This is a genomic window from Bradyrhizobium sp. WCU1 (assembly GCF_053474805.1).
In genome coordinates, this window is sequence record NZ_CM130280.1 from 565,224 (window position 1) to 1,026,596 (window position 461,373).

Below are 461,373 nucleotides of genomic sequence, written 5' to 3' on the forward strand. Positions count from 1 at the left end.
GATGGCCTGACCCGCGAGCTCGACGAGCTCAAGGGCGCCGTCAGGGACGCGATGCAGAAGCCGTAAGCCGGCACTGTAATTCACACCACAGCCGAACGCCCTCCGACACACTCCCGCAGTTCAATCAGGGCAGCAGCCTGTACTTTCCGTCCTCGATCTGAACCAGGATCCGCGCGCGAGCATCGACGCCGTGTCGATCCGCCGGCGTGTAAGTGTAGACGCCCTGCGTCCCGGCCAGCTCCTTGGTGGTGAACAGCGCCTGGCGAAGCGCGGCGCGGAATTCCGACGAGCCCGGCTTGGCGCCCGTTGCCATCGCGCGCTTGGCCGCATCGACGAACACCAGCCAGCCGTCGAAGGCATAGGACGAGAACGAGTCGGTCGGCGCCTCGCCATTCGCCTTCTCGAAGGCGGTGCGGAAATCCAGCGCAACCTTCTGGATCGGATTGCCGGCCGGAAGCTGCTCCGCCGCGGTCACCGGCCCGGTCGGGCAGATGATTCCGTTGGCGGCCTTGCCGGCGAGCCGCAGGAAGTCGGCGCTGATGAGCCCGTGGTTGCCGTAGAGCGGCCCCTTGTATCCGCGTTCGGACAGAGCGATCACCGGCAAGGCACCCGGCGTGCCCGTGCCGCCGAGCATGATGGCGTCGGGCCGCGCCGCCAACGCGCGCAGCACCTGGGCGGTCACCGACGAATCCGACCGGGCGTAGCGCTCGTTGGCGATGACCTTGATGTCGGCCGCCTTGGCGCTTTGCGACAGCGAGTCGTACATCAGGTCGCCGAAGGCGTCGGAGAAGCCGATGAACGCAACGGTCTTCAACCCCCGCGCCTTCATGTGATCGACGATGCCCTGGACCAGAAGCGGCGTCGGTTGTGGCGTCTGCACCACCCAGGGCCCGCCTTCGCCTGATGGCACCGGCGCGATCGGCGACACGGCGATCATCGGAATCTTCAGCTCGATCGCGGCGGTCGCCATCGCCAGCGTCTGCGGCGCGCCGGACGTGCCGATCAGGATGTCGACCTTCTCCTGTTCGACGAGCTTGCGCGCGTTGCGCGCCGACGCCGTGGGATCGGAGGCGTCGTCGAGCTGAATGACGCGGAGCTTCTCACCGCCGACTTCGCCGACATAGGCCTCGCCGGCCGCGATCCCCTTTGCATTGGGAATCCCGATCGACGACACCGGCCCGCTCAGGCCGGTGACGAAGCCGACGAGGATCTCGGCCTGCCCGGCCTGCGGAACGGCGACAAGCAACGCGGCCAAGGCCAGCAGGGTCTTCATCGAGATCATGGCACCTGTCCTTCTTGATTTGCGTTTCTTGTTTCGGGCAAGCGCCATCCGCTCGCTTCAGCTCGCGGAAACCAATGCGATCACGCGCAGCGGGCTGCCGGAGCCGTTCTGGATCTTCAGGGGCGACGCCACGATGACGGCACCGGTGGGAGGAAGCTGATCGAGGTTGCAGAGGCACTGCAGGCCATACCGGCCGGCGCCATGCAGGAAGTGATGCGCCGGATAAGGCGGCTCGAAATGGCCGGCCTGCCCTGCGTCGGTACCGATCGTCTCGGTGCCGAAGCCGATGATGCCGCGCTCCTCCACCAACCATTTCATGACGGCCGGATTCGGCCCCGGCGTGTGTGCGCCGTCATCCCTGAGGTTGGCGTAGTCGCGCCAGCCCTTCTTCGACCAGTCGGTCCGCAACAGCACCCAGTGCCGCGCGGGAATCCGTCCGTGCTTCGCCTCCCAGGCCTCGACGAGCGGCACGGTGAGCAGGAAATCCGGATCCTGCGCCGCGCCCGCCGAGCAGTCGATCACGCAAGCCGGCGCGATCATGTCCTTGGCAGGCATCGTGTCGACCGAATTGTTCGGCAGGTCCTTCCCGGTGAACCAGTGGATCGGCGCGTCGAAATGCGTGCCGGTGTGCTCGCCGAACGTCACATTGTTCCAGTACCAGGCCGGACCGCGACCGTCATAGCGCGATATCTCCTGGATCCGGACCGGAGCCGCCTGGCCAAATTCCGGCGGCAGAACAATGACCGGGAAATCCGGACTGAGCGTGAAGGTCAGATCGACGACCCGCACCGCGCCTGACGAAATCGCACCTGCGAGCTCCAGGAGATTCTTGCCTTGCATTGTGACGTCCTCCCGTTGAAATCCTGATTTTATCTATCGAGCTCGCGCTCGAGCGCTTTCGGATTGGCGGCAAGACGCTGCCTGATCTCCTCGGCGACGTCCCCGACATAGATCTCCTCGAGCCCACCCCTGAGCCCGGACACGATCGCCTGCGCAACGGCGCGCGGCGCGACCTTGGGCGGCGGCACGGTCTGGAACCACTCGGTATCGACCGGTCCCGTGAACAGGTTCATCACCTTGACGCCGCCGGGCCGAAGCTCCGCGCGAAGACAGTGCGACAGCGAAAGGCAGGCGGCTTGCGACGCCGAGTAGGCGCCGAAAGCGGGCCAGTTCGCCAGCGCATAGACCGACAGGATATTGACCCAGGCGGCGCTGCTGTTGATGCCATCGGCTCCCCGCATCCGCATCGCGGGACCGAAGGCCTGCGCAAGGTTGATGAAGCCGAGATAGGCCTGGTCGATCTCATCCCGCGCGATGCCCGTGCCCCTGCGGTCGAGAAGGCCACCGGGCCGCACATATTCCGTCGTGTTGATGAGGATGTCGACCTTGCCGCCAATGTCGGCCGCGAGGTCAGTCGTTGACTTTTCGTCGGCCGCGTCGAGCGTCACGATCTCGATCCCCGCCTGCCCGCGCAACAGCTGTTCGCCTGCGAAAGGTCGCCATGGTTCGGAAACGCCGACGAACACCGTCTTCGCGCCCGCGGCCTTCAGCGCCGCAACGGCCTCCTGGCCGATCAGACTGCGGCCGTTGGTCACGAGCACGCGGCGGAATTTCGGATCGGCCGTCATTTCCCGCCACTGCCGGTCGTCTGCCATGTTGAGCGTCTCCTCCTCGGGTCGGGCAAAAGCCACTGCCTGGCCGCTCTTGTCGAGCTGAAACGACATCAGCACGGGCGCGCCCTCGGCACAGTCGGCATGCAGATGCGCCACCATGGTCGGACCGCAATCCATCTTGACGAGACCGATGCGCCAGGGCGCCCGCTCGCGGAAATAGACGTCGCTTGGTACCCGGGCCGTGGTTTCGGCCAGCAGCACACCGCGGCGCGGCGCATCGACGAAGGTCAGATCAGCCGACAGGCAGGCGGGACATGCCTCGCGCGCCGGATAGGCGAAGGCGCCGCAAGCCTCGCAGCGCTGCAGCATGAAGCGTCCTTCGGCGGCAGCGCGCGTGAACCCGTGCGACGTCCGGCTGCGCGGCCGCGGCGGCGACGCGGGAAGCCGCATCCGCAGCAGCGGGTTCTTGCGCCGGGGTGGCTCAATCGGATCGATCATCGCGCAGGCCCCGCAAAGATCGCGGCACCGGAGGCCAGGCCACGGTCATAGTTGATCATACCGAAGCCGGAGGCGAGAGCGAGCCTTGCATCCTTGACCTGCGTCGGACCGGCTTCGCCTAGCACCTGACGCAAGCCTTCGACCAGCCCGAGATAGGCGCCGGCGGCGCCGGCCTGCCCGGCAGAGAGCTGACCGCCGGAGGTGTTGTGCGGGAAGTCGCCGTCAACAGTCAGATCGTGCTGACGCACGAAGGCCGCGCCCTCACCCTTGTTGCAGAATCCGAGATCCTCGAACTGCATCATCGTGATGACCGGATAGTCATCATAGGTCTGCACGACATCGAGATCGTCAGGCTTCACACCGGCCATCGCGTAGAGCTCGCTGATATCCATCGCCCAGCCGCCGCGCACCTGCATCGGATCGTCGGCGAAGGCGTTGTGCCGTTCGATGGTCGACAGCAATCGCGCGGCCGGCAGGCCGAGCGATGCCGCGGTCTCGTCCCGCATCACGAGGAAGGCCTCGGCCCCGGCGCAGGGCATCACGCAATCGAACAGATGAATGGGATCGGAAATCGGACGCGCCGCCAGATACTGCTCGATCGTCAACGGCGTCTTCATCAGCGCATGCGGGTTGCGCAGCGCATTGGCGCGCTGAGCGACCGCGATCCGGCCGACGTCCTCCCGCGTAACGCCATAGGTCCGCATATAGTTGCGCGCGATCAGCGCGAAGCTCGCATTGGCGCCGCCTGCGCCATAAGGATAAACCGCGTCCTGGTTGAAGCGCGAGAAATTCTCGAGCGTCAGGCGGAAGGAATCGACGTGATTGGTATCGCCGGCGACGCAAGCCACGATGTCGGCATCGCGCACCTGCACCGCGCGCGCCGCCTTCCGCAATGCCGCGATGGCGCTGGCGCCGCCGAGTGGGATGGTGTCGAGCCATCTGACGCACAGCCCGAAATGCTGCGTCAGTCCGATCCCGCTGTCGAGCCCCATGGTGAAGCTGGACACACAGAGGCCGTCGATGTCGGATGTCTTGATGCCGGCCTTCGCGACCAGCGCACTCAGCGCGCGTCCGATCCACCATTGCGCGCTCTCGATGGAATAGCGCGCATAGGGGATCGTGACGGGAGCCGCCATCACGATGCCGTCATACGGTGTGCGCAGCGAATTTGTCACCAGCCGCCTGCCTTGCCTGCCGTCTCAGATCACCGTCAGCTTCACGTCGATATTGCCACGAGTTGCATTCGAATAGGGGCAGCGCTCGTGCGCGCCTGCGACGATCTCCTCCGCCACCGCCTTCTCGACGCCGGGCAGACTGACCTTCAGTTCGACCGAGAGCGCATAGCCGACAGGAACCGGTCCCATCGCAACCCTCGCGACGACGGACGTCTCGGCCGAGGGCGTGATCTTCCTGGTGCGCGCCACGAGCTTGACCGCGCCGAGAAAGCACGCGGCATAGCCAGCCGCAAAGAGCTGCTCCGGGTTGGTCCCCTCGCCGCCGGGTCCGCCCAGCGATTTCGGCACGGACAGCGACACCGACAGCAGGCCGTCGGCACTTGCGGCCTTGCCGTCGCGGCCGCCCATAGCGGTCACCTCGGTCTCGTAGAGGATCTTCTCGGGTCTCATCATGGCTCGTTCTCCAGAACTGATCGGCGTTAGCGCTTGTTGCGCGCGAGCATCGCCCGGAAATCGTCGCGGGCGAGCGCACTGGCGCGCTTGAAGCTCGGCCCGCGGCTCGGCTCGGTGCCGTTGAGCTGCCTGAGCTGCACCCACATCTCGGCGCTCTTCAATGCCACCGCAGCACAGTTCACGACCGGTGCGTGGCCGACCTTCAGGCCGCGCTCCCGCCCGATCAATAGTCCTGGCAGCACGCCGGCGGGGATCACCACGTCGGCGCCGCGCTCCACCAGCGGCAAGGCGCAGGCCAGAAAATCCTCGATCATCCGGGCATGAGCCGCCTGATCGCCCGCGAACGCAGCTGCGAAATCCTCCGGCTTGCAACCGAGGCCGGTCACGTGGACGACGCGATCACCGAGGCCGTAGCGTTCGGCCTGCTCGTAGTGCCAGACCTCGAAGACCGGATCGAGCGTCACGAGGCCGAGGCGCCGGCCGAGTTGCGAGGCCGCAAGCAACGTCGCCTCGCCGGTCCCGACCACGGGGATGTCGAGCGTCGAGCGGAGCTCGTAAAGCCCGGGATCCTGGAAGTGGCCCATCACGAAGGCGTCGAACCCGCTCTCTTCCGCCGCGATGCCGTTGTCGATGGCCTGGACCGCGCAGCGCAGTTCGGCGAGCCGGCCGAATTCGCGATCCGGCGGTGAAATGCCCTCGACCTGAACCGTGGTGCCGGGTGCGGCGATGTTGTTGAGATACTCCGACAGCCGCGCCATATAGGGCGCGTTCACGCTCGCATCGACGAAACTCTGCCAGAAGATGCGCATCGCCCTTCTCCTCGACGGTGACAGGAGCATCGGCCGTCGGCCTGCCGACGCAGATATTTCAACCATAAACTAATTGACGCGTCAAATGCGCGCGGCGGAGCCCGCCGAGGCGACCGCTCCACCGCAGCCGGGAGGCCTGTTTTTCGGGACAAAGCAATGAAGGAAATGGCGCGCGCGGACGAAATTGTATGCAGCAACATTTTTTTCTGACAGCCCCGTGACACGTGTTGACGACGCCACTGAGAATACTTTAGGCTTTAAGTAATCGACCATCGGCCGCTGCCGGTGGTCATGTCGATGATGTTGCAGGGCACCGATTTTGAGAAACTCAATCGCGTGGACTAGCGTCGGGCCGCAATGGCCGGCAGCAGCATCGCCGGTCGCGCAGCGCGGCTGTGGCATTCGTCTTCCTTTGCTTCGACAGATGCCCGCGGACTGCAATCGCCCCGCCCGCTATTTGAGCGGCACGCCTCGCCATGGCCGCTGACGCCCGGCCGAGCGAAATTCCCTCTCGGCGCGCCCGGCGTCTGGCGCTACAGCAATGCCTTCAATCGGTTCGTTCGCGGCTCGGCTACCTGCCCGGCTTGCAGACATTCGCACCCAGCATCAACGGAGGACAACGCAAATGCGGCAGAAGACCCTGGGTTTACTCGCACTCGTCGCCGGCGTCTTCGCGGCACCGGCGGCGCAGGCCGATATCACGATCGGCTTCGTCACCTCGCTGAGCGGCAACGGCGCGTCGATCGGCATCCCCTATGGGCGCGGCATCAATGCCGCCTATGAATACAAGAAGACGATCAACGACGAGACCATCCGCCTGATCCAGCTCGACGACGGCTCCGACCCGTCGGCCGCGACGCGCAACGCGCGCAAGCTGGTCGAGGAAGAGAAGGTCGACCTCCTGATCGGCACCGCAACGACCCCCTCGACCATCGCGATGGCCGCCGTCGCCAGCGAATTGAAGGTGCCGATGATCGCGATCTCGCCTCTCGGCAAGCTTCCGGACTCGCCGGAGCAATGGGTCGTCGCGGTGCCGCAGCCGGCTTCGCTGCTCGTCAAGATCGTCGCGGACCGGATGAAGCGCGACGGCATGAAGAACATCGGCTATATCGGTTTCTCCGATGCCTGGGGCGATCTCGTCTACAACGGCGCCAAGGCCGCCGAGCCCGTCGACGACATCAAGGTGCAGACCAACGAGCGCTATGCGCGCACCGATACCTCGGTGACCGCGCAGATCCTGAAGGTCATGGCCGCACGTCCCGACGCGGTGCTGATCGGTGGCTCCGGCACGCAGGGCGCCCTGCCGCTCATCACGCTCTCCGAACGCGGCTTCAAGGGCAATACCTACGGCACCGTGGCGCTGATCAATCCGGACTTCGTCACCGTGGGCGGCAAGGCCGCCGAGGGCATCCAGGTCTCCGCCGGCCCCGTGATCGTGGCCGAGCAGCTTCCGGATGAGCACTTCGCCAAGAAGATCGCGCTCGACTTCCGCGCGGTCTACCAGAAGACCCACAACATTCCGACCACCGACGGGTTCTCCGCCTACTCCTTCGACGCCTGGCTGATCTTCGCCAACGCCGCCGAGCGGGCGCTGAAGACCGCAAAACCCGGCACCGCGGAATTCCGCACCGCGCTGCGCGATTCCATCCTCAGCACCAAGGAGCTGCCCGGCGTGCATGCCGTCTACAACTTCAAGCCCGGCGCGGTGACCGGCGTCGACGAGCGCTCGCTGGTCGTGGTCCGCCTGACCGGCGGCGCCTGGAAGTACGCGCCGTAGGCAAAAAGATGGCCGGCAGCCAGAACGGGGGAACGGCGTCTCCATGACGAGCGATATCGCGGCCATCCTTGCAATCGACGGGATCGCCACCGGTGCAGTCTACGCGCTGGTGGCGATCGGCACTGTGCTCATCTTCACGGTGACGCGGGTCATCTTCATTCCGTTCGGCGACATCGCCGCCTTCACCGCACTGACGCTTGCGGCCCTCGATGCCAAGCGTTTTCCGGGGACCGGTGCGCTGGTCGTGGTGCTGGCGTGCCTTGCGACCCTGATCGAGATCATTTCGCTCATTCGGAGCGGCGACAGCCGCCTGCTGCCGCGCGCATTGCTGTTCTATCTCGCCATTCCCTCAGCAGTAGTCGGCATCGCCTGGCTCACCATGCGCATGGACCCGCCGCTCGCCGTCCGGCTGGTACTCGCGTTGATGCTGATCACGCCGATCGCCCCTCTCCTCGACCGGATCGTGTTCCGCCCGATCGCCGACGGCACGGTGCTGCTGCTGCTGACGGTCTCCGTGGCGCTGCATTTCGCGCTGGTTGGTCTCGGCCTGCTGTTCTTCGGCCCGGAAGGCGTCCGGACCGAGCCGCTGACGTCGTTCTCCACCGAGTTCGCCGGCGTCCTGATTTCGGGCCAGACCATGCTGATCGTGATCGCCGCGCTGGTGTTCAGCGGCCTGCTCTATCTGTTCTTCGACTTCACGCTGGTCGGCAAATCGCTGCGCGCCACCGCGGTGAACCGCACCGGCTCGCGTCTGATGGGGATCCGGCCGGCGCGGGCCGGCACCATCGCCTATCTGCTGGGCTCGCTGATGGCCGGCGTATCCGGGATCCTGATCGCGCCGGTCAATACCGTGTTCTACGATTCCGGCTTCCTGATCGGCCTCAAGGCGTTCGTCGGCGCCATCGTCGGCGGCATGACCAGCTATCCCGGCGCCGCGATCGGTGCGGTGGGGGTCGGCATACTCGAAAGCTTCGCGTCGTTCCAGAGCAGCGCGCTGAAAGACGTGATCGTGTTCTCGCTGCTGATCCCGATCCTGATCTGGCGATCCCTCGCCTCGCTGCATTCCGAGGAGGAGATCGAGGAATGACGCGCGTTCACGTTAGGCTCGCGGCGGCAGCGGCACTGGCGTGCCTCGCACTCGCACCCTTTGTCCTGAGCCCGTTCAGCGTCACGCTGATGAATTATATCGGCATCTATTCGCTGGTCGCCATTGGCCTTGCGCTGCTCACCGGCGTCGGCGGCATCGTGTCGTTCGGACAGGCCGCGTTCGTCGGCATCGCGGCCTATGCGACGGCATGGGTCTCGGCCCTGAACGGGCAATCGCCCTGGCTCGGCCTGCTGCTTGGCGTGGTCCTGACCTGCGGTGTCGCGACCATCCTCGGCGTCGTCACCTTGCGCCTGCAGGGCCATTTCCTGTCGCTGTCGACCGTGGCATGGGGCCTTGCGATCGGCTTCCTGTTCGGCAATGTCGATGGGCTCGGCCGCTTCAACGGCATCTCGTCGATCCCGCCGATCAGCCTCGGCTCGTTCGCGCTGGTCTCCAGCGCACAGATCTATTACCTGATCTGGGGCATCGTCGCCCTGGTGCTCCTGCTCGGCTACAATCTCCTGGACTCGCGGCTCGGCCGCGCCATGCGGGCGCTGCGCGGCGGCAACACGCTGGTCGAGAGCCTCGGCATCAACGCGTTCCGGATCAAGCTCGTGACCTTCGTGATCGCGGCATTCCTGGCCTCGCTCTCCGGCTGGCTCTACGCGCATATGAGCCGCTTCATCAGCCCGGGTCCGTTCGATGCCGGCATGGGCATCGAATATCTGATGATGACGATGGTCGGCGGCGCCGGCAGCCTGCTCGGCGGGGTCGTCGGCGCCGCCATCGTCACGCTGCTCAAGAACAGCGTGCAGGATTATCTGCCGCTGATCGCCAAGGGCGCGTCCGGGCAACTCGAGATCGTCGCCTTCTCGGCACTGTTCATCCTGTTCCTGCAATGGGCGCGGCAGGGCATCGTGCCCTCGATCGCACGCTATCTGCCGAAGATCAGGCGCGAGCGGCCGCAGCCCGCGCCGCCGCTGCCGCGCCGTCCGCAGCCGACACCGGGCGAGCTGCTTCTGAAGGTCGATGGCGCCGAGCGCCGGTTCGGCGGCCTCATTGCGGTCAACAATGTCAGCTTCGAGGTGAGATCAGGCGAAATCCTCGCCGTGATCGGCCCGAACGGCGCCGGCAAGAGCACGATGTTCAACTGCCTGACCGGCGCGCTGCGGGTCAGCAAGGGCGAGATCTCCTTCGCCGGACGCTCGATCGCGCGCGATCCGCAGTCCCGCATCGCCAGGGCCGGCGTCGCCCGGACCTTCCAGCATGTCAAGCTGCGGCCGCGCATGAGCCTGCTGGAGAACGTCATGCTCGGCACCTACAGCCGAACCAGCAGCGGCCTGTTCGCCGGCGCGTTTCGTCTCAATCGGCGCGAGGAAGCCAGCGTCCGGCACGAAGCGCTGCTGCAGCTCGAGCGCGTCGGGCTCGGCGACAAGCCATTCGAGCTCGCGGGCAATCTTCCGCTCGGCAACCAGCGCATCCTGGAGATCGCGCGCGCCCTCGCCGCCGATCCCGCGCTCCTTGTGCTGGACGAGCCGGCGGCCGGCCTGCGCCGCCAGGAAAAGCTGCGACTGGCGGAGCTGCTCCGCTCGCTGCGGGCGGATCACCTGACCATCCTGATCGTCGAGCACGACATGGAGTTCGTGATGTCGCTGGTCGACCGCATCGTGGTGCTCGACTTCGGCTCCAAGCTCTGCGAGGGCGTCCCGAGCGCGATCCGCAGCGACGAGCGGGTGCAAGAGGCCTATCTCGGAGGCGTCGCGTGAGCCAGATGTTGTCCATGACCGGCGTCACCGTCTGCTACGACAACGTCGAGGCCGTTCGCAACGTCTCGCTGTCGGTCGACGAAGGACAGATCGTCACCGTGATCGGCCCGAACGGCGCCGGCAAGACCACGCTGCTGATGGCCGCGATCGGCCTGCTCGCATCGCGCGGCAGCATGGTGTTCCGCGGCAGCGACATCCGGAAGATGTCCGTCGAGGATCGCGTCGAGCGCCGGCTCTGCCTGGTTCCGGAGAAGCGCGAGCTGTTCTCCGACATGTCGGTTGCCGACAACCTCCTGCTCGGCTCCTACAGCCTGCGCGACCGCTCCGGCGTGCAGAAGACGCTCGACGAGGTCTATGATCGCTTTCCCCGCCTGAAGGAGCGACAACGCCAGGCCGCCGGCACGCTCTCCGGCGGCGAGCGCCAGATGCTCGCGCTGGGACGCGCGCTGATGGCAAAGCCCGCGCTGCTGATGCTCGACGAGCCCAGCCTCGGCCTCGCGCCGCTGATCGTGCGCGAGATCTTCCGCACCATCGCCTCGCTCCGCGACCTCGGCGTGTCGATCCTGCTGGTCGAGCAGAACGCCCGCGCCGCGCTCGAGACCGCCGATTACGGCTACGTGCTGGAGACCGGCGAGATCGTGCAGTCCGGCCCTGCCAAGGACCTGATCCACGATCCCCGGCTGATCACGGCCTACCTCGGCGGGCACTGACACAAAAATATCGAAAACAACCCCATGCACAGTCGCCGGCGGGTGCCGGGGACGAATTCGTTTTTTACGAAATCGACTTGACACGTCGGGCAAATCAGGGGTGTACTACCACCATCGCAGCGCAGGTCCGCTATCCGACCAGACGAGGGCGGCGGTTTGCGAGCGGCTTCTCGACCAGCACGGCGCGCAGCCATTCGCGGAAGCTGACGATCTCGGGACAATCTGCGGTGCCTTCAGGCGCAATCAGCCAATCACCCAAGCCGGATCCCTGGTTGAGCCGGTCGCAGCGATGACCCGGATGGTGGCCAAGGCCGCGGGCGATCAGCAGGTCGACCTTGCCCTCCGCCAACTCGTGCAAGCCGGCGGGCTGCAGCACCTGCAAGCCGATGTCGAGATGCGCGCCGCGAAACTCCGCCAGTTTGAGGCGGCGCAGGTCGAAGCTGCCATGGACCCCCAATTGCAGCAGCACCGCAGCTGCCGGTTTCAATTGCGAGGTCGCATCCGCGATATGGCGAAAGCCGTCGGAGACCCCGGGCAAATAGGCCTGCCCGGCCGCGGTCAGGATCAGCTGCTTGTGCAACCGCTCGAACAACTGCACGCCGAGGCGCGCCTCCAGCGCTTTCACCTGCTGCCCCACGGCGGCAGGCGTCACGTGCAGCTCGTGCGCGGCCAGTTTGAAGCTGAGGTGCCGCGCGGCGGCCTCGAAGGCGCGGAGCGCGTTGAGGGGTGGAAGGGCGTAGGTCATCGCGCGGGAGTTTGACACCGACAGGCGGTGGCCTTGCAATAGATTTTCTTGCGCTGAACCGCAGCAAACATGCTTTGTGCCGCGGCGACACCGCCGGATACGGTCACGCCGCAAACCGGAGACGCGCTATGCCCTCAACTCACATCGTCAGCCACAATCCCGCAACGGTCCACCCTCCCGCCGGCGGGTACTGCATGGGACTCGAACTGACCCAGCACCGCCGCCTGCTCTTCATCAGCGGCCAGGTGCCCGAGAGATCAGACGGCACCGTGCCCGAGGACTTTGAAGCCCAATGCGAGCAAGCCTGGCGCAATGTGATGGAAGTGCTCGCCGCCGCAGGCCTTGGCGTCGAGCATCTGGTCAAGATCACCACGTTCCTGACCGATCGGGATCAGCTCGTGGCCAACCGCACCATTCGTCGCAAAATGCTCGGCGAGCATCAGCCCGCGCTGACGGTCATCATCGCCGAGACCGTCGACAGCAAATGGTTGCTGGAGATCGAGGCGATCGCCGCCGAGTGAAACCAGCTTCCTCGACGTCGCGAATATCCAACTATGTCAGGTGTCAAATGACTGAGATCATCCATCCGTTTTACGAGCAGCATCGCGGCGCGATGGAGGCCGCCATGCGCCATCGCCTCGACCTTGCCGAAGCGATGTTGTGCGAGCGCGAGCATCTGACCGAGATCGATCGAATTCGACAGGAAGCGACGGACGAATTCCAGATCATGCTCACCCAAATGCCCTATGTCGGCGGCACCGCAAGTCGGATGACCGATTTCTTCATGCGCCTCACGGGCTTCATGGCCATCAGCCGGGTGCTCCGCCGGCACGGCGTGCCGGTTTCCGTGATCGGCGAAATCGAACGGGAGACCTACAAGGCGCAATTGCTCACCGAGCCTGAGGCGGAGCGCCTTGCCTCAGGGCGTCAATTCATGTCGCCCGAGAATCAGGCCTTGCTGCGCGAACAGGCGATAGAAAGCGCGGCGGAAAGCCACCAGAAGGAGTTTCCGGAAGATTTTGTCTACGATTTCGTCGAACCGGGCCCGGGCGACGAGTTTGAATTCGGCATCAATTACAAGGCTTGCGGCTTTTGCAAATTCGCGGCTCGCCATGGAGACAAGGAAATCCTGCCGAACATTTGCGGGCTTGATTTCGACGCCTATGCGACGCGCGGCATCCGCCTGGAAAGAACGCAGACATTGGCCGGCGGCGCGAGCCACTGCAATTTTCGATTCTCGCGGCTTCGCCCCCGTCACGACGTCGCTAATGCTCTGAATTGCCTTCCGCTTTCGGCGGCGCAGCGGACGTGACCGGACCCGCTGCCGGCTCGCCCCAGTCGCGAATGACCCAAAGCGGAAATCAGTCACCTACAAGGCGGTGACTGTTCATCGCGCAGCAACAGCGACGGCGACATCGCCTCTCTCGATTTGCTGATGTCTTTCTGGCGTAGGTTGTCGGGGCTGTATCGTAGCCGCGCGATTGCGTGCTGTTTTTGGTTACAGGTATCCGTTCAGCCGCGACTGGCGCTCCGTCAGGACACCGCGCTTAAGGATGCGGGGCGAGACAAGTCGGCGCCGGAGACCTTGACGACGGCTTGCCACGCGGCTTCCTGGCTGGCGCGATCGTGGAGGTGTGGCTCACTCTGCACCTCGATTGGACCTGAGAACTTCCCTTTGGCTGAGGCAAAGAATAGCCCCGACGCGTCGGTTCCGAACTCCGATGCCTGGATGAAGCGACTGGCCGCTGTCTCCGGCGTCTGATTCATGCCGGGAATGAGGTTCACGATTGGAATCATCATATACTTCAACAACGGGCCAGCGTTTCGCGCCACGTTGGTGGCGTTCGCCGCACCGGGCGAGACAGCGTACACGGCCGTGCCGGAGGGTAGCCGGCGTGCCAGCGCAGCGACCCACCAAGCAACAATGAGCTTCGCGTCGGCATACGCATTGTTGGGCACATACCTCACGTTCGGCCCGTTGCGGATCAGGGCTTCAACAGCTGCGGTTTTGTCACCCCGGTTGTACTCGGCTGCAAAGGCAGGCAGATCGGTGTATTTGAACATGGGTACGCCCCCGCGGGCAGGTTCTGCACCCGCGATGACGATCCGGGCGTCGGGACTCAGCAAGTTGGCATTGAGCAACCCAACGGTCAGTTGATGATGGCCAATGAGCGGGGCCTGAGAAGCCTCGATGCCCGCCGCAGTGATCACGCGCGCCTTGCCAGGAACCATACCGGCATTGAGCAGTAGGAAATCAACCGGCCTGCCTTGCTTGACTAGCGCGGCGACCGCGGAGTGAACGTTGACCGGGTCGTTCAGATCAAGCTCCAGCGGCGTGAAGACCGGCCTTTTGGTCTCCACCGCGAGCTGAGCGGCCGTATCCTTGATCTGGGCCAGGCTGCGCCCGGTGACAATGACCTCGCTGTAGCCCTTGGCGGCGAGCAACCGGGCCGCCGCATAACCGAGCCCGGACGTGGCGCCGGTGACGAGAGCGATCGAACGTTTCATGGGCATCTCCTTGAAAGGGTTGGAGTCGAAGGAGCCCCGAGTTAAGGCCGCCTTGTCATTTTTGAACTATTTAGTTATATATTGCCGAACCAAAGGTCGCAGTCAAAGATTTTTGAACTATATGTTTCAGAATACCACCAAGCCACGGGGACGTCCGCGCAGCTTCAACGAGATCGACGCGCTGAAAAAGGCGACGCAAGTGTTCTGGTCGAAGGGCTATGACGGCGTGACCATCGACGATCTCGTCGCCGGGATGGGCGTGGGACGGCCGAGCCTGTATGCCGTCTTCGGCGACAAGCGGGCGATATTCTTGCGTGTCCTTAAGGCGTATGCCGAGGCAAAGGGCGCTCGCGCTGCTAACGCGCTCCACTCGCCACAGAATCTTCACGACTCGATCGCGGGCTTTCTTAGGTATGCCGTCGAAAGTGCGACCGAGAAGGGGTCCGCCCGGGGCTGCCTTCTTATTTGCGTCGCGCCGCTTGTGGATGATGATGAGGTCCGGAAGTTCCTGCAAAAGGCGGCCGCGGGCGGCAAGGCGCTGGTGCAAGATCGTTTCCGGGACGCGATCAGCGCGGGCGAAATCCCGTCCGACTTTCCTGCGGCCGAACGCGCGATCCAAGTCACGGATATTGCTCGTGGCCTTACCATGCGTGCGCTGATAGGCACGCCGCGCAAGACGCTCCTAAAAGACGCCGAGGAAGCAGCCGATCTTGTCCTCCTTGTGCGGCATGGAAGTGCGGCGCCCGAACGTTGAGGCTTGATGGTGCGGATATCGATCAGATTTCATCCGGCACTGATTGAACAATGTCGGCCAGCGTCACAGAGTGGATTGCGTGTCACTTCACTTCCGCTTGTGGCCCTTCGCGTCATTTAGCTGAGCTGCAGAATTTGGTCTGCTATCGAGGCATAGCGGACTTTGGCAAGCCGTGCGTTGGCAGATTTATGGTTCACGGCCTAAGTCAAAGAGCGCATCTCCAGCGCGGCTCGCAACCAGCCTCGATGCCATCATGCGATGGGCCGCACCACCCTCGTCAGCATCGGAAAATGCTTGTTGCCGCCCGCGAACGGCGGAAACTGGACGAAGTCGGCGCGCATCCGCTTGATCACGTCGGAGCCCAACGCGCGCGCAAGGGCCTGCGGGCTGTCGAACATCAGCCTGTTGCGCTGCATGTACTCGACCCGCTGCGACGGCAACCGATCGACCCAATCGATGCGCGTGTAGATCTCGATCTGGCGCACGTCCGGGAAGGTCCGCATGATCGACGGATGATGCTCCAAATAATGCAAGTTCCAGGCATTCATGTCGTCGGCCGGCCCGGGATAATGCACCAGATAGCTGCACGGCGTCACCGTGCCGCTCGCATGCGCGGCGTCGTCGACCGGAAAGGCGCGCGTCACCATCGCCTGGTGCGTCACGTCCAATCCGGCAAGGCTCGGCAACCCGCGAGCCGCCGCAAGAGCAGCGAGCACGCCGCCGCGATCGATCGCGGCCTCGCACGCAAACAGGTTCGGAAAGCGTAGCAACAGCGCAAAGACCGGCCCGGCCCCGTCGGCCTTGTAGGGATGATCGACCGATTGCTCCAGCGGCGTGAACAGCAGGCCCTCCGCCATCCCCGGAACCGACCCCACCACGGCAGCCGCGGCCGCGAGATCGTCCGCATCAATTCGCCGATCGCCTGTCGGATCGGAGAACGTCATGAACAGCGAGATCATGATGCCGCCGCCTCCGCGCCGGCCTGCAGATGCGACATGAGCGCGGCGCGAACGTCGTCGGGCCACGGAATCGCGTGATGATCGACCAGCGACGTGGCCGCGAGGATCTGGCGGGCGCGCCAGCGCAGGCCATCTGCGCCCGTGACCACATGCGACAGATGCAGCGACGCACGGCCGATCTTGACGATGCGCAGGCCGAATGTCAGGCGGTCGCCGAACTTCGACGGCCGTGAAAAGTCGCAAGTCAGATGCACCGTCGGCGTCCCGATCTTCCGGATCGTGATCAGCTCCGGCCAGCAGAACCCGATGGTCGACCAGAACTCCTCGACCACGCCGTTGAGAATGTTGAGGTAGGACGGAAAATAAGCGATCCCCGACGGATCACAGTCGCCGAACCTCAACTCGCGATCGAACGAGAACGACGTCATCAGATCGCGACGACCGGGTGCCGGATGACGCCAACGCCATCGACGCCGGCCTCGACGACGTCGCCGGGCCACAGCCATTCCTGCGGGCTCATGCCGGCGCCGACGCCTTCGGGCGTTCCGGTCGCGATGATGTCGCCCGGCTCGAGCGTCATGCCGGACGAGATGTCGGCGATCAAAGCCGGAATGTCGAAGATCATGTATTTGGTGTTGGAGTCCTGCTTTATGACGCCGTTCTTGGTCAGCCAGAGCCTGAGATCATGCGGATCGGGAATCTCGTCCGCGGTCACGATGCAGGGGCCGAACGGCGCGTAGGTGTCCATGCCCTTGGAGAAGATCCACTGCCCGGCACGGCGATTGTCGCGCGCGGAAATGTCGATCATGACCGAATAGCCGAACACGTGATCCATCGCCTTCTCGACCGGGATGCGGGTCGCGGTCTTGCCGATGATGACGGCGAGCTCGACCTCCCAGTCGAGCTGCTGGGTCATGCCGGCATTGTGCTGGATCGCCGCGCCCGGCCCGATCACGGAGGTCGGCGGCTTGGAGAACACGACCGGCTGCTTCGGCAGATCCTTGTCGGTATCGAGACTCTTGGCGGACTCCGCGACATGCGCCCGGTAGTTGAGCCCGATGCCGAAGATGTTCTTGCGCGGGCGCGGGATCGGCGCCTGCAGCTTCACATCCTCGATCGGAACGGCTGCACCGGCCGGCAGGCTGCCGTTGGCGTTGTCCAGGCATTGCTTCAACGCCGGCAGCAGCGTGACGGCGTTATCGATGAAGGACAGCATGTCGGCCGGCCAGGCAACGCCGCGTGACGCGCCGAGGCGCGCGACATCGACGACCAATCCGTTGACGACGACCCCGAGGCGGGCGCCGCTGGAGCCCAAGGTGTAGGTGACAAGACGCATGAAAGCTTGATCCGGTTATGCGGGTTGAGTTCTGCGCAAGAATGTCAGGCCGCGACCGGCTGATGGCCGGCATTGTCGCCATAGGCCTCTTCCCGGTAGAGGCCTAGCCCCTCGATCACGGGCAGATCGTTGAAGCAGAACAGGCAGGCGTCCTCGCTTTCCGAGGCGTTGCCGTGCTCATGCCAGGCCCAGGACGGAACGCAGAAGATGTCGCGCTCCTGCCACTCGAACCGCTGACCGCCGATCACGGAATAGCCGTGCCCCTTGGCGACCTGGTAGACGAAGCTTCCGGTGTGGCGATGCGACCTGGACTTCTCGCCCGGCCGCAGCATCTGCATGCTGGCGCCGATGGTCTGCATCACATGGCCGCCGGTGATCGGATTGACGTAGTTCATCAGGATGCCGTCATAGGGCGATCCTCCGGTCGCGGCGGCATATTTCAGCAGCGACTCGTAGGTCGGCTCCCACTCATATTTGAACATCGGCGAATAGCCGTTCGACCAGCGCGAGCCCGCCGGCCGAAGGCCGGGATTGCCCCAGGTCTTGGTCATGTCGTCGACCGGATAGCCGGACTCCTCCTGCTGGATCTTCGGGTGCACGACGAAGAAATTGGCCTCCAGCGCATTGACGAGCGGAATGTCGAGCCCATCCTGCCAGATGCAGACCGAGCCGTTCGCCTCGACGCCATGCTCATGCCAGGTGCCGTTCGGCGTCAGCACGAAATCCCGCGCGCCGAGCGTCATCTTGTGGCCATCGACAATAGTGTAGGCGCCCGCTCCTTCCATGATGAAGCGCAGCGCAGAGGCCGAGTGTGCATGGGCGGAGGCCACCTCGCCGGGGTGCATGACCTGCAAGCCCGAATAGAGCCAGCCGACCGCGGCCGACACATCGCGGCGACCCGGATTGTTGAGGTAGATCACGCGCCGTCCCGCCTTCTCCGGCGAGACCAGTTCCACCGAGCGCAGCACGTGCTCACGCAGATCGCCGTAGCGCCAGAGCACGGGAACGGACGCCGACTGCGGCTGCCACGGCTCGATCTTGTTGGCGACCGTCCACAGCGCGCCGGCCTCGAACTTCTCGAGGTCCTTGTAGTAGGCCTTGAGCTCCGGAGTATCCTCGACATTGGCCCGGCCGATGATGTTCTCGCCCATGCTGTCCGACTCCTATCTCGTGACGTCCTGTCTCATGCAGTCCCGTCGCCACATCCCCGCTGTCGTCCTGGCGAAAGCCAGGACCCATAACCACCGCATTCGATTGTGAACGGGATCGTGGCCCCAGCGTCGCACAACGATGAGCTTTCGTGGTAATGGGTCCTGGCCTTCGCCAGGACGACGGTGAGGAGGGTTCGCGTGTCGTGGTGCCGATGGACCGACGCGCCCCATCATTCCACCCTGGCTGGAATTGATGTGAAGCTCGCCTGGACGGCGGCGGCTCTAAAGCGCGGCAGCTTCAGCATTGGCCCTACCCTGTCGCTGGCTCATCATCGCCGTCCGGAGCAGACGATCCGCAAAGTCCGACGGCACTCGCAGCGTTGACTTACTTTACATGTAAACGTATGCTATCGCATATTTCTGGAGGGTGCAATGGCTGAACGGTCTTTTGCTCGTGAAGTCGAGGATCTCCGGCTCGGCGACGGCGACACCTTCCGCGGCGAAGGCATCCTCGCCATCACCAAGGCGCTGCTGCAATCCGGCGTCGCCTATGTCGGCGGCTATCAGGGCTCGCCGATCTCGCATCTGATGGACGTGCTGGCCGACGCCAAGGACGTGCTCGACGATCTCGGCGTCGTGTTCCAGAGCTCCGCCAATGAAGCGGCGGCGGCGGCGATGCTGTCGGCCTCGGTGATGTATCCGCTGCGCGGTGCGGTGGCGTGGAAATCGACGGTCGGCACCAATGTCGCCTCCGATGCCCTCGCCAATCTCGCGTCCGGCGGCGTCACTGGCGGCACCATGATCATCGTCGGCGAGGATTACGGCGAAGGCTCCTCGATCATGCAGGAGCGCACCCATGCCTTTGCGATGAAATCGCAGATCTGGCTACTCGATCCGCGCCCTGACCATGAATGCATCGTCAATCTGATCGAGAAGGGCTTTGAGCTCTCGGAAGTCTCGAACACCCCTGTCATGCTGGAGGTGCGCGTCCGCGCCTGCCACATGCATGGAAGCTTTGCCTGCAAGGACAATGTCAAGCCGGCCCACACCATCAAGGACGCCCTGAACAATCCGAAGCGCGACGTCGGCCGCATCGTGCTGCCGCCGGCGGCCTACGAGCATGAGCAGGAGAAGATCAAGACACGGCTGCCCGCGGCCATCAACTTCGTCAGGGACAACAAGCTGAATGAATGGATGGGGCCGAAGCAGGGCAAGGTCGGCATCATCATGCAGGGCGGGATGTACAACAACGTCATCCGCGCGCTGCAATATCTCGGGCTGTCGGATGCCTATGGCAACACCCAGATTCCGCTTTACGTCATGAACGTCACCTACCCGGTGATCGACACCGAGGTCGCCGAGTTCTGCCTCGACAAGGACGCCGTGCTGATCGTCGAGGAAGGCCAGCCGGAATATCTGGAGCAGGCGATCAACACGGTGCTGCGCCGCCGCGATATCCAGGCCCGCGTCCATGGCAAGGACGTGCTGCCGATGGGCGGCGATTACACCGCGCAGGTGCTGCTCGGGGGTATCAGAGAATTCCTCGAGAAGACCGAGCCGCGGCTGCTCGGCAACCGGCCGCCGGCGCCGGACGCGAGCTCCGTGCTCAGCCATCCCGAGGTCGAGAAGCTGAAGCAGGTCGTGCCGGCGCGGCCGCCCGGGCTTTGCACCGGCTGTCCGGAGCGGCCGATCTTCGCCGCCATGAAGCTGGTCGAGAGCGAGCTCGGTGAGCACCATGTCTCCGCCGACATCGGCTGTCATTTGTTCTCGATCCTGCCGCCCTTCAACATCGGCGCGACGACGATGGGCTTCGGCCTCGGCCCGGCCTCGACCTCGGCCTTCAACGTCAAGGCCGACAAGCGCTCGATCGCCGTGATGGGCGACGGCGGCTTCTGGCACAACGGGCTGACCAGCGGCATCGGCAACGCCGTGTTCAACAAGCATGACGGCGTGTTCGTCATCGTCGACAATTACTACACCTCGGCGACCGGCGGTCAGGACATCCTGTCGTCGCGCGCGGTGAGCAAGCGGCGCAACACCAACAACTCGATCGTGCAGGCCGTGAAGGGCATCGGCGGCCAGTGGGTGCGGCAGATCGATCGCACCTACGATGTCGGCCGGATGCGCGACACGCTGAAGGAGGCGCTGACGACCAGGGAGCAAGGGCCGAAGGTCATCGTCGCCTCCTCCGAATGCATGCTGAATAAGCAGCGCCGCGTGAAGCCGCAGATCAGCCAGGCGATCAAGGACGGGGTTCGCACCGTCAAGGAACGGTTCGGCGTCGACGAGGATGTCTGCACCGGCGACCACGCCTGCATCCGCCTCTCCGGCTGCCCCTCGCTCTCGGTCAAGCAACTCGACGATCCCCTGCGCGACGATCCCGTTGCGGCAATCGACAATTCCTGCGTCGGCTGCGGCAATTGCGGCGAGGTCGCGGACGCGGCCGTGCTGTGTCCCTCGTTCTATCGCGCCGACGTCATTCACAATCCGACCGGCTGGGACAGGTTCAAATCAAAGGTCGCGATGGCCGTGATCGGCTGGCTGCAACGGCGGCGCGATCGCCGGCGGCCGGAGTTCGAGGCCTTGGCATGAGATTTTGGGCATGAGAGACTGGGCATGAGAGACGAAACGGTCCAGTTGGCGCTTCCTGCCGCGGGTGATGCGACCGAGCGGCCGATCTCGATCGCGATCGTCGCGATGGGCGGCCAGGGCGGCGGCGTCCTCACCGACTGGATCGTCCAGCTCGCCGAGAACCATGGCTGGGTCGCGCAATCGACCTCGGTGCCCGGCGTCGCCCAGCGCACCGGCGCCACGATCTACTACATCGAGGCGATGCCGCCGCTCGACGGCCGCAAGCCGATCCTGTCGCTGATGCCGACGCCCGGCGACGTCGACGTGGTGATGGCGGCGGAGTTCATGGAGGCCGGCCGCTCGATCCTGCGCGGCCTGGTGACGCCGGACCGCACCACGCTGATCGCCTCCAATCACCGGACCTTTGCGATCGGCGAGAAGATCGCGCCGGGCAACGGCATCGCCGACCAGGGCGCAGTGATCGGCGCCATCGGGATTGCCGCCAAGACCGAGATCATCTTCGACATGAATGCGCTGGCGATCGCCAACGGCAGCGTGATCTCGGCCGCCATGTTCGGCGCGCTTGCAGGCGCCGGCGTGCTGAGCTTCAGCCGCGAGAGCTATCTCGACGTGATCCGCGCCGGTGAGAAAGGCGCGCAGGCCAGCATCCGCGCGTTCGACGCGGCCTTTGACCGGGTACAGTCGAAGTCTCCGGAGCCGACGGCACCCCCACAATCGGAGGCTGCCAAGACGCCCTCCTCTCCGGCTGCTCTGGATCCCCGTCTTGCCGGCCTCGCCGCCCGGCTGACGCAGGAACTGCCCGCGGCCGCACACGCCATCGGCCGCGCCGGGCTGAAGAAAGTCGTCGATTTCCAGGACGTCGCCTATGGCGGCGAATATCTCGACATCCTCGGCACGCTGCACGCCGCCGATCGCAACGCCGGCGGCGCCGGGCGAAATTTTGCCTTCACCCAGGCCGCCGCAAAATATCTCGCCAACGCCATGACCTATGACGACGTCATCCGCGTGGCCGACCTCAAGACCCGATCGGCCCGCCGCGCGCGGATCGAGGGCGAGCTCGACTTGTCCGGGGACCAGGTGCTGCAGACCACCGAGTTCATGCACCCCCGCATGGAAGAGGTGATGGGCATGCTGCCGGCGGGATTTGGCCGCTGGCTCAGCGCCAGGCCGCGTCTGCTCGGCTGGCTCGACCGCCGCGTCAACAAGGGACGCCGGGTCAAGACCTACTCGCTGCCCTGGTTCGTCGCGCTCTATGTCGTCGGCGGACTGCGCGGCATGCGCCGCCGCTCGCTGCGCCACGCCGTCGAGACGGCGCACCGGGACGAATGGCTCAAGGCCGCGACAGAGGCCGTGCAAGCGAACTATCAATTGGGCGTCGAGATCCTGCAATGCCGGCGCCTGGTCAAGGGCTATTCCGACACCCACAGCCGCGGCCTGTCGAAATTCGACAAGACGCTGGCCGCGATCAAGCTGGTCGCGCCGCGCGACGATGCCGCCGACTGGGCGCGCCGGCTGCGCGAAGCCGCGCTGAAGGACAGCGCCGGCAAGGAACTCGACGGCGTGATCCAGACCATCAAGAGCTTCGCATGACGTCGTCGGCCCTCAAGGAGAGCACGGCTCCCATCTTCGGCCAGGTCGAAACCCGGCTTTGGCTGCAACTGCTGTCGCTGCATGGCGAGCTGTTTTCGTCGCTGAATTCCATGCTGAGCTCGGAGTTCGGCTTGTCGCTGGCAAAATTCGACGTGCTGGCGCAACTCGATCGTTACCCAGATGGCCTCGCGCTTGGGCAATTGTCGCAGAACCTGAAAGTGTCCGGTGGCAACGTCTCGGGCCTGGTGCAGCGCCTGCTGGCTGATGACCTGATCAGCAAGGAAATGTCGAGCGAGGACCGCCGCTCGTTCATCGTGCGCCTGACGCCGAAGGGCGCGGCCCTGTTCAGGAAGGCCGCCGACGTGCATAAGAGGCACCTGAGCGAACGGCTCGAAGGCATCCCAGCGCGGGAGCTGGAGGCGGCACTGTCGATGCTGCGGTCGCTCTCCTCGAAACTCGGCAGCGAAGGCAAGAAGCAGGGTCGCAAGACATAATGGCCAAAGACTCCAGGAGCAGATGGAAATCCGGTCCACCGCGGACGCGGGACCAGCTGCAAAGCTACATTCCCTATCTGTTCAACCGGCTCGCCAATCGCTGGAACCTGGATCAGAACCGCGATCTCAGCGAGCACAACATCAACAACGTCGTGTTCCGCACGCTGTCGGTGCTGTTCATCTACAAGACCCTGACCGTCAACGAGATCGCCGTGCTGGCCGTGACCGAGCAGTCGACCGCGAGCCGCATGGTCGAGTCGATGGTGACATCGGGCCTCGTCAAGCGCGAGATCGCGGAAGAAGACCAGCGCCGCCGCGTCGTCGGATTGACGGCGGACGGCGAGGCCCTGCTGCGCAAGATCTGGCCGATCATGGAGAACAATTACGACCGCCTGACCGTCGGTATCGACCCCGACGAGATCGAGGTCTGCGCCCGCGTGCTGGCCAAGATGGTCGAGAACATCCGCCAGAACCAGATCTGATTCAGGGGCCGAGGCCGACGAGGCTGGTGCCGCCGCAGACATAGAGCACCTGGCCGGTGACGAAGTCCGAGCGCTCGTCGAGGAAGAAGCTGATCGCATGCGCGACGTCCTCGCGGGTGCCGAGCCGCCCGACCGGAACGTTGTGCGCCATCCTGTCCTGCTGCTCGGAGCCTTTCGGGACGATGCCCCAGAAATTGTCGGTCAGGATCGGGCCCGGCGCGACCACGTTGACCGTGATCCCACTCGACGCCAGCTCCAGCGCCCAGGTCCGCGCCATGCCGTGCACGCCGGCCTTGGTCGCCGAATAGGCCGAGCGCGTAACCGCGCCCATCGCGGCGCGCGAGCTCACGAACACGATCCGGCCGAACCGCCGCGACCGCATCCCCTCCATCGCCGCCTGGGTCAGTAGCATCGGTGCGCCCAGGTGCAACTGCGCCAGCGTCAGGATGTCCTCCGGCTTCGCATCGGGCAAAAGGTTCGGCAGGATGATGCCGGCATTGTGCACGAGGCAGTCGACCGCATGATCCCGGCAGATCTCCTCGGCGATGGCCCGCGTCTCCGCCAGGCTGGCGAGGTCCGCGCGATAGGCGGTGAGCAGACCGTGCGTCCACGCGGGCTTCTCGAGCCCGACCGAGACCACCCGCTGTCCTTCGCCGACGAGCTTCTTCGCCAGTGCCTCCCCGATCCCGGAATTGCCTCCGGTGATCAATGTGGTGCGGGTCTGGCTCATGATCGGCTCCCTGCCATGCGTCATTCCTGCCGCCGCTTGAGGTCGCGAAGGTCGAAGAACGCGCCCTCGCGCATCAGCTTCGCGACGACATCCTTCAATCCGCCGCGCTGGATCTTCTCGGTCGCGGTCAGCGGCAGTTCTTCGACGAAACAGATCCAGCCCGGCGCCTTGTAATAGGCCATCTGCTCCAGGCTCCAGCGCACGATCTCCTCGGCGAGTGCGCGGTCCGCGCCCGGCTGCTCCGCGATGATGACCGCCGCGACCTCGTCGCCGCGCACCTGGTCGGGCGTCGCGGCGACCGCGGCCTGTCGGATCGCGGGAAGACGGTTGAGAACGGATTCGACCTCGACCGCGGCAATGTTCTCGCCGGAGCGGCGGATCACGTTCTTCTTGCGATCGACGAAATGCAGATCGCCATCCGCATCGCGCGACACGATATCGCCGGTATGCAGCCAGCCGCCCTGCCAGGCCTCGGCGGTGGCCTCCGGGTTCTTCAGGTACTCCCTGAAGAAGCCGTAGCGGGGATCGGCCCCTGCCCGCCGCACCAGGAGCTCGCCCGGCGCTCCCACCGCCGCATCGTTGTCGCCGTCGTCGACGATCCGCACCTCGACCTCGGGCGCCGGCCGGCCGAAACAGCTGGTGCCGACCTTGCGCGGCTCGGCATTGGCGGCGATCACGCCGCCGCTTCCGGTCTCGGTCATCGCCCAGGCCTCGAGCAGCGGGAAGCCGAAGCGTTCCTCGAACGGCGCGTGCAGCAGCTTGTCGACGCCGGCGCCGAAGCCGAACCGTACGGTGTGCGCGCGATCTTCATTGCTCGGCGGCGCGCTCATCAGCATCGAGGGCATGACGCCGAGATAATGCAGGCAGGTCGCCCGGCTGTCGCGCACCGATTGCCACCAGCTGCGTGGATGGAAGCGGTCGAGCATCGTCAGGCTGCCGCCGACCGACAGCATCGCCATGACCGACACCGCCATCGCATTCATGTGGAACAGCGGCAACGGCGTGATCATGCGCTCGCCGTCGCGCCCGAGATCGATCAGCCCACCGACGTCGCGATACCAGTCTCCGGAATACAGGAAATAGGTGTTGGTGAGCACGCAGCCCTTGGGCTGGCCCGTCGTCCCCGACGTATAGAGCAGCGCGCATTGGCTCGCGCCGTCGCCGGCGTTCGCCGGCCGCGCGCCGCCGAACGGGGCCGGAACATCGCCGTCATCCGTCACAACCGGAATCGGCCGGCCGGCCTGGCGCGCCGCGGTCTCGACCTCCTCGCGCCGTTTGGCGAGGACGAAGGCGGCATTCATCTCGGAATGCGCGATGATGTATTCGAGCTCGCTGACCCGCAGATCGGGGTTGATCGGCACCACGGAGACGCCGAGCGCGTTCAACGCGAACCACAGCTCGATGAAGACCGGCCGGTTCTGCAGCAGAAGCCCGACCCGATGGCCCGCACCATAGCCGCGGCTCGCAAACGCCGCGCGCCAGCGCTCGACCCGCTCGAGCATGGCGCCATACGAAATCTCTTCGGCCGCGATGCCGTAGATGTCCGCGGTCTCGGGCAGCACGTTGAGAAAACCGGCTTCGCCGCGGCGGAGCGCGGTCTCGCGGAAGCGGGCATAGACTGTGGTCGCTGTGGTCAAGACGCACTCACATGAAAAGCTGGATATTGCCGAACGGCGCGTCGAAATTCACGAGATCGATGCGCTTGAGCCTGATCTTGAGGCCGTCGCCGATTTGCACGAGATCGTGCGACGCCCATCCCGAAAAGCGTTCCAGCGCGTCGCCGCGCGTCTCAGTGTAGAGAAAGGACGTCCGTGCCTTGAACAAGCCGGCCGCCGGATCGCAGGCCACGATCTGCGGCGCCTGCAGCAGATGATGGCAGCGGCTCTTCGGCTTCTGACTGAAGGTGCGCTCGCCGGCCAGCCGCTCGATACGCACTTTCATCAGCAGCAGGTCTTCGTACATCAGCGAGGGCTGCAACACAGGATCCTGCTGCTGCCATTCCAGCGGCATCCAGTAGCGCCCCTCGGGGTGAAACAGGTCGAGCCAGGCCTGCCACTGCATCGTGTCGAGCAGCTCGGCTTCCCGATAGATGAAATCGGTGATGGTCTGTTCGCTGATCATTCCGCGGCCTCAACGGGCTCGACCATGTCCATGGTCATGAACTTGGCCCAGGCATGAAACTGGTTCCGCATCTGGCGCTCCGACGTGCCGTTGATGACCGCGGTGACATCAGCCTCCTCGCCGCTCTCGTAGAGCCGGCGCAGATTGACCCACTGATTGCCGTTGGTTTTCAACCCTTCCTGCGCGCGCTCATACATTTCGAGATCGTCGTGCCCGACGATCGAGGTCGGCGCGTTGATGAAGCGGTTGTACATCAGCGCGCGCTCGTAGAGCTTGTCGGGCGCGCCGACCAGGCGATAGACCCAGCTCTCGACCAGCGTCCGGTCCACTGCGATCGGGATGAAGTTGCGCAGGATTTGCACCGCGCCCTTGACCATGATGTTCGGGAAATAGACCGTGTTGTGCCGGACCTCGCCGAGAATCTCGTGGGCCCGCTTCTCGCCATAGGCCGCGACCATCTGTCCGAGATAGCCCTCGATGTCAGAATAGTTCGAATGGATGGAGTTGGCGACGCCGGTATGGCCATGGCCGTTGGGCCAGATCCGGATGCCGCTCTGCTCGTAGAACTCGTACGGGCTCATGAACGGCCCATAGAGCTGCACCGCCATCGGCGTTTCCTTGGAGTCGCCTTGCTCGCGCTGCCAGACCTTGATGGCGGTGCCGGCCGAACTCTCATGCGCCACCATCGGATGGCAGGTGTCGGTCTGGTTCTCGACCAGCATCTTCCAATTGCAGGTGTGCATGTAGCGGATCGGCGCGGCCTCGACGGCGAGCTTCCCCTCCGGCGAGCGGTCGACCATGTTGTCGATGGTCGAGAGGCTTTCGCCGAAATAGTCTTCGAAGGCGACGCCGGTTTCGCTCAGGCGTGCGAAAATGAAATCGCGGTAGACGACGACATTCCTGATCCGCGACAGCCCGTCATTCGCCTTTGTGTCGGTGAAGCCGGTGCCCTCGTAGCCCTTCTTCAGCGGGATCGCCAGCAGCGAGCCGTCGGTCTTGAACGACCAGGCATGATAGGGGCAGCGGAAGAACTTTCCGGTGTTGCCGCACGGCTCGGAGGCGATCTTGACGCCCTTGTGCGGACAGCGATTGTAGAACAGGTGGATCGAGCCGTCGGTATGGCGGCTCGCCACCACCGGCTGCCGGCCGACATTGGCGGTGATGAAATCGCCCGCCTTCGAAAGCTGGCTGCCATGCCCGACATAGATCCAGCTGTTGGGAAACAGATGCTCCATCTCGAGATCGAAGATCTCGGGATCGACATAGACGTCGCGATGCACCTCGGCCTCGCGCACCAGCCCGCCGATCGCGCGGGCATTCTTTCCGTATTTCGTCATGGCGCCCCTTGCCTCCGCTCAGAGATCCAACACCAGCCGTTCCGATTTCGCACGCGACACGCAAATCTGCATGACCTTGTTGGACGCTTTCTCGTCGTCGCTGAGAATGACGTCGCGATGATCGGGCACGCCCGCGATCACGCCGCACTGGCAGATGCCGCAATCACCGCGCTGGCAGTCGTAGAGCACGTCGAACCCGGCCGCTTCCAGCGCCTGGATGATGCTCTGATCGGCCGCGACCGTCACGACCTGCCCGGTCGACCTGAGCTCGACCTCGAACGGTGCGTTCGGGATGCCGGGCTGCTGCGCCTTGAACAGCTCGAAATGGATGCGGTCTGCCGGAATGCCCCTGGCGAGGGCCGCCGCCTTCACCGCGTCAATCAGGCCGGCCGGTCCGCAGACATAGACATGAGCGTCCGCCGGCGCATCGCCAAGCGCTGCCGGGATATCGAGACGGGACTCGTCGCTGTCGTAGTGAACCGCCAAACCGTCTGAACACATCGCCTGCAATTGCGGCAGGAACGCCAGCAACCCCGGCATTCGCCCAGCATAATGCAGGCGATAGCGCGTTCCCTGCGCCTTCAGCTCGGCCGCCATCGATAGGATCGGCGTGATGCCGATGCCGCCGGCAAACAGCAACGCCGGTGCGGTTCCCTCATGAAGCGCGAAATTGTTGACCGGCGCGGTCGCGCTGACGACGTCGCCGACCTGAAGGGCATGCATGAACTGCGACCCACCGGTCGACGCCTCTTCGCGCAGCACCCCCAGCGCAACGGCGCCCGTGGGCAAGTCCGGCAGCGCCATCAGCGAATACGGCCGGTCTCCTCCGCCCGGCAGCAACACGCGGATGTGGGCGCCCGCTTGCCATTGCGGCACGGCACCGCCCTCCACGCCGAACACAACGCTGCGAATGACCGGCGTCTCCGCAACGACCGACTGCACTCTGAGCTTCAGCGGATGCGCGTCCATTCGGGCATCTCATATTATATGAATTTGCATATTTTTATACATGTAATAATTGGCTGTCAATCGTCAGAATCCCGATCTTGCCGTAGGGGCGCGCGGCTTGAGGGCGTGATCCGCCACGGACGGCAAGCCGGCCGCCGACCGTGCGGGTTATCGCACCGCGGGCCGGCAAACCGGCCGAGTTGGAGACTGTCGAAGTCGAGGCCGGTCGTCCACCAAGGCGATCGACCATGCGTGCCGGCACGTCGTGGACGCCGCCGACTTTGTAATTTGGAGAATGGGAGTGGACGCGCGAATTCCGGATGAATATCGCTTCCGCTTTTCCGACAAGCACGCTTCGAAAGGCTGACATTCATTGCATTGACGTGTCAGCAGTCAGCGCACCGCCGATCACCCAGAACCGAGGCAGCGCTCGGACCATCCACCCAGCAGTACGACAAAGGAGGCCATCGGCGTGGAGGCTGTAGTCAGTCGGACCTCACATCATCTTGCACCGGACGACCTGAAACCTACTGCTCAGAAGAATTACTTAGAAAGACCCTTAGGGACACCTCGGACGGAAGCCGTATTTTCCTCCCCTGTCCGCGAACCCGGCCTCCGGCTCGCTTAGGTTGGCACAGCTTGTTTTCGCACCCAGACTCTATCTGGAGGTCGCCACATGACGCAAGACCACGTCTGGTATGTCTCCTTCGTTGATCAACGCGACGCTCCACCCGACAGGAATGCGCGCAGGACTGCGACTTTCAAATCCGAACAGGAAGCAAAGCAGTTCACCAGGACGTTGGCGCAGGACCACCGTGTCAAGAGCCTTTCGGCCGGAACAATCAACCCGCACCAGCCAAAACGCGTCGTCGGATCAAGAGAAATCGGCCGGTGGCTCGGCGACATCTAGGACCGCCACGCCGCAGACGTCACCTGGGATGTCAGGTTGATTGATCAGCTAATTTAGACACCTGTTGGGTCAGAAGCCCTGCTGTAGGCAGTGCGAACCCGCGTCAGGCTCACGACATGGAGGCGACCACCTCCAGCATCACCTCCGTCGCGCCCCCGGCAATGGAGAGGACGCGGGCGTCGCGCGATATGCGCTCAATCGCACTCTCCCGCATGACGCCCATGGCTCCGTGGAACTGGACGCACGCATACGCCACCTCGTTGACGAGCTCGCCGCAGATGGCCTTCAACATCGATATCTCACGCAGGCAATCGTCGTCCGCCGCCATGCGCCAAGCGGTGGCATAGAGAAACGCGCGACTTGCCTCTACCTTCGCAGAAAGCATCGCAAGACGATGACGGATCGCCTGCATGTCCCAAAGGACACTCCCGAACGCGCGGCGCGTTTTCAGGTATGTGAGGGTCATGTCGATCGCCGCCTCGGCCATCCCGATCGCCAGTGCGGCAAGGACAAGGCGCTCGTTCTGCAAGTTGCGCATGATGGAGTAGAAGCCTTGTCCCTCCGCGCCGAGCACGTTCTCGGCAGGAATGCGGCAACCGTCGAAGACGAGCTCGGCCGTATCGGAGGAGCGCCAGCCGAGCTTGTCCAGCTCGCGAGCTACGCTGAAGCCTGGCGTGCCCTTCTCGACGAGGAACATCGTGATCCCGTTGCTACCTGCCGAGGGATCAGTCGTGGCGGCAACACAGTAGAGGTCCGCATAGACGCCGTTCGTGATGTACAGCTTTGTGCCATCGAGCACGTAGGAGTCGCCGTCTCGGCGCGCGCGGGTGCGGATGGCCTTCACGTCCGAGCCTGCGTCCGGCTCCGTGATTGCAATCGCGGTGATGACCTCACCGCTCACAATGCCCGGCATCCAGCGAGCCCGTTGGGATTTTGTCCCATCGTGAAAGACGTAACTGGAAGCCATATCGGCATGGACCAGCATTGCGTCTGCGGCGCCGCCAAAGGTCGAGCGCCCAAGTTCCTCTGCGAAGACCGTCGATGCGACCGCGTCCATCTCGGCGCCACCGTACTCGGCGGGATAGCGGATACCAAAGAAGCCAAGTTCGCCCATGCGGCGCAGGACCGGACGCGGAACGCCGCCCTCCTCTTCCCAGCGATCTGCACAGGGCTTGATTTCCTCCTCGACAAAGCGCCGGACCTGGTCCCGTAAGAGCTCATATTCCGCCGCCGCCCAAGGCAGCTCCGGTCCTTGCGCCGCTACCCAAGCTTTGTCCATCATCTTAGCCCGCTCCGCTATCAGTCCAACGCTCGAGGTCCGAGCCGCATCGGCGCGCTTAAGACCATTGCGGCCCATCCAATCGATCAAAGCGCGATGAGATCAGGTTGAACCGTCATCGCGCTTTGGATTCTTGCTTAGGCATGATCTTTTCGGAAAACCGCTTCGCACTTTTCCGGATCATGCCTTAGAGTTCGATTTCCTCGCGCGGCCCGCCCGAAAGTGAAGAAGCCCTGGAATCGGCCACCCAGCGCATCCCGTCGATCACTTCCGCCAGTTCGGCCACGGTCGGGCGCTCGAACAGGTTGCGAAGCTGCACGTCGACGCCGAACATCTTTCGCATGCGCGCCACCGCTCTCACGACCAGGAGGGACTCCCCGCCCAGGTCGAAGAAGTTGTCGTGACGTCCAATCGACTTGACCTTGAGCAGACTGCACCACAGGGCGGCGAGAGTCTTCTCGGTCTCTGTTGACGGGGCAGCGAACTCGTGTGCCGGCTGAATGCTGTCCGCCGTCGGCTCGGGAAGCGAGGAGCGGTCGATCTTGCCGTTGGACGTGAGCGGCATCCGCTCGAGGCAGACAAAGTGCGTCGGAATCATGGACTCCAGGAGTTCTTCGGCAAGGTAGGCGCGCAGCTCCGCCACCGTCAGAGGCTTCGAGGAGACATAGTAGGCTACAAGTCGGGTGATTGCGCCTTCTTCGGTATTTTCCACCGGAGTGGAGATGGCAACGACGGCACAATCCTGAACGTGAGGCTGCTTGAGAAGCCGCGCTTCGATCTCGCCCAGCTCGATCCGCGTGCCACCGACCTTCACCTGATGATCCGCGCGGCCGAGAAATTCCAAGCGCCCTTCCGCGTTCCAGCGGGCAAGATCGCCGGTCTTGTACAGCCGTAGCCTCGAAAAGCCATCTCTGGGATCTGTAGCCGTGCGGAAACGCTCCTCGGTCAGATCCGGGCGATTAAAGTAACCTCTCGCGAGACCATCACCGGCGATGAACATCTCACCGACGACGTTGGGGCCGGTCGGCTGATATTCCTTGTTGAGGACGTAAATTCCCGCATTGGCGGCCGGAACGCCAATCGGCACCGATGCGGAGCGATCCCGGTCCACGTCAAACCGATGAATCATGCAGCCCACTGTGGCTTCGGTTGGTCCGTACTCGTTGTAGATCTCAACGGGATGAGGGATCGCTTTCGTGATATCGCGAGCCAACTCGGTCTTGAAGTCCTCGCCGCCTACGATGAACTTGCGTAGTCTCGTGGCCTCAAGATTGCGATCGCGGATCATGGCGAGATGCGCCGGTGTCAGCTTGATGATATCGACGGCATTGTCGTCGACCACCTTGAGCACGACCATGTTCTTCACGCCCGGATCGCCAAGATAGACCACGATCCGGCCGCCCGTGATGAGCGGCGCAAAGAGGGTCGTGACGGTCAGATCGAAAGCAAGAGATGAGAAAAGTGGCCAAGCGAGCGGTTGGCCTGAACTGTACACCCGCGCGGCCCACCAGATGTAGTTCACGAGGCTGCGGTGCTCGATTTCGACGCCCTTGGGAGTGCCGGTCGAGCCTGAGGTGAAGATGATGTAGGCGACGCCGTCCGACGTGGCGGCGGACGGCCGGGCCGAGGCCGGCTGATTCAAAATCGAGCCGAAATCGGCATCGAGCACGAAAACATCGGCAAGATTCGGCGAGATGGCAGATTGCAGATGCGCCTGAGTGATCGCCACCGGCGTCTGCCCGCCGGTCCCGCTGGAAATGTCCTTCAGGATTGTAGCTATACGCCCGTTCGGCGTCGCTGCATCAATCGGCACATAGGCTGCACCCGCCTTGAGAACGCCCAGGATCGCGACAACGACTTCGATGGAGTGTTCCATGAAGACAACAATGATCCGACCCGGCCCCGCACCCTTTGAGGCCAGATGCGCGGCCATCTGGTTGGAGCGTTCGTCGAGCTGCCGGTATGTCAGCATTGCATCGCCGAAGCGGATCGCTTCGGCATCGGGACTGAGCGTCACTTGATCATGGAAGAGATCGATGATTGTCCTGTCCGATGGGTAGCGCGCCGAGGTGGCGTTGTACTCGACGACCAGCGCCCGATGATCGGCATCTTGGAGAGGAGGAAGCGCCACGCTCTCCGCCACGATCGGTAGGACTTCATTCATGAAATGTGCTCCCATCCCGCAAGTTTGGAAAACGGATCACGTCAATCTCCGAGCTTCCGAGTTGCCCGGCGATAGAGCTCTGCGACGGCAGGAGCGTCAGGCTCTTCCAGCATGGAGACTTCGTCGCAGTCGTCGGGGCCGAAATAAAATTCGGCATCGGGCGCCACGAGCCGCCATCGATGAGGCGCTGCGCCCGATCGCAACCAGGCCTTGTTCGGAAGGAATATGCAGACTCGACCTGAGTACGGTGTGGGAGTGTATCGCCGAAATGCCGCCATCGCCGTGGATTTGAGCAGAGCTCTGCTGGCCAGCACCGGATCCGTCGTGACAGGCTCCTTGCGAACCAGGGGCACGAGGGCGCGCTCGCGAAGGCGACTGCCGAAATATCGGAGACGAGCGCCAAATGTCGGCAACTTCGCACTCGATCTCCGGACCGATCGGATCGTCCCCCAGGCAGTGAAGTACAGCAAGCGCAGCCATTCCTGATGGGTGACGGGGTGAAGAGGACCAAAGAGAGCGACCCACGAAACTTCCGCTCCGCGTTCTGCGAGGATTTTGGCCAACTCGAAGGCTGTTGGACCGCCGGAGCAGTATCCAGCGATGATGTACGGACCGACCGGCTGATGCTGAACGATCTGGCGAGCGAAGTACTCGGCAATATCTTCGACGCGGTCCATCGGCTCGCTCTGCCCGTCGAAGCCAGGCGGTTGAAGTGCGTAGAACGGTTGATCGCCGCCCAGGTGCTTCGACAGGTCCGAGAACGAGAAGGGTGCGCCGACATGCCCCGGCACAGCGTAGATCGGTGTGCGTGTTCCGCGCGGCTGCAAGGGAATGATTGCAGGCTGTTGCGTGGCCGCGGCGGTGGCCATGTTCAGAAAGGCGATAATCTCACCCTTGCGCCCCTTCAATTGATCGCGAAGCTCCGCCGTCATCGCGCCAGCCGGGGCGCTGCACCGCAGCCGATCGCCCTCGACCCAGACCTTGATGTCCTTGACCGCGAGGTCTGCGAGCAGTTCCGAAAACTGCGTCACGTGCGCTTGCATAGGCTATTCCCGTGTTCTCGACTGGGACCGCGAGGTATCTCGAACAATCGTGGTTGGGTTGAGCTGGCGTACTCTCCAACAATTGGTCGAGCCGCTCGCTATCCTCGGTGAATGATTACATCGCGGAAACTCCGGTCCGAACGACCATTCATTTCCGGACAACCACACACCCGAGATACCCCGTTTTAGGTACGAAGCTTCGGACAACCCAATCCTCCTCGTCCGAAGAGCCGGGGTATCCCAAGCCGAATCCCAGGCCCTTGGAGATAGCCTCCAGCCGGGTCCAGCGCCGGAAGAAGCCTTCCAGCCGGTCGTCCGGGCCGAGGGCGGCATAAGACTCGTAGTCGGAGGCGGAAAAGCACAGCGCGGCTATATCGTCCGCTTCGGGGATGGGGAGAACTGCCTCGATGTCCACTCCGACCTCCTGCCCGGTCGAGAGGGCGATCACCGCCACGTCTTGGGATCGAGAGACGCTGAAGCGCAGGTTGCGAGAAGGCATGCGGTGTGAGAGGTGAGGCTTACCCTGCTGTCCATATTCCAGTTCGACATCGGACGGCGAGATTCCCAGTCTGGAAGCGAGGATCCGGCGCAGCTGTCCGCGGGAAGCAACAAATCGGCGGCGCTGCCGGTCCGACTTCAATCGCTCCGCGCGCCGACGTTCCGCTTCGCTGAGGAAGACGTCCATGTCGTCAATGACAGCCTGCTCCACATCGAGCTCGTATGCGACAACCTCCAAACCATCATCTTCGAGAACCGGGATCGTGATCTCGGCCTTCGGCTCGACTGCCCTATCGAAAAGGGTCGGAAAGAACGGTGCTTGCTCAACACGGGCCTGACTGGCGCCGAATCCGGCGAGCTGCAGCGATCGAGACCCCGACCGAGGACCACCGTCCCTGCCCGCGCGAGAAAATCGGATGAGGTCGAGCTCGGGACAGCAGTCAGACGTCATACGTGGATTCCGATCGGAGGAGCGCTCATGCGCATCGGAGCATTCATTCTGGAGCAGCGCCCATTGACGCGGATTTCCTCGATTAAGCAATCACGTAAGCGCGAAAACAAGGAGGCGTGTTGGCTATTTAGATGTATGAATGGGCTACATCAAAAGACCTAGGCACGCTGACATTCGTCAGCTTTAGCTTCCCGCCTGACTGTTCCGCTGATCGAGTTCGCGCACTGTCTCGCCAGGGCAAATCACCCTCGAGACGCTTCCCGTCACGGCGCGACCAATACACTGCGCACCCGAGCGTCGCGTCGGTTGATATTGTCCTCGGTCCAAGGCTTGCGCGTTAATCGGTTGGGGGGCCGCCTGGCGCAGCGGATGAGACAGCGAGCGCCGCGAGAGTTGTCCTGTTACCGATCTCAAGCTTGCGAAAAATGTGGTGGAGATGAACCTTGATTGTGCCGTCAGTTACCTTCAAACGACGGCCAATCTCCTTGTTTGATAATCCCTCCGATACCAGGCGCATGATCTGACGCTCGCGGTCCGTCAGCGCGGCAAGGTGCCTTTCCGCGATCGCGGGCTGCCCGGAAGGGATGGCTACCTTGCTCGAGGGTGCACGCAGCATTCTCTGGCCGTCCGCGACCTGCCGCAATGTCTGCAGAAGAGCTTGAGGCTCCTCGTCATGCCGGATCACGCCAAAGGCGCCCACTTCCGCCATCATGGTGAGGTCGCGATCCTCAACGGACGTTGCGAGGAACACGAGCCGAACAGCTGGGGTCCGGGAATTTGCGATATCGAGCAAAGCCTGCCCAAAAATGTCAGGCATCGATATGTCCAAAATGGCAATGTCGGGTACAAGGGCCCGAATTGCCTTGAAACAGCTCGCGCTATCGGTGCATCGAGCTGCAACCCCGAAGTCACGTTCTGCTTCTAGCAGGCAGTTCAGACCCAACAAAAAAACTGGATATCTGCTAGCAATTACCACACGACTGAAATGCATTTTTGGCCAATCCTCAGTCCCTCCAGTTCGGCTCGGCGCGCCCGGCAATATCACTCGCAGGCTATTTTGATCGGGGCTTTGCAGCAGGATCTTGTTGTCGCGAGCACGCCGAATTTACGATCCGGAGTTCCATGCAATCTTAAATCGTATCAAAATCTATCTCACTCAAAGCGAATGCCGTTCGACGAGTGTGCGAAAAATCACGCCCGTCAAAATACGGGCTTCAATACGCCGGACGACATAACATCTATAACCAATAGTATATAGGGATATTGGGGATTAGCATTTAATATTAGTCAATCTTTTGACGCATGCTCAGGGCTTTTTTCGCCCCAGATTTTGGTCGAGCGACCGGAACCTGAAGAAGCAATTTCAATGCGTCGCCGTTTTGGCTTGGCAAGCCAATGAAGAAGCGAGTCGGGTTAACCGACGAGCCTATTGTGTATTTTTTTGCGTCCAGGAGAGTTCCATGAGACGACAATATTCTTTTCCTATTGTTCTTGGTGGTGAAAATAGTCTTCGGAAGGAAGGTCTCGCTAGAATTCTGAATTCCGAAAATTTTCAAGTGTTTCCCTCAATAGCCGATGTGGGCGATTTGCCTGGCAAAGAGAATGTCGGGGATGCTCCGGTCTGTCCGGCGCTGTTCCTGCTTGTTCACAGCGGCGGCGATTTCGGCGCTGCGATCGAGCAAATCGAGTGTTTCAAGCGCAGTCACGCGGACGGACGCGTTGCCGTTGTCACAGATCACTATTGTCTGAGCGACTTGACGGCTGCATTCCGGGCCGGCGCCACCGGCTATTTCATCGATGTGATGAACTGCGATGCATTCATCAAGTCCATCGAGCTGGTCATGATGGGCGGGACAGTGTTTCCGACCGACTTCCTGGCGTCGGCTCTCGATGTCGAAAGGCGCGATGCGGACGATGCCTTTGCACGCGTCGACGATAGTGATGCCGTCGCAAACTCCGATAGCAGGCTCGCACAACAGCTTTCGCCGCGAGAAATCTCAATTCTCCAGTGCCTGATCGAGGGCGATTCCAACAAGTGCATCGCACGCAAGATCAATATCGCTGAAGCCACGGTGAAGGTTCACATCAAGGCGATCCTTCGCAAGATTCGTGTTCAAAACAGAACACAGGCGGCGATCTGGGGGTTGAACCATCGACCCGCAACCTGGCCAACCAACAGGACGGCGCACCCGACCGCCGACGCAACCGAGCGCCTCCTCCCACCGAAGAGAGAGCTTCCTAAAATCGCGAGGACAGGCCGGCGCGGGCCGCTCGGTGCAATCGACCATACGGTAAACTACTTCGAAGTGCCTCTCACAAACGGTCACGTCCGCAACGATATTGGCTCGAAGGCCGATGGCGCGATCCGACTGCGAAAATAGCCGTTAATCTGGTTGCTCAGCGGGACGCTCGGCCGGATCTCGAGCTGGAAGCTGTGCCATCTTGACGGGTGCGGTGCCATCACACACGGCGGTCAGTGCCATCGGTGCTGGCCGCACGACTTGCGGCCATTGCGAAGGCTTGCCGGAATGATTTTCGCCCGCGGTGCGAATTGACCGCGCAGATGCGGAATGGAATCAGAATGATCCTGTTGACCGGAGGTGCCGGCTATATCGGGTCCCATATCGCGGTCGCCCTGCTCGATTCCGGGCTGGATGTCGTTGCGGTCGACAATCTCTGCAACAGCAATCGCGCATCTCTCGATCGAGTACAGACCATCTGCGGGCGATCGCTCGTGTTCCGGCATGTCGATATCTGCAATGAGGAGGCGATCTACGAGATCCTGCGCACGCACGGCGTGACCGCGGTCATTCACCTCGCCGGGCTCAAGGCGGTCGGCGAGTCCAGCACTCAACCCATGACGTATTACGAAAACAACGTCGTCGGGACGATGCGGCTGGTGTCGGCGATGTCGCGCGCCGATGTGAAAACGCTGGTCTTCAGTTCGTCCGCAACGGTTTACGGCACGCCCGCGTACCTGCCGCTGGACGAGAAGCATCCTGTAGGAGCCATAAATCCGTACGGCCGCACCAAGTATTTTGTCGAAGAGATATTGAGAGATCTCCATGGATCCGACGGCGACTGGCGGATCGCCATCCTGCGCTACTTCAATCCGGTTGGCGCGCACGAAAGCGGACTTATCGGAGAAGATCCTCTCGGCGTACCCAACAACTTGTTGCCACTTGTGGCGCAAGTGGCCATCGGGCGACGTGAGAAGCTGCACGTTTGGGGAAATGACTACGATACTCCGGATGGCACCGGCATCCGCGACTTCATTCATGTCGTCGATCTTGCATCCGGACATCTGAGCGCCTTGAGCGAGCTGAAACAGCCCGGCGTTCTGACCGTCAATCTCGGAACAGGAAACGGCAGCAGTGTCCTGGAGGTCGTCAAAACCTTTGAGGCCGTGAGCGGCCGTCCGGTTCCGTATGTGATTGACCAACGCAGGGTCGGTGATGTCGCAACCTGCTACGCGGACCCGACGCTCGCAAAGAATCTGCTGGGTTGGACATCCAAGCGATCGCTCACCCAAATGTGTGCAGATCATTGGCGCTGGCAAGCGCAGAATCCGAGTGGCTATCGCAGCAGCTAGACGGCGAGAGCCAACCAGCGGGTCAGCCAGAGTTCGGTAGGTCTCCGCCTCCTCCTGGCGCGTTGCAGCGACTGGTAGGCCGCGGGTCCCGTGCGAGCCGCGGCGCGCGGTCAGCGGCCCTGGTTGGGGAAACCCGGTCACCGGTCCTGTCGAAGGACTGACCGGCCGTCGCCGGCCCCTTACGGAGGTCGCCAGTGGCCGCAAACAAAGTGTTCGGGAAGTGCCCGTCCGGTAGCAAAATGAGCCAGCGACCGCCGCAGGCGCGGCTATGCCCTTCTGACGATCGGCCCGAGCCATAACCTGCTTCTTGATCGGGCTAAGAATGAGCTTTTTCGCAAACGCGAAATCAATCCCGCATGTTTGGCGACGCAAACCATGAGCGCGTCAAGGGAAAGTGAGTCATTTTGAATTCCGCCGTGTCTCGATGGGTTCGCAAGTGACGCTGCAAGACCACGCCGCACCGGTGAAGCGATTGATGACGATTGCGGTGCTGAGGCCCGAACTCGACACCGAATAGATGCCGCCGCTCAGAAGCCCCGCGATGGCGAGCGCAAGCGCGATGATAGTCAACCGACCCACAGGGCTCTCCAGCAATGCTCACAGGTCTCAAGGTCAACAGCGAGGTTTGACCGCTTTCGGGAAGTTTTGCTGGACCTAATATGCGGTACTCATTTTGGTAATCGAAGATCTGCGCTGAACACGTCCAACAACGCGGCACGACGGCGCTCGAAAAAGTTGCCGGCAAACGTTGTGCTCCCAGCCCTCGGCGAGCACGCTCGCCTCTCTATAGCTGCGTCGAGCATCAGATCGCCGGACTCGATATCGCAATATACTCGAAGCGGTCTCCCGGATGACCGGAGCTACGTCGAGAAGATCAACGACCAATGCTTTGCCAGGACAACGTGCGACCGGCCGACTATCGCGGCGGCTCGCAGTTCGCGGAAGATCACGCCTGGCTCCAAAGCCATGAGCGCGGATTTTGCATGCGAATCCGTCACACCGAATACCGCCTGCTCGCCCAGGCTGTCGTGCAGGGAGGCCAGGCCTGACGAGGACAGGCCTGACGAGGACAGGCCTGGCCCGGACGAACCCCGCGCGGCCCGGGAGCGCTTTAGCTCTGAGGCTTGGTCAGGACCGGGTTCTGCGTCCAAGCCGAGCCACTCATGGCAACTGCAATCATGCCGCCATCGCCCCCACCGGAGCTACCGGCCAGATACTGGTTCAGCAGCGCAAAGCTGTTGTCTGCCTGAGACGCGGCGGCCGTGCCCTGATCTCCCCACCAAGTGGGCACCTGCGGCGCGGCGGTGGCCAGCGTGCTGGTGTCAAATCCAAAACGCGAAAAATCCAGCCCTGCCCAACTTCCTGTGTCTGGGGCAGCCGCTTGCGGCGACCAACTGGACGGCGATGTCGGCGCCAGTCCCATGGCGAGTCCCATGGCGCCTCCCATGGCGCCCAGGACACTCGGGTCGGTCGTTGTGGCGGTCGCCGCCGGGGCGACTGTCGCGGCCGCCGGCGAAGTGGTGTCCTGTGTACCCGTCTGCGAGACGATGGTCGGGCTGGTGACCGTAGTTGGGGTGGTGACCGTGGTCGTGGTGGTCGTGGTGGTCGGGTCAGTCGGCGTGGTCGGCAGCGTCGGCGGCGACGACGACGAGGCAGTGGCCGCCGCCCCCGTCACTAGCGTCATGTTTCGGTAATCGACGGCAACGGTCTCGGGTGCCGTCGACCGATAAATTCCGTATTCCCAATTGGTGCCGACCCCATATCCCAACGGGCCGCTGTAATCCACGACCTGGGTCCCGTTGATCGAGACCTTCAAATACCCGCCACCGGTGTTCGAGACATCGGCCTGGATCTGAACGTTGTTATACACGCCCGCCTGAATCGGATTGGGGTCGGTCCAGAGCGTGAGCATCTGCACGTTGCCGGCGCCATTGCTGGGATCGAGACCAGGGGCGACATATCTGGCGACAACCTGCAGATGATTGCCATCCAGCTGGATCGCGAACGGCGGCGAGGTGCCCACACCACTGGCATTGTCATCATTGTGCATTTGCCCGACGATGAACCAGCCAGTTGCCGTATTCACAAACGACCCGTTAGGGCCATTCGGCTCCACCATGAACTGATAATTCAAGGCGATAGGCGTGCTGCCGGGAATGTTGTCGGCAGCTGAAACCTCGGAGCGATCGACAGATGAGCTGTCGTACCAGGCATTATCGCCCTGCTGCACTTCGAAGCGCAGGGTTTGCGAGTCAGGATTGGTCAGGGCATAGCTCGTGCTCGCATCCTGAACTCCGTAGCTGTCACCACCGATATTGAACCTTGTCATCGGTGCGGAAGAAAACGATGTGATTGTCCCGGTCGTATCCAATTCAGGCCTCCATCGGTCGCAGAGATTGCTTCTCTTTGACGCTTACAAGGGAATTCCACTGACACACGTCGCGATGGCACGCGACACAGTACGCGTTCGCTACGCTCGGCGCTGCGAACGAACTTCGGATGCCATCGCAGTCCTCGACCGCGAACATTCCGATGCAGCGGGATTGCCCCCGACCGCCTGGACTTGATTCGTTAATGAGAGAGTATGGCGAAAAAAATGAGCTGGCATGGCGACAATTAGAAGAGGCCAACCGGCGGCGCCGACGACCACATGCCTGCCCTCATATGCCTGGCGCTACCGCTGAAATTCCGCGATTGGCGAAGAGGCTCCATATCGCTCGGCCGGCACCACATCGCAGCTTCGTCAAATTAGCCGGGGCTGAAAATCATGTGGAGAAGCAACGTACCCACGACAGCGGTCCAGCCGATCGAAGCGGCAATAGCCCACACCTGTATCGGCATCGGATGGGTCCTCGCAATCCAATGAAGCAAAACGAAGAGGCCGCTGGCGCTGACAGCGACCTCTTAGACCCGATCTAAAATAAACGTCTTGGAAATAAAAATCGCCGCCGAAGGTCCGACGTCATTAGACAATGAATTCGCAACGCATTGAAGCCCAAACACGTCAGGTGCACAGCGGAACTATTGAGACGTTGCGAGATCGACACACTCTCTGTGACGAACCAGACCGTCCGACGCACATCGCAGGTCACCACAGGCGCGGGTGGCGCTCTAACCGGTGGAAAACGACAACTTCCCGTCCCGGAATGACCGCCGGCTCGGGTCGCCGAGCGAATCTCGATGTCCCCTTGGGCCATTCCACAAAGGTTGCCTTCGCCAGCAATTCGCAATTTGTCCTATTTGGCGCCCTCTTCGCGCCGTCTTGGCGGCCCAGACACCCCCTTCAGGGGAATCTTTACGCACGATTAATGCTTGGGATCCAAAGTTCCGGGTGGGGCCCCGACGAGGGAAAACGCATGGGACAATTACGCCGACACGTTGTTCTGAGGGACACCCTCGAAGCGCGACTCGCAGAGCGGGCTAGAGAGCTGCGGAACGAGGCCGCGGGACTGGCCCCGTGCGCCGCCAAGGAGGCGTTGATAAGGCTCGCTCGACACGCCGAGGCAGGTGCGCACCTAAGCGGAAAGCTGTCCTCGCCGGGACTGATGCCCAATTAAGCGGCGGAAACCGGCCTGGAATTGCCCCATCAGGCGCCGGGCGGGAGCTCTGGCGCCCGCCGAGAGCCCGGGGCCGATCACAGCACCAACTCAGCGCGGTCGTGCTAAAGGCAATCAAGTCGCGTGAAGCCACCGTAGGTAATCAGTAAGGGTCCGCACAGGGGTCGAATTCCAGATATAATTCCGCCATCCGCCTCCGCCGAGGCGACGGTCAGAGACGCCATACGGCGAGGCCGCCACAAGGACGTGTGTGACCAGGCCGGACCACCCATCATGGCACTACTTGCGATCAATGCAGCACGATCCTTGTTCGTCCATCAACGCGCATTTGCAGCCTTCCGGCGTTGAACGGGAATGAGCATGCCCGATGCGGTCACCGATGTCAGCCTAGAGGCCCTCGAGAACGTTGCCTGGCTTGAGACCGCGTGGAAGGAGCTTGAAGCTCGGGCCACTCACTCGTTCTTTTTGTCCTGGCTCTGGATCGGCACTTGGCTGCGGCATATTCCGGATGGCACGCAACCGCACGTTCTCGTCGCACGATCGTCGGGCAAGATCGTTGGGTTGGCGATCATCTGCCGGCGGAGAGTCTGGAGCCTTGGGCCGCATGCGCGGGCACGTTGGCTGCTCAATGAATCCGGAGATACCCGTTTTGACCGATTGTTCATCGAGTGCAACAGTATTCTCGCGGAGCAACCGGACACCATTATTCCGGCAGGTCTCGACGCGCTGACCTCCCGCTTGCGCCGCGCGGATCAGTTGGTGCTTTCCGGAATTGATGCAGATCTCGAGTTGGCCGCTTGCGGCGCCGCCGGCCGGGCCGGGCTCGTCAGCGAGGTGAAGCAGGCCGATACGGCCTTATGGGTTGATTACGCCAAGGCCCGTCAGCAGAAGAAGGATTACCGGGCCACGCTCGGCCGCAGCACTCGCCAGGCGGTGAGCCGTGCAATGAGGCTGTATGCCGAACGAGGTCCCCTTGAATTCCGGATCATGGAGACAACAACGGACGCCCTGGCTGCGTTCGATCTACTGAGCGACTTTCATCGATCGCGATGGGGACGCAAGGGGGCTTTCGCCAATCCGGGCTTTCGTCCGTTCCATGAGGAGTTAATCGCGCGCGGAGTTCCCACAGGAGCGGTCCGCATCTCGCGGACGTTGGTTGGCGGCCAGACCATCGGGGTCGTCTACAATTTCGTGCATGACGGCCGCGTCCTGAACTACCAAAGCGGCTTTCTCTATGAGAGCGATGGCCGCCTCAAGCCCGGGCTGGTGAGCCATGTGCTGGCTATCGAGGAGAGTATCTCACGCGGGGAGCGCGGCTACGACTTCCTGGCTGGTGGCGCCGGGCACAAGGCACATCTGGCGAATAGCGAGTATGCGATGAAGTGGGTCGCAATAAGCAGGGACGGTCCGGAACGCCATATCGAGGCGAAGCTCCGCGAAGCCAAACGGACGCTGCGAACGATCGCGACGAACCTCCCAAGAAAGAAGCTGCGGCTATTCGGATCAGCAAATGCAAATTGAGCTATCGGCCGCTGCCGCCTGCCGAACCACCGGACACGCAAACTGCTCACATGGTATCAATGGCCTGAATGTGCACGCCTTTCACGGCCCTTCCAGACGGATCATCCATACTCGCAAACTGCTGAGACCAGAGAAATGCGGTCGGCGAGGAACACGCGATCGAGGGACCGACGGGGACAGTCAGGCAGGCTGTCGGATTCTTGAAAATGCCGTCGAATATGGTCCGATAGAAGTATCCTTCCTTCGAGGTCGGCGTTTGCAGCGGAAACCGCCTCCCCGCCTCTGCGAGCATCTGATCCGAGACTTTGCTCTCGGCGTGATTCCGCAAGCACTCAATCCAGCTGTACCCCACTCCGTCTGAAAACTGTTCCTTTTGACGCCACAAGATCTCCTGCGGCAACAGGTCGGCAAAAGCTTCCCGCAATATGCCCTTTTCGATCTTCGCACCGGGGCACATTTTTTCGGCAGGGTCGATCGACATTGCGTAATCCAGGAATTCCTTGTCCAGGAAGGGCACACGGGCTTCGACTCCCCAAGCAGCCGTCGCCTTGTTCGCGCGACAGCAATCGTACCTGCTCAGCGCAAAGAGCTTTCGAACAGTCTCCTCGTGGAATTCCTCTGCCGATGGCGCCATATGGAAGTAGAGATACCCGCCGAATACCTCGTCAGCGCCTTCGCCAGACAACACCATCTTGATGCCCATCGCCTTGATCTTGCGCGCCATCAAATACATCGGCGTGCCGGCACGAATGGTGGTGACATCGAAGGTTTCCAGGTGCCGGATGACATCGGGCAACGCGTCCAGTCCGTCCTGTACGGTGAAAACAATTTCATGATGGACGGTGTCGATGTGAGCCGCCACCTTTCGCGCATACATCATGTCGGGTGAATTTTCCAAACCCACGGAGAACGAGTGCAATCTTGGCCACCAGGCCTCCTCGGTCTCCCCAGACTCGATCCGCTTGAAGCGGTGCCGTGCTGCGAGGGCTGCGATGAGGGACGAGTCGAGCCCACCAGAAATAAGTACCCCGTAAGGCACATCGCACATCATCTGCTGCTTGACTGCGGCTTCGAGCGAAGTCCGAAGCTCGTGCAACACCACCTTCCTGGTTGGCAATGCATGCGCCCATTCCGGATCATACCACCTGACGAATTCGCGGGTTTTGCCGTTATAGTAGTGTCCCGGCGCAAACTCCTGAATCGTCTCGCACACGCGATCGAGAGCTTTCATTTCGCTGGCGACGTATGTTGCGCCGTCCTCGCTCCATCCAATATAAAGCGGCACTATTCCGAGGTGGTCTCGGGCGACGAAGAAGTCGCCGGTACGTTCGTCGAAGAGAGCGAACGCAAAAATGCCACTCAGCATATTGCACAAGGCTGGTCCGTACTCGTCATAGAGATACAGGATAATCTCGCAGTCCGACTTCGTTTTCCAGGCGTGCGGCCGGTTCAGGGCGTCGCGCAATGCGACATGATTGTAGATCTCTCCGTTCACAGCCAACGCCCGACCCGCGGTAACGTCGAGAAGGGGCTGGGCGCCGTGCTCAACATCGACGATGGAAAGGCGTTCGTGCGCGAGCATTGCGCGTTCGCTGGAATAGACGCCACTCCAGTCCGGCCCGCGGTGTCTAACCGTCTTTGCCATCTCCAGCGCGCGGCTGCGTGCCGATTCAAACGATTCCGTAAATTCGAATATGCCGACGAAGCCGCACAAGGTGATAACCCTTCCGTATGCCGGCTGATCTACGTCACGACAATCAGCGCTCGCCTTGAACCGCAATGCCTAAACAGTGACATTGAATTCGCCAGCTGAACAGCGCACAATCCGAAGTAACCAGAATGCGTTGAGAGGCTCCGGGATAGGCCCCGTGTTGCGCCCTCGGATCGACGGCGGGACCGGTGCGCGACGGGCGCAGCTGACGAACGTCCCGGCGTCGAGATTGTTGGCGGCGGCCTCGTGCCGTGTCCGCACGTCAGGCGGGCGCCCAACCGATCCAGTGATCCGCTGGACGGCGGATCGGGCCTTGACTCGATCATCCGCAGGCCAAAGCGCGCTACGCCAGCCGTTCAGCGGCGATCCCAACAGCTGTTGCCTTAGGGCTGCGCCACCCTCTGCGCTGATGCCCGACCGGGATCGTGATACGATCGATCCCGGCCTTTCCAACATCGCCTTTTGGGCCCGCGTGGCGCCAGTTGCGGTGCTCCGAGGGCGCGCCGAAGAAAGACGGCTTCCTACCGTTCCCGCAGCGCTTCCTGCTTGTATCTCGCCAGCGGCGAAAGCAGGTAGCTGATGATCCTGCGCGTACCGGTCTTGATCTCGACCGTCACCGCCATGCCCGGACCGAGCTTGACGACCTTGTCCTCCACTTGCATGTGAGTCCGGTCGAGTGAAACGCGCGCGGCATATTCGAGCTCCTGACCTTTCGGCTCGCTGCTGCTCAGCGTGGCGCCTGACGCGCGGTCGTTCGACCCCTGCGTCCTGTCGCGCGCAATGGCATCCGTCGACACGCTGAGCACGTCACCGTGAAGCAGTCCGTAGCGCGTGAAGTTGAAGGTATCGACCTTGATCTCCGCCGCCTGCCCCGGATGGACGAATCCGATATCGCGGTTGGAGAGCATGGCCTCGATCTCGAGCTGGCTCTCGCTCGGGACCACTACTGCGAGCGCCTGAGCCGGCGTCACCACGCCGCCCACCGTGTGAACGGCAAGCTGCTGCACGACGCCATCGACAGGCGCGGTCAAACGCTGCAGCTTCGTGCGCCGATCCGCCTTGACCACCTCCTGCGCCGCGCTCGCAACCTTCTGCTCGGCCTTTGCAAGTGCATCGTAGGTCGCGCGGCGGTACTCCGCGACAGTCTTGTCCCTTGTTTCCTTCAGCAGCGCCATCGCCGCGTCGGCTTCGCGCAACCGGCTCTTTTGCAGCACGAGATCCTGCTGCATGGCAACCAGGTCCTGATATTCGGAGAGGTAGACAACCTTGGAGGCCAGTGCCTTTTCGACGAGGCCCTTGCGGATATCGACCCGTTCCTGCAGCACGGGGATTGTTGCTTCCAGCTTGGCAACGCTTGCCGACGTGGTTGCCCGCTCCGCCTCCTTCTGACCTTGCTGTCGTTCGATTTCGGAAAGCTTGGCATCTTGCTCGGCGCGCTGGCTGATCAAGAACTGGCGATGCATCTCGATCTCGGCGGGGCTGGCGTTGGGCGGAGCACGGAAGGCGGCGAGCGGATCGGCTGCGAGCGCGGCCTGCAATCGCGCGACCTCGAGCTCGGCCGCAAGCAGATCGCCTTTTTGGCGCTCCTGATCGGCTTCCGTCATCGTCGGGTCGAGTTCGATCAGAACGTCGCCGGCCTTCACGGTCTGGCCGTCGCGGACCTGGATGGCGCGGACAACGCCCGTCTCGAACGGCTGGATCAGCTTGGTGCGCCCGCCCGGCACGATCTTGCCGGTCGCGGTGGCGACGATGTCGACACTGCCAAGCGTCGCCCATACCAGCGCGATGCAGAACGCCGCGATGATGGTCGCCCCTATCGCGCGGCCGACCGGCGACGGCGGCGTTTCAGTGATCTCAAGCGCCGCCGGCAAGAACGCGATTTCGTGCTGGCGACGGCGAGGCTCGCGCCTCGGAAACGAGACAACATTGCGGCTAGCGGAGGTCATGAATACCGGCCTGGAGATAGTGAAGGTTCGCGTAACGCCCGTTGCTGCGGATCAGTTCATCGTGGCTGCCGTCTTCGACGATGCGGCCATGCTCCAGCGTGATGATCCGGCTCGCATTGCGGACCGTCGACAGCCGATGAGCGATGACGAACACGGTCCTTCCGGCGGAAATCCGCCTCATGTTCTGCTGGATCGCGCGTTCACTTTCGTAATCCAGTGCGCTGGTCGCCTCGTCGAGGATCAGGATGCGCGGATCGGTGATCAGTGCGCGCGCGATTGCAATACGCTGGCGCTGTCCGCCAGACAGGCTGCTGCCGCGCTCGCCCACGACGGTGTCGTAACCCTCGGGCAATTCCAGGATGAAGTCGTGTGCACCGGCCAGCATTGCCGCCTCGATAACGCGCTCCATCGGCATGGCCGGATCAGCCAATGCGATATTGTCGCGAATCGTGCAATTGAAAAGCACATTTTCCTGCAGCACGACGCCGATCTGGCGCCGCAGCCAGCTCAGGTCGACCATTGCGAGATCGACGCCATCGACCAGGACGCGTCCGCTCTCCGGAACATAGAGACGCTGGATCAGCTTGGTGATGGTGCTCTTGCCTGAGCCAGACGAGCCCACGATGCCGATGACCTGGCCCGGCTCCACGCTGAACGACACGTCATGCAGCACCTCGGGCCCGTCGATGCGGTAGCGGAAGGTCGCGTGCTCGAACTTCACGTGGCCGCGGATCGGCGGCAGAGCGGCGCGGGCCGGGGTGAAGCTCGGCTCTGGAATGGTGTTCAGGATGTCGCCGAGGCGATCGATCGAGACACGCGCCTGGTGAAAGTCCTGCCAGACCTGTGCGAGGCGCAGCACCGGCGTGCTCACGCGCGCCGCAAGCATGTTGAACGCGACGAGCTCGCCGACGGTCAGGTCGCCGCTGATGACCAACCGGGCGCCGAAGTAAAGGGTCGCAGCGATGACCAGCTTGTTGATCATCTGGACCGCCTGGCTCGCCGTGTTGTTCAGGCTGAGCACGCGGAAGCTTGCGGCCACATAGCCGGCGAGTTGCTCCTCCCAGCGGCGCTGCATCTGGGGCTCGACCGCCATCGCCTTGAGCGTCTCAACGCCGGTCACGCTCTCGACCAGGAAGGCTTGGTTCTCGGAGCCGCGATTGAATTTCTCATCGAGGCGCGCGCGGAACAGCGGCGTGGCTCCCGCGGAGATACCGATGTAGAACGGGAAGGACGCGAGCACGATCCAGGTCAACGTCGTCGAGTAATAGAACATCACGACAAGGAAGACGACCGTGAAGAGAAGGTCGATGACCAGCGTGAGCGCCGAGCTTGTCAGGAACTGGCGGATGTTCTCCAGCTCGCGGACCCGGGCCACCGAATCGCCGACGCGGCGGGTCTGAAAATAGGCAATCGGCAGTGCCATCAGGTGACGGAACAGTCTGGCCCCGAGCTCGACGTCGATACGGTTTGTCGTATGCGCGAACACATAGACGCGCAGCGTCTCGAGAACGGCCTCGAGCACCGTCAGCACGACAAGGCCGATGACCAGAACGTCGAGCGTGCTCATGCTTCGGTGCACGAGCACCTTGTCGATGACCACCTGGAAGAACAGCGGTGAGACAACGGCGAATATCTGAAGGAAGAACGACGCCGCCAGCACCTCGCCGAGCAGGCGGCGATACTTCTGCATGGCGCCCACGAACCAGGAGATATCGAAACGCCGCGCGAGATCGGTCAGGCTGGTACGCCGGGCCATCAGAATGATGCCGCCGTCCCAGATCGCCTCGAGTTGCGCCTGGGTGATGGATTCGGGGCGCGGAGACAGCGGGCGCTGAATGAGAAGCTTGTCGTCGATAACCTTGCCGAGGATCAGGAAGCTGCCGTCGCGCAGCAGCGCAATTCCCGGCAGCGGCGTGACCGCAAGCCTGTTCCAGTTCGTCCTCTGCACCTTTGCCTTGAGCCCAAACTCTTTGGCACAGCGCAGGATTTCGGTAACGCCGAGGCGCGTCGCCCCCACCCGGTGGTGGATTTGGCCGGGATCGGCAGCGATTCCATGGCAACGCAGCAAGATCGCGAGCGCAATCAGCCCGGATTCATCGCCGTCTTCGAAACCGACGTCTGCAGCCGGAGATCCGATATCCGCGGCCTCGTCGGCAGTATCGCCGCGAGCAACAAAGCGCGCCCACATCAGGGCGCCGGGCGCCTTCGTCGAGATTGTATCGCGGATCCGCACCAGGCCGTCGCGGGCCCCGACCAGCACGTCGCCCGCGCGGCGCAACAGGCTGCTACCCAGCTCAACGCCGCGCGCGCGGATGTCGCCAATTGCATGAAGTGCGAGATGAGCGAAGCTCGGTGAGCCAGGCGAGATCAAACCGCCATCCCAGATCGCTTCAAATTCCGCGCGCGTCATTCGTCGCGGATGCGACGAGGTCGGGTGCAGCACAAGCGCAACCTGATCCTCGATTTTTCCTAGAAGCAAAAATCCGCCGTCACGGAGCGAGGCGATTCCAGGCAGCTGGATGCCCGTCAGCCGCGACCAATCCATCGTCGTCGCGCGGACTTTGACCCCAAATTCGCGCGCACAACGCAGCATTGCGCGGATGCCTATCCCATCCTCTCCGCAGTGATCGCGGAGTTGATCAGGCTCGGTGTTCACGCCATGAAAGCGCAGGAACAGAGCCAGCGCTCGAAGCCCCAGATCTGGAGCTGCGTGGGCATTTCCGTTCTGGATCGCCATTTCGTTACTCTACCCCTCGCGGCTACCGCCAGCGTTTGTGGTCCTTTGCATGCACATGGAATTCCAATGACGCCTATCCGAAGATACGCGACATACGCGTGCTCGCAGCCAAAACGGCGCAAGCAATCATCAGAGCGTTAAGGCCTCGAACCGCGAGGAGATTTCAGCGCGACGGGATATTTTGAATTGCCCCCCCGACAGGCTGAGCAGGTTGGTTAACGAGCAAAAATGGCGAAAAAACTTTCGAATTGTGGATTCATACACACGCAAGTTGTGCCCGAAAACTGACCTGAACTCAGGCGTTTTACGCTCTCAATGAAGTATCGAATCGGAATCCCTTCGGCGATTGTCCGCCAAACGACGACGGCCGGCAACCGTCCGTTGTGGATTGGTTTTTCGATCTCCCCTTCGCGGCTACCGACCGACCAATTTTGCCGTGCGGCGTCCCCAAAATTGGCGGTGCCGCACCCGGGCGTCCAGTGCCCGGGTGCGGCAGTACGTTAGTGATGCGGCTTCGTCAGGAACGCGTTCTGCGTCCAGGCGGCACCGTTCGACACGGCTTCCGCGATCTGACCGCCGTCGACCCGACCGGAGCCACCAGCCAAATATTGGTTCAGCAGCGCGAAGCTGTGGTTTGCTTGGGACCCTTTGGCCGTTTCGTAATTCGCCGAAGAGGTTGTCTGCGGCACGGTAGCTGCCAGCGTGCTGCGGCCTGACCCTAGGTGGTGGTGCAGCCCATGGCCGTGGTGTGCCGTGCTCCCGGTGCCGGTAGACGGCAGCGGATCCGTGACTTTGATGGTCTGTGTCGCCGAGGAAGCCACTGCGCCGGTAACCGGGTCCTTCGCGGTCGCAGTCAGTGTGAGGTTCGCGACCGGATGTTGACTGCCCCTGTAGTGCGACGTCAGCGTCAGTCCGCTGGCAACCTGCGCTGCGCTCAGAGTGATGTTGCTGCCCCTGAACGTGGTGCCATCGCCGGTCGTGATCGTCTCATATCTCGGCAGCCCTTTGATGTTCAGACTGACGCTGTCGTTGGGATCGGTCGTCGACACCGTCGTCCCCAGGCTGACGTGGCCGCCCCTGCCAGCCACCCAGAGCGCGTGGTCCGCGATGGAGAGCACCGGCGCGGTCACCACCGGCGTCGTCGGAGTTGTCGGCGTCGTCGGTGTGGTTGGCTGCGTTGGCATGATCGGCGTGTTCGAGATCTGCAGACCGGAGAATGTCTTCACCGCGCCCGAGAGATCAGCGGCAAGCCCCCCGGAATCCTTGATGCTCGCACCGCTCGCAAGATTGACCCCGGTGATCGCAAGTGCCGAAGTATTCGTATCAGTCGACGCGACTTTCGTCTGGAAGGTGAGCGTATTTGTCCCGGAGCCGCCAACATAGGTGGCTCCTGCGCCATCGTTGAGCGACAGCGTCGGCGTACCTGCGACGGTCACGGCTTCGCTAAAAGCGAGCGTAAAGGTGACAACATCGCCGACATGCTCGGTTCCGGTCCCCGGCGAAGCGGAGGCCTGTGTCACCGTCGGCGCGACGGTGGGGGTGGTCGGCGTGGTCGGCTGCGTCGGCGTCGTCGACGGTGACGAGGCAGTGGCCGCCGCCCCCGTCAGTAGCGTCATGTTTCGGTAATCGACGGCAACGGTCTCGGGGGCCGACGACCGATAGATTCCGTATTCCCAATTGGTGTCGACGCCATAGCCCAACGGGCCATTGTAATTCACGACCTGGGTCCCGTTGATCGAGACCTTCAAATACCCGCCACCGGTGTTCGAGACATCGGCCTGGATCTGAATGTTGTTATACACGCCCGCCTGAATCGGATTGGGGTCGGTCCAGAGCGTGAGCATCTGCACGTTGCCGGCGCCATTGCTGGGATCGAGACCAGGGGCGACATATCTGGCGACAACCTGTAGATGATTGCCATCCAGCTGGATCGCGAACGGCGGCGAGGTGCCTACTCCGCTGGCCCAGTCATCATTGTGCATTTGTCCAACGATGAACCAGCCGGTTGCCGTATTCACAAATGTCCCGTTAGGGCCATTCGGCTCCACCATGAACTGATAATTCAACGCAATGGGCGTGCTGCCCGGAATGTTGGTCGCGCCCGACACCTCGGAGCGATCGACAGATGAGTCATCGTACCAGGCATGATCGCCCTGCTGCACTTCGAAGCGCAGGGTTTGCGGGTCGGGATTGGTCAGGGCATAGCTCGTGCTCGCATCCTGAACTCCGTAGCTGTCACCACCGATATTGAACCTTGTCATCGGTGCGGAAGAAAACGATGTGATTGTCCCGGTCGTATCCAATTCAGGCCTCCATCGGTCGCAGAGATTGCTTCTCTTTGACGCTTACAAGGGAATTTACGGCCGCGGCGCGAAGGCGCGCGACATACCACGCACTCGCAACGCCTTGCGCCACGAGCGGATTTCGATGCCTCACAGGATCTACTGCGTGCACATTCCGATGCAGTGCGAATCGCCCATCCCCAACTGCAGAGCCCGCTGGTTAATCAGGGAGTATGGCAAAAAAGAGTTACCCAGCTTGGCTGTAGTTTGAAGCGTCCAAACAACAGCGCCTGGAGCATATGCTTGCCGTCGCTGTCGAATTCAGCGCCGTCGCCGTAGGGGCGCAAAAAAGTTTTCAACCGATAGCGTCAATGTTGGCGCTCGCCATCACGAATGATCGAGGTCGCGCGGCAAGCAACGCAGCGATCGAGTACGGAGAATTACGGATAACGGAGCGGTCGCGAACTGCGCCCATTGAGGCAATCAACTCGATCGCTGCCGTGGACAGGTTCTCCTACGTCAAGATCATCCTCGACACCCATGAGCGCCGCGCGAGGATTCTTGAATGGCCGCGGACACCGATTGGGCATGCACCGATCTCATACGGCGCACTGACGCTTTCGGTGGGCACATTTTCAACGGGCCACCAAGCTGTCTGCACCATCAGCTGCTGAACCGAACAAGCTTCAGCCGTCGGCGCCCGACCGCACAGCGACCCCTGGCAATTTCACCCAGGGCGCGCGCACGCCTCTCGAGGAAGTCGAGAGGACACGATGACGCAACCCTGGAAGGATTAATCCGCCTTCCTCCTTGATGGTCGTCCGTGGCTCCAGCACTGTCAGCACGGAAGAAACTGGCAGGAGTCATGTGCGGGATTTTTGGCTGGGTACTCCGGGGAGAGCACCGGCAAGACTACGACACTCTTGTCCGCCTCACCAACCTGATGAAGCATAGGGGCCCTGACGGCGCGGGTTACCGGCAGAGCGACACTGCCGACCAGCGCTATCAAGTCAGCTTGGGGCACAGGCGTCTCTCGATCATCGATCTCGAGGGCGGAGCCCAGCCGATGTGGAGCGCCGACGGCTCGATCGGGCTCGTCTTCAACGGAGAGCTCTATAACTACATCGAGCTGCGCGAGGAGCTTAACTCGCTCGGTCACACCTTTCGCACATCCTCCGATACCGAAGTTCTGATCGAAGCCTACCGCGCTTGGGGGGTCGATTCGATCAAACGCTTCCGCGGCATGTTCGCTTTCGGATTGTGGGATGCGAGGGCCCAACAGCTCGTCCTGGCGCGCGACCCGTTCGGCAAGAAGCCGCTGTTCATAGCCGAGAACGCAGGCCTATTGTTCGCATCGGAGATCGAGCCGCTCCTCCAATTCCCGGGCATGAATACCTCGATCGACCCGCATGCCGTCGAGCATTATCTCCTCAATCGATATGTGCCCGGCCCCAGGACATTCTTTCAAGCCGTGCGCAAGCTTCCCCCCGGCTGCCACCTGGTATGGCGCGAAGGCCGGACAAACATCACCCGGTATTTCATACCACCGCTAGCGTCGGCAGAGCCCGACATCACGGACTTCAACGAGGCAGTCCGGATGTTCAAGGCGACGTTCGACGATGCCGTGCGCATTCGCATGCGCAGTGACGTTGCGTTCGGAGCCTACTTGTCCGGCGGCATCGACTCATCTGCGGTTGTCGCGGCCATGGTCCGCCATAGCTCTGAGCGCGTGCGCACCTTCTCAGTCGGCTTTCGTGAAGCCAGCTACTCGGAGCTTGATCACGCCCGTACCATCGCCCGTCAATTTGACACCGATCACGAGGAAATCGTGCTGGAGCCGCACGACTTCTTGAAGAGCTGGCCGACCGCAATTCTGCGTCGCGGCGCACCTGCGGCCGAACCGGCCGATATTCCGGTTATGATGCTGTCGCATATGGCGGCGAGCAAGGTGAAAATGGTCCTTACCGGAGAAGGCGCAGACGAACTTCTGGGCGGCTATCCCAAGCACCGTGCCGAACAATGGATCGAGCTCTACCAGCGACTGGTTCCCCAGGCGATTCATGACCGCATCATATCGCCCGCAATGCGCGCGCTGCCGTACGATATGCGCCGCGCCAAGATCGTGACGACCGCGGCGGGCGAGCGGGATTGGCCGAGCCGGATGCAACTCTGGTTCGGCGGAGTTTCCCTTGGCGAAAGGAACCGGATTATCGGACGTCCCCTGCCCGTAGCGCTGCCGGATTCCCATCCGTTTTCGATCGGCATCGGGTCGAATGTGCGGCGCACGCTGTTCTTCGATCAGACGTCGTGGTTACCCGACAACCTCCTCGAACGCGCTGACCGAATGATGATGGCAGGTTCAATTGAGGGCAGGATGCCGTTCATGGACACCAGTCTCGCCAAACTTGTCGCGCGGTTTCCGGACAATTTCCTGGTCGGTCGCAGCGGCGGCAAGTCAGTCCTGCGAGCAGCGATGCAGCACACTCTTCCACCGGGGATTCTGACGCGCAAGAAGATCGGCTTTCGCGTGCCAATTGAGGAGTGGTTTCGCGGTCCCTATCGCGAATTTATCTCCGATCTGCTGGTCAGTGATGGCGCGCGTGTGGCATCGTTCTGCAACAGGGATGTCTTGCGGCAGCTGGTCAACGAGCATCTCGCCCGCCGTCAAAACCACGAAAAGGTGCTTTGGTCTCTGGCAAACCTGGAGCTATTCCTGCGAGCCTTCAGGCCGTCAAGTCTGGAAACTCGAGCGAGGCATTCCGTTCGGGAGCCGATTTGAACGCCCCCGGAAAACCGGTCCAAACGATCAATCGACTACATCGCTCGTAGTCCCACCTTGCCATGTCGCGCGCGCTCTCCTGCCCGCCAGTTTCCGGTAAAGGCAGAGATACGCGCTACACATCGCGTCCAGCGAGAATTCCGTCTCGACGCGCCGGCGTCCTGCGGCACCCAATTGATCGGCGAGTTCAGCGTTGCCGAGGAGTTCGAGCACGCGATCGGTCAAGGCGCCGACGTCATGGCTCGGCACAAGATATCCGGTCTGACCGTCCAGGACCAATTCAGAAGTGCCCCCATCGTTTGTTGCCACAACCGGCTTACCCAACGCCATGCATTCGGTTATCGCGTTGGAAATTCCCTCTCCGTGTAAACGGCTATTGGTGGTGAGAACACCAACAGTGAAGAGATTGGCAATGCTCTCGACGTCGTTCCGCCGCCCCAGAAGCTTGATGCGCAGCGAATGTTCAGTCGGGATGCTATCGCGCACCCGCTGCAGCGTTTCACCGCTACCGATGGCCAAGAAGGTGACGTCGTCCCTTAGATCGCAGACCCGGCGTGCCATCTCGACGAAGGTTTCATAGTCCTTTCTGGGCGTGAAGTTGGCGACCATCCCGACAATGTGGGGCGTCACAATCTCCAGAGTGCTGCGAAGCTCGGTCTTATCCTTTAGGCCGGACACCCTTTCAGGACTGAATCCGTTGTAGATGCAGAGACCTTTGCGCTCGGGAATACCGTAGGCAGCCAGCCCCGCACGAGAATTGGCAACAACGACGTCCGAAAACGGGATCGTCAGCTTGACTCTCAGGTAGCCTTTTCTCCACAGCGACATATGCGAGGGCGCGTCTCGCACAAACCCATTTACGAAGGCCGTACCGCACACCTTGGCAACCGGCGTCGCATAGACGGAGCTCATCGAGCCCCACGAGTGGATGATATCTATCTTCAGGTCGGAGACGAGCTCGTACAACGTCTTGAAAAGGCGCCAATCCTTCTTGCCTCTCCGATTGAGCTGAATGACTTCCGCGTGTTCGCGGTCAATCTCGAGGTTAACCTCGTCCTGGTCCACAACAGCTACGAATGACCTTACGTCACGGTGAGCGGCAAGCCCCTTCAGCAGTTCTACGACTTGTCGTTCTTTCCCTCCCGGGGCAAGACGTTCGATAACATGCAGTATGCGCATCTCAGCGCCCTCTCGAGTGAACTGCTTCAGTCCACCTCGCGGTGAGTGATTCAGCGCTACATTCAACGTTGGGACCCCAGCAGCATGTGAGCGGCCGACTGGACGCCGCTGATCCGCGCCTCGAACCTGGCCGTCGTATCGAATTGCCCCCCGACGCCGAGACGAGGAAGCGCAAAATGATCTGACTTGAGACCAGACAACTGCCCGTGCCGGGTTGTCACTGCGGTTGAAAACCCGATGTCCCTTGCAAGCTGCGCTTCCCTGGGGCCACATGCTTTGGAGTCACCGTAGGGATAAGCAAAGTGCCGCACCGGACGCTGCAGCAATCGCTCCAGATAGGAGCGGTTATCTGCCATTTCGGCCCGTGCGGACTGAATATCCAGGCACGATAGGGCGGCATGCGAGTCAGTGTGCCCGCCAATCGACACGAGAGGATGCCGCGCCAGGCTTTGAAGCTCGCGCTCATCCAGAAAGTACGCCTCATTCAGGGCCGACAATGACAAGCCCGCCTTGCTGAACGTCGGGGCAAGCATTGCGATCCGGCGATAATCTTGATGAATCCAATCCGTAACCTCATTCAGACCCGACATCTTTTCGCGCAACCGGGGGCAATGGAATCGCATGTCCATCGCGTCGATCGTCACTGTGTCTCCAGAACGAAACATTTCGCGCAAACCCAGCCACCACGCCTGCAACGTCCGTTTCAGAGCGCCAGTGGGAACGTAGATCGTGAACGGAGCGTTGTATCGCTCCAGAATTGGAAGCGCGGTCACGACATTGTCTCGATAGCCATCGTCAAAGGTAAGCACCGCATAGCGGCCCGTCCCGGCATTCGTAGCCAACCGCTCGATGCATGCTTCAAGACTGACAATCTCCCATCCTTCTTGCCGCAGCCAATTGAGCGAATATTCAAAGAGGCCGACTGACGTCCCTGTCATCAATTCCGAGCGGCTATCTTGCTGGATCTCGTGGAACATGACGATAGCCGCCCGGCCCGCAAAGATCTTGCGGAAGGCCGGCAACAGGCCGGACCGACGGGCCATTTCGATCATGCTGTCCGCAAGAGCCTGCTTCACTCTAACTCACCGTAAAAGCGGGACTGGCGCCTCTCCGCTAGCCGAAACCATGCCGCTTGCGACGGCGCTTTCTCCACGACGCCCATTGCTATCCTCCGCTCCGCAGCAAACGCCGGCCTACCCCTCTTGCCCTGAAGTTCGAGAGGACGTCGGTGTATACCCCGACAATTCGTTCCACGGTCAGCGCCTGGTCGTATTTCGCCACCGCCGCACGCCCCTGAAACTCGCCGTTCTGCGACCAGTCAAACGCCGCTCGAAGGCTGCGCGCTATCGTGGCGGCATCCGGTGGACATATCCACGTTCCCGCGATGCCATTTAACTGTTCGTGGACGTCACCGACCCTGGTCGACACCACCGGAAGATTGCACGCAAGAGCTTCCTTGATTGAAGTCGGTGACCCTTCATAGTCTGAGCTCAGAAGCAGGGCGTTTGCCCCGCTGTAGTACCAGGGCATCTCTTCGTTCGGCACGTTGATGACCGTCATCAACTCCGCGTCGACGCCATTCTGCACCAGCCGGTCGACCGACGCCCGCGCCAGATCATATCTCTTCTCAGGGCGTGTCGGATCAAACGGAAACAGGACGATAAATTTGTCTTTAGGCCATCGCAGCCGCGCGCGCGCTTCGTCGCGATCGTACGGCTTGAATGCGCCAAGGTTGACCCCGCAGGGAATCACGATTCCGGGAATCCGCTTCCGCATCTCCTCAGACACGACGATAATGGCATCGGCGAAATGCGACACGACCCGCGTGGCCAGCCGCTCGAAGATATTCCCGAGCACGTCGGTCCCGTGCAGCGTGATGACGAGTGGCGCCCGCAACCGAAACATTGCGGGATAGGCCGAGTAACCATAGTGCGCGTGGACGATGTCGTATCGCGTCGCACTCGTCCTTCGGATGACGTCAAAGATGCCCTTCAGATAGTTCAGCTTGGACTGCGAACCGACGATATTGACAACGTCGACCGAGTGCCCGAACCGGCGCAGCTGCTGTACTTGCTGATACACGAAAGCGCCGGATCCCGGCCTCTCCGGGCTCGGATACATGTTGGTGACACAGAGGATCCTCACGATTGCTCCCTCGACGCTTTGGCACGAACCGTCATCGAGTCACTTGGTCTTTGCTGCCACCCCCGTTGAGCTTTCGTCGGATCTCCGCAGGGACGCCCGTCACGAGCACACCGTCAGGAACGTCCTTTGTCACTACGGCGCCGGCGCCGACCATAGCGCCGATCCCGACTCTGACGCCCGGCAGGAGATTGGCACCCACGCCGATCGCCGCGCCACGCGCGATAGTGGGCCCAAGCATCGGCGAACCGTCGTAACCGTTCCTGCCGATCGCGTTGTCGTTCGAAGTGCCGACGCAGCCCGATATGAACACGTCGTCTTCAATCGTCATATTGCCGGCCAGCCAGGTATGATCCTGCACCCGTACGCGATCGCCGATCTGCGTGTTGTAATTGACCGTAACGTAACGCCCGACAATCGTCTTCGAGCCTATGCGCGACTGTTCACGGATCGAGGCACCGTCACCGATCAGGGTCCCCGCGCCGAGCGAGACGTCGTAGAAGATAACTGCGTGCGGTCCAATCGAACAATCGGCGCCGATATCGATCCATGCTTCAAACTGCGGGGCCCGCGACAACGCGCCGGCCCCCTTGGGTACTTTTCCGATATAGGCACCCGGGAAAATCTCGACGTTGTCCCCTACTCTCACCCCACTCTCGATCACGACATGCGGATGAATGACAACCCTATTGCCGATCGTAACATCAGACCGCACCACGGCGAACTCTGCGATCGTCACGTCCGCACCGATCGCCTCGGTCTCGACCACCGCCCGTGCACTAATTCGGTTCATCGTCACACCTTCCCGCCATCCGCGTGCATCGCGACGGGCTTCCGCTGCGGTTCCCTATGGCTTTTCCGATCGGCAACAGCACGCACAATCGCAGTGATATCGCGCACCTGGTCGCGCGTGAGCTCCGGGAACATGGGAAGAGACAATGATTGCGCAGCCATCGCTTCGCAGCACGGCAAATCGCCCTGCTTGTAGCCGAGATAAGCAAACGCAGGCTGTAGGTGGAGCGGCAACGGATAGTGGATTCCGCTCGCCACGCCGACCTCGTCGAGCCTATTGCGCATTGCGTCCCGCTCGTTGGTCGTGATCACGTACAAATGGTAGACGTGGGTGGATCCCTTTCGGACGAACGGCGTCCCGACGCTCGCGTGCGTCAACTCCGCAGTGTACCATTCCGCAGCACGCCGCCGGTGGTCGTTCCACTCATCCAGACGCCGGAGCTTGACTTGCAGAACTGCGGCCTGAAGAGCATCGAGCCGGCTGTTGAACCCGACCTCGGCGTGGTTGTAGTGCGTGGTTCGACCATGGTCGCGCAATCGTTCGATCCGCTCGGCGATCGCTGCGCTGTTGGTGGTGACCGCTCCTCCATCACCGTATGCTCCGAGATTCTTCCCCGGGTAAAACGAAAAACAGGCGACATCGCCGAGCGCCCCGGTTCGGATCCCCTGATACTCGGCTCCATGCGCCTGGGCAGCGTCTTCAATTACAAACAGACCGCGCCGTCGTGCGAGGTCCTTGATCGGACCCATGTCCGCGGGCTGGCCAAAGAGGTGAACTGCAACGATCGCCTTCGTGCGGCTTGTCAGGGCCCGCTCGATCATCCTCGGATCGATCGTGTGGGTATCGGGATCGATATCGACGAAAACCGGCTGCGCTCCCGTCGCTACGATGGCGGCGGCGGTGGCGATGAAAGTATGAGCGGTCGTAATCACCTCGTCACCATGGCCAACACCCAAGGCCCGCAGCGCCAGATGAATCGCGTCCGTTCCGCTTGCCACGCCGCGCGCATAGGGCACCTGGCAATACGCGGCAAAGTCTCTTTCGAACGAAGCAACTGCCTCGCCACCGATGAATTGCGCGGACTCGAGCACGCCCCGAATTGCGTCGGCTACCTCATCCTTCAGCGTCGCATATTGTGCCTTGAGATCTACGAACGGAATTTTCATTATTCGCACCTCACCAGATTCCATCTCTGTTACTTGAGAACCTATCGAGCGCCGTGGCCCCGCAGCACCGCGGGAACTGTCAGAGCAATTAACTTCAGGTCGGTCCACAGGGTCCAGTTCATCGCATATTCGACATCCATCTCGAGCATCGCCTCCGGGCAGAGTCGACCGCGGCCACGAACCTGACAAAGTCCGGTGATGCCGGGCTTCACGAGATGACGTCTGTGATGCCATTCGCGGAAGTACTCAAGTTCATAGGGAATCGCTGGCCGTGGACCGACAATGCTCATTTCGCCTCGCAGTACGTTGAGGAGTTGCGGTAGCTCGTCGATACTGGTTCGCCTCAGCAACCGCCCCACACGCGTCACTCGGGGATCATCTGTCAGCTTGTAGGGGGCATTGGGGTCGTTCGAGAGAACCTCCTTCGCCCAAGCCCGCCGAATGGCGTCGCGATGGACGTTCTCGTCGGCCTCATGACGTAGCGTCCGGAACTTGAAGCAATTGAACCGCTTCTCGCCCAGCCCGACCCGGCGTTGGCAAAAGAACGCCGGCCCGGGACTGTCGAGGCGGATCGCCACCCAGACCGCGACAAGTACAGGGGCGAGTATCAGGATCGCGGTGATGCTGACCGCAATGTCCAGCACCCGCTTAACGAATTCCCGCGGGATCGCCTTCCATCGCACGGCTTCATCCAACGACAATTTCGGCGGCCCCCGCCGACGCGTTCCGCCGCAAAAACGCCGGTTGATGTGTCGCGCCGACACGGTGCTCCTGGTTGAGCCGTAGACACTCCGATGCAGCTTCGAGCGCTTCGACAACCCGCAGGCCATGTGCACCGCTCGCAACGGGCTGTGCGCCAGTCTTGATCGCGTTGACAAAATCGAGCAACTCGAGCTTTAGCGGCTCGCTGCTCGATATCGCGGGGATATGTACGTCGCCATGATGATAGGCTGACTGGAAGTCGGCGTACGAGTCGCCGTTGATCCGCGGCCTGAAGCGCTTCTGATAGACGCGCACCTTCTCCGACGGCTCCACGTCGTCGAACACCAGCATCGCATCGCTTCCGACGACCGTGACCTGGCGCACCTTGACGGGGTCCAACCACGAAACGTGCACATGGGCGGTCGGTCCGCTCTTGAAGCCCAACTTTGCGTAAACAACATCCTCAACTTCCGGCAAGACGTGCGCGCAGCCCCAGGCGCCGATGTTCTGCGCGGCTTCCTCGAGCAGGAAGAAGATGATGGAAAGGTCGTGTGGCGCCAAGTCCCACAGGACGTTGGCATCGGGCCGGTAGAGACCGAGATTCAGGCGCCGCGAGTCGATGTAGTAGAGTTCGCCGAGAGAGCCGCTCCGGATCATTTGACGCATGACACTCACCGCCGGGTGATACTCGAACGTGTGCCCAACCATCAGCACACGCTCCCGCTCCTCGGCTATCGCAATCAGTTCGCGACAATGCGCGCTCGTCATGGCCAACGGCTTCTCGACGAGCACGTGCTTTCCGGCCTGGAGCGCGGCCCGCGCCATCTCAAAGTGCGTCACGGCGGGGGTGGCGATAATCACGCCGTCGATGGAAGAGTTATTCAGGATCGCGTCGATATCACGCGCAACAGCGACAGAGGGATACTGTGACTTGATGTATTCCAGCCTGTCAGAGCCCATGTCGACGGCCATCGACACTCTTGCGCCGATATCGTGGCCAACGCGGATGTGCTTTGCGCCCCAGTAGCCGCAACCGATGACTGCGAGCGATGGCTCGGCTTTTGCGGTCAAAATTTCCGCGCCGGCGGCCTGGTTGTGAGTATGAACGAGTTTGGAAAATAATTGTTTCGACATGTTTTGCCACGATCACGCCAGAGGAAAGCAATGGTGAACGTCAGTATCCTTACGAGCACGGTTATCTCGCCATGATGGCTCCCTGTTTGAAGGCCTTAGCGTGCGTTCGAGCAGGATAGCCGGTTGAGCGCGCGCGCCGCTGTAGAACACGGATTATGACCCACGCCCATCGGGGGTACCCCCGCCCTTGCAGCGGGAGCCGGAGAGCTTCGCACGTTGCGCAATGGCCGGACCGGGTGCGTCAAAGAGTTGGCGCACCGCGTTGTAATGCATCGCCTTTTCGGCTTTCAATGCCGGCTGGCGAGTTCGGACAGAGATCAACAGCACCTGGCCGTCCTCGCATCAGGCCTGCGGGAATGCCTGACGTCCTGATTCGTCTGCGGCACCCCGGGGGATCGTCTTGTGCCCGAGGCAGGGCTCGCGCCAAATGTCAGCGCTGCGAATGAAAATCCACGCTCACGTCGGGATTCACAAATCGCCCCACCACGAGGGGCCAGATCGGATCATGACAAGGTCGTCCTATCGCCTACCGCGGATTAGTTGGCCGGAGCGACCATTGCGCATCTGTCCTTCGGTGGAAACGTGGCGCCCCTTCGTATAGGACTCCTCAAAACTGCTGCAGAAGCGCGGGGGCACGAATGATCTCCGGAAGGCCTGACGGCCTTACCAAGAGATGAGGCCCCCCGGATGAACATTGACGCTATGGACAAAGGCTCCTCGATCGCACTCCTGCTCCGCGGCGACGTACCATCGCCCAATGATTGCAACCTGGCGGCAATTCTCGATTTCTTTGAAATTCCATGGACGGCGCTGACAGTCGCCGAAGCGGACGGTAACCATGCAGCCGCGCTGACAGCAGGCCATCCGCAGTTCTCTATCCTCGCTTCCGCGCCCTGTCTCGCCCAAGTCCTGCAGCGCTGCAAGACAGAGGCGCTTCCGGCCTGGCTGGCAGCGGCCAGTTCGATCTTCGTTTATGGATTTCAAGCCGCAGATCCCTGCAGGGCTCTGTTGCGCCAGATCACTGGAGACCCCGAGGCGGAGATCCGCGGCTCTGGCCAGTCCCCAATGACCGTATCGGTCACCGATGCTCTTCCCGAAATCTGCGGCCCAATGTCGGGACTACAGATCCAAGTGGAGCGCGCCGCCGCCGATACCGCGCTCGTCATTCATAATGGCAACGTGCAGAGCATCGTGGGTGCTCCCGAGGGCGACCTGTTTGTCGGGTTCACATATTCCGGTGTCCGCTTCTTTGCCGGCTCTTCCCCGGCGATGGTGGACATTCACGAACGCACCGCAACGTATTTTGATGTGAAGAAATGCTTCGCCGGCGCGGTACCAATTGTCATGTATCTGAAGTGGGCGTTCCGCGGCGTTTGCGCGACGACCGCAGAGACAAGCGCTTGCCTGATCATTGACGATCCGCCTCTGTGGCCACGGTACGGTCTCCTCGATTTTAGCGAACTGCTGCAGCTGGCTGACAAACTGACATTCGCAACGACCATCGCCTTTATTCCATGGAACTGGCGACGAACAAATCGCGACACTGTTGCCGCCTTCCAGAAAAGCAGTGGGAAACTGTCCGTCTGCGTGCACGGCTGCGATCACACACGTGGTGAATTTGCAGCCCGCTCACCTGAGGAGCTCGACCGAAAGCTGAAGACCGCGCGACTTCGGATGCAGGCCCTTCGCGACAGGACTGCGCTCGACCACGAAAACGTGATGGTTTTCCCGCAAGGGGCATTCTCGCCTGAGGCGGCCTCGGCGCTCAAGCGAAATGGCTTCGTCGCGGCCGTTAACACAGAGGTCGCACCAGCCGATGACGCGCTGAACGAAACGACACTCGCAGATCTCTGGAGTGTTGCCATCGTCAGGTATGGGAGCTTCCCAATTTATACCCGACGATACATGCACCACGGCGTCGAAAACTTCGCGTTTGACGGACTCCTGGGCAAGCCGTGCTTTATTGCCGGGCATCACGACCTTCTCCGCGGCCACGGTAGCGAACTGGCGGCATTTCTCCGGCAGCTCGCATCCTTGCGATGGAAACTCCGCTGGCGCCCGCTCGAGGATGCCGTTTGCCACAGCTACAGCATTCAATCCAACGGCAACGCAACCGTCGTAAAGATGCTGGCCGAACGACTCCTCTTCGAGAACAGCGGGGCGATGACGCGACGGGTCTGGATCATGAAACAAGAACCGCAGGCCGCTTACTTGAAGGGCGTCCAAGTCAACCAAGGCATGGTCGCGTACGAATACATCGATGGACATGTTCGACTGATGATTGATGTCCCTCCCGGCGGCTCTGCGGACATACGGTGCGTTTATCACGAACAGCTGGATGCCTCGCCGGCTTCAGAACCGATCCGATACCGGTTCGGGGTGGCCATTCGGCGATATCTATCCGAACTTCGTGACAATTACGGCTACCTGCTTCGCATTCGCGCCTAGCCGGAGACGAACCAAAGAGACCTATCCAGCCGCTCCGGGCCGGCTGATCGCTCAGCGATGCTCACAATCAATCAACTTCCATCGCAATCATGACGAAGCCTTTCCGGTCCGCCTTCTCCTGCCGCAATCGGAATAGGTAGCCCGAAAAAGTAGGCGCTCCGCCGGCCTAAACGCATACAATTGGGCACAGGTTTGAAGTCCTCGTTATTGTGATCCCAAGTTAGAGACCTCGCGCACTTTGGAGGGAATTGCGGATGCCTGACACCCATCCAGGGCGCGGGTTCGCAGACCACCCCTGAACGAAACCGTCGACCTTGCAGCCAACCCCTAAGCAGCCGCCGGTGTTGCCAACGCAACCTGGTCAGCGTGATGGATAAAAATGAAAATAGCCGTGTTCGGACTGGGTTACGTGGGCATGACGACAGCCGCCTGCCTCGCCAGGCAAGGCCACGAAGTCATCGGCGTCGACATCAGCGATGAAAAGGTCGCGATCGTCAACTCGGGGAAATCGCCAATCACGGAACCCGGCCTCGATCAACTTGTGGAGTCCGCCGTCAGAAAGCGCTTGCTGAGTGCAACGAAGGACGCGAGCGGGCAGCTCGACAGCTGCACATTGGCAATAGTGTGCGTGGGAACGCCAAGCGCGCCGGACGGATCCCACAACATGAGCTTTGTCGCTGAAGTCTCCCATCAGATCGCGGACCTCATCGGGCCCACGCGCACGACGACGTTAACCGTCGTATTTCGTTCCACCATGCGGCCCGGCACAATCGAGGATCTGGTCCTTCCGATCTTCGAGAGCACGTTGAACGGCAGGATCGACCTCATCGAGGTCGTCTACAATCCCGAATTCTTGCGCGAGTCGGTGGCGATAGAGGATTTCTTCAATCCACCGAAGATCGTGATCGGAACGAGAGACGGGGAACGGTGCACGGTCCTCGACGAATTGAACGCGAACATCGCGGTGCCGGTGTTCTACACGACCTATCGTACGGCGGAGATGACCAAATTCGTCGACAATTCGTTTCACGCAGTCAAGATTGCCTTTGCCAACGAAGTCGGTCGCGTTTGCGACAAGCTCGGCATTAGCGCGACCACCGTTCACAAGATTTTCGTTTCTGACACCAAGCTCAACATCTCACCCTACTATTTGAGGCCGGGCGGCGCATTCGGCGGTTCATGCTTGCCAAAGGACGTTCGCGCGCTCCAGTACATCGCAAGCGACGTTGGCGCGCATACCTGGCTCGTGGACTCGGTACTCAGGTCGAACGATGAGCACAAGAATTTCCTGTTTGAGAATTGCCTAAAGGCGGTTCAACCCGGCGGACGGGTGCTTATGCTGGGGCTCGCGTTCAAGGAGAACAGCGACGATCTTCGCGAGAGCCCCAATATCGACCTGGCTCGCAAATTCCTCCGCTTGCATATCGGCCTGTCGATCTACGATCCACATGTCGAGCCATCGAAACTGCTGGGGCAGAACCTTGGCTACGCGTTCTCCAATTTGCCCGCGCTCCGCAAACTGCTGATCCCGAAATCGACCGCTGAATCGGAGCTGTTCGACCTTGTCATTGATACCAGAGGGTGGGCGAAACAAATGGCGCTGAATGCAAAGCGGGTAATTGATGTCAACACTCTCTCGTGACGACGCCGTTACGCGCGAATCCGAATTGGCGAGCGTTGGCTCGGTTTGTGGCCGAGTGCTGATTATCGTCGAAAATCTTCCAGTACCGTTCGACGGCCGGGTATGGTCGGAAGCGAGCACGTTGGCGCGGCATGGCTACGAGGTGTCCGTGATCTGTCCCAAGGGACCGGGCGCAACGGCCTCGTTCGAGATGCTCGAGGGAATCGCAGTCTATCGCCACTGGATGCCTGAAGAAGGCCGTGGGGTGCTGGGTTATGCGGTCGAGTACAGCGTGGCGCTGTTCTGGGAATTCGTGTTGAGCGTGAGAATTCTGGCCACGCGCGGATTTGATGTGATCCATGCGTGCAATCCGCCCGATCTCATCTTCCTGGTTGGTGCATTTCATAAGTTTCTGTTCGGAAAGTCCTTTGTTTTCGATCAGCACGACGTCAATCCTGAGCTCTACGAGGCGAAATTTGGACGTCGTGGTTTTCTTTGGCGCGTCATGGTTCTGCTTGAACGCGTTACGTTCGCATTGGCGGACGTATCGATCGCGACCAACCAATCGTATCGCTCGATTGCGATCGAGCGGGGCCGAATGAGCCCCGATCGCGTGTTCGTTGTCCGCTCCGCTCCGAATGTTTCCCGCGTTCGCTCGCTTCCACCCGACCCCGCCTGGAAGAAGGGGCGCAAGTATCTCGTCGGATATGTCGGTGTTATCGCGAGACAGGAGGGGCTCGACCTGCTGCTGGATTCAATCAAGCACATCCGCAGCATTCGGAACCGCGATGATATCCAGTTCGTGATCGTCGGAGGCGGACGCGAATTGGAGGAGCTCAAGAAGCTCGCAGTGGCGCTAGAACTGGACGATGTGGTCACGTTCACGGGCCGGGTCGATGACGATACGCTATTCACAATTCTGTCGACGGCGGACGTCTGTGTAAATCCGGACCGCCCCAGTTCGATGAACGACAAATCGACGATGCACAAAATCATGGAGTACATGACGTTGGGCAAGCCCATCGTCCAGTTTGATCTCACGGAAGGCCGCTTTTCCGCAGGAGAGGCATCGTTGTATGTCCAGAATGCGGACACCGCCGAGTTCGGCGATAAAATACTGGAGCTTTTGGAAGATCCGGCGCGGCGCGAAGCCATGGGCGCATTCGGTCAGAGCAGAATTAATGGCGAACTCGCCTGGCATCACGCATCGACGAAGCTTCTGGCCGCTTATGAAAAGGTATTCAAGCTGAGGGGCAAATAGGGAAACTTGTTCTCTCCGCGCTTCAGCTGACGCGTGATCCCCGTCGCAGAATGCCCATAGTTCAGACCACCTGAGTATCGCCGAAGTGGCCGCTTTGCGCGGGTACGCCAAGGCGACTGGCAGACCGGCTCCGCTCGGCAGGCCACATCGGTCCGGGCTCGGGAGCTGAGCCGCAGTGACGCTGCGCAGCGCGGGTCATGGCTGCCCTGACGATATGGGCGTTAACGAGCCGCTCGTTATCGTCAAACGCCGATAATTGACGGCAGCAATCTCGGGCGCCGACGACCGATAAATTCCGTATCCCCAATTGGTGCCGACCCCATAGCCTAGCGGTCCGCTGTAGTTCACGACCGGTGCCGCATCGATCCAGACTTTCAGGTAACCAGTGGCATCATTCGAGAATCGGGCCTGCACTTTCACGTCGTGATACTGGCCGGTCACGACCGGGGTCGGGTCGGTCCAGAGCGTCTTGGTGACGACGAAGCCCGCACCGTTGCTCGGGCTCTTGCCGGGCGGACAGTAGCGTACGAGCACCTGCAGGTGATCGCCTTGCATATTCAGCGCGACCGGAGGTGAGGTTCCCACACCCGAGGCGTCGTCGTCGTTGTGCCACTGTCCGACGATGAACCAGCCGGTCGCGCTGTTCACGAACGCTCCGTTGCTGCCGTTCGCCTCCACCATGAACTGGTAGGTAAGCGTGATGGGCGTGCCGGCAGGATAGGTCACCGCGGAATTGATCTCGGCACGATCGACAGACGCGCTGTCGTACCAGGCATAGTCGCCCTTGTGGACCTCGAAGCGCAGGGTTTGAGGAGCAGGATTGGTCAGACTGTAGCTCTGGTCAGCAACGTGAACGCCGTAGGCATCCTCGCCGATCTGAAAGCGGGTTCGCGGCTTGCCGGAGAACGACGTGATCGACGGAGCAGCTGTTCTTGTACTAGCCGTACTCCCGTTGGCGCCAGCAACAGTGTCAATAGCGGCGGACGGCCCCTCAGCCAACAGCTTCCTCTGATCACTAGCATCGGCGCCAAGCGCCGTCGATCCACCAGCGATATTTGCCACACTCCCAGTCAGCGCAAAGATGAAGGGCAAGACTATCTTCATTGCTATCCCTATTCGACCAGCTACTGTCATAAAATGCACGTCGTCACATCCAAAGGTAACCTATTCAATTCTCGACGCAATTTTTCACCGGATTCAATCGACGGAAAATAAGGACTACCGCCGGGCGCGAGTTCCAAAGAAATGATCGCTGCGCCCAGAAGCGCAGCTAAGCGCACATGCCTGCTAGCGGACCATGCCACCAGAGCGTTCGATGGCTGTTGTGCCGATAAGGCCCCTGTGGCGCTTGTTGACGCCGGACGCAGAACCGCCGGCCGGATTCAGCTGAACGGCTCACCGCACGGCGTCCTGGTTTACTCGTCCCCAATCTGGATGCGCAACGAGCGAGCCGCTCAGTTCAGAACAGTCGCGCCCGAGCCTTTTGACCCGGCGACAAGAGGCGTCAAAGCCGCCATCAACTCGTGCGTCTTTACCGCCGGGGAGTGATTGGCCTTGACGTAGATCTGACATCGCCGGCTGAGTGCGTCGTATTCACCCGCGTCCATATTCCAAATCGCACTCACGGAATTGGAAAGCTCCAACTCGTCTTCGACCGATGCACCCAGCATATGACGCTCGACAATCGAGTCCGGATCAACATGCCGACGCGTCACGATGGGGGCACCTACGGCGAGCGCCTCCAGAAACGCGTTCGAGAATCCCTCGAAATCCGACGTACAGAGGAGCATCGTTGCTTCTGACAGAAAGCGCTGGACGTCCGCTCGCCTGACATAGCCAACCAATTCAACGTTCGGCAGCTGACGCAAACCATTCACGGCGTCCAGCGTCGATTGATCAGTGTTCGGTGACGTCATCCCCGCCACGCGGAAGTTGACGGCCGGCAGGGCCTGAGCAATCCGGAACAGCAGAGGCAAGTTCTTCGGATAGCGGAAGACACCGAGCCAGGCAACGTATCCACGCTTCGTGCGCGGCAGAGGGGCAGCCGCATCCTCTGCTACAGCAAACGGATTGTGGAGAACGTGCACTGGCTTGCCCGGAAAGAGCGCTGCCAACTTTCCGCGCTGATACTCATTCTGACAGAGAAACCCGGCGGTGCGATGCCTGGCCCACGAATAGGATATCCATTCATAGGATGGAAGGAGAGCCTTACATCGCTCGTCGACATCTATGTCGCTTACAACGCGATAAACGAACGGCACCCTTAGTTGGTCCGCCACGAACGCCATCATGGCAGTATGTATCCCACATACGCCTTGCACCAGAACATCCGGGCGATAGCTGCGGGCAGCCGCCAATACTTTCGGAATATATGAATAGAAATACTTCGCGACCCGAATGCCGCGGGCGGGATCGTAAGTTTCGATAAGCTTGATTTGCTGTCCCGAACCCACGTGCTCCAGCGCGCCCTTCCAGGTGAGCACAGCAGTGTCATGGCCGGCGTTCTCAAGCGCGCGAAGCCACACTGCGAGCTCGATCGCCCACCCGCCAATCGGATAGTTCTCATCTCTCATCAGATAAGGAATGGAAAAGTCCATCGAGAGAATACGCACTCAACACCCCGTTCTTAATGGGCCCGTTCCATGAAAAGAAGCTCGGCGACATGAACGCGGCATTGCCCGTGAACGCAAGGTGTATGGCTTCTCAGTTTGTGCAGCCAAAGAGCGAGCCTTGCCTTCATCAAGAAGTTCGATCGTCTCGCGTCAAGCTGCCAACACGATACTTTCAATCTCACTCCCCTCCCGTAGCCTGGCCACCGCCTCGAATTCGTTCGCGTCGTTGAGCCGGAAGAGCGTGCCGTGATTGGTGCCGTCTGCGAGTGTTCGATTCACGATGAGGAACGAGCCGGCACCGACTAGGCGATCCCTGAGATTGCCGACAGCGCCGAGCAACTGCGCATCGTTGAAATAACCATGATTGAGCAGATTTGACACGCGGATCGCGTTGAACCGGCGGCGCAGTTGCGCCGGGTTCGGCGCCAGAATGTCATCGTCGGCAAAGCTCAGACGTGCGTCGTCGCGGGCATGCGGGTTCACCAGGAGTATGTCCTTCGCCTCCCCCCTCGCGTTGGCGAGAGGCAGGAGCGCGCCTGCAAGTGCGTTGAGCGCGGCAACCACGAATCCGGTGCCCTTCAGAAAGTCCCGCGGACCATTCAGATACCAGCGCACCGGACGATTGGCGACGATGTGCTGAAGCACCCTGCCATCACGATCGAGAAGAACATCATATCCCGGCAACAGGCGCAAAAGGCTCCCGCGCATGCACAGATCGCTCGCCAGGATCTTCGCCTCGACGCCGGCACGCGTCAGAGCATCCGCCCATTCGAGCGACGAAATCCCCGACGATACGCCTACGTCCATGATCTGGCTCGGCTTGCTGCCGAGTTTCTTCCACTCACCGATAACCATCTCATTGAGATCATCGAGGCGATGATGATCGGTGGTCTTGTAGGTGCCATTGCGCAGACGAATTGAGGCGAAGAACGCTGCTTCCTGTGTCTGCGTAAAGACATCACCTTCCGTCAGAAAGTCCCTTGCATTCAAAGTCACGCCGCCCCCAAGATCTCCGGAGAAGCGCATCAGAACCGCCATGTATTGTACCCTCCGCCCGGCTCGCTTCTCTCAGGGTCGCTCGAATTCTATCGATTGAACGTCCACTTCTCCTGGTCGTCAACAATCCGCAAGAGCTCGAGTTTCGCCGCGTCGCCATGCCCACAAGCATAATCTTTTGCATCGATACGCGGCTCGACCCTTTCGGATTACCCATTCTCGATCGCTGCTGGAATCCAGACCGGCCGGCTCCAAATGTGCCCCGACCAGGGGAGCTTTGGGAGCTCAGCAATCGTCTGGAGGAGATCTTGGCTTGGCACGGATTGTAGGCGCGCACGGGCAGCAGAGTGCGCCGGCAGCGGCGGCGGTTTCAACGGTTGACGCCATCCCTACCCGGGGTACCGTGTTCTTGCTAGATATGCTCGCCTGGCCCAATCCATTGGCCGCCCGTGGAGCTCCACGTCGATGATTCCCAACGTCGGCCGCATCGCCTTGCTCGTCATCGCAGCAAGCATCGCAACCCTCCCGGCTTCGCTCGCACGAGACGGCGCACTCCCAGGGCGCACCGGCGACTTCGAGCAGCGCCTGCAGCGTATCGTGAATGGACTGCGGGCTGCCACCGCAAGCGAGTCTCCGATGAAACTTGCAGATCGGATGGACGAACTGCACGTTCCCGGCGTCAGCATCGCCGTGGTTCATGACGGCGTCATCGAGGCCCGCGGGTTCGGGGTTGCCACCATTGGTGGTCCGCCTGTGCTTCCTGAAACGCTGTTCCAGGCAGCCTCAATCAGCAAAGTCGTTACCGCTGTAGCAGCGCTCGCGTTAGCTCAGGCCGGAACTCTCGATCTCGATGGCGACGTCAATCGCTCCCTTAAAAGCTGGAAGATTCCCGTTAACTCGTTCACTGATCGAACCCAGGTCACACTTCGAAGACTGCTGAACCATTCGGCTGGCATAACTGTCCCCTACTTTCCGGGATATCCCGTAGGCGCACCAATTCCATCGCTCGTCGACGTTCTCAATGGCGCGTCGTACTATGAGCGCGAACCAAACTTCCTTGCGCGACGGACGGGCCAGCCCACAGCGACGCTGACGAGCGGCGGAACGGCGCCTGTAAACACCGCCCCCATTGTCGTGGATCACGAGCCCGGAACAAAATTCGAGTACTCCAGCGGCGGGTACACGATCGTGCAACAACTGCTCATCGACGTAACCGGGACACCGTTCCCAAAACTACTTGACGAGCTTGTCCTCAAGCCGTTCGGAATGACGCACAGCAGCTTTCTCCAACCGCTACCCATAAATGACGCTCCACTGGCCGCAACGCCCTACCGAGCGGCGGGAGCGCCGGTGCCGGGAGGCCCGCATATCTATCCCGAACTGGCTGCCGCAGGGTTGTGGACGACGCCAACGGACGTTGCGCAATTCGCGCTGGGCGTGGTCCGCGCCTGGAGCGGCCGAGATACGTCCGTGCTGTCCCAGGCCATGACTCTCCAAATGCTCACGCCCGGCCTTGGCAACTATGGACTTGGTCCCATCGTTGTTGGGGTCGCACCGCATCGACGGTTCCTGCATGCGGGCGTCAACGATGGGTTCGTCAGTTTGATGACCATGTTCGAAAACGGAGATGGCGCTGTTATCATGACGAACGGAGATCAAGGCGGCCAGCTGGCTAACGAAATCATGCGGAGCATTGCAGCCGAATACGATTGGCCGATGGCGCACTGACGAATGACCATCGTCCCGCCATGGAGCTCTACCAACTCGCGCCGGCTTCTTCCGCGATCGCGTTGCGTCACGCGCCGAGAACTCCCCATTCTCGCCGAACCTCCGCCAGGGTCCGATAGTATCCGGTCACAAACAACATAGCCGCATAACACACCAGAACCGCGGCCGGCCCAACCAGCGCAGCAACCGGAACCGGCGGCTGCAGCAAATCAACCGAAAGCCGCACCAGCATTGCCGCCAACACCGATGCAACCAAAATCAGCCCAAGGTTCTTCCAATCCTGCAACTTTGCGATCGGAATGCTCATCACCTGGGAAAGTCTTCTCAGAAAGAACACATACACAACGAAGGTTGTTAGTACCGACCCGATCGCCGCCCCCGGCAAACCGTAATACCAGACGCCGGCCAGGCTCGTTAACAGGGCAAAGGGCAGGATCGCAGCTTCATAACGCATGTTGGCCGAGCCCTGTCCGAACACGTTGAGCAGCGTGGTGATCTCAGTCGAGATCAACGTTTGAATCAGATAGATCCGCAGCACGGGAGAGCCACTCACGTACTCCTTCGTAAACAGCAACTGAATGACTTCGTCGGCAAAGACGAACAATGCCGCGATGGCGGGGAACATGACCGCACTGATGATAACGTTGCCTTGGTTGTTCAGGCGCAACAGCTCTTCGTGGCGACCCAATGAATGGAAATGACTCATCTTTGGCAGGAGCAGATTCCCCAGCCCACCTCTCAACACTTCGAACGGCATGAGCAACGTCGTCGCTATTGAAAAGATGCCGAACATGCCTGATGAAAACATCGCTGCGACAATCCATAGTTCCGCCTGCTTCCGTACGCTCCACAGCAGACCGGCCACACCGAACGGGAGGGCGTAGCGAAGCTGTACGCGCAACTGCTCTTTCTCGATCGGAAACAGTCGGATACCGCAATGCCGTACGATAAAGACAGCCAGAAGCCCTACGCGCACGGCAGCGGCAATCAAGGCTGCGATGAGCACCTCTTCAAATCGATGGAACACGACGGCCGCTGAAATGATCAGCGCGGCCCTCAGCACGGATGAAGCCAGGATGGCTTGCGCCTGCCAGCGGATCTGCCCTACGGCGTTGGGCAACACGTCCAACAATAAGCCCAGATTCCAGACGAATAGAAAAATCGCTAGTAGCGCTCCGTGAGCCTGCAGCAGATCTCTCATACCCGATGGAAGGGCAAAACCGAAGGCAAAAACCAGTAGCACCGCAATCATCGTTGTGGCCAGCAGGAACAAGACCGTCTGCCCGACGTAAACCCGCCGCGCCTCCGGACCCAGCCGAACAAAGAAGAAAAGCAGGCTGCGGGGCATGTTGAAGGAGAACAACAGGGCCACCGTCGTTACGAGTAGCCAGAACAGCCGGTATTCACCGAACGCTGTTGGACCAATCGTTCGCACCAGAACGACCGGCGTCAATAGCATGATCACCTGTTCGGTGTATTGCGCAGCCGAGAGTGCAATTCCTTGACGCAGTATCGATGCCATGGATCAGCGACCTCGCGATAGCATCGACCGCCGAACGCTCGAACGGCGGCCCGCATAGCTTGCAAAAAAGCGATCATAACTCACCGACGAACTCCGGAACCGCAGGACTGAAAAACAACGGATCAAGCGAACAAGGACTTGATGACAATGAGCTTGCTCACAGTGCACCTCTCTCGAACCACTTCTCATCAGTCTCGCAAGACCAGTTTGAGTGCACCTCGTCAGACGGCAGCGCCAACCGACATCAAATCATGGACGAACCTGTAAATCATGGACGAACCTGTCGCGGCACTCACAATGAGCCCACGAGCGCATCGAGGTCACGAGCGACCCTGCTCCAGGTATAATGCTCCAGCATCACCTTTCGGGCGCTCTGGATCATGGAGTGTCGACGGCCTTCGTCTTCAATGAGCAACTTGATCGCAGTCGCGACTTTCTCGGGATCGTCGGCGCGCACGTAGTCGACGCCTTCGCGCGCCTTGCCAAGCGCCTCGATGCCTACTCCCGTTGAAACCACGGCCAACCCCATGGCAAATGCCTCAAGTACCTTGTTCTTCAATCCACTGCCAATTCGCATTGGATTTACCATTATCGGATACTCAGCGAGCACTGAACAGATATCGTCGACAAACCCAGTGAGGCGAATACCGTCGTCTCGCCTTGCAGCCTCCAGAAGCCACCCTTCCGCATCTTTGCCCACTACGCACCACTCAATTCCAGCTGGAGCCAGGTACGGTCGATAGACGTCCTGGTAGAAAAAACGAACCGCGTCGCGGTTCGGCTTGAAGGCAAGATTGCCCCAGAATGCCACTCCCCTCCGCTTGGCGACACGCGCATTTGACTCAAATGTCTCTGCCAGGTCGGGCGAGACCCCGTTCGGCACGGTGCTGACGTTCGCAGATCTGCCAGACAGCCTGCATACGGTATCGGAATCTGCTTCATTGACCGTTGTGACATGATTGAACCAATGGGGCAAACAGGCCTCCGCCCTTGCACGGCGCGCGCGCATCACGTGCGCGTCCAGGCGCGATCGCAGTTGCGCGGGCCACGGCGGAAAGAACTGTATCTGTCTGGTCAGCGTTAGAACTTCACTGTCGATGAGATCAAAGAGTATCTTCTTATCGCTCGAGAACGGACGGACGAACTCCGCAAGCACCAGGCAGAAGACGATCATATGAGTGATACTGTGCTCTTCGCAGAAGTCAGCGATGGATTTGGTGATCGCTGAAAGGTGATGGGGATAGGAAAGCGAGTAATAGTCCGAGTCATTTCGACGGAAGTGCCGCTTCAGCGAGGGCCTGTGAGTCGGAAACTTCGGCGTTTCAACGATCTCTTGGAACACATCGGACAAGCCGACCAGACCGCCGCTCGATTCATCCGTCGAACCAAGGTTCACCGTCAAAAGGTAGAGTTCATGCTGCTTCGCCAGTTCGCGACACAAGTGCCACACGCGGAGGTCATGGCCATTGGTTAGGCTTGCGAGCGGCTTATGCGTTACGACCAGGATGCGCGTCACGACAATTCATTGACTTTCGACTGCAGTAGAGCGGACTCAGGCGCAGCATGATGCGACCAGACCATTGGCTCGGCCCCTTCATCCATCCAGTGGAGCCGAGCTTTTCAAGCCGATTTGAGCTCATTTGGCAGTCCGGCGCAACGGCGGGTGACGCTCCCAATGGAAACGTTCCGCCTCGCTCCGTTGCTCTTCGTGAGTAGTACTTTGGCATCGACGGCCGGCGCACGCCAGAACAGGCTGCAACCGGCGGCTCACGCATAGCCGGCACAGTACATGCCGGGCATCGGAACGGTGGCGCGACCTCTATTGGGGCAGCGGACATTCGTCGGGGATAATGAAGAAATTTCCCGTGAAGTTCTTGATACCAGAGCCTGCAGGCTTGAGCACGCCGTGCTCATAACCGTACATCCGATAGCGCTCGCCTTCGAACAGCGTACGAATCTCATCGCGGTTCTTGGGCTTCCATATCTCGCAGAAGATCAGCGGCCGGCAGCGCCGTATCAGCTCCATGCCTCCTTTCAGGACCTCGGCCTCGAACTCCTCGACATCGATCTTGATCGCGTGCACGTCCGTGCGCGTCTTGAGGTCCGGAACGCCATCCAGCGCCTCTATCTTGATCCGGAAGCGGATGCCATCCTTGTATTCGGAATGCCCGTCGTCGACCTGACATAGTGCGTGACGTTTAATACCGCCGATCACGGGCATGATCATGGGAAGCTCCGCAGCCTGACGGCCCAGGCCGCACTCGTGAACTGTCACGTTCGCGAGCGTGTGCCGCGCGACCACGCGCGTCAGACTCTTGAAGTTCTCAGGCCCCGGCTCGAACGCATGAACGCGGGAGCCAGGCTTCGCGGCCGCCAGGAAGTAAGCCGTCACTCCGATATTGGCGCCGATATCAAGGATCACGCCGTCGTCCGGCACCATGCTAAGAAAGTACAGGAAGTCGGCTTCATAACGGAACGCCTTGATCGTGGCGATGCGCATTTGGGCAACGAAGAAGAGATAGTTTTCAAACCCGAGCGCGCCGATGAGCAGGCGCTGCGTGATACGCTTGAGCGAGCCCATCATCGGAGCGCTCCCTGCTCGCCCGGCTTGATCAAGCGACGGTGCATTCCATCGAAGCCCTTCTGCCCGCACTCGGACGGAACTCCATCCGAAGCGTAGGACCTATCGCCGTGCGCGATGAATTCGTGAGACGGCGACGTTTGGCGGATCGCATTGGGCTTACAACCGGGGCGACCGACGAAGCGGGTCGGCACGGTCTCCTCGTCACGGGCACGCTGGCTCCAGACTTCGATCGAGCTGTTGCGAACCGCTATCTCCCGCCCGAACATAGTCATTTGGAATCCATCAAAACACGAGAACTCAACACGGTGAAATATCCCCATTAAGCGGGCTCAATCGCTCCGTTTCAAGAACGCCACTTCGTTCAGGTATGGGGAACTGGAGTTACCCCCACTGGCTTGCGGCCGCGTTTGCGGCACGAGCCACGGCAACAATCGCGCAGATGGTCCACGCCCCCGCTATTGCATCAGCGTCGGCGTGGTAACAGTAGAGATTGCGATGGTCAGCAGCTCATGCCGAGGTATGGCCTGCGCGCGAGGATAAGCGTGCCAGATTGACCATCATCGCGATGAGAAGGAACAGGTACATGTTCTCGAACGATGGAAATACCTCCCGCTCAGTGAACATGCTTATTCCATAGCCGACGATGCACGCAAACAAGGCCCAATACAGGTCGTTATGCAACCGTCGGCCGACGCGCCAAGCGGTCGATATCCCGACGCACATAAGAACCAGAAGAATGCCGGTAGCGATCGCTCCGCAGTCGAGAAAGAAATCGATAATCGCGTTGTGCGCATGAGTAGCCTGTATCAGCGTCCCCGAGTACCAAGCTTCGCTGGTTATTATTCCGGACCGTCCCGCGCCGAACAGAAACAGGCCGAGATCACTCGTCCACTCATTGAGCAGCGGTATCCAAATGAAATCTACGCGGCCAGTGAGCAATTCATCAGCCGACACCTCCGAGGACCCGTCGAAACCAATGGAAAAGATGGCGACCACAGTTGGCGCGATCCAGAGCACGGATGCGATGGCAACCATCGCCGCGCCGACCGCCAGGACGGCGAATTTGCGCTTGTAAAGCAGGATCAGAACATAAGTGCCGACAACGGTCAGAAGCGCGCTACGCGACGAGAGCAGAAGGAGCCCCAAAAGCGACAAGGCGACGGGCACTATCCAGAGTGAGCTGCGAGTAAGCGCTTTGTACAGCAACAAAGGCGCCGTGCAGATGTATATCGTGCCCATCGTATTGTAGTGGATGCCGAAGTAGGATTCGCATAGCGCGTTGACGGAGGCGCGCCCTGAAAGTGCGGCAGATGGATTCATGAGAGCGACGAGGATGAAACTAGCCGACAAGAGCAGAATTGAAACGCAGATTGCGTCGACGACTGTCTCAATCTCAGAAAATGAACGACATCGCTTCAAAATGAACAGAAACGGCAAAATGTAGAACGCCGGAACCATGCCATAGGACATGATGTAATCCAGATAGGACTCTGGAAACACGTCCGGGAGGCGATCATGAAGCAGAGGGGCATTTGGGATTGATCTAGCGAAAGCGATGGCAAAGGTGACGAAGTATAGCAAAAGAACGCGAATGGACGTCCGCTCGATCCTGTCGCTCGCTGACAGGAGCGGGACTTGGAATAGCAGATAGACCAAGACTCCCGCCGACAGCAGGTTGAAGGGCTTGCAGCCTTGTATGCCGAGCAGGTTCGTATTGACGAACGGCACGCGTTGAAACGGCAATATGAAAACGATCGCCAGAAAGAGCCATTTTGCACTTTGGCCGAGCGAATCCGCCTGCGCCCGATGGTAGGGCGTTCGGCCGCCATATCTTACCGCAACGTTGGTCACGGGCCGGCTCCTTGCCCTCCGGCGCAACCGAACTCGAGCGCGCGACTGCTGATCGCCCGATGGCGCCTACCCGACCGCCGTCGAAACCAAATTGTCCCGAGCGTTGAAAACGGCAACTCCACGCTCACCCCGAACCGGTAAGACGTACCGGCCTGGTCTTTGCCGATGTTTCAGATTGATGATCCGGTCGAACTGTGTCCGAGACAGGCCACTCGGCTCTATCATCGTGTGCGCGCAAGAGGTCCCACGCACCGAAGCGCATGTGGCCATCGATCAGATCCTGCGCCACGGCGAAGGCGAGGCCAAGAAGCAGCCCGCCAACGATCGCTATTCCAAGCACACTCTTAGGCTTTGGCGAAGCGGCCCTCAGGGGAGGCAAAGCCTGCGTAATGAGACTCGCGGCAAACACTGGCGTTGACTGTTGTCGCGTAGCCTCCAGCCTGCGCAGCATGTGGCGAAAACTATCATAAGCGCTTTTGGATGATTCCGCAGCAGCGACCAGTCTGTCCATACTGACAGCGGAATCCGAAGCATCTTTTCTGCTTCTGAAGTCCTCGAGTGCCTTTTGCGCAGCTGACGCTTGTATGCTCAATCCGTTCAGTCGATCCCGGACCCACGTCTCGTCTTGCAACGAGCCGCCCTGGTCCATTTGATGAGTAATATACTTTTCCGCGACGGCGTTCAGGATCTGCGCTGCCCGATCAGGATCTCTGGAATCGAAGGTGAGTTCGACGAGATAGGTAGGGCCCACGCGCTTGGCGGAAAGCCTTTGTCCGAACGATTCAACGGCGTAGCGCATCGCGCTACCTGAGCCTTCCGGTCTGGTCCAGCCGAGCAGACGCGATACGGATAGAATGCTGTTACCCTGACCGCCCGCAAATTCCGGGCTCTCTGCGAGACCGAGCTTCTCGATCACGGCGCTCGCAATGCTCTCAGACTTTATGATTCCGATCTGACTTTCAACGATCGTTGCGACTGCCGCTACGTCTCCGGGCGTCGCCTTCGAGTCTACGATAAGTTGCGCCTTGGCAGTAAACGTGGGTACCGCCATGACGAGGTAGAGCATGGCAACGCCAAGCGCTGCGCAACATCCCAGCCCTATGGTCAACAGGCGTCGCCGTACGAAGGTTACCACCGCCAGCAGGGAAATGACCGGCGTAGGACGAAATTCCGGCGGCGGCGGATTCTCCCGATTCACCCAATTATCCGTTGTATTCTGCAACATCTTCGTACCAGCGTTGATAATTTGAATTCTGCTGCAGAGGTGAGGTCAAATGGCCCAAGGGCACTCACCGAAGGACGCACGGTCAGCGGAAAGCACAGCAGATTGACGTGTGGTCGCCGCACCAACTTTTGACAGATGGTGGCCGCGAAATGTGCCGGTATCCGCTGAATTCGCCAAACGGCCATAGACCGGACACGCCGGAGGGTTGGCGGAGGCCGGCAAATTGATCAAGAACGCTTCGTTCATGGACGCTACGATCCAACCGCTCATTTCCCACTGAATCAGTACATTCCGGGTCACAGGTTGGGAAAGGCAATAAATGGGTAATTACGATGGTCCATTGAGCCGCGGCACTACCGGACTAAATTCGAGCGGCAATCCACTCGTTCGCACATCCCAGTGGGTCCGATGCAACTTCAAATTGTCGATCAACAGGGCCGATCAATCGAGAAATGGGCGGGTAGCCCTGTTTCCCAGCAATTGAGGGAAAGAACCTCCGTTTTGCCGATCCGGCCGTCTCGATGGTGACCCGAGCGTCAGCGATGTTGACATGTTGGTACGCCGCGGATTCCGAGCGTTTCACCCTGATGACCAGGTCGTAGAGAAAGTTGCCGTCATGCCGAACTACGCACCGCGCAAGTGTTTCAGAGCCAGTATCATCGGCAACGGCCTCGGCGGTTACATCAAATGGGGCTTGGCGGTCCTCGGCTTGACGATTTCGGTGGCACAAGCAAAGGCCGAGTATCTCGTCAATGTCGGAGACGTCCTGGAGGTCGCGGCGGCTGGCGTGCCGGAGTTGCGATCCCGTGCAGCTGTCCAGACGGACGGGAATATTGCACTGCCGCTCGTCGGTGTGCTTCAGGTAGCGGGCCTGAGCTTGCCGCAGATCCGAACCAAGATCGGCGCCGCACTGGCGAACAAGGTGTTTCGGCAGAGAAGTCCTGAAGGGCGCGAAAGTGTCATCGTGATCGATGCAGATGAAATCACGGCGACCGTAGCGGACTACAGGCCGATATACATCAATGGCGACGTATCGAAGCCTGGCCAGTACCCTTACCTTCCGGCCATCACCGCACGCCAACTCATAGCTGTGGCGAGCGGTTACGACATCATGCATGTCAGAATGAACAATCCGTATCTTGATCTGGCGGACCTGAGGGCCGAGTACGGGTCGCTTTGGACTGAACTCGCCAAAGAGCAGGCGCGCCTGTGGCGTATCAAGACGGAACTCGGAGAGGCGCCCCAGATCGTTCCAAATGCTGCGAAGGACTCGCCGATAGCTCGATCGGCGATTTCAGAAATCTTCAATGCCGAAACTGAGTATTTGAAGGTTAAGCAGAGTGACTATCAGCAGGAGAAGGACTTCATCCAGCGCGGTGTTCGGCAGGGAGACGATGAAGTACGCGTGCTGTCCGAGCAACAGAAAAGGGAAGAAGAAGGATTTCAGTCGGACCAGGACGAACTGCAAAAAGCGCAAGACATGTTCGCCAGAGGAACCTTGACCAGCCCGCGCGTCACGGATGCACGTCGGGCGGTCTTACTGTCGTCAACCAGGAAGTTGCAGACTTCAGCACAGCTGCTGCAAGTCAAGAAGCAGCAGGATGATCTGGTCAGAAGGCTGACAAAGCTCGATGATCAGCGGCGACTTGACCTGCTACGTGAGCTGCAGGACACGAGCTTGAGGCTTAACCAGGTTCGCGAGAGACTGCAGGCCGTGGGTGAGAAGATTCAGTACACTGCGATGGTTCGATCGCAGCTCGTGCGAGGCGCGGGCAGCAAGCCGGACATTACCATTTTCAGAAAGGGTGAGAACGGGCCGGAACAGATTGCCGCGAGCGAGGACACCGAGTTGCAACCAGGCGACACCGTCGAGGTTTCCTTGCGATACCAGGACCTTCCGGACGTCCCTTCCCGAAAGCTAAGCGGTTTGAGTCCCTCATCGGCGACGGGCCGAACTGCCGTGACCGAAGCTGATGCGGCTTCGGCCGGCACCAGGTGATGAGGTCGGCCCGGTCGGTCAAGCCCGCGAGACTAAAGCGCGATGAGATTGGGTTGAATCGCCATCGCGCTGTAGTTCATCGTTTGAGCATGATCTTTTCGGAAAACCGCTTCGCACGTTTCCGGATCATGCTTTAATTGGCGTGTGTCTGTAAGCGATGCAGTGCGTCCAGCCGAGTTTTCGCTTCCTTGATTCCTGCGGCATCTGCCTTGGCGTACAAGGTTCTCGCTTTGCTCGCATCGCCGCGCGTGCCGTAGGTTCCCCATTTCGCGAGAACCAGCGGATCGTAGGTTTCCGCCAGCGCGAAGCTCGCCTGGGCGCTGCCCATCTCGACGGCGCGCTCAAGCACAAGCCGCGCCGCACCGACATCGCCCTGCCGGAGTAGGAAACTCGCGCGCGCGACCAACCCTGCAGCGTCCGCCACTTGCTCGGAAGCAGGCTGAGCGACGGCGCGTGCAGGCGCCAGGGGTGCCGGCTCTGCTACCGGAGTGGCGGCCGCTCCGATCGAGGTGGACTTGTCCGGGCCGGGCGAGCCGGTCGTCAAGACGTCTGGCGCAGCGCCAAGTCCTTTGCGCCCCTGCGCCTCATACGCCTGGATCGCGCTCCGCGACAGGAAGAGGTTCTGCGCCTTTACGTCAGCGCTTTCGGCGCGCAACTGCCTCAACTCGGCAGCACCGGCTTCTACTATCTGTTTCTGCTGCAAGACTTCCTGGCTTGCCTTTGCGGCCCTCGCCGTCTGGGCTTCACTCTCGCGACGCGCTGCCGCGAGGTCCTGTTCCAGCCGCTCGGACCGCTCACGCTCCTTTTGCAGATCCGCCAGGCCGCTCTTCCCTGCCGATGTCAGCCGGGACAGATCCTCGGCTGCTTTGGTTACCAGCGCAGTCTTGGACTCGACGTCGCGCCGCGCTGCCGCCAGATCCTGCTCCAGCCGCGCGGATCGCTCGCGCTCCTTTTGCAGGTCAGCAGCGGCGCTCTTGCCTGCTGCTTGCAGTCGGGATGTTTGCTCGCCTGCTTGCGTCACCAGCGCGGTCTTACTCTCGACATCGCGTCGTGCCGTCGCCAAATCCTGCTCCAGCCGTGCGGATCGCTCGCGCTCTTTTTGCAGGTCTGCGGCAGTGCTCTTGCCTGCGACTTGCAGCCGGGTGGCTTCCTGGCTTGCCTGCGTCACCAGCGCGGTCTTGCTCTCGGCATCACGTCGCGCGGCCACCAGATCCTGCTCCAGCCGGTCAGCGCGCTGACGTGCCGCTTGCAGCAGGTTCTGCGCCTCTGCCGCGCCGTTCTCCCTCTCCCGTTTCAATCGAGCTGCTTCGTCGCTTGCCTTCGCCGCCAGTGCGGCCTGGGCCTCGACATCATTGCGGGCCGCTGCAAGATCCTGCTCCAGCCGAGCCAATTGGCTGAGCTCGTCCGGCGAGGCTTTGTGAGCTGAGGTCGCGCTGCCTTCAGCCGCCCGCCTCAGCTCCGCCACTTCTTCGCCAGCCTTGAGGGCCTGCGCCTCGTGTGCGTAGATCGAACTACGCGCCTGAGAGAGCTCCTGTGCGAGCGCGTCGGCCTTTGCGCGCGATTGCCTCAGATCGACAGCCACAGCTTCCATCGACAGCTTCTGACGCGAGACTTCCTCGCCCGCCCTTGCCGCCAACGCAGTCTGGGTCGCCAGATCACGCCGTGTCGCAGCGAGATCCTGCTCCAGCTGGGCGGACCTCTCTTCCTCCTTTCGCAGGTCCGGCGTTCCGCTCTCACCCGCGGCTTTCGTCGCAAGCGCAGTCTGAATCTCCAGATCACGCCGCGTCGCCGCGAGATCCTGATCTAGCCGCGCAGACCGGTCGCGTTCCCGCTGCAGGGATACCTCCAGCTGTGCTGCGCCGCTCTCTCCCGCTGCCTTCAGCCGGGACGCTTCCTCGCTCGCTTTCGTTGCCAGTGCTGTCTGGATCTCCAGATCACGCCGCGCCGTCGCTATATCCCGCTGCAGCCGCGCAGATTGCTCGCGTTCCTGCTGCAAGTCGGCTGCGTCTCTCTCCCCCGATTGCCTGAGGCGGGACGCCTCCTCGCTCGCTTTAGCCGCAACTGTGGTCTGTGTCTCGAGTTCACCTCGCGCGACCGCGAGATCCTGCTCGAGACTTGCGAACCGCTCCGGGTAGCGAGGCAACCCGGTATCGCTCGCAGCAGCTTGTCCGAGTTCGACAAGCTCTCCTCCAAACGCGCGGGCTTGGGCCTCGTAGGCCAGGATTGCACTGCGCGTCAACGAAAAGCCGCCTGCCGGCATGCCGGCCATTGCGGGCGGTTGTCTTGTCTCGGCTGCGCCGCCCTCCCTGGCTGGCTCCGGCCGCGATTCTTCCTCTCCTGTTTGTGCCGCCGGCGCAGTCCGGATCTTGAGATCGCGCCGCGCCGCCGCGAGATCCTGTTCCAGCGTTCCTGCCCTCTCACGCGCGCGTTGCAGCGCATCCTGCAGCTCCGCGATACCCTGTACGTCCTGCTTCACTAGGGCAGCATTTTCGACGGCCTTCGTGGCCAAGGCAGTCTGGACTTCGAGGTCGTGACGAGCCGCGGCAAGACCCTGCTCCAACATCTCCGCCCGCCCGCGCTCCAGCTCGATCCGCTGCAACAGGCCGATATCGAGCCTTGCAGTTGAGAGATCGCAGGACAGGCTCTCACCCCAATTGGGTTCCTCCGAGGCAAGCCCACTCTGGGCGCTCGCTCCCTGCACGATCAGCACCGACCGTTTGTTATCGCCTCCGTCCCGCGGCGCGGCTTTGGACTCGCCGTCCTCCGCCGCTGCAGCAGAATTGAGATCGCGAAGAGCCACGGCTTGCCGCGTATCCGCCGCAAGACGCACGGGATCGGTCTCCGCCAGTGTCGCAACGGGTGCCCACGCGGTTGCGAACACGGCGACGGTCGTCGTCCACAAGAGCACGGGCCGTGCTCCCCTGAGCAGGCGTCGCGGCGACGCGCCCGCGGTTTCGCAGGGAGGGCCTACTTCATTGTCGAGGAGAACCGTCCGATCCATCCGCAATCACCTTTCGTATGGCGACGCGATCTGGCGAGGTGCGACATTGGGTGCCCTACCTCGGCGCGCCCTCGAGTAAGCCTCCGCGGGGCCGATCGTGCTGGCATTCATCGTCACTTGCGGCTCCGGCTGTCGCTCTCGCCGTAACTGACGAGACGCCGCAGCTTGCGCCAGCGCATCCACGCTAAACCGCGGTATGTTCGTGAGCACCGGCGCCGCCATTACAACGTGACGGGCGTAACCCGCCCTTTGCGGTCCGTGCCACTGCTACGATCACTTTACCCATCGGGCTCTGCCTTCGCCGATCCGAAATTTCGTCGTAGTTTCGTGCAGTTCGCCCGCGCGCGCTATTTCCCCCCATGGAGGAGCCCACCTACTCCTTCCGGAGTATGCCTGCCTGCCGCGACCTGACGCCGCAATAGCCGGAGCATCACCTCACGCGAGAAGCGCCGCGCAGCGCACCGGCTCGAAAATCCCGGCAAGATCCAACTCGAACTGATCGAGGTGAAGACCGGCATCTATCTCGCCGAGGACGACATCATCCGCATCGAGGACGACTACCGGCGCAGCTGATCAGATGGGCATTCAGTGCCGGCTTGCCGCCGGCCAATCCGTATCTGAGCCGCGATGCCGCGATCGGCCTTAATGGCGTGAGCTTCTACAGGAAGGGATGCGCATGAGATGGTATCCAGAACGGCATGTTAGGAAGGCAAATGGTGGTTGCTGGAGTTCATCGCGATGTCGGGCGGCTCTGCCATAGCCTTAACCAAACTCCGTGTTCGACAGCGTACCTCGGAATTTCTGGCCGGCCTCTTGCAAAGCAGAGTAATTATTCGGTGCTCGCTTCATTGCAGCGGAAGTAAATTGTTCATTGCCCGACTTTGATCGTACCGCAAGAAGCGGACCAAGACGTCCACTTGATATTGCGGGAACCCTTTCGGTTTTAGAATCACGACCGAAAGGCTCTCACCTATTTCCGGTCCCGCATGGAGATCAAGATGACCGACGAGCAGTTGATGCGCCTGAAAGTCTACGGCAACAACGTCCAGCGCTATCGCCGATTGCTCAATGGCAACCTGACCGAAGAGGAGCGGCAGTTCGTCGAAAGGCGCCTCACGGAAGAACAGACGGCGATCCAGAGGCTGAGGGCGGATGCCCTCGTACTTGGCACCTCAAAGGCGATCTGAAGAGGCTGCTTCCTGCGCCAGACCGCCATTCCCGGGTCGTTCCGTCGCAGCCGCCAAGCGATGCCTCGCTCAATGCCCTGCTACCGAAGTTGAATTCCGCTGCGGCCGAAGTTTTCCCTCACCGATGCGCCGTTACTTCGCCGCACCTTGTTCACGTTGCCCAACTCTGTTCCTATACCTTATTAGGTAACACGGATGTCATTTGTTCCTTCTTTGTTCAACAATGGTCCATCACCGGCGAGGATTGGGCGCATTGGTCGGGAGCGCGTCCGTCAATGATTGCTTCACGAGTTCCGCCCGCTCCTTGGTCAGCTTCTCAGCGAAGCTGCCGTATTTTTCGAGCTGCGCTGGCCCCTTGAGTTCTCTGTCGTAAACCATCCAGTCAGTGGTTCCTCTTCGAACGAGGAATCTGGCCGTTAGCGGCGGCGTGTGGTTCAAAGATTATCTCCTAATTGATCGAGCCACCGGTCTCAAAAAAATGCACACCGGGTGACGGCCTATTCCTGAACTGGGACACTGAAAATCCCAGTAGCGCTCACACTGCAAGGCGCGTGCCCATAAGCTACTCCTGCGGCTGATCGCGACGCGCCGCCATGGCGGCCAAGGCAACGACACGCCAGCAAAATAGCATTGCCGGCTACGACTCTGGATGACGTCAGGGAGACAATTCCTTGACGCACAATCGAGCAGCGCGGCCCAGGACGAGATGTATGGCGGCGTTGGCAAAGATTGGACCAGGAAGCAATGCCGCATCTCCCGCAGAGATGGCATTCAGGCGGTTCAGAACTGGAATTCAGTTAACCGATATCGTGCTGCTTTCCGGCAGCGGCTTCCGCTTGTTCTCCGACGGGCTATTCGCACTCCCACCAGAACGGAGCTTACTTCGCGATCCAGGTCGACGGCGACACGGCAGTCTGGTGCTTCATGAAGCGGCGGCGGCGGCGCAGATCAGCGCGCTGACCACGGCCATGCCGCAGGTTGTGGTTTGTTCGCATGCGGCCGCGCCGGGGAGCGTATTGGCTTGTGCGTCTGGGCAACATTGGTCGGCCGCGGACGCGGCACGGGTACGTCGAAGGTTACGTTTGGTTGGTCTGACGTCTGCCCAGGCTCTTCGGGCGCCACCATTGGCGCTGAAGCGTTCGCGATCAGACGGGCCAGTTGTTCCTGGCTTGCGCTGAGCCGCTCGGTGACGGTCTTGCTTTCCTGCGCCATCTGAATTTGGACAGTCTTGATCTGGTCGATAGCATTGTTGTTGCGCGCTATTTCCGCTCGCCCTGCCGCGAGTTGTCTTGCCAGGCTATCATTGTCGCGGGCCAGTTGTTCTTGCCTCAGCTGTAGCTGTTCAACCGCTTGCCTCAAGGAGGCAAGATCGCGCTCCATCGGTTGGAGCTGCTGTGCCAGATCGGGGGAAACCACGACGGCAGTTGGCGCAACGTCTTTCGGCGGGACCTGTGTGAGAGGTGTGGGGTTTGAGGAGGGTACGACTGCTGTACCAACCGAGGACCACCACCAAATTCCGCCCGCAATGGATGCCAGCAACACCAAACCGACTGAGACCGGGTACCGCCGATCTCTCAATCGATGAATCATTGCCCGCAGCGCGCGAGGCTCTTTCACACTGGTCGTTGGACTCGAGGGGCTGACTCCCGCTTCGCGCGCGAGGTTCGAAAGCTGCTCCTCCAAGCTCGCGAGCGGCGCTTCCGCAACCTTGTTATCCAGCGTGGAGTCCATTTGGTGCTCCGAAACAAACACAATATGATCCGACTAAGAACAGAGCCAAGGGCATCAACAGCCCCGACTGAGCAGTCCATTAAAATGCGCAAATGAGAGGGCGGATAGCCTACTGCAGCTTAGGCAAGCAGGGAAGCGGTCCGATGCGCTTGAGCCCGCGTGGACTGCAAGGGGCATTAGTCCGACACTGAACGGCTCTGCCGGCTCGGTCATCATCGCCTGGAAGAGTTCCTTAACTTGGTCCGCTCCAACTTCGTGCAAGTCTGCTTGTGCTCCAAGAGCATGCGCCAGGCATCGACTGCGATCCGGTCGCATGGGTCGTTACTTCGCCGAGCATGATAGGCCTGCGCTTTGCCGCAGGCGGTAGGTCAGGTTCTCTGGCTGAACGGGCGCGCCCCGGTGCAAGATCGCGTCGTCCCCGCGTGCATGCCTCCGCCTTCGAGAGCGCTTCATCGAGCGAGGCAAACGGGCTGAGTCACCTATGAAAAGCGATAGATCCGTTTAACGGCCCGGAACGGAAACTCTCGGTCCGTACCTCGCACTCGCGGGCGGCCGCGCCGGCGACAGGCTCACCCGGCACACGACATCCTGAGCCTTCTGTAGTCGTGTCCTACGGGATCGTCGCGTGTCAACACACCGCGCAATCAAATGACCCGGAAGCCCGTAGCCATAACCGTCTTCATCCCATCCTAACAAACGTCCACTCGGGGACTTCAAACGGCAGGCCGCGAGTCGCCGGATAATGGGAATAACCTCCGAGGAGGCCTTCGAGCGCAGCCACCGCCGAGTGATAGGACCCGAAATCCTCCTCCTCAAAGAAGAAGTGAAATCGGCCATTGAGCGGCACGATCCGAAACGTGCCGCCCTTGGAGCGGAATTCCCAATAGCCCGACGTCATTGTCGCCACCAGCCGCGCCGACGAGCGGCCGTTGCGGCCTCGAGCTTGTAGGCGTCATGGCCAATGTGGAGGGCTCGGAATGTCATATGAAGACCGCTTTCGAATCAGCATGATTCTACAGCGGAAGGACATTGTCAGCCAAAGCGGCTGATCGACTTATCCATCGACTTTCAACGCGGGCGCCTAGAGCATGATCCGGAAAAGTGCGAAGCGGTTTTCCGAAAAGATCATGCTCAAACAAGGAGCTAAAGCCCGATGACGATTCAACCCAATTTCATCGCGCTTTAGCGGCGCGGCAAACCATTGATCGGCTAAGGCCCGGAGTATAGCGAGCAATGCTCGTCGTGGCGACACGGGCGGGCTCAGGTTCGGTCAAGACTCAAATAGCAGTTCGAACGGGTCGACCGCCTCATCAAATCGCGCCTCAATCGGGCATCCATTTGATCGAAGCCGGATCGGCGGGCCGCGTGGTCGTGTAAGTCACGAGGTCGTAGCCTCGCTCGACGACGAGATCGGCAACTTCGATGAAGCCTTCGTCGTTCTCGTCCCCCGAGCTATGATGCGTGACATCGCTCATGGGAACATTCTGGCTTGTCAGGGACAACCTCACCATGCCTTGATGGTCCCGAATTGGCCGGCAAATCGGAATGAGCCGCGCCTCAAAATTGGTCGGATGATAGGGCTTGAGACGCAAGTTCTTGTAGAAGGTTCTGTCTCCGTCGATCGACAGCACGCTTTTGCAGGCTGCTGAGTTCACCATCAGGCCGCGGACCGATGAGTCCGACCCGATGTAGATCGGATACGTCTCTCCGCGTCCCAGCCTAACACCCGAAAACGAGATCAGCCGCGAGGAATACTCAACCGGCGCGCCGGCGGCGCAGCCGAGAATATTGGATCGGTCAATTCCGAACTAAGCCGAAGAAGCCGGGAACTCGGAATCAGGACGATCGATGCCTCCAACATCGCATGCGGGCGGACCACGCCGTGTGCCAACTACAAGAGCGACCTCCTGCACCTGACGCCGTCCGGATACGAAGCTCTCACCAGGATCGCCAGGGACGGCATCGGTTCATCGTAGGCGCTTCGCAAATCGACCTGTCCCCGACGGGAAGAGATGAAGCGAACACGTGGCCACCACAGCGATTCGATCCAAGATTCATCATGCCCTAGGTCAGCATCGCAATGATCGACTGAAGTCGATCGGATGCTGACGTCACGAGCCCGTCGAACGATGTCTGGCCGTGAGCCGCCGTCCGCAAGATGCACTCGGCGACGGCCGCCTTGAGACCGAACACAGATTGATCGGCCGGCACGCTTGCCATCACCGTGTCTAGCGCATCGCGCATCGTCTGGATCAGTTCGGCGCTGAACTTCATGGCTGTCCTCCGCATCCCGAGGATAGGCCGGGCGCGCCCGGCCGCCACTCACAAGCCCGCGATTCCAAATTGCCGTTTCTTAATGCGATGACGAACCGGTGATTCGACGGAGAGCTAAAGATCCTTCTCGGCCAGCTTGCGAAAGTCGTCGGGCACCGAGCGAACGACCTCCAGCGCTGCCGAACCGTATCCGATCACATCCCAGCCAAAGCGGTCGCGGACCTTGTCGATGGCACGGTCCGCCGCCCAGCGCGCCATCCCTGCCGGGCTTCCAGGGCGCAGCGCTTCATCGGCCAATCCGAGCGGCAGCTCGAGCGCAAGGTCCCAATGCTCCTCGAGATGCGACACCGAAATCGCCAGCAGCGAAATGAACTTCTCGCCGGGGTGATCGGCAAGCGCTGTGCGCACCAGCCTCTCTGCAAGCCGGGCCAGGATCACTGTCGTGCACACCGGCGCATCGAGCGTCATCGAGCGCGTCACCGACTTCAGGTCGGCGAAACGCACGCGCACCGTCACGGTTCGTCCGGGCCGGGATTTTGCCCGCAGCCGCGTGGCGACGCGGTCGGCGAGATGAAGCAGCGTCGGCCGGATGACGTGTTCGCTCGCGGGCTTGCGGCCAAGCGCCGATTGTGCTCCTGCCGAGCGTGCGCGCCGATGCGGTTTGAGTTGTCGCGGATCGCGATTCCAGGCCAGCGCAGCCAGCTTCTCGCCCGCCGCAGGACCCAGCAGCCGGGTCAGCGTCCGCTCCGACAATTCGGCGAGCTGGCCGATCGTCGCGACGCCGATCGCGTCCAGCCGCGTCCTGGTGACGGGCCCTACTCCCCACATCAATTCGACCGGCAATTCATGCAGGAAGCCGAGCTCGGCGTCGGGATCAACGACGACAAGTCCATCGGGCTTGGCGACCTGGGAGGCGATCTTCGCGAGGTGCTTGGTGCGGGCGACGCCGACCGAGATCGCAAGGCCGAGCTCGGTGCGCACGCGCCGCCGGATCGCCGCGGCTATTTCGGCGGGCGCTCCGAACAGATGCGTGCAGCCGGCAACGTCGGCAAACGCCTCGTCGATCGAGATGCGCTCGACAAGCGGCGTGAAGTCGCCGATCACCTTGATGGCCGCGTCACCCAGCCGTTGGTAATCGCTGAAGTGGCCACCGACGAAAATGAGCTGCGGGCAGAGCCGGCGAGCTTCCCGTCCCGACATGCCGCCGTGCACCCCGAAAGCCTTGGCCTCATAGGATGCTGCAAGCACAACTCCGCCACCGACCGCGATCGGCTTGCCTTGCAGCGACGGTTCGAGCAGCTGCTCGACCGACGCGTAAAACGCGTCCAGGTCGGCGTGAAGGATGGTGGCCGCTTCTGCCATCTCGATCCGTCAACCCTGACCCGAGCAAGATTGCCGGTCCCTGGACTCTACGACAGCTGTAAGAACAAAACAAGAACATACTTAAAGCCCGATCAAGCCGGAATTTATCGCGGGCGCTCGCGTCCCAAGCGAAGCCGTTTCGTCAGCGGGTGTCGGCGCACGCTCCATTTCGACACGTCTCGGCTCGCGCGATGTCGAAGGAGTTGCCTGCTGCAGATCGCGCGGCGTCCAAGCGCGACGACGCACGGCTCGCGCATCGCGTCGCACCCAACGGCCGGGCTTGCTTTGACGAACGCGCTTTTTCGGGTAGATATCCTGTCATGACCGACCACTCTCATCAGGTGGACTTCCAGGCCGCGGCCTACCTCTACAAATGGCCTTCTCTCGGCAATTCCAGGCGAGAGGATCGCGCGCCCTATATGATCGTCAACGGAACGCTCGACCAATGCATCCGGGACTTCATGGGCAAACCGGAGAAGACCCGACACCTCTACGAGATCCGGACCAGGTCGCAGCCTCCCCTCGTGCCCGATGTGCTATCGCCCGAGCATGTGATCGAGCTCTCCAGGCTTCGGGAATTTCTCTAAGCCGCGCGGGCGGACGATAGGCAGTGGCAGCGAGCAGGAGCGGCAGCCAGGGCCGAAGGTAATCGCTGCGCCTGGCATTCACGCCTGGCCCCGTCTCGTTGCTCACCTGAAGCGAGTTGCCGCTTGACTGCATGCTTTCTGACCCTCGCTGTCGATCATCATCGACTCGGACCGATGGGTGCCACCCGGCAATCGCCGAAAATCGCACTTTTCAATAACAGGTCGCGGCGTCGCCTCCGAGCCGGCCACACCCCTCCGGGTTGAATTGTCGCCATTGCGTGACCGCCGCCGGCGGCTTGCTCGCGTCGGCCGGCGCAGTTGATAACCTGCTGCGCTCTTCGTCGAGGAACTGCGAATGAAGCTTCTGGATCTGGACGTTTCGCTCGAGCAGGGACATCGTTCTTGCTTGAACCTGCTCGGCCAACGACTTGCGCAGCGCGTCTTCCCGATCGAGCCATTCGGGAAACTGCAACAGCGGCCGGACGCGGCCGATCGCCTTGATCATGCACGAGGCCCGCGCCACCGCTTGCGCGATCTGATCCGGAAAGCCGCTGCGGCATTCCGCGAGCGCGCCGTTCAGGCTGACCGTTTCGGACGCCGTTGCCGTTGCCTGTTCCGCCTCCCCTTCAACGGCTTGGCGAGCGGCCTCACAACAAGACAGCAGGCCGCAGAGCGCAAGGGCGACCCGGCATCGCGCGCACGTCGGTCACCGCAAGCCTGCCGTCGCGCGCGCACCCCGCCCCCACAGCCGTCGCCATGAGCGCGGCGTGATCACCGCGCCATCGGCTCCTGTTGCTGTCGGTGGCCGTCCAAGACGAGCGATCCGAAGCTCGCATCCGCAAAAATCGTGTGTGCAAAAAAGTGGTATCTCGAAATATTGCATCGGCGCGAAATAGCGCCGGTACGCGGCAATCAATTTAGATGTAGTCTTGTTCGTGGCGCAATGATCACCTTGTGGGCAGCGGCTCGACAGTTCGTCAGCCGCCCGCCGCACCGTTGCGTGCGCTATCCGAGCCACGCGGATGTAGTCGGTGCAGCCGTGCCGACCGAGGCGATAGCAGGAAATTCCTCGTCGCAAGCCGTCGTGCTTTTGCAGGTGGCGTGCGGCCCCGCCGCATCGACCGGCGTCTTATCAACACGCGCACGATCGGGTTGCCCTTAGTGAAAATCGGCCCGCCGCCATCGGATCGACATGTGCCGGGACAGAACGTATCGGCGCTGTCAAAAATTTCCGCTTCGTCCCCACGGGTTCCATGTTCTAGGATCGGCCATTTCGATGAGAGCGCTCCCCCATCATGCGCTCGAGGAATTTTAGAACCAAAACGTACAACAGCTGATCCGGGCCTCATGGGGACTTGAGATGACCGATCGTATTGCACTCTTCATCGACGGTGCGAATCTCCACACCACCGTCAAGAGCCTCGGCTTCGAGGTCGACTTCCGACGACTGCTCGTGGAGTTCGGCAGGCATGGCCAAATCGTCCGCGCCTATTTCTACACTGTCGTGAGGGACGACGACGAGTTCAGCAGCCTTCGGCCGCTGGTGGATTGGCTCGACTACAACGGATACGCGGTCCGACGAAAGTCGGCCAAGCAGCATGACGACGGCGACGGGCGGCGGCGTATGAAGCGCAGCATCGGTATCGAGCTCGCGATCGACGCGTTGGAAATCGCGCACCGCATCGACCATGCGTTCCTGTTCTCCGGCGATGGTGACTTGCGAGCCGTCGTCGAGGCCGTCAGGCGGATGGGCGTACGCGTCACCGTCGTTTCCAGCATTCGAACGAAACCTCCCATGATCGCCGATGAGCTTCGCAGGCACGCTGACGTGTTCGTCGATCTCGACAGCCTCAGGCCGTCGATCGAGCGACCGGCTCATCCGATTGCGCCGGAGTGAGGTCGCCAGCGCCTTCCGGCGTCGCCCGCGGGGCTCGCGCTGGCAGAGCGCGCGACGCGGCCGGCCGCGTCCGTAGATCACCGAGTTGCGCAGGCCGCGCGGAGACATCGGTATTCTCGGGCGACGCAACTGCGGCCGCCCGCCGTACTGCTGCATCGATCTTTGCGACCAGGTTGGACGAGTCCACGGGCCGAGATCTTCCGGTTCTATTTTTCCAGCAAGTCGCTCTACGGGTTGACCAGCCACCTCGCAGGCGCGCAACCCGATGCCGAGGCGACGCCCTTCGTTGCAACCTACCTGGCAACCTGCCGCCAGCAGGAGGTGGTGGCTGGCCGTTAGGGCGAATTTAACCGATCTTGATTGTTCCGACCGACGTTGTCGCTCGCCGGCACCAACCGAAACGATCCCTGGAGCGCGAATAAACCGTTGAATTTTAATAAAAATGCTCGGTGTTCCGGTCACCGGCGCCCGATCGCTCTGCCCCACTTAAGGCGACGGTGTGGCCGAAATATCATAGGTTGCGGAACCGTCCGCTGTTAGCGTCATCCAGATTATACGTAATATTTTTTTTGAGTAGGGACGGAATTATGAGGTCGGCGTACACGGTGATTGCGTGCCTCTGCCTGGCGGCGACGCCAGCAAATGCCGAGCTTTTCTCCATCAACGATGCGTTGCGCCAGGCAATGCTGACCAATCCCGGCGTGGGTGAAGCGTCTGCCAACCGGCGCGCGACGGAAAGCGAGCTGAGACAGACTCAGAGCACGCTGCTGCCGCAGGTGCGCATCGACGCCAGCTATGGACCGGAAAAATTCGATCAACCGCCGGGCTTCATCACCCCGTCCATTCAGTCGGCACCGACGGTGGGTTCGGGACCGTGGCGCAATGGCAGCCAGGAATCGGTGGTCGTGCGTCAGCTGCTCTGGGACGGCTTCTCCTCGATCTATGACGTCTGGCGCCAGACCGCGCGGGTGAATGCTGCGGCCTCCCGCGTCAAGGAAAGAACCGAGCTGCTGGCCCTCGACGCCGCCGAAGGTTACATGGACGTCGTGCGCTACATGCGGCTCGTGAGCCTCGCCCAGCAGAACGTCGCCAACCACGAAAAAATCTTCGCGAACGTCAACTCCCGCTTCTCGGGCGGCCGGTCCGGCGAAGGCGACCTCGAGCAGGCCCGCGAGCGCGTCGAGAGCGCCCGCGCGGCCCTCGCCGAATTCCAGCGCAGCCTCGATGACGCGAGGGCGAAGTACCGCAAGGTCGTCGGTCTCGAGCCGACCAACCTTCGCTTCCCCGCCCCGCTCGGCGGCTTGCCACACAGCCGCGACGAAGCGCTGGCGACCACGCTGCGGTTCAATTCGACGATTGCAGCGGCGCAGTCCGACGCCGACGCCGCCAAGCACGCATTCAAGGCGACCGACGGAACGTTTGGCCCGAAATTCTATCTCGAGGGACGGGCGACCCACTACGACAACTCCTTCCCCTACGTGGCGGCCACCGGAACTCCCGCCATTACGCACGAGGACTATAGTGGCAAGGTGGTGATGTCCTGGGACATCTTCCGCGGCGGCCAGGATGCCTGGAACAGGTCGGAGAAGGCCGAGCGCTATACCGAAGCCACCATGCGCCACGCGCGCTTGCAGCGTGATGCCTATGAATCGATCGACAAGGCGTGGAATGCCCGTACGATTACGGCCACGCGCATCGCGGCCCTGACGCGGCAGCTCGAAGCGGACCGCAAGACCATCGCGGCCTTCCAGAAGGAATACGAGCTCGGCCAGCGCTCCCTGATCGATCTCTTGAACGCGCAGAACCAGTTCTTCAACGCGTCGGTCTCGCTCACCTCCGCGCGCAGCGTCGTCGTTTTCGCCGACTACCAGCTGCTCGCCGCGATGGGCACCTTGATCGAGTATCTGAAGGCTCCGCCGCCGGTCGACGCGGCACCCACCGACATGCTGTCGATCGGCCTGCCGCGCTACTCGTTCCCGACCCTTCGCGTGAACCTGCCGCAAACCGGCCCTGAGCCGGTGCATGTCGCCGTTCCGGCGCCGGCCGGCTCGGTTCGCCCTGCCAGGGGCTACAAGGAGGGCTATGCGGCGGCCCAGCCGAAGGATGTCGGTTTCGCTGACCGGTTCACCGGCTCGACCACGATCGCTTCCGTGCCCGGCTCCTCGGAATGGATGCAGCAGCAAAAGAGCGCTGCGGACGGCCCGAATGTCATTTACGCGGACCCGTCGGACGCGGCGAATGCGAGTTCCTATGCGTCGACGAAGCCCCACTGGCTGCTGTCGGCCTTCCCGAGTTCGGTGCAATAGATCCGCCAACCAGGATCAGGACGAAGGGCCCCGAACGGGGCCCTTTCGATTCCCGTATTAATACTTAAAGCATGTTTCGCTGATTTTGTTCGCCATTTGTTGTAGCCTACCCCCGAAATCATCGAATGCGATTGCTGCATTTCCATTTTGGTTGTCGAGGTTTCAGTTGTCATTTCGAATCCCCAGCGCGGCGGCAGACGCCGTCCGCCCCTCGCCGGATGACCCAATTTCAAAACCTGCCGCGACAAGTCGACGGCCCGCAATGGGCGACGATCCCCTCACCGCATCGTTGACTTATCTTGCGGCTCATCATGGCCGCGCCGTGAGCCGCGAGGCGCTGCTCGGCGGACTTCCGATCACGGACGGGCGTCTGTCCGTTTCGCTCTACGATCGCGCGGCAAGACGCGCGGGTCTGGAGACCGAGGCCATCAAGCGCGACATTTCCGACATTCCCGCCCTGGTCCTGCCGGCCGTCCTGATTCTAAAGAACGGCTCCGCGCTTATCCTTCTCGGCGTGGACGCAGCGGGCAAGACGATCAGGATCGTCGATCCGACGACGCCGAACGCCCCACGCGCCACCGACATCGCTTCGCTTGCCGCCGACTACACCGGCTACGCGTTCCTGGTGAGAAGCGCAGCACAGGCCGATGCGCGCACCGCCGCCGCAGGCGACATTCCCAGGAACCATTGGTTCTGGTCGGTGGTGAAGGCGCATTGGCGCAGCTATGGGCACATCGCGATCGCCGCCCTTCTGACCAACGTCCTCGCTCTGGCGATGCCGCTGTTTACGATGAGCGTCTACGACCGCGTCATCCCCAACGGGGCAATCCCCTCCCTGATCGCCCTCTCGATCGGCATGGGGCTCGGCATCGTGTTCGATTTCATCTTCCGCATGGTCCGCAGCCGCATGATAGACGTGACCGGCAAGACCATCGACGTCGTGCTCGCTGCCAACATCTTCGAGCATGTGATGTCGGTGAAGATGGCGCAGCGGCCGAGCTCGGTCGGCATCGTGGCCAACCAGCTCCGCGACTTCGACTCGGTGCGCGAATTCTTCACGTCCGGAAGCGTGGTTTCGGCGACTGACCTGCTGTTTGCCATCCTGTTCGTCGGGGTGCTGTTCATGATCGCCGGACCGCTGGCCTGGATCCCGCTGATCATGCTCCCGCTCGTCATGCTGGTCGGCTTCCTGCTGCAGCGCCCGCTCGATCGCGCGATGAAGCGCCTGCAGGCCGAATCCGCCGCCCGGCACGGCGTGCTCGTCGAGTCGCTGTCCAGCCTGGAAACCGTCCGCGCAACCGGCGCCGAGGCGCGGATGCAGACCTTGTGGGAGCGTTCGGTCGCGGCGACCGCCAGATCCGGAGAGGACGTTCACTTCTGGTCGTCGATGTCGCTGACCAGCGCGAGCACCGCCCAGCAGATCACGAGCCTGCTGCTCGTCGTCGTCGGCATCTTCCTGATCCTCGACGGCAAGCTGAGCGTCGGCGCGCTGGTCGCCGCAAACATGCTGGCCGGCCGCGTCCTGGCGCCGATCGCCGGCATCGCGTCCGTGATCACCAAGGGAACGCAGACGCTGACGTCGCTCAAGGCAATCGACCGCATCATGTCGATCGAGCGGGAACGATCGCCGACCCGATCCTATGTCGCTAGACGGATCGACGACGGCAACGTCGCGTTCGAGAACGTGACGTTCGCCTACCCCAAAGCGCCGGGCAACGCGCTCGAAAAGGTCAGCTTCAAGATCCAGGCCGGAGAAAGAGTCGGCATCATCGGCCGGATTGGGTCCGGCAAGACCACGGTCGGCAGGTTGCTGCTCGGATTCTACGAGCCGAAGGAAGGCCGCATCCTGGTCGACGGCGTCGACTCGCGCCAATACGATCCTGCGGACCTGCGCGCCGGCATCGGCTTTGCGATGCAGGACACCGACCTGTTCTACGGCAAGCTGCGCGACAACATCGCCCTCGGCAAGCCGGAAGCGACCGACGAGGAAATCCTGCTCGCCGCGCGGCTCTCGGGTGTCGAGAGCTTCATCGCCGGCCATCCGATGGGCTACGACATGCCGATCTCGGAAGGCGGCCGCAGTCTGTCGGGCGGCCAGAAGCAGGCGATCGGACTGGCGCGCGTGCTGATCCGAAAGCCGCGCGTGCTCTTCCTCGACGAGCCGACCGCCCACTTCGATATTCGCAGCGAGCAGGAATTCCTCGAGCGACTCAAAGGGCTGCGCGACGAGCGCATGACCATCATCATCTCGACCCATCGTCTGTCATTGCTGAATATGGTCGATCGACTGCTGCTGTTCGACAACGGCCGCCTGGTGGCCGACGGTCCGCGCGACAAGGTGCTCGCCCTTCTCCAGGGCAAGCCGGCGTCGACGGCTCCGGCGCCGGAGAACACGATCCAGCCGAAATCCGCATAGCGAGCGAGTATTATGCCGTCTTCCGATTTTGCGTTTGCAAATGATATCCGGTCTGCGGCGCTGCTGCGCACGCCCCGCACCTCCCGCTTGCTGTTGTGGACGTCCTGCGCGCTGCTCGCGACGTTCCTGATCTGGGCTCATTTTGCCGTGCTGGACGAGGTCAAGCGCGGCAACGGCCGCGTCGTGCCGTCGCGGCAAATGCAGGTCGTCCAATCGCTCGAAGGTGGCATCGTCGGCGACATCCTGATCCGGGAGGGTGACATCGTCCAGCAGGGCCAGTCCCTGATGCGCATCGACGACACGAAATTCGCCTCCGAGTTCGGCGAAATCCGCGAACGCCGTGCGGCGATGGCGGCGCGGGTGGCCCGCCTCGAGGCCGAGGCACGCGGACGGACCGAGATCGCCTTTCCGGACGATCTCGACAAAATGGTTCCTGCCGCGGTCGCGACCGAGGCCAGCGTGTTCAAAATGCGGTCTCAGAAGGTCGCGCAGGACATCGACGTCCTCAATCAACAGGTCACTCGCCTCACCGGCTCCCTTAAGCTGCTTGAACGCGAGCAGACCCTGACGCGGAAGCTTTACGAGCAGAAGGTGGTGCCCGAGATCGAGATGCTGCGGCTTGACCGGCAGGCGACCGAGATGAAGGGCCAGTTGGCCGAGGCGCAGTCGAAGATCGCGACCATCACCACGTCGTTCCGTTCCCAGGCCGACGAGGATCTCGCCAAATCGCGCGGCGACCTCGCCGTGCTCGACGAGAACATCAAGTCCGCCCAGGACAGGGTGCGCCGCACCGACCTGAAGGCGCCGGTCCACGGCATCGTCAACAAGCTGAACGTCAGCACCATCGGCGCCGTCGTGGCGCCCGGCGCCAATCTCATGGATATCGTGCCGCTGGACGACACGCTGCTGGTCGAAGGCCGGATTCGTCCGCAGGACATCGCCTTTATCCGTCCGAACCAGGACGCGGTGGTGAAGATCAGCGCCTATGATTCCTCGGTCTATGGATCGCTGAAGGGCAAGGTCGAGCGCATCAGCGCCGACACCATCGTCGACGACAAGGCGGAGCAGAGCGAACGTCACGAGACCTTCTATCGGGTCATGGTGCGCACCGAGAAGAACCACCTCGGCACCGAGCAGCATCCGCTGCCGATCATTCCGGGCATGGTGACCACGGTCGAAGTGCTGACCGGCGAGAAATCCGTGCTGGACTACATCATGAAGCCCGCCCGCCTGCTGCGTGATGAAGCCCTGCGCGAACGCTGATCGGAGCCTCAAGGTACGTGGTTAACCGATCGTGACATCAGGTCGTTCAAGTTCGAACGAACCGGCAAACCCCGGATTGACCGCCTTCCCGACAATCCAGGGTACGGCCCGCTCCACTTAACTCAGCTTAAGCCGCCAAAGCGCCAGTCTGCGTCCCGATAACAGCGGGGACGCAGATCGACGCACGGACGTTGACGGTCCCCGACATTTGGGGCGTCATATGAAGTCGCTGAAGTTTGCTTCGTCAGCGGTCATGGCCGTGGCTGCATTTTCATTGAGCCTTTGCGTCGTACCGTCCGCATTTGCTGCGGACGAGCTTTCTCTCGGCACCCCCGCCAGCGAGCTCGCGCCGGCCTCGGATGCCGCATCGAACCGCCCGCCCGCCACCTTCTTCACCATCACCGACGTCCTGGCCAAGCTCGACCTGCAGCGCGGCCGTGGCCCGAACGCCATTCGCACCGCCTCGCTCACGCCCCTCAACACGGCGAGTGACGCGTTGCCGGCGGCGAATCCACCTGCGCCTGATGGCACCGAGCCGTTCGGCCTGTTCAGCTTTCGCGCACCGGAGAACGGCGTGTGGCGCAAATGGCGCGGCCTCGAGGCCGACCTCGCCAGGGAGCAGACCGTCCGCGAGCAATGCCGCGAGAACGCGACCACCTGTCCGCCCAATGCCGCGCAATTCCTTCGCCTGATCAAGGCGGTCAAGGCCAAGTCCGGACGCGAGCGGCTGGACGAGGCCAACCGCGCGGTCAACCAGGCGATCCGCTATGTGAGCGACTTTGCACAGTTTGGCGAAGCCGATCGCTGGACCGCGCCGCTCGCCACCTTTGCCACCGGCAAGGGCGATTGCGAAGACTACGCGATCGCGAAATACATCGCGCTGATCGAAGCCGGCGTTCCGCGCGAAGAGCTGCGCCTGGTGCTGGGCCGCGATCGTGCCATCCGCCAGGATCATGCCGTGCTGGCGGCGCGCCTGGACGGCCATTGGCTGATCCTGGACAGCCGCCGCTCCGAACTGGTCGACAACGGCGAGGTCGCCAACTTCACGCCGATGTTTGCGATCAACGAGCGCGGCGTCCAGCTGCTTGCGGCGCCCTACGCCAAGCGGCTCCCGCTCAACGACGAGTTCGATGCCGCGCCGGCGGCCGCCAACGCGGCTGACGGCGAATGGAGCGGTGCGGAGCCGATCGAGGCCGCAGACCCGCTCCCGGGCTTCCTGCCCGTGCTGATGTAGCGGCGCGCGAGCAACGCAAATCCGATCGCGAAAAAAATCCGCGGAGTAGTCTCCGCGGATTTTCGCTTTTGCTGCAGGCCTCGCCTAGAAAATGTGAATGTTCGCGGCCGCCGGCACGCCCGTGCTCAGATGTGCGAGGTCCACCTTGTCGGAGCCCGTGCCATTTGCCGAGTACCAGAGCTCATGCGTCGCATTGTTGAAGAAGAACTTGTTCGCGCTTCCACTCTCGTTCCAGGCGGTCGCGTTGTTCTCGGTCCCGCCCGTGGCTGCCGATGTCGTGAACTGGCTCGCCGTAAGAGGATTTGAGGCGCCCGCCGGGAGGCTTAGACCGCTCACGTCGAGGAGGACCAAGTCGCCGCTGTTGAAATCACTAATGGTAAAGTGGGCGGCGAGATTGAGAACGAACTTGTCGTTGCCACCGTTACCAGTAAGCGTTTCATTGGTCGCTCCGGCGACGATGACATCGTTGCCGGCGGTCCCCGAAAGAGTCGTTCCGCCGTTCACGTTCACATCGAAGGACCCCGAAGCGATATCTCCGTCGCCGTCTTTGACGCCCACAGTGAAGGGAACGTCGGTTTGACCATTGTTGACGAGCTCCGTAATTCCAGCCAACAGAATCTTGGACTTGCCGCAAACTTCATACATTTCCACGTAGTCGATATTTCCGTGTCCGTTCGCCGTAAAGCCGGCCCCATCGGTCGACGAATTGTAAACGCCGTGAGTCACCGTGCCATCGATGCTGTGCACGACATAATCGATAATGGACGGACCACCGCCAAGGGTTTTGACGGAGAATGAGATCTGATTTCCCGTTGCAACGGCCGGAGCACCAAATGCTGTACCGTAGATCCAGGTATCGCCATGGCTGTTGTCACCGACACTTCCAAAATCGAAGCGCATGAAGTCGCCGGCGTCGAAGACGTTGCTGTGGACACCCTCGCCTGTCGAACTTGCCTTGACGGTGTCCTGGCTCAGCTGGAAAAAATTCAGCGTGTCGTGGGTTTCGTTGAACCAGCTATTGACGTCGAAAAATGGGGTTGTGTGGTAGCCCGTCAATATGGTGACGGGATTGCCGCTCGTGTCTGCCAATGTGGCATACCAAACCGGCCCGGAACCACCTAGCTTGGCCGGATTGACGGCCAGCGGCGTATATGAATCGAGCGCATGCTCCAGGTAGAACGTGTAAGTCGACGTTGTCGGATCGAGCACGACCTTGAAGACTTCCGCCCCATTGGCGACACCGTGAAGGACGCCATTTGCGTCAACATACTCCGAGACCGCAAATCCCCCCGATTGGATCGTCGTCGCAGTAGGATGTAGCGGATCCGTGGATACGCCCGTGAAATAGATCAATCCCAGACCATCCGCGCCAGTTACGAATTGCAGACCTCCCGTTACGCTGATGCCCGCCACATTGGCGATCACTCCGTGGTCTGCCGACGTCCAGATCGGCTTGTCGTCGACCACATTGGCGGTGATGTGGTCGGTCACCGAGCCGCCGTTCAGCGTGTCGGTCGCCACCACGTTCAGCGTGCCGAGGTCCGGCGACTTCGAGCCTTCGCCCTGGATCGCCGCAACCAGCGTCTCCGTCACCGTCACCTGGCCGGTGGTCCCGGCCGCAATCGTCGCACCCGCCGTGATGTCGAACTTCACCACCGTGACGCCGTTCTGCGTGCCGACGATCTCCTGGCCGCCGGCCGCGGTGGTCCACACCAGGTTGGGGAAGCCGGCCAGCAGCGTCGTCAGCGCGCTTGCGTTCAGCGTCACATGGAGGTCGTCCGCCCCGGCCGTGAACGACACCTGGGTCGTCGCGACGTCCGGGGTCAGATGCGCGCCCGAGCCGTTCGGCGCCAGCGCGCTCTCGTTCACCGACAGCGAGGAATCGCTGCCCGCCACCGGGACCTGGCCCGCTGCGATCGTGATCGTCAGCGTCGTGCTCGACGTCGTGCCGTCATCGTCCGTGATCGTGTAGGTGAACACGTCCTTCGAGCCGACCAGCACGTTGTGGTTCGCCGTGTAGCTGAAGGTGCCGTCCGCGTTCAGCGTCAGCTTGCCGAACTCGCCGGTCAGCGCCGTTCCGACCGTGCCGGCAAGATTGCCGTTGCTGGTCGCAACCACCGCCGTGACGTTGATCGGCGTATCCGCGCCCGACACATCGTTCGCCATCACGCTCGCGACGTTGCCGGTCAGCACCGTCACCGCCGGACCGCCGTCCTGCGCCGTCGCAGTGTCCGGGTTCGCCGTCGGATGATCGTCGACCACGTTGGCGGTGATGTGGTCGGTCACCGAGCCGCCGTTCAGCGTGTCGGTCGCCACCACGTTCAGCGTGCCGAGGTCCGGCGACTTCGAGCCTTCACCCTGGATCGCCGCAAGCAGCGTCTCCGTCACCGTCACCTGGCCGGAGGTCCCGGCCGCAATCGTCGCACCCGCCGTGATGTCGAACTTCACCACCGTGACGCCGTTCTGCGTGCCGACGATCTCCTGGCCGCCGGCCGCGGTGGTCCACACCAGGTTGGGGAAGCCGGCCAGCAGCGTCGTCAGCGCGCTCGCGTTCAGTGTCACATGGAGGTCGTCCGCCCCGGCCGTGAACGACACCTGGGTCGTCGCGACGTCCGGGGTCAGATGCACGCCCGAGCCGTTCGGCGCCAGCGCGCTCTCGTTCACCGACAGCGAGGAATCGCTGCCCGCCACCGGGCCCTGACCCGCTGCGATCGTGATCGTCAGCGTCGTGCTCGACGTCGTGCCGTCATCGTCCGTGATCGTGTAGGTGAACACGTCCTTCGAGCCGACCAGCACGTTGTGGTTCGCCGTGTAGCTGAAGGTGCCGTCCGCGTTCAGCGTCAGCTTGCCGAACTCGCCGGTCAGCGCCGTTCCGACCGTGCCGGCAAGATTGCCGTTGCTGGTCGCAACCACCGCCGTGACGTTGATCGGCGTATCCGCGCCCGACACATCGTTCGCCATCACGCTCGCGACGTTGCCGGTCAGCACCGTCACCGCCGGACCGCCGTCCTGCGCCGTCGCAGTGTCCGGGTTCGCCGTCGGATGATCGTCGACCACGTTGGCGGTGATGTGGTCGGTCACCGAGCCGCCGTTCAGCGTGTCGGTCGCCACCACGTTCAGCGTGCCGAGGTCCGGCGACTTCGAGCCTTCGCCCTGGATCGCCGCAAGCAGCGTCTCCGTCACCGTCACCTGGCCGGTGGTCCCGGCCGCAATCGTCGCACCCGCCGTGATGTCGAACTTCACCACCGTGACGCCGTTCTGCGTGCCGACGATCTCCTGGCCGCCGGCCGCGGTGGTCCAGACCAGATTGGGGAAGCCGGCCAGCAGCGTGGTCAGCGCGCTTGCGTTCAGCGTCACATGGAGGTCGTCCGCCCCCGCCGTGAACGACACCTGCGTCGTCGCGCCGTCCGGGGTCAGATGCGCGCCCGAGCCGTTCGGCGCCAGCGCGCTCTCGTTCACCGACAGCGAGGAATCGCCGCCCGCCACCGGGCCCTGACCCGCTGCGATCGTGATCGTCAGCGTCGTGCTCGACGTCGTGCCGTCATCGTCCGTGACCGTGTAGGTGAACACGTCCTTCGAGCCGACCAGCACGTTGTGGTTCGCCGTGTAGCTAAAGGTGCCGTCCGCGTTCAGCGTTAGCTTGCCGAACTCGCCGGTCAGCGCCGTTCCGACCGTGCCGGCAAGATTGCCGTTGCTGGTCGCAACCACCGCCGTGACGTTGATCGGCGTATCGGCGCCCGACAAATCGTTCCCTATCACGCTCGCGACGTTACCGGTCAGCACCGTCACTGCCGGGCCGCCGTCCTGCGCCGTCGCGGTGTCCGGGCTCGCCGTCGGATGATCGTCGCTGATCGACAGCTTCGGCCCTAGATCGACGCTTGCAGACGCCTTGCCACCGTCACTGTCCACGACCGTCTGCGTCAGCGTCACAGTTCCGGCCGCCAAGCTGACGGGTCCCGCATTATTGTCGACCGCACGGTCCTCGGTGAAAGTCACCACACCCGTCGCCGGATTCACTGAAATCGTGAAAGCCAGCGCACCGGTCGCGCTACCGACGTGCCCTTCGATCGTCGTGGCGTTGACCTGCACCAGCACATCGTTCTGGTGCGACTGTGAATCGATCAGGCCGGATAGCGTGCCGTTGGCAGGAATGGAGAGCGCGTAGCTCACCGAGCTAATGCCCGTGCTGCCCGCCTTGTCGGCGAAGTCGACGGCAAAGTTGCCCGTCACATGCGTCAGCGCCAGGTTGTGTGTCGAGCCATCGACGCCGTTGGTCGCCGCCGTCAGGTTTGCCTCACTCAGCGTGAGACTGGCGATCGAATTGACCACGATCGTCGGCGCAACCACGGCCGGTTGCTGCAGCACGAAGGGCCCAGTCTGCGGCGGGGTCACAAAATTCGGCAGCGGTTCCGGCCCAGCCAATACGTTGGTCCCCACGGGATCCAGCGCATCAATCGTAAACGGGCTGAAATTCGCGCCGCTCGCCTGCGCGTTGCCGTTCGAGTTGCCGCCATTGTCGGCCGCCGGCAGCACGGAGGAGTCGGTGCCGATCGGAAACAGACCTGCAAACTCCTGCACCGAGACGTCGCGACCGGGCGCCATCTCGATCGTGACGTTCCCATCCGCGCGGGAGTCGAAGAACGGCTCAACCGTGATGGTCGACTGGTTGTCGAACAGGATGATCAGCTTGTCGCCGACATGAACCAGCGTGATCTTCTCCTTGGCGATCGCCGAGAAGTCGACCTTCACCTTCTGGTCGTAGCCAAGATTGATGACGACCGCCTGATCGGTCAGCGGCTTCGTCAGTGTGTAAATTCGTACGGGAGCTGAATTGGTGGAATTGCCGGTGCCGGTAGCCTGAGCGACCTGAAACGAACCCTGCATTATCAACTCCGCAAAATACGATTAAAGGAAAAATTGTAGAAAAATTAAGCTTTAGGCTATTGTTAACCCTCCCCTCGGTCAAGAAATGTATTTGGTTAATCAATGCTTTCGCTGCGACTGTAGTAAAGATCGGACAGGCCGCAGCTGCAAGAACAACGGCTTAGCCCGCGACTTGGTCGCAAGGCAGTATTTGCCCGGCTCTGTTCATCCTGATCGGCGATTTGGAGCGGTCGATGCGCGTGATTGTTCAGGCGTGTGCCGCCGTTTTGATTTGCATCTGTTTCGGCGCGGCGGCCGCGCAAGCTCCACAACAACCGGTCCCCTCGGCAACCACGGTCGAATGCCAAGTGCCGGCGGCTCGCCAACCTCGACACCAAAATCAGCATTTATCTCAACGTGTTACCTGACTGTACGTCGGCGCCTCTGCCAACCATCCGGCTGGTCGCGCCACCCGTCCGTCGAACAGGCGCGTCGGCAGCAAGCCACCCACGCCTGAACACCACCTAGAACGGCTCGCCGTCTGTCGTCTCCTGCTCCACATCGTGCAAGACCTGGCGCGGTCCGGTGGCCGGCTGGCCGAGCTGTGCCCGATCCTCGTGGCAATCGCTGATCCGGCGGGCGACCACCCGCTCCATCCTCGGCGCCTGGCCGTGGAGTTCGTTGACCTCGGTATACGCCTCGTCGCTCAGAACCGTTATGACGGTGCTGACCGGCCCCATGTAGTCGCAGCGATTGGAGAAGACGTATCGGTTACTGATCTTCTCCGGCCTCGACGAATGGCAGTCTCCGATCGAGGGCGACGAGAAAGTCGCCTTCATCGACTGGGTCGGGTCGACACAGCGCAGCATCTCACGCTCGAGCAGCTTCTGCCGGACATTCGTGGGCGAGACGAGCTCCAGCGTCCGCACGAAGCGCCACATCCCTTTTCGGAAGGTTGGCCCGCGGAAGCTCTCATCTGCCACAGCGCGATGGGAGCCGAGCACGGACACTGAAAGCGCGATCGCGGCGCCAAGCACGCAGGCGAAGACCTTCGACTGCCCGAAGCCTTCACGCGAAGTCATTCGTTGAACCCCGATCGGCTGTACGCTGCGCATCGCGTGACTTCACTTGAACCACGCCCAACCTCACTTCATTCCAGAACAACTCGCGTTAAGGTCGAGTAAATGCTCGCCCTTTTGGTCGGGGATCTTCGCAGCCAAATGCTCGACCAGCGCGAGGCAGGCGATCACGAGCTAGTGCTGCAGACGCCCTGTGGCTGATTTATCGGAGTTGGCGGCGCCGCCATCATCGCAGTCGCCGATCCTCGTCGCGACCACCATATCGGTCCTTGGATGCTCGCCGATGCTGACCTCGTTCAGCTCGGTATACGCCTCGTCGCTGCGCACGGTGATCACGGTGCTGACCGCGCCCATGTAGTCGCAGCGGTGCCCGAAGGTGTATTGATTGCCGATCTTCTCAGGCTTGTCAGAGACGCAGCTTCCGACCGGTTCTGGCGAGAAGGTGGCCTTCATGGCGAAGGTCGGGTCGACGCAGCGCGTCGTTTCCGCATTGACCACCCGGTACCTGAAATTCCTGTTCGCGCTCTTGACGACGTCGAGCGTCCGGATGAAGCGCCACAAGCCCTTGCGAAAGCTCGGGCCGGAGAACAGCTGTTCCGCTTGCGCGGGCTGAGCCGCCGCCGTCCGGCCATCGACCGGTTGCGGAGATGGCGTCTGCGCGACAGCCATCGGCGACGACGCGGGGACGATCATCAAGGTGAATAGCGAACCTACAATGGCACCACGGAAGTTCATTCCCACCCCCGACGTTCGCAGCAATCCGTTCGCGATGCGATACGGCCCGGCGCGTGAAGCAGTCGCTGCGAAAACGACTGAAATACCCCTCACCACTTGCAAGCCAATTGTGGCCAGCAAAGGCACGTTGTCGCAGCCGGACAGTCTCCAGCGCAATTCCGTTCCACTGCAGCAAACTTGCAACACCCAACGCGCAATCCCCAAGCCATCGCGCCCTATCCGCCGCTCGCTCCGGCTGGAGAGGTTTGACCTTCGAGGTTTTCTTTGCTCATTTAGCCCGAGATTTTTTGCTCAATTACTTTGCCTATCGCTGAACGAGGGGGCGCTGATGCGTATTCGGTTTGGCTACATGGTTGCAGGCATTTTGGCCTTGGGTGCAACGCTGTCAGGCAATTCCCGGCCGGCAGCGGCCGCGGACCTCGGCCTGGTGACGAAAGCACCGGTCGGCACCTGCACCGAGATCGTCTTCACCTGTGACAACGGCCATCATTATCCGCTGTGCCCGCGCGCAGTGTCGGTCGAGGGCGAAGTGGTCACGGCCTCGCTGCTCACCGGCCGCGGCGGCGTGCATGTGCGGCTCGTTCCGATGGGCGTCGGTTATCGCTATGCCGGCCGCGGCATCTGGCTGGACGGCTTCCAGGAGAATGCGCTGCTCAATTTCGGCAAGCACCGGGTCGCCTGCAGCATCGCGCGCTCGTAAGGCGCACGCGCTCTGCGTCGCTTCGATTGGCGTGACGCAGAGCTCTTCAAGTCGCGAAGTCGTTCCTCACCCCTTGGTGTGGAGCACGACGCGCGACGATCGCGAGTACATATACGCCTTCGGATGGACGTAGACCGGGCAGTAATCCTGCCACTGGTAGAGTTGCCAGTTCCACTTCCAGCAGCCCTGCTCGATCTGCGGCTCCTGCACGTAGTCCAGCCGGTATGGCGGATCACCAAACGGATAGTCGCCGCATCGGGCCGCCGTCGAAGACAGGACGACGATTGAAGCGGCCGCAGCAATGATCACGGAAAATGACTTGCTCATAACGCCCCTCGATCGAACGACGTGACGGCGCGAGAGTGCCAAATCCGCCAATCCTTATCAAGGTGCCGGCTAGACTGTGCCGCCTAGACCGCACGGTTCTGCGTCGGCGAGCGGCCGCCGCCGTCGGCGACTAGGACCGCCCCGGTGACGAACGATGCCTCGTCGGAGGCGAGGAACAGGCAGCATGCCGCGATCTCGGCGGGCTCGGCCATTCGCCCGAGCGCGATCCGCCGTTCGACACTGCGAAACTCGGTCTCGGCGGTGGTGCCGTTCTGGTCCGCGAGCAGTTGCATTTCATAAGCGCTCATCGGCGTCCGCACCCAGCCGGGCGCCACGGCGTTGGCGCGGATGCCGTCGGCGCCGTGGGCGTAGGCAAGCGAGCGCGTGTAGGCTACGACCGCCGCCTTGCTGGCAGCGTAGCTTGCACTATCCGGACTGGCGTTGAACGCGGCCACCGAGGCGATGTTCACGATCGCGCCGCCGCGCTGGCTGAGCAGCGGCAGGGATGCGCGGCAGACGCGCATCGTGCCGGTAAGGTTGACATCGAGCGTCCTGGCCCAGACCTCGTCGGAGACGCTTGCGGGCTGATCCGGCACGATCAGGCCGGCGGCGTTGACGACGATGTCGAGCCAGGCGCCGCACGCAGCCACGGCTTTGGCAACATCGTCCGCCCGCGTGACATCACCGTCGACCGCCTGCCCGCCGCACTCCGCGGCGGCCGCCTGAAGCTCGGCGTCACCGAGGCCGAACAGCACGACCCGGGCGCCGCTCAACGCCAGCAGCGAAGCCGTGGCGCGGCCGATCCCGGTGGCTGCGCCCGTCACCAGCGCCGTCTTTCCGTCCAGCCGCGGCATCAGGGCATGATCCGGAAAAGTGGAAACCGGTTCTCCGAAACGATCATGCTCATCTAGATTCCCCACTGCCGTTCGACGGCAAACCCGGTCTCCGGCAGCGTCGAGCCGCCGTCAACGACGATGGTCTGTCCGGTGACGTATCTGGCCTCGGTCGAAGCGAGGTAGAGCATCGCGCAAGCGATGTCGTCCGCGCTCCCCATGCGTCCCATCGGAATGAAGCGCTCGAGTTTGGCCTTGTTTTCCGGTGCGCTCATCGTGCCGCGGCCCGGCTTCTCGATGAAGCCGGCTTCGACGCCATTGACCGTGATGCCGTCGCGGGCCAGCTCGAAAGCGGCACCGCGGATAAACGCGTTGACGCCGGCCTTCGCCGCCGAGTAATGGGCGCCGCCGCCCATCGTGACGCGCGCCGATACCGAGGACGTAACGAGGATGCGTCCAAAACCGTTGGCGCGCATGTGCGGAATTGCGGCCTGGGCGAGCCAGATGCCGGCGCTCAGGTTGAGCCTCAGTGTCTCGTCGAGCTTGGCCTCATCGAGTTCGTCCAGCGAGGCCCACGGACAGCCGCCGGCATTGTGCACGACGATATCGAGCCGGCCGTATCTGGCGGCGATATCGTCGACCATTGCACGCAGGCTGCTGCGATCGAGCCTCTCGAACGGAACGCAATGCGCCGTCCGTCCATCGGCCGCCAGCCCGCGCGCCAGCGCCTCGGCCACGTCAGCCGTGCGGTTGGCGATCACCACGGTCGCACCGGCCTGCGCGAGCCGCGTCACGATGGCGGCGCCGATCCCCCTGCCCCCGCCGGTGACGATGGCGACCCGGCCGTCAAGGCTGAACGGACGTGACTGCATCAGATGGCTCCCGCTTTGCGCAGCAACTCAATGAACTGCGCGAACACCGCGGTGTGCTTGTCGACGTCCCGCGCCGACGTTGCCGGACACATCAGCAGCATGGTGTGGAACGGCGTCACCAGAATGCCTTCGTTCATGTAGAACGCATGCAGCAGGGTCTCGAGATCTGGCTGCCGGCCGGCAATGACGTCGGCGCCGCTGCGCGGCGGCTGCGGCATGAACATGATCTCGGCGCGCGCGCCGATCTGCGTGACATGCCAGGGTAGACCTGCCGCCTCGATCAGCCGGCGCGCTTCCTGCGCAAGCCAGGTCGCGGTTCCGATCATCCGCGCGTAATTCGCCGATGTCAGCACCTTCTCAAGCACCGCACGCATGGTGGCGACCGTCAACGCGTTGCCGGCGAGCGTGCCGCCGAAGCCGAGATGCGCAGACTGGCGCTGGCGCGGATTGACGTGGGGCACGAGCTTCCAAAGCCGCTCGGCGATTTGCTGGCTGAGGCCGAACACGCCGGCGGGGATGCCGCCCGCGATCGCCTTGCCGGCGACGAAGATGTCGGGCTCGAGCCCGTGGCTCGCCGTGTAACCGCCCGGTCCGCAGGACAGCGTGTGGGTCTCGTCGATGATGAGGACAGTGCCAGCGCGCCAGGTCAGGTCGCGCAACGTCTCGTGAAAACCAGGATCGACCGGGATCATGCCGAAATTCGTCATCAGCGGCTCGGTCAGCACGCAGGCGACGTCGCCCTGCGCCAGTGCCGCCTCGAGTGCCGCGACGTCGTTGAACTCGACCACCCGGCTCACGGCGTCATGATCGATGCCGTTGGGATGGATCATATTGCGCAGGCCGACCCGACCATCGCGGATCTCGACATGTGCCTCCTCGACGCCGCCATGATAGCAGCCGGAGAACACCAGCACCTTGCGCCGGCCGGTAATCATGCGCGAGAGGCGGATCGCCGCGCGGTTGGCATCGGTCGCCGACGTCGTCAGGGTCCAGTATTTCGGACCGAAGCGGCGCGACAGCTCGGCGCCGACCCAGAGACTATCCTCGGTCGGCAGCATCATGGTCGCGCCACGCTTGAGCTGCGCGAGCGCGGCTTCCGTCACTGCCTCCGGCGCGTGCCCGCACATGCCGCCGGTGTCGCCGAGGCAGAAATCGATGTAGTCGCGGCCGTCGATATCCCTGATATGCGCGCCCTGCGCCTCCGCGGCATAGACCGGGAAGCCGCCGGCCCAGCGCCGCATCCAGTGCGACGGACCGCCATAGAGGTAATGCTGACGGCCTTCCTGCCATGCCGCTGCCGATCGCGGGTGCAGCGTGCGAAAGCGTTCCTGCTCGGCATCGAGCAATCGGTTCAGAACGCCGGCGCGTTCGGCAGCCAGAGATGTCATAGCGCGATCCAGGCGGTCTTGAGGTCGGTATAGGCGTCGAGCGCGTGCAGCGACTTGTCGCGTCCGAAGCCGGATTGCTTGAAGCCGCCGAGCGGCACCGTGATGTCAGCGCCGCCATAGGCGTTGACGTGAACGACGCCCGCCCTCACCGCGCGCACCATGCGATGCGCGGTCGACAGAGCGCCCGTCCACACCGCCGATGCAAGCCCGTAGGGCGTCGCATTGGCCAACGCGACAGCATCTTCCTCGCCGTCGAACCGCGTGACCGACAGCACCGGCCCGAATACTTCCTCGCGCCACACCTCCATCGCCGGCGTCACTTCGGCGAAGATCGCAGGCGCCATGAAATTGCCGCCGCTGTCGACGCGGATCTGCTCGCCGCCGATCAGCCGCTTCGCGCCCTGCGCTTCGGCGCGGGCGACGGCGTCGAGATTCTTGCGTAGCTGCGCCTTGCTCGCGACGGCGCCGATATCGGAGGTCAGATCGAGGGGATCACCGACGCGGAGCCCGGCGGTGGCGTCGAGCAGCTCGGCCATGAAGCGGTCATAGATCGCAGACTGCACCAGCAGCCGCGAGCCGGCCACGCAGACCTGACCCGAGTTGCGGAAGATGCCGTTGGCCGAGACCTTGGCCGCATGCCTGATATCAGGCACGTCGGCGAAGACGATATTGGGCGACTTGCCGCCGAGCTCGAGGTGAACGCGCTTCAGGTTCGACCGCGCCGAACATTCCAGCAGACGCCGGCCGACCGCACCCGAGCCGGTGAACGCCAACGCATCGACATCCATATGCAGCGCCAGCGCCTCGCCAGCCGATGCGCCGCGACCGGTGACGACGTTGAGCACGCCGTCCGGCAAGCCCGCCTCCGCCGCCAGCTCGGCGAGCCGCAGCAGCGTCAGCGAGGCGAGCTCCGGCGGCTTGACCACGACCGAATTTCCGGCGGCAAGCGCGGGGCCGATCTTCCACGCCCCGATCATCAGCGGGAAATTCCATGGCACGATCACGCCGACCACGCCGAGCGGCTCGCGATGCACGAGGCCAAGCACGTCACCTGAGGTCGGTGCGATCTCGCCATACACCTTGTCGATCGCCTCGGCGTAGTAACGGATGCTGCCGGCCGCCGACAGCGGCTCGGCCTTGTAGGCCATGCCGATCTCGGTGCCGTTGTCGCGCACCCCGAGCACCGCGATCTCGAGCGCGTGCTGCTCGATCAGCTCGGCGAACCGCAGCAGCACCTTCTTGCGCTGCGCGGGCGCCGCGCGCGACCAGCTTCCTTGTTCGAACACCAGCCGCGCCTGCTTCACCGCGCGGTCGATATCGGCGGCGTTGCCGTCGACGATCGTGGTCAGCACTTCGCCATCGATCGGCGACACGACGTCGAGCCGCTGCTCGCTGAGCGCCGGCTCTGGTCGGCCGCCGACAAAGAGTTGCTGGACCGGAATGGCGGCCGACCTCAATCGATCGATCTGGGCTTGCTGCATGCGGCTCGTTGTGTGCTGGCGGAGCAGCCCCCTCGGTGGGCCTGCTTACATGGTGCAATCCTCGCCAAATCAAGGCTTTGCCAGCAATCAACCGATAGGTGGATGTCGCCGCCGGGCCCATCCCCATAGCGTGATCCCACGATGGCCGAGCGCTCCGCCTGCGCTATGCAAACCGGTTGTCACCATCCCTACGCCAGCCGGCGAGCCGAAGGTCATGTCCGAGATCACGCAGCCCCGCATCCTTCTGATCGGTACTGGAGACACCAAGGCCGACGAATTGCTGTTCATGAGCGAGTGCATCGCGCGCGCCGGCGGCAGAACGATCATGATGGACATCAGCGTGCTCGGCGATCCGCCGTACCAGCCCGCACATGACAAGCACGCGGTGGCGGCCGCCGCCGAGACCACGATCGCTGCGATCGCATCGAGCGGCGACGAAAACTCCGCGATGTCGCTGATGGCGACTGGCGCCGCAAATCTCGCACGCGAGCTCGCGGCGCGCGACGCCATCGACGGCGTGATCGCGATCGGCGGCACGATGGGCACCGACCTTGCGCTCGACGTCGCGCAGGCGCTGCCGCTCGGCCTGCCGAAGCTGATCGTCTCGACGGTCGCATTTTCGCACCTGATCCCGCCCGAGCGCATCGCCGCCGATCTGATGATGATCCTGTGGGCCGGCGGGCTCTACGGCCTCAACGGCACCTGCACAGCGGTGCTGTCGCAGGCCTGCGGCGCCATCGTCGGCGCAGCGAAGAGCGCGATCAAGCCGCGCAAGGATCGGCCGCTGGTCGCGATCACCTCGCTCGGCAAGAGCTGCCTGCGCTACATGGTGGAGCTGAAGCCGCAGCTCGAACAGCGCGGCTACGAGGTCGTCGTCTTCCACACCACCGGCATGGGCGGCCGCGCGATGGAGTCGATCGCAGCTCAAGGCGGCTTCGCCGCGGTGCTGGATCTCAGTCTGCAGGAAGTCGCCAATCAGCTGACGGGCTCGGTGGTCAATTCCGGTGCAGACCGGCTGGAGAATGCAGGCAAAGCGGGTATTCCGCAGATCGTCGCTCCCGGCGCGATCGACATGGTGGATTTCCCGGCATGGCTTGGGGTCCCGAGCGAATTGTCGGATCGTCCGTTCCACGCGCATAACCGGCTGCTCGCGTCTGCGACCTCGGGCGCCGACGATCGCCGCCGGATCGCGGGCGCGATCGCCGACAAACTGTCCCGCGCCAGCGCGCCGGTCGCCTTCGTGCTGCCGGCCGGCGGCATCCAGCAATGGGACCGTGAGGGCGAGGCCCTGCACGACCCCGACGCCCTCGCCGCCTTTGTCGACGCCATGCGGTCGGCGGTCCGGCCACCGGTCGAGCTGCACGAGATCAAGGACCACATCAACAGCACGGCATTCAACGAAACGGTGCTTGCGATCTTCGATCGATGGGTCGCGGCCGGCATCGTCCCGGCGGGCCGCGCGACGGTGGCCGCATGACACGGCCGCTTGCCCAGGCACTGGTGCTCGACTTCGGGGGCGTCATCTCCAAGACCCTGTTCGAGACCCACGACCTGACCGAGCGCGCACTCGGGCTCGCACCATGCACGCTGAAATGGCTCGGCCCGTTCGCGCCCGACAGCGATCCGCTCTGGACGTCGATGCAGCGCGGCGAGATTTCCGAGCGCGACTACTGGCTGACCCGCAGCCGCGAGGTCGGGCGGATGGTCGGAGAAGACTGGCACGACATGGAAACCTTCGTGAAACGCGCACGCGGCGCCGATCCCGAAACCGTGATCCGCCCCGAGGCGGCGCGCGCGATCAATCTCGCCGCCGACGCCGGGTTACGGCTCGCCATCCTCTCCAACGAACTCGACCTGTTCTACGGTGCCGATTTCCGCACCCGGCTTTCCATTTTGGAGCGCTTCGATGCCATCGTCGACGCGACCCATACCGGGATCCTGAAACCGGACCCTCGCGCCTACCAAACCGTGCTGGACGAACTGGCCCTGGAGGCAGACAATTGCGTCTTCGTCGACGACCAGCGCCGCAACATCGCGGGCGCCGCGGCCTGCAACATGCGCACGGTGCTGTTCGACGTACGCAACCCGGCTGCGTCCTACAGCGAGGCGCTGCGGCATTTCGGGCTGCAATTCGAGTAACAGAGAACGATCATGCGCGACAGAAACTTCCTGGTTGAGAACAACGCCAAGCCGATCTGGCACCCGATGGCCCACCCCGCCGAGATGCGGGCGCAGCCGCCACGGATCGTGATGAAGGGCGAAGGCGTCCACGTCACCGACATCGACGGCAAGACCGTGATCGATGCCGTCGGTGGCCTGTGGAACGTCAACCTCGGCTACAGCTGCGATCCGATCAAGCAGGCAATCACCGAACAGCTCGGCGCGCTGCCGTACTATTCGGGATTCCGCGGCACCTCCAGCGGTCCCTCGATCGAGCTCGCCTACGAGCTCACCGAATGGTTCAAGCCGGAAGGCATGGTACGCGCCTTCTTCACCTCGGGCGGATCTGACTCGGTCGAGACTGCGCTGCGGCTTTCCCGGCAATACTGGAAGATCAAGGGCCAGGCCGACCGCACCAAATTCCTGGCGCTGAAGAAGGGCTATCACGGCACCCATTTCGGCGGCGCATCCGTCAACGGCAACGCCAACTTCCGCCGCAACTATGAGCCGATGCTGCCCGGCGTGTTCCACATCCCGGCGCCGTCGACCTATCGCAATCCCTTCAACGAAACCGACCCCGCAAAGCTCGCGCAGCTCTGCGCGGCGGCGATGGAGGAGGAGATCGCGTTCCAGGGCGCCGACACCATCGCGGCCTTCATCATGGAGCCGGTGCTGGGAGCCGGCGGCGTGATCGTGCCACCGGACAGTTTCATGAAGCTCGTGCGCGAGATCTGTGACCGTCACGGCATCCTGATGATCGCGGACGAGGTCGTCACCGGTTTTGGACGCACCGGCGCGTGGTCCGGCTCGCGGCTGTGGGGCGTGAAGCCCGACATGATGACGATGGCCAAGGCGATCACCTCGGGCTACTTCCCGCTCGGCGCGACGCTGATCGGCGAAGCCGTTGCGGATGCCTTCGAGGCCGACACGACGACATTCGGCTCGATCGGCCATGGCTATACCTATTCGGGCCATCCGGTCGGCTGCGCTGCAGGCATTGCGGCGCTCGCCGAGACCCGCCGCCTCAAGCTCGACGAGAATGCCGCCGCGCGCGGTAAGGATCTTGCGCAGGCGCTGGCCGCGCTCAAGGCCAAGCACGCTCTGGTCGGCGACGTCAGGGGCAAGGGTCTGATGGCCGCGCTCGAGCTGGTCGCCGATCGCGACAGCAAGAAGCCGGCCGACAAGAAAACCATGGCGAAGGTCGCGGGTGCCGCCTACGAAGCCGGCGTGATGCTGCGTGTCTCCGGCAACAACCTCATCCTGTCCCCTCCCCTCATCCTCACCTCACTGGACGTCAAGGCGATCGCTGACGGGATCGACGCCGGCCTCTCAGCGGCCGGCTGACAGCGCGCTGACGCAGGCCATGGCGCGCTCGAACGGCGTGCCGTCGGCTTTGTCGCGGTCGAGGCAGTCGGCGAGCGATGCCGCCGACATCCTTTGATCGGTGCAGAAGATCCGCATGAAGTCGGCAGCGAGCGCGACCTTGCGCGGCGTGGATTGCCGCTCCCAGTCGCCGCTGCTCAGATAGAGCAAGGACGCATCATCAGCGCCGCTTTCGGCCACCGCACTGCGCACGGCCGACTGGGCGGCCAGCAACGCCAGCAGCGCGCCGGCCATCGCGCCCAGGCGATGCGCGTGGCCTCTCATTTGCTCTCCCTGGCGTTCACAATCGGCGGCACGTCGAGCGCGGGATTGCGATCGAAGAAGTTGAACGGGCGCAGCCGGAAGCCATGCCAGAGGCCGGGCATGACAGGCCAATCCTCGGCACGCGGCACGTGACGGAAGCCGACCGTGTACCACAGCACGAGGTCGCGATCCTCGATCGGCCTCTTTGCCGAGGTCCATTTCGGCAGTCCATCGACGTCGGGGTTCTCGTTCGGATACATGCCGGCGGCGTAGCGCTCGTCCCTGGCGTAGGCCGAGGTCCATAGCGTGTAGGCGCTGAAGCCGGCGCGCAACTGGATCGGATCGTCCTTGGCGAGCAGCGAGACGTCGGAATGGCCGGGCATCAGCTGATAGCTGGTGCGGTAGCCCTGTTTGTTAGTCTTGCCCGTGCTCTCGATCCTGAATTGCGCGGCGCTCAGCGGCGTCGTGACCGGCCCTTCGGTCGCGACCGGTTTGGTGTCGACCTGCCACAGGCTCTTGCGTTGGCCCTCGTCGAGCCGGCGGACGCTGAAGCGATCCTCGACCAGTCGGTTCGCGGTACCGTCGACGTCCATGTCGATCCGGAACGTCATGTAGTGATCGTGATTGACCGCCAGCAATCGCTCGTCCACCAGCGTTCCGTAGGCGGTATCCTGCGCGGCCGTCGGATCGCTCAGAGTCTTGCTCGCCACGCCCTTGGTCGCGTCGATGCCGTAGGCGCCGAGCCGGACATCGATATTGCCGGCACGGTCGAACACGTAGTCAACCAGGTAGTCGTAGTTGCCGACCACCGGCGCCATCCGCACCACCAGCTCGTTGTTCGGCCGCACCTCGGCGGTGTTGTTGAGCAGCTCGCTGTGGCGCCAGATCGGATCGCCGGTCGGGCGTTCGAAGATGCAGACCGCGCCCTTGGAGACGACAGGCGCGCCCTTGGTGTCCGATATTGTCAGATCAAGATAGTGTGCGCCCTCGGGACAATCCACGCCGCGCTGCAATTCACTGGAGAGCACGCCAAAGCCGTATTCGCCGATGTCCATATAGGCGCGAAACGACCAGGTCGGTGCCGGATCCATATAGGGCACGAACATCTCGCTCGCGGAGATCTGATAGGCGATGTCGCGCAACGAGCCGTGGTCGTCATAGCGGATCAGCGACAGCACCGCGCCGACACGCGGCTCAAGACGGACATGGAACGACCAATTGTCCCAGTGGACCTGGCCGCCCTCCACCTTCACGTTGCTGCCCTCGGGCGCCATGATCTCGATCGGCTTCGGCGGCTTGCGGTATTTTCCGGAGTCGGCGTAGGCGTGCGATGGCGTCAGCGGCGGCGGCGCCACCACGCCAAGATCGGTCACCGACAGCACGGTCCTGCTCTTGAGATCGACCTGGGCGACCAGGTTCTCGATCGGCTTGCCCCAGAGATTGTTGCCGGCGCCCGTGGTGTCGACGCAGGGCACGTTGAGCAGGCGGCGGCCCTTCAGGGCCGGGTCGCTCACCGGCCCGACCGTCAGCGGCAGGCACAGCACATTCTTGAAGTCGGTGATGCCGCGCTTGGCCATCGCGGCGATCCAGCGCGGGTCCTGCTTCGGCAGATCGCCTGCGGACATCAACTCGTCGATGGTCAGCGCTGCCTCATGATCGCTGACCTCATCCCAGCCGACCAGGCTGCGCCCGGCGAGGTCGATATGCGCCTCGTAGAGGTGCCCGCTGCTCAGCAGGGTCGCGTGCGCCCGGCGTGCGAAGGGCTGTCCGGGCTTCCACGCCCGTACCTCGTCCTTGGGATCCTCTTCGACCGTCATCGAGACGACGCGCGCCGCATCGTCGAGCCTGCCGGCGCCGCGGAGGATTTCGGAGACCGATCGGATTTCGTCCGTCGTCAGCCCATCCATCGGGTGTGTCGCGGCGGCCTGCGGCCACATCCTGCGCTCGGCCTTTGCCGGCGTCACCAGTGTCGCCGCAACCAGGCCTGCCAATGCCCATCCGCCACGCCGGAATATCAGAGCCATCACGCCCTCCACTCAAAGCCAGAACGACCAGAATACAAGCAATGGTGACGGCGTGAAGGCCTGCCTCATCCGGTAACCCGTTCCGACACGACCGGCGGGATGGTCGCTCTGGCCGGGCGCGGCGCGGCGCGATGGACATCGAGCAGCCGCACGCCGAGGCGGTCGCGCAGCGCCGGCCAGATGCCGCGCGGCGCCACGATCATCACGACGACTGCAATGATGCCGAGGCCGACCAGATACCAGCCGCCGGACAGGCCAAGCGGCCCGGTCATCAACTCGCGCAAACCGAAGAAAATGATGACGCCGAGAATCGGGCCTTCGAGCGTGCCGATACCGCCGATGATCACGATGAACATCATATAGACCGACCAGTTGACGTCGAACGCCGCCAGCGGCGCGATGAACAGATTGCCCATGAAGCTGAGCGCACCGGCCAGCCCGCATCCGGCCGCCGACAGCACGAAGGCGATGAAGCGGTTGTGGCGGACGTCGACGCCGACGCTCATCGCGGCAAGATCGTTGTCGCGAACGCTCATCAGCCCGAGCCCGAAGCTCGAGGTCATCATCTTGTAGAGCGCCGCGATGGTGACCAGCGTCAGGCCGCCGGCGAGCCAGAACATCGTCGGCTCGAACCAGTCGAAATCGATCAGCTTGCTGGTGGCGAGCGGCACGCCGGAGGTGCCGCCGACCGCCTGCGACTTCATGGTGAACGCGCCGATGATCTCGGCGAACACCCACATCGCGATCGAGAAATAGGCGTCGCGCAGCCGGAACAGCGGAAAGGCGATGATCGCGGCGACGGCCGCGGCCACCAGCGGCGCCACCGGCAGCACCCAGATCGGGGTCACCTCGAGCCAGCCCGAGGTCAGGAACAGCGCATAGGCACCGAAGGCGATGAACACCTGGTGGCCGAGCGAGACCAGCCCGGCATAGCCCGCCAGCAGGTTCCACATCTGCGCCATGGTCAGCAGCAGCAGGCACTCGGTCGCGAGCCGCAGGAAGCCCTCGTTCAGCACGAAGGGCGCACCGGCAATGAGTGCGACGAGCACTACGGTAGAGGTCAGGAGAAGTGTCCGTGTCGGCATCGGCATCACACCCTGCTCGACACGAGACCCGACGGGCGGATCAGCAGCATGATGAAGAACAGCAGGTGCGCGTAGAGCAGCCCGGCATTCGGATCGATCTTCAGCCCGATCAGCTGCGCCATGCCGAGTGCGATGCCGCCGAGCAGCGCGCCCCAGAACGAGCCGAGCCCGCCGAGCACCACGACCTCGAAGGCGATCAAGAGCCGCTCGGCGCCCGAGAACGGCGTGAAGCTCGAGCGCACCGCGAGCAAGACGCCGCCGATCGCGCCGAGTGCGAGCGACAGGCCCATGACGTAGTTATAGACCCGGTCCGGCTTGACCCCGGACAGCCGGACGATGTCGCGGCGGTCGGCGGTGGCGCGCACGATGCGGCCGAACTCGGTGTGGCGCAGCACCAGTTGCAACGCCATGAACAACAACGCCGCAAGCACCAGGGTCAGCAGCGGCATGATGCCGATGTTGAGGCCGGCGATTTCGAGGCTGGCGCGCGAGAGCTCGCCGACCTGCAGGCTGCGCACGTCGGCGCCGAAGACCTCGACCATCACGTTGCGCAGGATCACCGAGACGCCAAAGGTCAGCAGCAGCGGCGACAGCGGATCGGGCGATGTCACGACCCGGTTGACGATGGCGGCCTGGTACAGCCATCCGACTGCAAAGGACAGCGCGATCACCGGGATCAGCATCAGCAGCGGCGACACCTGCGGAAACAGGTTGGACAGCAGCACGGCGCAGAACGCGCTCAGCACCATGAATTCGCCATGCGCGATGTTGACGACGCGCATCACGCCGAACACCAGCGCGAGCCCGATGCCGAGCAGCGCGTAGAGCCCGCCCAGCAGGGCCCCGTTGATCAATGTCTCAACCCAGATCATGTTGGTTGCCAACCTTGGCTAGTTTCCTGGCTAGTTTCCGAAATAGGCGTGCGTCAGCTGCTCCGGCTGCAACCCCTGCGCCGGGCCAGTCAACGACACCCGCCCCTTCAACAGGCAATAGATCCGCTCGGAGGTCGCGAGCGCGCGCTTGACGTCCTGCTCGACCAGCACGACCGCGGTGCCCTCGCGGCGGATGTCGGCGAACGAGCGATAGATCTGCTCGACCACGACGGGAGCAAGCCCGAGAGATATCTCGTCGCACAGCAAGAGCCGCGGATTCGACATCAGCGCGCGACCGATCGCCGCCATCTGCTGCTGGCCGCCGGAGAGCTGACCCGGAAACATCCGCCGCCGCTCTTCCAGGATCGGGAACAGGTCGAACACCCGCCGCAGGGTCCAGCTGCCCTTGCGACGGTTGACGCTGCCCATCAGCAGGTTCTCCTCGATGGTCAGCGAGTCGAACAGCAGGCGGCCCTCGGGCACCATGATGAGCCCGAGCCGCGACACCTGCTCGGCCGGCACCTGCGAGATGTCGATACCGTCGAAATGCACGGCCCCGCGCCGCTCCTCGTTGAGCCCGACCAGTGCCTTCAAGAAGGTTGACTTGCCGGCGCCGTTGGCGCCGACCAGCGCCACCGCCTCGCCGTCGGCGACGGTGAAGTTCATGTCGAACACGGCCTGGAGATCGCCGTAGAATATCTCGAGGCCGTTCACATCAAGCAACGCCATCGGCCTTCAATCCCATGTAGATCTCGCGTACCACGGCGCTGTCCATCACCTCCGCCGGCGGCCCCTCGAGCACCTTGCGGCCGAAATCGAGCACCAAGATACGATCCGACACCGCGCGCAGCGCATGCGGAATGTGTTCGATCCAGATCATGGCGTGATCGGCCTTGACCGACTTAATGATGGCAACGAGTCGCTCGACCTCGGGCTCGGTGAGACCGGCGGCGATCTCGTCGAGCAGAATCAGCTTCGGCTTCGAGGCCAGCGCCTTGGCGAATTCCAGCCGCTTGCGGTCGATCAGCGGCAAGGCGCCGGCGAGCTTGTCGGCCTTGGCGTCGAGCCCGGTCCGCTGCAGCACTTCCATGGTCCAGCTCGATGCCGCCTCGCCGTACAGGCCGGCGCCGTAGGATGCGGCGACCAGCGCGTTCTCATAGACCGACAGATGCGGAAACGGCTGCGGGATCTGGAACGCGCGCCCGAGCCCCATTCGTGCCCTTTGGTGCGGCGGCAGCCCTGTGATCTCCTTGTCATCCAGCATGATCGAACCGCCGTCGGCCGTGAGCAGGCCGACGACCAGGTTGAGCAGCGAGCTCTTGCCGGCGCCGTTCGGGCCGATCACGCCAAGGCATTCGCCGCGCGCCAGCTCGAAGCTGACGGCGTCGGCGACCACGATCTCGCCGAAGCGCTTCGACAGCCCGCTGACGCGCAGAAGCGGTGCCATCTCAGGCCAGCTTGGAGAGCAGCTGGAGATCGGCCTGCTTCGGGATGAACGGCGCGGTGCCGTTGTGCACGATCAGGAGCTCGTATTTCGACTTTCCGCCCTTGGTCTTGCGCCATTGCCCGCCCGACAGCGAGGTCACCGCGACATTCTTGATCGGGCTGTCCTTGAACTTGACCCGACCGACCACGGTCTCCATGTCGAGGCCGGCGATCGCATCGCGCAGCGAGTTCTTGTCCTTCGGATCGCTGTTCTGCAGCGCCGCGAGGCCGACCTCCCACAGCGCGTGGGCATAGCCGATCGGCTGGGTCCACTGCTTGCCGGTGGTCTTCTCCCACTCGGCAGCGAGTTCGGCAGCGCTCTGGCCGGTCAGCGACGACTTGAACGGATAGGCCGGCGTCCACCACACCTCGGTCGACATGCCGTCGCCGCGATCGCCGAGCGCGTTCACCGCGGCCGGGAACAGGAAGGCCGCCGCCACCGTGCAGATCTGCGGCTTGAAGCCGGCCTGCGCGGCCTGGTTCCACAGCGTCACCCAGTGATTGCTGAAGGTGAAGCCGGAGACGATGTCGACGCCGTTGTTCTTGAACAGCGCAATCTGGTTGGTGAAATCGTCGGTCGCGATCTGGAATTTGCCGGCCGAGAATTCCTGATAGCCGGCCCCCGAGATGCCGGCCGGCAGCCCGAGCTTCGGATCGGAGAATGCCTGGCCCGGCGGATTGTCGATGTAGAGCGTGCCGACCTTCTTGTTGGTCTCGACCGACTGCCACATGCCGAGGAAGTTCCTGGCGACGTCGTCGGCTCCCCAGAAGAAGTGATAGCTGTAGGGAAAGCCCTTGTCCGGCGTCGACTTGCGCGGGAACATCCAGCCCTGCCACGGCACCTGGGTCGAGATCGTCGGAATGCCGCGCGCGTCGGCGAGCTCCTGCACCGGCGGCTGGGCGTCGCCGTCCTCGATCAGGATCAAGTCGCACTTTTCACGCAGCACCAATTCACTCGCGATCACCGACGAGCGGTTCGGATCGGATTGATTGTCCTTGAACACCAGCTCGACCTGATAGGTCTTGCCGCCGATCTTCAGGCCGTCCTTCAGCCGCGCCTTGATGCGCTCGTGGATCCAGGGATCGGGTTCGGCGAACTGCGCGCGGACGCCCGAGAGGCACCCGACCCAGCCGATCTTGAGGGTGTTGCCGGCGGCCCGCGCGATGTTCACCAGCGGCACGTTCATCGCCGACGCCAGTCCGGTGGCGCCGGCCGCCTTCAGCAGCGTGCGCCGGTCGAGCCGGCCGGACGCTGTCGTCTTTGAATTCTCGGTCATGTCCCTCTCCCCTGAAACAATTGTCTGAACTACGTCTCGTCTCAAGCCGCAGATCGTTGAATCGCCGCACGGCTCACCGCGGCAAACTTGCACAAGGTGTTCTCGATGATCTGGCGCGGGATGCCGCGCACGATGAAGACAAGCCGCGAGCGCCGGTCGGCTGAAGGCCAGCCGGCAAGCGTGATCGGCGGATGGAACACATGCTGCACGCCATGCACCACCATGGGCGCATCCGGCTGCTCGGCGACATGCACGAGCGCCTTGAAGCGTAGCAGGTCCTCACCCTTGAGCGCCGCGACATAATCGAGCCAGCGCGCGAATGCCTCGCGCCCGATCGGCTCGTCGATGATCAGGCTGTAGGACGACACGCCGGCATCGTGCGCGTGATGGCTGTGATGGCCGCAATCTGCCCCATGGCAATCGTGATCGGCGCGATGATGCGGTTCGTTCGCCGCCTGCGCTGCCAGATCGAACCAGCGCACCACGTCGCCGGACCGGGCCGACGGATCGAACAGCCCGGCGTCGAGGACCTTCGCCGGATCGACCATTCCATTGCGGATCTGGTGGCGCGCGGCGACCGGATTGATCGCCGCGAGTTGCGCGTCGAGCCGCGCCAAAGCGTCATCGGCGGCAAGATCGATCTTGGTCACCAGCAACCGGTCGGCGACCGCAACCTGCCTGATCGCCTCGCCATGCGCGGCAAGGGTGTGTACGCCGTTGACGGCATCGACGGTCGCGACCACGCCGTCGATCCGGTAGCGACTGAGAATATCGGGCGCGGTCATCAGCGTGTGCAGCACCGGCACGGGATCGGCGAGCCCGGTGGTCTCGACCAGCACGCGGTGAAACGGCGGGATCGTACCGGCAGCGCGGCGCGCGGCGAGATCGGCCAACGTCTCGATCAGATCCTCGCGCACTGAACAGCAGATGCAGCCATTGTCGAGCAGCGCCAGCCTGTCCTCGCTGCTCTCGACCAGCAGGTGATCCAGCGCCACCTCGCCGAACTCGTTGATGATGGCGACGACGCCATTGAGTTCCTTCTGGCGCAGCAGATGGTTCAGCACCGTGGTCTTGCCGCTGCCGAGGAAGCCGGTCAGCACCGTGACCGGGATATGATCCGATGCTGTCATCACTCGCCCCGTTCGTAGACCCTGCGGCCTTCGAAGAAGGTCATCTCGACCCGCGTGTCGGCGAGCTGATCCGGCGGGACGTCGAAGATCATCTGGTCGAGCACGATCAGGTCGGCCGACTTGCCGACCTCGATCGAGCCGATCGACTGGCCAAGGCCGGCCGCGCGCGCGGCATCGATGGTGTAGATGTCGATCACGGTCTTGAGATCGAGCGCCTGCTCCGCCCACAGCGACTTGCCGGGAAAGTCCCCGGTCGGGTTTTGCCGTGTCACCATGCCCTCGATGCCTTGCCAGGGATCGGGGATCGGGATGACAGGCCAGTCCGAGCCGCCGGCCATCAGCGCGCCGGCCTCCTTCAAATCCTTGTTCGGCCAGAAGCGCTGCGCCCGCTCCTCGCCCATCGCGGCCTTGTGCGCCTCAAGGAAGATGGTCGGATACCAGATGATCGGTGACAGGTCGGCGGCAACGCCGAGCTCGGCGAAGCGCCTGATGTCGTCAGGCGCGATGTAGCTCGCATGAGCGATCTGGTGAATCAGGTTGGTCGGGCCGTTGAAGCTGCGCACGACATCGATGGCATCGAGCGCCTGCGTCACCGCGGCATCTCCAGCGCAATGGATCTTGGCGGCAAGGCCGAGCTTCTCGCATCGCCCGAGCCAGCGGATCAGGTCCGGCACGGTCAGCATCGTCGCGCCGCGGAAACAGCAGCCACGCACGGGATCGGCCAGATAGGGCTCATGGAAGGCGGCAGTCTTGGCACCCGGCACGCCGTCGAGGAACACCTTGACGTAGTCCGGCTTCACATGCGCGCCGCGATAGTCTTCGCGCAGCGCAAACAGCTCCTCGCCGGCCTTGCCGAACATGAAGCCCGGCTCAACCACCGGCATCGCGCAGACCGCCCAGGCGGTGAGCTCGCCCCGATCGTCGAGGCCCTTCAGCGCCGCCATGATCGGCTGCATGCTGGCGGCGTCGATGAAAGCGGTGACACCGTAAGAGTTCAGCACCGAGATCGAGCGCGCCACCGCGGCGCGGTCCATCTCCGGCGTGTAGTGACCGGACGCCGCCAGCGCCCGCTCGACCAGGCCCGAGGCGGCCTCGATCATGATCCCGGTCAGCGTCCCGGTCTTGAGGTCGCGGCCGATCTCGCCGTCGGTCGGATCGTCGGTATCGGCCTGCACGCCGGCAAGCCGCAGCGCCGCCGAGCTCGCCCAGCGATTGTGATAGGTGTCGTCGCGCAACACGACGGGATGGCCGAGGCATGCCGCGTCGAGCAGCGCGCAGGATTCCGCGGTGTTCATCTCGTTCAGCAGATTGTTGCCGAACTGGCCGCCGACGATCCAGGCGCCGGGCGCAGCAGCCGAGGCCGCCTTATGCAGGGTCTCGGCGATCCTCGGCACGCTGTCGGCGTTGGAGAAGCGCAGCTCGTAGAGATCGGCCTGCCCGCCCATCATGATGTGATTGTGGATGTCGACGATTCCCGGCATCGCCATCCGCCCGCCGAGATCGACGGTTGCGGTCCCCTCGCCGATCAGCGATGCGACGTCGCGCTCCTCGCCGACCGCGATGAACCGGCCGGCCTTGACCGCCGCGCAGGCCACCCAAGGCTGCCCTCGGTTCGACGTGTAGATCCGACCGTTGCGGAAGACCGTGTCGGCGAATGTCCTGGTCATGCGGATCAACTTCTCGATTGGGAAAGCCTGGAGCGCTCACTGTGCGGTGCACAGCGGCCGAACCGCGCACGACACCAGCGTGACGCCAACCGTTCGGCATGTCGGCATTTGGAACAATCCACCGTCCGGTGGATGCTCGCCGCCTCCCGCAATGCGGGGAAGCGGCGGCGCTCTAGAATCCCAGCGCCAGACCGTCCTTGCGATGGTCTGAGGCGCCGAGCAGGACACCGCGCGCATGGTCGATGCGGATCGCCTGGCAGCCGCCGATCGGCTCCTCGGAGAATCGCGCATCGTGGCCACGGGCGCGCAGCTCGTCGCGGATATCGGGTGATATCGTGGTCTCCAACGACAGCGCGCCGTCGAAGGCAAAGGAGCGCGGCGCCTCGGCCGCCGCCTGGATGTCCATCTTCAGGTCGAAGACGTTCGACAGCAGATTGGCATGGCCCGCGGCCTGGTAGTGCCCGCCCATCACCCCGAACGACATCACGGTCTTGCCGTCCTTGCGTACCAGGCCGGGGATGATCGTGTGCATCGGACGCTTGCGGGGTCCGAGTGAATTGAGGTGCCCGGGCCTCGCGCGGAAGCTCCAGCCGCGGTTGTGCAGCAGGATACCCGATTTCGGCGCGTAGATGCCGCTGCCGAACGGATAGAACAGCGAGTTGATCAGCGAGACGGCGTTGAGGTCGCGATCGACCACCGTGACATAGACGGTGTCGCGGTGCTCGATATCGTCCCAGGTCGCGGGCGCGGACGCACGGCTCATGTCGATCTTGCTGCGGATCAGGCCGATATGGTCCTCGGCGAGGAATGCAGCCGGATCGACCTTGCTGGTGCCGGGATCGCAAAAGAAGGCGTCGCGCGCGCGGTAGGCCGCCTTGGTCGCTTCGGCGAGCAGATGAATGCGATCGACTTGCGCGAGGGCGCCGACATCGAAGCCTGCGAGCGTGCGCAGGATCATCAGCGCGGCGAGGCCCTGCCCGTTCGGCGGACACTCGACGACGTCATGGTCATGGTAGCGCGCCGAGATCGGCTGCACATAATCCGAGGCGTGCGCCGCGAAATCGTCGCCGTGGTGGGCGCCGCCGAGGCCACGCAAGATATTCACCATCTCGTCGGCGGCCTCGCCCGCGTAGAACGCGTCGCGGCCGTGCTGCGCGATCCGGCGCAGGGTCCGGCCGAGCGCAGGTTGCGTACGGATGTCGCCAACCTCAGGCACCTTGCCGCCGGGAAGGAACTGGGCCGCCGCGTTGCCGTCGATCTCGATCCGCGCCCGGAAGCGGCGCCAATCCTCGGCAACGCGCGGCGTGACGCAGAAGCCCTGCTCGGCAGCCGCGATCGCCGGCCGGAAGATCTCCTCCAGCGGCTTGCTGCCGTGATCGGCGACCAGCCGGCACCATGCATCGATCGCGCCGGGCACGGTCACAGCCTCGGGCGCGGTCGGCGGAATGTCGCGGGCGCCGCTTCCGGAATATTTTCCGGCGTCGGTGCCGGCAGGTGTGCGGCCGGAACCGTTGAGCGCGATCGGCGCGCCGGCCTTCGGCGAATAGAGTGCGAAGCAGTCGCCGCCGATCCCGGTCATCTGCGGCTCGACCACGCCCTGCACCGCGACCGCCGCCACCGCGGCATCGACGGCATTGCCGCCGGCCTTCAGCATCTCGACCGCGGCAAGCGTTGCCTGCGGATGCGAGGTCGCGGCCATGCCGCGCTCCGCAACCGCCACCGAACGGCCGATGGCCATGAAATCACGCATGTCGCTTCCTCTGATGTTGCGAGCGGCAGCCGCTCGCCAACATTGTCGAAAACGACACCGGTCCTACGGAGAAATTTCGTCTCGGGCGTGCCGTAGCGGCAATCCACCTAACGGTGGATCGGGTGGAGGCGACTCGATCGGCACCCGTAACGGAGTTGTAGGACGGGCACCCCATCCTACAGGCGCCGCACCGTCAATAATTCCTATTTTGACTCACAGATCGGCAACACACTCGCCGTCGTCCCGGCGCAGGCCGGGACCCATACGCCGCAGCAGGTGTTGTGAACGGGACTCGTCAGTCCAGCAACGCGCCTCAATCAGCAACGGTGGCAATGGGTCCCCTGAGTTCACAAACGAAGTGCAACACTTCCAACTGGAGGTGTTGCCATGGGGCGGACTTACAAGCAGCTCTCCCTGGAGGAGCGATGCGAGATTGCCAGGCTTTCGGCCGGTGGCAGCTCGATCCGGCAAATCGCGGCAGCTTTGGATCGCCCGCCATCAACGATCTCTCGGGAGCTGAACCGTAATTCTGGCGTTCAGGTCGGCTACAAGCCCAGCTATGCCCAGCAACAGATGCGAGCGCGGCGCTGGACGGGCTCTCGCCTCGAACGGGAGGCCGGCCTGCGCCGTGCGGTGTTGGAACGTCTTGGCCGGGGCTGGTCGCCCGAGCAGGTCGCCGGCCGGCTGGCTCGCGAGCACGGCCGCAAGGTGATCTCCTATGAGAGCATCTACCGCTTCATTTATGCCCAGCTCACCCGCACCTCGGACTTCAGCTGGCGGCGCTACCTGCCGCGCGGCAAGAGCAAGCGCGGTCGCCGCGGCAAGCGGGGCGGCAGTCCCGCAAGCTTCATCGAAGGCCGTGTTTCGCTGGATCTGCGCCCCGTCGAGGTCGCCGATCGCAAGACCCCGGGCCATTGGGAGGCCGACCTCATGATGTTCTCCAAATACGGTCAGCAGATCCTGGCCGTGCATGAGCGCACCTCCCGCCTGTTGCTCGGCGTCCCCCTCGCAAGCAAGCTCGCCTCCGGCGTCGCTCACCATCTCGTACGCCTGTTCGAGGTCCTGCCACAGCCGATCCGCCAGACCGTCACCTTCGACAACGGCACCGAGTTCGCATCTCACCTTGCCTTGCAAAGCCTCTTGATCAAGACGTACTTCTGCGATCCCCACGCCCCCTGGCAAAAAGGGGGCATCGAGAACGCCATCGGCCGCATGCGCCGCTTCATCCCGCGCAACACCGACCTCGAAAAGCTGCCAACCCGCCGCCTGCGCAAGTCCATCGCCGCCTACAACAACACCCCGCGCAAATGCCTTGACTTCAGGACCCCGGCAGAGGTCTTTGCTGCTCAAGTGTTGCACTTCGAGTGTGAATCCACCTCCCGGCCTGCGCCGGGACGACGTGCTGGAAGGCCACGGACTTACAATCTACAGCCCGCGCCCCTCAATGCGGCCGCGACATCATCGCCACCACGGCCGAGCGGGTCTCGACGCCGAGCTTCTCGAAGATATGGATCAGGTGCGTCTTCACCGTCGCGAGCCCGATGTTCAGGCACTCGCCGATCTCGCGATTGGTCCGGCCGCAGCCAAGGAGCTCGACGACTTCCATCTCGCGCGAGGTCAGGCCGTAACGCGCCGGCTCATCGGAACTGGATGACAGGCGACTGGTCAGGTTGAACTCGAGATAGTCGTGGATCTTCTCGGCAATATGCATGCTGCCGTCGGGGATCGCACAGCCCGGCGCCCAGAGCACGCTCATTCCGGCGACGATGCGGTCGTTGCGGCGGAAGAAGAACTCGATCATGTCGGCGACGCCGCACTGGCCGGCGAAGGCGCGATAGGTCGCAGCCTCCTGGGAGGCGCATTGGTCGAGGGCGATGCTCAGCCTGGCGATCGGCCGGTTGCTGGCAGAGCGCGGATGCAGCGGATCGAGCCGGTTCATGCCGGCCAGATACTGATCGTGGAAGCTCGGCGGGACGTTGCTGCTCAGCACGAAGCGGTTGAGGGTCAAATTACCGTCGACCTCGTAGAACGCGGTCGCGGAACCCTCGAGAATGCCTCGCGCGAACTGAATGGCCTGCGTGGTCGCCGGATCCGGTCGGCCCAGAAGCGCGATCATGACCTACCTCCCGATGTTTCCCGATGGCGAACGTCTGCGCGTCGCATGCCCGGCACGCTGGGGCAGACGCAGGGCGTAGTCAAGCAATTTGCGGGCCAAACCGGCACCACGCACAATCCTCGAAACGGTTACGCCGGAGTAACCCGACGGCCCCTCCACCATCCGGTTGATTGCGAGCGGCGCGGCGCATGCGGAACCTTCAGACATCTTCCGATATCATTGCTGGATCAAGAATGAATTCGCGTCGCATCATGGCCGCCTTCCCCTCGGCGGCCGACCAACAAGTCACGCTCGCCAACTGGCGTCAGCATCCGTTCAGCGAGTGGGGATTTCGCAACGTTCGCGAGCTGCTGCCCACCGCAAACATCGCGCGCGCCCAGACGCCGGCGCCGCTGTCCTTTGCGCCCCGCCATCTCGACGACATCGGCTTCGCTGACCCGCGCAGCGAGACGATCGGCGTCGGTCAGGCGCTGCGCGCCAGCCATACCGACGGCATCGTGGTGTCGCATCGCGGACAGGTCGTGTTCGAATGGTACGCGCATGGCCTGACACCTGACACCCCGCACCTCATTTTCTCCGTCAGCAAATCGGTCGCCGGAACGCTTGGCGGCATCCTGGCCGATCGCGGCATGCTCGATCCCGACGCGCCGGTGACGCGCTATATCCCGGAGATGGAAGGATCGGTCTATGGCGGCAGCTGCACGGTGCGGCATCTGCTCGACATGAGCGTCGGCATCCGGTTCGAAGAGGATTACATGGCGCGCGACGGTGACGTCGTGAACTACCGCCGCTCCACCGGCTGGGAGCCGCCGGATCCGGCTGTTCCACCGACCAATTTGCGCGATTATCTGCGCACCCTGCGGCCAAACGGCGCGCCGCACGGCGAGACCTTCCACTACGTCTCGACCAATACCGACGTGCTCGGCTGGGTCTATGAGCACGCCTGCGGCATGTCCTACGCGAAGATCCTCTCGCAATATCTGTGGCAGCCGATGGGCGCCGAGCACGACGCCTACATCACGGTCGATTCCCGCGGCGCGGCGCGCGTCGCCGGCGGCATCTGCGCGACGCTGCGCGACCTCGCCCGCTTCGGCGAGATGATGCGCAATCACGGTATCAGCAACGGACGACAGGTCGTACCCGGCTGGTGGGTCGACGACATCAGGCAGAACGGCAACGCCGAGGCCTGGTCGCGCGGTGACCTGACCAAGGTGTTCCCGAACGGCAATTACCGCAACAAATGGTACACCCTCGACCGGCGCGAAACGCCGTTTGCCGCCGTCGGCATCCATGGCCAGTGGATCTATATCGATCCGGCCCACGAGACCGTGATCGCGCGTGTCTCCTCGCAGCCGCTGCCGATGGATCTCGATCTCGACCACATGTGGATGCGCGGCTATCGCGCGATCGCGGCCAGGCTTGGCGGCGACGCCTGACGGCTGCGACAGGGGGATATCATGGGACCATCGATCAACCGCCGCCGCCTGCTGCAGATGGGCGCAGGCGCGGGCCTCGGCGTTGCGATGCCAAGTCTTGCGATGCCAGGTATCGCGCGGGCCAGCACCAAAACGATCACCGCCGTCATGCACGCGCCGCTGCGCGCCACCGATCCGATCATGACGACGGCGTGGACGGCGCGCAACCACGGCTACATGATCTACGACACGCTGTTCTCGACCAACTCGAAGTTCGAGATCAAGCCGCAGATGGTCGAGGCCTGGGAGGTCTCTGCCGACAACCTCATTTATACATTCCGCCTGCGGCCCGGCCTCAAATTCCATGACGGTAGTGCGGTGACCTCGGCCGACGTGATCCCCTCGCTGCAGCGCTGGTCCAAGCGCGACTCGATGGGCCAGAAGCTGTTCGAGTTCGTCGCCGAGCTTAAGGCGGTCGACGAGCGGACCTTCCGCATGGCGCTGAAGGAGCCGTGCGGCTTCGTGCTCGCCGCGCTCGGCAAGCCGACCGCCAACGTGCCCTTCATCGTGCCGGCGCGGATCGCCGCGACGCCCGCCGACCAGGCCATCACGGATCATCTCGGCTCCGGGCCATTCCGTTTCGTGACGCCGGAATTCCAACCCGGTGTGAAAGCGGCTTACGAGAAGAACCCCGACTACGTCTCGCGCGACGAGCCGTCGGACGGCACCGGCGGCGGCAAGGTGGTGAAGATCGGCCGCTACGAATGGATCAGCGTGCCGGACTTCCAGATCGCGACCAACGCGCTGATGAACGACGAGATCGACTATTTCGAGGTGCCGCCGCACGACCATCATCCATTGCTGGCGCGCGCCGCGAACGTCGAGCTGACCGATTACAACACGCTCGGCTTCTCCGGCATGTGCCGGATGAACTGGCTGGTGCCGCCGTTCGACCGGGTGGAGATCCGCCAGGCCGTGCTGCACGCAGTGAACCAGAAGGACTGGCTCGACACCCAGATCGGCAACCCCGATTACTACAAGGTCACCCCGGCGATCTTCGTCGCCGGCACGCCGTTCGAGAGTACGATCGGCTGGTCGACCAGAGCAGACACCGCAAAGGCCAAGGAGCTGCTCAAGCAGGGCGGCTACAAGGGCGAGCCGATCACGATCCTGCACGCGACCGACGCCCCGATCATCACCGCGCTCGGCACGGTCACGGCCGAGGCGTTGCGCGCGATCGGCATGAACGTCAACCTGCTGGCGATGGACTGGGGATCGGTGGTGGCGCGGCGCGCCAAGCAATCGATGCCGGCCGAGGGCGGCTGGTCGCTCTATCATTCGACCTGGGCGAGCGCCGACCTCGTCAATCCGATCGGCAATGCCTGCGTCAACGGCAAGGGCAAGAATGGCGGCTTCTTCGGCTGGGTCGAGGACGCCGAACTCGAGCGGCTGCGCGACGGTTTTGCCCGCGCTGCGGCGCCGGCGGACCAGAAGGCGATCGCCGACAAGATCCAGGCGCGCGCCTATGAGGTGGTCACCCACGTCCCGACCGGGCAGTACAACCAGCCGGCCGCGACGCGAAAGGCGTTGAAGGACATCGTCCGCGCCCCGGTGCCGCTGTTCTGGAACGTCGACAAGACCGGCTGACGGGGCGCTAAAGCGCGATGAGATCAGGTTGAATCGTCATCGCGCTTTGGTTCTCGTTTAAGCATGATCTTTTCGGAAAACCGCTTCGCACTTTTCCGGATCATGCCCTATTCGACCGGCGGCCGCCGCGTGTGCCAGTCGGTCACCGACTGGTACGCTGCGCCGGCGCGGACCAGCACGTCTTCGGAGAGATGCGGGCCGACCAGCTGCATGCTGAGCGGCATCCGGTCGGATGCCATGCCCATCGGCAATGTGATGGTCGGGCTGCCCGAGAAGTCGAACACCGCCGTGAAGCGCAGGATGCTCAGGAGCACATTGGGATCGGCGCCGTACTCGCTCATCTTCGTCAGCGTCGGGATCGGCACCGGCATCGTCGGGATCAGGAGGAGATCGATATCCTCGAACATCGCAGCAAGGCTGCCACCGAACTTGAGCCGCTCGTGATGGATCGCGGCAATATCGACGCCGCTGACCGACCTGCCCTGCTCGATCAGCTGGGCGAGGTCCGGTCCATACTCCGACTTCCGCGTCGGGTAGGTGTCGAGATGCGCCTCAGCCGTCTCCACCGAGCACATCGCAATCCACTGGCTGACGAGTTTCTGGTACGGCGGGAAATGCACCTCGCGGATGTCGGCACCGAGATCGGCCAGCGTGCGCTCGGCTTGCAGCAATGCTGTTACGACCTGTCGGTCGATTCCCTCCTGGGTGTACCTGCGATCAACGCCGATCCTGAGGCCCCTGATGCCCTCGCCGATCCCGGCCAGATAATTCGGCACCGGCGCCCTCAAGGCGGTCGGATCATTGGCATCGGCGCCGGCGATGACGCCGAGCATCGCAGCCGCATCCGCCGCGCTCCGGCACATCGGTCCGACATGATCGAGCGAATCCGCCAGCGGGAAGATGCCGTGCCGGCTGACGCGGCCCCAGGTCGGCTTGATCCCGGTCAAGCCGCAAGTCGCCGACGGAAACCGGATCGAGCCGCCGGTGTCGCTGCCGATCGAGCCGTAGCAGAGCCCGGCCGAGGTCGCGACGCCCGATCCGCTCGACGAGGAGCCGACCCAATAGTTCACATTCCACGGATTGAGCGGAGCCTCGACGGCCGGATGGTGGCTGGTATAGGCGCCCTCCGTCATCTTCAGCTTGCCGAGCGTCACCGCGCCGGCGAGCTCCAGCCGGTCCACGATCGTGGCGTTGAAGGACGGCACGAACCTGGCGTGGATCGTCGTGCCGCCCGCGGTCGGCGCAAACGACGTATAGCAGAGGTCCTTCAGCCCGATCGGAACGCCGTGCAGCGGGCCGCGCCAGATGCCCCTGGCGATTTCCGCGTCATGCTGTTTCGCCTGGGCCATGGCCCGCTCCGCGAGCACGTGCACATAGCCATGGAATTGCCCATCCAACTTCGCGATCCGGCTCAGGATCGTCTCCGTGATCTCCGAAGGTTTCGCTTCGCCGCGGCGGATAAGCCCGGAGATCTCGGTGATCGACTTGTAGTGCAATGGATCTGCTGACATGTCGCTGTGGCCCAACTAGAACTGGACGCCGCGCGTCAGCGCACCGTCGACGACGAGGTTGGTCCCCGTGATGAAGCTCGCCGCCCTGCTCGCCAGGAACACGGCGGCGTTGGCCATCTCCTGCGGCGTGCCCATGCGGCCGGTCGGGTTGAGCGCCAGCGCGGACTTGTACAGTTCGGGATTGCTGTCCTTGATCATGTTCCAGACACCGCCCTCGAAATAGGTGTTGCCCGGCGACACCGAATTGGCGCGGATGCCCTTGGCCGCCAACTGGTAGGCGAGCCCCTGCGTGTAGTGGATGATCGCGGCCTTGAACGTCCCGTACGGACCGCTGGCAAAATCGACCTCGCGACCCGACACGCTGGAGATGGTGACGATCGCGGCCGCCTTGCTCTTCTCGAGATGGGGCATCGCGGCGTTGACGAGCCGCACCGTGCCCATCATGTCGGTGGAGAATTCCTTCTCCCAGCTTTCCTCGTCCTGTCCGATCGACAGCGCGCTGACATTGGCGACCACGACATCGATACCGCCGAGCCTGGACGCCATGTCGGCGACCCAGGCTTTCAGTGCGGGCCCGTTCGCGACGTCGACGGCAGAACCGAACGCCGCAACGCCCTTGGCCTTGATCGCGGTGACCGCGGCATCGACGTCAGCCTGATTGCGCGCGCAGATGCCGACATTGGCGCCCTCGGCCGCGAATGTGTCAGCGATTGCCCGACCGATGCCCTTGGTGCTGCCGGTGACGAGAACCTTTGCTCCCTTGAGTCCCAGATCCATATCCATTCCCTCCATTGTTATCGATTATGGAACACGCACGTTCGAACCGAATTGCGCGGCCGATCAAAGCAGCAGCTGCGCGCGCACATTGTCTTCGTTGACCTCCTCATCGGCCAGCGATCGCGTGATCTTGCCCTTCTCCATGATGTAGCAGCGCTGCGCGACCGCGAGAATGGTGTCGAGATTCTGCTCGACGATGATGATCGTCGTCCCAAGCTCCGTACGGAACGATTTCAGTGCCTCGCAGATATGCTGCACGATCGAGGGCTGAATCCCCTCGGACGGCTCGTCGAGGATCATCAGGGACGGGTTGCCGATCAGCGCGCGGCCGATCGCAAGCTGCTGCTGCTCGCCGCCCGACATGGTGCCCGCGATCTGGCGCCGGCGTTCCTTCAGACGCGGAAAATACGCGTAGACCAGTTCCGGCAGCTTCTTCCCCTCGGGGCCGCCGATCAATTCGCCGACCTGCAAATTCTCCTCGACGCTCATCTGTGGAAACACGTCGCGACCTTGCGGGATATAGCCGAAGCCGGCGCGCGCGCGCGCATCGGCCTCGAGTTGCGTGACGTCCTGGTCCATGAAGGTGATGGTGCCGCGCCAGGTTTGCAGCAGGCCGATCAGGCAGCGCATCAGCGTCGACTTGCCGACGCCATTGCGGCCGATCACCCCGACGATCTCGCCGCGCGAGACCTGCATGCTGACGCCCTGCAGGATCGGCGTCGCGCCGTAGCCCGCCCAAAGTCCCGAGACGTCCAGAATGCGATCAGTGGGCATGGGTCTTACCCAGATAGATTTCGGCGACCTTCTCGTCTTCCAGGATGGATTCGAGGCTGCCGTGTGCGAAGATCTTGCCGAGATGCAGCACCGTGACGCGCTGGGCGACCTGTCGGACGAACGCCATGTCGTGCTCGACAACCAGCACCGTCATGCCCTCGGCATTGAACGACTTGATCAGCTCACCGGTCTTGTAGGTCTCCTCCGGCGACATGCCGGCGGTCGGCTCGTCCAGCAGCAGCAGTTGCGGCTGCAACGCCAGCGCCATGCCGATTTCGAGCCATTGCTGCTGGCCGTGCGACAGCGCGCCGGCGAGCTTGCCGGAGTCCTCGACGAGATTGAGCAGCGACAGCAGCCGTTCCTCCTCGGCGCTGCGTTCGGCGCCCGAAAGCCGGTCCTGGAGAGCGATCTGGATGTTCTGCCGCACCGGCAGCTCCTTGAACACGCTGGGCGCCTGCATCTTGATGCTCATGCCACGCTGCACCCGCGCATAGGGACGCTCCGCGGTGATGTCGACGGAATCGAAGAAGATGCTGCCCGCGGTCGGCGGATAGAGACCGACGATCAGCTTGAACAGCGTGCTCTTCCCGGCTCCATTGGGCCCGATCAGGCAGTGCACTTCGCCGGCATTGACCGTCAGATCGACCTCGGAGACCGCGGTCAACCCGCCGAAACGCTTGGAGACGCCTTTCACATCGACCAGCGCCATGATCAGGTCTCATCCGATTGCAGACGGCCGGCATCGGCCAGCGCGGGGCTCTCGTCGCGCCGCCGGCGCCTGGACCACCAATCGACCACGAGTTTGCCGATGCCGAGCACAAAGCCCTGCGGCGCCAGCATCACGGTGGCGAGCAGCAGCACGCCCATCAGCACCAGCGCAGCCTGCTGGCTATAGACGGTGATGGTCTGGAAGCCGAACAGCAGCAGGAACGAACCGACCAGGGTCGCGGTCAGATCGTTGCGGCCGGAGAACGCGACCCAGACGATCGGCATCGCGGCGGCCGGCAACCCGATGCTGGAGGGCGTGATGAACTGCCCCCAGGAGGTGTACAGCGCACCGCTGAGGCCCGCGAGGCCGCTGCCGATCACGAAGGTCAGGAGCTGATACTTGCGGACGTCGTAACCCAGCATCTCGGCGCGCTGCGGGTTTTCCCGCGTCGCCACGATCACATTGCCGACGCCCGAGTTCACCAGCATGCGCAGCGCGATGTAGACGATCACGATCAGCGCGATCATGACGTAGTAGAGCGCCGATCCCTCGATGTCGAAGCTGCCGACGGTGAGCGGGTCCATCCCCTTCATGCCGTTGAAGCCGTTCAGCCGGGCCGGACCGATATGCCATTCGGGCCCGGCGGTCTGCCCGAGGAAGAAGGCAAGCACCAATGTCGCCGACAGCGTCACGATGCCGAAGAAGATCCCGCTGATGCCGCCCCAGATCATGAAGTAGCCGAGGATTCCCGCCGCGATCATCGCGATGACGACCGACAGGACAAGTGCGGCGATCGTGGCCGTTCCGCCGCCCATATTGATGGCAAGCACGCCATAGCCGTAACCGGCGATGCCGAAGAAGAAGGTCTGGCCGAACGACAGCATGCCGCCGTAGCCCCACATCAGGCAGAGCCCGAGCGCCATGAAGATCCAGATCAGGAAGTAGGCGAAATTGCCGACATCATAGGAATCGGCGAACAGCGGATAGATCAGCGCGCCTGCCAGCACGGCAAGGAAGCAGGACCAGAAGATCCTGCCGCGTCCGAGCGTCTGCGGACCGTCGAGCAGCTTCAACATCGGAAATTCCTGTCTAGCGCCCACGACGCACCAGCACGCTGGATAGCCCTTCGGGCAGCACACGTATGATCAGGATCACAGCAAACAGCATGCCGATCTGCCCGATGATCTGCCCGTAGCTCGCATTCAGCGCCATTCGTATCATCGCCAGGAACACCGCAGCCGGCGCGGTTCCAAGCAGCACATTTGCGCCGCCGATCACCACGGTCACGAAGCTCTCGACCACGAAGGTCGCGCCCATGGTCGGGATCAACGTCATGGTCGGCGCGTACAGCGCGCCGCAGAGTCCTGCAAGCGCCGTGCCGATCCCGAAGCTGATGGAATAGATCCGTCCAGTCCGCGCACCGAGTGCCTTCGCCATGGCTGCGTTCTGCATCGTCGCCCGCGCGATCACGCCAAAGCGCGTCTTCATGAAGATGATGTAGAGCCCGGCCAACACCGCCACCGCGCAGCCGAACAGCACGAGGCGGTAGGTTGAGAACGTGTAGCCCCCGATCGCGAAACTGCCCTCCGGCGTGCCGATGCCGCGCACCGCGGAGCCGACGATCAGCAGCATCGACTGCGTCACGATCAGGCTGAGGCCCCAAGTGGCGAGCAGCGAGTCGAGCGGGCGCTTGTAGAAGCGACGCACGATCAGCAGCTCGACGATCATGCCGATGATCCCTGCGGTCAGCGCGGCCATGATCTGGGCGATCGGCAGCGGTACGCCGAGATTGACGAGCCCGACCGTCACATAAGCGCCGCACATGATGAACTCGCCATGCGCCATGTTGATGACGCCCATCATGCCGAACACGATGGCAAGGCCCGCCGCGGACAGGATCAGGAACGCGAAGACGTCGGCGAATTGATAGAATATCGAGAAGAGTTCAGCCGACATTCCGCTCTCCGTGGTCACGGCGCCGCAGCATTGCGGCGCCGGTTCGGTTCAAAGCCTGACGCGAGAACACGAGCAAGATTCGTGCCCGCGCGCATCACGATTTGCTGGGAAGATGGCTCGGCGTGTACTGATCCTTGTCGTTCTTCTTGGTGAGATCGCAGCCGATCTCGCCGAGCCAGTACGGCTGGATCGTTCCGTAGTCCTTCTCGACGGTCACCTCGTGCTTGGGCCCGACCGAGATCAGGCGCATGCGGTGCGACGTATGCTGGCTCTTCGGATCGATGCAGACCTTGCCTTCGGGCGCATCGATGCAGGCATCGCCAGTCGCGATCACCTTGCGCATGTCCTCGAGCTTGGTCGACTTCGCCTTCTCGACCAGCGCCTTGTACATGTAGAGCGCGTTGTAGGCGTTGTAGCCCATGTCGTTGATGTAGAGTTCATCTGGGAACTTGGCGTGCCAGCGCTTCTTGAAGTCGTTGGCTTCGGGCGTGTCGATCTCCTCGAACCAGTTCGCGGTCGCATGCATGTTGTTGAGCGCCGGCGGCTTGAACCGCTTGTGCTCGAAGCCGAGCATGACCTTGATCGAGGAGCCCATCGGCAGATTGAGGTTGGCGGCGGCCGCCTGCTCGAAGAACGAATCCTGCGCGGCGCCGACATTGATCGTCAGCAACCAGTCCGGCTTCGCCTTCTGGATGTTCTGGATCGTCTGCGCAAACTGCGAGACACCGAGCGGGATGAACTCCTCGCCGACGACTTCGCCGCCAAGGTCCTTCATGATCTTGCGGTTCCACTCCGCCGAGATCTGGCCGAAATTGTAGTCTGCGGCGATCACGTAGACCTTCTTGCCGAACTTCTCGACCATCCAGGGGATCAGGGTCGAGAACTGCTGCTCCGGCACCGCCCCCATGCTGACCATGCTGGCGTCGCAGACACCGCCTTCATACTGGTTCGTATAGAAGTATGGCGTCGTGGTGCGATCGACGATCGGACGCAATGCCTCGCGCGAGGCCGAAGTGATGCCGCCGATCAGCACGTCGACCTTGTCGCGATTGAGCAGCCGCCTGCCGAACTCCTGGTAGCGGGCATTGTCACCTTGGGGATCAAGGTGGATCAGCTCGATCTGGCGGCCGAGAATGCCACCGCTCTTGTTGATCTCCTCGACCGCGAGCTGCGATCCGTGCAGCTTCGGCATGCCCATGAAGGCGAGGTCGCCGGAGACGTCCTCAAGCAAGCCGACCTTCAGCGGCGGCTCCGCCGCCTGCGTGCTGCCTGTTGCCGCGATTCCAAGCATTGCGCCAAGCAAAGCCATTCCAACTATTCGCCCCGAATTCATAGCGATGTTCCCTGTCGTTGAATGATTGTTGGAAGTTCACGCCTTGAGGTAGTTCTTCAGGATCGACGCCCCCATCGTGTATTTGGGGTCGACCATGTTGCCGAGCCGCATGCGGCCGGCCTGGCTGAGCAGCATGTAGGCGTCGATCTCATCGAAGCCGTAGTCGGCGCTCATCCACCGCACCAGTTCGCGGTAGGCGATCCGCGCCGCGTCTTCGAGCGGGCGGGCGCTGCCGATCGTCATGATGAAGTCGCGCGTCTCGAGCCGCGGCCAGGCAAAGCTCCAGTTCTTGATCAGGTCGATCTGCAGCGTCACGGTCGCACGCTGTTCGAGTGCGACGCCCGACAGTTCGCCATCGCCCTGCGTGGCGTGGCAATCGCCGACATAGAGCAACCCGCCTTCGGCATGCACCGGAAGATAGATGATCGCGCCCGGCGCGACGTCGGGCAGGTCCATGTTGCCGCCGTGATAATCGGGCTGCAGCGAGGAGATCGCCTCGATCTCGGGTGACACGCCGATCGTGCCGATGAAGGGCTCGTAGGGCAGCGTGATCTTGTCGTTCCAGCGCACGCCGTTGCGGTCGACATGCAGCTTCTTGACCCGCTCCGGCAGCGGCGGATTGAGCAGCGCGGTCGATGCGGTCCCGACCAGACCACCGAACTCCGGGATGATGCAGGTGGTGCCGGCCGGTTGCGCGCCGCGGGTCTCGACGTCGCGGATATAGACGGCGAGACAGTCGCCCTTCCTGGCGCCCTTGACCGCGATCGGCCCGCATTGCGGATTGAGGTACGGGAAGTTCAGCTTGGCCGTCGGGCTATCGCTTTCGCTGGTCAGCACGCCGCCGAAGGCATCCTCGGTCTCGACGACCACCACCCCGCCCGGATCAATCGACAGCGTCGGCTTGGCATAGGGTCCGTAGACGTAGTGGAAGCTGCCCTGCTGCTCGATCGTCAAACTATGGGTCGTGCCGGTCGCGCCGTTGGCGACGGCCCGCCTTGCCATGATGGAACTTCTCAACCAGTCTTCGGTCATGCGGACGGCTCCTTGGGCTCAGATCGCGGGATGGCGCTTGTGCCAGTCGGTGACGCGCTGGAAGGCATCGCCCGCGCGAACGAGGCTCGCTTCGTCGAAATGACGGCCGACGAACTGGAAGGCCACCGGGCCGCCGTTCGGCGCGAAGCCACCGGGAAGCGTCACGGTCGGGCTGCCGGTCATGTCGAACGGACAGGTGAAGCGCAGCAGCCCGGTGATCAGCGACGGGTCCTCGCCGAGCGCCGCCATCTTGGCCAATGTCGGCGCGGCGAATGCCTGGGCCGGAACGGCAATCAGATCGACCGTCTCGAACAGCAGCCGCACGGCGCCACGAAACGCTTCGCGCCGCAGCACGATCTTCTGATAGTCCATGCCGGATTGCGCCCGGCCGAGATCGAGCAGGCCGGCAAGCGCCGGACCGTATTCGTCCTTGCGCGCGGGATAGGTTGCTTCGTGCGCAACGGCCACCTCGATGCCGCACAGCGGGAACCAATCCTCGATCACGGCTTTCGGATCGGGGAACGTGATCTCCTTGATCTTCGCGCCGAGGTCGGCCGCGACGCGCAGGCCTTCGCTGAGCACCTTGCCGGCAGCCTCATCGGTACCCTCGCTGGTCCAGCGCCGATCGACGCCGATTGCGACCCCACGCAGATCTCCGGTCAGGCCCGCGAGATAATCGGGCACCGGCAGCGGCACGGAGGTGGTGTCCTTGGGATCCTGCCCCGCGATCACGGCCAGCATCGCGCCGCAATCGGCGGCGTTGCGCGCCATCGGACCGATATGGTCCAGCGTCGCCGCGAGTTCGAAGGCGCCGTAACGGCTGACGCGTCCCCAGGTCGGCTTCAACCCAGTGATGCCGTTGGCGGCTGACGGAAAGCGGATCGAGCCGCCGGTATCGGTTCCGAGCGAACCGAAGCAAAGCCCCGCCGCGGTGGCGACGCCCGAACCGCTCGACGACGCACCGGACCACAAATCTGCATTCCACGGGTTCTTCGGCGGATCGATCTTCGGGTGATGGTCGGCATAGGCCCCCTCGGTCTGCTGCAACTTGCCGAGAATGATGGCGCTGGCCTCCTTCAGCCGCGCGACGACCGTGGCGTCCTCGGTGGGGCGAAAGTCGCGATGGATGGTCATGCCATGCGCAGCCGGCGCACCCTTGGCCCAGCACAGATCCTTGACCGCGATCGGCACCCCGTGCAGCGGCCCCTTGATCCTGCCGTATGCGATGTCCTTCTCCGCTGTTGCGGCTTCGGCAAGCGCGGCGTCGCCCATCACATAAGCGTAGCTCTTGAGCTTGCCGTCGAGCTGCTCGATCCGCCCGAGCATCGCCTTGGTCACCTCGACCGGAGAGAGCTTCCTGGCCTGGATTTGCTGTCCGACCTCAATCAGTCCGAGATAGTGAAGATCCGTCGTCGGCATCGTTTCTCATTCCCCGCACTTGGCACCGCATTTGGCACGACGCAAGCCTTGCCCATCACCGCGCATGCGCCTTCGGCTTGGCGACACGGGCGTGTCGCCAATTTGTTCGGCGGCAAAAGCAAAAAGCCACCCGCCCCTCCAAAACGAAGGTGACGAATGGCCCAAATGCCGCGGCTATGATCTATCGCAAGGAACCGTGATCGAACGGAGCACTCTGCGCGGCGATCGGGACGTCATCGGCCAGATCGACGCACGCAAGGTTCGACAGGAAGCCCTGTAGGAGAAAATTCTAAGGAGGTGTGCAGCGCGTTGTCAACGAGGCTGGCTGCACAAATTTCGCAAGGTACATGCGCAGCAAATCGGCATGACCTCTTGCGCCGGCCTCTGCGAAGATGATTTCCTTCGCGCGTTGCACCGAAAGTCGTCGATGACCAAGCCGTCCATTCCCGTTGGCATTATCTGCTCGCAGCATGGCCCCTATCAGGCCATGGGCCGCGAGATCCTGAAGAGCGCCATGATGGCGGTCGACGAGATCAACGAGCAGGACGAATTCGACTTCTCGATCGCTGCGCACGTCCGCGACCCCCGCGGGATCATTTCGGAATACCATACGGTCTGCGACGACCTCATTCGCAATGTCGGGGTCGAGCACATCATCGGCTGCTACACGTCCGCCTCGCGCAAACAGGTGCTCCCGATCGTCGAGCGCACCGACCGCCTGCTCTGGTATCCGGCACGTTACGAGGGCTTCGAATGTTCCGACAACGTCATCTATGTCGGCGCCTCGCCCAACCACAACGTGCTGCCGCTGGTTCGCTACGTGCTCGACAATCTGTCGCGCGAGATATTCTGCGTCGGCTCCAACTATGTCTGGACCTGGGAAACCAATCGCGTCACCCGCGAGCTGGTGACGGCGGCGCGGGGACGGATTCTCGCGGAACGCCTGCTCGAGCTCGGCGAGAGCGCGGTCACGCACATCGTGGACGAGATCGTGCGCCGCCGGCCGCCGGTCGTGTTCAACACGCTGGTCGGCAGCTCGAGCTATGATTTCATCCGCGCCTTCCATGCCGCGACCCTTGCTGCGGGTCTCGACATTCCGATGCTGAGCTGCAGCCTGTGCGAGCCCGAGCTCAAGATCGCGGGTCCCGCATCGGCCGGCTGCATCACGTCGTCGGCCTATTTCGAGAGCATCCGCCTGCCGGAGAACCGGGCCTTCGTCGCGCGCTGGAAGGCGCGTCACGGCGACCACTCCAGCCCGTCGGTTGACGGCCAATCCGCCTATGTCGCGGTCTATCTGCTGGCCCGCGCGCTGCAGCGCGCCGGCACGTCCGACATCGGCGAGGTGCGGCGCGCTGCGGCCGGCCATCGCTACAATTCGCCGCAGGGTCCGGTCTGGATCGACGGCAGCAACAACCACTGCGTCCTGACGCCGCGGCTCGCCGTCTCCAACGCCGAAGGACAGTTCGACATCTTCTGGGAAGCCGAAGCTCCGGTCAGGCCGGATCCTTATCTGACGCAGCTCGACATCGCCGCCAGTCCCGCGCGGGATGGGACGTTGCCGAACGCGCCACATTTGCGGGTCGTGAAATGAGCAAACCGTCTTCATTTTCGCTGCGCGGACGCAAGGCGCTGGTCGCCATCAAGGACGAGCGCGACGCCACCATCGTCAGGCGCCAGTTCGAGCGGCTCGGGATCGACATTGTCACATGGGATGGCAACGCCAATGTCGACTGCCGGCCGGACGTCACGCTGATCGACGACGAATTCCTGCCGCTCACCTCGCCGGCGCAGCGTGCATCGCTCGGGCGCAGCCCGGTCATCGCCCTGCTCGGCACCGAGACGCCGAGCCGCCTGAAGCTGGTGCTCGACCTCGATCCGGCATCGTTCCTGGTCAAGCCGCTGCGCTCGGCCGGCATCTATGCCGCGCTCGTGCTGGCATTCGAACGAAGTGAGCGCAGCAACGAACTGAAGCAGCAGGTGCTCAAGCTCGAACAGCGCCTTCGATCGCGCCGCGTCGTGCTCGCCGCCGTGCTTCAGGTGATGCATACGCACGCGCTGGCCGAACCGGCCGCCTTCGCGCTGATCCGGCGAGCCGCCATGGAGCAGCGCAAGACCATCGAGGAGCTCTCGGCCGAGATCACCGCAAAGGGCTCCCTGCCCCGCGCAACCGGCTAGTCGGTATCGCCGAAGCCCGGCCCAAGACCGGGCATGATGGGTCCGTGAAGCGATCGAACACGATTGCCCCGCCGCCGCAGCCGCGCGCTACAAAAATATCGAAAACAACCCCATGCAAAGGAGCCGGCGGCTGCCGGCGTCGACAGGGCTACTTGACACGTCGGGCAACTCAGATTTCTAATATTCAGAAATCATGCTTCCCCCCGTCCGCAAATGCCGGGCGAGGTGAAGCGCTGCCCGCTCCGCACCTTTCCGGATCATGTCCTAGTTCACGACCTGTCGGCGCTCCTCCGGCGTCAGCTTCTTCATCTGCTCCGCGCTCAGTTGACCGTCGCCGATCAACTGGAAGGCGCTATTCGGGTCATACTGGCTTTGCTTGTCGTTGCCGCGCCGCTTCTGATCATCGCTGCCGTCGCCGCCGCCATAGCCGAGCACTTCGACGATGATGACGGAGGGCTGCTCGTTGGTGCTTGGCGGCGGCACGGCGGCTTGCTTGGCAGCGGCTCCCGCCGTATTCGAGGCTTCGCTCAGGGCCCCCATGTTGGGTGCCTGGACCTGCGGCACGCCGATCACGCCCCCTTGCGCCTGAATGTTGGCAGCGTTGACGATATGTAGCGCAGCGATGTTGACGAAGCTCGACGCGCGAATGCCGGCCTCGCCCGCATCGACGGTACCGAGCGGCGCGATCAGATCGACCGTGCCGCGCGGCACCTCCGGGATCGGCTGCAGCGTCGCGATGCCGGCGCCGCTCGACGGCACCACCGGTGATATCGTGATATTGCCGTAGTTGTCGTAGGCGCGCTTGGGCGGCGTGTAGATCACCGTGGTCTTGGCGCCGCGGCCGGCATTGATGTCGCCCTCCGCCGACCAGATCACGATATTGCCGCCGAACGTCGTCATGATGCGCGACAGGCCCATCAGCACGCTGTTCTGCGAATAGATCTGGATGTTGCCCGCGCCCTGCGTGATGAGGCCGGCATCGGCGCCCGGCACCAGTCCCTCGGTCCCGATCGTGACGCCGCCGCCCGGCGTCAGGAACTGGATGTCGCCACCGAAATCGGTGTGAACAAAGCCGCTTTGAATCTTGTAGTTCGCCGCGCCCGGCGTGCCGGAGGCCGCGGTGAACATCGTGATGTCGCCACGATAGGCGGACGGGTTCGGGAACAGCGCCGCGATCGCCTCGCGTCCGCGCAGATAGGAGCCGGCGCGCGGGCCACCGGTCTGGTTGTATTCGCGCCCGCCCGCGGTCAGCTCGGCATAGTAGACCTGGCGCAGGAAGATGCGCTGCTGCGCGTCCGGCAGTGCAAGGAAGTAACCGAGCGCATCCGCCTTGGTCCCGCCATAGCCGAAACGTTCCGTGAGCCAGTCATAAAGCTCGTCGCCGTAGGTCTTCGCCACCTTGCCGTGCTGGTCAGCGAGTGGCCCCGCACCGGCCAGATTGCCCGGATCGAGATAAAGCTTGGCAAAGCCGGACCAGTCCACCTGTCCGGTGCCGATCTCGCCCGTGCCGACACCGGCCTGCATGACGACACCAGCGCCGAGCCGCTTGTCGCCGGCGGCGAGAGCCCCGATGCTTTCGACCGTCGCGGTCGATCCCTGATAGATGTTGCCGGCCGCCGTGATCTCGAGCGTGCCGGGGCCCGCAATCAGCCAGCCTGGCTTCGCGTTGGCGTCAAGCCCTGGCCAGCCTGCATAGATGATGCTGCCACCCGCCGCGATGGTCGAGACATCGTTTGCATCGTCGTGCAGGATCAAGCCCTTGGTATCGACAATGCTGCCGCCGGCCAGCATCCGCAGCGGCCCTGCTGCCTGATAGTAGAGACTGTCAAAGGCAATGTTGCCGACGTAGCGGCGCACCGTGATGGCCTGCCCGTATGTGATGCTCGTGATATCACCGTTCACGGCATAGATGCGTGACACATTACCCGGGTCCTGCACGGCCCGATCCTTCACCGTGTTTGCATCAAAGACGAAGGGGTGCCCGCCTCGGTCCCAGGAGTAGACGGCTCCGTTGGTGGCTCTATCGTTCACGGCGGTGTAGTCGCCCCAATAATTGGAGCCAGTTATTGACTGCCCCGTGCGGCTGCCGAGCAAACTTGCCCAGCCCGGCCAGAACGGTGTCGCGAGAGCCGACATCGATGTCGTCAACGGACCCATCACGAGTGTGTCGCCAAGGATGGATCCCTGCGCCAGCACCTCGAGCTCGCCGTTCTGTGACGGCAGCATCATCCCGCCGCCCGGATTGTAGATGTTGCCGTTCGCGGCGATCTGCCGGACGATCGAGGGGAAGAAGCGGGAGTCGCTGTAGGCATTGGCCGACGCGAGCGAGCCGCCAGCCGCGAACATGTTCACCGCGGTGTTCCCCGTCCACAGCGTGAACCAGCTCGCGCCCTCGCCGCTCGCGGAGCCGCTGCCGATGTCGGTCAAGCCGGTCATGCCGACGATGCCCGGATCGATAATCGCTCCCATCGCCAGGTCGCCGCGCGCACGAAGGTCGATCACGCTGTCGCCCAGTGCGAAATCGCCACCGACAAGCGTCGTCATCGAATACGCCGTCAACGGATTGATCGGTCGCGGATCCGACCCGCCATCGTTGCGAAAGTTTGTCGCGACCAGGCTGCCGAAATCGCCGGTCGCGATGTCGATCCGTCCACGCAGGTTCACGAACTGATTGCCGCCGGTACCGATATCGCCTGCCTTCACCGACAGCACGCCACCGCCTGTCTGCACCAGACTGCCATCGGCCATCACCCGGCCACTGCCGCCGACGGCGACGACGACGCCGCGACCTGCATCGCCGATCGTGCCACCCGCTTGCAGCGTGACATTGCCGCCGCCGAGCGTGCCGAGACCGGAGAATGCAGATAACCCCAACGACTGAATGCTGGGGTCGCGGATTTGATCGTACGTATAGCTGCCGAAATTGATCCCCCAGGCCGTCCGCTGGCCGATCTCGGAGCCGCCCTGGCGCCACAACCAGGAGCCGATCTGGGTCGATCCCGGCCTCAGCGTTCCCTTGACGTCGCCCTGCGTCACAAGCAGGAAATCGCCGCCGTGTTCGGGGTAGTACAACCGTTCCGGGCCAAGTGTCGGTTCATAGTTGGCGTTGTCGGAGCCAAGCAGGGTGCCGTCGGTCAATCTGCCTCGGGCGAGGTTGTAGGGATCATTCGCCGCCGTCCCGGTCTCCCTGACCGCGGTGCCGGACGTGTAGACGCCGAACGGGGATTGCTGGTCGTAATTGCCGCCGGCAAGAATTTCGAGATCACCGGTGCCGGTGCGCAGGACGCTGACGCCGACCGTCGTCGGCTTGTTGATCGTGACGTTGAACGGATCGTTCAACACAACATTGCCAGATCCGGCGAGCGCGCCGGCGGTCTGCAGCGATCGACTGTCGGCGCTCGCAAGATCGGCGCCGCCCACCAGCCGGAATGACCAGGATTGCGTGCCAGGTGCGAGCATCGGGGCGATCGCCCAGGCCTGGCGATCGCCGGGCCCGATCAGATTGACGTTCAACATGTTGGCCGGCAGCACCGTGCCCTTGGGAAGCGGCGTATCGGCAGCGAATGTGTACCCCCCGAATACATAAAGGCTAGCACCCGCCGGCAGCCTCAGCGGCTGGAGAACCAGACTGTTGAACGTATTGATGAAGGCCGGCCCGGTAAAATAAACGCCTTTTTCGAACACGGTGCCGGCCGGAAATTCCGTGTTGGTCAGCAACGTATCACCTGGATTGTAGGTCCTATCCGGCGTGATGATGTGCCCGCCATTCAGCTTCCTGGTCTGAACATTGGGTCCTCTGACGGTGTAGTCCTCCGCCAAGGTGACCGTGGCGGGCAGCGGATGTGCGGCACTCGGGCTCAGCTTGACCGTGCCGTCAGCGAGATTGAGCTCCATGTTGACTGTGGCACTGGTCGGTATGGTCGATCCACTGCCGATGACCACACCATCGGTCGTAACGGTGTAGGGGGACGTCAACGTGCCCGTGGCAATCACCGTCACCGCATCTGGCGAAGCGGGCGGTGGCGCGAAACCATCATTGATGCTGCCGTTGATCTTGAGATCGCTCGCGGCGCGCACCACGAGCACGCCCGGCTCGCCGGAGCCGCGCACCGCCGGATCGGCATTCGGCCCGTAGCGGTAACCGGAGAAATCCAGATCGCCCTTGGTCGACAGGCTGCCATCGGACGTGATGGCGACGCCCGGCCGCAGATGGAAGGCGGAACCATAGGCCGCGAGCCCGGAAAGGCGGTTCTGCAAGTCGCTGTTCTGAAGCGCGGCGTTGATGAACTGCGTGCTGTCGACATGCAGACTATCGAGATAGGCCTGATCGATGATGCTGCCGCCCGGAAGGTCGTAGGTGCGGAAACCGTTCAGCGCGATGCTGCTCGCACCGCGAATATTGAGCGGGCCGCGCGCGTCGATCGCGATATCGTTGGCGCCCGCACCATCGCCGCCGGCGCCGCCGCGGCGCGGCGCGCTGAGCTCCAACTTGCCGCGCGCGACGCCGTCCGGCGACGTCATGTCGATGGTCGCGCCCGCGGCCAGCGTCATGGTACCGTGCGTGGTGGTGAGTTCGACACGCGCCGTGTTGTTGGGTTCGATCGCCGCCCCGTAGCTGTCGGTCTGGAGCACGTTGCCATGGACATCGAGCACGGCATTCGACGCGAGACTGAGATCGCCACTCGCGGACAGGCGGATGGTGCCGGGCTTCGCCCCGCTGGCGTCGATCCTGCCGTTCACCGCGAGGCTGCCCTGATCGACCGAGACCGTGACATAGCGCGCCTTGACGCCATCACCGACGACGAGGCTGCCCTGGCGGAGATCAAAGCTGCGGGCGTAGAAGAAACCGGCATCGTTGAGTTTGGCGTTCAGCGCGGCGAACTCACCGAAATTCTGTGCCGCTACCGTGAACTGGCCGCTGTCAAAATCGCCCGTCGACGATCCCCTGAGCGCACCGGCGAACGAAACCTGCCCATGGGCGGCGTCGATGGCCTTGGCCGAGATCGAGCCCGCCGCGTTGTTCACGGCCGAGACATCGATCACCGAGCCCGCGTTCTGAATGATGTTGCCGTTGGTCGAGCTCAGGATGAGATCACCGCCCCAGCTGAACTTGGTGACGTCGAAGAAAGCGATGCCGCGACCGGAGAGGTCAATGGTCGCGTTGGCACCGAGCACGACATCGTGCGTCGCATTCAGCGTCAGCTTGCCGGAGGGTAAGGCGAAAGCGGTGTCGAGAAAGACGCTGTCGCCAGTGAAAGAGAGCGTGCCGCCGAGATCCGTCACGCCGTGCGTATCGGCGGAAGCCGCCCCTGCCGGCGCGATCAGACGCAAGGCAGCGCCCGCGCTGACATCGAGCTTGGACCCATTGCTCGCCGTGATCAGCGGGGTCGCGATGGTGAGCGTGCCGCCCTGCACCGCGCCGGTGCTGTCCTGGCTGAGCCCCACCGTCAGCGTGCCGTTGCTGTTCGAGATGACACGCTTCGCCGCCGTGAGCGTGACATCGGAGAAGCCTAGCGCCAGGCGGCCCAGCGTTGCGCCGTCGGTCGGCTTGCTCAAAGATGCGTCGAAGCCGAACAAGATTTCGTTGGCCGTGATGGCGAGATGCCCCGATCCGGTGCCGGGCCCGCCGGGCAGGACGGCGCCGGGCGCCTGGTTTCCGTATGGGCTCGCGACAGTGCCGCTGCCCGTGCGGATGCCGTTCCAGACCAGCGTGTCGGCGGTGATGCGGGCCGTGTCGCTCGCGGAGCCGAGGCCATAGATGGCCGGCGTATTGAGAACGAATTTGAGAGAATCGGACGAAGACCCGCCCTGGCGCGTGGTGTCGAGGTCGACGCTTCCGATCAGATTGAAGGAGCCACTTGCCGTGATGATGAGTTGCTCGAGCGCGGGCGTGCCCGCAGTCGTAGAGGGCCGCAGCAGCTTGTCGAGCACGCCTTGGGTGAGATTCCAGCCCGTTGGCAGTTGGCCCGCCGCCTGCGCCGCGGCGAGCGCGGCCTCGGTGCCGACATTGACCTGCTCCTGGGTGACGTTGAGGTAACGCGCGCCGAAATTGACGTCGCCCATGGTGAGCCCGCCCGGCGCGGCGAGTACCACACTGCCGTTGGTGAGGAGCGAGGCACCGCTGGCGATGCTGATCTTGCCGGGTCCGACGGCATCCAGGAATTGGAACCAGCCATTGGCGACCGCGAGCACGGCCGGACTGTTTGCGGGATCTGCGGACGAATAAGGACCGATGTTCGAATAGACGTAGCCGAGCGTCGAATCCACGATCCCATTGCCCAGTCCACGCGTATCGATCGTCGCGCCGCCCGACATGCCGATGGTTTTGGCGACCAGGAAAACCTGGCCGGCACGGATGGTGGCGCCGTCGAGCAGATTGACGGCCGCGGTTCCCCCTGCGTCAAAATAGATCTTGGCGCCGGTTCCCGGATTGTCCTCCTTGTAGAATGTACTCGTGCCGCCCAACAGCAGCGTCGGTGCCTTGAAGGCATTGACGTCGTCGCTCGATACGGACGTATGTCCGGCAATCGGCGCAGCCCCTGACGCCGTGATGTCGAGCACGGCAGGACCCGACGAGCCGAGCAACGGCCTGACGATCAATGCACCGTCAATGCCGCCGTTGGCGCCCTCGAACGACGCGGTGCCGGCGAAGGACAGCGATTTGCTACCATCAAGCGGCGTGCGAAGACCGATTTCGAGTACCTTGCCATCGTCCGGCAGGCGGGGCCGGAAGCCACCGAACTTGGCTGCCTGCGCACGTGCGAAATCGGCATAGCTGGTCTCGTTGTACTGCGAATAAGACCGCATAGTCTGGCCAGCGGTGAGGATCACCCGCGTCGGCAACGTGTCCAGGATTGCCGTATTGGCAACTCCGAGATAGCCCGACGTGACGACGGAGCCGTTGCCTGCCGCCGCCGAGGCCATCATGGTTGTTCCGGTCGCGCCAAGCTCGACGCGATAACCGCCCGGCAGCAGCGCATAGCTCGAGGGCAGCAGCGTGTAGGTGCCCGCAGGCAACCCCGGCACGCCCGTGGACAGCGTGATCTGCTGGCCGATCGCAGGATCGCCTGCGCCATTGCTCGCGATCGCCGGAGCATAGTTCGCCGCGTAACCAGGCAGGATGGCGTAGACCTTGTTGCCGGTCGCACTGTAATTGTTGATCGGGTTGGCGTTGACGAGTACCGTCTTCAGCACATCGACCGAGCCACCCCGGCCGGAGATGAAACCCGCGCCGGTCAGCGTGCCGCCGCCGGTCAGATCGATCACGGCTCCGGCCTCACCCACGAACGATGTGGCACCGATCGAAACGCCGCTCGCGATCTTTGTATTGCCCGAAGTATCGACAATCGAGGCGCTCGCCAGATTGAGCAAGGTGCCGTCCGCACCTTGATAGGTGATGCCGTCCGAAGTCCCGCCGAACGGCATGATCAGGCCGGCAGCGCTCGCGGAAGTGATGCTGCCGCTGCGGAACGTGACGTGTGGATCGGGTAAACCATTGGCATACGCTTGAACGTAATTGTCGAACCAGATGCGCCCCAGCGGCGCGCGAACGACTCCACCCTGGTCGATGTTCGAGGCAATGAAGACCAGTTCGCCAAAGACCGAAGCCGGCACCGTCGGCGTCGCGTCGTCATTACGGCGGATGACGAGACGGGCATACGGATCGTAGCCGGTAGCCACCCCGTCCGGACGAAGCCCAACAATGATGGTCGCGACTGCGCCGCTCAAGGGATAGATCTGGTCCGCGGTCAGCGCGAGGTTCTCGACATCGAGACCGCCATTACCGAACCGGATGTCGCCCGTGCTCTGCAAGGTGACCTGGTGAAAGCCGCGCGCATCGACGGGGAGATTGACGGGACGTCCAAAATTCACGTCTCCGCTGCCTTGACTGCCGGTGGCTCCGAACTGGACCTTGCCATAGACGTCGATCAGATCGCCGGAGATCGTGAAACTGCCGCCGTCCGACGGATTGCGGACGTGAAGATCGTTGATCCCCGGGGAATAACCCACTTGCGCTTGCGCCTTTGCCGCGTCGTAGACGCCACCGAGGCGAACATAGGATGCGGACAGGCGTATTGTGCTGTTTGGTGTATCGGGCGCGGCGGCAATGACGCCGCTGGACAGGTGCAGGCTGCGCGACAGGCTGAGATCAATATTGCCGTCAAAGATGAGAAGATCGCGCGTGTAGAGCGAAAGCGATCCAAAGCCGCCCTTCTGGATCTGGTCGACGCCGATGACCGCCCGTCCGAATTGCATGGCCGGATCGGCCTCGCCGGGCAGCAGATCGGCGCTCAGGCCACTGCCTGGGGCGCTCTGCACCAGCCTGATATCGCGCGACCGCTGGAAAGCCGCGGGCAGATCGCCTACGGCATAGGGCGCGTTCGCGTTGGGCTGCCCCGTTGCATAGCCGCGACTCGACATGGTCAGGTTCAGCGTCCCGCCGGAGGCGCCGCTGCCACCGGCCGCTGCGCGCATGGTGCCGTCCAGCGCCATGCCGAAACTTGAGTACAGCGAGATGGTCCCGCCGTCGCTCGCAGCAAATGTCGGGATATAGGTCCTGCCGTTCTGGACCTGGACCACCGCAGAGGTACCCGACGCATCGATCAACGCGCCCGGCCGAACGATCACGAAGGCATCACTGACCACGGGATAACCGTCGGAGTTGAGCCCTCCAGTGCCGCCGATGCTGATCGTTCCACCATCCGGCACCGCTGCGTAGGAAACCCCGCGCTCGTCGCGCCCCACCGCATCGCGGGCCGAGACATCCAGCACCGCGTCGTCGCCGATCCAGATCGAGCGCGTCAGGCCGAACTCGCCGTAACCCATATTGTACCTGGTGTCGCCGGTGGCGTCCTGCAGGCTCGTGATCAGGATATTGCCGGCGGGCGCCTTGATCGTGCCGTCGATCACCGTCTGACGATTGGCGTAGATCGAAACCGAACGCCCCGGATCGACGTTGATCGATGCGCCCTTCGCCAGCGTGAAATCATGCAGGCTCCAGAATGTCAGATCGGCACCGGCACGCTGCGTGGCGCCATGCGTGAACGAGTTGATTGTAAATTTGGGTGGCGTCCACAGTTCCGCGGCATCCGTGACGAGGCTGCCGCTCGGCGCGGTGTAGCTGCCCTGGGTGAAGCGATAGACCGGCACCTCGGCGTCCACGCGCGTGCCTTCGCCGATCTGAATGCCGGTGTTGCTGCTGATGTTGTAGGCCGTGAAGCCGGACTGGAAGATCGCGGGATCAAGCACCAGCGCATCGGCCACGGCCGCGCCGATCGCGATCTGCTGGCCCGCGTTCAGCGTCAGCGTTCCGCCGCCGGCAAAGCCATACGCGCGGATCGTGCCATCGAGGATGAGCGGATTGGTGAAGAATTGCGTCCAGGCGAGATGCGAATAGTCATTGGCGACCAGGCTGACATTGCCGCCCTTGCCGCCCTTGGTCTTGCCGGTCGCCAGGATGGCGGCGCCCGATGACACGTCGATCAGCGACCCGCGCGCAAGCGTGATGCCGCCCGTCGTCGAAACCGTGAAGTTGCCGCCATCCACATGCGCCTGCCCGGACACATCGGCTCCTGTCAGTCCGTTGCTCCACAACCCGCTGAGATCAACGGCGACGTTCTGGCCGATCGTGACCTGCGACTTGCCGTCCGCGTCGCGAAGCGCCCACCATTGCTCGTTCTGGTTCTGGCCGAACACAGCATGCATCAGATTGGTCAGCGCGATGCTGCCGCCATGCGCCGTGACGTTTGCGCCGAGTTCGACATGCGGCGCCGCGAAGATCACCTGTGCGCCGGGGGCGAGTTCGAGCGGCGCCTCGACGAGGATCTCCTTGCTGCTCGCAAAGTTGAGACCGCCCAGCTTGGCGGCGTTGAGCGTGTCCGAATTGAAGAATGCGGTCCCGATGCGATCGTCGGGCAAGACCGACGTGACGTTCAGCGCCTCCGATATCTCAGGCGTCCGCCCGAAGGCGACCCGCGCGGCGGATGCACCGGTGAGACCCAGCCCCGAATAGCCGCCGAGCGCGAGCTTGCCCTGGAGCGGGGCAACATTCTGAGACAGCTTGTAGCCGTCGGTGACGCCGTCCGGCCGAGCCGTCGTCTGGCGTGAGCCGGTGACGACATCGGCGACGATGTCAGCTTCGAAGACTGACGTCGGCGTCGACAGCACGAGAGAGCCGGCGTCGCGGCCGATGGTGTAGCCGTCTTCCCAGCGGGTCGTCACGCGGGCCTTGCCGAACGGGCTGGTCCAGACTTCGGTCAGATTCGGTGCAACCTTGCCGCCGAGCTTGTGCTCGCGAATGAAGCCGGCGCCGGGGCCGTAGAACTGCATGTCGGCGCGGGCCTGCCCGACGCTGTAGAGACGACCGTCCGAGCCAAGGAAATTGGTGGTCCTGATATAACCGCCCTGGTAGCTGACCGAACCGCCGGAGACGTCGAACACCGCCCCCTTCTGCGCCACGACTTCCTGCGCCGACAGCGTGACGGTGCCGCCAACCGCGGCCCATTCGCCGATCCGGTGGGCGGTATTGGCGAGATAACCGGAAACCTCGAGCAGGCCACCCGGCGTGTAATAGCGGTCGGTCGCATAGCCGCCGGTGCCCGCGGGCACCAGCACCAGGTCGCGGGCATCGATCCAGACATCCGCGTTCTTCAGATTGTCCCGATCACGATTGGCCGGCGAGTCGCGCAGTTCGTTGCCCTGTACGTTGATCAGGAGGTTGTTGGTCGACATCGGCAGCATCACGCCGCGTACACCCGAGACGTCGATGACGGACCCGCTTTCGGCGAAGACGCGGTGGCCGGCACTGACCGTTACCTGACCGCCCTGTGCCTGCGTGGTCGAGCCCTCCCTGAAATTGACGGTGCCGCCGCTGACGATCTCGATACGGCCCTGGTCGAGCCGGTCGGAAAGCTGTGAAAGATTGTCGAACTGGGCGTTGGCGACCGGAGCGTGGGCGAAGGCCTTGGAATCGGCGACCAGTTGGCTGCGTTGGCTGTCGAGCGCGGTCTCGCTGCTGTCGAGCTCCGGCAGGATCGTGGTCAGACTGCCGCTGCCGAGCGTGACGCTGCCCGCTGCGTCGGACGCGGCGTTCAACAGGTGGATGGTGCCACGGGTGTTGACCGAGCTGGTGGCGACCAGCACGCCATCCTGGGTGATGCTGCGGCCCGCGAGCGTGATGTCGCCTTGCTGGGCGAAGATCAGGCCGGTATTGCCGACCGCGGCGATCGCGTCGCGCACGATCGGCGAGATTTCGTTGCCGCGCGTGGTCGATCCCTGGTTGGCATCCGTGCTGTAACCCGGCCGCAGCAGAAAGTCGTTGCCGGCCGCGAGTTGCACCTGGCCGCGCGGCGCGGTGATCGAGCCGGCATTGCTGACCTCGGTCCCCATCAGCAGGACGAAGCCGCCGCCCTGCGTCACCGAGGACGGCGGGTTGGTCGAGATCAGCGCGCCGGCCTCGACCCTGACCGCACCGCGGGCATCGGTGAAGCTCGGCACGTATTGGCCGCTGGCCTGCTGCGAGTAGATGCCGTTTCTGAGGAACTGGGTGTCCGTTATGTTGGCGGTCGAGGCGATCAGCGCGCCGACATTCACCTGGCTCGCACCGCCGAAGATGATGCCGTTCTGGTTGATCACATAGACCGCGCCGTCGGCCTTGATATTGCCGAGGATCTGGCTCGGCGCCGTGCTGCCGACCACGCGGTTGAGCGCCACCCAGTTCGCATTGCCCTGCTGGTCGAAGGTCAGCGTGGTGCGCGCGCCGACGTTGAACGAATTCCAGTTGAGGATTGCCTGCGGCCTGGTCTGCGCGATGCCGACCTGGGTCTGGCCGGCGGCGTCGACCGCCTGGGTCGGCGCATTGGCGCCCTGCCAGCCCGGCGCCGCCTGCAGGCCGCCGGGCGCGAGGCCATTGGGCACCGCGACCTGCGGCAGCGTCACCGAACGCTGCGAGGTCTGGGCCGCGCTGCGCGCAGCGTTCTGCAAGCCCTGGATCGCCTGGATGGCGCGCGTGGCCCGCGCCATCGCATCCTGGCCTTGCTTGGCGGCCGCCGCCGCATCCTGCGCGGCCGACTGCGACGCCGCCATCGCCGCGGCGGAGGGCGACACCGTCCAGCTCGATCCGAACGGGCGTGCAACCACCGGTGCGCTGGCCAGAAGCGCCACGACACTGACGCTGCCGAACAATGTGGTGCGAACGGTCGCGCGGGACAGGGACCTGGAGGGGCGGGAAACCATGGGATCGCTTTCTTGCGCCGGGCGACAACAGCCGAACATTTCGCGTCTCGGCACCAGCACCGAGACCCTCGCGGCTGAGACGATCCCGAATGGCTCGACCCGCACGCCCCGGTCGGAATTTTTTTGCAGCCCTGCGCGCCTCTGCTCAGCTCAGCAGCACAATGCCGCCGGGAAGTGTTTTCGCCTTGACGCCAAAGGCCTGCTCGATCTGCACGAGAACCTCGTCGATCCGGTCGATATGGAAGCGGCCATTGATCAGATGGGCGTTCAGCTCGGCATTGACGATGAAGATCCGGCCCGATCGGTACCTGTTCACCTCTTCCACCACCTTGGGCAGCGGCGTGTACCGGAAGATCAGCAAACCCTCTTGCCAGGCCGCTTCGACGGCCGGATCGATCGTGACGGTGTCGCTCATGCGCCTGTCGTCATAGGCGATCTGTTGCCTTTCACGAACAATGCGGGCATTTCCCTGGTGCTCGACGCGGACCTCGCCTCCGAGACAGGTGACGCGGACCTCGGCCCCGAGATAGCGCACGTCGAACGAGGCCTGCGTTGCAACCGTTTGGCCACTCGACGCAATCACCGTCACCGGTCGCGACACCTGCGGGGTCGTCGCGATCGATGCCTGTCCGGTGATCAACTCGATCCGGCTACTGTCGCCATGGTCCGGGCGCAGCGCGATGCTGGTCCGCGTATCCAGGTTGATCGACACGCTGTCGTTCAGTGCAAGCTTGCGCTGCTCTCCGGCACCCGTCCGGTAGTCCGCCGCGAGCTCGGACCATGACGGCCAGAGCGCAAGCGGGGGACGCAGCGCCACTGCCCCCGCAGCCACGGCGGCGGTCGCAAGGCCGCCGCGAAGCACCCGCCGGCGGGTCATCACGCGCCTTGCTTCGCCATCGAGCAACACGCCAAGCGATGCAGGGTCATAGCGGAGGTTATGGCCGGCGCTACCGACCGTCTCCCAGAGCTTGCTCGCCTTCGCGAACGCAATGGCATGGGCTGCGCTCTGTCGGCGCCACAGCTGGAATGCGTCGGCGTCCTCGACCGTCGCGTCTCCGGACGTCAAGCGCCTGACCCAGGCATGTGCTTCCCGCTCCATCGCGCCGAGGCCCATCGTCGATTTACCGCCTTTGCTCGTCATGCAGACTTGCCTGCCTCGCAGCGCACCCGGCCTCCGCAGCCGGGTCGTCCGCTTGTCCATTTGACGTTCGCCATCGCCATGAACCGCACAATTATTTTCCGAGCTTTCGCGCGCAGTGTTCCTGGGCGAGGCGAAGCTCCTTCTCGACCAGACGCAATGAGACCCCCAGCCGGCTGGCAATTTCCCGCTGCGGCATGCCCTGGAGACGTGCCGCCAGCAGGATGACCCGGCGGCGCGGCGTCAGTTCGGCGATCGCCTTCTCCAGGGCCTCGATCTCGAAACGGGCCTCCGCAATCTGACTCGGCCCCGGCGCGTCGTCCACAAGATGGAGCAGATCCTGAACCTCGTTGTGCGCGAGACGCCGTTTTTCGGCCCGCTGCCGGTCCATTGCGACGTTGAAAGCCATCCGGAACAGATACGCGGCCGGGCTTTGCACCGCCCCCGCCACTTCGGCCCGGCCGAGACGCACATAGGTGTCCTGCAACGCATCGCCGGCGAGCTCCGCCGATCCCAGACGACGGCTCAGCCGCTGCTTGAGATCGTCGTAACGGTCAGCCAGGAAGCTGCGGAGCATGGTCCGGTTTGCGTCGCTCATCGCAGCACGCTCAGTTTACCTCGCCGCTGGTACGGATTGCGTCGATCCCGGCGCAGTCCTGCGTCTGTTCCGACGGGCGCGGCGCGACGACCATGGTGAGGGGTTGCGAGATGCCCGGCGGCGGCACGTCCTTGATTCTCAATCCGCGCAGCGTCGTCTCGATCGCGCTATCGACGCGCGCATCACCCGTCTTGCCGAGAAGCCTGGTCTGCTGGACGGCGCCCGTCGACGCGATCCAGAACTGCACCGCGATCCGATAGCGGCCCGGCCGCAACAGGCTGTCCCTGCAGAAGGCGTCCCGAACGCGCTCCTGCACCTGCGCATAGTAACGGGCGCGGATGACCAGATCGGCCTTTTTCGGATCGATGTCGGGCGCCGCCGGCTGCCCGGCCGCCGGAGACGAGGGCACGATCACCACCGCATTCTCCGACGTCAGACGGCCGACCAAGCCGGTTCCGTCGAGCAGGACCTGCAGCGCATCCGACGGCGCGAAATCGCCCCTCACCTCGCTTGAGCGCCGGCCGGTCGCAAGCCGCGCATCGTAAAGCACCTCACGCCGCGCCGTGGCGCCGTAACGTTCCAGCGCGGATGTCAGAGGCTGAGATGGAATATCGAACGGCATGCGCGGCGCAGACGCGTTCGTATTCTCCTGTCCCGCCGCGAGGTCGGCACTGGCGCCCAGCATGCAAAGCCAGATCAGAACGTATAGCCGACAAGCATCTGAGGGGCGCCCCGCCCGGCCCCTCGAAAGATATCCAATACTCATCGTGTCCGCGTCGATTGTTCCCAGGCGGGCCGCTGTGTCCAATCTGCAACGTTAACGTCGAAGTGTGACAGCGGTGCGTAGGCGCAAGAGGAAGACCTGAGCCGGCCCCGGGGACGGCGGTCCCCATTATTTCTTCAGTTCCGCATAGAGCTGCATCACCCGGTGCGGCAGCACCTCGATGCGCGGCACCCGGAGGGCATGGCGCGCGCCGAACATGCGATCGAGCTGGGGAAACCTGTCCTCACCGATACCGAAGGCAAAAATGTCGACGCCGCGCCGCCGCAATTGCTGCGCAGCCCGGCGCGCATCCTCGACCAGATATTGCGGGTCCGGGACGTCGACATCGGACGGCTCGCCATCGGTGAGGACCAGCAGCACCTTGCGGAATGCGCGTCGTTCCGCGAGGTAGCCCCCGGCATGGCGCAAGGCCGCGCCAAGCCGGGTGGAATGGCTGCTGCCGAGCCCGGCGAGACGCGAACGCACGACGGCATCCATCGGCTCCTCAAAGCCCTTGATGCGCAGATAACGCACGCGCTCGCGGCCGTCGGAGCTGAAGCCATGCACGGCGATCGCGTCATTGGCGGCCTCGACCGCCGCTGCCATGATCGCGGCCGCCTTGCGCTCGACATCGAGAACGGCGCGGCCACGGCGGTCGCGGTCAGCAGTCGATTGCGACAGGTCGAGCAGCAGCAGAATGGCAAGATCGCGCGGCCCCGGTGCATCGCGCTGGTAGACCCTTGGTTCGCTGATGCTGCCAGCGCGACGCTCGATGGTCAGGGCAATCGCCGCGTCGATGTCGAGCGCCTCGCCGTCGCGCTGCCCCTTGTGCCTGATCCGGCGGCCGATCGACGCGTCGCGGGTCAACCGCGTGATCCAGCGGGTCGTCTCGGTGTCCGTCGGTAGCTCAAACGGCTGCGCGGAGACGGCCGCATCGGCCTCCAGGATCGTTGTCCAGTCCGCTCGCTCGGCCCGCGCCGCGTAATCCCATTCCGGATAGGTCGCGACCGGAAATCCGTCGAGCAGCGTCACCGCGGCGGCCTTGGCACGCAGCGTCTCGTCGGGTCTTGCATTGTCGTCGGTGGACTGTCCATCGGCGTCCTCGCGACGCTCTACACGCACGGAATCGACCGCAAGTTCGATGGTCTCGGTCGGGCTGTCCGGCTGATCGCCAAAGTTCCACAGCGCCAGATTGTCGTCGCGGTACGCCGGTTCGACGACATAGCTCTTGGCGTTGAACTGCAGCCGCATCTGCCCGATGTCGTTGCCGAGCAGCCCGCCGATCTCGCGGCTGATCGCCGGATCCGTCCAACGCTCGGCGGCAGCGGCAAACAGCTGTCGTCCCTTGCCCACCCACGCATCCGGATCACGATAGTCCGGATCGATCAGCGCCCGCGCCAGCCGCATCATCAGTCCCGCCGCGGTTGCCTGACCGGAGGGCGTCGCGCTGTGAAACGGCAGCCAAAGTCGCCGCAGCCCGGGCATCTCGCGCAGCGCCAGCGTCTCGACCCGGGCATCCTCGATCAGCGAGACCAGCGCGAGCTGCAACGCCTTCAGCCGCCCCACGGGAAAGCGGACGGTGGAGTGCACAAGATGCGCTCCGGCATGCGCGACCGCCGCGAGATAGGTAAAGTCCGCCGCCTCACCCTCGAAGCCGGGAAGGGTCTCCGGAAGACCGATGAAGCCGGCAGCGAGCGAGGTGCGCCGCGGCACCGGCGTCGGTGCCATGGCAAGCTTGCGGAAGCGCGGCTTTCTATTCCACAGCGCAAGCGTCGTCGCCGCGAGGCGCTTCTCCAGCCGTGCAAAGTCGTCGCCGGTCCGTCCCACCGCGAACAGCCGCGCTGACAACGGATCGTCGAGCGCGAAATAGGCGCGCCGGCGCGACGCGCGGCCGCCGCTTGCGCGCAAGCCGGCCGAAACCCAGGCGGAAAAGTCCGCGCCGCCGGCATGCGCCAGCAGCGGCTCCAGCCGGCCGATCGCAAGGCTCACCGATTCCGGGCCAGCATCGGCGAGTTGGCCAAGCGCAGCGAGCACGGCGGTGAGGTCTCCAGCACCGGCAAGCCGCGGCAGCACCTTGGACAATTCGGTCAGCAACCCATGAGCGGCGCGGCTTCCCGCGCCGCGGCCGATATCGCCGGCGGCGTGCCCGATCGCGATCAGATCGGCGGTCGATCGCTGCGCCGGCCATTGCTCTGACAGCCGCAGAAAGCCCAGAACCACCGCATGGCCGAGATTGGCACCGAACAGGTCGTGGACAGCCTCATCCCAGGCCGCGAGGTGATCGATTGCCCCTGCGCGCTGCAATGCGGCCCGCGCCGCCAGTACGGCCGAGCCGATCTCGTCGTGGCCGCGCAGCAGTGCCGCAAGCCGGCGTCCGGACCGGAAGCTATCGAGCGAACTGATTTGCGCGACCGCCACCTGCGAGCGTCCATTCACGCAGAGGCCGAGATCACGTCGCGCAGCGTGTTCCTGGTGTCCGCGTCATCGGTCAAGGGCACGACGATCGTGGTCTCGCAGGCCTTCTCGAGGCTGATGCCGCATCCGATCAGGCGGCCGGCATTGACCAGCATGCGGGTCGAGGCGCCTTCGTCGAGCCCCTGACCTTTCAGATTGCGGCTGTGCTGGGCGATCCTCACCAGGAGATCGGCGAGGTTCGGTTCGATGCCGGCCTCGCGCGACACCACCTCGGTCTCTGCCGAGCGGTCGGGATAGCCGAAATCCAGCGCCGCGAAGCGCTGCTTGGTCGATTCCTTGAGGTCCTTGATCGCGCTCTGGTAGCCCGGATTGTAGGAAATCACGAGCTGGAAGTCGGAATGGGCGTGGATCAGCTCGCCACGCTTCTCCAGCGGCAGCACGCGGCGATCGTCGGTCAGAGGATGGATCACGACAGTGGTGTCCTGACGCGCCTCGACGATCTCGTCGAGATAGCAGATCGCGCCGAGACGCACGGCCGTGGTCAGCGGGCCGTCGCTCCACACCGTCCCTTCCGCGTCAAGCAGCCAGCGCCCGACCAGGTCCGCCGCGGTCATGTCCTCGTGACAGGCGACCGTGATCAGCGGGCGGCCGAGCCGCCACGCCATATACTCGATGAAGCGGGTCTTGCCGCAGCCGGTGGGGCCTTTCAGCATCACCGGCATGCGGCTCGCATAGGCTGCACCGAACAGTTCCACCTCGTCCTTGAGCGGCCGGTAATACGGCTCCTCGCGGATGCGGTACTGGTCGAGCAGCAAAGCGGGATTCGACAAGCTCACGCCTCCCATGATCGCGCAGGCAGCCGTTCGCAATCGTTCGAACTCACGATGCGAGCAGTTCCTTGAGCTTACCATCGATGAAGGCGACATCGACCGGATTGGTCCCCGGCCCGCCCGCGAAGTGGCCCCAGATCGACGGCACCGGCACGAACTTGGCGTTCGGCATGTTGGCGACCTCGTTCTCGCTGTCTTCAGGCGGGAAGTAGAGGTCGGTCTGCCCCGGCATGACATAGGTCTTGGCCTTGATCGCCCGCAGCGCGGCCTTGAAGTCGCCGTTGTAGATCTCGTTGGCGCTGATGTCGCCGTTCTGCCAGGTCCACAGCATGGTGAGCAGATTGTTGGGGTCCTTCGGCAGGAAGAAGCCCTCCCAGAACGCCACCAGGAAATCCTCCAGCGACGAATAGCCCATCGTCTTGATGTCGAGCTGCTCGCGATAGAACGCCTGCGAAAAGCCCCAGCCGGCATAGACCCGCGCGGCGGCGCGCAGGCCACGGGCCGGCTTGTCGGTGTACCAGCCCTCCTTCCACGCGGCGTCCGCCGTGAGCGCGGCCTTGACGCCTTCGAGGAACACGTAATTGTGCCGCGAACATTTCGCCGAGCCGCAGAACGGCGCCAGCAGATCCATCATGTCGGGGTAAAGCGCGCCCCAATGGAACGTCTGCAACGCGCCCATCGACCAGCCGACCACCAGGCGGATGTGCTTGATGCCGAACTTCTCGGTCACCAGCCGGTGCTGGGCGCGCACATTGTCATAGGCCGTCACCTGCGGAAACCGCGGTCCATTGTAGGGCTCCGGCGTGTTGCTCGGCGACGACGACAGGCCGTTGCCCAGCATGTTCGGAATGATGATGAAGTATTTCGCGGGATCGAGCGCCATGCCCGGCCCGATCAGCCATTCATTGTCGTAGTGCTGGCCGGAGTACCAGGTCGGATAGACGATCACGTTGTCCTTGGCCGCGTTGAGCTGGCCAAACGTCTTGTAGGCGAGCTTGCAGTCGCGGAGGGTCGCGCCGCGCTGCAAAGTCAAATTGCCGAGATCATAAATCTGATAGTCGACGCTCATTGATGTATCCTTCTTGCTCGATTGAGCTGATCGCTTACGCCGGACGCGCCACCTTTTCGGTCGAAGACTCCACCCGCGCGATCGCGCCGTACACGATGCCGGCGACCAGCGCGGCTGATATTGCAGTGGACAGCCCAGGCATCAGGTTTTCAACCGCAAAAGCGCATAGCGACCCGATGCCCCAGGCAATGAACGGCTTGGCACGCCAGTCGACATCCGCACGCGCCTCGGTGCGCAACAGATACTGGTCGACCAGGATGATCGCGCCGATCGGCGGCACCAGAATGCCGAGCAGCGACAGCCACTGGATGAAGAACGCCCAGACGTTGCCCGCGGCGACGACGATGCCGATGGCGCCGAGGATCACGGCCATCAGACGCATATTGGTGCCGAGGATACGCGACCAGCCGGTCGCCGCATTGTAGAGACAGTGTGAACACACCGAGCCGAGATTGGTGTAGAGGAAGATGAAGGCGAGGATGCTGAGCCAGGTCAGCTGCTTGCCGTTCATGTAGCCGAACATGTTGTCGACGCCGAACGGATTGGCGTTCGGCACTGCGAGCGCCGCCGTCATCACGCCGCCGACCAGCATCGCCACCAGATTGGCGAACGGAAACGCGCTGAAGGTGGCGAACAGCGACGCTCCCGGGCTGGGCGCCCAGCGGTTGAAGTCCGCGGTCACCGTTCCGGCATCGATGAACAGCGCCAGCACCACGGTGAGGCCGACGCCCATCGACATGCTGGCCACGCCATTGTTGCCGGCATAGCTGAAGATCGCTGCCGCTGTCGTGGTCGAGGCCGCATCAGCCGCAACCCAGAGGCCGAGCACGACGAACAGCGGCACCGACGCCAGCCCGATATAGTGCAATCCCTTCACCCCAACGAAGGTGATCCCGATATAGAGCACGCCGGCGACGATGGTCATCGCCACATAGTTGAGGCCGTAGGTCGAGGAGATCAACGCGCCGGTGATGCCGGTCTGCACCGCGTACCAGCCGAGCAGCAGGGTCGACAGCAGGCCCGACGCCAGCACATAGCCCTTCCTGCCGAACACGATGCTGGCGATCAGCGCAAAGTTCATGCCCTTCCGCGTGCCGATCAGGCCGAGTGCGCCGACATAGGCGAACATGATCAGATTGCCGATGATCATCGCCACCAGCGCATTCTTGAACCCCATGCCCAGCACCAGCAGCGATCCGGTCATCGCGCCGGTGATGATCATCGGAAAGCCCAGCCACACCATGGTGACCGAGAAGGCGCTGCGCCGGGCGCTGATCGGCACCGGCTCGTGCTCGAATTCGTGGCCGAGAAGATCGTCGATCTGTCCTTCGGCCTGGTGAACGATACCGCTATTGGCTTCGCTGCTCATGGTAACCCCCGTTTCCCCTTGCAACAGTTTTGAGAACCGTGCCGGCGCATGTGATCGCGCCGGTACGGCCTGGTTTCTCAAATCAACGATGTGCGACCTTCTGGTTCGGGATGCCCTCGATCGGACATTCGTCGGTGCCGACCGTCGGACGGGTCATGGCCTCGACCATCTCCCGCGTGCCCTCGGGATCCGTGATCCAGTTCTTGTAGAAGGTGTACGGGCAGACGGCGTGGCCGCGGTCACCGTCGCCGGAGTTGATCAGGCCGGTGTAGCCGCGGTGCATCAGCTTGAAGAGATGGTTCTGCGACTGCATGTTGCGGCGGGCGTCGCGGATCAGCGACACCGAGAGCTGGGCGTACTGGATGCCGTTCTCCTCGGTGCCGCACTCGCCGAGCGTCCTTCCGTCGAAGCCGATCAGCGCCGAATGGCCGAAGTAGGAATAGACGCCGTCGAAACCGGAGGCATTGGCGACCGCGACGTAGCAATTGTTGGCCCAGGCCATCGACTTCGAGATCTGGATCTGCTGCTCCTTGGCCGGATACATGTAACCCTGGCAGCGGACGATCAGTTCGGCGCCGCGCATCGCGCAGTCGCGCCAGATCTCCGGATAGTTGCCGTCGTCGCAGATGATCAGGCTGATCTTCAGCCCCTTCGGCCCTTCCGAGACGTAGGTGCAATCGCCGGGATACCAGCCCTCGATCGGCACCCAGGGCATGATCTTGCGATACTTCTGCACGATCTCACCCTTGTCGTTCATCAGGATCAGGGTGTTGTACGGCGCCTTGTTGGGGTGCTCCTCGTGGCGCTCGCCGGTCAGCGAGAACACGCCCCAGACCTTGGCCTTGCGGCAGGCGTCGGCGAAGATGCGGGTCTCCTCGCCCGGCACCGACGAGGCCGTCTCGTACATCTCCTTGGAGTCGTACATGATGCCGTGGGTCGAGTATTCCGGGAAGATCACGAGATCCATGCCCGGCAGGCCGAGCTTCATGCCCTCGACCATCTTGGCGATGTTGCGCGCGTTATCCAGCACCTCGGCCTTGGTGTGCAGGCGCGGCATCTTGTAGTTGACCACGGCAACGCCGACCGTGTCCTTGCTGCTCGATATATCTCCATGCAACATGTCTCGACTCCCTTTCTTGAACGATAATTCCCGCTACACGGCCATGTGCAGCTGGATGAGATCATCGGTGAGTTCACCGATCGCGCCCTTGGCGACGACGCGTCCCTTTTCGAGCAGCGCGAAGCGGTGAGACGCACGCCGCGCGAACGCGACATTCTGTTCGACCAGCACCACCGTGATGCCGCGCTCGCGATTGAGGCGCGTGATCACGTCCTCGATCTGCTCGACGATGTTCGGCTGGATGCCCTCGGTCGGCTCATCCAGCAGGATGACCTTGGGCTGGGCCAGCAGCGCACGCGCGATCGCGAGCTGCTGCTGCTGGCCGCCGGAGAGATTGCCGCCGTAGCGATTGAGAAAATCCTTGAGCACCGGAAACAGCTCGAGCACCCATTCCTCGATGCCGCCGGCGGACCTCGCGGCGAAGGTGCCGAGCGTCAGGTTCTCCCGCACGGTGAATTTCGGCAGGATGCCGCGGCCCTGCGGCACATAGGCGATGCCGGCCTTGGCGCGTTGATAGGTGCGCAGCGGCGAGATGTCGGCGCCGTCGAGCGACAGCCGTCCGGTGACCCGGTCCATCAGGCCGAGGATGCTGCGCATCAGCGTGGTCTTGCCGACGCCGTTGCGGCCGAGCACCGAGAGGAACTCGCCGTTGCCGACCATCAGGTTGATTCCCTGCAGGGCGCGGCTGTTGCCGTAGAACGCGTCGATGTCGGTCAGCTCAAGCATGGCTGATGCCTCCCGATCCCAAATAGGCGCGCCGCACTTCAGGGTGCGCCTCCACCTCCGCGGCGGTGCCCTCGGCCAGCATCTGGCCCATATGCATCACCGAAATGACGTCGCCGATCGCCTTCACAAAACCCATGTCGTGCTCGACCACGATCAGCGTGTGCTTACCCTTCAGCCGCGCGAACAATTCGGCGGTCTTGCGGGTTTCCTGCGCGGTCATGCCCGCGGTCGGCTCATCCATCAGGATCAGCTCGGCGTCCTGGGCGACCAGCATGCCGATCTCCAGCCACTGGGTCTGGCCGTGCGACAGATAGGCCGCCGGCCGGTCGAGCTGCTCGGTGAGCCCGACCAATTCGGCCAGACGTTCGATGTCTTCGCGCCCGGAGTTGCCGACACTCCAGCGCAAATTGCCCAGCACGGAGGTGCGGCGCGCCCGTGCCACGTCAAGATTCTCGCTCACCGAAAGCTCGCGGAACACGCTCGGCACCTGGAACTTACGGCCGACGCCGGCGCGGGCGATCTCGTATTCCTCGAGATCCTGCAGCGCGGTGCCGTCAAAACTGACGGTGCCGGCGCTCGGCTTGACCTTGCCGCAGATGATGTCGAGCGCAGTGGTCTTGCCGGCGCCGTTCGGTCCGATCAGGCAGCGCAGCTCGCCCTTGCGCACGCTCATGTTGAGCGCGTTCAGCGCCTTGAAGCCGTTGAAGCTGACCGAGACGTCGCGGAGATCGAGATGCGAACTCATGTGCTGCCCTCCGTCTGGCCGACGCCTTGCGCGACGCGGCCACTGGCGGCCTGGCGGCGCTGCACGATCCAGCGCAGGATGACCTGCGCGAGGCCGGCGAGTCCTTTGGGCAGGAACAGCACGACGAGCACGAACAGCGCGCCCATCACCAGCGTCCAGGTTTCGAGAAACGCCGCGGATTCCGACAGCGCGCCCTGCATGCCTGCCACCAGCACGGCGCCGAGGAACGCCCCGACCAGGCTCTGCCGGCCGCCGACGGCGCACCACACCACGACCGACAGCGACAGCTGCACGCCGAGGAAGGTCGGCGAGGCAAACTCCATCACCACCGTGTAGAGCATGCCGGCGAGCCCCGCGATCGCCGCCGACAGCGCGAACACGAAGATCTGGTAGAGCGCGACGTCGTAGCCGAAATAGCGCACCCGGCTCTCATGATCGCGGATCGCCTGCACGATCAGGCCGGCCTTGGACTTGGTGAAGGCAAAGGCGACCAGCAGGCTGAGCAGTACGCAGCAGGCCACGAGATAGTAGGTGGCGCGGCCATAGGCGTCGAAGGCGACGCCGAAGATCTCGAGCTGGGCAAGATCGGTGATGCCGTTGAAGCCGCCGGTGTAGCTCTGCTGGTCGATGATCACGAGATTGATCACCACCATGGTGGCGAGCGTGATGATCGAGACATAGACGCCGGTGACACGTCCGCGGAACATGAACCAGCCGAGCGCCGCCGCGACCAGCGCCGGCACGATCAGGCCCGCGGCAATCGCAAAAGTCAGCGAGCGGAACGGCTCCCAGAACCACGGCAGATGCGCAACGTTGTTCCAGACCATGAAGTCCGGCAGGCCACTGGCTCCGGTGTGCACAGGGATGGTCTTGAGCTTCAGCGCCATCGCCATCGCGTAGGAGCCGAGCCCGAAGCTCATCGCCTGGCCGAGATTGAGGATCCCGCCGAAGCCCCAGGACAGCCCGAGCGATATCGTGAGGATGCCGAGCACCAGATAGCGCGCGACCTTGTTGAGCAGGAAGTCGTTGTTGAGCAACACCGGCAGCGCGAACACGATCGCACAGACGACAAGTATCGGTGCAAGCTGCGCGATCAGGCGCTGCAATCCGCTGGAAGTAATAGCATTCGACGGCATGAATCAGCGATCTGTCTCAGGCCCGCACGCGTGCGGTGAAAAGCCCTTCGGGGCGGAAACGGATGAGGACGACGATGGCGAGCAGCACGATCGCCTTGGCCACCGTGTCGTTCTGCAGGAAGGCGATGCCGCCGGAGAGCTCGCCGAGGATGAAGGCGCTCGCCACGGTGCCGGCGAGGCTCTGCACGCCGCCGAGCACGACCACCATGAAGGCATCGACCACATAGCCGGTGCCCATGTCGGGCGAGACGCTCTTGAGCGGCGACACCAGCGCACCGGCCAGCCCCGCAAGGCCTGCACCGTAAGCAAATGTCAGCGCGTAAACCCGCTTGGCGTTGATGCCGAACGAGGCGGCGACCGAGCGGTCCTGGATGATGGCGCGCAGCTTCATCCCGACCGTGGTGCGGTTCATCAGCAACCAGGTGGCTCCGAACAGCGCGATCGACACCACGAACAGGAACACCCGATACGACGATATCGGGATGCCGAACACGTTCATGCTGTCGGACAGCGCCGGCGGCAGCTGCACGTAACGCAGCTCGCTACCGACCGATAGCCGCACCGCCTGCTGCAGCATGATGCCGACGCCCCAGGTCGCGAGGATCGTATCCAGCGGCCGGTTGTTGAGCAGGCTCAGGACAAAGCGTTCGATGATCCAGCCGAACGCGGCAACCACGAGGAAGATCGGAACCAGGCTCGCCAGCAGGCCGAGCCCGAGATAGGTGTGGAACACCCAGGCGGCGTAAGCGCCGAGCATCACGAACTCGCCATGGGCGAGATTGATGATGCCCATCGACCCGTAGATGATCGATAGCCCGAGCGCGACCAGCAGCAGGATCGACCCGATGCTGAGTCCGGTGACGATTTGTTCGATGAATTGGTCCACGTCGAATCCGCTCTTCAAGGTGATCTCGTGCGCCCTGCCCCTCGCAACGATTCGCGCAAAGGGAAGCCATGGTTGCAGGTGGCTGGCCGCCGGCGCCGCACGCCGACGGCCTTCGTCAGCTCCCGTCGTCAGCTCTTCTCGACCAGGCCCTTCTCGGTGCAGGACTGCCCGGGATAGGCCGCGTAAGGCACCGGCTTCAGCCAGTCCTTGGCTTCGACCAGGATCTCGAACTGGCCGTTCGACTTCGCCTGCGCGATCTTCGGCCACAGCCAGGTGTGCAGGTTGTCCGGCTCGATCTGGACCTTGCCCTGCGGCGCAATCATGCTCTGTCCCTTGACCGCGTCGCGGATGTTCGGCGGCGTGAGGTCGCTGGTGGCGAGCTTCTCGACCGCCTGCTTGAACAGATAGGTCTGGAAGTAGCAGGCCTCAGAGACGAAATGCGTCACCTTGTCGGCGCCCCAGCGCTTCTTGTAGGCCTCGACGAACTTCTCGTTCTCCGGCGACTTGTGCACCATGAAATACGGCGCCGAGGTGAAGTGACCGGCCGCCGCCTCACCGCCCATCGCCGCGACCTCGTTCTCGGAGGTCGTCAGGCTCGCCATCGGCATCTTCTCGGGATCGAGGCCGGCAGCCTTGTACTGCCGATGCAGCGCGACCACGGAATCACCGACCACGGTGGAGAAGATCACGTTCGGCTGGGTCGAGCGGATCTTGTTGATGACGGAAGAGAATTCGGAATGGCCGAGCGGCACATATTCTTCCGCCACGACCTCGCCGCCGAGCTTCTCGAGCAGCTTCTTGCAGTAGTTGTTCTCTTCCTTCGGATAGATGTAGTTGGACCCGATCAGATAGAACTTCTTGCCGAATTTCTTGACCAGCCAGGGCACGAACTCGTCCTGCTGCTGGTTCGGCACCGCGCCGGTGTAGATGACGTTCTTCGAGCACTCGCGGCCTTCATAGAGCGTCGGATACCAATAGAGATTGTTCTGCCGCTCGAACACCGGCAGCACCGCCTTGCGGCTCGCCGAGGTGTAGGAGCCGAACACGCTGACGCATTTGTCGCCGACGACGAGCTTGCGCGCCTTCTCCGAGAACGTCGCCGGATCGGAGGCCGGATCCTCGACGATCGGCACGATCTTGCTGCCCTTGATGCCGCCGGCGGCGTTGATCTCCTCGATCGCGAGCAGCGTCGCCTTGTTGAGTGATTCCTCGATGATCGCAGTCGTTCCCGTCAGCGAGAACAGCACGCCGACCTTGATCTCGCCGCCCGCGGCGTAAGCGAGGTCGGCGTTCTTGATCCAGATATGCGGCAGTCCGGCGCCGGCAAATGCGCCAAACGCCGCGGTATTCCTCAGCAAAGTCCGCCGTGAAATGCTCATCCCTAGCTCCCTTCAGGATTGAAAAAACAAAAAGCCCTCCCGATGCGCGCTGACGCGAGCATTGGGAGGGCTTTGTTGCCGGTTGTGTCGAAGGCGGCGCTGTCGCCGCCGGCCCCGCTATTGGGGCTTACTGTTGATGATCGTAGCCAAGCAGTTCGAACGAGTCAACAATCGCCGCGGCGACTGCGCTTGCCGACACGCGACGATCCATCGCCTGTCGCCTGATGAAGCCGTAGGCTTCGGTTTCCGGCATCTGCCGCGTGGCCATCAGGATCGCCTTGGCGCGCTCCACCGTGCGCATCGAGCGCAGATTGTCGTCGAGCTTCTCGATCTTGCTGCGCAGCCGCCGCTCGTAACCGAACTGACTGCGCGCCAGCACGAGGCTGGACAGCACCGCATTCGGCGTGAACGGCCGCGGTAGCACGGCGTTCGGCGTCGCATGACACAGCGCATCGGCGTGAACCGCCTCCGTCGCCGGCAGGATCACGACCAGCGCCGAGCGCGCATCGCCGGGAATCCACGGCAGGCGCCGCGCAAGGTCGGGCGAATATTCGCAGTACACCACATCGGCGTCGGCCGGCACGCTTTCCGGCATCGGCCAAACCTGACGCACCCGCATCCGGAATCGCTGCAATTCGCGCAGCAGCATGCCGATCTGATCGTCGACCGGCGCGACCACGACCGCCGACAGATCGGCAAGCTCTTGAACCATGGTCTTGCGCCCGCCGACGTCTCGGCTCGGTGACGGCTTACGCGACATTTCGTTCATTGGGCGCTTCCTGTTTGCGTTGCACGACCATATCCGATCAGGAACGGATCCGCATGCACCGCTTCCTTCGACTGGCTGACGACGTCGAACTGTCCCTGGCGATTGGCTCGCCCGATCCGGGTCCACAGGTCGGTATGACCCGACATCGGGTTGACGGTGACTGCACCTTGCGGTGCATCAAAACTGGTGCCGAGCACCATGGAACGCAGCACCTCGGTGTCGAGCGAATTGACCTGCTCGAGCGCTTTCGCGAACAGATGCAGCTGGAAATAGGACGCCTCGGCGCACATGTTGGTCGAGATATCGGCACCGAACCGCTTCTTGAAGCGCTGCACGAACGCACTATTGGCGCTGCCCTCGACGCCCTGGAAATAGGACGCCGCCGTGACGTGCCCTTCACCGACGTCGAAGCCCATGGCGGCGATTTCGGCCTCCGTCGTGGTCAGGCTGGCGATCGGAACCTGCCTGGGATCGAGGCCGACATTGGCATAGGCCTGATAGAGGAACACGGTGCCCTCGCCGACCACGGTCGAGAAGATCACGTCGGGCTTGACCCGCTTGATGTCCTGGATGATGGGGACGAAGTCCTGCCAGCGCGCGTAGACATTGACGTAGCGCTCGCCAACCACCGAGCCGCCATTGCTCTTGAGCAATTCCCGCATCACCCGGTTGGACTCGCGCGGATAGATGTAGTCCGAGCCCACGAAATAGAACCGTGTTCCGAACGTATCCATCAGATAGCGGCACAGCGCGAGGCTGTTCTGATTCGGCGAGGCGCCGGTGTAGATGACGTTCGGCGACGCCTCGAACCCTTCGTATAGTGTCGGGTACCAAAGCAGGCCGTTCAGCCGTTCGACGACCGGCAACACCGCCTTGCGGCTCGACGAGGTGTAGCAGCCGAAGATGGTGCTGACCTGGTCCTCGACCATCAACCGTTTGGCGTAGTGGCCATAGGCGGCCGAATCCGAGCCGGGGTCGTAGGCGACGGGAACCAGTTCGCGGCCGCAGACCCCGCCCGCTTCATTGACCTCCTCGATCGCAAGCTGCGTGCCCTGATATTGGGTTTCCTCGATGACCGACATGAAGCCGGTTCGTGAAAACAGGACTCCTATCCGCCACGGAGCGGAGGTCGCTTGGGTAGGGTTCGACATGATCAGGCCCTCGACAGAATTGGAGGGACGAGAGGGATTATTGTTCTTGTTGCTCTCGAACAGCATTGCCGGGAGCGGAAGATTGCATGTCATCTGCCGCGAGACAAGGACCCTCGCAGCTCATCCTGTCAGCGACGCTGACGCGAAAGCAGGCAAATCGAAAATCAGCGGCCGATCACAGATGCAGCAGTCCGTGGACCAACTATCTCCGGTAGCTGCACCGCCGATCTCGCGTGTCAAGGCATGTCCAGCCGGTCACCTCGCGTCCATCAACCGGAAGGTTGAGGGCTGCAAGGAGATATCTCGCTAACCTGCGAACCCCAATCAGGAGATGCGGCCGAACACCGAGCGACTCCCGATCCATCAAGTCCCGTCAGCGCAGGCTCGGCAGATCGAGCCCATTGGCGCGGGCGCATTCGATCGCCGTCTCATAGCCGGCGTCGGCGTGGCGCATGACGCCCGTCGCCGGGTCGTTCCACAGCACGCGTTCGAGCCGGCGCGCCGCCTCCGGCGTGCCGTCGGCGACGATCACCATGCCGGCATGCTGCGAATAGCCGATGCCGACGCCGCCGCCGTGATGCAACGACACCCAGGTGGCGCCGCTCGCACAGTTGAGCAGCGCATTGAGCAGCGGCCAGTCCGACACCGCGTCCGAGCCATCGCGCATCGCCTCGGTCTCGCGGTTCGGGCTCGCCACCGAGCCGCTGTCGAGATGATCGCGGCCGATCACGATCGGCGCCTTGAGCTCGCCGCGCGCCACCATCTCGTTGAAGGCAAGGCCGAGGCGATGACGGTCGCCGAGACCAACCCAGCAGATCCGCGCCGGCAGTCCCTGAAACTTGATGCGCGCCTTCGCCATGTCGAGCCAGTTGTGCAGATGGCCATCGTTGGGCATCAGCTCCTTGACCTTGGCATCGGTCTTGAAGATGTCCTCGGGATCGCCCGACAGCGCCGCCCAGCGGAACGGACCGACGCCGCGGCAGAACAGCGGACGGATATAGGCCGGCACGAAACCGGGGAAATCGAACGCCTGCTTCAGGCCCATGTCCTTGGCCATCTGGCGGATGTTATTGCCGTAATCGAGCGTCGGGATTCCCTGCGCGTGGAAATCCAGCATGGCCTGGACGTGCTCGACCATCGAGGTCTTGGCCGCCGTCTCGACCGCCTTCGGATCGGCGGCGCGCCGCGCTTCCCAATCGGCGAGCGTCCATCCCTTCGGCAAATAGCCGTTGATCGGATCATGCGCGCTGGTCTGATCGGTGACGACGTCCGGCCTCACACCACGGCGCACCAGTTCCGGGAAGACCTCGGCCGCGTTGCCGAGCAAACCGACCGAGACAGGCTTCCCGCTCTTGGTCGCATCGGCAATGATCGCCAACGCCTCGTCGAGAGTCGTGGCCTGACGGTCGAGATAGCCCGTGCGCAACCGCATCTCGATGCGGCTCGGCTGGCACTCGACGGCGAGCATCGAGGCGCCCGCCATGGTCGCGGCCAGCGGCTGCGCGCCCCCCATGCCGCCGAGGCCAGCGGTCAGGATCCATTTGCCGGCGAGGCTGCCGCCGTAATGGCGGCGGCCGACCTCGACGAAGGTCTCGTAGGTCCCCTGCACGATGCCCTGGCTGCCGATATAGATCCAGGAGCCTGCCGTCATCTGGCCGAACATCATCAGGCCCTGCCGGTCGAGCTCGTTGAAATGATCGAGCGTCGCCCAATGCGGCACCAGGTTCGAATTCGCGATCAGGACGCGCGGCGCATCGGCATGGGTACGGAAAACGCCGACCGGCTTGCCGGACTGCACCAACAGCGTCTGATCGCCTTCGAGCTTGCGCAGGGAAGCAGCGATCCGGTCAAAACTCTCCCAGTCGCGTGCCGCGCGGCCGATGCCGCCATACACCACGAGCTCGCCCGGACGTTCGGCGACATCGGGATCCAGATTGTTCATCAGCATGCGCAGCGGCGCTTCGGTCAGCCAGCTCTTCGCGCTGATGTCGCTGCCGCGGGGAGCGCGGATGATACGTTCGTTGTCCAGTCGGCGGTTCATGACGGATGCCCTTGTCGGCTAAGCAAGTTTTGGAAACGGATTTGTCGGAAGGACCGCGATCGCGGCGGCAGGCAACGCGTCGGCCTCGATCAGCCGCGCTGCGCGCGCCAGATCGTCGGCCATGTAGCGGTCGGCGGCGAGCGCCGGTACATGCGCACGCAAGGCGGCAATCACCGCAGCGAGCGGTGCACTCGTTGAGTGCGGCGCGCGCAGCGTGATGCCCTGCGCCGCGACCAAGAGCTCGATGCCAAGGATGGAAGCGAGGTTGTCGGCCATGTCGGACACCCGGCGCGCGGCATGCGCCGCCATCGACACGTGATCCTCCTGGTTGGCGCTCGTCGGCGTGGAATCGATCGAGCACGGCATCGCGCGCTGCTTGTTCTCGGCGTACAGCGCCGCCGCCGTCACCTCGGCGATCATGAAGCCTGAGTTGATGCCGGGCTCCGGTGTCAGGAACGGCGGCAGGCCGAAGTTCAGAGCGGGATCGACCAGGGTCGCGATCCGCCGCTCGCTGGTCGCGCCGATCTCCGAGAGCCCCAGCGCGATCTGGTCGGCAGCGAATGCCACCGGTTCGGCGTGAAAATTGCCGCCGGACACGATCTCATTGGTCTCGACCAGCACCAGCGGATTGTCGGTGACGGCATTGGCTTCGATGGTCAGCCCGCGCGCGGCCTGCGCGAGCAGATCGAGCACGGCGCCCGCGACCTGCGGCTGGCAGCGCAGGCAATATGGATCCTGCACGCGCTCGTCGCCGTCGAGATGCGACTGCCTGATGTCGCTGCCGTCGAGTAGCGCGGTCAGAGTCGCAGCCGCGGCGATCTGGCCGGCATGGCCCCGCAACGATTGAATTTCAGGACGAAACGGCACCGTGGAAGCCATCGCCGCGTCGACCGACAGCGCGCCGGTCACCAGCGCGGCGCACGCCAGGCGATGCGCGCGCAGCAGGCCGGAGATCGCGTAGGCGGTCGAAAACTGCGTGCCGTTGATCAGTGCGAGCCCTTCCTTGGGGCTGAGCGTCAATGGCACGAGCCCGGCGGCGGCCAGCGCTTCGTGACCCGGCACGATCTTGCCGTCGCGGATCGCCTGCCCCTCCCCGATCATGACAGCCGTCATGTGGGCGAGCGGCGCGAGATCGCCGGAGGCGCCGACCGAACCCTGCTGAGGGACCAGCGGCGTGACGCCGCGTGCCAGCATGCCCTGCAACTGCTCGATGATTTCGCGCCGTACGCCGGAGGCGCCGCGGCCGAGCGAGATGACCTTCAAGGCCATCATCAGGCGCACGATCGGCTCGGGCGTGGCCGGGCCGACGCCGCAGCAATGGGACAGGATGAGGTTGCGTTGAAGCAGCGCGGTCTGGTCGGGCGCGATGCGCGTCGATGCCAGCTTCCCGAATCCGGTATTGATGCCGTAGGCGGGAACGTCGGTCTGCGCCGCCTTCGCTACGATTTCAGCCGCGGCCTCGACCCGCGGCCAGAACGATGCATCGAGCTCGACGCTCGCCCCCGCGAGCACGCGCGCGAGCGCATCAAGGCCGACCGTCCCGGGCGTCACGACTTCAGGCGCGTGGGGATTGCTCATTGCCCCCTCCACACCCGGCGGTGCAGCGGATTGAAGCCGATCCGGTAGACCAGTTCGGCGGGGCGTTCGATGTCCCAGATCGCCAGATCGCACCATTTGCCGGCCTCGAGCGTACCGGTCTCGCTAAGCATGCCGAGCGCGCGTGCCCCTTCGCGCGTTACCGCGGCGAGACATTCGACGACGGTCATCCGGAACAGTGTCGCGCCCATGTTCATCGCAAGCAGCAGCGAGGTCAGCGGCGAGCTGCCGGGATTGCAGTCGGTTGCCAGCGCCATCGGCACGCCGTGTTTGCGGAACAGCTCGACCGGCGGCTTCTGCGTCTCGCGAATGAAATAGAACGCGCCGGGCAGCAACACGGCCACCGTTCCCGCCTTCGCCATCGCAGCGGCGCCGGCCTCGTCGGTATGCTCCAGATGATCGGCCGACAGCGCCGAGAATTTCGCGGCGAGCGCCGCGCCGCCGAGATTCGACAACTGATCCGCATGCAGCTTCACCGGCAGTCCCAGCGTGCGCGCTGCCGCGAACACGCGGGCCGTCTGCTCTCCGGAAAATGCGATGCCCTCCATGAACGCGTCGACGGCATCGGCAAGGCCGGCCTTGGCCACGGCCGGCAGCATCGCGTTGCAGACCAGATCGATGTAGCGGTCCTTGTCACCATCGGCTTCCGGCGGCAACGCATGCGCACCGAGGAAAGAGGTACGTATCGCAACCTTTCGCAACTGGCCGAGCTTGCGCGCGGCCGCCAGCTGGTGCATCTCGGTCTCGGCATCGAGACCATAGCCGGACTTGATCTCGACGGTCGTTGCGCCCTCGCCGATCAACGCGTCGAGCCGGGGCAGCGCGCCGGCAACGAGCTCAGCTTCGGTCGCCTTGCGTGTTGCCGCCACTGTCGAGACGATGCCGCCGCCGGCGCGCGCGATCTCCTCATAGCTCGCGCCCTTCAGGCGAAGCTCGAACTCATGCGCGCGATTGCCGCCAAAAACGAGATGGGTGTGGCAATCGACCAGCCCGGGCGTGATCCAGCGGCCGCCGCAATCGATCCGCTCGACGGCGTCCGCGTCCACAGGAAAATTCGATTGCGCATCCGCGTAGACGATGCGGCCGTCGCGCGCTGCGATCAATCCGCGCTCGATCTCGCCGAGATCGGCGCGGTCACCGCGCATCGTGGCGAGCCGGGCGTTGTACCAGATGCGGTCGAAGCGCTCTGCCATGCGATCGTCCCCTCGAGCTGGGATGCTTGACTTATATGTCTAGACATATAATCGTGTCCCGGTTCTGTCCAGCCGGCATGGAAAAATGACACGACTGCATTTCGCATTCGCGCTGCTGCCCTCGGGCTGGGCCAATGACGTGCGGGTCGAGTTCACCGACGGCATCATTGCCTCGGTGACGGCCGGCGTCGCATCCACGGACGCCGACGAACGTCACCAATTGGCGGTTCCGGGATTGGCGAGCCTGCACAGCCACGCCTTTCAGCGCGGCATGGCCGGCCTTGCCGAACTGCGCGGCGATACGACGGATACGTTCTGGACCTGGCGCGAGACGATGTATCGCTTCGCGCTGACGATGACGCCGGACGACGTCACGGCCGTTGCGACGCTACTCTATGTCGAGATGCTCGAGCGGGGCTTCACCCGCGTCGGCGAGTTTCACTATCTTCACCATGATCGGGACGGCTCGCCTTACGCCAATCCGGCCGAGATGGCGGTGCGCATCGCGGAGGCGTCCGACGCCTCCGGCATCGGGCTCACGCTGCTGCCGAGCTTCTATGCCCATGGCACTTTCGGCGGCGCAGCACCGCATGCCGGGCAACGCCGCTTCATCTGCTCGGTCGATCAGTTCACGACGCTGATGGCGGCTTCGCGCGATGCGATCCGAAAATTGCCCGGCGCCAATATCGGCATCGCCCCGCACAGCCTGCGTGCCGTGGCGCCGGATGAACTCGCGGCGATCATTCCGCTTGCCGGAGCGGACCCCATCCACATCCACGCTGCCGAACAGGTGCGCGAGGTGGGGGATTGCCTCGCTTGGTCGGGACAGCGGCCGGTCGAGTGGCTGCTCGAACACGCGCCCGTCGACCAGCGCTGGTGCCTGATTCATGCAACCCATATGACGGAGCAGGAAGTCACGGCGCTCGCCGGCAGTGGCGCTGTTGCCGGCCTCTGCCCCATCACCGAAGCAAGCCTCGGCGACGGCATCTTCTCGGCGCGTGAGTTCCTCGCCGCGGGCGGCCGGTTCGGCGTCGGGACCGATTCCAACGTGCTGGTCGGGGTCGCCGACGAACTGCGGCAGCTCGAATACGGCCAGCGGCTGAAACACCGCGAGCGCAACGTGCTCTCGGGGCGTCCCGGCGCGTCCACCGGCCGTGCGCTGTTCGATCACGCGCTCGCGGGCGGCGCGCAGGCGCTCGCACAGGCCAAGTCAGGACTTGTACCCGGCGCCCGCGCCGACATCGTCAGCCTCGACACCACGCATCCGTCGCTGGCGGGACGGTCGGGCGATGCAGTGCTAGACGGCTGGCTGTTTGCGGCCGGCAGCGACGCGATCGACTGCGTCTGGGCCGGCGGCGACAAACTGGTCGCGGGCGGACGGCACCGGCTGCGCGACAGTGCGCGCGAGCGGTTCAACGCCAGCGTCCGGAGGCTCGTCGCATGAGCCTCGCTTCCGATCGGGCCAAACCCAATGCAGCCGGCAAGCCGACACTCTACAAGCGAATCCGGCTCGACATCGAGACACGGATCCTGACCGGCGAGTGGCCGCCCGGTCACCGCATTCCGTTCGAGCACCAGTTGATGGCGCGCTACCGCTGCTCGCGCATGACCGTGAACAAGGCGCTGTCGGAACTGGCGCAGGCCGACCTGATCGAGCGGCGGCGGCGCGCCGGCTCATTCGTGCGCCGTCCGCAGCATATGTCCGCAGTGCTCAAGATCGCCGACATCAGAGCCGAGATCACCGCGCTCGGCCGCGCTTACGGCTATCAGCTGATCGATTGCCGGCGGCGCACCGCGACATCGGCCGATCGCGCCCGGCTCGGCGTCGGCACCGCCGGCAAGGTGATCGCGATCGCCTGCCGGCACAGCGCCGACGATGTGCCGTTCGCCGTCGAGGACAGGCTGATCGATCTCTCCACGGTTCCCGAAGCTGCCAACGCGGATTTTGCGCGCGAGCCGCCGGGATCATGGCTGCTGCACCACGTGCCGTGGACCGAGGCAGAACATACGATCAGCGCAGTGGTTGCCGACGACCGCACGGCAAAGGCCCTCGCCATCGCGGTCGGCGCGCCCTGCCTCGTGATCGACCGCTACACCTGGCGCAGCGCACGCACGGTGACGGCGGTGCGGCTGCATTATCCCGGCGAGACGCACCGCCTGGTCGCGCGTTTCAAGGGAGGCTGACGACGTCTTGCGCGGCATAATTCATGCAATGCATCATAGGCCACCAACCACCGACGTTCCTGATGCGGCAATCCGCCGCGACTGACGTAAGAGCAATCAACAGGGTTCAATCCATCGTTCAAGGGGTCAACACTCATGCGTTCCTTCAAGCTATTGCCCGCAATGGTCGCGTTGCTCGCGTCCACGGCAGCGTTCGCGGATGACATCAAGGTCGGCGTCGGCATCTCCGGATGGACCGGCTTCGCGCCGCTGACGCTCGCCAAGGAGGCCGGCATCTTCAAGAAGAACGGCCTCGACGTCACCTTGAAGAAGATCCCGCAGAAGGACCGTCATCTCGCGATCGCTTCGGGCGACATTCAGTGCGCCGCGACGACGGTCGAAACCTGGATCTCCTGGAACGCCAATGGCGTCGCGACCAAGCAGATCTTCCAGCTCGACAAGAGCTATGGCGCCGACGGCATGGCCGTGCGCAACGACGTCGCGGCGATCAAGGACCTCAAGGGCAAGACGGTCGCGGCATCGGCGCCGGGCACCTCGCCCTATTTCGCGCTGGCCTGGATGCTGAAGAGGAACGGTCTCTCGGTGAAGGACGTCACCGTGGTCAACCTTGAGCCCGCCGCCGCGGCGCAGGCCTTCGTCTCCGGCCAGAACGACGCTGCGATGACCTACGAGCCCTATCTGTCGACGGTGCGCGCCGCGCCCGACAAGGGCAAGATCATCGCCACGACGCTCGACTACCCGATCGTGATGGACACATTCGGCTGCACCCCGAAATTCCTGACCGACAATCCGAAGGCGGCGCAGGCGCTGGCCAACAGCTATTTCGAGGCGCTCGACATGATCGCCAAGGACCAGGCCAAGGCCTACGAGATCATGGGCGCGGACGTGAAGCAGACCGGCGAGCAGTTCGGCAATTCGGCCAAGTACCTGCGCTGGCAGGACAAGGCCGCCAACCAGAAGTTCTTCGCCGGCGACTTCCTCTCCTTCAACAAGGACGCCGCCGAGCTCCTGCTCGAGGTCGGCATCATCAAGGCCGCGCCGAAGGTCGAAGACATCTACGACGCCAGCTTCATCAAGTGATGCGTCCTCTCGAACCGACCACATCGAGGCAGCGCGTGGCCTACGGCCTCGCGTTCTTCGTGCTGTTCGTCGCCCTGTGGTCCTGGGCGACGTTCGGCGGCCATGTGTCCAAGACCTTCCTCGCCAACCCGCTGACCATGGTGCAGGAAGGCTATGAGCTGCTTGCCAAACAGGGCTTCCTGTTCGACATCGGCATGACGATCTGGCGCGTCATCGGCGGCTTCGCGCTTGCCGCCGTGATCGCGGTGCCGCTCGGCGTGCTGATGGGTGCCTACAAGCCGGTCGAGGCGTTCCTCGAACCGTTCGTGTCCTTTGCGCGCTATCTGCCCGCGTCGGCCTTCATCCCGCTGCTGATCCTGTGGGCGGGCATCGGCGAATTGCAAAAGCTGCTGGTGATCTTCATCGGCGCCGTGTTCCAGATCATCCTGATGGTGGCCGTCACCGTCGGCGCCACGCGGCGTGATCTGGTCGAAGCCGCCTACACGCTCGGCGCGCGCGACAGCGGCATCATCCGCCGCGTGCTGCTGCCATCAGCCGCACCGGAGATCGCCGAAATCCTGCGCCTGGTGCTGGGCTGGGCCTGGACCTACGTCATCGTCGCCGAGCTGATCGGCTCGTCGTCCGGCATCGGGCACATGATCACCGACAGCCAGGCGCTGCTCAACACCGGCCAGATCATCTTCGGCATCATCGTGATCGGGCTGATCGGCCTGATCTCCGATTTCCTGTTCAAGGCGTTCAACGCCTGGCTGTTCCCGTGGAAGCTCGCATGACCCTGCTTCGGATCGATCAGGTCTCGCGCACCTTCCCCGCGCGCGGCGGCAATGCGCCGACTCGGGCGCTGGAGCCGACCACGCTCGATGTCGTCGACAATGACTTCGTCACCATCCTCGGCCCGTCCGGCTGCGGCAAGTCCACGCTGCTCCGGATCATCGCCGGGCTTGACCGGCCGACCAGCGGCCGCGTCACGCTCGACGGCCGCGAGGTCACCGGCCCCGGCGCCGATCGCGGCATGGTGTTTCAGTCCTACACGCTGTTTCCCTGGCTGACCGTGCGGGAGAACATCGCCTTCGGGCTGCGCGAGCGCGGCGCATCGCAAGCCGAGCGGCATGAGATCGCCGACGCCTTCATCCGCCGGGTCGGACTGTCGGGCTTCGAGAACCACTGGCCCAAGCAGTTGTCCGGCGGCATGCAGCAGCGCACGGCGATCGCCCGCGCGCTCGCCAACGACCCAAAAATCCTGCTGCTCGACGAGCCGTTCGGCGCGCTCGACAACCAGACCCGCGCCTTGATGCAGGAAATGCTGCTCGGGATCTGGGAGCGCGCCCAGAAGACGGTGCTGTTCGTCACCCACGACATCGAGGAAGCGATCTTCCTCGGCAGCCGCGTGATCGTGATGAGCGCCCGTCCCGGCCGCATCAAGGCGGAGATCGCGGTCGACCTGCCGCATCCCCGCTCCTACAAGATCAAGACCACACCCGAATTCGTCGCCTTGAAGGAGCGGCTGGTCGAGGAGATCCGCACCGAGGCCCTGAAGGTCGCCGAACAGGCCTGATGATCAGTGGCTGATCATCCAGGGCCGCGCGGTCGGAAACCCCTTGGCGCCGCTCTTGGTCTTGGTCATCAGCCGCGCCGGCTTCTTCTTTCCGGACGACGACGAGCAGCAGCCGCAGCCCGGGCCGTGCGCGGCCTTGTACTGGTCGAGCGTCTTCGGCGCGTGCCGGCTCTGCTCGTTGGTGGCGTATGCCTTGCGCTTGTCCGACGGCATGCAGAAGAACGCCGGTGCGGTCAGGATCACGCGCGGCGACGTCGTCTCGCATTGCGGACAGTCCTGCGGCAGGTCGCATTCTGCCATCGGCCGCATATCGGTGAACGGGCCGCAGTCATTGCAGAGATATTCGTAGATCGGCATTTCCGTAAATCCTTGCGCAGTCGTGTGACATCCGGCGATGGATGCGGGGCGGCCTATACGCAGCCGTCCCGCACCCTTCGCGCAGGGATTACTTGTCTTGCGAGATCGGCATCTGGATGTCGCCCTTGATGTGTTTGATCGGTCCTGCCGACGACGGCATGATGTCGAAGTCGAAGATCTCCGTCGGCAGCCATAGCGTGGCGCAGGCATTGGGCACGTCGACCACGCCGGAGATGTGGCCCTGGCACGGCGCGGTGCCGAGGATCGAATAGGCCTGGGCGCCGGAGTAACCGAACTTCTTCAGGTATTCGATCGCGTTCAGGCAGGCCTGGCGATAGGCGATGTGGACGTCGAGGTAATGCTGCTTGCCGGCCTCGTCGACCGAGATGCCCTCGAAGATCAGGTAGTCCTTGTAGTTTGGCGTGATCGGCGACGGCTTGAATACCGGATTCTTGATGCCGTATTTCGACACGCCGTCCTTGATCAGGTCGACCTTGATGTGCAGCCAGCCGGCCATCTCGATGGCGCCGCAGAAGGTGATCTCGCCGTCGCCCTGGCTGAAATGCAGATCGCCCATCGAGAGCCCGCCGCCCGGCACATAGACCGGGAAATAGATCTTCGAGCCGCGCGACAGGTCCTTGATGTCGCAATTGCCGCCGTGCTCGCGCGGCGGCACGGTGCGGGCACCCTCGAGGCCGATCTTGGCCTTGACGTCGCCCTTGGCCTGGCCGGCATGCGCGGTCGGCGCGAACGGCGGATTGGCGAGGCCCGGCACGCGGGTCGGGTTGGTCGCGATCAGCTCGGCTTCGCGCGCATTCCACGCCGCCAGCATCTTGGCATCGGGCAGACAGCCGATCAGGCCGGGATGGATCAGGCCGGCGAAGTTGACGCCGGGAACATGGCGCGACGAGGTGTAGAGGCCCTTGATGTCCCAGATCGACTTCTGCGCCAGCGGGAAATGGTCGGTGAGGAAGCCGCCGCCGTTCTGCTTGGAGAAGAAGCCGTTGAAACCCCACAGGCTCTCCTTCAACGGACCGACGTCGAGCAGATCGACGACCAGGAGGTCACCCGGCTCGGCGCCCTTGACGCCGATCGGGCCGGACAGGAAGTGCACGATCGACAGATCGATGTCGCGCACGTCGTCGGCCGAGTCGTTGTTCTTGATGAAGCCGCCGGTCCAGTCGACGGTCTCGATGATGAAGTCGTCGCCGGGGCTGACCCACTCGACGATCGGAACCTCGGGATGCCAGCGGTTGTGGATCTTGTCGTTTTCATAGGCCGACTTGCTGAGATCGACCTTGATCAGTGTATCTGGCATCGCATTGCTCCCCTTCGCTTACTGGTGGTTGGTTACACAGACAGATATTTTGAGATCTGCGCGGCATCGACGCCAGCGCGCGGATCGTCGCGGACGATCTCGCCGTTCTCGATGACGAGCACGCGGTCGGCGATGTCGAGCGCGAAGCTCAGCACCTGCTCGGAGACCACGATCGACAGCCCCCGCTCGTCGCGGATCCGTTTCAGGGTGCGCGCCATGTCCTTGATGATCGACGGCTGAATGCCTTCGGTCGGCTCGTCGAGCAGCAGCACTTTTGGCCTGGTCGCCAGCGCGCGGGCGATCGCGAGCTGCTGCTGTTGTCCGCCGGAGAGATTGCCGCCGCGGCGGCCCTTCATCTCCAGCAGCACGGGGAACAGCTCGTAGATGTCGCCGGGCACCTCGGAGTCGCCTGACACCACAAGGCCGGTCTCGATGTTCTCCTTCACCGTCATGGTGGAGAAGATCATCCGGCCCTGCGGCACGTAGGCGAGCCCCTTCGCCACCCGCTCGTAGCTCTTCATCGCGCCGAGCTCGGTGCCGTCCATGGTCACCTTGCCGCTCTTGGCCGGCAAGATGCCCATCAGCGATTTCATCAGCGTGGTCTTGCCCATGCCGTTGCGGCCCATGATCGCGACGATCTCGTTGGCCGCGACCTTGACGTTGAGGCCGTGCAGCACCTCGCTCTGGCCGTAGGCGACGTGAAGATCATTGATTGCCAGCATGTGCGTCCTCTATTGCCGGGTTGTCTTCACCTCTCCCCGACGGGGAGAGGTGAACCGAGTGCGCGTCTGCCGCTCGTGGCGTTTCGATCATCGATCAATGCCCCAGATACACTTCGATCACCTTGGGATCGTTCTTGACGTGCTCCATGGTCCCCTCGGACAGGATCTGGCCCTGGTGCAGCACCGTGACCTTGTGCGCGATGTCCTCGACGAACTTCATGTCGTGCTCGATCACCAGCACCGAGCGGTCCTTGATGATGCGGTTGAGCAGTTCTGCGGTCTTGGCGCGCTCGGACACGCTCATCCCCGCCACCGGCTCGTCGAGCATCAGGAGGTCCGGATCCTGGATCAGCAGCATGCCGATCTCCAGCCACTGCTTCTGGCCGTGGCTGAGCTGGTCGGCATAGGTGTCGAGGCGATCCTTGAGGAAGATCATCTCGGCGACCTCCTCGACCCGCTGCTTGACGGTGTCGTCACGCTGGAAGGTCAGCGAGCCGAACACGGTGCGGCCGCGCGGAAAGGAAATCTCGAGGTTCTCGAAAACCGTCAGATCCTCGAACACCGACGGCGTCTGGAACTTGCGACCCACCCCCGCCTGCACGATCTCGTTCTCGCGCAGCTTGGTCAGCTCCTGGCCGCGGAACTGGATCGAGCCTGACGTGGCACGGGTCTTGCCGCAGATCAGGTCGAGCACCGTGGTCTTGCCGGCACCGTTCGGGCCGATGATGACGCGGATCTCGTTCTCCTCGACATAGAAGGAGAGATCGTTCACCGCCTTGAAGCCGTCAAAGGACACGGTGAGACCGGAAACCGCGAGCAGGAAGTCTTTGGGCTGATGGCCGACGAGCATGATGGTCCCTCCTCACTCGGCCGGTGCGCCGTCGGCGATCATGCCGGCCGCCGATTTCGATTTGCGTGATGACAAAAGGCGATCGATGCGGGGCTGGATGTGGTCCGCCCAGATGCCGGAGAGCCCGTTCGGGAACGCCAGCACGACCGCGATGAACAGCGCGCCGAGGCCGAACAGCCAGAGCTGCGGGAAGGATTCCGAGAGACTGGTCTTGGCGAAATTGACCAAGAGTGCACCCCAGACCGCGCCGAAGATCGACATCCGGCCACCGACCGCGGTGTAGATCACCATCTCGATCGACGGCACGATGCCGACGAAGGACGGCGACATGAAGCCGACCTCGAGCGTGAACATGGCGCCGCCGATCGCAGCGAACACCGCCGCGGCACAGAACGCGAAGATCTTGAAGTTGGCGACGCTATAACCGGAGAAGCGCACACGGTCCTCCTGCTCCCGCATCGCCACCAGGATGCGCCCGAGTTTTGTCAGCCGGATGAATTGCGCGGCGACGATGCATCCGAACAGCAGCACAACCTCGACGAAATACAGAATGAACTTGGCGTGATCGGTGCGGATGTCCCAGCCGTGCAGCGTGCGCAAATCGGTGATGCCGTTGATGCCGCCGGTGTAGCCCTGCTGCCCCACGATCAGGATGGTGAGGATCGCGGCGATCGCCTGCGTGATGATCGCGAAATAGACGCCGCCGACCCGGCGCTTGAACATCGCAGCGCCGATGATCAGCGCGAAGAACGCGGGAACCAGCAGGATCGCCAGCAGCGTTATCGGGAAGCTGTGGAACGGCTTCCAGAAGAAGGGCAGCGAGGTGAGCTGGTTCCAGTCCATGAAGTCCGGGATGCCCGGCGTCGACTGGATCTTGGTGTTCGCGACCGAGGATGCCTCGAGCTTGAGGTACATCGCCATGCAGTAGCCGCCGAGGCCGAAGAACACGCCCTGCCCCAGGCTCAGGATGCCGCCATAGCCCCAGCACAGCACGAGGCCGATGCCGACGAAGGCGTAGGTCAAATATTTGGCGACCAGATTGAGGCGGAAGATGTCCAGCGACAGCGGCAGGATCAGAAACAGCAGCACCGCGAGCGCCAGGAAGCCGAGCAGTTCGGAGCGATTGAAAAAGCGCGAGTTGATCATGACCAGCCTGCTTGTTCTTATTTGCGGACCTTGAGCGCGAACAGCCCCTGCGGACGCACCATCAGGATCGCGACGATGGTCAACAGCGTGATCACCTTGGCCATCGAACCCGACAGGAAGAATTCCAGCGTCGATTGGGTCTGCGAGATCGAGAAGGCGGAGGCGATGGTGCCGAACAGCGAGGCGGCGCCGCCGAACACGACGACCAGGAAGGTGTCGACGATGTAGAGCTGGCCGGCGGTTGGCCCGGTCGAGCCGATCATGGTGAAGGCTGAGCCGGCGATCCCGGCGATGCCGCAGCCAAGACCAAAGGTGTAACGATCGACCTTCTCGGTATTGATGCCGACGGCGCCTGCCATCACGCGGTTCTGCACCACGGCGCGCACCTGCTTGCCCCAGTTCGACCAGAACAGCACGTAGGAGACCGCGATCGTGATCAGGATGGTCAGCGCCATCACGAACATGCCGTTGATCGGGATCTGGATGGAGTCGGTAGCCTGCCAGGAGCCCATCATCCATTCCGGCAGCTCGACGCCGACTTCGCGTGCGCCGAAGATCGAGCGGTAGGCCTGCTGCAGGATCAGGCTGAGGCCCCAGGTCGCCAGCAGCGTATCGAGCGGACGTTTGTAGAGATGGCGGATCAGCGCCCACTCCACCAGCATGCCGAGCGCGCCGGAGGCGATGAACGCCAGGATCATCGCGATGAAGAAGTAGCCGGGGAACAGCCAGGGCGCGGCGTGCTGCACCGCGTTCGAGGTCATCCAGGTGACGTAGGCCCCCAGGATCATGAACTCGCCGTGCGCCATGTTGATGACGCCCATCTGGCCGAAGATGATGGCAAGCCCGAGTGCCATCAGCACGTAGACGGAGAACAGGATGAGCCCGGCAAATCCCTGCATCGCAAGGATGGCGCCGAGATCACTGATCGAATAGTCGCCGAACATCTGTCGTCCTCCAGTCCAGGGGCATGCGCCGCGACGCGCGCGGCGCCCGATCGGCGGCGTGGGCGGTGACGTCCACGCCGCGATGCGTTGATGTGACCTGCGCTCAGGCGCGCGGCCTCACTGGTAGCCCTTGGGGAATGGATCCGGCTCGACGAGATCGGCGGTCTCGTAGATCAGCTCATACTGGCCATCGGCCTTGGCGCGGCCGACGCGGGTCTTCGACCAGAGGTGATGGTTCTCGTGAATCCGCACATAACCTTCCGGCGCACCCTTGAACTCGACGCCGGGGGAAGCCGCCGCGATCTTGTCGATGTCGAAGGAGCCCGCCTTCTCCACCGTCAGTTTCCACAGCCACGGGCCGAGATAGGCAGCCTGGGTGACGTCGCCGATCACGGTCTTCTCGCCCCACATCTTCTTGAACGCCGGCACGAAGGCCTTGTTGTTCGGATTGTCGAGCGACTGGAAATACTTCATGCAGGCATAGGCGCCCGCGATGTTCTCGCCGCCGATGCCGTCGATCTCGTCCTCGGTGACCGAGATGGTCAGCAGCGTCTGCTTCGACAGGTCGATGCCGGCCGCCTTGAGCTGCTTGTAGAACGCGACGTTGGAGCCGCCGACGATGATGGCGTAGATCACGTCCGGCTTGGTCAGCTTGATCTTGTTGATGACCGAGTTGAACTGGGTCGAGCCGAGCGGGAAGTATTCCTCGCCGACCACCTTGCAGCCCTGCAGGTGGTTTTCGATGTGCTTGCGCGCGATCTTGTTCGAGGTGCGCGGCCAGATGTAGTCCGAGCCGAGCAGGTAGAAGCTCTTGGCGCCCTTGGTCTTGTTGACCCAGTCGAGGCCGGCGATGATCTGCTGCGTCGCCTCCTGGCCGGTGTAGATCACGTTCTTGGACTGCTCGAGGCCTTCGTAGAAGGTCGGGTAGTACAGCATGCCGTTGTACTGCTCGAACACCGGCAGCACCGCCTTGCGCGAGGCCGAGGTCCAGCAGCCCATCACGGCGGCGCATTTGTCGTTGACCAGGAGCTTTTTCGCCTTTTCCGCGAAGGTCGGCCAGTCGCTCGCGCCGTCCTCCTGGATGAACTTGATCTTGCGCCCGAGCACGCCGCCGGCGGCGTTGATCTGCTCGATCGCGAGCTTCTCGGCCTCGACCGAGCCGGTCTCGGAGATCGCCATGGTGCCGGTGACGGAGTGCAGGATGCCGACCGTGACTTCGCTATTAGTGACTGCAAGACCGGTGGTGTTGACCGCGGAAGTTGCAGGAACGTCGGCAAAGGCCGGACGGCCCAGCATCGACATGGCCGGCAATGCCGCCATTCCCATCAAGAGCTTGCGGCGGAGCGGAGACTGCAGTCCTGGTTTTGTTTCGTCTGACATGAGCACCCCATCTGGTTCGAGAACGCTTATTGATGAGGCGAGGATTGCTTACTTTTGTGCGGCGCACTGATACGTGAGATCGCGTATACTGCACCGCAAAATAGCGACGTAGGTTTTTGGTACGGGATTTGCCCGCGATCAGCGCATCGTGGACCAGGAGTTTGAGCGAGTGGCAGGGCGGCAGCGGATAGACCGCGTCAGGCGCCAATACAATCAATGGGTCGCCAACCAGACGCTGGAAGACTACGCGCTGCGCTTCACGGCCAAGAGCGCGCGGCGCTGGTCCGCCGCGCGCGTCGCCAACACCGCGCTCGGCGCGATCTCCTTCCTGGCGCTGGAGGCGATCGGCGGCACCATCACGCTGAACTATGGCGCGATGAACGCCTCCGCCGCGATCCTGGTCGTCAGCGTCATCATCTTCCTGTGCGGGCTGCCGATCGCCTACCATGCCGCGAAGAGCGGCATCGACATCGACCTCCTGACCCGCGGGGCCGGCTTCGGCTATATCGGCTCGACCATCACCTCGCTGATCTACGCCTCCTTCACCTTCATCTTCTTCGCGATCGAGGCGGTGATCCTGGCCAGCGCGCTCGATATGTGCTTCGGCATTCCGCGGCCGATCGGCTACCTGATCAGCGCGGTCGTGATCATTCCGCTTGTCATCTACGGCATCACGCTGATCAGCCGGTTCCAGCTCTGGACCCAGCCGCTGTGGATCATCCTCCACATCATGCCGTTCGCGGCGATCGCCTGGGCCAATCCGCATTCCTTCACCGAGTGGCGCAAATTCGCCGGCGAGCACGGCGATCCCGCGGGCAATCTCGACCTTCTGCTGTTCGGCACCGCGGCCTCCGTCGTGTTCGCGCTGGTGGCGCAGATCGGCGAGCAGGTCGACTTCCTGCGCTTCCTGCCGCGCGACCGCCGCACCTCGCGCAAGGCCTGGTGGATCGCGCTGCTCGGCGCCGGCCCCGGCTGGATCGTGCTCGGCGCGCTGAAGCTGCTGGCCGGCTCGTTCCTGGCCTTCTTCGCGCTCAGCCACGGCGTGTCGGCCGAGCATGCCGCCGAGCCGGCGAACATGTATCTCGAAGCTTTCCGTTACGTGCTGTCGCAGCCGGATCTCGCGATGGCGCTGACAGGCACGTTCGTGATCCTGTCGCAGGTCAAGATCAACGTCACCAATGCCTATGCCGGCTCGATCGCCTGGTCGAACTTCTTCTCCCGTCTCACCCACTCGCATCCCGGTCGCGTGGTGTGGCTGGTCTTCAACGTCGTGGTCGCGCTGCTGTTGATGGAGATCGGCGTCTACAAGGCGCTGGAGCAGACGCTGGCGCTCTACTCCAATGTCGCGATCGCCTGGGTCGGCGCGCTGGTGGCCGACCTCGTCATCAACAAGCCGCTCGGCCTTCGCCCACAGCACATCGAATTCAAGCGCGCCCATCTCTGCGACATCAATCCGGTCGGTGTCGGCGCGATGGCGATCGCAACCGTCATCTCGATCAGCGCGTTCTACGGCCTGTTCGGTCCAACCGCGAAGGCGCTGTCCGCCTTCGTCGCGCTCGCGGTCGCCTTCATCACGGCCCCGCTGATTGCCTGGGCGACCGACGGCAAGTACTACATCGCGCGCAAGCCGAAGCGGAGCTGGCAGAACCTTGAATCGATCCAGTGCTGTATCTGCGAGCATGCCTTCGAGCCCGAGGACATGGCCGCCTGCCCGGCCTATGCCGGCCCGATCTGTTCCCTGTGCTGCTCGCTCGACGCGCGCTGCCACGATCTCTGCAAGCCGCACGGCCGGATCGGTGCGCAAGTCTCGGACGCGCTGGGCAAGGTGATGCCGCAGCCGATCTACGCCCGCCTCAACTCGCAACTCGGACATTACCTCGGCGTGTTCGCGGTCTCGGCCGGCCTCGTCGCGCTGGTGCTCGGCCTGATCTACCTGCAAACGACAGCAGCCGTGCATGCCAATGAATTGCTGGCCGACGTGCTGTGGAAGGTGTTCTTTGCACTGACCATCATCATCGGTGTCGTCGCCTGGCTGTTTGTGCTGGCGCAGCAGAGCCGGCGCGCCGCGGAAGCCGAAACCCGGCGACAGACCACGCTGCTGATCCAGGAAATCGACGCCCACAAGCGTACCGACGCCGAGCTGCAGCGCGCCAAGGAAGTGGCGGAATCGGCCAATCTCGCCAAGAGCCGCTATGTCGTGGGCCTCAGCCACGAGCTTCGCTCGCCGCTGAATGCGATCTCCGGCTACGCGCAGCTGCTGGAGCAGGACGACAGTCTGCAGGTGCGGCCGCGCGAGCAGGTGCGCGTGGTCCGCCGCAGCGCTGATCATCTGTCGGGATTGATCGACGGCATCCTCGACATCTCCAAGATCGAGGCCGGCCGGCTCTATCTGTCGCGCGACGAGGTGCGGCTGAACGATTTCCTCGAACAGCTGGTCGGCATGTTCCGCCTGCAAGCTGCGGCAAAAGGCATCGACTTCGTGTTCAAGCGGCCGGCCGTGCTGCCCGTCGTGGTCTATGCCGACGAGAAGCGGCTGCGGCAGATCCTGATCAACCTGCTATCCAATGCAATCAAGTTCACCCAATCCGGTCGGGTGCAGTTCGTGGTGCACTACCGTAGCCCGGTCGCCGAGTTCGAGGTGATCGACACCGGGCCGGGCATCCAGCCCGACGACCTCGAGCGGATCTTCGCGCCGTTCGAGCGCGGCGCGCTCGGCGTCACCCAGCCGCAGACCGGCACCGGGCTCGGCCTGACCATCAGCCGCCTGCTCGCCGGCGTGATGGGGGGCGACATCAAGGTCTTGAGCACGGTCGGCACCGGCAGCACCTTCAAGGTCAAGCTGCTGCTGTCCGAGGTCACCAACCCGCGCCGCGACGCGCCGGTCGATGCACCCGTCTACGGCTATCACGGCCCGCGCAAGACCATCCTGATCACCGACGATGACCCGACCCAGCGCGACCTCCTGCGCGAGATCCTGGCGCCGCTCGGCTTCATCCTGCTCAGCGCGCCGGACGGGCCCGGCTGCCTTGCCCTCGCCCAGCATTGCCGGCCGGACATGTTCCTGCTCGACATCTCGATGGCGGGCATGGACGGCTGGACGGTCGCCGAAACCTTGCGCTCCGAAGGCCATCACCAGGCCCGCATCCTGATGATCTCGGCGAGCGCATTGGAAGCCCATGGCGCGCCGCTGGCGCAACCGTTCCACGACGGCTATCTGATGAAGCCGATCGACATCCCGCGGCTGCTCGAGACCATCCGCCAACTGCTCAAGATCGAGTGGCAGTACGAGGCCGAGCAGGCACCGCCGCCGCAATGGAAGCCCGAGAGTGGTTCGCGCCCGCCGGTCAAATATGTCGAAGAGCTGATCAGCCTCGGCCAGCTCGGCTATGTCAGGGCGATCCAGCTCAAGCTCGACGAGATCGGCAACGAGTGTCCCGAGCACGCTGACTTCGTCGAACAGATGCGTACGCTGGTCGACCGGTTCGATCTCGATCAATATATGGCGACGTTGAAGATATTGCACAGCTATGACCACTGAACAGAGAAAGCGCGACGTCGCGCTCGTCGTCGACGACTCGCCGGAGACATTGCGCCTGCTCACCGACGCGCTCGACAGCGCCGGCATGACCGTGATGGTCGCGCTCGACGGCGCCTCCGCAATGCGCATCGTCGACCAGATCACGCCCGATATCGTACTGCTCGATGCCGTGATGCCGGGCATGGACGGCTTCGAGACCTGCCGGCGGCTGAAGCGCGATGCCGGGCTCGACGGCGTCCCGATCATCTTCATGACGGGCCTGGCCGAGACCGAGCACATCGTGCACGGACTGGAGGCCGGTGGCGTCGACTACGTCACCAAGCCGATCGTGATCGAGGAGATGCTGGCGCGCATTCGGGTCCATCTCGCCAACGCGCGGATGACGCAAAGCGCCCGCGCCGCGCTCGATGTCTCCGGTCGCTATCTGCTCGCGGTCAACAACGCCGGCGCGCTGCTATGGGCGACGCCGCAGGCCCAGAAACTGCTGTCGGATACGCTCGCCGATGCCGCCGATGATTTCGTCTTGCCGGATCCGATGCCGCAATGGATCGAACAGGCGCAAAAAGGTACGGCTGGAAAGAAGACCGCGACCGTGGCGTCCTTCCCCGGCAACGAGCAGCTTCGGCTGCAATACATGGGCAAGCTCGGGCCCAACGAATTCCTGCTGCGGTTGGCAAAAGACACCAGCGGCGACATGCCCGCGGAATTCTCCAGCGAGCTCGGCCTCACCACCCGCGAGGGCGAGGTGCTGTCCTGGCTCTCCAAGGGCAAGACCAACCGCGACATCGCGCAGATCCTGGGCCTTAGCCCACGCACCGTCGACAAGCACCTGGAGCAAATCTACGCCAAGCTCGGGGTCGAGAACCGCACCGCCGCCGCGGCGATCGCAGTCAACGCCAGGCATCGCAAGTCCTGACCCTGCGGCCGCCGCGGCGTCACAGCTCCCCGATGCGGCAACGCGGCAGCCATGATGGGTGCGCAATTCCGATCGCAGACGGCCCCTCTCAAGGTCGAGCCATAACCCATTGCCGGATCACCGGAATGCGTCGAACTGGACGACCCGTTCGGCGCGGTCGGCTGCGGCGTCTCCGGCTCGGTGCGGGCGCATCGTTTGTTCCCATGCACGAATGGTCCGCAGCCCTCCGGCCATGACCATAGTTCCGCCGCGCGGTCTGGGTTACAAAATACCGCCGGTGTTGTTCTGGGGTGGCTTGATGAAGAAGGACGACGTCACGTGTCCACGCTGCGGGGCCGGATTCCGGCGCCTTGAGCTGGTCTCCAGATCGGGCGACAGGGGTGAGTATCGCTGCCCGGTTTGCGAAACGACGCTCGAGCAGTTCGATGGCGACAGGCTCGTTGCCTATCGCCTCACCATCCAGCCGTCCATTCGCGGGTTGAAGACCTGAGACCCATTGAAGACCTGAGACCCGCGGCGGCATCGCGTGCCGGCGCGATCCGCGATCACGATCGCTTCAAGACATAACAGTCCATGATCCAGCCGTGCTGCGCACGCGCCTTCCGCCGCGCGGCGACGATGCGAGGACCGGTCTCCGCGAGCTCCCCTGCCATGATGATCTGATCAGGCATGCCGAGATAGGCACCCCACCAGATCTTCAGGCCCGCAGGATCCAGCGTCTCGAAAGCCGTGCCACCGTCGAGCATCACGACCACAGTGTCAACGCCAGCCGGCCAACCACCCTCACGAAGCCGGCGCCCCGTCGTGACCACGAACGGCTCGCCGATCTCGTTGAGCGGCAGCGCATGCGCCGCGCACAGCGCCTGGATCGACGTGATGCCCGGGATCACCGCGATGTCAGGCAGCGGATCAAGCCGTCGCGCAATCCGCAGGCTCGAGTCGTAAAGCGAAGGATCGCCCCAGATCAACAGGGCGACGCGCCCCTCGCCGCCGAGATGGCGTGCGATCTCCAGCGACCAGGTCGCAGCGATCGCATCATGCCAATCGTCGACGCCCCTGCGATAATCTTCCTCGCCGGCGTCCCGCACCGGCAGGTCGAACTCGGCAATCCGGGTGCGGGTATTACTCAGTGCCTGCGCGCAAATCGTCCTGCGCAAGCCGGCGAGATCGGACTTCGCCGTGCCCTTGCGCGGGATCAGGATCAGATCGGCGGCATTGATCGCGGCTGTTGCAGCGAGCGTGAGCTGTCGGGGATCGCCACAACCGATACCAATCAGCGAAAACGTCAACATGGCCGCGTCACCCTTGCTCCGGCGCCAGCGCACCGAACAGAATGACGGCAGCCGCGGTGGCAGCGCCCACATCGGTGAGACGTTCGGCCAGCGCTGCGATCGTGGTGCGGACAAGCCGCTCATCGGCCTGACCGAGCGACTCCGCCAACAATGCGGGCGTGTCAGGCGCGAGACCCTGCGCGATCAATTTTGCGGCCAGCGCCGGAAACGTGCGCCGCCCCATATAGACGACCGTGGTCGCTTCCGGGTCGGCCAGCGCCGCCCAGTTCAAATCCGTGGGCAATCCGCCGGTGACATCGGCGCCGGTTACGAACTGCACCCGGCGCGAGGTCAACCGCCGCGTCAGCGGGATGCCGGCCCGCGCCGCGGCGACCGACGCGGAGGTCACGCCCGGGATGATCTCGTAGCCGATGCCGGCGGCGCGCAGCGCCTCGATCTCCTCCTCGAGCCGGCCGAAGATGCCGGCGTCGCCGGATTTCAGCCGCACCACCCGCACACCGGCCGCGGCATAGTCGACCAGCAACCGGCTGACATGGTGTTGCCGCGCCGACAGCCGGCCGGCGCGCTTGCCGACCGCGACGAGATTGGCGCCGGAGCGCGCGAGATCGAGGATCGCACCCGAGGCGAGGTCGTCATAGAGCACGACGTCGGCCTCGCGCAGCCGCGCGGCCCCCTTCATGGTCAGGAGGTCGGGATCGCCGGGACCGGCCGAGACGAAGGAGACGAAACCGCTCACCGGTCCTCCGCGATCAGATGGAAGAATGTGCCTGTCGCATGGCCCCGCCGCGATCCGGTCTCTGCGACGACCGTGCCGGTCGCATCGCGCACCACCGCGAGCGGGGTGTCGGGCTGCGAGATGATCGTTGAGTAGTGAAACTCATGGCCGCGCAGGCGCGCGCCCGAGCCATATCCCGGCATCGGTGCCGCAAGCTCGGCGAGCCGATAACCCAGATGCATGCGGCGCTTGGCATAGCTCGTCTCGAGGCCGAGTAGCCCCACCATCTCGTGGCGCGCACCGTCCGCATCGGTGAGCGCGGCGCCCAGCACCATGTAGCCGCCGCACTCGCCATGCACCGGCTTCGTCCCGGCAAATGCGCGCACCCCATCGAGGAATCGCCTGTTTGCCGCGAGCCGGCCGGCATGCAGCTCGGGATAGCCACCGGGCAGCCAGCACACATCGGCGTCCGCATCGGGGCTCTCATCGGCAAGCGGCGAGAACGTCACGACCTCGGCGCCGGCCGCGCGCCAGGCTTCCAGCATGTGCGGATAAACGAACGAGAATGCGGCGTCACGCGCCAGCGCAATGCGCTGGCCGGGCGGCATGATATCCAGCCCGCGCGCGGAAGGTTGCGGCGCCCAGGCGCCGGCCGATTGCAGTACGGCGTCCAGATCGACATGATTGGCGACGAAGCGGGCAGCTTCGTCGATCAGACCATCGATCTCGGCCTGCTCTTCGGCCTGCACCAGACCGAGATGACGCTTCGGCAAGGCGATCTCGGCGTGGCGCGGCAGCGCACCGAAAACCGCAACGCCAGCACCTGCCATGGCATCGCGCACCAGCGCTTCGTGCCTTGCGCTCGCGACGCGGTTGAGAACGACGCCGGCCAGCCGCACGCCGGTGCGGAAGTCGCGCAGCCCGGCGGCGATCGCCGCCGCCGTCTGGGCCTGGCCGGAGGGATCGATCACCAACAGCACCGGCCATCCCGTCATCTCGGCGATGTCGGCGGTGGCCCCGGTGCCGGAGACGCCGCGCGCGGCGACGCCGTCGAACAACCCCATCGAGCCTTCGGCCAGCACGAGATCGGCATCCGCGCCGCGGCTCGCCAGATGGACGATCGCATCCGACGCCATCGCCCAGCTATCGAGATTGACGGATGGCCGTCCCGTGGCGACCGCATGGAACGCCGGATCGATGTAATCGGGCCCGCTCTTGAGGCATTGCACCCTGAGCCCGCGATTGCGCCAGGCGCGGGCCAGCGCCAGCGTCAGCGTCGTCTTGCCGACACCGGATGCCGGCGCGGAGATCACGAGCCCCACGGTCATCGTGATGGTTCCGGAAAGCGCGGCACCTCGCCGACCGGGCGGTAGCGGCGGTCATAATCGGCGGCATAGAGCCGGCTTTCGGCGAACTCGTCTGCGCCGAGCGTCTTGCCGACCAGGATGAGCGCGGTACGTTCGAGCTCCGGCCCGATCGCGGCATCGAGCGTCGCGAGCGTGGCGCGCACGATGCGCTGGTCCGGCCAGCTCGCACGCCAGACGATCGCCACCGGACAGTCCGCGCCGTAGTGCGGCGTGAGCTCGGCGACGACCTTGTCAAGCAGATGGATCGACAGATGGATGGCCAGCACCGCGCCAGTCGTGGCGAACGCTGCGAGCGTCTCGCCATCCGGCATCGCGCTTGCCCGGCCCGGCGTGCGCGTCAGCACCACCGATTGCGCAAGGCCCGGCAGCGTGAGCTCGGACTCCAGCGCCGCCGCAGCAGCCGAGAAAGCCGGTACGCCAGGCGTGACGGAATAGGGAATCCGCAACGCGCGCAACCGGCGCAGCTGTTCTCCCATCGCGGACCAGATCGAGAGATCGCCCGAGTGCAGCCGCGCGATGTCCTTGCCCGCCGCATGCGCCGTGGCTATCTCGGCAATGATCTCATCGAGCGACAGCGGCGCGGTGTTGACGATGCGGGCATCCTTCGGGCAATGCGCCAGCACGCCTGGAGGCACAAGCGATCCGGCATAGAGGCAGACCGGGCACGAGGCGATGAGATCGCGCCCGCGCAAGGTCAGGAGATCGGCCGCGCCCGGTCCTGCGCCGATGAAATGCACCGTCATTCGCCATCTCCTTCCGCGATTGCCGCGGTCGCCATTCGATCCTGCGAAACAGCCCTCACCGAAATCAGCCGCGCACCGCGTCCTGCTGCGGCGATCGCCGCGGCTTCTGCGACGGAGCCTGTGCCAAACTCGGCGCGGATCAACTCGGATTGCGTCACGGTTTCGATCTCGGTCAACGCCTCGGCGGGGATGCTTCGGATCGACAGCCCGAGTTCCTGCGCCAGGGCTCTCAACGCCGCCGCATCCGCCTTGTCACTCAGCGTTGCAAGCGCCGCAAGGCCCTCGGGACCACCGGCCGCGTCGAGCGCTTCACGCAGGGACGCGACACCGGCTTCGCGCCTGAATCCCAGACCCGCGACCTTCATCTGATCACGCTCCACTGCACAATCGGCCGCGCGGCCTTCCAGGCGCGATAGCGGCCGAGCGGCTCGGCCAGCGCGATCTCGAAACGCATCAATTCGCCGCCATGGCGCTGCTGCAGGCCGGAGAGCAGCGCCTCGGTTTCCAGGGTCACCGCATGCGCGACCAGCCGCGTGCCCTGCGCGATGCGCGACCAGATCGCATCGAACATATCGGCATCGAGGCCGCCGCCGATGAATACGGCATCGGGTGCCGCAAGCTCCAGCAGGATGCCGGGTGCCTCGCCCTCGATGACGGTGATCCGGTGCGTCAGGCCGAAGCTCGCGGCATTGCTGCGGATGTTGGCGGCGCGTTCGCCGCGCGCCTCGACCGCGATCGCTGTTCCGCCGCAGAGCGCCCATTCGACCGAGATCGAGCCCGAACCGGCGCCGATATCCCACAGCCGCTCACCGGGCCGCGGCGCAAGCGCCGACAGCGCAAGCGCGCGGACCGGCCGCTTTGTCAGCTGCCCGTCATGCACAAACAATGCGTCGAGAAGGCCCGAGCTGCGCGCGAGTCCTTGCCCTCCCCTCGCCTCCAGGGCAAGCGTGACCAGGCTGTCGCCTGAATTGCCAGCATAGGAGTCAGCGCGATGCTGCGTAACGGATTCGCGCGGGCCGCCGAGCGCGCACAGCGTCCACACCGCTGACGCCCCCCAGCCACGCTCCGTGAGCCAGCGCGCGAGATCGGCGGCCGCCTTGCCATCGCGCACCAGACAGACGATCCGTGCACCGCGCGAAAGATGCGGCACCAGCCGTTCGAATGGCGCAGCGTGAAGACCGAGGCAGACTGTGTTCTCGAGCCGCCAGCCCAAACGAGCCGCCACCAGCGCGAACGTCGACGGCGCGGAACGTGCGACCCACTCGCCGGCCTGCAGCTTCTCGACAAGGCTTCCACCGGCGCCATGCCAGAACGGATCGCCGGAGGCGAGCACGACAGTCGGACGACCGCGGCAACCGAGCACGATGTCCGCATCGAACGGCACCGTCCAGGTGCGGCCACGATCGGTGATGCCGGCCAGCGCAAGGTGCCGTTCGCCGCCGAAAACCGCCTCGGCTTCATCAAGCGCCTTTCGGCTTGCGTCGGACAGCCCGGCAAGGCCATCTTCGCCGATACCGATGATGGTCAACCACGGATTACCCATGATGCGCGCCCTGATCCTGGGCGGAACGGCCGACGCCAATTTGCTTGCCGCTGCGGTCAGCCGCGCGGGGATCGACGCGATCTATTCCTATGGCGGCCGCACCCACGCGCCGGCCGAGCAGCCGCTGCCGACCCGCATCGGCGGCTTCGGCGGCATCAGCGGCCTTGCCGATTATCTGCGTCGTGAACGCATCACCCATGTGATCGACGCGACGCACCCCTTCGCGGCCGAGATGAGCCGCAACGCGATCGCCGCCTGCGCGCAGGCCGCGACACCGTTGCTCGCGCTCGAACGCGCGCCCTGGGAGAGGACCCCCGGCGACCGCTGGATCGAGGTCGCGGACGTCGCAGCCGCGGTCGCGGCCTTGCCGGAGCGTCGTGCCAATGTATTTCTCGCAATCGGCCGCCAGCATATCGCGCCGTTCGGTGCCCTGCCGCAGCAGGCCTATACGTTGCGATTTGTCGATCCGCCCGAGCAACCGCTGCCATTGCCCGATGCGGACGTCATCGTCTCGCGCGGACCCTTCACGCTCGAGGCCGAGCTCGAGATGATGCGCGCGCGCAATATCGAATGGATCGTCGCCCGCAATTCCGGCGGAACCGGCGCCCGCGCCAAGATCGACGCCGCACGCGCGCTCGACCTTCCCGTCATCATGATCACGCGGCCGCGGCTCCCTGAGCGACCGCGGGTAGAGAGCGTCGAAGCCGTGATGCAATGGCTCGGTCATCGGACCTGCCTCGGCGCATAGACCCAGCGGCCGACGCGCCGCGTCGCCGAATTGCCGACGATCACGAGCGTCCGCATGTCGGCCATCTCGGGCCGCGCGTCGCGCAACTCGACCGTTTCGATCTGCTGGTCTGGTGTAGAGACGGCGCGCGCGAAAATCACGATGCGTTCGCCGCAACCGGCGTCGTTCAAGATCTCGAGCGTCCGCGCAAAGCCTTCCGGCCGGCTCGCCGAGCGTGGATTGTACATCGCGATGGCAAAATCGGCTTCGGCCGCGAGCCGCAGGCGCTTTTCGATCAACGACCATGGCTTGAGATTGTCGGAGAGGTTGATCGCGCAGAAATCATGGCCGAGTGGCGCGCCGACACGCGCGGCTGCCGCCAGCATCGCCGTCACGCCGGGCAGCACGCGAATCGGCAGATCGTGCCATTGCGGCGCGTCCTCCAGCGCTTCGAACACGGCGGATGCCATCGCGAACACCCCGGGATCGCCTGATGAAACCACGACGACCTGCCGCCCCTCGGATGCGAGCCGCAGCGCCTCGCCGGCGCGTTGCAATTCCACACGATTGTCGGACGGGTGCAGCGTCAGGCCGGCGCGCGGCGGCACACGCGAAACATAGGGGGCATAGCCGATGATGTCGGTCGCCGCCGCGAGCGCGGCGGAGACTTCCGGCGTGATCTGTGCTTCATCGCCCGGCCCCAATCCTGCGATGGTCAGCGTGCCGCTCATGGCCTGCGCCGCCCCTGCCCGTGCACCAGCACGATCGCAAAATACGGACAATCGGCCTCGCCGATGTCAGCAAGCCGCGCGACCCGCTGGTCCGGCATGGTGCCGCGTTCGACCAGCCACGCATCGTCGAGACGACCGGCGGCCGCGAGCGCGCGGCGGATCTTCGGAAGATTGCGGCCGGTCTTCATCACGACCAGCGCGTCGGAACTGCGCATCCGCTGCATGAGCTCCGCCTCCGGCAGCGTGCCCATCAGGACGGTGGTCACATCGTCGGCCAACGCGATCGGCTGGCCGACCGCATTCCAGCAGCCCACCATGCCGGGAATGCCGGCGATCACCTCGATCTCGACCCGGCCCTGCAGGCGCGCGTAGAGATGCATGAACGAACCGTAGAAATAGGGATCGCCCTCGCACAGCACGACCACGTCTATCTCGCGCGCCAGCCGCGCCAGCCGCTCGGCCCATGCATCGTAGAAATCGGCCAGCAGCCGCGCGTATTCGGGGTTGTCGAACGCAATCTCCGTGGTGACCGGGTACTCCATCGGATATTCGCTGACGTCAGCGGCAAGCAATCCGTCCACGATCCGGCGCGCCTGCCCGGATTGCCCCTTCTTGCGGAAATAGGCGACATGTCTTGCCGAGCGCACGATGCGGTCGGCGCGCACGCTCATCAGGTCGGGATCGCCGGGGCCGAGCCCGCAGCAGATGATGCGTCCCATCGCTATTCGCTCCAGCTCGCCAACGCATTGACGGCGGCAACGGTGATCGCCGAGCCGCCGAGACGTCCCTCAACCGTCAGCGCCGGCACGGGCGCCCCGGCCATCAATGCCGCCTTGGACTCGGCCGCACCGACGAAGCCGACCGGACAGCCGATGATCGCCGCCGGCCGCGGGCAGTCGGGATGCTCCAGCATGTTGAGCAGATGGAACAGCGCCGTCGGCGCATTGCCGATCGCGACGATGGCGCCGGCCAGATGCGGCCGCCACAGCTCAAGCGCGGCAGCAGACCGCGTATTGCGCATCGATTGCGCGAGCGCGGGAACGGTGGCGTCACCGAGCGTGCAGATCACCTCGTTGCGGGCCGGCAGCCGCGCGCGCGTAATTCCCTCCGAGACCATGCGCGCATCGCAGAGGATCGGCGCGCCCTCCTGCAATGCTGCCCGTGCCCGCGCGGCCATGCCGGGCGTGAAGCGAATATGCGCTTCCAGGCCCACCATGCCCGCCGCATGGATCATGCGTACCACCACCGGCTCCTCGTCGGGCGTGAAGCGGCCGAGTTCGGCCTCCGACCGGATGGTGGCAAAGGACTGGCGATAGATCGCCGCACCGTCGGTCTCGTAGACGTGCGGCATCAATGGGCTCCCGACAGCAGCGAAGGATTTGCAACGAGGTCCGAACCAGTTAGTCCCCGCATGACGGGCACGTCACGCGCCGTGCCGTGACGGATCAGGTCAAAGCCGTCGCGTGTGGCCACAAGGGTGATGTCCGCGGAGCCGGAATGGGCGCAGCCTTTGGCACAGCCTGACACATGCAGCCGCGCGTCAGCCGGGATATGCCGCGCAAGCGTCGACGCCAATGCGCGCGTATCGGCATACGCCTCACCGCAGCGCGGCGCGCCGCTGCAGGCGATCACGCGGAGCGCCGGATCGTCGGCATCGGTGACGAGGTCCGCCCCGCGAGGCATCTCATGCATTCCTTCCGCCAGCAGCATCCGCCACGGCGTCATGCGAAGCACCTGTGCGCACGCGGCGAGATGGCCGAGTGTGTGGTGCGGCATTTGCCCGAAGGCCACGCCGACCATTGCACCGATAGGATAGAGGCCGGGAACAGGGTCCGCCGATCGGGCCACAGGCTTGGCATCGCCACGAAGCAATACGGGAAGGCTCGCGCCGCCGGCCAGATGCGCCGCCATCCGTCGCTTCCCACCCCTGGCTCCGCCGGAAGCAACGAACCACTCGGCCAGCGCAAGCGCGACCCGCACGGCCTCGTCCCGCCTGACCGAGCGCCCGGACCGCGCGCCATCAGCGCGCACCAGCAGGCTTCCATTGCGATCGCGCTCGATCCTGACATCCGCCGATGCGCCAGCCAGAAGCCGCTCGTTGCCGTCGTCGATGGCGAAACCGAACTTGGTCGGAAGATCGAGAGAGGCACCGGCGAGTGCCCGCTCGAGCTCGGCCGCGAGCGGGCGCGTGTCGTCACCGGCGGTCCAGAATGGCGTCACCAGAATGTTGCGCTGCGCTTCAGTCTCGGAATCTGCATCCAGCAACCCGAGCTCGGCAAGCCCGTCGATCAAGGCCGGATACCCCGCATCGCTGACGCCGCGGATCTGGAGATTGCCGCGGCTGGTCAGGTCGATCAGGCCGTTGCCATATCGCGCAGCAAGCTCGGCGATCCCCACCGCCTGGATGGCGTCCAGTCGACCGACGCGCGGGCGGATCCGCACCACGAGGCCATCGCCCGACTGCATCGGCCGCAGCGCGCCGGGACACCAGCCCTTGATCGCGACCGCGCTCATGAGGCCTCCTGCAGCGCAGCCGCAATCGAGTTGCGCCGCGTTTGCCAGAGCAAGGCTTCATGCAGCCGGGTGAAGCAGGTTTCGATCGCAGCCAGCGCGGCTGGATTCTCGCGCGCCATGAAGCCGCGAACCTCGTCATTGCCGATCGTCGCGTCGTAATACAGGTCGAACAGATGCGGCGGCACCGCACCGGCAAGATGCGCAAATGCCGCCATGTGCTCCAGCGTCGCGGATATTTCGGCAGCGCCGCGGAAGCCGTGACGCATCATCCCCGCGATCCATGCCGGATTGGCTGCGCGCGCCCGCACCACCCGCGCGATCTCCTCGGTCAGCGATCGCGCATGCGGCTGATCCGGCCGCGTCGCATCGAGGTGATAGAGCGAGGGGATGCTTGTGCCTAACCGGCGCGCCGCCGCCGCAATGCCCGCCTCGTGCGCAGCATAGTCCGCCGCCAGCAGCAGATCGGTCTCCGGCAAGTCCTGGGTATGAACAAAGCTGTCGGCGGCAGCGAGCCGCGCCTCGATGGCGGCGCGATCCGGCCGGATCTGGCCATCGGACGCGATGGCCCAGGATGACGCCGAGAGCCAGGCTTCGCCGGCCGCCTCGCGCGCCTCTGCTGTGAAGACATCGGGGATCGACGCGATGCCGGCACCATAATGTCCGGGGCGCGGACCGAACACGCGGGCGATACGCTGCCGATAGGGATTCTCGTCCGCCTCCTCGCTGCGTTCTGACAGAGCTTCCGTCGCGGCTTCGAACAATTGGGCAAGCCCCGCAAACACGTCGCGGAACAGGCCTGACACACGCAGCGTGACGTCGATGCGGGGACGGCCGAGCTCCGCCAGCGCGATGATGTCGTAGCCGGTCACCCGGCCCGACCCGTGATCCCAGCGCGGCGCGATGCCGGCAAGGTGCAACGCCATCGCAAAATCCTCACCGGCAGTGCGCATCGTCGACGAGCCCCAGAGATCGACGACGAGTCCCTTCGGCCAGTCGCCGTGATCCTGCAAATGACGGCGCAGCAGTTCCTCGGCGAGCTTCACACCCTGCGCATGCGCCGACGGCGTCGGCACCGCGCGTGGATCGACGGCAAACAGATTGCGTCCGGTCGGCAGCACGTCGCTGCGCCCGCGATAGGGCGAGCCCGACGGCCCCGGCGCGACGCGCCGGCCGGCCAGCGCATCAAGTAACGCCGCCTTCTCCGCCTCGCCGCAAGCGCCCTGCCCGAACACGTGCAGTCCGTCGCCGAACTGGCTTTCCTTGAGATCGCAGACGAAGCGGTCGATCTGCGGGATGGCCTCGGCCGCGGAGACTGACGCGGCAAGACCGAGATCGTCCTCCAGCCCGGCTATGCGCGCTTCTTCGCGGATCGCAGCGATCAGGCGCTGCCGCCGCGCCGGGTCGAGACCATCGGCGGTCGAATATTCATCGAGCAGGCGCTCGAGAGCACGCAGGCTTTCCGGCACCGCGGCTTGTCCCAGCGGCGGCGGCAGATGACCGATCGTCACGGCGCCGATCCGGCGCTTGGCCTGCGCCGCCTCGCCGGGATCGTTGACGATGAAGGGATAGACAACCGGCAGATCGCCGATCAATGCCTCCGGCCAGCACGCGGACGACAGCGCAACCGATTTGCCGGGCAGCCATTCCAGCGTGCCATGCGCGCCGATGTGGACGACGGCGTCGATACCTTGCCCCCGGAGCCAGAGATGGAACGCGACATAGGCATGGCGGGGCATGCGCGACAGATCGTGATAGTCGGCATCGCGATGACTGACATCACCGCGCTCCGGCTGAACGGCGATGACCGACTTGCCGCATCGGATCGCGGCGAAATGAAATGCGCCGTCACGGCAATCGGGATCGTCCTCCGGGGCGCCCCATGCACGCGCCAGATCATCCTGGAGCTGCAGGGGAATACCGGAGAGCGCCGCGCGATATTCGTTCACGTCCCACGTCAGTTTCCGGCGCAAAAGCGCATCGCCCGGCAACTCCACCGCCTCGACGTCAAACCCTGCACCCGCGAGATCGGCCAGCAACGTCTGGACTGAAGCAAGCGCATCAAGGCCGACGGCGTGGGCGATCTGATGCGGACGGCCGGGATAGTTCGACAGCACGAGCGCGAGCTGCTTGTCTTGCGCCGGCTTGCCGGCAAGCCGGTGCCAGGCTGCGACGCGCGCGACAATCGCCGCGACACGCTCGGCGTCCGGTCGATGCGCAAGATGCGCGAATTGCAGATCGGGATCGCGCTCACCGGGCGACTTGAAGCTCGCTACACCAGCGAACAGGCGGCCGTCGACTTCCGGCAACACCACATGCATTGCGAGATCGCCGGGCGACAGGCCGCGCAGCGACAAGGCCCAATCCTCGCGCCGCGCCGTGGACAGCGCGACCTGGAACATCGGGCACGAAGCCGCGTCGAACGGCGTCGTGCCGTCGTTCCCGGCAGCGGAGAACGCAGTGGCGTTGACGATGGCCGCAGGCGGGCATTGCGCGAGCTGAACGCGCAGCCAGTCCGCAACACCTGCCGCCTTCAGCGAGGTGACGAAGACACCGTGGGCATCAAAGCCCCTCTCACGCAACGCATCGATCAACGCGTCGACCGGCGCGGTGTCGCCGGCCGCGAGATAGGAGCGATAGAAGGTCACGAGCGCCCGCGGCCGGCCATCCGGCGCCGGCAGCACCGCGACGGCACCGCGCCGGGGATCGTAGACGCCGATCTCCGGCAGATCGATCTCGCCCACCACTGGCCCGGCATAGAGGCCGGACGCCAGCGCCAGTTGCGCGATCACGGCCTGCGCGGCAACCGGGCCGCCCTTGTCGCACAGCACCTTCAGACGGCGCAGGGTCGAGACCGGCAAGGTCGAGAATTCATCGAGCCGCAGATCGTCGCGGCCATCCGCCGGCAGCACTACCAGGGCGATGCCGCGCTCCCTGGCCAGCCGATGCACCGCTGAGAGCCCGTAGGACCAATAGGGTTCGCCGCCGATCAGCCGCACCAGAATGCCGCGCGCGTGCGACAGCGTCCGCTCGATATAAGTATCGACCGACAGCGGATGGCGCAGCTCCGCGAGATTGGCGAGCCGCAGCGACGGCAATGCCGCACGGCCACGTCGCCAGCCGGCCGCGAACGCCGCGAGATCGCTGTCGGAAAACGACAACACCACGAGATCGGCCGGATCCTGGCCGAGGTCCCTTGGTGTCGCGGTCTCCTCAAGGCCGCGACTCTCGCGGAAGACGACGTGCATCAGACACCAAGCCGTGCCCTGATGGCGGCTTCATCAATATCGCCGTGTTCGCCGATCACGACGAGCTTCGACTGCCGCGGCCGCATGCCCCAGGGCATGTCGAACTGATGCCGCACCCGCTCGCCGACCGATTGCACCAGTAACCGCATCGGCTTGCCCTCGACGGCGATATAGCCCTTGGCGCGCAGCACGTTCTGCTCGCGCGCCAGCCCCTTGATCGAAGCGACCAGCGCCTCGACATCGACAATCTCGGGCAGATCGATCACCACCGAATTGAAATCGTCGTGCTCGTGCTCCTCTTCGCCGTCATGATGCGACGGGCGCGCCGCGAGATCGTTTTCCGCCGCGGCGCCGAGCCCAAGGATCACGCGCGCGTCGATGGTGCCGTCGACAACGGGCAACATCGGCACCTCGCGCGGCATCTCGGCCGCGATCACCTCCTTGGCCACCCTGATCCCCTCTGCCCCGGCGAGATCGGCCTTGGTCAGCAGCACGATGTCGGCGCAGGCGATCTGATCCTCGAACACTTCGGACAGCGGCGTCTCGTGGTCGAGATTGGCGTCGGCCGCGCGCTGCGCATCCACTGCGGCAACGTCGGGCGCAAACCGGCCGGCCGCAACGGCTTCCGCATCGGCCAGCGCGATCACGCCGTCGACCGTGATCCGCGAACGAATCTCCGGCCAGTCGAACGCCTTGAGCAGCGGCTTCGGCAGCGCGAGGCCGGAGGTCTCGATCACGATGTGATCGGGCTTCACCGGGCGCGCGAGCAACTGCTCCATCGCCGGGATGAAATCGTCGGCGACGGTGCAGCAGATGCAGCCATTGGCGAGCTCGACGATGTTCTCGGTCGGGCAATCGGCGTCGGCGCACGACTTCAGGATGTCGCCGTCGACGCCCTCGCTGCCGAATTCGTTCACCAGCACGGCGAGCTTCTTGCCGTTGGCGTTGCGGATCAGATGCTGGATCAGCGTCGTCTTGCCGGATCCGAGAAAGCCGGTCACGACGGTGACCGGAACCTTGGCGAGTGTCGTCATTCTGCGGCCTCCGGCACGACGGGAAGTGGTGGAATGCGGGCAAGCGATTGCTTGCGGAAAACTTCCGGGCGGCTGCGCCACGGCACGATGCCGTCGGGCGCCGCGGCATAGGCGCTGGCGCCGGCGATCACATCCCCGGCATTGGCTTCGGACAGGCGCCCATAGACATAGGACCACCGGCCGGGCGCGCTGAGCGCGACCGAGCAGCCCTGGCTGCAAGCCGAGAGACATTCGACGGGAACCAGATTGACGCCATCGGGCACACCGGCCTCGACAAGCGCGGCGTGCAGGCGCGCACCGGGCGCGACTTCACCTTCCGCCAGCGTTTGGCCGGCGCGGCAGGTAATACAGACATGAAGGGTAACGCTCATCGGCCTTCCTGGATTGACAGCGGGAAGCGATGAGGCACACGAACCGATCTTGCACCGGTTCGTTCCCCGTCGCGGAACACCCCGTCCGCCGGTCTCACAACATGCTGCGTTGGCAGGTCTCCCGGCTTGCGGAGCAGGATTTCTCCCTTCGATCCCCGCCTTCCCGATCCCCTTGGGGAATCAGTGGCTTTGGGCATCTCTCCGGTCACGGTCGCGGGGGCGGCTGCTTTTCAGGCCCGACTTGAGCCCTATCGCATTCCCTCTTCGCCTGTCATAGGACAGGAACCAACGCGGACCCACCATTCGTCCGCGGCTCGAACTTGTCAAGCCGAAGGAACGTCATGACGTCTGAAGGAAACGGGACCGAAGACGAGGTCGTCAGCGGCGAGGCTTCGCTGGATACGCGCCACGCGACCAAGATGGCGAAAAAGAAGGTCGCCCGCGACAAGATCATGGCGACCAAGAGCGGCGAAAAGGGCCTGATCATCGTTCACACCGGCGCCGGCAAGGGAAAATCCTCCTCCGCCTTCGGCATGATCGTCCGCTGCGTGGCGCACGGCTTTCCCTGCGCCGTGGTGCAGTTCATCAAGGGTGCCTGGGATACCGGCGAGCGCCGCCTGCTCGCCGGGCATTTCGGCGATCTCTGTCAATTCCACGCGATGGGTGAAGGCTTCACCTGGGAGACGCAGGATCGCGCCCGCGACATCGCGGCGGCGCAAGCCGGCTGGGAAAAGGCCAAGCAGCTGATCGCCGACGAAAGCCTGCGCATGGTCGTGCTCGACGAGATCAACATTGCGCTGCGCTACGACTATCTGGCGATCGCCGACGTGGTCGATTTCCTGAAGACGTCGAAGCCACCGATGACCCATGTCGTGCTCACCGGTCGCAACGCCAAGGAGGAGTTGATCGAGATCGCCGACCTCGTCACCGAGATGACGCTGGTGAAGCATCCGTTCCGGTCCGGCATCAAGGCCCAGCCGGGCGTCGAGTTCTAAGAGCCCAACGCCATGGCGCGCGCATTGATGATCCAGGGCGCCGGCTCGGACGTGGGCAAGTCGCTCATCGTCGCCGGCCTCGCGCGCGCCGCCACGCGGCGCGGCCTGCGCGTGCTGCCGTTCAAGCCGCAGAACATGTCGAACAATGCGGCCGTGACCGTCGACGGCGGCGAGATCGGACGCGCGCAGGCGTTGCAGGCGCTCGCCGCCGGCGTCGAGCCGCACACCGACATGAACCCGGTGCTGCTGAAGCCGGAGACCGATGTCGGCGCCCAGGTCATCGTGCACGGCAAGCGGATCGCGACCGCCCGCGCGCGCGAATATGCCGCGATGAAACCGTCGCTGATGGGCGCGGTGCTGGAAAGCTTCGAGCGCCTGAAGGCGTGCGCCGATCTGGTGCTGGTCGAAGGCGCCGGCAGTCCCGCCGAGGTCAATTTGCGCAAGGCCGACATCGCCAATATGGGCTTTGCGCGCAAGGCCGACGTGCCCGTGGTGTTGGTCGGCGACATCGACCGCGGCGGCGTGATCGCGCAGCTCGTCGGCATCAAGACGGTGATCGATCCCGACGATGCCGCGATGATCCAGGGCTTCGTCATCAACAAATTCCGCGGTGATCCCTCGCTGTTCGATGACGGCTACCGCCTGATCGAAACCCGCACCGGATGGCGCGGCTTCGGCGTGCTGCCCTGGTTCGCTCGCGCCGCCGAGCTGCCTGCCGAAGATGCGCTCGGGCTCGGCGAGGCGCGCAAGCCCGGACAATGCAAGATCGCGTTTCTGGCGCTGTCGCGGATCGCCAATTTCGACGACCTCGATCCGCTGAAGCTCGAGCCCGGCGTCGACCTCGTGATGGTGCGCCCGGGCGAAGCCGTCCCCGGCGATGCCAGGCTCGTCATCCTGCCCGGCTCGAAATCGACCCGCGGCGACCTCGCCTTCCTGCGCGCGCAAGGCTGGGACATCGATCTGCTGGCGCACCATCGCCGCGGCGGCCATGTCCTCGGCCTGTGCGGCGGCTACCAGATGCTCGGCGAGAGCGTCGCCGATCCCGATGGGATCGAGGGCCCCGCCGGCGAGACGCGCGGCCTCGGCCTGCTCGATGTCACCACCACCATGACCGAGCAGAAGACGCTGACCCGCGTCAGCGCGGTGCATGCTGCGACCGGTCAGCCGATCAACGCCTACGAGATCCACATCGGGCGCACCGACGGTCCGGACCGCGCCCGGCCGTTTGCACGGCTTGATGGCGTGGCTGAAGGTGCCGTTTCCAGCGACGGGCGCGTTCACGGCAGCTATCTGCACGGCCTGTTCACGTCGGACGAATTCCGCAAGGCGTTCCTTGCGCAGCTCGATATCGCTGTGGCGGATCAGCTCTATGGCGCCAGGGTCGAAAGCGCGCTCGACGCGCTTGCCGCGCACATCGAAGCCCATCTCGATGTCGACGGCCTGCTCGCGCTGGCGCGCTAAAGCGTTTTCGAGCGTAGTGGACACCGGTTCGCGTGAAGAGAACGTGTCGTGAAAATCATCGCGACAAAGCGGCCGAGACACGGGACCATTCGGCCTCATAGCCCGGCAGGCCCAGGCGCAGCCATCCCGGCTTCTGCTGGAAGACGCGCGACCAGATCCGTCCGCGGGCAAGCACCTCCTGTGCGGCAAGCGCATCGCCGGTCTCGTAGAGCCGGAACAGCGGCGTGCCGCCGACCAGCGTCCAACCCCGCGATTGCGCCGCCGCGTCGAGCCTGGCGCAGTCGTCCGCTAGGCGCGCGATCGTCGCCCTCGCCCAGTCGCGATCGAGCAAGGCCCGCCGTCCGATCGCGATCGCGGCCCCCGAAACTGGCCATGGGCCTGCCATCGCGGCAAGCGCGGCGATATCGGGCTCGCTGCCGACAGCGAAGCCGAGCCGCAAGCCGGCAAGCCCGTAGAACTTGCCGAATGAGCGCAGGATCAGGAGCCCCGCGCGCCCTGCTTCCGCTGCAAGCGAGATGCCGGGTACGGCATCCGCAAAACTCTCGTCAATGACGAGCCGGCCAACGCGCGGCAGCAACGCAAGCAGTTCCCCCCGATCATGACGTTGTCCGTCGGGGTTGTTCGGATTGACGACGACGGCAATGTCTGCGCCTGCGAGCGCAGCGAGCTCGGACACTTCGTCAACGTCCCAGCCCGCAGCCGACAACACACCGGCATACTCATTATACGTGGGCGCAAGGATGCGCGCCCGCCCGCGCGACACGAGATTCGGCAGCAACTGAATGGCGGCCTGCGCACCGCCGATCGCCACGATCGGCGCACCGGTGCCGTAGGCCTGCCGCGCCGCGTGGTGCAGGGATTCGATGTCGGATCGCGACGGCAACGCGTTCCATTGCCGTGGCTCCACGCCGACGTCAGGATAAGGCACCCGATTGATCCCGGTCGACAGATCGATCCAGTCTTCCACAGGCCCGCCGAAGCGTCGCTGGGCGACATCGAGATTTCCGCCGTGCTCACGCATCCGCCGCTCCTTCACGCCAGCGCCAGGGCCACGAAAGCTCCGGCCAGCAGTATCATGGCGTAACGATAGAGTCGCAGCCCGGTGATGACATCGGCGGCAGCCGGATCGCGCGCGCCCTCGTTCAGCCAGGGCTCGTTCGCGATGCTGCCGTGATAGATGCGCGGTCCGCTGAGCCGCACACCGAGCGCGCCGGCCATCGCCGCTTCCGGCCAGCCGGCATTGGGCGAGCGATGCCGGTGCGCGTCACGCAGCATGCATGACCATGCCTGCGCGCGGTTTGGCGCAAGCAACACGAACAAGAGACCGGTCAGCCGCGCCGGAATGAGATTGGCGAGATCGTCGATCCGCGCCGCGGCCCAACCGAAGGCTTCGTGCCGCTCGGAGCGATGGCCGATCATGGAGTCCAGCGTGTTGATCGCCTTGTAGCCGAGGATTCCCGGCAGTCCGAACAGCGCCCCCCAGAACAGCGGCGCCACGATGCCGTCGGACGCGTTCTCGGCAAGGCTCTCGATGGTTGCGCGCGCGATGCCGGCGTCATCGAGCGTGGCCGGATCGCGCCCGACGATCTGCGCGACCGCCGACCGCGCAGCCGCAATGTCGCCTGATGCAAGCGGATTTGCCACCGCGGCGACATGGTCATGCAGTGAGCGCAGCGCCACCAGCGGCCATGCCAGCACGCCCACGACAACGACATGCTCCCATCCGGATCCAAGCGCGGACTGAACGGCCCACCCCAGCGCCGTCGCCAGCGCGATCACCAGCACGGCCGCCGCAACACCGGCAGCACGGCGGAACGCCGGCGGATCGGAGGCCCTGTTCCAACTGGTATCGAGGAGATGGATCAACCGGCCGAGCCAGGTCACGGGATGGCCGATGCGGGCAAACAGCCACGCCGGCCAGCCGATCAGGGCGTCCACAGCCATCGCCACCGCCATCGCTCCCGCAAATCCCACTTAACCCTCTCCTCGCCGCGATCCCCCTGATGCGCAAGACATTGAGCGAGCGCAAGCCCTCCGCGGGCGGATTTCGGCTTTGTCTTTCATCGCGATTGGTGGTTAGAGCGTTTCGAGCGGCGTGGATACCGGCCGCACGGGAGATGAGATGGCGGTCATTCTGATCACGGGCGGAGCCCGGTCCGGCAAGAGCCGGCGCGCCGAACTTCGCGCGCGCTCCTTTCCGGGCCAGCTGGTGTATATTGCCACCGCCGAGGCTCTCGACGCGGAAATGGACGAGCGGATCGCCAGGCATCGCGCGCGGCGCGGCAACGACTGGATCGAGCGCGAGGTGCCGCTCGATCTCGTCGCGACATTGACCGAGACCGACGGCGGCGGCGTCAGGCTGGTCGATTGCCTGACGCTCTGGCTGTCCAACCTGCTGCATGCGGAGCGCGACTGGTCGCAAGAAGTGACGCGCCTTGCCGAGGCGTTGTCGCGCCAACGCAGCCCGGTCATCCTGGTCACCAACGAGGTCGGCCTCGGCATCGTGCCCGACAACGCGCTGGCGCGGACCTTCCGCGACGCCGCAGGTCTGATGAACCAGACCATTGCCGCTGCGGCAGACGAGGTCGAGTTCGTCGTTGCCGGCCTGCCGATGAAACTCAAATGAACTCCGAGAGCGATCCTGCCAAAGGCCCCGCGATGGTCTCATTCGACGACGCGTTTCGCCGGCAACTGCACGAGTTGTTCGTGTGGCGGCGCGACGTGCGGCGTTTCCGGACCGATCCGCTGCCGGATGGGTCGATCGAGCGGCTGATCGAGATCGCCTGCCTGTCGCCTTCGGTCGGGTTGAGCCAGCCCTGGCGGTTCGTCATTGTCGACGATGCGACACGGCGCCGCGCGGTCATCGAAGACTTCAAGGCCTGCAACGCTGACGCGTTGCGGTCCTATTCCGGCGAGCGTGCAGCAAAATATGCCGCATTGAAACTATCGGGCCTCGAAGAGGCGCCCGGCCATCTCGCCGTGTTCGCCGAGAAGACCGACCACATCGGCTCCGGTCTCGGCCGCGCGACCATGCCGGAGACGTCGGAATATTCCGTAGTGGCCGCGATCTGTTCGATGTGGCTCGCCGCGCGCGCGGAAGGGATTGGCCTCGGCTGGGTATCGATCCTCAATCCGGGCCGCGTACGTGAGATTCTGGAGATACCGGACGGCTGGAAGTTCATCGGCTACCTCTGCATCGGCTACCCGCAGGCAGAATGCGACCGCCCGGAGCTCGAACAAGCCAAGTGGGAATCGCGGCGAGGTCCCGGTGAATGCACCATCCGGCGCTGACGAATCTCCGACCGGCAGCGGCGCCCACTGGCGCGCGGACATTGCCTCCCTGGTCTTTCCTGTCCCGGAGCACGGCGCGATCTGCGCAGTGCATCGAGGTGCATTTCGGACTCTGCTTGGCGCAGAGCCGGTGCCGGAGGTCTGCCTCGGCTATTTCGAGCGCCACAGAGACGCATTCAGGTCAGCTGCCAGCGCCAAGATCCTGGGCAAGCGCATACCTCCTGGAACAAATCTGCATCTTACCAGTCGCGACATCGCCCGAAAGCTGCTAGAAGCCGACCAAATCGAACGTGGAGAACGATGATGAGCCAGTCCCAGACCGCGCAAGCCCAGCATCTGCCGGTTGCCACCCGACAGGTCGGCCGGCTTGCCCAGTCCCTGATGGCGATGACGCTCGGCCTGTTCATCGTCGGCGTGGTCGGCTTCTCGCACATCGACGTGATCCACAATGCCGCGCACGACGTGCGCCACTCCAACGCATTCCCCTGCCACTGACCCCGTCGGTATGAGTACGTTTCGCTCGATCGTCTTCTCGTCGGTCATCGCGGGATTCATCGTCGGCCTGATCGTTACCGCGGCTCAGCAGTTCGGCACCGTTCCCCTGATCCTCAGGGCCGAGGTCTATGAGAAGGCGGCCGAGCACAAGCACGAAGCCTCGGCGACACCGCAAGCCATCCTCGTGCATGATCATGCTGATCATGATCATGGCGCGGAGGGGTGGGAGCCGAAGGACGGGCTGGAGCGCAATCTCTACACGGCGGGCGCGAACATCCTGACCGCGGTCGGCTTTGCGCTTCTGCTCGGTGGCTTCCTCGCGGTCCGCAGCGGCGCGACCGGCGAGCCGATCTCGTGGCATGAGGGCTTGATGTGGGGCCTCGCGGGCTTTGCCGTCTTCACCATCGCTCCCGGCCTTGGGCTGCCGCCTGAATTGCCCGGAGTCCCCGCCGCTCCGCTGCTCTCGCGTCAGATCTGGTGGACGATCGCGGTGCTGGCGACCGCTGCCGGCCTTGGACTGATCGTGTTCCGCCGCTCGATGCCGGCCGCAATCGCCGGCGTGGTCCTGATCATGCTGCCGCATCTGATCGGCGCGCCCGAGCTCGAGCATATCGAGACCAACGTTCCGTCGTCCCTGTCGCATCAGTTCGTGGTCGCCGTCACGCTGACCAGCCTGGTGTTCTGGACCCTGCTCGGCAGCCTGACCAGTGCCGCCTTCGCCTATTTCGATCGGCCGGCGTCGGCGTGACACGACAACGATCGCGGCAAGAATCAATTGAGATTCGCCACGGAGCCTGATTAGGTTCGGCGATGCCGTCCGCCACAGGCCTGACGGCCGCAATGCCGAACCGACAGGGCCCAACCATCGATGAGCAAGGCGCGACGGACACGACCGACGATTCGTGACGTCGCGGCCGAGGCCGGCGTGTCCGTCTCAAGTGTCAGCCGCACGCTCAATGGCGGCATCTACACCAGCGCGGAACTGCATGCCCGCATCATGCGCGCGGTGAAGCGGCTCGGCTTCGAGCCCGACCAAGCGGCGCAGGTGCTGCGCTCGCGGGCCTCCAACACGATCGGCTGCATGGTGGCCGACTTCTCCAACCCGCACTATACCGGCATGGTCAGTGCGGCGGAGGAGGAATTCCAGCGCGCCGGATTCCTGCTGATGCTGGCCGCGACCAAGCACGAGGAAGCGCGCGAGGCCGCATTCCTGTCGGCGGTGCGGCGGCGCCAGATGGATGGCCTGCTGCTGTTCGCCGGCGACAATTCCCACAAGGATTTCATGAAGGGATTGGCGACGCTCGATCTGCCCTGCGTGACCGTCGACCGCGAGGTGCCTGATAGCATCCCGGTTCGCGTCGATCACCGCGGCGGCGCGCTGGAGGCGACGCGCTATCTGATCGGCCTCGGCCATCGCCGGATCGCATTGCTCACCGGCAGCGCCGCGGTGCTGCCGAGCACCGAGCGGCTCGCGGGCTACCGGCAAGCGCATCAGGAAGCCAAGATCGAGGTCGACCCGGCCCTGATCCGACCGCACATGCAGGGCGCCAACACCGCCTTCAGCTCGGTCTGCCAGTTGCTGCAAATGACAAAACCGCCGACCGCAATCATCTCGCTCGGCACCAGCATGCTGGCCGAGGTGCTGGAGGCGATCACCAGCAACGGCCTGCGCTATCCGCAGGACGTCTCGCTGGTGTGCAGCGGCGACACCGACCTCGCCCGCCATGCGACGCCGGCGATCACCGCATTGAGCTGGGACATGAACGAGGTCGGCCGCACCGCCGCGCGGCTGTTGCTGGAGCGGATCCGCAACGCCGACGAGCCGGGCAGCAGCGAGCCGGTATTCCTGCCGACGCGTCTCATCCTGCGCCATTCCTGCGCCGCGCCGGCAGCGCCAGCGCGGGGCCGAAAATAGTGTCGCGCGATCAGTCCGCCTGCGGCGCCGCCGCGTATTGTGCGTCGGAGACGTGCTCCATCCAGGTCGCGTAGTCGCCGTCGAGCGCTTCGTGGATCGCGATGTGGCTCATGCCGGTGGTCGGCGCCGCGCCGTGCCAATGCTTCTCGCCCGGCGGAATCCACACCACGTCGCCCGGACGGATCACCCGGGTCGGGCCGTCCCAGCTCTGTACATATCCGACGCCGGCCGTGACGTAGAGCGTCTGGCCGAGCGGATGGGTGTGCCACGCCGTGCGCGCGCCGGGTTCGAACGTGACGCGCGCCGCCTGCACCCGCGCCGGCGCCGGTGCGTTGACGATCGAGTCAGCCCACACAGTGCCGCTGAACCACTCGGCGTTGCCGCGTCGGCTCGCGACCGTTCCTGCGCGCTTGATGTCCATCTTCAGTCCTCCAACTCTTCCCGATCTGGAAACGGTTCCAGTTCTACCTGTCATTGCGAGCCAACGGTCGCGCGAACGCGCGTCCGATGACAGGCTCCCCGAACCAATCCATCCCTCCGCCCACGCGGAGCGATGGATTGCTTCGTCGCTTCGCTCCTCGCAATGACGGAGAGCAAAGCGCCGGCCTCAGCGCAACACAAATCCCTCGTAGCCGCGCTGCGCGACCTGCGCGATGCGATGGCGATAGCCCTGGCCGACATACGGCATGAACACCCGCGGCTTGCCGGCTATGTTGGCGCCCTGGTACCAGGAATTGGCCTTCGGATAGAGCGTGCGGCTGGCGGCATCCGCGACATGCGCCATCCAGGCCCGCTCGGCCTCGCGTTCCGGCTCGATCCGCGTCTGTCCGTTGGCCCGCATGCCGCCGAGGCATGCCGCGATCCACTCGACATGGTTCTCGCAGGCGTGGATCACATTACCAATAACTGATGGGCTACCCGGGCCGGTCACGATGAAGAGGTTCGGAAAGCCCGACACCATCAGGCCGAGATAGGCGCTGGGACCATCGGCCCAGGCCTCCTTCAAGCTCGCGCCGTCGCGGCCGCGGATCTGCATCGCGGCGAGTGCCCCGGTCATCGCGTCATAGCCGGTCGCCAGCACCAGCGCATCGAGCGCAAAGGATCGCGTCGCGGTCTCGACGCCGGTCTCGGTGACCGTCGTCAGCGGCTCCGCGCGCAGATCGACCAGCTCGACATGCGGCAGATTGTAGGTCGCGAAGTACCCGGTATCGATGCAGATCCGCTTGACGCCGAGCGGATAGTCCTTCGGCGACAGCGCTGCCGCCGTCGTCGCATCGTTGACGATGCCGCGGATCTTGTCGCGCACGAAGTCGCAGGCGACATCGTTGACGGCCTCATCTGTCAGGATGTTCGGGAACGCGGTCAGAATGCCGCCGCCGCCCTGCTCCCAAAGCTGTTCGTAGCGCGCCCATTGCACGTCGCGCTCCGGCACCGGCGCCTCGAATGCATTTGCAGGCACGCGCCCGAACTCCGGCGTCTCGAGGCTTTCGCGATATTTCGCGATCAAGGGTTCGGCGGCGGCGATATCGGCGTCGGAAAGCGGCGCGTTCCGCGCCGGCACCGAGTAGTTCGGCGTGCGTTGGAATACGGTCAGGCGGCTGGCCGCCTTGGCGACCATCGGGATCGTCTGCACGCCGGATGAGCCGGTGCCGATCACGGCGACACGCAAGCCGGAAAAGTCGACCTCCTCATGCGGCCACTGCCCGGTGTGATAGACCGGCCCGCCGAAGCGCTCGAGCCCGGGCAGCCTCGGCTTGTTGGGCACCGAGAGATTGCCGGTCGCCATCACGCAGGTCGACGCGACGATGCAATCGCCGCGATCGGTGCGGACGGTCCAGCTCTCGCCGGCCTCGTCCCAATCCGCGCTGGTCACACGCGTATCGAAGCGGATCAGGGAGCGCAGCTCGAAACGGTCGGCGACGCGCTGCGCGTAGCGCAGGATCTCGGGCTGGGTGGCGTATTTCTCGCTCCAGCGCCATTCCTGCCACAGCTCTTCCGACCAGGTGTAGGAATAGAACAGGCTCGGAATGTCGCAGCGCGCACCGGGATAGCGATTCCAGTACCAGGTGCCGCCGACGTCGGACGCCGCCTCGATGCCGATCACCTTCAGCCCGAGCTCGCGCAACCGGTAGATCGCATACAGCCCGCCGAAACCGGCCCCGACCACGACCGCATCGCATTCGGCGACCAACGGCGGCCTCGCGCCATGGTCCGGGCTCATCTGCTCCAGTCTGCTCATTTGTCACATCTCTCCGGCCGCAGGAATATTGCCATCGGTGGGAACACGCGCTATGTCTGAGAACGTTTCCAGACGGGAAGCGCATACGATAATTGTCGCCGGGCGTCAACGCGCCGGCCATCCGGCCCACGGACGCAACAAGGCGATCAGCGAACAATCAGGGAGTGAATGAGGGATGCTGGAGAGAATTTGTCTTCGCGCGTGCGTGGCGGTCGCGGCAACGATCGGCGCGCTGTCGCCGGCGCTCGCGCAGAAGAATTACGGCCCGGGGGTCTCGGACACCGAGATCAAGATCGGCAACATCATGCCCTATAGCGGACCTGCGTCCGCCTACGGCGCGATCGGCCGCACCGAGGCGGCCTATTTCAAGATGATCAACGACCAGGGCGGCATCAACGGACGCAAGGTCGACTTCATCAGCTATGACGACGGCTTCTCGCCGCCGAAATCGGTCGAGCAGGCGCGCAAGCTGATCGAGGGCGACGAGGTGCTGCTGGTGTTCCAACCGCTCGGCACCGCGCCGAATGTCGCGATCCAGAAATACCTGAACGGCAAGAAGGTCCCTCATCTCTTCATCGCATCGGGCGCGACGCGGTTCGGCGATCCGAAGAACTTTGCCTGGACCATGGGCTGGCAGCCGAACTACCAAAGCGAGGGGCGGATCTACGCCAAATACATCCTGGACAAATTCCCGAACGGCAAGATCGCGGTGCTCTGGCAGAACGACGATGCCGGCAAGGATGCGCTCAAGGGGCTGCGTGACGGCCTTGGCGACAAGGCCGGCAGCATGATCGTCGCCGACAAATCCTATGAGCTCACCGATCCGACGCTTGATTCGCAGATCGTGGCATTGCGCGCCTCCGGCGCCGACATCCTGTTCACCTGGGCGGCGCCGAAGGGTGCGGCGCAGACCATCAAGAAGGTCGCCGAGCTCGGCTGGAAGCCGACCTTCTTCCTGACCTCGACCGCAACCTCGGTCGCCTCGGTGATGCGCGCCGCCGGCATCGAGCATTCGCAAGGCATTATCTCAGTCTCTTATCTGAAGGATCCGACCGACACGATCTGGGCCAATGACGCCGAGACCAAGGAGTGGCGGTCCTTCATGGACAAGTACATGCCCGACGGCGACAAGACCAACGGCAATCACGTCTACGGCTACGCCGCCGCGCAAACGCTTGCGCAAGTGCTCAAGCAATGCGGCGACGATCTGACGCGCGAGAACGTGATGAAGCAGGCCGCCAGCCTGAAGGACTTTGCGCCGAAGATGATCCTGCCCGGGATCAGGATCAACACCAGCGCGACCGACTTCCGTCCGATCGAGCAGTCGCAGCTGATGCGGTTCGAAGGCGAAAGCTGGACGCTGTTCGGCAACGTCATCACCGGCGAGGTCGGCAGCGAATAATTTCTTTTGGCGTCATCCGGTCGGCCACGCGAACGCGCGGTGCAGGAATGCCGGCACTGTGACCCACCGGCCCCGCAACACATTCAATGTCGTCCCTGCGAAAGCGGGGACCCATAACCACCGATCGCTATTGCTTCACGATACCGGAACGAAGAGTCCCGTTCACCACAATCGCCGCGGAGTATGGGTCCTGGCTTTCGCCAGGACGACGCGCGTGAAGAGTTGTGCATTCATTCCGCCGTCATCGTCAGGACCGCCTGCTGTGCCGCATGCCAGCTTTCTTCGTCGGGCGCGCAAAGCAGGCCGCCGGTCAGATTGACCGGCTTGTAGGGTGAGCCGTCGAAATGCGCGCTGTAGCCGCCGGCCTCGCGATGCAACAGCCAGCCCGCCGCGTGATCCCACGGCATCAGCTTGTTGTAGAACAGCAGATGGCAATGCCCGGACGCCGCCATGCGGTATTCATGCGCGGCGCATCTGAGCCAGGCGCTGACGCCAAGCTTGGACAGGTTGCCGGCGACGATCGGACGCAGCGCCTCAGGCAGGAAGTTGACGCCGATCACCGCTTCCATCTGCTTGATCGGCACCGCGGGCGCCACCTTCAGGCCATGCCGGCTGCCATCAGGCATCTCGAGCCATGCGCCCTCACCGCGCAGCGCGTACGCGGTGTCGTTGCAGACAGGATCATGGATCGCGCCGAACACGATCTCGCCGCGCATCGTCGCAGCCACCATGGTGCCGAACAGCGGCAGGCTCGAGGTGAAATTCCGCGTACCGTCGATCGGATCTATGATGAAAGCGAGCTCCGCGGTTCCGACCTGATCGAGCGCGGACGGATCGCGCGCCGTGCCCTCCTCCCCGATCACGACCGCATTCGGAAACGCCCGCAGCAGCGCTGCCGAGATCGCCTGCTCGGCGAGTTCGTCGGCTTCAGTGACGACGTCGAACGCCGACGTCTTGGTGCGAACCTCGATGTCACGGACGCGACGAAACCGCGGCATGATCTCGGCACGGCCGACTTCAGCAAGGATGTTTCCGATGGTCAGCGCATCGGCATGGGACAGTTTCACGCGGCATTCTCCTGCGTTGCGCAGGCATCATATCGCGAAATCATGACCGTGCGGCAATCACCGGCGCTGGTTGTAGACATCGATGCAGACGGCGCCGAGCAGGACGAGCCCCTTGATCACCTGCTGGTAGTCGATGCCGATGCCGAGGATCGACATGCCGTTGTTCATCACGCCCATGATCATGGCGCCGACCACGGCGCCGCCGACCCGGCCGACACCGCCATAGGCCGAGGCGCCGCCGATGAAGCAGGCGGCGATCACGTCGAGCTCGAAGCCGAGGCCGGCCTTCGGCGTCGCAGTATTGAGCCGCGCCGCGAACACCAGCCCGGCGAGCGCCGCCAGCACGCCCATATTGACGAAGGTGAAGAAGGTCAGCCGCTCGGTCTTGACGCCCGAGAGCTTCGCGGCCTTGGCATTGCCGCCCACCGCATAGATCTGCCGGCCGATCACCGTCCGCCGCGTGACGAAGCCGTAGGCCGCGATCAGCACTGTCATGATGACCAGCACGTTCGGCAGGCCGCGATGCGAGGCGATCAGATAGGTGAAATAGAGCACCGCTCCCGCCAGCGCGATGCTCTTGGCGACGAAGAACGCGTAGGGCTCGACCTCGATGCCGTGCGACTGCTCGCGCGCCCGCCCCCTTGCGCTCGCCAGCACCAGCGCGAATGCCAGCACAACACCGATCAGCAGCGAGGTCGGATAGAGCGTGCCGGCGCTCGGAAACAGCTCGGGAATGAAGCCCGACGACAGCTTCTGGAAGGTCGGCGGAAACGGTCCGACTGACCGCCCCTGCAGCACCGCGAGCGCAAGGCCCTTGAACACCAGCATGCCCGCCAGGGTCACGATGAAGGACGGAATCTTGAAATAGGCGACCCAATAGCCCTGCGCGGCGCCGATCGCGGCACCGATCAAGAGACAGGCGATGAATGCGATCGGGTAGTCGACATGGTAGGTCACCATCAGCACCGCCGCGACCGCGCCGACGAATCCCGCGACCGAGCCGACCGACAGGTCGATATGCCCGGTCACGATCACCAGCAGCATGCCGAGCGCCATGATCACGATGTAGCTGTTCTGCAGCACGAGATTGGTAAGATTGACCGGCTGCAACAGCGTGCCGTCGGTCACGATCTGGAAGAACAGCATGATCGCGAGCAGCGACAGCAGCATGCCGTAATTGCGCAGATTGTTCTTGATGAAGCCGGAGTGCTTGGGGGTCTCGGGAAGTGACACCGTCTTGTCGGTCATCGCGCTCCTCCCGCCACCCGCACGGCATCGTCATGCACGCCGCTCCCGGACATCCTGACATTGCGCATGATGGCGCGCATGATCTTCTCCTGCGTCGCGTCGTCCTTGGCAAACTCGCCGACGAAGGCGCCGTCATTCATCACGCAGATCCGGTCGCAGATGCCGAGCAGTTCCGGCATCTCCGACGAGATCACCACGACGCCCTTGCCGGCCTCGGCGAGCTCGTTGATGATACAGTAGATCTCGTACTTCGCCCCGACGTCGATGCCGCGGGTCGGCTCGTCGAGCAGCAGCACCTGCGAATCGGTCATCAGCCATTTCGATAGCACCACCTTCTGCTGGTTGCCGCCCGAGAGCTGCCCGGCCTCCTGATAGACGTCGGAACAGCGGATCCGCATCCGGTTGCGGTAATCGCTCGCGGCCTTCAGCTCGACGACATCGTCGATCACGCCGCGATCGGCGACCTGGCGTAGGCTCGCCAGCGTCACGTTCTTGCGGACGTCGTCGGCGAGGATCAACCCGAGCTGCTTGCGGTCCTCGGTGACATAGGCAAGGCCGGCATCGATCGCGGCGGGCACGCTTGCAAGGCTCGCCTCGCGACCGTCAAGGCTGATCCTGCCGGTGATGTTGTAGCCCCAGGCCTTGCCGAACAGGCTCATCGCGAACTCGGTGCGGCCGGCGCCCATCAGGCCGGCGATGCCGACCACCTCGCCACGGCGCACCGTGAAGTCGACGTTCTTGATCACCTGCCGGGCGGTGTGCAGCGGATGATACACCGACCAGTTCTCGACCGTCATCACGGGATCGCCGATCGCAACCTGCCGCTCCGGAAAACGATGCGCGAGATCGCGGTTGACCATGCTGCGGATGATCCGGTCCTCGTCGACCGCTTCGGTCCGGCAATCGATGCTGTCCACGGTACGGCCGTCGCGCAGCACCGTGATGCGGTCGGCAACGCGTGCGACTTCGTTCAGCTTGTGCGAGATCAGGATCGAGGCGATGCCCTGCGCGCGGAACGCCAGCAACCGGTCGAGCAGCGCGGCGCTGTCGGCCTCGTTGAGGCTCGCGGTCGGCTCGTCGAGGATCAGGAGGCGCACCTTCTTCGACAGCGCCTTCGCGATCTCGACCAGTTGCTGCTTGCCGACGCCGAGATCGGTGACCAGGGTGTCCGGCGATTCCCGCAGGCCAACTTGCGCCAGCAGCTCTGCGGTCCGCCGGTACACCGCATCGCGGTCAATCACCCCGTACCGCGACGGCGCGCGCGACAGAAAGACATTCTCGGCGATCGACATCAGCGGGATCAGCGCCAGCTCCTGGTGGATGATGATGATCCCCAGTTCCTCGGAATCGTTGATGTCGCGGAACCGGCGCTCCTTGCCGTCGAACAGGATCGATCCCTCATAGCTGCCGGCGGGATAGACCCCGCTCAGCACCTTCATCAGGGTCGACTTGCCGGCGCCGTTCTCGCCGACCAGAGCGTGGATCTGGCCGGCTTCCACCGTAAAGCTGACGTCGCGCAACGCCTGCACGCCGGCAAAGCTCTTGCTGACGTCACGCATCTCAAGCATCGCCGTCATCGGATCATGTCTCGCAGCGTCGATCGGCCTCGGCGGGGTGCGTCCGGCTCACCCGCCTCAGTCGAATTGCGAACGCTTATAGTAGCCGCTGTCAATCAGGACTTTCTCCCAATTGGTCTTGTCCACCACGACCGGCCTGAGCAGATAGGACGGAACCACCTTGACCCCGTTGTTGTAGGTCTTGGTGTCGTTGACGGTGACCTCCTTCTTGCTCAAGACGGCATCGACCATGTCGGCGGTGACCTTTGCGAGATCGCGGGTGTCCTTGAAGATGGTCGAGTATTGCTCGCCGCGCAGCATCGCCTTGATCGACGGCACCTCGGCATCCTGGCCGCTGATATACGGCATCGGCTGGTCCTTGCTGCCGTAGCCGACCCCCTTCAGCGAGGAGATGATGCCGATCGAAAGGCCGTCATAGGGCGACAGCACCGCATCGACCCGCTTCTTGCCGTAGAAGGCGCTGAGCAGATTGTCCATCCGCGCCTGCGCGGTGGCGCCGTCCCAGCGCAGGGTCGCGACCTTGTCCATGCCCATCTGGCCGCTGGCCACCACCAGCTTGCCGCTGTCGATGTACGGCTTCAGCACGGACATCGCGCCGTCGTAGAAGAAATAGGCGTTGTTGTCGTCGGGCGAGCCGCCGAACAGCTCGATGTTGAAGGGCCCCTTGCCGTCCTTCAGGCCGAGCGCATTCACGATCGAGCTCGCCTGCAGCACACCGACCTGGAAATTGTCGAAGGTCGCGTAGTAGTCGACGTTCGGTGTATCCCGGATCAAGCGGTCATAGGCGATGACAGTGATGCCCTGCGCCTTGGCCTGCTTCAGCGCGTCAGACAGCGTGGTGCCGTCGATCGCCGCGATGACCAGCACCTTGGAGCCCTTGGTCACCATGTTCTCGACCTGGGAAAGCTGGTTCGGGATGTCGTCGTCGGCATATTGCAGATCGGTGCCGTAACCGCGCTCCTTCAGCACCTTGACCATGTTGTTGCCGTCGTCGATCCAGCGCGCCGAGGACTTGGTCGGCATCGCGATGCCGATGGTCGGCTTGCTCTGGGCGAGCGCGTCCGGTGCCGCCGCGGCGAGACCTGCCAGCGCCAATGCGATCAACGAGACCTTCAATCTGAACATGCGTCACTCCCTTGGCTTTTTTGAGTTGGGTACCGTTGTTTTGGACAGTGTCAATCGACGGCTATCATTGGTTGGTCACAGATCTACGGCGATGTCGGATCGGCGCCAGTGCCGTCACGAACCGAAATCGCGGAATGTCGCTCAAGCCCGTCAACAGCGCCATGCTCACTCCGCACGATCAACCATATCGATCCTACAATGCCGGGATCAGCCGCAAGTCATGCGGTGAGACGAACGAGCGGTCCGAATGACGTGAAGGATCATGAGGCGCGGTCCCCCGAAATTGCTGGCACGCACCGACGCCCCCAGAACCTCCTCTGGTGGCTTGGCACTGCTCCTGGCAACCTTTGGTGGATGGTGCCCCGACCTGTCTCGCGGAAGCAAGCACAATTTATTCATCAGCTGAATAAATTTACCCAGACGCCGAGGATCATGAGGCGCGTTCCCCCAGAACTGCTGTCGTCCGATACCGACCACCACAATTTCTGATGGTTCGGCACGGCTTCTGGCTGAAGGTGCCCCCACTATTCTATAGATGCAAGGTCAATTTATTTAATCGCACGAATAAATTATTCGGAACTGCGGCCCGACGGCGGCAGTGGTCATCAGTCGTCGAAGGCGCGGATGCGCTCCTTGCCGTCGGCGACGCGAAGCAGCCTTCCATAGGTGACCTGGTCCCAGAACACGTCGAGGCCGGCCGCGGCGAACGCATCGTTGAAGGCGCGGCGATGCACCTCCTCGGTCTCGGCGAGCGTGCCGTCGACATCGAAGATCAAGGCGCGCGCCCGCGATGATGTCGCTCATTCCGGCAGTCCGGATCGCTGCGAGGGCCGGGTTCATCGCCCCTCGCCCGCCTCCACGGCGCCCTTTGCGAACACGCGGCTCGCCAGCACGTCGCCGGCCTCGATCGACATCACGTCGTCGGCCGTGAGCGTGCGGTCGAGCTTGGCCACGATCCGGTTGGCCTGACGCAGCCTGATGCGGTCGAGCGCGTTGCGGATCGAGCGCGCATTGGAGAACAGCGGCTGCTCCTTGCGGATGCCGATGTACCGGGTAAAGGCCTCGCGGGCTTCCGGCGAGAAACGATAGTTCTGCTGCTGCAACATCAGCTCGGCGATCCACAGCAGTTCGCCATCCGAATAATCCGGGAAGTCGATGTGATGTGCGATGCGCGACCGGAACCCCGGATTGCTCTGGAAGAACTTCTCCATGCGGTCGCCATAGCCGGCCAGAATCACCACCAGATCCTCGCGCTGCGCTTCCATGACCTGCAGCAGGATCTCGATCGCCTCTTGCCCGTAGTCGCGCTCGTTCTCGGGACGATAGAGGTAATACGCCTCGTCGATGAACAGCACGCCGCCCATCGCCTTCTTCAAGATCTCCTTCGTCTTCGGCGCGGTATGGCCGATATATTGCCCGACGAGGTCATCGCGCGTGACGCTGATGACGTGGCCGCGGCGCACGAAGCCGAGCTTGTGCAGGATGCCGGCCATCCGCAGTGCGACCGTGGTCTTGCCGGTGCCGGGATTGCCGGTGAACGACATGTGCAGGGTCGGGAAGGTCGTCGCCAGCGCCATCTTCCGCCTGATGCGTTCGACCAGCAGCAGCGATGCGATCTCCCGGATGCGGGTCTTCACCGGCTTCAAGCCGATCAATTCGGAATCGAGCTGGTCGAGCACGTCGCCTATGCCGAGGTCGGCGAATTCATGTCGCAGGTCGATGCTCTCGGGCGGCGTCTCGCGGATTTGTTCCTGCACCTGGGTCATCATCCTCTCGCTTCAAGAAAAGCTCCGTCGTCGCAGCGGACGACGACGGAGAAGTGCATCCGGGCCAGACGGTCGAGGGAGCAACCCGCCTGGCTTGCCAACCGGACGCGGTCACTGATCGGCGTAGCGTTCGCCCTCCGGGCGGACCGCCGCATAGGAATGGGTCGCGTATTGCAGGTTACGGCCGGCGGCCTCCTGGCGGTCGAGCCGGAAGCCGGGCTCCTCGCGCGGGCGGTTGACGATGAAGGACAGCCGCACCGACTCCCAGCCATGGCTGGAATCGAAGCCGGAGATCCGGATGTAGCGGTTGTCATAGACCCGCCGGCAATCGGCGAGCTCCTTCATGACGCCGGCCGCATCGCGCAGGTCGAACATCGGCAGGCCCCACATGTCCCAATAGGTGTTGCGGGGATGCGGGTCGTCGGTGAACTCGATGTTCACCGCCCAGCCCTTGTCGAGGCAGTATTGCACCTGCGCTACGATCTGCTCGTCGGTGAGATCCGGCAGGAACGAGAAACAGCCTTGGGTCACGCGCATGAAAAACTCCTGTCAGACCGCCATGCTCGGCGTGGGAACGAAATCGGGGGCGTCCGTCGACTCGTAGTTGAAGGTGACGTCCTTCCAGACGTCGAGCGCCTCGCGCAGCGGCGTGCAGGTCTGCGCCGCCTTGGCCAGGATCTCCGGCCCTTCATGGACGTAGTCGCGCCCCTCGTTGCGGGCGAGGATCATCGCCTCCAGCGCGACGCGGTTGGCGGTGGCGCCGGCCTGGATGCCGCGCGGATGGCCGATGGTGCCGCCGCCGAATTGCAGCACGACGTCCTCGCCGAGCAAGTCGAGCAGCTGGTGCATCTGGCCGGCATGAATGCCGCCGGAGGCGACCGGCATCAGCTTGTTGAGGCTCGCCCAGTTCTGATCGAAGAACACGCCGTGCTCGAGCTGCATCGGATTGAAGTCCTCGCGGCAGATGTCGTAGTAGCCGCGCGTGGTGTTCGGGTCGCCCTCGAGCTTGCCGACCACGGTGCCGGCATGGATGTGGTCGACCCCGGCGAGCCGCATCCATTTCGCGATCACCCGGAACGAGACGCCGTGGCTGCGCTGCCGCGTGTAGGTCGAGTGGCCGGCGCGATGCAGATGCAGGATCATGTTGTTCCTGCGCGCCCACTTCGCCATCGACTGGATCGCGGTGTAGCCGATCACGAGGTCGATCATGACGATGTTGGAGCCGAGCTCATGGGCGAACTCGGCGCGCTCATACATGTCCTCCATGGTCGCCGCGGTGACGTTGAGGTAGGTACCCTTGATCTCGCCGGTCGCGGCCTGCGCGCGGTTGACCGCCTCCATGCAGTACAGGAAGCGCTCGCGCCAATGCATGAAGGGCTGCGAGTTGATGTTCTCGTCGTCCTTGGTGAAGTCGAGCCCGCCCTTCAACGCCTCGTAGACGACGCGGCCGTAATTGCGGCCGGACAGACCGAGCTTCGGCTTCACGGTGGCGCCGAGCAAGGGACGGCCGAACTTGTCGAGCCGCTCGCGCTCCACCACGATGCCAGTCGCAGGTCCCTGGAAGGTCTTCACATAGGCGGTCGGCAGCCGCATGTCCTCGAGCCGCAATGCCTTGAGCGGCTTGAAGCCGAACACATTGCCGATGATCGATGCGGTCAGGTTCGAGATCGAGCCCGGCTCGAACAGATCGAGGTCGTAGGCGATATAGGCGAAGTAGCTGCCCGGGGAATTCGGTACCGGATCGACGCGATAGCACTTCGCCCGGTACTTCTCCGCAGCGGTCAGCCGGTCGGTCCACACCACGGTCCAGGTCGCGGTCGAAGATTCGCCGGCCACCGCAGCACAAGCTTCGGTCGGATCGACGCCATCCTGCGGTGTGACGCGGAACAGCGCGATGACGTCGGTGTCCTTGGGCTCGTAGTTCGGCTCCCAGTAGCCCATCCGCTTGTATTCCATCACGCCGGACTTGTAGCGATCCTTGCCGCGCACGGTGATCGACTGCTGCATGTTCATCTCATTCTCCTGTCTTTCGCCGGCCAATTGCTCAGGCGGCCTGGGTCATGTTTCCAATCTGCGGATCGAGCGCGCCGGCGCGGTAGCGTCGGGCCATCTCCGGCAGGCCAATCACCTTGATCCCCGCGGCATTGCCCGCGGTGCCGAATTGCTCGAAGCGGTCGCGGCAGAGTTCGCGCAGCGCATCCATCGCGGGCTTCAGGAACTTGCGCGGATCGAACTCGCTCTTCGACTGCACGGCGACCTTGCGGAAGGCCGCGGCCATCGCCAGCCGGCAATCGGTGTCGATGTTGACCTTGCGCACGCCGTGCTTGATGCCGCGCACGATCTCCTCGACCGGCACGCCCCAGGTCTGCGGCATCTCGCCGCCGAACCGGTTGAACACGTCCTGCAGCGCCTGCGGCACCGAGGACGAGCCGTGCATCACCAGATGCGTATTGGGCAGCCGGGTGTGGATCTCCTCGACCACGCGCATCGCCAAAATCTCGCCGTCCGGCTTGCGCGTGAATTTGTAGGCGCCGTGCGAGGTGCCCATCGCGATCGCGAGCGCATCGACCTTGGTGGCGCGGACGAAATCGACCACCTGGTCGGGGTCGGTGAGCAACTGGTCGTGGCTGATCTTGCCTTCGACGCCGTGACCGTCCTCCTGCTCGCCGCCGCCATGCTCGAGCGAGCCGAGCACGCCGAGCTCGCCTTCGACCGACGCGCCGACCCAGTGCGCCATATCGACCACGCGGCGGGTGATGTCGACATTATAGTCATAGTCGGCTGCGGTCTTGGCGTCGGCCTTGAGCGAGCCGTCCATCATCACCGAGGTGAAGCCGTAGCGGATCGCGGTGGCGCAGGTCGCCTCTTCATTGCCGTGATCGAGATGCAGGCAGAGCGGGATCTGCGGATACATCTCCTCCAGCGCATCGATCATCTTCGCCAGCATGATGTCGTTGGCATAGGACCGCGCGCCGCGCGACGCCTGGATGATGACCGGCGCATCGCAGGCGGCCGCCGCCTCCATGATCGCGAGGCCCTGCTCCATGTTGTTGATGTTGAAGGCCGGCACGCCGTAGCCGCGCTCCGCGGCGTGGTCCAGCAATTGCCTCAGGGTGATCCGCGCCATCGTGGCGTCCTCCTTTCAATTCGCCCGTTGGATGAGCTGTTTTGCGGTTGCGGCGACTGCCGTAGGCGTGATGCCGAACTCGCGGTAGAGCACGTCGGCCGGCGCGGACGCGCCGAAGCCGGTCATGCCCACGAACGCACCGTCGTCGCCGAGCCAGCGCGCCCAGTCGCCTTCGACGGCGGCTTCGACGCCGACGCGCGGCGCGCTGCCCAGGACTCTTGCGCGATAGTCGCTCGGCTGCTGGCGGAACAGGTCGAAGCACGGAGCCGAGACGACCGCGGCCTGCATTCCCCCTTCCGCCAGCAGCCTTGCGGCTTCGAGCGCGATCGCCACCTCCGAACCCGTTGCAATCAGGGTGACGTCACGCGCGAAGGACGGCTCGACCAGAACGTAGGCGCCGAGCGCGACCTGGTTGTCCCTACTGCCGTCGCGGATCGTCGGCAGCGCCTGCCGCGACAGGCAGAGGATCGACGGCGAGGTCTCCGCCTTCAGCGCGCAGTCCCAGGCTTCCGCGGTCTCAACCGCGTCGGCCGGACGAAACACCAGCACATTCGGGATCGCGCGCAGCGCGGCGAGATGCTCGACCGGCTGATGCGTCGGCCCGTCCTCGCCGAGCCCGATCGAGTCATGGGTCATCACATGGATGACGCGGATCCCCATCAGCGCCGCGAGGCGGATCGCCGGCCGGCTGTAATCGGCGAAGCACAGGAAGGTGCCGCCATAGGGAATGAAGCCACCATGCAGCGCGATGCCGTTCATCGCCGCCGCCATGCCGTGCTCGCGGATGCCATAGTGGATGTAGCTGCCGTCGAGCATATCCTGCCGCACCGGAACCTGCGACTTCGCCTGCGTCAGGTTGGAGTGTGTGAGGTCAGCCGAGCCGCCGAGCAGGTTCGGCAAGGCTTGCGCGATCACATCGATGACCTGCTGCGAGGCCTGCCGCGTCGCGAGTTTCGGCCGCTCGGTCGCAAAGCGCTCGACGAGCGCGGCCATCGCCTTGGTATAGGCGCAGGGCAGTTTCCGGTTCAGCGCGTCGTGGAACGGCGACCGTTCACCCTTGCAGGCGGCACGCGAACGTTCGATCCAGGCGCGCCGCGCGTCGCGGCCACGGCCGCCGAGCTCGCGCCACTCGGCCAGCACGGCATCGGGAACCTCGAAGGCCAGATACGGCCAGCGCAGCGCGCTGCGGGTCTTCGCCGCCTCGTCGGTGCCGAGCGGCGCGCCATGCACCTTCTCGCTGCCCTGCCGGTTCGGCGCACCGAACCCGATCACGGTCCGGCACGCGATCAGCGAGGGACGATCGCTCGCCCGGGCCTGCCTGATCGCCGCCGTGATCGCCTGCGGATCGTGGCCGTCGAGGCGGCAGACGTTCCAGCCGCTGGCCGCAAACCGCGCCGCCTGGTCGTCCGAGCACGACAGCGAGGTCGCACCATCGATCGAGATCCGGTTGTCATCGAACAGCACGATCAGGCGATTGAGCCGCAAATGGCCGGCGAGCGAGATCGCCTCATGGCTGAGGCCCTCCATCAGGCAACCATCGCCGGCAATCACATAGGTATAGTGGTCGACCAGATCGTCGCCGAAGCGGGCGTTCATCAGGCGCTCGGCGAGCGCCATGCCGACCGCGGTCGCGATACCCTGCCCGAGCGGCCCGGTCGTGGTCTCGACACCAGGCGTATGGCCATACTCCGGATGCCCCGGGGTCTGCGATCCCCACTGCCGGAACGCCTTGAGCTGATCGAGCGTCATGCTCTCGTAGCCGGTGAGGTAAAGCAGCGCGTAGAGCAGCATCGAGCCGTGACCGGCCGACAGCACGAAGCGGTCGCGATCGGGCCAGGCCGGATCGGCGGGATCGAACTTCAGGAAGTCGGTGAACAGCACGGTCGCGACATCGGCCATGCCCATCGGCATGCCGGGATGGCCGGACTTCGCCTGCTCCACCGCGTCGATGGCGAGGAAGCGGATGGCGTTGGCCATCTCGTCGTGGCTGATTTCCGGGCGGCTCGCAACGGACGCAAGTGCGGTCGTCATATCGTGCGCCTCTTTCGTTCGATCAGTTGCAGGATCAGGGGGGTCAGGATCAGCTGCATCGCGAGGTCGAGCTTGGCGCCGTGCACCACGATCGAGTTGGCGCGCGACATGAAGCTTCCGGGGATCATCGAGAGCAGATAGGGAAAATCGATGCCGCGCGGGTTCTTCAGCCGGATCACGACCATCGATTCATCAGGGGTCGGGATCCAGCGCGCGATGAACGGGTTCGAGGTGTCGACCGTCGGCACGCGCTGGAAGTTGATGTCGGTCTCGGTGAATTGCGGGCAGATGTAGTTCACGTAGTCCGGCATCCGGCGCAGGATGGTGTCGGTCACCGCCTCGGTCGAATAGCCGCGGTGGCTGCGGTCGCGGTGCAGCTTCTGGATCCATTCGAGATTGATGACCGGCACGACGCCGATCTTGAGGTCCGCGTGCTGCGCGACGTTCACCTTGTCGGTGACCACGGCGCCATGCAGGCCCTCGTAGAACAAGAGGTCCGAATTCTCCGGCAGCGCGTCCCACGCGGTGAAGGTGCCGGGCTTGGCGCCGTAGAGCCGCGATTCCTCCTCGTCATGCACATAGTGCCGCGTCGTTCCGGTGCCGGTCTCGGCATAGTCGCGGAACAGCCTCTCCAGCTCCTCGAACAGATTGGTGTCGGGGCTGAAATGGCTGAAGTGCTTGTTGCCGCGCTCCGCCTTCTCCACCATCATGCTGCGCATCTCGACGCGGTCGTAGCGGTGGAACGCATCACCCTCGATATAGGCCGCGACCACGTTCTCGCGGCGGAAGATGTTCTCGAACGTCTTCTTCACCGAGGTGGTGCCGGCGCCCGACGAGCCGGTGATCGAGATGATGGGGTGCCTGCGAGACATGGGCTCCCCCTTCAGCGGAACAGGCCGCGCCGCGCGAACAGCGGGGCATCGCTGCTCTCGAACAACGGCTCGACGGTCAGGTGGATCGCATCGACGGCGCGCACGGCGCGCGCCGATCCCATGATCAGCGGCACGCGCTGATGCGGCGTGCGTGCCGAGAGTTCGAGAATGCGCGAGCGGCCGCTCGACGCCGCGCCGCCAGCCCACTCCATGATCAGCGCGATCGGATGCGCTTCATACAGCAGGCGCAACCGGCCTTCGCGGTAACCCTGGCGCGCATCCGCCGGATACAGGAACACGCCGCCGCGCATCAGGATGCGGTAGGCTTCCGCCACCAGCGAGCCGATCCAGCGCATGTTGAAGTCCTGCCCGTGCTCGCCGTTCACGCCGGCCAGGCACTCGTCGATGTAATTGCGCACCTGGCCGCTCCAGTGCCGCCGGTTCGAGACATTGATGGCGAATTCCGGCGTGTCCTGCGGCACCCGCAGATCGCGCGCCGTCAGCACGAACTCGCCGGTCCGCGGATCCAGCGTGAAACGGTCGACGCGCCGGTCCAGCGCCAGCACGAGCACCGTCTGCGGACCATAGATGAAGCAGCCGGCGGCGCACTGCGCCGTGCCGGGCTCGAAGAAGGTCGAGATGATGTCGTTGCCCTTCGGCCGGATCGAGAAGATCGTGCCGATCGAGATATTGTTTTCGAGATTGGCCGAGCCATCGAGCGGATCGATCGCGACACAGAGCGGCGCATCCGGATCGAGTGTCTCCGGCAGCTCCGCCTCCTCCGACAGCACCGCGGCGACCGGCGCGGTGCGCAGCGCGTCGCGCATCAGGCGGTCGGCGACGATGTCGATGGTCTTCTGGCGATCGCCGTCGGGATTGACGCCGCCGCTCTCGCCGACGATGCCGGCGAGCGGCCCGGCGGCAATGATGCGCGACAGCTCGAGCGCGGCACCGGCCAGCGCCTCGATCGCCGCAACGGTCGCGGCGCGCAACGGATTATGCTGCGTCGGCCACTCCAGATGGGCATGCAATGCTGGACGAATTTCCACCGGCCTCTCCCTATGATCGCGCCCTCTGTCCCGAGGCTTCGAGAGGCGATCTCAGGGGAGTCGCCTTCGCCGTATCAACGTGCGAATTGCCCAATTAGGGAAATTTTATTATCTTTGGTCCGAGCAAAGTATTTCTTATGGAGCTGGGCATGGCCGGCAACTTCACGCGAGATCTCACCATTCGCCAGCTGCGCGCATTGTCCACCGTGCACGAGGCAGGCTCGATCACGTCGGCGGCCAACCGCCTCAACCTGACGCAACCCGCGGTGACGCTGCAGCTTCGCAACCTGCAAACGCTCGCGGGGCTGCCGTTGATCCAGCGTACCGGCGACGGCATGGCGCTGACGGATGCCGGCGCGCATGTGCTGACGCTGGTCGAGCGGGTCGAGGCGGCGCTGAAGGATTGCGAGCAATCGCTCGACATGATCGCCGGCCGCAGCGGCGGCCGCGTCGCGCTGGGCGCGGTCTCGACCGCGAAGTATTTCGTGCCGTTTGCGATCGCCGCGTTCTCGCGTCGCTTTCCCAAGATCGAGGTAACGCTGCGGATCGGCAACCGCGAGGAAATCCGCGACGCGCTGCGCGGCTACGACCTCGACATCGCCGTGATGGGCCGGCCGCCGGCCGATGTCGAGGTCGAGATGAAGCCGCTCGGCCGCCATCCGCACTTCATCATCGCGGCGCCCGATCACCGGCTGGCGCGGCGGCGCCACGTCTCACCGCCGGAGCTCGCCAATGAAACCTTCATCACCCGCGAGCAGGGATCCGGCACGCGGATGCTGATGCAGCAATATTTCGAGCGGGTCGGGCTGGAGCCGAAGCTCGGCATGGCGATGGACAGCAACGAGACCATCAAGCAGGCGGTGATGGCCAGGCTCGGCATCGCCTTCATCTCACAGCACACCGTGTTCCACGAGCTGGAGGACGGTCGGCTGGTGGTGCTCAAGGTGAAGGGCCTGCCGATCGTCCGGCAGTGGCATGCGATCCGGCGCACCGACAAGATCCTGCTGCCGCCCGCACAGGCGATGCTGGACTTCCTCGGCAAGGAGGGCTGGCGCTACCTGCCGAATTCGCACTAGCCCCGATGCATGCGCGATCGAGAAAATCGAGCCGGTACCGTATGTTAACCATTGAAGTTCCGGCAAACGCGTGCCACATCTTGGGTGCGGTCAGTGGCGGACCGTATCCCTGCGAGGGAGGATGAACTGCAAAATCAGTCCCCGCCGATGCCTGACTTCAAGGCGTTATTCGAGGCGGCGCCCGGCCTCTATCTGGTGCTGACCCAGCCCGACTTCCGTATCGTGGCAGCAAGCGACGCCTATCTGCGTGCCACCAGGACCGAGCGCGCAGCGGTCCTCGGGCGCAACCTGTTCGAGATGTTTCCCGACAATCCGGACGATCCGGCCGCCGACGGCGTGCGGAACCTGCGCACCTCGCTCGAACGCGTGGTCCAGTTCCGCCGTCCCGACACCATGTCGGTGCAGAAATATGACATCCGCAAGCCCGAGTCGGAGGGCGGCGGATTCGAGGAAAAGTACTGGAGCCCGCGCAACACGCCGGTGTTCGGGCCGACCGGACAGTTCATCTACATCATCCATCGGGTCGAAGACGTCACCAGCTTCATCCAGCTGAAGCAGCGCGGCGCCGAGCAGGCCGAGCTGACCGACCGGCTGCGCGAGCGCACCGAGCAGATGGAAGCCGAGATCTTCATGCGCGCCCGCGAGGTCGAGGTCGCCCGCGAGCAGCTCGAAGCCGAGCAGAAGCTGCGCCAGGTGCAGAAGATGGAGGCCGTCGGCCACCTCACCGGCGGCATTGCCCATGACTTCAACAACATCCTGACCGTCATCACCGGCCTGATCGACATCCTCGCCGAAGCCGTCGAGCACGACGCCGCGCTGTCGTCGGTGACGAAAATGATCAGCGACGCCGCCTTCCGCGGCGCTGAGGTGACCAAGCATCTGCTGGCCTTCTCGCGGCAGCAGCCGCTGCAGCCGCGTGAAGCTGATCTCAATACGCTGGTGCAGGACACAGCAAGGCTCCTGCGTCCGTCGCTGGGCGAGCAGATCGAGATCGATACCGCGCTCGAGCCGGACGCCTGGCCGGCCTTCATCGATCCCAACCACATGGCGACCGCACTGCTCAATCTCGCCGTCAACGCCCGCGATGCGATGCCCGACGGCGGCAAGCTGATGCTGGAGACCAGCAACGTCATCCTCGACGAGGTCTATGCCGCGGCCAACCCCGATGTGCGCGCGGGTGAATACGTGATGGTCGCGGTCAGCGACACCGGCGGCGGAATCCCCGCGGCCATCCGCGACAAGGTGTTCGAGCCGTTCTTCACCACCAAGGACACCGGCAAGGGCACCGGCCTCGGGCTGAGCATGGTGTACGGCTTCATCAAGCAGTCAGACGGCCACCTCAAGATCTATTCCGAAGAAGGCCATGGCACGTCGATCAAGCTCTATCTGCCGCGCAGCATGGGCGACATGGTTGATGTCGAACCGCCGCCGGCGGTCGACACCCGCGGCGGCCATGAATCCATCCTGGTCGTCGAGGACGATCCGCTGGTGCGCAACTACGTCAGCGCCCAGCTCGAGCAGCTCGGCTACCGCACCATGGTCACCGCCAACGGCCCCGAAGCCTTGGCCGCCGTCGAGAAGGGCTTTGTCTGCGACGTGCTGTTCACCGACGTCATCATGTCCGGCGGCATGAACGGCCGGCAGGTCGCCGATGCCGTGACTGCCAAGCTGCCCTCGGTTCGCGTGCTGTTCACCTCCGGCTATACCGAGGACGCGATCATCCACCACGGCCGTCTCGACCCCGACGTGACGCTGCTGCCGAAGCCGTATCGCAAGGCCGATCTGGCCCGGATGATCCGCCAGGTGCTGACGCAGCCCCCCGCAGCAGCGGTAGCAGCCAAGTAAGGCGGCCCGCTCAGGACCAAAGCGCGGCTGGCTCCGGCATCATGCCTCTCCGCTCTTCTTGATCTGGTCGGCCGGCGCGGCGCATCCGGACAGGAACAGTGCCGCACAGGCCTTCGCGCGGGCTTCCATCTCGCTGTGCAGTGGCGCGGGCTTGTGCCCGAACATGACGTCGCGTTGCGGCTTGAACACGAGCATGCCGAGCAGCATGCCTGCGGCAGCCTCAGCATCATCGAGCACGATCCGCCCGCGCCGCTGCTGCACGCCGAGCCAGCTCGCCAGTGCGGCGATGGTCCGCTGCATCGCCTTCTCGTAGAACGTCTCGGCAATGTCGGGGAATTTGTCGCTCTCGGCCAGGATGATCCGTTGCAGGGCGATGACCTCGGCATCGAGAATGAGCTCGGCGCAGGTCAGCAAGGCGGTCTCCAGGGCTGCAGCGACGTTGCGGCCGTCGCAGGCGCCGAGATTCACGATGGAGACGAACCGGTCGACCCGGTCAGTCACCATGCCTTCGAACAGCGCCAGCTTGGTCGGGATCAGCCGGTAGAGGGTCTTGGTGGAGACGCCGGCGCGGCAGGCGACGTCGGCGATGCTTGCCGCCGCGAAGCCGCGCTCGGAGAACTCGCGCCGCGCGGCCTCGTAGATCAGCGCGCGCGTCTCGTCGTCGGAGCGGAGCTGCGGCCGGCCGCGGCCGCGCCGCTCCGGCACAGCCAGGTTCTGCTCAGTCTGAGCTTTGTCATTCCGGTTCATCGGCAAGCCATGCTTTTAGATGATGCCTGTCATTCTATTGACACTCCAAATATGGGGGATATTTTGGAAAACATCAAGTTTCCTAATTATCCCAGGCGACCTGGAGCGAAATCCGCAAGGTTTCCCAGAGGGATATAGAGCTTCCAGGAGCCACTGCCATGAGCCAGCATGAAACGTCTTTCAAGGCCGAGAGCCCGGTTCCGGCCGCAACCGCCAAGCAATTGGTCGCCAACCCGGAAACGGCCAAGCCCCCTGCCGCCAAGGGCAAGCTTCGCCGCCTCCTCCTCGCCGGCGCGGCCGCTGCCGTTCTCGCGGGCGGCGGCTGGTACGGCTGGGATTACTGGACGGTCGGCCGCTTTCAGGTCTCGACCGACGACGCCTATGTGAAGGCCGACAACACCACGATCGCGCCGAAGGTCTCCGGCTATCTCAGCGCGGTGCTGGTGGGCGACAACGAGCATGTGCGTGCCGGGCAGATCCTGGCGCGGATCGACGAGCGCGATTTCAAGGTCGCGCTTGATCAGTCGAAGGCCGACGTCGCTGCCGCCGAAGCCGCGATCACCAGCAAGCGTGCCCAGCTCGACGTGCAGCACTCGGTGATCGAAGCGGCACGCGCGACCCTTGCGGTGGATACCGCGACGCAGACCTTCGCGGAGCAGGAGAACAAGCGCTACACCGACCTCGCCGGCACCGGCTATGGCAGCGTGCAGAACGCGCAGCAGGCGCAGTCGCGCTACGCCAGCGCGCAGGCCGCTATCGCCCGCGACACCGCAAACCTCGCTTCCGCCGAGCGCCAGGTGGAGCTGCTCAAGGCCGAGATCGCCCAGGCGGTTGCGGCGTTGGGACGGGCCACCGCCCTGCAAAACCAGGCTGAGCTCAATCTTGGCTACACCACCATCACTGCGCCGATCGACGGCGTGGTCGGCAACCGCACGCTGCGCACCGGCCAGTTCGTCCAGGCCGGCACGCAATTGATGTCGCTGGTGCCGGCCACCGGCGCCTATGTGATCGCGAACTACAAGGAGACGCAGCTCACCAATGTCCGCAAGGGCCAGCCGGTCGAGATCGAGGTCGACATGTTCCCCGGCCAGGTCGTGCGCGGCCATGTCGACAGCCTGGCACCGGCCAGTGGCCAGGAGTTCGCACTGCTGCCGCCGGATAACGCCACCGGCAACTTCACCAAGGTGGTGCAGCGCATCCCGGTGAAGATCGTGCTCGACGCAACCAATGTCGATCTGCGGCCGGGCATGTCGGTGATCCCCTCCATTGCGACGCTTTCACATCCTGCCGAGCAGGCTCCGCAAGCCAAAGCCACGCCGAAGCTCGCTGTCGCCTCGTTCAAATAGGTGATGTCATGTCCGACCTCGCGCTCTCCTCCTCTGCCGCCGCGCCCCGCGCCGCCGTAGATCCCAATCGCGCAAGTGTGACCGTCTGGGTCTCGATCCTGGCGGCCATGATCGGCGCCTTCATGGCGATCCTCAACATCCAGATCACCAACGCCTCGCTGCTCAACATCGAGGGCGGCATCGGAACCGGCGTCGACAACGGTTCGTGGATCTCGACGTCCTATCTGATCGGCGAGATCGTGGTGATCCCGCTCACCGACTACCTCAGCCGGGTGTTCTCGTTCCGCAAGATCATGATCACCTTCGCCACGCTGTTCGCGGCCTTCTCGGTCGCATGTACCTTCACCCACGATCTGCCATCGATGATCGCGATGCGCGGCCTGCAGGGCTTCTTCGGCGGCGTGCTGATCCCGATGGCCTTCACGCTGGTGTTCACCAAGCTGCCGAAGGTGCAGCAGCCGATCGGGCTGGCGATGTTCGCGCTCGCTGTGACCTTTGCCCCGGCGATCGGCCCGACCATCGGCGGCTACCTGACCGAAAATTACGGCTGGCAGACCATCTTCTTCGTCAACGTGATCCCAACCGCGGTCATGGTCGCCACCCTCTCCTTCACGCTGGAGCGCCAGCCGATGCAGCTGCATCTGCTGCGCGAAGGTGACTGGCTCGGTATCATCACGATGGCGGTCGGCCTGTCGTCGCTGCAGGCGGTGCTGGAGGAAGGCAACAAGGACGACTGGTTCGGCTCGCCCTTCATCGTCAAGCTCGCAGTGATCGCCGCGGTCAGCCTGACCCTGTTCATCTGGATCGAGCTGGTCGTCGAGAAGCCGCTGCTCCGGCTGCGGCTGCTGACCCAACGCAGCTTCGGCTTCGGCACGATCTCGGCGGTGTTCGTCGGCTTTGCGCTGTTCGGCTCGGTCTATCTGCTGCCGGCCTATCTCGGCCAGGTGCAGCGCTACAATGCCGAGCAGATCGGCCAGGTGCTGGCCTGGACCGGCCTGCCGCAGCTGATCCTGATCCCGCTGGTGCCGAAGCTGATGCAGCGCTTCGATGCCCGGCTGATCGCGTTCACCGGCATGGCGCTGTTCGCGGTCTCCTCCTTCATGAACATCCAGATGTCGCTCGACTATTCTGGCGACCAGTTCTTCTATCCGAACATCGTTCGCGCGGTCGGCCAGGCGATTACGCTGGCGCCACTGTCCGCCATCAGCCTCGGCAGCGTCGCGCCGCAGGATGCGCCGGCGGCCTCCGGCATCTCCAACATGATGCGCAACCTCGGCGGCGCGATCGGCACCGCGCTGCTTTCGACCATTGTCACCAAGCGCGAGCAGTTCCACTCCAACATCATCGGCCAGTCCGTTCATCTCGGCCGCGACGAGGTGCGGACCCGGATCGCCGAGGTCACCAACTACTTCCTCAGCCACGGCGTCGCCGACCCCGCCACCGCGCACAGCCAGGCGATCGTGGCGATCGGCAACATCGTGAAGCGTCAGGCGCTGGTGCTCGGCTTCAGTGACGCCTTCGCCGTGATCGGCGTCGTGCTGGCGCTCGCTGCGATCGCGATCGTTCTGACCGGCAAGCCAAAGAGCGCGGCGGGCGGCGCCGGCGCGCATTGATCTCATTGATTACGATGTCCGGGGCGACGGCTTCAAGCCGTCGCCCGATTTTTAGCTCGCCTCGCGCAGCTTGAAGCGCTGGATCTTCCCGGTCTGGGTCTTCGGCAACGCCTCGACAAAAGCGATCGCGCGGGGATATTTGTACGGCGCGATCGTCGCCTTGACGTGATCCTGCAGCAGCTTGACCTCGACATCGTCACTGCGCGCGCCCTGCTTCAGTACGATGAAGGCCGAGACGATCTGTCCCCGCTCCTCGTCGGGCGCGCCGATCACGGCACACTCGGCGACATCGGGATGGCCGAGCAGCGCCGCCTCGACCTCGGGACCGGCGATGTTGTAGCCCGCCGAGATGATCATGTCGTCGGCGCGCGCCACGAACGACAGCCGGCCGTTTTCGTCGCTGACGAAGGCATCGCCGGTGATGTTCCAGCCGTCGCGGACATACTTCGTTTGTCTGGCGTCGGCGAGATAGCGGCAGCCGGTCGGGCCGCGCACCGCCAGCTTGCCGACCTGCCCCGCCGGCAGCTCGTTCATGTCCTCATCGACGATCTTCGCCTGGTAGCCGGTCACGGGCGTACCCGTGGTGCCGGCGACGGCGCTGCCGGCGCGGTTGGTGATGAAGATGTGCAGCAATTCCGTGCTGCCGATGCCGTCGAGGATCGGCTTGCCGGTCTTCCTGGTCCAGCTCTCGAACACCGGCGCCGGCAGCGTCTCGCCGGCGGAGACCGCGAGCCGCAGCGACGACAGGTCGGCGCCCTTGTCCATCGCCGCCATCATCGCCCGATAGGCGGTCGGCGCGGTGAAGCAGATCGTCGCCTTGTAGGTCTCGATGATCCGGATCATCTCGCTCGGCGCCGCGTTCTCCAGCAGCGTCGCGGTGGCGCCGAAGCGCAGCGGGAAGATCGCGAGCCCGCCGAGGCCGAAGGTGAAGGCAAGCGGCGGCGAGCCGACGAACACGTCGTCGGGCGTCACCTCGAGCACTTCCCTGGCATAACCATCAGCGACGATCAGGAGATCGCGGTGGAAGTGCATCGTCGCCTTGGGTTCGCCGGTGGTGCCCGACGTGAAGCCGAGCAGCGCGACATCGTCGCGGCCGGTCTTCACCGCATCGAACTTGACCGGCTTGTTCAGCGCGATCCGGTCGAGCTCAGCGTCATGATTGGAGGTGCCGTCGAAATTGACGACTTGCTTGAGGAATTTGCTGGTCTTGGCGCAAGCCACCAGCTCGTCGGCGATGCGGCTGTCGGTCAGCGCCAGCGCGATCTCGGCCTTGTCGACGATCTTGGACAGTTCGCCGGCGCGCAGCATCGGCATGGTGTTGACGACGACGGCGCCGGCCTTGGTCGCCGCGAGCCAGGCCGCGACCAGCGCCGGATTGTTGCCCGAGCGGATCAGCACGCGATTGCCGGGCTTGACGCCGTAATTCTCCACCAGCGCATGCGCCAGGCGGTTCGACCAATCGGTCAATTCCTTGTAGGTGCGCTGCCGGCCGTTGCCGATCAGCGCGATACGATCGCCCATGCCCTGCTCGACGATCCGGTCGGTCAGTTCGACCGCGGCGTTGAGATAGTCGGGATATTTGAATTCCGGCCGGTCGAGCAGCAGCTGCGGCCATTGCTGAAACGGCGGCAGGTTGCGCCGCGCGAAATCGTCGACATGCCCGGATGGGCCGAGCCCGGGAAATTCACCTGACATTCGATTGCCCCTCGCTTTCCATCCAGAAAGGCCAAAGACCAACGTCGAGACGACTGATATCGGGGACGCCCGGCAGCGTTCCAATCGCCAATCATTTTATACTTAAAATAATTTGGCGCAAGGGTAGATGTCGCGTGGAAATCACTCGGCTGTCGCCGGCGATCCCTCAGAGCCTCAGATCTGCGTGAGCTGCTTCAACCGCGCGACCATGTCCGACGCCGGGTCGGCGAGCGGCGCGATCGCGGTGAAATGATTGGCGTCGGGCACGATGCCGAACCGCGTGGCAACGCCCGCGCCGCCCCAGACATCGGCGATGGTCCGGCTCTGCCGGTGATATTCGGCGCTCTCGGCGCCACCAACCACCGCATCAAGCGTCGTGCCGGCAGGTGCTTTCCAGAGCAGCGGGCTCGCCGCCCTTGCTGCGTCGCGATCGAGGCCGAGCGCCTTGTTGATGGAGGTGCCGACCAGCGGCTCGAGCTCGAACAGGCCTGATATCGCGTAAGCAGCCCTGACCAGGTTCTTCGGCAACGACGCATCACAGGCGGGCCAATCGGTCGCCAGCATGCATGCGGCAAGGTGTCCGCCGGCAGAATGTCCCGACACGACCAGCTGCCGGCCGAGCTTCGCCAGTTCGCGGCACGCCGCACGCATCTCGCCGATGATGTCGCCGACCGAGACATTGGGGCACAGATCGTAGCTCGGCACCGCGACGCTGATGCCGTGGCCATTGAGGCCGCGCGCGCAATGGCTCGACGACGAGCCGTCGAGCGCCTGCCAGTAGCCGCCGTGGATGAACACGACGAGAGGCCCATCACGATCGCCCTCGAACAGGTCGATGAAGTTGCGCTCGCCCGGACCATAGCTCAGACGCCGCGGCGGATGCTGCTCGCGGTACGCCGCGGAGTCCCGCGCCCAGCCGGCCATGATCGCCGGGTTTTCCAGCACCCGCGCCCGGTTGTTGTATTCGACTTCGTAATCGATCCCGGCCACGGCGTTACGCGGTCCGCGCCTTGGCCGAGCGCTGCGCCGAGCCCTTGGCCTTGGCGAGCAGCCGCATCAGCTCGCGGATATCCTTCGGCGAGAGGTCGCCGAAGACATCGGCGATCCATTTCTCGTGTTCGGCCGCCATCTTGCGGAACTCGGCCCGGCCGGTCTTGGTCAGCCGGATGAACTGCACGCGGCGGTCGGTCTCCGAGGTGCGGCGATCGAGATGGCCCGATTCAACCAGGCGCTCGACCAGCCCGGTGACGTTGCCGTTCGACACCATCATCCGCTTCGACAGGTCCGACAGCGTCATGCCGTCCGGCACCTTGTCGAGCTGGGCCATCAGGTCGAAACGCGGCAGCGTGACGTCGAATTTCTCGCGCAGGCGGCTGCGCACCTCGCCTTCGATCAGCGTGGTGCAGGTCAACAGCCTCAGCCACAGCCTGAGCTCGGTGCCGTGATCGTCGGGCAGCTCGACGGCCTTGGTTTCGGAATCGAGGATCATGCTGCGATCATGCCTCCGCGGCGGGTTTCGGTCGGACCGATTGCTTTGAGCTTCAAGCAATTCGCGGTGTCCTGCAAGGACAATAGCGAATCCGGCCCGATGCACCGAGGCAATTCTGCAATTTCTTTAAACTTCAAGCAATTGGCGCGGCGCTTGCATGGCGCGCGACAGCGCCCGCGCAACCGGTAACCTGACGCGATGCCACATCGCTTGCAGCGGTCGCACGCGCCAGACTAAGCTGCGGCCAAGCTGGAAAGGCATCAAGACAATGCTTTGGGGGAGTGACATGAAGCAACTGACAAGACTCGCGGGATTGGCGGCGCTGCTGGGAATCGCGGCGAGCCCGGCGGCAGCGCAGGAAAAGATCAAGATCGGCGTGCTGGTTACGACCTCGGGACCTGCCGCGGCGCTGGGCCAGCAGGTCCGCGACGGCTTTGCACTCGCGGTCAAGGACCTTGGCGGCAAGATGGCCGGCCGGGATGTCGAGATCGTCAACGCCGACGACGAGCTCAAGCCCGACGCTGCGGTGGTCAAGGTGCGCGGCCTGCTCGAGCGCGACAAGGTCGATTTCGTGGTCGGCCCGATCTTCTCCAACATCCTGCTGGCGATCCACCGCCCGGTCACCGACAGTAAGACCTTCCTGATCAGCCCGAATGCCGGCCCCTCGAGCTTTGCCGGCAAGGAGTGCAACCCGTTCTTCTATGTGACGTCGTACCAGAACGACCAGGTGCACGAGATCCTCGGCAAGGTGGCGCAGGACCGCGGCTACAAGCGCGTCTATTTGCTGGTGCCGAACTATCAGGCCGGCCGCGACTCCGTCGCCGGCTTCAAGCTCGACTACAAGGGTGAGATAACAGAGGAATCCTACACGCCGCTGAACACACTGGATTTCCAGCCCGAATTGTCCAAGATCGCCGCGCAGAAGCCGGACGCGCTGTTCACCTTCATGCCCGGCGGCATGGGCGTGAACCTCGTGAAGCAATACAAGCAGGCCGGCGCCACCGTGCCGGTGCTCTCCGCCTTCACCGTCGACGAATCCACCCTGCCTGCGCAGCAGGACGCCGCGGTCGGCATGTTCGGCGGCGCGAACTGGGCACCTGACCTCGACAATCCGCAGAGCAAGAAATTCGTCGCCGCCTATGAGGCCGCATACAACGGCGTGCCCGGTACCTATGCCATGCAGGCCTATGACGCGGCGCTGTTGATCGACAGCGCGGTCAAGGCGGTGAAGGGCGACCTCTCCAACAAGGAGGCGGTCGCGGCGGCACTGAAGAAGGCCGACTTCACCTCGCTGCGCGGTAACTTCAAGTTCAACAACAACGGCTATCCGATCCAGGATTTCTATCTCACCAAGGTCGCGAAGCGGCCCGACGGCAAATTCCAGACCGAGATTGTCGAAAAGGTGTTCTCGAACTATGGCGACCGCTACGCCAAGGACTGCGCCGCGAAGTAAGACACAAAGCGTTTTCAAGCGAAGTGGACACCGGTTCGCGTGATGAAAGCGCCTCAAACAAAAGAGAGGGAAACATGACGAAAGACGAGATCGCCGGCATCACCCGCGCCAATGAAGGCATGCAGGGCATTTCCTGGAGCATCCTCGGCCAGACCTACGTGCCGAAGAGCCGCACCGAGCATTCGTTCTCCTGGCACGCCACCTTCCCGCCGGGCACCTTCGTGCCTCCGCACATCCATCCCGACCAGGACGAGTATCTCTACATCCTGGAGGGAAAGCTCGACTTCATGCTCGACGGTGCCGACGAATCCGCCACGCCCGGCGACCTGGTACGCCTGCCGATGGGCAAGCCGCACGGCATCTTCAACAAGTCGCAGCAAACTGCCAAGACGCTGTTCTGGGTGTCGCCGACCCGCCGGCTCTACGATCTGTTCTGGGCGATCCACAACATGAAGGAGCAGAACCCGGATGACGTGGTGCGGCTCGCCGCCGAGCACAACATCCACTTCCTGCCGCCGCCTCCGGCGTAGGACACTTCCCTAATTGCAGGCAGCCTAGCCGCATAAAGATGTCGTCCCTGCGAAAGCAGGGACCCATACGCCGCGGCGGATGTTGTGAACGGGATTCGTCATTCCAGCGTTGCGAAATGACGAACATTGGTGGTTATGGGTCCTTGCTTTCGCAGGGACGACACCGAATTTGTGGCGCGCGAGGCGATCGTTACTCCTACTGCCGCGCCACCACGCGGGCGGCGAAGCCGGCCTTGGCCGCGTAGCCGCGCACGATCGCCTCGCGCGCCTCGTAATTGAGGATGGTGTCGACGTCGGTAAAGCCCTGCGGCGCGAGCTGCTCGACGGCGTCGATCACACCCTCCGGCCCGCCGCGGCGGTTGGAGGCGACGATGTCGGCGGTCATCGGCAGCCGCTGCCGCTCATAGGCCGCGAGCGCCTGGCGCGGATGCTCGGATCGCGCCAGCATGTCGGCGAGGCATCGCGCATCGAGAATGGCCTGCGACGCGCCGTTCGAGCCGACCGGGTACATCGGATGCGCGGCGTCGCCGAGCAGCGTGACCCGTCCGCTCGACCAATACGGCAGCGGATCGCGGTCGCAGCACGGATACTCCCAGAACTCCGGCGTCGCGTTGATCAGGCCGGTGAAATCGACCTGCGGAATCGTGAAGCTCGCGACATAGGGCATCATCTCCTCGCGCCGGCCGAGATTGGACCAGCCCTCGCGGCGCGGCGGCGGCGAGGAGCCGTCGCCGATCCGCACCAGCACCGCCCAGTTGGTGAGCCGGCTTGCCGGGCTCGAGCCCGGCGCGATCGGGTAGATCACGGCCTTGGCGTTCAGCCCGCCGGCGATGATCATCGAGCGTCCGGTCAGGAAGGCCGGCCAGTCGGTAGCGCCGCGCCACAGCATCAGCCCGTTCCAGCACGGCCCGCCCTCGCCCGGGAACAGCGTCTCGCGCACCTTGGAGTGGATGCCGTCGGCGCCGATCAGGATGTCACCGCGCGCAGTGTGCACATGGGCGCCGCTGCGATCGAAGAAATAGGCCGAGACCCCGCCTTCATCCTGCGTGAAGGAGCCGAGCCGGCAACCGGTGCGGATCGCATCGGCGCCGAGACGGTCGATCACCGCCTGGTGGATCACGCTTTGCAGGCGGCCGCGATGGATCGAAAATTGCGGCACGTCGTGGCCGGCATCGAGCCCGCGCTTCTCATGCCAGACCTGCTGGCCATGCCGCGTCAGATAGAACAGCTCTGAGGTACGGATCGCGACGTCGTCGAGCCTGTCGAGCAGGCCGAGCCCTGCCAGCTCGCGGATCGCATGCGGCAAGGTGTTGATGCCGACGCCGAGCTCCCGGATCGTCTCCGACTGCTCGTACAGCTCGCAAGCGATGCCGCGCGCGCGCAGCATCAGCGCTGTGGTGAGACCACCGATTCCGCCTCCGACGATAATCGCCTTCATCGTCCTTACTCCACTCACACAGGACGTTTTACGCTTTGGTCTAGGGTCGCACGCCCGCTTGTGCGGCCGCAAGCCAGTTTGTCGTCCCCACTTTCGTCGAATCCTTGCCGTCTCGCCTTAGGATTAACAGCGGCTCAGCATACTCTCTTCTAAATCCGTCACCCCCGCGCAAAGGCTTCGCCTTTGCCGCTGGAGGAGCGGCGGAGCGGCGTCTCGAAGGGTCGACGGCCACCGGCCGGGCCGTGCATCCTTCGAGGCTCGCCCAGCGGCGCAATTGCGCCGCAAGGCTCGCAGCTCAGGATGACGGGACCAACAGGATTGCGCCTCCGTTAATCCGGCACCACCGCGATGGCCTGGATTTCTACCTTGGCGCGATCCTCGATCAGGCCGGCAACCTGGATCGCGGTCATCGCCGGAAAATGCCGGCCGATGACGTCGCGATAGACCGCGCCGATCTCCTTCAGCCGCGCGGAATATTCCTTCCGGTCGAGCAGGAACCAGGTCATCGACACGATGTGCTCGGGCCTTGCCCCGCCGGCGGCGGCGACGGCTGTGATGTTGCGCAGGGTCTGGCCGATCTGTGCCACGAGATCGTCGGTCTCGAACACGCATTGCCCGTTCCAGCCGATCTGGCCGGCGATGAAGAGCTGCTTGCCGCGCGCGGCCATGCCGTTGGCGTAGCCGATCGGCTTGGCCCATCCATCCGGCTGCAGGATCTCGATCATCTCAATTGCCCTCGAAGGCGGGTTTCTGCTTGGCGGCGAAGGCCTCGAAGGCGCGGCGGAAATCGCCGGTCACCATGCAGATCGCCTGCGCCTGCGCTTCGGACTCGATCATCTCGTCGACGCCCATCGCCCATTCCTGGTTGAACATCGTTTTCGTCACGCCGTGCGCGAACCACGGTCCATCCGCGAGCGAGCGCGCCATCTCATGCGCCGCGGCGGCGAGCTCGGCCGCTGGCACCAGGCGGTTGTGGAAGCCCCATGCAAAACCTTCGTCGGCGCTCATCGCGCGGCCGGTGTAGAGCAGATCGGCGGCATGACCCTGCCCGATCACCCGCGGCAGCAGCCCGCAGGCACCCATGTCGGCGCCGGCAAGGCCGACGCGGGTGAACAGGAATGCGGTCTTGGCCTGCGGTGTCGCCAGCCTGAGGTCGGACGCCAGCGCCAGCATCGCACCGGCACCGGCGCAGATGCCGTCGATCGCGGCGACGATGATCTGCGGGCATTTGCGCATCGCACGCACCACCTCGCCGGTCATCCGGGTGAAGGCGAGCAGGTCCGGCATCGCCATCCGCGTCAACGGCGCGATGATCTCGAACACGTCGCCGCCGGAGCAGAAATTGCCCTCGGCGCCGGTCAGCACGATGGCGCGAACGTCGGAAGCGTATTTGAGGTTGGTGAAGAGGTCGCGCAGCTCCTCGTAGGATTCGAATGTCAGCGGATTCTTCTTGTCCGGCCGGTTCAACGTGATGGTCGCGACCCGGCCGCTGGCATCGGTCGACCAGCGGAAGTGCTTCGCGGGATAATCCTTGAACGGACGGAGCTTTGCTTTCATCTCGGACATGATTTCTTCCTTCACCCGGTAAAGACCTCGCCGCCGGCAACCGCCACGGCTTGTCCGTTGATTGACGATGCGCCCTCGGAGGCGAGCCAGAGGATGGCGTCGGCGACTTCCTCCGGCGTCACAAGCCGCTGCATCGGATTGACTTTTGCGAGCGCGGCCCGCGCCTCCTGCTCGCTGCGGCCGGTCTTGGCGACGATGTTGGCCGTGGCATCCGCCACCAGTGGCGTATCGGTATAGCCGGGGCAGACCGCGTTCACGGTGACGCCGCGCCGGGCATATTCCAGCGCCAGCGAACGGGTCAGGCCAACGACGCCGTGCTTGGCCGCGACATAGGCCGAGACGTAAGCGTAGCCGGTGAGGCCCGCGGTCGAAGCCACGTTGATCACGCGGCCGCGGCCGCGCTGCGCCATGTCGGGCAGCACGGCCTGCGTCACCAGGAACACGCTGGAAAGGTTGCTCGCCAGCATATCCGCCCATAGCGCCGCACCCGTCTTGTCGAACGGCGCGCTGCCGGCCTTGCCGGCATTGTTGACGAGGATATCGATCGGACCCGCCTCGGCCGCGATCTGCGCGATACCTTTGGTCACCGCAGCCTCACCGGTCACGTCGATCGACACGACGGCGCCGGCGTGCTTGCCGAGCGCCGCCGCGGTCGCCTTCAGCGCATCGATCCGACGCCCCGCAATGCTGACACGTACCCCGGCGTTCGCCAGTGCAATCGCCGTGGCAGCACCGATGCCGGACCCGGCGCCCGTGACCAGCGCATGTGCGTTGGGCCAGAAGCTCATCATGCCTTCCCTCCGGCGGCCGCGCGTTCGAGATTGGCCTCGTATTGCGACTTGCCCGACAGATACTGTTTCGGCCAGGCGATCTGCTTGATGCCGATCTTGGCGGCCTCGTGCAGCGTCCAGGCCGGATCGGCGAGGTGCGGCCGCGCGATGGCGCAGAGATCGGCGCGGCCGGCGGCGATGATCGAGTTGGCGTGGTCGGCCTCCGAGATCGCGCCGACCGCGATGGTGGCGATGCCGACCTCGTTGCGGATCTTGTCGGCGAACGGCGTCTGGTAGAGCCGGCCATAGATCGGATGGTCGTCGGCCCAGACCTGGCCGGACGAGCAATCGATCAGGTCGGCGCCCGCCGCCTTGAACAGCTTTGCAAAGGCCAGCGCATCCTCCGGCGTGTTGCCGCCCTCGGCCCAGTCGTGACAGGACAGGCGGACCGACATCGGCTTGTCCTCCGGCCACACCGCACGGATGGCACGGAACACCTCCAGCGGATAACGCGCGCAGTTCTCGATCGATCCGCCATACTCGTCGGTGCGGCGGTTGGTCAGCGGCGAGAGGAAGCTCGACAGCAGATAGCCGTGGGCGCAGTGCAGCTCCAGAATATCGAAGCCCGCGCTTGCGGCGCGCCGGGCGGCGGCAACGAACTGGTCGCGCACCTCATCCATCTCGGCGCGGCTCATCGGCTCCGGGATCTGGCCGTCGGGCAGATAAGGCACCGGCGAGGCCGACACCAGTAGCCAGTTGTGGTCCGGCAGCGGTTCGTCCATGCCCTCCCAGGCGACGCGGGTCGAGCCCTTGCGGCCAGCATGGCCGAGCTGAATGCCGATCTTCGCTTCCGAATTGCGATGCACGAAGTCGACGATCCGCTTGTATGCCGCCGCCTGCTCATCGTTCCACAGCCCGCAGCAGCCGGGCGTGATCCGCGCTTCCGGCGAGACGCAGGTCATCTCGGTGAACAGGAGACCGGCGCCGCCGAGCGCGCGGGAGCCGAAATGCACGAGGTGGAAATCGTTCGGCACGCCCTCTTCCGCTGAATACATCGCCATCGGCGAAACGATGATGCGGTTGTGCAGCGACAGGCCGCGGATGTGGAACGGCGTCAGCATCGGCGGCGTGACGCGGTCGTTGGTGGCAGGCACGCCACTACGCTCGGCGAACCAGCGCTCATAGCCCTCGAGCCAGGTCTTGTCGCGCAGCCGCAAATTCTCGTGGCTGATCCGCTGCGAGCGGGTCAGCAGCGAGTACATGAACTGCTCCGGCTCCAGCGTATCGGCATAGCGCGAGCCGACCACCTCGAACCATTCCATCGCGTTGCGCGCGGCATTCTGGATCCGCGCCACATCGACGCGGCGCAGTTCCTCGTATGCCTTCAGCACCGCGGGGATGCTGTCCTTGGTCGCGCCGTGGATCTTGAACTGGTTGGTGAGCTCGATCGCGTCCTCCAACGCGAGCTTGGTGCCCGAGCCGATCGCGAAATGCGCGGTATGGGCGGCATCGCCCATCAGCACGACATGGCTGTTGCCGTTGAACGCAGTCCACTTGCCGCAGATCAGCCGCGGGAACGACAGCCAGGCCGAACCGCGCAGATGCCGCGCGTTGGAAACCAGATGATGACCCTCGAGGATTTCGGCGAATACGTTCTCGCAGAACGCGATCGACTCCCCCTGCTCCATCTTGTCGAGGCCGTGGGCGAGATACGCTTCCTCGGTGGTCTCGACGATGAAGGTCGCCGCGCCCTCCTCGAACTTGTAGATGTGCGCCTGGAACCAGCCGTGCTCGGTCTTGCGGAAATCGAAAGTGAAGGCGTCGAACGGGCGGTTGGTGCCGAGCCAGATATAGCGGTTCGGCCGCATCAGCATGTCGGGCTGGAACGCCTCGGTGTATTTGGCGCGGATCTTCGAGTTCACGCCGTCGCACGCCACGATCAGGTCGGCATCGGGGAATTCGAGATCGGAATTGACCTCGCGCTCGAAGATCAGTTCGACGCCGAGCTCCTCGGCCCGCGCCTGCAGGATGTTGAGCAGCCGCTTGCGGCCGATGCCGACGAAGCCGTGCCCGGTGGTGCGCATCCGCCGGCCCTTGATCAGGACCTCGATGTCGTCCCAGTGGTTGAAGGCCTGCTCGATCGTGTCTGATGTGACCGGGTCCCATTTGCGCATGTTGTCCATGGTCGCATCGGAAAACACCACGCCGAAGCCGAACGTGTCGTAGGGCCGGTTGCGCTCGACCACCGAGATCACGTGCGAGGGATCCAGCATCTTCATCAGGATGCCGAAATAAAGCCCGGCCGGCCCGCCTCCAATGCAAACGATGCGCATGGCGTTCTCCCGTTGGCTTCGGCGGCTGGGGCAGGTTCTTCCCGCTAGCCGGTACGGCATATTATTTTATACTTAAAATATTTGTCAAGGGCCGGCTCGGCCCGGTCAACTCCGTCATTCCGGGGCGACGCAAAGCGTCGAGCCCGGAATCCATCAGGCCGCACCAATGGCGGCGAAATAGATTCCGGGTCCTCGCTTCGCGAGCCCTCAGGTGCGCAATTGCGCACCGGGGAATGACGATGGGGAGAGAACAGGCCGCGCGTCGCGGCCCTCAATGCACCGCGGCGTACAGGATCTTGTCCTGGGTCGCGTCCGCGGCGTCGAACTCGGCGACGATGCGGCCGGTGCGGGCGACCAGGATGCGGTCGGAGACGGCGAGGATCTCCGGCAGGTAAGACGAGATCACCACCACCGCCTTGCCCTCGTCGGCGAGCCGGCGGATTTCGCCGTGGATGTGCGGGATCGTGCCGACGTCGACGCCGCGCGTCGGCTCGTCGAAGAAGATGATCGACGGCTCCTGCACCAGCGTCTTGGCCAGCACCACCTTCTGCTGGTTGCCGCCGGACAGCTCGATGATCCGCGCCTTGCGCTGCAATGCGCTGATCTTGAGCCGGTCGACCCAGTAACTGGCGAGCTTGCTGCGCTTCGCACGCGACAGCAGCAAGCTCCAGCCCTTCCTTGTGGCGAGGCTGCCGAGATAGACGTTGTCGTCGACCACCATGGTCTCGAAGAAGCCGTTGGCCTTGCGGTCCTCGGTGATGTAGGCGATGCCGTCATTGATCGCCTGCCGCGGCACGCGGTAGCGGATCGGCTTGCCGCGCAGCCTTATGGTGCCGCCATTGACCAGATTGCGCTTCAGCGCGCCGTAGACGATCTTGGCGATCTCGGTGCGGCCGGAGCCGATCAGGCCGGCGATGCCGACCACCTCGCCGGCATAGACCGAGAACGACATGTTCTTGACCGCCATGCCCATGGTGACGTTCTCGACCGTCAGCACCTTCTCACGGCGCTGATGGGTCTTGGCCTTGCCGCCATAGACCGCCTGCGCCACCTCGCGGCCGACCATGTGCTGCACCAGCGCGTCGCGGGTGAGTTCTTTGGCGGGCGCCGTGATCACCAGCTTGCCGTCGCGCAGCACGGTGATGCGGTCGGCGATCTGCAGCGATTCCTCCAGCGCATGCGAGATGTAGATGATGGAGACGCCGCGGGCGCGCAGGTCGCGCACCAAATGGAAGAAGTGGACGATCTCCTCCGGCGTCAGCGAGGCGGTCGGCTCGTCGAAGATGATGATGCGCGCCTTGTTGTAGATCGCGCGCGCGATCTCCACCATCTGCTTCTTGGCGGTGCCGAGCAGCGCCACCGGGGTCGCCGGATCGACGTGGAAATTCAGCGACTGCAACAGCTGCTGGGCCTGGATGTTCAGCGTGCGGAAGCGCGTCAACAGCTTCTCGTTGCCGAGCTCGATGTTCTGCGCCGCGGTCATGGTCGGCACCAGGCTGGTCTCCTGGTAGACCATGCAGATGCCGGCATCGAGCGCGTCGCGCGGCTGCTCGAAATTGGCCGGCTTGCCGTCGAGCAGATAATCGCCGGAGGTGAGATTGATCGCGCCCGCGATCGCCTTGCACAGCGTGGACTTGCCGGCGCCGTTCTCGCCGACCAGCGCATGCACCTCGCCGGGATAGAGATCGAAATTGACACCCTCGATGGCGTGAACGCCGCCATAGATCTTGGAGCCGTTGCTGATCCGCAGCACCGGCTCGCGGGCTGCGGAGGGGGTCGCGGTCGCCGCCTGCATCACGCCGTCATTCATCGCAGCTCTCCCGTATAGCGCAGCAGCCGTCCCGCGCCGCGCGCGGCGATGACGATGCCGGACGGCACCGCACAGGCGGCGGTGATGCCGTGGAAGCGGCCGCCGGCGCGACTGTGCAGGCTGTCGCTGGCCTCGCCTTCGGCATCGAGATGCACCAAGAGGCCGTAGGAGCGCGGCGGCGCCCATGGCTTCTGGATGCCGAGCGCCTTGACGCTGCCGATCTGCATCGGCTCCAGGCAATCGCTGCCGCCGACCAGCGCCGGCGCCACCCAGTATTCGGGCGGCATCGTCGCCATCATCTCCTCGCGGAAATCGTCTTCCTTGAGCACGAACTCGATCAGATGGGTGCGGCGCGCGAACATGCCGAGCAGGAACCCACCATGGCCGTCCGGATGCAGCCGCGCCGGATAGCCCGGCATGTTGGCGGCGACGGTCTCGCGCGGACCAAGCCCGCTGCCGCCAAGCGCGAAGCGGCTGAGGCCATGCGCCCAGCTCTCGGTGAGCCACAGGCTGTTGCCGTCGGCCGACACCATCACCCCGTAGGGATATGGCAGGTCGCGCAACAGCACCTGCGGATTGTCGAGCCCGGCGCCGCAGCTGATCAGGCGGCCATTGGCGCGCTTCTCCATCAGATCGTGCCGCCACTCGCTCGGGCGACGGCCGGCACTGCCTTCGACGGCATAGATGCGACCATCGGGCGCCGCCGTGACCGACAACAGCCCGACGAGCGCGCTGCCGCCGGCCGACTCCAGCCAGCGCGGCGCGGGCTTGGCGGGATCGATCGCGGCAAGGCCCCTGCCCGCGACGCAGACCAGAAGCCGGCCGTCCGGATGCAGCGCAAGCCCGCCGGCATCATCCTCGAATTCGGCGACAATCGCGCGCGTCGCGAAATCGCTGCCGCTGAGCTTCAGCACTTGTCGGCCGGCGGAGACATAGATCGCGCCATCGCCGGCGGCGATCACGTCGTCGACGCCCGGCAGCGGCTCGCCGATCGGCACGGCGGTATCGAGCCGGTCGTTCGGGCTGAGCGCGCCGTCGAGCGGCGGGATCGCGTTCTGGCCGCCGTCGCGGTCGATGACGCTGCGGATATCGCGCAGCAGATGATCGAAGAATCCCATTATGTCGTCACCCTGCTTTTGGCGCCCCAATAGGCGTCGTAGCCGGTCCAGCTGTCGTCGACGCCGTCGAGCTTGATGCGGCCGATCCGGTTGTTCTCGAGGCCGCCGAGATAGAGATAGCCCTGGTGCTCGCGCATCGAGGTCAAGGTCGAATGCGAGATGCCGGTCGGATCCCACCACGATTCCAGCGCCTCGCCCTTCTCGTTGAACTTCAGCACGCAGCCATGGTTCAGCGCGGGCGCCAGCCATTCGTCGGTCGGCACCTGCTTGACCATGCGCAGGCGGAAGCCGGGTTTTCGCGCGGCAAGGTCGAAGGTCGGGGTGCGGATGCCGACCAGCGCCAGCCAGTAGGTGCCGTCGGAGGCGCGGTTGATGTTGTCGGGATTGCCCGGCAACTCGTCCATCAGCACTTCGGTCTTGCCCTTGTTCGGCCCGTCGATCCAGTGCCGGAACACCTTGCACAGCGAGGTCGACGCGATCAGGATCGACTTGCCGTCATGCGAGACGCAGATCCCGTTCGGGAAATAGAAGTGGTTGATCACGGTGCGCGTGGTCTTGGTCGCCGGATCGTAGCAGACCACGCGGCCGTTCGGCCGGCCCTCGAGGATGTCGAGGGTGTTGGTGGTCATCTCGTAGCGCGTGGTGCAGTCGCTGAAATAGATCTTGCCGTCGGGCGCGATGTCGAGGTCATCGGCCATGCGCAGGCGCGAGTCGTCGTTCAGCTTGTACCAGGTGCGGTTGGTCTCGTCGGTGACCTTGAAGATGCGGCCGTCGGGCGCGACGCCGTACACGCCCATGCCCGCCACCGCGACGATCAGGTTCTCGTCGCGATCGAACTGCATGCCGAGCGGCCGGCCGCCGATATGGGCAAACACCTCGCGGGTCTTGAAGTCGGGCCCGGAGAAGCGGATCACATTGCCGTCGCGGGTCGAGCCGTAGAGCCGGCCCTGGCGGTCGAGGATGACGTCCTCGGGGCCCTCGACCTGATCGACGCCGATCGCCTGCGCGTTGATCAGCCGGTCGTTCTGCGCATAGGGCGATGCTGCGCCCGGCTGCACAGCCGGCGCCGAGGCCAGCGGCACGAAGGCCGGATTGACATAGATCTTCTGGATCGCCTTGCCGCGGTTCTTCGACCATTTGACGTCGATGCCGACGGCGGCGAGCAGGATCATGCCGGTCACCGCCGAGGTGACGTAGCCCGGGATGCCCATGCGCACGAGGCCGTTGATCAGGAGGAAGATGATCAGCGCGCCGATCATCGCCCGCCATACCGTGCCCTTGCCGCCGGCCAGCGACACGCCGCCGAGCACCACGGCGGTGAGCGCCTGGAATTCCCACCCCACACCGGTGGTGGAATCCGTCGAGGCCTGCCGTGCCGCATAGAAGATGCCGCTTGCCGCGCACAGCGTGCCCGACAGCACATAGGTCATGAACAGCATCAAGCGAACCCGGATGCCGGCATGACGTGCCGCCTTGCGACTGGCGCCGATCGCGGTGAGATGCCAGCCATAGCGCGAGCGCGACAGGAAGATGTGGCAGATCAGCAGCACCACGAACAGCGTCGCCGCATTGACGGGAATGCCGAGCACGCTGCCGCCGCCGATGAAGTCCCAGGCGTCGCTCTCGACCGAGTTGGTCGCGAACACCTGGGCATAGCTGGTGTTGAGCAAATTGACCGAGGCGCGCAGGATGATCAGCGTCACCAGCGTGGTCAGGAACGGCCGGGTCTTGAGGAATCCGATCAGGAAGCCGTTGATGCTGCCGAGCAGCGCGCCGACCAAAAGCGTCGCCGGCACCGCAAGGCCGACCGGCCATTCGCGCACCAGGAGGAAATACAGCGCGGCGAAATTGCACAGCGCGAAGATCGCGCCGACCGACAGATCGATGCCGCCGGTGACGAGGCAGAATCCCATCGCCAGCGCGACGAAGCCGAATTCGGCGAACAGCCGCAGCAGCGACACCGAATTCTGCACCGAGGCGTAGTCGGGAATGGTGAGCGCGAAATAGGCCCACAGCCCGATCATCACGGTGAACGGAACGACCGGCTCGAACCACTGTTTCAGCAGCAGCTCCGACAGCAGGAGCCGGGGTGAGAACCGCCGCACCGATGCGGCAAAGGAATCAACGGCCATCGACATCGTCAAAGCACTCCCTCGATCCGGTTTCACGTGTCCGGATTCTGATCCTTGATACAGCCGGCGCGGGAATGCCCCCCGCGCCGGCTGCCTCGCGCCTTGTTAGTTTTTCTTGGGTAGCGCGAAACAGGTGCCGCCGAGCGAGGCGTTCGACTTATCGATCCAGATCGGCCGCGTGTAATAGGACAGGTTCTTGGTGCCGGGCTTGTCGCCGGACATCAGCAGCGTCTCGGCCGCGAACATCAGATCGTGGCCCTGCTCGGTCGCCTTGTAGCTCAGGAACTTGCTGAAATTGCCTGACGTGACCTGGTCGCAATCGAGCTGCGAGCCCTCGCCCGAGGCGAACACCTTGACGTCGTCGATCTTGCCGGCATTGCGGATCGCCTGCGCGGCGCCCGATTCCATGATGCCCCAGAAGCCGATCGAGGCACAGAGATCGGGATGCTGCTGGATCACGGTCGCGGTGATGTTGAGCGCGGTGTTGGCGTCCCAGTTCGCCGCCTGGTTCGACACCACCTTGATGTTGGGATCCTTGTTCAGGACGTCCATGATGGCGCCGACCTGGTCGACGCTGGCGGCCGCGGTCAATTCGCCCTGCACGATCTGCACCTTGCCCGACTTGCCGGAGCCGGTGCCGCAGGCCTTGACGGCTTCGTTGGCGAGCATTCGGCCGATCTCACGCCAGTCGACGCCGACGAAGGCGCCGGACTTGTAGTTCGAGGCCATGTTGACCTGGATCACATGCGTGCCCTGGGCCTCGGCGCGCTTGAGATCCTTCATCAGCAGCGTCACGCTCGGGTTCTGCACGATCAGGACATCGGGCTTCTGGTCGACCAGCGCGGTCAGCGCCTGCTGCATGGCGGACGGATTGTTGTTGGGATCGCGCACGACATATTTCATGCCGCGCCACTCGGCCTCTTCCTGCACCACGCGGCCCCATTCATCCGACAACGGCACGCCGAGCGCGATCGGCAGATAGGCGACGGTCTTGCCCTGCAGCGACTTGTCGTAGGCGGCGCGCAATTCGCGCCCGGCCTTGGTGCCTTCCTCCTGCGCCGATGCCGCGAACGGCATCGCGGCAACCGCCACGCCGGCGAGCAGGATCGTCCAGAACTTCGTCGTCTTCATCGTCTCCTCCACAAGAAAATGCTTTTGATTGATTTGGATTTGTTTTGATTGGCGCGAAGCGCTAGTCGCCTTGGTTCAATCGCCTTGTTTCAGTCCCCTTGCCGCGCGGTCTCCTCGTCGCGGGGATGCAGCCAGTTGTCGAGCACGATCGCGGCCAGCAGCACCACGCCCTTGATGATGTTCTGCACCTCGCTGTTGACGTCCATGATGGTGAAGGCGTTGAGCAGCGTGCCGATCAGGACGCAGCCGACCACGACGCTGAACACGCTGCCGCGGCCGCCGATCAGGCTGATGCCGCCGATCACGACGACCAGCACGACGTCGAAGATCATGGTCCCCTGCGTGATCGCCATCTGCATGCTGCCTGTCGTGCCGACCCAGACCAGGCCTGCAATCCAGGCGAGCACTGCAACCAGCACGTGCTCGAGCACGATCAGCGGCCGCAGCGGAATGCCGGTCAGCCGCGCGGCTTCCGGATTGTCGCCCTGCGCATAGATGAAGCGGCCGACCGAGGTGCGCGACAGGAACAAATGCATCGCAATCGCACAGGCCGCGAACACCAGGATTGGAACCGGGATGCCGAACAGCCGTCCGGCGCCGAGATACATCAGGCCCGGCGCGTCCTTCGGCGCGTAGACCACCCAGGCTGGCGCGATCCAGAACGCGAGGCCGTAGATCACGAAACCTGCGGCGAGCGTCACGAACAGCGCCGGAGCCTCGACGAAGGCGACCATCACGCCGTTGACGACGCCGATCAGCACCGCGATTGCCAGCGCCAGCAGCACTGCGGTGAAAACCGGCATCCCGTTCTGCATATAGATCAGCGCGATCGCCCAGGAACCCGCCATGATCGCGACCTCGGAGAGGTCGATGCCGCGGCTGATCACGATCAGCCCCATGCCGAGGCCGAGCACGCCGAGGATGGAAATACTGCGCAACAGATTGAGCAGGTTGGAGACGGTGGCGAAACCGTTCAGGGTCAGGCCGAATACGACCAGAAGCGCGATCGTGATCAGGAGCACGATCTGCTCCTGGCTCGGCTTTGCGAACATTGAGCCCGAGCGAGATGATGCCACAGGGACAGCAACGCCGCGCGATGGCGATTGCACGCTCATCGTTTCCTCCAGATATTATTTTGCTTGAGACTTTAAGAGTGCCAACTCATATTCGTCAAATGCATTCGACGGATACGGATTGATTATTTCCATGCATGTGCGCGATATCGATCTGAACCTGTTCGTCGTGTTCGACGCGGTTTACACCGAGGGCGGCGTCAGCCGCGCCTGCTTCCGCCTCAACCTGACGCAGCCCGCGGTGAGCCACGCGCTGAGCCGGCTGCGCGCCATGTTCAACGATCCGCTGTTCGTGCGCCGCCACCACGTGATGACGCCGACGCCGCTGGCACGCCAGATCATCACCACGGTGCGCCAAGCGCTCAACGGCCTCGAGACGACGCTGACCCACACCAACCGCTTCGATCCGGCGAAGACGCCGAAGCGCTTCGTGATCGGGCTGCGCAACAATCTCGAGGCGCCGATGCTGAGCGCGCTGGTCAACCGGATCAGCGCGGTCGCGCCATTGGTCGAGATCGCCACCGTGCGCAGCGAGCGCAACAATCTGGAGCGGGAACTCGCTGCCGGCACGCTCGATGTCGCGATCGACACGCTGCTGCCGCTGTCGACCGAGGTACGGCGCGAGCAGATCCTGACCGAGCATATCGCCGTGTTCGCCCGGCGCGGCCATCCCGAGCTCCGCGCGCGGCTCGACAAGAAGGCCTATTTGCGCATGGAGCATGTCTGCGTGACGTCGCGGCGCAGCGGCGTGTCGTTTGAGGATTTCCAGCTGCAGCGCCTCGGCCTGACGCGCACCGTCCGCCTGACCTGCCAGAATTTCGCGACCGCCTGCCATGTCGTGAGCCGCAGCAACATGCTGCTGACGGCGTCGGAAAGCGCAGCTTCCGTGCTGGAGGACCCCGGGCTGTTGCAGTGCTTCCCCTGCCCGTTCCCGATCAGCCCGCACGTCAATTATCTCTACTGGCACGCCACCGCCGAGGGCGACACCACCAATCAATGGCTGCGCGAGCAACTCCGCGCCGCCGCCGCGCTCTTGGCCGGCAGTCGCTTCGCCAAGAAGAACCGCCGCGCGGCGAAGACCGGCCCGAAGGTGGCGCTTGCGATTTCCACCAGCATCGCCGCCGAATAGCGATGCGCTGCACTTCACCTCGCCTCGCCTGCGGGGAGAGGTCGCATCGCATCGAAGATGCGATGCGGGTGAGGGGGAGTCGCCGCGGGTTGAGTTGCTACCGTCTGCGCGGAGACAGCCCCTCACCCCACCCCCTAAGAGCAAGCTTGGCTTGTCTCGATCCCGTAAGAACGGGGCGAAGGAGCGCAGCGCCGTCGTGGCGCTGTTCGACCTGATCCGATCGGCTACATTCCACTCAGCCCGCTATCCACCGCGAGCGTCTGGGCAGTGACATAGACGCTTTCATCCGACATGAAGAACAACACCGCATAGGCGATCTCCCAGGCCGTCGCCTGACGGCCGAACGGGACCTGGCTCTTGCCGCGCGACGGCCGGCCGGCGCCGGCCTCGCGGCCGTTCGGCGTGTCCACCAGTCCCGGATAGACCAGATTGGCGCGGATGCCGCGCCGCGCGCCGGTATGCGCGATGTTGCGCATCAGGCCGCCGAGCGCCGCCTTGGAGGAATCGTAGACCGCCATCTGCGATCCCGCCTTCAGCGCCGCGATCGAGGAGATGAAGACGATCGAGCCGCCGTCTTCGAATTTCGGCAGGGCGGCACGGCAGCACAGCATGGGACCGCGGACATTGACGTCGTAGATCCTGTTCCATTCTTCGGCGCTGACATTGTCGAGCCCGGTCTTGCCGAAGGTGCCGATGTTGAGCACCATGCCGTCGAGCCCGCCCATCGCGTGATGAGCTTCATCAATCATCCTGATGACGTCGGCTTCCTTGGTGACGTCGGCCGCGATGGCGGAGCCGCGGCCGCCGTCAGCGGCGATCCGCGCAACTGTGTCGTCGGCGGAGGCGCGGTTGAGGTCTGCGACCGCGACCTGCGCCCCCTCGCGCGCGAACAGCAGGCTCATGGCGCGGCCGTTGCCGATCGGATCGGTCGCCGCATCGAACACGCGCTGGCCGCCGCCGACCACCAGAATGCGGCGACCGTCGAGGCGTCCCCTGCCCGGCGCAGTGCCGGAGGATTCCGCGCTCAGCGGACGGATATAGCGCTCTGGCTTGGTGTCTTGTGAAGTCTCCGACATCCCATCAACCCCGCTTCTTGCCGCCCTCATAGACCGCCATGCCGGCGGCCGGATCGAGATCGGTCTCGGTCGCCTCCGTCAGCCGCGCCATCATCATGTAGAAGCCGAGAGCTATGATCGCCTCGACGATCTCCTGCTCGCTGAAGTGCTTGCGAACGCCGGCAAAGGCCGCATCGCCGACCCGCACCTTCTCGACCACCTCGCGGCCGAAGGTAAGCAGCGCGCGTTCGGCGGCGTTGAGCGCGGCATCGTCGTAAAGGCCGCGCTCGACCGCATCGATCTGCGCCTGGGTGACGCCGACGCCGAGCGCGATCGGGACGTGCTGGCGCCACTCATAGGCGCCGCCCTCGAGCTGCGCAGCCTGCAGGATCAAGAGCTCGCGGTTGACCGCGGACAGTTTCTGCTTGTGCAGGATCGAATTGCCGAGCCGCATCAGCGGAATCGCATTGGCTTCGGCATGGGCCATCATGCGGAAGATATTGAGCTTGACCGGCATGCGGTCGAACGCCGCGCGGATGTCGCCGCCGGTGGTATCCGGATCAATCAGGGGCAGCCTTGCCACGTGTCACTCCCTTTTCGTTGTTTCTTGTTCGTTGTCTCGTGTCCGGCTTCCCGGCGCGTCCACCTAATGCACCGCGCCGCCCGAGATCAAGCCGACCGCCCGGCATTGCCCGAATTGCGGGGTTCAGCCATGCGGTTCCGCGCTTGAATCCGCATCCATGGGCGGGCATAAGGGCTGCCATCTCCCTTAAAAAATGGCCATAGCCCAAGGATTTATGATGCCCGCCTATCGCTCCCGCACCACCACCCACGGCCGCAACATGGCGGGTGCTCGCGGCCTCTGGCGCGCCACCGGCATGAAGAACGAAGATTTCGGCAAGCCGATCATCGCGGTGGTGAATTCCTTCACCCAGTTCGTGCCCGGGCATGTCCATCTGCAGAATCTCGGCCAGCTCGTCGCGCGCGAGATCGAGAAGGCCGGCGGCGTGGCGAAGGAGTTCAACACGATTGCAGTCGATGACGGCATCGCGATGGGCCATGACGGCATGCTCTACAGCCTGCCCTCGCGTGAATTGATCGCCGACAGCGTCGAGTACATGGTCAACGCGCATTGCGCCGACGCGATGGTCTGCATCTCGAACTGCGACAAGATCACGCCCGGCATGCTGATGGCAACGCTGCGCCTCAACATACCGACCGTGTTCGTCTCGGGCGGTCCGATGGAGTCGGGCAAGATCCTGCTCAAGGGCAAGAAGCGCGCGGTCGACCTGATCGACGCGATGGTGGCGGCGGCCGATTCCAACGTCACCGACGAAGAGGTCGAGGTGATCGAGCGCTCGGCCTGCCCGACCTGCGGCTCCTGCTCGGGCATGTTCACCGCGAATTCGATGAACTGCCTGACCGAGGCGCTTGGCCTCGCGCTGCCCGGCAACGGCTCCGTGCTGGCGACGCATGCCGACCGCAAGAGCCTGTTCGTCGAGGCCGGCCATCTGATCGTCGATCTCGCCCGCCGCTATTACGAGCAGGACGACGCCAAGGTGCTGCCGCGCAACATCGCGAACTTCAAGTCGTTCGAGAACGCGATGACGCTCGACATCGCGATGGGCGGCTCGACCAACACCGTGCTGCATCTGCTCGCCGCCGCGCGCGAGGGCGAGGTGCCGTTCACGATGGCGGACATCGACCGTCTCTCGCGCAAGGTACCGGTGCTGTGCAAGGTCGCGCCCTCGGTGCAGGACGTCCACATGGAGGACGTGCATCACGCCGGCGGCATCATGGCGATCCTCGGCGAGCTCGACCGCGCCAAGCTGCTCACGACCGACGGCCCGACCGTGCATGCCGCGACGCTGGACGACGCGCTGAACCGCTGGGACGTGGTGCGGACATCGAGCGACAAGGTGCGCAATTTCTATCGGGCAGCACCTGGCGGCGTGCCGACCCAGGAAGCCTTCAGCCAGGACCGCCGCTTCGACGAGGTCGATGTGGATCGTGAAACGGGCGTCATCCGCAACGCCGCGCATGCCTATTCCAAGGACGGCGGCCTCGCCGTGCTGTTCGGCAATCTTGCGGAAGACGGCTGCATCGTGAAGACCGCCGGCGTCGACCAGAGCATCCTGAAATTCTCAGGTCCCGCCCGCATCTTCGAGAGCCAGGACGCCTCGGTCGAAGCCATCCTCACCAACAAGGTGAAGGCCGGCGATGTCGTGCTGATCCGCTATGAAGGCCCGCGCGGCGGCCCGGGCATGCAGGAGATGCTGTATCCGACCAGCTATCTGAAATCGAAGGGGCTCGGAAAGGCCTGCGCGTTGATCACCGACGGTCGCTTCTCCGGCGGATCGTCCGGCCTGTCGATCGGCCACGTCTCGCCGGAAGCCGCCGAAGGCGGCCTGATCGGGCTGGTCGAGGAAGGCGACATCATCGAGTTCGACATCCCGAACCGCAAGGTCAACCTCAAGGTCGACGATGCCGAACTCAAGCGGCGTCGTGCCGCGATGGAGGCCAAGGGCAGCGCGGCATGGAGGCCGGCCGCGCCGCGCAAGCGCGCCGTCTCGACTGCGCTGAAGGCCTATGCGGCGTTCGCGAGCAGCGCGGCCAAGGGTGCGGTTCGCATCCTGCCGGAGTAAGCGGCGATAGGCGCGCGCGTTACGTCATCTGCAAGTCGGCCGCCTCGATTCGGATGCGGTCGGCGTGCAGGGACCAGTCGCACAACGATTGTTCCTGGCAGAATTTGACCTTGGCCATCTCGGTGGCCTGACCTTCGCTCAAGGCGTCGATCTCGAGTGCGCCCTGGCAGACCTCGCGCTGGCGGCCATTGCCGCCGAGCACGTCCTTCATGAAATGAACGACGAAGCGTGACATGGAACCCTCCCCGCTGGACCGGAAGAGCCGGAAGACCACACGCTAGCACTGACGCAAGATCGGAGAGAGTGAATTCGGGGCGCGCGCGGCTGCGGCGCCTCGCGAGCAGTGGAAAACTACGCGCCGGCCTGCGGCAGGCTGGCAGCGGCGATCGCGACGATCTGCGCAAGACGGCGGCCGATTTTCGCGGGCGCGTTGCGGAGCAATGACTGGACCCCTCGCATGACACATCGTCCTTCCGTACCGGAATGGTCGGGCACAGGAGGAAAATGGCGATATCTGGCTAAGCCGTCGATATCTCAGGGAAAATAACAACGGACACTTCGCGAGGCAGCGCTTTGGCAGTGGGTTTGTTGCTTAATTTGCGTCCACAACGACGGAGATTTTCTCCAGCATTCTTGAGCCGCCTTCACCACGTATAGCGCACGCCCCCCTTGCCGGCGTAGGACGCGGTGACATCGGAGAACTGGCCTTCAAAAGTCGCCGCCGCAGACCAGCCGTTGCGCCATTTCATCTCGACCGCTGCCGTGGTCAGCGCGGAATCGGAGGCCTGCGCTGCGCCGTTGACGACGAAGCTTGCGCCGGGCAGCGCCTGGAAGGTCGCGGCGATCGACCGGTCCGGATCATGATCATGCGCCCAGGCGAACCGGGTGCGCAGCGTCAGGACGCCATCGGCCGTCGCAAACGACTTGTCGGTTCGGAGGCCGAGTTCGCTTCGGACGTCGGTCACGCTCTTCGCAGCGAAAGTGAGCGCAAAGGCGGATGAGCGGATGACGGCCTGCTCGGCATAGCCGGGCAGATCGAAGGTCGTGAACTGGCCCGCGGCATAGGGCGTGATGCCGAGACCGCCGGCCCAGGGGGTAACGAAGCGATAGCCACCTTCGACCCGTCCCGAATAGGCGTTTGCGTTGAACTCGGCGCGCAACTGATCGATGCTCGCGACGGTGACGGTGCGATTGGTGGTGACGTCCTGCCAGCCATAGGCCAGGGCCGCCGAGATATAGGCCGGCCCCTCATTGTGGCGGACATAGCCACCGGCCTGGAACAGGTCGGATCGGCCGAAGCCCATGCCGTTGACGTTGAAGTTGGTACCGCCACCAGCGAGCGCGAAACCGGCAATCGTGTTCGGCGAGAACAGATAGTCGGCCCCGACGGCGGTCCCAAAGACGCTGCTCGTGGTGTTGTTCGATCCCACCGCAGAATTGCCGTCGGTGGTTTGCGAGCCGCCGAATCCGGCCGCCCACACGCTCCAGCGCGGCACGAACGGCGTCGGCGGCGCCTTGGTGAACATCGCATACGCGTCGTGTGCGCCGCTCGCGTAGCCTAGCGCTTCGTCGGCATAGCCGGCAGGTCCCGGGCTGGGAGTGGCCGATCCGGTCCGGTTCATGAAGGGATCAGTGAGGACCCCCATGAACTGGGTCATGGCGTCGAACGTGGTTTGTTGCGAGCCCGTGCCGAGCTCACCCGAAGCTTGGGACAGTTGAGGCGGCGACAACGCGGCATACACCAACGGAATGCCACCGGTCGCATTGAAGTAATTGCTCAGCGCATTGCCGACCGCCTGCTGGTTAGCATTGGCGCCGCCCGGAATCGCGAAGTTCAGCACTAGATTGAGATAGGCGTGGGTGGCGTCGTAGCTCAACGTATCGGTGACGTTTGCCGGCAGATTGCTGTTGGCGAGTGCGCCAAAGGTCCCGGATACGCCGTTCGTCGCCGTCAGGATCGTATATTGCTTGGAGATGTAGCTGCCATTGGCGAACGTCGCGTTGACTGTGGCCCCGCCGAGCGTCGCGGTTCCGAGCACATTGGTCGATGCGGCAACCGACGGCGTCACCTGCACGGCGTAGATCGCGCCGGATTGGAAGGCAAGATTGCCGGCGACGGTCAGGGAGCCCGTCGTGTTGGCTGCACTGCCGGGCGCCAATGTGCCGCCGATGGTGAGGGCGGCCGCGGGATCGGCACTGCCGCTCCACGGGACGGCGGACTTGACGGTCGGCACGATGACGATGATGCCGCCGACGTCTATCAGCGTAAACCTATCGTTCCCCCCCACAACGATGGTTGTGCTCCCATCCAAAGCATTGACGGTCGCGGGACCGACGATGCCGGTACCGCTCAAGGTGCCGCCGGCATTGACCGTCACGCTCGACGAGCTGGCGATCGAGCCGTCCACCTCCAGCGTACCGCCGTTGATAGTGGTTGCGCCCGTGTAAGAGTTGGTGCCTAACAGCGCCAAAGTGCCGCCGCCGACCTTGGTCAGCCCGCCGGTGCCGCTGATGACGCCGGAAAATGTCGTCGAGAGATTGTTGCCACCAACCGCGAGGGTCTTCGCGCCGAGATGGACATTGCCGTCGCCCTCGATCGAACCGGCCGTGGTGCCGCCGATCGCGACGCCCGAAATGTCGAGTACGCCGATCCCGTTCAGGATGAAGCGCGCGCTGCCGCCGCTGGCGCGATTCTCGATGTTCGTTATACCACCGCTATTGGTGATGGTGGCGTTGGCGGCCGTGCTCGAATCAAGGAAGTCCAAGAAGAGATTGTTGTTGATGACAGCATTGCCCGCCGTGCTGCTGCCGCGGAATATGAGACTGAAGCCGTTGTTGATGGTAGCGCGACCAGCCGTGCTCGCGTTTGCGAACTGTACCGCGCCAAATTGGTTGCCAAATTGACCGATGTTGATGGTGGCGCTGCCGCCGTTGATAACAATGCCGGCGCCATTGAAATTGAGTGTCTGGCTCACGCCGAAACTAAAGGCGGAAGCCCCGGCGTCGAAGGTCCAGCCACTGACGCTGGTGTTGGACGAGAACGAGAGGCTGGTGACATTCGAGACACCGAACATGGCGGTGCCGGTCGGTACGCTTCCTCCTGTCCAGTTGGTGCCGGTATTGAAATCGTGCGTCCCGGGAAGGGGTCCCGCAAACGGGAATGCACTCCAACTCGCGTCTTGAGCCGCGGCGGGCAAGGCGGTGACGATCAGCGCCACAAACGCGAACAGGGCGACACATAACAAAACAAGCGCTTGTCGCGCACAAAATCCAACACCGAGGTACCGATCCGGCACCACAGCGATATTCCCGGTCTTCACCTTCAGCCACCCCAGAGCATCCCTTGTGGGACAGATTGCCGCACTCCGGGTCGTGGAACAACGAAGAGACGGACTTCTTGTGAGCTTTTCCGTTACACGTTGCGAGAAAGGCACAGCTTAGGGTTTAGTGGAGTTGCGACAGAGTTGTGACCGCGCTCGATCGGATTCCGCCGCAACCAGCTACTCATGGCTCACTCACGCCATTTGCGCGAGGGACGCACCGGCGGAGGGGTTCCCTGCGCCCTTGCGGTATCTCTCCCCGCAAGGCAGGGCACTTCCGCGATTTCGGAATATTGGAAATTTACCCCTGAGTTGCCCGACGGGTCAAGTTGCCTGGCCGAACGCCCGGCTACTTTGCATGGGGTTGTTTTCGATAATTTGGCCGCACGCAGCCGCGGCCTCCGCCGGGAGCAGGCCTGACCGGCGTGCTCACCTCACCCTATGCGGAGGCATCTACCCCGGCATGAACCCGAACGCCTGCTCGAACCGTTTCGCATACACCGGCCATACCTCGGGATTGATGATGCGCGGCGGGCGCTTGCCGTCGAGTGCATCGAGGATCTGTTCGGCGGCGATCCGGCCCATGTTGATGCGCGCCTCGCGGGTGACGCCGGCGGTGTGCGGGCTTGCCAGCACGTTGTCGAACTGCAGCAGCGGATGGTCCGGCGGCGGCGGCTCCTTGGCCCAGACGTCGAGGCCGGCGCCGGCGATGCGCTTGTCGCGCAGCGCCTCTTCCAGCGCCTTCTCGTCGTGGATGAAGCCGCGCGCTGTGGTGACGAAATAGGCGTGCGGTTGCATCAGCGCGAATTCGCGCGCGCCGATCATGCCCCGGCTCTTGCTGTCGAGCGGACAGGAGATCGAGACGAAGTCCGCGCGGCGCAGCAGATCGTCGAGCTCGACCTTCTCGCCGCCCCGCTTCGCCATCTCGTCTGCTGCAAGATACGGATCGTAGGCGATCACCTTCATGTGCAGGAGCCCCTTGCACAGTTCGGCGATGCGGCGGCCGACATTGCCGAGGCCGACGATGCCGACGGTCTTCTCCTTCAGCTCGTTGCCGATCAATTCGTTGCGGTTGACATTGGCCTCGCGCCGCAGCCGGCGGTCGGATTGGATGATCCGCTTCGACAGCGTCAGCATCATGCCGAGCGCATGCTCGGCAACCGAATTGGCGTTGCCGCCGGACTGGTTGACGACCAGCACGCCTGCGGCCGTGCAGGCATCGACGTCGACGGGATCGAAGCCGGCGCCGTTCGAGGAGACGATCAGGAGGTTCGGCGCCCGCTTCAGCAGCTCGGCATGGGCATGGAAATGCGGCGCCAGCTCGTCGCGGGCGGCGCCGATCTGGTAGGCATGCGCATCCGCCAGCACGGGGGCGAATTGCGCCTCCGGCGTGTCGTTCTCCAGACGGTCGAGCCGGACATCCGGCCGCTGCTTCAGGATGTCGACATAGATCTCGTGGGCGAGGTATTTAACGTAGAACACGCGCTTGTTGTTGACGGTCATGTCTTCGGGCAGCTCTCAGTTTGGGAAGCCATAGAGTCTTGCGGGATTGTCGACCAGGATGCGGTGACGTGTCGCGGCATCCGGAGTCCATTCGTAGAACAGGTCGAGCAGATGGCCGGCGTCGGGCATTTCGCCCTCGACCCGCGGATGCGGCCAGTCGCCGCCCCACACCAGCCGCTCAGGATTGGCGGATACCAGCGCCTCATGAAACGGCCGCGCATCCGGATAATCCGGCGCGCGCCGGCTCAGGCGATGCGCGCCTGACAGTTTAGCCCAGCACCAGCCTTCATCTATTGCACGCAGCAGGCTCTGGAAGCCCGCAGTGTTGATCCCTGCGGCGGCATCGGTGCGGCCCATGTGATCGACCACGACCGGCAGGCCCAGCGCCTTCAGCGCCGGGATCGTGTCGGACAGATCCTTCACGTCGATCCAGAGCTGCAGGTGCCAGCCGAGTTCGGCCATCACAGCCGCATGCGTCTCGGCGACGCCAAGCGGAATGCCGCCGCGATAATGCAACTGGCCGCCACGGAAGAAATGGTTGAAGCGCAACGCGCGGACACCAAGCACATGCCATTGCCGCAGCGTGCCCGCCGCCACATCGGCATCGGCCACCGCAACGCCGCGCAGCCGCGCGGGTTCGCGCTGCAAGGCATCCAGCATCGCTGAATTGTCGCGGCCGTGCGCGCTGCCCTGCACGAGCACGCCGCGGGCGAAGCCGAGCGCATCGAGCATGCCGAGATAGTTTTGCAGCGGCGCGTCCGGCGGCGTGTAGCTGCGATTCTCCGCATAGGGGAAGCGGTCGGCCGGGCCGAACACATGCGCGTGCGTGTCGCAGGCCTTCGGCGGCAGCTTCTCGCGCGGCGGCGTCACGGGAAGCGGCGGCAGGCAGGCGGGGATCTCTGATGCGGCCATCGCTATTCCGCCTTCATGCCGGCGGCCTTGATGATCGGGCCCCATTTTTCGTAGTCGGCCTTGATCTTGGCGGCGAACTGGTTCGGCGTGGACCCGATCGAGATCGCACCGAGCTTGCCGAGCCGCTCCTTGACCGCTTCGGTGTTCACCGCCGCGACGAAATCGTGCGAGATCTTTGCCACCAGATCGGCCGGCATGTTGCCGGGACCGAGCAGGCCCCACCACACCTCGGTGTCATAGCCCGGCACGGTATCGGACATACTCGGCACGTCAGGCAGGAACGGCGCGCGCGACGCCGTCGTCACCGCCAGCGCGCGAACCGTGCCGGCCTGCAACTGCCCGACCGATTCCGGCCCGTTGTTGAACGACATCGGAATCTGCCCGCCGAGCAGGTCGTTGATCGCCGGCGCGCCGCCCTTGTAGGGGATCGCCCTGAGATCGATCTTGGCGAGGCTGTTCAGCAGCTCACCGGCCAGATGGGTCGAGGTGCCGTTGCCGGCATGGGCGAACGACAGGCTGCCCGGCTTGGCCTTCGCCGCCGCGATGACGTCGCCGACCGACTTGAATGGCGAGTCCGCGCGCACCAGCAGCACGTTGGGCGACGATGCCAACAGCGAGATCGGCGAGAAATCCTTGAACGTATCGTAGGGCAGCTTCGGATAGAGGAATGGATTGGTGGCGTGGCCGCTCGCCACCATGATCAGATTGTAGCCATCGGGTGCCGAGCCCGTGATCGCCTGCGAGGCGATCACCCCGCCGGCGCCCGGCCGGTTCTCGACCACGATCGATTGCGTCCAGGTCTTCGATACGGTTTCAGCCAGCGTGCGCGTCAGCACGTCGACGCCGCCGCCGGGTGGATAGGGAACGAGGATGTGAACGGCCTTGGCCGGATATGGCTGCGCGGACGCAAAGCCGGCCGCAAGCATGGCTGCTGCCGCAATGGCGGTCCGCCAGACCCATCCGGTCATCGACGCCTCCCGTCCCGCTATCGTTGCCGCCCGTTGTCGTTACCGCCTGTATCGCACGCCGGTTCGGCACGGCGATGGCCGAATTCCGCAGATCGCGTTGCGGCCTCGGCATGTTGACAATCACGGGCACGGCGTCAAGTTTCGATCCGTAAGCGAACATCAGCATCGCACGATGAGGGAGAACAGGATGGCGGCCGCGGAACAAGCCTCGTCCCAGACGTCGGGGGCGACCTGGCACGGCATCGTGCTGCAGACGCTGAAACGGAACGAGATCAAGCTGGTGCCCTATGTGCCCGACCGGGTGCTGACCACGCTGATCAAGAACCTGCACGCCGATCCGTATTTCACGACGTTTCCGACCGCGCGCGAGGAAGAGGCCGTCGGCATCGTCTCCGGCGCCTGGATGGCCGGAATGCGCGGCGCGGTGCTGATGCAGACCTCGGGCTTTGCCACGCTCGCCAACGTGCTGGCCTCGCTCGCGGTGCCCTACCAGATCCCGCTGATCATGTTCGTGTCCGAGCGCGGCACGCTCGGCGAGTTCAACTACGGCCAGGCGCTGGTCTGCCGCACCATGCGCCCGGTGCTGGATTCGCTGGCGATGGAGCATCACACCATCACAAGGCTCGACGAGCTCGAATTCATCGCCGACCGCTCGATCAAGCAGGCGATCACCACCCAGGCGCCGGTGGCGCTGATCCTCTCGCCGCTGCTGACCGGCGGCAAGACCTTCGACAAGTGAGATCGGCCATGACCAGCACACAGCGCAACACCAAGGTGATGAACCGATTCGATCTGACCCAGCGCCTCGTCAGCAAATTGAAGGACGAAGCCGTGATCGGCGGCATCGGCAACACCAATTTCGATCTCTGGGCCGCAGGCCATCGCCCGCAGAATTTCTACATGCTGGGCAGCATGGGCCTCGCCTTCCCGATCGCGCTCGGCGTCGCATTGGCGCAGCCGAAGCGCCGGGTGGTCGCGCTCGAAGGCGACGGCTCGCTGTTGATGCAGCTCGGCTGCCTCTCGACCATCGCAACATTGGCGCCTGACAACCTGACCATGGTGGTGATGGACAACGGCATCTACCAGATCACCGGCAGCCAACCGACCCCGGCGGCCAGCCATACCGACATCGTCGCGGTGGCACTCGCGAGCGGCCTCGCCAACAGCACCTGGGCCGCCGACGAGGACGATTTCGAGCGGCTGATCGAGCAGTCGAAACAAGCCGCAGGCCCGACGCTGATCGGTGTCCGCATCGACGACAAGCCCGGCACCGGCACCACCCGCCGCGACCCCGTGCAGATCCGCGAGCGGTTCATGCATGGCATGGGGGTCAGGCAGCTGCTGTAGGCGAACGCCTCAACATTTTCACCGTCGTTGCGAGCAAAGCTTCGTCGCATATCGAACGCGGTTCAATTCATCCTCAGCTCGGTGATGTGCCTTGGATCCGGCTTCAGCTCGCCGCGTTCGACGCGCTTGACGATGTCGGTCAGCGCGGCGTTGGCGTTGCAGGCAAGGCCGAGCTTTTCGCCCTCGCGCACCACGAAGCCGTTGAGGAATTCGATCTCGGTGCGGCGGCCCTTCTGCATGTCCTGGCCCATCGAGGGGCGCTGCGCGGATGAGGTGCGCTTACTGTCCTTAAGACGCTGCTCGTCGCAGGCGCGTGTTGCGGCCTCGTCGCCCTCGCCGGCGCGGGCGATCGTATCGGGCGACAGATGCAGGATTTCCTCGAGCTGATAGCCTTGCGCCTGGCCGACGCGGATCGCCTCGCTGCCGAGCCGGGTCGAGAAGCGGCGCAACGGCTCGCTTTGCAGCACCTCGCTGCCCGCTAGACCGGTGCAGGCCGACAGCCCGTTGCCCATCACGTTGGCCACGAGCTTGGACCAGCGCTCGCCCCAGAGATTGGAGGTGACCTTGGCGCTGTCGGAATGAGCGACCAGCCGGCAGACCTCCTCCGCCCGCGCGGTGATGCGGCCATGCACCTCGCCGGCGCGAAATACGGTATGCGCCGCGCCGCCCTTGCCGGCGCCGCGGTGGATGTGGCCCGGCTCCGGCAGATTGACGGTGATGCTGCTCGCGATGCAGCCGAGCGTCTTGCCCCAGCCGACGATGCCGGCGATGGTCTCTTCATTCATGCAGTTCTGCAACGACACGACGTAGCCGTCGGCGGCCAGGTATTGCCGGATCAGCATGGTGGCCCAGGCGGTGTCGTAGGATTTCATGCAGACGAAGGCGATGTCGACCGGCTTCTCCTTGGCGAGCAGCTGCGCGTCGGTGACGTGCAGCGCCCGCACCGGCACCGAGAATTCGGCGACATCCATCGCGTGGGTGACGCGCAGTCCGTGCTTGCCCATGTGCTCGACATGCTCGGGCCACGGATCGATGAAGGTGACGTCCTCACCCGCCTGCACCATATGCGCGCCGGCATAGCCGCCGACCGCCCCCGCGCCGACGATCGCGATCTTGCGGCCCATGTTTCCATCCCCTGCTTTTGACGCGAACGCTCGCTGCGTCCGTTGCAGGCCAGTCTAAGGGATCCGGTCGTCAGGCCAACGGGCCACTTCATGAAAAAAGCGGACCCGTGCCATGCCGGTATTCATGGGACCAAAATTGATGGGGCCAAACGAATCCCCGCGGGCGATGTGCCCGCGAGGATGTCGACCATTAGCAACGTCGCGCGATCAGTCGATGATCTTGACGATCCGGCGCGTGCGCGGCTCGACGATCACACGGCGATCATTGACGACCGCGTAGCGATATTCGGTATAGCGCGGCACCGGGCGCAGCACGACGGTGTCGGGCAGCGGCTCGCCGACCACGACGCGCTCTTGCACCACCACCGACGGCTCGTCGCGCGGAATCGCGGTGATCACCGCATTCGGAATCTCGAGGCCAGCGCCGACAGCAGCACCAACCGTGCCGCCGACGATCTCGCCGACCGGGCCCGCGATCTCGCCGCCGGTCCGCGCACCGTTGGCGGCGCCAGCAGCGGTCGTGGACTGCGCGAACGCCGAACCGGACGCGAACAGCGACGCAGCAGCGACAAGGGAAACGGCAAAACGCTTGTTCATATTCTCCTCCTCCGAGTTGCAAGATGCCCCTTCAACATCGCAGGTAGTGAGACGTTCCAGTTCCGGCGCGGCAATTTGCGCGCAAATTTCAGTTCCGCCGCAACTCGCTTCGGTTCCAGCACAAATAAGAAAGCCGCTCCGGATGATATCCGAAGCGGCATTCATCGTTGGTTCAGATTCAGGGATGGCTCGGAACAGGACCGAGCCGCGCGCCGTTCATTCCGGCGGCTTCTGATCGGCTCGCCGTCTCGGCGCTCGCCGCCTTGGAGCTGGCCTGCTCGGCGACGGCGCCTCCGCCGGCTTGATGCGGATTCGCGTCGTGCCGCCCTTGGGCTGCTCGATCTCGAAAGCGTTGGTCCTGCGCACCAGTTCGCTCAAGGTGCGGAAGCCGTAAGTCCTTTGATCGAAATCGGACGCCAGATTGGCCAGTTGCCGTCCGACCTCACCAAGTGTCACCCAGCCGTCCTCGCTGGCCATCTGACCGATCACCTTCTTGAGGATGGGCGTCGCGGCCTCGGGCGGCTGCAATGGCTGGGCACGCACGGCGGCATCCTGATTGCTCGTCGCGCCGCCGCGCAAATTCTCGGTGTAGACGAACCTGCGGCAGGCCTGCCGGAAACTCTCGGGCGTCTTCTGCTCGCCGAACCCGAACACGTCGATGCCGTGCTCGCGGATGCGGGCGGCAAGCCGTGTGAAATCGCTGTCCGACGACACCAGGCAGAAGCCATCGAACCGGCCGCTGTGCAGCAGATCCATCGCGTCGATCACGAGGGTGATGTCGGATGCATTCTTGCCGGTCGTATAGGCAAATTGCTGCTGCGGGATGATGGCGTGCTTGGACAGGATGTCGGCCCAGCCCTTCGACCTCGGATTGGAGAAGTCGCCATAGATGCGGCGCACGCTGGCCTCGCCGATCTTGGCGATCTCCTCGAACAATCCATCTGCGATCTTTGCGGATGCATTGTCGGCGTCGATCAGGACGGCAAGGCGGGGCGAGCGAAGTTCTGACGGCATGGCATATCTCTGCTGGGATGCGATGGATCAAGACTCGCACATCGCGCGTCCCAAGCATAGACGACAAGCATAGACCAAGTGGCCGCCGGACGGGCCACGGCGGCGGCCCGCAATGCGGGTCAAATCACCTCACCGAGGTCGATCGCGCGCCTGGCGAACTCGATGGCCTTCTCGGCGGTGATCGCATCCGCCGTCGTCGTCGCCTCGTCACGCACCGACGGCGGCGAGGCGATCCGGATCTTCTTGCCGTTAGAGCGGCGGATGGTCGCGCGCCAGCGATCGACGTCGCGCCGGTACGCATCGATGACAAAGTCGCGGTAGGCGACGCCGCTCATCAGCGGCTGAAGCGTTGCCATTTCGGTACCAGCCGGCCGGCTCGCAATCTCGCGCACCATCTCGACAATCGTCTCGACGGCATGCTCACGCGCGACGCCGGTCGTATCCCTGAGCAGGTAGCTCACCGCCGCGCCGATCTGCGCCCTGGCGCGATCGTCGCTCGCAAAATCCGAATCGACCTGAATTGACATGACGGGGAATACGCCTCCTTCGGACGCAAGATCGGATGCTTCCTGGCATCCGGCACTCTGCAACCAGAGACGTTTAGTCGGCTCCCCATTAAAGCCGGATTATCCGTTAGGCCCCGATTTCTCGGATGCCGTTAACCGGGTCTTGATGCCGCTCCGGAACGGCACCGATCGTCGATCTGATCACCGAACGCGCGCGCAAGGCGCCGATCGGTTCGGCACCGTCCGGCGCCTCGCGCAGGTGATCACCAATTGACATATCACTGCTATCCGTGTGACATCTTATGAAAGAGGGCCGAAAAGAGCCCGGCAACGTCCACCTGGGGAGGACAGCAATGACCGTTTCCGACGTCACCGCATCGGCCGGACGCCTGGCTCCGGCCGCCGTCGCGCGAACCGCGCAGGCACAGCAGGTCGCCGACATCGCGGCACGGCTCGAACGCCTGCCGCTGACCTCCTATCAGCGTTGGATCTTCGGAATCATCGCAACCGCATGGTTCTTCGACAGCATGGACCTCGCCGCGCTCACTTTCGTGCTCGGCTCGATCCGTCAGACCTTCGGCCTGTCGACGGCGGAAGCCGGGCTACTGTCCAGCATGAGCTTCCTCGGCATGTTCATAGGCGCCGCCTCCGCCGGCCTGCTGGCCGACCGTTTCGGCCGCGCCCGCGTCTTCCAGGTCAGCATGATCTTCTGGGGCTTGGGCAGCCTGTGCTGCGGTCTCTCGACGACGGCGACCGCGCTCGGGGCATCCCGTCTGCTGCTCGGCTTCGGCATGGGCATGGAATTTCCGGTCGCGCAATCGATGGTCTCGGAGATCATGCCCGCCAGCAACCGCGGCCGCTACATCGCATTCCTCGAGGGATTTTGGCCGCTCGGCTTCATCGCATCGGGCCTGTTGACCTACTTCGTGCTGCAGGCCGCCGACTGGCGCTGGGTCTTCATCCTGCAGGCGATCCCGGCCGTGTTCGTGCTCGTGGTCCGGCGCTATGTTCCGGAATCGCCGCGCTGGCTCGCTTCGCATGGCTATTCCGAGCGGGCCGAAGCGACCGTACGCGACATCGAAAGCAGGGTCCGCGATCGCATCGGCGGCAAGGAGCTGCCGCCGGTCGTGCGCCAGGCGCCCGCCCCCGCATCCGCAACAACCGGCCTGAGGACGCTGTTTTCGGGCATCTACGCCAGGCGGACCACGATGTTGTGGACCGTGTGGTTCTTCGCGCTGCTCGGCTTCTACGGCCTGACCACGTGGCTCGGCGCCCTGCTGCAGGCCAAGGGATTCCCGATCACCAAATCCGTGTTCTACACCATCCTGATTTCGCTCGCGGGCATCCCCGGCTTCCTGGTCTCGGCGTGGCTCGTCGAGTCCTGGGGCCGGAAGGCGACGCTGGCAATGAACCTGCTCTGCGGCGCGATCGCCTGCCACTTCTACGGCTCGGCGGCGGACCAGACCCAGCTCGTCATCGCGGGCCTCTGCATGCAGTTCTTCCTGTTCGGCATGTGGTCGGCGCTCTACGCCTATACGCCCGAACTGTATCCGACCCATGTCCGGGCAACCGGGACCGGATTCGCCTCCGCGGTCGGCCGAATCGGATCGCTGATCGGCCCGTATGTGATCGGCGTGATCCTGCCCGCGGCGGGACAGAGCGGCGTGTTCGCGCTCGGCGCCGGCGCGTTCGTGGTGGCAGCGCTGGCGGTGCTGCTGCTCGGCGAGGAAACCCGCGGCCGGACGCTGGAGAGCATTTCGCACTGATGATGCGCGGCCGTTCGCTGCACGCCGCCGGATTCGGTGCAGTGCCGATCGGGCGGCCTTGTCAGTGCGATCGGGGCGTGTGAGATATCTGCTGGACAGCAGCACGCAAGATCCCGATGGCAGATTCGAGCAAACGATCCAGCACGGTGCGCGCCCGCGCAGCAGGAAGCCGCCGGCCGGCACGGCAATCGTCCGCCGCCGGCAAGCCGCGCGCTGCCGCGCAAGCCCTTCTCCCGCAGGGCGACGTCACCCTCACCGATCGCGCCTATGCCGAGCTGGAAGAGCTGATCGTGACGCTGCAATTGCCTCCGGGCACCGCGCTCTCCGAGCTCGTGCTCGCCAAGCGGCTCGACATCGGCCGTACCCCGATCCGCGAGGCGCTGCAGCGGCTGTCGCGCGACGGCCTCGTCAACATCCTGGCCCGTCGCGGCGTGCTGGTGTCCGAGATCGACCTTCGCGCCCAACTCCGCCTGCTCGAGGTGCGGCGCGAGCTGGAACGGCTGATGGCCCGCGGCGCCGCCGAGCGCGCCACCAGCGAGCAGCGTGCGCAGTTCTCGGAGATCGCCGCCGGCATGCGGCGCGCAGCGGAAAAGTCCGACGATCTGCTGTTCATGCGGCTGGATCATCAGTTCAACACACTGATCTCCGCGGCGTCGCGCAACGAATTCGCCTCCCGCGCCATGGGCCTGATGCACGGCCTGTCGCGCCGATTCTGGTACCAGCATTACAAGGAAGCGGCCGATCTGCCGCTCGCCGCGCGGCTGCATGCCGATGTCGCCGAAGCCATCGCCGAGCGCCGCGTCGACGCCGCAGGCGCTGCCTCCGACAGCCTGATCGACTACATCGAGAGTTTCGCGCGTTCGACGCTGTAGGAACCTTTTTTTAGCATGATCCTTTCGGACAACCGGGTTCACTTTCCCGGATCATGCTTCATAATTCAGAATTCGACGACCGTGCGGATCGACCGGCCGCGCCGCAACGCCTCGAAGCCATCATTGATGCCGTCGAGGGAGCAGCGACCGGTGATCAGTTCGTCGAGTTTGAGCCGGCCGTCGAGATAGGCCTGCGCCAGCAAGGGGAAGTCGCGCCGCGGCCGCGCGCCGCCATAGCTCGAGCGACGGAAACGCTTCTCGCCCATCAACGCGCCCCAGCGGAAGCTCACGTCCTGCGTGACGTCGATCTTGCCGAGCCAAATCACCTCGCCGCCCGGCCGCACCGCCTCCGCGGTTTGCCGAAACGCCAGTGGATGGCCCGCCGCCTCGAGGATGACGTCGGCGCCGCGCCCGCGCGTCGCCGCCTTCGCGATCTGGACCGGGTCCTCGCGTGCCGCGTTGACGTCGTGCGTCGCGCCGAGCTGTCGCGCCAGCGCAAGCTTCGCGTCGTCGAGATCGACCGCGATGATCGCACCGGCGCCGGCGAGCCGGGCGCCCTGCACCGCCGCAAGCCCGACCGCGCCGCAGCCGGTGATCATCACGGTATCGCCATGACAGATCTCGGCGACATTCAGCGCGGCGCCGACGCCGGTCATGACACCGCAACCGATCAGGCATGCACGGTCGAACGGGATCTCCTTTGGCACGACGATTGCCTGTTGCGCCGGCAGCACGACATATTCCGAGAACGCGCCGAGGAACATCAGATGCGCCAGGCCGCCGCCGCCCGCGAGTTGCGCCTTCGACGTACCGTCGAAATGCACGCCTTCCAGACCCCTGGCGAGATAGGTCTCGCACAGGATCGGCTGCGCGCGGTCGCACTGAAAGCAGTGTCCGCAATGCGGGTTCCATGACAGGATGACGTGGTCGCCGATGCGGACGTCACGCACCGCGCTGCCGACCTGTTCGACCACCCCGGCCGCCTCGTGCCCGAGGATCATCGGCAGGGGATAACGCAGCGATCCGTCGATCACCTCCAGATCGGTGTGACAGAGCCCCGCCGCACGCACCTTCACCACCACATCGGTTGGCGAAGGCGGCGCCAGCGTAACGCGCTCGATCGAGAGCGGCGTTCCGCTTTGATGCAGCACCGCGGCACGACAGGTCAGCGTCATCTCAAAATTCTCTCGTGGAGAAATCAGGGGGTCAGGCCGTTTGTCCGGACCGCAGTGCCGCCACCGCCTCATCGAGATCGGCCGAGGAGAGCTCCCATTCATTGTCGAAGTTGGCGACGATGCGCCGCATGAAGCTCTCATACAGCGCCTTTGCGACCGTGGCGTCGTGCAGGTGATCATAGAGCAGCGCGAAGGCCAGCTGTGCCGGCTCGGGTCCTTCATAGCTCCACTCAAAACCGTGTTCGGTGAGACGAAGCTGGTCGTAATGCGGTGACAGCGGCGCGCCGTCGACCAGGACGGAAATGCCGTCGATGGTTCGGTCTCCGGTATAGTTCGCCATCGGATCCTCTCCGTGCTGCAGCATCACATCAAGACCCCGGCGGACGCATCTTGAAGTCCTTCTTGACGACCTCGGGGAAGATCCACATCGCGACCGTGGCGAACACACCGAGGAAGGCGACCGCGTAGCTCGGTCCCTGCTGCCCCAGATGGACCATGAAGAAGTATCCGCAGGCCGCGGTGGCGAGGCAGGCCAGCGACAACATGAGCTTGATGTGGCTTGGCATCGAAACGTCCCCTCAGGTCCAGATGTGAAACGACGGCGCAGCCACGCCGATCAGCAGCGCCAGCGCTGCGATCATGGCGCAACAGGACAGCCGCAATCCCGCCCGTCCGTCGCGCCACCATTCCGGCAGCGCCTGAAACAGCTCGGGCAGGAACAGGAACAGCACACCGCCCACCACAATGATGGTGGTCCAGCGCAGCTCCACCAGGGCGAATGCCAGCGTGCCGGCGAGCAGCATCGCCCACAATATCGTCGTCATCGTCACCGGCAGGACGGTACGCCGGCGCAGCGGATACATCCCGGCCAGCTGCAGGAAGCCGATGCAGCACACGCTCCACAGCAGCCCGAACCAGGCGAGGCCGGCGAGATTGGGTTCAAGCTGCGGCATGCGGCACCGATCGCTCCTTCACCACGACCCGCGGCGTCCGCGCCGTCCGTCGCATGTCGGTCTTCACGTAGCGCGTGCTGTAGCCGTTGAAGACGTGGCCAAGCAGGCCGCGATTGAGATCGGAGGTGCCGAACACATAGTCCATCACCGGGAAGGTCAGGTTCATGTTCCGCTCCATCATGATCGACTGGTTGTGATGGGCGGTATGATGCCTGCGGATGGTGTTGACGAAGGGCATGTTGCGCACGAAGGCGTTTTCCTCGACGTGGCAGCAGAAGTGCATGAATTCATAGATCAGGTACATCGACGTGGTCGTCGTGATCAGCAGCCAGCCGGTATTGGCCGAGATCACGAGCCCGGCCACGATCGCCGGCGGGATCGACATCAGGGTGAACACCACGAGCGCATAGGGCGGAAAGAAGGTGACGCGCCAATCGTGATGATCGGCGAAGCGCATTTCCTCCTCGGTGAAGAACTGATGATGCATCAGCGTGTGGCGGCTGTAGATCGCGCGCAGCAGCGGCACATTCGAGGGCCGGTGCATGACGAAGCGATGCACCGCCCATTCGAAGAAATTCGCAATCAGGAAGACCACCGGGATGGTGAGGTATTCCCACCATTTCACGTCGTGCAGATTGGCCAGGTAGACGTACAGCGCCGTGAACCCGATCGTGTAGATCAGCACGACATGCAGCCAACCATTGTACCAGCCCACCACCCGCTCGCGGTAGGTCGCGCGATACTTGCGCTGGCGGTCGGTCATTCCTGTTGCAGCCAACTCCATCGCTTCCTCCGTCTCATCTGACATATCAGTAGCACATCAGATGCGGAAGGCAAGCCGGCGCGGCGCGCCGGATGGTGCAATGAAAAAGCCGCCCCGGACGATCTCCGAGGCGGCTTTTGGTCTCCGGCTGATCAGACGATCAGAGCAGCCCCGCGCCGCGGGCCCATTTGTACTTGGCGCCCAGCACCTCGACCGGCAGTTCGGTCGAATAGGCGTAGGCCGGGATGCCGTTCTGGTACAGGTACTCGGCGGCCTCCTCGACCTCGACGTCGCCGGCGAGCGAGGCGACGATCGGCTTGACGAAGCCCTTGGCCTCCATCTCCTTCTTCACCTCGACCATGTTGCGGGCGAAGACCATCGGCGGCGTCACGATGGTGTGCCAATAGCCGAGGATCAGCGCGTGAATGCGCTCGTCCGACAGGCCGAGCTTCACGGTGTTGACGTAGGTGATCGGCGGCTCGCCGCCGGTGATGTCAACAGGATTGCCGGCCGCGCCGAACGGCGGGATGAACTTGCGGAACGCCGCATCGAGGTCCGGCGGCATCTGCATCAGCGACAGGCCGTTGTCGACGACGGAGTCAGACAGCAGCACGCCGGAGCCGCCGGCGCCGGTGATGATCAGGACGTTCTCGCCCTTCGGCGTCGGCAGCACCGGCACGCCGCGGGCGAACTCGAGCAGTTGCCGGAGCGAGCGGGCGCGGATCACGCCGGATTGCTTGAACACGTCCTCATAGATCTTGTCGTTGCCGGCGAGCGCGCCGGTGTGCGAAGACGCAGCCTTCGCACCCGCCGAGGTGCGGCCGGCCTTCAGCACGATCACCGGCTTCTTCTTGGAGACGCGCCTGGCGGCCTCCGCGAAGGCGCGGCCGTCCTTCAGGTCCTCGCAGTGCTGCGCGATCAAGTTGGTGTTAGGATCCTGCTCGAAGAAGGCGAGCAGATCGTCCTCGTCGATGTCGGACTTGTTGCCGAGGCCGACGATTGCCGAGACGCCCATCTTGGCCGAGCGCGAGAAGCCGATGATCGCCATGCCGATGCCGCCCGACTGCGACGACAGCGCCGCATGGCCCTTGACGTCATAAGCGGTGCAGAAGGTCGCGCAGAGATTGGCCGGCGTGTAGTAGAAGCCGTAGATGTTCGGCCCCATCAGGCGGATGTTGTACTTCTTGCCGACCTCGACGATCTCGGCCTGCAATTCCGGCGCACCGGCTTCGGCGAAGCCCGAGGGAATCAGCACGGCACCGGGGATTTTCTTCTCGCCGCATTCGGCGAGCGCGCCGGCGACGAATTTCGCGGGGATCGCGAAAACAGCCGTATCGATCACGCCGGGCACGTCCTTGACGCTCTTGTAGGCCTTGTAGCCCAAAATCTCTTCCGCCTTCGGATGGATCGGATAGATCTCACCCTTGTAGCCGCCGTTGATCAGGTTCTTCATCACCGAATTGCCGATCTTGCCGTCCTCGGCGGAGGCGCCGATGACAGCTACGCCCTTCGGCTGCATGATGCGGCTCATCGCGGCGACGATCTCCTCGGTCGGACGCGGCGCCGGGCGCGGCTTGTAGTCGAAGTCGACGACGATGCGGACGTCGGCGGCGATCGCGTTCTTGCTGGTGGCGAACACCGGATTGAGATCGAGTTCGACGATTTCCGGGAAATCGCTGACCAGCTGCGACACTTTGACGATGACGTCGGCGAGCGCCTCGCGATTGACCGGTTCGCCGCCGCGCACGCCCTTCAGCATCTCGTGCGCCTGGATGCCGTCGAGCATCGACAGCGCGTCGTCCTTGGTCGCGGGCGCGAGGCGGAAGGTGATGTCCTTGAGGATCTCGACCAGCACGCCGCCGAGGCCGAAGGCGACCAGCTTGCCGAACGAGCCGTCGGTGATCGAACCGACGATCACCTCGGTGCCGCCGCCCAGCATCTGCTGGACCTGGATGCCCTCGATCTTGGCATCGGCCTTGTACTTCCTGGCGTTGGCGAGAATGGTCTCGTAGCTCTTCTCGGCATCGGCCGCGCTTTTGACGCCGACCACCACGCCGCCGGCCTCGGTCTTATGCAGGATATCGGGCGAGACGATCTTCATCACGACCGGAAAACCCATGTCGGAGGCGATCCGGGCGGCCTCGGCCGCGGACTTGGCAACGCCCTCCTTCGGCACCGGAATGCCGTAGGCGTCGCAAACCACCTTGCCTTCGGGGGCGGTGAGGCTCGTGCGCTTGTCGGCCCTGACCGCATCGAGAATCTTGCGGACCGCATCCTTGGAATTTGACATCGGCTTTCTCCTGGGACAAATTTTGTGGCATTTGGTATGCCAAAAACGTAATTGTCAAGATCGGTCGACGATCAAAAAGTCCGAAAAATAAGGGCGGCTTGACATTCTGGTATTTGGCATGCCAAAAATCTAGGGTGATTTCTTCTGCTAAGAAGACGTCTCCAAGAGGAGGAGACGAGTCGTGCCAGAACCGAAACAGACCAAGGCGTCGCCCACCATGGCTGACACAGATATCGCCATCGTCCGGATCGCGCCCGAGACGAGCTTCAAGAACAAGGCCTATGAAGCCTTGAAGGAAGCGATCCTGAAGATGGACATCTACGCGACGCCGGAGCCCGTGATGCTCGACGAGCGCGCACTGTCCGAGCGTCTCGGCGTCAGCCGCACGCCGATCCGCGAAGCGATCGCGATGCTCGAGCAGGACGGTTTCGTGAAGACCGTGCCGCGCCGCGGCATCGTCGTGGTCCGCCGCACCAAGGCGGAGATCGTCGACATGATCCGCGCCTGGGCGGCGCTGGAGAGCATGGCGGCGCGCCTGATCACGACCACCGCGCGCAAGAAGGACATCTCGTCGCTGCGCGACTTCTTCAAGGACTTCAGCGACGACCGGCTGCCGCAGGATCACGTCGAGGAATATTCCAAGGCCAACATCGCCTTCCACCAGGCGCTGATCTCGCTGTCGGAATCGCCCGTGCTGGTCGACCTCACCAACGACCTCTTGCTGCATGTGCGCGGCTATCGCCAGCTCACCATCGGCCGCAAGGACCGCACCGCGACCTCGCTGCCCGAGCATCTCGGAATCATCGAGGCGCTGGAAGCGCGCGACACCGAGCTCGCCGAAAAGCGCGCGCGCGATCACACGCTCGGCCTTGCCGCCTATGTCGAGGCCCATGGCCAAGAGTTGTTCACGTAGAGAGCTGTTCACGTAAGTTTGAGAGTCCACACCCGCTTCAGACGACGATCAGATCGTCCGAACCAAAGAACGATCAGGGAGACGATGCCGATGCTGAATACCGCTACAAAGTCCGAGGCACCGGGCACCGAGCAAGAGCTGACCGATGGCTTTCACCTCGTCATCGATGCGCTCAAGCTCAACGGCATCGACACCGTCTATGGTGTGCCGGGTATCCCGATCACGGACCTGGGCCGCATGGCCCAGGCGGCGGGCATTCGCGTGCTGTCGTTCCGCCACGAGCAGAACGCCGGCTATGCGGCCTCGATCGCCGGCTTCCTGACCAAGCGTCCCGGCGTCTGCCTGACGGTGTCGGCGCCCGGCTTCCTCAACGGCCTCACCGCACTGGCGCACGCCACCACCAACTGCTTCCCGATGATCCTGATCTCGGGTTCGTCCGAGCGCGAGATCGTCGATTTGCAGCAGGGCGACTATGAGGAGATGGACCAGCTCGCGATCGCCAAGCCGCTGTGCAAGGCGGCGTTCCGCGTGCTGCACGCCCAGGACATCGGCATCGGCCTCGCGCGCGCGATCCGCGCCGCGGTGTCGGGCCGTCCGGGCGGCGTCTATCTCGACCTGCCGGCAAAACTGTTCGGCCAGGTCATGAACGCCGATGCCGGCCAGAAGTCGCTGGTCAAGGTGATCGACGCAGCGCCCGAGCAGATCCCCTCCCCGTCTTCGGTGAAGCGCGCGCTCGACGTCCTGAAGAGCGCGAAGCGTCCGCTGATCATCCTCGGCAAGGGCGCCGCCTATGCGCAGGCCGACGAGGCGATCAAGAATTTCGTCGAGAAGAGCGGCGTGCCGTTCCTGCCGATGAGCATGGCGAAGGGCCTGTTGCCCGATCTGCATCCGCAATGCGCGGGTGCGGCACGCTCCACCGTGCTGAAGGAAGCCGACGTCGTGATGCTGATCGGCGCCCGCCTCAACTGGCTGCTCTCGCACGGCAAGGGCAAGACCTGGGGCGAAGCTCCGAAGAAGTTCATCCAGATCGACATCGAGCCGAAGGAAATGGATTCCAACGTCGAGATCGTCGCCCCCGTGGTCGGCGATATCGGCTCCTGCGTCTCCGCGTTCCTCGATGCGATGGGCGCGAACTGGACTGCGGCACCCAACGACTGGCTCGCGACCGTCGCGAAGAAGCGCGACGACAACGTCGCCAAGATGGCGCCGAAGCTGATGAGCAACGCCTCGCCGATGGATTATCACGGTGCGCTCGGCGCGCTCCGCGCCATCATCGCGGAACGCCCCGACACCATCTTCGTCAACGAGGGCGCCAACACGCTCGACCTCGCCCGCGGCGTCGTCGACATGCACAAGCCGCGCAAGCGGCTCGACGTCGGCACCTGGGGCGTGATGGGCATCGGCATGGGCTATTCGATCGCTGCCGCGGTCGAGACCGGCCTGCCGGTGCTCGCGGTCGAAGGCGACAGCGCGTTCGGCTTCTCGGGCATGGAGGTCGAGACCATCTGCCGCTACAAGCTGCCGATCTGCGTCGTGATCTTCAACAATGACGGCATCTATCGCGGCACCGACGTCAACAGCGCCGGCGACGATCCGGCGACCACCGTGTTCGTCAAGGGCTCGCGCTACGACAAGATGATGGAGGCCTTCGGCGGCGTCGGCGTCAACGCCACCTCGCCCGACGAGCTGAAGCGTGCGGTCAATGCGGCGCTGGATAGCGGCAAGCCGACCCTGATCAACGCGGTGATCGATCCGGCGGCGGGCTCGGAGAGCGGCCGCATCGGCAACCTCAATCCGCAGAGCGTTTTGAAGAAGAAGTAACCCCTCAAACCCACTTCACTCCCTGCGGGTGCAGGGGCAGACCAGAGTACGGAGCAAAACATTATGACCAAGGCGCTCAAGGGCGTTCGCATTCTCGATTTCACCCACGTCCAGTCGGGCCCGACCTGCACGCAATTGCTGGCCTGGTTCGGCGCCGACGTGATCAAGGTCGAGCGCCCCGGCGTCGGCGACATCACGCGCGGCCAGCTGCAGGACATTCCGAACGTGGACAGCCTGTATTTCACCATGCTGAACCACAACAAGCGCTCGATCACGCTCGACACCAAGAACCCGAAGGGCAAGGAAGTCTTGACCGCGCTGATCAAGCAGTGCGACGTGCTGGTCGAGAATTTCGGGCCCGGCGTGCTCGATCGCATGGGCTTTCCCTGGGAGAAGATCCACGCCATCAACCCGAAGATGATCGTCGCCTCGATCAAGGGTTTCGGCCCCGGCCCGTATGAAGACTGCAAGGTCTACGAGAACGTCGCGCAGTGCACCGGCGGCGCCGCCTCGACCACCGGCTTCCGCGACGGCCTGCCGCTCGTCACCGGCGCGCAGATCGGCGACTCGGGCACCGGCCTCCACCTCGCGCTCGGCATCGTCACCGCGCTCTATCATCGCACCCATTCCGGCAAGGGCCAGCGCGTCACCGCGGCGATGCAGGACGGCGTGCTGAACCTGTCGCGCGTCAAGCTGCGCGACCAGCAGCGCCTCGCCCACGGCCCGCTCAAGGAATACAGCCAGTTCGGCGAAGGCATCCCGTTCGGCGATGCCGTGCCGCGCGCCGGGAACGATTCCGGCGGCGGCCAGCCCGGCCGCATCCTGAAGTGCAAGGGCTGGGAGACCGACCCGAACGCCTACATCTACTTCATCACCCAGGCCCCGGTCTGGGAGAAGATCTGCGACGTGATCGGCGAGCCCTCCTGGAAGACCGATCCGAACTACGCCAAGCCGCCGGCCCGCCTGCCGCGCCTCAACGAGATCTTCGCCCGCATCGAACAGTGGACGATGACGAAGACAAAATTCGAGGCGATGGAGATCCTCAACAAGGACGACATCCCCTGCGGCCCGATCCTGTCGATGAAGGAACTCGCCGAGGACCAGTCGCTGCGCGCGACCGGCACCGTGGTCGAAGTCGATCACCCGACCCGCGGGAAGTATCTCTCGGTCGGCAACCCGATCAAGCTGTCGGATTCGCCGAGCGAAGTCGCCCGCTCGCCGCTGCTCGGTGAGCACACCGACGAGATCCTGCGCGAGGTGCTCGGCTTCTCCGATCATCAGGTCGCGGAGATCCACGATTCCGGCGCGCTCGATCCGCCGAGGAAGCAGGCGGCGGAGTAAGGGCTGCGCGCAATCAAGACCACGAATGGCCGCGGGCAACCGCGGCCATTTTTGTTGCAGGGAGGAAACGCAGCGGCACGCTCTGCACGGATTGCCTTTCGACCGCTCAAGAGAACGAAACCACCGCTGTTGCACCACAAACGATACAAATGCCTCCCAATTCGCGGCAAGAACAGCACCAACATGCTGAGGAGCGCCGCCTAAGATAGCCGAGCAAACGAGGGGTGGGGCACCATGACTATTCGCGCGGGTCTGTTGGATGCGATTGGCGACACGCCCTTGATCAAGCTCCGCGGGCCATCGGAAGCCACCGGTTGCGACATCTACGGCAAGGCGGAATTCCTCAATCCTGGCGGCTCGATCAAGGATCGGGCAGCCCTCGCGATCATCAACGACGCCGAGCAGCGCGGCCTGCTCGAGCCGGGCGGCACCATCGTCGAAGGCACGGCCGGCAATGTCGGCATCGGCATTGCGCTCGTGGCCAATGCACGCGGCTATCGTTCCGTGATCGTGATGCCCGACACCCAAAGTCAGGAGAAGCAGGACCTGCTGCGGCTCTACGGCACCGATCTGCGCCTGATACCCGCCGTTCCCTATTCCGATCCGAGCCACTATGCGCGTTATTCCGCGCACCTCGCCGCGGAACTCGGCGCATTCTGGGCGAACCAATTCGACAACGTCGCCAACAGCGACGGCCACTATCGCACAACCGGCCGCGAGATCTGGCAGCAGACCGACGGAAGGATCGACGGCTTCACCTGCGCCGTCGGCAGCGGCGGCACCCTGGGCGGCGTGGCGCGCGCCCTCAAGGAACGCAATCCGAACGTCAAAATTGCGCTCAGCGATCCGATGGGCGCCGCCCTCTACAACTGGTTCACCAAGGGCAAACTGACGACGGAAGGCGACTCGATCACGGAGGGCATCGGTCAGGTCCGCGTGACGAAGAACCTCGAAGGCGCGCCGATCGACATCGCCTACCAAATCACGGATGAGGAGGCGCTCCCTGTCCTGTTCGACCTGATCGAACATGAGGGATTGGTGCTGGGCGGCTCGAGTGCGATCAACATCGTCGGAGCGATGCGGCTTGCGCGCGACCTCGGCCCCGGCAAGACCATTGTCACCATCCTCGCCGACGGCGGCCAACGCTACCAGTCCAAGCTCTTCAATCCGGATTTCCTGCGCAAGAAGAATCTGCCGCTGCCGCGCTGGATGAGTTGAGAGGCCGTCGGCGCGCGGGAATCGCGCCTCCAATCAACCGCCCTCACCGCTCTGGCTGTCCCCGCCCTCATCACCCGGCACATATTCCAAAATATCCCCCGGCCGGCAGTCCAGCTCGCGGCAGATTGCCGACAGTGTCGAGAAACGCATCGCCTTGGCCTTGCCGGTTTTCAGGATCGACAGGTTCTGGATCGAGATGCCGATCGCGTCGGCAAGGTCTCCGAGGCGGCGCTTGCGCTTTGCGAGCATGACGTCGAGGTTCACCACGATGGGCACCGGCATCACCTCAGATCGTCAGGTCGTTTTCGGACTGCAACAGGATGGCGTGCTCGATCACGAATTTCAGCGCCATCAGGAAGACGCCGCCGGCGACGGTGCTGACGTCGACGCCGTAGCTCGGCAGGAAGAACTTGATGTCGCCGAGCTGGTACAGGGCATAGCTCACCGCAATGGTCGTGATCGTATCCACAAACGGCCAGACCACCAGGAAGATCCCCATCCACCAGACACCTTGCAGCGTTTCGGACACGAAGATCCGCCCATTGGCGAATCGGTTGACCATGCGATGAAGGATGCCGATCAGCACCGCGTAAAACGATACCCCAAGCGCGAACAGCGACCAGAACAGCACCTGGCCCTTCGCCGACATGGCGAGCGGGTTGGCGACGATGGCGGCGCATTTCGCCTGCTCGCCGGTGAGGCTCTCGGCGATCGTGGCCGAGGCGGTGATGGTGCGCTGATAGGCCAGCCACAGCACCACCGGCAGCGCGGCCCAGATCACCCAGAACGCCCGATCGAGCCTTCGAAACCAAAGCTGGCGCTGCTCACGCACCGATATCCCCATCGCACCCACCCGAAAAAAATTTTGCCAAACAGGCCATTACGGCTGGGATGCATCATGCCTTGGTAATGTTGTTGACTCAACCTAAAACGTGATTTATTTCATGTTTATCATGAAATTTTTCATGAAGAAGGTGGATGATGATAGTAATTCCAGACCACGACGGCCCGCTTTGGGCCTTAAAGCAGCTGATCCATGCTCACCTTGCCCGCCGCCTGATCGTGGCCGCGTTCCACATCCCGCTGCTCGGCGGCACCGCCGACGCCGCCAAAGCCATCGACAGGGCCAACGATCCGGCAGGCGTCTGGCTGACCCAGTCCGGCGACGCCAGGATCAAGGTCCATCGCTGCGGCGCCGCGCTGTGCGGCCGCGTCGTCTGGCTGAAGGAGCCGACCGACAAGGCCACCGGCAAGCCGCAGCTCGACGACAAGAATGCCGATCCCGCGCAGCGGACCCGGCCGGTGATGGGCATCTCGCTGTTCATCAACATGCAGCCGGCAGGCCCGAACAAATGGGCGGGCCGGATCTACAACGCCGACGACGGCAAGACCTATGAGAGCTCGGTGACGCTGGTGTCGTCGGGCACGCTGAACGTCCGCGGCTGCATGGGATCGCTGTGCGCGGGCGAAGACTGGACGCGGTGAAGGGATCTGGCCCCGACCCTTCCACCGGCCAAGAAGAAACGCAAACCCAGTCACTCAAGGCCGCCCATTTGGGCGGCCTTTCTTTCTGACGGCAGTCCCCGGGTTGGGGGCCTCCGATCAATCTGGGATGCCAATCGGCCCATTTTGCTGCAATGCACAGTACCGCATGCTGCTATGCAAACAAGCTCGTTGCATGTGGCATCTGGTATACATAATTTGGCTGCAGACGATAAGGCGGCTTGTTGCCGGCCTCCAGCCAAAGGGGACGTCAATGTCCAAGACCACTGCCATCAAGACCACTGCCATCGCGCTCGCGCCCTCTTCCTCCTTGTTCGGCCGTCTGCTTGCCACGATCGACCGCCTGCTGATGAAGAGCGCGGAGATCTCCAACCGCAACGGCGACCTGCCGCGCTTCGGCCTCTGACACACGGGGATTCCCGTCGCACTCAAGCGCGCGCGCGTTTCGCTGCAAGATGCGACCTGACATTGAACCTTCGACCAATGGCCCCGATTTCCGGGGCCATTTTTTTGCGCGCCGAACTAGTGTTCGCGCAGCTGCTGAGTCTTCTGCGGCATATGCGCACGCTGCCCCTGCGCCAGCTTGAACCTTGGCATATCGAATACCAAGATGATCGCGCCGCGCCACAAGCAGAATGACAAAGCGCGCACTGGGAGGATGAATGTCGGACATGGTTCAGGCAACGGCGGCCCCCGCGGCCGCGCGCGTCAGCGACGCCTATCGCTGGACGCAACTCGCGATCGGCGTCGCCGCGATGGTGATGATCGCAAACTATCAATACGGGTGGACGTTCTTCGTCCCCGACATCCAGAAGACGTTTGGATGGGATCGTGCATCGATCCAGTGGGCCTTCACACTCTTTGTGCTGTTCGAGACCTGGCTGGTGCCGGTCGAGGGCTGGTTCGTCGATAAATACGGTCCGCGCCTCGTCGTGCTGATCGGCGGCATTCTCTGCGCGATCGGTTGGGCGATCAACGCGCAGGCGACCTCGCTGAACGGCTACTATCTCGGCATGATCATCGCCGGCATCGGCGCCGGCGGCGTCTACGGCACCTGCGTCGGCAATGCGCTGAAATGGTTTCCCGACAAGCGCGGGCTGGCGGCAGGCATCACCGCGGCCGGCTTCGGCGCGGGCTCCGCGCTCACGGTGGCGCCGATCCAGGCGATGATCAAGGACTCCGGCTTCCAGACCACTTTCCTCTATTTCGGTCTCGGCCAGGGCATCATCATCGTGCTGCTCGCCTTCTTCCTGCTCGCGCCGAAGGCCGGGCAAGTGCCGCAGGTGGTGCAGAACGCCAAGCTGATCCAGACTAGGCGCAACTATCAGCCGACCGAAGTGCTGCGGCAGCCGATCTTCTGGCTGATGTACTTCATGTTCGTGATCGTCGGCGCCGGCGGCTTGATGGTGACGGCGAACCTGAAGCCGATCGCGGTCGACTGGAAGGTCGACAGCGTTCCGGTGACGCTGATCGGCATGACCATGACGGCGGTGACCTTCGCCGCGACCATCGACCGCGTGCTCAACGGCCTGACCCGTCCGTTCTTCGGCTGGATCTCCGACATGATCGGCCGCGAAAACACGATGTTCATCGCGTTCGGCATGGAAGGCTTTGGCATCTGGATGCTCTATCTCTGGGGTCACGATCCCATCTGGTTCGTGCTGCTCTCGGGCTTCGTGTTCTTTGCCTGGGGCGAGATCTACTCGCTGTTCCCCTCGACCTGCACCGACACGTTCGGCGCCAAGTTCGCCACCACCAATGCGGGCCTGCTCTACACCGCGAAAGGCACCGCGGCGCTCTTGGTGCCGATCGCCAACTACATGCAGCAGACGTCGGGCCATTGGGACAATGTGTTCGTCATCGCCGCGGGCGCCAACATCCTCGCCTCGCTGCTAGCAATCGCGGTGCTCAAACCGTGGCGGAAAATCGTGGTCGAGAAATCGGCGGCGATGGCTTAGTGCAACGCGCGACGCTGCTGCTGACGAAAGCGCCCGGCTGAACGCCGGGCGTCGTCATTTTCGGCGTCCGGCAGGAGTTCGAATGGGAGCGAACCGGCGCGTCGTATGCCAGTTTTGCTGCGACGCAGCAGAACGACAGGCTTGCTTTCTGGAATATAGTATACCAACATCCGCCGAGCTTGCGACGATACGCCACAACAATTGCGACACTGGGTCACAAGAACACCAGCGCGCTCGGGAGGATTTGATGGTTTCCAGCAATGCCGCCGCAACACAAGCACAAGCTTCATCGAGTGGTTTCCGCTGGCTGCAGCTCATGATGGGCATCGTGTGCATGGCGATGATCGCCAACCTGCAATACGGCTGGACGCTGTTCGTCGACCCGATCAACGGCGCGCATCACTGGGGCCGCGCCGCCATCCAGTTCGCCTTCACGATCTTCGTGGTGACGGAGACCTGGCTGGTGCCGGTCGAGGCCTGGTTCGTCGACAAATACGGTCCGCGGCTCGTCATCATGTTCGGCGGCATCATGATCGCGCTCGCCTGGGTGCTGAACTCCTATGCGGACTCGCTCACTTTGCTCTACACCGCCGCCGTGATCGGCGGCATCGGCGCGGGCGCGGTGTACGGCACCTGCGTCGGCAACGCGCTGAAGTGGTTTCCCGATCGGCGCGGCCTTGCCGCCGGCGCAACCGCGGCCGGCTTCGGCGCCGGCGCCGCGCTGACCGTGGTGCCGATCGCCAACATGATCGCCGCGAGCGGCTATCAGGCCGCCTTCTTCGATTTCGGCATCGGACAGGGCTTGATCGTCTTCGTCCTCGCCTTCTTCATCCAGCCGCCCACCGTCGCGATCCCGCCGAAGAAGAAGCAGCTCAACCTGCCGCAGACCAAGGTCGATTTCACGCCGCCGCAGGTGCTGCGCAGCCCGATCTTCTGGGTCATGTATCTGGTGTTCGTGATGGTCGCCTCCGGCGGCTTGATGGCGGCGGCGCAGATCGCACCGATCGCGCACGACTACAAGATCGCCACAACGCCGGTCTCGCTCGCCGGCTTCCAGATGGCGGCGCTGACGTTTGCGATTTCACTCGACCGCATCTTCGACGGTTTCGGACGGCCGTTCTTCGGCTGGGTCTCCGACAATATCGGCCGTGAGCACACCATGTTCATCGCGTTCGGCACCGGCGCGCTGATGCTGCTGACGCTGTCGACCTGGGGCCACAACCCGCTGGTGTTCGTGCTGGCGACCGCGGTCTATTTCGGCGTGTTCGGCGAGATCTACTCGCTGTTCCCGGCGACCTGCGGCGACACCTTCGGCGCGAAATTCGCGACCACCAACAACGGCATGCTCTACACCGCGAAGGGCACCGCGGCGCTCTTGGTGCCGGCCGCCAGCATCGTTGCGGCCAACTATGGCTGGCAGGCGGTGTTCGTGATCGCGGTTGCGCTCAACGCCACCGCGGCGCTGATGGCGCTGCTCGTGATCAAGCCGATGCGCCGTACGTTCATCAACGGCAATGAGGCCGCCGCAGCAACCGAGACTGCGCCGGGCGCCAAAACGGCGTGACGGAGACGGCGTGATCGTGACGGTCTGACCGAGACCGCCCGGTTTGTGATGTCCCGTCGAACTGATCGAGGCGCACTTCGGTGCGCCTCTTTCTTTTGGCGCATACAGAGATACCAGATACCATGGAGCCTAGAACTGCCGATCGGCTGAGGAGCTCACGACCGCTCACAATTGTTCGAAACGTCAGCAAACCTGCCTATTTAAGCTGTTCCCTGGTGATAGATTCCGCCAACACCTCGGTTGACAATTGGTATTTTGTATACCAGAATTCTGTCCTCGATGACCCAAAGGAGGTTGCCATGCAAGTCGGAGATATCCTGCGCAAGAAGACCCCTCGCGTAGCGACGGTTCGCATGAACGAAACCGTGGCGATCGCCGCGCAGCTGATGCGCGCCAGCAATATCAGCGCGCTTGTGGTCAAGGATGTCGTTCGCACTGAAGGCAACACCGCGGTCGGCATGTTCACCGAGCGCGACGTGGTGCGCGCGATCGCCGAGCACGGCGCGGCCGGTGCCGGCATGAAGGTCTCGCAACTGGTCTCGGTACAGCAGCTCGTCTCATGCACATCGAGCGACACGCTCGAGCACATCCGTCATCTGATGACCAAGCACCACATTCGCCACGTGCCTGTGATCGACAATTACAGCCTGATCGGCGTCGTCAGCATGCGCGACATCGCGGCCGCGTTCGACGAGGAGACCGCCGCGTCGAAGAAGGACGCCGTGCCGGCGTAACAATTACTCCAGCGTCATTGGCCAGGCGCTGCGTGTGATCACCGGCGCCTGAGTAGCCAACGAAAATTGTGCCCGCCCTCGCCTGACCCCAGCACCCCGTCATTTCCGCATGGGCGCGTCGCAGGTCACCGGTAGACATTTGCCGGACAGGACTGCATCCTTCCCTCGACATCCAAAAACAACACCGTGCGCGGCCGTCCGCGTCGCGGAATATTCCGATGGAAACGAGGGCAGAATGATCAAGACACGCTTCACCGAGATGTTCGGCGTCGACCACCCGATCGTGCAGGGCGGCATGCAATGGGTCGGCCGCGCCGAGCTGGTTGCCGCCGTTGCCAATGCCGGCGCGCTCGGCATGATCACCGCGCTGACGCAGCCGACGCCGGACGATCTGCGCAAGGAGATCGCGCGTTGCCGCGAGCTGACCGACAAGCCGTTCGGCGTCAACCTCACCATCCTGCCCGCGATCAAGCCGCCGCCTTACGCCGAGTATCGCCAGGCCATCATCGAAAGCGGCATCAAGATCGTCGAGACCGCCGGCAACAAGCCGCAGGAGCATGTCGACGAGTTCAAGAAGCACGGCGTCAAGGTGCTGCATAAATGCACCAGCGTGCGCCACGCGCTGTCCGCCGAGCGGATGGGCGCCGACGCGATCTCGATCGACGGCTTCGAATGCGCCGGCCATCCCGGCGAGGACGACACCCCCGGCCTGATCCTGATTCCGGCCGCCGCCGACAAGGTGAAGATCCCGATGATCGCCTCCGGCGGCTTCGGCGATGCCCGCGGCCTGGTCGCCGCGCTCGCGCTCGGCGCCGAAGGCATCAACATGGGCACGCGCTTCATGTGCACCAAGGAAAGCCCGATCCATCAGCTGGTGAAGGAACGCATCGTCGCCAATGACGAGCGTGAGACCGAGCTGATCTTCCGCACCATGCGCAACACCTCGCGCGTCGCCAAGAACGCGATCTCGACCAAGGTGGTGCAAATGGAGAAGGAGGGCGCCAAGTTCGAGGACGTCCGCGAGCTGGTCGCCGGCGCCCGCGGCAAGATGGTCTACGCGACCGGCGATGCCGACGAGGGCATCTGGTCAGCCGGCCAAGTGCAGGGCCTGATCCACGACATCCCGTCCTGCGCCGAGCTCATCTCGCGCATCGTGCACGAGGCGGAAGCGATCATTCGCGAACGGCTGGAGGCAATGATGTCCGGGGCCAAGCGCCAGGCTGCCGAATAGCGGACACCGGTTCGTGTAAAGACAACGCGTCAAAATAAAAGCTAGAGCTTCGGTTCTGATTCAATCGGAACCAAAACCGCTCCAGCGGGGGTTTGCATGCGTCTGTTTCAGGCGGCCGTTGCGGCCGCGTTTTGCCTCTCGGCCGCGTGCGCCCACGCGGCCGGTCTGCGGCTCATCAAGGTGAAGACGGACGGAGCCGAACCGCTACAGATTGCGGTGTGGTCGCCCTGCGCCGCTCCGGCGGGCGAGGTCAAGCTGGCGACCACGACGCTACCTGGAACAGCGAACTGCCCCGTCGTGGGCGAAAAGCTGCCGCTGGTCCTGACCTCGCATGGTTTCGGCGGCGGCTTCACCGATCAGCATGACACCGCCGAGACGCTCGCCGATGCGGGCTTCGTCGTGGTCGCCGTCAATCATCCCGTCGACACCGGCGCAGGCGACATGAGCCGGGCCAATACGCTTGCCGCGCTCGTCGAGCGTTCCGCCGACATCAAGCGGGCGGTCGACTACATGCTCGACGCATGGCCGGATCGCACCAAGCTCGATCCCGGCAAGATCGGCTTCTTCGGCTTTTCCCGCGGCGGTTACACCGGGCTCATCGTCGCCGGTGCCAATCCGGACATCAGCAAGGCGACGGCCTTCTGCGACGTGCCCTACCCCAAGCCGAGCTGCGAGGAATTGCGACGCAACGCGCTGCCGACGCAGGCGATCGTGCACGACCCGCGCGTCAAGGCGATGGTGATCGCCGATCCGGCATTCGGTCCGCTGTTCGATCGGGACGCCTTGAAGGACGTGACGATCCCGATCCAGCTCTGGGCCTCCGAGCTCAGCGGCGAGGACAAGATCACCGAGATCAATCCCGGCTATGTCGCGGCGATCAACCAGGCACTGCCGATCAAGACGGATGATCACGTGGTCCGCAACGCCGGGCATTTCGTGTTCCTGGCGCCGTGCTCGGCAACTCTGGCGGCCAAGCTGCCTAAGATCTGCACGGACCGGCCGGGCTTCGACCGCGTTGCGTTCCATAGCGAATTGAACGCTGCCATGCTCGCTTTCTTCCGCAAGCAGCTGGACGTTCACCAGCCCTGACATCAATCAACAAGTGCGCGACGTGCCTTGCGACACGCCTCGGCCAACAGCTGGAGAGAACCTCATGAAAGCTTATGTCTACGGAGCCAACGGCCCCGAGATCACCGACGTCGCAAGACCCGTCCCTAAGGGCACGCAGGTGCTGGTCAAGGTCCACGCCTGCGGGCTGAACCGCGCCGATCTCGGCATGACCAAGGGCCACGCCCATGGCGCGGCCGGCGGCGTCGGCACCGTGCTCGGCATGGAATGGGCCGGCGAGGTTGCCGAACTCGGGCCCAATGTTAAGGGCGTCAAGGTCGGCGACAAGATCATGGGCTCCGGCGGCGCGGCATTCGCCGAGTACACGCTCGCCGATCACGGCAGACTGTTTCGTTCACCGTCGAACATGAACTTCGAAGAGGCCGCGACCCTGCCCGTCGCGCTCGCCACCATGCACAACGCCGTCGTGACCAACGGCGCATTGCAGCCTGGCCAGACTGTGCTGATCCAGGGCGCGAGCTCCGGCGTCGGCCTGATGGCGATGCAGATCGCAAAGCTGAAGGGCGCCAGGCTCGTCGTGGGCTCCTCGACCGATGCGATGCGCCGCGGCCGCTTGACGGAATTCGGTGCCGATCTCGCGGTGGATTCCAAAGATCCCGCCTGGGTCGATCAGGTATTGCAGGCGACCGGTGGCGAAGGCGTCGATCTGATCGTCGATCAGGTCTCCGGATCAGTCGCCAACCAGAACCTGAAGGCGACCAAGGTCAAGGGCCGCATCGTCAATGTCGGCCGGCTTGGCGGCACCCATGGCGACTTCAATTTCGACCTGCACGCGGCGCGCCGCATCCAGTATATCGGCGTCACCTTCCGCACCCGCTCGATCGAGGAGATCAGAGAGATCTTCGAGGAGGTGCGCAAGGACATCTGGCCCGCGGTCGAGGCGCGCAAGCTGCAGCTGCCGATCGACCAGGTCTACAAATTCGCCGACATCGGCAAGGCCTTCGAGCACATGGAAGCCAACAAGCACCTCGGCAAGATCGTGGTGACGCTGTAGCGTGGCGTGGAGGGCGGATCAGTCGACGAAGCGCAGTCCGGCGGCGGCTGCAGCCGCCGCTCAGCTCGGCTCGTTCGCGTGCGACGTTCAACCGACCGGTCCGGGAGTCCAATAATCCCCCGCGAGCGGGCTAACTCTTACGTCGCTAATGACCCCGCGTTCCAGACTCGGATCGAAATAGCGCATCGTCCGCTCATTGAGGTCGATGATGCGGCCAGGCCTAAGCGGCCCCACATCATTTATCTTGACGATGACCTTCTTGCCGACAGCCTCGACCAGGGCATATTTCGGCCTCGCGCCGAATTGGACCCCACCAAACTTCCGACGCAGGCTCGTCTTGATGGCAGCCGCCCAGACCGAGCGATCATAGCGCTCGCCGGAGGCTGTGCTCGGACCGCCCTCTTCCTTGCCGGGCTCGAACGGATTGTACATGGATGCTGCGCCGACGATCGCATCTCCACAAGCGGCATCGACGACGACGCTTGAATGAACCGCACCGATTTCACTTCCAGCAGCGCGGCCAAAAATAGCGAGCGCAACTACGGCGCCGCAAATTGCGGCGCTCGAGCCGAACAGCATCATAACTCCTTGACTGATTTTTCTGGATCGTTGGTTCCCGATTCCGCAACACGTGGCCGGGTAAGCGTGGAGGCGTTAACTCGGGGCCAGCTCTTTGCGGCTTCGTGCCAGTTCCGGCGACGGAACCATTGTGGGAACCGCGGCGGTCCCACACAGTGTTTTTGGTTCTCGCCCGGTTAAGACAGAGATTGCGTCAGCAACATGACTGAACGGATCTCCTTCGACAGCGCGTGAAAAGCATATCGGCGTCACTTTCCGCACCAGCTCGATCGAGTCCGTTGAGCGGGTTAGCCTGCTGGCGTTAACGATGCTTAACGACTTCCAGCCGAGGCAAACCCGCTTCGCAGTTTGTTAGAATTTGCTGGGTAACTCGTCCAGGCACAGGGACTTGGGGAAAGATATGGCAAAGCGGGCAAAACGTGCGAAGACGGAGACGCTCGCACTACCGGTGGCCGGACGAGTCGCAATTGGCGTCATGGCCGCCGCCGCATTGGGCTACGCCTTGCTGTCTCGCCCGACGAGCGTTCAACCGACAAAAAGATCGACCGCGCATCAAGCCCTGGCGCTGTCGGCTCCAGCTCCAGCTCGCACACCAACTCCCGTTCACATACCAGTGCCGGTTCCTGTCGCGGCTCCCATCTCGACCCCGGCGCCTCGGGTCGAAACACCAAAATCCGCTGTCGCACCCGCAAGACTTGATCGGCAGGTGGTCGACTATGTCAGTCACCAGACGCCAGGCACCGTCGTCATCGATACCGAGAACACATTCCTCTATCTCGTTCTGAACGACGGGCAAGCATTGCGCTACGGCATCGGTGTCGGCCGCGAAGGCTTCACGTGGTCCGGCGAACAGACCGTGGCCCGCAAGACAGCATGGCCGGATTGGCGTCCGCCTGCGGAGATGATTTCGCGCCAGCCTTATCTGCCGCGGTTCATGGCAGGCGGTCCCGGAAATCCGCTTGGCGCCCGGGCGATGTATCTGGGCGAGACCGAATTTAGAATTCACGGCACCAACAAGCCCGATACGATCGGGAAGCGGGTCTCGTCCGGCTGCATCCGGCTGACCAATGACGACGTCATGGACCTTTACGAGCGGGTGAAGGTCGGAGCGAAAGTGATCGTGCTGCCGGCAACCGCCGCCCGTCGACCATCCCAGGGAGCGCCGCCCGACGCCGCCTTCCAAACACCGGACCAGGCATCGCCGTCACAACGTTCATGATGTCCCTCCCGGTCGCATCACCCGATCGAGGGGCGCTTCACGATCATCACGGGTGCTCCGGTGCGATCCGATGATCGCCGCGTCGACCGCTACCAGTCGTCGTAGAGCCACTCCCTTGGCGGCATGCGAGGCGGCGCCCTTGCGTAGGGCGGCTCATATGTCCGCTGGGGCTTGCGCGGGGCGGGAGCCGGCTGCGCCGGAGGCGCTGACGTCTTCTGCTCGGAAACCTTCGCCAGCGCCCGCTTCAATTCCTCTTGGCTTGCCCTGAGCTCCTCGATGGCCTTTGAGCTCTCGCGGGCCGTTTGTTGCTGCTCCGCCTTGAGCTGGTCGATGTTTCGCTGCACGTTCGCGAGATCGCGCGCGATGGTCTTCAGCAGTTCGGTTTGCTCCGGAGGCGCCGCAGGAGTTTGCGGCGCGGCGTCCTGCGTCGCCTTCGGTGCAGCCTCCGGCGTCGCGGTCGTAGGCGCCGGCGCCGGTTGCGGTGGAGCGGCCTCCGCCGCGGCAACTTGAAGGGCAGATGCAGCGCGCGGCGCGGGAAGCGGCGGATCATCCGGACGCGATGATGGCGCTGAAGCGAGCTGCGGCACCCAGCGGGCGACAACCAGCTTGGCTCTCGCACCATAGGACGACTGCGAGGCGAGGACTGCGACAACGACACACGCCACCATCGACAAGGCGGCAAGGGCCCGGAAAGCCGGCCTTCCCGACGATGATTGCGGGCTGGGTCTGGACGAAGCAACTCCGGACGGAGCAGGTCCGGACGAAGCAGCAGGGCCGACCGAAGGCGGGACAGGTTCGGCCGACGGCGGCGATGGTGCCCGCGGCGGGGGCGCAGCGTCGCGCTCCATCTTGGCGAGCCGCTCACTCAAGCGCGTGAGCTCTTCGTCAGCGCGAGCGATCTCCCTTTGGGCTTCAGCGAGCCGTTCGTCGGCGCTCGCGGCCGGGCCCTCACCCGGCTCAGCCGCATTCGGAGTGGGTGTGGAGTTCATTGGCCTGTCCCTCTTCCGTCCAATGTCATCCGAGACTGCCGCTCGGTACCCGTCAGGGCCCCAGCCTCCCGCTTATTCTTGTCCAAGCAATGGCAAGATAGCGTGCTTGACGTCCTGTGATAAGCGGGATCGCCCTCTTGCGGTGATGAGGATTGTTGCCAATTCGACACGACGGGCAACTCAGAAAAATCCGTCAATCCCTCGCCCCCGCGAACGCGGGCGATGACACCGGAGACAGGTGCGTAATGATGGCGCGCAGTATCGCGCAATGTCGTCCTGGCGAGAGCCAGGACGACGGCGTGATTGGCGCAAACACGTACGGCCGATGAGCTTGCGCAGTGCACGTCTTGAGATTCGGAATAGTTCGCAACAACTCCACGACTAAGAGACGCTCTTGCAAGTGAGTTGCGATTGCGCGTGACGAACGACGACTGACACTTGATGTTCACCGTCCGCCTGCTACACCGCCGCCCATGACCTCTTCGAACACCAGCACATCATCGACCAAGACATCCGTCGCCGCGATCTCGATCCTTGCCAGCGGCAGCATGGCGGTCGCGAAATTCGTCGTCGGCATCGCCATCGGATCGCTGGCGCTGATCTCGGAGGCGCTGCACTCCTCGATCGACCTGGTCGCCACCATCATCACCTGGGCGGTGGTGCGGGTATCGGACCAGCCGGCCGATGCCGAGCATCATTACGGCCACGGCAAGTTCGAGAGCGTCTCGGCGCTCGGCGTCATCGCCATGCTCTACGTGCTAGCCGGCGGCATCCTGGTGCAGGCCTACAGCCATTTGCGCGAAGGCGCGCCGCCGCCGTCGATCTCCGCAATTCCGTTCATCGTTCTCCTCCTCGATATCGGCGTCAATCTGTGGCGTGCCCGCGCGTTGCATCGTGCCGCGCGCGACACCAAGAGCCAGGCGCTTGCCGCCGACGCGCTGCATTTTGCTTCCGACGTGATGGGCTCGACCGCCGTCATCGTCGGCTTGGTGCTGGCCGGCCTCGGCTTCTGGTGGGGCGACGCCGCGGCGGCGATCGCGGTCGCCGTGATGATCGCCCTGCTCGGCCTGCGCATGGCGCGGGAGACGGTCGAGACCCTGCTCGACCGCGCGCCGGAAGGCGCGCAGGACAAGGCCACCGCCGCCATCAAGGCCGTGCCCGGCGTGGTCGACGTCGACCGCCTGCGGGTCCGCATGGTCGGCGCGACGCACTTCATCGATGCCATCGCCAAAGTGCCGCGCACCTACCCGATCGACCGCGTCGAGGACATCAAGCGCCGGGCGCAGGAGGCGGTGAACAAGGCGCTCGGCGACGCCGACCTCACCTTCACCGCGGTGCCGGTGGCGCGCGACAACGAGAGCGTGCGCGAGCGCATCATGGTGATCGCACGCAATTCCGGCCTCGCCATCCACCACGTCACCGTCCATGACATCGACGGCAAGCTGATCGTCGGCATCGACCTTGAGCTCGACAGCGACATGGCACTGGACGCCGCGCACGATATCGCCCATGAGCTCGAGCGCGCGATCCGCGAGGATTTCGGCGAGGACGTCGAGGTCGACACCCATATCGAGCCGCTCCAGCCGGAACTGCCGTGGGGAACCGACGCCGCGGCCGATCGCGTCGAAGCAATCAAGACCGCGCTGGCCGGATTTGCCGATGGCGGCGCGATCCACGACATTCACAACGTGCGGGTCCGCAACACCGACGCCGGCGAGGTCGTCAATTTCCATTGCCGAGCCGCGCCTACGATGAGTGTGATCAAGGTGCACGAAAGCGTCGACGAGATCGAACGCAAACTGCGCCGCGCGTTCCCGACCGTGAAGCGCGTGATCAGTCACGCTGAACCGGCGCGCGCGTAATTCTACGGAGCCGTTCCCCTTTCGGACTCACTTTGCGCCTGCTGATTCTGTTTTGAGCAAGAATTATTTCGCATTAACGAATCGTTGACTCTCGACAGTCCCGGAAATCTGGATTCAAATGATCATGATTCGGATGCATCGTGGGGAGCATCCGATCCGGGTAAAAATCAGCTTAGAGCGGGGGTCTAGGGCATGGCGCGCGCGCATGCAGCGAACGCGTGCGTCCAATCCGATTCGATCAAGGGATTGGCGCAATCGATCGCGAAACCGGCCTATCACAGGCTCTTGACGGCCGAGCCTGCACTGCGCCGCGCTGTCCCGACGCTCATCATCGCCTTCCTCATCACGATCTGCCTCGGCGCCTTCGTCCAGGTGATCGACCAGAACCGGCAGAAGCGCGGCGCGATGAAGCGCGACCTTGCAGCGCTCTCCGACATCCTCGCCGAGCGTCTCGACCGCCTGACCTCGGTGCGCCGCGAGCGGCTCACAAATATCGAGAAGATGCAGGAGCTGTTGCCGGACCTGATCCCGTCCTGGGGCACCGCTTATGGCCGCCACGTCATCATCACCGGCGCCGATCACCGCGTGCTGGCGCGCGTGCCGATCGACGGCGCCGGCGAGAACGATCGCATCCTCGACATCGTCTCCACCGCGCAGCTTCTGATCGCTCCGGGTCAGCAGGGTGCGGTCAGCGACATGACCCTGCCCAACGGCACCGGCGCGCTGGCGATCTCGCAGCTCGTCAAGTCGCTGCCCGGCCAGGTCGTGGTCATCCAGGAGATGAACGAGCCGATCTGGGGCTCGGACGCCGCGCTCTCGGTGACGCTGTCGGCGACCACGAGCTTCGTGGTGCTGATCCTCGGCTTCGCCTTCCACTGGCAATCGACCCGCGCCCGCGAGGGCGACCTGATCAACGATGCCGTGCGCGGCCGGATCGACACCGCGCTCAACCGCGGCCGCTGCGGCTTGTGGGACTGGGACCTGTCGCGCGGCCGGATCTTCTGGTCGCAGTCGATGTTCACCCTGCTCGGCCTCGACAGCCGCAACGACCTCCTCACCTTCGGCGAGGTCAATGCGCTGGTGAATTCCGACGACATCAATTTGTTCGACTTCGCCGACCAGCTGATCTCGGGCAAGATCGATCACATCGACCAGAGTTTTCGCATGCGCCATGTCGGCGGCCACTGGATCTGGCTGCGGGTGCGCTGCGAGCTCAGCCAGGCCGCCGCTGACGGCGGCCTGCACCTGATCGGCATCGCGGTCGACATCACCGAGCAGAAGAGTCTCGCCGAGAAGTCGGTGGAAGCCGACCTCCGGCTGCGCGACGCCATCGAGACCATTCCGGAAGCCTTCGTGCTCTGGGATGCCGATGATCGGCTCGTGCTCTGCAACTCGCACTTCCAGCGGCTGCACAAGCTGCCGGACAGCGCCGTCAGCCCCGGCACCTCCTACGAGACCGTGATCGAGGTCGGCAGCATGCCCGAAGTGCGCACCCGCCTGCACGAAAGCGGCGTGCCGGCGCCGGGCGCCCGGACCTTCGAGGCCCAGCTCGACGACGGCAGCTGGCTGCACATCAGCGAGCGCCGCACCAAAGACGGCGGCTACGTCTCGGTCGGCACCGACATCACCCGCATCAAGGCGCACGAGCAGAAGCTGGTCGACAACGATCTGCGGTTGCGCGCCACCGTGATCGACCTGCAGCGCTCGCAATCCGAGCTGGAGCGGCAGGCCGTCGAGCTCGCCGACCTCGCCGAGAAGTATTCGCAGGAAAAGACCCGCGCCGAGGACGCCAACGCCGCGAAGTCGAAGTTCCTCGCCAATATGAGCCATGAACTGCGCACGCCGCTCAACGCCATCATCGGCTTCTCCGAGATCATGGGCTCCGGCCTGTTCGGCACGCTCGGCTCGGACAAGTATGCGGAGTACTGCCACGACATCCTGACCTCGGGAAAATACCTGCTCGAGGTCATCAACGACATCCTAGACATGTCGAAGATCGAAGCCGGCCGCATGAAGTTCGACATGGAGCCGCTCGACCTCTCCGGCATCCTCGCCGAGTCCTTGCGGGTGGTGTCCGGCCGCGCCGAGCACAAGGGGCTGTCGCTGGAATCGGATATCGAAAACACGATCTCGGTCGTCGCCGACCGCCGCTCGGTCAAGCAGATCATCGTCAACCTGCTCTCCAATGCCGTGAAGTTCACGCCCGACAACGGCCGCGTGCTGGTGCGCGGCCAGATGCTCGAAGACTCGATCGTGCTGCTGATCGCCGACAGCGGCATCGGCATCGCGCCGGACTCGCTGCGGCGGCTCGGCAAGCCGTTCGAGCAGGTCGAGAGCCAGCTCACCAAGAGCTACCAGGGCTCGGGCCTCGGACTTGCGATCGCCCGCTCGCTCACCAATTTGCACGGCGGCTCGATGAAGCTGCGCTCCAAGCTCGGCGTCGGCACCGTGGTCCGCGTCTCGCTCCCCCGCGATCCGCGGACGCTGCAGATGAAGCTGCCGGAAGCGGCGTAACAACGGCTATCGCCAACGCATGGCGGCAGTGCCCTCATTGCCCGTTGCCGGTGCTGGAGAATGCTGCTAACCGTTGCCTCCTCGCGCGACTGGCGACCTTGGATGGAGCACCATCGGGAAGCGCGAAACGACCTGCCGTTCGCCTGGGCAATCGGGATATCCCGATCAAACGCTTCTTGCAGGAGCCGCCCAAGCTGACGTCGATCACGATCACCGGACTCAGGACATATGGTTATCACGGCCTGTTCGAGGAAGAACGGTCGCTCGGCCAGCGATTCACGTTCGATGTCTCGGCGATGCTGCGTGATGTCCGAACCCACCGCAGCGACGATCTGAATTGCTCCGTCAGGTACGACGCCGTTGTCGAGGCCACCGTCGAGATTGCATCATCGGCCAGGTTCCAGACACTCGAAACCCTCGGTGAAGCGATTGCCGAAAGCCTGCTTCAGCGCTTCGCAATGATCGACAGCGTCACGGTCGCGGTCGCGAAGTCCAGCCCGCCAATCGCCCACTCCGTCGATCGGGTCGGAGTCCAGGTCGGCCTCCGGCGCGCCGACCTGATAGCGGAGCTGAACAACACATCGCGCGTCAACGTTTAAGAGGCGGCGTCAATGGAAGATGATTTAGCGCTCGTACCGGACTGCATCATCCGGCCGTTCCGGCCCGGCGACGCGACTGAGGTCCGACGGCTCATTGAAGCCGTCTGGCAGGAACATTTCGGCGATCATCCGGATCCCTTCGCGCGCGAATTCATCCATACACGGCTTGGGGATGTCGACCACGCGGAAACTGCATACGGCGATCGCGCACTGTTTCTGTGCGCGACCGTCGCGGACGAGATTGTCGGCACCGGTGCAATTAGGCGCGTCGACGACCGGGAATGCGAGCTGACCCGCATGTTTCTCACGCCGGCTCACCGCGGGCGCGGCATCGGCCAGGCGATCGCGCAAGGATTGATCCGCTTCGCGCGGACCGCCGGATACCAAAGCATTCGCCTGTCCAGCAACAAGATGCTGGCGGTCTCACATCGTCTCTATGAACGGCTGGGGTTCCGGGCCACCTCGCCATGGGAGCCGGACGGCGAAACGCATTCACTTTACTACCGCCTCGAGATATGAGGTCGATGTACCGACGGCCGCGAGACGCTACGCGCTCTCCAGCTTCGGCGCGACCTCGCGCGCGACCTGCACCAGGGCTGCGATCAGCGGCGTCATCGGATCGCGCTGCGGGATCACGAGGCCGATGCTGTAGTCCACCACCGGATCGACGATCGGGATGCTGCGCACGGCGTCCGCGAGGCCCAGCGTCTCGGCGAGCTTGGCCGGCATCACGCTGGCCCAACGTCCGGTCTTCACATGGGTGTAGAGCACGAGCAGCGAGTTCGACGTCAGCGTCGGCGTCGCTTCCGCGCCGACCGAGGTCAGCGCGCGGTCGATGATGCGGCGATTCTGCATGTCGGGCGTGAGCAGGCAGAGCGGCACGGTGCCGACCTCCTTCCACGTCACCTGCTTGCGGTCGCCGAACATCGCGTCCGGCGCCGTCAGCAGCCGATAGCTCTCATTGTAGAGCGGGATGGTGCGGACCTTGCCGATCGGCTCGTTCTCGATATAGGTCAGCCCGGCGTCGACCTCGAGATTTTCGAGCAGGCCGAGCACATCGGCGGAGGTGCAGGACTGGATGCGGAAACGCACATCCGGATGGCGCGCGCGGAACGGCGTCGTCAGCGAGGCCACCATGCCGAGCGCGGTCGGGATCGCCGCGATCCGGATCTCGCCGGACAGCTTGTCCTTGAGGCTGTTGATCTCCTGCTTCATCGCCCGCGCGTCGCCGACGATGCGCCGCGCCCAGTCCAGCGTCCGCTCACCCTCCGGCGTGAAGCCCTGGAAGCGCGAGCCGCGCTGCACCAGCATGACGCCGAGGATCTCCTCGAGCTGCTTGAGGCTGGTCGACATGGTCGGCTGGGTGACGCCGCAGGCCTCCGCAGCGCGGCCGAAATGCCGTTCCTTGGCCAGCGCCAGCAGCAGTTCCAGCTTGTCGATCAAGGCTCAAACCCCCTCGGAAAACGGCGCCCTAAAACGGCAGCCCGACGCGTCCATAGGTAGCACGATCCGGGTGCGATTCCGAAATCCAAAGCGGCGCGGAAGTGCGTGATTCCAGACCATTATTGCGATCCTAAATCGTCCCATCGCACAACGCTATTAATCGCGTTTCGCAATCGCCGCATGAGACAGCTTTATTGATGTTTCGAACAATTCCAACTCTGATGTGCGGAGCAAAAAACGGATCGTGAGAAGCGCGGATGACGGTGGGATACGAACCTTGGGACAGGGCGCGCGGCGCTGAGATCATCGCCGAACATGCCGGGCTTGAAGGCGCCACGCTGGTGATCCTGCACGCGCTGCAGGAAGCGTTCGGCTACGTGCCTGAGCCCGCGATCCCGATGGTCGCAGAGGCACTCAATCTGTCCCGCGCCGAGGTGCACGGCGTGTTCACTTTCTACCACGACTTCCGCAAGCAACCGGCCGGACGCCACGTCCTCAAGCTGTGCCGCGCCGAGGCCTGCCAGGCTGCCGGCGGCGATCGGCTTGCCGCGCGCGCGGAGGCAAAACTCGGCGTTTCCCTAGGCAATACCACCGCGGACGAGCGCGTGACGCTGGAGCCGATCTACTGCCTCGGGCTATGCGCCACCGCGCCCTCGGCGATGCTCGACGGTCGCGTGGTCGGCCGGCTCGATGAAGCGCGCATCGATGCGCTGGTCGCGGAGGCACAGCGATGACGATGCGGATCTTCATCCCCCGCGACGCCGGCGCGGTCGGCGTCGGCGCCGATGAGGTCGCCCTCGCCGTCGCGCAAGCCGCAGCCGCGCGCGGCACGCCGATCGAGATCGTCAGGACCGGTTCGCGCGGGCTGTATTGGCTGGAGCCGATGGTCGAACTGGCAACCGCGCAGGGCCGCATCGCCTTCGGTCCGGTAACACCTGCGGACGTGCCATCCCTGCTCGATGCGATGGCCGGCAATGGCCCGCATGCCCTGCGGCTTGGTCTCACAGACGAGATCCCCTGGCTGAAGCGCCAGACACGCCTCACCTTTGCCCGTTGCGGCGTGATCGATCCGCGCTCCGTCGACGACTACCGCGCCCATGGCGGCTACAAGGGCCTGGAGCGGGCGCTGACGCTGACCTCCGACCAGATCCTCGCCGACGTCACCACGTCAGGCCTGCGCGGCCGCGGTGGCGCCGGATTCCCGACCGGCATCAAGTGGAAGACCGTGGCGCAAGCCAGTGCCGACCGCAAATACATCGTCTGCAACGCCGACGAAGGCGACAGCGGCACCTTCGCCGACCGCATGATCATGGAAGGCGACCCTTTCGTCGTCATTGAAGGCATGACGATCGCGGGGATCACGGTCGGCGCCACCAAGGGCTACATCTACATCCGCTCGGAATATCCGCACGCGGTCGAGGCGATGAACGCGGCGATCGCAGGCGCGCGCCGCGCCGGCCTGCTCGGCAAGTGCATCGGCGGCTCCGCGCATGAGTTCGATCTCGAGGTGCGGGTCGGCGCGGGCGCCTATGTCTGCGGCGAAGAGACCTCGCTGCTCGAGAGCCTAGAGGGCCGCCGCGGCATCGTCCGCGCCAAGCCGCCGCTGCCGGCGCACAAGGGCCTGTTCGGCCGGCCGAGCGTGATCAACAACGTGCTGTCATTCGCGGCGATCCCCTTCATCCTCGACAACGGCGCCAAGGCCTATGCCGATTTCGGCATGGGCCGCTCGCGCGGCACGATGCCGATCCAGCTCGCCGGCAATATCAAATATGGCGGGCTGTTCGAGACCGCGTTCGGCGTGACGCTCGGCGAACTCGTCGACGAGATCGGCGGCGGCACCTTCACCGGACGCGAGGTGCGCGCGGTGCAGGTCGGCGGACCGCTCGGGGCCTACTTCCCCCGCGCGCTGTTCGACACGCCGTTCGACTATGAGGCGTTCGCGGCGCGCGACGGCCTGATCGGGCATGGCGGCATCGTGGTGTTCGACGACACCGTCGACATGGTCAAGCAGGCGCGCTTCGCGATGGAGTTCTGCGCGATCGAATCCTGCGGCAAGTGCGCGCCGTGCCGGATCGGCTCGACCCGCGGCGTCGAGACCATCAACAAGATCATCAATGGCGAGCGCGTCGCGGAAAACCTCGCCGTGATCGAAGACCTCTGCAACACCATGAAGTTCGGCTCGCTCTGCGCGCTCGGCGGCTTCACGCCCTACCCCGTGATGAGCGCATTGAAACACTTCCGGGAAGACTTTGGTCCCGCACCGGCCCGGCTGCAGGCCGCGGAATAGCAAGGAAATCACGATGTCGCTGATCCAGGAAACCGACTTCGGCACGCCCAAATCCAAATCCGAGGCGATGGTGACGCTGACCATCGACGGCAACCAGATCACCGTGCCCGAGGGCACCTCGATCATGCGCGCCGCGATGGAAGCCGGCACCCAGATTCCGAAGCTCTGCGCGACCGATATGGTCGACGCCTTCGGCTCCTGCCGGCTCTGCCTGGTCGAGATCGAGGGCCGCGCCGGCACGCCGGCCTCCTGCACCACGCCGGTGATGCCCGGCCTCGTGGTGCACACCCAGAGCGAGCGGCTGAAGAAGCTGCGCAAGGGCGTGATGGAGCTCTACATCTCCGACCATCCGCTGGACTGCCTGACCTGCGCCGCGAACGGCGACTGCGAATTGCAGGACATGGCGGGCGCGGTCGGCCTGCGCGACGTGCGCTACGGCTATGAGGGCGAGAACCACGTGTTCGCCAAATCGCACGGCTGCGAAAACGACAATTGGATGCCGAAGGACGAATCCAATCCGTACTTCACCTACGATCCCTCGAAGTGCATCGTCTGCTCGCGTTGCGTGCGCGCCTGCGAGGAGGTGCAAGGCACCTTCGCGCTGACGATCTCCGGCCGCGGCTTCGACAGCCGCGTCTCGCCGGGCATGAACGAGAGCTTCCTCGGCTCCGAATGCGTCTCCTGCGGCGCCTGCGTGCAGGCCTGCCCGACCGCGACGCTGACCGAAAAATCCGTGATCGAGATCGGCCAACCCGAGCATTCGGTCGTCACCACCTGCGCATATTGCGGCGTCGGCTGCGCCTTCAAGGCCGAGATGCGCGGCGAGGAAGTGGTGCGCATGGTGCCGTGGAAGGACGGCAAGGCCAATCGCGGCCATTCCTGCGTCAAGGGCCGCTTCGCGTGGGGCTACACCACCCACAAGGAGCGCATCCTGAAGCCGATGATCCGCGAACGGATCGAGGATCCCTGGCAGGAAGTGTCGTGGGACGAGGCGATGAACTTCGCCGCCGCGAAGTTCAAGGGCATCCAGCAGAAATACGGCCGCGACGCGGTCGGCGGCATCACCTCGTCGCGCTGCACCAATGAAGAGACCTATCTGGTGCAGAAGCTGATCCGCGCCGGCTTCGGCAACAACAATGTCGACACCTGTGCCCGGGTCTGCCATTCGCCGACCGGCTACGGCCTGTCGCAGACCTACGGCACCTCGGCCGGCACCCAGGATTTCGACTCGGTCGAGGATACCGACGTCGTGCTGATCATCGGCGCCAACCCAGCCTCGGCCCACCCGGTGTTCGCCTCGCGACTGAAGAAGCGGCTGCGCCAGGGCGCCAAGCTGATCGTGATCGATCCGCGCCGCACCGAGATGGTGGAATCGCCGCACGTAAAGGCGCTGCATCTGCCGCTGCTGCCCGGCACGAACGTCGCCGTGCTCACCGCGCTGGCCCATGTCATCGTCACCGAAGGGCTCGCCGACGAGGCCTTCGTGCGCGAGCGCTGCGACTGGAGCGAGTTCGAGGACTGGGCCGCCTTCGTCGCCCAGGACAAGCACAGCCCGGAAGCGACCGCGATCATGACCGGCGTCGACCCGAAGGCGCTGCGCGAGGCGGCGCGAATCTATGCCACCGGCGGCAACGGCGCGATCTATTACGGGCTCGGCGTCACCGAGCACAGCCAGGGCTCCACCACGGTGATCGCGATCGCGAACCTCGCGATGGCGACCGGCAATATCGGCCGGCCCGGCGTCGGCGTGAACCCGCTGCGCGGCCAGAACAACGTGCAGGGCTCCTGCGACATGGGCTCGTTCCCGCACGAGCTGCCGGGCTATCGCCACATCTCGGGCGATGCGGTGCGCGAGCAGTTCGAGGCGATGTGGAACGTCAAGCTCAACAACCAGCCGGGCCTGCGCATCCCCAACATGTTCGATGCCGCGATCGAGGGCTCCTTCATGGGGCTCTACGTGCAGGGCGAGGACATCCTGCAGTCCGACCCGAACACCAAGCACGTGGTGGCGGCGCTGTCGGCGATGGAATGCGTCATCGTCCATGACCTCTTCCTGAACGAGACCGCGAACTACGCCCACGTCTTCCTGCCCGGCTCGACCTTCCTCGAGAAAGACGGTACCTTCACCAATGCCGAGCGCCGCATCCAGCGTGTCCGCAAGGTGATGACGCCGCTCAACGGCTATGCCGACTGGGAAGTGACGATCATGCTTGGCAAGGCGATGGGTTTCACGATGAACTACTCTCATCCGTCCGAGATCATGGACGAGATCGCCGCGCTGACGCCGACCTTCGCCGGCGTCTCCTACGCCAGGCTCGACGAGCTCGGCTCGGTGCAGTGGCCCTGCAACGAGAAGGCGCCGGAGGGCACGCCGGTGATGCATATCGGCGGCTTCGTGCGCGGCAAGGGCAAGTTCATCCTCACCGAATATATCGCGACCGACGAACGCACCGGCCCGCGCTACCCGCTGTTGCTCACGACCGGGCGCATCCTCAGCCAGTACAATGTCGGTGCGCAGACCCGCCGCACCGAGAACGTGGTGTGGCACGCCGAGGACCGGCTCGAAATCCATCCGCACGACGCCGAGCAGCGCGGCGTGCGCGACGGCGACTGGGTGCGGCTGGCGAGCCGCGCCGGCGAGACGACGCTGCGCGCCGAGATCACCGACCGCGTGGCGCCGGGCGTGGTCTACACCACGTTCCACCATCCGGACACCCAGGCCAACGTCATCACGACCGACTTCTCGGACTGGGCGACCAACTGTCCCGAGTACAAGGTCACCGCCGTGCAGATCTCGCCGTCGAACGGTCCGTCCGACTGGCAGAAGGCCTATGACGAGCAGGCGCGCATCTCCCGCCGCATCGCGCCTGTCGTGGAAGCCGCGGAGTAGCGATGCGCGAGCCCGTCCACAAGGCGATCCGGAAGGTCTGGCGCGACGGCGTCTTCAGCGACGGCGCGCGCCTGATCCCGGAGGAGACGCCGCTCGCGCTGACCTATAATGGCGGCACCTATGCCGTGATGATGGGTTCGCCCGAGGATCTCGGCGACTTCGCGGTCGGATTCAGCCTGAGCGAAGGCATCGTGCAATCGACTGAGGAGATCGAGACCCTCGACATCGTCGAGCTCGACGACGGCATCGAGCTGCGGATGTGGCTCAGGCCCGACAGGGCCGAGCGGATCGCCGAGCGGCGACGCAACATCGCCGGTCCGACCGGCTGCGGCCTGTGCGGCCTCGATTCGATCAGCGAGGCGGTGCGGCCGGCCGCGGTGGTGCCGACGGGCCGCATCTTCTCGCCGCGCGAGATCATGACGGCGGTCGCGGCGGTGGCGCCGCTGCAGGAGATCAACCACCAGACCCGCGCCGTGCACGCCGCCGCGTTCTGGACCGCCACGCGCGGCATCGTGGCGCTGCGCGAGGACGTCGGCCGTCACAATGCGCTCGACAAGCTCGCCGGCGCGCTGGCCCGCGACAAGGTGGGCGCGAGCGACGGCATCGTGCTGCTGACCAGCCGCGTCTCGGTCGAAATGGTGCAGAAGACCGCCGCGATCGGCGCGCCGCTGATCGCGGCCGTATCGGCGCCGACAGCGCTTGCGGTGCGGATGGCGGACGCCGCCGGCATCACGCTCGCCGCAATCGCCCGCGCCGACGGATTTGAGATCTTTACCCATCCGGAACGCGTCACAGGCGCAGTGCCCGGCAAGGAGTCCGCTTATGTCGTCGTCGCCTGACAAACTGGTCTATATGGCGAACCAGATCGGAAAGTTCTTCCACAGCCAGGGCCACGACCGTGCCGTGCAGGGCATTTCCGAGCACATCTGGAAGTTCTGGGACCCGCGGATGCGCAAGCAGATCTTCGCCCATCTCGACGCCGGCGGCGCCGGCCTCGAGCCCGATGTGCTCGACGCGCTGCTCAAGCTGAGGCAGCAGGCCTAGCCGGCCGCAAACTCCGCACTGTTTCTCACCGTCACCCAGAGGAGCCGCGCAGCGGCGTCTCGAAGGGTCGACGGCCCGGCTGGTGGCCGCGCATCCTTCGAGGCTCGCCCAGCGGCGCAATTGCGCCGCAAGGCTCGCACCTCCAGCGACAAAGGCAAAGCCTTTGCGCGGGGATGACGCGATTGAGATCGTGGAGTCGGCTACCGCTAACCCACGATCGCGTTGAAAACCCGGCGGACCTCGCTCTGGGTCTCGCGCAGGCGCGCTTCAAGCGCGGAGAAATCCGGCGCATCGCCGGCGCGCGCCATGACGCGCCGCAGATCCTCGCCCGCGGTCTCCGGATTGAACTTGCCGGTCACGCACAGCCGCAGGATCTGTGTGAGGTCGTGATAGAGCCGCGCCGCCGAGCGCAGGATCTCGGCTTCGGACTGGCCGAGCAGGCCGAGCTTGGCGGCAGTATCGAGCACCTGGAGCGTCGAGACGCTGAGGATCTCCGGCTTCACTGATGCATGCGCGAGCTGCAGATACTGCGCGATGAAATCGATGTCGACGAGCCCGCCGGCGGCGAGCTTGAGGTCCCAGACGTCGTCCTCGCCCTTCTCCAGCGCGATCGCGCGCCGCATGTCGGCAACGTCGGCGGCGGTCGACGCCGGATCGCGCGGCCGGGTCAGCACGCCGCGGATGATCGCCTCGATCCTCTCGCGGAATTCCGCTGACGACGAGATCACGCGCGCGCGCGTCAGCGCCATGTGCTCCCAGGTCCAGGCCTCGCGCTCCTGATAGTCCGCGAACGCATCGATCCGCGAGGCGACCGGACCGGCGCGGCCGGACGGCCGCAGCCGCATGTCGACCTCGTAGAGCACGCCGTAATTGGTCCGGGTCGTGAAGGCGCTGATCAGGCGCTGGGTGAAGCGGGCAAAATACTGCGCGCCGTGCAGCGAACGCTCGCCGTCGGAGTCGGGCGCCTCGCTGTCGAAATCGTAGAGCGTGATCAGATCGAGGTCGGAGGACGCCGTCATCTCGCGGCTGCCGAGCCGACCCATCGCGAGGATCGCGGTCTCCTGCCCCTTGATGCGACCGTATTGCGCTGCGAACTGGTCGGTGACGAGGCCGTGCACGGTGTGCACGATGCCTTCCGCAACATCTGCGAAAGCCGTGCTCGCGTGCTGCGCCGACACCGTGCCGGACAGGATCCGCGTGCCGATCAGGAACAGGCTCTCCTGGCCGAACAACCTGAGGCGATCGAGGAAGTCCTCGTAGGACGAGGCATCCTGCAACGTGGCGGCCAGCCGCTCCGACAATTCCTTCTTGTCCGGCATCGCGCCGAAGAAGCGCGGATCGACCAGGCCGTCCATGATCTGCGGTTGCCGCGCCAGCATGTCGCCGAGCCGCGGCGCCGCGCCGAGGATTAATGCGACCAGCGCCACGAAATCGCGGTTCTGGCTGAGCAGCGAGATCAGCCTTCCGCCCCGCTGCAGCGCGCCGAGGAAACGGTCGAACGCCGCCACCGCGTCGTCCGGCTCCTCGGCATGCGCGAGACCGTCGATCAGGCCGGGAATGAATTCGAGAAACGCCGCCCGCGTCGCCTCGACACGCAGCGCGCGATAATCGCCCTCGATCCACTGCTGCACGGTGCCGGCCACCGCGACCGGCTTCTTGAAGCCGAGTTGGGCGAGATGTTCGATCAGGCGGCCGTCTTCGGGCCCGGCGCCATAGTCGACATCCGGCAGCTTCGCGGTGCCGGTCGGGTCGTCGCCCTCGAACAGCTTGCCGTAGTGGTTCTGCACGATCTTGAGCTGGCCGAGCAGGTCTTTGGCGAAGGCCTCGCGGTTCTCGTAGCCGAAGAAATGCGCAAAACGCTCGACGTCCTCGGGCGCTTCGGGCAGCGAATGGGTCTGCTCGTCGGCGATCATCTGCAGCCGGTGCTCGACCCGGCGCAGGAATTCGTAGGCCGTCGTCAGCTCGTCGCGCGCCTCGAAGGTGATCCAGTTGCTGTCGGCGAGCACATTGAGCGCTTCCAGCGTCGGCCGCACCCTCAGCTCGGGATGGCGGCCGCCCGCGATCAGCTGCTGGGTCTGGGCGAAGAACTCGATCTCGCGGATGCCGCCGCGGCCGACCTTGACGTTGTGGCCCTCGACCGAGATCTCGCTCTGGCCACGATAGGTCTGCATCTGCCGCTTCATGTCGTGGACGTCGGCGAGCGCGGCAAAATCGAGGTGCTTGCGCCAGACGAACGGCGCGAGCTCGGCGATCAGCGCCTCGCCCGCTCTGGGATCGCCGGCGCAGGGCCGCGCCTTGATCATCGCGGCGCGCTCCCAGGTCCGTCCCTCGCGCTCGTAATAGTGCAAGGCCGCGTCGGTCGAGATCGCGACCTGGGTCGAGGCCGGGTCCGGGCGCAGCCTGAGGTCGACCCGGAACACATAGCCCTCGCCCGAGCGCTGCTGCAGCATCCGCGCCATCGCCTGGGTGACGCGGACGAAGAACGGCTGCGGCTCGATGTCCTCGGCGAGCGAGGTCGCCGTGCGATCGAAGAACACGATCAGGTCGATGTCGCTGGAATAGTTCAGCTCGCCGGCGCCCATCTTGCCCATCGCAAGCACGATCAGGCCCGAGCCGACTTCGGGATGCTCGGGATCGGCGGCGGTCATGCGGCCGCGGGCGACTTCCTGCCGGAACAGATAGCGCAGCGCCGATTGCACCGAATTCACCGCGATGTCGGTCAGCGCCGCCGTCACCCGCATCACCGGCCAGACGCCGCCGATGTCGCACAGCGCGATCATCAGCGCGGCCTCCGCCTTCATGCGGCGAAGCAGCACCATCACGTCGGCCTCGCTGCCGGCGGCGAGCACGTCGCGGGAGGCGGTCTCGATCAGCCCCGCCAGATGCGACTCCGGGTCGCACGACAGGATCCGGATCAGCCGGCCGGCATCCGCGCGCGCGAGCTCGAACAGATAGGGCGAGAACTCGGCAATGCCGCGCAGGATGTCGCGTGCAAACGGATGCTCCAGCAAGACTGCGAGCGCGGCCGATTGCGCCGGCTCGAGCTCGGCGAACCAGTCAGTCAGGCGCTGATCAGCGGATTCGGGCGCGGCGACACGCGGTCCATCCGCGAACCGCGCGGCCAGACAGTGTCGATCCGCGTTTCCCGGCGCGGCGGCATTCATGCCGCCTTCTGTGGCACATCCTGCGTTTGAGCCGCAAGCCTGTCACTGCCGCCCGCCCGCGCCGGCAGCACCAGCGTGGCCACCAGCCCGGGATGGGCATCGCCGAGCCTGAGCTCGCCGCCATGGAGCGTGGCGACCGCCGAGGCCAGGCTGAGGCCGAGACCCGAACCGGGTAAGGTGCGGCTCGCCTCCAGCCGGACGAAGCGCTCCACCGCGTGCTTGCGATCGCCCTCGGGGATGCCTGGACCGTGGTCGGTGACGCTGAGCAGGACCTGATCGCCCTCGCGCCGCGCCTCGATCAGGATCTCCCGCGCATCCGCCTTCATCGGCTCGACGCCCGGGTCGGGCTTGCCATATTTGATGGCGTTCTCGACCAGGTTGGCGACGGCCTGGCTGATCAATTCGCGGTTGCCGTGAACAGGCGCCGGCGCAGTCTTGACCTGCAGCGTCATACCATCGTCCTCGGCCAGCGGCTCGTACAATTCGTGGATGCCGTTGGCGACGTCGGCGCCGTCGAAATCGTCCATGTTGCCGCGCGCCTGACCGGACTCGGCCCGCGCGATCATCAACAGCGCGTTGAAGGTGCGGATCAGCCCGTCGGATTCCTCGATCGTCCGCTCCAGCGCCGCACGATAGTCGGCCTCGCTGCTGGAGCGCGCCAGCGCCTCCTCGGCGCGGTTGCGCAGCCGCGTCAGCGGTGTCTTGAGATCATGGGCGATGTTGTCGGAGACCTCCTTCAGCCCCGTCATCAGCGCCTCGATACGCTCCAGCATGACGTTGAGATTTTCCGCGAGGCGGTCGAGCTCGTCGCCGCTGCGGCCGACCGGCAGCCGGCCCGAGAGATCGCCCGCCATGATGCGCCTGGTGGTGCCGGTCATGGCGTCGATCCGGTGCAGCACGCGGCGGGCGACGAAGATGCCGCCGCCGATGCCGAGCACGACCACGACTAGGATCGACCATTGCGCGGCCTTGGCGACGATGCCGAACAGCCGCCGCCGCTCCTCGAGGTCGCGCCCGACCAGGAGGCGGAAGCCGTTGTCCATCTCAGCGACCCGCACCAGCGCGCGGTGATCGGTCTTGTCCTGGTCGTCGATCCGGCGATAGGCGGTCTCGCTCCAGCCCTGCACGCTCATCACACCCGGCGCCAGCGAGCCGACATTGCCGGCCAGCGCCTGCCCGTTCGGCGCGGTCAGGAGATAGAGATTGGCCCCCGGCCGCAGCGCGCGATTGCCCATGGTGGTCAGCAGGCCGTGCAGGCCGCGGCGATTATAGATGGACGTGATCTCGCCGATCTCGACGTTGACGGTCGTCGTGATCTGCTCGGTGATCAGCCGTCGCGTGTTCCAGGCGAAGTAAGCCAGCAGCGAGGCGGCGAACAGCGCGAACAGGAACAGATAGACCAGCGTCAGCCGAAACGCCGTGGTCCGGATCAGTTTACCGAATGCCGTCACGGATCATATACCCCGCGCCGCGGATGGTATGCAGCAGCGGCCGCTCGAAACCCTTGTCGATCTTGGAGCGCAGCCGCGAGATGTGGACGTCGATGACGTTGGTCTGCGGATCGAAATGATAGTCCCAGACATTCTCGAGCAGCATCGTGCGCGTCACCACCTGCCCTGCATGCTTCATCAGATATTCGAGCAGCCGGAATTCGCGCGGCTGCAAGGTCAGCTCGTCCTTGCCGCGGGCGACGCGATGCGACAGCCGGTCGAGCTCGAGGTCGCCGACCTTGTAAGTGGTCTCCTCGGCCGGCCCGACATTGCGCCGTGACAGCACCTCGACGCGCGCGAGCAGCTCGGCGAAGGAATAGGGCTTCGGCAGGTAGTCGTCGCCGCCGGCGCGCAGGCCCTTGATGCGGTCATCGACCTGGCCGAGCGCCGAGAGGATCAGGACCGGCGTCCGGTTGCCCTTGTCGCGCAGGCTGCCGATCAGCGACAGGCCGTCACGCTTGGGCAGCATGCGATCCACCACCAGCACGTCATAATCGCCGGTCTCGGCCATCGACAGGCCTTCCTCGCCGTCGGAGGCGAGATCTGCGATGTAGCCGACCTCGCGGAATGCCTTGACCAGATAGTCGGCGGACTCGCGGTCGTCTTCGATGATCAGGATGCGCATTTGCGGAGCGGTGGCGGTCACGGGAATGGGCCCTCTGTCAGCATGGCGCGGCCGGCCTGCACATGCAAGACGACCGCGCATATTCCGGAACTGTTGTGGGCGCATGATCTGACCGGAAAACCGGTATCCACTTTTCCGGATCATGCGCGGGAAAAAGTGGGCGGTGAAGCTGGGGGACTCCACCGCCCTGAGACCTTCCGACGGAGGGGGGCATATTCCATCGAAAGGCAACATAGGGAGCGAGCAAGGCGCCCGCCCCCCGGAACGCGCCGTCGGCGGGGGCGACGAATGCCGGCGACGCGTTCCAACTCATAGATAGTTATCCCTTGGCCAGCGGCACTGCCACGAAGCGCGACGAACCGCCGCTCTTCACGCGCATGAGAACGCTGTTCTTGTTGTCGTTGCGCGCCGCGGTGATCGCATCACGCACCTCACCGGCGGTGCCGACGGTCTTGCCGGCGACCTCGAGGATCACGTCGCCTTCCTTGAAGCCCCGCTCGGCGGCAGCACTCTTGGGATCGACTTCGGTCACGACCACGCCCTCCTTGCCGGCGCCGGCCACGCTGTTGGCGGGCGCCACGGTGAGGCCCAGCTTCGGCACGTCGGTGCCGCGGGACGAGTTGCCCTTGTCGCTGTTGTTGTCGGTGTCAGCCTTGGCTTCCAGGCTGTTCGGCAACTGGCCGAGCGTCAGGTTGACGGTCTTGTCCTGCCCCTTGTGCAGCACGTTCAACTTCACGGCATTGCCGGGCGCGAGGCCGCCGATGGTGCGGGCGAGTTCGCGCGCATCCTTCACCGGCTCGCCATTGACGGCGGTGATGACGTCACCGGACTCGATGCCGGCCTTGGCCGCGGGGCCGTTGGCCTGCGGTTCGGCAACCAGCGCGCCTTCGGCCTTCTTCATGCCGAGGCTGTCGGCGATATCGGAAGTCACCGGCTGGATCTGGACGCCGATCCAACCGCGGCTGACCGAGCCCTTGTCCTTCAGCTGGGCGACGACGCTCTTGACGGTCTGGGCCGGGATCGAGAACGCGATGCCGACGCTGCCGCCTGACGGCGAGTAGATCGCGGTGTTGACGCCCATCACCTCACCCGAGACGTCGAACGCCGGGCCACCCGAATTGCCCTTGTTCACGGGCGCATCGATCTGGATGAAGTCGTCATACGGACCGTTGCCGATGTCGCGGCCGGAGGCGGAGACGATGCCCGCGGTCACAGTGCCGCCGAGGCCGAACGGATTGCCGACCGCCAGCACCCAGTCGCCGATCCGCGGCTTGGTGTCGGAGAGCTTGGCAAACTGGAAGTTGGAGCCGCCCTCGACCTTGATCAGCGCGAGATCCGTGCGCGGATCGGTGCCGATCACCTTGGCGGAGAAAGTCTTGCCGTCGTCGGTCGTGACTTCGACCTTGTCGGCGCCGTCGACGACGTGATTGTTGGTCACGGCATAGCCGTCAGCCGAGATGAAGAAGCCGGAGCCCTGGCCCGTCACCACGCCACCGCCACGCGGTCCACCGCGCAGGCCCGGGGGCAAGCCATCCGGACCGCCGAAGCGGCGGAAGAAGCGCTCCATCGGCGAACCCGGCTGGAACGGCGAATCGTCATTGTTGCTGTCGTCCTTCGCGACCTTCTCGCGAATGTTGACCTTGACCGAGATCACCGACGGCTTCACGCGCTCGACGATGTCGGCAAATCCGACCGGCTGCTGGACCTTCTTGACCTCGTTATTGACCTGCGCATGCGCAGGGGTCGTGAACAGGTCGGCCGGGTTATGGGTGGGGCTGAAGCCATAGGTGGCGGCACCGAGGCCGGCCACGACCGAGGCCATCAGCGCAAGTTTGCGGGCAGAGAGCAGCGAGCGCTTCGGCGCCTTGTAGGACGGAAGGGACGAGAGGTCGGGACGGTCGGTCATGTGTTGAAATCTCCAAGGCCAGATTCACCGGTGCGGGGGCGGGCACCTGATGGACCTGAACATGGGGTCATCAGCCTTACGGCGCGCTGGCTGCGGAATTAAACTTTGGTAATCGAGCAGGTTGGCGCTGCGGCAGAATAGCGCAGGCAAATTAATCGCTTAAAAAGGAACTAAAGCGACTTGTCCGGCGCGGAGTCCGCCGCCAGCAGCCGTTCGAGGCGAGCCTCTTCGTCGGGCGTCAGTCCGGGGCCGGAATCGCCCCCGCCGGCTGCCGGATTGCCCTTGCGCCGGCCGAGGCGCCAGAGCGCAAAACCACCCAGCAAAAGCGCCAGCGGCGGGGTCAGCCACAGCACCAGCGTATGCTCGTTGAGGCGCGGCTTGAGCAGCACGAATTCGCCGTAGCGGGCGACCAGGAAATCGATCACCTGGCGATCACTGTCGCCGGCCGAGATCCGTTCCCGAACCAGCAGGCGGAGGTCGCGGGCCAGCGGCGCCTCGGAATCGTCGATCGACTGGTTCTGGCAGACCATGCAGCGCAGCTCTTTGGAGAGCTCGCGCGCCCTCGCCTCCTTTGCCGGGTCCGTCATGATCTCGTCGGGCAGCACCGCGCGGGCCGGCATCGCGCCGAGCACCAGGGTCGCCGCAAGCACAGCGGCTGCAAGCGCGCGCGACCGCATCACTCGGCCGCCTGCAATGCGCGCGCGGCCGCCTTCGCCGGCTTCGGCGCGCCGACCCGCAGGCGGCGGTCGGACAACGACAGCAGGCCGCCGAACGCCATCAGCACCGGTCCCCACCAGATCATGAGCACCAGCGGCTTGTGATAGATGCGCACCGCGATTGCGCCGTCGGTCGCGATGTCGCCGAGCGAAATGTAGAGCTGGCTCGCGCCGCGGGTCAGCAGCGCGGCCTCGGTCGTCGAGGCGCCGCGCGTGGTGAAGTTGCGCTTCGACGGGGTCATCACGCTGATCTTCTCGCCGTCACGCGTCACGGTGAATTGCGCGACCATCTCGCGGAAGTTCGGGCCCTGCCGCGGGTTCAGGCCGTCGAGCCGCAGCTGATAGCCGGCGACGCGGGCGACGTCGTCCGGCTTCATGGAGCCGATATATTCGCTGTTCCAGGTGGTCTCGCAGACGATCCCGATCAGCGCCACGCCGAGACCGGCATGTGCGAAGGCGGTGCCCCAGGTCGCGCGCGGCAGGCCACGCGCCCGGCGCAGCGAGAGCGACAGCGGAATCCGGAACAGCGCGATGCGTTCGGCGAGGTCGCACAGCGCACCCATGATGACGAAGGCCGCAAGCCCGATCGCGAGCGGCGCCAAGGTCGCGCCGCCATAGGTCCACGCAAGCACCAGGGCCATTGCCACCAGCGCAACGATGCCGGCAACCATCAACCGCTGCGCCGCGCCGAGCAGGTCGCCGCGCTTCCAGGCCAACAGCGGACCGAACGGCACCGCGACCAGCAGCGGCACGAACAGCGGCGCGAAGGTGAAGTTGAAGAACGGCGCGCCGACCGAGATCTTCTCGCCGGTCAGAACCTCGAGCGCCAGCGGATACAGCGTGCCGATGAACACGGTCGCGCAGGCGGTGGTGAGCAGGAGGTTGTTGAGCACCAGCGCGCCTTCGCGCGAGATCGGCGCGAACAGCCCGCCCTGCTTCAGCGCCGGCGCGCGCCAGGCGTAGAGCGACAGGCTGCCGCCGATGAAGACGAACAGGATCAGCAGGATGAACACGCCGCGGGTCGGATCGGTCGCGAAGGCGTGAACCGACGTCAGCACGCCGGAGCGCACCAGGAAGGTGCCGAGCAGCGACAGCGAGAAGGTCAGGATCGACAGCAGCACGGTCCACACCTTCAGCGCATTGCGCTTCTCCATCACCAGCGCCGAATGCAACAGCGCGGTGCCGGCAAGCCACGGCATCAGCGAGGCGTTCTCGACCGGATCCCAGAACCACCAGCCGCCCCAGCCGAGCTCGTAATAGGCCCAGTAGGAGCCCATCGCGATGCCGAGCGTCAGGAAGATCCACGCCATCAGCGTCCACGGCCGCACCCAGCGCGCCCAGGCGGCGTCGATCCGCCCCTCCAGCAACGCCGCCACCGCGAACGAGAACGAGATCGAGAAGCCGACATAACCGAGATAGAGCATCGGCGGATGCACCGCGAGGCCGATGTCCTGCAGCACCGGATTGAGGTCGCGCCCCTCGATCGGCGGGTTGGCGATGCGCAGGAACGGGTTCGAGGTGATCAGGATGAACAGATAGAACGCGCTGGCGACCCAGGCCTGCACCGCCAGCACATGGGCGCGCAGCGACAGCGGCAGATTGTTGCCGAAGGCCGCGACGAGGCCGCCGAACAGCGCCAGGATCGACACCCACAGCAGCATCGAGCCTTCATGGTTTCCCCACACGCCGGTGATCTTGTAGAGCAGCGGCTTCAGCGAATGCGAGTTCTCGAAGACGTTGGCGACCGAGAAATCCGAGGTGACGTGCAAGGTCACCAGCGCCGCGAACGACGCCGCGACGAACAGCAATTGGGCAAGCGCGGTGGAGCGCGCAACGTTCATCAGCGCCGCATCGCGCCAGCGCGCGCCGACGATCGGCACGATCGACTGGATCAGCGCGAGCCCAAGCGCGAGCACCAGGGCATAATGTCCGCTTTCGGCGATCACCGCATGGCTCCCTGGGTCGGCGCCGCGGAGGCGCTCGGCGTGTTGCCCGGCTTGTTGTCCGGCTTGGCGCCGTAGTCGTCCTTCCAATGGCCCTGCTTCTTCAAGGCGTCGGCGACGTCCTTCGGCATGTAGGTCTCGTCATGCTTGGCGAGCACGGTGTCGGCACGGAACACGCCCGACGCATCGAGCGCGCCTTCGGCAACGACGCCCTGCCCCTCGCGGAACAGATCCGGCAGGATGCCCTTGTAGGCCACCGGCAGCGTCGCGCCGCCATCGCCGACGGTGAAGGTCACCGCGAGATTGTCGCCGCGCTTGAGCGAGCCCTGCTCCACCAGGCCGCCGAGGCGGAAACGCTTGCCGGGGCCGAGATGCTTTTCGGCGACCATCGACGGCGTCGAGAAGAACACGATGGAATCGCGCAGCGCGTTCAACACCAGCCCCGCGGCGATCGCGAGCACGACGAGCGCACAGCCGATCAGTGTCAAACGCCGTTGCTTCCTGGTCATGGTCCATCCTTGCGCATGACGTTCCCCGAAAACCGCTGTGCACTTTTCGGCGTCATGCCCTATCCATCAAGCCCGAGATTCTTCAACCCTTCATTGAGCTGACGCAACCGATCCGCATTGTTGGCCACGGCCTGACGGGCATCCGCGAGCGCGCTCATCGCCTTGTCGCGATCGCCCATCACGAGATAGGCGCGCACCAGCCGCAGCCAGCCCTCGACGTCGTCGCCATTGGTCTTCAGCCGCGTCGCCAGCCGGTCGACCATGCCCTTGATCATGGCGCCGCGATCGGCCTCGCTCATGTCCTTCGCCGCCGCGACCGCACCGTCGGGCAGCGTGGGTGCGCTAACGCCCGGGGCGACGTCCGGCACGGTGCCGCCGACCCGCACCAGCGCCGCCTGCACCAGCGGCCGCCACGGCGCATCCGACGGCCCCTTCGCCAGCATCTTCTGCCAGAGCGCAGCCGCATCGGCCTTGCGGCCGTCCTGCTCGGCGGCGAGACCCAGGAAGTAATTCGCCTTGGCATCGTCGCCATTCAACGCGACCGCGCGCTCGAACTCCGCCTTGGCGTCCGCGGTGACGACCCCGCCGGCGCTCCCCATCAGCGCCTCGCCGAGATCGGCGCGGCGATCGGCGCTGTCGCCGGCGTAGGTGATGGCGTTGCGATAGGCGCGGACCGCGTCATCGTAGCGGCCGAGCCGCGACAGCACCGGCGCCAGCACGGTCCAGCCGCGGCCGTCGGTCGGGTTCTTCTCCAGATGGGCCTCGACCTGCGCGACCAGATTGGCGAGCGGCTGGTTGGCATCGGCCACCTTGCTGCGCTCGGCGAGCGGAAAGTCGCCGAGCCGCGGCGAGCCGAGTGCGAGATAGACGCCCGAAGCGATCACCGGCAGCCCGACCAGCGCCACGATTGCGGCGGCACGCCGCAGCGTGAGACTGCCCTGCACCGGCGCCTCGCGTCCGCTCTGGTCGGCGGCGGCCAGCAGCCGGCGGCTGATCTCGATCCGCGCGGCATCGGCCTCGGCGGCGCCGATGATCCCTGAGGCCATGTCGCGGTCGATCTCGGCGAGCTGGTCGCGGTAGACCACGACCTCGCTGCCGCCGGTGTCCGCCCGTCCGCGGCGGCTGAGCGGCCACAACACGGCAAAGATCGCCGCGACCGTCATCAGCGCGAACACAAACCACAGCGTCATCAAGCGGTTCCCGGATGGACCGGCGGCTTCCGGCAAGCCGCCTTAGAATCGCTTTACACTACCGGCGGCGAGCCCGGCAATTGACAATTGCTGGATCGACCGAAGGTCGGAATCAGGCGGCTTCCGGTGCCGTTCCGGCGGTATTGCAAGCGCATATTCGGACCAAGGCGCGCGCTACCAAAATATCGAAAACAACCCCATGCAAAGGTGCCGGCGGACGGCTGCCGGCTCCCGAATGCCGACTTGACACGTCGGGCAACTCAGCCGCACACTTCCATTATTCCGAAATCGCGCAAACATTCGCCGTCAGCGGTAATGCTACCCCGCCCGCGACGACTTCCGCTCGCCGGTCACCGCATTCTCCGCCGCGCGGTTCATCAGCGACGCGTAGTCGTGGCCGAACAGCACCTCGCAGAAGCGGATCGCGGCCTTGACCTGCTGCTGGCGGAAGGACCGGACCCGGGCATCGCCGCCGCGCAGCGACTGCACCAGCCCCTCGGTCGACTGCTCGACATAATGCTGCAGGTCGGAGAAGGTCCGCAGCGTCACCTCGTTGATCGCGAGCTCGCTGGCGTAGGTGCGGCACACCGCGACGAAATCGATCAGGGCGGCGGCGTCCTCGACCTCGGACGGGTCGATCTTGGCGCCGGCGGTGATGTCCTTGTCGGCGCGCTGGCGCAGGATGCGGCGGACCCGGCCCGGCACGCTGTCGATCTCCGATTGCAGCGCGTTGGAGGTGTCGGCGCGGACCGACGTCAACTGGCGGCCCCAGGTGGAGTCGTTGCGCAGATCGAGCTCGGTGCGCAGGCCGCGGACCCCGTCATGCAGGGTCTTGAGCTGCTCGCTGACATATTCGAAATGCCCGCGCCGGATGTCGGTGCGCAGACAGGCCGCGACGAATGACAGGTCATGCAGCGCGATGGTGACGGCGATGCCGTAGGGCGTTGCCGCAACCCGCAACTCGTCGTCGGAAGCCGCCATCTTGATGGCGAGACGGATGATCTGCCAGGGCGCGGCGAGCCGCTGCGCAATCAACGACAGCGCGAACGGCAATAGCTGCGGCGTCTGCAGCGACGGCAGTTTGAGCGCCTCCATCGCGGATGCGATCTGGGAATCGGAAAACACGCGGATCTGGCTCGGCAGCCGGCTGCCCAGGGTTTCGAGCGCTTCGCGGGCCTGCAGCACCAGGCCGATCGGCAGCAGGTCCTCGACGACGCTCGGCGGGCCCACGCGTGACAGCGCGCGCTGACGGTCGTCCTGGCTCGGCCCGGCGATCTTGAGGATGGCTTCAGCAGCCGCCAGCTGGAACTTGCGCGCGGCGATCTCCATCGGACCGCTCTCGGCCGCCACCCCCAGCGTCGCCTCGAAGTCGCGCGCCGCCTGGGGCGCACCCTCGCGGGCCAGCCATTGCCAGATCGGCAGCAGCGAGGCGCGCCGGAGCTGGCCGGGCCGGGTCGGGAAATTGGTCTCGGCAAGGAACGGCTCGAGCGGCCGGAACAGCAGCCGCGCCGGATCGTCGCTGCGCGGCTCGATCCGCTCGTCCTCCTCGGCCCCGCGCACGATCTTGCGCAGCTGCTCGAGCACCAGATTGGCCACGGCGACGTCGTCGCCGCGTTCGACCGCGCGCTCCAGCTCCCGCATCAGCAACGCCTGCGATTGCGGCGGAAGCTGCGCGAGATAATCCCTCAGCCGCTCGGTCGATTTCTGGCTCATGCGCCCGGTCGTGAAAGCTTGGTGCCCGGCAAACGCCGCAGCCCGTCCGCCCGCGATGATAGAGGCGGGCGCGTTAAGAAGCCGTTTAGGAATAATAGCGGCGCCGAAGCGAGGACAGGGCGCGTACTCATAAACTGGGACGCCCGCTTTCAGGGGCGAAGCAGACACGCGGACCAGACGTCGGGAATATCGCCTTGACCCGAAGCGGATAATTTGGGTGGCCTGGTTCCAGCGCCCCCATTTGAGCAGAGGACGAGGCCACCGAAGCCGGTGGGCCGGCTAGGCCGCATTCAAACCGTCGATTCTTGAAAGAAACGTCTTCAAGATCGGCGAAGCGTTGGCGCGATGATAGCCGACCGTTACGTCGATGGTCGGCGGCGCTCCTTCGAGCGGTAGGCTCACCACCGACCAGGGCAGAAAATTCTTTGCCGAGGCCGGTAAGATCGCAACCCCGCGGTTGGATGAAACGAGGGAGATCGCCATCGCATAGTTGTCGATCTCGAATGCCGGAGTAATCTCGATGCCGCAGCGATCGAGGTAACCGGCGATGATGGCCCGCAGCACACGTGGCACTTTCGAGATGCCGATATAGGTCTCGCCGACCAACTTCTTCGGATCGAAAGTCTCTCGCTGTGCGAGCTTGTGATCGCTGGGCAGAACCGCCACCAAGGGCTCCTGCGCCACCACCTTGAACTCGATATCCGGAGTGGGTTCTGAGCGCACGAATGCCACGTCCAGCCTGCGGTGCGCGAGTTCCTCCAGCAGCGTCGCGGAGTGATCGCTGGATACGCGGATTTCGATGTTGGCCAGTTCGTTGCGCAACAAACCGGTGGCGCGCGGCAGCCACTCGACTTCCTGTCCGGTGGTGAAGCCGATCGCGAACACTTGCTTGCTTGGCTGGGCCGCGCGGCGGGCGCCTTCGGTGGCGGCTTCGGCCTGCATCAGTGCCAGTCGCGCGTGATCGAGGAACACCTTGCCGGCTTCCGTGAGCTCCACGCCGCGGACGCTGCGGGTGAGCAACGGCACGCCGACCTCATATTCGAGGTCGCGGATCTGGCGGCTCAGGGATGGCTGAGCGGTGTTGAGCCGCCTTTCGGCAGCGACCGTGAGGCTTCCCTCCTCGGCGACGGCGACGAAGTAGCGGAGATGACGAAGCTCCATTCCATGCTCTCCAGGTATGGATGCGGAACTTACAAAGTCTTTTTCAAAAGCGCTAGCTGAGCCCAAATAGCTTCCAACACCGACGAGACACCAGCTTCTGACCATGCCCTCTGGGCAGGGACCGAGTGGCTAGTGCCCAATTCGAGGAGCTTTCGCCATGTCCACCCCCGTAGTCCTCATCACCGGAGCTCTGACCGGCATCGGCCGCGCTACCGCCATCGCCTTCGCCAAGCAGGGCGCGACCGTGGTCGCTTCGGGCCGCCGAGAGGCGGAAGGCCAGGCTCTGCAGGCCGAACTCCGGAGCCTCGGCGCCAAAGCAGCCTTCATCCGAGCCGACGTGCGACGTGAGGATGACATCGGCTTTCTGGTCGACCAGACGGTCGCGCGTTTCGGCCGGCTGGATGTTGCGGTGAATAACGCCGGCACCGAGGGCACGCCGGGCCCGGTGACTTCGACCACGCTGGAAAGCTATGCCGCGATGTTCGACACCAACGTGTTCGGCACCCTGCTCAGCCTGAAGCACGAACTCAGGGTCATGCAGCCTCAGGGGTCGGGAAGCATCGTCAACATCTCCTCCACCATGGGCGAGCGCGGCGCAGCCAACCTGTCGCTCTATGTCGCCAGCAAGCATGCCGTCGAAGGCCTCACCAAATCGGCGGCACTCGAGGCGGCAGCGTTCGGCATCCGTGTCAACGCTGTGGCGCCGGGGCCGACAGACACCGCGATGCTCGATCGCCTGACCGGCTCGCCCGAAAAGAGAGCGGCCTTTTACGCCGCCGTGCCGCTCAAGCGCGGCGCGAGGCCAGAGGAAATCGCAGAGGCCGTCGTTTTCGTCGCGTCCGAGAAGGCCTCGTTCATCACAGGGCAGATCGTACGGGTCAACGGCGGCAAGACCGCAAGCTGAATCCGATCGTCCGCTCATCTCATAGATAAAGGAGCTCTACCATGACCACGCATACACACCAAACTGCGCCTACCCAATTCGTCGAAGCCAACGGCATCCGCTTCGCCTATCGGCGCTTCGGCAAGACCGGCGGCGTACCGATCGTCATGAACATTCATTTCCGCGGCACCATGGACCATTGGGACCCGGCGGTGACCGACGGCCTGGCCGCGCAGCGCGAAGTCATCCTGTTCGACAACGCGGGCATTGGAGCCAGCACGGGCGAGACGCCGTCGACCATCCCCGGCATGGCGACAGACGCCATCGCCTTCATCAAAGCGCTTGGGATCGGCAAGACTGACGTCCTCGGCTATTCGGTCGGCGGCAAGGTCGCTCAGGAGATCGCCGTGCAGGCTCCCGATCTGGTGCGCAAACTGGTCCTGGTGGGCACCGGGCCGCGCGGCGCCGACACCGCTGCCAGCAAATCGGCAGAGATCTTCTCTGCCACCTACGATCCGCCCGAACATCTGTGGATCGCCGCGCATTTCCTGCCCAATGCAACCGGCCGCGCGGCCGGACTGAAGTACCTCGAACGCAAGTATCGCCGCAAGGACCGCAGCCCGGAGGTGAGCGAGGCATCGGCCACGGCGCAGTACGCGGCGATCGTCAAGTCAAACGAGAAGACCGACGGAGTGTGGGATTACCTGGCCGATATCCATCATCCGACTCTGGTGGTCGACGGCAGCAACGACCTGATCATACCCACGATCAACGGATTCACGCTGCAGCAGCGCCTGCCGAACGCGCAACTCATCGTCTATCCGGATTCGAGCCACGGGCCTCAGAACCAGTACCCGGAGCTCTTCGTGGCCCACACCACCATGTTCCTGGATGCATAACAAAGACGAGGGTCGTCGGGCCGGTCGGCCGCGCTTCCAGCGCGTCCGACCGGTGTCCTTGATTTCATAGAAGGAAAATCATCATGAAATCGTGCTGTGGAAAGACCGCGCTCGTCACCGGCGCCTCGCGCGGCATCGGGCGAGCCGCCGCCCTCGCTCTCTCCAGGGCGGGAGCCCAGGTCCTGATCCACTACGGACGCAACGCCGCAGAGGCACGCTCGGTAGTCGACGAGATCAAGACCACAGGAGGCAGGGCCGAGGCGATCGGCTTCGATCTCTCGGACGCCCAAGGCGCGCACAGGCTCGCCGCCAAGGTCCGCGAGATCGTCGGCGAACGGCTCGACATCCTTGTTGCGAACGCCGGAGTGGCCAAAGCCGCGACGATCGAAGAGACCACGATCGGAGATTTCGACGAGCTCTTCGCCGTCAACGTCCGGGCTCCGTTCTTTCTGGTCCAGCAGTTGCTGCCGATCCTCAAAGAAGGATCCAGCGTCATCTTCACCTCTTCGCTTGCGGCCCATGCGGCCGTGGGAGAGCTCGCTGCCTACGCAGCCACCAAGGGAGCCATCGACACCCTGGTCAAGCATTTCGCCCTGGTCCTCGGAGCGAAGGGCGTGCGCGTCAACGCGGTCGCGCCTGGCGTGGTCGAGACCGACATGTCCAGTTTCGCCAGGACCGAGGCCGGCCGCGATTTCACGCTTTCTCTGCAGGCGCTGAAGCGGGTGGCACAGCCCGACGACATCGCCGGCGCCATCGCCTTTCTCGCCTCCGACGCCGCGCGCTGGGTTTCCGGAGACACGCTGCGCGTGGACGGCGGATCGAAGCTTTGAGCGAAAACAAAGATCGAAAGTAAACATCATGACCCTACAAACGATCAAGATCCCCGGCCCCGACCACCCGATCACCCTCGAGCGGAACGATAAGCGCGTCATCGTCACTGTCGGCGGACGCGTGATCGCTGACACGCGGCGAGCCTTCACGCTGCTCGAGGCCAAGTATCCGCCGGTTCACTACATTCCGCGCGAGGACGTGGACATGGCAGCCCTCGCGAGGTCGGCGACGCAGACTTACTGCCCCTATAAGGGCGATGCGGCCTACTTCAGCATTCCGTCCGCCGGCGAACGTTCGACCGATGCGGTCTGGACCTACGAAGCGCCCTATGAGGCGGTAGCCGAAATCAACAGCCATCTCGCTTTCTACCCCGACCGCGTCGATGCGATCGAGGAACAAGCCGCCTGAGCGGCATCTTCAAGGAGTAGTCGTCATGTCTAATCTCACCGGCAAGGTCGCCATCGTCACCGGAGCATCGAAAGGCATCGGTGCCGCCATTGCCAAGACCCTGGCCGCGCGTGGCGCAGCGCTCGTCGTCAATTACGCGTCTAGCAAGGCTGGCGCGGAAGCCGTGGTCAAATCGATCATCGCCGCGGACGGCAAGGCAATCGCCGTTCAGGGCGACGTGTCCAAGGTGGCGGAAGCAAAGGCTGTGGTCGACGCTGCCATTGCCGCCTACGGCCGCCTCGACATTCTGGTCAACAACTCTGGCGTCTACGAATTCGGCCCTCTGGAGTCGGTCACCGAGCCGCAGTTCCACAAGATGTTTGACGTCAACGTGCTTGGTTTGCTGCTGGTGACGCAGGCCGCGGCTCCCCACCTGCGCGAAGGCGGAAGCATCATCAACATCGGCTCGGGCGTCACCGCGATCACCCCGCCCCAGACGGCAGTCTATACCGCCAGCAAAGGCGCGGTGGACGCCATCACCGGCGTATTGGCCAACGAACTCGGCCCCAGGAAAATCCGGGTCAATACCGTGAGCCCCAGCCTAACCGAGACTGAAGGCACGCACAGCGCCGGAATGCTCGCTTCAGAGTTCGAAGCCGGCATCGTCACCCAGACGCCGCTCGGCCGCCTCGGACAGCCGCAGGACATCGCCGACGTCGTCGCCTTCGTGGCCTCGGACGATGCGCGCTGGGTCACCGGTGATAAAATTTCGGCCGGCGGCGGTCTGCGCTGATGGGAGACCGTCACGTCGGCCACCGCTCGTCGGATGGCCGACATTCCCTTCCAAAAATGGTCCTGAGCCGCCGAGCCAGTTTTTGGGTATCGCTCGCCGTTTCGATGCATACGCTTTGGACGAGCGCCGCACCGGCTCTCAGTTACCGGCTCTATGCCGAGGAATGGCAGCTGTCGCCCCTCCAGACGACGAGCGTGTTCGCGATCTATCCGATATTCGTCGTCGGTACGCTGGTTTTCCTGGGCGATTTATCGGATCACGTCGGAAGACGTCGGACCATGCTTGCCGCGCTCGTCTTCTCCTTGACAGGCGCCCTGGCACTGGCGTGGGCGCTCGATATCGAATGGCTTCTTACGGCCCGCGCAGTAATGGGGATCGGGGTTGGCCTTGCGAGCGGTGCTTCGACAGCCGCCATCCTCGAGTTCAGTCCGAGTGGCGATCCTGAACGTGCCGCTTCCGCGACCAACATGGCACAAGCGCTCGGCTTCGCCACTGCGCTTCTTCTCGGTGGAGCCCTCATTCAGTACGCGCCCTATCCGCTGCGGCTCGACTTTGTCGTTCTCGCGCTGGTGATCGCCACGCTGATCACCGCAGTCTGGTTCCTTCCTCGTCATGTAGGGAGCCGAAAGCCATGGTCTCTACGGATGCCGCATGTGCCGGCAAGCATTCGGAAAGAATTTTGCGTGGCAGCGATCGGCGCCGCGACGGCTTTCACCAGCGGCGCCGTTCTCCTTTCGCTCGGAGGCCAAGTGGCGCACGACCTGGTCGGCTCCGCCAACGAGTTGATGAACGGCGCCGTCCTGGCGAGTTTCGCCGTCGTCTCGGCGGCAGTCACCGGCGTTGCAAGGAAGCTGCCGCCGCGATTGGCATTCTTTCTCGGCTCCATCGCGGCCGTTCTCGCCGTTCTGTTCTTGTGGCTGGCGACGAACGTCCACTCGCTGCCGGCTTTGCTCGTTTCGACCTCGCTGGCGGGGATCAGCTATGCGCTTCTCTTCCTGGGCGCGCTGACCCTGCTAAACGCCGTTTCGCCGGCCGACGGCCGGGGTGGCGTGCTCTCGGCCTTCTATCTCGTCGGCTATCTCTGCATGGGGTTTTGCGCGCTCGCGCTCGGTTTGGTCGCCCGGGCGTCGGGACTGGCGACAGCTGTCGCTGTGGCATCGGTTGTACTCGCTTCGCTGGGAGGCGCGACATTCCTTTTTGCCGCGATGCGCTTCCCAACCATCGTCGAATGACCTCCCGACGAGTGGTCTGCAATTGGCCCTTAGCCGAGACGACTAAGCGCGCCTCTTTTGTCCGCTTCTACGCGAATGAAGTCGTTGTTCGGCTGGCGTTCACAGATGGGTACCCGCCCTACACCGCCGGCAACACCAGCTCGGCCCGCAAGCCGCCGATCGGCGCATCGCTCAGGGTGAGCTTGCCGCCATAAAGGCCGGCGAGATCGGTCACGATCGACAGGCCGAGCCCGGAGCCGGGCTTCGATTCGTCGAGCCGCTGGCCGCGTCGGGCCACCTTGGCGCGCTCGTCCTCCGACAGGCCGCGGCCGTCGTCGTCGACCGCGATGCGCAGCTTCGGCCCGGCGCCCGGCGCCTCCGGCGGCACCACGCTGACCTCGATGAACACCTGCGAGGCCGCCCATTTGCAGGCATTGTCGACCAGATTGCCGACCATCTCCTCCAGATCCTGCCGCTCGCCGCGGAACCGCGCCGCCGGATCGGCCTTCGCCTCGATCGAGAGGTCGCGGTCGCGATGGATCTTCTCCATGGTCCGCCGCAGCGCCTCGATGACAGGTGCGACATCGGTGATGGTCGAGACAATGGTGGCGCGGGCGGCGATCCGGGCGCGCTCGAGATGGTGCGCGACCTGGTCACGCATCACATCGGCCTGCTCCAGCACCTTGCTGGCGAAGGGATCGGCGCCATGCGACGCCGCCTCGTTCACGATCACCGACAGCGGCGTCTTGATCGCATGGGCGAGATTGCCGACATGGGTGCGCGAGCGCTCGACGATCTCCCGGTTGGCATCGATCAGCGCATTGGTCTCGCGCGCCAGCGGCGCGATCTCGACCGGAAACCGTCCCTCCAGCCGCTCGGCGCGGCCGGAGCGGATATCGGCGATCGCATCCGAAATGCGCTTGAGCGGCGCGAGGCCATAGCGCACCTGGAAGATCGTGGTCAGCAGCAGCACGATGCCCAGCGCCGCGAAGGTGCCGAACAGATAATAGTCGAAGCTGCGGGTCTCATCGAAGATCTCGGTGGCGTCACCGGCGACACTGACCAGGAACTTGCCGTCGGCGCCGAGATCGACCGGCCGCTCCACCACCCGCAGGCTCTGGCCCTCGGGCCCATCGACATAGCCGAGGCGGACGCCGGCGGCGGTCAGCTCGGCGCCGTGCTCCTCGAGCTTCGGAAGCTTCTTGTCCCACAGCGAGCGCGAGGCGCGGGTCTCGCCCTTTTCGGTGTCGGTGCGGGTGATCTGCCAGTACCAGCCCGAAAGCGGCAGGTCGAACAGCGGCTCGCCGAGCGACTGGAACTGGCGGTCCGCCGGCTCGTCCGGCGTCGCCACTTCGGCGATCAGGGTACGCAGATAGAGGTTGAGGCGCCGGTCGAAGGCGCGCTCGGTCGCGTCGCGGTAGACCGACGACAGGATGACGCCCGTGATCGCCAGGATCACCACCACCCAGGCGGTCGCCGAGACGAACAGGCGGGTCGCAAGCGAGCTGCCGCCCATCACGCCACGCGCTCGAACAGCGTGTCAGCGGCAACAGACATCAGGGATTCAGACATCTGCGAATCCAGTCCTCCCGGCGCGGATCATGACAATGCCCGTGCACGCCGATCAAGCACTCCAAGAGCATGATCCGATTGTAAAGGATATGCCCTCATCCTTTTGTTTGATCGCGTTTTCTTCACGCGAGCGACCGGGGTATCCGCGTCGCTCGAAAACGCTTTAAGAGCATGATCTCCGCGCAAACGCTACGCGTTTGTCGCGAGGGAGAACCGCTTCGCAGTTTTCCGGATCATGCCTCAAGTCGGCGCCGACAGCATGTAGCCGAGGCCGCGAACCGTCTGGATGATATCGACTTCCAGCTTCTTGCGGATGCGGCCGACGAACACCTCGATGGTGTTGGAGTCGCGGTCGAAGTCCTGGTCGTAGAGATGCTCGACCAGCTCGGTGCGCGAAACCACCCGCCCGGTGTGGTGCATCAGATAGTCGAGCAGATTGTATTCGTGCGAGGTCAGCTTGATCGGGTTGCCGTTGACGGTCACGCGCTTGGTGCGGGTGTTGAGCGCTACCGGCCCGCACACCAGCTCGACCTGGGCATGCCCGGTCGCGCGGCGCAACAGCGCACGGATCCGCGCCAGCACCTCCTCGAGATGGAAGGGCTTGGCGACATAGTCGTCGGCGCCGGCGTCGAAGCCCTGAACCTTGTCGCTCCAGCGGTCGCGCGCGGTGAGGATCAGCACCGGCATCACCCGCTTGTTGCGCCGCCAGGCCTCGAGCACCGAGATACCGTCCATCTTCGGCAGGCCGATATCGAGCACGACGGCGTCATAGGGCTCGCTGTCGCCGAGGAAATGCCCTTCCTCGCCGTCGAACGCGCGATCGACCACATAGCCGGCGTCCGTCAGCGCGGTGGTGAGCTGGCGGTTCAGATCCGGGTCATCCTCAACGACGAGCAGACGCACTTTGGCCTCCGAGAGTGAGCATTGCGATAGTTCGGCATCAAATGAGGCTTCGCGCCGTGAACGGCCTATGAATGGATCCGCGACGCAAATCTAATTTTTTCGTCAGGTGCACCATCCCGGGAACCCGCGCAAGCGCCGCTGGTTCCATCGGTCAGATGTGGATGGAACTGCGACGGGTTCCAATTGATGGTATCAAAATACCTAATATTTGATACGCACCGGCTAACCCAACATCGTGTTACCAATGCGCCGGCGCCGTGAGCCAGCTCACCGACGGCGGCGGGTTAACCCTCGGCGGGCATTTAATTATCGTTGATATCGGCGATGCGCTAATCCAGCACGGCGGGGCGCAGGGACCGGGAATAGTTTTTTGCTTGTTTCAAAGATCAAGACGTTTGCTGTGGTCGCCGGCTGGCTCGCGCTGGCCTTCATCGCATTTGTCACACTGTCGCCAATCCAGGACCGTCCAACGTTCTTGCACCCGCAGGCCGAGCGCTTCGCCGCGTATGCCGTGATGGGACTGGCCTTTGTGCTGGGCTACCCGCGGCGCACCGCGCTGATCGTGCTGTTTGTCGTCTTCAGCGCCTTCACGCTGGAGGCGATGCAATTGCTGACACCGGACCGCCACGGCCGGCTGCTCGACGCGGTCGTGAAGGTCGCGGGCGGTTTTGCCGGCATCGGCGCGGGTCACTTCATCCTGCTGGTGCTGCGCAGCCAGTTCGGCCGGCTGAAATCGCGCGCGGAGAACTCCGCAAGCTAAAGCGCGATGACGATTCAACCTGATCTCATCGCGCTTTAACGCCGGCGCGGATGCGCCTTCTGGTGCCACGCCCAGGCCGAGCGAATGATGTGGCCGAGATCGGACCGGCTCGCCTTGAAGCCGAGACCGCTTTCCGACTTGGAGGGATCGGCCACCAGGATCGGCGGATCGCCGGCCCGGCGCTCGCGCACCACGCACGGCACCGCTTCGCCGGTCTCGGCGCGGATCGCGTCGAGCACCTCGCGCACCGAATAGCCGGTGCCGGTGCCGAGGTTGAACACGCCGCCGGCGTCGCCCTTCAACAGCAGTTCGAGTGCCGCGATATGGGCGCTGGCGAGATCGTCGACATGGATATAGTCGCGCACCGCGGTGCCGTCAGGCGTCTCGTAATCCTCGCCGAAGATCGCGAAGTCCGGCACGTGCCCGAGCAGCGCCATCAGTGCGCGTGGAATGAGGTGCGTCTCGGGATCGCGCAGCTCGCCGATGGTGCCGGAAGCATCGGCGCCGCAGGCGTTGAAGTAGCGCAGGCAGACCGAGTTGAACCGATAGGCCGCGCGATAGTCGGCCAGCATCTGCTCGATCATGAATTTGGAGCGGCCGTACGGATTGACGGTCGGACCCGCGGCGCTCTCGGGAATCGGATCGCGCCCGGCATTGCCGTAGACGGCGCCGGTCGAGGAGAACACCAGGCGGTCGCAACCCGCTTCCCGCATCCCGCGCAGCAGGCCGAGCGTGCCCGCAACGTTGTTGCTGTAGTATTTCTGCGGGTCCGCGACGGATTCGCCGACCGCGCTGAACGCGGCGAAGTGCATCACGGCAAGCGCATCGTGCTCGCGGACCGTGGCCGTGATCCTGTCATGATCGGCGACGTCGCCGATGACGAGCGGCCCCCATTGCACGAAGTTGCGGTGACCGGTGGAGAGATTGTCATAGACGACCGGAACAAAGCCGGCCTCGGCAACGGCCTTGGCGCAATGGGATCCGATATATCCCGCGCCGCCCGTGATGAGGATCGAACCCCTGCTCGCCATTGAAAATGCCGTCCCTGCGCCGGCCAGTCCCGCGCCTCAACAAATGCAATCGTTGCATGGGTACGACATTCCGCCGGACGCGGCAAAACGACGATGGGAATAGCGTTAAGAGCGAACGGATGTGCGGCAAGCGGGACGGTTAACGCGACCGCAGCGGTACACCGGTCTGTTGCCCGACCGGCGGCGCGTGTCGCCTCCCATAAGGATAAACCGGGTTGCCGGCGGGACCGGCCTCGTCGCCGGCGGCCGCGATGTCGGAACGCCGCCGCCCGGTCCATCGATCGAATAGCGCGCTCCGCCCTGCGTGGTCTGTCCGCTGCCCTGTGCAAGCGCGGCGCCTGCGGCAGCGACGGCCAGCGTCGCGATCGTGCACAGGCCGGCCAGCTTCATGACGATGGCTCGAGGGATGTGAACGGGATCAACCGGTCAAGCCGGCAATCGTTCCGGATGCCCGCCGCCACATGCATCGAACGAAAGCGGCGCGGCGAAATGTCTCGCCGCGCCACTGTCAATCGATGGGGCCCTGCTCGAGGAAATTCAGGCGCCGGCCTGCGCGATCGCGGCCCAATGATCGGGGTTCGCCGGGGTCTGCATCCTGACCCAGCGATAACGCGCCTGCGACCAGGTGCGGAGGAAGCAGATGTTCTCCGTGTCGACGCAATCGACGGCGGCATTGTTGATGGCCGCGAAGTTGAACGGCCCGTCGACCGAAATCACGTCGATGTCGTCGTCGGAAAGGCCCTCCAGATAGTCCAGCGCGTCAGGCTCGCTCGAGCCGTTGTCGACGACAAGGATCCGGGCGTTGGTCTCGTGCGCGGCCGGCAGGACCGTCTCGATGCAGCGCTTGAGAAGCTCGGCGCGATTCCTGGTCGGGATGATGATGGTGGTGCGCTCATTCCAGTCGACGGCGCGCTTGACCCGCACGGCGGGAAGCAGACCCGCCGGCCGCGGCTCGACATGCGCCTCGACGCCGTCCCTCGCGAAATAGGCCTCGCTTGCGGCGACAAGCTCGACGGTTGCGGCGGGCGCATCAATTCCCGGCAACGCCGCAACCGATCCCGGCAGATGACAGGTTCGCTCCCGCTCCGCGCAGGACAGGAAGATGTCGTAGAGCGACGTTGCGGATCGCAGCGCCGCCACGGCGCGTTCGCGGCGCACAGCAAAGCAATACGCCCCATAGCCCTGCTCGAGCGCACGTTCGAGATCGAATGCTGGAAACGCCAGCGGCCAGACGGCGCCGGCACCCGCGGCGATTTCGACGTCGCCATAGACGAGATCGCAGCCGGGTTCGGAAGCAAGCACTTCGGCGAAGCGATGCAAGGCATCTTCAGCCAGGATCGTCCCGCTCAGGCAGAAGACGAAGAATGTGCCGTTGGCGGCATCGCCGTCGATGAATTCGCGCGCCGCTCCCGGATCGAACCGGCTGAACCCGCGCGTCGGCAGGCACACCGCCGACCAGGCCGCATGCCGCTGGGCTTCGAGACTCTCGATGCTTTCGTCCACCCTGGCCTCGCCGATCAGGACGACCGCGGCCTCCGATGGAGCGTCAGACTCCATCGCCGTCGGCGCGAAGCGTTCCTTCCAGCTGCGATAGGTGTGAAACGGGACCGAAGCCGGCAACAGCTGATCGAACAATTGTCCGCGCAACCGCTCGCTGTCCCAGCGTCCGAGCTCCGCGATGGTCTGCTCCAGTCCGCGCTCGAACGCGACGAATGCGACCGGCTCGGAGATCAGGCTCCGTCCGGACACCGTCCGCGCCGACAGCCCGCGCACACGGCCGTCGGCAAAATGCTCGGGCAGATGAAAATCGATCCGGCGGCCGACGCCGAACTCGCCGCCCCGCGCGACGTTGGTCCACCCGGTGGGCTTCACGGTCATCACCGGCCGCTGCGCGATCAGGATCTCGATGTCCTCGGCCAGGTCCTGCGCAAGCCAGCCCTCGAAGCGCAGGCCACCAGCCCACTTGATCTCGCAGATCCGGTGCCACTGCGCGTCCGGTGCAGCGACATCGCAGCGAATCGGAGCACCGACGGCACCTCCGATATTGGCCAGCCGCGCCTCGATGATTGCGGCGCTGCCGCCGACCTCATCCTGCACGCTGAAGGTAAAGCCAAATCGTCCATCGCCGATTCCGGCAGCGGCGAGCTCTGTTACAAACTCGTCACACAATGATGACATGTATGGCTCGCCGTCGACGAGCAGCTCGACGGTATAGCGCCGGCCGAGATCGGCGCGGTCATACACAAATCCAGAAAACGTCGTGCGATCGTATCTGGAGAATTGCGTTTGCAACGACGCGTATTCAGCTCTCGAGGGCTTCTGCTTGCCAATCGTCTTCGTGCTCATGTCCACCCCTCAAACGGCGGCTCGATTGTCGGTCGATTTCAAGTTGAGAATGTGTCCATGGCGCGTCCGAGGCGACTAGCGCGCACTCGATTGCACCGAGCCCATCACCGTTTGCACAAAAAGCCGCCGAGCTCCAACACAAACCATACGCTATAAAACTTGGCGTTGTCGGCGCCAATTGTGCTAGTGCTAACTCCTCCTCTCCACACCGATCGACGAGCGGATTCATGAAGATTGCAATGGTTGGAACGGGATATGTAGGTCTCGTGTCCGGAGCGTGTTTTGCCGACTTCGGCCATCAGGTCGTTTGTGTCGACAAGGACGCCGGCAAGATCGAAGCCCTGAAGCGCGGCAAGATCCCGATCTACGAAACCGACCTCGATAAGCTCGTCGAGACCAACGCCGCTTCCGGACGGCTGACCTTCACGACGGAGCTCGCGGGCGCGGTCGGCGACGCCGACGCCGTGTTCATCGCGGTCGGAACGCCCTCGCGGCGCGGCGACGGCCATGCAGATCTGAGTTATGTCTATGCAGCCGCCAAGGAGATCGGCGCCGCGCTCAAGAAGTTCACCGTGGTGGTGACGAAGTCGACCGTGCCCGTGGGCACCGGCGACGAGGTCGAACGCCTGATCCGCGAGACCAGTCCGAACGCCGATTTCGCGGTGGCTTCGAACCCCGAATTCCTGCGCGAAGGCGCCGCGATCCAAGATTTCCGCCATCCCGACCGGATCGTCGTCGGCACCGAGGACGACCGCGCCAAGAAGGTGATGGGCGAAGTCTATCGTCCGCTGTACCTGAACCAGGCGCCGATCCTCTATACCGCGCGGCGCACGGCGGAACTGATCAAATACGCCGCGAATGCCTTCCTCGCCACCAAGATCACCTTCATCAACGAGATCGCCGATCTCTCCGAAAAGGTCGGGGCGAACGTGCAGGAGGTCGCGCGCGGCATCGGGCTCGACAACCGGATCGGAACCAAGTTCCTGCATGCCGGCGCGGGCTACGGCGGCTCCTGCTTCCCGAAGGACACCCGCGCCCTGTTCAAGACCGCGCTCGACCACGACGTGCAGCTGAAGATCGTCGAGGCGACGCTGACCGCCAACGACAACCGCAAGCGCGCGATGGCGCGCAAGGTCGCCAACGTGCTCGGCGGCGAGCTGCGCGGCAAGACGATCGGCGTGCTCGGCCTGACCTTCAAGCCCGATACCGACGACATGCGCGAGGCTCCGTCGATCCCTCTGATCAACGGCCTGATCGATTTCGGCGCCAAGGTTCGCGCCTACGATCCGGTCGGCATGGAGCAAGCGCGCAAGGAATTGCCGGAGATCGAGTACTGCACGGACGCCTATGAATGCGCGCGGCAGGCCGATGCGCTGGTCATCGTGACCGAGTGGCGCCAGTTCCGCGCGCTCGATCTCAAGCGCATCAAGCAGGAGATGAAGCATCCGGTCGTCGTCGACCTGCGCAACATCTACCGTCCGGACGAGATGGCCGCGCACGGCTTCACCTACGAGAGCATCGGCCGGCCGCGCTGAGCGGCTGTGCCGCGGCGCTCGCTTCACCTTTCCCCATCGGGGAGAGGTGAAGCTCCGCCGCCGTTTCAATTCAACCCAATCCCCTCACGCTCTAAGCGTGCGCCGGCGCGCTGAGCTGGACATAGGCGTCGAGCTCGCGCGCAAGCGCCTCCTGCCAGGTCGGCATCGCGACGCCGAACTGCGCTTTCAGCCGCGTCAGATCCAGCCGCGAATTGCCAGGGCGCACCGCCTTGGTCGGGAAATCGGCCGTCGCAATCGGAACGATATTGTCGACGGCGAGCGTGACGCCCCGCGACCGCAGCCCACCGACGATGGCGGTGGCAAAGCCATGCCAGCTGGTTTCGCCGGCGCAAACCAGATTGACGACGCCGCCCCTGCGCATGAGCTGATCGTGCAGCGTCGTGATGTTCGGCAGGACAATGCCGGCGACCGCACTGGCGATCGCTTGAGCCGTCGTCGGCGCGCCGATCTGATCGGCCACGATCCGCAGCTCCTTACGCTCGCCGGCGAGCCGCGCGATGGTACGCAGGAAATTGCTGCCCTTCGCGGCATAGACCCATGAGGTGCGCGCGATCAGATGCGCGCCGCCCGCCGCCTGGATCGCGACATCGCCGGCAAGCTTGCTGGCGCCGTAGGCCGACAGCGGTTCGGTCGGGCTGTCCTCGCGCCACGACCGGTCTCCTGAGCCGTTGAAGACGTAGTCGGTGGAGAAATGCACCAGCGGCACGCGGTTCGCGGCCGCCCATTTGGCGAGCGCCTCGGGCCCCCTGGCGTTGACCAGAAAGGCCAGCTCACGCTCGTCCTCGGCACGATCGACCGCCGTGTACGCAGCCGGATTGATGATGAGATCGGGCTTCAGGCTTTTCGAGCTGGGCCGTCACCGTCTCCGGCTTCGACAGATCGAACTTCGCGGACGGCGGCGCGATGATGGTGCCGTGACCTTCCAGCAGCGGCTTCAGCGCACTGCCAACCTGGCCGCGTGTTCCCGTCAAAAGAATCCGCATCAGATTTGTCCGTAGCTGGGAAGATTGCTGGCGTCGGCGAGCAGCGGCGCATCCGCATCCTTCGCCGACAGCTGTGGCTTATCGACGCCCCATTTGATGCCGATCGCGGGATCGTTCCAGCGGATCGAGAGCTCGTCCTTGGGGCTGTAGAAGTCGTCGCATTTGTAGAAGAAGTCGGCGGTTTCCGACAGCACCACGAAGCCGTGGGCGAAGCCGCGCCCGGCGACGACATCGGAACTCGTCGGACCGTTGGTCGGCATGTAATAGCAACCGCTGACCGAAACGGCGGCCGCAAGCAATATCATTGTTCGAATGAAATTCGCGCGCGACATTCAAATACTCCGGCCGTGCCGTAACACGCCGACCATCACAATCACAAGGTTCCGCGATATACTGTGGTACGATTGATAAGAAATGTTAGCGGAGTGAGGCAATTCGGCGACACCCTGCGCCGCCGTAGGCCAAACGGCCCGAGCGGCATCACTCCGGCTTTGATTTCGTGTGATGTTCCCGTTATCTGTGAATGAGATGGTTTGAGTGAACGGTAGAGGGTTCGATGGCTCGCATGAAGCCATTGGCGATCGCATTGGGAACCGTCGCCCTGCTGCTTGGCGGCTCCGGGGTTTTTGCCGCGGAATTGAGCGTTTCCGCTGCCCCGCGCGCCGCGCAGCGCGTCAGCGGCAATTGCTAGCGGCTGCAACATTGTCACGGCGATGTCTGCCAATGGAAACGGGTCCGCTGGCACGGCTGTCCGGATCGCTATTCCTGCGCGCCACTCTACGGCGCCTACGGACCCTATGGCGGCCGCGACTATTGGGCCGCCTACAGCTACGGCGACCTGCACCCGTACTGAATGTTAATCCACTAACAAAGCCGCCCCATTCGCGCGGGCCGACACCATGCCGGCGCGCCTCGCGACCACCGGGTTAACCCCGGCTTAGGACCCGGCCCGCTAGGATGCGGAGGCAGGGTTTGGTTATGTTACTTATTTTCCTTTGCAATTTGATCGGCGGCGCCGTTGTCGGGCGGCGCCAGCACTGCCTGGTGCTGGTGCCCGTCACGCTTGCGGAACTCGCGCTGCTTGCCGTTATCGCAGGCGAGCGCCTCGCGTGGCCCGAGACCATCCTGCTCATGATCATCGCGGTCGTATCGTTGCAAGGCGGATATCTCGCAAGCGCCTTCGCGCCGCTGTTCTGGTCCCGCACCTCGACGCCGTTGCTCGCCCTGCGCCGCCCGCATTGACGCGGCACGAGGCCGCCGCATTCGGCGCGCTGCATTTTCCATTGACCTCGCCGCGAGCCCGGGGCATCCCGCTGCCTTGCGTCGTCATCCTCCGCAGGAATGCCCTCCTCAGGACTTGCCCCGCTCGTGTGGAACGTCACGGCTTTCATCTGCATCTTGATCGGTGCGTCGATTCCGCTGGGTCTGTTCGACGCCTCGTTCGTCACCGGCCTCGTTGGCGCCGCGACGTCGCTTGGGTTGCTGGCGAGCCTGATGGTGATCCGTCCAGGTGAACTGTCATTCCTGAAATCGGTCGCCGGGCCCGCCGTCACGACAGCGCTGGTGCCGGTGCTCTGGATCATCCTGCAGATGCTGCCGCTGCCGTTCCTCGCGCATCCGGTGTGGAAGTTCGCCGGCGAAACGCTGGGAGCACCGCTCAGCGGCAGCATCACGATCGATACCGGCGCCAGCCTTGGCGCGCTGCTGGTCTGGCTGTCGCTGTTATCGGTGATGATATCAGCCGCGGCGATCGCGATCGATGCCCGCCGCGCCGACATGGTGGCCCGTAGCAGCGCGGCGACGGCAACCGTCGCGGCACTGATCCTGCTGCTGTACAGCGATCCGATCAAATTCTGGCTTGGTGCCGGCGACGCGGCACGCGATCAGACCGCGAACGGCTTCCTGATCGTCGTTCTCATGGGCGTACCGCTCAGCCTGGCGCGCGCGCTCGACGCCGGCGGCCATGCTGATGGCCGCACGGCGGCGCAGCTTTTGCGATTGCGCTGGCTGTTCGCCGCCAGCACGCTGTTCTGCACCGCCTGCGCCTGCTGGTACGGCCGTCGCGGCGCAGCGGTCGCGTTCGCTGCGGGCGTCGGTCTCGTCCTGATGATTTTCGCCGCGCGAAAGCTTCATCTGCACCGCTGGAGCAGCGCCGGCGCCGCCGCGGCGATCGCGCTGATCGCGCTGGCGACCGCGGTCGCCAACCGTCACCCCGACGTGGCGCTTGCAATCGCATTCGCCGATGCGCCGGCCGAGTTCGTGCAATCGACCCACAATCTGCTCGCCGACCTGCCCGCGCTCGGCAGCGGCGCCGGCACCACCGCCATGTTGGCGTCCACCTACACGGACTGGCAGGGCGCGACCACGCGGCCCGTGGTGGCGAGCAGCGCCGCCGCCTTGATCGCCCAGTTCGGTTCCGCCATGTTCTGGACTCTACTCGCGGTTACGATCGTGGGCATCGCGGCGTTCACGGCCGGTGCACGCAATCGCCGCCGTGACTGGTCCTATCCCGCGGCGGCCGCGGCCGCGCTGCTGACGCTGCTGCTCGCCGCCTTCACCTTGCCGGAATTGCCGGCGCTGCCCGGAGTGATCGTGTTGGGAGCCGTGATCGGAACAGGACTGGCACAGCGCATCAGCCGTTCACGGTTGCAGGCGGGCTGAGCGGCAGATGCGCAACCTCCTCCGGCGTATTGTCGGCCAGACCGGCGACCTCGAACATGACGAGGGCGATGAGACCTGCATCTACGCCGTCGGCGACATCCACGGGCACGCCGATTTGCTGAGCGAGATCTGCGCCCGCATCGATGCCGATATCCGCAAGTTCCGGCCGGCGCGGCCGATCCAGGTGTTCCTCGGCGACTACATCGATCGCGGACCGGATTCGCGCGATGTGATCGCGATGCTCGATCAGCGGCGGCGAAACCGGAGCATGGTCTGCCTGCTCGGCAATCACGAGGCCTGTCTGCTGGAGTTTCTCGTCAATCCCGACATGCTCGCGCAATGGCGGCAGTTCGGCGGCCTGCAAACGTTGATGTCCTACGGGCTGACGCCCTCGCCGAATCCCGACGCTGAGGAACGCAGGGCACTCGCGCAGGCGCTGGTTCACCAGATGCCTCCGGCCCATCTTGCCTTCCTGCGCTCGCTGCCGATCTGTTATGTGCACAGCCGCTATTTCTTCGTACATGCCGGCGTCAGGCCCGGCATCGCGCTCAACCAACAGCGCCGGGAAGACCTGCTCTGGATCCGCGACGACTTCCTGATGTCGGAAGATGATTTCGGTAAGGTCGTGGTCCACGGCCACACGCCGGTGCACGAGGCCGAGCTGCTGCACAACCGCATCAATGTCGACACCGGCGCCTATGCGACCGGCCGCCTGACCTGCGTCAAGCTCGAGGGCGCACGGCGATCGCTGATGATGACCGGCGATCGGGCCGCGCGCCATGGCTGATGCAATGGCTGACACGATCCGCCGATACGCACGGCAGCTCCCAGCGGGCTTCGCGTCGGCCACGGCCACGATCGGCGCCGCGACGCTGGCGTTGTCGGCCTGGTGGCTCGCCGCCGATGCATTGCGCGGCAAGCCGTCGTTCGCTGCCGACATCGGCGTGGTCAGGAGCGAGCTGTGGCTGCGCGACGGCTGGAGCGAATTACAGAGCTCCCCCGAGGCGGCCGAAGCCGCGTTCACGCGCGCGCTTCGACTCTCGCCGATGGACGCCGGCGCCTGGTTCGGCCTCGCCCCCGCGACCGGGCGGTTCGACTGGCTGAACCCGACCGCATCGAAGGCGCTCAAGATGTCCTACTACACCGGCTTCAACCGCAGCGACCTGGTCGCGCCGCGCCTGATCCTGCTGGCGCAGGTCGACACCACGCGCGATGTGGAGCTGGTCGACCTGCTGCGGCGACAGGTCCGCCTGATCATCACCCGCGCGCCGGAGCTGAAGGGTGCGGTCGGCCAGGCCTATCGCGTGGCGACCGACGCCAACCGGCGCATCATCGAGGCGGAATTCAAGGACGCCAAACAGAGCATTCCGGAGTAAGGCGTGTCGGCATTGGCGGCCGTCGGATGCCAGGTCGTCACGACATCCGGCCGTCAGACACCCTTGTGCCGCAGCACCGCACCGACCGTGCGCAACAGGATGCGCAGGTCGAGCACGAAGCTCCAGCTCTTGATGTAGATCAGGTCGTGCGCGACGCGCAGCTGCATGTCCTCGATCGCGGGCGTCGCGCCGCGCAAGCCCTGCACCTGGGCGAGACCGGTGATACCCGGCTTGACATGCTGACGCTGCGCGTAGCTCGCGATCAGCTTCGAATATTTGTCGTCATGCGCCAGCGCGTGCGGCCGCGGTCCGACCAGCGACATGTCGCCGCGCAGCACGTTGATCAGCTGCGGCAGCTCGTCGATGCTGCGGCGGCGCAGCGTCGCGCCGATCCCGGTCAGCCGTGCATCGTTCGGACGCGCCTGCATGATGACATCGCCGTCCTCGAGCACATGCATCGAGCGGAATTTGAGGATGGTGAACGGCCTGCCGTCGAACCCGTTGCGGCGCTGCCGGAACAGCACCGGGCCTTTGGAGTCGAGCTTGATCGCAATCGCGGTCCCGATCAGAAGTGGCGCGAACAGCACCAGGAGGCCGCTCGATGCCACGATGTCGAACAGCCGCTTGCCCGCACGCTCGAGCGAGGTGAGCGGCGAGCGCTGCATTTCCAGCGTCGGGATCGGGCCGCTCACCACCATCCGCAGCGCCAGGAAGCGTTCCGCGGTTCGATCCGGCAGCAGCCGCACCGGCAACGGTGACGCCCGCAATTGATCACAGACGAACTGGATGCGTGGCTCCTGCTGCCAGGGCATTGCAAGAATGATCTCGTCGGCGCCGCACTCACGCGCGGCACGAATCGCCGACTCAACCGCCGTGCGATCGCCCGCGTCGTGGGCCTGGCCGGTCAACTGAATCCGCCGCACCTCGCTGAGACCGAAATCGCACAGCAGGCTCGATTGCCGCACCCGTGACAATTCGTCCGCCATCCCGACCACCACCGCGCGGCGGGTCGCCAGCATGCCGCGGTCGATCGCGCGTTGCAGCGGCGCCTGCAGCAGCATCCGTCCGGCCACCAGCCCGAGGCCGCCGATCAGGCCGAATGACATCACCGAGCCGCGCGAGACGCCGGAGCCGACTTTCAGGAGGAAGATGATCAGTGTCATCAGCAGGACGACCAGCAACCATCCGCCGAGGAGGCTGCTCCAGCGCCGGTCGAGGCCGGCCAGCACCTGCGCATGATAGAGGCCCTGCGACTTCGCCACGAACATGTGAAGGATCGCGGCGAGAACCCCGATCCCTAGAAAACCCTCGAAGCTGTTGCTATAAACCGTGTGGTAGTAGAACAGATGATAGGCCGCGCCGCCAATGATGCTGGACAGCACGACGATGATCATCTCGAAGGCGACGGCAAACGCTTCGAGCGAGGCAAAAGCGAACGAGAAGGCGCCGAAGTTAACCGGTACCTTCGCTAATCGAGCGTCCGAAAGGTCGGTCATCGGTAATTAACATTCGTGTTAACGATTCACATGTTTAATATCGGGCAAGCCATGAACCCGCAAGGCCTGCCCGCAATATCAGGCAGAGAGCGTCCATGAGTTCATCGGCTGGCGAAACCGAGGCCGCGCTGGTAGCCCTCCTCCACTTGATCCGCCTGATGGGCGCCGAACTGGTCGCTGGCCAGCACCGCGACGACGTCGAGGTGCTGGTCAAGGCGGTCGAAACAAAGCTCCGATCGGCCCGCTTTCCGGCCGACATGCCGAATCAGGACATCGTCAACGGCTTGGACCTCGCACAGGCGAGGCTGCGTCCAATCCTCGAAGAGCTACGCGCACGATCAGAAAAAGCGCATCTGAGCGACCAGCTGTTGCTGGCTCCCAGGCCCTCACGAATCCATTAACGGATGAGCCTTGGTCAGCTCTGGACTTCACCACGGCGGGGCAAACCGTTCCCGCCGCTGGACCTGACCGCCAGCTTCTCCTCGATCTTCATTTTCTCGAGCAATAGGTCGGTTACGATCCGGCGCAACCGTTCATTTTCCAGCCGCAATTCGTCAATACGGTTATGGGCGTGGGGGATCCCATCTCGATCATCGGTGCGAGCGGCAAGTGCGGTCACAGTACCATTCCCCGGGTGGCCGCGTTCGGCCTCCTGCTTGCGCCAGCGGTGAAATGTCATCACGCTAACGCCCAGCACCTTGCACGCTTGGGCTTGTGACTGCCCCCGCGCCATGAGTTCCTCGGCCTGCTTGACCTTGGAACTGATCTCGTCAGTTGAATGACGCCTCATTGGTCATCTCATTGCCCCCTAGATTAGCAATCATCGCATGGCCTATAAGCTATGTAAATGCAACAGGAAATTCAAATTACGGATTCCCCGGGGGGCCTTCGGGAGCCTCGAATTTGCCGTCGATAACGCTGCATTTTGCGAAGAAACGCCGAACCTGCAAGGTATTTACCGGAATATTTGAGCGATATTCCCGCGCCGAACCGACCTCACAGGAAAAGTTATACGACTTTCTGCGTATGAGAATTTGATCTGGGTAACTGGCGCACCGTTTGCATTCCTGAATGAGAAGCAAATGAGAACATCCAATCGGTCCTTCGACAGATTGTGAGTGCGTCATGCCTCTGCGATATCTACGTCGCCAGTCAAGCGAGAGTTTCACAGCACTCCAGCAAATTAATCCCGCAACCCCAGCGTTCGGCGGCTTGCAGGCGCGCACGTGCAGCGATAGTTACAGAGACGTTAGGCGTCACGAGAGCTTCAACATATTTGAGGATTATTTTCACGAAACCTAACACTAATAACGCGATCCACGAATTATCGATTAGGCGCTTTCCCACCCGAGGCCATCAGGCGGCACCACCGCCCGACAATCCGCGAACTATTCCGTGCTGACGCTTGTCAGAGCCAGCTTCTGATCGACAATTATTACGGGGATCGACACTATGGCGCGTCTCAAGGTCTTCGAAGGAAAGCAATCCCCGCCCAGCGAGGCGACCGATGTCCTGGAACGCCTGGTCGCGGAGACTTCCGAGCTCCGGCATACCGCCGTCGAGCTGGTGTTGCAGACCTGGATCCTGCGCGAGCGTCTGTCCGATGTCGTAGCGCACAAGCCGGTGCGCCAAGAGCACTGACCCGGCCCCGCTGTCCACCACAGACCTGTTGCCGAAGCCGCCGGCATCCGGCAGCCCAATCCGCGCTTCTATTTTAGATAGAGTTGTCCGCGAGCACGGACGAACCACCACCCTCGCCGCGCCGGCGCGAAAGTGGTGGCAATCGCGCAGTAAGGAATTCGCAGACGAATGTCAGCGATGAACCCCGGTGCAATGCGGCGCGCGGGGCAGTCTGCTGACGCGATACACCAAACGAGCGGGACGCAACCGGGCGCTCGTGAATTTCACGCAGCTCAGCGATATCCAACATCAGCGCAACAACCTCGTTGCGCAGCGATTGGTTAGTCGCGAGCAACGCCTCCTCGATCGGCTGATGCAAATGTTGAATCTTGTGCTGCTTCATGGCGCGCCCTCGCTCTGCGGTTAAGGGTATGAGCGATGTGATTGAAGTTTCGATGACAGAGTTAGATCACGCACATGGAAAGCGGTTAATGGGGCAGGTTTGCGACCAACATCACACCGACAGTAATTTTTCCAGTTTTCGCTTCCACAACCTGATCGCGAAAGGTTTAATCGATGGCCGTATTCTGTCGTTGCGATGGGATGCTTGCGGCAGTGATGCGACGCGCAGCCAAATAGCGCAGTCGGCGCCGGCCGTGGAGTGCGACCAAGAGCATAAAATCATTCGACGATCATTGCTGGCTGCGATTGCGATTGAAACCGGCGGCATGCTTGCGAGCGATCGCAATGTCGCCGCGTCAGAGGCCGGTTGCTTGAAGAGGTGTTCCAGCCTCGAACCAGATATTCCACCAACGCCGGCGTACACACACTAAATCTGCTGCGCTGGATCGACCAGATTTGCTCTGCGCATAACAGGTCGAACCGAGCAGCATGGATGCAGCGACCAATGCCGCGATCCACACCGTTCGCAAAATGTTTCGAACCGTTACCGGTGTCGCCGCGCCGCCGGATAACAAACGCTCCGATCGGCTCCCACGATGCGACGAAAGAATACGACGCTGCACGTTCGGTCGTGCAAGAAATTCGCCTCGGCCGCGCCAGACGCGACAATACTATTCTAATTCAAGACAGTGCCGCTGGCGCGATTCAGCTGCAGCAGAAGGCGCGAGCGGCTCGGGCTTCATCTGCCGGGCGCTCGCATGATCGAGCGCGATGAACAGCCGTTCGCGCCATCACTGCCATAAGGAACGCTAATTCACGACGCGCCGCGGTCGCTGCGCTACTTCGACTTGGGATGCGTCTCGTCGCCCATTTTTCCGCCATTGGCGACGCACGTGTTGAAATAGTCCCGCTCATCCTTCGCGCCGCCCCTCGCGCTGCCCGAAGCGGGATTGCCAGGTTGCCGCGGTGGAAATGCCCGCGCCACCAGCGCGTCGCAGGCCCGTGCGACCTGGGCGTCAATCGCGTGCGCCGGAGTCACTGCGCTGAAGATGACCGCTGCCGCGACAACCGCAAAACGATTGATAACTCGCATTGCCAGACTCCATTCCAAGCTTGGCCAGGTTTTTTCTCGCGCCTGGATTCGCGAGGAGCGCACTACGTCCGATCGACGTTGTGATATGCCTGATACCAGGCAACAAACTTGGCAATGCCGTCCTCGATCCGCGTCTGCGGCCGAAAGCCGATGTCACGCTCCAGATCGGAGACATCTGCCGATGTCTCAAGGACATCTCCAGGTTGCATCGGCAACAACTGCTTTTCGGCCTGTCGGCCGAAGCCGCGCTCGAGCAGCGCGACCACATGCATCAGGTCTTCGGGCCTGCTGTTGCCGATATTGTAGATCCGCCACGGCGCCTTGCTCGATCCCGGATCGGGATGCGCTCCCGACCAGTTGACGTCGCCCTCGGGGACCCGGCCGATCAGCCGCACCATCGCTTCGACCACGTCATCGACATAGGTGAAGTCGCGCCGCATGTTGCCGTTGTTGAACAGTTGGATCGGCTTCCCTTTGGTGATCGCATCCGCGAACGCGAAGAGCGCCATGTCCGGCCGATACCAGGCCCCATACACGGTAAAGAACCGCAGCCCCGTCGTCGGGATCCGATAGAGGTGGCTATAGGAATGCGCGAGCAGCTCGTTGGCCTTCTTCGTCGCGGCGTACAGGCTGATCGGATGATCGACGTTGTCGTGGACCGAGAACGGCAGCTTGGTGTTGGCGCCATAGACCGACGATGAGGACGCAAACAGCAAATGCCGGCATGCGGTATGTCGGCAGCCCTCGAGAATGTTGAGGAAGCCCTCCAGATTGGAATCCACATAGGCATGCGGGTTCTGCAGGGAGTAGCGCACGCCGGCCTGGGCGGCGAGATGCACCACGACCTCGAAGCGATAGCGCTCGAACAGCGCCTTCATCCCGGCACGATCGGCGAGATCGAGTTGCAGGAAGGTGAAACCATGGTGCTGCTTGAGCAGATCGAGCCGTGCATGCTTGAGCGCCGGGTCGTAATATTGGTTCAGATTGTCGATGCCGACGACCGGCTGCCCTGCCCGCAGCAAATACTCCGCCAGATGGAAGCCGATGAAGCCGGCGCAGCCCGTGACGAGTAGATTGCCTGCGATCACCACGTTTCGCCTGTGCCTTTCGCCTTGCGCTGGGCCAAGCCGCACACGCGATCGAGCGCGGGCCGCAGCTTCTGCCTTCGCGTTCCGGCCGCAGGGTGCGTCAGTTGCCGGCGGCCGCAGGTTTATAGTCCGGGAAGCGGCTCAGCACCGCGGCCTTCATGAACTTGAAGTGCGCAATCTCGGTCGCCAGTTCCTTCAGCCGACGCTGGCCGTTGGAGATCTCGGCGTCAAACAGGTCCTGATGATAATTGTCAAGCGCCTCGCGTTCCAGATATTCGTCGGTGCCGTTGCCGAGAGTCACCGCGGCGCGGGCCAGAACGTCGTCGACACGACGGCCGAGGCCGGATTGCTCGCTTTCGGCTGCCTGTAGCGCGGCCTCGATTGCGGCCATGATCGATCCGATCCGGGCGCGATCGGTCTCGGCGTCGCGCTCGGCCGAGCGTGCCTTGAAACCTTCCTCGCTACGCCGCGACCGGATCAGGTCATGCGCGCGAGCCCGCAAAAACAGCTGAAACATCTGTCAGTATCCGGTTCGGGCCATTCAGGCAGTATCGCTCAAAATCGCCCGGTCTTAGTTAAAAAAGGGTGAATCGCGCCCTTGCCCGGCCCTCAGGTCGGCCTTCCACTTGATCCAGGCCTTGCCGTGCTTGTCATAGAGTTCGAGCCACTGTCCCTCGACTGCCGACGGCATCGTCTCGGCGCCCAAGGTCTCCCCGGCGGGGGCTGGCCCATCCAGTACCGGCAGAGAGGTGTCCAATCCCTCAAATTCCGAGGTCTCTTCAAGCGTGAGGCCGACCAGCACACGCCGGCCACTGACGTCAACGACATACCGCCTCGGCGAGTGCCCCCTGAGATCACTCATGCTGCGCAAGTTCCCTCGCGATCGGCGCATCCTTCCGCGAGGTCAATCCAGGGCTGGCACACGACCAGTCCGGCTGCCGCAATGGACGGAGACAAGACGATCGATTGCATGTTGCCCGCCAAACCCCAACTCATCCGCCGCTCCACCCGACCTCCGGGTGCCCGCCAAACGTTCCACGCTTAGAACGCGCGCCGCATGTGGCCGAACGCGCTGAGCGGCTGGTCCCGCCGCGGCGATCTGGCGGCTGACGGCGCCACATAGGGCGCATGGATCTGATACTGCGCGCGGCGCTTGTGCGACCGCCATGAGCGCGCGGCAAAGCCGGAGAAGAAGCCTGCGACGAATACCGTCGCGAGAATGAAAACAGAAGAGACCATCACAATCGTCCACGTTAGCCGTGATGTTATTAACATTCAGACTTGTGACAACATCATGATGGGGCGCGCCGAAAGAATGCTCAACCGCTGGAATTCTTGTGCAAGCAAACGGCGCAACAATGATCAGGCGCCGACGCCGGTTGGCCTCGCGCGCGAAGCGCCTCAGGAGAACCACCACAGCATGAATTTCAGGAACATCGAGCTGAGCAGATAGATCCATCCCGCCATGGCCAGCACCGTCAGCCCGACGAAGACACCTGAAACGCTCTTCTCTTTGAGGCGCGCCAGCAACGGGTTTTTCTCTTCGCGCGGAAAGAACATCTCAAGCTCGAGGCGTATCTGATTCAAATCAGCTAGCAGTCAATTTCGATGATCTCGTGACGCGCCACGGGCAGCGTGCATCAGAGATTCCGGGTGCAAAATCTCGTGACGTCGCGCGCCGTCGATCGAGAAGATTCCTGGTTCAAAAAATTCTGCGCGACATGGTCCGGGCTTTGACTTCAGCGGTCACGGCAGCATGCACCGCGCGCCGCAGACGCGCGTGACGCATCCAGACGATCCTCAAGACCGAGGATCCACACGGCCGCGTGCGCGGCGCGGGCCAGAGGCACAGACGTGATCGTCCGCCCACAGCGTTGCAAGCGCAGGGTGGCGCTGGTTGCGTCTCGATCTAACAATGAACGCCTCGCACGCGGGAAACCGGCGCTGGCAGCGTCACCCCCGGAAGAAGGCGAACCAGATGAGACCGAGGATCAGGACCGCGAGCCCCGTCGAGGCCGAGAGCAGTGCGAGAACCGAGGGTCCGGGCTCGGCCTGGCGCGCCTCGGTCGGGGTTTCGATGATCTGACCGTGTCGTTCCCTGGCCATGGCGACCTCTTTGCTTAAGTGTCTGTGATTCCGGCGATTGCCGCTCCCGTTCGAAAGGCCAACGCGGGACCCGGAGCGATGTTCCGGTGCGCCTGGCGGCCGTTGCGGTCACCGCGTCAAACCGGCGCAGGCTGAAGCCACGGTTAACGCCGTTGCCAGATTCAACGGGCCATGTTGTTTCAAACTGGGGTTCCCGGTGTTATCCTTGACCGTTCCGTCGGTTGCGTAATCGGAGTTTTCCCTATGGCCCCTCGCGCCAATTGGAAGGGCTTTTTGCGCCTTTCGCTCGTGACCTGCCCGGTTGCCCTGTACCCGGCGACGTCGGATACCGAGAAGGTCTCCTTCAACCAGATCAACCGCAAGACCGGCCACCGGATCAAATACGCCAAGGTCGATGCGGAGACCGGCGAGGAAGTCTCATCCGAAGACATCATGAAGGGCTACAAGGTCGACACCGACACCTATATCGAGGTCACGAAGGAAGAGCTCGACGACATCGCGCTGGATTCGACCCGCACCATCGAGATCGACGAATTCGTGCCGCGGTCCGAGATCGACAGCCGCTATCTGATCCGCCCCTATTATCTCGTTCCCGACGGCAAGGTCGGCCACGACGCCTTCGCGGTGATCCGCGAGACCATCCGCAGCATGGACAAGGTCGCGATCGGCCGCGTGGTGCTGACCAACCGCGAGCACATCATCGCGCTCGAGCCGCTCGACAACGGGCTGATGGGCACGCTGTTGCGCTACCCCTATGAGGTGCGCAGCGAAAAGGAATATTTCGACGACATCCAGGACGTGAAGATCACCAAGGACATGCTGGATCTCGCCAAGCACATCGTCGAGCAGAAGTCCGCCGAGTTCGATCCGGAGGAGTTCGAGGACCGCTACGAGCAGGCGCTGATCGACCTGATCAACCAGAAGCGCAACGGCATCAAGATCGCAAAGCCCGCGGCGAAGGCCAGCGGCAACGTCATCAACCTGATGGACGCGCTGAAGAAGAGCCTCGCCAACGAGAAGCAGGCCGCGCCGGCGAAAGCCGATGCAAAGGCAGCGAAGGGCAAGAAGCCGAAGAAGCGCATCGAGGGCCAGCGCGAGATGCTGCTGCCGATCTCGGGCAGCGGCAAGCGCGAGCCCAAGGAAGCCACCAAGCCCGAGCCGAAGAAGGCCGAGAAGGCGACGCGGGCGCAGGGCACTGCGGCGCGGAAGAAGGCCGGCTGACGAGGCCTCCCCCGGCAGTCGCCGGATGACCTCGAGCCGCCGCGCCTGAGACGTCCTCGTCAAGATGCCTTGGTCGACGCCGCCTGACGAACCGGTCGCACTACATCGCGGCGGAACGCTGCTGACGCTGCAGTAGGCCGCCGACTACATCATGACATTATCGGACGACGCCAGCAGGAAGCACGCCGGAAGATCGCGATCGAGCATCTGATCAACGCCGCGAAACGAGGGGGCCAGCAGGCTGATATTCGCGCGCATCGCGGTTCTGCGCGCGTGGAACGGAGCTGCGAAGGCGGCTGAAGCGGAAGCGTAACCGGCAACGCTTACTTGAATGCCGCGCCGACGGCGCTGAACTGGCCGCTCACACTGGTGCCGATGCCTTTGACGCCGGCGACGATCACGATGCTGATGCCACCGGCAATGACGGCGTACTCGATCGCGGTCGCCCCGACCTCGTCACGCAGAAACCTTGCTAGCAACGCGCGCATGAAAAGCTCCTGTCCGACGCTCGCGGCGTTTTGTCCCGCGCCGTTGTAATATGCCAGCAAAACTAGGCCACATTGGTTGACGGCCCATTGAGGGACAGGATGAACGATCGCTTAAGGGTTGCAGAGAAACTCCCTGCTAGTTTTGCCTGCATCCTGACCTCGCCCCGCGCGGCGACCAGCCGCGATTGGGCGTAAACGCATATCAGGACTACCCGATCCGGCCCGCCGCTCGGCTTTACCGGTCGGCGGAATCCTGTTCCTTTATCGGACAGGACGACAACGAGGCCGGAGCGAACCGGCCGCATCCAAAGGGAGTGACCGTCATGAAGCTCGGCACCGCGATCGCGGAAATCATGAAGCGCGAGGGGATCGAGATCCTCACGGGCTACCCGGTCAACCATTTGATCGAATACGCCGCCGCCGCCGATATCCGCCCCGTGATGGTGCGGCAGGAGCGCATCGGCGTGCACATGGCGGACGCGATCTCGCGCCTCACCTCGGGCGAGAAGATCGGCGCGTTCTGCATGCAGCACGGCCCGGGCGCCGAGAACGCGATGGGCGGCGTCGCGCAGTGCTACGGCGAATCCGTGCCCGTGCTGGTGCTGCCGATGGGCTATGCGCGCAGGCTCGCCAACATCGATCCGAACTTCAATTCCAGCCAGGCGATGAAGGCGTTCTTGAAATCCTCGGAGCCGATCAACATCGCGGCCGAAGTCGGCAACATCTTTCGCCGCGCCTTCACCCGATTGAAGAACGGCCGCGGTGGCCCTGTGATCGTCGAGATCCCCGCCGACATGTGGAACGAGGAGGTGCCGGAGCCCTTGAACTACACGCCGGTGCTGCGCACCCGCTACGGCGCCGATCCCGTTCACATCAAGGAAGCGGCCGCCCTGCTCGTCAACGCCAAGCGTCCGGTGATCTATGCCGGCCAGGGCGTGCATTACGCCAAGGCCTGGCCGCAGCTGAAGCGCCTTGCCGAGCGGCTTGCGATCCCCGTCACCACGAGCCTCGGCGGCAAGTCGTCATTCCCGGAGACGCATCCGCTGTCGCTCGGCTCCGGCGGCCTTGCGGTGCCGCGCGCGGTGCCGAAATTCCTCGCCGAGACCGATTTGATCTTCGGCATCGGCTGCTCCTTCACCGAAACATCGTTCGGCATCGCGATGCCGAAGGGCAAGACCATCATTCATTCGACGCTCGACCCGAACCACATCAACAAGGATGTCGAGGCCAAGATCGGCCTCGTCGGCGACGCCGGCCTCGTGCTCGACGCACTGCTGGAGGAGATCGGCAAGACCGTGACCGCGGACCGCAACGCGAGCGTGGTCGCCGAGGAGATCGCCGCCTCCCACAACGAGTGGCTTGCCAAGTGGATGCCGAAGCTGACGCACAACGACGCGCCGCTCAATCCCTATCGCGTGCTGTGGGACCTGCAGCACACCGTCGACATCCACAACACCATCATCACCCACGACGCCGGCAGCCCGCGCGACCAGCTCTCGCCGTTCTGGAAGTCGGTCGAGCCGTTGTCCTATATCGGCTGGGGCAAGACGACGCAGCTCGGCTACGGCCTCGGTCTTGCGATGGGCGCGAAGCTGGCAAAACCGGACAAGCTCTGCATCAACGTCTGGGGCGACGCCGCGATCGGCTTTACGGGCATGGATTTCGAGACCGCGGTGCGCGAGCGGATTCCGATCATGTCGATCCTGCTGAACAATTTCTCGATGGCGATCGAATTGAAGGTGATGCCGATCTCGACCGAGAAATACCGCTCGACCGACATCTCCGGCGATTACGCCGCGATGGCCCGCGCCTTCGGCGGCTATGGCGAGCGGGTGACCAAGCCCGAGGACATCATCCCCGCGATCAAGCGCGGCATCCAGAAGACCAAGGAGGGCGTGCCGGTGCTGCTGGAGTTCATCACCAGCAAGGAGACCGAGGTATCGCGGCCGGGCACGTGAGGCATCACGCAGCGGCTCGCGCCCTTCCCACTTGATTTGAGCTCGCCTGCGCGGGCAAGCTCCCTCCGCGAGAAGATCGGAGGGAGCGATGGCGCGCATCCTGGTGCTGGGGGCCGGCTTTGCGGGGCTGTGGGCCGCGCTCGGCGCAGCCCGCAAGCGCGACGAGATCGGCGCGCGGGCGGCAGATACCGAGATCCTCGTCATCGATCGCAACGCCTATCACAACATCCGGGTGCGCAATTACGAGGTCGACCTCGCCGATGTCGCGCTGCCGCTCGACGGGCTGCTCGATCCGGTCGGCGTCGAGCACGAGGTGGCCGAAGTCGCGGCGATCGATCCGGCAAAGCGCGAGGTCGTGGTCAAGACGAGCTCCGGCGCGGAGACCTTGACCTATGACCGGCTGGTGCTGACGACCGGCAGCGAGCTGGTCCGCCCCGCCATTCCTGGCCTTGCCGCGCATGGCTTCGATGTCGACACCCATGAAGCGGCGATGCGGCTCGACGCGCATCTGGCGGCGCTCGGCAAGGAGCCGGCGTCGCCGGCACGTTCGACGGTGGCAGTCGTCGGCGCCGGCTTCACCGGAATCGAGGTCGCCGCCGAAATGTCGGCCAAGCTGGCGGCCGCCGGCATTGCGGGCCATCATCGCGTCATCTTGATCGATCCCAATCCCGTCGTCGGCGCGACATTCGGCGCGCATGGCCGCCCGGTCATCAACGAGGCGCTGTCAGCGCTCGGCGTCGAGACACGGCTGAACGTCAGGGTTGGCGCCGTCGGCGCCGACAGCATCACGTTAAGCTCGGGCGAGATCATTCCGGCGGCGACCGTGGTGTGGTGCGGCGGGATGCACGCGAGCCCCCTCGCCGCGATGCTGCCGGCCAGGCGCGACGCGCTCGGCCGCCTCGCGGTGGATCATTGCATGCGCGTCGAAGGCCTTCCCGGCGTGTTCGCCGCAGGCGACGTCGCGTCCTGCCTGATCGACGGCGAGCACCCGACCGTGATGTCGTGCCAGTTCGCGCGTCCGATGGGCCGCTTTGCCGGACACAACGTGGTCGCCGATCTGTTCGGAGAAAAGCTGCTGCCGCTCAATATCGACTGGTATGTGACGGTGCTCGATCTCGGGGCCTGGGGCGCGCTCTACACCACCGGCTGGGACCGCGAGGTGCACACCACAGGAGCCGCCGCCAAACTCACCAAACAGACCATCAACCAGCAGCGCATCTATCCGCCGCGCAACGGTGACCGCGCGGCGCTGCTCGCGGCCGCCGCGCCGACGATCCAGACCGCGCCACCAACGCGCAAATAGCAGAGGGGGCGGCCCCCCGCGTGACCGCCCCTCCCCATCTCGCGCTGGCTCGCGCCGCGATTACTGCGACAGCTTCACGAAATCAGGAAACTTCAGCTTCCCTTCCGCGATCGCCTTCGGCCAGACCGTGATCTGCTTGCCGTTCTGCCACTGGAACACGAGACCGGTGACGGCGCCCGGGCCGGACTTGATGCCGTGGGTGAACTCGTCGTTCTTGCCGTAGAACTGGATCTTGCCGATCGTGCCCTCGAAGTCGGTCTTCTCGAGCTCGGCGACCATCTTGTCCGGATCGGTCGAGCCGGCGCGCTGGATCGCTTCGGCGATGATGTAGACCTCGTCATAGGCGGTGTAGCCGGTATAGGCCGGCGGCGTGCCGAACTTGGCCTTGAAGGCCGCAGCGAACGGCTTTGTCTTCGGTGTCACCGCAACGTCCGGTGTCGCCACCGCGAGCGAGGGCACGCCTTCGGCGGCGCCGTTGGTGTCGCCCCAGAAGGTCGGGCTCAACGCCTGCGCGCTGATGCCGAACATCGGGATCGGCACCTGCTGGTTCTTCCACTGCACCGTCGGCTGCACGCCGACATGGGAGATGCCGGTGACGATCACGTCGGGCTTGGCGGCTTCCATCTTGTTGAAGATCGGCGTGAAGTCGGTGGTGTCGGGCGAGAAGCGGATGTGCTCGACCACCTTCAGGCCGGCCTTCGGCAGGCAGGCCTCGTACCCGGCGTCGAGCGGTTTGGTCCACGCGGCGTCCTCGCTCATGATCGCCACCGATTTGAACTTGAGGTTATCGACGAGGAGATCCTTGGCGGCGTCGCAGACGAGCTGCGCCTGCGCTGCCGAGGTCAGGTAGCCGTGGAAGGTGTACTTGTTCTTCTCATAGTCGTTGTGAACCGCCTTGGTGATCTCGTTCGAGGCGGCGCCCGGCGTGATCAGCGGCATCTTCAACCGCGATGCCCACGGCTCGAGCGCCAGCACGACCTCGCTGATGTAGCTCGCGATCACCGCGGAGACCTTGTCCTCGCTGACTGCGCGCTGGAACGCACGCACCGAGTCCGCCGACGAGCTCTTGTTGTCGTAGGTGACGATCTCGATCTTGCGGCCCATCACGCCGCCCTTGGCGTTGATCTCGTCGGCCGCGATCTGCGCGCCGCCCGGGGTTGCCGCACCGGCGATCGACTGCACCTCGGCAATCACGCCGATCTTGATCGGATCCTTGGACTGCGCATAGGCCGGTGCCGCGAGGCAGAGCGCCAGCGCGGTAGCCAACAGGCTCGTGCGGGCGGCGGTTGAATATCCTGACATGGTCGTCTCCCTTTGCTTTGTTATTTTTCAATCGTTGAACGTCAGAGAAAGTCCTTGCCGGCCTCCGCGGCGAACCGGCCCGGATCGCCCTCCCAGACGATCCGCGCGTGCTCCAGCACATAGACGCGGTCGGCATGCGGAAGCGCGAAGGTCACGTTCTGCTCGCCGAGCAACACCGTGATCTTGGTGGTCTGGCGCAGCTTCTCCAGCGCCTTCGACAACAGTTCGAGGATGACCGGTGCAAGTCCCAGCGTCGGCTCGTCGAGGATCAGGATCTGCGGCTGCATCATCAGCGCGCGGCCGATCGCCAGCATCTGCTGCTCGCCGCCGGACAGCGTCTGGGCCATCTGGCCCTGGCGTTCCTTCAGGATCGGGAACAGCTCGAACAGCCAGGCGAGCTGCCTGGCCCGCGCCGCGTCGTCGAGATGCTGACCGCCGAGATCGAGGTTTTCCCGCACCGTCATCTCGCCGAACAGTTCGCGCGATTCCGGGCACTGCACGAGGCCGGAGCGGGCGATCTTGGCAGGCCCGGTGCCGCGCAGTGGCTGCCCGCCGCGCAGGATCTCGCCGGTATAGGGCAGGAAGCCGGAGATCGTGTTGAACAGCGTGGTCTTGCCGGCGCCGTTGAGGCCGACGATCGAGACGAACTCGCCCTCATGGACGTGGATCGAGACGTTCTCCAGCGCCTGCGCCTTGCCGTAATGCACGCTGACATTCTCGACCTGCAGCAGCGGCACCTTGTCCTTGAACGAGGTCTCGGGTCGCGCGTGGGTCTCGATCGCGCCGCCGAGATAGACCCGGCGCACGGTCTCGTTCTTCATCACGTCCTCGGCGCGGCCGGTCGTGATCTCCTCGCCGAGATACATCGCGAGTACGCGGTCGACCAGGGCCGCGACGCTCTTGACGTTGTGGTCGACCAGCATCACCGCGCGTCCCTCGTCGCGGAAGCTGCGGATCAGGGCGGAGAAGGTGCCGACTTCGGCGCTGGTGAGGCCCGCAAAGGGTTCGTCGACCAGTACCACCTTCGGATCGCGCGCGATCGCCTTCGCCAATTCCAGCCGGCGCAGATCGGCGAACGGCAGCGTCGGCGGACGGCGATCCATCACCGCGCCGAGCCCGACGCGCTCGGCGATCCATTTGGCGCGCTCGGTCAGTGCCTTGTCGGGAAACAGCATGAACAGGCTGTCGGGCAGCAGCGCGACCATGATGTTTTCCAGCACGGTCTGCCGGTTCAGCGGCCGCGAGTGCTGGAACACCATGCCGAAGCCCTTGCGCGCGATCTTGTGCGCGGGAAGGCCAGCGACGTTCTCGCCGTCGAAGATCACCTCTCCCGCGGTCGGGCGCTCGATGCCCATCACGCTCTTCATCGCGGTCGACTTGCCCGAGCCGTTCGGCCCGATCAGACCGAGGATCTCGCCCGGGTGCAGGTCGAACGAGAGGTTCTTCACGGCGGTCAAGCCGCCGAATCTCTTGGTCAGTCCGCGGACGGTGAGCGTTGCTGTGGTCACGGTCTGATCCATTTAAGAGCGCGCCTCGCGTGACAGGGCCGCTCCGAGGAAACCGCCGGGGAAGAACAGGACAACGAGCAGCGCCACCGCCGAAACGATGAAGGTGGCAAGCTCGCCGGTCGGGCGCAGGAACTCGCCGGCCACGATCAGGAAGATCGCGCCTAACGCCGCGCCCAGCACGGTGCGCCGGCCGCCGAGCACGGCGGAGACGATCACGTTGACGCCGACCGCGACGTCGACCACGGTGCCGACCGAGGCGGTGCCGAAGTAGAACACCAGCAGCGCGCCCGACAGGCCGGAGAAGAACGCGCTGACGATGAAGGCTGCGAGCTTGTGCTTGACGATGTTGAAGCCGAGCGCGCCCGCCTGCACAGGGTCCTGCCCGCTCGCCTGCAGCACGAGTCCAACCGGCGATTGCGACAGCCCGTACAGGATCGCGGCGCTGATGGTCATGAAGCCGAGCGCGATCCAGTAATTGGCGCCGGCATTGATGGTGATGACGTCAGGGATCGTCAGCCCGATCTCGCCGCCGGTGAGATCGGCGAAAACGACCACAAAATTCTGCAACATCAGCACCGCGACCAGCGTGGTGAGGCCGAAATACGGCCCCCTCACCCGCAGCGCCGGCAGCGCCAGCACGAAGCCCGCGACAACAGAGGCGAGCGCGCCGAGCAGGATGCAGACATAGACCGACCAGCCGTACTGGTTGTTGAGGATTCCGGCGGTGTAGGCGCCGGTGCCGATCAGGAAGGTCGGGCCGAAATTGACCTCGCCGGCGAAGCCGAACAGCAGGTCCCAGGCCATCGCGAACACGCCGAAATAGAACGCGACGGTGAGGAGCCCGAGGATGTAGCCCGAGACGTAGAGCGGCAGCGTCGCCGCAACCGCCACGCAGACCAGCGAGATGAAGAACAGGCGCGAGGTGAAGAAGTTGGCCATCTCAGCGCCTCCCCAAGAGGCCCTGGGGCCGGATGTACATCACGAACACCAAGAGCAGCAGCGCCGGAATGGTGCGGTAGGCCGGCGAGATCATGTAGGCCGTGATGGTCTCGAGATAACCGACCACGAAGGCCGCGATCAGCGAGCCGGAGACGCTGCCGAGGCCGCCGAGCACCACGATCGAGAACGCGCTCGCGGTCAGCGGCCCGACGCTGTAGGAGCTGACGCCCAAGAACATGCCGAGCAGCACACCGGCGATGCCGGCGAGGATGCCGTAGATGCCCCACACCACAATGTAGATCTGGGTGAGCTCGAGCCCGAGCAGCGTGACGCCGCGCGGGTTCATCGAGGCCGCCAACACCGCCTTGCCGGTCCGGGTGCGGTTCACCAGCAGCCAGAGCAGGCCGATCGCGAGGCAGCACACCAGCGCGGTGAAGATGTTGTTGCGCGGCGTGCGGTTGCCGAAGATGTCGACGACGCCCTCGACGATCGGCAGCACCGTCTTGGCGTTGTTGGTGAAGAAATAGGCGATCAGCTCCTGGATCATGATGCCCCACAGCAGGGTGCCGGTGAGGACGAAGATCTCCTTCTCCTCGTTGGGGATCCGGGTCGAATTCTGGATCGGCTTCACGACCGCGAAATAGGTCGCGAAAGAGACTATCAGCGCGACGCCGACCCCGAACAGCGCACCTGAGTAGATGTCGAGGTGCAACACGCTGGCCGCGGCCCAGGCCGCGACCGCTGCGGCCACCATGATGGCACCGTGGGAGAGGTTGAGGACGCCGGAAACACCGAAGATCAGGGTGAAGCCGGTCGCGCCGAGTGCATAGAGCGCACTGATGGCAAAACCATCGATCAGGATTTGTAAGGCAAGCATCTCATATCGGCCGCGGCAGCAGGGCTGCCTGTTGTGGAGGATGCGGAACTGAATAGCGATGCTCCCGGGACCGGCCCGGGAGCATGATCATCAGTCAGTTCGTGGTGAGCTTGATGAAGCTCGGGAACTTGAGATCGCTCTTGGCGACCTCCTTCGGCCAGACCGCGACCTGCTTGCCGCCCTGCCACTGCAGCATCAGTCCGGTGATCAGGCCCTTGCCGTACTTGATGGAATGGGTGAACGGATCGTCCTTGCCGTAGAACTGGACGCGTCCGATGGTGCCTTCCCAATCGGTCTTCTCGAGCGCATCGACCACCTTGTCGGCCTCGACCGAACCGGCGCGCTTCACCGCATCGGCGATGTAGTAGACCTCGTCATAGGCGGTGTAGCCTGCATACGACGGATAGTTGCCGTAGCGCTTCTTGAAGTCTTCCGCGAACGGGACCGACTTCGGCGTCACCGCGACGTTCGGGCCCGACACGCCCTGATACAGCACGCCTTCCGCCGCATCATTGGTGTCCTTGCCGAAGGTCTCGTTGGTCGCCTGCGAGGAAATGCCGAACATCGGGATCGGCACCTGCTGGTTCTTCCATTGCACGGTCGGCTGCACGCCGACATGCGAGATGCCAGTGATGATCACGTCGGGCTTGGCGGCTTCGACCTTGTTGAAGATCGGCGTGAAGTCGGTGGTGTCGGGCGAGAAGCGGATATGGTCGACGACCTTGAGCCCGATCTTCGGCAGGCACTCCTCGTAGCCGACGTCGAGCGGCTTGGTCCAGGCCGCGTCCTCGCTCATGATGACCGCGGTCTTCATGTGCTTCTGATCGACCAAAAGCTCCTTGGCGGCGTCGCAGACCGACAGCGCCAGCGCCGCCGAGGTCAGGTAGCCGTGGAAGGTGTACTTGTTCTTCTCGTAGTCGGCGTGGACGCTCTTGCTGATCTCGTTCGAGGCGGCGCCGGGCGTGACGAACGGCGTCTTCAGCCGCGAGGCCCAGGGCTCGAGCGCCAGCACCACCTCGCTGATGTAGCTCGAGATGACGACATTGACCTTGTCCTCGTTGACCGCGCGCTGGAATGCGCGCACCGAATCCGCCGAGGACGAGTGATTGTCGTAAGAAACGATTTCGATCTTGCGGCCGTCGATGCCGCCCTTGGCATTGATCTCGTCGGCGGCGAGCTGCGCCGCCTGCGGGATCGATGCGCCGGCGATTGCCTGCGCTTCGGCAATCACGCCGATCTTGAGGGTGTCAGCCGCCAGCGCTCCGCTGGGACTGGCTGCCAAAAGACCCAACACGGCCGCTCCGGCAAGTTGCTGCATCGCATGAACAGGCAGTCGCGATGTTCTCTTCACCCTGTTTCTCTCCTCTTTTTGTTCGGCTGCTTCGAGCTCTTGGGGCGGGACTATAGCTGCGACAAAATGCGCAGCAAGTGAAACTGCGCGCAGATCGCCATGCGCGGACGGCAACTAAAGTAGTGGGTCGGCGCCGGCGGGCTGAATAAATATGAGGCAGAGCGGGAATAAATGAGAGTCGTGGGCGACGATCTCTCCTCGCGTCGCTGCCCGGCTCGACCGGGCGATGACACCGAACAAGCTGCATGACCGGGCAACATACGCGCCGTCGTCCTGGCGAAAGCCAGGACCCATTACCCAAAATCTCAATTGCTGCGCGACGCTGGGGCCGCGATCCCGCTCATCACCGAAGGGCGGTGGTTATGGGTCCTGGCTTTCGCCAGGACGACGAACGACGAGTCCCGCCTGCAACTTGCGCTGCGACGTAAGCCCGCCCCTACTCCGCCATCTCCACCGGCTGCGCGGCGGGGCCGGCGAGCGGGCGCTCTTCCATCGTGATCATGCAGATCGAGGCGGTGGTCAGCAGCACGGCGGCGGCGCCGAACACGTAGCGGAACGCATGGATCATGTCGGCCATCGGGATTGCGCTGACCGTGCTCGCCGCCGCGGCCTGATGCTCGCCGGCGAGCGAGATGTCGGTGCCGAGCGTCATCAGCAGGATCGTGGTGAAGGCGGCAACCGTGAAGGACGCCATCATCGCCCGGAAGAAATTCATCGCGCCGGTCACGGTGCCGACCTGCGGCCGCGCCACCGCGTTCTGCAGCGACACCACGCTGATCGGGAATGTGGTGCCGAGCCCGAGCGCGAACACGCTCATCACAAGCAGCAATCCCCAGAGCGGCAGCGTCGTCATCGCCATGCCGACGGCGCAGATTGCCGCAACCGAGGTGCCGACGATTGCGACCCGCTTGTAGTGCTTGGCCTTCGCCATGGTCCGGCCGGCGATTGCCGCGCCGAAGGTCGAGATCGCCGCGAGCGGAATCAGCGCCAGGCCGGCCTCGCTGGCGGTGAGGTGGTAGACCACCTCGTAATAGAGCGGCAGATGCACGGTGAGCCCGACCATGGCGCCGAGCGCGCAGCCGCCCGCGCCCATCGCGAACGGCACCACCGAGCCGCCGAGCAGCGACAGCGGCAGGAACGGCTCGTCGGCGCGGCGCGCATGCCAGACGAAGCCGCCGGCGAGCGCGATCGAGGTGCCGATCATCGCGGTGATGGTCGGCGACAGCCACGAGAGACGCGTGCCGCCCCAGGTCAGCACCAGCATCAGCACCACGGCCGAGGCCATCAGCAGCACGCCGCCGAGCCAGTCGACCTTGCGCTTGCGGTGGAACACCGGGATCTTGCCCATCTTCGGCAGCAGCAGCGCGAGCGCGGCGGCTGCAAGCGGCAGGTTGATCCAGAAGATCATCGACCAGTGCAGATGCTCGGCGAACACGCCGCCGACCACCGGGCCGAGAATGCCGCCGGCCATCCAGACGCTGGAGAAATAGGCCTGATAGCGTCCACGCTCGCGCGGGGTGACGACGTCGGAGATCACGGTCTGGACCACCGGCATGATGCCGCCGCCGCCGAGCCCCTGCAGGCCGCGGGCAATGATCAGCATCGTCATGCTGGGCGCGATCGCGCACAGCACCGAGCCGACTACGAACAGGCTGAGCGAGGTGATGATCATGACGCGGCGGCCATAGATGTCGCTCAGCGTGCCGAACACCGGCGCCACCGCGGTCGAGGCCAGCAGATAGGCCGTGATCACCCAGGAAAGATTGGTGACATCGTGAAACTGGCGTCCGATCGTCGGCAGCGCGGTCGCGACGATGGTCTGGTCGAGCGCGGCCAGGAACATCGTCAGCATCAGGCTGATCACGATGGTGCGGACTTCATCCGGATTGAGCGGTGCCGGCGGCGCCAGCGGCGGCGCGTCGCTGAGTTCGATCACCTCGCTCGGGAGGTGAGACAGCTCTTCGGCAATATCGTCAGGCAATGTGGATTGGTCGGCAGGACACGGGCTCTGCCGTTCATACTTGTTCATTTGGGGCGTAATGCTGCTGCGCGGGCGCGTCCCGCGATGGAATCATTCTCTGTTTCGCAATTTATGCAGCAATTGCCTGCTGAGGCAGCCACCCCAGCGCATGGGTGCATCCCGCAGCGATGTTCTCGCGATGACGTGATCGCGGCAGCGCCGGCACCAGTTCCGGCGACGGCATCGCCACGTCCTGAAAATCTACTTGGAGGCCTTCGGGCGCTTCTTCAATTGGGCTCGTTTCGGCAGCAAGGCCGGCCAACGTACGATGTGATCCTCGAGATCGGCGTCGTTGACATCGATCTCGGTACCCTCGACCCGGCCGCGCACCGAGACCCCGGCTTCGTGAACGGTGTTGGGATCGCCCGAGATGAGGGGATGCCACCAATAGAGGTCCCGCCCCTCGGCCACGAGGCGGTAGCCGCAGCTCGGCGGCAGCCAGTTCAGGGTGCGGACATTTTCGGGGGTGAGACGGACGCAATCCGGAACCTGCTCGGAGCGGTTCGGATAGTCCTTGCAGGCGCACAGACCGGCATCTAGCAGCTTGCAGGAGATATGGGTGAAGTAGATCTTGCCGGTGTCCTCGTCCTCGAGCTTCTCCAGGCAGCACCGCGCGCAGCCGTCACACAGGCTTTCCCATTCGGCGTTGGACATCTCCTCCAACGTCTTGGTTTTCCAGAAGAATCCCTCCTGGTCCGACGGGCGCTTGGGCGGTGCGGTCATGATGTCCCTGGAAATGGCGGTGCAACCCTTCTTGGGACGCCGGCGCCGGCTCCGCAAGGGGGTGCGATTGCGGGGTCGCAAAAGCCGGTGGGCAGCGTTAGGCCTTTCATTAAATTCACCAGCCGCGCCATTGGTTTATGGCAGCCGCTCGGATAGAACGTGGAACGAGTCCCCAACGACGCAAAAGCGCCTTGGGATTGCCGCAACATCGAAGCAAGACGCTGGCCTGTGCCCATTTCGGGCGCCCGCAGCGCTGTCGAACTGATCAAGGGACCCGGTGCCGTCGCATTGGAAACAGAAGGTCCGGAATTTCTTCCTGGACCTCGATGCGCGTATCGACTCGACGCTGTTCTCGTCGGGCAAGGGCCTGCGCGAGCTCTACGAGCGCTATTCCACCTTCATGGACCGCTTCTATGTCGGCCGCTGGAAGCGCTGGGTGTTCATCGAGCCGCTGTCGGAAGCCGCAACGCTCGGGCTCGGCGGCATGATCCTGATGCTGACGCTCGCGATTCCGGCCTTCCGCGAGACCGCTGACGAGGACTGGCTGAAGAAGTCCGACCTCGCGGTGACCTTCCTCGACCGTTACGGCAACCCGATCGGCAGCCGCGGCATCAAGCATAATGACTCGATCCCGCTGGAAGATTTTCCGGACAATCTGATCAAGGCGACGCTCGCGACCGAAGACCGCCGCTTCTACGACCATTTCGGCATCGACGTGCCCGGCCTCGCCCGCGCGCTCGTCACCAACGCGCAGGCCGGCGGCGTCCGCCAGGGCGGTTCGTCGATCACCCAGCAGCTCGCCAAGAACCTGTTCCTGAACAACGAGCGCACCATCGAGCGCAAGGTGAAGGAAGCCTTCCTCGCGATCTGGCTGGAGACGCGCCTCACCAAGAACGAGATCCTGAAGCTCTATCTCGACCGCGCCTATATGGGCGGCGGCACCTTCGGCGTCGACGGCGCGGCGCATTTCTACTTCAACAAGTCGGTGCGCGACGTGAACCTCGCGGAGGCCGCGATGCTCGCCGGCCTGTTCAAGGCGCCGACCAAATACGCCCCGCACATCAACCTGCCCGCCGCGCGCGCCCGCGCCAACGTCGTGCTCGACAACCTCGTCGATGCCGGCTTCATGACCGAGGGCCAGGTGTTCGGTGCCCGCCGCAATCCGGCGGTCGCGGTCGACCGGCGCGACGAGAACTCGCCGAACTACTATCTCGACTACGCCTTCGACGAGATGCGCAAGCTGGTCGACACCTTCCCGAAATCCTACACCGAGCGCGTCTTCGTGGTCCGCACCGCGATCGACATCAACGTGCAGAAGGCGGCCGAGGAAGCGATCGAGAACCAGCTCCGCCAGTTCGGCCGCGACTATCACGCGACGCAGGCCGCGACCGTGGTGTCCGATCTCGACGGCGGCATCCGTGCCATGGTCGGCGGCCGCGATTACGGCGCGAGCCAGTTCAACCGCGCCACCGACGCCTACCGGCAGCCGGGCTCGTCGTTCAAGCCGTATGTCTACACCACCGCGCTGCTGAACGGCTTCACGCCGAACTCGAAGGTCGTGGACGGCCCGGTCTGCATCGGCAATTGGTGCCCGCAGAACTATGGCCACTCCTATTCGGGCCAGGTCACGCTGACCCAGGCCATCACGCGTTCGATCAACGTGGTGCCGGTCAAGCTCTCGATCATGCTCGGCGGCAAGGAAGGCCCGAAGGCCGGCCGCGCCAAGATCGTCGAGGTGGCGCGCCGCTTCGGCCTCAAGGCACCGCTGCCGGATACGCCGTCGCTGCCGATCGGCTCCGACGAAGTCACCGTGCTGGAGCACGCGGTGGCCTATGCGACCTTCCCGAACCGCGGCAAGGCGGTGACGCCGCATTCGGTGCTCGAGGTGCGCACCGGCGCCGGCGATCTCGTCTGGCGCTGGGACCGCGACGGGCCGAAGCCGCGGCAGGCGATCCCGCCGAATATCGCCGCCGACATGGCCGGCATGATGAGCCACGTGGTCAGTGAAGGCACCGCGCGCCGCGCCGCGCTCGACGGCATTCCGACCGCGGGCAAGACCGGCACCACCAATGCCTATCGCGACGCCTGGTTCGTCGGCTACACCGGCAACTTCACCTGCGCGGTGTGGTACGGCAATGACGACTATTCGCCGACCAACCGCATGACCGGCGGCTCGCTGCCGGCGCAGACCTGGCACGACATCATGGTCGCCGCGCATCAGGGCGTGGAGGTACGCGAGCTCAACGGCGTCGGCATGGGCCAGAAGCTGCCGCCGCAGCCGGCGCAGGCCAATGCCCAGGCCAACGCGGCGCCGCGCGTGCTGGAAACCAAGCCGGGTCCGCCGCCGGTGCTGACCAAGCGCGGCGCGGATATCCTGGTACGGGTCGAGAAGCTGCTCGATGACGCTGCCAGAACTGCTGAGAAGACCACCGGCAAGACCACGCTGAACGAGCCCGCGAAGATCGGCAAGCCGGAGTCCTCGAGCGCGCTGGCGTTCCCCGAAAACTACGTTGCCGCGGCCGGCCCGGACGGCGCGACGCCCCCCGTGCCACGCAAGAACTGACGTGCGGCTCCTCCTCACCACCCTGCTGGCGCTCGTCATCGCCACCGCCGTCGGCCTCGGGCTGACCTACGCGACTGCGACGCGCGGCACCGATCTCGGCACGCTGAAGATCGGCGCCTGGACCGCGCGGCCGAAAAGCGGCACCTCCGACGTCGACCCCTATTCGCGCGCCACCATCGCGCGCAGCGGCGAGCTGCCGATCGGCACCGGCGACGGCATCGCATTCTCGGCGACCTCGGACGACAAGAACAAGCCGCTCGACGGCCGCTGCGACGTCGTCGTCAGCGGCGTGACGCCGGCGGCGCGGTTCTGGACGCTGACGCTGTTCGACCGCAAGGGCCACCTCGTCGCGAACTCGCTGCAACGCTACGGCTTCACCAGCCAGGAGATCATGCGCGCCTCCGACGGCACGTTCGAGATCCATATCGCCTCGCGCTCGCGCGCCGGCAACTGGCTGCCGACCGGCGGCATCGAACGCTACGCGCTGATGCTGCGGCTCTACGACACGCCGGTCGGGGTCGCGACCCGCACCCAGCGCGACGCGCCGATGCCCGCGATCACGACGACGGGCTGCCCATGATCCGCGTGCTGCTCACGATCCTCGCAGGCGTGCTGCTCGGCGGCGTGGTGCATCTCGTCAGCGTGCTGGCGCTGCCGCGGATCGCCTCGCAGGACGCTTATTCGCGGCTGACGCCGATGACCAAGCTCAACGAGGTGACCCAGCTGCCGCTGGCCGACCCCAGCCACTCGCCGATGCCGCTGATGGATCCGGCCTTCGCAGTCGCGATCTGCCGCTACGATCTCTCGACCGGGCCGCTCAAGCTCACCGTGCCGGTCAGCCAGGCCTATACGTCGGTGTCGTTCTACACCCGCAACGAGGTCGCCTATTACGCGATCAACGACCGCTCCGCCGGCAAGAAGGTGATCGAGCTCGACCTGATGACGGAAGCGCAGCACAACGAGCTGCCGGAGGACGAGGAAGTCACCGCCGCCGACCGGCTGATCATCGACTCGCCGACCTCGACCGGCCTGATCCTCTTGAAGGCGCTGGCGCCGGAGCCCGGCCTGATGCCCCAGGCGCAGGCCTCGCTCGCGGCCTCATCGTGCAAGGTGCAGGCCGAGCCGGCTGCGGCCAAGCAGGAGGCCCCGCCGCCGCTGCCTACACCGGCACCACCGCCTGCAGCCCGTAAGCGCTAACGCGCAGCCGGCGTGTGCCGGCCGCAGCGGCAGCTCTCGTAGTCGACGGGATCGTGGCTGTTGACGATCGTGACATCAGAGCCATGCGCCGCCTTCAGCTGGCGCAGCCGCTCCTGGTTCCGGATACGCGTCGCGCGATCCATGTCGGCCCGGCGCTGGAACAGGCCGAGCACGAGCGGGATCCGGGGCCTGGCGTCGAGCTGCGCATGGTGGAAATAGGCATCGCCAGCGTGCAGCAGCCATCTGTCCTTGTCGCGCACTGCGATGCCGCAATGGCCAAGCGTGTGGCCCGGCAGCGGGATCATCAGGATATCAGGCTCGTGATCGCCGAGCGCCCGCACCCCCTCGAAGCCGAACCAGTCCTCGCCGCCTTCGCCGTAGATCGCCCAGTCCGGCCCGTGCTTCCACTGCGTGGTGATGTAGCGTCCCGCGGGCGGTGTGACCTGATGGGTCACCGCCATGTCGTACTCCTTGCGATGGACGTGCACCTTGGCCTTCGGAAAGTCCGGCACGCCACCGGCATGGTCGCGATCGAGATGGGTCAGCAGCACGTGACGCACCTCGTCGGGCGAGAAGCCGAGCGCCTTGACCTGCCGCACGGCGGTCTCGGTTGGATCGAGCCGCGGCGTGGTCTGCCGCACCCATTTGCGGCCGAGCCGCGGCGGGTCTGCGATGTCGCCAAGCCCGATACCGGTGTCGACCAGCACGAGGCCGTCATTGCTCTCGACCAGCAGGCAGTGGCAGACCATTCGCGCCCGCCGGAAGAGGCTGCCGCTGCCGTTCACGAGCCGTTGTCCGATCGGGCACATCGTGCCGGTGTTGAGATGATGAATCCGCATGACAAATCCTCCGCTGACCTGCGCAGACTTGCCACTCGCGTTTCCATAGGTAAAATATTGTCTCTCTATCGATACGATAGGATCAGACTATGGATATCCGCGAACTTCGCTATTTCGCCGCGGTCTACCGCGAGCGCAATCTCACCGCTGCGGCGAAGCGCTGTTTCATCTCGCAGCCGTCGATCTCCGCGGCGATCACCAATCTCGAGGCCGAACTCGGCACCACGCTGTTCATCCGGCACAAGAAGGGCATGGCCCCGACGGAATCCGCCGCGCAGTTCCACGGCATCGCCCGCAAGATCATCGACGAGGCGGACGCGGCGCGACACCTGTTTCGCAAACCGCGGACGAAACAGACGCTGACGCTCGGTCTGTTGCGGACGCTCGATCAGGCGCGGACCATCGCCCTGTTGAAGCCGCTGACCGGCAACGCCGATCTCGCGCTTCGGCTGGTCGGCGCCAGCCAGAAGTCCGACGCGCGGATCGTCGCGAGAACCATGATCGTGCCCGGCGAGCACTTCATCCCGCTCTGGAGCGAGCGCTATGTCGCGGCACTGCCGCCGTCGCATCCCCTCACCCTCAAGGAGACGCTGCGGACCAGCGACTTCGCCGGCGTTCCGATGATCGATCGTTGCCATTGCGAACAGCAGGAGCTTTTCAAGCGCACCGCGCCGCCGCGCAAGCCGGTGGCGATCGCAGAATTTGAGGAGTGGGCGATGGCACTGGTCGCGGCCGGGGTCGGCGTCGCGATCGTCCCCGAAGGCGTGGCGCGCGGCAATCCTGATGTCGCGGTGCGCGCGATCGATGTCGACGTCACGCGCCAGGTCGGCCTCGCCTACCCCTCGGCCCATCCGCCATCCGATGCGCTGAAGGAATTCATTGCGAGCCTGCCGCGGCAGGCGAACAGCCGCCGCGTCAGGTCCGCAATCAAGAAGGTGAAGCGCGCCTAGCCCTTGGTCACCACGGCCTGGCCCGTGACCGGCCCGGAGACCAGCGGCGCGTTGGCGGTGAGCCGGGCGAGTTCGTTGATCTGGCGTTCGGCATCGGCGGCCATGCCGTCGGGCGCCTGGATCACCAAACGCTCCAGCGCCCAGCGATAGGACGAGATCCGCCGTTCCAGGGCCTGCTGGACCCACTGCACAATCAGCGTGTTCTCTTCCATCCGCGCCACCGCATCGGCCCGCTCGCGCGGCGACACGTCGGCGATCATGTTGAGGCTGGCACTGCGCTTGCGGTCGAGCTCGATCACCTGGATCGCGGTGGCGAAGAACGGCTCGAACCGCGTGATGTCGTCGCGCACCTGGTCGATCAGCAGCGAATAGCGCGAGGCGAACGAGCGGTGCGGCTCGTCGATCAAATTGCGACCATAGGCGGTGCGATCGAACACCGCCTTCTGCCGCCAGGGCGAGGGCAGCGGCTGGTAGTCGCCGAACACGCTCTTCCACGCCGGGCGCGACAGCGGCGGCTCGACGAACTGATAGGCGAGATCGCGCAACTGGCGTTCGTGTTCGGTGAGCTGGAATTGCGAGGCGTTCTTGCCGATGCTGCCGGTCGCCTCTGCGCCCATCCAGCGATGCATGTCGTCGTTGCGGAAATCGGCGCGGGTGCGGCCGAAATCGCCGCCGCTGCAGCCCGCGAGCGCCGAGCCCGCGATCAGCAGGATCAGCGCCGGGAATGACCGCCAAGCGGCGGTCCGCTGCACAGGCGCGGGCATTGCACGCTATCCGCGATCAGGAGCGACGGCGGCGACGGCGCCCCTGCGCAGTGCCCTGCTCCGGTCCGCGACCACCGCCGGTCTCCTCCGTCGTTCGTTCGATCCGCACGACGGGAAGGATCAGCACGGTCCCCAAGCCTTCGGTCCTCATGCCTTCGCCGGCAGCACCGGCCGTGCTCGGCCGCCGTGCAGCCGCATCCGCCGGAAACTCAACGATGGTACCCATGTTCCGTTCTCTCTGGCCCGCACGGACATGATTTGCCCCGCGCACGCCGAGTTAAGAACGGGCATGGTTAATGACATCTTAAGCTGCCGATACGGACGGTTACGGATATGGCGCTGTGCCTTAATGGACACGCGCAAATTCGAGCGTTCGCCTTCACGGCTTGTTTTCCTTAACTGCGTCTTAAAACTGCCTGCGTAGGCTCGCGGCCACAGGGTTTTTCAAACCGAATCTTACTGGCTAGTCGCGTACGCCCGAGATGAGCGCAGCTCCGCTATTTCCTGGTTTTGATGGGCTGATGAGGCTCTCCCGTCGTGAGGGCGTCGACATCCGCCCCACTTTGCTGCGCGTCCTGACCGACCTCTATGTGCAGGCGAGCGCGCACTCCGCCGATGAAGAGCGCCAGTTCGTCGAGCTGACGTCGCGCCTGATCGACGAGGTCGACGACGCGACCCGCGCCGCCGTCCGCGCGCGGCTAGCGATCTATCCGGCAACGCCCGCCCCGATCATGGACAAACTCGGGCTCCGGCGCGCCGGTCCGGATCAGCCGATGCCGGCGGCCGCGCCGATTGCCGCGCCGGCATCCTCCACGCCGCCGGCGAAGACCCCGACCGAGGCCGAACAGCGGATGGCCGCGAGCCTTGCGATGCGGCCGAACGATGCCGCCGAAATCTCCGACATGTTCTTTGCCGCCAGCGCCAGCGAGCGCGCGCAGATCCTGCACAATCTGCAGGAGACGCCGCTGAAGGCCGCGGCACGGATTCCGCCAGCCCGCGCCGCGCGCGCGATCCACATCCTGGAGATGGCGGCGTTCGCCGAGGACCTCGACAACTTCACGCTCGAACTCGGCGAAGCGCTGATCCTGCCGTCACGGATCGCCGCCGACGTGGTCAACGATCCCGGCGGTGAGCCGCTCGCCTGCGCGATGCGGGCGCTCGACGTGTCGAGCGCCGCGTTCCAGCGCATCCTGATGTTCCTCAATCCGGAAGCCGGTTCGTCGGTCAACTATGTCTATCGGCTGTCACGGCTCTACGATCGCCTCAGCGAGCGCTCGGCGCTGGTGATGCTGGCGGCATGGCGCGGCTCGACCATGGCGGTGGCCCGCGCCAAGTATCGCTCGGCGCTCTATGACGACGAGCGCCATCGCGTGCGCGCCGCATCGACGCAGACGCGATCGTCGGTGCAGCCCGGCAGCGCAGCCGCGATCCGCAACCAGAAATCCGGAAGCTAAGGCGCGATCATCGCGCCTTAGCTTTTCATCTTGGGCATGATCTATCCGGAAAACCGCTTCACACTTTTCCGGATCATGTCCTAGCCCTTCGCCAGATCGAGGAAGTGCCGCCCCGCGCGGTCCTCGGTCTCGACGATCCAGGCATCGGGATCGAAGCGCAGCTCCTTGGTCAATCGCTCCTCGACTGACGGCTCGGATACCGGCTGCGGCGCCGTCGGCACGAATAGCCGTTCCGCCGGACGGCTGTCGTCATAGACCGTCTGCGGCGCCGGTGCATACAGCATCGCGTTGCCGTCCATCAGCGCCACCTTGACGAACACGGCGCCGGCCTCTTCCGCACCCTTCTTGCGGACCGCACCGAACACGCCTTCGGTCTGGCAGCGGCGCAGATAGGCCGCAACCCAAATACTGGTTTTCAATCGCATGCGCCGACCTATAGGCCAGCGGCGCGGCCACGTCCAATTGTCACGCATGTCGTCGCGCAGCGGCGGGTTGACCGATACAGGCCTCGCTCATATCCTTCCATCTGCGGTGCAAGCCGCGCCCGGGTCCACGGGAAGGGTCGAACCCACTTGCACCGAATACGCGGCCAACCAAGCCTTTGTGCAGCCGGTTTTGTGGACCATCGGCGATGATGCACGGAGGTTGCCATGAACCGATCGCCCGCGCGATTGAATCTCGAACATCTGAAGAAGCAAGCCAAGGAGCTGATCCGCCTGTACCGGCGGCAGGCACCGGAGGCTTACGCCCGTTTCCGGCAGGCGCTGCCGGCTGCGGCCGGGCGCAGCGACGTGCAGATCGCCGCACTCGATCTGCGGCTCCACGACGCGCAGTCCTGCGTCGCGCGAGATCTCGGCTTCGCCTCATGGCCGGACCTGCGGCGCTATGTCGAAGCACAATTGCCGCCAGGCAAGAGCAAGGCCGATCGTGTGCGGCGATGGCTGCAACTGGTCTACGCCGCAGATGTCGCCGGCACCAGCGACCGCGCCAATCCGCGCGTCGCAATGCGCATGCTCCGCGAGGATCCCGGCCTTTTCGGCGATGATCCCTATCTCGCCTGCGCCATCGGCGACGAGAGCACGATCCAGCGCATCGCGACCAGCGATCCCGCATGGGTCAACCGACCCGGCGGTCCCCTGAAACTGCCGCCGCTGGTCGCGGTCACGCATTCCAGCCTGCTGCAGATTCCGGAATTTCAGGCGCGGCTGCATCGCTGCGCGCGCCTGCTGCTGGCGGCCGGCGCAGACCCAGACCAGCACATCAGCAGCCGCTGGCCGCCCGGATCGCTCGACGCACCCGATGACAGCAATCCGCTGTCGGCCCTGTACGGCGCCGCCGGGCAGAATCACGACCTCGGGTTGACCAGGCTGTTGCTCGAGGCCGGCGCCAATCCGAACGACAATGAATCGCTGTACCACTCGCTCGAAGGTTCCGTGACGACGGGCGTGCTGCTCGAACATGGCGCGCGGATCGCCGGCACCAACGCGATGTACAAGGTGCTCGACGACGAGAACGTGGCGGCTCTCGAATTGCTGCTGCGGCACGGCGGCAACCCGAACGAGCCCGCCCGCAACGCGCCACTGACCGATTGCGGTTCACCCTTGATGTGGGCGATCCGGCGACGGCGGTCGCGAAAATGCATTACGACCCTGCTCGACGCCGGCGCTGACCCGCGCATCACGACACCGGACGGATTGAGCGCCTATCGATACGCGCTGCAGTTCGGCCTGACCGAAGTTGCCGAACTGCTGCGCGAGCGCATCGGCGAGGAGACGCTCGCCGACGACGAGCGGTTCGTCGCGGCGTGCAGCAGCGGCAATGCGACCGAGGCGCGACAGATCCAGGCCGGCCGGCCCGATCTCCCGGCTTCGCTTTCACCCCAGCAGCTGCGGTTGCTGCCCGAACTCGCCGCGGCAGGCGGCGACGATGCGGTGCGGCTGATGGTCGAGCTCGGCTGGCCCATCGCGGTGCGCGGCGGCGACTGGGATGCGTCGGCGCTCAATCATGCGGTGTTCCGCGGCAATGCCGGGCTGACACGCTTCCTGCTCGAGCACGGCGCAGAGTGGACCGAGCAGCACGGCTTCGGCGACAACGTCTCCGGCAGCCTAGCGTGGGCTTCCTGCAATGAGCCGATCAGTGGCGGCGATTGGGAGGGCTGCGCACGGGCCCTGCTCGATCACGGCATGCCGCGCGCCACTCCGGATCGCGACGATCCGGAATGGGTGCTGCTGGCCGGCCGCAGGAAGCTGTTCTCCGACGATGTCAGGGACGTTCTGCTCGGCGAAGCCGCCTGACGGCGCGTCAATGTGTCAGATGCGAAATGGCCGGGCTCAAGCCCGGCCAGAACAAGCACTAGTCGATCGAGTGCCCGATCATCGCGCCCAGTTCGCGCACCAGACGATCGGACATCTGGCCAGTCACGGGCAGCTTGCGGGCCCGCTCGAACTTGGCGATCGCGTGCTGGGTGTCGGCGCCGATCGTGCCGGTCGGCTTGAGCTGGCCGTAGCCATATTCGGTCAGCGTGCGCTGGACCGAGGCGATGCGTTTGCCGGCCGGGCTCAGATGCTGCGTCGGGATCGGCGCCGGCGGGCGCATGACGCTGGACGGAGCGGCGGCCGGGGCCGGTGCGGCCGCCGGCGGCGCGGCGGTCGACTTCAGCACCAGGTTGGCCATCGGATCGGCCTGCTTGGCCTCAACCGGAACCGGCTTCGGCTCCGGCTTGGCTTCAACGGACCTGGTCTCGGCCGGCTTGGTCTCCACCGGCTTCACGTCGACCGGCCTGGACGGCTCCACGCCGGCCGGCTCGACCGATCGGGCGGCAGCCTCGGCTGGACGCGGGCGCGGCATCGGGCTCGTGACCGCGGCAACCGGAGCCGGCGGCGGCGGCAACGTCACCACCGAACCGCCGAACATCGGCGACGGATGACGGCCGGCCTGCAGGAACAGCGCATTGATCAGAATCGCAACAATGGCAGACGTTGCCAGCACGCCCGCGACGAGGTCCTTCGGACTGTGCAGCAGCAGTCGCAGCACTAGGCCGCGCTCCTCCTCAGCCGCGATGGCCACTGCCTTGGCGCCGCGGCGACGCCGCGGCGTTTCGTCATCGTCCAAAGTCTGTCTAGGCACTCTTCTTCACCTGATGGGTTTGCTCTTGCAGTCCGGATCGCAGCGCGGGCTTCAGGGTCGACACATTGCTGGACGGCTCGACAGCCGGCGGTGTGAACGCCAGCGGCAGCGCGACCGACACGATGGTGCCCTCGCCCACCTTGCTCTCCACGTTCATGTCGCCGTGATGCAGGCCGACCAGCCCCTTGACGATGGACAGACCGAGGCCGGTGCCTTCGTGGCGGCGCTGATAGGTCTTGCCGGCCTGGAAGAACGGATCGCCGAGCCGCTTGAGATCGTCGGCGGCGATGCCGACGCCGGTGTCCGAGACCCGCAGCAATAGCCGCGATCCCTCGATGCCGGCCGACACGGTCACCTTGCCGCCGCGCTCGGTGAACTTGATGGCGTTGGAAACCAGATTGAGCACGATCTGCTTGAACGCGCGCGGATCGCCGTTCACGATCGGCAGGTCGTCGGGCACGCGGGTGACGAGGTCGACGCCGCTCTCGCGCGCCTTCAGCGCCACCAAATTGCAGCAGTTGAGCAAAGCCGGCCGCGGCGCGAACGGTTCCGGCGAAATCTCGAAATTGCCGGATTCCATCTTCGACATGTCGAGGATGCCGTTGACCACCGACAGCAGATGCTGGCCGGAGTCGTTGATCAGCTGGGCGTATTCCTTGCGGCGCGCCGCGTCGAGCCCGAGCACGTCCTCCTGCGCGATCATCTCCGAGAAGCCGATGATGGCGTTGAGCGGGGTGCGCAGCTCGTGGCTCATGGTGGCGAGGAAGCGCGTCTTCGACGCATCGGCCTGCTCGGCCACATTGCGCGCCTGTTCGAGCGCCTGCTCCTGCACCTTGCGATCGGTCACGTCGCGCATCACGGCGACGACTTCGGCATCGGCCGAGGGCTGATCGAGCGCGCGGCAGCGCATCTCGACCCAGATGAATTCGGCGGCGGCCTCGCCCCGCGCGCCGTCGCGGCGCACCCGGAACTCGACGCTGCGCGCCTCGCCCCGCGCGGCGTCCGACAGCGCGGTGAGATAGGCCGGCCGATCGGCGACGTGGACGCGGTCGAACAGGCCGTGGCCCGACAGCCGCGAGGCTGGCACGCCGAGCATGATCTCGGCGGCAGGCGAAATGAAGCGCACCGCGCCGTTGCGGCTGTGCCGCGACAGCACGTCGCTCATGTTATGCGCGAGCAGGCGGTAGCGCTCTTCCTCGACATACAGCAGCGCCACGCTGGTGCGCGCCAGCGACTCCGCGCCGAAGGCGAGCCCGGCAGCATAGAAGATCGCCGATACGACGCCGAAACCGACCAGCGTGCTGTTCGAGGCGACCGCCGGATCGACGGCCGGCAGCACATGATAATGTGCGAGCACGCTCAGCAACGCCGCGCAGATCATCGCCAGCGCGAACGCAAACGCCACCACGCGCCGCGAGGCCGACAGCGCGGCCTCGATCGGAATCACGATGAGCCACACCGCGGCGAACGATGCGATGCCGCCGGTGGTCGCGGCGATCATCATCACGAGACCGCCCAGCGCCAGCGACGACAGCACGTGCGCGCCCTCGTAGCGGCCGGTGCGCGACAGGAACCAGGACAGCAGGATAGGCGCGATCAGCCAGGCGAACGCCGCGACCTCGATCGCCGACGGCGCACCGCGCATCGCCAGAAAGGCAGGGAACGACGCCAGCGCCGCTAGGCTGCCGAGCAGCCGCGGCGCCATGAAGGCACGATGGCGCGCACGCGTCAGCGCATCATACTGCGCCGACGGATGCAGCAGCGCATCCAGGCAATCGCGGATCAGACTCAAACTACTCACAGCACTCGCGCTTCGGCTCAATCGTCAGTTAGACGCGCCGGAACGCCTCCTTCGTGATTGCAGGTCAACGTGTCAGAGCGAACTTAAGCGAACGCTAAGGCGGGGTGGCCTGCTGCCAAACACCGTGCATTGGGAGGCTTCGAGGTTGCCATTCACCGGTCATTTGTCAGGGATGGTGAACGGCTGGTTTCCGGGTGCGCCCGTCTATGGTTTCGAAATGGTGGACGCGGCGCAGCCGGTGTCCTCGCGCTCACTAGCCGCCATCAATCGAATATTTACGGCGAATCAATTCGGGCGAATTTTCCGCGATTTTTCGGCGGATTTGCTTCAATGCAGATACTTCCGATTTATCGACCGATGCTAACCCTGAGGACAAGAGCGGCATCGACCGCGAAGAAGCAAAAGACAAGATAGACGACCGGGATCGCGCCATGTTCTTCCTGCTGCGTTTGGCATTCTGGCTCGGGCTTGTGCTCGTGCTGCTGCCGAGAGACAAAACACCTGAAGCGGACAAGACGCCGCAGATCAGCGCATCGGACGCGGTGTCGGCCGCGACCGCGACGATCAACGACATGGGTCAGTTCTGCAAGCGTCAGCCGTCCGCCTGCGAAGTCGGCGGCCAGGCCGCGACCGCGATCGGCCAGCGCGCGACCGACGGCGCGCGCAAGCTCTACCAGATCATCACCGACAAGAAGCCGCCCGATCACACCGGCTCGATCGACAGGGACGACATCGATTCGGCCACCATGTCGCGCGACACGCTGACCGCGGACGATCAGACCATCGAGTTCCGCCTGCCGCCGACGCCGTGAATGCAAGCCAGCGCGTTTCCGGGTGACGTGGCATCCGGTTCGCGTCAACAAAACGCGGCCAACAACCCGGAACCGGTTCCATTTTCGTCGCTTTCGCGGCCCGCCTTCCTATATAAGCCGTTAAGGACAGGATGCGGGCCACGATGACGACGATCGACGAAATCAGGGATAATTTTGCGCTGCTGGACGAGTGGGACGACCGTTACCGCTACGTCATCGAGCTCGGCCGCACGCTGGAACCGTTGTCGGAGGCGGAGCATTCGGCCGAGAACAAGGTGCAGGGCTGCGTCAGCCAGGTCTGGCTGTCGAAGCGGATCGAGCGCGATGCCAATGGCGAACCGCGGCTGATCTATCTCGGCGACAGCGACGCCCACATCGTGCGCGGCCTGGTCGCGATCGTGCTGACGCTGTTTTCCGGGCAAACGCCGCAGCATATCCTCGCCACCGACGCGCTCGCGCTGTTCGACGAATTCGGCTTCCGCGACCATCTGACGCCGCAGCGCTCCAACGGGCTGCGCTCGATGGTCGATCGCATCCGCAACGATGCACGCGAGGCGCTGGCGTCAGCCGCGTAGAGCTTCTTGCTTGGCGCGCCGTCCTCACGTGAACCGGAAACGCCTTAGACGCTACTTCCGCTTCCGCGCCTGCTGGCCGAGGCCCATCTTCTTGGCGAGCTGAGAGCGCGCCACCGCGTAGTTCGGCGCCACCATCGGATAGTCGGCCGGCAGCCCCCATTTGTCGCGATACTGCTCCGGGGTCATGTTGTACTGGGTGCGCAGATGGCGCTTGAGCGACTTGAAGCGCTTGCCGTCCTCGAGACACACCAGATATTCCGGCGTGATCGACTTCTTCATCGACACCGCGGGCTTGGCCGGCTCGCTCGGCGTATCGCTGCGCCCGCTCGACACGCGCAGCAGGGCGGCGTGGACCTGGCCGATCAGGTTCGGAATGTCCGAGGCCGGCGTCGGATTGTTGCTGAGATAGGCCGAAACGATGTTGGCGGTCAGTTCGACCGGCGTTTTGCCTGACGTATCGGACATGGCTCTACCTTCCCCGTGCTCTCGACGGCGCGGCGCGGCACGGCACGCCGTTGCGCAGTATCCGTGCGCGACAATACATCAACAGAATCGCGTACTACTTCGCGAATATGAACGGATTACAAGAAATCTGACAAGAACTGCCGTGTTCTAGACTTCGCGCCGGCCGTTCGCAAGTATTGCCGTAGATTTACGGCCTTTGCTCCAGATGCGAGCGAAGCTCGTCGATCGAGGCAAACCGCATCATGCCCTCCGGCATCTGCGCTTCGATGGATCCGTCCGAATAGAGCGAATAGGCCATGCCGTCGACGACGCCCGATTTGAGTACCGTCACCGGGGGCTGTTCCTGCGGCGGCGGCGGATGACCGGACGACGGCGCCACGGCCGCCGACTGCGCCTCGCCGAAGGTCGATGGCGCCCGTGGGCCACGCCGCGGGGCGACATCGACCGGCCTCGGCCGATCCGCCTTCGGCCACGCATCGTCGAACGTTGCCGGTGCGGGATCGGCCGCCGTGGCAGGACCTGGACGCAGCTCCGGCGACAGCAGATCCGGCGTCAGCGGCTCGGCAGCCCGTGCCTCGGTCCGTTCACGCTCCTTCCGCGAGGAAGAGAACAACAGATTGCGCCGCTTCGGCGGCGCGCCGCCGTCCGCGGCCGCTGCACCCGGCACGGGCGGTGCGACCTCAGCTGGCGCGCCGCGTGCAGGGATTTCATCGTGCCAGGGCGGCGGCGCCGCGGCCGTCGGCGTAGCTGACGGGACCGGCGGGGGTGCAGCGACCTTCGCTTGCCGCGGCGGAGGGAACACCGTATCGTCGGGGGCATTACGCGGGGAAGTTGCAGGCGACGGGACGTCGACCCCGGCAGCCGCGGCACCGGATTCGAGCCGCGCGGCGATGACCTGGAGTTCCCCAACCACCGCGGCAAGCGCCAGCACGATCGCACCCGTGCACACGCCGGTCACGCCTGTCGTGATCAATGTGCCGCCGACGCTGAATTCCTTGTAGGGGATTCCCAAGCCGACCGCCGCCAAGCCCGCCACAACCAGGCCCGCGCCGACGACCAACAGACCAACCTTCATCGAACTAACCCCCGGGAGACCCGACCGAAAATCGGTGTGGGCCACCAACGCCACGATACCGTCATATTGCCCACACCGCCAACCGCCAATTGTAGACGGAGTTCCCTAAAATCCCGCTTAACCGACGGACAGGTGTCCGCCTCGCGGGCCTCACCAACTGCGCCGGCGCCCGCTTCCGTAGATTTACTGGCTACGAATTGCTGCCAATTTATTGCAACGCATCTGGGAAATTACGCCACAATTCCCAATTACTCGGAAACTGAACTGCGCTATGGATGCCGGGGAATGAGGCCCTAAAGCGCCAAACTGGGCCACAGGCACGCCGGTATCACTAGCTATGTCATCGATTACGACGTCCGCCATCGAGGCGCCTGCGCGGCGCTCCGTGGAGAAGACCTGCGACGATCTCGCATTCCTCGTCCTCGGCGTGGTCGCCGTGGTCGCAGGGCTCACTTTCCGCGATTATGGGCTGGGCTGGGACGATTACACCCACGCTGAATATGCCGACCTCCTGCTGCGGATGTACGGGTCCGGGTTCAAGGACACCGGCGCGCTGTCGTTCGCCAATCTCTATATGTACGGCGGCGGCTTCGATATGGCTGCCGCCCTGCTGCACAAGGTCGTTCCGCTCGAATTGTTCGAGACCCGCCGCCTGCTCGGCGCGGTTGTCGGCGTTATCGGGCTCGCCGTAACCTGGCGCCTGGCACGCCGTGTCGGCGGCCCGCTGGCGGGGCTGGCGGCGCTGCTGCTGCTGGCGCTGTGCCCGACCTTCTACGGCCACATGTTCATGAACCCGAAGGATGCACCGTTCGCCGTGGCGATGGTGGTGCTGATCCTCGGCCTCGTGCGCCTGATCGAGGAATATCCGGCCCCCTCGCCGCGCACGATCCTGATCGTGGGCCTGGGTGCCGGCTTGGCGATCGGCTGCCGCGTGCTTGGCGGCCTCGCTTTGATCTACGCCGTGATCGGCTTCATCCCGCTCTGGATCGAGGAAGTCCGCAAGCAGGGTGCGCGCGAGGCGACCCACCGCTTTGCCCACGTCGTCTATGTGCTGCTGCCAGGGCTCGCTCTCGGCTATCTCGTGATGGGCCTGATCTGGCCGTGGTCGATCATGGAGCCCGGGCATCCGCTGGAAGCGGTGACCTATTTCTCGCACTTCTTCGAAAAGCCGTGGAAGGAGATGTTCGACGGCGCGCTGGTGTCGGTGCCGGACATGCCGTGGTCCTATCTGCCCACGCTGTTCGCGCTGCAGCTTCCCGAAGTGCTGCTGGCGCTGCTCACCGCGGCCGTGGTCGCCACCTTCATGTCGCTGTCGCGCAACGATGTGACCGCGAAGCGCAAGACGATCATGCTGATGCTGACGCTGGCGGCGACCCTGCCGCTGGTGATCGCGATGGTGAAGCGGCCGGCGCTCTACAACGGAATCCGCCACTTCATCTTCGTGATCCCGCCGATGGCGGTGCTCGCCGGCGTCGCATTCGCCCGCGGCATGGACTGGCTCGGCGAGAACCGCCGCGCCTGGCAGCCGGCGGCGCTCGCGGTGTTCGCGTTCGGCCTGCTGCTGCCGCTCAGCGAGATGATCCGTTTGCATCCGTACCAGTACACCCACTTCAACCACATCGCCGGCACGGTGCGGACCGCCGACAATCTCTTCATGCTGGACTATTGGGGCCTGGCGCTGAAGCAGGCCTCCGACGGCTTGCGCGAGCAGCTGGCGGAGCGGCAGGAAGTGCCGCCGCAGCATCGCAAGTGGAAGGTCGCGGTCTGCGGACCGCAGCGTCCCGCGCAGGTCGCGCTCGGCCCCGACTTCACGATCGGCTGGGACAGCAATGCGGCCGACTTCGCGATGACGCTCGGCGAGTTCTACTGCAAGGGCCTTGCCGCACCCGTGATGGTGGAGATCAAGCGCGACGACGTCGTGTTCGCCCGCGTCTACGACATCCGCGGCCGCAGCATTTCGAGCCTGCTGGCGATCCCGGCGCCGTAGCGCGACACGATCTCAGAAGATCCATCGCGCGGTTGCCCACCGACGATCGCCGTTCGGATCGTGGGCCGCATGCCGACATGACTGTCACGCTGGTATGCTGCCTTGCTGCGCTAGGGCGACGGCGCTAGGCTTGAACCAAGCAACAACGATCAATGGAGCAATCGCCATGTCGCCAGCGGAAGCGCGTCTCAAGGAAGTGCCATCGAACATGAGTGCGGCGGAATGGGAGCAGCGGATCAATCTCGCCGCCTGCTACCGGCTGGTGGCGCTCTATGGCTGGGACGATCTGGTCGATACCCATATCTCGGCCCGCGTGCCCGGCCCCGAGCATCACTTCCTGATCAACCCTTACGGGCTGATGTTCGACGAGATCACCGCCTCGAGCCTCGTCAAGGTCGACCTCGACGGCAACCAGCTCTCGCAGAGCGACTACAGCATCAACCCGGCCGGCTTCACCATCCATTCGGCGATCCATGAGGTGCGCGAGGACGCCGGCTGCGTGCTTCATCTGCACACGATCGACGGCACCGCGGTGTCGAGCGGCCCCGAGGGGCTGCTGCCGCTGAACCAGACCGCGCAGCTCGTCACCCACGATCTCGCCTATCACGACTATGAAGGCATCGCGCTCGACCATGACGAGCGCCCGCGCCTGCAGCGCGATCTCGGCACCAAGAACCACATGCTGCTGCGCAATCACGGCACGCTGACGGTCGGCCGCTCCGTCGCCTCCGCCTTCGAGCGGATGTACCATCTGGAGCGCGCCTGCTCGATGCAGGTCGCGACCCGCACGCTCGGACCGATCGCCTATCCGGTCGACCAGCTCGCGATCGACAAGAACACCGAGCTGCTCTCCAATCCGGACCGTGCCGAGCTGCGCTCGACCCAGCTGGTCTGGCCGCCGCTGCTGCGCAAGCTCGACCGGGTCAATCCCGGCTACCGTGATTGAAATTTCACAATCCTGGGGTAAGCTGCCCGTCAACACCCTCTGCACTACCTGAATCAAAACGCCGCCCAATTCCGGGCGGCGTTTTTACGTTCGGGGCATCCCGCCTATTTGGCGTCGGCGAAGGCCGCCAGGATCCGCGCCCACGAGCGGATCCCCTTGTGGTAGCTCTTGAGATCGTACTTCTCGTTCGGCGAATGGATGTTGTCGTCGTCGAGGCCGAAGCCGATCAGCACGCTGTCGAGGCCGAGCGTGCGCTTGAAGTCGGCGACGATCGGGATCGACGCGCCGGAGCCGATCAGCAGCGCCTCCTTGCCCCACTCATCGGTCAGCGCGCGGCGGGCGGCCGCCAGCGGCTTCATGTTCCAGTCGAGCGCGATCGCCGGCGCACCGGAATGATCGATGAACTCGGCCTTGCAGTCGGCGGGCAGGCGCGCCGTCACGTAATCCCGGAACGCCTTGCGGATCTTCTCGGGATCCTGTCCCTCGACGAGGCGGAACGAGACCTTCGCCGACGCCTCGGCCGCGATCACCGTCTTCGAGCCCTCGCCGGTATAGCCGCCGACGATGCCGTTGATGTCGCAGGTCGGCCGCGAGGAGACCTGCTCGATCAGGAGCCGATCCTTTTCGCCTGCGGGCACCGAGAGGCCGATCGGCTTGAGGAAACTTTCCGGCGTCAGATTGAGCTGCTTCCACTGCGCCAGGATATCCGGCGGCAGATCCTTCACGCCGTCATAGAAGCCGGGGATGGTGATGTGGCCGTTGTCGTCATGCAGGCCGCCGAGGATCCGCGTCAGCACGCGGATCGGGTTCTGCGCGCCGCCGCCGAACACGCCGGAATGCAGGTCGCGATTGGCGGCCTTGATCTTGACCTCGTCATAGACCAGGCCGCGCAGCGAGGTGGTGATCGCCGGCGTGTTGGGGTCCCACATGCCGGTGTCGCAGACCAGCGCGAAGTCGGCCTTGAGCTCGGCCTTGTTCGCCTCGAGGAACGGCACGAAATTCTTCGAACCGATTTCCTCCTCGCCCTCGATGACGATGGTGATGTCGACCGGCAGCGATCCCGTGACATTCTTCCAGGCGCGGCAGGCCTCGACGAAGGTCATCAGCTGACCCTTGTCGTCCTCGGCTCCGCGCGCGACGATGATCTTGCGCCCGTCGGCATGGTCGGTCACCACGGGCTCGAACGGCGGACGGTGCCAGAGATTCAAGGGATCGACCGGCTGCACGTCATAGTGGCCGTAGAACAGCACGTGCGGACGCCCGTCGGTCGAGCCGTTCAGCTTGCCGACCACGGCCGGATGGCCGGCGGTCGGCCGCACCTCGGTCTTGAAGCCGAGGGTTGCGATATCCTTGGCGAGATGATCGGCAGCCGCCCTGCAGTCTTTGGCGAAGGCCGGGTCGGCCGAGATCGATTTGATCCGCAGCAGCGTGAACAGCCGCTCGAGACTGTTGTCGAAATCGGCATCGATGCGGTCGAGGACGGGCTGCAGCTTGGCGTTGGACATCGCGGATATCCTTTTTGTTTGGACGTTATGCCAAGTTGTAGCGCGCCGGCCGCGCGAGGCAAGGCCGGTTGCCCGTTCCAGCCTGGAGCGTCGCGATGCTACCTGCGCAGGATTCCGCCGAGCGCGCCGCGCACCAATGCGCGACCGATCGAGCCGCCGACCGAACCGCCGACCGACTTGCCGAGATCTGCGACCACGCCGCCGACCACCTTGTCGGTCACCGAGCGCGTGACGTTGCGCGCGATCACCTGTCCGGTCGAGAGCCGGCCACGCTTGGTGCCGAAGATCGTGGCGGCGATCGCGCCGATCTGGCCGAGGATGCCGCCACCGCCACCAGCGGCCGGCGCCGCAGCGCCTGACAAACGCTTCTGGATGATCTCGTAGGCGGATTCAGCGTCGATCGCGGTGTCGTATTTGCCCTTCACCGGGCTCGCATCCATGATGGCCTTGCGCTCTTCCGGCGTGATCGGCCCGATCCGCGCTGACGGGGGCCGCACCATGACCCGCTCGACCATCGACGGCGTGCCGCCACCCTCGAGGAACGACACCAGGGCCTCGCCCTTGGCGAGCTCCATGATCACCCGCGCGGTGTCGAGCTTCGGATTGGGCCGGAAGGTCTGCGCGGCGGCGGCGACCGCCTTCTGGTCGCGCGGCGTGAAGGCGCGCAGCGCATGCTGCACGCGGTTGCCGAGCTGCGCCAGCACCTTGTCCGGCACGTCGATCGGATTCTGCGTGACGAAGTAGACGCCGACGCCCTTGGAGCGGATCAGCCGCACCACCTGCTCGATCTTGTCCATCAACGCCTTCGGCGCGTCGTTGAACAAAAGGTGCGCCTCGTCGAAGAAGAACACCAGCTTCGGCTTCGGCAGGTCGCCGGCCTCCGGCAATTCCTCGAACAATTCCGAGAGCATCCAGAGCAGGAACGTGGCGTAAAGCCGCGGGCTCTGCATCAGCTTGTCGGCGACGAGGATGTTAACCATGCCGCGGCCGTCGCGGTCGGTCCGCATGAAATCCTTCAGCGTCAGCGCCGGCTCGCCGAAGAATTTCGCGCCGCCCTGGTTCTCGAGCACCAGCAGCTGGCGCTGGATCGTTCCAACGGTGGCCTTGGACACGTTGCCATAGCTCTGCGCGGCCTTGCGGATCGACGCCAGCGGATCTTCGCCCTCATCGGCTCCCTTCTTGCTGCCGTCGGGCGCGATCGCATCCAGCAGCGCGCGCAGATCCTTCATGTCGATCAGCGCGAGGCCATTCTCGTCGGCGACACGGAAGGCAACATTGAGCACGCCCTCCTGCACGTCGTTCAGATCGAGCATCCGCGACAGCAACAGCGGCCCCATCTCGGTGATGGTGGCGCGCACCGGATGGCCCTGCTCGCCGAACACGTCCCAGAACACGGTCGAGAACTGATCTGGCTGGAAGGTCAGCCCCATCTCCTTGGCGCGCTTCAGGATAAAGTCCTTGGCCTCGCCGACTTCCGAGATACCGGAGAGATCGCCCTTGATGTCGGCTGCGAAAACCGGAACGCCGGCGCGCGCAAATCCCTCGGCCATCACTTGCAACGAGACCGTCTTGCCGGTTCCGGTCGCGCCGGTAACGAGGCCATGCCGGTTGGCCAGCGCCAGCGTCAGCCAGGCTGTCTCCTCGCCCTTGCCGATAAAAATTTTCTCGTCCGTATCGGCCAACTTGTTGTCGGAGGTCGCCATCGTCTCGCCTCTTCGCGCAGATTTTAGATCGTTTCGATCATCGCACCGGGTTCGACGTCACACCCCGGTTCGGTACCGAATGGCTGCCATCATATTGCATGTTGAGGACCGATTGAAACCGTCAGCCGATGCCGACGTATATCGTCGCTGCACCAGTTCCTCATATTTTATTCCCGTCAAAGTGACGAAAGGCATTGCGCATTGCGACAAGATGGTGTGAATCCGCCGCTCACTCTTGCAGCGAGGCCACAGTCACGGCGCGATCGAAAAAGAATACGAACTGAAATGCGCGGATCGCTTGTATTTCGTGACACAGGCGCTCAAGATAAATCCTCAAGAACGATCCGGCAAAGTCCGGTTGAGGCGGGGCAAGATGGACGAACTGGTTGGACAGCTGGCCGCGAAGGCCGGCATCGACGGCGCTGTCGCTGAAAAAACCATCGGCATCGTTCTGGGTTTCCTCCGTAACGAGGGACCTTCCGACAAAGTCCAGGTTCTGATCGACCAAATCCCCGGCGCCGAAGCGGCAATCGCCGCATCCAACAACAGCGGTGGTCTATCGCGGTTGATGGGCGGCGGGTTGATGGCTGTCGGCACCCGGCTGATGGCGCTTGGCCTGAGCATGAGTGAAATTCAGAACGTCGCGCGTGAACTTTTCAGGTTCGGTCGCGACAAAATCGGAGCGGATCAAATGGGCGAGATCATCTCGGGGACGCCGGGCCTCAGCCAGTTTGCCTGAAGCACTCTCCCCACGCCCTTGCACGCGCGCTCCCTTCTACCTGCATACGAGTATCATGACATACCCCCTCTCCGAGATCGAAGGCCTGTCCGCCTATTGCGCCACCAAACTGAAATCACAGGGAATCCGCACGACCGACGCGCTGCTAGAAGCCGCCCGCACCGTCAAGGGACGCAAGGCGCTCGCCGCCAAGACCGGGATCAGCGAACAACAACTGCTCGAATGGGCCAACATCTCCGACTATATGCGGATTCCCGGAATGGGTAAGGCGAAGGTCGGCCTGGTCCGCGCCGCCGGCGTTACCACGGTGCGCGAGCTCGCCCACCGCAACCCGTCGCGGCTGGCACAGAGCATGAAGGACGCCAATGTGCGCCGAAAGCTCGTCCGCGTGATGCCATCGGAGAAGTCGGTCGAGTTGCTGATCGAAGAGGCACGCAAGCTGCCTCCCAAAATCACCTATTAGCATCCCCCATTAGCCTGCCTTAACGGCATTCAGCACTGCCGGGGCCGGCCATCATCGCGACACCTTGACTTGGCGTTACGGCCAGCGCAAAGCCAGCGCATGACGGCGACCAAGCCCATAGCATCTGTTGTGACCGGCCCGGCCGCATCGGCGGTGCTGCCGACGCTGCTGTCGCGGCCCTATCCGGCCGTGATGGGCATCCTGAACGTGACGCCGGACTCGTTCTCCGACGGCGGCCGGTTCGTCGCGCCCGAACAGGCGCTGACGCAGGCCCGCAGGCTGGTTGCCGAGGGCGCCGACATCATCGATATCGGCGCGGAATCGACCCGCCCCTATGGCTCGCAGCCGGTCACCGCCGACGATGAACTGGCGCGGCTGAAGCCGGTGCTGGCCGAGGTGATCGCACTCGGCGTGCCGGTCTCGATCGACAGCATGAAATCCGAGGTGGTGGCCTGGGCGCTCGACCAGGGCGCCGTGATCGCCAACGACGTCTGGGGCCTGCAACGCGACCCCGACATGGCGCCGGTCGTCGCTGCACGCGGCGCGCCGGTGATCGTCATGCACAATCGCGAGAGTGCCGATCCTTCGATCGACATCATGCGGGACATCACGGCGTTCTTCGAACGCTCGCTTGAGATCGCGGCGCGCGCCGGCATTGCGTCCGACCGGATCGTGCTCGATCCCGGCATCGGCTTCGGCAAGACGCCGGAGCAGAGCATGATCGCACTGGCGCGGCTCTCCGAGCTCGACGCGTTCCGCCTGCCGGTGCTGGTCGGCGCCTCGCGCAAGCGTTTCATCAGCACGGTCGTGCCCTCGGAGCCGCAACAGCGGATCGGCGGCTCGCTCGCCGCGCACCTGATCGCGGCAAGGAACGGCGCCCGCATCATCCGCGCGCATGACGTCGCCGAAACCGTTCAGGCGCTGCGGGTCGCCGCGGCAATCGAGGGAAAGCAATGACCGACACGATCTTCATCACCGGGATCGTCATCCATGCTCGCCACGGTGTGATGGAACACGAGACCGAGGTCGGGCAGCGCTTCGTCATCGACCTCGAGCTCTACACCGATCTCTCGGAATCCTCGCGCACCGACCGCCTCTCCGACACGGTCTCCTATTCCAATGTGGTGGCGACCGCGACGTCGGCATTCAAGAACACCAATTACAAGCTGCTCGAGCGCGCCGCCGGTGCGGTGGCCGAGGACATCCTGGCGACCTTCCCGCGCGTCCGGGCGGTCAAGGTCACGGTGCACAAGCCGCACGCGCCGATCGCCGCGATCTTCGACGATGTCGGCGTGGTGCTGACCCGCTCGCGCCACCCGCTGCCTCACGGTTGACCTGATGGCCGACGTCCTGATCGCACTCGGCGGCAATGTCGGCGATGTCCGCACGACCTTTCGCAAGGCGATCGCCAATATCTGCGGCATGACGCAGGCCGCACTCGTGGCGCGCTCGTCGGATTATTCGACGCCGCCCTGGGGCGATCAGCAGCAGGACAGCTTCATCAATGCCTGCATCGAGATCGAGACCAGCCTCGATCCGCATGCGCTGCTGTTCACGCTGCACAAGATCGAAACCAAATTCGGCCGCGACCGCAAGACCGAGCAGCGCTGGGGGCCGCGCACCCTCGACCTCGACCTGATCGCCTATGACGACGTCACACTCGACAAGCCGGAACTGACGCTGCCGCACCCGCGGCTGTTCGAGCGCGCCTTCGTGCTGGTGCCGCTGGCCGAGATCGTTCCCGACCGCGTCATTGCCGGCCGCCGCGTCGCGGATGCGCTGGCAAACGTCTCGACCGACGGTATTTTCCGCCTTGCGGACCTCGATTAATCGCCGATCCACCGCAAACAAAAGTTTGGCTTGGCCGCCCGCCCGTGGCAATTTCCGGCCAAATCAAGTGGCTCCCTGGCGGGGCCGGCGAAGGACGATTTGGGCGGATGACGACCACGACTGACGATTTGGCTCTGGCTTCGGATTTTCCAGCTGCGACCTATGACGACTGGCGCAAGCTGGTCGACGGCGTGCTGAAGGGCGCGCCGTTCGAGAAGCTGGTCGGCAAGACCTATGACGGCCTGAGGATCGATCCGATCTATCGCCGCGCCACCAACGCCAGTCCGCTTCCGGGTCGCGCCGCCGCGACCCCCTGGCAGATCCTGCAACGGGTCGATCATCCCGATGCCGCGCAAGCCAATGCGCAGGCGCTGGAAGATCTCGAGAACGGCGCGACCGGCCTTGAATTCGAATTCGCCGGCGGTCCCGGCACGCGCGGCTTCGGTCTGGCTGATGCCAGCAAGAAGACGCTGGCGCGCGCCTGCGGCGGCGTCCATCTCGACGCCGGCATCATGATCGCGCTCAATCCGGTGATCGGGCGCGAGAACGCCGGCGAGACGTTTGCCGACATGATCGAGGCCCGCAAGCTCGACCCGGCCAAGCTCGATCTGCATTTCAACTATCAGGCGCTCAGCACCATGGCCGTGCGCGGCGCCGCGGCCATCGCCTGGCCCAATTACGAGAAGTCGTTCGGGCAGGTGGTCAACGGCCTGATCAAGCGCGGCTTCAAGGGGCCGTTCGTGCTGGCCGACGGCCGGCCGGTGCATGATGCCGGCGGCTCCGAGGTGCAGGAACTCGCCTTCACGCTGGCGCTGGCGCTGGCCTATCTGCGCATGCTGGAGGCCTCAGGGCTCGATCTCGACGCGGCACGTGCAGCGATCTCGTTCCGGCTCAGCGCCGATGCCGACCAGTTCCTGACCATGGCAAAATTCCGCGCGCTACGGCTCTTGTCGGCAAGGGTCGAACAGGCCTGCGGCCTCGCGCCGAAGCCGATCTTCGTCAACGCGCAGACCGCCTGGCGAATGCTGACCCAGCGCGACCCCAACGTGAACATGCTGCGCGCGACGATCGCAACGTTTGCGGCCGGACTTGGCGGCGCTAACGCGATCACCGTGCTGCCGCACACGCTGGCGCTGGGCTTGCCCGACGATTTCGCCCGGCGCGTGGCGCGCAACACGCAGCTCGTGCTGCTCGATGAGTCCAACCTCGCCAAGGTCTCAGATCCCGCGGCCGGCGCCGGCGGCATCGAAACGTTGACTTCGCAGCTCTGCGAGGCGGCGTGGACGCTGTTCCAGGAGATCGAGAAGGCTGGTGGCATCTTCCCGGCGCTCGAGCAGGGCCTGCTGCAGACGAAAGTCGCGGCGACGCGGGCGCAGCGCGAGACCAACGTGGCGAAGCGCCGCGACGTGCTGACCGGCGCCAGTGAATTCCCGAACTTGCACGAGGAAATCCTCGCGGTGCTTGACGTCAAGCCGTCGGCACCGAGATCGACGGCCGATGCCAAGATCAGGTTCGACGCCCTCGCACCGATGCGGCTCGCCGAGCCGTTCGAGGCGCTGCGCGACAAGTCGGATGCCGCGCTGAAGGCACGCGGCGCGCGGCCGAAGATTTTCCTCGCCAATCTCGGCACGCCGGCGGATTTCACCGCCCGCGCGACCTTTGCGAAGAGCTTCTTCGAGACCGGCGGGATCGAGGCCATCGACAGCGAGGGCTTTGCCGACGCGGCGGCGCTGGCCGCGGCGTTCAAGGCCTCGGGCGCCGCGATGGCGTGCATTTGTTCCTCCGACAAGGTCTATGCCGCCAGCGCCGCTGAGGCCGCCAAGGCCCTTCACGGCGCCGGCGCAAGGCATATCTATCTGGCTGGACGGCCCGGCGACCAGGAAGCGGCGCTGCGGGCGGCCGGCATCGGTGAGTTCGTCTTCGCCGGCGGTGATGCGCTAGCGACATTGCGCGACGCCTATCGGCGGATGGAGCAGTCATGACGGCAGAGGCACCAGCAAAACCCGTTCTGACCGGCGGCTGCCAGTGCGGCGCCGTGCGCTTCGCGGTGTCCGCGGCGCCGAACCGCGTCAGCATCTGTCACTGCCGGATGTGCCAGAAGGCGTCCGGCGCGCCGTTCGCCTCCTTTGCCGACATCAACAAGGAGGATTTCGCCTGGACCCGCGGCAAGCCGGCGGCGTTCAAGTCCTCCTCGATCGCCGAGCGCGACTTCTGCGCCGCCTGCGGCACGCCGCTCAGCTTCCGCCGGATCGACGGCCCGCGCATCGAGATCATGACCGGCGCGTTCGACCGGCCCGACCGGGTGATCCCGACGCAGCAATTCGGAACCGAGTCCCGCCACGGCTGGGTGGTCGGCATCGCCAATCTGCCGAGCCAGACCACGATGCAAAATTACGGACCGGAGCAGATGGCGACCATCGTCAGCCACCAGCATCCGGATCATGATTGACAATGTAGCGCTGCCTTATCACCGGCTCCAATCATGCTAGGATTGGCCCATGTTGCAAATTCTCCTCGAATTTCTTCTTCAGATATTCGGCGAGGCATTGATGCACCTTCTTGTCGGCGTCTGCCACCGCAATGCCGCCGAGAAGAATCTACAGCGACTGATCGAACGCAATCGCAAGCTTGAGGAAGCCAAGGAATGACCCGCATTCCCAATTTCGCCGATGTCGCCTTCCAGCCCGTCGCCGCGGCGATGCCGGCTGCGAGCGCCGAGCCGTGGCTCACGCCCGAGGGCATTCCGGTGAAGTCCGTCTACGGCGAGGCCGATCTTGCAGGCATCGACTTCCTCGAGACCTGGCCGGGGATCGCGCCCTATCTGCGCGGGCCCTACCCGACGATGTATGTCAACCAGCCCTGGACCATCAGGCAATATGCCGGATTCTCCACGGCTGAGGATTCCAACGCGTTCTATCGCCGCAACCTTGCGGCCGGACAGAAGGGCCTGTCGGTCGCCTTCGACCTCGCCACCCATCGCGGCTATGACTCGGATCATCCGCGCGTCTCCGGCGACGTCGGCATGGCCGGCGTCGCGATCGATTCCATCTACGACATGCGCACGCTGTTCGCCGGCATCCCGCTGGACCAGATGAGCGTGTCGATGACCATGAACGGCGCGGTGCTGCCGATCCTCGCGCTGTTCGTCGCCGCCGCCGAGGAACAGGGCGTACCGCCGGAGAAACTGTCGGGCACCATTCAGAACGACATTCTGAAAGAGTTCATGGTGCGCAACACCTACATCTATCCGCCGGCACCATCGATGCGGATCATCTCCGACATCTTCGCCTATACCTCGCAGCGGATGCCGAAATACAATTCGATTTCGATCTCCGGCTACCACATGCAGGAGGCCGGCGCGACGCAGGACCTCGAGCTCGCCTATACGCTAGCCGACGGCGTCGAATATCTGCGCGCGGGCCTGGCCGCCGGCCTCGACGTCGATCGTTTTGCGCCCCGCCTTTCCTTCTTCTGGGCGATCGGCATGAACTTCTTCATGGAAGTCGCCAAGATGCGCGCGGCGCGGCTGCTGTGGGCCAAGCTGCTCAAGCAATTCAACCCGAAGGACCCACGCTCGCTCAGCCTGCGCACGCATTGCCAGACCTCGGGCTGGTCGCTGACCGCGCAGGACGTGTTCAACAACGTGATGCGCACCACGATCGAGGCGATGGCGGCAACCCAAGGCCACACCCAGTCGCTGCATACCAACGCGCTCGACGAGGCGCTGGCGCTGCCGACCGACTTCTCCGCGCGCATCGCCCGCAATACGCAGCTGTTTCTGCAGCAGGAGAGCGGCACCAACCGCATCATCGATCCCTGGGGCGGCTCCTATTATGTCGAGCGGCTGACCCGTGACCTCGCCGCCAAGGCCTGGGGCCACATACAGGAGGTCGAGGAACTCGGCGGCATGGCCAAGGCGATCGAGGCAGGCGTGCCCAAGCTGCGCATCGAGGAGGCGTCCGCCAAGACCCAGGCGCGGATCGATGCCGGTCGCCAGGCGGTGATCGGCGTCAACAAGTACAAGCCGAAGAACGAGAAGCCGATCGACGTGCTCAAGGTGGAGAACTCCACCGTGCGGCGCTTGCAGATCGACAAGCTCGGCCGCTTGAAGAAGGAACGAAACCAGAAGGACGTCGACGCGGCGCTGGCCGCGCTGACCCGCTCGGCCGATGAAGGCAATGGCAATCTGCTGGCGCTGGCGATCGACGCCGCGCGCGCCAAGGCCACCGTCGGCGAGATTTCGGACGCGATGGAAAAGGTGTTCGGCCGCCACCGCGCCGAAATCAAGTCCATCACCGGTGTCTACAAGCGAGAGGCAGCGACCATGTCCAACAAGGTCGAAAAAGTGCAGGCCCTGATCGATGCGTTCGAGGAGGCCGAGGGCCGCCGCCCGCGCATCCTGGTGGCAAAAATCGGCCAGGACGGCCATGACCGCGGCCAGAAGGTGATCGCGTCGGCCTTCGCCGACGTCGGCTTCGACGTCGATATCGGACCGCTGTTCGCAACCGCGGACGAAGCCGCGCGGCAGGCGGTCGAGAACGATGTCCACATCCTCGGCGTCTCCTCGCTCGCCGCGGCCCATCTCACCGCGGTGCCGGAACTGAAGGCCGCACTGAAGAAGCACGGCCGCGAGGACATCATGATCATCATCGGCGGCGTGGTGCCGCCGCAGGATTACGACGCGCTGTATGCCGCGGGCGCCGAGGCGATCTTCCCCCCCGGCACCGTGATCTCCGAGGCCGCCGAGGAGCTGATCCACAAGCTCAACACCCGGCTCGGCCATAGCGAGGCGGCGGAGTAACGCTGCCGCGCCTGCCCTCTCCCACCTGGAGTTTTCCATGCGCGCCGCTCGCTTGATGACGCCTGTCCGCATCATTGGTCTTGCCGGCCTGCTGGCTTGCCTCTGCCTTACGGCGCGTGCCGCCGATCCGAAGCCCGACGCCACGATCAAGAATCCGAGCATCGAGGCCAGCGTCTATCTCGACGACAAGATCAAGGCCGATGGCGCGCTGGCGGCCGATTGCCTCGCCGAGGGCAGGAAGTGGATCGACAAGAACGCCGCGGAGGCGGCGACCGATCGCAAGCAGGAGCCCGAGCTGTTCAAGGAGCGCGGCGGCTATTCATTCGAGCGCAAATATTCGGTGCGCTCGGTCGTCGACGGCCGCTATGTCAGCGTGCTGCGCGACGACTACGTGAACACGCTGGGCGCGCATCCGAACTCCGACGTCAACACCATCCTGTGGGATACAACGGAGAAGAAGCGCATCAGCATCCGTCCCTTCTTCACCGAGACCGCGGACAACGGCCCGACCCTGACGGCGATGCGCAAGGCCATCGTCGCTGCGCTGAACGCCGAGAAAAAGCGGCGCGGCACCGGCGAGACCGCAACCGCCGAATGGTACAAGGAGCTGAAGCCGACCCTGCTCAAGATCGGCGCCGTCACGCTGGCGCCGTCGACTGAAGCCGGCAAGAGCTCCGGCCTCACCTTTCACTACCCACCCTATGCCGTCGGTCCCTATGCCGAGGGCCAGTACGTGATCTTCGTGCCGTGGGAGGCGCTGAAGCCTTATCTTACACCGGAAGGCACAAGGATTTTTACAGGCGCCCGGCCGAAGGGCGATGCGGACGAACCGCAGTAACGGGTTTCAACGCGCTTCGGCCTGATGGCGCGCCAGCGCCCTCACCAATGAATTGGTCCAATCCGGAATCCAGTCCTGGAACTGAACCTGCCAGCGATCCGCGTCACCAGGCGCGGTGTCGAGCTTGACCGACCATTCGATGAAGGTGCGGTTGCCCTCAACGACCGGCAGCAGATGCATCGTGCCCTCGTAGTGGGTCGGCTGCGGCGCGTCCGAACTAACCTCCGCCAAAAATGGCAGCGGCTCGATGCTGGCATAGGTTAGCGAATGCTGCGTGTCCGAGTGACCGGCAAGGCGTTGCCTGACCCAGAGCCCGAGATAACAGAAGCGCCTGACCGCGCCGACCTCGTCGCCGCGTTTGTCGTCCTCGATCACGCTTTCGCTGACGCCCTCGATATAGGCGGGATAATTGTTGAAGTCGCGGATCAACGACCACACGGTATCGAGCGGATGATCAAGGACGGCGCTGTAGTAGGCTTGGCTCATGGCAGGCTCCGGAAGGAAAATCTGGTCCGCGATGGTGGCGGAACATGCCCCGGATATCGCGCAACGCGCCGGGACCGCCCACCCGATTTCCGATCGCGCAATCGGTACGGGATGACCGGGACACGGCCCTCGCCTGCAACCGCCGGCCGTTGTAAACCAAGGCCCATGATCGCCTCGAAGCCCGCCTCTCCCGACATCGCCGCCCTCGCCAAGGACCTCCGCGCCGGCCACCGCGCCGCGCTGGCGCGGGCGATCACGCTGGTGGAGAGCCGGCGCGGCGATCACCAGGCCTCCGCGCGCGAGCTGGTGCAGGCGCTGCTGCCCGACACCGGCAAGGCGGTGCGGGTCGGCATCACCGGCTCGCCCGGGGTTGGCAAGTCCACCACCATCGATGCGCTCGGCATGTTCCTGATCGAGCGCGGCCACAAGGTTGCGGTGCTGGCGGTCGATCCCTCCTCGGCGCGCACCGGCGGCTCGATCCTCGGCGACAAGACCCGGATGGCGCGGCTTGCCGTCTCCGATCAGGCTTTTATCCGGCCCTCGCCGTCCTCGGGTACGCTCGGCGGCGTCGCGGCGAAGACCCGCGAGGCGATGCTGCTCTGCGAGGCCGCCGGCTTCGACGTCGTGCTGGTCGAGACCGTCGGCATCGGCCAGTCCGAGACCGCTGTCTGCGACATGACCGACTTCTTTTTGGCGCTGATGCTGCCGGGAGCCGGCGACGAGTTGCAGGGCATCAAGAAGGGCCTCGTCGAGCTCGCCGACATGATCGCGATCAACAAGGCCGATGGCGACAACCTCAAGCGCGCCAACCTCGCCGCCGCCGACTATCGCAGCGCGCTGCATATCCTCGCGCCGCGCTCCGAGCACTGGCATCCGCCGGTCGAGACCTATTCCGCGCTGACCGGCGCCGGGCTCGACAGGCTCTGGCAGAAGATCCTCGATCACCGCACCGCGATGAACGCCTCGGGCGAGTTCGCGGCCCGCCGCAGGGAGCAGCAGGTGAAATGGATGTGGTCGATGCTGGAGAGCCGGATGATGGCGCGGCTACGCTCGGACGCCGCGATCCGCGCCAAGGTGAAGAAGATGGAGGCCGAGGTCGCCGCCGGCCGCATCTCGCCCGCGGTCGCCGCCGAACAGATCGCGGAGATGCTGCATTGAGCGGCAAGCCGCGCATCCTGCTCACGGGCTTCGGCCCGTTCCCGGGCGCGCCATTCAATCCGACCATGCCGCTGGTGAAGCGGCTGACCGCCCTGCGCCGCCCCGCCTTCGACGACATTGCGCTGACCAGCCATATCTTCGATGTCACCTACGCGGCCGTCGATCGAGAATTGCCGGAGCTGATCGCAACGCGTCGCCCGCAGGCGCTGTTGATGTTCGGCCTCGCCGGCCGCACCGCGCATCTACGGATCGAAAGCCGCGCCCGCAACGCGGTGACCACACGCTTTCCCGATGCCGGCCGCCAGCATGCACGCACGGGATCGATCGCTGGCGGCGCCGACGCGATGATGTTCGGGCCGCACAGCGAAAGACTGCTGCGCGCGGCGCTGGCCACAGGCATCGATGCGCGGCTGTCGCGCGATGCCGGCAGCTATCTCTGCAACTATCTGAGCTGGCGCGCGATCGAGGCCGTGAACGGCAGCAACGACCTCCGCCTCGCGCAATTCATCCACGTTCCGCCGCTGGCCCATGATGGCACGGCGGCGACCGGAAGGTCATCCATCACGCTGGAGCAGCTGGTCGATGCCGGCGAGGCCATGCTGCTGGAGCTGGTGAAACTGACCCGGCAGGCCACGCGCGTGAGCGATGCGGATCGGACTGCTCGCGCGTATCAGGCAGCGCTGTAGCCGCCGTCGATCACATGCGATGCGCCGGTCATGAAAGAGGCCTTGTCCGAGCACATCCAGACGACCGCTTCGGCGATTTCCTCGGGCACGCCCAGGCGACGCACGGGGACCTTGGCGATGATCTCGTCGTAGCGTTCGTCCATCGTCTCCCTGGTCATGGGCGTTTTGATGTATCCGGGATTGACGCAGTTCACGCGAATACCGTCCTGGGCGTACTCGATCGCCGCAGACTTGGTCAGCCCGACGACGCCGTGCTTGGTCGCGACATAGTGGGCCGAGGTGGCGAGGCCGACCAGCCCGGCGATCGAGGCCGTGTTGACGATCGCGCCGCCGTCACCCTGCTTCAGCATCTGCGCGATCTCGTATTTCAGGCACAGGAACACGCCCATCAGATTCACCGAAAACATCTTCGCCACCGAGGGCTGCGTGAGCTCATGGATGCGCTGGCCGGGCGGGCCGACCGAGCGCCCGGCAACGCCGGCATTGTTGAACGCGCAGTCGATGCGCCCGAACGCCGACACCGTGCGCGCCACCATGTTCGCGACATCGGCCTCGTCGGTCACGTCGCCCTGGATCGCGATCGACTGGCCGCCGGCGGCGTTGATCAGCGCGACCGTCTCGTCGATGCCCTCCTTAGAGAGATCGGACACCGCCACGCGCGCGCCTTCGCGCGCCATCGCAATCGCCGTTGCCCGGCCGATGCCAGACCCACCACCCGTGACCAACGCGGCCTTGCCGTCCAGCATGCCTGTCATCAAAAGCTCCTCTAGCGCTTTCCCTCGATTGCGATCTCGACGAGGTACGGCCGCCGGGTCGCGACAGCCTTGGCAACTGCGGCGGCGATCTCGTCGGCCTTCTCGACCCTGACGGCCTCGACGCCCATCCCGGCGGCAAGATGCACGAAGTCGAGCGCCGGACCGGTGATATCCATGTTCTGATAGGGATGCTGGGTGCTGGCTTCGAAATTCTGACGCCAGACGTCCACATTGTGCTTGAGAATGCGGTACTCGCGGTTCGCGAGCACCACGAACACGATCGCAAGCTTGTGGTGCGCGGCCGTCCACAGTGCCTGGATCGCGTACATCGCCGAGCCGTCGCCGGAGATGGCGACAACCGGACGGTCCGGCATCGCGACCTTGACGCCGATCGCGCCGGCGAGGCCCTGCCCGATGCCGACGCCGCGGCCGCCGAAATAATCGCCGAAGCCGCGATAGTCGAAGGCCCGCGCGAGATCGAGACTGGCCGTGATGCTTTCATCGACGATCACGACATCATCCGGAAGTCCGCGACGGAGTTCCGCGGTGACGCGCGGCATCGAGCTCGGCTCGCGGTCCCAGCCTTTCTCGACGCGGGCGCGATAGGCGTCTTTCTCTTTCCGCTGCAATTCGGCCAGCATGGCATTGCGGCCTTGCGCGGCATCCCTGAACGCCGCGCCAGCCTTTGCGCGCAACGCGTCCGTCAACGCGCCGAGGCTGACGGCGATGTCACCGACGATGCCGGCATCGAGCCGGTTGTTGAGCGCGAGCCGCTCGGCCGACGCCTCGATCTGCAGCAAGGCCGCGCCGTCGGGAATGTGGCCGCCCGGCGCAAACCAGATGTCCTCGAAGAACGGACCGCCGATCAGCAGCACGAGATCGGTATCGCCGAGCGCCTTCCGCACCTGGCGGGCATCGCCCGGGACCGACTGACGGTAGCTCGGATGGCTGGTCGGGAACGGCGCGTGATGGCGCAGCCCTTCGAACCAGACAGTGGCGCCGATCGCCTCCGCCAGCGCCACCAACGCCTCTTCGCCGCCGGATCGCGCCACGTCGTCCCCGGCGACGATGGCCGGATTTTTCGACTTCAGCAGCAGCGCGACCAGCGCATCGATGCCTGCCGGATCAGGACGCGTCGATCGCCATAGATTGTCCGGCGTCGAGGCGTCGACCACGGTTTCCTGTTCCAGGACGTCGATCGGCAGCGACACGAATACCGGCCCCTGCGGCGCGTCGGTCGCGACCTTGAACGCGCGCCGCATGATCGGTGCGATCTCGTCGGCGCGCTCGATCTGCACGCTCCACTTGGTCACCGGTGCCGCCATTGCCACGAGATCGTGGCCGAGCAGCGGGTTCTTGAGCCGCATCCGCGTGTCCTGCTGGCCCGCTGTCACCACCACGGGCGAACCTGCCTTCAACGCGCCGTAGAGCGAGCCGATGCCGTTGCCAAGGCCGGGAGCGACGTGCAAATTGGCAACGGTGACGCGCCTCGCCGCCTGCGCGTAGAAACTGGCGGCGCTGACGGCGACGCCTTCATGCAGCGCCATGATGTATTCGAGTTGCGGAAATGCCGGCAGGCTGTCGAGCAGCGGTGTTTCCGTGGTGCCGGGATTGCCGAAGATATGACGCACGCCATGCGACACGAACGATTCCATCAGTACACGACGCCCGCGCATTCGTTTCCTCTCGATCGGCTCTGACTTGTTTTGCGGATCATCGGCCGGGGAGCGGCCCGTGGCAACCGCGCGAGACAGTTCGTGTCCGCGCGGCACGCTGCGTCTTCTGCATGGCTTTGGACGAGGCGACGCGACGCTTCGGACATGTCGCGAGGATACGGAACTGTTCCCCATCCCCAATCGCGATCGCCGTTTGACAATTTGAGCCGGCTGCACCGGGAGTTAACCCTACCGCCAACAATCGCCTTGCTGCGTCGGCGTGTTCACCATGCCGCGCCGCGTTTCGCGGTACGTATCGGGCGCGAACGTCACCGCTCGCGAATGTTGCGAGGGCCATGCCCATGGACGTCAACCGCCGTCATCTGATCGGAGCATCCGCCGCCGGCGTCGCCGGCGCGCTTGCGTTGTCGCCGGACGCTGCGCCTGCCGCGCAATCCACAGGCTCGCTCGGCCGCGACGTCACGCACTACGGCGTTCGCCCCGGCAGCCCCGAGGACCAGACCCGCAACCTGCAGCGCGCGATCGATGACGCCGCGCGCGCGCAGGTGCCGCTCGCGTTCCCGCCCGGGGTCTACCGCACCGGGCTGTTGCGACTGGCGCCCGGCAGCCAGTTGATCGGCGTGCGCGGCGCCAGCCGGCTGGTGTTCAACGGCGGTGCCTCGCTGCTGGAGGCCGAAGGCGCCGGCGGCATCGTCCTGATGGGCCTGTCCTTCGACGGCGGCAACGTCCCGCTGCCGACGCGGCGCGGCCTCGTGCATTGCCTGGCCGGCCGCGACATCCGCATCACTGATTGCCAGTTCATGGCCAGCGGCGGCAGCGGCATCTGGTTCGAGCAGATGTCGGGCGACGTCAGCAACAATGTCTTCACCGGCATCGCGTCGACTGCACTGGTGTCGTTCGACGCGCTCGGCCTGATGGTCGCGCGCAACACCATCAAGGGCACCAACGACAACGGCATCGAGATCCTGCGCAGCGCGATCGGCGACGACGGCTCGATCGTCGCCGACAACCGCATCGAGGACATCAAGGCCGGCCCCGGCGGCTCCGGACAGTACGGCAATGCCATCAACGCCTTCCGCGCCGGCAATGTGATCGTGCGCGGCAACCGCATCAGCAATTGCGACTTCTCGGCGGTGCGCGGCAATTCGGCCTCCAACATCCACATCACGGACAACAGCGTCAGCAATGTGCGCGAGGTCGCGCTCTATTCGGAGTTCTCGTTCGAGGCCGCTGTCATCGCCAACAACACGGTCGACGGCGCCGCGATCGGCGTCTCCGTATGCAATTTCAACGAGGGCGGGCGCATCGCGGTGGTCCAGGGCAACATCATCCGCAATTTGTTGCCGAAGCGCCCTGTCGGCACCGACCCGAACGACGGCGCCGGCATCGGCATCTATGTCGAGGCGGACAGCACCGTCACCGGCAATGTGATCGAGAACGCGCCGACTTTCGGCATCGTCGCCGGCTGGGGCAAGTACCTGCGCGACGTCGCGATATCGGGCAATGTCGTGCGCAAGGCTTTCGTCGGGATCGGCGTCTCGGTGGTGCCGGGCGCAGGCTCCGCGCTGATCAACAACAACATGATCTCGGAAACCCCGGGCGGCGCAGTGGTCGGGCTCGACCATGCCCGCCCCGTTACCTCAGACCTGTCGGCTGGCGGCGCCCAGCAATATGCGCAGCTCGTGGTCGGCGCCAACGCGGTGCGGCGCTAGAGCATGATCCGGAAAAACGCGAAGCGGTTTTCCCGCGCGACAAACGCGGAACGCGTTTGCGCGGAGATCATGCCAAATACCTACAGCGCGTTGCGCAGCAGCGGGTAGCGTCGCTGGATGGTGTCGAGATCAAGCACCGGCGGCGGCATCACCGGAGGGGGCATCTCCAGCGACGGCGCGTCGGCGACAACGGGCGGCTGCTCGAGCACCTCGGCGGCGGTTTCCAGCGCGGCCGCGACTGCGGTCATCGCGGCCTGCGCCAAGGTCGCGGCTTCCGCGCGGCGCTGAGGCATCGGCGAGAGATCGGGCGGCGGCAGCTTCGACTTGCCACGGCCGAGCCAGGACAGGTCGATTGGCGAATTGTCGAGCGAGGCTTCGCGGGTCAGCAATTCCCGCCAGATATCGACCGCGGCCCGGGCTTCCCTGATGTTCTCGAGGAAGGCCTGCTCGCTGTGATAGCGGCGCCAACGTCCGGTCTCGAAAAGTTCGGTAAGGTGTTCCAGCCTTTGCTCGGCGAGGTTGCACCAGCGTGCAACGATCTCCTGGCCTCTGGCCACGTCGGTCCGATGTGTCATTGAACTTGCCCGCAGGGAAAGAAACGGACGCAGACGCAACCGAACCGAATCAACTGGACGTGACGCTGATATTCTGTGGAAAAGGTAAATAAAGTCTAACTAAATTCTTAATCGGCGACGGGCGATGGGAGAAGTCCGCTCTACTACGGAGTTTCTTGCTCGAACCGTCGTCAAGTCATCGACTTGCATGACGGCGATGCGCATCGCTGGCGGACGCGGCGCAGCCAAATCATCCACAGCAAACGATCGCAGCTGTCGCGATCGCGCAGTGCCGGGACCACGCTCGGCCGGTCGGTCGTGCAAGGTACCCCACAAATGAAAGACCCGTCCGGGGGGACAACCGGACGGGTCAAAGCCATATGGGCGCTTGGGGTGGATGGGCGCTCGCGCCTGATATAGCCGGGGAGGGATAAACCGCTCCCACACACATAAGTCGTGAGAGCAAGGCGGACGTTCAAATCGCCGGCGATTTTTTTAACCTTTTCGCCGCCCGGTTCCATCGCACCGCTGCAGGCGTCCGGCGACGAAAATCACCGTGCGGCGCCGCGATTTGCAGCGGAAAACTCCGATGCGATCGAGGGCGCGGCTTCATTCAACGCGCGGCTCACGGAAGTGTTATTGCCGTCCGGCGTCGGCGCGGGCTGCGGCAGTTTGTCCGTGGCCGCTGCAACCGGAGCATTGGCCGCGGCCATCACCGCGGCGAGCGCGTCGGCCTCCCCGGCCCCGAACAGATCGTCGCGTCCAGGCGCCCCGAGATCGCGGGCCGTGCCGGTCAGGATCCGTCGCACCTCGGCGGGCTTCAATGCCGGACCACGCTCCAGCACCAGCGCCGCGATGCCGCTGACGAACGCGGCCGAAAAGGAAGTGCCCGACATCAGCTGATATTTGCCGTCCGGCACCGGCACGAGGATGTCCGCGCCCGGCGCCGCCAGCGCGATATGGCTGCCGCGGTTCGACGCCGCCATCAGTCGGTCGCCGGCATCGATACCGCTCACCGCGATCACGTCGGGATAAGCGGCCGGATACAGCGGCGGCGATGTCGGGCCGGCATTGCCGGCCGCGGCGACCAGCATGACGTCCTTCGCCGCAGCGGCGGCCACCGCGCGCCCGACAAGTGCGTCTTTCGGCCCGGCAAAGCTCATGTTCACGATCTGCGCGCCATGCGCCACCGCGTAGTCGAGGCTCCTGAGGATCACATAGGAGGTGCTCTCGGCGCCGCCGCCAACCACGCCAAAGGCGCGGATCGCCAGGATCCGCACTTCCGGCGCGCTTCCCGTCAGCCTGACCCGCGCGGCAATTGCGCCGGCGATGGCGGTGCCGTGGGCATGTGGGCCATCCTTGCTGCCGAGCGCATCAAATGTATCCGCGACGGTGTTGGCCAATTCCGGATGGGCTGCGTCGATGCCGGAGTCGATGACGGCAATAGTCACATTCATCCCGCGCGCCAGCCTGTGCGCCTCGGGCAGATGCAGCTTCGCCTGCGCATATTGCGCCGGATCATTGCCGCCTGATGCCGCGCGCTGGTCCTGCAGCGCGTACCGGTAGTTCGGCTGCACCGAGCGGACGCTGCCATCGTTTGCGAATTCGCGGCTCACGGCATCGGCCGAGCGATTGCCGGCGATGCGGAACAGGCCGATGGTCGCCCCCAGCAGCGGGATGTTCTGCGAGGCGATCCGTCTCAGGCCGTGGCGGCGCGCCAGCGCGTCGGCTTGGGCCTCGGTCAGGATGCCGTCGATTTCCGCCACGAGTTCGTTCGGCACGGTTCGCGTGCCCGCCACGTCCTGTGCGCGGATGCCGCCACCGCCGGCCCTGCCCTTCCTCGCGGCGCCCTTGCCGCTGCCGTTGCTGGCAACCGGCCGGTCGGCGCATTGGCCGCGGTCAGCATTGTCGCAGCCGGAGGAGAGGCGGGGTGCGTAGCGTGCATCGGGCGGTCGCATTCCCGATCGTGGGCCCTCGTCGGTCCAGGACGCAGGCGGGCCACGGTCCGCCGAGAGCGGCGGCCCGCCGGCGGCGCTGCCACCGGGCCTGCCGATGCCCGGATTGATCCGCGGCCCAGCCGAGACCCCGCCGCCGATCGGTGATCGCATGAAACTTTGGGCGTAGGCCGAACCGGCAACACAGACCAGCAGCAACGCCGCGGCCGCGACGGTCGCTCGGTTCGTTGATCGGGTCCGGCCGTTGGCGGTCATGATGACCTCAAATCGGCGCAGATCGTCAGCCGCCTGTTTTACGGCGTCTCCACCGCGAGGCTGACGATCTTCTCTCTCTGCAAACGGGCGATCAGCGCCGCGACGCCGTCCTTGTCCATCGCGCGGAACTGCAATCGGAACATGCCGGCCTTACCGTCGACGATCGAGGCCTGGTAATTGTCGAGCAGCGACGTGATGTCGGAGATTCGGGCATCCGGCGTGAAGCGCACCAACAGCCGCGTCGGCGCGGCCGATATGCTGGCACCAAGGTCGCGAGTGATCGGCGCACTGGGTGCCGGGCTGGATGGTGCAATGGCCGCACTCGGCGCGCTGCGTTGTTCGGCGACATCGAGCGACGCGGTCTGGAACGAGGCGGGCGGGCTGCGCATCAGCACCGCGCCGATCACGCCCGCCTGCAACAGCACCACGAGCGCGCCGAGGCTGGACGACCAGGCGAGCGTCCGCGGCGACAATTTGGAAAAGAACTCCGAGATCGAGGCCGACATGCGTGCACCTGCGGACGGCTTGCGCTCCGGCTCGGCATCGATCGCGGCAAACAGCTTCTGCATGGCGCGCGCCGAGGGCGCACCGAGGCTCTCATTGAGGCCGATGGTCTCGGCATATTCGTCGCGGATGACGGCATATTGCCGGGCCAGTTCCGGATCGGAAGCGAGTGCATCCTCGACGCGGCGCGCGTCGCGCGCGTTGAGCGTGCCGGCCGCATACCAGGGCAGCAGCATCTCGACATCGTCAGGTTCTTGACCCTGCACTTTCTTGTTGCTCGCAGCCATCATGGCCAACCTCGCTCGACACCGGCTGCCTTCAGCAACTCGGCAAGTTTCTTGCGTGCATAGAACAGGCGCGTCTTCACGGTGTTCTCCGGAATCCCGACGATCTCAGCGACGTCTTCCACGGATTTCTCGTGATAGTAGACAAGGTCGACGATCTCCCGGTGTTCCGCTGATAGTCCCGTCAGGCACTTACGCAGCGTCGCGCCGGTGTCCTTCTTCTGCACTACCGTTTCCGGATCGTCGGACGTATCCTCGATCGCGTTCGCGGCCTCATCGTCCAGTTCGGCGTCTTTCCTTCGCCGTAGCGAAGACAACGCCTTGAACCGGGTAATCGCCAGAAGCCAGGTTGAAACGGCGGATCGTCCCTCAAACTTGCCCGCCTGACGCCACACGTCCAGAAAGACCTCGCTGATGAGGTCCTCCGCCACCTGTTCGTCCCGCACGAGCCGAAGCCCGAAGCGGTACACCCTGACATGATGCCGTCCGTACAGCACCTGCATGGCGAGCCGGTCGCCTTGAGCGATCCGAGCGATCAGAACCTCGTCTGAAGCCGCCTGTGTCGCGCTCAATGGCCGTCTCGCAAAGTTGGTCTGAGGGGGGTGGTGCGTGGTTCGACGCGAGAGCCAAGATTCTTCACATTACGGCAATGTGCGGACCGCATGTGTGACCTATGACACAGTCGGCGATCCCAAGGAGGAAAAATCGCCGGAGGCTCGACAAACGGTATCATAATAGCGAAAACTCTCGCGGACTCGCGCCATGCTGCGCGACCATACCAAGGCTTTGCCGGCACGCCAGCGCCGTTGCGCAGCCGGCGTCGGCGCAAGCCCCCGACGCGCTCGCTCCCGCCCCCGATCGGCGAGCGGATTTCCCTTACGAAACAAGGGTGATGACCGGGTTCCATCGGAGCAGATTCGGTTTCAAAAGATACCAAACCTAAAGGCTTTCCCACGTAGATTTTCGCCGGATTTCACCAATGGCGAGACCATGGGCAGCGCTGCGTCTTCACTTCCCAGCCAGACCGCGGGCGCATCGGAAAGCGGCCGTCCCAGGTTGACGGTCGAGCGCCTGGCGCGCCGAGCGAGGCAGCGCCGCCAGATCCAATCAATGATCGGCGCCTGCTTCGTGCTCGATGCCGTCGTCCTGATGATCTACGCGCATGCCGGCACCACGTCGATCCTGGTGGCGGCGAGCTATGCCCTGACCGGCCTCTCCCTCGTCGCGGTCTATGTCCTGCTCTCGGAGCGCGGCTTTCACGAGCGCTTCCGCGACCACTATCTGGTCGCGCCGCAATCGGCCGTCAACATGGTGAACCTGCTGGTGTTCACCTACATCGCGCCGGAAGTCGGCGTGCTGTTCCTCTGCAACCTGTTCGTGGTGTTCAGCTTCGGTGCGCTGCGTACCTCGGCGCGGCAAACCGCTGTCGTCTGGACCATCATGGTGCTGGGCCTCGCCGCGCTGTTCCTCGGAACCGACAAGGAGATCGGGATGCCGACCGGCTCCCGGATCGACCGTCTCGCCACCATGCTGGTATTCGCGCTGACGATCGGGCGCTGCATGTATCTCGGCATCTTGTCGAGCTCGATGCAGCAGTCACTGTACCAGGGCGGAAAGAAGCTGAAGGAGGCCTATCGGCGCATCGAGGAGCTCGCCGAGCTCGACGAGCTGACCGGCACCTCCAATCGCCGCAGCATCATGCGCACCCTCGAGGACGAGATCGCGCGCTGCGCCCGCAACGGCAGTTCCTGCGCCGTGGCGTTGATCGACCTCGACCATTTCAAGCGCATCAACGACATCTACGGTCATCCGATCGGCGACGAGGCGCTGCGCACCTTCGCCATCGGCATGTTCGCCAATCTCCGCAGCATCGACCGCTTCGGCCGCTATGGCGGCGAGGAATTCCTGCTGGTGCTGCCCGACCTGTCGCAGGATCAGGCGATGCGCGCGCTCGAGCGGCTGCGCGCGATCATCGCCGATCTCGACTGGAGCGCATTTTCGCCGGGCATGCGGGTGACGATCTCCGCAGGCGTCACGACGCTCAAGCCGCACGAAAACTCCGACACATTGCTCGCCCGCGCCGATGGCGCGCTTTACGCGGCCAAGGCGAGAGGACGCAACCGCATCGCCAGCGCCTGACACCCTTTCATTTTCATATTCGGCGCCGGAGAATCCGTCGCCACCGCTCCAGGACAGAGTCATGAGTTTGAAGCCCGAGACCGCACCCGAAAGCCTGCTCGACGAGTTGCAGACGACGCTCGCGCACGGCACCGTCGCACGCCGTGTCGAGACGCTGCGCCGGGTGACCGACCTCTTCATCAACGGCTCGGTGAACTATTCGAACGAGCAGATCGTGCTGTTCGACGACGTGTTCCAATGCCTGCTCGAACACATCGAAAACTCGGCCAAGGCGCTGCTCGCCAACCGCCTCGCCCCGATCGACACCGCGCCCCCGCAGACCATCCGCACCCTGGCATTCGACGACCTGATCGAGGTCGCAGGCCCCGTGCTGACGCTGTCGCCGCGGCTCGACGACGACACCCTGATCGAGACGGCGCGCAGCAAGAGTCAGGCGCACCTGCTCGCGATTTCGAACCGGAAGACGCTGAGCGGCGCCGTCACCGACGTGCTTGTGTTGCGCGGCAACGACGAGGTGATCCAGAGCGCGGTCAACAATCCCGGCGCGGAGTTCACCGAGCGCGGTTTCACCCGTCTGGTCAGCCGCGCCGAGGGCGACGACAATCTGTCGACCTGCGTCGGCCTGCGCCCGAACATCCCGCGACATCTCTATCTCAAGCTGGTCGCCAAGGCCTCGGACGCCGTCAGGCAGCGGCTCGAGGCCGCCAATCCGCAGCAGGCCAAGGAGATTCCGATCGCGGTGAAGGAAGCGACGCGGCGCGCGCGCTCGGCGCCCGCCGGCGTCACGCCGGACACCACGATCGCACATGCGCTGGTCAAGTCGCTCTACCAGGACGGCCGGCTCGACGAGTTCCAGCTTGCGGCCTTCGCCGAGGCCGGCAAGTTCGACGAGACCAATGCCTCGCTTGCCGCGCTCGCCAATGTCTCGGTCAGCGTCGCCGAGAACATGATGATCGAAACCCGCGCCGAGGGCGTGATGATCCTGGCCAAGGTGTCGGGCCTGTCATGGTCGACGGTGCGATCGATCATCAATCTGCGCGACGACATCTCGGGCGGCGAGCCGACCGACTTGCAGGCCTGCAAGGATACCTATGAGCGGCTGCGGCCATCGACCGCGCAGCAGGTGCTGCGCTTCCATCGCATGCAGCAATCCGCGCCCGCGGCCTGATCCGGGCTCCAATCGGTCAATACCTGAGCGCCCGCTTTCCCATCAGCGCGCCGACGCTCGCGACGATCGCGGTCGCCAACGTGTACCAGGTGGCGACGAACAGCGGCGAGTCATCCGTGCAATGCGACGCATAGACGGTTGCCGCGAGCCCTGCCGAGAGCAAGCCGGCCACCGCGCCGGCGACCGCCGGCCGCGCCGGCGCACCTTGTCTGAGCCCGTACAGCGCGCCGATCAGCAACGGCAACGACATCGCGGGGATCGCGGTCATGCACGCCATCGAATTCTTGCCGATCAGGCGCGTCATCATCGGCGTGCGCTGCGGCATCATCATCTCGCCGCTGATCGCGGCAACGAGGATGCCGGCGGGAATCAGCAGCCACCAGCCGAAGCTGCGCAGCGAGGCTTCCGGCCGCGACAGATGCAGGCTGACCGCGATCGCCGAGGCGGCGAGCGCCAGCGTCACCGCGAACTTCAGGTCGAAGAACGGATTATGCATTGCGGTCATCACGTCGGGCCGCACGCCGAGTTCGGCGAAGAAGATCAAGAGCGAGACCGGCGCCGCCGCCAGCAGCGCCAGCATCAGCGCAAGACCGATCGGGCGCGCGCGATAGGCATTGTCGGCGGCAAGGGTTCGAATGAGTTGATCGGTATCCATGCTCAACGATCCCGTAATTTCTCGGTGAGGCTCGCAAGTCCACGATGCAGCGCGACCCGCACCGCACCTTCGGTCATCGAGAATTTCGCCGCGGTGTCCTTGATCGAGGCGCTGTCGACCGCGATCGATTGCAGCACGTCGCGCTGACGCGCGGGCAAGGCCTGCAACTGGGCGGTGACCTCACCGGGCGATGCCGTCGGCTCCGGCGTTTCCCCCGGCAGCGTCTCGGCGAAGTCATCGATATTGACGAAGATGCGCTTGCCGCGACGGCGCAGCGCGTCGATCAGCTTGTTGCGCGCGATCGCGAACAGCCACGGCGCGAACGGCGCGCTGGTGTCCCAAGTCTGTCGCTTCAAATGCACCGCCAACAAGATGTCCTGCACGATGTCCTCGGACTGATCGACCGGTTGTCCCGCGCGCGCCAGGCCACGTCGCGCTGCGGCGCGGAGGACCGGCGTGATGGCCTTGAGCAGCCGATGATATGCTGCGTCATCGCCAGAAATGGCCAACCGCATCAGGTCGGTCCATTCATCCTCACGTTCGCGCACGCAGGCTCCTGAATAGCAATTCGGCCGATCTTTCAGTTCGTTACGCGACCAACCGAGGACATCACGAACACGTGATCGCGATCTCCGGCTAGGCCGCGCCGGGAGATCGGCCCCAGAATCATTCCGGCGGGTTTCCCAGACGCCACGGCTCATAACACCGATCGGTCCGACAAGCATCGGGGAGCTGCCACCGATCACCCGCCGGGACGGAAATTGCCCAGCTTTTGCCCCTTGAGGCCCGAAGATTCCCTTTTTTTGCCCCGGTGTGGACACGCAGCAGGGTCTCATTTCGGCTTTGGAACGGGCGAAATGGGGAGATCATCAGAATGAAGATCAAAGCCAGCCGGCACTTGGCCTTGATGGTTGCGACGGGGCTGACCGGGTTCGCTATCTGTCTTGCCATTCCATTGCCGGCGCATGCGGCCGGTTCGGACGCATCCGCAGCGAAATCCGACAACGCAACGACCGACAAGTCCGCACAGCAGAGTTCGCGGCATGTCCGGCGCCACGCGCGTCACAGCTCCTCCAAATCCGCTGACAGGCCGGCCGACAAATCCGAGAGCAAGAAGGCCGCCGGCAAGGATGCCGGCAGCGTGACGTCGGTCGGCATGCCGGCCACGGTCGCCAATGCCAATGCGGAGCTGACCTCCGGCGACGGCAATGCGAGCCCCCCGCCCGCCAGCGTCAATCCGGTGATGGCCGCCTCCGACAAGCCCGCCGACGCGCAGCCCGACGGCAGCGTGGTCGCATCGGACCAGCTCAACGACCTCGACCGGGCCCTGCAGCAGGAGCAGCCGCAACCGGCTCAGCCGCAGACCGCCCAGCAGGAGGCGCCCGCGTCGTCGCCGCCCGCCGCCGTCGCAGCGCCCAAGCCGGCCCCGGTCCTCGCGAGCAGCGACAGCGCGAGCCTGGACCAGACCTCGCTGATCGGGAAGATCTTCATCGGGTTCGGCGCCCTGCTCACGGTGGCTTCCGCCGCGCGCATGTTCATGGCCTAGCGGCTGCGGCGCAGGGTAGCGCCGCACCGCGGCCCGAAGCCTCGTTTCAGCCACTTGAAGCGCATCCCGCCAGCGGGCACATTGCCCGCCAAATCAGGCACGGGGTTTGCGTCATGGCTACGTTCGAATTCATCATCGTCGAAAGCAAGGGACCGGTCGGCGTCATCACGCTGAACCGGCCGAAAATGCTGAATGCGCTCTCGTTCGGCGTGTTCCGCGAGATCGCCGCGGCGGTCGACGATCTCGAGGCCGACGACAAGATCGGCTGCATCCTGATCACCGGCAGCGAGAAGGCCTTCGCGGCCGGCGCCGACATCAAGGAGATGCAGCCGAAGGGCTTCATCGACATGTTCAACAGCGACTTCACCGCGATCGGCGGCGACCGCGTCGCGCGTTGCCGCAAGCCGACCATTGCAGCGGTCGCGGGTTACGCGCTCGGCGGCGGCTGTGAGCTCGCGATGATGTGCGACATCATCCTCGCCGCCGACAATGCCAAGTTCGGCCAGCCGGAAATCACCCTCGGCACCATTCCCGGCATCGGCGGCACGCAGCGCCTGACCCGTGCGATCGGCAAGTCGAAGGCGATGGACCTCTGCCTCACCGGACGGATGATGGACGCAGCGGAAGCCGAGCGCTCGGGCCTGGTGTCGCGGATCATACCGGCCGACAAGCTGATGGAAGAGGCGCTCGCCGCGGCCGAGAAGATCGCCTCGATGTCGCGTCCGGCCGCAGCGATGGCCAAGGAAGCCGTCAACCGCGCCTTCGAGACGCCGCTGTCGGAAGGCATGAATGTCGAGCGCAACCTGTTCCACTCGACCTTCGCGCTCGAGGATCGCTCCGAGGGCATGGCGGCCTTCATCGAGAAGCGCAAGCCGGTCAACAAGAATCGCTAACTCCTTCGGCTCCTCTGCAATGCCGCGGTGACGAGCGCGCGATAGGCGCGCTCGGCGACGTGCGTCGGCTTGTCGAGGCCGAGCCGCGCCAGGCATTCGCGGTCGGCGGCATCGGGCGGATGCCGCATCCCCTGCCACAGCAGGCCGGCGAGTTGCAGCGGCGTTCGCTGCGCCCGCTGCAGGATCTGCAGCGCCGGGATCAGCCGCTGCTCGACGTCGGTGAAATCGCTGCCGAACGGGAATGACGGCAGCAGCCCGGCGTCGCGCGCGGGCTTCAGCGCAGCGCTGATGCGTTCGGGATAATTCTCGCGGTGAGCGGCCGCGATCTCGTGGCTGCGCGGCAACTTGCCGGCATCCTTGGCCTGCCGCATCAACTCGCCTTGGAACCGGGAATCCGACACCCGCAGCATCGCGGCGATCACGTCGGCATCGGATTTCCCTCTGACGTCGGCGACGCCATATTCGGTGACGAAGATATCGCGCAGGTGGCGCGGAATGGTCTCGTGGCCATAAGACCAGCGAATGTTGGACTGCGTTTGCCTGCCGGACTGACGGGTTGCCTCCAGCGCCAGCACCGAGCGCGCGCCCTCGAGCGCGAATGCCTGCGCCACGAAATTGTACTGGCCGCCGACGCCGCTTACGACCTGGCCGTTGTCGAGCCCGTCGGAGATCGCAGCGCCCAGCAGCGTCGCCATCATCGCGTTGTTGACGAATCGGGCATCGACGCGGGCGCGGCGCTTGCCCGCCTCGTCGCCGAAGATCTCGTTGGTGAAGGACACCGGCATCATCTGAATGCGCGCCAGTTGCTCGGGTGTCATCTCGCGCAGCGCGCGATAGAAGGATTGCGGGCCCAGGAAGAATGCGCCGTGCAGGATCACACCATCGACGTCGCGCTTCAGGATGCCGGAGTCGATCAATCCGAGGAACGCCTCGAACAGCATCTCGCTGACGCCATAGAGGCCCTTCTCGAATGGCCCGGTCTCGGCAGCTGCGAGCTGTGCGGTACCGGGCGCAAGACGCTGCATGACGCTGTGGAATTGAACGTTGTCGCGGTGGCGGATCACGAGCCCCTGCGCCAGCGCATCACCGACCTGCCCGATCCCGATCTGCAGCGTGCCGCCGTCGCGGACCAGACCGGCGGCATACAATCCGATCGCATATTTGGTGTCGCTGATCGGCTCGGACGGCGGCGCGAACAGCGGGAAATCGGTGTCGGGACTGTCGAGCACGGCGGCGAATTCATCCGCCGGCAGATCGCCGGGTCCCGGCATGAACGGCAGTTCCGAATTGACCTGGCCGAACAGCTTGAATGACGCCCGGCCCTGCGCGCGGGCGCGCAGCACATCGAGCGTCGTATCGGTGTTGCAGCTCAAACTGTAGCGCGGCACGCCGTCGACGACGCGCTTGGCGACCAGCTGTGGAACGACATTCAGCCCGCGCGACAGCAGGTACGATGCCGCGTGGGTATAGTTCGCGGAAATGTAGTTCTGCTGCGCGAAGGGCTGATACAGCCATTGCCCGGCGAGGAAGAAGAACTCGATCACCTTGACGTTGGGCGGCAGCACACCGCGATGTAAAGCATCGGCATAAGCGAGCTCCGGATAACCGCCGAACAGGCGATCGATCACCGGACCGATGAAGCGCCGTTCGAGCAGGCTGTTCGGCTTCGGCTTTTCCAGCGTCAGCGCCGAGAACAGCGTCAGGTTGACGGAACGGTCGGCGACCGCCCGCGCATACAGCGCATTGACGATGTGGTTGGCCTTGCCGAGGCCGAGCGGCAGCCCGACCACCAGTTCGGTTCCGACATCACGAATGATGTGCTCCGCGATCGCCTCGGGGTCGGAGAACAAGATGGGCATCAGCAATGGACCCGGTGGAGACGGTGGATAACCGGCGCCGCTCAATCGGCGGCGTGCGGTTCAAACTTATACTTCATATGACAGTTGCGTTCGCCTGTGACGAGCCGGCAACAGACAAGAATCGAAATGATGTGCAGATGTCGTGCGGCGGTTTGCGTGTGGCGGCACTGCCCCCTAAACAGGTAGATGTGTGGGCGCCGGCGAAGGCCGGCTGCCGGGGTTTTGGTTTGCGGGATCACATGGTTGAGCGTACCGCTGATATTGGCGACGTAGCGAGGCGCGTATTCTTGTCGGGCATCGGCCTTGGCGCATTGGCATGCGCGCTGCTGGCTGATACCGCTGCCCGCGCCGAGAGCCTGCCGGAAGCGCTGGTCAAGGCGTATCAGACCAATCCGCAGCTCAATGCCGAGCGGGCGCGCCAGCGTGCGACCGATGAGAACGTGCCGCAGGCACTGGCAGGCTATCGCCCGCAGGTTGCCGCAAGCCTTTCGGCAGGCCTCCAGGCTGTCCGCGACCAATTGCCCGGCAATGTCCTGCAGACCGCGACGCTGAAGCCCTGGCAGATCGGCCTGACCGTCACCCAGACCCTGTTCAACGGCTTCAAGACCGCCAACAGCGTCCGCGTCGCCGAGTTGCAGGTGCAGTCCGGCCGCGAGGCGCTGCGCAATGTCGGCCAGGGCGTGCTGCTCGATGCCGTCACCGCTTATACCAACGTGCTCGCCAACCAGACGCTGGTCGAGGCGCAGCGCGCCAACGTCGCCTTCCTGAAGGAGACCCACGCGATCACGCTGCGTCGCCTCAATGCCGGCGACGTCACGCCGACCGATACCGCCCAGGCCGAGGCGCGCCTCAACCGCGGCCTTGCCGATCTCAACGCCGCCGAGGTCAACTTCGCGGTCAGCCAGGCCACCTATGCGCAGGTGGTCGGCAACCCGCCGTCGCAATTGCGGCCCGCCGATACCACCGACCGGCTGCTGCCGCGCAGCCGCGAGGATGCGATCGGGCTGGCGCTGCGCGAGCATCCCGCCGTGACCGCCGCAGGTTTCGACGTCGACGTCGCCTCGACCTCGATCCGCGTCGCCGAGAGCAGCCTGATGCCGAACGTCACCGTGCAGGGCAGCGTCAGCAAGAACCGCGACTCCGACACCTCGCTCAGCACGTTCGGGACCGATCAGGCCTCGGTGATCGGCCAGATCACGCAACCGATCTATGACGGCGGCACCGCAGCCTCGCAGACCCGGCAGGCCAAGGAAGTGGCAACGCAGAGCCGCCTCGTGCTCGATCAGGTCCGCAATCAGGCCAAGACCGCCGTGGTCAGTGCGTGGGTCGCCAACGAAGGCGCCAAGGTCGCGGTGTCGGCCTCCGAGTCCGAGGTGAAGGCCGCCGAAGTCGCGCTGGCCGGCGTGCAGAAGGAAGCCGCCGGCGGCCAGCGTACCACGGTCGACGTGCTCAATGCTCAGCAGGATTTGATCACGGCGCGAGCCCGGCTGATCGGCGCGCAGCGCGACCGCGTGATCGCCTCCTACACGCTGCTCAGCGCGATCGGCCGCCTCGACGTCAAGACGCTCAATCTCAAGACACCCGACTACCTGCCCGAGGTGCACTACCATCAGGTGCGCGATGCCTGGCACGGCCTGCGGACGCCGTCGGGACAATAGGCCTTGCGGCAGCGGTCGCAGCGCGGACCGGCCCTTTCCACCCGCTCTCTCCGCCGATAACCTCCGCTCCCGCAGGCAACCGATAATGCCGGCGCACGTCGTGCGCGCATAACAGCCGAGCACGCAGGGAGACGTCCAATGCTGACGCGACGCGATATGATGCTGGCTTCCATCGCAGCGTGAGTGACCATGACCGGCAGCCAAGCATCTTCCAAGGCAGCGCAACCATCGACCCCGGTGAACTTCGACGTGCCTGCCGGTGCGTGCGACTGCCACACCCACATCCACGGCGATCCCGAGAAATTCCCGTTCTTCGCCGGCCGCGTCTATACCCCGGAACCGGCCTCGCCGGAGGAGATGAGCGCGCTGCACAAGGCGCTGCATGTCGAGCGCGTGGTGATCGTAACCCCGAGCGTCTACGGCCCGGACAACTCCTCGACCCTGTTCGGCATGACGGCGCGCGGCCCGACGGCGCGCGGCGTCGCCGTGATCGACGACAAGACCAGCGAGAGCGATCTCGATACCATGCAGAAGGCCGGCTTCCGCGGCATCCGCCTCAACCTCGCCACCGGCGGCGTCAACGATCCCAATCTCGGGCGGCAGCGCTTCTCGGCCGCGATCGAACGGATGAAGGCGCGCGGCTGGCATGTCCAGCTGTTCACCAGCCTCGCGATGATCACCGCGATCAAGGACCTGGTCGCGGCTGCGCCGGTGCCCGTGGTGTTCGACCATTTCGGCGGCGCCGAGGCCGCGCTCGGCACCGGTCAGCCGGGATTTGACGACCTCCTGGCGCTGGTAAAATCGGGCAAGGCCTACGTCAAGATTTCCGGTGCCTACCGCGCCTCCAGGCTCGCGCCCGACTATGCCGACGCCGCGCCGCTGGCCCAGGCGCTGATCGCGGCCAACGCGGAACGCATCATCTGGGGCACCGACTGGCCGCACCCGGATTCGGTGACGCCGGCGGGCAGGAAGGTCACCGACGTGACGCCGCTGTATCAGATCGATGACGGCCGCCTCCTCAACCAGCTTCCGGTCTGGGCGCCTGATGCCAAGGTGCGCAAGACCATTTTGGTTGACAATCCGGCGCGACTCTACGGCTTCACCTGACGTTGTCCTTCGGCCGGCGCGAGAAGTAGGAGATCAGCACCGGCAGCGTGATCAGGATCACCAGCGGCGCCACCATCATGCCGGTGACGACGACGATGGCGAGCGGCTTCTGCACCTGCGAGCCGATGCCCTCCGACACCGCCGCCGGCAGCAGGCCGACGCCCGCGACCACGCAGGTCATCAGGACGGGGCGAAGCTGCAACTCGCCGGTTCGGATCACCGCGCGCATCCGATCATAGCCCTCGTCGATCAGCTGGTTGAACTGCGACAGGATGATGATGCCGTCCATCACGGCGATGCCGAACAGCGCGATGAAGCCGATCGCCGCCGAGACGCTGAACGGGATGCCCGAGATCAGCAGCCCGAGCACGCCGCCGAAGATCGCCATCGGAATCACGCTCATCGCGAGCATGGTGTCGACCATCGAGCCGAAATTGAAGAACAGCAGCACGGCGATCAGCGCGAGGCTGATCGGCACCACGATCGACAGCCGCTTGATCGCATCCTGCAGATTGCCGAACTCACCGACCCACTCGACGCGGGACCCCGGCGGCAACTGGACCTGCTGCTCGACCTTCTGCTGCGCCTCGCGGATCGCACTGCCGAGATCGCGCTCGCGTACCGAGAACTTGATCGGCAGATAACGCTCCTGCTGCTCGCGGTAGATATAGGCCGCGCCGGAGATCAGGTTGATCGAGGCCACTTCGCTGAGCGGGATCTGCGTGATGCCGCCATTGGCGTTCGCCACCCCGATCCGCAAATTCTGGATCGCCTCCGCGCTCTTGCGATATTCCGGCGCGAGCCGGACGATGATCGGGAAGTGCCGGTCGCTGCCGGACTCATAGAGGTCACCGGCGGCATCGCCGCCGACCGCGACCTTGATGGTGGCGTTGATGTCACCCGGCGCGAGGCCATAGCGCGCGGCACGCACGCGATCGACGTCGATCTGGATCGTCGGCTGGCCGAGCGAGGTGAATACCGCAAGGTCGGTGACGCCCTGCACGGTCGCCAGCACGGACTTGATCTTGTTGGCGGTGTCGGTCAGCGCCTGCAGATCGTTGCCGTAGAGCTTGATCGAGTTCTCGCCCTTCACGCCGGACACCGCCTCCGAGACGTTGTCCTGCAGATATTGCGAGAAATTGAACTCGACGCCCGGAAATTTCTCCTGCAGCTGCGCCAGCAATTGCGCGGTCAGCACATCCTTGTCATGGGTGTCGGGCCAGTCGCCGGCAGGCTTCAGCGGCGCGAAGAATTCAGCGTTGAACAGGCCGGCCGCGTCGGTGCCGTCGTCGGGACGGCCATGCTGCGACACCACCGACACCACCTCGGGACGGCTGCGGATCAGTTTCCGCATCTCGTTGACGTAGGCGTTGCCTTCCTGCAGCGAGATCGTCGGCGGCAGCGTGGCGCGGATCCACAGATTGCCCTCTTCCAGCTTGGGCAGGAATTCGAGACCCAGGAAGCGGGCGAAGACGATGGTCGTGACCACGAGGGCGGCCGCACCGGTCATCACGATCTTGCGGTTGGCAATCGCCCAGTTCAGCACCGGCAGGTAGATCGCATCGAGCTTCTTGACGATCCAGGTCTCGGTCTCGTGGATATGCGCCGGCAGGATGATGGCGCTCAGCGCCGGGGTTACGGTGAACGTTGCCAGCAGACCGCCGGCCAGCGCGTAGGCATAGGTACGCGCCATCGGGCCGAAGATGTTGCCTTCGACGCCGCTCAGCGTGAACAGCGGCAGAAACGCGGCGATGATGATCGCGGCGGCAAAGAAGATCGACCGTGACACGTCGGCGGAAGCCGACAGGATCGCGTGGCTCTTCATCCCCATGACCGTATCGTCGGAGATGTGCGCCTGCTCGGCGTCGGACAGCGCCGTGGTCTGCGACAGCCGGCGGAAGATCGCTTCCACCATGATCACGGTGGCATCGACGATCAAGCCGAAATCGATCGCGCCGACCGACAGCAGATTGGCGGATTCGCCGCGCAGCACCAGGATGATCACGGCGAAGAACAGCGCAAACGGTATGGTCGCGCCGACGATCAGCGCGCTGCGGAGGTCGCCGAGGAATATCCACTGCAACAGCACGATCAGGAGAATGCCGACCACCATGTTGTGCAGCACGGTGTGGGTGGTGAGCTCGATCAGGTCCTTGCGGTCGTAGATGCGCTCGATCTTCACGCCAGGCGGCAGGATCGAGGAATTGTTGATCTGGTTGACCAGCTGCTCGACGCGCGCAATGGTCGGCGAGCTCTGCTCGCCGCGGCGCATCAGCACGATGCCCTGTACGATGTCGTCGTCACTGTCGATGCCGGCGATACCGAGCCGCGGCTTCTCGCCGATCGTGACATGAGCGATGTCGCGAACCAGCACCGGGTTGCCGCCGGACTGCGAGATCATGGTGTTGGCAAGGTCGTCGATCGAGCGGATCAGGCCGACGCCGCGCACCACGGCAGACTGCGTGCCGATGTTCACGGTGTTGCCGCCGACATTGATGTTGGCGTTGGAGACCGCCTGCAGCACCTGCGGCAGCGTCAGGCCGTTGGCGACCAGTTTGTTGAAGTCGACCTGGATCTCATAGGTCTTGGTCTTGCCGCCCCAGCCGGTGACGTCGATCACACCGGGCACCGCGCGGAAGCGGCGCTGCAGGACCCAGTCCTGCAATGTCTTGAGGTCGAGCACGCTGTAGTTCGGCGGCCCCTTCAGCCGGTAGCGGAAGATTTCACCGATCGGGCTGAGCGGCGAGATGCCGGGCTGCACGTTGCCGGGCAGCGGCGCGAGCTGCGACAGGCGATTGAGCACCTGCTGCTGCGCCTCGTCATAGGTGTAGTCGAAGGAGAACTGCAGCTTGACGTCGGACAGGCCGTACAGCGAGATGGTGCGGATGGTCTTGAGGTTCTTGATGCCGGCGACCTGGGTCTCGATCGGGATCGTGATGTAGCGCTCGATCTCCTCGGCGGAGAGGCCCGGGCTCTGGGTCACGATGTCGACCATCGGCGGGGTCGGATCGGGATAGGCCTCGATATTGAGATGCTGGAACGCGAACAGGCCGCCGATGAAGACGGCGATGAACATGGCCACCATCAAGTAGCGGCGATTGACGGCAAGGGCGACGAGGCGATCCATTCAGATCGTCACTTTCAACTGGAAGGGATTTCTTGATTGCAAGAACAGGACGACTTTTGCTTCGAAACGTCGTCCTGCTCTCACCGTTTGAGCATGGTCTTTTCGGAAAACCGCTAAGCACTTTTCCGGATCATGCCTAGGTGCCGGACGCGGCGCGGTCGATGAAGAGGCTTCCCTTCGTCACGATCTGCTCGCCCGGCTTGAGATTGCCGGCCACCTCGACGAGGTCGCCATTGATGAGACCGGGCTTGATCTGGCGCAGTTCGATGGTCTTGTCCTCGGCGCGCGCGACCCAGACCCGAACCTGATCGCCTTCGTAGATCAGCGCCTGTTTCGGCACGCCGACCGCCGGATGGTCGCCCTTCGAATACAGCGTCACATTGGCGAACATCTCAGGCTTCAGCCGCTTGTCGGTATTGTCGATGGTGGCGCGGGCCAGGAGCCGGCGCGAGGTCGCGTCGATCGCGGCGGCGACATAGTTGACGCGGGCGTTCAGCACCTTGCCCGGCAGCGCCATCACGCTGAAGCTGAGGTCCTGCCCGACCGCGACGTTGTCGGCGTCGGATTCGCGGACGAAGGCGATCAGCCAGACCGTCGAGAGGTCGCCGATCACGTAGACCGGGTCGCTGGCACCGGTCGAGACATACTGGCCGGGGCCGGCCTTGCGCTGAACCACGGTGCCGCCGATCGGCGCGAACACCGTCGTTTCCGGATTGAGGCGCCCCTTCTGTTGCAGCGTCGTGATGTCGTCATCGCCGAAGCCGAGGATGTGCAGCTTGTTCTGCGCGGCTTCCAGCAACGTCTGCGCCGAGCGCGCATCGTTCTGCGCCTGCACCAGCGCCGCCTGCGCCTGCTGATAATCCTTCAGCGGGATCGCCTTGCCCTCGGACAAATCCTTGGCGCGCTTCTCCTGGATCTGGGCCAGGTCGAGCGCCGACTGCGCCTTGTTGAGGCCCGTCATCGCAGCGACATAGTCGTTCTGCGCCTGCACGGTGTCGGCCGCTTCGATCACGTACAGCGGCTGCCCCTTCACCACGGCATCGCCCGGCCGCACCAAAAGGCGGGTGACGCGTCCGGTATAGGGCGAGTAGACCGGGGTGGAGCGATCCTCATCGATCCCGATCTTGCCCTCGGTCACCAGTTCGGAACGGAACGTGTGCTCGGTGACGGTCTGGAAGGTCAGGCTGGCCCACTCGGCCGCCGACGGCGTATAGCGCGTGCCGCCCTTGCGGGACTGGCTGGAGACCTCAGAAGGCCTCTGCTTTTCCGTTCCGAAACGCGTGTAGCCATAGGCGCCCGCGCAGGCCGCCATCAGCACCGCAGCGGCCACGAGCAGGCGTGGGCGGCTGAGGCTCTGCACTTTTTTGGGAATGTCTCTCAGCATGCGGTCCGCGAGGTCGATCGTTGCAAGGTCCGGCGGGGCAGCCCCAGCGGTGCGCTAATAGTGCCGAATTGGCGCTCTAAACAACCTATAAATCGCACTTCGATGACGCCTGTGGTTAAAGTTCGGGTAGCGTGAACAGCGACTGAATGTCTCACCCGGGAAACTCCGGAGCAGAAGACTCTTGAGCCGGAAACTCCGGCGGATGACTGCCGAGCGGCATGGCCGGACGGTACCAATGGGCCGTCGTCCGCGACAGCACCGCCGCGTGGCGGACCGAACTCAGCATGCCAAAGCCGGACGGCAGCTGCTCGATGAAGGGCAGCACTGCATCGGCCTTGAGGTCCTCGGTCGCAAGGCCCCCTTCAAGGCGACCGAGGTTCCACAGCCAACGCCCGGTTTGTGCCAGCGAAACCCGGACGTGCCAGCTGCCGCCTTCGCGCGCCTGGCGGGCCTTGGCCATCATGGCGCCGAACGCCATGAAATATCCGGTGGCATGGTCGAGCATCTGGGCCGGCAATTCCTTCGGGCCGTCGACACCAGCGGCCTGCCCCTCGGCATGATTGAACCCGGTCGTGGTCTGCACCAGCGAATCGAAACCGCGCCGCTCCGCCCACGGACCGGCATGGCCATAGGCCGAGAGCGTCACGTAGACGATCCCGGGATTGATGCGCGCCGCTTCCTCCGCCGAGAAGCCGAGCCGCGCGATCGCCTGGGGACGATAGCCCTGCGAGAGAATATCGGCCTGCGCCACGAGACCGCGCATCACGTCCCGCCCCTGCTCGCTGCGCAACTCGAGGAAGCTCGTCAGCTTGCCGCGGCCGGTGTCGATGGTCAGCCACGGAATCGCCGGCAGATCGGGACCCGAGATCAGCAGCACGTCGGCGCCATGCGCCGCGAGCGTACGGCCGGCGACCGGACCCGCGATCACGCGCGACAGATCGAGCACGCGGATGCCGGCCAGCGGCCGCTTTCCCGCAGGCCACGGCTTTGGCGCGGCCTCGCCGATCTTCTCGATCGAGATCAGCGGCAGCTTTGCAAGCGCCTGGGCATGCGGCGTCGCGGACCATTCGTCATGCGAGCGCATCAAGGCAACGACGCCGCCGGCGGCGTAGGCCGCGGTCTCGAACGCCTCGCCATCCCATTGCAGCAGCGCGGCCTGGACCACGTCACGCTCGGCGTCGCAGCCCAGCACCCTGCAGACGGCGTCGCGGTGATGCGGAAAATTGGTGTGAAGGCGGACGAAGCGGCCGTCGCGAACGCGGTAGACGCCGGCGATCTTGTCCCAGGCCGGAGGCGGCGGCTTGTCGTCGACCCGCAGGTAGCGCTCGCTGCGGCATTCGACGACGGCATGGCGGATATCGACCGCGACGTCCTGGCTCTCGCCGCTGCGGGCTTTCCAGATCTCGGCCGCGGCAAGACCGCTTGCTGCGATCGACGCCTGCGCTGCGGCAGCGACACGAAACGACGACGGCAATTGCGGCTCGCTGCCGGTCAGGCTGACCGTATCGAGCGCGGACGCTGCGCCACCGGCGCCGGTCCAGATATCGGCAAGGATTTCACGGATGTCCTGCATGCGCATTCCTCTTTGCGATTAACCCATGCCCGTGCATGATGACAAACAGACGGTGCCCGGTCTCAATCGTCATACCTGATTTGAGTATGCCCCCCGCGCAAACGCGTTCCGCGTTTGCGCGGGGGAGAACAGCTTACATTTTTCCGGATCACGCCTGGTTTAAGCATGATCTTTTCGGAAAGCCGTTTCACAGGTTTCCGGATCATGCCTTCCGACCGCCCCGAACAGGAGTTGCAATGGCTGCCATTGACCCCATCACTGCCGGCGCAGTTTTCATCGCGACCGCGGCCACCGACGCGGTCTATGTCATGTTTACGTCGGCGGTGGTGGCGCGCAAGCGCGTGCCGGCGGCGACCTGGAGCAGCATCTGGTATCTGCTCTCCTCCTATGCGGTGATCAGTTACACCGAAAACTGGGTGTATGTCGCCTTCGCCGCAGCGGGCTCGTGGGTCGGCGCCTATGCATCGATCACCTTCCTGCACCGCCCGCCCGGCGGACCGCCGGTGGGTGCTGCGGTGGAGTAGCCGCCCTGCAGCCTCGCACTCAACCGTCGTCCCGGCGCAGGCCGGGACCCATAACCACAGGGTTGTGTTGTTGAAGAGGGTTGCGGCCCCAGCGTCGCACGACAATCAGCATTGTGGTTATGGGTCGCTGCGTTCGCAGGGACGACACCAAACATGTGGCGCAGCTGGTGAGGCAGACATCTACGTTCTCGCGACATGTTTTGCCCGAGCCTTGCTGTTCGTTCCGCCCTCTCTTGAGCAGAGGGCGCAGGGAAAGCCGGGTGCCGATCGCACCCATGGGCCCCGAGCAATGGGTAGAAAGCTCGGGGGTAGGACCACAGGTGTAACCGGAAACAACCCGGCTTTCCCTGCGCGATGGGTTACGGCTTACTTCGTGCTCTCCCCGGCGAGACTGGGCTTGCTTGTCACCGCCTTCGCAAAACGCCTTCGCGTCCTGCGACGAGACACCTGCCGTTAGGGCGTCAGGACCACACGACTTCGCCGTCCGCCTCATGCACACTCGTCAGTTGCGCAATCGGCGTCCACCGCATCTCGACCCGCGTTCGTGACGACCGCGAAGCGCCCTCGTGCCGGGTGAGACGGTAGCATTAAACATCTGAGTTGGGTCCGGCGTCAAGTTAAATTCTGAAAAGCCGAACAAATGAAAGCGTCTGCCGAACCGAGCATCCGGCAGACGTTTCACGCCGTCATCTCACTTCAACGCGGCCTGGCCGGCGAGCGAGATCACATTGTCCTGCGAGCCGGTACCGCCGCTGACGCCGATGGCGCCGACGATCTTGCCGTCGACGATCAGGAGGTTGCCGCCGCGCGAGGCGATCACGTCGTCGAGCGTCGTGAGATAGGTGAAGTAGGCGCCCTTGCCGATCAGGTTTTCGAACGTCAGCGTCGGCCGGCGATAGCGCGTCGTGGTGCGCGCCTTGTGTTGCGAAACGCCGATCGAGGCGTATTGGCAGTTGTCCTGCTTCTCGAAATAGACGAGCTCGCCGGACGGATTGACGATCGCGATGCAGAACGCGTTCCAGTTGCGCTTCTGGGTCTCGGCGATCGCCGCAGCCGCAACCTTCTTGGCGGTTTCGAGATTGATCGGCTCGCCATAGGGCGGCGGCGCCAGGGTATCGGGGACGACGTCGTTGGGATTGTCGGGATTGGAGGGCACCTGGGCAAATCCGCCGGTGGCCGTGACGAACGCGATGCATGCCGCGCCGATGAGCGCAGTGAGATAATGCATGGAATGCTCCCGAATGGTTGTCGTTGCAGGCCCCGGATCGATCGCCCGGGCGGCCGGGACGATAGCAACTGGTTCATGGCGCACAAGGCGGCATCTGCTGGTTGCGGCGCACACTATTGCTGCGATAATGGCTCACGCCCCTCGCCGCTTGCGCTACGGGCGCATGAACGCGAAGTCCGTATCAGGATCGCAATTGTCGGCGACGAAGCGAAGCTCCGACTGGACGTCGGCGACGCTCCTGTTTTCAAGGTATTTCGAGACAACGAGGCCGAGCAGCGAACGGCAGACGCTGTCGTGATCGAGCCCTGCGGTCTGGGCTTCGGCAAGCGCCGCTGAAAAATGAAGCTTCGCGATCTCGGTTGCGGACATCCCGGTCTCCTTCTCGTGCCTTGTCTTACGCGAGCTCCGCGATGGCCTTGATCTGTGTCAACTTCAATGAAAGTCCCGCGACGGCGGCAGGATGCGGACGTTGCGCGGGTGGCGGATCCTTTGCGACGAGTTGTCGCCGTGATCGCGGCGGTCGTCATTGAGCGGTTCGATCAGCGCAGGGCCTGCCGGCACTGGATGCTTGCTGACCGCGGAATCGTTGGCAAGGCCGATCAGATCGTGGGAGCGATCGGTCATGCGCTGCGCCACCAGATGCGTCACGCCCTCCGGGCTGCTCTGGATATAGCCCTCGACCAGGATCAGGCGCGCGCCCATCACCTCCTTGCGGTACTGCTCCATCACCTTCGGCCACACCACGATGTTGGCGATGCCGGTCTCGTCCTCCAGCGTCATGAACACGACGCCCTTGGCGCTGCCCGGCCGCTGCCGCACCAGCACCACGCCGGCGCAACGAACGCGGCGGCGGTCGTTGCTGCGGTTGATGGTGTGGCAGGCGACGACGCGCTCCTTGGTGAACATCTCGCGCAGGAATTCCATCGGATGGCCTTTCAGCGACAGGCGGATGGTCTGATAATCGGCAACCACCTGCTCGGGACGCGGCATCTCCGGCAGCGGTTTTGCGCCCTCATCCGGCTGCTCGCGCGCGGTGGCGGCCTCGAACAGCGGCAGCGGCACGTCGTCGGGCAGCCGCCGCACCGCCCACAGCGCCTCGCGGCGGTCGAGCCCGAGCGAGCGGAACGCATCGGCGTCGGCGAGCAGGATCAGCGCGCGCTTGGGGAGTGCGGTGTCGCGGGCGAAATCCTCCAGCGAGGTGAAGGGCCGGCGGTTGCGCGCGGCGACGATGCGGTCGGCCCAGTCTTGCTCCGTCGATACGCGCATCTGGTCCAAGGCCGCGCGGGAGGTGGGCGGGTTCCCTCCCCCCTTGCGGGGGAGGGTTAGGGAGAGGGGTAAGTCGCACGGGCGGTGGTCGTGGCTTACCCCTCTCTCCAACTCTCCCCCGCAAGGGGGGAGAGAGCCCATCCGTTCGTGCGTCCCTGACTCAGGCACACCCATGCTTCGCGTACCCACGATGCGCAATTGCGCATCGGAGAATGACGATTGGAGAGCTTTCAGCCTCTCCTCATCCTCATCCAGCCAGTGGAAGCCGTCGATCTGGCGAAAGCCGAGCCGCACCGCGCAGTGCTCGCCGACCTTCTCCTCCAGCGTGTTCTGCGCGAAGCTGAAGGACACATCGACCTCGCGCACCGTCACGCCGTTCTTGCGGGCATCGCCGACGATCTGCGCCGGGGCATAGAAGCCCATCGGCTGCGAGTTCAGCAACCCGCAGCAGAACGCGTCGGGATGATAATGCTTCAGCCACGAGGAGATGTAGACGAGCTGCGCAAAGCTCGCGGCGTGGCTTTCCGGGAAGCCGTAGGAGCCAAACCCCTTGATCTGGTCGAAGCAGCTGCGGGCGAAATCCGGATCGTAGCCGCGCGCCACCATGTTGCCGACCAGCTTCTCCTCATAGCTGCCGATGGTGCCGACGTTGCGGAAGGTCGCCATCGAACGGCGCAGGCCGTTGGCTTCCTCCGAGGTGAAATGCGCCGCCTCGATCGCGATCCGCATCGCCTGTTCCTGGAACAGCGGCACGCCGAGCGTCTTGTGCAGCACGTTGTAGAGCTCGTTCTTGTCGCCCTGGTCAGGCGCGGGTGCTGGATAGCTCACCTTCTCCTGGCCGTTCCGCCGCCTGAGATAAGGATGCACCATGTCGCCCTGGATCGGTCCGGGGCGCACGATCGCGACCTCGATGACGAGATCGTAGAAGGTGCGCGGCTTCAGGCGCGGCAACATGTTCATCTGCGCCCGGCTCTCGACCTGGAACACGCCGAGCGATTCGCCACGGCACAGCATGTCGTAGACGTTCTCGTCGTCCTGCGGGACCGAAGCGAGCTCCCAGCGCTTGCCCTTGTGGTCATCGATCAGGTCAAAACATTTGCGGATGCAGGTCAGCATGCCCAGCGCCAGCACATCCACCTTCATCATGTGCAGCGCGTCGACGTCGTCCTTGTCCCATTCGATGAAGGTGCGGTCGTCCATCGCGGCGTTGCCGATCGGCACATAGGTGTCGAGCCGGTCCTGGGTCAGCACATAGCCGCCGACATGCTGCGAGAGATGGCGCGGAAACTCGATCAGCTCGGTGGCGAGCTCGACCGCGAGGTTGATCATCGCATTCTTTGGGTCGAGCCCTGCCTGCCGCACCTGCATGTCGTTGAGGCCCTTGCCCCAGCTGCCCCACACGGTGTCCGCCAGCGCCGCGGTGACGTCCTCGGTCAGCCCGAGCGCCTTGCCGACGTCGCGGATCGCGCTGCGCGGGCGATAATGGATGATGGTGGCGATGATGGCGGCGCGGTGGCGGCCGTAGCGGCGATAGACATATTGCATCACCTCCTCGCGCCGCGAATGCTCGAAATCGACGTCGATGTCGGGCGGCTCCAACCGCTCCTTGGAGATGAAGCGCTCGAACAGCAGATCGACCTTGGTCGGATCGACCGAGGTGACGCCGAGCACGTAGCAGACGGCAGAGTTCGCCGCCGAGCCGCGGCCCTGGCACAGGATGTTCTGGCTGCGCGCATAGCGCACGATGTCGTGCACGGTGAGGAAGTAGTGCGCGTATTTCAGCTCGGCGATCAGCGCGAGCTCCTTGTTCAGGGTGGCGCGGAGCTTGTCGTCGATCTTGCCGCCGAAATATTTGTCGACGCCGGCCCAGGTCAGATCTTCCAGATGCTGCTGCGCGGTCTTGCCCGGCGGCACCGGCTCGTCGGGATACTGGTATTTGAGCTGGTCGAGCGAGAACGAGATGCGATCGGCGAAACGCATGGTCTCCGCGATCGCGGCAGGCCAGTCGCGGAACAGCCGGATCATTTCATGCGCCGGCTTGAGATGCCGCTCGGCATTGGCCTCGAGCCGGCGGCCGATGGCCTCGATCGTGGTCTTCTCGCGGATGCAGGTCAGCACGTCCTGCAACGGGCGGCGTGCGGGATGGTGATAGAGCACTTCGTTGGTGGCGAGCAGCGGCACGCCGGCATCGGTGGCGAGAGCATGCAGCCGCGCGAGGCGGCGCCTGTCGTCACCGCGATAGAGCAGGCTTGCGGCGAGCCAGACGCCATCGGCCGCGCTCGCTTTCAATTGCCGGAGCACGTCGAGCGCGTCATCCGCCTCGAAACGATGCGGCAGCGCCAGCACCAAGAGTTGGCCCTCGGCGAAATCGATGAGATCGGGCAACGTGAGCCGGCAGTCCCCTTTCTCGATCCGCTCGATGCCGCCGCCGCGCTTGCCGCGGGTCAAGAGCTGGCACAGCCGGCCATAGGCGGCGCGGTCGCGCGGATAGACCAGGATGTCGGGCGTGCCGTCGATGAAGATGATGCGGGCACCGACCAGAAATTTTGGCGGATGGGCGACCTTCTCGCTGTCGAGTTCCTTCCAGGCGCGCACCACGCCGGCCAGCGTGTTGTGATCGGCGATCCCGATCACGGGGATTCCGAGTTCGCTCGCCTGATGCACATAGGCGCGCGGATCGGAACCGCCGCGCAGGAAGGAGAAATTGCTGGTGATGCCGATCTCGGCATAGGCGGATACAGGTGTTGTCATGCGAAAAGCCCGTGCACATACCAGTTGGCCGGAACGGGCCTGCCCTCCTCGTCGCGCAGCTCACTCTCATAGAGACCGTCACGAAAGATCCAGAAGCGCTGGCCCTCGGCGTCCTCGACGCGGAAATAGTCGCGGGTAAGCGCCGCACCGTCCTGCTTCCACCATTCCATCGCGATGCGCTCGGGGCCCTCGACCCGCACCACCGCGTGCAAGGCGCGCCGCCAGGTGAATTGATGCGGCGGACCGTCAGGCACGCTCGCGAACGGGACCTTGATCGGCTCGGGTCGCTCGAACAGCCGCAAGGGCCGCAGCGGCGGCTCGCCCGCGACGCGCTCCGGCCAGGCGGCGGCGCTGGCGGCCGCCAGATGATGCTGCGCAGGCAGCGCGAGCGCCGCGCGCTCGGGGATATGGCTTTCGAGCGGCAGATGCACGACGACGCGCTTGCCGCCGATGCGGGCGGCGATGCGGTCGATCAGCGCCGAGATCTCGTCATTGTCATGCACGGTGGCGTCGAGGTCGCGCTGCTGCTGCACCACGATTTCGGTACGCCCTGCGGCGAGGCGAATGAGATCGAAGCCGAAGCCGGGATCGAGCGGATCGCTCAGCGCATCGAGCCGTTCGCGGAACAGGCGATCGATCATCTCGGGCCGCGTCACCGGACGCCCGGTCTCGACCATGATCGCCGCGACCTTGCCGTCGGTGCGGAAGAAGCTCGCCTCCAGTTGCCGCGCGCCCTTGCCCTGTTTGTCCATCGCCGCAACCAGCATATCGGCAAGGCTTGAGAGCGTCAGCGCGATCACGGTGTCGGTGGCGACGGGCTCGGGGAAACGCTTCTCGACGATGTAATCCGGCAGCGGCTTGCGCGGGCTGATCGGGGCATCGCCCTGCCCGAGCGCGTGGCCGAGCAAGGTGGTGAAGGCCGAACCGAACCGCGCCGAAATCTCGTGCGGCGCACGCGCGGCGACATCGCCGATGGTCTTCAACCCGGCGCGGCGCAGGCCGGTGGTGACAGCGGGATCGGCGCCGAGCGCCGACACCGGCAGCGGGCCGACCGCTTGCGCTTCCTCGCCGCTGGCGACGATCTTGCCCGAGATGTGGCGCGTCAACGTGCGCGCCGCGATCGAGGTGCCGGCAATCGCTGCGCTGACGGCAAAGCCGCGCCGGCTCAGCGCATGGGTCACGATCTGCAGCAGCGCGCGCTCGCCGCCGAACAAGTGCGCGCAGCCGGTGATGTCGAGGAACAGGCCATAGGGCGGATCGAGCGCGACCAACGGCGTGAAGCGGTCGCACCAGTCGGCGATGTCGTTCAGCATCTTCAGATCGGCTGCGGGATCGGCGTCGTAGACCGTGAGCTCCGGGCAGATCGCGCGCGCATTGGCCAGCGGCAGTCCGATCGACAGCCCGGCCCGCATTGCGGCCTCGTCGACGGCATGCAGCAGGATCGCGTTGTGATCTTTTGCGACCACAACGCTGGGGAGATCGTTGCTCATGGCATTCGTAAGGGACGCATCAGCGGACGGGTTCCCTCCCCCCTTGCGGGGGAGGGCTAGGGAGAGGGGTGAGCCGCTCGGGCGGTGCTCGTGGCTACCCCTCTCTCCAACTCTCCCCCGCAAGGGGGGAGAGAGCCCAGCCGATGTGCTTACCTCACTGGCAGGTGGTTCATCCACCTCTCGCGTCTCAGCTTGCGAGGCGATGTCCTGCGCGAGCTTGCGCTTGATGCGGTCGATGGGCAGGCGTGGCAGCCACAGGCTGAGGATACGCCGACGGTTCACTGAATTGGCACTCATCACATTTCCATTCCATGATCCATCGCCCGACCGGGCCATGACGGTTGCGCACGAGCTCGGCGTCGAAGCGCGGCGCGCCCCAGGCGCTTGAGGCATTGCCGGGCGGCGAATGCGCCGCACGCACGATCCAGCGCGTCTCTGCGGTCGAGGGAATCGGAGTTGCCGCGATCCGCAGCATCAGCGCGGTAACGCCGGAGGCTTGCGCGGCGAGGGTCAATTTGCGGCTGGCGACGAGGTCGAGCTGGCGCGCTTCGCCCCAGACCTCGAGCACAACAGCGCCGAGCGCGTCGCAGGCCAGCGCGTCGGCCGCGGTGCGCAGAGCACCGTCGACATCGGCGGCGCGCACCGTGACCAGGAGACGCGGATCGAGGCCGAGCTCGGCGAGCCCGCGCACCGACAGCGCGCCGTTTTCGCGATCGGAAAAATCCTGCCGCACCCAGACCAGCGGCTTGCGCGTCGACACGCGTCCGGCGAGCCCCGCGATGAAGCCGGTCGCAGCGCCCGCTTGATGGCCGGCCGCGAACACCTCGTGCAATGCGGCCGGCGCGAGCCCGCCGCGCAGCATCGCGTCCGCGCCGGCGTGGCCGAGCGCGATGCGGTTCGGCATCGCCGCATCCGATGGCGCCTCGATGCGCGCGATGCTGCCGCGCAGAGACGCAAGCGTACCCGTGCGTGCGCTGTTCATTGCGCCGCTCCTTCTCAACCAAAATTTGAGGCCGTCACTGGTCTGAACAGAGAACCAGGGACTGGCTCATTTGTTCATGATATGTTCTAATATAAAGCTAACAGGGCCTGATGAGTCAATCGGATTACGGATTTTTCTGATTCATCAGTGGAATCAAAGGGATTCATGATGGACGTGCAACGCAAGCTGGAGATCCTGGCGGATGCCGCGAAATACGACGCCTCCTGCGCCTCCTCGGGCACCGAGCAGCGGGATTCCAGCGACGGCAGGGGCCTCGGCTCGACCGCGCCCGGCATGGGCATCTGCCATTCCTACGCTCCGGACGGACGCTGCATTTCGCTATTGAAGGTGCTGCTCACCAACGCCTGCAACTACGACTGCCTGTATTGCGTCAACCGCGCCTCCTCCAACGTGCCGCGCGCCCGCTTCACCATCGACGAGGTGGTGAAGCTGACGCTCGACTTCTACCGGCGCAACTATATCGAGGGACTCTTCCTCTCGTCCGGCATCATCCGCAGCGCCGACTACACGATGGAACAGGTGGTGAGCGTCGCGCGAAAACTGCGCGAGGAGCACCACTTCCGCGGCTACATTCATCTGAAGACCATTCCCGAAGCCGACGACACGCTGATCGCTGAGGCCGGCAAATATGCCGATCGCCTCTCCATCAACATCGAGGTGCCGGAGGAGACCAGCCTCGCCAAGCTTGCGCCGGAGAAGAACGTCCGCGCGATCCGCCGCACCATGGGACGACTACGGCTGAAGCTCGACGAAGCCGCGGAAAAGCCCGCGACGAAAACAAGGCCGCCGCGCTTCGCGCCGGCCGGCCAGAGCACGCAGATGATCGTCGGTGCGGATGGCGCAAGCGACCAGACCATCCTCACAACAAGCGCTAATCTCTATGGTGCCTACAGGCTCAAGCGCGTCTACTACTCGGCGTTCAGCCCGATTCCCGATGCCAGCCGCGCCCTGCCGCTGATCGCGCCGCCGCTGGTGCGCGAGCACAGGCTCTACCAGGCCGACTGGCTGATGCGGTTCTACGGGTTCGATGTCGGCGAGATCGCCGATGGACACGAAAACGGCATGCTGCCGCTCGACATCGATCCGAAGCTCGCCTGGGCGCTGCGCAACCGCCAGCGCTTTCCACTCGACGTCGCCAGCGCCAGCCGCGAGGAATTGCTGCGCGTGCCCGGCTTCGGCCGCAAGGCAGTCGACCGCATCATCGCGACGCGGCGCATCACCTCGATCCGCGTGGCCGATCTGGCACGGCTGCACATCCCCAGGAACAAGGCACTGCCGTTCATCGTTCTCAGTGACCATCGCCCGTCGGCACGCTTGCTGGATACGGCCGGACTGGTCGAGCGATTCAAGCCGAAGGCGACGCAACTCGGGTTTGGGTTTTGATGCACACCGTCACCCTCGACAGCGAAACCAACTTCGACGGCTGGCGGCAAGCCGCACGGCAGCTGGCATTGAACGGGGTGAAGCCGCAGGACGTGACGTGGATCGCGCGCAATGCCGAGCCGGAATTGTTTGCGGCGACGGAAGCTGACCACTTGCCCGATACGACCGAAGGCACCTTCAACGTGCCGGTCAAATTCGTCGAGCTGGCGAAGGCTGCGATCCTGCATCGCAACTCCGAACGCTTCGCCCTGCTCTATCGCCTGCTCTGGCGGATTCGCGGCGATCACGACCTGCTCGACGTCGCCACCGATCGCGATGTCTCGGAGATCAGCGCGATGGCACGCGCGGTGCATCGCGATGAACATAAGATGCATGCCTTCGTCCGCTTCCGCGAGGTCGGGCGCGTGAATACGCATTTCGTCGCCTGGTTCGAACCGGAGCATCATATCGTCGAGCTTGCTGCGCCATTCTTCGCCAAACGCTTTGCCGACATGCCTTGGTCAATCCTGACGCCCGATGTCTGCGCGCATTGGGACGGTCACGCGATCTCGATCACGCCGGGCGTCGCCAAATCCGAGGCGCCCAGCCAGGACCGGCTGGAGGAAACCTGGCGAAGCTATTACGCGGCGATCTTCAATCCGGCGCGGCTGAAGGTGAAAGCGATGCAAACCGAGATGCCGCAGAAATACTGGAGGAACCTGCCGGAGGCCTCGCTGATTAAGCCATTGATCGCGAGCGCGGAACGCACCACCGGCGCGATGATCGCGAACCAGCCGACCGAACCGCATAAGCCGCAGAAGCGGCCGGATGAGCCGATGGCCCGCAAGCAAGTCCAGGATGCGCCAGTCCACGACACGATCGCTGCGCTGCGCGACGAGGCCGTCGGTTGCCGCGCCTGCCCGCTGTGGAAGGACGCAACCCAGACCGTGTTCGGCGAGGGACCGCAAAGCGCCACGCTGATGCTGGTCGGCGAGCAGCCCGGCGACAAGGAAGATCTCGCAGGCCATCCCTTCGTCGGGCCGGCCGGGCAGATGCTCGATCGCGCGCTGCGGGAAGCCGGCATCGATCGCGCCGGGGTCTACATCACCAACGCGGTGAAGCACTTCAAATTCGTGCCGCGCGGCAAGATCCGGCTGCACCAGAAGCCGGCCACACCGGAGATCCGCGCCTGCCGGCAGTGGTACGAGCGCGAGCTCGCCGCCATCAAGCCGGAACTCGTGGTGGCGCTCGGCGCCACCGCAGCGCAATGCGTGCTGGGCAAGATCACACCCGTCAACAAGAACCGCGGCCGCCTGATGGACCAAGACGGAACCAAGGTGCTCGTCACCGTGCACCCGTCCTACCTGTTGCGGCTACCCGACGAAAAGGCTAAGGCGCTGGAATATCAGCGCTTTATCGACGACCTGAAAATCGCCGCAGATCGGTTGCGCAATTCGGCCTGAAGTTCCGCAAGACCGGCGGACCGGCGGAACCGGAGTAACCACACTTCGACGTGAAATTGTCCTCAACACGGACAAATACCTACAACCTTTAATTGATCCGTGGTACTGTGACGTGTTCCGCAGGTATCGGGCGTCATGTTCACGCCATGACGTACCCTGAGGCGGGCGCGCTGCGCGGTTTGCTAGCCCCGATCGTGCGGCGCGCCACCTCATCCTTCCATCCTGCTCCCCGCTCCTTTCTGCACTTCCACCATCCGCGACCATCACCGCCGACGTCTCGCCGGATTTCCGGTCGACAGAATCCTGCCGCCAAATGCCCGCCGGCGGGTTGCCTGCTCAGTGTGACCTCACCCGCACACAGTCTTGCCTTGCGGAACAAATGCGGGCCTCGTCGCTGTCATCACTGACCTTCTGTTGCTGAAGGTTGCCACGAGGCCGCGAAGGCGCGTGGGCCTTCAATGCGTTGCACAAATATTCGGCTCGATCTCCGCCACCGCGGATCGCCGGCGCAATTCACGGACCTGATTTCAATTGCTTGTCATATGCATGGATCAAAATCGGAGGCATTGGGACAGGAGTTTACCATGAGCGATATGGCGTTACCCGGCTCGATCGAGCCCGCCTTGAAAAAGGGTCCGGACCTCGACAAAGGCTTCCACCCCATGACGGGGATTATCTATTTGGGCGTGGTCGCGGCCGCGCTGCTGTTCGTTGCCTACAGCATCTATGCCGACGTCGATGCCACCGGCACGCGCGTCACGTCGTTCCTGCCGTACATCATGCTGTTCGTCGCGCTGCTGATCGCGCTCGGCTTCGAATTCGTCAACGGCTTCCACGACACCGCGAACGCCGTCGCAACCGTGATCTACACCCGCTCGCTGCCGGCGCATGTCGCCGTGGTGTGGTCGGGCATGTTCAACCTGTTCGGCGTGCTGCTCTCGAGCGGCGCCGTGGCGTTCGGCATCGTGTCGCTGCTCCCGGTCGAGCTGATACTGCAGGTCGGATCGAGCGCCGGCTTTGCGATGGTGTTCGCGCTCTTGATCGCCGCCATCATCTGGAATCTGGGCACCTGGTGGCTCGGTCTGCCGGCCTCGAGCTCGCATACCCTGATCGGCTCGATCATGGGCGTCGGCATCACCAACGCGCTGCTGCGCGGCCGTGACGGCACCTCGGGCGTCGACTGGTCACAGGCGACCAACATAGCCAAGGCGCTGCTGCTGTCGCCGCTGTTCGGCTTCGCGCTCGCGGCCGGCCTGCTCTATATCCTCAAGATCGCGCTGCAGCGCGCGACGCCGGCGTTGTTCGGCGAGCCGGTCGGCAACCAGCCGCCGCCGTGGTGGATCCGTGGCATCCTGATCCTGACCTGCACGCTGGTCAGCTTCTTCCACGGCTCGAACGACGGCCAGAAGGGCATGGGCCTGATCATGCTGATCCTGATCGGCACCGTGCCGACCGCCTATGCGCTGAACCGCGCGCTGCCCGCAAGCCAGATCGAGCAGTTCGCCGCGCACTCGACCGCGGCCAGCAAGGTCATCGAAGGCAAGGCCGCCGGCTACAACGTGATCGGCAATCCGCGCCCGGCCGTGACCAATTATGTCGCGCAGCACCAGATCAACGAAGGCACCTTTCCTTCGCTCGCCGTGCTGGTGCGCGACATCGGCCAGCAGGTTGCCCAATATGGCTCGCTGGCCAAGTTCCCGGCTGACGCGGTGGGCAACACCCGTAACGACATGTACCTGGCCTCCGAGGCGATCCGCTTCCTGATGAAGGACAAGGAGGCCGAACTGACCGCCGCCGACGTCGCCACGCTGAACGAGTACAAGGGCTCGCTCGATGCCGCGACCAAGTTCATCCCGAGCTGGGTGAAGTTCGCCGTCGCCATCGCGCTCGGCCTCGGCACCATGGTCGGCTGGAAGCGCATCGTCGTCACCGTCGGCGAGAAGATCGGCAAGACCCACTTGACCTATGCGCAGGGCGCCTGCGCCGAGATCACGGCGGCCGCGACGATCGCGGCGGCCGACGGCTACGGCCTGCCGGTCTCGACCACGCACGTGCTGTCGTCAGGCATCGCGGGCACCATGGCCGCCAACGGCTCCGGCCTGCAATGGGCGACCATCCGCAACATCGCAATGGCCTGGGTGCTGACCCTGCCGGCCGCGATGATCCTCTCGGGCTGCCTGTACTACGTGTTCTACCACGTGTTCTGATGCCCCCTGCCTTCGGCGCGGCGACGCGCCGGACGACAAAGGCCCGCACGTCAGGTGCGGGCCTTTTGCATTTGAACGTCCGGCTCAGGCCGCGTACGCCCTCGCTTCCTCGGCGAGCAGGCCGCGCGCCCATTTGTGCAGGCCCGATTTCGCCGTCCTGGCGCCCCAATACATGTCGATCGAGATCGGCACGCGGAACGGCAGTGATGCGACGTGCAGCCCGCCGCGCATCGCCCGTGCCAGGTGATGCGGAATGGTCGCAACCAGCCTTGTGCCGGCGATGATGCGCTCCAGACTGTCGTGGTTGGGAAGACTGACCACCGGCTCGATCTCGATCTTCCTCGTCTTCAGCGCCTCGAGGTAGAGCGGCTGCCACTCGCCGCTATGGGTGATGAAGACATGCTCGGCCCTCGCATAGGCCGACAGCGCGATCCGGCTCCGCGCCAGCGGATTGGCCGGATCCATCACGCAGACATAGTGATCGGTCATGATATGACGCCTGAAGATGCTTTCACCGACGATCCCGACCGGACCAAGCACGATGTCGCACTGGTTCTGCTTGAGATGGACGTCGCCATGGCCCGCGGCGTCGAGCAGGACCAGACGAATTCTTGGTGCGCCGGCACGCAGCCGCGCACTGAACTGCGGGATCAGGGTCTGGCGTTCGTGATGATTGCAGGAGATCGTCACGCTGCCCTGCGCCGTCGCGGGATCGAATTCGACCGCTGAGACCAACCCGTCGATCTCGCCGATCATGTCGCGCGCCCAGCCGACCAGCGCCGCGCAGCGCTCGGTGGCCGTCACGCCGTTGCCGTTGCGGACGAACAGCGGATCACCGAACGCGCCGCGCAGCCGCTCGATCGCATAGCTGATGGTGGACTGGTTGACGTCGAGGCGCTTGGCCGCCGCGGAGAACGACTGCAGGTCATAGACCAGCACGAGCGTCCGCAAGATCCCGATGTCGATCGGATCGATCGAGGAATTGGCCGTCACGCTGCACCTCCCGCCTTGCCGGTGCCCAGCCTAGCACAAGGTCATTCAATATTTCGATGGCCTAGATCAACTCAATCGAATTGAGCGATTGCACGTCCGGCGCTAGCCTTTCCGAAAAAGCGCTCCGGGAGGACCAATGACCTACGCCGTGCCCGTCGTCACCGACGTCTCGTATCGGGATCTGCTCGACGACCCCTATCCGATCTTCCGCCGCCTGCGCGAGATGGCGCCGGCGGTCTTCGTCGAGCCCGCCAAGCTGACACTGGTGACGCGCTTCGACGACATCGTGAGGATCGAGCGCGATCCCGCCACCTACTCCGCCGACAATCCGGCCTCGCTGGTCAACAAGGTGATGGGGCCGACCTTCATGCGCAAGGACGGCGCCGAGCATGCGATCGGCCGCAAGGCGATCGAACCCTCGTTCCGCCCGGCCACGATCAAGGAATACTGGGCGCCGAAATTCACCGCGATCGCCAACACGCTGATCGATGATCTGTCCGCGGCCGATGAGGCCGATCTGTTCTCCGCGCTGGCCGCTCCGATGGCCTCGCTCAGCCTGATGGCGATGATCGGGTTTCGCGCGATGCCGTGGCAGACGCTGGCCGCGTGGTCGCAGGCGCTGATCGACGGCGCCGGCAATTACGCCGCCGATGCCGAGGTCGAACGCAAGGCGATGCGGGCGAGCGCCGATGTCGATGCCGCGATCGACGCGGTGCTCGACGATCATCGCAGCCAGCCGAATCCTTCGATCCTGTCCTCGATGGTCAATGCCGAGCCGCCGATGCCGCTCGAGGGCATCCGCGCCAACATCAAGGTGATCATCGGCGGCGGGCTGAACGAACCGCGCGATGCGATCCTGACCCTCGTGCTCGGCCTCCTGCAAAACCCGGCGCAGCAGGACAACGTGCTGGCCAGGCCCGAGCTGTGGCCCGCAGCGCTGGAGGAAGCGGTGCGCTGGATCTCGCCGATCGGCATGTATCCGCGCCGTGTCACCCGCGATGTCGAACTCTCCGGCACCACGCTGCCGCGCGACCTTCAGATCGGCCTCTGCGTCGGCGCGGCGAACCGCGACGACAGCCGCTTCGCCGAGCCCGATCGCTTCGACGTGACGCGGCCGAAGCAATCGCATCTGGCGTTCGGCGCCGGGCCGCATTTCTGCGCCGGCACCTGGGTGTCGCGGCTCACCGTCGGCAAGATCGTGGTGCCGATGCTGTTCGACCGGCTGCGCAATCTGCGCCTCCGCGAGGAGACGCCGCCCGTCGTTCGCGGCTGGGTGTTCCGCGGCCCGGTCACGCTGCCGGTGCGCTGGGACGCGTGAGGCTCACGCCGCCAGCGCGTCCTCCACGATCTTCACGAAATACGAGGTGCCGTACACGATCGCCTCGTCGTTGAAATTGTAGGCGGGGTGATGCAAGCCCGCGCTGTCGCCGTTGCCGCAGAAGATGAAGGCGCCGGGCCGCGCTTCCAGCATGTACGAAAAGTCCTCGCCGCCCATCAGCGGCGGCATCGTATGCACGTTGCCGTCGCCGGCCACTTCCTTGGCGATGCGGGTCGCGAATTCGGTCTGCGAGGCGTGGTTGACGGTGACCGGATAGCCGCGCTTGTAGTCGAGATCGATCCGGGCGCCGGTCAGCTGGGCGACGCCCTTGACCACTTCGCCGATGCGCTTCTCTATCAACTGCCGGACCTCCGGGGTCAGGGTGCGCACGGTGCCGCGCAGCACCGCGGTCTGCGGGATCACGTTGCGGGCATGGCCGGCATGGAATTCGCAAATCGAGATCACGGCGGAATCGAGCGGATCGACGCTGCGCGACACAATCGACTGCAGCGCGGTGATGAGCTGCGCGCCGACCATCACGGAATCGATGCATTTGTGCGGCCGCGCCGCGTGGCCGCCGAGCCCTTCGATGTTGATATTGACCTCGTCGGTGGAGGCCATGATCGGGCCGGAGCGGATCGCGAACGAGCCGATCGGAATCCCCGGACCGTTGTGCATGCCGTAGACCTGCTGGACGCCGAAGCGGTCCATCAAGCCGTCCTTGATCATCGCGGCTGCACCGGCCCCGCCCTCCTCGGCCGGCTGGAAGATCACGACCGCATCGCCGGCGAAATTGCGCGTCTCGGCGAGATAGCGCGCCGCGCCGAGCAGCATCGCGGTGTGGCCGTCATGGCCGCAGGCGTGCATCTTGCCCGGCGTCTTCGAGGCGTAAGGCAGGTTGGTTTCCTCGTGGATCGGCAGCGCATCCATGTCGGCGCGCAGGCCGATCACCTTGACGTCGCCCTTGGCCGCGCCCTTCTTGCCCTTGATGACCCCGACGACGCCGGTCTTGCCGAGACCGGTCACGACCTCGTCGCAACCGAATTCCCTGAGCCGGTCGGCCACGAATGATGCAGTGCGGTGCACATCGTAGAGCAGCTCGGGATGTTCATGGATGTTGCGGCGCCAGGCCTGGATATCGGGTTGCAGATCGGCGACGCGATTGACGATGGGCATGGGAATTCTGGCCTCAGAGGTTAGACGTAAGTCCTCTTAGCATGCAAGAGCCGGTCCACCCAAACAGATGTGACATGCCGCCGGCTGGGGCCTGCATTCGCAAACGGGATACGACATGGTCTTCGGACACGGCATCGCGCGCCTTTTTGCGCAAGCCTGTGAGGGCCAGGACTGATACGATCCCATTCGACCAAAGCCCAATGGTGCGCGAAATATCCCGCGTGGATACTACTTGAAGTTTTCGCACCGAAATCCTCCACCTTCAAAGAAGGGGCGGCTGCATGACGCCGGATCAGGCGGTCCTTTTCTCCACCATCATTCTGCTGGTGCCGATGGGTTACTTCCTGCTGGCGGCACCGGCGTTCCTGCTTGTGAAGCTCGACCTCCCGCCGGTCACCCACCTGCTGCGCGGCATGTTCAATGCCTACTTCCTGGTGCTGACCATCTCCGGCGTGATCGGGACGCTCGCCTTTGCCGTGGCGGGCCGGCCGACCACGGCACTTTGCATCGCATTGATCGCCGCTTTCGCCGTGCTGGCGCGGCGATGGTTTCTACGCCGGCTCGATGCCGAAGCAGACGCGAGAGATTCAGGTGATCCCACCGCGGTGCGGCGGCTGCGCCGGCTGCATTGGGGCGGCATGCTGTGCAATGCGGTCCAGGTGTTCGCGCTGGTCGCCAGCATTCCCTACATGGCGCCGCTGCCCTAAACCTCACGTTTTCCGATGCGGATCGTATTTCGAAAGCACGTCCTTGAGATAATCCCGGCTTTTCCATTCGGGGGCGGGCGGCTCGTATCCGGGCCGAGGAACGAACGGATTCGCCGGCACATCAGCTGAAGCGCCCATCAGGTCCGGAATATAGCGCGGGCAATTGGGAAAGATTTCGCACTTGACGCGCACGACGACCTTCGCGCCATGGTGCCGGGCAAGCGCTTCCACGCTGTCGTCGATTGTTGCCTTGCCGCGGATGCGCGTGCGAAACGTCTTGCCGTCAAGGCGGACGAACAGCAACCCGACATTCGGGTTGCGGTGGATGTTGCCGAGCGTGCGGTACATGTTGTTGCCGTCATACTCGGGGTACTCGAGCGTGTCGGGCCCGGTGATCTTCACGAAGCCTGGATCGCCGGACCGCATCGAGCAATCGACGTTGTCCTGATAGCTCGTCGCAACGAAAAAGAACCGCGTCTCTTCGATGAGCTTGCGGTCCTGCTCCCAGAATTCGAAGTGGAGACGATGCTTCTCAAGACCGTCGGCGACGCGGCGGCCGTCGAAACGGTCCTGCAGCTCACGCATTCCATCGTGGTAGAATGGGGCGCGGATCGGGTCTGCCACGGGAATCCTCCGGCAAGTTGAGCTTGGCAATTGAGGCGGCCAATGCAACGAAAGCCTATTCGTTCGGCACAGGCGTGAAAAGCCATCGAAGGTCGAATTGGCGAAAGACGTCGATGACGGCCGTGCTCGCGGTGCCCGGCGTCGGCACGCTGATGCTGATCGTCTGCGTTCCCCGAGCGAGACATCAGGTCACATAGCCCGCACCGAGCCGTCCCTGATCATCCAGCGCACGCCCGGTATCCACTGCCGGGCTTGTCTCGACCGGCGGCGTCTGACTAATAGACGTCAACAAAAGACGCTTGCCGGGAACGAGGACATGCCGCGAAGGCTCGAGGGTGATTTCGACTACATTATCGTCGGCGCGGGCACGGCGGGCTGCATCGTGGCCAACCGCCTGTCGGCCGATCCGAGCAAGCGCGTGCTGCTGTTGGAAGCCGGCGGCAAGGACAACTGGATCTGGTTTCATATCCCGGTCGGCTATCTCTTCGCGATCGGCAATCCGCGCTCGGACTGGATGTTCAAGACCGAGGCCGAGCCGGGCCTCAACGGCCGTGCGCTCGCCTATCCGCGCGGCAAGGTGATCGGCGGCTCGTCGGCGATCAACGCCATGATCTCGATGCGCGGCCAGGCCGCAGACTACGATCACTGGCGGCAGCTCGGCCTCACCGGCTGGAGCTACAGCGACGTGCTGCCGGCGTTCAAGAAGCTGGAGGATCACTTCCTCGGTGCAAGCGAGCATCACGGCGTCGGCGGCGGCTGGCGCATCGAAGCGCCGCGGCTGTCGTGGCAGATCCTCGATGCGGTCGGCGATGCCGCCGAGGAGATGGGTATCAAGCGGATTGCGGATTTCAACACCGGCGACAATGAAGGCACCAGCTACTTCCACGTCAACCAGAAGCGCGGCCGGCGCTGGTCGTCGGCGCGCGGTTTCTTGAAGCCGGTGCTCAACCGCAGCAATCTCAGGCTGGAAACCAACGTGCTGGTCGATCGCTTGATCATCGAGAGCGGCCGCGCCGCCGGCGTGCTGTTCCGCCAGGGCAATGAGACTGTGGAAGCGCGCGCCCGGGGCGAAGTGATTCTCTGCGCCGGCTCGATCGGCACCACGCAGGTGCTGCACCGCTCGGGCATCGGCCCGTCCGAATGGCTGTCGCCGCTCGGCATCGACATCGTCGCTGACATGCAGGGCATCGGCCACAATCTGCAGGATCATCTGCAGCAGCGCGCGATCTACAAGGTGTCGGGCGTGCGCACGCTGAACGAGACCTATTACAACCTCGTCCGGCGCGGCCTGATGGGCCTCGACTACGCGTTCCGCCGCCGCGGTCCGCTGACCATGGCGCCGTCGCAGCTCGGCATCTTCACGCGCTCGGATGCGACGCGCTCGCGCGCCAACATCCAGTTCCACGTGCAGCCGCTGTCGCTCGACAAGTTCGGCGATCCCCTGCATCGCTTCCCCGCGATCACGGTCAGCGCCTGCAACCTGCAACCGAGCTCGCGCGGCACGGTGCGGATCAAATCGACCGCGCCCGACGACAAGCCGTCGATCGCGCCGAATTACCTCTCGACCGACGACGACCGCCAGGTCGCGGCCGACGCGATCCGCACCACGCGCAGACTGATGAAGCAGAAGGCGCTGGAGCAATATCATCCCGAGGAATTCCTGCCCGGCCCCTCGGTCGGCGACGACGACGCCTCGCTCGCCAAGGCCGCCGGAGACATCGGCACCACGATCTTCCACCCGGTCGGCACCGCGAAGATGGGAACGGCCAACGATCCGATGGCCGTGGTCGACGAACGCCTGCGCTTCTACGGCCTGCACGGCCTGCGCATCGCGGATGCCTCCGTGATGCCGACCATCACCTCCGGCAATACCAACACGCCGACCGCGATGATCGCCGAGAAGGGCGCGGCGATGATCCTCAGGGATGCAAGATAGCAATTCATGACGCAGCCGCAGCGAATTCTGGTTGGCGATGTCGGCGCGCAGGTCGCGGTGAAGCGATGGGGCGATCCCGCCTCGGGCAAGCCTGTGGCGCTGCTGCTGCACGGCACCGGCTTTGTCGCCGAGGTCTGGACCGAGGTCGCGGAAGCGCTCGCCGCCGACTACACCGTCTATGCGTACGACCGGCGCGGCCACGGCTTGAGCCACAAGCCCCCCACCGAGCGCTATCACTTCGAGGATTTCGCCGGTGACGTTTGTACCGTGGTCGAACGCATGGACCTGAAGGACATCTACGGCATCGGCCACAGCGCCGGCGCGACCGACCTGCTGCTGGCAACGAAGTTGATGCCGGACCGCTTCGCTCGGCTGTTCGTGACGGAGCCGACCGCGATGGACCCGCACGCGCCGCGCGCCGGCGACCTGAGTGGCATCTCGAACGCGTCACTGCAAGGCGTGCTGCGCCGTCGCGCCGAATTCGACAATGCCGAAGATCTGTTCCGACGGCTGCGCGCCGCGCCAACCTTCGCGACGTGGACCGAGCGGTCGCTGTGGGCCTATGTGCATCACGGCTTCGCGCGGCTCGATGACGGCCGCATGCAACTGCGCTGCACGCCCGAAATCGAACAGGCGATGCTCAGGCCGATCTTCCAGGCCATGGAGCAGATCTATACCGGCGATTCCCGCGGCAATCCGTTCCCGTGGTTCTCCGAGATCGCCTGCCCGGTCCGCATCGCGACCGCCGAACAGTCATGGCCGATCTACAAGGAGATGGCCGACCGCGCCGCAGCCCTGATCCCGTACACCAGCCGCTGGACCTTCGATGGCGTCGGCCATTGCGTCGCGCAGGAGGCGCCGGAGCTGATGATTGCGGCGGTTCGGACGTTCGCCGCGCGCGCGGACTAAGGCACGATGAGATCATGTTGAATCGTCATCGCGCTTTAGATTCTTGTTTAAGCATGATCTTTTCGGAAAATCGCTTCGCACTTTTCCGGATCATGCTTGAGGGCTGCCGTCACCCAGCCCAAAGAAAACGCCGCCCCCTTGCGGGGACGGCGGAAGCCACTCACGCAGTACTGGAACTTGTTATTGGTGTTTGCCGTGGTGCTCGGCGTGATGCCGGCTTGCTTCGGTGTGGTGATGCTGGGCATGGCTCGCATGGCCATGGGCGCTGTGCGCGTGATGCGCCGCCTTCTCGTGATTGCCCTCTTCGTGGTGCTTGGCGGCTTCGCGGTGATGACGCGCCGCGTGCTCGTGATGCTCGGCTGCCTTGTGGTAATGCTCAACGCCTGCGTGGTCGCTCATGATGATCTCCCGGTCTGGCGAGTGAAGTCCGCCATCTTTAAGCAGGAGCGCTGACATTATGCTGACGGCTGCAAGACAGCTTTGTTGCGGCCGTTCATCTACGTTGCTGCCGCCGACCGTGTTCCGAGGATCGGTAGACCCTGGGCTCGCCCCTGGTCACCTTGAGGGCGTCCTCGGCGACCATCACCCAGCCGACCAGCGGCGCGCCGGCGTGGCGCCGGCAATCGGTGCAGTGACACAGCGCATGGACGACCGGTTCCCCGGTGACCTCGTAACGAATCTCGCCGCAGTGACAGCCGCCGGTCACATTGCCCGTGGTTTCCTCCAACTTATCAGGGGTTTGCCGGGGTCGATAACGTTGCAGCCCCGACGCCTTCAATGGCGCATCTCGCCCTTGCGGCCACCTGTCGCGGGCTGGCCCGTATGGTGGGCCGCCGGGCTCTCACGAAATCGTCATCCCCTCCCTCAACCCTCTCCAAAGCCGCGGGAATAAAGCCCTGGGGCCGCCGATCACCTCCCCGGAAACCCAATCCCTGGGACCACGGGAGACTTGTCATGAGCGGACACGATCACAATCACCACGATGAGGAAAAAGGCGTCAGCCGACGCAAGGTGCTGGAATGCATGACCTGGGCCGGCACCGGCGTGCTGTGGACCGTCACCGGCGGCGTGCCGCATTCGCTCGGCATCGTCGGCTCGGCCAAGGCCGCGGAAGCGACCGGCATGACCTTCATGCAGATCAGCGACAGCCATGTCGGCTTCGACAAGCCGGCCAATCCGAACGCCATCGGCACGCTGGAGGAGGCGATCAACAAGGTCAAGGGGATGCAGGTCAAGCCGTCCTTCATGATCCACACCGGCGACATCACGCATCTGTCGAAGGCGTCCGAATTCGACGACGCCGATCGCATCATCTCGCAGGCCAAGCTCGACGTGCATTACGTGCCGGGCGAGCACGACTTCATCGACGAAGAGGTCAAGCTCTACAAGGAGCGCTACGGCAAGGGCACCAAGGGTCCGGGCTACTATTCGTTCGACGCCGGCGGCGTCCACTTCGTCGGCCTCGTCAACGTCGTCGACCTCAAGGGCGGCGGCCTCGGCAATCTCGGCAACGAGCAGCTGGAATGGCTGGAGAACGACCTCAAGGGCCGTTCGAAGTCGACCCCGATCGTGCTGTTCGCCCACATCCCGCTGTGGACGGTCTATCCGCAATGGGGCTGGGGCACCGAGGACGGCGCCCGCGCGCTGGAATACGTCAAGGGCTTCGGCTCGGTCACCGTGCTCAACGGCCACATCCACCAGGTGATGCAGAAGGTCGAGGGCAACGTCACCTTCCACACCGCGCGTTCGACCGCCTTCCCGCAGCCGGCGCCGGGTGCCGCGCCCTCGCCCGGCCCGATGAAGGTCGAGGATGCCAAGCTGCGCAGCATGCTCGGCGTCGCCAGCATCAACTTCAAGCAGAACAGCCAGCCGCTGGCGATCATCGACACGCCGCTGCAAGGCTGACGGATCCGGCTGAGGAAAGAGACGATGAGTACGATCAATCGACGCGACTTCGGGATCGCCGTGGTCGCGGCCATGTTGCTGCCGGTCACTGCGGCCCGCGCCGAAGACACCGCGGTCCACATCGACAATTTCTCGTTCACGCCGAACCCGCTCGACGTGAAGGTCGGCACGACAGTGACCTGGACCAACCGCGACGACATCCCGCACACCGTGGTGTGCGCGGGGAAATTCCGCTCCAAGACCATGGATACCGACGGCACCTTCTCGTTCACCTTCACGGAGCCCGGCGAGTACAAGTATTTCTGCTCGCTGCATCCGCACATGACAGGCAGTATCAAGGTTGGGTAACGTGACCAGCCATACAATCACAGCCATGCCCGGCCGGTGGCCCTCAGCCCCCGGCCGGGCACAAGCCGTCTCTCGACCAGCCGGGCAGGACACGATGGTTGTCAACGCGTCGCAAGACGATCCCGAAAAGGCACGGCGCTTCCGCGAGGCCGCGCTGCCCTACCTTGACGACGCCTACACCCTGGCGCGCTATCTGCTGCGCGATGCCGCCGATGCGGAGGACGCGGTGCAGGAATGCTACCTGCGCGCCTACAAGCATTTCGACAGCTACCGCGGACCTGCGATGAAACCGTGGCTGTTCGCGATCCTGCGCAATGTCTGCCGCGCCGAATATGCCCGCCGCAAGACCGCCCCCACCGCGGTCGAGGAGCTGCCCGAGGGCGGCGATCAGACCCCGATGTGGAACGAAGCCCCGGAGACACCCGAGAAGCAGATGCTGCGCCGCTTCGACGGCGACACCGTGCGCAAGCTGGTCGCGGCGCTCGCCGAGCCGTTCCGCGAGACCTTTGTGCTCAGGGAAATCCAGAATCTTTCATACCGCGAGATCGCCGATGTCGCCGCCGTGCCGGTCGGCACCGTGATGTCCCGTCTCGCGCGCGCCCGCGCCATGCTGCGATCAGCCTGGCTCGCGGAACAGGAGCAAGCGAAATGACCTGCGAGGAAGCCGAAGTGCTGATCCACGCGCTGATCGACGGCGAACTCGACGCCGGCCATGCACGCGAAGTGGAAGCCCATGTCGAGGGGTGCGCGCATTGCGCCGCTCTCATGAAGGACTATCAGGAGATCCGCCAGGCGATGGCCGAGAGCGACCTGCGCTACAAGGCGCCGCTCGAGCTGCGCCGCAAGATCGAGAAGGCGCTGCCGCAGCCGCAGGCGGCGCCGAGCCGGCGCTCGGTGCTGCGCGGCTTTGCGATGGGCTCGGCGGTATCGGCGATGGCCGCGACGGGGCTGGTCGCGATCGTGCTGCGCAACGACGACGAGCAGCGCATCGAGAACGAGGTGGTGTCGGCGCATCTGCGCTCGCTGCAGGCCGGTCATCTGATCGACGTGGTCTCGACCGATCAGCATACGGTCAAGCCCTGGTTCAACGGCAAGCTCGACGTCTCGCCGCCGGTGATCGACCTCACCGCGCAGGGCTTCACGCTGATCGGCGGCCGGCTCGACTACGTCAACGCCCGCGAGATCGGCGCCGTGGTCTACAAGCGGCGCCAGCACGTGATCAACCTGTTCGTGGCGCAGACCGCCAGTACCGAACGCAAGACCGCGAAGGTCTCGACCTTGCAGGGCTTCAACATCCGGCGCTGGAGCGACCGCGGCCTGAATTACTGGGCGGTCAGCGATCTCGGCGCCGACGAGCTGACCGAGTTCGGCGACAAGTTCGAGAGCGCGATGCGCGCGAACAAGGAAGGGTGATTCGACCCACCAATCGTCGTTGCGAGGAGCGACAGCGACGAAGCAATCCACATCTCAGCCCGCCGTGCGATGGATTGCTTCGCGGAACCTGGCATCGGGCGGCGCTGCGCGCCGACCCGGTGGCTCGCAATGACGGATGAGATGACCGTGTAGCCCGGATGGAGCGTGGCGCAATCCGGGAACAGTCCCGCAAGTTTCGAGAACCCCGGCTTACGCCGACTTGCGCACCGCGTTGTCGACCAGCGTCTTGCCGAGCGACCAGATCGCGCCGGGCACCTTGTGGCTGCCGGCGATCACGTCGTCGAACGACTTCTCGATCCAGCTGCAGTCTTCCTCGGTGATCATCAGCGGCGGCAGCAGCTTGATGGTGTGGAGGCCGTGGCCGGCGACTTGCGTGAGAATCTTGTGATCCTTGAACAGCGGCACCGTGATGAGCTGGCAGAACAGGCCCTTGTTGGCGGTCTCCAGCAGGTTCCACGACGCCTTCAGGCGCAGCGATTTCGGCGGGCCGAACTCGACGCCGATCATCAGGCCCTTGCCGCGGACTTCCTTCATCAGTTCATAGCCCGGCACCATGCGCGTCAGCGCGAGGCGGAGCTCGGCGCCGCGCTTGGCAGCGTTCTCGACGAGCTTCTCGGCCTTGATGACATCGAGCGTCGCGATGCCGGCGGCCATCGCCAGATCGTTCTTGGCGAAGGTCGAGCCGTGCACGACCGCGCGGTCCATCTGGTTGAAGATCTTGTCGAAGATGTTCTTGCGCGTCAGCAGCGCACCGATCGGCACGTGGCCGCCGGACAGCGCCTTCGCCAGCAGCACCATGTCGGGCTCGATGCCCCAGTGCTCGATCGCGAGGAACTTGCCGGTGCGGCCGATCCCGGTCTGGATCTCGTCGGCGATGAACAGCGTGCCGTATTTGCGGCACAGCGCCAGCGCGCCGGGCAGGAACTCGTCGGTGGGCATGTTGACGCCCTTGCCCTGGATCGGCTCGACGATGAAGGCGCCGACCTGGCGCGACGACAGCGCCTTCTCCAGCGCCTCGAGATCGTTGAACGGGATCGGCGTGCAGCCCGGCAGCAGCGGTTCGAAGCCGCTGCGGAAATTCGAATCATCGGTCAGCGACAGGGCGCCGTAGGACAGGCCGTGGAACGAATGCCCGCAATAGACGATGCCCGGACGGCCGGTCGCGCCCCGCGCGAACTTGATCGCAGCTTCGACCGTTTCGGCGCCGGAATTGGCGAAAAACACCTTGTCCAGATATGGAACATGCTCCAGAAGCCGTTCCGCGAGCACACCCGCGAGCGTCGAGACGTCGAGCTGCACGAGATTGGGCAGATCGGCGTCGAGCACGCTCTTGAGCGCCTTGCGCAGGGCCGGATGATTGCGGCCAATCGCAAAAACGCCAAATCCGCTCAATAGATCGAGGTAACGAGCCCCCTGACGATCGAACAGGTACTGGCCTTGCCCCTTCTGGAAGCCGACGTCATAGCCGATGGTCTTGAGGACGCGAACGAGCTGCTCGTTGAGATGACGCGTGTGCATGGCACCGCGCTGCCCCTCGCGCTCCACAAAAATCTCGGAAACGTCTAAATTGGAACTTACCATTCGTTACATACGTCGGTTGATGGCCATCTCGTCAACTTAAAACGCTCGCTAGCGGCGTTTTGACCCCCGCTCGGATCGTCTAGTTAAGCACAGGTTTGGACCATGTTGCACTGCCCAAGAACATTCGCACGTACAATAGCCGTTTCAGGTTTATTTTTGGCCACCGTATTATCACCGGCGCTTGCAGCGGACCCGACCGGCGACTGGAAGGTCGCAGACGGTGTCGCCACCATCCGCGTCGCCCAGTGCAATGGCAACATGTGGGGTGTGGTGTCCTGGGAAAAAACCCCCGGCGGTAAGGATAAGAACAATCCTGATCCGGCCAAGCAGAGCAGGCCCACCCTCGGCATGCCGATCCTGATCGACATGAAGAAGAAGGCCGGCGCCGATGCGTGGGAAGGCCAAGTCTACAACGCCAAGGACGGTCAGCTCTACAGCTCGACCATCAAGCCGGTCGGCACCGACCAGCTCGAGATCCAGGGCTGCGTGCTCGGATTCCTGTGCGGCGGCGAGACCTGGACCCGCGTCGGTCCGCCGATCCCGGTGAGCGCCGCCGGCAACCCGGCCCCCGCAGGGGCCCCTGCTGCGAAGGGCGCCCTTCCCAAACCGGCAGCGCCGCAGAAGACCACCGGCGCCGTGGCGCCTGCCGCCAAGCCGGCTCAAAAGCAGGCAGCCACCCCCCCGGGCACCGCCAATGCGTCGGCGGACACCGTAGGCGATATCTGCCTGCTGCCGGACATCGCGCGACCGACGCACTGATCACGGCCAGACGGCGCATCACTGCCTGGCGGCAAATGGTGGCTTGGCAGCGCCTGCCGCCAAGCCGGATCGGCAGTGGATCGCGAACGCGTCAGGTGACGTCGTTGGCGATATCCTCCTCCTTGAGGGCCTCGCGCGGCTTCCCCATCAGCGCCGGCTGGAACAGCAGAACGGCCGCCAGCGTGGTGACGAGCGAGAGCGCAAGCAGCTTGCCCATGCTCGCAGTGCCGGGATGACTGGATAGCCACAGGCTGCCGAACGCCGTCGCCGTGGTCAGCGCGCTGAAAAAGATCGCACGTGTCAGGCTCGACTGCAGCAGATTCGTCCTGCCCTGCCGCCACGCCGTGACATAGTAGATCTTGAACGCCACGCCGACCCCGAGCAGCAGCGGCAATGCGACGATGTTGGCGAAGTTGAGCGGCAGCCCGATCAGCACGCAGATCTCCAGCGTGACGATGCCGGCGACCAAGAGCGGCACCAGCGTCATCAGCACGTCGACCACCCGGCGCAGCGTCAGCCAGAGCAGCAGGCTGATCGTGACCAGCGCCAGAATTCCGGCGTGGATGAACGCCTTCACGATGACGTCGCCCGATTTCAGGATCGAGACCGGTCCACCGATTGCGGTCGGCTCGGCGGCGAGCACGGCGTCGGCAAAGCGGCGCAGATTGTCGTTGTCGTTCGGATCGCCCTTCGGCTCGACCTCGACACGCATCAGGCCGTCCTTGGTCTTCCAGCTCTCGACCAGTTCCTGCGGCAGGTTCTGCAGCGTGACGGTCTGTGCCTGCAACGTATTGCGCAGCTGATCGAACACGATCTTCATCGGCGCGACGAAGACGTCCTGCGCCTTGTCGCGGGTCGCCTGGTTCGAATCGGCGAGCTTTTGCAGGGCGTCGGCGAGTCGGCGCGCGGCAACCGCACCCGGTCCCTTGCTGTCGCCCGCGGTCCTGCGCAGGCTGTCGACCGAGCTCTTCAGCGACTCGACATTCTCCTGATCCGACGGCGCCGGATCGACCGAGTCCGGGTTGAGCGCGGGGCCGAGCGTCTTGGCGGCCTGCGCGATCAGCTTCAGCTTTGCCGGCTGGTCATCAGGCACGAAACTGTCGAGCGACATCACGCGCGACACCTCAGGCAGCTTCTCGAGCTTGGCCTCGATCTTCTTGGCGTCGGCTTCCGAGCGCGTCATCACGTTGATGGCGTTGGCGCCGGTGTTCGGATCTTTCCTCAGATCGAGGAATGTCGCGATCGATTCCACCTTGGCATTGCGCAGATTGATCGGATTGAAGTCGAACTTCATGTAGTGCAGCAGCGGCAGGCCCGCGACCGTGACCAGGAGCGTGCCGGCGATGATCGGAACGCGATGCTTCTCCAGGAAGTGGTCGAGCGGCGCCAGGAAGGCGTAGCCGACCGCCTCCTTCTCGCCGGGCGGATTGAGCAGGTCGAGCAGCGCCGGCAACACCGTGATGCTGGTGACGAACGCCACCAGCATGCCGGCGCCGGCGATCTTGCCGAGCTCGGAGATGCCCTTGTAGTCGGTCGGCAGGAAGCACAGGAAGCCTGCGGCGGTCGCCATCGCCGCGAGCGACAGCGGCACCGCGGAGCGGCGCGCGGCGTTCTCGAGCGCGAGCGTCAGATTGTCGTTCTTGAAGCGCTCGGAGCGGTAACGCACGCTGAACTGGATGCCGAAGTCGACGCCGAGGCCGATGAACAGCACGGCGAAGGCGATCGAAAGCAGGTTCAGCGAGCCGACCATCATCAGGCCGACCGCCGTGGTGAGGGCAAGGCCGATGAACAGGTTCACGAACACGGCGAAGATGATCTTGCCGGAATGCAGCGCCAGCCAGAGGATCACCAGCACGATCACCACGGTGCCGATGCCGTTGGTGATCGCACCGTCCTGCACGGTGGCGTATTCCTCGTTGGCGATCGGCACGGGTCCGGTCAGGCGGACGCGCGCGTGATATTCGGTCGGGAATTTCAGATCGGCCGCCGCCTGCCGAATCGCGTCGGTCGCGGCCTTGCCCGGCTCCAGCGCCGAATAGTCGATGATCGGCTTGATCTCGATGAAGGCGCGCTTGTCCGAATCGGTCAGCGGCTTGTCGCTGGTGAGCTCGCGCCAGGAGAAGGTCGCACTGCCCTTGGCGAGAACGGTCTCGACGGTCTCCGAGATCAGGTTGAACGGCGGAGCGGCATTGTCGAGCTTGACCTGCCCGCGCTTGACGCCGGCGAGGCCGGTCTCGAGCGCACCGGTCAGACCGCGAATCGAAGGATCGCCCGCCATGATTTCGATCAGCGGCGCGGCCGATTCGAGCTGGCCCGTGACCTTGCCGACCTCTTCGGTCGGCAGGTACAGCAGTCCGTTCTTTTCGAAGAATTCGCCGGAGCCGAGCGCGGTGATCGCCTCGAAGTTCTTCTTGTCGGCTTGCAGCCTCGCGGTGAGCGCCTTCGCGGCCGAGCTGGTCAGCTCGGGCGTCGCTGCCTCGACGACCGCCAGGATCAGCCGCTCGCGATCAAAGGCTTCCTCGAACTGATTGTCGCGCTTGCGCCAATCCAGATCCGGCGAGATCAGCTTGTTGATGTCGGTGTTGATCGAGAAGTTGCGGGCCGTATAGAAGCCTGCGCCGATCGACAACAGCAGAGAGAGAATGACAACCGGAAGGGCAAAACGCGTACAGGTCCTAACAACGGAGACGACAATATTTGTCAGCACTTCGTTTCTTTCTAAGCTCGGGGAAGCATGGCCGAAAACGCCCGCTCTGTAGCGGAGTTCCGGGGACCGATCTAATGTTGTTTTGGTTATCTTCCTCGACGGGACGGCGAGAAGGTTCCAAACCACAGGAACGGCCACGAGTGGCCGGTATAGACCGCATGAGTGGGCGATAAAGTGACGAACAAGTGAGGGGGACCGACGGTCGCAGGGGCCTCATCCAATACTATATTACCTCAAATACCCTCCCGCATCGTCATCGCAGTCCTTCGCGGCGCTACCTTTTTGCCACAAAACCCTGTATTTCCATGCTCTTGAGGGCGCGGATCACGTGCAGGACCTGAGATGATGCGGACATTGCAACCGACGTTGCAGGGTCCGACCGGGCGGAGTGCGTTGTCGGAAAGACCGCAGGGCATGAAATGAGATTGGTGCAATTTGCGTAACGGACGTCCCATGGAAGTGTTTCTTGCCCAGCCGCGCGGCTTTTGCGCGGGCGTGGTGCGCGCGATCGAGATCGTCGAACGCGCGCTCGCGAAGTATGGCCCGCCGGTCTATGTCCGGCACGAGATCGTGCACAACAAGCATGTGGTCGAGAGCCTGAAGAAGAAGGGCGCGATCTTCGTCGAGGACCTGTCGGAAGTGCCGGCCAAGGCGGTCACCGTATTCAGCGCCCATGGCGTCGCCAGGAGCGTCGAGGAGGAGGCGGAAGCCCGCGACCTGCCCGTGCTCAACGCCACCTGCCCGCTCGTTACCAAGGTCCACAACCAGGGCAAACGCTATATCTCCAGGGGCCGCGCCCTGATCCTGATCGGGCATGCCGGCCATCCCGAGGTCGAGGGCACCATGGGGCAGGTTCCGGGACCGGTCCTGCTGGTCCAGAGCGTCCAGGATGTGGCGGAATTGCGGCTGCCGACCGACGCTCCGGTCGCCTATATCACCCAGACCACCCTGTCCGTGGACGACACCAGGGACATCATCGCGGCCCTACAGGCCAAATTTACAGATATTCAAGGCCCGGACATCAGGGATATCTGCTATGCGACACAGAACCGCCAATCTGCGGTAAGGGACCTGAGTAAGCTGGTGGACGTCATTTTGGTGGTGGGGGCCGCCAATAGTTCCAACTCGAACAGGCTTCGTGAAATCGGCACCGAGGTCGGCGTCGCGAGTTATCTCATTGCCGATGGGAGCGAGCTCAACCCGGATTGGCTGAAGGATGCGAAGGCCGTCGGCATCACGGCGGGTGCATCGGCACCCGAAGTTCTGGTCGACGATGTCATCGAGGCCCTGCGGCGCATCGGACCGGTATCGGTCTCGGTCGTTCCGGGCCGCGAAGAGAATATCGAATTCCGGCTGCCGGCCGAACTGACTGCGGGCTGATCTGAACCCACTTCCCTTTGAATAAGTGCAGAAAGAAAATCGTCTAATGGCTATACCATTCTTCAAGGAAATGCGTATCGGCGGTTATCTGATCAAGCAGAAGCTGCTTGGCCGCAAACGCTATCCGCTCGTGCTGATGCTCGAACCCTTGTTCCGTTGCAACCTCGCCTGCGTCGGCTGCGGCAAGATCGACTATCCCGATGCGATCCTCAATCGCCGCATGACGGCGCAGGAATGCTGGGACGCGGCCGATGAATGCGGCGCGCCGATGGTGGCGATTCCCGGCGGCGAGCCGCTGATCCACAAGGAGATCGGCGAGATCGTGCGCGGCCTCGTGGCGCGCAAGAAATTCGTCTCGCTGTGCACCAATGCGCTGCTGCTGGAGAAGAAGCTCGATCTGTTCGAGCCGTCGCCCTATCTGTTCTTCTCGGTGCATCTCGACGGCCTGAAGGACCATCACGACAAGGCGGTGTCGCAGAAGGGCGTGTTTGATCGCGCCGTTTCCGCGATCAAGGCGGCGAAGGCGCGTGGCTTCACGGTCAACGTCAACGCCACCATCTTCGACGGCCATCCGGCCGAGGAGATCGCCAAATTCCTCGACTTCACCACCGAGCTCGGCGTCGGCGTCTCGATGTCGCCGGGTTACGCCTATGAGCGTGCGCCCGACCAGGAGCACTTCCTCAACCGCACCAAGACCAAGAAGCTGTTCCGCGACGTCTTTGCGCTCGGCAAGGGCAAGAAGTGGAACTTCATGCATTCCGGGCTCTTTCTGGACTTCCTCGCCGGCAACCAGGAATACGAGTGCACGCCCTGGGGCATGCCGGCGCGCAACATCTTCGGCTGGCAGAAGCCCTGCTATCTGCTCGGTGAAGGCTACGCCAAGACCTTCAAGGAGCTGATGGACACCACCGATTGGGACACCTACGGCACCGGCAAGTACGAGAAGTGCGCCGACTGCATGGCGCATTGCGGCTACGAGCCGACCGCAGCCACTGCCGCGATCAACAATCCGCTGAAGGCGATGTGGGTGGCGCTGCGCGGCATCAAGACCACGGGCCCGATGGCGCCGGAGATCGACATGTCGAAGCAGCGTCCGGCGCAGTACATCTTCGCCGAGCAGGTCCAGAAGAAGCTCTCCGAGATCCGCCGCGACGAGGCTGAAGCCTCCGCCGCCAAGCAGCAGGCGAAGGCTTCGACAGCCGCCTGAGGCGCGATCCGAGCGAACACAGAAACATCAAGGCCCCGGTTCAGCGAACCGGGGCCTTTTTGTTGGATCAGGATGCCGCCAGCAGTTCCGATCGCGTCCGCAGCAGCAATTGCTCGATCTCGGCCGCGCGCGGCGCGCTGAGTGTGCCGCGTTCGATCCCGAGCGGGACGTTGCGCAGGGCCAGCTCGCGATACAGCGCGCCCGAGGACGGAAAGCGCTCGTCGAGGGCGCGGAGATGCTTGAGGATGGTGCCGACATCGCCGCGCGCCACGCAGCCGCCCATGCCGTTGGCCAATCCGCCATCGAGGACGGCCGCGACCGTGCCGCGCAGCAGCGGCATCATCGCCCGCAGCGCGTCAGCCTCGCTGGCGCCAAAGCTCTTCCAGAGCTCGACGCCCTCCTTGAGCAGCGCGATCAGGAACGGGCCGACATAGTAGGCCGAGGCGTGATACAGCGCGCGCACGCCGGCCGGCAGCGCCAGCGGCTCGCAGCCGATACGGGTCGCAAGCCATTCCAGGTCGCGCCTGAAATCGCCCTCGGCCTCGATGCCGACGGTGCATCCGCGCAATCCCTCGAGCGCGACGTCGGGATTTGCGAACATCTGCATCGGATGAAAGCCGCCGGTGGCCGCGCCTGCGGCTTTGGCATGATCGAGCGCCGCGAGCTCGGTCGCGCCGCTGCAATGAACCACGCGGTGACGCGGCTGCCAGCGCAGATCGCGGCAGACCGGCAGGATCGCATCGTCGCTCACGGTCAGGAAAACCATGTCGCAGCTGTCAACGACCTGCTGCGGATCCGGCATCGGCCGTGCCGACAGGATGCGGGAGCCGAGCCGCTGCGCGGCATCGGCACCGCGATTATGAAATGCCGCGACGTTCAGCTCCGCGCGGGCGAATGCCGGCGCGAGCGTTTGCGCGACGCGGCCGGCGCCGATGAAGCCGATCGGCAGCGCCGCCAGCGACGAGCTCATTGCGCGTAGCTCCCATCAAGGCGGTCGAGCCGGCGCCGCAGTGCCGGCCATTCCAGCAGGCCGTAGCCGGCTTGCAGATTCTGCGCCGCTTCGTTCATGGTCGGATTGGTGTCGCGCTCATTGTCCAGCGTGATCTCGGTGCCGGCAAAGCAGGTCACCGTGTTGCCGATTGCAAGCTCGGTCGGCGCATGCAGCGGCCGGCCGCAGCCGAGCGCATCGACCTGGATCCGGCAGGCCTGCTCAAGCCAATAGATCGCGTTGAACGCCTGCTGAATCGTGTTGCCGCACACCAGCAGGCCGTGATTGCGCAGGATCAGCACGTTGTTGCGGCCGAGATCGGCCACGACGCGGTCGCATTCCTCACGATCGATCGCCGGCCCCTCGAAATCGTGATAGCCGATCCGCCCGTGGAACCGCATCGCGGTCTGCGACAGCGGCAACAGCCCTTCGGCGAGCGCGCTGACCGCCGTGCCTGCCCTGGTGTGGGTATGCAGAACGCACTTCACGTCGGGCCGTGCGCGATGGATCGGCGCATGCAGATAGAAGCCGGCGACGTTGACGTTGTAGCCGTGATCGGGCTGCAACAGCGTCCGGCCCTCGATGTCGATCTTGACCAGGCTCGACGCCGTGATCTCCTCGTACAGCATGCCGTAGGGATTGATCAGATACTGATCGTCATGCCCCGGCACCTGCGCGCTGATATGGTTGTAGATCAGGTCGGTCATGCCATAGAGCGCGACCAGGCGGTAGCACGCCGCGAGGTCGACCCGGGTCGCCCACTCCCGTTCACCCACGACGGCTCTGACGTCGTTGACGGCACAAACTTCGCTCTGGCGCATGTTACTTGGGCCCTTGGTGACGGATGACGGAGGCGCGTTCGACGATATGGCTGAGCCCCTCCGACGACGGCAGCGCGCCGAACACATGCGTCGCATCGGCGCCGAACCTCGATTGCACGAACAGATCAGCGGCAGTCGCGTCGCTGTGTCTCAGCATTTCGGCAGCCTGCAACGCATGCGCCATGCGGGTGACCAGCGCCCTCGCGTGCCCATCGTCCGGATAGCGGGCCTGCAAGCGATCGGCGAGGTCGTCAGTGCTCCGGTCATAGATCGGGTTGAGGCCCCTGCTCCCGCGCAATTCGTCGATGAACGCATCGCGGCACTTGGCATCGCGCTGCATGGCGCGCAGCACGTCCATGCACATCATGTTCGAGGTGCCTTCCCAGATCGAATTCAGCGGCGCCTCGCGATAGAGCCGCGCCATCGCATTCTCCATGATGAAGCCGTTGCCGCCGTGCACTTGCAGGCACTCATAGGTGAAGGCCGGCGCGCGCTGGCAATTCCAGAACTTCATCACGGGGGTCGCGACCCGCGCCAGCAGCCGCTCGTGCTCGCTGGCCTGCAAGCCGTCGGTCGCGCGCGCGACGCGAAACGCGCCCAGCATCGCCGCCTCGCTCTCGAGCGCGAGATCGGCCAGCACGTTGCGCTGCATCGGAAGCTCGGACATCGGTCTGGCGAACGCGGTTCGGGTCTGCGCGTGATTGATGGCGAGGCTCAATGCCTGCCTCATCAGCCCGGCGGAGCCGACCGCGAAATCCAGCCGCGTCAGATGCGCATGCGAGAGGATTTCCGCGATGCCGCGGCCTTCCTCACCGACCAGGATCGACCAGGTGTCGTGATACTCGATCTCGCTTGACGCATTGGAGCGGTTGCCGCATTTGTCTTTCAGCCGCTGGATGTGGATGCGGTTGGCGCTGCCGTCGGGCAGCAGGCGCGGGACGAACAGGCAGCTGACGCCGGACCGGGTACGCGCCAGGGTGTAGAATCCATCGGCGACCGGCACCGAGAAGAACCATTTGTGGCCGGTGATCGCATAGATCTCGCCATGCGCGCCGCGCTCGACGAAGCGCGCCGTGGTCTGGGTCTCGCGCAGATCGGAGCCGCCCTGCTTCTCGGTCATCGCATAGCCGATGACAGCAGCACGCTTGGCCTCGATCGGAAGCCGGCGCGGGTCGTAATCCGCGGTCAGCGTTCGCTCCCGCCACAGCGCAAATTGCGGCTTGCCGGCAAATCCGGCGATCGCGGCGTAAGCCATGCCGGTCGGGCAACCGACGCCGTTCTCGATCTGATTCCAGAGATAGCTCAGCGCCGCGCGCGCCAGATGGCCGTGCGGCTCGCGCGTCGACCAGGCCAGGCTATGCACCTCGCTCTGGAACGCCAGCGCCATCAATTGATGCCAGGCCGGATGGAATTCGACCCAATCATCGCGGTTGCCGTAGCGGTCATGGGTCACGAGCTTCGGTTCGTGCTCATTGGCAAGTCGTGCCGCCTCCTGCGCGGCCTCGCTGCCGGCATGGGCGCCCAGCGCAGAAAGCTTATCGCGTGCCCACGGCGCCAGCTTCGCGATCAGGCCGCTCAGCGCGCGGTCGTCCTCGAACGCGTTGAAGCCTGTCGCGGGCCGCGCCTGGTTGCGGACTTCGTGGGTCGCAAACGGACTGGCTTTCACTTCTGCGACGGCTACAGGCTGGACACGCGCATTCATGCGGAGACTCGCGATACGGGGGTCAATTCAGGCGTCGTGTGGCGAAACAGCATGCGCGCGGC

395 protein-coding genes, 4 pseudogenes and 2 riboswitches (2 of these 401 running past the window's edge) are annotated in these 461,373 nt (G+C 64.3%); of the genes and pseudogenes, 156 read left to right on the plus strand and 243 right to left on the minus strand.

Features of this window, described 5'->3' with window-relative positions; genetic code table 11:
* Window positions 1–66, plus strand: the 3' end of a protein-coding gene (locus ACTUWL_RS02740; RefSeq protein ID WP_021082379.1) for a MarR family winged helix-turn-helix transcriptional regulator. 441 nt of this gene lie to the left of the window's left edge; only the last 66 of its 507 coding nucleotides appear in the window; its start codon lies off the left edge, out of view; it ends in the stop codon at window positions 64–66.
* Between the two features lie 58 nt (window positions 67–124).
* Here the strand turns inward: ACTUWL_RS02740 and ACTUWL_RS02745 are convergent, their stop codons facing one another.
* The 7 genes from ACTUWL_RS02745 to ACTUWL_RS02775 all read right to left on the minus strand — a co-directional run bounded on the left by ACTUWL_RS02745 (window position 125) and on the right by ACTUWL_RS02775 (window position 6,232).
* Entirely contained in the window at window positions 125–1,282 is a 1,158-nt protein-coding gene (locus ACTUWL_RS02745) for an ABC transporter substrate-binding protein (protein WP_021082380.1), read from the minus strand.
* Window positions 1,283–1,339: 57 nt separating this feature from the next.
* Window positions 1,340–2,122: a cyclase family protein gene (locus tag ACTUWL_RS02750; RefSeq protein ID WP_021082381.1), complete on the minus strand. Its 783-nt coding sequence runs from the start codon at window positions 2,120–2,122 to the stop codon at window positions 1,340–1,342.
* A 29-nt stretch (window positions 2,123–2,151) separates the two neighbouring features.
* A complete protein-coding gene (locus ACTUWL_RS02755) occupies window positions 2,152–3,393 on the minus strand; it encodes an SDR family NAD(P)-dependent oxidoreductase (protein WP_106940249.1) in 1,242 nt (413 codons plus the stop codon).
* Window positions 3,390–4,568, minus strand: a complete 1,179-nt coding sequence (locus ACTUWL_RS02760) for a thiolase family protein (protein WP_021082383.1) — start codon at window positions 4,566–4,568, stop codon at window positions 3,390–3,392. Before ACTUWL_RS02760 ends, ACTUWL_RS02755 begins: the two co-directional genes overlap by 4 nt.
* 24 nt (window positions 4,569–4,592) lie before the next feature.
* Window positions 4,593–5,021, minus strand: a complete 429-nt coding sequence (locus tag ACTUWL_RS02765) for an organic hydroperoxide resistance protein (RefSeq protein ID WP_021082384.1) — start codon at window positions 5,019–5,021, stop codon at window positions 4,593–4,595.
* Between the two features lie 26 nt (window positions 5,022–5,047).
* Window positions 5,048–5,830: an aspartate/glutamate racemase family protein gene (locus ACTUWL_RS02770; RefSeq protein WP_021082385.1), complete on the minus strand. Its 783-nt coding sequence runs from the start codon at window positions 5,828–5,830 to the stop codon at window positions 5,048–5,050.
* Window positions 5,831–5,911: 81 nt separating this feature from the next.
* Window positions 5,912–6,232 (minus strand): hypothetical protein, encoded by a 321-nt coding sequence (locus ACTUWL_RS02775; protein WP_146160367.1) that lies wholly within the window; start codon window positions 6,230–6,232, stop codon window positions 5,912–5,914.
* Window positions 6,233–6,455: 223 nt separating this feature from the next.
* Between ACTUWL_RS02775 and ACTUWL_RS02780 the strand changes: the two genes are divergently transcribed.
* Genes ACTUWL_RS02780 through ACTUWL_RS02795 form a run of 4 tightly spaced genes read left to right on the plus strand, consistent with a single transcriptional unit; the run spans window position 6,456 to window position 11,170 of the window.
* On the plus strand, window positions 6,456–7,607 hold the full coding sequence (locus ACTUWL_RS02780) for an ABC transporter substrate-binding protein (protein WP_021082386.1): 1,152 nt from the start codon (window positions 6,456–6,458) through the stop codon (window positions 7,605–7,607).
* A gap of 43 nt (window positions 7,608–7,650) precedes the next feature.
* Window positions 7,651–8,694 carry a branched-chain amino acid ABC transporter permease gene (locus ACTUWL_RS02785; RefSeq protein ID WP_021082387.1) on the plus strand — a complete coding sequence of 348 codons (1,044 nt, stop codon included), beginning with the start codon at window positions 7,651–7,653 and terminating at the stop codon, window positions 8,692–8,694.
* Window positions 8,691–10,460: a branched-chain amino acid ABC transporter ATP-binding protein/permease gene (locus ACTUWL_RS02790; RefSeq protein WP_021082388.1), complete on the plus strand. Its 1,770-nt coding sequence runs from the start codon at window positions 8,691–8,693 to the stop codon at window positions 10,458–10,460. The genes ACTUWL_RS02785 and ACTUWL_RS02790 overlap by 4 nt, the downstream gene beginning before the upstream one ends.
* Window positions 10,457–11,170, plus strand: coding sequence for an ABC transporter ATP-binding protein (locus ACTUWL_RS02795; RefSeq protein ID WP_021082389.1), 714 nt, complete (start codon window positions 10,457–10,459; stop codon window positions 11,168–11,170). Before ACTUWL_RS02790 ends, ACTUWL_RS02795 begins: the two co-directional genes overlap by 4 nt.
* Window positions 11,171–11,300: 130 nt before the next feature.
* Here ACTUWL_RS02795 and ACTUWL_RS02800 read toward each other — a convergent pair whose 3' ends face one another.
* Complete coding sequence (locus ACTUWL_RS02800; protein ID WP_035653577.1) at window positions 11,301–11,915, minus strand: LysR family transcriptional regulator; 615 nt, start codon at window positions 11,913–11,915, stop codon at window positions 11,301–11,303.
* A 128-nt stretch (window positions 11,916–12,043) separates the two neighbouring features.
* On the opposite strand from ACTUWL_RS02800, the gene ACTUWL_RS02805 reads away from it, so the two are divergent.
* Window positions 12,044–12,436, plus strand: coding sequence for a RidA family protein (locus tag ACTUWL_RS02805; protein ID WP_021082391.1), 393 nt, complete (start codon window positions 12,044–12,046; stop codon window positions 12,434–12,436).
* Between the two features lie 47 nt (window positions 12,437–12,483).
* Window positions 12,484–13,227 carry an L-2-amino-thiazoline-4-carboxylic acid hydrolase gene (locus ACTUWL_RS02810; RefSeq protein ID WP_021082392.1) on the plus strand — a complete coding sequence of 248 codons (744 nt, stop codon included), beginning with the start codon at window positions 12,484–12,486 and terminating at the stop codon, window positions 13,225–13,227.
* Between the two features lie 221 nt (window positions 13,228–13,448).
* Here the strand turns inward: ACTUWL_RS02810 and ACTUWL_RS02815 are convergent, their stop codons facing one another.
* Entirely contained in the window at window positions 13,449–14,423 is a 975-nt protein-coding gene (locus tag ACTUWL_RS02815) for an SDR family NAD(P)-dependent oxidoreductase (RefSeq protein WP_021082393.1), read from the minus strand.
* A gap of 121 nt (window positions 14,424–14,544) precedes the next feature.
* On the opposite strand from ACTUWL_RS02815, the gene ACTUWL_RS02820 reads away from it, so the two are divergent.
* A complete protein-coding gene (locus ACTUWL_RS02820; protein ID WP_021082394.1) occupies window positions 14,545–15,177 on the plus strand; it encodes a TetR/AcrR family transcriptional regulator in 633 nt (210 codons plus the stop codon).
* A 251-nt stretch (window positions 15,178–15,428) separates the two neighbouring features.
* Here ACTUWL_RS02820 and ACTUWL_RS02825 read toward each other — a convergent pair whose 3' ends face one another.
* The 4 genes from ACTUWL_RS02825 to ACTUWL_RS02840 are packed head-to-tail and all read right to left on the minus strand — an operon-like array spanning window position 15,429 to window position 18,623.
* Window positions 15,429–16,136 (minus strand): hypothetical protein, encoded by a 708-nt coding sequence (locus ACTUWL_RS02825; RefSeq protein ID WP_021082395.1) that lies wholly within the window; start codon window positions 16,134–16,136, stop codon window positions 15,429–15,431.
* On the minus strand, window positions 16,133–16,564 hold the full coding sequence (locus ACTUWL_RS02830; protein WP_021082396.1) for an acyl-CoA thioesterase: 432 nt from the start codon (window positions 16,562–16,564) through the stop codon (window positions 16,133–16,135). The genes ACTUWL_RS02825 and ACTUWL_RS02830 overlap by 4 nt, the downstream gene beginning before the upstream one ends.
* Window positions 16,564–17,472, minus strand: a complete 909-nt coding sequence (locus ACTUWL_RS02835) for a fumarylacetoacetate hydrolase family protein (protein WP_021082397.1) — start codon at window positions 17,470–17,472, stop codon at window positions 16,564–16,566. The genes ACTUWL_RS02830 and ACTUWL_RS02835 overlap by 1 nt, the downstream gene beginning before the upstream one ends.
* 44 nt (window positions 17,473–17,516) lie before the next feature.
* A complete protein-coding gene (locus ACTUWL_RS02840) occupies window positions 17,517–18,623 on the minus strand; it encodes a cupin domain-containing protein (protein WP_021082398.1) in 1,107 nt (368 codons plus the stop codon).
* A gap of 432 nt (window positions 18,624–19,055) precedes the next feature.
* On the opposite strand from ACTUWL_RS02840, the gene ACTUWL_RS02845 reads away from it, so the two are divergent.
* The 4 genes from ACTUWL_RS02845 to ACTUWL_RS02860 are packed head-to-tail and all read left to right on the plus strand — an operon-like array spanning window position 19,056 to window position 23,781.
* A complete protein-coding gene (locus ACTUWL_RS02845; protein WP_021082399.1) occupies window positions 19,056–21,215 on the plus strand; it encodes a thiamine pyrophosphate-dependent enzyme in 2,160 nt (719 codons plus the stop codon).
* A 24-nt stretch (window positions 21,216–21,239) separates the two neighbouring features.
* Window positions 21,240–22,805: an indolepyruvate oxidoreductase subunit beta family protein gene (locus ACTUWL_RS02850; protein ID WP_021082400.1), complete on the plus strand. Its 1,566-nt coding sequence runs from the start codon at window positions 21,240–21,242 to the stop codon at window positions 22,803–22,805.
* Window positions 22,802–23,299 carry a MarR family winged helix-turn-helix transcriptional regulator gene (locus tag ACTUWL_RS02855; protein ID WP_021082401.1) on the plus strand — a complete coding sequence of 166 codons (498 nt, stop codon included), beginning with the start codon at window positions 22,802–22,804 and terminating at the stop codon, window positions 23,297–23,299. The genes ACTUWL_RS02850 and ACTUWL_RS02855 overlap by 4 nt, the downstream gene beginning before the upstream one ends.
* Window positions 23,299–23,781: a MarR family winged helix-turn-helix transcriptional regulator gene (locus ACTUWL_RS02860; RefSeq protein WP_021082402.1), complete on the plus strand. Its 483-nt coding sequence runs from the start codon at window positions 23,299–23,301 to the stop codon at window positions 23,779–23,781. Before ACTUWL_RS02855 ends, ACTUWL_RS02860 begins: the two co-directional genes overlap by 1 nt.
* A gap of 1 nt (window position 23,782) precedes the next feature.
* Here the strand turns inward: ACTUWL_RS02860 and ACTUWL_RS02865 are convergent, their stop codons facing one another.
* Genes ACTUWL_RS02865 through ACTUWL_RS02885 form a run of 5 tightly spaced genes read right to left on the minus strand, consistent with a single transcriptional unit; the run spans window position 23,783 to window position 28,938 of the window.
* On the minus strand, window positions 23,783–24,511 hold the full coding sequence (locus ACTUWL_RS02865) for an SDR family NAD(P)-dependent oxidoreductase (RefSeq protein ID WP_021082403.1): 729 nt from the start codon (window positions 24,509–24,511) through the stop codon (window positions 23,783–23,785).
* Between the two features lie 20 nt (window positions 24,512–24,531).
* Window positions 24,532–26,148, minus strand: a complete 1,617-nt coding sequence (locus ACTUWL_RS02870; RefSeq protein ID WP_021082404.1) for an ATP-dependent acyl-CoA ligase — start codon at window positions 26,146–26,148, stop codon at window positions 24,532–24,534.
* A 7-nt stretch (window positions 26,149–26,155) separates the two neighbouring features.
* Entirely contained in the window at window positions 26,156–26,632 is a 477-nt protein-coding gene (locus tag ACTUWL_RS02875; protein WP_021082405.1) for an aromatic-ring-hydroxylating dioxygenase subunit beta, read from the minus strand.
* Entirely contained in the window at window positions 26,629–27,969 is a 1,341-nt protein-coding gene (locus tag ACTUWL_RS02880) for an aromatic ring-hydroxylating dioxygenase subunit alpha (protein ID WP_021082406.1), read from the minus strand. Before ACTUWL_RS02880 ends, ACTUWL_RS02875 begins: the two co-directional genes overlap by 4 nt.
* Before the next feature lie 18 nt (window positions 27,970–27,987).
* Window positions 27,988–28,938, minus strand: coding sequence for a PDR/VanB family oxidoreductase (locus tag ACTUWL_RS02885; protein WP_021082407.1), 951 nt, complete (start codon window positions 28,936–28,938; stop codon window positions 27,988–27,990).
* Between the two features lie 655 nt (window positions 28,939–29,593).
* Between ACTUWL_RS02885 and ACTUWL_RS02890 the strand changes: the two genes are divergently transcribed.
* Window positions 29,594–29,827 carry a hypothetical protein gene (locus ACTUWL_RS02890; protein WP_021082408.1) on the plus strand — a complete coding sequence of 78 codons (234 nt, stop codon included), beginning with the start codon at window positions 29,594–29,596 and terminating at the stop codon, window positions 29,825–29,827.
* Window positions 29,828–29,936: 109 nt separating this feature from the next.
* On the opposite strand, the gene ACTUWL_RS02895 is transcribed toward ACTUWL_RS02890, so the two are convergent.
* From ACTUWL_RS02895 to ACTUWL_RS02915, 5 genes are all read right to left on the minus strand, one after another.
* Window positions 29,937–31,109 carry an acyl-CoA dehydrogenase family protein gene (locus tag ACTUWL_RS02895; RefSeq protein WP_021082409.1) on the minus strand — a complete coding sequence of 391 codons (1,173 nt, stop codon included), beginning with the start codon at window positions 31,107–31,109 and terminating at the stop codon, window positions 29,937–29,939.
* A gap of 184 nt (window positions 31,110–31,293) precedes the next feature.
* Complete coding sequence (locus ACTUWL_RS02900) at window positions 31,294–33,270, minus strand: non-ribosomal peptide synthetase (RefSeq protein WP_021082410.1); 1,977 nt, start codon at window positions 33,268–33,270, stop codon at window positions 31,294–31,296.
* A 41-nt stretch (window positions 33,271–33,311) separates the two neighbouring features.
* Window positions 33,312–34,313, minus strand: coding sequence for a TubC N-terminal docking domain-related protein (locus tag ACTUWL_RS02905; RefSeq protein ID WP_021082411.1), 1,002 nt, complete (start codon window positions 34,311–34,313; stop codon window positions 33,312–33,314).
* Between the two features lie 148 nt (window positions 34,314–34,461).
* Window positions 34,462–35,262, minus strand: a complete 801-nt coding sequence (locus ACTUWL_RS02910) for a 4'-phosphopantetheinyl transferase family protein (RefSeq protein WP_106940245.1) — start codon at window positions 35,260–35,262, stop codon at window positions 34,462–34,464.
* 337 nt (window positions 35,263–35,599) lie between these two features.
* On the minus strand, window positions 35,600–36,253 hold the full coding sequence (locus tag ACTUWL_RS02915) for a LuxR C-terminal-related transcriptional regulator (protein WP_021082413.1): 654 nt from the start codon (window positions 36,251–36,253) through the stop codon (window positions 35,600–35,602).
* A gap of 469 nt (window positions 36,254–36,722) precedes the next feature.
* Between ACTUWL_RS02915 and ACTUWL_RS02920 the strand changes: the two genes are divergently transcribed.
* Both ACTUWL_RS02920 and galE (ACTUWL_RS02925) read left to right on the plus strand, forming a co-directional pair.
* Window positions 36,723–37,643, plus strand: coding sequence for a LuxR C-terminal-related transcriptional regulator (locus ACTUWL_RS02920; protein WP_021082414.1), 921 nt, complete (start codon window positions 36,723–36,725; stop codon window positions 37,641–37,643).
* Between the two features lie 200 nt (window positions 37,644–37,843).
* The gene (gene galE / locus ACTUWL_RS02925; RefSeq protein WP_021082415.1) at window positions 37,844–38,854 is read left to right on the plus strand and encodes a UDP-glucose 4-epimerase GalE; all 1,011 of its coding nucleotides are present in this window, start codon (window positions 37,844–37,846) and stop codon (window positions 38,852–38,854) included.
* Window positions 38,855–39,965: 1,111 nt separating this feature from the next.
* Here galE (ACTUWL_RS02925) and ACTUWL_RS02930 read toward each other — a convergent pair.
* Window positions 39,966–41,225 carry a heparin lyase I family protein gene (locus ACTUWL_RS02930; RefSeq protein ID WP_146160366.1) on the minus strand — a complete coding sequence of 420 codons (1,260 nt, stop codon included), beginning with the start codon at window positions 41,223–41,225 and terminating at the stop codon, window positions 39,966–39,968.
* A gap of 1,546 nt (window positions 41,226–42,771) precedes the next feature.
* On the opposite strand from ACTUWL_RS02930, the gene ACTUWL_RS02935 reads away from it, so the two are divergent.
* Entirely contained in the window at window positions 42,772–43,932 is a 1,161-nt protein-coding gene (locus tag ACTUWL_RS02935) for a GNAT family N-acetyltransferase (protein ID WP_021082250.1), read from the plus strand.
* A gap of 46 nt (window positions 43,933–43,978) precedes the next feature.
* Here the strand turns inward: ACTUWL_RS02935 and asnB (ACTUWL_RS02940) are convergent, their stop codons facing one another.
* The 4 genes from asnB (ACTUWL_RS02940) to ACTUWL_RS02955 all read right to left on the minus strand — a co-directional run bounded on the left by asnB (ACTUWL_RS02940) (window position 43,979) and on the right by ACTUWL_RS02955 (window position 52,629).
* Window positions 43,979–45,646 carry an asparagine synthase B gene (asnB, locus tag ACTUWL_RS02940; protein WP_021082251.1) on the minus strand — a complete coding sequence of 556 codons (1,668 nt, stop codon included), beginning with the start codon at window positions 45,644–45,646 and terminating at the stop codon, window positions 43,979–43,981.
* Window positions 45,647–46,164: 518 nt separating this feature from the next.
* Window positions 46,165–47,589, minus strand: a complete 1,425-nt coding sequence (locus ACTUWL_RS02945) for an HlyD family type I secretion periplasmic adaptor subunit (RefSeq protein WP_021082252.1) — start codon at window positions 47,587–47,589, stop codon at window positions 46,165–46,167.
* Window positions 47,576–50,326, minus strand: a complete 2,751-nt coding sequence (locus ACTUWL_RS02950; protein ID WP_106940242.1) for a type I secretion system permease/ATPase — start codon at window positions 50,324–50,326, stop codon at window positions 47,576–47,578. The genes ACTUWL_RS02945 and ACTUWL_RS02950 overlap by 14 nt, the downstream gene beginning before the upstream one ends.
* A 500-nt stretch (window positions 50,327–50,826) precedes the next feature.
* Window positions 50,827–52,629, minus strand: a complete 1,803-nt coding sequence (locus tag ACTUWL_RS02955; RefSeq protein WP_168470958.1) for a heparin lyase I family protein — start codon at window positions 52,627–52,629, stop codon at window positions 50,827–50,829.
* A gap of 278 nt (window positions 52,630–52,907) precedes the next feature.
* Here ACTUWL_RS02955 and ACTUWL_RS02960 point away from each other — a divergent pair, with 278 nt between their 5' ends.
* Window positions 52,908–53,282 carry a hypothetical protein gene (locus ACTUWL_RS02960; RefSeq protein WP_035653581.1) on the plus strand — a complete coding sequence of 125 codons (375 nt, stop codon included), beginning with the start codon at window positions 52,908–52,910 and terminating at the stop codon, window positions 53,280–53,282.
* Window positions 53,283–53,431: 149 nt separating this feature from the next.
* On the plus strand, window positions 53,432–55,387 hold the full coding sequence (gene asnB, locus ACTUWL_RS02965) for an asparagine synthase (glutamine-hydrolyzing) (RefSeq protein ID WP_299104231.1): 1,956 nt from the start codon (window positions 53,432–53,434) through the stop codon (window positions 55,385–55,387).
* Between the two features lie 27 nt (window positions 55,388–55,414).
* On the opposite strand, the gene ACTUWL_RS02970 is transcribed toward asnB (ACTUWL_RS02965), so the two are convergent.
* From ACTUWL_RS02970 to ACTUWL_RS03000, 7 genes are all read right to left on the minus strand, one after another.
* The gene (locus ACTUWL_RS02970) at window positions 55,415–56,566 is read right to left on the minus strand and encodes a glycosyltransferase (protein WP_021082420.1); all 1,152 of its coding nucleotides are present in this window, start codon (window positions 56,564–56,566) and stop codon (window positions 55,415–55,417) included.
* Window positions 56,567–56,628: 62 nt separating this feature from the next.
* On the minus strand, window positions 56,629–57,642 hold the full coding sequence (locus tag ACTUWL_RS02975) for a polysaccharide deacetylase family protein (RefSeq protein ID WP_299104228.1): 1,014 nt from the start codon (window positions 57,640–57,642) through the stop codon (window positions 56,629–56,631).
* Between the two features lie 88 nt (window positions 57,643–57,730).
* Window positions 57,731–58,711 carry a glycosyltransferase gene (locus tag ACTUWL_RS02980; RefSeq protein ID WP_021082422.1) on the minus strand — a complete coding sequence of 327 codons (981 nt, stop codon included), beginning with the start codon at window positions 58,709–58,711 and terminating at the stop codon, window positions 57,731–57,733.
* Window positions 58,712–58,742: 31 nt separating this feature from the next.
* Complete coding sequence (locus ACTUWL_RS02985) at window positions 58,743–59,501, minus strand: N-acetyltransferase (protein ID WP_021082423.1); 759 nt, start codon at window positions 59,499–59,501, stop codon at window positions 58,743–58,745.
* A 2-nt stretch (window positions 59,502–59,503) separates the two neighbouring features.
* The gene (locus ACTUWL_RS02990; RefSeq protein WP_021082424.1) at window positions 59,504–60,667 is read right to left on the minus strand and encodes a DegT/DnrJ/EryC1/StrS family aminotransferase; all 1,164 of its coding nucleotides are present in this window, start codon (window positions 60,665–60,667) and stop codon (window positions 59,504–59,506) included.
* A 41-nt stretch (window positions 60,668–60,708) separates the two neighbouring features.
* A complete protein-coding gene (locus ACTUWL_RS02995) occupies window positions 60,709–61,362 on the minus strand; it encodes a sugar transferase (protein ID WP_291738666.1) in 654 nt (217 codons plus the stop codon).
* Window positions 61,355–62,503: a Gfo/Idh/MocA family protein gene (locus ACTUWL_RS03000; protein WP_021082426.1), complete on the minus strand. Its 1,149-nt coding sequence runs from the start codon at window positions 62,501–62,503 to the stop codon at window positions 61,355–61,357. The genes ACTUWL_RS02995 and ACTUWL_RS03000 overlap by 8 nt, the downstream gene beginning before the upstream one ends.
* Window positions 62,504–63,190: 687 nt before the next feature.
* Here ACTUWL_RS03000 and ACTUWL_RS03005 point away from each other — a divergent pair.
* The 3 genes from ACTUWL_RS03005 to ACTUWL_RS03015 all read left to right on the plus strand — a co-directional run bounded on the left by ACTUWL_RS03005 (window position 63,191) and on the right by ACTUWL_RS03015 (window position 67,833).
* Window positions 63,191–64,951 carry a hypothetical protein gene (locus ACTUWL_RS03005; RefSeq protein WP_021082427.1) on the plus strand — a complete coding sequence of 587 codons (1,761 nt, stop codon included), beginning with the start codon at window positions 63,191–63,193 and terminating at the stop codon, window positions 64,949–64,951.
* Window positions 64,952–65,330: 379 nt separating this feature from the next.
* Window positions 65,331–66,593 (plus strand): nucleotide sugar dehydrogenase, encoded by a 1,263-nt coding sequence (locus ACTUWL_RS03010; protein WP_021082428.1) that lies wholly within the window; start codon window positions 65,331–65,333, stop codon window positions 66,591–66,593.
* A complete protein-coding gene (locus ACTUWL_RS03015; RefSeq protein WP_021082429.1) occupies window positions 66,574–67,833 on the plus strand; it encodes a glycosyltransferase family 4 protein in 1,260 nt (419 codons plus the stop codon). The genes ACTUWL_RS03010 and ACTUWL_RS03015 overlap by 20 nt, the downstream gene beginning before the upstream one ends.
* Window positions 67,834–68,028: 195 nt before the next feature.
* Here the strand turns inward: ACTUWL_RS03015 and ACTUWL_RS03020 are convergent, their stop codons facing one another.
* The 3 genes from ACTUWL_RS03020 to ACTUWL_RS03030 all read right to left on the minus strand — a co-directional run bounded on the left by ACTUWL_RS03020 (window position 68,029) and on the right by ACTUWL_RS03030 (window position 71,483).
* Window positions 68,029–68,937, minus strand: coding sequence for a heparin lyase I family protein (locus ACTUWL_RS03020; RefSeq protein ID WP_021082430.1), 909 nt, complete (start codon window positions 68,935–68,937; stop codon window positions 68,029–68,031).
* 350 nt (window positions 68,938–69,287) lie between these two features.
* Window positions 69,288–70,445, minus strand: coding sequence for a glycosyltransferase family 4 protein (locus ACTUWL_RS03025; protein ID WP_146160364.1), 1,158 nt, complete (start codon window positions 70,443–70,445; stop codon window positions 69,288–69,290).
* A gap of 150 nt (window positions 70,446–70,595) precedes the next feature.
* Window positions 70,596–71,483 (minus strand): hypothetical protein, encoded by an 888-nt coding sequence (locus tag ACTUWL_RS03030; RefSeq protein WP_021082432.1) that lies wholly within the window; start codon window positions 71,481–71,483, stop codon window positions 70,596–70,598.
* Window positions 71,484–71,906: 423 nt separating this feature from the next.
* Between ACTUWL_RS03030 and ACTUWL_RS03035 the strand changes: the two genes are divergently transcribed.
* On the plus strand, window positions 71,907–73,169 hold the full coding sequence (locus ACTUWL_RS03035; RefSeq protein ID WP_021082433.1) for a serine hydrolase domain-containing protein: 1,263 nt from the start codon (window positions 71,907–71,909) through the stop codon (window positions 73,167–73,169).
* A 67-nt stretch (window positions 73,170–73,236) separates the two neighbouring features.
* Here ACTUWL_RS03035 and ACTUWL_RS03040 read toward each other — a convergent pair whose 3' ends face one another.
* The 5 genes from ACTUWL_RS03040 to ACTUWL_RS03060 form a co-directional block, all read right to left on the minus strand.
* The gene (locus tag ACTUWL_RS03040) at window positions 73,237–74,691 is read right to left on the minus strand and encodes a lipopolysaccharide biosynthesis protein (RefSeq protein WP_021082434.1); all 1,455 of its coding nucleotides are present in this window, start codon (window positions 74,689–74,691) and stop codon (window positions 73,237–73,239) included.
* A gap of 292 nt (window positions 74,692–74,983) precedes the next feature.
* On the minus strand, window positions 74,984–76,207 hold the full coding sequence (locus tag ACTUWL_RS03045; protein ID WP_021082435.1) for a glycosyltransferase: 1,224 nt from the start codon (window positions 76,205–76,207) through the stop codon (window positions 74,984–74,986).
* Between the two features lie 303 nt (window positions 76,208–76,510).
* Window positions 76,511–77,275 (minus strand): FkbM family methyltransferase, encoded by a 765-nt coding sequence (locus tag ACTUWL_RS03050; protein ID WP_021082436.1) that lies wholly within the window; start codon window positions 77,273–77,275, stop codon window positions 76,511–76,513.
* 507 nt (window positions 77,276–77,782) lie between these two features.
* A complete protein-coding gene (locus ACTUWL_RS03055; protein WP_021082438.1) occupies window positions 77,783–79,126 on the minus strand; it encodes an O-antigen ligase family protein in 1,344 nt (447 codons plus the stop codon).
* 124 nt (window positions 79,127–79,250) lie between these two features.
* The gene (locus ACTUWL_RS03060) at window positions 79,251–80,351 is read right to left on the minus strand and encodes a Wzz/FepE/Etk N-terminal domain-containing protein (protein ID WP_021082439.1); all 1,101 of its coding nucleotides are present in this window, start codon (window positions 80,349–80,351) and stop codon (window positions 79,251–79,253) included.
* Between the two features lie 616 nt (window positions 80,352–80,967).
* Here ACTUWL_RS03060 and ACTUWL_RS03065 point away from each other — a divergent pair.
* The gene (locus tag ACTUWL_RS03065; RefSeq protein WP_021082440.1) at window positions 80,968–82,350 is read left to right on the plus strand and encodes a polysaccharide biosynthesis/export family protein; all 1,383 of its coding nucleotides are present in this window, start codon (window positions 80,968–80,970) and stop codon (window positions 82,348–82,350) included.
* Window positions 82,351–82,483: 133 nt separating this feature from the next.
* Here the strand turns inward: ACTUWL_RS03065 and ACTUWL_RS03070 are convergent, their stop codons facing one another.
* Entirely contained in the window at window positions 82,484–85,258 is a 2,775-nt protein-coding gene (locus tag ACTUWL_RS03070; RefSeq protein ID WP_021082441.1) for a hypothetical protein, read from the minus strand.
* 546 nt (window positions 85,259–85,804) lie between these two features.
* Between ACTUWL_RS03070 and ACTUWL_RS03075 the strand changes: the two are divergent.
* Both ACTUWL_RS03075 and ACTUWL_RS03080 read left to right on the plus strand, forming a co-directional pair.
* A pseudogene (locus ACTUWL_RS03075) lies at window positions 85,805–85,924 on the plus strand (hypothetical protein); the annotation flags it as partial.
* Between the two features lie 425 nt (window positions 85,925–86,349).
* Window positions 86,350–86,538: a hypothetical protein gene (locus tag ACTUWL_RS03080; protein WP_021082442.1), complete on the plus strand. Its 189-nt coding sequence runs from the start codon at window positions 86,350–86,352 to the stop codon at window positions 86,536–86,538.
* Window positions 86,539–86,769: 231 nt separating this feature from the next.
* On the opposite strand, the gene ACTUWL_RS03085 is transcribed toward ACTUWL_RS03080, so the two are convergent.
* From ACTUWL_RS03085 to dinB, 6 genes are all read right to left on the minus strand, one after another.
* Complete coding sequence (locus ACTUWL_RS03085) at window positions 86,770–86,976, minus strand: hypothetical protein (protein ID WP_106940237.1); 207 nt, start codon at window positions 86,974–86,976, stop codon at window positions 86,770–86,772.
* A 510-nt stretch (window positions 86,977–87,486) separates the two neighbouring features.
* Window positions 87,487–88,269, minus strand: a complete 783-nt coding sequence (locus ACTUWL_RS03090) for a hypothetical protein (protein WP_021082444.1) — start codon at window positions 88,267–88,269, stop codon at window positions 87,487–87,489.
* Window positions 88,270–88,948: 679 nt separating this feature from the next.
* Window positions 88,949–89,167, minus strand: coding sequence for a hypothetical protein (locus tag ACTUWL_RS03095; RefSeq protein WP_021082445.1), 219 nt, complete (start codon window positions 89,165–89,167; stop codon window positions 88,949–88,951).
* A 424-nt stretch (window positions 89,168–89,591) separates the two neighbouring features.
* Entirely contained in the window at window positions 89,592–89,900 is a 309-nt protein-coding gene (locus ACTUWL_RS03100; RefSeq protein WP_146160363.1) for a hypothetical protein, read from the minus strand.
* A 433-nt stretch (window positions 89,901–90,333) separates the two neighbouring features.
* The gene (locus ACTUWL_RS03105; RefSeq protein ID WP_021082447.1) at window positions 90,334–90,543 is read right to left on the minus strand and encodes a hypothetical protein; all 210 of its coding nucleotides are present in this window, start codon (window positions 90,541–90,543) and stop codon (window positions 90,334–90,336) included.
* A gap of 114 nt (window positions 90,544–90,657) precedes the next feature.
* Complete coding sequence (gene dinB, locus ACTUWL_RS03110; RefSeq protein ID WP_021082448.1) at window positions 90,658–91,905, minus strand: DNA polymerase IV; 1,248 nt, start codon at window positions 91,903–91,905, stop codon at window positions 90,658–90,660.
* Window positions 91,906–92,225: 320 nt separating this feature from the next.
* Between dinB and ACTUWL_RS03115 the strand changes: the two genes are divergently transcribed.
* The gene (locus ACTUWL_RS03115; protein WP_021082449.1) at window positions 92,226–92,492 is read left to right on the plus strand and encodes a hypothetical protein; all 267 of its coding nucleotides are present in this window, start codon (window positions 92,226–92,228) and stop codon (window positions 92,490–92,492) included.
* A 211-nt stretch (window positions 92,493–92,703) separates the two neighbouring features.
* On the opposite strand, the gene ACTUWL_RS03120 is transcribed toward ACTUWL_RS03115, so the two are convergent.
* On the minus strand, window positions 92,704–92,997 hold the full coding sequence (locus ACTUWL_RS03120) for a hypothetical protein (RefSeq protein ID WP_021082450.1): 294 nt from the start codon (window positions 92,995–92,997) through the stop codon (window positions 92,704–92,706).
* A gap of 855 nt (window positions 92,998–93,852) precedes the next feature.
* Between ACTUWL_RS03120 and ACTUWL_RS03125 the strand changes: the two genes are divergently transcribed.
* From ACTUWL_RS03125 to ACTUWL_RS03145, 5 genes are all read left to right on the plus strand, one after another.
* Entirely contained in the window at window positions 93,853–94,389 is a 537-nt protein-coding gene (locus ACTUWL_RS03125; RefSeq protein WP_021082451.1) for a LabA-like NYN domain-containing protein, read from the plus strand.
* Between the two features lie 587 nt (window positions 94,390–94,976).
* Window positions 94,977–96,695, plus strand: coding sequence for a TolC family outer membrane protein (locus tag ACTUWL_RS03130; protein ID WP_021082452.1), 1,719 nt, complete (start codon window positions 94,977–94,979; stop codon window positions 96,693–96,695).
* A gap of 262 nt (window positions 96,696–96,957) precedes the next feature.
* The gene (locus ACTUWL_RS03135) at window positions 96,958–99,111 is read left to right on the plus strand and encodes a type I secretion system permease/ATPase (RefSeq protein WP_021082453.1); all 2,154 of its coding nucleotides are present in this window, start codon (window positions 96,958–96,960) and stop codon (window positions 99,109–99,111) included.
* Between the two features lie 12 nt (window positions 99,112–99,123).
* Entirely contained in the window at window positions 99,124–100,374 is a 1,251-nt protein-coding gene (locus ACTUWL_RS03140) for an HlyD family type I secretion periplasmic adaptor subunit (RefSeq protein WP_021082454.1), read from the plus strand.
* Window positions 100,375–100,594: 220 nt separating this feature from the next.
* On the plus strand, window positions 100,595–101,608 hold the full coding sequence (locus tag ACTUWL_RS03145; RefSeq protein ID WP_021082455.1) for a transglutaminase-like cysteine peptidase: 1,014 nt from the start codon (window positions 100,595–100,597) through the stop codon (window positions 101,606–101,608).
* Window positions 101,609–101,692: 84 nt separating this feature from the next.
* Here the strand turns inward: ACTUWL_RS03145 and ACTUWL_RS03150 are convergent, their stop codons facing one another.
* The 3 genes from ACTUWL_RS03150 to ACTUWL_RS03160 all read right to left on the minus strand — a co-directional run bounded on the left by ACTUWL_RS03150 (window position 101,693) and on the right by ACTUWL_RS03160 (window position 108,441).
* Window positions 101,693–106,492 carry a beta strand repeat-containing protein gene (locus ACTUWL_RS03150; protein ID WP_203369011.1) on the minus strand — a complete coding sequence of 1,600 codons (4,800 nt, stop codon included), beginning with the start codon at window positions 106,490–106,492 and terminating at the stop codon, window positions 101,693–101,695.
* 503 nt (window positions 106,493–106,995) lie between these two features.
* The gene (locus ACTUWL_RS03155; protein WP_291738795.1) at window positions 106,996–107,586 is read right to left on the minus strand and encodes a DUF3617 domain-containing protein; all 591 of its coding nucleotides are present in this window, start codon (window positions 107,584–107,586) and stop codon (window positions 106,996–106,998) included.
* 138 nt (window positions 107,587–107,724) lie between these two features.
* The gene (locus tag ACTUWL_RS03160; protein WP_146160409.1) at window positions 107,725–108,441 is read right to left on the minus strand and encodes a hypothetical protein; all 717 of its coding nucleotides are present in this window, start codon (window positions 108,439–108,441) and stop codon (window positions 107,725–107,727) included.
* Window positions 108,442–108,613: 172 nt separating this feature from the next.
* Here ACTUWL_RS03160 and ACTUWL_RS03165 point away from each other — a divergent pair, with 172 nt between their 5' ends.
* Window positions 108,614–108,985 (plus strand): hypothetical protein, encoded by a 372-nt coding sequence (locus tag ACTUWL_RS03165; protein WP_021081577.1) that lies wholly within the window; start codon window positions 108,614–108,616, stop codon window positions 108,983–108,985.
* A 66-nt stretch (window positions 108,986–109,051) separates the two neighbouring features.
* Here ACTUWL_RS03165 and ACTUWL_RS03170 read toward each other — a convergent pair whose 3' ends face one another.
* From ACTUWL_RS03170 to ACTUWL_RS03190, 5 genes are all read right to left on the minus strand, one after another.
* A complete protein-coding gene (locus tag ACTUWL_RS03170; RefSeq protein WP_021081578.1) occupies window positions 109,052–109,312 on the minus strand; it encodes a hypothetical protein in 261 nt (86 codons plus the stop codon).
* Window positions 109,313–109,395: 83 nt separating this feature from the next.
* On the minus strand, window positions 109,396–110,166 hold the full coding sequence (locus ACTUWL_RS03175) for an SDR family NAD(P)-dependent oxidoreductase (RefSeq protein WP_021081579.1): 771 nt from the start codon (window positions 110,164–110,166) through the stop codon (window positions 109,396–109,398).
* Between the two features lie 53 nt (window positions 110,167–110,219).
* Window positions 110,220–111,017 carry an SDR family NAD(P)-dependent oxidoreductase gene (locus ACTUWL_RS03180; RefSeq protein ID WP_021081580.1) on the minus strand — a complete coding sequence of 266 codons (798 nt, stop codon included), beginning with the start codon at window positions 111,015–111,017 and terminating at the stop codon, window positions 110,220–110,222.
* Window positions 111,017–112,405 carry a transaminase gene (locus ACTUWL_RS03185; RefSeq protein WP_021081581.1) on the minus strand — a complete coding sequence of 463 codons (1,389 nt, stop codon included), beginning with the start codon at window positions 112,403–112,405 and terminating at the stop codon, window positions 111,017–111,019. The genes ACTUWL_RS03180 and ACTUWL_RS03185 overlap by 1 nt, the downstream gene beginning before the upstream one ends.
* Entirely contained in the window at window positions 112,402–113,886 is a 1,485-nt protein-coding gene (locus tag ACTUWL_RS03190; RefSeq protein ID WP_021081582.1) for an aldehyde dehydrogenase, read from the minus strand. The genes ACTUWL_RS03185 and ACTUWL_RS03190 overlap by 4 nt, the downstream gene beginning before the upstream one ends.
* 214 nt (window positions 113,887–114,100) lie before the next feature.
* Here ACTUWL_RS03190 and ACTUWL_RS03195 point away from each other — a divergent pair, with 214 nt between their 5' ends.
* The 3 genes from ACTUWL_RS03195 to ACTUWL_RS03205 are packed head-to-tail and all read left to right on the plus strand — an operon-like array spanning window position 114,101 to window position 117,390.
* The gene (locus tag ACTUWL_RS03195) at window positions 114,101–115,363 is read left to right on the plus strand and encodes a Tm-1-like ATP-binding domain-containing protein (protein ID WP_021081583.1); all 1,263 of its coding nucleotides are present in this window, start codon (window positions 114,101–114,103) and stop codon (window positions 115,361–115,363) included.
* On the plus strand, window positions 115,360–116,025 hold the full coding sequence (locus ACTUWL_RS03200) for an HAD family hydrolase (RefSeq protein WP_021081584.1): 666 nt from the start codon (window positions 115,360–115,362) through the stop codon (window positions 116,023–116,025). Before ACTUWL_RS03195 ends, ACTUWL_RS03200 begins: the two co-directional genes overlap by 4 nt.
* A gap of 12 nt (window positions 116,026–116,037) precedes the next feature.
* Window positions 116,038–117,390 (plus strand): aminotransferase class III-fold pyridoxal phosphate-dependent enzyme, encoded by a 1,353-nt coding sequence (locus ACTUWL_RS03205; RefSeq protein WP_021081585.1) that lies wholly within the window; start codon window positions 116,038–116,040, stop codon window positions 117,388–117,390.
* Here ACTUWL_RS03205 and ACTUWL_RS03210 read toward each other — a convergent pair.
* The 10 genes from ACTUWL_RS03210 to ACTUWL_RS03255 form a co-directional block, all read right to left on the minus strand.
* Window positions 117,376–117,693: a hypothetical protein gene (locus ACTUWL_RS03210; RefSeq protein WP_021081586.1), complete on the minus strand. Its 318-nt coding sequence runs from the start codon at window positions 117,691–117,693 to the stop codon at window positions 117,376–117,378. The two genes, ACTUWL_RS03205 and ACTUWL_RS03210, sit on opposite strands and share 15 nt — an antisense overlap.
* Complete coding sequence (locus tag ACTUWL_RS03215) at window positions 117,690–119,696, minus strand: copper amine oxidase (protein WP_021081587.1); 2,007 nt, start codon at window positions 119,694–119,696, stop codon at window positions 117,690–117,692. The genes ACTUWL_RS03210 and ACTUWL_RS03215 overlap by 4 nt, the downstream gene beginning before the upstream one ends.
* A 65-nt stretch (window positions 119,697–119,761) precedes the next feature.
* The gene (locus tag ACTUWL_RS03220) at window positions 119,762–120,787 is read right to left on the minus strand and encodes a branched-chain amino acid ABC transporter permease (RefSeq protein ID WP_021081588.1); all 1,026 of its coding nucleotides are present in this window, start codon (window positions 120,785–120,787) and stop codon (window positions 119,762–119,764) included.
* Window positions 120,787–121,653: a branched-chain amino acid ABC transporter permease gene (locus ACTUWL_RS03225; protein ID WP_021081589.1), complete on the minus strand. Its 867-nt coding sequence runs from the start codon at window positions 121,651–121,653 to the stop codon at window positions 120,787–120,789. The genes ACTUWL_RS03220 and ACTUWL_RS03225 overlap by 1 nt, the downstream gene beginning before the upstream one ends.
* A 30-nt stretch (window positions 121,654–121,683) precedes the next feature.
* Entirely contained in the window at window positions 121,684–122,382 is a 699-nt protein-coding gene (locus ACTUWL_RS03230; protein ID WP_021081590.1) for an ABC transporter ATP-binding protein, read from the minus strand.
* Complete coding sequence (locus tag ACTUWL_RS03235) at window positions 122,369–123,100, minus strand: ABC transporter ATP-binding protein (RefSeq protein WP_021081591.1); 732 nt, start codon at window positions 123,098–123,100, stop codon at window positions 122,369–122,371. The genes ACTUWL_RS03230 and ACTUWL_RS03235 overlap by 14 nt, the downstream gene beginning before the upstream one ends.
* Before the next feature lies 1 nt (window position 123,101).
* On the minus strand, window positions 123,102–124,415 hold the full coding sequence (locus ACTUWL_RS03240) for an ABC transporter substrate-binding protein (protein ID WP_021081592.1): 1,314 nt from the start codon (window positions 124,413–124,415) through the stop codon (window positions 123,102–123,104).
* 41 nt (window positions 124,416–124,456) lie between these two features.
* The gene (locus tag ACTUWL_RS03245; RefSeq protein WP_021081593.1) at window positions 124,457–125,545 is read right to left on the minus strand and encodes a CobW family GTP-binding protein; all 1,089 of its coding nucleotides are present in this window, start codon (window positions 125,543–125,545) and stop codon (window positions 124,457–124,459) included.
* A complete protein-coding gene (locus ACTUWL_RS03250) occupies window positions 125,545–127,212 on the minus strand; it encodes an amidohydrolase (protein ID WP_021081594.1) in 1,668 nt (555 codons plus the stop codon). The genes ACTUWL_RS03245 and ACTUWL_RS03250 overlap by 1 nt, the downstream gene beginning before the upstream one ends.
* Window positions 127,213–127,384: 172 nt before the next feature.
* Window positions 127,385–128,962, minus strand: a complete 1,578-nt coding sequence (locus ACTUWL_RS03255; RefSeq protein ID WP_021081595.1) for a gamma-glutamyltransferase family protein — start codon at window positions 128,960–128,962, stop codon at window positions 127,385–127,387.
* A 387-nt stretch (window positions 128,963–129,349) separates the two neighbouring features.
* Here ACTUWL_RS03255 and ACTUWL_RS03260 point away from each other — a divergent pair.
* Window positions 129,350–130,339: pseudogene (locus ACTUWL_RS03260) on the plus strand (IS30 family transposase); the annotation flags it as partial.
* Window positions 130,340–130,403: 64 nt separating this feature from the next.
* On the opposite strand, the gene ACTUWL_RS03265 reads toward ACTUWL_RS03260, so the two are convergent.
* Window positions 130,404–131,078 (minus strand): helix-turn-helix transcriptional regulator, encoded by a 675-nt coding sequence (locus ACTUWL_RS03265; protein ID WP_021082195.1) that lies wholly within the window; start codon window positions 131,076–131,078, stop codon window positions 130,404–130,406.
* Between the two features lie 233 nt (window positions 131,079–131,311).
* On the opposite strand from ACTUWL_RS03265, the gene ACTUWL_RS03270 reads away from it, so the two are divergent.
* Entirely contained in the window at window positions 131,312–132,514 is a 1,203-nt protein-coding gene (locus ACTUWL_RS03270; RefSeq protein ID WP_021082194.1) for a serine hydrolase domain-containing protein, read from the plus strand.
* A 21-nt stretch (window positions 132,515–132,535) separates the two neighbouring features.
* Window positions 132,536–134,140 carry an ABC transporter substrate-binding protein gene (locus ACTUWL_RS03275; protein WP_021082193.1) on the plus strand — a complete coding sequence of 535 codons (1,605 nt, stop codon included), beginning with the start codon at window positions 132,536–132,538 and terminating at the stop codon, window positions 134,138–134,140.
* Window positions 134,141–134,247: 107 nt separating this feature from the next.
* Here ACTUWL_RS03275 and ACTUWL_RS03280 read toward each other — a convergent pair whose 3' ends face one another.
* The 9 genes from ACTUWL_RS03280 to ACTUWL_RS03320 all read right to left on the minus strand — a co-directional run bounded on the left by ACTUWL_RS03280 (window position 134,248) and on the right by ACTUWL_RS03320 (window position 143,651).
* Window positions 134,248–135,651 (minus strand): amidase, encoded by a 1,404-nt coding sequence (locus tag ACTUWL_RS03280; RefSeq protein ID WP_021082192.1) that lies wholly within the window; start codon window positions 135,649–135,651, stop codon window positions 134,248–134,250.
* A 15-nt stretch (window positions 135,652–135,666) separates the two neighbouring features.
* Window positions 135,667–136,428 (minus strand): SDR family NAD(P)-dependent oxidoreductase, encoded by a 762-nt coding sequence (locus ACTUWL_RS03285; RefSeq protein WP_021082191.1) that lies wholly within the window; start codon window positions 136,426–136,428, stop codon window positions 135,667–135,669.
* A 63-nt stretch (window positions 136,429–136,491) separates the two neighbouring features.
* Complete coding sequence (locus ACTUWL_RS03290; RefSeq protein WP_021082190.1) at window positions 136,492–137,202, minus strand: ABC transporter ATP-binding protein; 711 nt, start codon at window positions 137,200–137,202, stop codon at window positions 136,492–136,494.
* Window positions 137,192–137,911, minus strand: coding sequence for an ABC transporter ATP-binding protein (locus ACTUWL_RS03295; RefSeq protein ID WP_021082189.1), 720 nt, complete (start codon window positions 137,909–137,911; stop codon window positions 137,192–137,194). Before ACTUWL_RS03295 ends, ACTUWL_RS03290 begins: the two co-directional genes overlap by 11 nt.
* A gap of 2 nt (window positions 137,912–137,913) precedes the next feature.
* Entirely contained in the window at window positions 137,914–138,987 is a 1,074-nt protein-coding gene (locus ACTUWL_RS03300; RefSeq protein WP_021082188.1) for a branched-chain amino acid ABC transporter permease, read from the minus strand.
* Window positions 138,988–139,000: 13 nt separating this feature from the next.
* Window positions 139,001–139,867, minus strand: a complete 867-nt coding sequence (locus ACTUWL_RS03305; RefSeq protein WP_021082187.1) for an ABC transporter permease subunit — start codon at window positions 139,865–139,867, stop codon at window positions 139,001–139,003.
* 94 nt (window positions 139,868–139,961) lie between these two features.
* Entirely contained in the window at window positions 139,962–141,176 is a 1,215-nt protein-coding gene (locus ACTUWL_RS03310; protein WP_035653432.1) for an urea ABC transporter substrate-binding protein, read from the minus strand.
* Window positions 141,177–141,236: 60 nt separating this feature from the next.
* The gene (locus tag ACTUWL_RS03315; RefSeq protein WP_021082185.1) at window positions 141,237–142,232 is read right to left on the minus strand and encodes an acetamidase/formamidase family protein; all 996 of its coding nucleotides are present in this window, start codon (window positions 142,230–142,232) and stop codon (window positions 141,237–141,239) included.
* A gap of 18 nt (window positions 142,233–142,250) precedes the next feature.
* Window positions 142,251–143,651, minus strand: coding sequence for an amidase (locus ACTUWL_RS03320; RefSeq protein ID WP_021082184.1), 1,401 nt, complete (start codon window positions 143,649–143,651; stop codon window positions 142,251–142,253).
* A gap of 427 nt (window positions 143,652–144,078) precedes the next feature.
* On the opposite strand from ACTUWL_RS03320, the gene ACTUWL_RS03325 reads away from it, so the two are divergent.
* Window positions 144,079–145,242 carry a transporter substrate-binding domain-containing protein gene (locus ACTUWL_RS03325; protein WP_021082183.1) on the plus strand — a complete coding sequence of 388 codons (1,164 nt, stop codon included), beginning with the start codon at window positions 144,079–144,081 and terminating at the stop codon, window positions 145,240–145,242.
* Window positions 145,239–145,826, plus strand: a complete 588-nt coding sequence (locus tag ACTUWL_RS03330; protein WP_021082182.1) for an ANTAR domain-containing response regulator — start codon at window positions 145,239–145,241, stop codon at window positions 145,824–145,826. The genes ACTUWL_RS03325 and ACTUWL_RS03330 overlap by 4 nt, the downstream gene beginning before the upstream one ends.
* 264 nt (window positions 145,827–146,090) lie before the next feature.
* On the opposite strand, the gene ACTUWL_RS03335 is transcribed toward ACTUWL_RS03330, so the two are convergent.
* The 19 genes from ACTUWL_RS03335 to hutI all read right to left on the minus strand — a co-directional run bounded on the left by ACTUWL_RS03335 (window position 146,091) and on the right by hutI (window position 178,984).
* Entirely contained in the window at window positions 146,091–158,060 is an 11,970-nt protein-coding gene (locus ACTUWL_RS03335; RefSeq protein WP_035653429.1) for a filamentous haemagglutinin family protein, read from the minus strand.
* 145 nt (window positions 158,061–158,205) lie between these two features.
* Complete coding sequence (locus tag ACTUWL_RS03340) at window positions 158,206–159,201, minus strand: FecR family protein (protein WP_035653500.1); 996 nt, start codon at window positions 159,199–159,201, stop codon at window positions 158,206–158,208.
* Window positions 159,202–159,292: 91 nt separating this feature from the next.
* Entirely contained in the window at window positions 159,293–159,796 is a 504-nt protein-coding gene (locus tag ACTUWL_RS03345) for an RNA polymerase sigma factor (RefSeq protein WP_021082179.1), read from the minus strand.
* A 10-nt stretch (window positions 159,797–159,806) separates the two neighbouring features.
* Window positions 159,807–160,481: an STN domain-containing protein gene (locus ACTUWL_RS03350; RefSeq protein ID WP_021082178.1), complete on the minus strand. Its 675-nt coding sequence runs from the start codon at window positions 160,479–160,481 to the stop codon at window positions 159,807–159,809.
* A 207-nt stretch (window positions 160,482–160,688) separates the two neighbouring features.
* Complete coding sequence (locus tag ACTUWL_RS03355; RefSeq protein WP_146160338.1) at window positions 160,689–162,977, minus strand: nitric oxide reductase activation protein NorD; 2,289 nt, start codon at window positions 162,975–162,977, stop codon at window positions 160,689–160,691.
* 14 nt (window positions 162,978–162,991) lie between these two features.
* A complete protein-coding gene (locus ACTUWL_RS03360; RefSeq protein ID WP_021082176.1) occupies window positions 162,992–163,804 on the minus strand; it encodes a CbbQ/NirQ/NorQ/GpvN family protein in 813 nt (270 codons plus the stop codon).
* A gap of 49 nt (window positions 163,805–163,853) precedes the next feature.
* Entirely contained in the window at window positions 163,854–164,873 is a 1,020-nt protein-coding gene (locus tag ACTUWL_RS03365; protein WP_021082175.1) for an alpha/beta fold hydrolase, read from the minus strand.
* Between the two features lie 34 nt (window positions 164,874–164,907).
* Window positions 164,908–166,242 carry a purine-cytosine permease family protein gene (locus tag ACTUWL_RS03370; RefSeq protein WP_021082174.1) on the minus strand — a complete coding sequence of 445 codons (1,335 nt, stop codon included), beginning with the start codon at window positions 166,240–166,242 and terminating at the stop codon, window positions 164,908–164,910.
* Between the two features lie 82 nt (window positions 166,243–166,324).
* Window positions 166,325–167,362 carry an aliphatic amidase gene (locus ACTUWL_RS03375; protein WP_016845713.1) on the minus strand — a complete coding sequence of 346 codons (1,038 nt, stop codon included), beginning with the start codon at window positions 167,360–167,362 and terminating at the stop codon, window positions 166,325–166,327.
* A 33-nt stretch (window positions 167,363–167,395) separates the two neighbouring features.
* Window positions 167,396–168,088: an urea ABC transporter ATP-binding subunit UrtE gene (gene urtE / locus ACTUWL_RS03380; protein WP_021082173.1), complete on the minus strand. Its 693-nt coding sequence runs from the start codon at window positions 168,086–168,088 to the stop codon at window positions 167,396–167,398.
* Window positions 168,081–168,833 (minus strand): urea ABC transporter ATP-binding protein UrtD, encoded by a 753-nt coding sequence (urtD, locus tag ACTUWL_RS03385; RefSeq protein ID WP_021082172.1) that lies wholly within the window; start codon window positions 168,831–168,833, stop codon window positions 168,081–168,083. Before urtD (ACTUWL_RS03385) ends, urtE (ACTUWL_RS03380) begins: the two co-directional genes overlap by 8 nt.
* A complete protein-coding gene (gene urtC / locus ACTUWL_RS03390; protein WP_021082171.1) occupies window positions 168,830–169,969 on the minus strand; it encodes an urea ABC transporter permease subunit UrtC in 1,140 nt (379 codons plus the stop codon). Before urtC (ACTUWL_RS03390) ends, urtD (ACTUWL_RS03385) begins: the two co-directional genes overlap by 4 nt.
* 16 nt (window positions 169,970–169,985) lie before the next feature.
* Complete coding sequence (gene urtB / locus ACTUWL_RS03395; RefSeq protein ID WP_035653496.1) at window positions 169,986–170,855, minus strand: urea ABC transporter permease subunit UrtB; 870 nt, start codon at window positions 170,853–170,855, stop codon at window positions 169,986–169,988.
* A gap of 128 nt (window positions 170,856–170,983) precedes the next feature.
* Window positions 170,984–172,234, minus strand: coding sequence for a transporter substrate-binding domain-containing protein (locus ACTUWL_RS03400; protein ID WP_021082169.1), 1,251 nt, complete (start codon window positions 172,232–172,234; stop codon window positions 170,984–170,986).
* A gap of 127 nt (window positions 172,235–172,361) precedes the next feature.
* Window positions 172,362–173,003, minus strand: coding sequence for an ANTAR domain-containing response regulator (locus ACTUWL_RS03405; protein WP_021082168.1), 642 nt, complete (start codon window positions 173,001–173,003; stop codon window positions 172,362–172,364).
* Entirely contained in the window at window positions 173,000–174,154 is a 1,155-nt protein-coding gene (locus ACTUWL_RS03410; RefSeq protein ID WP_035653495.1) for a transporter substrate-binding domain-containing protein, read from the minus strand. Before ACTUWL_RS03410 ends, ACTUWL_RS03405 begins: the two co-directional genes overlap by 4 nt.
* A gap of 373 nt (window positions 174,155–174,527) precedes the next feature.
* Window positions 174,528–176,195 (minus strand): urocanate hydratase, encoded by a 1,668-nt coding sequence (gene hutU / locus ACTUWL_RS03415; protein WP_021082166.1) that lies wholly within the window; start codon window positions 176,193–176,195, stop codon window positions 174,528–174,530.
* Between the two features lie 18 nt (window positions 176,196–176,213).
* Window positions 176,214–177,773 carry a histidine ammonia-lyase gene (hutH, locus tag ACTUWL_RS03420; protein WP_021082165.1) on the minus strand — a complete coding sequence of 520 codons (1,560 nt, stop codon included), beginning with the start codon at window positions 177,771–177,773 and terminating at the stop codon, window positions 176,214–176,216.
* Complete coding sequence (hutI, locus tag ACTUWL_RS03425) at window positions 177,770–178,984, minus strand: imidazolonepropionase (RefSeq protein ID WP_021082164.1); 1,215 nt, start codon at window positions 178,982–178,984, stop codon at window positions 177,770–177,772. Before hutI ends, hutH begins: the two co-directional genes overlap by 4 nt.
* 85 nt (window positions 178,985–179,069) lie before the next feature.
* On the opposite strand from hutI, the gene ACTUWL_RS03430 reads away from it, so the two are divergent.
* The 5 genes from ACTUWL_RS03430 (at window position 179,070) to ACTUWL_RS03450 (ending at window position 183,803) form a co-directional block, all read left to right on the plus strand.
* Window positions 179,070–180,428, plus strand: a complete 1,359-nt coding sequence (locus ACTUWL_RS03430) for a formimidoylglutamate deiminase (RefSeq protein WP_021082163.1) — start codon at window positions 179,070–179,072, stop codon at window positions 180,426–180,428.
* Window positions 180,425–181,168 (plus strand): histidine utilization repressor, encoded by a 744-nt coding sequence (hutC, locus tag ACTUWL_RS03435; RefSeq protein ID WP_021082162.1) that lies wholly within the window; start codon window positions 180,425–180,427, stop codon window positions 181,166–181,168. The genes ACTUWL_RS03430 and hutC overlap by 4 nt, the downstream gene beginning before the upstream one ends.
* Before the next feature lie 135 nt (window positions 181,169–181,303).
* Entirely contained in the window at window positions 181,304–182,248 is a 945-nt protein-coding gene (locus tag ACTUWL_RS03440) for an ABC transporter substrate-binding protein (protein WP_021082161.1), read from the plus strand.
* Entirely contained in the window at window positions 182,248–183,021 is a 774-nt protein-coding gene (locus ACTUWL_RS03445; RefSeq protein WP_035653426.1) for an ABC transporter permease, read from the plus strand. The genes ACTUWL_RS03440 and ACTUWL_RS03445 overlap by 1 nt, the downstream gene beginning before the upstream one ends.
* Window positions 183,018–183,803, plus strand: a complete 786-nt coding sequence (locus ACTUWL_RS03450; RefSeq protein WP_021082159.1) for an ABC transporter ATP-binding protein — start codon at window positions 183,018–183,020, stop codon at window positions 183,801–183,803. Before ACTUWL_RS03445 ends, ACTUWL_RS03450 begins: the two co-directional genes overlap by 4 nt.
* 3 nt (window positions 183,804–183,806) lie before the next feature.
* On the opposite strand, the gene ACTUWL_RS03455 is transcribed toward ACTUWL_RS03450, so the two are convergent.
* From ACTUWL_RS03455 to urtA, 7 genes are all read right to left on the minus strand, one after another.
* Window positions 183,807–184,160 carry an FmdB family zinc ribbon protein gene (locus ACTUWL_RS03455; protein ID WP_021082158.1) on the minus strand — a complete coding sequence of 118 codons (354 nt, stop codon included), beginning with the start codon at window positions 184,158–184,160 and terminating at the stop codon, window positions 183,807–183,809.
* Window positions 184,161–184,248: 88 nt separating this feature from the next.
* A complete protein-coding gene (gene fmdA / locus ACTUWL_RS03460) occupies window positions 184,249–185,478 on the minus strand; it encodes a formamidase (protein WP_021082157.1) in 1,230 nt (409 codons plus the stop codon).
* Between the two features lie 32 nt (window positions 185,479–185,510).
* Complete coding sequence (urtE, locus tag ACTUWL_RS03465; RefSeq protein WP_021082156.1) at window positions 185,511–186,200, minus strand: urea ABC transporter ATP-binding subunit UrtE; 690 nt, start codon at window positions 186,198–186,200, stop codon at window positions 185,511–185,513.
* A gap of 94 nt (window positions 186,201–186,294) precedes the next feature.
* Entirely contained in the window at window positions 186,295–187,050 is a 756-nt protein-coding gene (urtD, locus tag ACTUWL_RS03470) for an urea ABC transporter ATP-binding protein UrtD (protein ID WP_021082155.1), read from the minus strand.
* A gap of 12 nt (window positions 187,051–187,062) precedes the next feature.
* On the minus strand, window positions 187,063–188,196 hold the full coding sequence (gene urtC / locus ACTUWL_RS03475; protein WP_021082154.1) for an urea ABC transporter permease subunit UrtC: 1,134 nt from the start codon (window positions 188,194–188,196) through the stop codon (window positions 187,063–187,065).
* A gap of 17 nt (window positions 188,197–188,213) precedes the next feature.
* Complete coding sequence (urtB, locus tag ACTUWL_RS03480) at window positions 188,214–189,140, minus strand: urea ABC transporter permease subunit UrtB (RefSeq protein WP_021082153.1); 927 nt, start codon at window positions 189,138–189,140, stop codon at window positions 188,214–188,216.
* Window positions 189,141–189,257: 117 nt separating this feature from the next.
* Window positions 189,258–190,520 carry an urea ABC transporter substrate-binding protein gene (gene urtA, locus ACTUWL_RS03485; protein WP_021082152.1) on the minus strand — a complete coding sequence of 421 codons (1,263 nt, stop codon included), beginning with the start codon at window positions 190,518–190,520 and terminating at the stop codon, window positions 189,258–189,260.
* 169 nt (window positions 190,521–190,689) lie between these two features.
* Here urtA and ACTUWL_RS03490 point away from each other — a divergent pair, with 169 nt between their 5' ends.
* The 3 genes from ACTUWL_RS03490 (at window position 190,690) to ACTUWL_RS03500 (ending at window position 195,464) form a co-directional block, all read left to right on the plus strand.
* Window positions 190,690–194,058: a hybrid sensor histidine kinase/response regulator gene (locus ACTUWL_RS03490; protein WP_021082151.1), complete on the plus strand. Its 3,369-nt coding sequence runs from the start codon at window positions 190,690–190,692 to the stop codon at window positions 194,056–194,058.
* On the plus strand, window positions 194,048–194,974 hold the full coding sequence (locus tag ACTUWL_RS03495) for a response regulator (RefSeq protein WP_021082150.1): 927 nt from the start codon (window positions 194,048–194,050) through the stop codon (window positions 194,972–194,974). The genes ACTUWL_RS03490 and ACTUWL_RS03495 overlap by 11 nt, the downstream gene beginning before the upstream one ends.
* A gap of 298 nt (window positions 194,975–195,272) precedes the next feature.
* Window positions 195,273–195,464 (plus strand): hypothetical protein, encoded by a 192-nt coding sequence (locus ACTUWL_RS03500; RefSeq protein WP_021082149.1) that lies wholly within the window; start codon window positions 195,273–195,275, stop codon window positions 195,462–195,464.
* Between the two features lie 55 nt (window positions 195,465–195,519).
* Here the strand turns inward: ACTUWL_RS03500 and cobF are convergent, their stop codons facing one another.
* Genes cobF through ACTUWL_RS03530 form a run of 6 tightly spaced genes read right to left on the minus strand, consistent with a single transcriptional unit; the run spans window position 195,520 to window position 200,634 of the window.
* Window positions 195,520–196,266 (minus strand): precorrin-6A synthase (deacetylating), encoded by a 747-nt coding sequence (cobF, locus tag ACTUWL_RS03505; RefSeq protein ID WP_021082148.1) that lies wholly within the window; start codon window positions 196,264–196,266, stop codon window positions 195,520–195,522.
* Window positions 196,267–196,273: 7 nt separating this feature from the next.
* Entirely contained in the window at window positions 196,274–197,002 is a 729-nt protein-coding gene (gene cobA / locus ACTUWL_RS03510) for a uroporphyrinogen-III C-methyltransferase (RefSeq protein WP_021082147.1), read from the minus strand.
* Window positions 196,999–198,309 (minus strand): cobyrinate a,c-diamide synthase, encoded by a 1,311-nt coding sequence (locus tag ACTUWL_RS03515; RefSeq protein WP_021082146.1) that lies wholly within the window; start codon window positions 198,307–198,309, stop codon window positions 196,999–197,001. The genes cobA and ACTUWL_RS03515 overlap by 4 nt, the downstream gene beginning before the upstream one ends.
* The gene (gene cobM, locus ACTUWL_RS03520) at window positions 198,306–199,091 is read right to left on the minus strand and encodes a precorrin-4 C(11)-methyltransferase (RefSeq protein ID WP_021082145.1); all 786 of its coding nucleotides are present in this window, start codon (window positions 199,089–199,091) and stop codon (window positions 198,306–198,308) included. The genes ACTUWL_RS03515 and cobM overlap by 4 nt, the downstream gene beginning before the upstream one ends.
* Complete coding sequence (locus tag ACTUWL_RS03525; RefSeq protein WP_021082144.1) at window positions 199,088–199,456, minus strand: cobalamin biosynthesis protein; 369 nt, start codon at window positions 199,454–199,456, stop codon at window positions 199,088–199,090. The genes cobM and ACTUWL_RS03525 overlap by 4 nt, the downstream gene beginning before the upstream one ends.
* Complete coding sequence (locus ACTUWL_RS03530; protein ID WP_021082143.1) at window positions 199,453–200,634, minus strand: bifunctional cobalt-precorrin-7 (C(5))-methyltransferase/cobalt-precorrin-6B (C(15))-methyltransferase; 1,182 nt, start codon at window positions 200,632–200,634, stop codon at window positions 199,453–199,455. The genes ACTUWL_RS03525 and ACTUWL_RS03530 overlap by 4 nt, the downstream gene beginning before the upstream one ends.
* Here ACTUWL_RS03530 and ACTUWL_RS03535 point away from each other — a divergent pair.
* Window positions 200,633–201,382, plus strand: coding sequence for a cobalt-precorrin-6A reductase (locus tag ACTUWL_RS03535; RefSeq protein WP_035653423.1), 750 nt, complete (start codon window positions 200,633–200,635; stop codon window positions 201,380–201,382). The genes ACTUWL_RS03530 and ACTUWL_RS03535 overlap by 2 nt on opposite strands.
* On the opposite strand, the gene cobJ is transcribed toward ACTUWL_RS03535, so the two are convergent.
* Genes cobJ through ACTUWL_RS03570 form a run of 7 tightly spaced genes read right to left on the minus strand, consistent with a single transcriptional unit; the run spans window position 201,358 to window position 209,256 of the window.
* A complete protein-coding gene (gene cobJ / locus ACTUWL_RS03540) occupies window positions 201,358–202,092 on the minus strand; it encodes a precorrin-3B C(17)-methyltransferase (RefSeq protein ID WP_021082141.1) in 735 nt (244 codons plus the stop codon). The genes ACTUWL_RS03535 and cobJ overlap by 25 nt on opposite strands.
* Window positions 202,089–202,811, minus strand: a complete 723-nt coding sequence (locus ACTUWL_RS03545) for a precorrin-2 C(20)-methyltransferase (RefSeq protein ID WP_021082140.1) — start codon at window positions 202,809–202,811, stop codon at window positions 202,089–202,091. The genes cobJ and ACTUWL_RS03545 overlap by 4 nt, the downstream gene beginning before the upstream one ends.
* Window positions 202,812–202,813: 2 nt before the next feature.
* Window positions 202,814–203,443 (minus strand): precorrin-8X methylmutase, encoded by a 630-nt coding sequence (locus tag ACTUWL_RS03550; protein WP_021082139.1) that lies wholly within the window; start codon window positions 203,441–203,443, stop codon window positions 202,814–202,816.
* Complete coding sequence (gene cobG / locus ACTUWL_RS03555) at window positions 203,443–204,606, minus strand: precorrin-3B synthase (protein WP_021082138.1); 1,164 nt, start codon at window positions 204,604–204,606, stop codon at window positions 203,443–203,445. The genes ACTUWL_RS03550 and cobG overlap by 1 nt, the downstream gene beginning before the upstream one ends.
* A complete protein-coding gene (cobN, locus tag ACTUWL_RS03560; RefSeq protein WP_021082137.1) occupies window positions 204,603–207,851 on the minus strand; it encodes a cobaltochelatase subunit CobN in 3,249 nt (1,082 codons plus the stop codon). The genes cobG and cobN overlap by 4 nt, the downstream gene beginning before the upstream one ends.
* Window positions 207,851–208,885 carry a cobalamin biosynthesis protein CobW gene (gene cobW, locus ACTUWL_RS03565; protein WP_021082136.1) on the minus strand — a complete coding sequence of 345 codons (1,035 nt, stop codon included), beginning with the start codon at window positions 208,883–208,885 and terminating at the stop codon, window positions 207,851–207,853. The genes cobN and cobW overlap by 1 nt, the downstream gene beginning before the upstream one ends.
* Window positions 208,882–209,256, minus strand: a complete 375-nt coding sequence (locus tag ACTUWL_RS03570) for a DUF1636 family protein (RefSeq protein WP_021082135.1) — start codon at window positions 209,254–209,256, stop codon at window positions 208,882–208,884. Before ACTUWL_RS03570 ends, cobW begins: the two co-directional genes overlap by 4 nt.
* Before the next feature lie 94 nt (window positions 209,257–209,350).
* A riboswitch (cobalamin riboswitch) is annotated at window positions 209,351–209,561 on the minus strand.
* Between the two features lie 36 nt (window positions 209,562–209,597).
* Between ACTUWL_RS03570 and cobO the strand changes: the two genes are divergently transcribed.
* Both cobO and ACTUWL_RS03580 read left to right on the plus strand, forming a co-directional pair.
* The gene (cobO, locus tag ACTUWL_RS03575; RefSeq protein ID WP_021082134.1) at window positions 209,598–210,251 is read left to right on the plus strand and encodes a cob(I)yrinic acid a,c-diamide adenosyltransferase; all 654 of its coding nucleotides are present in this window, start codon (window positions 209,598–209,600) and stop codon (window positions 210,249–210,251) included.
* Window positions 210,252–210,263: 12 nt separating this feature from the next.
* Window positions 210,264–211,712, plus strand: coding sequence for a cobyric acid synthase (locus ACTUWL_RS03580; RefSeq protein ID WP_021082133.1), 1,449 nt, complete (start codon window positions 210,264–210,266; stop codon window positions 211,710–211,712).
* A gap of 55 nt (window positions 211,713–211,767) precedes the next feature.
* Here ACTUWL_RS03580 and cobD read toward each other — a convergent pair whose 3' ends face one another.
* On the minus strand, window positions 211,768–212,733 hold the full coding sequence (gene cobD, locus ACTUWL_RS03585) for a threonine-phosphate decarboxylase CobD (protein WP_021082132.1): 966 nt from the start codon (window positions 212,731–212,733) through the stop codon (window positions 211,768–211,770).
* Window positions 212,734–212,744: 11 nt separating this feature from the next.
* A complete protein-coding gene (gene cbiB, locus ACTUWL_RS03590; protein WP_021082131.1) occupies window positions 212,745–213,686 on the minus strand; it encodes an adenosylcobinamide-phosphate synthase CbiB in 942 nt (313 codons plus the stop codon).
* A 148-nt stretch (window positions 213,687–213,834) separates the two neighbouring features.
* Here cbiB and cobU point away from each other — a divergent pair, with 148 nt between their 5' ends.
* From cobU to ACTUWL_RS03615, 5 genes are all read left to right on the plus strand, one after another.
* The gene (gene cobU / locus ACTUWL_RS03595; protein WP_021082130.1) at window positions 213,835–214,338 is read left to right on the plus strand and encodes a bifunctional adenosylcobinamide kinase/adenosylcobinamide-phosphate guanylyltransferase; all 504 of its coding nucleotides are present in this window, start codon (window positions 213,835–213,837) and stop codon (window positions 214,336–214,338) included.
* Between the two features lie 32 nt (window positions 214,339–214,370).
* Window positions 214,371–215,003, plus strand: coding sequence for a 5,6-dimethylbenzimidazole synthase (bluB, locus tag ACTUWL_RS03600; protein WP_035653494.1), 633 nt, complete (start codon window positions 214,371–214,373; stop codon window positions 215,001–215,003).
* Between the two features lie 300 nt (window positions 215,004–215,303).
* A complete protein-coding gene (locus ACTUWL_RS03605) occupies window positions 215,304–215,498 on the plus strand; it encodes a CbtB domain-containing protein (protein ID WP_035653420.1) in 195 nt (64 codons plus the stop codon).
* A 10-nt stretch (window positions 215,499–215,508) separates the two neighbouring features.
* On the plus strand, window positions 215,509–216,246 hold the full coding sequence (locus ACTUWL_RS03610) for a CbtA family protein (RefSeq protein ID WP_021082127.1): 738 nt from the start codon (window positions 215,509–215,511) through the stop codon (window positions 216,244–216,246).
* Window positions 216,247–216,423: 177 nt separating this feature from the next.
* Window positions 216,424–217,413, plus strand: coding sequence for a LacI family DNA-binding transcriptional regulator (locus ACTUWL_RS03615; protein WP_158267755.1), 990 nt, complete (start codon window positions 216,424–216,426; stop codon window positions 217,411–217,413).
* Window positions 217,414–217,423: 10 nt separating this feature from the next.
* On the opposite strand, the gene ACTUWL_RS03620 is transcribed toward ACTUWL_RS03615, so the two are convergent.
* Window positions 217,424–217,834 (minus strand): (R)-mandelonitrile lyase, encoded by a 411-nt coding sequence (locus ACTUWL_RS03620; protein ID WP_021082125.1) that lies wholly within the window; start codon window positions 217,832–217,834, stop codon window positions 217,424–217,426.
* A 186-nt stretch (window positions 217,835–218,020) separates the two neighbouring features.
* The gene (locus ACTUWL_RS03625) at window positions 218,021–219,652 is read right to left on the minus strand and encodes a flavin-containing monooxygenase (RefSeq protein WP_021082124.1); all 1,632 of its coding nucleotides are present in this window, start codon (window positions 219,650–219,652) and stop codon (window positions 218,021–218,023) included.
* A 175-nt stretch (window positions 219,653–219,827) separates the two neighbouring features.
* Between ACTUWL_RS03625 and ACTUWL_RS03630 the strand changes: the two genes are divergently transcribed.
* A complete protein-coding gene (locus ACTUWL_RS03630; protein ID WP_021082123.1) occupies window positions 219,828–221,054 on the plus strand; it encodes an ABC transporter substrate-binding protein in 1,227 nt (408 codons plus the stop codon).
* 230 nt (window positions 221,055–221,284) lie between these two features.
* Here the strand turns inward: ACTUWL_RS03630 and ACTUWL_RS03635 are convergent, their stop codons facing one another.
* From ACTUWL_RS03635 to ACTUWL_RS03690, 12 genes and pseudogenes are all read right to left on the minus strand, one after another.
* Entirely contained in the window at window positions 221,285–222,121 is an 837-nt protein-coding gene (locus tag ACTUWL_RS03635; RefSeq protein ID WP_021082122.1) for an inositol monophosphatase family protein, read from the minus strand.
* A 57-nt stretch (window positions 222,122–222,178) separates the two neighbouring features.
* Entirely contained in the window at window positions 222,179–223,369 is a 1,191-nt protein-coding gene (gene mmsB, locus ACTUWL_RS03640; RefSeq protein WP_021082121.1) for a multiple monosaccharide ABC transporter permease, read from the minus strand.
* Complete coding sequence (mmsA, locus tag ACTUWL_RS03645) at window positions 223,366–224,946, minus strand: multiple monosaccharide ABC transporter ATP-binding protein (protein WP_021082120.1); 1,581 nt, start codon at window positions 224,944–224,946, stop codon at window positions 223,366–223,368. Before mmsA ends, mmsB begins: the two co-directional genes overlap by 4 nt.
* Window positions 224,947–225,003: 57 nt before the next feature.
* Window positions 225,004–226,071, minus strand: a complete 1,068-nt coding sequence (gene chvE, locus ACTUWL_RS03650; protein ID WP_021082119.1) for a multiple monosaccharide ABC transporter substrate-binding protein — start codon at window positions 226,069–226,071, stop codon at window positions 225,004–225,006.
* A 611-nt stretch (window positions 226,072–226,682) separates the two neighbouring features.
* Window positions 226,683–226,847, minus strand: a pseudogene (locus ACTUWL_RS03655) (HAD family hydrolase); the annotation flags it as partial.
* Between the two features lie 60 nt (window positions 226,848–226,907).
* A complete protein-coding gene (gene cbbX, locus ACTUWL_RS03660) occupies window positions 226,908–227,837 on the minus strand; it encodes a CbbX protein (protein WP_021082117.1) in 930 nt (309 codons plus the stop codon).
* A 111-nt stretch (window positions 227,838–227,948) separates the two neighbouring features.
* Window positions 227,949–228,374: a ribulose bisphosphate carboxylase small subunit gene (locus ACTUWL_RS03665; RefSeq protein WP_021082116.1), complete on the minus strand. Its 426-nt coding sequence runs from the start codon at window positions 228,372–228,374 to the stop codon at window positions 227,949–227,951.
* 12 nt (window positions 228,375–228,386) lie between these two features.
* The gene (locus ACTUWL_RS03670; RefSeq protein ID WP_035653486.1) at window positions 228,387–229,844 is read right to left on the minus strand and encodes a form I ribulose bisphosphate carboxylase large subunit; all 1,458 of its coding nucleotides are present in this window, start codon (window positions 229,842–229,844) and stop codon (window positions 228,387–228,389) included.
* 37 nt (window positions 229,845–229,881) lie between these two features.
* Window positions 229,882–230,964 (minus strand): class II fructose-bisphosphate aldolase, encoded by a 1,083-nt coding sequence (gene fba, locus ACTUWL_RS03675; RefSeq protein ID WP_021082114.1) that lies wholly within the window; start codon window positions 230,962–230,964, stop codon window positions 229,882–229,884.
* Between the two features lie 15 nt (window positions 230,965–230,979).
* Complete coding sequence (gene tkt, locus ACTUWL_RS03680; protein WP_021082113.1) at window positions 230,980–232,995, minus strand: transketolase; 2,016 nt, start codon at window positions 232,993–232,995, stop codon at window positions 230,980–230,982.
* Complete coding sequence (locus ACTUWL_RS03685) at window positions 232,992–233,867, minus strand: phosphoribulokinase (RefSeq protein WP_021082112.1); 876 nt, start codon at window positions 233,865–233,867, stop codon at window positions 232,992–232,994. Before ACTUWL_RS03685 ends, tkt begins: the two co-directional genes overlap by 4 nt.
* Before the next feature lie 11 nt (window positions 233,868–233,878).
* Window positions 233,879–234,910, minus strand: a complete 1,032-nt coding sequence (locus tag ACTUWL_RS03690) for a class 1 fructose-bisphosphatase (RefSeq protein ID WP_373012043.1) — start codon at window positions 234,908–234,910, stop codon at window positions 233,879–233,881.
* A gap of 155 nt (window positions 234,911–235,065) precedes the next feature.
* On the opposite strand from ACTUWL_RS03690, the gene ACTUWL_RS03695 reads away from it, so the two are divergent.
* Window positions 235,066–235,992, plus strand: coding sequence for a LysR family transcriptional regulator (locus ACTUWL_RS03695; RefSeq protein ID WP_021082110.1), 927 nt, complete (start codon window positions 235,066–235,068; stop codon window positions 235,990–235,992).
* A 147-nt stretch (window positions 235,993–236,139) separates the two neighbouring features.
* Window positions 236,140–237,837, plus strand: a complete 1,698-nt coding sequence (locus ACTUWL_RS03700) for an ATP-binding protein (RefSeq protein WP_021082109.1) — start codon at window positions 236,140–236,142, stop codon at window positions 237,835–237,837.
* 39 nt (window positions 237,838–237,876) lie between these two features.
* On the opposite strand, the gene ACTUWL_RS03705 is transcribed toward ACTUWL_RS03700, so the two are convergent.
* Entirely contained in the window at window positions 237,877–238,584 is a 708-nt protein-coding gene (locus ACTUWL_RS03705; RefSeq protein WP_021082108.1) for a TetR/AcrR family transcriptional regulator, read from the minus strand.
* A gap of 158 nt (window positions 238,585–238,742) precedes the next feature.
* Here ACTUWL_RS03705 and ACTUWL_RS03710 point away from each other — a divergent pair, with 158 nt between their 5' ends.
* Window positions 238,743–239,930, plus strand: a complete 1,188-nt coding sequence (locus ACTUWL_RS03710; protein WP_021082107.1) for an HlyD family secretion protein — start codon at window positions 238,743–238,745, stop codon at window positions 239,928–239,930.
* An 8-nt stretch (window positions 239,931–239,938) separates the two neighbouring features.
* Window positions 239,939–241,543 carry an MDR family MFS transporter gene (locus tag ACTUWL_RS03715; protein WP_021082106.1) on the plus strand — a complete coding sequence of 535 codons (1,605 nt, stop codon included), beginning with the start codon at window positions 239,939–239,941 and terminating at the stop codon, window positions 241,541–241,543.
* Between the two features lie 51 nt (window positions 241,544–241,594).
* On the opposite strand, the gene ACTUWL_RS03720 is transcribed toward ACTUWL_RS03715, so the two are convergent.
* From ACTUWL_RS03720 to ACTUWL_RS03730, 3 genes are all read right to left on the minus strand, one after another.
* Entirely contained in the window at window positions 241,595–243,238 is a 1,644-nt protein-coding gene (locus ACTUWL_RS03720; protein WP_021082105.1) for a benzoate-CoA ligase family protein, read from the minus strand.
* 174 nt (window positions 243,239–243,412) lie between these two features.
* A complete protein-coding gene (locus ACTUWL_RS03725; RefSeq protein ID WP_021082104.1) occupies window positions 243,413–244,228 on the minus strand; it encodes an alpha/beta hydrolase in 816 nt (271 codons plus the stop codon).
* 4 nt (window positions 244,229–244,232) lie between these two features.
* Window positions 244,233–244,727 (minus strand): MarR family winged helix-turn-helix transcriptional regulator, encoded by a 495-nt coding sequence (locus ACTUWL_RS03730; RefSeq protein ID WP_021082103.1) that lies wholly within the window; start codon window positions 244,725–244,727, stop codon window positions 244,233–244,235.
* A gap of 286 nt (window positions 244,728–245,013) precedes the next feature.
* Here ACTUWL_RS03730 and ACTUWL_RS03735 point away from each other — a divergent pair, with 286 nt between their 5' ends.
* Window positions 245,014–246,180, plus strand: coding sequence for an ABC transporter substrate-binding protein (locus ACTUWL_RS03735; protein WP_035653414.1), 1,167 nt, complete (start codon window positions 245,014–245,016; stop codon window positions 246,178–246,180).
* A gap of 74 nt (window positions 246,181–246,254) precedes the next feature.
* Window positions 246,255–246,710 carry a cupin domain-containing protein gene (locus ACTUWL_RS03740; protein ID WP_021082101.1) on the plus strand — a complete coding sequence of 152 codons (456 nt, stop codon included), beginning with the start codon at window positions 246,255–246,257 and terminating at the stop codon, window positions 246,708–246,710.
* 196 nt (window positions 246,711–246,906) lie between these two features.
* Here the strand turns inward: ACTUWL_RS03740 and ACTUWL_RS03745 are convergent, their stop codons facing one another.
* From ACTUWL_RS03745 to ACTUWL_RS03790, 10 genes are all read right to left on the minus strand, one after another.
* A complete protein-coding gene (locus tag ACTUWL_RS03745) occupies window positions 246,907–248,148 on the minus strand; it encodes a flavin-dependent oxidoreductase (protein WP_021082100.1) in 1,242 nt (413 codons plus the stop codon).
* 329 nt (window positions 248,149–248,477) lie between these two features.
* Complete coding sequence (locus tag ACTUWL_RS03750) at window positions 248,478–248,873, minus strand: RidA family protein (protein ID WP_021082099.1); 396 nt, start codon at window positions 248,871–248,873, stop codon at window positions 248,478–248,480.
* 1 nt (window position 248,874) lies between these two features.
* A complete protein-coding gene (locus tag ACTUWL_RS03755; RefSeq protein ID WP_021082098.1) occupies window positions 248,875–249,714 on the minus strand; it encodes an enoyl-CoA hydratase family protein in 840 nt (279 codons plus the stop codon).
* Window positions 249,715–249,725: 11 nt separating this feature from the next.
* On the minus strand, window positions 249,726–250,505 hold the full coding sequence (locus ACTUWL_RS03760) for an SDR family NAD(P)-dependent oxidoreductase (protein WP_021082097.1): 780 nt from the start codon (window positions 250,503–250,505) through the stop codon (window positions 249,726–249,728).
* A complete protein-coding gene (locus tag ACTUWL_RS03765) occupies window positions 250,502–252,817 on the minus strand; it encodes a bifunctional salicylyl-CoA 5-hydroxylase/oxidoreductase (protein ID WP_021082096.1) in 2,316 nt (771 codons plus the stop codon). The genes ACTUWL_RS03760 and ACTUWL_RS03765 overlap by 4 nt, the downstream gene beginning before the upstream one ends.
* Before the next feature lie 271 nt (window positions 252,818–253,088).
* Entirely contained in the window at window positions 253,089–254,627 is a 1,539-nt protein-coding gene (locus ACTUWL_RS03770) for a sugar ABC transporter ATP-binding protein (RefSeq protein ID WP_021082095.1), read from the minus strand.
* The gene (locus tag ACTUWL_RS03775; RefSeq protein WP_021082094.1) at window positions 254,624–255,745 is read right to left on the minus strand and encodes an SMP-30/gluconolactonase/LRE family protein; all 1,122 of its coding nucleotides are present in this window, start codon (window positions 255,743–255,745) and stop codon (window positions 254,624–254,626) included. The genes ACTUWL_RS03770 and ACTUWL_RS03775 overlap by 4 nt, the downstream gene beginning before the upstream one ends.
* Window positions 255,745–257,883, minus strand: coding sequence for an ABC transporter permease (locus tag ACTUWL_RS03780; protein WP_021082093.1), 2,139 nt, complete (start codon window positions 257,881–257,883; stop codon window positions 255,745–255,747). The genes ACTUWL_RS03775 and ACTUWL_RS03780 overlap by 1 nt, the downstream gene beginning before the upstream one ends.
* 99 nt (window positions 257,884–257,982) lie before the next feature.
* Window positions 257,983–259,008, minus strand: a complete 1,026-nt coding sequence (locus ACTUWL_RS03785) for a sugar ABC transporter substrate-binding protein (protein ID WP_021082092.1) — start codon at window positions 259,006–259,008, stop codon at window positions 257,983–257,985.
* Window positions 259,009–259,097: 89 nt separating this feature from the next.
* Window positions 259,098–260,030, minus strand: coding sequence for an ABC transporter permease (locus ACTUWL_RS03790; protein ID WP_299108383.1), 933 nt, complete (start codon window positions 260,028–260,030; stop codon window positions 259,098–259,100).
* Between the two features lie 172 nt (window positions 260,031–260,202).
* Between ACTUWL_RS03790 and ACTUWL_RS03795 the strand changes: the two genes are divergently transcribed.
* Window positions 260,203–261,210: a LysR family transcriptional regulator gene (locus tag ACTUWL_RS03795; protein ID WP_291736210.1), complete on the plus strand. Its 1,008-nt coding sequence runs from the start codon at window positions 260,203–260,205 to the stop codon at window positions 261,208–261,210.
* 224 nt (window positions 261,211–261,434) lie between these two features.
* Here ACTUWL_RS03795 and ACTUWL_RS03800 read toward each other — a convergent pair whose 3' ends face one another.
* Both ACTUWL_RS03800 and ACTUWL_RS03805 read right to left on the minus strand, forming a co-directional pair.
* Window positions 261,435–262,316: an SDR family NAD(P)-dependent oxidoreductase gene (locus ACTUWL_RS03800; RefSeq protein WP_373011987.1), complete on the minus strand. Its 882-nt coding sequence runs from the start codon at window positions 262,314–262,316 to the stop codon at window positions 261,435–261,437.
* A complete protein-coding gene (locus ACTUWL_RS03805) occupies window positions 262,291–262,848 on the minus strand; it encodes a carboxymuconolactone decarboxylase family protein (RefSeq protein ID WP_021082088.1) in 558 nt (185 codons plus the stop codon). Before ACTUWL_RS03805 ends, ACTUWL_RS03800 begins: the two co-directional genes overlap by 26 nt.
* Window positions 262,849–263,065: 217 nt before the next feature.
* Here ACTUWL_RS03805 and ilvD point away from each other — a divergent pair, with 217 nt between their 5' ends.
* Complete coding sequence (ilvD, locus tag ACTUWL_RS03810) at window positions 263,066–264,910, plus strand: dihydroxy-acid dehydratase (protein ID WP_021082087.1); 1,845 nt, start codon at window positions 263,066–263,068, stop codon at window positions 264,908–264,910.
* A gap of 19 nt (window positions 264,911–264,929) precedes the next feature.
* Here ilvD and ACTUWL_RS03815 read toward each other — a convergent pair whose 3' ends face one another.
* The 5 genes from ACTUWL_RS03815 to ACTUWL_RS03835 form a co-directional block, all read right to left on the minus strand.
* Window positions 264,930–265,145: a hypothetical protein gene (locus tag ACTUWL_RS03815; protein ID WP_021082086.1), complete on the minus strand. Its 216-nt coding sequence runs from the start codon at window positions 265,143–265,145 to the stop codon at window positions 264,930–264,932.
* A gap of 409 nt (window positions 265,146–265,554) precedes the next feature.
* A complete protein-coding gene (locus ACTUWL_RS03820) occupies window positions 265,555–268,344 on the minus strand; it encodes an autotransporter family protein (RefSeq protein WP_409873332.1) in 2,790 nt (929 codons plus the stop codon).
* A 339-nt stretch (window positions 268,345–268,683) separates the two neighbouring features.
* The gene (locus ACTUWL_RS03825) at window positions 268,684–269,733 is read right to left on the minus strand and encodes a hydroxyacid dehydrogenase (RefSeq protein ID WP_021082083.1); all 1,050 of its coding nucleotides are present in this window, start codon (window positions 269,731–269,733) and stop codon (window positions 268,684–268,686) included.
* 15 nt (window positions 269,734–269,748) lie between these two features.
* A complete protein-coding gene (locus ACTUWL_RS03830) occupies window positions 269,749–270,645 on the minus strand; it encodes an amidohydrolase family protein (RefSeq protein WP_021082082.1) in 897 nt (298 codons plus the stop codon).
* Between the two features lie 2 nt (window positions 270,646–270,647).
* Window positions 270,648–271,613: a Bug family tripartite tricarboxylate transporter substrate binding protein gene (locus ACTUWL_RS03835; RefSeq protein WP_021082081.1), complete on the minus strand. Its 966-nt coding sequence runs from the start codon at window positions 271,611–271,613 to the stop codon at window positions 270,648–270,650.
* A 187-nt stretch (window positions 271,614–271,800) separates the two neighbouring features.
* Between ACTUWL_RS03835 and ACTUWL_RS03840 the strand changes: the two genes are divergently transcribed.
* Window positions 271,801–272,352 carry a thiamine pyrophosphate-binding protein gene (locus ACTUWL_RS03840; RefSeq protein WP_021082080.1) on the plus strand — a complete coding sequence of 184 codons (552 nt, stop codon included), beginning with the start codon at window positions 271,801–271,803 and terminating at the stop codon, window positions 272,350–272,352.
* An 8-nt stretch (window positions 272,353–272,360) separates the two neighbouring features.
* On the plus strand, window positions 272,361–272,960 hold the full coding sequence (locus tag ACTUWL_RS03845) for a thiamine pyrophosphate-dependent enzyme (RefSeq protein WP_021082079.1): 600 nt from the start codon (window positions 272,361–272,363) through the stop codon (window positions 272,958–272,960).
* A 62-nt stretch (window positions 272,961–273,022) separates the two neighbouring features.
* Here ACTUWL_RS03845 and ACTUWL_RS03850 read toward each other — a convergent pair whose 3' ends face one another.
* From ACTUWL_RS03850 to ACTUWL_RS03865, 4 genes are all read right to left on the minus strand, one after another.
* On the minus strand, window positions 273,023–274,084 hold the full coding sequence (locus ACTUWL_RS03850; RefSeq protein ID WP_021082078.1) for a ketopantoate reductase family protein: 1,062 nt from the start codon (window positions 274,082–274,084) through the stop codon (window positions 273,023–273,025).
* 207 nt (window positions 274,085–274,291) lie between these two features.
* A complete protein-coding gene (locus ACTUWL_RS03855) occupies window positions 274,292–274,681 on the minus strand; it encodes a DUF1236 domain-containing protein (protein ID WP_021082077.1) in 390 nt (129 codons plus the stop codon).
* A 216-nt stretch (window positions 274,682–274,897) separates the two neighbouring features.
* Window positions 274,898–275,695 (minus strand): NYN domain-containing protein, encoded by a 798-nt coding sequence (locus ACTUWL_RS03860; protein WP_021082076.1) that lies wholly within the window; start codon window positions 275,693–275,695, stop codon window positions 274,898–274,900.
* Between the two features lie 119 nt (window positions 275,696–275,814).
* The gene (locus ACTUWL_RS03865) at window positions 275,815–276,222 is read right to left on the minus strand and encodes a hypothetical protein (RefSeq protein WP_021082075.1); all 408 of its coding nucleotides are present in this window, start codon (window positions 276,220–276,222) and stop codon (window positions 275,815–275,817) included.
* Window positions 276,223–276,554: 332 nt separating this feature from the next.
* Here ACTUWL_RS03865 and ACTUWL_RS03870 point away from each other — a divergent pair, with 332 nt between their 5' ends.
* Window positions 276,555–277,967, plus strand: coding sequence for an MFS transporter (locus ACTUWL_RS03870; protein WP_021082074.1), 1,413 nt, complete (start codon window positions 276,555–276,557; stop codon window positions 277,965–277,967).
* A 116-nt stretch (window positions 277,968–278,083) separates the two neighbouring features.
* Window positions 278,084–278,839 (plus strand): GntR family transcriptional regulator, encoded by a 756-nt coding sequence (locus tag ACTUWL_RS03875; protein ID WP_021082073.1) that lies wholly within the window; start codon window positions 278,084–278,086, stop codon window positions 278,837–278,839.
* A gap of 65 nt (window positions 278,840–278,904) precedes the next feature.
* Here the strand turns inward: ACTUWL_RS03875 and ACTUWL_RS03880 are convergent, their stop codons facing one another.
* The 6 genes from ACTUWL_RS03880 to ACTUWL_RS03905 form a co-directional block, all read right to left on the minus strand.
* Window positions 278,905–280,014 (minus strand): Zn-dependent alcohol dehydrogenase, encoded by a 1,110-nt coding sequence (locus tag ACTUWL_RS03880; protein WP_021082072.1) that lies wholly within the window; start codon window positions 280,012–280,014, stop codon window positions 278,905–278,907.
* Between the two features lie 31 nt (window positions 280,015–280,045).
* The gene (locus tag ACTUWL_RS03885) at window positions 280,046–280,354 is read right to left on the minus strand and encodes a DUF6166 domain-containing protein (protein WP_021082071.1); all 309 of its coding nucleotides are present in this window, start codon (window positions 280,352–280,354) and stop codon (window positions 280,046–280,048) included.
* 28 nt (window positions 280,355–280,382) lie between these two features.
* Entirely contained in the window at window positions 280,383–280,580 is a 198-nt protein-coding gene (locus tag ACTUWL_RS03890) for a hypothetical protein (RefSeq protein ID WP_021082070.1), read from the minus strand.
* 12 nt (window positions 280,581–280,592) lie between these two features.
* Window positions 280,593–280,967 (minus strand): hypothetical protein, encoded by a 375-nt coding sequence (locus ACTUWL_RS03895; protein ID WP_021082069.1) that lies wholly within the window; start codon window positions 280,965–280,967, stop codon window positions 280,593–280,595.
* Window positions 280,954–281,751, minus strand: a complete 798-nt coding sequence (locus ACTUWL_RS03900; protein ID WP_021082068.1) for a sterol desaturase family protein — start codon at window positions 281,749–281,751, stop codon at window positions 280,954–280,956. Before ACTUWL_RS03900 ends, ACTUWL_RS03895 begins: the two co-directional genes overlap by 14 nt.
* A gap of 139 nt (window positions 281,752–281,890) precedes the next feature.
* Window positions 281,891–284,020, minus strand: coding sequence for an acetate--CoA ligase family protein (locus ACTUWL_RS03905; protein WP_021082067.1), 2,130 nt, complete (start codon window positions 284,018–284,020; stop codon window positions 281,891–281,893).
* Between the two features lie 217 nt (window positions 284,021–284,237).
* Here ACTUWL_RS03905 and ACTUWL_RS03910 point away from each other — a divergent pair, with 217 nt between their 5' ends.
* The 4 genes from ACTUWL_RS03910 to ACTUWL_RS03925 all read left to right on the plus strand — a co-directional run bounded on the left by ACTUWL_RS03910 (window position 284,238) and on the right by ACTUWL_RS03925 (window position 289,313).
* Window positions 284,238–284,933 carry a GntR family transcriptional regulator gene (locus ACTUWL_RS03910; RefSeq protein ID WP_051346457.1) on the plus strand — a complete coding sequence of 232 codons (696 nt, stop codon included), beginning with the start codon at window positions 284,238–284,240 and terminating at the stop codon, window positions 284,931–284,933.
* 90 nt (window positions 284,934–285,023) lie between these two features.
* Entirely contained in the window at window positions 285,024–286,754 is a 1,731-nt protein-coding gene (gene oxc, locus ACTUWL_RS03915) for an oxalyl-CoA decarboxylase (protein WP_021082065.1), read from the plus strand.
* Window positions 286,755–286,817: 63 nt separating this feature from the next.
* Entirely contained in the window at window positions 286,818–288,095 is a 1,278-nt protein-coding gene (gene frc, locus ACTUWL_RS03920) for a formyl-CoA transferase (RefSeq protein ID WP_021082064.1), read from the plus strand.
* Window positions 288,096–288,329: 234 nt separating this feature from the next.
* Entirely contained in the window at window positions 288,330–289,313 is a 984-nt protein-coding gene (locus ACTUWL_RS03925; protein WP_021082063.1) for a cysteine synthase A, read from the plus strand.
* Between the two features lie 33 nt (window positions 289,314–289,346).
* On the opposite strand, the gene ACTUWL_RS03930 is transcribed toward ACTUWL_RS03925, so the two are convergent.
* Both ACTUWL_RS03930 and ACTUWL_RS03935 read right to left on the minus strand, forming a co-directional pair.
* Window positions 289,347–289,589: a helix-turn-helix domain-containing protein gene (locus ACTUWL_RS03930; protein ID WP_021082062.1), complete on the minus strand. Its 243-nt coding sequence runs from the start codon at window positions 289,587–289,589 to the stop codon at window positions 289,347–289,349.
* A 10-nt stretch (window positions 289,590–289,599) separates the two neighbouring features.
* Complete coding sequence (locus tag ACTUWL_RS03935; protein ID WP_021082061.1) at window positions 289,600–290,157, minus strand: DUF2975 domain-containing protein; 558 nt, start codon at window positions 290,155–290,157, stop codon at window positions 289,600–289,602.
* 134 nt (window positions 290,158–290,291) lie between these two features.
* Between ACTUWL_RS03935 and ACTUWL_RS03940 the strand changes: the two genes are divergently transcribed.
* The 9 genes from ACTUWL_RS03940 to ACTUWL_RS03980 all read left to right on the plus strand — a co-directional run bounded on the left by ACTUWL_RS03940 (window position 290,292) and on the right by ACTUWL_RS03980 (window position 298,425).
* A complete protein-coding gene (locus ACTUWL_RS03940; RefSeq protein WP_106940115.1) occupies window positions 290,292–290,798 on the plus strand; it encodes a DUF2147 domain-containing protein in 507 nt (168 codons plus the stop codon).
* A 271-nt stretch (window positions 290,799–291,069) separates the two neighbouring features.
* Window positions 291,070–291,222 carry a hypothetical protein gene (locus tag ACTUWL_RS03945; protein WP_021082059.1) on the plus strand — a complete coding sequence of 51 codons (153 nt, stop codon included), beginning with the start codon at window positions 291,070–291,072 and terminating at the stop codon, window positions 291,220–291,222.
* 77 nt (window positions 291,223–291,299) lie between these two features.
* Window positions 291,300–291,455 carry a hypothetical protein gene (locus tag ACTUWL_RS03950; RefSeq protein WP_158267753.1) on the plus strand — a complete coding sequence of 52 codons (156 nt, stop codon included), beginning with the start codon at window positions 291,300–291,302 and terminating at the stop codon, window positions 291,453–291,455.
* A gap of 23 nt (window positions 291,456–291,478) precedes the next feature.
* A complete protein-coding gene (gene oxlT, locus ACTUWL_RS03955) occupies window positions 291,479–292,774 on the plus strand; it encodes an oxalate/formate MFS antiporter (RefSeq protein WP_021082058.1) in 1,296 nt (431 codons plus the stop codon).
* A gap of 247 nt (window positions 292,775–293,021) precedes the next feature.
* Window positions 293,022–294,338: an oxalate/formate MFS antiporter gene (gene oxlT, locus ACTUWL_RS03960; RefSeq protein WP_021082057.1), complete on the plus strand. Its 1,317-nt coding sequence runs from the start codon at window positions 293,022–293,024 to the stop codon at window positions 294,336–294,338.
* A 299-nt stretch (window positions 294,339–294,637) separates the two neighbouring features.
* Complete coding sequence (locus tag ACTUWL_RS03965) at window positions 294,638–295,072, plus strand: CBS domain-containing protein (RefSeq protein WP_021082056.1); 435 nt, start codon at window positions 294,638–294,640, stop codon at window positions 295,070–295,072.
* Window positions 295,073–295,307: 235 nt separating this feature from the next.
* On the plus strand, window positions 295,308–296,303 hold the full coding sequence (locus tag ACTUWL_RS03970; protein ID WP_021082055.1) for an NAD(P)H-dependent flavin oxidoreductase: 996 nt from the start codon (window positions 295,308–295,310) through the stop codon (window positions 296,301–296,303).
* Between the two features lie 96 nt (window positions 296,304–296,399).
* Window positions 296,400–297,392 (plus strand): alpha/beta hydrolase family protein, encoded by a 993-nt coding sequence (locus tag ACTUWL_RS03975; protein WP_021082054.1) that lies wholly within the window; start codon window positions 296,400–296,402, stop codon window positions 297,390–297,392.
* Window positions 297,393–297,456: 64 nt separating this feature from the next.
* On the plus strand, window positions 297,457–298,425 hold the full coding sequence (locus ACTUWL_RS03980; protein WP_021082053.1) for a zinc-binding dehydrogenase: 969 nt from the start codon (window positions 297,457–297,459) through the stop codon (window positions 298,423–298,425).
* Window positions 298,426–298,512: 87 nt separating this feature from the next.
* Here the strand turns inward: ACTUWL_RS03980 and ACTUWL_RS03985 are convergent, their stop codons facing one another.
* Complete coding sequence (locus tag ACTUWL_RS03985; RefSeq protein ID WP_199196588.1) at window positions 298,513–299,007, minus strand: septal ring lytic transglycosylase RlpA family protein; 495 nt, start codon at window positions 299,005–299,007, stop codon at window positions 298,513–298,515.
* A gap of 397 nt (window positions 299,008–299,404) precedes the next feature.
* On the opposite strand from ACTUWL_RS03985, the gene ACTUWL_RS03990 reads away from it, so the two are divergent.
* Window positions 299,405–300,223: a L,D-transpeptidase gene (locus ACTUWL_RS03990; RefSeq protein WP_106940132.1), complete on the plus strand. Its 819-nt coding sequence runs from the start codon at window positions 299,405–299,407 to the stop codon at window positions 300,221–300,223.
* An 89-nt stretch (window positions 300,224–300,312) separates the two neighbouring features.
* Here the strand turns inward: ACTUWL_RS03990 and ACTUWL_RS03995 are convergent, their stop codons facing one another.
* A complete protein-coding gene (locus ACTUWL_RS03995; protein ID WP_146160337.1) occupies window positions 300,313–300,891 on the minus strand; it encodes a hypothetical protein in 579 nt (192 codons plus the stop codon).
* Window positions 300,892–301,685: 794 nt separating this feature from the next.
* Here ACTUWL_RS03995 and ACTUWL_RS04000 point away from each other — a divergent pair.
* The 4 genes from ACTUWL_RS04000 (at window position 301,686) to ACTUWL_RS04015 (ending at window position 306,706) form a co-directional block, all read left to right on the plus strand.
* Entirely contained in the window at window positions 301,686–303,074 is a 1,389-nt protein-coding gene (locus ACTUWL_RS04000; RefSeq protein WP_021082049.1) for a cation-efflux pump, read from the plus strand.
* Window positions 303,075–303,266: 192 nt separating this feature from the next.
* Window positions 303,267–305,588 (plus strand): sensor histidine kinase, encoded by a 2,322-nt coding sequence (locus ACTUWL_RS04005; protein WP_021082048.1) that lies wholly within the window; start codon window positions 303,267–303,269, stop codon window positions 305,586–305,588.
* Window positions 305,589–305,663: 75 nt separating this feature from the next.
* Window positions 305,664–305,744, plus strand: a riboswitch (ZMP/ZTP riboswitch).
* A 20-nt stretch (window positions 305,745–305,764) separates the two neighbouring features.
* Window positions 305,765–306,187, plus strand: a complete 423-nt coding sequence (folB, locus tag ACTUWL_RS04010) for a dihydroneopterin aldolase (protein ID WP_021082047.1) — start codon at window positions 305,765–305,767, stop codon at window positions 306,185–306,187.
* 12 nt (window positions 306,188–306,199) lie between these two features.
* On the plus strand, window positions 306,200–306,706 hold the full coding sequence (locus ACTUWL_RS04015; RefSeq protein ID WP_021082046.1) for a GNAT family N-acetyltransferase: 507 nt from the start codon (window positions 306,200–306,202) through the stop codon (window positions 306,704–306,706).
* A gap of 27 nt (window positions 306,707–306,733) precedes the next feature.
* On the opposite strand, the gene ACTUWL_RS04020 is transcribed toward ACTUWL_RS04015, so the two are convergent.
* The gene (locus tag ACTUWL_RS04020) at window positions 306,734–307,630 is read right to left on the minus strand and encodes a LysR family transcriptional regulator (protein WP_021082045.1); all 897 of its coding nucleotides are present in this window, start codon (window positions 307,628–307,630) and stop codon (window positions 306,734–306,736) included.
* A gap of 257 nt (window positions 307,631–307,887) precedes the next feature.
* Between ACTUWL_RS04020 and ACTUWL_RS04025 the strand changes: the two genes are divergently transcribed.
* Genes ACTUWL_RS04025 through ACTUWL_RS04045 form a run of 5 tightly spaced genes read left to right on the plus strand, consistent with a single transcriptional unit; the run spans window position 307,888 to window position 313,851 of the window.
* The gene (locus ACTUWL_RS04025; protein WP_021082044.1) at window positions 307,888–308,364 is read left to right on the plus strand and encodes a formate dehydrogenase subunit gamma; all 477 of its coding nucleotides are present in this window, start codon (window positions 307,888–307,890) and stop codon (window positions 308,362–308,364) included.
* The gene (locus ACTUWL_RS04030) at window positions 308,361–309,917 is read left to right on the plus strand and encodes a formate dehydrogenase beta subunit (protein ID WP_021082043.1); all 1,557 of its coding nucleotides are present in this window, start codon (window positions 308,361–308,363) and stop codon (window positions 309,915–309,917) included. The genes ACTUWL_RS04025 and ACTUWL_RS04030 overlap by 4 nt, the downstream gene beginning before the upstream one ends.
* A gap of 13 nt (window positions 309,918–309,930) precedes the next feature.
* On the plus strand, window positions 309,931–312,807 hold the full coding sequence (gene fdhF / locus ACTUWL_RS04035; RefSeq protein ID WP_021082042.1) for a formate dehydrogenase subunit alpha: 2,877 nt from the start codon (window positions 309,931–309,933) through the stop codon (window positions 312,805–312,807).
* 2 nt (window positions 312,808–312,809) lie between these two features.
* Entirely contained in the window at window positions 312,810–313,646 is an 837-nt protein-coding gene (fdhD, locus tag ACTUWL_RS04040; RefSeq protein ID WP_021082041.1) for a formate dehydrogenase accessory sulfurtransferase FdhD, read from the plus strand.
* On the plus strand, window positions 313,630–313,851 hold the full coding sequence (locus ACTUWL_RS04045) for a formate dehydrogenase subunit delta (RefSeq protein ID WP_021082040.1): 222 nt from the start codon (window positions 313,630–313,632) through the stop codon (window positions 313,849–313,851). Before fdhD ends, ACTUWL_RS04045 begins: the two co-directional genes overlap by 17 nt.
* Before the next feature lie 206 nt (window positions 313,852–314,057).
* Here the strand turns inward: ACTUWL_RS04045 and ACTUWL_RS04050 are convergent, their stop codons facing one another.
* From ACTUWL_RS04050 to ACTUWL_RS04095, 10 genes are all read right to left on the minus strand, one after another.
* Window positions 314,058–317,015, minus strand: a complete 2,958-nt coding sequence (locus tag ACTUWL_RS04050; protein ID WP_021082039.1) for a bifunctional [glutamine synthetase] adenylyltransferase/[glutamine synthetase]-adenylyl-L-tyrosine phosphorylase — start codon at window positions 317,013–317,015, stop codon at window positions 314,058–314,060.
* Window positions 317,012–318,466 carry a sensor histidine kinase gene (locus ACTUWL_RS04055; protein ID WP_021082038.1) on the minus strand — a complete coding sequence of 485 codons (1,455 nt, stop codon included), beginning with the start codon at window positions 318,464–318,466 and terminating at the stop codon, window positions 317,012–317,014. Before ACTUWL_RS04055 ends, ACTUWL_RS04050 begins: the two co-directional genes overlap by 4 nt.
* Window positions 318,450–319,130: a response regulator transcription factor gene (locus ACTUWL_RS04060; protein WP_029878846.1), complete on the minus strand. Its 681-nt coding sequence runs from the start codon at window positions 319,128–319,130 to the stop codon at window positions 318,450–318,452. Before ACTUWL_RS04060 ends, ACTUWL_RS04055 begins: the two co-directional genes overlap by 17 nt.
* A gap of 319 nt (window positions 319,131–319,449) precedes the next feature.
* Window positions 319,450–321,036, minus strand: coding sequence for a Do family serine endopeptidase (locus ACTUWL_RS04065; RefSeq protein WP_021082036.1), 1,587 nt, complete (start codon window positions 321,034–321,036; stop codon window positions 319,450–319,452).
* A 170-nt stretch (window positions 321,037–321,206) separates the two neighbouring features.
* Window positions 321,207–321,713, minus strand: a complete 507-nt coding sequence (locus tag ACTUWL_RS04070) for a cytochrome c-type biogenesis protein (protein ID WP_021082035.1) — start codon at window positions 321,711–321,713, stop codon at window positions 321,207–321,209.
* Window positions 321,713–323,698, minus strand: coding sequence for a heme lyase CcmF/NrfE family subunit (locus ACTUWL_RS04075; protein ID WP_021082034.1), 1,986 nt, complete (start codon window positions 323,696–323,698; stop codon window positions 321,713–321,715). The genes ACTUWL_RS04070 and ACTUWL_RS04075 overlap by 1 nt, the downstream gene beginning before the upstream one ends.
* A complete protein-coding gene (gene ccmE, locus ACTUWL_RS04080) occupies window positions 323,695–324,204 on the minus strand; it encodes a cytochrome c maturation protein CcmE (RefSeq protein WP_021082033.1) in 510 nt (169 codons plus the stop codon). Before ccmE ends, ACTUWL_RS04075 begins: the two co-directional genes overlap by 4 nt.
* A 59-nt stretch (window positions 324,205–324,263) precedes the next feature.
* The gene (gene ccmI / locus ACTUWL_RS04085) at window positions 324,264–325,394 is read right to left on the minus strand and encodes a c-type cytochrome biogenesis protein CcmI (RefSeq protein WP_021082032.1); all 1,131 of its coding nucleotides are present in this window, start codon (window positions 325,392–325,394) and stop codon (window positions 324,264–324,266) included.
* Between the two features lie 318 nt (window positions 325,395–325,712).
* Complete coding sequence (locus ACTUWL_RS04090) at window positions 325,713–327,107, minus strand: hypothetical protein (protein ID WP_021082031.1); 1,395 nt, start codon at window positions 327,105–327,107, stop codon at window positions 325,713–325,715.
* Window positions 327,108–327,386: 279 nt separating this feature from the next.
* The gene (locus tag ACTUWL_RS04095; protein WP_021082030.1) at window positions 327,387–328,268 is read right to left on the minus strand and encodes a LysR substrate-binding domain-containing protein; all 882 of its coding nucleotides are present in this window, start codon (window positions 328,266–328,268) and stop codon (window positions 327,387–327,389) included.
* A 157-nt stretch (window positions 328,269–328,425) separates the two neighbouring features.
* On the opposite strand from ACTUWL_RS04095, the gene ACTUWL_RS04100 reads away from it, so the two are divergent.
* The 6 genes from ACTUWL_RS04100 (at window position 328,426) to ACTUWL_RS04125 (ending at window position 333,293) form a co-directional block, all read left to right on the plus strand.
* Window positions 328,426–329,172 (plus strand): SDR family NAD(P)-dependent oxidoreductase, encoded by a 747-nt coding sequence (locus tag ACTUWL_RS04100; protein ID WP_021082029.1) that lies wholly within the window; start codon window positions 328,426–328,428, stop codon window positions 329,170–329,172.
* A 41-nt stretch (window positions 329,173–329,213) separates the two neighbouring features.
* Window positions 329,214–330,050 carry an alpha/beta fold hydrolase gene (locus tag ACTUWL_RS04105; RefSeq protein ID WP_021082028.1) on the plus strand — a complete coding sequence of 279 codons (837 nt, stop codon included), beginning with the start codon at window positions 329,214–329,216 and terminating at the stop codon, window positions 330,048–330,050.
* A gap of 83 nt (window positions 330,051–330,133) precedes the next feature.
* Window positions 330,134–330,880 (plus strand): SDR family NAD(P)-dependent oxidoreductase, encoded by a 747-nt coding sequence (locus tag ACTUWL_RS04110; protein ID WP_021082027.1) that lies wholly within the window; start codon window positions 330,134–330,136, stop codon window positions 330,878–330,880.
* Between the two features lie 28 nt (window positions 330,881–330,908).
* Window positions 330,909–331,289: a DUF427 domain-containing protein gene (locus ACTUWL_RS04115; protein WP_021082026.1), complete on the plus strand. Its 381-nt coding sequence runs from the start codon at window positions 330,909–330,911 to the stop codon at window positions 331,287–331,289.
* Window positions 331,290–331,314: 25 nt separating this feature from the next.
* Window positions 331,315–332,061, plus strand: a complete 747-nt coding sequence (locus ACTUWL_RS04120; RefSeq protein WP_021082025.1) for a glucose 1-dehydrogenase — start codon at window positions 331,315–331,317, stop codon at window positions 332,059–332,061.
* Complete coding sequence (locus ACTUWL_RS04125) at window positions 332,061–333,293, plus strand: MFS transporter (RefSeq protein ID WP_106940112.1); 1,233 nt, start codon at window positions 332,061–332,063, stop codon at window positions 333,291–333,293. Before ACTUWL_RS04120 ends, ACTUWL_RS04125 begins: the two co-directional genes overlap by 1 nt.
* Before the next feature lie 118 nt (window positions 333,294–333,411).
* On the opposite strand, the gene ACTUWL_RS04130 is transcribed toward ACTUWL_RS04125, so the two are convergent.
* Together ACTUWL_RS04130 and ACTUWL_RS04135 are read right to left on the minus strand one after the other, a co-directional pair.
* Window positions 333,412–334,788: a sensor histidine kinase gene (locus tag ACTUWL_RS04130; RefSeq protein WP_021082022.1), complete on the minus strand. Its 1,377-nt coding sequence runs from the start codon at window positions 334,786–334,788 to the stop codon at window positions 333,412–333,414.
* Between the two features lie 296 nt (window positions 334,789–335,084).
* A complete protein-coding gene (locus ACTUWL_RS04135; RefSeq protein ID WP_021082021.1) occupies window positions 335,085–335,747 on the minus strand; it encodes a response regulator transcription factor in 663 nt (220 codons plus the stop codon).
* A gap of 400 nt (window positions 335,748–336,147) precedes the next feature.
* On the opposite strand from ACTUWL_RS04135, the gene ACTUWL_RS04140 reads away from it, so the two are divergent.
* On the plus strand, window positions 336,148–336,507 hold the full coding sequence (locus tag ACTUWL_RS04140) for a VanZ family protein (protein ID WP_199196587.1): 360 nt from the start codon (window positions 336,148–336,150) through the stop codon (window positions 336,505–336,507).
* A 35-nt stretch (window positions 336,508–336,542) separates the two neighbouring features.
* Here the strand turns inward: ACTUWL_RS04140 and galE (ACTUWL_RS04145) are convergent, their stop codons facing one another.
* Both galE (ACTUWL_RS04145) and ACTUWL_RS04150 read right to left on the minus strand, forming a co-directional pair.
* Window positions 336,543–337,538 (minus strand): UDP-glucose 4-epimerase GalE, encoded by a 996-nt coding sequence (galE, locus tag ACTUWL_RS04145; protein WP_021082019.1) that lies wholly within the window; start codon window positions 337,536–337,538, stop codon window positions 336,543–336,545.
* A gap of 537 nt (window positions 337,539–338,075) precedes the next feature.
* Window positions 338,076–339,884 carry a glycosyltransferase family 2 protein gene (locus ACTUWL_RS04150; protein WP_021082018.1) on the minus strand — a complete coding sequence of 603 codons (1,809 nt, stop codon included), beginning with the start codon at window positions 339,882–339,884 and terminating at the stop codon, window positions 338,076–338,078.
* A 227-nt stretch (window positions 339,885–340,111) separates the two neighbouring features.
* Between ACTUWL_RS04150 and ACTUWL_RS04155 the strand changes: the two genes are divergently transcribed.
* The gene (locus ACTUWL_RS04155; protein WP_021082016.1) at window positions 340,112–341,419 is read left to right on the plus strand and encodes a UDP-glucose dehydrogenase family protein; all 1,308 of its coding nucleotides are present in this window, start codon (window positions 340,112–340,114) and stop codon (window positions 341,417–341,419) included.
* Window positions 341,420–341,510: 91 nt separating this feature from the next.
* Here the strand turns inward: ACTUWL_RS04155 and rfbD are convergent, their stop codons facing one another.
* The 3 genes and pseudogenes from rfbD to ACTUWL_RS04170 all read right to left on the minus strand — a co-directional run.
* Window positions 341,511–342,278 carry a dTDP-4-dehydrorhamnose reductase gene (rfbD, locus tag ACTUWL_RS04160; RefSeq protein ID WP_307756284.1) on the minus strand — a complete coding sequence of 256 codons (768 nt, stop codon included), beginning with the start codon at window positions 342,276–342,278 and terminating at the stop codon, window positions 341,511–341,513.
* A complete protein-coding gene (locus ACTUWL_RS04165; protein ID WP_307756283.1) occupies window positions 342,211–342,423 on the minus strand; it encodes a sugar nucleotide-binding protein in 213 nt (70 codons plus the stop codon). Before ACTUWL_RS04165 ends, rfbD begins: the two co-directional genes overlap by 68 nt.
* Window positions 342,423–342,641 (minus strand): annotated as a pseudogene (locus ACTUWL_RS04170) (dTDP-4-dehydrorhamnose 3,5-epimerase family protein); the annotation flags it as partial. The pseudogene ACTUWL_RS04170 and the gene ACTUWL_RS04165, both read right to left, overlap by 1 nt.
* A 338-nt stretch (window positions 342,642–342,979) precedes the next feature.
* Between ACTUWL_RS04170 and ACTUWL_RS04175 the strand changes: the two are divergent.
* From ACTUWL_RS04175 to ACTUWL_RS04195, 5 genes are all read left to right on the plus strand, one after another.
* Window positions 342,980–343,114 (plus strand): hypothetical protein, encoded by a 135-nt coding sequence (locus ACTUWL_RS04175; RefSeq protein ID WP_021082013.1) that lies wholly within the window; start codon window positions 342,980–342,982, stop codon window positions 343,112–343,114.
* Window positions 343,115–343,401: 287 nt separating this feature from the next.
* The gene (locus ACTUWL_RS04180; protein WP_021082012.1) at window positions 343,402–343,665 is read left to right on the plus strand and encodes a hypothetical protein; all 264 of its coding nucleotides are present in this window, start codon (window positions 343,402–343,404) and stop codon (window positions 343,663–343,665) included.
* 126 nt (window positions 343,666–343,791) lie between these two features.
* On the plus strand, window positions 343,792–345,084 hold the full coding sequence (locus ACTUWL_RS04185) for a hypothetical protein (protein WP_021082011.1): 1,293 nt from the start codon (window positions 343,792–343,794) through the stop codon (window positions 345,082–345,084).
* Between the two features lie 7 nt (window positions 345,085–345,091).
* Window positions 345,092–345,871, plus strand: coding sequence for a metallophosphoesterase family protein (locus ACTUWL_RS04190; protein ID WP_021082010.1), 780 nt, complete (start codon window positions 345,092–345,094; stop codon window positions 345,869–345,871).
* Window positions 345,872–345,875: 4 nt separating this feature from the next.
* Window positions 345,876–346,460, plus strand: a complete 585-nt coding sequence (locus tag ACTUWL_RS04195; RefSeq protein WP_146160335.1) for a hypothetical protein — start codon at window positions 345,876–345,878, stop codon at window positions 346,458–346,460.
* Between the two features lie 53 nt (window positions 346,461–346,513).
* Here ACTUWL_RS04195 and ACTUWL_RS04200 read toward each other — a convergent pair whose 3' ends face one another.
* Window positions 346,514–347,956: an undecaprenyl-phosphate glucose phosphotransferase gene (locus ACTUWL_RS04200; protein WP_021082008.1), complete on the minus strand. Its 1,443-nt coding sequence runs from the start codon at window positions 347,954–347,956 to the stop codon at window positions 346,514–346,516.
* A 95-nt stretch (window positions 347,957–348,051) separates the two neighbouring features.
* On the opposite strand from ACTUWL_RS04200, the gene ACTUWL_RS04205 reads away from it, so the two are divergent.
* The gene (locus ACTUWL_RS04205) at window positions 348,052–348,357 is read left to right on the plus strand and encodes a hypothetical protein (RefSeq protein ID WP_021082007.1); all 306 of its coding nucleotides are present in this window, start codon (window positions 348,052–348,054) and stop codon (window positions 348,355–348,357) included.
* 14 nt (window positions 348,358–348,371) lie between these two features.
* Here ACTUWL_RS04205 and ACTUWL_RS04210 read toward each other — a convergent pair whose 3' ends face one another.
* On the minus strand, window positions 348,372–348,746 hold the full coding sequence (locus tag ACTUWL_RS04210) for a helix-turn-helix domain-containing protein (protein ID WP_035653398.1): 375 nt from the start codon (window positions 348,744–348,746) through the stop codon (window positions 348,372–348,374).
* 662 nt (window positions 348,747–349,408) lie between these two features.
* On the opposite strand from ACTUWL_RS04210, the gene ACTUWL_RS04215 reads away from it, so the two are divergent.
* Window positions 349,409–349,597: a hypothetical protein gene (locus tag ACTUWL_RS04215; RefSeq protein ID WP_021082005.1), complete on the plus strand. Its 189-nt coding sequence runs from the start codon at window positions 349,409–349,411 to the stop codon at window positions 349,595–349,597.
* A 73-nt stretch (window positions 349,598–349,670) separates the two neighbouring features.
* Here ACTUWL_RS04215 and ACTUWL_RS04220 read toward each other — a convergent pair whose 3' ends face one another.
* Window positions 349,671–349,979 (minus strand): hypothetical protein, encoded by a 309-nt coding sequence (locus tag ACTUWL_RS04220; protein WP_021082004.1) that lies wholly within the window; start codon window positions 349,977–349,979, stop codon window positions 349,671–349,673.
* 28 nt (window positions 349,980–350,007) lie between these two features.
* On the opposite strand from ACTUWL_RS04220, the gene ACTUWL_RS04225 reads away from it, so the two are divergent.
* Window positions 350,008–350,409: a hypothetical protein gene (locus ACTUWL_RS04225; protein ID WP_146160334.1), complete on the plus strand. Its 402-nt coding sequence runs from the start codon at window positions 350,008–350,010 to the stop codon at window positions 350,407–350,409.
* Window positions 350,410–350,816: 407 nt separating this feature from the next.
* On the opposite strand, the gene ACTUWL_RS04230 is transcribed toward ACTUWL_RS04225, so the two are convergent.
* From ACTUWL_RS04230 to ACTUWL_RS04260, 7 genes are all read right to left on the minus strand, one after another.
* On the minus strand, window positions 350,817–351,071 hold the full coding sequence (locus ACTUWL_RS04230; RefSeq protein WP_021082003.1) for a hypothetical protein: 255 nt from the start codon (window positions 351,069–351,071) through the stop codon (window positions 350,817–350,819).
* Window positions 351,072–351,133: 62 nt separating this feature from the next.
* Entirely contained in the window at window positions 351,134–352,162 is a 1,029-nt protein-coding gene (locus ACTUWL_RS04235; RefSeq protein WP_021082002.1) for an NAD-dependent epimerase, read from the minus strand.
* Between the two features lie 97 nt (window positions 352,163–352,259).
* Window positions 352,260–352,676, minus strand: a complete 417-nt coding sequence (locus ACTUWL_RS04240) for a hypothetical protein (RefSeq protein ID WP_021082001.1) — start codon at window positions 352,674–352,676, stop codon at window positions 352,260–352,262.
* Between the two features lie 54 nt (window positions 352,677–352,730).
* Window positions 352,731–353,021, minus strand: coding sequence for a hypothetical protein (locus ACTUWL_RS04245; RefSeq protein WP_021082000.1), 291 nt, complete (start codon window positions 353,019–353,021; stop codon window positions 352,731–352,733).
* 179 nt (window positions 353,022–353,200) lie between these two features.
* Entirely contained in the window at window positions 353,201–353,398 is a 198-nt protein-coding gene (locus ACTUWL_RS04250) for a hypothetical protein (RefSeq protein WP_021081999.1), read from the minus strand.
* A gap of 162 nt (window positions 353,399–353,560) precedes the next feature.
* A complete protein-coding gene (locus tag ACTUWL_RS04255) occupies window positions 353,561–353,719 on the minus strand; it encodes a hypothetical protein (protein WP_021081998.1) in 159 nt (52 codons plus the stop codon).
* A 393-nt stretch (window positions 353,720–354,112) separates the two neighbouring features.
* Window positions 354,113–354,265 carry a hypothetical protein gene (locus tag ACTUWL_RS04260; protein WP_021081997.1) on the minus strand — a complete coding sequence of 51 codons (153 nt, stop codon included), beginning with the start codon at window positions 354,263–354,265 and terminating at the stop codon, window positions 354,113–354,115.
* Between the two features lie 243 nt (window positions 354,266–354,508).
* Between ACTUWL_RS04260 and ku the strand changes: the two genes are divergently transcribed.
* Window positions 354,509–355,486, plus strand: a complete 978-nt coding sequence (gene ku / locus ACTUWL_RS04265; RefSeq protein WP_021081996.1) for a non-homologous end joining protein Ku — start codon at window positions 354,509–354,511, stop codon at window positions 355,484–355,486.
* Window positions 355,487–355,809: 323 nt separating this feature from the next.
* On the opposite strand, the gene ACTUWL_RS04270 is transcribed toward ku, so the two are convergent.
* A complete protein-coding gene (locus ACTUWL_RS04270) occupies window positions 355,810–355,974 on the minus strand; it encodes a Flp family type IVb pilin (protein ID WP_021081995.1) in 165 nt (54 codons plus the stop codon).
* Between the two features lie 323 nt (window positions 355,975–356,297).
* Between ACTUWL_RS04270 and ACTUWL_RS04275 the strand changes: the two genes are divergently transcribed.
* Together ACTUWL_RS04275 and ACTUWL_RS04280 are read left to right on the plus strand one after the other, a co-directional pair.
* Complete coding sequence (locus ACTUWL_RS04275; RefSeq protein ID WP_021081994.1) at window positions 356,298–357,932, plus strand: thiamine pyrophosphate-requiring protein; 1,635 nt, start codon at window positions 356,298–356,300, stop codon at window positions 357,930–357,932.
* A gap of 88 nt (window positions 357,933–358,020) precedes the next feature.
* Window positions 358,021–359,235: an NAD(P)/FAD-dependent oxidoreductase gene (locus ACTUWL_RS04280; protein ID WP_021081993.1), complete on the plus strand. Its 1,215-nt coding sequence runs from the start codon at window positions 358,021–358,023 to the stop codon at window positions 359,233–359,235.
* A gap of 60 nt (window positions 359,236–359,295) precedes the next feature.
* Here the strand turns inward: ACTUWL_RS04280 and ACTUWL_RS04285 are convergent, their stop codons facing one another.
* The 7 genes from ACTUWL_RS04285 to ACTUWL_RS04315 form a co-directional block, all read right to left on the minus strand.
* A complete protein-coding gene (locus ACTUWL_RS04285; protein ID WP_106940111.1) occupies window positions 359,296–360,537 on the minus strand; it encodes an ABC transporter substrate-binding protein in 1,242 nt (413 codons plus the stop codon).
* Between the two features lie 41 nt (window positions 360,538–360,578).
* Window positions 360,579–362,057 carry an ATP-binding cassette domain-containing protein gene (locus ACTUWL_RS04290; protein ID WP_021082489.1) on the minus strand — a complete coding sequence of 493 codons (1,479 nt, stop codon included), beginning with the start codon at window positions 362,055–362,057 and terminating at the stop codon, window positions 360,579–360,581.
* Window positions 362,058–362,984 carry a branched-chain amino acid ABC transporter permease gene (locus tag ACTUWL_RS04295; protein ID WP_021082488.1) on the minus strand — a complete coding sequence of 309 codons (927 nt, stop codon included), beginning with the start codon at window positions 362,982–362,984 and terminating at the stop codon, window positions 362,058–362,060.
* A gap of 1 nt (window position 362,985) precedes the next feature.
* On the minus strand, window positions 362,986–363,861 hold the full coding sequence (locus ACTUWL_RS04300) for a branched-chain amino acid ABC transporter permease (RefSeq protein WP_021082487.1): 876 nt from the start codon (window positions 363,859–363,861) through the stop codon (window positions 362,986–362,988).
* Window positions 363,862–363,955: 94 nt separating this feature from the next.
* Window positions 363,956–365,179: an ABC transporter substrate-binding protein gene (locus ACTUWL_RS04305; RefSeq protein WP_106940109.1), complete on the minus strand. Its 1,224-nt coding sequence runs from the start codon at window positions 365,177–365,179 to the stop codon at window positions 363,956–363,958.
* A 469-nt stretch (window positions 365,180–365,648) separates the two neighbouring features.
* Complete coding sequence (locus ACTUWL_RS04310; RefSeq protein ID WP_021080772.1) at window positions 365,649–367,241, minus strand: MDR family MFS transporter; 1,593 nt, start codon at window positions 367,239–367,241, stop codon at window positions 365,649–365,651.
* Window positions 367,242–367,433: 192 nt separating this feature from the next.
* Complete coding sequence (locus ACTUWL_RS04315) at window positions 367,434–367,955, minus strand: YcgN family cysteine cluster protein (RefSeq protein WP_021080773.1); 522 nt, start codon at window positions 367,953–367,955, stop codon at window positions 367,434–367,436.
* Between the two features lie 277 nt (window positions 367,956–368,232).
* Between ACTUWL_RS04315 and ACTUWL_RS04320 the strand changes: the two genes are divergently transcribed.
* The 3 genes from ACTUWL_RS04320 to ACTUWL_RS04330 are packed head-to-tail and all read left to right on the plus strand — an operon-like array spanning window position 368,233 to window position 371,715.
* Window positions 368,233–370,518 (plus strand): transglycosylase domain-containing protein, encoded by a 2,286-nt coding sequence (locus ACTUWL_RS04320; RefSeq protein WP_021080774.1) that lies wholly within the window; start codon window positions 368,233–368,235, stop codon window positions 370,516–370,518.
* Between the two features lies 1 nt (window position 370,519).
* Entirely contained in the window at window positions 370,520–371,098 is a 579-nt protein-coding gene (locus ACTUWL_RS04325; protein ID WP_021080775.1) for a DUF1214 domain-containing protein, read from the plus strand.
* Window positions 371,095–371,715, plus strand: a complete 621-nt coding sequence (locus ACTUWL_RS04330; RefSeq protein WP_021080776.1) for a DUF1254 domain-containing protein — start codon at window positions 371,095–371,097, stop codon at window positions 371,713–371,715. Before ACTUWL_RS04325 ends, ACTUWL_RS04330 begins: the two co-directional genes overlap by 4 nt.
* Here the strand turns inward: ACTUWL_RS04330 and ACTUWL_RS04335 are convergent.
* The gene (locus ACTUWL_RS04335; RefSeq protein ID WP_021080777.1) at window positions 371,712–372,554 is read right to left on the minus strand and encodes an MBL fold metallo-hydrolase; all 843 of its coding nucleotides are present in this window, start codon (window positions 372,552–372,554) and stop codon (window positions 371,712–371,714) included. The two genes, ACTUWL_RS04330 and ACTUWL_RS04335, sit on opposite strands and share 4 nt — an antisense overlap.
* 89 nt (window positions 372,555–372,643) lie before the next feature.
* Between ACTUWL_RS04335 and ACTUWL_RS04340 the strand changes: the two genes are divergently transcribed.
* Window positions 372,644–373,504: a LysR family transcriptional regulator gene (locus ACTUWL_RS04340; RefSeq protein ID WP_021080778.1), complete on the plus strand. Its 861-nt coding sequence runs from the start codon at window positions 372,644–372,646 to the stop codon at window positions 373,502–373,504.
* Here ACTUWL_RS04340 and ACTUWL_RS04345 read toward each other — a convergent pair.
* Both ACTUWL_RS04345 and ACTUWL_RS04350 read right to left on the minus strand, forming a co-directional pair.
* A complete protein-coding gene (locus ACTUWL_RS04345; protein ID WP_021080779.1) occupies window positions 373,501–374,268 on the minus strand; it encodes a hypothetical protein in 768 nt (255 codons plus the stop codon). The two genes, ACTUWL_RS04340 and ACTUWL_RS04345, sit on opposite strands and share 4 nt — an antisense overlap.
* Before the next feature lie 16 nt (window positions 374,269–374,284).
* Entirely contained in the window at window positions 374,285–374,494 is a 210-nt protein-coding gene (locus ACTUWL_RS04350) for a hypothetical protein (protein ID WP_106940108.1), read from the minus strand.
* Between the two features lie 256 nt (window positions 374,495–374,750).
* On the opposite strand from ACTUWL_RS04350, the gene ACTUWL_RS04355 reads away from it, so the two are divergent.
* Window positions 374,751–375,722, plus strand: a complete 972-nt coding sequence (locus ACTUWL_RS04355; protein WP_035652522.1) for a DUF2336 domain-containing protein — start codon at window positions 374,751–374,753, stop codon at window positions 375,720–375,722.
* 80 nt (window positions 375,723–375,802) lie between these two features.
* On the opposite strand, the gene ACTUWL_RS04360 is transcribed toward ACTUWL_RS04355, so the two are convergent.
* Entirely contained in the window at window positions 375,803–376,147 is a 345-nt protein-coding gene (locus tag ACTUWL_RS04360; RefSeq protein ID WP_021080781.1) for a DUF1491 family protein, read from the minus strand.
* Window positions 376,148–376,372: 225 nt separating this feature from the next.
* Between ACTUWL_RS04360 and ACTUWL_RS04365 the strand changes: the two genes are divergently transcribed.
* Window positions 376,373–378,016 carry an ankyrin repeat domain-containing protein gene (locus ACTUWL_RS04365; protein ID WP_021080782.1) on the plus strand — a complete coding sequence of 548 codons (1,644 nt, stop codon included), beginning with the start codon at window positions 376,373–376,375 and terminating at the stop codon, window positions 378,014–378,016.
* A gap of 58 nt (window positions 378,017–378,074) precedes the next feature.
* Here the strand turns inward: ACTUWL_RS04365 and ACTUWL_RS04370 are convergent, their stop codons facing one another.
* Both ACTUWL_RS04370 and ACTUWL_RS04375 read right to left on the minus strand, forming a co-directional pair.
* Entirely contained in the window at window positions 378,075–378,848 is a 774-nt protein-coding gene (locus ACTUWL_RS04370; protein WP_021080783.1) for a peptidoglycan-binding domain-containing protein, read from the minus strand.
* Window positions 378,841–380,649 (minus strand): PAS domain-containing sensor histidine kinase, encoded by a 1,809-nt coding sequence (locus ACTUWL_RS04375; protein WP_021080784.1) that lies wholly within the window; start codon window positions 380,647–380,649, stop codon window positions 378,841–378,843. The genes ACTUWL_RS04370 and ACTUWL_RS04375 overlap by 8 nt, the downstream gene beginning before the upstream one ends.
* A gap of 431 nt (window positions 380,650–381,080) precedes the next feature.
* On the opposite strand from ACTUWL_RS04375, the gene ACTUWL_RS04380 reads away from it, so the two are divergent.
* Both ACTUWL_RS04380 and ACTUWL_RS04385 read left to right on the plus strand, forming a co-directional pair.
* The gene (locus ACTUWL_RS04380; protein ID WP_021080785.1) at window positions 381,081–381,461 is read left to right on the plus strand and encodes a DUF5330 domain-containing protein; all 381 of its coding nucleotides are present in this window, start codon (window positions 381,081–381,083) and stop codon (window positions 381,459–381,461) included.
* A gap of 143 nt (window positions 381,462–381,604) precedes the next feature.
* On the plus strand, window positions 381,605–382,036 hold the full coding sequence (locus ACTUWL_RS04385) for a SufE family protein (protein WP_035652541.1): 432 nt from the start codon (window positions 381,605–381,607) through the stop codon (window positions 382,034–382,036).
* 51 nt (window positions 382,037–382,087) lie between these two features.
* On the opposite strand, the gene ACTUWL_RS04390 is transcribed toward ACTUWL_RS04385, so the two are convergent.
* A complete protein-coding gene (locus ACTUWL_RS04390; protein WP_021080787.1) occupies window positions 382,088–382,501 on the minus strand; it encodes a MucR family transcriptional regulator in 414 nt (137 codons plus the stop codon).
* A gap of 187 nt (window positions 382,502–382,688) precedes the next feature.
* Window positions 382,689–383,576 (minus strand): hypothetical protein, encoded by an 888-nt coding sequence (locus ACTUWL_RS04395; protein ID WP_021080788.1) that lies wholly within the window; start codon window positions 383,574–383,576, stop codon window positions 382,689–382,691.
* Between the two features lie 337 nt (window positions 383,577–383,913).
* On the opposite strand from ACTUWL_RS04395, the gene ACTUWL_RS04400 reads away from it, so the two are divergent.
* Window positions 383,914–385,563, plus strand: coding sequence for a glycosyltransferase family 39 protein (locus tag ACTUWL_RS04400; RefSeq protein ID WP_021080789.1), 1,650 nt, complete (start codon window positions 383,914–383,916; stop codon window positions 385,561–385,563).
* Between the two features lie 166 nt (window positions 385,564–385,729).
* Window positions 385,730–386,509, plus strand: coding sequence for a class II aldolase/adducin family protein (locus tag ACTUWL_RS04405; protein ID WP_021080790.1), 780 nt, complete (start codon window positions 385,730–385,732; stop codon window positions 386,507–386,509).
* A 104-nt stretch (window positions 386,510–386,613) separates the two neighbouring features.
* Here the strand turns inward: ACTUWL_RS04405 and ACTUWL_RS04410 are convergent, their stop codons facing one another.
* Entirely contained in the window at window positions 386,614–388,014 is a 1,401-nt protein-coding gene (locus ACTUWL_RS04410; protein WP_021080791.1) for a M20/M25/M40 family metallo-hydrolase, read from the minus strand.
* A 98-nt stretch (window positions 388,015–388,112) separates the two neighbouring features.
* Window positions 388,113–389,717 (minus strand): helicase HerA-like domain-containing protein, encoded by a 1,605-nt coding sequence (locus tag ACTUWL_RS04415; RefSeq protein ID WP_021080792.1) that lies wholly within the window; start codon window positions 389,715–389,717, stop codon window positions 388,113–388,115.
* 373 nt (window positions 389,718–390,090) lie between these two features.
* Between ACTUWL_RS04415 and ACTUWL_RS04420 the strand changes: the two genes are divergently transcribed.
* From ACTUWL_RS04420 to ACTUWL_RS04465, 10 genes are all read left to right on the plus strand, one after another.
* Complete coding sequence (locus tag ACTUWL_RS04420; RefSeq protein WP_021080793.1) at window positions 390,091–390,456, plus strand: hypothetical protein; 366 nt, start codon at window positions 390,091–390,093, stop codon at window positions 390,454–390,456.
* Between the two features lie 55 nt (window positions 390,457–390,511).
* On the plus strand, window positions 390,512–390,919 hold the full coding sequence (locus tag ACTUWL_RS04425; RefSeq protein ID WP_018270650.1) for a DUF4332 domain-containing protein: 408 nt from the start codon (window positions 390,512–390,514) through the stop codon (window positions 390,917–390,919).
* Window positions 390,920–391,018: 99 nt separating this feature from the next.
* Window positions 391,019–391,876: a dihydropteroate synthase gene (folP, locus tag ACTUWL_RS04430; RefSeq protein WP_021080794.1), complete on the plus strand. Its 858-nt coding sequence runs from the start codon at window positions 391,019–391,021 to the stop codon at window positions 391,874–391,876.
* Complete coding sequence (folB, locus tag ACTUWL_RS04435; RefSeq protein WP_021080795.1) at window positions 391,873–392,253, plus strand: dihydroneopterin aldolase; 381 nt, start codon at window positions 391,873–391,875, stop codon at window positions 392,251–392,253. The genes folP and folB (ACTUWL_RS04435) overlap by 4 nt, the downstream gene beginning before the upstream one ends.
* Before the next feature lie 4 nt (window positions 392,254–392,257).
* A complete protein-coding gene (gene folK / locus ACTUWL_RS04440) occupies window positions 392,258–392,749 on the plus strand; it encodes a 2-amino-4-hydroxy-6-hydroxymethyldihydropteridine diphosphokinase (protein WP_021080796.1) in 492 nt (163 codons plus the stop codon).
* A gap of 107 nt (window positions 392,750–392,856) precedes the next feature.
* On the plus strand, window positions 392,857–394,731 hold the full coding sequence (locus tag ACTUWL_RS04445; RefSeq protein WP_021080797.1) for a methylmalonyl-CoA mutase family protein: 1,875 nt from the start codon (window positions 392,857–392,859) through the stop codon (window positions 394,729–394,731).
* Window positions 394,728–395,198, plus strand: a complete 471-nt coding sequence (locus tag ACTUWL_RS04450) for a GFA family protein (RefSeq protein ID WP_021080798.1) — start codon at window positions 394,728–394,730, stop codon at window positions 395,196–395,198. Before ACTUWL_RS04445 ends, ACTUWL_RS04450 begins: the two co-directional genes overlap by 4 nt.
* A 49-nt stretch (window positions 395,199–395,247) precedes the next feature.
* Window positions 395,248–395,397 (plus strand): hypothetical protein, encoded by a 150-nt coding sequence (locus ACTUWL_RS04455; protein WP_021080799.1) that lies wholly within the window; start codon window positions 395,248–395,250, stop codon window positions 395,395–395,397.
* Window positions 395,394–397,550: a methylmalonyl-CoA mutase gene (scpA, locus tag ACTUWL_RS04460; RefSeq protein WP_021080800.1), complete on the plus strand. Its 2,157-nt coding sequence runs from the start codon at window positions 395,394–395,396 to the stop codon at window positions 397,548–397,550. The genes ACTUWL_RS04455 and scpA overlap by 4 nt, the downstream gene beginning before the upstream one ends.
* Before the next feature lie 55 nt (window positions 397,551–397,605).
* Entirely contained in the window at window positions 397,606–398,388 is a 783-nt protein-coding gene (locus tag ACTUWL_RS04465; RefSeq protein WP_035652543.1) for a DUF3298 and DUF4163 domain-containing protein, read from the plus strand.
* Between the two features lie 6 nt (window positions 398,389–398,394).
* Here ACTUWL_RS04465 and ACTUWL_RS04470 read toward each other — a convergent pair whose 3' ends face one another.
* Window positions 398,395–398,874, minus strand: a complete 480-nt coding sequence (locus ACTUWL_RS04470) for an SRPBCC family protein (RefSeq protein WP_021080802.1) — start codon at window positions 398,872–398,874, stop codon at window positions 398,395–398,397.
* Between the two features lie 165 nt (window positions 398,875–399,039).
* Here ACTUWL_RS04470 and meaB point away from each other — a divergent pair, with 165 nt between their 5' ends.
* Together meaB and ACTUWL_RS04480 are read left to right on the plus strand one after the other, a co-directional pair.
* Entirely contained in the window at window positions 399,040–400,032 is a 993-nt protein-coding gene (gene meaB, locus ACTUWL_RS04475; RefSeq protein ID WP_021080803.1) for a methylmalonyl Co-A mutase-associated GTPase MeaB, read from the plus strand.
* The gene (locus ACTUWL_RS04480; RefSeq protein WP_021080804.1) at window positions 400,029–400,718 is read left to right on the plus strand and encodes a pyroglutamyl-peptidase I; all 690 of its coding nucleotides are present in this window, start codon (window positions 400,029–400,031) and stop codon (window positions 400,716–400,718) included. The genes meaB and ACTUWL_RS04480 overlap by 4 nt, the downstream gene beginning before the upstream one ends.
* On the opposite strand, the gene ACTUWL_RS04485 is transcribed toward ACTUWL_RS04480, so the two are convergent.
* Window positions 400,703–401,473, minus strand: coding sequence for an SDR family NAD(P)-dependent oxidoreductase (locus ACTUWL_RS04485; RefSeq protein WP_021080805.1), 771 nt, complete (start codon window positions 401,471–401,473; stop codon window positions 400,703–400,705). The two genes, ACTUWL_RS04480 and ACTUWL_RS04485, sit on opposite strands and share 16 nt — an antisense overlap.
* A gap of 11 nt (window positions 401,474–401,484) precedes the next feature.
* Window positions 401,485–403,149, minus strand: coding sequence for a thiamine pyrophosphate-binding protein (locus ACTUWL_RS04490; protein WP_021080806.1), 1,665 nt, complete (start codon window positions 403,147–403,149; stop codon window positions 401,485–401,487).
* Window positions 403,150–403,490: 341 nt separating this feature from the next.
* Between ACTUWL_RS04490 and ACTUWL_RS04495 the strand changes: the two genes are divergently transcribed.
* The gene (locus tag ACTUWL_RS04495) at window positions 403,491–404,861 is read left to right on the plus strand and encodes a TIGR03808 family TAT-translocated repetitive protein (protein WP_021080807.1); all 1,371 of its coding nucleotides are present in this window, start codon (window positions 403,491–403,493) and stop codon (window positions 404,859–404,861) included.
* 80 nt (window positions 404,862–404,941) lie between these two features.
* On the opposite strand, the gene ACTUWL_RS04500 is transcribed toward ACTUWL_RS04495, so the two are convergent.
* The 4 genes from ACTUWL_RS04500 to ACTUWL_RS04515 all read right to left on the minus strand — a co-directional run bounded on the left by ACTUWL_RS04500 (window position 404,942) and on the right by ACTUWL_RS04515 (window position 408,985).
* On the minus strand, window positions 404,942–405,436 hold the full coding sequence (locus ACTUWL_RS04500; RefSeq protein WP_021080808.1) for a TIGR03809 family protein: 495 nt from the start codon (window positions 405,434–405,436) through the stop codon (window positions 404,942–404,944).
* Window positions 405,437–405,966: 530 nt separating this feature from the next.
* On the minus strand, window positions 405,967–407,625 hold the full coding sequence (locus ACTUWL_RS04505; RefSeq protein ID WP_021080809.1) for a S8 family serine peptidase: 1,659 nt from the start codon (window positions 407,623–407,625) through the stop codon (window positions 405,967–405,969).
* A 38-nt stretch (window positions 407,626–407,663) separates the two neighbouring features.
* Window positions 407,664–408,416 carry a hypothetical protein gene (locus ACTUWL_RS04510; RefSeq protein ID WP_035652532.1) on the minus strand — a complete coding sequence of 251 codons (753 nt, stop codon included), beginning with the start codon at window positions 408,414–408,416 and terminating at the stop codon, window positions 407,664–407,666.
* Window positions 408,416–408,985, minus strand: coding sequence for a sigma-70 family RNA polymerase sigma factor (locus ACTUWL_RS04515; protein WP_035652535.1), 570 nt, complete (start codon window positions 408,983–408,985; stop codon window positions 408,416–408,418). Before ACTUWL_RS04515 ends, ACTUWL_RS04510 begins: the two co-directional genes overlap by 1 nt.
* Window positions 408,986–409,403: 418 nt before the next feature.
* Between ACTUWL_RS04515 and ACTUWL_RS04520 the strand changes: the two genes are divergently transcribed.
* Both ACTUWL_RS04520 and ACTUWL_RS04525 read left to right on the plus strand, forming a co-directional pair.
* Window positions 409,404–410,552, plus strand: a complete 1,149-nt coding sequence (locus ACTUWL_RS04520; RefSeq protein ID WP_035652538.1) for a GGDEF domain-containing protein — start codon at window positions 409,404–409,406, stop codon at window positions 410,550–410,552.
* A 61-nt stretch (window positions 410,553–410,613) separates the two neighbouring features.
* Window positions 410,614–411,720 carry a DUF2336 domain-containing protein gene (locus ACTUWL_RS04525; protein WP_021080813.1) on the plus strand — a complete coding sequence of 369 codons (1,107 nt, stop codon included), beginning with the start codon at window positions 410,614–410,616 and terminating at the stop codon, window positions 411,718–411,720.
* Window positions 411,721–411,736: 16 nt separating this feature from the next.
* On the opposite strand, the gene ACTUWL_RS04530 is transcribed toward ACTUWL_RS04525, so the two are convergent.
* Window positions 411,737–412,375, minus strand: a complete 639-nt coding sequence (locus ACTUWL_RS04530) for an NrsF family protein (protein WP_021080814.1) — start codon at window positions 412,373–412,375, stop codon at window positions 411,737–411,739.
* Between the two features lie 2 nt (window positions 412,376–412,377).
* A complete protein-coding gene (locus ACTUWL_RS04535) occupies window positions 412,378–412,923 on the minus strand; it encodes a sigma-70 family RNA polymerase sigma factor (RefSeq protein ID WP_021080815.1) in 546 nt (181 codons plus the stop codon).
* A gap of 326 nt (window positions 412,924–413,249) precedes the next feature.
* Between ACTUWL_RS04535 and ACTUWL_RS04540 the strand changes: the two genes are divergently transcribed.
* Together ACTUWL_RS04540 and ACTUWL_RS04545 are read left to right on the plus strand one after the other, a co-directional pair.
* The gene (locus ACTUWL_RS04540) at window positions 413,250–413,921 is read left to right on the plus strand and encodes a hypothetical protein (protein ID WP_021080816.1); all 672 of its coding nucleotides are present in this window, start codon (window positions 413,250–413,252) and stop codon (window positions 413,919–413,921) included.
* A 113-nt stretch (window positions 413,922–414,034) separates the two neighbouring features.
* Complete coding sequence (locus ACTUWL_RS04545; RefSeq protein WP_021080817.1) at window positions 414,035–414,814, plus strand: enoyl-CoA hydratase; 780 nt, start codon at window positions 414,035–414,037, stop codon at window positions 414,812–414,814.
* Here the strand turns inward: ACTUWL_RS04545 and ACTUWL_RS04550 are convergent.
* The gene (locus ACTUWL_RS04550; protein WP_021080818.1) at window positions 414,811–416,673 is read right to left on the minus strand and encodes an acetyl-CoA hydrolase/transferase C-terminal domain-containing protein; all 1,863 of its coding nucleotides are present in this window, start codon (window positions 416,671–416,673) and stop codon (window positions 414,811–414,813) included. The two genes, ACTUWL_RS04545 and ACTUWL_RS04550, sit on opposite strands and share 4 nt — an antisense overlap.
* Window positions 416,674–416,912: 239 nt before the next feature.
* On the opposite strand from ACTUWL_RS04550, the gene ACTUWL_RS04555 reads away from it, so the two are divergent.
* Both ACTUWL_RS04555 and ACTUWL_RS04560 read left to right on the plus strand, forming a co-directional pair.
* Window positions 416,913–418,331 (plus strand): TolC family outer membrane protein, encoded by a 1,419-nt coding sequence (locus ACTUWL_RS04555; RefSeq protein ID WP_291730971.1) that lies wholly within the window; start codon window positions 416,913–416,915, stop codon window positions 418,329–418,331.
* A gap of 189 nt (window positions 418,332–418,520) precedes the next feature.
* Complete coding sequence (locus ACTUWL_RS04560) at window positions 418,521–419,438, plus strand: amidohydrolase family protein (RefSeq protein WP_021080820.1); 918 nt, start codon at window positions 418,521–418,523, stop codon at window positions 419,436–419,438.
* Here the strand turns inward: ACTUWL_RS04560 and ACTUWL_RS04565 are convergent.
* The 3 genes from ACTUWL_RS04565 to ACTUWL_RS04575 all read right to left on the minus strand — a co-directional run bounded on the left by ACTUWL_RS04565 (window position 419,431) and on the right by ACTUWL_RS04575 (window position 425,522).
* Window positions 419,431–422,565: an efflux RND transporter permease subunit gene (locus ACTUWL_RS04565; protein WP_021080821.1), complete on the minus strand. Its 3,135-nt coding sequence runs from the start codon at window positions 422,563–422,565 to the stop codon at window positions 419,431–419,433. The genes ACTUWL_RS04560 and ACTUWL_RS04565 overlap by 8 nt on opposite strands.
* A gap of 136 nt (window positions 422,566–422,701) precedes the next feature.
* Entirely contained in the window at window positions 422,702–423,877 is a 1,176-nt protein-coding gene (locus ACTUWL_RS04570; protein WP_373012048.1) for an efflux RND transporter periplasmic adaptor subunit, read from the minus strand.
* Window positions 423,878–424,100: 223 nt separating this feature from the next.
* Window positions 424,101–425,522 carry a CoA transferase gene (locus tag ACTUWL_RS04575; RefSeq protein ID WP_021080823.1) on the minus strand — a complete coding sequence of 474 codons (1,422 nt, stop codon included), beginning with the start codon at window positions 425,520–425,522 and terminating at the stop codon, window positions 424,101–424,103.
* A gap of 236 nt (window positions 425,523–425,758) precedes the next feature.
* On the opposite strand from ACTUWL_RS04575, the gene ACTUWL_RS04580 reads away from it, so the two are divergent.
* Entirely contained in the window at window positions 425,759–426,046 is a 288-nt protein-coding gene (locus ACTUWL_RS04580; protein WP_021080824.1) for a hypothetical protein, read from the plus strand.
* A 691-nt stretch (window positions 426,047–426,737) separates the two neighbouring features.
* Here ACTUWL_RS04580 and ACTUWL_RS04585 read toward each other — a convergent pair.
* The 5 genes from ACTUWL_RS04585 to ACTUWL_RS04605 form a co-directional block, all read right to left on the minus strand.
* Window positions 426,738–427,274 carry a GlcG/HbpS family heme-binding protein gene (locus ACTUWL_RS04585; RefSeq protein ID WP_021079967.1) on the minus strand — a complete coding sequence of 179 codons (537 nt, stop codon included), beginning with the start codon at window positions 427,272–427,274 and terminating at the stop codon, window positions 426,738–426,740.
* Between the two features lie 153 nt (window positions 427,275–427,427).
* Window positions 427,428–427,643, minus strand: coding sequence for a hypothetical protein (locus tag ACTUWL_RS04590; RefSeq protein WP_021079966.1), 216 nt, complete (start codon window positions 427,641–427,643; stop codon window positions 427,428–427,430).
* Between the two features lie 63 nt (window positions 427,644–427,706).
* Window positions 427,707–431,291, minus strand: a complete 3,585-nt coding sequence (locus ACTUWL_RS04595; RefSeq protein ID WP_021079965.1) for an error-prone DNA polymerase — start codon at window positions 431,289–431,291, stop codon at window positions 427,707–427,709.
* On the minus strand, window positions 431,288–432,781 hold the full coding sequence (locus tag ACTUWL_RS04600) for a Y-family DNA polymerase (RefSeq protein WP_021079964.1): 1,494 nt from the start codon (window positions 432,779–432,781) through the stop codon (window positions 431,288–431,290). Before ACTUWL_RS04600 ends, ACTUWL_RS04595 begins: the two co-directional genes overlap by 4 nt.
* A gap of 187 nt (window positions 432,782–432,968) precedes the next feature.
* Window positions 432,969–433,763, minus strand: coding sequence for an ImuA family protein (locus ACTUWL_RS04605; protein ID WP_021079963.1), 795 nt, complete (start codon window positions 433,761–433,763; stop codon window positions 432,969–432,971).
* Between the two features lie 168 nt (window positions 433,764–433,931).
* Between ACTUWL_RS04605 and ACTUWL_RS04610 the strand changes: the two genes are divergently transcribed.
* The 3 genes from ACTUWL_RS04610 (at window position 433,932) to ACTUWL_RS04620 (ending at window position 438,816) form a co-directional block, all read left to right on the plus strand.
* On the plus strand, window positions 433,932–435,167 hold the full coding sequence (locus ACTUWL_RS04610; RefSeq protein ID WP_035651969.1) for a putative DNA modification/repair radical SAM protein: 1,236 nt from the start codon (window positions 433,932–433,934) through the stop codon (window positions 435,165–435,167).
* Window positions 435,167–436,609: a UdgX family uracil-DNA binding protein gene (locus ACTUWL_RS04615; protein ID WP_021079961.1), complete on the plus strand. Its 1,443-nt coding sequence runs from the start codon at window positions 435,167–435,169 to the stop codon at window positions 436,607–436,609. Before ACTUWL_RS04610 ends, ACTUWL_RS04615 begins: the two co-directional genes overlap by 1 nt.
* Before the next feature lie 584 nt (window positions 436,610–437,193).
* Window positions 437,194–438,816 carry an inorganic phosphate transporter gene (locus ACTUWL_RS04620; protein ID WP_021079960.1) on the plus strand — a complete coding sequence of 541 codons (1,623 nt, stop codon included), beginning with the start codon at window positions 437,194–437,196 and terminating at the stop codon, window positions 438,814–438,816.
* A gap of 84 nt (window positions 438,817–438,900) precedes the next feature.
* Here ACTUWL_RS04620 and ACTUWL_RS04625 read toward each other — a convergent pair whose 3' ends face one another.
* The gene (locus ACTUWL_RS04625) at window positions 438,901–439,809 is read right to left on the minus strand and encodes a LysR family transcriptional regulator (protein WP_021079959.1); all 909 of its coding nucleotides are present in this window, start codon (window positions 439,807–439,809) and stop codon (window positions 438,901–438,903) included.
* Between the two features lie 136 nt (window positions 439,810–439,945).
* Between ACTUWL_RS04625 and ACTUWL_RS04630 the strand changes: the two genes are divergently transcribed.
* Window positions 439,946–441,127, plus strand: coding sequence for a cytochrome P450 (locus tag ACTUWL_RS04630; protein WP_021079958.1), 1,182 nt, complete (start codon window positions 439,946–439,948; stop codon window positions 441,125–441,127).
* Window positions 441,128–441,130: 3 nt separating this feature from the next.
* Here ACTUWL_RS04630 and ACTUWL_RS04635 read toward each other — a convergent pair whose 3' ends face one another.
* Window positions 441,131–442,303, minus strand: a complete 1,173-nt coding sequence (locus ACTUWL_RS04635) for a M20 aminoacylase family protein (RefSeq protein WP_021079957.1) — start codon at window positions 442,301–442,303, stop codon at window positions 441,131–441,133.
* Window positions 442,304–442,584: 281 nt separating this feature from the next.
* Here ACTUWL_RS04635 and ACTUWL_RS04640 point away from each other — a divergent pair, with 281 nt between their 5' ends.
* Window positions 442,585–443,010 (plus strand): hypothetical protein, encoded by a 426-nt coding sequence (locus ACTUWL_RS04640; RefSeq protein WP_021079956.1) that lies wholly within the window; start codon window positions 442,585–442,587, stop codon window positions 443,008–443,010.
* Window positions 443,011–443,013: 3 nt separating this feature from the next.
* On the opposite strand, the gene ACTUWL_RS04645 is transcribed toward ACTUWL_RS04640, so the two are convergent.
* On the minus strand, window positions 443,014–443,634 hold the full coding sequence (locus ACTUWL_RS04645) for a pyridoxamine 5'-phosphate oxidase family protein (RefSeq protein WP_021079955.1): 621 nt from the start codon (window positions 443,632–443,634) through the stop codon (window positions 443,014–443,016).
* A gap of 316 nt (window positions 443,635–443,950) precedes the next feature.
* Here ACTUWL_RS04645 and ACTUWL_RS04650 point away from each other — a divergent pair, with 316 nt between their 5' ends.
* The 3 genes from ACTUWL_RS04650 to ACTUWL_RS04660 all read left to right on the plus strand — a co-directional run bounded on the left by ACTUWL_RS04650 (window position 443,951) and on the right by ACTUWL_RS04660 (window position 446,932).
* Complete coding sequence (locus ACTUWL_RS04650; protein WP_021079954.1) at window positions 443,951–445,570, plus strand: GMC family oxidoreductase; 1,620 nt, start codon at window positions 443,951–443,953, stop codon at window positions 445,568–445,570.
* Window positions 445,571–445,576: 6 nt separating this feature from the next.
* On the plus strand, window positions 445,577–446,479 hold the full coding sequence (locus ACTUWL_RS04655; protein ID WP_021079953.1) for an alpha/beta fold hydrolase: 903 nt from the start codon (window positions 445,577–445,579) through the stop codon (window positions 446,477–446,479).
* A gap of 96 nt (window positions 446,480–446,575) precedes the next feature.
* Window positions 446,576–446,932: a hypothetical protein gene (locus ACTUWL_RS04660; protein ID WP_021079952.1), complete on the plus strand. Its 357-nt coding sequence runs from the start codon at window positions 446,576–446,578 to the stop codon at window positions 446,930–446,932.
* A 40-nt stretch (window positions 446,933–446,972) separates the two neighbouring features.
* On the opposite strand, the gene ACTUWL_RS04665 is transcribed toward ACTUWL_RS04660, so the two are convergent.
* Window positions 446,973–447,185, minus strand: a complete 213-nt coding sequence (locus ACTUWL_RS04665; RefSeq protein WP_106940130.1) for a GFA family protein — start codon at window positions 447,183–447,185, stop codon at window positions 446,973–446,975.
* 248 nt (window positions 447,186–447,433) lie between these two features.
* Between ACTUWL_RS04665 and ACTUWL_RS04670 the strand changes: the two genes are divergently transcribed.
* From ACTUWL_RS04670 to ACTUWL_RS04685, 4 genes are all read left to right on the plus strand, one after another.
* Window positions 447,434–448,384, plus strand: a complete 951-nt coding sequence (locus ACTUWL_RS04670) for a metallophosphoesterase family protein (RefSeq protein WP_021079951.1) — start codon at window positions 447,434–447,436, stop codon at window positions 448,382–448,384.
* 24 nt (window positions 448,385–448,408) lie between these two features.
* The gene (locus ACTUWL_RS04675) at window positions 448,409–448,732 is read left to right on the plus strand and encodes a cupredoxin domain-containing protein (protein WP_021079950.1); all 324 of its coding nucleotides are present in this window, start codon (window positions 448,409–448,411) and stop codon (window positions 448,730–448,732) included.
* A 94-nt stretch (window positions 448,733–448,826) separates the two neighbouring features.
* Window positions 448,827–449,384, plus strand: a complete 558-nt coding sequence (locus ACTUWL_RS04680) for a sigma-70 family RNA polymerase sigma factor (protein WP_021079949.1) — start codon at window positions 448,827–448,829, stop codon at window positions 449,382–449,384.
* Window positions 449,381–450,145 carry an anti-sigma factor family protein gene (locus tag ACTUWL_RS04685; RefSeq protein WP_021079948.1) on the plus strand — a complete coding sequence of 255 codons (765 nt, stop codon included), beginning with the start codon at window positions 449,381–449,383 and terminating at the stop codon, window positions 450,143–450,145. Before ACTUWL_RS04680 ends, ACTUWL_RS04685 begins: the two co-directional genes overlap by 4 nt.
* Window positions 450,146–450,355: 210 nt before the next feature.
* On the opposite strand, the gene hpnO is transcribed toward ACTUWL_RS04685, so the two are convergent.
* Window positions 450,356–451,747, minus strand: coding sequence for an aminobacteriohopanetriol synthase HpnO (gene hpnO, locus ACTUWL_RS04690; RefSeq protein WP_021079947.1), 1,392 nt, complete (start codon window positions 451,745–451,747; stop codon window positions 450,356–450,358).
* 102 nt (window positions 451,748–451,849) lie between these two features.
* On the opposite strand from hpnO, the gene ACTUWL_RS04695 reads away from it, so the two are divergent.
* Window positions 451,850–452,506, plus strand: coding sequence for a DUF2147 domain-containing protein (locus tag ACTUWL_RS04695; RefSeq protein ID WP_021079946.1), 657 nt, complete (start codon window positions 451,850–451,852; stop codon window positions 452,504–452,506).
* Window positions 452,507–452,597: 91 nt separating this feature from the next.
* Here ACTUWL_RS04695 and hpnN read toward each other — a convergent pair whose 3' ends face one another.
* On the minus strand, window positions 452,598–455,213 hold the full coding sequence (gene hpnN, locus ACTUWL_RS04700) for a hopanoid transporter HpnN (protein ID WP_021079945.1): 2,616 nt from the start codon (window positions 455,211–455,213) through the stop codon (window positions 452,598–452,600).
* A 453-nt stretch (window positions 455,214–455,666) separates the two neighbouring features.
* On the opposite strand from hpnN, the gene ispH reads away from it, so the two are divergent.
* Both ispH and hpnH read left to right on the plus strand, forming a co-directional pair.
* Window positions 455,667–456,593: a 4-hydroxy-3-methylbut-2-enyl diphosphate reductase gene (gene ispH / locus ACTUWL_RS04705; RefSeq protein WP_021079944.1), complete on the plus strand. Its 927-nt coding sequence runs from the start codon at window positions 455,667–455,669 to the stop codon at window positions 456,591–456,593.
* A 46-nt stretch (window positions 456,594–456,639) separates the two neighbouring features.
* Window positions 456,640–457,800: an adenosyl-hopene transferase HpnH gene (hpnH, locus tag ACTUWL_RS04710; RefSeq protein WP_021079943.1), complete on the plus strand. Its 1,161-nt coding sequence runs from the start codon at window positions 456,640–456,642 to the stop codon at window positions 457,798–457,800.
* 67 nt (window positions 457,801–457,867) lie between these two features.
* Here the strand turns inward: hpnH and ACTUWL_RS04715 are convergent, their stop codons facing one another.
* The 4 genes in view from ACTUWL_RS04715 to ACTUWL_RS04730 are tightly spaced (at most 1 nt apart) and all read right to left on the minus strand, a layout consistent with a single transcriptional unit that may run on beyond the window.
* On the minus strand, window positions 457,868–458,770 hold the full coding sequence (locus tag ACTUWL_RS04715) for a Rossmann-like and DUF2520 domain-containing protein (RefSeq protein WP_021079942.1): 903 nt from the start codon (window positions 458,768–458,770) through the stop codon (window positions 457,868–457,870).
* Window positions 458,767–459,609 (minus strand): class II aldolase/adducin family protein, encoded by an 843-nt coding sequence (locus ACTUWL_RS04720; protein ID WP_021079941.1) that lies wholly within the window; start codon window positions 459,607–459,609, stop codon window positions 458,767–458,769. The genes ACTUWL_RS04715 and ACTUWL_RS04720 overlap by 4 nt, the downstream gene beginning before the upstream one ends.
* 1 nt (window position 459,610) lies before the next feature.
* Complete coding sequence (locus tag ACTUWL_RS04725) at window positions 459,611–461,311, minus strand: acyl-CoA dehydrogenase family protein (RefSeq protein WP_021079940.1); 1,701 nt, start codon at window positions 461,309–461,311, stop codon at window positions 459,611–459,613.
* Window positions 461,308–461,373, minus strand: partial view of a TetR/AcrR family transcriptional regulator gene (locus ACTUWL_RS04730; protein ID WP_021079939.1) — the 3' end only. It continues 579 nt past the right edge of the window; 66 of the gene's 645 nt are visible here — the last part of the coding sequence; its start codon lies beyond the right edge, outside the window; it ends in the stop codon at window positions 461,308–461,310. Before ACTUWL_RS04730 ends, ACTUWL_RS04725 begins: the two co-directional genes overlap by 4 nt.

Bases quoted from the DNA above. Each gene is read 5' to 3' on its own strand.
- ACTUWL_RS04685 (WP_021079948.1), top strand. From the start codon at position 449,381: ATGACCTGCGAGGAAGCCGAAGTGCTGATCCACGCGCTGATCGACGGC.
- ACTUWL_RS03880 (WP_021082072.1), bottom strand. From the start codon at position 280,014: ATGACGCTGACCTGTCGTGCCGCGGTGCTGCATCAAAGCGGAACGCCG.
- ACTUWL_RS03975 (WP_021082054.1), top strand. From the start codon at position 296,400: ATGCGTCTGTTTCAGGCGGCCGTTGCGGCCGCGTTTTGCCTCTCGGCC.
- ACTUWL_RS03535 (WP_035653423.1), top strand. From the start codon at position 200,633: ATGATGCGCGCCCTGATCCTGGGCGGAACGGCCGACGCCAATTTGCTT.
- cobJ (WP_021082141.1), bottom strand. From the start codon at position 202,092: ATGAGCGGCACGCTGACCATCGCAGGATTGGGGCCGGGCGATGAAGCA.
- ACTUWL_RS04455 (WP_021080799.1), top strand. From the start codon at position 395,248: ATGTTGCAAATTCTCCTCGAATTTCTTCTTCAGATATTCGGCGAGGCA.
- ACTUWL_RS03665 (WP_021082116.1), bottom strand. From the start codon at position 228,374: ATGCGCGTGACCCAAGGCTGTTTCTCGTTCCTGCCGGATCTCACCGAC.
- ACTUWL_RS03350 (WP_021082178.1), bottom strand. From the start codon at position 160,481: ATGCTGGGCGCCAGTGCCGACCTCGCGGCGGGACAGGAGAATACGAAC.
- ACTUWL_RS03240 (WP_021081592.1), bottom strand. From the start codon at position 124,415: ATGACCGAGAATTCAAAGACGACAGCGTCCGGCCGGCTCGACCGGCGC.
- hutI (WP_021082164.1), bottom strand. From the start codon at position 178,984: ATGGCAGAGCGCTTCGACCGCATCTGGTACAACGCCCGGCTCGCCACG.
- ACTUWL_RS03685 (WP_021082112.1), bottom strand. From the start codon at position 233,867: ATGTCTCGCAGGCACCCCATCATCTCGATCACCGGCTCGTCGGGCGCC.
- cobU (WP_021082130.1), top strand. From the start codon at position 213,835: ATGGCGGTCATTCTGATCACGGGCGGAGCCCGGTCCGGCAAGAGCCGG.
- ACTUWL_RS04695 (WP_021079946.1), top strand. From the start codon at position 451,850: ATGTTGCACTGCCCAAGAACATTCGCACGTACAATAGCCGTTTCAGGT.
- ACTUWL_RS03455 (WP_021082158.1), bottom strand. From the start codon at position 184,160: ATGCCGATCTACGAATATCTCTGCAATGACTGCGGCCCGTTCACCGAT.
- ACTUWL_RS04100 (WP_021082029.1), top strand. From the start codon at position 328,426: ATGTCCACCCCCGTAGTCCTCATCACCGGAGCTCTGACCGGCATCGGC.
- ACTUWL_RS02755 (WP_106940249.1), bottom strand. From the start codon at position 3,393: ATGATCGATCCGATTGAGCCACCCCGGCGCAAGAACCCGCTGCTGCGG.
- ACTUWL_RS04310 (WP_021080772.1), bottom strand. From the start codon at position 367,241: ATGAACAAGTATGAACGGCAGAGCCCGTGTCCTGCCGACCAATCCACA.
- ACTUWL_RS02860 (WP_021082402.1), top strand. From the start codon at position 23,299: ATGGCCAAAGACTCCAGGAGCAGATGGAAATCCGGTCCACCGCGGACG.
- ACTUWL_RS04410 (WP_021080791.1), bottom strand. From the start codon at position 388,014: ATGTCCAACGCCAAGCTGCAGCCCGTCCTCGACCGCATCGATGCCGAT.
- ACTUWL_RS03495 (WP_021082150.1), top strand. From the start codon at position 194,048: ATGACCACTGAACAGAGAAAGCGCGACGTCGCGCTCGTCGTCGACGAC.
- ACTUWL_RS03745 (WP_021082100.1), bottom strand. From the start codon at position 248,148: ATGAAGGCGATTATCGTCGGAGGCGGAATCGGTGGTCTCACCACAGCG.
- ACTUWL_RS03750 (WP_021082099.1), bottom strand. From the start codon at position 248,873: ATGATCGAGATCCTGCAGCCGGATGGATGGGCCAAGCCGATCGGCTAC.
- ACTUWL_RS03230 (WP_021081590.1), bottom strand. From the start codon at position 122,382: ATGGCGTTGCTTGATGTGAACGGCCTCGAGATATTCTACGGCGATCTC.
- ACTUWL_RS03000 (WP_021082426.1), bottom strand. From the start codon at position 62,503: ATGTCGAAACAATTATTTTCCAAACTCGTTCATACTCACAACCAGGCC.
- ACTUWL_RS03785 (WP_021082092.1), bottom strand. From the start codon at position 259,008: ATGAAGACGACGAAGTTCTGGACGATCCTGCTCGCCGGCGTGGCGGTT.
- ACTUWL_RS02825 (WP_021082395.1), bottom strand. From the start codon at position 16,136: ATGATCTCGCTGTTCATGACGTTCTCCGATCCGACAGGCGATCGGCGA.
- urtC (WP_021082154.1), bottom strand. From the start codon at position 188,196: ATGATCAACTCGCGCTTTTTCAATCGCTCCGAACTGCTCGGCTTCCTG.
- ACTUWL_RS03710 (WP_021082107.1), top strand. From the start codon at position 238,743: ATGAGCCAGCATGAAACGTCTTTCAAGGCCGAGAGCCCGGTTCCGGCC.
- ACTUWL_RS03695 (WP_021082110.1), top strand. From the start codon at position 235,066: ATGGCCGGCAACTTCACGCGAGATCTCACCATTCGCCAGCTGCGCGCA.
- ACTUWL_RS04210 (WP_035653398.1), bottom strand. From the start codon at position 348,746: ATGAGGCGTCATTCAACTGACGAGATCAGTTCCAAGGTCAAGCAGGCC.
- oxlT (WP_021082057.1), top strand. From the start codon at position 293,022: ATGGTTTCCAGCAATGCCGCCGCAACACAAGCACAAGCTTCATCGAGT.
- ACTUWL_RS03755 (WP_021082098.1), bottom strand. From the start codon at position 249,714: ATGTCCGAGATGAAAGCAAAGCTCCGTCCGTTCAAGGATTATCCCGCG.
- ACTUWL_RS03215 (WP_021081587.1), bottom strand. From the start codon at position 119,696: ATGGCTCTGATATTCCGGCGTGGCGGATGGGCATTGGCAGGCCTGGTT.
- ACTUWL_RS03735 (WP_035653414.1), top strand. From the start codon at position 245,014: ATGAAGCAACTGACAAGACTCGCGGGATTGGCGGCGCTGCTGGGAATC.
- ACTUWL_RS03010 (WP_021082428.1), top strand. From the start codon at position 65,331: ATGAAAATAGCCGTGTTCGGACTGGGTTACGTGGGCATGACGACAGCC.
- ACTUWL_RS04530 (WP_021080814.1), bottom strand. From the start codon at position 412,375: ATGGATACCGATCAACTCATTCGAACCCTTGCCGCCGACAATGCCTAT.
- ACTUWL_RS04275 (WP_021081994.1), top strand. From the start codon at position 356,298: ATGAAGCTCGGCACCGCGATCGCGGAAATCATGAAGCGCGAGGGGATC.
- ACTUWL_RS04205 (WP_021082007.1), top strand. From the start codon at position 348,052: ATGAGTTCATCGGCTGGCGAAACCGAGGCCGCGCTGGTAGCCCTCCTC.
- ACTUWL_RS04025 (WP_021082044.1), top strand. From the start codon at position 307,888: ATGACGGTGGGATACGAACCTTGGGACAGGGCGCGCGGCGCTGAGATC.
- ACTUWL_RS02750 (WP_021082381.1), bottom strand. From the start codon at position 2,122: ATGCAAGGCAAGAATCTCCTGGAGCTCGCAGGTGCGATTTCGTCAGGC.
- ACTUWL_RS03905 (WP_021082067.1), bottom strand. From the start codon at position 284,020: ATGTCAAATTCCAAGGATGCGGTCCGCAAGATTCTCGATGCGGTCAGG.
- ACTUWL_RS04190 (WP_021082010.1), top strand. From the start codon at position 345,092: ATGCGCAACCTCCTCCGGCGTATTGTCGGCCAGACCGGCGACCTCGAA.
- ACTUWL_RS02775 (WP_146160367.1), bottom strand. From the start codon at position 6,232: ATGCCACAGCCGCGCTGCGCGACCGGCGATGCTGCTGCCGGCCATTGC.
- ACTUWL_RS04490 (WP_021080806.1), bottom strand. From the start codon at position 403,149: ATGCGCGGGCGTCGTGTACTGATGGAATCGTTCGTGTCGCATGGCGTG.
- folB (WP_021080795.1), top strand. From the start codon at position 391,873: ATGACCGACACGATCTTCATCACCGGGATCGTCATCCATGCTCGCCAC.
- ACTUWL_RS04295 (WP_021082488.1), bottom strand. From the start codon at position 362,984: ATGGCCAACTTCTTCACCTCGCGCCTGTTCTTCATCTCGCTGGTCTGC.
- ACTUWL_RS03255 (WP_021081595.1), bottom strand. From the start codon at position 128,962: ATGCGTGATTTCATGGCCATCGGCCGTTCGGTGGCGGTTGCGGAGCGC.
- ACTUWL_RS03340 (WP_035653500.1), bottom strand. From the start codon at position 159,201: ATGACGAGCAAAGGCGGTAAATCGACGATGGGCCTCGGCGCGATGGAG.
- cobW (WP_021082136.1), bottom strand. From the start codon at position 208,885: ATGACGACACTCGCCAAGGTTCCGGTCACCGTCGTGACCGGCTTTCTC.
- ACTUWL_RS03800 (WP_373011987.1), bottom strand. From the start codon at position 262,316: ATGAGGGCGGCAAGAAGCGGGGTTGATGGGATGTCGGAGACTTCACAA.
- ACTUWL_RS03140 (WP_021082454.1), top strand. From the start codon at position 99,124: ATGCCGTCTTCCGATTTTGCGTTTGCAAATGATATCCGGTCTGCGGCG.
- galE (WP_021082415.1), top strand. From the start codon at position 37,844: ATGATCCTGTTGACCGGAGGTGCCGGCTATATCGGGTCCCATATCGCG.
- ACTUWL_RS02880 (WP_021082406.1), bottom strand. From the start codon at position 27,969: ATGACGAAATACGGAAAGAATGCCCGCGCGATCGGCGGGCTGGTGCGC.
- ACTUWL_RS03170 (WP_021081578.1), bottom strand. From the start codon at position 109,312: ATGAGCAAGTCATTTTCCGTGATCATTGCTGCGGCCGCTTCAATCGTC.
- folK (WP_021080796.1), top strand. From the start codon at position 392,258: ATGGCCGACGTCCTGATCGCACTCGGCGGCAATGTCGGCGATGTCCGC.
- ACTUWL_RS03845 (WP_021082079.1), top strand. From the start codon at position 272,361: ATGACCAGCACACAGCGCAACACCAAGGTGATGAACCGATTCGATCTG.
- ACTUWL_RS03625 (WP_021082124.1), bottom strand. From the start codon at position 219,652: ATGAGCAGACTGGAGCAGATGAGCCCGGACCATGGCGCGAGGCCGCCG.
- ACTUWL_RS04415 (WP_021080792.1), bottom strand. From the start codon at position 389,717: ATGGCGACCTCCGACAACAAGTTGGCCGATACGGACGAGAAAATTTTT.
- ACTUWL_RS04505 (WP_021080809.1), bottom strand. From the start codon at position 407,625: ATGACCGCCAACGGCCGGACCCGATCAACGAACCGAGCGACCGTCGCG.
- ACTUWL_RS03315 (WP_021082185.1), bottom strand. From the start codon at position 142,232: ATGACCGAAGACTGGTTGAGAAGTTCCATCATGGCAAGGCGGGCCGTC.
- ACTUWL_RS03020 (WP_021082430.1), bottom strand. From the start codon at position 68,937: ATGAAGATAGTCTTGCCCTTCATCTTTGCGCTGACTGGGAGTGTGGCA.
- ACTUWL_RS04305 (WP_106940109.1), bottom strand. From the start codon at position 365,179: ATGCAGCAACTTGCCGGAGCGGCCGTGTTGGGTCTTTTGGCAGCCAGT.
- ACTUWL_RS03325 (WP_021082183.1), top strand. From the start codon at position 144,079: ATGACCAAGCCGTCCATTCCCGTTGGCATTATCTGCTCGCAGCATGGC.
- ACTUWL_RS03430 (WP_021082163.1), top strand. From the start codon at position 179,070: ATGACACGACTGCATTTCGCATTCGCGCTGCTGCCCTCGGGCTGGGCC.
- ACTUWL_RS03300 (WP_021082188.1), bottom strand. From the start codon at position 138,987: ATGTTGAAGCTGCTCGACGGTCCGCAGACGCTCGGACGCGGCAGGATC.
- ACTUWL_RS02850 (WP_021082400.1), top strand. From the start codon at position 21,240: ATGAGAGACGAAACGGTCCAGTTGGCGCTTCCTGCCGCGGGTGATGCG.
- ACTUWL_RS02840 (WP_021082398.1), bottom strand. From the start codon at position 18,623: ATGGGCGAGAACATCATCGGCCGGGCCAATGTCGAGGATACTCCGGAG.
- ACTUWL_RS04550 (WP_021080818.1), bottom strand. From the start codon at position 416,673: ATGCCCATCTTGTTCTCCGACCCCGAGGCGATCGCGGAGCACATCATT.
- ACTUWL_RS04130 (WP_021082022.1), bottom strand. From the start codon at position 334,788: ATGGGCGGCAGCTCGCTTGCGACCCGCCTGTTCGTCTCGGCGACCGCC.
- ACTUWL_RS04445 (WP_021080797.1), top strand. From the start codon at position 392,857: ATGACGACCACGACTGACGATTTGGCTCTGGCTTCGGATTTTCCAGCT.
- ACTUWL_RS03365 (WP_021082175.1), bottom strand. From the start codon at position 164,873: ATGAGCGTCGACTATCAGATTTATGATCTCGGCAATTTGACTTTGCAG.
- ACTUWL_RS03580 (WP_021082133.1), top strand. From the start codon at position 210,264: ATGGCGCGCGCATTGATGATCCAGGGCGCCGGCTCGGACGTGGGCAAG.
- ACTUWL_RS04095 (WP_021082030.1), bottom strand. From the start codon at position 328,268: ATGGAGCTTCGTCATCTCCGCTACTTCGTCGCCGTCGCCGAGGAGGGA.
- ACTUWL_RS04385 (WP_035652541.1), top strand. From the start codon at position 381,605: ATGACGACGATCGACGAAATCAGGGATAATTTTGCGCTGCTGGACGAG.
- ACTUWL_RS03015 (WP_021082429.1), top strand. From the start codon at position 66,574: ATGTCAACACTCTCTCGTGACGACGCCGTTACGCGCGAATCCGAATTG.
- ACTUWL_RS03855 (WP_021082077.1), bottom strand. From the start codon at position 274,681: ATGAACAAGCGTTTTGCCGTTTCCCTTGTCGCTGCTGCGTCGCTGTTC.
- ACTUWL_RS03095 (WP_021082445.1), bottom strand. From the start codon at position 89,167: ATGACGTCGGGCTATTGGGAATTCCGCTCCAAGGGCGGCACGTTTCGG.
- ACTUWL_RS02875 (WP_021082405.1), bottom strand. From the start codon at position 26,632: ATGATCAGCGAACAGACCATCACCGATTTCATCTATCGGGAAGCCGAG.
- ACTUWL_RS02985 (WP_021082423.1), bottom strand. From the start codon at position 59,501: ATGAACCGAATTAGTGCACGGGCGGTGGTCGAGACCGAGGCGATCGGT.
- ACTUWL_RS04495 (WP_021080807.1), top strand. From the start codon at position 403,491: ATGGACGTCAACCGCCGTCATCTGATCGGAGCATCCGCCGCCGGCGTC.
- ACTUWL_RS03165 (WP_021081577.1), top strand. From the start codon at position 108,614: ATGCGTATTCGGTTTGGCTACATGGTTGCAGGCATTTTGGCCTTGGGT.
- ACTUWL_RS03345 (WP_021082179.1), bottom strand. From the start codon at position 159,796: ATGAGCGACGCAAACCGGACCATGCTCCGCAGCTTCCTGGCTGACCGT.
- ACTUWL_RS03060 (WP_021082439.1), bottom strand. From the start codon at position 80,351: ATGTTGCAGAATACAACGGATAATTGGGTGAATCGGGAGAATCCGCCG.
- ACTUWL_RS04590 (WP_021079966.1), bottom strand. From the start codon at position 427,643: ATGTCCGCAACCGAGATCGCGAAGCTTCATTTTTCAGCGGCGCTTGCC.
- ACTUWL_RS02910 (WP_106940245.1), bottom strand. From the start codon at position 35,262: ATGACGTCTGACTGCTGTCCCGAGCTCGACCTCATCCGATTTTCTCGC.
- galE (WP_021082019.1), bottom strand. From the start codon at position 337,538: ATGGCGAGCAGGGGTTCGATCCTCATCACGGGCGGCGCGGGATATATC.
- hutC (WP_021082162.1), top strand. From the start codon at position 180,425: ATGAGCCTCGCTTCCGATCGGGCCAAACCCAATGCAGCCGGCAAGCCG.
- ACTUWL_RS03720 (WP_021082105.1), bottom strand. From the start codon at position 243,238: ATGTCAGGTGAATTTCCCGGGCTCGGCCCATCCGGGCATGTCGACGAT.
- bluB (WP_035653494.1), top strand. From the start codon at position 214,371: ATGGTCTCATTCGACGACGCGTTTCGCCGGCAACTGCACGAGTTGTTC.
- ACTUWL_RS03375 (WP_016845713.1), bottom strand. From the start codon at position 167,362: ATGTTGCATGGAGATATATCGAGCAGCAAGGACACGGTCGGCGTTGCC.
- ACTUWL_RS04525 (WP_021080813.1), top strand. From the start codon at position 410,614: ATGAGTTTGAAGCCCGAGACCGCACCCGAAAGCCTGCTCGACGAGTTG.
- hutU (WP_021082166.1), bottom strand. From the start codon at position 176,195: ATGAACCGCCGACTGGACAACGAACGTATCATCCGCGCTCCCCGCGGC.
- fmdA (WP_021082157.1), bottom strand. From the start codon at position 185,478: ATGCCAGATACACTGATCAAGGTCGATCTCAGCAAGTCGGCCTATGAA.
- ACTUWL_RS02950 (WP_106940242.1), bottom strand. From the start codon at position 50,326: ATGGCGATCCAGAACGGAAATGCCCACGCAGCTCCAGATCTGGGGCTT.
- oxc (WP_021082065.1), top strand. From the start codon at position 285,024: ATGCTGAATACCGCTACAAAGTCCGAGGCACCGGGCACCGAGCAAGAG.
- urtD (WP_021082155.1), bottom strand. From the start codon at position 187,050: ATGCTCGTCGGCCATCAGCCCAAAGACTTCCTGCTCGCGGTTTCCGGT.
- urtC (WP_021082171.1), bottom strand. From the start codon at position 169,969: ATGCCGTCGAATGCTATTACTTCCAGCGGATTGCAGCGCCTGATCGCG.
- ACTUWL_RS04615 (WP_021079961.1), top strand. From the start codon at position 435,167: ATGCACACCGTCACCCTCGACAGCGAAACCAACTTCGACGGCTGGCGG.
- ACTUWL_RS04065 (WP_021082036.1), bottom strand. From the start codon at position 321,036: ATGACCGACCGTCCCGACCTCTCGTCCCTTCCGTCCTACAAGGCGCCG.
- ACTUWL_RS04380 (WP_021080785.1), top strand. From the start codon at position 381,081: ATGTTCTTCCTGCTGCGTTTGGCATTCTGGCTCGGGCTTGTGCTCGTG.
- ACTUWL_RS04195 (WP_146160335.1), top strand. From the start codon at position 345,876: ATGGCTGACACGATCCGCCGATACGCACGGCAGCTCCCAGCGGGCTTC.
- ACTUWL_RS02945 (WP_021082252.1), bottom strand. From the start codon at position 47,589: ATGACCTCCGCTAGCCGCAATGTTGTCTCGTTTCCGAGGCGCGAGCCT.
- ACTUWL_RS04650 (WP_021079954.1), top strand. From the start codon at position 443,951: ATGCCGCGAAGGCTCGAGGGTGATTTCGACTACATTATCGTCGGCGCG.
- cobF (WP_021082148.1), bottom strand. From the start codon at position 196,266: ATGTTGACGTTTTCGCTGATTGGTATCGGTTGTGGCGATCCCCGACAG.
- ACTUWL_RS03900 (WP_021082068.1), bottom strand. From the start codon at position 281,751: ATGGAGTTGGCTGCAACAGGAATGACCGACCGCCAGCGCAAGTATCGC.
- ACTUWL_RS04635 (WP_021079957.1), bottom strand. From the start codon at position 442,303: ATGCCCATCGTCAATCGCGTCGCCGATCTGCAACCCGATATCCAGGCC.
- ACTUWL_RS04290 (WP_021082489.1), bottom strand. From the start codon at position 362,057: ATGGATCAGACCGTGACCACAGCAACGCTCACCGTCCGCGGACTGACC.
- ACTUWL_RS03310 (WP_035653432.1), bottom strand. From the start codon at position 141,176: ATGGCTTTGCTTGGCGCAATGCTTGGAATCGCGGCAACAGGCAGCACG.
- ACTUWL_RS02815 (WP_021082393.1), bottom strand. From the start codon at position 14,423: ATGAAACGTTCGATCGCTCTCGTCACCGGCGCCACGTCCGGGCTCGGT.
- ilvD (WP_021082087.1), top strand. From the start codon at position 263,066: ATGCCCGCCTATCGCTCCCGCACCACCACCCACGGCCGCAACATGGCG.
- ACTUWL_RS03155 (WP_291738795.1), bottom strand. From the start codon at position 107,586: ATGCGCAGCGTACAGCCGATCGGGGTTCAACGAATGACTTCGCGTGAA.
- ACTUWL_RS04555 (WP_291730971.1), top strand. From the start codon at position 416,913: ATGGTTGAGCGTACCGCTGATATTGGCGACGTAGCGAGGCGCGTATTC.
- ACTUWL_RS04165 (WP_307756283.1), bottom strand. From the start codon at position 342,423: ATGCGGATTCTTTTGACGGGAACACGCGGCCAGGTTGGCAGTGCGCTG.
- ACTUWL_RS03130 (WP_021082452.1), top strand. From the start codon at position 94,977: ATGAGGTCGGCGTACACGGTGATTGCGTGCCTCTGCCTGGCGGCGACG.
- ACTUWL_RS02785 (WP_021082387.1), top strand. From the start codon at position 7,651: ATGACGAGCGATATCGCGGCCATCCTTGCAATCGACGGGATCGCCACC.
- ispH (WP_021079944.1), top strand. From the start codon at position 455,667: ATGGAAGTGTTTCTTGCCCAGCCGCGCGGCTTTTGCGCGGGCGTGGTG.
- ACTUWL_RS03895 (WP_021082069.1), bottom strand. From the start codon at position 280,967: ATGCCGCAGCTTGAACCCAATCTCGCCGGCCTCGCCTGGTTCGGGCTG.
- ACTUWL_RS03945 (WP_021082059.1), top strand. From the start codon at position 291,070: ATGTCCAAGACCACTGCCATCAAGACCACTGCCATCGCGCTCGCGCCC.
- ACTUWL_RS04720 (WP_021079941.1), bottom strand. From the start codon at position 459,609: ATGCGCCAGAGCGAAGTTTGTGCCGTCAACGACGTCAGAGCCGTCGTG.
- ACTUWL_RS03005 (WP_021082427.1), top strand. From the start codon at position 63,191: ATGAACATTGACGCTATGGACAAAGGCTCCTCGATCGCACTCCTGCTC.
- ACTUWL_RS03090 (WP_021082444.1), bottom strand. From the start codon at position 88,269: ATGGACTCCACGCTGGATAACAAGGTTGCGGAAGCGCCGCTCGCGAGC.
- ccmI (WP_021082032.1), bottom strand. From the start codon at position 325,394: ATGACGCTGTGGTTTGTGTTCGCGCTGATGACGGTCGCGGCGATCTTT.
- hpnH (WP_021079943.1), top strand. From the start codon at position 456,640: ATGGCTATACCATTCTTCAAGGAAATGCGTATCGGCGGTTATCTGATC.
- ACTUWL_RS03445 (WP_035653426.1), top strand. From the start codon at position 182,248: ATGCGTCCTCTCGAACCGACCACATCGAGGCAGCGCGTGGCCTACGGC.
- ACTUWL_RS03330 (WP_021082182.1), top strand. From the start codon at position 145,239: ATGAGCAAACCGTCTTCATTTTCGCTGCGCGGACGCAAGGCGCTGGTC.
- ACTUWL_RS02805 (WP_021082391.1), top strand. From the start codon at position 12,044: ATGCCCTCAACTCACATCGTCAGCCACAATCCCGCAACGGTCCACCCT.
- ACTUWL_RS02780 (WP_021082386.1), top strand. From the start codon at position 6,456: ATGCGGCAGAAGACCCTGGGTTTACTCGCACTCGTCGCCGGCGTCTTC.
- ACTUWL_RS04580 (WP_021080824.1), top strand. From the start codon at position 425,759: ATGGCTGCCATTGACCCCATCACTGCCGGCGCAGTTTTCATCGCGACC.
- ACTUWL_RS03270 (WP_021082194.1), top strand. From the start codon at position 131,312: ATGAATTCGCGTCGCATCATGGCCGCCTTCCCCTCGGCGGCCGACCAA.
- ACTUWL_RS03200 (WP_021081584.1), top strand. From the start codon at position 115,360: ATGACACGGCCGCTTGCCCAGGCACTGGTGCTCGACTTCGGGGGCGTC.
- ACTUWL_RS03865 (WP_021082075.1), bottom strand. From the start codon at position 276,222: ATGTCAATTCAGGTCGATTCGGATTTTGCGAGCGACGATCGCGCCAGG.
- ACTUWL_RS03175 (WP_021081579.1), bottom strand. From the start codon at position 110,166: ATGCCGCGGCTGGACGGAAAGACGGCGCTGGTGACGGGCGCAGCCACC.
- ACTUWL_RS03080 (WP_021082442.1), top strand. From the start codon at position 86,350: ATGACCGACGAGCAGTTGATGCGCCTGAAAGTCTACGGCAACAACGTC.
- ACTUWL_RS04510 (WP_035652532.1), bottom strand. From the start codon at position 408,416: ATGGCTGCGAGCAACAAGAAAGTGCAGGGTCAAGAACCTGACGATGTC.
- ACTUWL_RS04285 (WP_106940111.1), bottom strand. From the start codon at position 360,537: ATGTCAGGATATTCAACCGCCGCCCGCACGAGCCTGTTGGCTACCGCG.
- ACTUWL_RS02885 (WP_021082407.1), bottom strand. From the start codon at position 28,938: ATGGACGCGCATCCGCTGAAGCTCAGAGTGCAGTCGGTCGTTGCGGAG.
- ACTUWL_RS02855 (WP_021082401.1), top strand. From the start codon at position 22,802: ATGACGTCGTCGGCCCTCAAGGAGAGCACGGCTCCCATCTTCGGCCAG.
- ACTUWL_RS03030 (WP_021082432.1), bottom strand. From the start codon at position 71,483: ATGGCGGTTCTGATGCGCTTCTCCGGAGATCTTGGGGGCGGCGTGACT.
- ACTUWL_RS02935 (WP_021082250.1), top strand. From the start codon at position 42,772: ATGCCCGATGCGGTCACCGATGTCAGCCTAGAGGCCCTCGAGAACGTT.
- ACTUWL_RS04335 (WP_021080777.1), bottom strand. From the start codon at position 372,554: ATGCGGATTCATCATCTCAACACCGGCACGATGTGCCCGATCGGACAA.
- ACTUWL_RS03280 (WP_021082192.1), bottom strand. From the start codon at position 135,651: ATGTCAGCAGATCCATTGCACTACAAGTCGATCACCGAGATCTCCGGG.
- ACTUWL_RS03050 (WP_021082436.1), bottom strand. From the start codon at position 77,275: ATGATGGGCTCGCTCAAGCGTATCACGCAGCGCCTGCTCATCGGCGCG.
- ACTUWL_RS04715 (WP_021079942.1), bottom strand. From the start codon at position 458,770: ATGAGCTCGTCGCTGGCGGCGCTGCCGATCGGCTTCATCGGCGCCGGC.
- ACTUWL_RS03195 (WP_021081583.1), top strand. From the start codon at position 114,101: ATGTCCGAGATCACGCAGCCCCGCATCCTTCTGATCGGTACTGGAGAC.
- ACTUWL_RS03285 (WP_021082191.1), bottom strand. From the start codon at position 136,428: ATGGATCTGGGACTCAAGGGAGCAAAGGTTCTCGTCACCGGCAGCACC.
- ACTUWL_RS03990 (WP_106940132.1), top strand. From the start codon at position 299,405: ATGGCAAAGCGGGCAAAACGTGCGAAGACGGAGACGCTCGCACTACCG.
- scpA (WP_021080800.1), top strand. From the start codon at position 395,394: ATGACCCGCATTCCCAATTTCGCCGATGTCGCCTTCCAGCCCGTCGCC.
- ACTUWL_RS02915 (WP_021082413.1), bottom strand. From the start codon at position 36,253: ATGCATTTCAGTCGTGTGGTAATTGCTAGCAGATATCCAGTTTTTTTG.
- ACTUWL_RS04680 (WP_021079949.1), top strand. From the start codon at position 448,827: ATGGTTGTCAACGCGTCGCAAGACGATCCCGAAAAGGCACGGCGCTTC.
- ACTUWL_RS04150 (WP_021082018.1), bottom strand. From the start codon at position 339,884: ATGAGCACGAAGACGATTGGCAAGCAGAAGCCCTCGAGAGCTGAATAC.
- ACTUWL_RS03670 (WP_035653486.1), bottom strand. From the start codon at position 229,844: ATGCAGCAGTCGATCACCGTGCGCGGCAAGGATCGCTACAAGTCCGGC.
- ACTUWL_RS04545 (WP_021080817.1), top strand. From the start codon at position 414,035: ATGGCTACGTTCGAATTCATCATCGTCGAAAGCAAGGGACCGGTCGGC.
- urtE (WP_021082173.1), bottom strand. From the start codon at position 168,088: ATGCTTGAGCTGACCGACATCGACGCGTTCTACGGCAACAGCCGCGCC.
- ACTUWL_RS04540 (WP_021080816.1), top strand. From the start codon at position 413,250: ATGAAGATCAAAGCCAGCCGGCACTTGGCCTTGATGGTTGCGACGGGG.
- ACTUWL_RS02990 (WP_021082424.1), bottom strand. From the start codon at position 60,667: ATGAAAATTCCGTTCGTAGATCTCAAGGCACAATATGCGACGCTGAAG.
- ACTUWL_RS04030 (WP_021082043.1), top strand. From the start codon at position 308,361: ATGACGATGCGGATCTTCATCCCCCGCGACGCCGGCGCGGTCGGCGTC.
- ACTUWL_RS04400 (WP_021080789.1), top strand. From the start codon at position 383,914: ATGTCATCGATTACGACGTCCGCCATCGAGGCGCCTGCGCGGCGCTCC.
- ACTUWL_RS03405 (WP_021082168.1), bottom strand. From the start codon at position 173,003: ATGAACGAAATGTCGCGTAAGCCGTCACCGAGCCGAGACGTCGGCGGG.
- ACTUWL_RS03180 (WP_021081580.1), bottom strand. From the start codon at position 111,017: ATGCAGTCACGTCCGTTCAGCCTTGACGGCCGGGTCGCCATCGTCACC.
- ACTUWL_RS04655 (WP_021079953.1), top strand. From the start codon at position 445,577: ATGACGCAGCCGCAGCGAATTCTGGTTGGCGATGTCGGCGCGCAGGTC.
- mmsB (WP_021082121.1), bottom strand. From the start codon at position 223,369: ATGACCGACAAGACGGTGTCACTTCCCGAGACCCCCAAGCACTCCGGC.
- ACTUWL_RS03295 (WP_021082189.1), bottom strand. From the start codon at position 137,911: ATGGCGCTGGTCGATGTGAAAGGCGTCTCCAAGCGTTTCGGCGGGTTG.
- ACTUWL_RS04560 (WP_021080820.1), top strand. From the start codon at position 418,521: ATGACCGGCAGCCAAGCATCTTCCAAGGCAGCGCAACCATCGACCCCG.
- oxlT (WP_021082058.1), top strand. From the start codon at position 291,479: ATGTCGGACATGGTTCAGGCAACGGCGGCCCCCGCGGCCGCGCGCGTC.
- ACTUWL_RS04470 (WP_021080802.1), bottom strand. From the start codon at position 398,874: ATGAGCCAAGCCTACTACAGCGCCGTCCTTGATCATCCGCTCGATACC.
- ACTUWL_RS03715 (WP_021082106.1), top strand. From the start codon at position 239,939: ATGTCCGACCTCGCGCTCTCCTCCTCTGCCGCCGCGCCCCGCGCCGCC.
- ACTUWL_RS04345 (WP_021080779.1), bottom strand. From the start codon at position 374,268: ATGCCCGCGCCTGTGCAGCGGACCGCCGCTTGGCGGTCATTCCCGGCG.
- ACTUWL_RS02810 (WP_021082392.1), top strand. From the start codon at position 12,484: ATGACTGAGATCATCCATCCGTTTTACGAGCAGCATCGCGGCGCGATG.
- cobD (WP_021082132.1), bottom strand. From the start codon at position 212,733: ATGCGTGAGCACGGCGGAAATCTCGATGTCGCCCAGCGACGCTTCGGC.
- ACTUWL_RS04405 (WP_021080790.1), top strand. From the start codon at position 385,730: ATGTCGCCAGCGGAAGCGCGTCTCAAGGAAGTGCCATCGAACATGAGT.
- ACTUWL_RS03980 (WP_021082053.1), top strand. From the start codon at position 297,457: ATGAAAGCTTATGTCTACGGAGCCAACGGCCCCGAGATCACCGACGTC.
- ACTUWL_RS02890 (WP_021082408.1), top strand. From the start codon at position 29,594: ATGACGCAAGACCACGTCTGGTATGTCTCCTTCGTTGATCAACGCGAC.
- ACTUWL_RS03620 (WP_021082125.1), bottom strand. From the start codon at position 217,834: ATGGACATCAAGCGCGCAGGAACGGTCGCGAGCCGACGCGGCAACGCC.
- ACTUWL_RS04125 (WP_106940112.1), top strand. From the start codon at position 332,061: ATGGGAGACCGTCACGTCGGCCACCGCTCGTCGGATGGCCGACATTCC.
- ACTUWL_RS04365 (WP_021080782.1), top strand. From the start codon at position 376,373: ATGAACCGATCGCCCGCGCGATTGAATCTCGAACATCTGAAGAAGCAA.
- cobN (WP_021082137.1), bottom strand. From the start codon at position 207,851: ATGCACGTCGTCTTCCGCGAGAGTCGCGGCCTTGAGGAGACCGCGACA.
- ACTUWL_RS04620 (WP_021079960.1), top strand. From the start codon at position 437,194: ATGAGCGATATGGCGTTACCCGGCTCGATCGAGCCCGCCTTGAAAAAG.
- ACTUWL_RS04220 (WP_021082004.1), bottom strand. From the start codon at position 349,979: ATGAAGCAGCACAAGATTCAACATTTGCATCAGCCGATCGAGGAGGCG.
- ACTUWL_RS04390 (WP_021080787.1), bottom strand. From the start codon at position 382,501: ATGTCCGATACGTCAGGCAAAACGCCGGTCGAACTGACCGCCAACATC.
- ACTUWL_RS03275 (WP_021082193.1), top strand. From the start codon at position 132,536: ATGGGACCATCGATCAACCGCCGCCGCCTGCTGCAGATGGGCGCAGGC.
- fba (WP_021082114.1), bottom strand. From the start codon at position 230,964: ATGGCGCGGATCACCCTGAGGCAATTGCTGGACCACGCCGCGGAGCGC.
- ACTUWL_RS04300 (WP_021082487.1), bottom strand. From the start codon at position 363,861: ATGCTTGCCTTACAAATCCTGATCGATGGTTTTGCCATCAGTGCGCTC.
- ACTUWL_RS03730 (WP_021082103.1), bottom strand. From the start codon at position 244,727: ATGATCCTCGATTCCGAAACCAAGGCCGTCGAGCTGCCCGACGATCAC.
- ACTUWL_RS04255 (WP_021081998.1), bottom strand. From the start codon at position 353,719: ATGTTCTTTCCGCGCGAAGAGAAAAACCCGTTGCTGGCGCGCCTCAAA.
- ACTUWL_RS03925 (WP_021082063.1), top strand. From the start codon at position 288,330: ATGACTATTCGCGCGGGTCTGTTGGATGCGATTGGCGACACGCCCTTG.
- ACTUWL_RS03890 (WP_021082070.1), bottom strand. From the start codon at position 280,580: ATGCCAAGCCACATCAAGCTCATGTTGTCGCTGGCCTGCCTCGCCACC.
- ACTUWL_RS03740 (WP_021082101.1), top strand. From the start codon at position 246,255: ATGACGAAAGACGAGATCGCCGGCATCACCCGCGCCAATGAAGGCATG.
- cobO (WP_021082134.1), top strand. From the start codon at position 209,598: ATGACGTCTGAAGGAAACGGGACCGAAGACGAGGTCGTCAGCGGCGAG.
- ACTUWL_RS04355 (WP_035652522.1), top strand. From the start codon at position 374,751: ATGAGCGCAGCTCCGCTATTTCCTGGTTTTGATGGGCTGATGAGGCTC.
- ACTUWL_RS02770 (WP_021082385.1), bottom strand. From the start codon at position 5,830: ATGCGCATCTTCTGGCAGAGTTTCGTCGATGCGAGCGTGAACGCGCCC.
- ACTUWL_RS03910 (WP_051346457.1), top strand. From the start codon at position 284,238: ATGGCTGACACAGATATCGCCATCGTCCGGATCGCGCCCGAGACGAGC.
- ACTUWL_RS04465 (WP_035652543.1), top strand. From the start codon at position 397,606: ATGACGCCTGTCCGCATCATTGGTCTTGCCGGCCTGCTGGCTTGCCTC.
- ACTUWL_RS03335 (WP_035653429.1), bottom strand. From the start codon at position 158,060: ATGGTTTCCCGCCCCTCCAGGTCCCTGTCCCGCGCGACCGTTCGCACC.
- ACTUWL_RS03970 (WP_021082055.1), top strand. From the start codon at position 295,308: ATGATCAAGACACGCTTCACCGAGATGTTCGGCGTCGACCACCCGATC.
- ACTUWL_RS04725 (WP_021079940.1), bottom strand. From the start codon at position 461,311: ATGAATGCGCGTGTCCAGCCTGTAGCCGTCGCAGAAGTGAAAGCCAGT.
- ACTUWL_RS03205 (WP_021081585.1), top strand. From the start codon at position 116,038: ATGCGCGACAGAAACTTCCTGGTTGAGAACAACGCCAAGCCGATCTGG.
- ACTUWL_RS04425 (WP_018270650.1), top strand. From the start codon at position 390,512: ATGACATACCCCCTCTCCGAGATCGAAGGCCTGTCCGCCTATTGCGCC.
- ACTUWL_RS03500 (WP_021082149.1), top strand. From the start codon at position 195,273: ATGAAGAAGGACGACGTCACGTGTCCACGCTGCGGGGCCGGATTCCGG.
- ACTUWL_RS03120 (WP_021082450.1), bottom strand. From the start codon at position 92,997: ATGATCAAGGCGATCGGCCGCGTCCGGCCGCTGTTGCAGTTTCCCGAA.
- ACTUWL_RS04215 (WP_021082005.1), top strand. From the start codon at position 349,409: ATGGCGCGTCTCAAGGTCTTCGAAGGAAAGCAATCCCCGCCCAGCGAG.
- fdhF (WP_021082042.1), top strand. From the start codon at position 309,931: ATGTCGCTGATCCAGGAAACCGACTTCGGCACGCCCAAATCCAAATCC.
- ACTUWL_RS04250 (WP_021081999.1), bottom strand. From the start codon at position 353,398: ATGGTCTCTTCTGTTTTCATTCTCGCGACGGTATTCGTCGCAGGCTTC.
- urtE (WP_021082156.1), bottom strand. From the start codon at position 186,200: ATGCTGGCAATCAATGATCTTCACGTCGCCTACGGCCAGAGCGAGGTG.
- ACTUWL_RS03125 (WP_021082451.1), top strand. From the start codon at position 93,853: ATGACCGATCGTATTGCACTCTTCATCGACGGTGCGAATCTCCACACC.
- ACTUWL_RS03965 (WP_021082056.1), top strand. From the start codon at position 294,638: ATGCAAGTCGGAGATATCCTGCGCAAGAAGACCCCTCGCGTAGCGACG.
- ACTUWL_RS04200 (WP_021082008.1), bottom strand. From the start codon at position 347,956: ATGACCGACCTTTCGGACGCTCGATTAGCGAAGGTACCGGTTAACTTC.
- ACTUWL_RS04360 (WP_021080781.1), bottom strand. From the start codon at position 376,147: ATGCGATTGAAAACCAGTATTTGGGTTGCGGCCTATCTGCGCCGCTGC.
- ACTUWL_RS03370 (WP_021082174.1), bottom strand. From the start codon at position 166,242: ATGAGCAGCGAAGCCAATAGCGGTATCGTTCACCAGGCCGAAGGACAG.
- ACTUWL_RS03605 (WP_035653420.1), top strand. From the start codon at position 215,304: ATGATGAGCCAGTCCCAGACCGCGCAAGCCCAGCATCTGCCGGTTGCC.
- ACTUWL_RS03940 (WP_106940115.1), top strand. From the start codon at position 290,292: ATGATGATAGTAATTCCAGACCACGACGGCCCGCTTTGGGCCTTAAAG.
- ACTUWL_RS04570 (WP_373012048.1), bottom strand. From the start codon at position 423,877: ATGGCGGCCTGCGCGGGCGCCTATGGCTACACGCGTTTCGGAACGGAA.
- ACTUWL_RS02800 (WP_035653577.1), bottom strand. From the start codon at position 11,915: ATGACCTACGCCCTTCCACCCCTCAACGCGCTCCGCGCCTTCGAGGCC.
- ACTUWL_RS03760 (WP_021082097.1), bottom strand. From the start codon at position 250,505: ATGATGAGCTTCTGGCCCAACGCACATGCGCTGGTCACGGGCGCCGGG.
- ACTUWL_RS04500 (WP_021080808.1), bottom strand. From the start codon at position 405,436: ATGACACATCGGACCGACGTGGCCAGAGGCCAGGAGATCGTTGCACGC.
- ACTUWL_RS04610 (WP_035651969.1), top strand. From the start codon at position 433,932: ATGGACGTGCAACGCAAGCTGGAGATCCTGGCGGATGCCGCGAAATAC.
- ACTUWL_RS03250 (WP_021081594.1), bottom strand. From the start codon at position 127,212: ATGACCAGGACATTCGCCGACACGGTCTTCCGCAACGGTCGGATCTAC.
- ACTUWL_RS04675 (WP_021079950.1), top strand. From the start codon at position 448,409: ATGAGTACGATCAATCGACGCGACTTCGGGATCGCCGTGGTCGCGGCC.
- ACTUWL_RS04105 (WP_021082028.1), top strand. From the start codon at position 329,214: ATGACCACGCATACACACCAAACTGCGCCTACCCAATTCGTCGAAGCC.
- ACTUWL_RS04630 (WP_021079958.1), top strand. From the start codon at position 439,946: ATGACCTACGCCGTGCCCGTCGTCACCGACGTCTCGTATCGGGATCTG.
- ACTUWL_RS03770 (WP_021082095.1), bottom strand. From the start codon at position 254,627: ATGAATGACGGCGTGATGCAGGCGGCGACCGCGACCCCCTCCGCAGCC.
- ACTUWL_RS03550 (WP_021082139.1), bottom strand. From the start codon at position 203,443: ATGCCGCACGTCTACGAGACCGACGGTGCGGCGATCTATCGCCAGTCC.
- urtA (WP_021082152.1), bottom strand. From the start codon at position 190,520: ATGTCAGACGAAACAAAACCAGGACTGCAGTCTCCGCTCCGCCGCAAG.
- ACTUWL_RS02790 (WP_021082388.1), top strand. From the start codon at position 8,691: ATGACGCGCGTTCACGTTAGGCTCGCGGCGGCAGCGGCACTGGCGTGC.
- ACTUWL_RS03145 (WP_021082455.1), top strand. From the start codon at position 100,595: ATGAAGTCGCTGAAGTTTGCTTCGTCAGCGGTCATGGCCGTGGCTGCA.
- ACTUWL_RS04575 (WP_021080823.1), bottom strand. From the start codon at position 425,522: ATGCAGGACATCCGTGAAATCCTTGCCGATATCTGGACCGGCGCCGGT.
- ACTUWL_RS02895 (WP_021082409.1), bottom strand. From the start codon at position 31,109: ATGATGGACAAAGCTTGGGTAGCGGCGCAAGGACCGGAGCTGCCTTGG.
- urtB (WP_021082153.1), bottom strand. From the start codon at position 189,140: ATGTTCGGCGACTATTCGATCAGTGATCTCGGCGCCATCCTTGCGATG.
- ACTUWL_RS03545 (WP_021082140.1), bottom strand. From the start codon at position 202,811: ATGGGACGCATCATCTGCTGCGGGCTCGGCCCCGGCGATCCCGACCTG.
- ACTUWL_RS04600 (WP_021079964.1), bottom strand. From the start codon at position 432,781: ATGAGCAACGATCTCCCCAGCGTTGTGGTCGCAAAAGATCACAACGCG.
- ACTUWL_RS04230 (WP_021082003.1), bottom strand. From the start codon at position 351,071: ATGCGAGTTATCAATCGTTTTGCGGTTGTCGCGGCAGCGGTCATCTTC.
- folP (WP_021080794.1), top strand. From the start codon at position 391,019: ATGACGGCGACCAAGCCCATAGCATCTGTTGTGACCGGCCCGGCCGCA.
- ACTUWL_RS03780 (WP_021082093.1), bottom strand. From the start codon at position 257,883: ATGTCGATGGCCGTTGATTCCTTTGCCGCATCGGTGCGGCGGTTCTCA.
- ACTUWL_RS04120 (WP_021082025.1), top strand. From the start codon at position 331,315: ATGTCTAATCTCACCGGCAAGGTCGCCATCGTCACCGGAGCATCGAAA.
- ACTUWL_RS03775 (WP_021082094.1), bottom strand. From the start codon at position 255,745: ATGGGATTCTTCGATCATCTGCTGCGCGATATCCGCAGCGTCATCGAC.
- ACTUWL_RS03530 (WP_021082143.1), bottom strand. From the start codon at position 200,634: ATGGGTAATCCGTGGTTGACCATCATCGGTATCGGCGAAGATGGCCTT.
- ACTUWL_RS03835 (WP_021082081.1), bottom strand. From the start codon at position 271,613: ATGACCGGATGGGTCTGGCGGACCGCCATTGCGGCAGCAGCCATGCTT.
- ACTUWL_RS04520 (WP_035652538.1), top strand. From the start codon at position 409,404: ATGGGCAGCGCTGCGTCTTCACTTCCCAGCCAGACCGCGGGCGCATCG.
- ACTUWL_RS03830 (WP_021082082.1), bottom strand. From the start codon at position 270,645: ATGGCCGCATCAGAGATCCCCGCCTGCCTGCCGCCGCTTCCCGTGACG.
- mmsA (WP_021082120.1), bottom strand. From the start codon at position 224,946: ATGACGGCGATGCTTGAGATGCGTGACGTCAGCAAGAGCTTTGCCGGC.
- ACTUWL_RS03440 (WP_021082161.1), top strand. From the start codon at position 181,304: ATGCGTTCCTTCAAGCTATTGCCCGCAATGGTCGCGTTGCTCGCGTCC.
- ACTUWL_RS03115 (WP_021082449.1), top strand. From the start codon at position 92,226: ATGACCGACCACTCTCATCAGGTGGACTTCCAGGCCGCGGCCTACCTC.
- urtD (WP_021082172.1), bottom strand. From the start codon at position 168,833: ATGAGTTCGCATCTCGATCTCCGCGACGTCTCGGTCAGCTTCAACGGC.
- ACTUWL_RS03870 (WP_021082074.1), top strand. From the start codon at position 276,555: ATGACCGTTTCCGACGTCACCGCATCGGCCGGACGCCTGGCTCCGGCC.
- cbbX (WP_021082117.1), bottom strand. From the start codon at position 227,837: ATGACCCAGGTGCAGGAACAAATCCGCGAGACGCCGCCCGAGAGCATC.
- ACTUWL_RS04070 (WP_021082035.1), bottom strand. From the start codon at position 321,713: ATGCGGTCGCGCGCGCTTGCAGCCGCTGTGCTTGCGGCGACCCTGGTG.
- ACTUWL_RS04005 (WP_021082048.1), top strand. From the start codon at position 303,267: ATGGCGCGCGCGCATGCAGCGAACGCGTGCGTCCAATCCGATTCGATC.
- ACTUWL_RS04420 (WP_021080793.1), top strand. From the start codon at position 390,091: ATGGACGAACTGGTTGGACAGCTGGCCGCGAAGGCCGGCATCGACGGC.
- ACTUWL_RS02920 (WP_021082414.1), top strand. From the start codon at position 36,723: ATGAGACGACAATATTCTTTTCCTATTGTTCTTGGTGGTGAAAATAGT.
- tkt (WP_021082113.1), bottom strand. From the start codon at position 232,995: ATGACGACCGCACTTGCGTCCGTTGCGAGCCGCCCGGAAATCAGCCAC.
- ACTUWL_RS02845 (WP_021082399.1), top strand. From the start codon at position 19,056: ATGGCTGAACGGTCTTTTGCTCGTGAAGTCGAGGATCTCCGGCTCGGC.
- ACTUWL_RS04640 (WP_021079956.1), top strand. From the start codon at position 442,585: ATGACGCCGGATCAGGCGGTCCTTTTCTCCACCATCATTCTGCTGGTG.
- ACTUWL_RS03525 (WP_021082144.1), bottom strand. From the start codon at position 199,456: ATGAAGGTCGCGGGTCTGGGATTCAGGCGCGAAGCCGGTGTCGCGTCC.
- ACTUWL_RS03150 (WP_203369011.1), bottom strand. From the start codon at position 106,492: ATGCAGGGTTCGTTTCAGGTCGCTCAGGCTACCGGCACCGGCAATTCC.
- ACTUWL_RS03610 (WP_021082127.1), top strand. From the start codon at position 215,509: ATGAGTACGTTTCGCTCGATCGTCTTCTCGTCGGTCATCGCGGGATTC.
- ACTUWL_RS04485 (WP_021080805.1), bottom strand. From the start codon at position 401,473: ATGACAGGCATGCTGGACGGCAAGGCCGCGTTGGTCACGGGTGGTGGG.
- hpnO (WP_021079947.1), bottom strand. From the start codon at position 451,747: ATGGTAAGTTCCAATTTAGACGTTTCCGAGATTTTTGTGGAGCGCGAG.
- ACTUWL_RS02865 (WP_021082403.1), bottom strand. From the start codon at position 24,511: ATGAGCCAGACCCGCACCACATTGATCACCGGAGGCAATTCCGGGATC.
- ACTUWL_RS03135 (WP_021082453.1), top strand. From the start codon at position 96,958: ATGGGCGACGATCCCCTCACCGCATCGTTGACTTATCTTGCGGCTCAT.
- hutH (WP_021082165.1), bottom strand. From the start codon at position 177,773: ATGAGCAATCCCCACGCGCCTGAAGTCGTGACGCCCGGGACGGTCGGC.
- dinB (WP_021082448.1), bottom strand. From the start codon at position 91,905: ATGGCAGAAGCGGCCACCATCCTTCACGCCGACCTGGACGCGTTTTAC.
- ACTUWL_RS02765 (WP_021082384.1), bottom strand. From the start codon at position 5,021: ATGATGAGACCCGAGAAGATCCTCTACGAGACCGAGGTGACCGCTATG.
- ku (WP_021081996.1), top strand. From the start codon at position 354,509: ATGGCCCCTCGCGCCAATTGGAAGGGCTTTTTGCGCCTTTCGCTCGTG.
- ACTUWL_RS02820 (WP_021082394.1), top strand. From the start codon at position 14,545: ATGTTTCAGAATACCACCAAGCCACGGGGACGTCCGCGCAGCTTCAAC.
- ACTUWL_RS03210 (WP_021081586.1), bottom strand. From the start codon at position 117,693: ATGAGAGGCCACGCGCATCGCCTGGGCGCGATGGCCGGCGCGCTGCTG.
- ACTUWL_RS04175 (WP_021082013.1), top strand. From the start codon at position 342,980: ATGGCTCGCATGAAGCCATTGGCGATCGCATTGGGAACCGTCGCCCTG.
- ACTUWL_RS03570 (WP_021082135.1), bottom strand. From the start codon at position 209,256: ATGAGCGTTACCCTTCATGTCTGTATTACCTGCCGCGCCGGCCAAACG.
- ACTUWL_RS04115 (WP_021082026.1), top strand. From the start codon at position 330,909: ATGACCCTACAAACGATCAAGATCCCCGGCCCCGACCACCCGATCACC.
- ACTUWL_RS04110 (WP_021082027.1), top strand. From the start codon at position 330,134: ATGAAATCGTGCTGTGGAAAGACCGCGCTCGTCACCGGCGCCTCGCGC.
- ACTUWL_RS02960 (WP_035653581.1), top strand. From the start codon at position 52,908: ATGCTTGCCGTCGCTGTCGAATTCAGCGCCGTCGCCGTAGGGGCGCAA.
- ACTUWL_RS04395 (WP_021080788.1), bottom strand. From the start codon at position 383,576: ATGAAGGTTGGTCTGTTGGTCGTCGGCGCGGGCCTGGTTGTGGCGGGC.
- fdhD (WP_021082041.1), top strand. From the start codon at position 312,810: ATGCGCGAGCCCGTCCACAAGGCGATCCGGAAGGTCTGGCGCGACGGC.
- ACTUWL_RS03995 (WP_146160337.1), bottom strand. From the start codon at position 300,891: ATGGTGGCGTGTGTCGTTGTCGCAGTCCTCGCCTCGCAGTCGTCCTAT.
- ACTUWL_RS03235 (WP_021081591.1), bottom strand. From the start codon at position 123,100: ATGGCACCGCTTCTGCGCGTCAGCGGGCTGTCGAAGCGCTTCGGCGAG.
- ACTUWL_RS04155 (WP_021082016.1), top strand. From the start codon at position 340,112: ATGAAGATTGCAATGGTTGGAACGGGATATGTAGGTCTCGTGTCCGGA.
- ACTUWL_RS03450 (WP_021082159.1), top strand. From the start codon at position 183,018: ATGACCCTGCTTCGGATCGATCAGGTCTCGCGCACCTTCCCCGCGCGC.
- ACTUWL_RS03290 (WP_021082190.1), bottom strand. From the start codon at position 137,202: ATGCCCACTGATCGCATTCTGGACGTCTCGGGACTTTGGGCGGGCTAC.
- ACTUWL_RS03705 (WP_021082108.1), bottom strand. From the start codon at position 238,584: ATGAACCGGAATGACAAAGCTCAGACTGAGCAGAACCTGGCTGTGCCG.
- ACTUWL_RS03035 (WP_021082433.1), top strand. From the start codon at position 71,907: ATGATTCCCAACGTCGGCCGCATCGCCTTGCTCGTCATCGCAGCAAGC.
- ACTUWL_RS03225 (WP_021081589.1), bottom strand. From the start codon at position 121,653: ATGATCTGGGTTGAGACATTGATCAACGGGGCCCTGCTGGGCGGGCTC.
- ACTUWL_RS04605 (WP_021079963.1), bottom strand. From the start codon at position 433,763: ATGAACAGCGCACGCACGGGTACGCTTGCGTCTCTGCGCGGCAGCATC.
- ACTUWL_RS03400 (WP_021082169.1), bottom strand. From the start codon at position 172,234: ATGAGCATTTCACGGCGGACTTTGCTGAGGAATACCGCGGCGTTTGGC.
- ACTUWL_RS04240 (WP_021082001.1), bottom strand. From the start codon at position 352,676: ATGTTTCAGCTGTTTTTGCGGGCTCGCGCGCATGACCTGATCCGGTCG.
- ACTUWL_RS03320 (WP_021082184.1), bottom strand. From the start codon at position 143,651: ATGCCGACGACGGATCTTCACTATCTCGGACTGATTGAGGTCGGACAG.
- ACTUWL_RS04585 (WP_021079967.1), bottom strand. From the start codon at position 427,274: ATGCATTATCTCACTGCGCTCATCGGCGCGGCATGCATCGCGTTCGTC.
- ACTUWL_RS03985 (WP_199196588.1), bottom strand. From the start codon at position 299,007: ATGATGCTGTTCGGCTCGAGCGCCGCAATTTGCGGCGCCGTAGTTGCG.
- ACTUWL_RS03950 (WP_158267753.1), top strand. From the start codon at position 291,300: ATGGCCCCGATTTCCGGGGCCATTTTTTTGCGCGCCGAACTAGTGTTC.
- ACTUWL_RS04670 (WP_021079951.1), top strand. From the start codon at position 447,434: ATGAGCGGACACGATCACAATCACCACGATGAGGAAAAAGGCGTCAGC.
- ACTUWL_RS04260 (WP_021081997.1), bottom strand. From the start codon at position 354,265: ATGGCCAGGGAACGACACGGTCAGATCATCGAAACCCCGACCGAGGCG.
- ACTUWL_RS04000 (WP_021082049.1), top strand. From the start codon at position 301,686: ATGACCTCTTCGAACACCAGCACATCATCGACCAAGACATCCGTCGCC.
- ACTUWL_RS03765 (WP_021082096.1), bottom strand. From the start codon at position 252,817: ATGCGCATCGTTTGCATTGGAGGCGGGCCGGCCGGGCTTTATTTCGGC.
- ccmE (WP_021082033.1), bottom strand. From the start codon at position 324,204: ATGACCAGGAAGCAACGGCGTTTGACACTGATCGGCTGTGCGCTCGTC.
- ACTUWL_RS03185 (WP_021081581.1), bottom strand. From the start codon at position 112,405: ATGACATCTCTGGCTGCCGAACGCGCCGGCGTTCTGAACCGATTGCTC.
- ACTUWL_RS04045 (WP_021082040.1), top strand. From the start codon at position 313,630: ATGTCGTCGTCGCCTGACAAACTGGTCTATATGGCGAACCAGATCGGA.
- ACTUWL_RS04225 (WP_146160334.1), top strand. From the start codon at position 350,008: ATGAGCGATGTGATTGAAGTTTCGATGACAGAGTTAGATCACGCACAT.
- ACTUWL_RS03190 (WP_021081582.1), bottom strand. From the start codon at position 113,886: ATGCAGCAAGCCCAGATCGATCGATTGAGGTCGGCCGCCATTCCGGTC.
- ACTUWL_RS04450 (WP_021080798.1), top strand. From the start codon at position 394,728: ATGACGGCAGAGGCACCAGCAAAACCCGTTCTGACCGGCGGCTGCCAG.
- ACTUWL_RS02745 (WP_021082380.1), bottom strand. From the start codon at position 1,282: ATGATCTCGATGAAGACCCTGCTGGCCTTGGCCGCGTTGCTTGTCGCC.
- cobG (WP_021082138.1), bottom strand. From the start codon at position 204,606: ATGAGCGCGGTCGCGATCAAGGGCTGGTGTCCCGGCGCGCTGCGGCCG.
- ACTUWL_RS04270 (WP_021081995.1), bottom strand. From the start codon at position 355,974: ATGCGCGCGTTGCTAGCAAGGTTTCTGCGTGACGAGGTCGGGGCGACC.
- ACTUWL_RS04315 (WP_021080773.1), bottom strand. From the start codon at position 367,955: ATGACCGCACCGCCCAAGCGCCCGTCGGACCAGGAGGGATTCTTCTGG.
- chvE (WP_021082119.1), bottom strand. From the start codon at position 226,071: ATGTTCAGATTGAAGGTCTCGTTGATCGCATTGGCGCTGGCAGGTCTC.
- ACTUWL_RS02905 (WP_021082411.1), bottom strand. From the start codon at position 34,313: ATGCAAGCGCACGTGACGCAGTTTTCGGAACTGCTCGCAGACCTCGCG.
- ACTUWL_RS04245 (WP_021082000.1), bottom strand. From the start codon at position 353,021: ATGAGTGATCTCAGGGGGCACTCGCCGAGGCGGTATGTCGTTGACGTC.
- ACTUWL_RS03875 (WP_021082073.1), top strand. From the start codon at position 278,084: ATGGCAGATTCGAGCAAACGATCCAGCACGGTGCGCGCCCGCGCAGCA.
- ACTUWL_RS02900 (WP_021082410.1), bottom strand. From the start codon at position 33,270: ATGAATGAAGTCCTACCGATCGTGGCGGAGAGCGTGGCGCTTCCTCCT.
- ACTUWL_RS04330 (WP_021080776.1), top strand. From the start codon at position 371,095: ATGATCCGCGTGCTGCTCACGATCCTCGCAGGCGTGCTGCTCGGCGGC.
- ACTUWL_RS03305 (WP_021082187.1), bottom strand. From the start codon at position 139,867: ATGTCGGCTGAACTCTTCTCGATATTCTATCAATTCGCCGACGTCTTC.
- ACTUWL_RS03700 (WP_021082109.1), top strand. From the start codon at position 236,140: ATGCCTGACTTCAAGGCGTTATTCGAGGCGGCGCCCGGCCTCTATCTG.
- ACTUWL_RS03850 (WP_021082078.1), bottom strand. From the start codon at position 274,084: ATGGGCCGCAAGATCGCGATCGTCGGCGCGGGGGCGGTCGGCGGCTAT.
- ACTUWL_RS04090 (WP_021082031.1), bottom strand. From the start codon at position 327,107: ATGAGCCAGAAATCGACCGAGCGGCTGAGGGATTATCTCGCGCAGCTT.
- ACTUWL_RS04180 (WP_021082012.1), top strand. From the start codon at position 343,402: ATGTTACTTATTTTCCTTTGCAATTTGATCGGCGGCGCCGTTGTCGGG.
- ACTUWL_RS03065 (WP_021082440.1), top strand. From the start codon at position 80,968: ATGCCGAACTACGCACCGCGCAAGTGTTTCAGAGCCAGTATCATCGGC.
- ACTUWL_RS03040 (WP_021082434.1), bottom strand. From the start codon at position 74,691: ATGGCATCGATACTGCGTCAAGGAATTGCACTCTCGGCTGCGCAATAC.
- ACTUWL_RS03860 (WP_021082076.1), bottom strand. From the start codon at position 275,695: ATGCCGTCAGAACTTCGCTCGCCCCGCCTTGCCGTCCTGATCGACGCC.
- ACTUWL_RS04280 (WP_021081993.1), top strand. From the start codon at position 358,021: ATGGCGCGCATCCTGGTGCTGGGGGCCGGCTTTGCGGGGCTGTGGGCC.
- ACTUWL_RS04565 (WP_021080821.1), bottom strand. From the start codon at position 422,565: ATGGATCGCCTCGTCGCCCTTGCCGTCAATCGCCGCTACTTGATGGTG.
- ACTUWL_RS04015 (WP_021082046.1), top strand. From the start codon at position 306,200: ATGGAAGATGATTTAGCGCTCGTACCGGACTGCATCATCCGGCCGTTC.
- ACTUWL_RS03630 (WP_021082123.1), top strand. From the start codon at position 219,828: ATGCTGGAGAGAATTTGTCTTCGCGCGTGCGTGGCGGTCGCGGCAACG.
- ACTUWL_RS04050 (WP_021082039.1), bottom strand. From the start codon at position 317,015: ATGAATGCCGCCGCGCCGGGAAACGCGGATCGACACTGTCTGGCCGCG.
- ACTUWL_RS03885 (WP_021082071.1), bottom strand. From the start codon at position 280,354: ATGGCGAACTATACCGGAGACCGAACCATCGACGGCATTTCCGTCCTG.
- cobM (WP_021082145.1), bottom strand. From the start codon at position 199,091: ATGACGGTGCATTTCATCGGCGCAGGACCGGGCGCGGCCGATCTCCTG.
- ACTUWL_RS02830 (WP_021082396.1), bottom strand. From the start codon at position 16,564: ATGACGTCGTTCTCGTTCGATCGCGAGTTGAGGTTCGGCGACTGTGAT.
- frc (WP_021082064.1), top strand. From the start codon at position 286,818: ATGACCAAGGCGCTCAAGGGCGTTCGCATTCTCGATTTCACCCACGTC.
- ACTUWL_RS02835 (WP_021082397.1), bottom strand. From the start codon at position 17,472: ATGCGTCTTGTCACCTACACCTTGGGCTCCAGCGGCGCCCGCCTCGGG.
- ACTUWL_RS03935 (WP_021082061.1), bottom strand. From the start codon at position 290,157: ATGGGGATATCGGTGCGTGAGCAGCGCCAGCTTTGGTTTCGAAGGCTC.
- meaB (WP_021080803.1), top strand. From the start codon at position 399,040: ATGATCGCCTCGAAGCCCGCCTCTCCCGACATCGCCGCCCTCGCCAAG.
- ACTUWL_RS04350 (WP_106940108.1), bottom strand. From the start codon at position 374,494: ATGGGTACCATCGTTGAGTTTCCGGCGGATGCGGCTGCACGGCGGCCG.
- ACTUWL_RS04340 (WP_021080778.1), top strand. From the start codon at position 372,644: ATGGATATCCGCGAACTTCGCTATTTCGCCGCGGTCTACCGCGAGCGC.
- ACTUWL_RS03815 (WP_021082086.1), bottom strand. From the start codon at position 265,145: ATGTCACGCTTCGTCGTTCATTTCATGAAGGACGTGCTCGGCGGCAAT.
- ACTUWL_RS04060 (WP_029878846.1), bottom strand. From the start codon at position 319,130: ATGCGCATCCTGATCATCGAAGACGACCGCGAGTCCGCCGACTATCTG.
- ACTUWL_RS03265 (WP_021082195.1), bottom strand. From the start codon at position 131,078: ATGATCGCGCTTCTGGGCCGACCGGATCCGGCGACCACGCAGGCCATT.
- ACTUWL_RS03410 (WP_035653495.1), bottom strand. From the start codon at position 174,154: ATGTCGAACCCTACCCAAGCGACCTCCGCTCCGTGGCGGATAGGAGTC.
- ACTUWL_RS03245 (WP_021081593.1), bottom strand. From the start codon at position 125,545: ATGACAGCATCGGATCATATCCCGGTCACGGTGCTGACCGGCTTCCTC.
- ACTUWL_RS03840 (WP_021082080.1), top strand. From the start codon at position 271,801: ATGGCGGCCGCGGAACAAGCCTCGTCCCAGACGTCGGGGGCGACCTGG.
- ACTUWL_RS03220 (WP_021081588.1), bottom strand. From the start codon at position 120,787: ATGCCGATGCCGACACGGACACTTCTCCTGACCTCTACCGTAGTGCTC.
- ACTUWL_RS02970 (WP_021082420.1), bottom strand. From the start codon at position 56,566: ATGCGCATACTGCATGTTATCGAACGTCTTGCCCCGGGAGGGAAAGAA.
- ACTUWL_RS03105 (WP_021082447.1), bottom strand. From the start codon at position 90,543: ATGAAGTTCAGCGCCGAACTGATCCAGACGATGCGCGATGCGCTAGAC.
- ACTUWL_RS03825 (WP_021082083.1), bottom strand. From the start codon at position 269,733: ATGACCGTCAACAACAAGCGCGTGTTCTACGTTAAATACCTCGCCCAC.
- ACTUWL_RS03515 (WP_021082146.1), bottom strand. From the start codon at position 198,309: ATGACCGTGGGGCTCGTGATCTCCGCGCCGGCATCCGGTGTCGGCAAG.
- ACTUWL_RS04595 (WP_021079965.1), bottom strand. From the start codon at position 431,291: ATGACAACACCTGTATCCGCCTATGCCGAGATCGGCATCACCAGCAAT.